The organism is Methylomarinovum tepidoasis (assembly GCF_030294985.1).
Taxonomy (GTDB): domain Bacteria; phylum Pseudomonadota; class Gammaproteobacteria; order Methylococcales; family Methylothermaceae; genus Methylohalobius; species Methylohalobius tepidoasis.
The window spans coordinates 1,784,313-2,229,435 of record NZ_AP024718.1; the positions used below are offsets into that span (position 1 = coordinate 1,784,313).

Annotated in this window: 442 protein-coding genes, 9 tRNA genes and 2 pseudogenes (2 of these 453 only partly in view); 185 read left to right on the top strand and 268 right to left on the bottom strand. The window is 63.9% G+C overall.

Annotated features, from left to right (window positions below):
* From MIN45_RS08990 to MIN45_RS09010, 5 genes are all read right to left on the bottom strand, one after another.
* Positions 1-417, bottom strand: the beginning of a protein-coding gene (locus MIN45_RS08990; protein WP_286291669.1) for a glycosyltransferase. It extends 561 nt beyond the left edge of the window; 417 of the gene's 978 nt are visible here — the first part of the coding sequence; it begins with the start codon at positions 415-417; the stop codon falls past the left edge of the window.
* Positions 418-425: 8 nt separating this feature from the next.
* Positions 426-1,718 (bottom strand): sulfotransferase family protein, encoded by a 1,293-nt coding sequence (locus MIN45_RS08995; RefSeq protein WP_286291670.1) that lies wholly within the window; start codon positions 1,716-1,718, stop codon positions 426-428.
* Positions 1,719-1,721: 3 nt separating this feature from the next.
* A complete protein-coding gene (locus MIN45_RS09000) occupies positions 1,722-2,954 on the bottom strand; it encodes an ABC transporter ATP-binding protein (RefSeq protein ID WP_286291671.1) in 1,233 nt (410 codons plus the stop codon).
* A 7-nt stretch (positions 2,955-2,961) separates the two neighbouring features.
* Positions 2,962-3,225 carry an HI0074 family nucleotidyltransferase substrate-binding subunit gene (locus MIN45_RS09005; RefSeq protein WP_337250369.1) on the bottom strand — a complete coding sequence of 88 codons (264 nt, stop codon included), beginning with the start codon at positions 3,223-3,225 and terminating at the stop codon, positions 2,962-2,964.
* Between the two features lie 214 nt (positions 3,226-3,439).
* Positions 3,440-4,774 carry an IS4 family transposase gene (locus MIN45_RS09010; RefSeq protein ID WP_337250370.1) on the bottom strand — a complete coding sequence of 445 codons (1,335 nt, stop codon included), beginning with the start codon at positions 4,772-4,774 and terminating at the stop codon, positions 3,440-3,442.
* Between the two features lie 199 nt (positions 4,775-4,973).
* On the opposite strand from MIN45_RS09010, the gene MIN45_RS09015 reads away from it, so the two are divergent.
* Complete coding sequence (locus tag MIN45_RS09015; protein WP_286291672.1) at positions 4,974-5,291, top strand: DUF1820 family protein; 318 nt, start codon at positions 4,974-4,976, stop codon at positions 5,289-5,291.
* A 4-nt stretch (positions 5,292-5,295) separates the two neighbouring features.
* Here the strand turns inward: MIN45_RS09015 and MIN45_RS09020 are convergent, their stop codons facing one another.
* The 5 genes from MIN45_RS09020 to petA all read right to left on the bottom strand — a co-directional run bounded on the left by MIN45_RS09020 (position 5,296) and on the right by petA (position 9,110).
* Positions 5,296-5,703 carry a ClpXP protease specificity-enhancing factor gene (locus MIN45_RS09020; protein ID WP_286291673.1) on the bottom strand — a complete coding sequence of 136 codons (408 nt, stop codon included), beginning with the start codon at positions 5,701-5,703 and terminating at the stop codon, positions 5,296-5,298.
* A gap of 1 nt (position 5,704) precedes the next feature.
* Positions 5,705-6,322, bottom strand: coding sequence for a glutathione binding-like protein (locus tag MIN45_RS09025; protein ID WP_286291675.1), 618 nt, complete (start codon positions 6,320-6,322; stop codon positions 5,705-5,707).
* Between the two features lie 79 nt (positions 6,323-6,401).
* Positions 6,402-7,118 carry a cytochrome c1 gene (locus MIN45_RS09030; RefSeq protein WP_286291676.1) on the bottom strand — a complete coding sequence of 239 codons (717 nt, stop codon included), beginning with the start codon at positions 7,116-7,118 and terminating at the stop codon, positions 6,402-6,404.
* Positions 7,115-8,509, bottom strand: a complete 1,395-nt coding sequence (locus tag MIN45_RS09035; RefSeq protein ID WP_286291677.1) for a cytochrome b — start codon at positions 8,507-8,509, stop codon at positions 7,115-7,117. The genes MIN45_RS09030 and MIN45_RS09035 overlap by 4 nt, the downstream gene beginning before the upstream one ends.
* Before the next feature lies 1 nt (position 8,510).
* The gene (petA, locus tag MIN45_RS09040; RefSeq protein ID WP_286291678.1) at positions 8,511-9,110 is read right to left on the bottom strand and encodes a ubiquinol-cytochrome c reductase iron-sulfur subunit; all 600 of its coding nucleotides are present in this window, start codon (positions 9,108-9,110) and stop codon (positions 8,511-8,513) included.
* Between the two features lie 293 nt (positions 9,111-9,403).
* Here petA and MIN45_RS09045 point away from each other — a divergent pair, with 293 nt between their 5' ends.
* Complete coding sequence (locus tag MIN45_RS09045) at positions 9,404-10,393, top strand: IS481 family transposase (protein WP_286291679.1); 990 nt, start codon at positions 9,404-9,406, stop codon at positions 10,391-10,393.
* 136 nt (positions 10,394-10,529) lie between these two features.
* Positions 10,530-11,876, top strand: coding sequence for a hypothetical protein (locus tag MIN45_RS09050; RefSeq protein ID WP_286291680.1), 1,347 nt, complete (start codon positions 10,530-10,532; stop codon positions 11,874-11,876).
* Here the strand turns inward: MIN45_RS09050 and MIN45_RS09055 are convergent.
* On the bottom strand, positions 11,867-13,210 hold the full coding sequence (locus MIN45_RS09055; protein WP_286291682.1) for a hypothetical protein: 1,344 nt from the start codon (positions 13,208-13,210) through the stop codon (positions 11,867-11,869). The two genes, MIN45_RS09050 and MIN45_RS09055, sit on opposite strands and share 10 nt — an antisense overlap.
* A 102-nt stretch (positions 13,211-13,312) precedes the next feature.
* Between MIN45_RS09055 and prmB the strand changes: the two genes are divergently transcribed.
* The 3 genes from prmB (at position 13,313) to MIN45_RS09070 (ending at position 16,563) form a co-directional block, all read left to right on the top strand.
* Positions 13,313-14,227 (top strand): 50S ribosomal protein L3 N(5)-glutamine methyltransferase, encoded by a 915-nt coding sequence (prmB, locus tag MIN45_RS09060; RefSeq protein ID WP_286291683.1) that lies wholly within the window; start codon positions 13,313-13,315, stop codon positions 14,225-14,227.
* A gap of 11 nt (positions 14,228-14,238) precedes the next feature.
* Positions 14,239-15,333 (top strand): chorismate synthase, encoded by a 1,095-nt coding sequence (gene aroC, locus MIN45_RS09065; RefSeq protein ID WP_286291684.1) that lies wholly within the window; start codon positions 14,239-14,241, stop codon positions 15,331-15,333.
* Positions 15,334-15,411: 78 nt separating this feature from the next.
* The gene (locus MIN45_RS09070; protein ID WP_286291685.1) at positions 15,412-16,563 is read left to right on the top strand and encodes an MFS transporter; all 1,152 of its coding nucleotides are present in this window, start codon (positions 15,412-15,414) and stop codon (positions 16,561-16,563) included.
* On the opposite strand, the gene nhaD is transcribed toward MIN45_RS09070, so the two are convergent.
* Positions 16,550-17,908, bottom strand: coding sequence for a sodium:proton antiporter NhaD (nhaD, locus tag MIN45_RS09075; RefSeq protein WP_286291686.1), 1,359 nt, complete (start codon positions 17,906-17,908; stop codon positions 16,550-16,552). The two genes, MIN45_RS09070 and nhaD, sit on opposite strands and share 14 nt — an antisense overlap.
* An 82-nt stretch (positions 17,909-17,990) precedes the next feature.
* On the opposite strand from nhaD, the gene MIN45_RS09080 reads away from it, so the two are divergent.
* From MIN45_RS09080 to ttcA, 4 genes are all read left to right on the top strand, one after another.
* Entirely contained in the window at positions 17,991-19,931 is a 1,941-nt protein-coding gene (locus MIN45_RS09080; RefSeq protein WP_286291687.1) for a transglycosylase SLT domain-containing protein, read from the top strand.
* 61 nt (positions 19,932-19,992) lie between these two features.
* Positions 19,993-20,511 carry a 3-hydroxyacyl-[acyl-carrier-protein] dehydratase FabA gene (gene fabA / locus MIN45_RS09085; protein WP_286291688.1) on the top strand — a complete coding sequence of 173 codons (519 nt, stop codon included), beginning with the start codon at positions 19,993-19,995 and terminating at the stop codon, positions 20,509-20,511.
* Positions 20,512-20,513: 2 nt separating this feature from the next.
* Positions 20,514-21,731 (top strand): beta-ketoacyl-ACP synthase I, encoded by a 1,218-nt coding sequence (fabB, locus tag MIN45_RS09090; RefSeq protein WP_286291689.1) that lies wholly within the window; start codon positions 20,514-20,516, stop codon positions 21,729-21,731.
* On the top strand, positions 21,731-22,609 hold the full coding sequence (gene ttcA / locus MIN45_RS09095) for a tRNA 2-thiocytidine(32) synthetase TtcA (protein WP_286291690.1): 879 nt from the start codon (positions 21,731-21,733) through the stop codon (positions 22,607-22,609). Before fabB ends, ttcA begins: the two co-directional genes overlap by 1 nt.
* Here ttcA and MIN45_RS09100 read toward each other — a convergent pair.
* Positions 22,606-22,917 (bottom strand): MTH1187 family thiamine-binding protein, encoded by a 312-nt coding sequence (locus tag MIN45_RS09100; RefSeq protein ID WP_286291691.1) that lies wholly within the window; start codon positions 22,915-22,917, stop codon positions 22,606-22,608. The two genes, ttcA and MIN45_RS09100, sit on opposite strands and share 4 nt — an antisense overlap.
* Positions 22,918-22,987: 70 nt before the next feature.
* Between MIN45_RS09100 and MIN45_RS09105 the strand changes: the two genes are divergently transcribed.
* The 9 genes from MIN45_RS09105 to hemL all read left to right on the top strand — a co-directional run bounded on the left by MIN45_RS09105 (position 22,988) and on the right by hemL (position 36,517).
* Positions 22,988-23,716, top strand: a complete 729-nt coding sequence (locus MIN45_RS09105; RefSeq protein WP_286291692.1) for an SAM hydrolase/SAM-dependent halogenase family protein — start codon at positions 22,988-22,990, stop codon at positions 23,714-23,716.
* 864 nt (positions 23,717-24,580) lie between these two features.
* Positions 24,581-25,795: a P-loop NTPase fold protein gene (locus tag MIN45_RS09110; protein ID WP_286291693.1), complete on the top strand. Its 1,215-nt coding sequence runs from the start codon at positions 24,581-24,583 to the stop codon at positions 25,793-25,795.
* A complete protein-coding gene (locus MIN45_RS09115; protein WP_286291694.1) occupies positions 25,785-27,857 on the top strand; it encodes a hypothetical protein in 2,073 nt (690 codons plus the stop codon). Before MIN45_RS09110 ends, MIN45_RS09115 begins: the two co-directional genes overlap by 11 nt.
* 103 nt (positions 27,858-27,960) lie before the next feature.
* On the top strand, positions 27,961-30,648 hold the full coding sequence (gene acnA / locus MIN45_RS09120; RefSeq protein WP_286291695.1) for an aconitate hydratase AcnA: 2,688 nt from the start codon (positions 27,961-27,963) through the stop codon (positions 30,646-30,648).
* Between the two features lie 53 nt (positions 30,649-30,701).
* Positions 30,702-32,525: an excinuclease ABC subunit UvrC gene (gene uvrC / locus MIN45_RS09125; RefSeq protein ID WP_286291696.1), complete on the top strand. Its 1,824-nt coding sequence runs from the start codon at positions 30,702-30,704 to the stop codon at positions 32,523-32,525.
* Between the two features lies 1 nt (position 32,526).
* Entirely contained in the window at positions 32,527-33,090 is a 564-nt protein-coding gene (gene pgsA / locus MIN45_RS09130) for a CDP-diacylglycerol--glycerol-3-phosphate 3-phosphatidyltransferase (protein WP_286291697.1), read from the top strand.
* Between the two features lie 77 nt (positions 33,091-33,167).
* On the top strand, positions 33,168-34,235 hold the full coding sequence (aroG, locus tag MIN45_RS09135; protein ID WP_286291698.1) for a 3-deoxy-7-phosphoheptulonate synthase AroG: 1,068 nt from the start codon (positions 33,168-33,170) through the stop codon (positions 34,233-34,235).
* Positions 34,236-34,243: 8 nt separating this feature from the next.
* Positions 34,244-35,227, top strand: coding sequence for a sulfur carrier protein ThiS (gene thiS, locus MIN45_RS09140; RefSeq protein ID WP_286294156.1), 984 nt, complete (start codon positions 34,244-34,246; stop codon positions 35,225-35,227).
* Between the two features lie 9 nt (positions 35,228-35,236).
* Positions 35,237-36,517 (top strand): glutamate-1-semialdehyde 2,1-aminomutase, encoded by a 1,281-nt coding sequence (hemL, locus tag MIN45_RS09145; protein WP_286291700.1) that lies wholly within the window; start codon positions 35,237-35,239, stop codon positions 36,515-36,517.
* A 4-nt stretch (positions 36,518-36,521) separates the two neighbouring features.
* Here the strand turns inward: hemL and rho are convergent, their stop codons facing one another.
* The 3 genes from rho to yrfG all read right to left on the bottom strand — a co-directional run bounded on the left by rho (position 36,522) and on the right by yrfG (position 38,992).
* The gene (gene rho / locus MIN45_RS09150) at positions 36,522-37,781 is read right to left on the bottom strand and encodes a transcription termination factor Rho (protein ID WP_286291702.1); all 1,260 of its coding nucleotides are present in this window, start codon (positions 37,779-37,781) and stop codon (positions 36,522-36,524) included.
* Positions 37,782-37,898: 117 nt separating this feature from the next.
* Entirely contained in the window at positions 37,899-38,225 is a 327-nt protein-coding gene (gene trxA / locus MIN45_RS09155) for a thioredoxin TrxA (protein WP_286291703.1), read from the bottom strand.
* A gap of 95 nt (positions 38,226-38,320) precedes the next feature.
* Positions 38,321-38,992, bottom strand: coding sequence for a GMP/IMP nucleotidase (gene yrfG / locus MIN45_RS09160; RefSeq protein ID WP_286291704.1), 672 nt, complete (start codon positions 38,990-38,992; stop codon positions 38,321-38,323).
* A gap of 71 nt (positions 38,993-39,063) precedes the next feature.
* Between yrfG and cysQ the strand changes: the two genes are divergently transcribed.
* Complete coding sequence (gene cysQ, locus MIN45_RS09165; RefSeq protein WP_286291706.1) at positions 39,064-39,879, top strand: 3'(2'),5'-bisphosphate nucleotidase CysQ; 816 nt, start codon at positions 39,064-39,066, stop codon at positions 39,877-39,879.
* A 98-nt stretch (positions 39,880-39,977) separates the two neighbouring features.
* Positions 39,978-40,385 carry a bacteriohemerythrin gene (locus MIN45_RS09170; protein ID WP_286291708.1) on the top strand — a complete coding sequence of 136 codons (408 nt, stop codon included), beginning with the start codon at positions 39,978-39,980 and terminating at the stop codon, positions 40,383-40,385.
* 53 nt (positions 40,386-40,438) lie between these two features.
* On the opposite strand, the gene MIN45_RS09175 is transcribed toward MIN45_RS09170, so the two are convergent.
* From MIN45_RS09175 to MIN45_RS09190, 4 genes are all read right to left on the bottom strand, one after another.
* Positions 40,439-41,002, bottom strand: a complete 564-nt coding sequence (locus tag MIN45_RS09175) for an SRPBCC family protein (protein ID WP_286291709.1) — start codon at positions 41,000-41,002, stop codon at positions 40,439-40,441.
* Positions 41,003-41,006: 4 nt separating this feature from the next.
* The gene (locus tag MIN45_RS09180) at positions 41,007-41,495 is read right to left on the bottom strand and encodes a CYTH domain-containing protein (RefSeq protein ID WP_286291710.1); all 489 of its coding nucleotides are present in this window, start codon (positions 41,493-41,495) and stop codon (positions 41,007-41,009) included.
* A gap of 1 nt (position 41,496) precedes the next feature.
* Positions 41,497-41,742: a CDGSH iron-sulfur domain-containing protein gene (locus MIN45_RS09185; RefSeq protein WP_286291712.1), complete on the bottom strand. Its 246-nt coding sequence runs from the start codon at positions 41,740-41,742 to the stop codon at positions 41,497-41,499.
* A 90-nt stretch (positions 41,743-41,832) separates the two neighbouring features.
* Positions 41,833-42,897, bottom strand: a complete 1,065-nt coding sequence (locus MIN45_RS09190; protein ID WP_286291713.1) for a GGDEF domain-containing protein — start codon at positions 42,895-42,897, stop codon at positions 41,833-41,835.
* 72 nt (positions 42,898-42,969) lie between these two features.
* Here MIN45_RS09190 and hrpA point away from each other — a divergent pair, with 72 nt between their 5' ends.
* The 8 genes from hrpA (at position 42,970) to MIN45_RS09230 (ending at position 52,582) form a co-directional block, all read left to right on the top strand.
* Positions 42,970-46,836, top strand: a complete 3,867-nt coding sequence (gene hrpA / locus MIN45_RS09195) for an ATP-dependent RNA helicase HrpA (RefSeq protein ID WP_286291714.1) — start codon at positions 42,970-42,972, stop codon at positions 46,834-46,836.
* A 24-nt stretch (positions 46,837-46,860) separates the two neighbouring features.
* Positions 46,861-48,057, top strand: a complete 1,197-nt coding sequence (gene purT, locus MIN45_RS09200; protein WP_286291715.1) for a formate-dependent phosphoribosylglycinamide formyltransferase — start codon at positions 46,861-46,863, stop codon at positions 48,055-48,057.
* A gap of 37 nt (positions 48,058-48,094) precedes the next feature.
* Positions 48,095-48,664, top strand: a complete 570-nt coding sequence (locus tag MIN45_RS09205; protein ID WP_286291717.1) for a transglycosylase SLT domain-containing protein — start codon at positions 48,095-48,097, stop codon at positions 48,662-48,664.
* A 1-nt stretch (position 48,665) separates the two neighbouring features.
* The gene (locus MIN45_RS09210) at positions 48,666-49,520 is read left to right on the top strand and encodes an HDOD domain-containing protein (RefSeq protein ID WP_286291719.1); all 855 of its coding nucleotides are present in this window, start codon (positions 48,666-48,668) and stop codon (positions 49,518-49,520) included.
* Positions 49,517-50,275, top strand: a complete 759-nt coding sequence (locus tag MIN45_RS09215) for a S1 family peptidase (protein ID WP_286291720.1) — start codon at positions 49,517-49,519, stop codon at positions 50,273-50,275. Before MIN45_RS09210 ends, MIN45_RS09215 begins: the two co-directional genes overlap by 4 nt.
* A 137-nt stretch (positions 50,276-50,412) precedes the next feature.
* Positions 50,413-51,234, top strand: a complete 822-nt coding sequence (locus tag MIN45_RS09220; RefSeq protein WP_286291721.1) for a sulfite exporter TauE/SafE family protein — start codon at positions 50,413-50,415, stop codon at positions 51,232-51,234.
* A 27-nt stretch (positions 51,235-51,261) separates the two neighbouring features.
* On the top strand, positions 51,262-52,155 hold the full coding sequence (locus MIN45_RS09225; RefSeq protein WP_286291723.1) for an MBL fold metallo-hydrolase: 894 nt from the start codon (positions 51,262-51,264) through the stop codon (positions 52,153-52,155).
* A 67-nt stretch (positions 52,156-52,222) separates the two neighbouring features.
* Entirely contained in the window at positions 52,223-52,582 is a 360-nt protein-coding gene (locus tag MIN45_RS09230) for a DsrE family protein (protein ID WP_286291724.1), read from the top strand.
* A 72-nt stretch (positions 52,583-52,654) separates the two neighbouring features.
* Here the strand turns inward: MIN45_RS09230 and MIN45_RS09235 are convergent, their stop codons facing one another.
* From MIN45_RS09235 to MIN45_RS09265, 7 genes are all read right to left on the bottom strand, one after another.
* On the bottom strand, positions 52,655-52,894 hold the full coding sequence (locus MIN45_RS09235) for an acetyltransferase (RefSeq protein ID WP_286291725.1): 240 nt from the start codon (positions 52,892-52,894) through the stop codon (positions 52,655-52,657).
* A 103-nt stretch (positions 52,895-52,997) separates the two neighbouring features.
* Positions 52,998-53,462, bottom strand: coding sequence for a PepSY-like domain-containing protein (locus MIN45_RS09240; protein WP_286291726.1), 465 nt, complete (start codon positions 53,460-53,462; stop codon positions 52,998-53,000).
* A gap of 57 nt (positions 53,463-53,519) precedes the next feature.
* On the bottom strand, positions 53,520-53,825 hold the full coding sequence (locus MIN45_RS09245) for a DUF190 domain-containing protein (protein ID WP_286291727.1): 306 nt from the start codon (positions 53,823-53,825) through the stop codon (positions 53,520-53,522).
* Positions 53,822-54,535, bottom strand: coding sequence for a fluoride efflux transporter CrcB (gene crcB, locus MIN45_RS09250; RefSeq protein WP_286291728.1), 714 nt, complete (start codon positions 54,533-54,535; stop codon positions 53,822-53,824). Before crcB ends, MIN45_RS09245 begins: the two co-directional genes overlap by 4 nt.
* Positions 54,532-55,659 carry a sodium ion-translocating decarboxylase subunit beta gene (locus MIN45_RS09255; RefSeq protein WP_286291729.1) on the bottom strand — a complete coding sequence of 376 codons (1,128 nt, stop codon included), beginning with the start codon at positions 55,657-55,659 and terminating at the stop codon, positions 54,532-54,534. The genes crcB and MIN45_RS09255 overlap by 4 nt, the downstream gene beginning before the upstream one ends.
* 7 nt (positions 55,660-55,666) lie before the next feature.
* On the bottom strand, positions 55,667-57,436 hold the full coding sequence (gene oadA, locus MIN45_RS09260; protein WP_286291730.1) for a sodium-extruding oxaloacetate decarboxylase subunit alpha: 1,770 nt from the start codon (positions 57,434-57,436) through the stop codon (positions 55,667-55,669).
* 26 nt (positions 57,437-57,462) lie between these two features.
* Complete coding sequence (locus tag MIN45_RS09265) at positions 57,463-57,702, bottom strand: OadG family protein (protein ID WP_286291732.1); 240 nt, start codon at positions 57,700-57,702, stop codon at positions 57,463-57,465.
* A gap of 238 nt (positions 57,703-57,940) precedes the next feature.
* On the opposite strand from MIN45_RS09265, the pseudogene MIN45_RS09270 reads away from it, so the two are divergent.
* The 10 genes and pseudogenes from MIN45_RS09270 to MIN45_RS09315 form a co-directional block, all read left to right on the top strand.
* Positions 57,941-59,137: pseudogene (locus tag MIN45_RS09270) on the top strand (ATP-dependent metallopeptidase FtsH/Yme1/Tma family protein); the annotation flags it as partial.
* 116 nt (positions 59,138-59,253) lie between these two features.
* The gene (locus tag MIN45_RS09275) at positions 59,254-60,612 is read left to right on the top strand and encodes a Na(+)-translocating NADH-quinone reductase subunit A (RefSeq protein ID WP_286291733.1); all 1,359 of its coding nucleotides are present in this window, start codon (positions 59,254-59,256) and stop codon (positions 60,610-60,612) included.
* Positions 60,612-61,817, top strand: a complete 1,206-nt coding sequence (locus MIN45_RS09280; RefSeq protein ID WP_286291734.1) for an NADH:ubiquinone reductase (Na(+)-transporting) subunit B — start codon at positions 60,612-60,614, stop codon at positions 61,815-61,817. Before MIN45_RS09275 ends, MIN45_RS09280 begins: the two co-directional genes overlap by 1 nt.
* Complete coding sequence (locus tag MIN45_RS09285; RefSeq protein WP_286291735.1) at positions 61,810-62,673, top strand: Na(+)-translocating NADH-quinone reductase subunit C; 864 nt, start codon at positions 61,810-61,812, stop codon at positions 62,671-62,673. The genes MIN45_RS09280 and MIN45_RS09285 overlap by 8 nt, the downstream gene beginning before the upstream one ends.
* A gap of 11 nt (positions 62,674-62,684) precedes the next feature.
* The gene (locus MIN45_RS09290; RefSeq protein ID WP_286291736.1) at positions 62,685-63,383 is read left to right on the top strand and encodes an NADH:ubiquinone reductase (Na(+)-transporting) subunit D; all 699 of its coding nucleotides are present in this window, start codon (positions 62,685-62,687) and stop codon (positions 63,381-63,383) included.
* On the top strand, positions 63,383-63,991 hold the full coding sequence (nqrE, locus tag MIN45_RS09295; RefSeq protein ID WP_286291737.1) for an NADH:ubiquinone reductase (Na(+)-transporting) subunit E: 609 nt from the start codon (positions 63,383-63,385) through the stop codon (positions 63,989-63,991). Before MIN45_RS09290 ends, nqrE begins: the two co-directional genes overlap by 1 nt.
* A gap of 18 nt (positions 63,992-64,009) precedes the next feature.
* Positions 64,010-65,227 carry an NADH:ubiquinone reductase (Na(+)-transporting) subunit F gene (gene nqrF, locus MIN45_RS09300; protein ID WP_286291738.1) on the top strand — a complete coding sequence of 406 codons (1,218 nt, stop codon included), beginning with the start codon at positions 64,010-64,012 and terminating at the stop codon, positions 65,225-65,227.
* Positions 65,228-65,234: 7 nt separating this feature from the next.
* A complete protein-coding gene (locus tag MIN45_RS09305) occupies positions 65,235-66,272 on the top strand; it encodes an FAD:protein FMN transferase (protein WP_286291739.1) in 1,038 nt (345 codons plus the stop codon).
* On the top strand, positions 66,269-66,469 hold the full coding sequence (locus MIN45_RS09310; RefSeq protein ID WP_422732657.1) for a DUF539 domain-containing protein: 201 nt from the start codon (positions 66,269-66,271) through the stop codon (positions 66,467-66,469). Before MIN45_RS09305 ends, MIN45_RS09310 begins: the two co-directional genes overlap by 4 nt.
* Positions 66,470-66,482: 13 nt before the next feature.
* A complete protein-coding gene (locus tag MIN45_RS09315) occupies positions 66,483-66,875 on the top strand; it encodes a CBS domain-containing protein (protein ID WP_286291740.1) in 393 nt (130 codons plus the stop codon).
* 18 nt (positions 66,876-66,893) lie between these two features.
* Here the strand turns inward: MIN45_RS09315 and MIN45_RS09320 are convergent, their stop codons facing one another.
* Positions 66,894-68,732 carry a GldG family protein gene (locus MIN45_RS09320; protein ID WP_286291741.1) on the bottom strand — a complete coding sequence of 613 codons (1,839 nt, stop codon included), beginning with the start codon at positions 68,730-68,732 and terminating at the stop codon, positions 66,894-66,896.
* Between the two features lie 4 nt (positions 68,733-68,736).
* Entirely contained in the window at positions 68,737-69,462 is a 726-nt protein-coding gene (locus MIN45_RS09325) for an ABC transporter permease subunit (protein ID WP_286291742.1), read from the bottom strand.
* A 49-nt stretch (positions 69,463-69,511) separates the two neighbouring features.
* Here MIN45_RS09325 and MIN45_RS09330 point away from each other — a divergent pair, with 49 nt between their 5' ends.
* Both MIN45_RS09330 and MIN45_RS09335 read left to right on the top strand, forming a co-directional pair.
* Positions 69,512-69,742 carry an AbrB/MazE/SpoVT family DNA-binding domain-containing protein gene (locus tag MIN45_RS09330; RefSeq protein WP_286291743.1) on the top strand — a complete coding sequence of 77 codons (231 nt, stop codon included), beginning with the start codon at positions 69,512-69,514 and terminating at the stop codon, positions 69,740-69,742.
* Complete coding sequence (locus MIN45_RS09335; protein ID WP_286291745.1) at positions 69,739-70,134, top strand: PIN domain-containing protein; 396 nt, start codon at positions 69,739-69,741, stop codon at positions 70,132-70,134. Before MIN45_RS09330 ends, MIN45_RS09335 begins: the two co-directional genes overlap by 4 nt.
* Before the next feature lie 6 nt (positions 70,135-70,140).
* Here the strand turns inward: MIN45_RS09335 and MIN45_RS09340 are convergent, their stop codons facing one another.
* Genes MIN45_RS09340 through MIN45_RS09350 form a run of 3 tightly spaced genes read right to left on the bottom strand, consistent with a single transcriptional unit; the run spans position 70,141 to position 73,048 of the window.
* Positions 70,141-71,130 (bottom strand): ABC transporter ATP-binding protein, encoded by a 990-nt coding sequence (locus tag MIN45_RS09340; protein WP_286291747.1) that lies wholly within the window; start codon positions 71,128-71,130, stop codon positions 70,141-70,143.
* Between the two features lie 23 nt (positions 71,131-71,153).
* Positions 71,154-71,342: a type II toxin-antitoxin system HicB family antitoxin gene (locus MIN45_RS09345; protein WP_286291748.1), complete on the bottom strand. Its 189-nt coding sequence runs from the start codon at positions 71,340-71,342 to the stop codon at positions 71,154-71,156.
* Complete coding sequence (locus MIN45_RS09350) at positions 71,339-73,048, bottom strand: proline--tRNA ligase (RefSeq protein ID WP_286291749.1); 1,710 nt, start codon at positions 73,046-73,048, stop codon at positions 71,339-71,341. Before MIN45_RS09350 ends, MIN45_RS09345 begins: the two co-directional genes overlap by 4 nt.
* 43 nt (positions 73,049-73,091) lie before the next feature.
* Here MIN45_RS09350 and MIN45_RS09355 point away from each other — a divergent pair, with 43 nt between their 5' ends.
* Both MIN45_RS09355 and MIN45_RS09360 read left to right on the top strand, forming a co-directional pair.
* A complete protein-coding gene (locus MIN45_RS09355; RefSeq protein ID WP_286291750.1) occupies positions 73,092-73,781 on the top strand; it encodes an ABC transporter permease in 690 nt (229 codons plus the stop codon).
* A 1-nt stretch (position 73,782) separates the two neighbouring features.
* Complete coding sequence (locus MIN45_RS09360) at positions 73,783-74,766, top strand: ATP-binding cassette domain-containing protein (protein WP_286291751.1); 984 nt, start codon at positions 73,783-73,785, stop codon at positions 74,764-74,766.
* Here MIN45_RS09360 and MIN45_RS09365 read toward each other — a convergent pair.
* From MIN45_RS09365 to rnt, 5 genes are all read right to left on the bottom strand, one after another.
* The gene (locus MIN45_RS09365; RefSeq protein ID WP_286291752.1) at positions 74,749-74,934 is read right to left on the bottom strand and encodes a hypothetical protein; all 186 of its coding nucleotides are present in this window, start codon (positions 74,932-74,934) and stop codon (positions 74,749-74,751) included. The genes MIN45_RS09360 and MIN45_RS09365 overlap by 18 nt on opposite strands.
* Positions 74,935-74,941: 7 nt before the next feature.
* Positions 74,942-75,745 carry an ADP-ribosylglycohydrolase family protein gene (locus tag MIN45_RS09370; protein ID WP_286291753.1) on the bottom strand — a complete coding sequence of 268 codons (804 nt, stop codon included), beginning with the start codon at positions 75,743-75,745 and terminating at the stop codon, positions 74,942-74,944.
* A gap of 272 nt (positions 75,746-76,017) precedes the next feature.
* Positions 76,018-76,093, bottom strand: a tRNA-Lys gene (locus MIN45_RS09375).
* 4 nt (positions 76,094-76,097) lie between these two features.
* Positions 76,098-76,173: transfer RNA gene (locus MIN45_RS09380), tRNA-His, on the bottom strand.
* Positions 76,174-76,266: 93 nt separating this feature from the next.
* Positions 76,267-76,914 (bottom strand): ribonuclease T, encoded by a 648-nt coding sequence (rnt, locus tag MIN45_RS09385; protein ID WP_422732658.1) that lies wholly within the window; start codon positions 76,912-76,914, stop codon positions 76,267-76,269.
* Positions 76,915-77,047: 133 nt separating this feature from the next.
* On the opposite strand from rnt, the gene MIN45_RS09390 reads away from it, so the two are divergent.
* Positions 77,048-77,809: an MlaA family lipoprotein gene (locus tag MIN45_RS09390; protein WP_286291755.1), complete on the top strand. Its 762-nt coding sequence runs from the start codon at positions 77,048-77,050 to the stop codon at positions 77,807-77,809.
* Positions 77,810-77,881: 72 nt separating this feature from the next.
* On the opposite strand, the gene pyrC is transcribed toward MIN45_RS09390, so the two are convergent.
* Positions 77,882-78,913, bottom strand: coding sequence for a dihydroorotase (pyrC, locus tag MIN45_RS09395; protein ID WP_286291757.1), 1,032 nt, complete (start codon positions 78,911-78,913; stop codon positions 77,882-77,884).
* Positions 78,914-79,041: 128 nt separating this feature from the next.
* Here pyrC and MIN45_RS09400 point away from each other — a divergent pair, with 128 nt between their 5' ends.
* The 3 genes from MIN45_RS09400 to nadA are packed head-to-tail and all read left to right on the top strand — an operon-like array spanning position 79,042 to position 82,295.
* The gene (locus MIN45_RS09400; protein ID WP_286291760.1) at positions 79,042-79,317 is read left to right on the top strand and encodes an FmdB family zinc ribbon protein; all 276 of its coding nucleotides are present in this window, start codon (positions 79,042-79,044) and stop codon (positions 79,315-79,317) included.
* 53 nt (positions 79,318-79,370) lie between these two features.
* On the top strand, positions 79,371-81,176 hold the full coding sequence (aspS, locus tag MIN45_RS09405; protein ID WP_286294161.1) for an aspartate--tRNA ligase: 1,806 nt from the start codon (positions 79,371-79,373) through the stop codon (positions 81,174-81,176).
* Positions 81,177-81,200: 24 nt separating this feature from the next.
* Positions 81,201-82,295 carry a quinolinate synthase NadA gene (nadA, locus tag MIN45_RS09410; RefSeq protein WP_286291761.1) on the top strand — a complete coding sequence of 365 codons (1,095 nt, stop codon included), beginning with the start codon at positions 81,201-81,203 and terminating at the stop codon, positions 82,293-82,295.
* Position 82,296: 1 nt separating this feature from the next.
* Here the strand turns inward: nadA and ribA are convergent, their stop codons facing one another.
* From ribA to grxC, 5 genes are all read right to left on the bottom strand, one after another.
* Positions 82,297-82,905 carry a GTP cyclohydrolase II gene (gene ribA / locus MIN45_RS09415; RefSeq protein ID WP_286291762.1) on the bottom strand — a complete coding sequence of 203 codons (609 nt, stop codon included), beginning with the start codon at positions 82,903-82,905 and terminating at the stop codon, positions 82,297-82,299.
* Between the two features lie 76 nt (positions 82,906-82,981).
* A complete protein-coding gene (locus MIN45_RS09420; RefSeq protein WP_286291764.1) occupies positions 82,982-83,869 on the bottom strand; it encodes a hypothetical protein in 888 nt (295 codons plus the stop codon).
* Entirely contained in the window at positions 83,866-85,065 is a 1,200-nt protein-coding gene (locus MIN45_RS09425) for an EAL and HDOD domain-containing protein (RefSeq protein WP_286291767.1), read from the bottom strand. Before MIN45_RS09425 ends, MIN45_RS09420 begins: the two co-directional genes overlap by 4 nt.
* Positions 85,066-85,140: 75 nt before the next feature.
* Entirely contained in the window at positions 85,141-85,560 is a 420-nt protein-coding gene (trxC, locus tag MIN45_RS09430) for a thioredoxin TrxC (RefSeq protein WP_286291769.1), read from the bottom strand.
* An 18-nt stretch (positions 85,561-85,578) separates the two neighbouring features.
* The gene (grxC, locus tag MIN45_RS09435) at positions 85,579-85,839 is read right to left on the bottom strand and encodes a glutaredoxin 3 (RefSeq protein WP_286291771.1); all 261 of its coding nucleotides are present in this window, start codon (positions 85,837-85,839) and stop codon (positions 85,579-85,581) included.
* Positions 85,840-86,020: 181 nt separating this feature from the next.
* Between grxC and rpe the strand changes: the two genes are divergently transcribed.
* Genes rpe through trpC form a run of 5 tightly spaced genes read left to right on the top strand, consistent with a single transcriptional unit; the run spans position 86,021 to position 90,635 of the window.
* Positions 86,021-86,704 carry a ribulose-phosphate 3-epimerase gene (rpe, locus tag MIN45_RS09440; RefSeq protein WP_286291772.1) on the top strand — a complete coding sequence of 228 codons (684 nt, stop codon included), beginning with the start codon at positions 86,021-86,023 and terminating at the stop codon, positions 86,702-86,704.
* Between the two features lie 58 nt (positions 86,705-86,762).
* Positions 86,763-88,241: an anthranilate synthase component I gene (gene trpE, locus MIN45_RS09445; RefSeq protein WP_286291773.1), complete on the top strand. Its 1,479-nt coding sequence runs from the start codon at positions 86,763-86,765 to the stop codon at positions 88,239-88,241.
* Entirely contained in the window at positions 88,238-88,828 is a 591-nt protein-coding gene (locus MIN45_RS09450; RefSeq protein ID WP_286291774.1) for an anthranilate synthase component II, read from the top strand. The genes trpE and MIN45_RS09450 overlap by 4 nt, the downstream gene beginning before the upstream one ends.
* Entirely contained in the window at positions 88,828-89,844 is a 1,017-nt protein-coding gene (trpD, locus tag MIN45_RS09455; RefSeq protein WP_286291775.1) for an anthranilate phosphoribosyltransferase, read from the top strand. The genes MIN45_RS09450 and trpD overlap by 1 nt, the downstream gene beginning before the upstream one ends.
* Positions 89,841-90,635 (top strand): indole-3-glycerol phosphate synthase TrpC, encoded by a 795-nt coding sequence (gene trpC, locus MIN45_RS09460; RefSeq protein ID WP_286291776.1) that lies wholly within the window; start codon positions 89,841-89,843, stop codon positions 90,633-90,635. The genes trpD and trpC overlap by 4 nt, the downstream gene beginning before the upstream one ends.
* A gap of 56 nt (positions 90,636-90,691) precedes the next feature.
* On the opposite strand, the gene MIN45_RS09465 is transcribed toward trpC, so the two are convergent.
* Positions 90,692-90,767: transfer RNA gene (locus MIN45_RS09465), tRNA-Thr, on the bottom strand.
* Positions 90,768-90,863: 96 nt separating this feature from the next.
* On the opposite strand from MIN45_RS09465, the gene MIN45_RS09470 reads away from it, so the two are divergent.
* The gene (locus MIN45_RS09470; RefSeq protein WP_286291777.1) at positions 90,864-91,442 is read left to right on the top strand and encodes a YqhA family protein; all 579 of its coding nucleotides are present in this window, start codon (positions 90,864-90,866) and stop codon (positions 91,440-91,442) included.
* On the opposite strand, the gene MIN45_RS09475 is transcribed toward MIN45_RS09470, so the two are convergent.
* The 5 genes from MIN45_RS09475 to cysM all read right to left on the bottom strand — a co-directional run bounded on the left by MIN45_RS09475 (position 91,409) and on the right by cysM (position 96,784).
* The gene (locus MIN45_RS09475; protein ID WP_286291778.1) at positions 91,409-91,930 is read right to left on the bottom strand and encodes a L,D-transpeptidase; all 522 of its coding nucleotides are present in this window, start codon (positions 91,928-91,930) and stop codon (positions 91,409-91,411) included. The two genes, MIN45_RS09470 and MIN45_RS09475, sit on opposite strands and share 34 nt — an antisense overlap.
* Positions 91,927-93,252 carry a 23S rRNA (uracil(1939)-C(5))-methyltransferase RlmD gene (gene rlmD / locus MIN45_RS09480; protein WP_286291779.1) on the bottom strand — a complete coding sequence of 442 codons (1,326 nt, stop codon included), beginning with the start codon at positions 93,250-93,252 and terminating at the stop codon, positions 91,927-91,929. The genes MIN45_RS09475 and rlmD overlap by 4 nt, the downstream gene beginning before the upstream one ends.
* Before the next feature lie 3 nt (positions 93,253-93,255).
* Positions 93,256-93,840, bottom strand: a complete 585-nt coding sequence (locus MIN45_RS09485; protein ID WP_286291780.1) for a YdbL family probable chaperone protein — start codon at positions 93,838-93,840, stop codon at positions 93,256-93,258.
* Positions 93,837-95,702: a translocation/assembly module TamB domain-containing protein gene (locus MIN45_RS09490; RefSeq protein WP_286291781.1), complete on the bottom strand. Its 1,866-nt coding sequence runs from the start codon at positions 95,700-95,702 to the stop codon at positions 93,837-93,839. The genes MIN45_RS09485 and MIN45_RS09490 overlap by 4 nt, the downstream gene beginning before the upstream one ends.
* Positions 95,703-95,875: 173 nt before the next feature.
* On the bottom strand, positions 95,876-96,784 hold the full coding sequence (gene cysM, locus MIN45_RS09495) for a cysteine synthase CysM (RefSeq protein WP_286291782.1): 909 nt from the start codon (positions 96,782-96,784) through the stop codon (positions 95,876-95,878).
* 72 nt (positions 96,785-96,856) lie between these two features.
* Between cysM and trhP the strand changes: the two genes are divergently transcribed.
* The 8 genes from trhP to MIN45_RS09535 all read left to right on the top strand — a co-directional run bounded on the left by trhP (position 96,857) and on the right by MIN45_RS09535 (position 102,735).
* A complete protein-coding gene (trhP, locus tag MIN45_RS09500; protein WP_286291783.1) occupies positions 96,857-98,140 on the top strand; it encodes a prephenate-dependent tRNA uridine(34) hydroxylase TrhP in 1,284 nt (427 codons plus the stop codon).
* Between the two features lie 96 nt (positions 98,141-98,236).
* On the top strand, positions 98,237-98,911 hold the full coding sequence (locus MIN45_RS09505) for a type IV pilus assembly protein FimV (RefSeq protein ID WP_286291784.1): 675 nt from the start codon (positions 98,237-98,239) through the stop codon (positions 98,909-98,911).
* Positions 98,908-99,912: a hypothetical protein gene (locus MIN45_RS09510; protein WP_286291785.1), complete on the top strand. Its 1,005-nt coding sequence runs from the start codon at positions 98,908-98,910 to the stop codon at positions 99,910-99,912. Before MIN45_RS09505 ends, MIN45_RS09510 begins: the two co-directional genes overlap by 4 nt.
* The gene (locus tag MIN45_RS09515) at positions 99,912-100,475 is read left to right on the top strand and encodes a GTP-binding protein (protein ID WP_286291787.1); all 564 of its coding nucleotides are present in this window, start codon (positions 99,912-99,914) and stop codon (positions 100,473-100,475) included. Before MIN45_RS09510 ends, MIN45_RS09515 begins: the two co-directional genes overlap by 1 nt.
* A complete protein-coding gene (locus MIN45_RS09520) occupies positions 100,468-101,088 on the top strand; it encodes a hypothetical protein (RefSeq protein WP_286291788.1) in 621 nt (206 codons plus the stop codon). Before MIN45_RS09515 ends, MIN45_RS09520 begins: the two co-directional genes overlap by 8 nt.
* Positions 101,089-101,114: 26 nt before the next feature.
* Positions 101,115-101,477 carry a roadblock/LC7 domain-containing protein gene (locus MIN45_RS09525; RefSeq protein WP_286291790.1) on the top strand — a complete coding sequence of 121 codons (363 nt, stop codon included), beginning with the start codon at positions 101,115-101,117 and terminating at the stop codon, positions 101,475-101,477.
* 11 nt (positions 101,478-101,488) lie between these two features.
* Positions 101,489-101,983, top strand: coding sequence for a PAS domain-containing protein (locus MIN45_RS09530; RefSeq protein ID WP_286291792.1), 495 nt, complete (start codon positions 101,489-101,491; stop codon positions 101,981-101,983).
* Positions 101,980-102,735: a phosphate/phosphite/phosphonate ABC transporter substrate-binding protein gene (locus MIN45_RS09535; protein ID WP_286291796.1), complete on the top strand. Its 756-nt coding sequence runs from the start codon at positions 101,980-101,982 to the stop codon at positions 102,733-102,735. Before MIN45_RS09530 ends, MIN45_RS09535 begins: the two co-directional genes overlap by 4 nt.
* Before the next feature lie 10 nt (positions 102,736-102,745).
* On the opposite strand, the gene MIN45_RS09540 is transcribed toward MIN45_RS09535, so the two are convergent.
* Positions 102,746-103,654: a cation diffusion facilitator family transporter gene (locus tag MIN45_RS09540; RefSeq protein ID WP_286291798.1), complete on the bottom strand. Its 909-nt coding sequence runs from the start codon at positions 103,652-103,654 to the stop codon at positions 102,746-102,748.
* 195 nt (positions 103,655-103,849) lie between these two features.
* On the opposite strand from MIN45_RS09540, the gene MIN45_RS09545 reads away from it, so the two are divergent.
* Positions 103,850-105,313 carry a dynamin family protein gene (locus MIN45_RS09545; RefSeq protein WP_286291799.1) on the top strand — a complete coding sequence of 488 codons (1,464 nt, stop codon included), beginning with the start codon at positions 103,850-103,852 and terminating at the stop codon, positions 105,311-105,313.
* Positions 105,314-105,372: 59 nt separating this feature from the next.
* Here MIN45_RS09545 and MIN45_RS09550 read toward each other — a convergent pair whose 3' ends face one another.
* Genes MIN45_RS09550 through trxB form a run of 4 tightly spaced genes read right to left on the bottom strand, consistent with a single transcriptional unit; the run spans position 105,373 to position 109,018 of the window.
* Positions 105,373-106,638 carry a 6-phosphofructokinase gene (locus MIN45_RS09550; protein ID WP_286291801.1) on the bottom strand — a complete coding sequence of 422 codons (1,266 nt, stop codon included), beginning with the start codon at positions 106,636-106,638 and terminating at the stop codon, positions 105,373-105,375.
* On the bottom strand, positions 106,635-107,363 hold the full coding sequence (locus MIN45_RS09555; RefSeq protein WP_286294163.1) for an arginyltransferase: 729 nt from the start codon (positions 107,361-107,363) through the stop codon (positions 106,635-106,637). Before MIN45_RS09555 ends, MIN45_RS09550 begins: the two co-directional genes overlap by 4 nt.
* Complete coding sequence (gene aat / locus MIN45_RS09560) at positions 107,363-108,052, bottom strand: leucyl/phenylalanyl-tRNA--protein transferase (RefSeq protein WP_286291804.1); 690 nt, start codon at positions 108,050-108,052, stop codon at positions 107,363-107,365. Before aat ends, MIN45_RS09555 begins: the two co-directional genes overlap by 1 nt.
* Before the next feature lie 6 nt (positions 108,053-108,058).
* A complete protein-coding gene (gene trxB, locus MIN45_RS09565) occupies positions 108,059-109,018 on the bottom strand; it encodes a thioredoxin-disulfide reductase (RefSeq protein WP_286291806.1) in 960 nt (319 codons plus the stop codon).
* Positions 109,019-109,241: 223 nt separating this feature from the next.
* Here trxB and MIN45_RS09570 point away from each other — a divergent pair.
* The 7 genes from MIN45_RS09570 (at position 109,242) to fae (ending at position 115,310) form a co-directional block, all read left to right on the top strand.
* A tRNA-Arg gene (locus tag MIN45_RS09570) sits at positions 109,242-109,318 on the top strand.
* Between the two features lie 445 nt (positions 109,319-109,763).
* Entirely contained in the window at positions 109,764-110,810 is a 1,047-nt protein-coding gene (galE, locus tag MIN45_RS09575; RefSeq protein ID WP_286291810.1) for a UDP-glucose 4-epimerase GalE, read from the top strand.
* Positions 110,811-110,855: 45 nt separating this feature from the next.
* Positions 110,856-111,974: an ATP-grasp domain-containing protein gene (locus MIN45_RS09580; RefSeq protein WP_286291811.1), complete on the top strand. Its 1,119-nt coding sequence runs from the start codon at positions 110,856-110,858 to the stop codon at positions 111,972-111,974.
* Positions 111,971-112,945 (top strand): methenyltetrahydromethanopterin cyclohydrolase, encoded by a 975-nt coding sequence (gene mch, locus MIN45_RS09585; protein ID WP_286291812.1) that lies wholly within the window; start codon positions 111,971-111,973, stop codon positions 112,943-112,945. The genes MIN45_RS09580 and mch overlap by 4 nt, the downstream gene beginning before the upstream one ends.
* Positions 112,942-113,826 (top strand): ATP-grasp domain-containing protein, encoded by an 885-nt coding sequence (locus tag MIN45_RS09590; RefSeq protein WP_286291813.1) that lies wholly within the window; start codon positions 112,942-112,944, stop codon positions 113,824-113,826. Before mch ends, MIN45_RS09590 begins: the two co-directional genes overlap by 4 nt.
* On the top strand, positions 113,826-114,701 hold the full coding sequence (locus tag MIN45_RS09595; protein ID WP_286291815.1) for a triphosphoribosyl-dephospho-CoA synthase: 876 nt from the start codon (positions 113,826-113,828) through the stop codon (positions 114,699-114,701). Before MIN45_RS09590 ends, MIN45_RS09595 begins: the two co-directional genes overlap by 1 nt.
* A 96-nt stretch (positions 114,702-114,797) precedes the next feature.
* Complete coding sequence (fae, locus tag MIN45_RS09600) at positions 114,798-115,310, top strand: formaldehyde-activating enzyme (RefSeq protein WP_286291817.1); 513 nt, start codon at positions 114,798-114,800, stop codon at positions 115,308-115,310.
* Positions 115,311-115,327: 17 nt separating this feature from the next.
* Here the strand turns inward: fae and MIN45_RS09605 are convergent, their stop codons facing one another.
* A complete protein-coding gene (locus tag MIN45_RS09605; RefSeq protein WP_286291819.1) occupies positions 115,328-116,020 on the bottom strand; it encodes a HisA/HisF-related TIM barrel protein in 693 nt (230 codons plus the stop codon).
* On the opposite strand from MIN45_RS09605, the gene MIN45_RS09610 reads away from it, so the two are divergent.
* The 4 genes from MIN45_RS09610 to MIN45_RS09625 are packed head-to-tail and all read left to right on the top strand — an operon-like array spanning position 116,019 to position 119,990.
* Positions 116,019-116,984: an ATP-grasp domain-containing protein gene (locus MIN45_RS09610; protein ID WP_286291821.1), complete on the top strand. Its 966-nt coding sequence runs from the start codon at positions 116,019-116,021 to the stop codon at positions 116,982-116,984. The two genes, MIN45_RS09605 and MIN45_RS09610, sit on opposite strands and share 2 nt — an antisense overlap.
* The gene (locus tag MIN45_RS09615; RefSeq protein WP_286291823.1) at positions 116,981-118,021 is read left to right on the top strand and encodes a hydantoinase/oxoprolinase family protein; all 1,041 of its coding nucleotides are present in this window, start codon (positions 116,981-116,983) and stop codon (positions 118,019-118,021) included. Before MIN45_RS09610 ends, MIN45_RS09615 begins: the two co-directional genes overlap by 4 nt.
* 24 nt (positions 118,022-118,045) lie before the next feature.
* The gene (gene pabB, locus MIN45_RS09620; protein WP_286291825.1) at positions 118,046-119,425 is read left to right on the top strand and encodes an aminodeoxychorismate synthase component I; all 1,380 of its coding nucleotides are present in this window, start codon (positions 118,046-118,048) and stop codon (positions 119,423-119,425) included.
* Positions 119,412-119,990, top strand: a complete 579-nt coding sequence (locus MIN45_RS09625; protein ID WP_286291826.1) for an amino acid kinase family protein — start codon at positions 119,412-119,414, stop codon at positions 119,988-119,990. Before pabB ends, MIN45_RS09625 begins: the two co-directional genes overlap by 14 nt.
* A gap of 81 nt (positions 119,991-120,071) precedes the next feature.
* On the opposite strand, the gene sucD is transcribed toward MIN45_RS09625, so the two are convergent.
* From sucD to MIN45_RS09640, 3 genes are read right to left on the bottom strand one after another with little or no spacing between them, the layout of a single operon-like run.
* On the bottom strand, positions 120,072-120,956 hold the full coding sequence (gene sucD, locus MIN45_RS09630) for a succinate--CoA ligase subunit alpha (protein ID WP_286291827.1): 885 nt from the start codon (positions 120,954-120,956) through the stop codon (positions 120,072-120,074).
* Positions 120,953-122,128 carry an ADP-forming succinate--CoA ligase subunit beta gene (sucC, locus tag MIN45_RS09635; RefSeq protein WP_286291828.1) on the bottom strand — a complete coding sequence of 392 codons (1,176 nt, stop codon included), beginning with the start codon at positions 122,126-122,128 and terminating at the stop codon, positions 120,953-120,955. Before sucC ends, sucD begins: the two co-directional genes overlap by 4 nt.
* Before the next feature lie 22 nt (positions 122,129-122,150).
* Positions 122,151-123,116: an HpcH/HpaI aldolase/citrate lyase family protein gene (locus MIN45_RS09640; protein ID WP_286291829.1), complete on the bottom strand. Its 966-nt coding sequence runs from the start codon at positions 123,114-123,116 to the stop codon at positions 122,151-122,153.
* A gap of 335 nt (positions 123,117-123,451) precedes the next feature.
* On the opposite strand from MIN45_RS09640, the gene ndk reads away from it, so the two are divergent.
* The 7 genes from ndk to der are packed head-to-tail and all read left to right on the top strand — an operon-like array spanning position 123,452 to position 130,220.
* Positions 123,452-123,883 (top strand): nucleoside-diphosphate kinase, encoded by a 432-nt coding sequence (ndk, locus tag MIN45_RS09645; RefSeq protein ID WP_286291830.1) that lies wholly within the window; start codon positions 123,452-123,454, stop codon positions 123,881-123,883.
* Positions 123,858-124,961: a dual-specificity RNA methyltransferase RlmN gene (gene rlmN / locus MIN45_RS09650; RefSeq protein WP_286291831.1), complete on the top strand. Its 1,104-nt coding sequence runs from the start codon at positions 123,858-123,860 to the stop codon at positions 124,959-124,961. Before ndk ends, rlmN begins: the two co-directional genes overlap by 26 nt.
* Positions 124,961-125,674 (top strand): type IV pilus biogenesis/stability protein PilW, encoded by a 714-nt coding sequence (pilW, locus tag MIN45_RS09655; protein WP_286291832.1) that lies wholly within the window; start codon positions 124,961-124,963, stop codon positions 125,672-125,674. The genes rlmN and pilW overlap by 1 nt, the downstream gene beginning before the upstream one ends.
* A 12-nt stretch (positions 125,675-125,686) precedes the next feature.
* Complete coding sequence (gene hisS, locus MIN45_RS09660) at positions 125,687-126,961, top strand: histidine--tRNA ligase (RefSeq protein ID WP_286291833.1); 1,275 nt, start codon at positions 125,687-125,689, stop codon at positions 126,959-126,961.
* A 13-nt stretch (positions 126,962-126,974) separates the two neighbouring features.
* Positions 126,975-127,616 (top strand): YfgM family protein, encoded by a 642-nt coding sequence (locus tag MIN45_RS09665; RefSeq protein WP_286291834.1) that lies wholly within the window; start codon positions 126,975-126,977, stop codon positions 127,614-127,616.
* Positions 127,616-128,818, top strand: coding sequence for an outer membrane protein assembly factor BamB (gene bamB, locus MIN45_RS09670; RefSeq protein WP_286291835.1), 1,203 nt, complete (start codon positions 127,616-127,618; stop codon positions 128,816-128,818). Before MIN45_RS09665 ends, bamB begins: the two co-directional genes overlap by 1 nt.
* Positions 128,811-130,220, top strand: a complete 1,410-nt coding sequence (gene der / locus MIN45_RS09675; RefSeq protein ID WP_286291837.1) for a ribosome biogenesis GTPase Der — start codon at positions 128,811-128,813, stop codon at positions 130,218-130,220. Before bamB ends, der begins: the two co-directional genes overlap by 8 nt.
* Before the next feature lie 59 nt (positions 130,221-130,279).
* Here der and MIN45_RS09680 read toward each other — a convergent pair whose 3' ends face one another.
* The 17 genes from MIN45_RS09680 to MIN45_RS09760 form a co-directional block, all read right to left on the bottom strand.
* A complete protein-coding gene (locus MIN45_RS09680) occupies positions 130,280-133,507 on the bottom strand; it encodes an efflux RND transporter permease subunit (protein WP_286291838.1) in 3,228 nt (1,075 codons plus the stop codon).
* Position 133,508: 1 nt separating this feature from the next.
* Positions 133,509-134,681, bottom strand: a complete 1,173-nt coding sequence (locus tag MIN45_RS09685) for an efflux RND transporter periplasmic adaptor subunit (RefSeq protein ID WP_286291839.1) — start codon at positions 134,679-134,681, stop codon at positions 133,509-133,511.
* The gene (locus MIN45_RS09690; protein ID WP_286291840.1) at positions 134,678-136,033 is read right to left on the bottom strand and encodes a TolC family protein; all 1,356 of its coding nucleotides are present in this window, start codon (positions 136,031-136,033) and stop codon (positions 134,678-134,680) included. Before MIN45_RS09690 ends, MIN45_RS09685 begins: the two co-directional genes overlap by 4 nt.
* 146 nt (positions 136,034-136,179) lie before the next feature.
* Positions 136,180-137,550, bottom strand: a complete 1,371-nt coding sequence (locus MIN45_RS09695; protein ID WP_286291841.1) for a sigma-54-dependent transcriptional regulator — start codon at positions 137,548-137,550, stop codon at positions 136,180-136,182.
* Positions 137,532-138,923 carry a sensor histidine kinase gene (locus MIN45_RS09700; protein ID WP_286291842.1) on the bottom strand — a complete coding sequence of 464 codons (1,392 nt, stop codon included), beginning with the start codon at positions 138,921-138,923 and terminating at the stop codon, positions 137,532-137,534. Before MIN45_RS09700 ends, MIN45_RS09695 begins: the two co-directional genes overlap by 19 nt.
* Before the next feature lie 20 nt (positions 138,924-138,943).
* Complete coding sequence (locus tag MIN45_RS09705) at positions 138,944-139,285, bottom strand: zinc ribbon domain-containing protein YjdM (protein ID WP_286291843.1); 342 nt, start codon at positions 139,283-139,285, stop codon at positions 138,944-138,946.
* Positions 139,286-139,296: 11 nt separating this feature from the next.
* The gene (locus tag MIN45_RS09710; protein ID WP_286291844.1) at positions 139,297-140,001 is read right to left on the bottom strand and encodes a DUF2490 domain-containing protein; all 705 of its coding nucleotides are present in this window, start codon (positions 139,999-140,001) and stop codon (positions 139,297-139,299) included.
* Positions 139,998-140,525, bottom strand: a complete 528-nt coding sequence (locus MIN45_RS09715) for an NADH-quinone oxidoreductase subunit B family protein (RefSeq protein WP_286291845.1) — start codon at positions 140,523-140,525, stop codon at positions 139,998-140,000. The genes MIN45_RS09710 and MIN45_RS09715 overlap by 4 nt, the downstream gene beginning before the upstream one ends.
* A gap of 9 nt (positions 140,526-140,534) precedes the next feature.
* On the bottom strand, positions 140,535-142,103 hold the full coding sequence (locus MIN45_RS09720; RefSeq protein ID WP_286291847.1) for a hydrogenase large subunit: 1,569 nt from the start codon (positions 142,101-142,103) through the stop codon (positions 140,535-140,537).
* A complete protein-coding gene (locus tag MIN45_RS09725; protein WP_286291848.1) occupies positions 142,100-143,566 on the bottom strand; it encodes a hydrogenase 4 subunit F in 1,467 nt (488 codons plus the stop codon). The genes MIN45_RS09720 and MIN45_RS09725 overlap by 4 nt, the downstream gene beginning before the upstream one ends.
* Positions 143,563-144,246: a formate hydrogenlyase gene (locus MIN45_RS09730; RefSeq protein ID WP_286291849.1), complete on the bottom strand. Its 684-nt coding sequence runs from the start codon at positions 144,244-144,246 to the stop codon at positions 143,563-143,565. The genes MIN45_RS09725 and MIN45_RS09730 overlap by 4 nt, the downstream gene beginning before the upstream one ends.
* Complete coding sequence (locus MIN45_RS09735) at positions 144,246-145,187, bottom strand: respiratory chain complex I subunit 1 family protein (RefSeq protein ID WP_286291851.1); 942 nt, start codon at positions 145,185-145,187, stop codon at positions 144,246-144,248. Before MIN45_RS09735 ends, MIN45_RS09730 begins: the two co-directional genes overlap by 1 nt.
* Positions 145,187-147,379: a hydrogenase 4 subunit B gene (gene hyfB / locus MIN45_RS09740; RefSeq protein WP_286291852.1), complete on the bottom strand. Its 2,193-nt coding sequence runs from the start codon at positions 147,377-147,379 to the stop codon at positions 145,187-145,189. The genes MIN45_RS09735 and hyfB overlap by 1 nt, the downstream gene beginning before the upstream one ends.
* Positions 147,376-149,277, bottom strand: a complete 1,902-nt coding sequence (locus tag MIN45_RS09745; RefSeq protein ID WP_337250344.1) for a SulP family inorganic anion transporter — start codon at positions 149,275-149,277, stop codon at positions 147,376-147,378. The genes hyfB and MIN45_RS09745 overlap by 4 nt, the downstream gene beginning before the upstream one ends.
* Positions 149,278-149,480: 203 nt before the next feature.
* Complete coding sequence (locus tag MIN45_RS09750; RefSeq protein ID WP_286291853.1) at positions 149,481-151,091, bottom strand: GTPase; 1,611 nt, start codon at positions 151,089-151,091, stop codon at positions 149,481-149,483.
* Entirely contained in the window at positions 151,072-152,799 is a 1,728-nt protein-coding gene (locus tag MIN45_RS09755; protein ID WP_286291854.1) for a GTPase, read from the bottom strand. Before MIN45_RS09755 ends, MIN45_RS09750 begins: the two co-directional genes overlap by 20 nt.
* A gap of 2 nt (positions 152,800-152,801) precedes the next feature.
* Positions 152,802-153,488: a DUF2959 domain-containing protein gene (locus tag MIN45_RS09760; RefSeq protein WP_286291855.1), complete on the bottom strand. Its 687-nt coding sequence runs from the start codon at positions 153,486-153,488 to the stop codon at positions 152,802-152,804.
* 62 nt (positions 153,489-153,550) lie between these two features.
* Here MIN45_RS09760 and polX point away from each other — a divergent pair, with 62 nt between their 5' ends.
* Positions 153,551-155,272 (top strand): DNA polymerase/3'-5' exonuclease PolX, encoded by a 1,722-nt coding sequence (gene polX, locus MIN45_RS09765; RefSeq protein ID WP_286291856.1) that lies wholly within the window; start codon positions 153,551-153,553, stop codon positions 155,270-155,272.
* Positions 155,273-155,318: 46 nt separating this feature from the next.
* Here polX and MIN45_RS09770 read toward each other — a convergent pair whose 3' ends face one another.
* Complete coding sequence (locus MIN45_RS09770) at positions 155,319-156,722, bottom strand: DegQ family serine endoprotease (RefSeq protein ID WP_286291857.1); 1,404 nt, start codon at positions 156,720-156,722, stop codon at positions 155,319-155,321.
* Between the two features lie 112 nt (positions 156,723-156,834).
* Between MIN45_RS09770 and MIN45_RS09775 the strand changes: the two genes are divergently transcribed.
* Complete coding sequence (locus MIN45_RS09775) at positions 156,835-157,761, top strand: ABC transporter ATP-binding protein (RefSeq protein WP_286291858.1); 927 nt, start codon at positions 156,835-156,837, stop codon at positions 157,759-157,761.
* Positions 157,761-158,531 (top strand): ABC transporter permease, encoded by a 771-nt coding sequence (locus MIN45_RS09780; protein ID WP_286291859.1) that lies wholly within the window; start codon positions 157,761-157,763, stop codon positions 158,529-158,531. Before MIN45_RS09775 ends, MIN45_RS09780 begins: the two co-directional genes overlap by 1 nt.
* On the opposite strand, the gene MIN45_RS09785 is transcribed toward MIN45_RS09780, so the two are convergent.
* Positions 158,528-159,238, bottom strand: coding sequence for a helix-turn-helix domain-containing protein (locus MIN45_RS09785; RefSeq protein WP_286291860.1), 711 nt, complete (start codon positions 159,236-159,238; stop codon positions 158,528-158,530). The genes MIN45_RS09780 and MIN45_RS09785 overlap by 4 nt on opposite strands.
* Positions 159,239-159,543: 305 nt before the next feature.
* On the opposite strand from MIN45_RS09785, the gene MIN45_RS09790 reads away from it, so the two are divergent.
* Positions 159,544-160,206: a DNA replication terminus site-binding protein gene (locus tag MIN45_RS09790; protein WP_286291861.1), complete on the top strand. Its 663-nt coding sequence runs from the start codon at positions 159,544-159,546 to the stop codon at positions 160,204-160,206.
* Between the two features lie 113 nt (positions 160,207-160,319).
* A complete protein-coding gene (locus tag MIN45_RS09795) occupies positions 160,320-160,652 on the top strand; it encodes a hypothetical protein (RefSeq protein WP_286291862.1) in 333 nt (110 codons plus the stop codon).
* A 401-nt stretch (positions 160,653-161,053) separates the two neighbouring features.
* On the opposite strand, the gene MIN45_RS09800 is transcribed toward MIN45_RS09795, so the two are convergent.
* The 9 genes from MIN45_RS09800 to MIN45_RS09840 all read right to left on the bottom strand — a co-directional run bounded on the left by MIN45_RS09800 (position 161,054) and on the right by MIN45_RS09840 (position 165,887).
* A complete protein-coding gene (locus MIN45_RS09800) occupies positions 161,054-161,209 on the bottom strand; it encodes a hypothetical protein (RefSeq protein ID WP_286291863.1) in 156 nt (51 codons plus the stop codon).
* The gene (locus tag MIN45_RS09805; protein ID WP_286291864.1) at positions 161,202-161,615 is read right to left on the bottom strand and encodes a hypothetical protein; all 414 of its coding nucleotides are present in this window, start codon (positions 161,613-161,615) and stop codon (positions 161,202-161,204) included. Before MIN45_RS09805 ends, MIN45_RS09800 begins: the two co-directional genes overlap by 8 nt.
* A gap of 18 nt (positions 161,616-161,633) precedes the next feature.
* Positions 161,634-162,254, bottom strand: coding sequence for an MreC domain-containing protein (locus MIN45_RS09810; RefSeq protein ID WP_286291865.1), 621 nt, complete (start codon positions 162,252-162,254; stop codon positions 161,634-161,636).
* A gap of 175 nt (positions 162,255-162,429) precedes the next feature.
* Positions 162,430-163,473: a zonular occludens toxin domain-containing protein gene (locus MIN45_RS09815; RefSeq protein ID WP_286291867.1), complete on the bottom strand. Its 1,044-nt coding sequence runs from the start codon at positions 163,471-163,473 to the stop codon at positions 162,430-162,432.
* Complete coding sequence (locus MIN45_RS09820; RefSeq protein ID WP_286291869.1) at positions 163,470-163,823, bottom strand: DUF2523 family protein; 354 nt, start codon at positions 163,821-163,823, stop codon at positions 163,470-163,472. The genes MIN45_RS09815 and MIN45_RS09820 overlap by 4 nt, the downstream gene beginning before the upstream one ends.
* 3 nt (positions 163,824-163,826) lie before the next feature.
* Positions 163,827-165,116: a hypothetical protein gene (locus tag MIN45_RS09825; RefSeq protein WP_286291871.1), complete on the bottom strand. Its 1,290-nt coding sequence runs from the start codon at positions 165,114-165,116 to the stop codon at positions 163,827-163,829.
* Positions 165,117-165,192: 76 nt separating this feature from the next.
* A complete protein-coding gene (locus MIN45_RS09830; protein WP_286291873.1) occupies positions 165,193-165,327 on the bottom strand; it encodes a hypothetical protein in 135 nt (44 codons plus the stop codon).
* A gap of 15 nt (positions 165,328-165,342) precedes the next feature.
* Entirely contained in the window at positions 165,343-165,582 is a 240-nt protein-coding gene (locus MIN45_RS09835) for a hypothetical protein (RefSeq protein WP_286291874.1), read from the bottom strand.
* Between the two features lie 11 nt (positions 165,583-165,593).
* Positions 165,594-165,887 (bottom strand): single-stranded DNA-binding protein, encoded by a 294-nt coding sequence (locus MIN45_RS09840; RefSeq protein WP_286291875.1) that lies wholly within the window; start codon positions 165,885-165,887, stop codon positions 165,594-165,596.
* 58 nt (positions 165,888-165,945) lie between these two features.
* Between MIN45_RS09840 and MIN45_RS09845 the strand changes: the two genes are divergently transcribed.
* Entirely contained in the window at positions 165,946-166,287 is a 342-nt protein-coding gene (locus tag MIN45_RS09845; RefSeq protein ID WP_286291876.1) for a hypothetical protein, read from the top strand.
* Here MIN45_RS09845 and MIN45_RS09850 read toward each other — a convergent pair.
* Both MIN45_RS09850 and MIN45_RS09855 read right to left on the bottom strand, forming a co-directional pair.
* Entirely contained in the window at positions 166,251-167,381 is a 1,131-nt protein-coding gene (locus MIN45_RS09850) for a phage/plasmid replication protein, II/X family (protein WP_286291877.1), read from the bottom strand. The two genes, MIN45_RS09845 and MIN45_RS09850, sit on opposite strands and share 37 nt — an antisense overlap.
* 175 nt (positions 167,382-167,556) lie before the next feature.
* On the bottom strand, positions 167,557-167,772 hold the full coding sequence (locus MIN45_RS09855) for a hypothetical protein (protein ID WP_286291879.1): 216 nt from the start codon (positions 167,770-167,772) through the stop codon (positions 167,557-167,559).
* A 119-nt stretch (positions 167,773-167,891) separates the two neighbouring features.
* Here MIN45_RS09855 and MIN45_RS09860 point away from each other — a divergent pair, with 119 nt between their 5' ends.
* A complete protein-coding gene (locus MIN45_RS09860; RefSeq protein ID WP_286291881.1) occupies positions 167,892-168,293 on the top strand; it encodes a helix-turn-helix transcriptional regulator in 402 nt (133 codons plus the stop codon).
* A 100-nt stretch (positions 168,294-168,393) separates the two neighbouring features.
* Positions 168,394-169,098 carry a hypothetical protein gene (locus MIN45_RS09865; protein WP_286291883.1) on the top strand — a complete coding sequence of 235 codons (705 nt, stop codon included), beginning with the start codon at positions 168,394-168,396 and terminating at the stop codon, positions 169,096-169,098.
* On the opposite strand, the gene thiO is transcribed toward MIN45_RS09865, so the two are convergent.
* Entirely contained in the window at positions 169,095-170,177 is a 1,083-nt protein-coding gene (gene thiO, locus MIN45_RS09870) for a glycine oxidase ThiO (protein WP_286294164.1), read from the bottom strand. The genes MIN45_RS09865 and thiO overlap by 4 nt on opposite strands.
* A 2-nt stretch (positions 170,178-170,179) precedes the next feature.
* Positions 170,180-171,679, bottom strand: coding sequence for an NADP-dependent phosphogluconate dehydrogenase (gene gndA / locus MIN45_RS09875; RefSeq protein ID WP_286291884.1), 1,500 nt, complete (start codon positions 171,677-171,679; stop codon positions 170,180-170,182).
* Positions 171,680-171,854: 175 nt separating this feature from the next.
* Here gndA and MIN45_RS09880 point away from each other — a divergent pair, with 175 nt between their 5' ends.
* Entirely contained in the window at positions 171,855-172,022 is a 168-nt protein-coding gene (locus MIN45_RS09880; RefSeq protein ID WP_286291885.1) for a hypothetical protein, read from the top strand.
* A 51-nt stretch (positions 172,023-172,073) separates the two neighbouring features.
* Here MIN45_RS09880 and ychF read toward each other — a convergent pair whose 3' ends face one another.
* From ychF to MIN45_RS09910, 6 genes are read right to left on the bottom strand one after another with little or no spacing between them, the layout of a single operon-like run.
* Complete coding sequence (gene ychF, locus MIN45_RS09885; protein WP_286291887.1) at positions 172,074-173,165, bottom strand: redox-regulated ATPase YchF; 1,092 nt, start codon at positions 173,163-173,165, stop codon at positions 172,074-172,076.
* A 34-nt stretch (positions 173,166-173,199) separates the two neighbouring features.
* Positions 173,200-174,654 (bottom strand): mannose-1-phosphate guanylyltransferase/mannose-6-phosphate isomerase, encoded by a 1,455-nt coding sequence (locus MIN45_RS09890; RefSeq protein ID WP_286291888.1) that lies wholly within the window; start codon positions 174,652-174,654, stop codon positions 173,200-173,202.
* Positions 174,633-175,463, bottom strand: coding sequence for a ferritin-like domain-containing protein (locus MIN45_RS09895; protein ID WP_286291890.1), 831 nt, complete (start codon positions 175,461-175,463; stop codon positions 174,633-174,635). The genes MIN45_RS09890 and MIN45_RS09895 overlap by 22 nt, the downstream gene beginning before the upstream one ends.
* A 20-nt stretch (positions 175,464-175,483) precedes the next feature.
* On the bottom strand, positions 175,484-176,674 hold the full coding sequence (locus MIN45_RS09900; RefSeq protein WP_286291891.1) for an O-succinylhomoserine sulfhydrylase: 1,191 nt from the start codon (positions 176,672-176,674) through the stop codon (positions 175,484-175,486).
* A complete protein-coding gene (gene purF, locus MIN45_RS09905; protein WP_286291892.1) occupies positions 176,671-178,188 on the bottom strand; it encodes an amidophosphoribosyltransferase in 1,518 nt (505 codons plus the stop codon). The genes MIN45_RS09900 and purF overlap by 4 nt, the downstream gene beginning before the upstream one ends.
* A 16-nt stretch (positions 178,189-178,204) precedes the next feature.
* A complete protein-coding gene (locus tag MIN45_RS09910) occupies positions 178,205-178,708 on the bottom strand; it encodes a CvpA family protein (RefSeq protein ID WP_286291893.1) in 504 nt (167 codons plus the stop codon).
* A 378-nt stretch (positions 178,709-179,086) separates the two neighbouring features.
* Between MIN45_RS09910 and MIN45_RS09915 the strand changes: the two are divergent.
* Positions 179,087-179,653: pseudogene (locus MIN45_RS09915) on the top strand (SAM-dependent methyltransferase); the annotation flags it as partial.
* Between the two features lie 16 nt (positions 179,654-179,669).
* Here MIN45_RS09915 and MIN45_RS09920 read toward each other — a convergent pair.
* The 8 genes from MIN45_RS09920 to gcvH form a co-directional block, all read right to left on the bottom strand.
* On the bottom strand, positions 179,670-181,049 hold the full coding sequence (locus tag MIN45_RS09920; protein ID WP_286291895.1) for a replication-associated recombination protein A: 1,380 nt from the start codon (positions 181,047-181,049) through the stop codon (positions 179,670-179,672).
* Positions 181,046-181,663 carry an outer membrane lipoprotein periplasmic chaperone LolA gene (lolA, locus tag MIN45_RS09925; RefSeq protein ID WP_286291896.1) on the bottom strand — a complete coding sequence of 206 codons (618 nt, stop codon included), beginning with the start codon at positions 181,661-181,663 and terminating at the stop codon, positions 181,046-181,048. The genes MIN45_RS09920 and lolA overlap by 4 nt, the downstream gene beginning before the upstream one ends.
* Before the next feature lie 4 nt (positions 181,664-181,667).
* Positions 181,668-184,145 carry a DNA translocase FtsK gene (locus tag MIN45_RS09930; RefSeq protein ID WP_286291897.1) on the bottom strand — a complete coding sequence of 826 codons (2,478 nt, stop codon included), beginning with the start codon at positions 184,143-184,145 and terminating at the stop codon, positions 181,668-181,670.
* Between the two features lie 292 nt (positions 184,146-184,437).
* A complete protein-coding gene (gene nfi / locus MIN45_RS09935) occupies positions 184,438-185,109 on the bottom strand; it encodes a deoxyribonuclease V (RefSeq protein WP_286291899.1) in 672 nt (223 codons plus the stop codon).
* Positions 185,099-185,911 (bottom strand): nucleoside triphosphate pyrophosphohydrolase, encoded by an 813-nt coding sequence (gene mazG / locus MIN45_RS09940; RefSeq protein ID WP_286291901.1) that lies wholly within the window; start codon positions 185,909-185,911, stop codon positions 185,099-185,101. The genes nfi and mazG overlap by 11 nt, the downstream gene beginning before the upstream one ends.
* Complete coding sequence (locus MIN45_RS09945) at positions 185,895-186,827, bottom strand: carbohydrate kinase family protein (RefSeq protein WP_286291902.1); 933 nt, start codon at positions 186,825-186,827, stop codon at positions 185,895-185,897. The genes mazG and MIN45_RS09945 overlap by 17 nt, the downstream gene beginning before the upstream one ends.
* A gap of 4 nt (positions 186,828-186,831) precedes the next feature.
* The gene (locus MIN45_RS09950) at positions 186,832-187,209 is read right to left on the bottom strand and encodes a diacylglycerol kinase (RefSeq protein WP_286291903.1); all 378 of its coding nucleotides are present in this window, start codon (positions 187,207-187,209) and stop codon (positions 186,832-186,834) included.
* Positions 187,209-187,595, bottom strand: a complete 387-nt coding sequence (gene gcvH / locus MIN45_RS09955; RefSeq protein ID WP_286291905.1) for a glycine cleavage system protein GcvH — start codon at positions 187,593-187,595, stop codon at positions 187,209-187,211. The genes MIN45_RS09950 and gcvH overlap by 1 nt, the downstream gene beginning before the upstream one ends.
* A 105-nt stretch (positions 187,596-187,700) precedes the next feature.
* On the opposite strand from gcvH, the gene MIN45_RS09960 reads away from it, so the two are divergent.
* Together MIN45_RS09960 and MIN45_RS09965 are read left to right on the top strand one after the other, a co-directional pair.
* Positions 187,701-188,624, top strand: coding sequence for an efflux RND transporter periplasmic adaptor subunit (locus MIN45_RS09960; RefSeq protein WP_286291906.1), 924 nt, complete (start codon positions 187,701-187,703; stop codon positions 188,622-188,624).
* The gene (locus MIN45_RS09965) at positions 188,625-191,681 is read left to right on the top strand and encodes an efflux RND transporter permease subunit (RefSeq protein ID WP_286291907.1); all 3,057 of its coding nucleotides are present in this window, start codon (positions 188,625-188,627) and stop codon (positions 191,679-191,681) included. It abuts the gene before it with no gap.
* Here MIN45_RS09965 and MIN45_RS09970 read toward each other — a convergent pair.
* Genes MIN45_RS09970 through glnE form a run of 10 tightly spaced genes read right to left on the bottom strand, consistent with a single transcriptional unit; the run spans position 191,657 to position 201,585 of the window.
* Complete coding sequence (locus MIN45_RS09970) at positions 191,657-192,250, bottom strand: DUF4202 domain-containing protein (protein ID WP_286291908.1); 594 nt, start codon at positions 192,248-192,250, stop codon at positions 191,657-191,659. The two genes, MIN45_RS09965 and MIN45_RS09970, sit on opposite strands and share 25 nt — an antisense overlap.
* 4 nt (positions 192,251-192,254) lie before the next feature.
* Positions 192,255-193,145, bottom strand: a complete 891-nt coding sequence (locus tag MIN45_RS09975; protein ID WP_286291909.1) for a type II secretion system minor pseudopilin — start codon at positions 193,143-193,145, stop codon at positions 192,255-192,257.
* Entirely contained in the window at positions 193,142-193,753 is a 612-nt protein-coding gene (locus MIN45_RS09980) for a type II secretion system protein GspJ (RefSeq protein WP_286291910.1), read from the bottom strand. The genes MIN45_RS09975 and MIN45_RS09980 overlap by 4 nt, the downstream gene beginning before the upstream one ends.
* Positions 193,750-194,154, bottom strand: a complete 405-nt coding sequence (locus MIN45_RS09985) for a type IV pilus modification PilV family protein (RefSeq protein WP_286291911.1) — start codon at positions 194,152-194,154, stop codon at positions 193,750-193,752. Before MIN45_RS09985 ends, MIN45_RS09980 begins: the two co-directional genes overlap by 4 nt.
* Complete coding sequence (locus MIN45_RS09990; RefSeq protein ID WP_286291912.1) at positions 194,151-194,603, bottom strand: GspH/FimT family pseudopilin; 453 nt, start codon at positions 194,601-194,603, stop codon at positions 194,151-194,153. Before MIN45_RS09990 ends, MIN45_RS09985 begins: the two co-directional genes overlap by 4 nt.
* On the bottom strand, positions 194,587-195,801 hold the full coding sequence (locus MIN45_RS09995; protein WP_286291913.1) for a type II secretion system F family protein: 1,215 nt from the start codon (positions 195,799-195,801) through the stop codon (positions 194,587-194,589). Before MIN45_RS09995 ends, MIN45_RS09990 begins: the two co-directional genes overlap by 17 nt.
* A 2-nt stretch (positions 195,802-195,803) precedes the next feature.
* On the bottom strand, positions 195,804-197,501 hold the full coding sequence (gspE, locus tag MIN45_RS10000) for a type II secretion system ATPase GspE (RefSeq protein WP_286291914.1): 1,698 nt from the start codon (positions 197,499-197,501) through the stop codon (positions 195,804-195,806).
* A 55-nt stretch (positions 197,502-197,556) separates the two neighbouring features.
* Complete coding sequence (locus tag MIN45_RS10005; RefSeq protein WP_286291915.1) at positions 197,557-197,769, bottom strand: DUF4236 domain-containing protein; 213 nt, start codon at positions 197,767-197,769, stop codon at positions 197,557-197,559.
* A gap of 4 nt (positions 197,770-197,773) precedes the next feature.
* Positions 197,774-198,703, bottom strand: a complete 930-nt coding sequence (locus MIN45_RS10010; RefSeq protein ID WP_286291916.1) for a branched-chain amino acid transaminase — start codon at positions 198,701-198,703, stop codon at positions 197,774-197,776.
* A 2-nt stretch (positions 198,704-198,705) separates the two neighbouring features.
* Positions 198,706-201,585 (bottom strand): bifunctional [glutamate--ammonia ligase]-adenylyl-L-tyrosine phosphorylase/[glutamate--ammonia-ligase] adenylyltransferase, encoded by a 2,880-nt coding sequence (gene glnE / locus MIN45_RS10015; RefSeq protein ID WP_286291917.1) that lies wholly within the window; start codon positions 201,583-201,585, stop codon positions 198,706-198,708.
* Positions 201,586-201,691: 106 nt separating this feature from the next.
* On the opposite strand from glnE, the gene MIN45_RS10020 reads away from it, so the two are divergent.
* Complete coding sequence (locus MIN45_RS10020) at positions 201,692-201,934, top strand: hypothetical protein (RefSeq protein ID WP_286291918.1); 243 nt, start codon at positions 201,692-201,694, stop codon at positions 201,932-201,934.
* A 12-nt stretch (positions 201,935-201,946) separates the two neighbouring features.
* Here the strand turns inward: MIN45_RS10020 and MIN45_RS10025 are convergent, their stop codons facing one another.
* Genes MIN45_RS10025 through MIN45_RS10035 form a run of 3 tightly spaced genes read right to left on the bottom strand, consistent with a single transcriptional unit; the run spans position 201,947 to position 203,213 of the window.
* Positions 201,947-202,348, bottom strand: a complete 402-nt coding sequence (locus tag MIN45_RS10025) for a TraR/DksA family transcriptional regulator (RefSeq protein WP_286291919.1) — start codon at positions 202,346-202,348, stop codon at positions 201,947-201,949.
* Between the two features lie 5 nt (positions 202,349-202,353).
* A complete protein-coding gene (locus MIN45_RS10030; protein ID WP_286291921.1) occupies positions 202,354-202,923 on the bottom strand; it encodes a hypothetical protein in 570 nt (189 codons plus the stop codon).
* Positions 202,893-203,213, bottom strand: a complete 321-nt coding sequence (locus MIN45_RS10035) for a hypothetical protein (protein ID WP_286291923.1) — start codon at positions 203,211-203,213, stop codon at positions 202,893-202,895. The genes MIN45_RS10030 and MIN45_RS10035 overlap by 31 nt, the downstream gene beginning before the upstream one ends.
* Before the next feature lie 73 nt (positions 203,214-203,286).
* Between MIN45_RS10035 and MIN45_RS10040 the strand changes: the two genes are divergently transcribed.
* Positions 203,287-203,703: a hypothetical protein gene (locus MIN45_RS10040; RefSeq protein WP_286291924.1), complete on the top strand. Its 417-nt coding sequence runs from the start codon at positions 203,287-203,289 to the stop codon at positions 203,701-203,703.
* Positions 203,704-203,724: 21 nt separating this feature from the next.
* On the opposite strand, the gene MIN45_RS10045 is transcribed toward MIN45_RS10040, so the two are convergent.
* The 11 genes from MIN45_RS10045 to MIN45_RS10095 all read right to left on the bottom strand — a co-directional run bounded on the left by MIN45_RS10045 (position 203,725) and on the right by MIN45_RS10095 (position 215,987).
* Complete coding sequence (locus MIN45_RS10045) at positions 203,725-204,678, bottom strand: beta-ribofuranosylaminobenzene 5'-phosphate synthase family protein (RefSeq protein ID WP_286291925.1); 954 nt, start codon at positions 204,676-204,678, stop codon at positions 203,725-203,727.
* A gap of 36 nt (positions 204,679-204,714) precedes the next feature.
* On the bottom strand, positions 204,715-207,810 hold the full coding sequence (locus tag MIN45_RS10050; protein ID WP_286291926.1) for an efflux RND transporter permease subunit: 3,096 nt from the start codon (positions 207,808-207,810) through the stop codon (positions 204,715-204,717).
* A complete protein-coding gene (locus tag MIN45_RS10055; protein WP_286291927.1) occupies positions 207,807-209,051 on the bottom strand; it encodes an efflux RND transporter periplasmic adaptor subunit in 1,245 nt (414 codons plus the stop codon). Before MIN45_RS10055 ends, MIN45_RS10050 begins: the two co-directional genes overlap by 4 nt.
* A 152-nt stretch (positions 209,052-209,203) precedes the next feature.
* Positions 209,204-209,617, bottom strand: coding sequence for a group I intron-associated PD-(D/E)XK endonuclease (locus MIN45_RS10060; RefSeq protein WP_286291928.1), 414 nt, complete (start codon positions 209,615-209,617; stop codon positions 209,204-209,206).
* A gap of 188 nt (positions 209,618-209,805) precedes the next feature.
* Positions 209,806-209,882 (bottom strand) — tRNA-Pro (locus MIN45_RS10065).
* Between the two features lie 208 nt (positions 209,883-210,090).
* Positions 210,091-212,406, bottom strand: coding sequence for a TonB-dependent receptor (locus tag MIN45_RS10070; RefSeq protein WP_286291929.1), 2,316 nt, complete (start codon positions 212,404-212,406; stop codon positions 210,091-210,093).
* A gap of 78 nt (positions 212,407-212,484) precedes the next feature.
* Complete coding sequence (locus tag MIN45_RS10075) at positions 212,485-212,808, bottom strand: HesB/IscA family protein (RefSeq protein WP_286291930.1); 324 nt, start codon at positions 212,806-212,808, stop codon at positions 212,485-212,487.
* Positions 212,809-212,821: 13 nt separating this feature from the next.
* Positions 212,822-213,955, bottom strand: coding sequence for a cysteine desulfurase family protein (locus tag MIN45_RS10080; protein ID WP_286291931.1), 1,134 nt, complete (start codon positions 213,953-213,955; stop codon positions 212,822-212,824).
* Positions 213,942-214,409 (bottom strand): Fe-S cluster assembly transcription factor, encoded by a 468-nt coding sequence (locus MIN45_RS10085; protein WP_286291933.1) that lies wholly within the window; start codon positions 214,407-214,409, stop codon positions 213,942-213,944. The genes MIN45_RS10080 and MIN45_RS10085 overlap by 14 nt, the downstream gene beginning before the upstream one ends.
* Before the next feature lie 71 nt (positions 214,410-214,480).
* Positions 214,481-215,236, bottom strand: a complete 756-nt coding sequence (cysE, locus tag MIN45_RS10090; protein WP_286294165.1) for a serine O-acetyltransferase — start codon at positions 215,234-215,236, stop codon at positions 214,481-214,483.
* Between the two features lie 25 nt (positions 215,237-215,261).
* A complete protein-coding gene (locus MIN45_RS10095) occupies positions 215,262-215,987 on the bottom strand; it encodes an RNA methyltransferase (RefSeq protein WP_286294167.1) in 726 nt (241 codons plus the stop codon).
* Positions 215,988-216,222: 235 nt separating this feature from the next.
* On the opposite strand from MIN45_RS10095, the gene MIN45_RS10100 reads away from it, so the two are divergent.
* Positions 216,223-217,032, top strand: a complete 810-nt coding sequence (locus MIN45_RS10100) for an inositol monophosphatase family protein (protein ID WP_286291934.1) — start codon at positions 216,223-216,225, stop codon at positions 217,030-217,032.
* A gap of 132 nt (positions 217,033-217,164) precedes the next feature.
* Here MIN45_RS10100 and secF read toward each other — a convergent pair whose 3' ends face one another.
* The 4 genes from secF to tgt are packed head-to-tail and all read right to left on the bottom strand — an operon-like array spanning position 217,165 to position 221,523.
* Positions 217,165-218,100 (bottom strand): protein translocase subunit SecF, encoded by a 936-nt coding sequence (gene secF / locus MIN45_RS10105; RefSeq protein ID WP_286291936.1) that lies wholly within the window; start codon positions 218,098-218,100, stop codon positions 217,165-217,167.
* Between the two features lie 10 nt (positions 218,101-218,110).
* Entirely contained in the window at positions 218,111-219,961 is a 1,851-nt protein-coding gene (gene secD / locus MIN45_RS10110; RefSeq protein WP_286291938.1) for a protein translocase subunit SecD, read from the bottom strand.
* Positions 219,962-219,978: 17 nt separating this feature from the next.
* A complete protein-coding gene (gene yajC, locus MIN45_RS10115; protein WP_286291941.1) occupies positions 219,979-220,341 on the bottom strand; it encodes a preprotein translocase subunit YajC in 363 nt (120 codons plus the stop codon).
* A gap of 54 nt (positions 220,342-220,395) precedes the next feature.
* Positions 220,396-221,523, bottom strand: a complete 1,128-nt coding sequence (gene tgt, locus MIN45_RS10120; RefSeq protein ID WP_286291944.1) for a tRNA guanosine(34) transglycosylase Tgt — start codon at positions 221,521-221,523, stop codon at positions 220,396-220,398.
* A gap of 53 nt (positions 221,524-221,576) precedes the next feature.
* On the opposite strand from tgt, the gene MIN45_RS10125 reads away from it, so the two are divergent.
* Positions 221,577-222,824 carry a TonB-dependent receptor gene (locus tag MIN45_RS10125; protein WP_286291948.1) on the top strand — a complete coding sequence of 416 codons (1,248 nt, stop codon included), beginning with the start codon at positions 221,577-221,579 and terminating at the stop codon, positions 222,822-222,824.
* Positions 222,825-222,832: 8 nt separating this feature from the next.
* Entirely contained in the window at positions 222,833-225,631 is a 2,799-nt protein-coding gene (locus MIN45_RS10130) for a bifunctional diguanylate cyclase/phosphodiesterase (RefSeq protein WP_286291950.1), read from the top strand.
* On the opposite strand, the gene MIN45_RS10135 is transcribed toward MIN45_RS10130, so the two are convergent.
* Positions 225,610-226,245: a hypothetical protein gene (locus MIN45_RS10135; protein WP_286291953.1), complete on the bottom strand. Its 636-nt coding sequence runs from the start codon at positions 226,243-226,245 to the stop codon at positions 225,610-225,612. The two genes, MIN45_RS10130 and MIN45_RS10135, sit on opposite strands and share 22 nt — an antisense overlap.
* A gap of 150 nt (positions 226,246-226,395) precedes the next feature.
* Here MIN45_RS10135 and moeA point away from each other — a divergent pair, with 150 nt between their 5' ends.
* Entirely contained in the window at positions 226,396-227,664 is a 1,269-nt protein-coding gene (gene moeA, locus MIN45_RS10140) for a molybdopterin molybdotransferase MoeA (RefSeq protein WP_286291955.1), read from the top strand.
* 1 nt (position 227,665) lies between these two features.
* Here the strand turns inward: moeA and MIN45_RS10145 are convergent, their stop codons facing one another.
* From MIN45_RS10145 to MIN45_RS10200, 12 genes are all read right to left on the bottom strand, one after another.
* A complete protein-coding gene (locus tag MIN45_RS10145; RefSeq protein WP_286291957.1) occupies positions 227,666-228,514 on the bottom strand; it encodes a F0F1 ATP synthase subunit gamma in 849 nt (282 codons plus the stop codon).
* Positions 228,511-229,974 (bottom strand): F0F1 ATP synthase subunit alpha, encoded by a 1,464-nt coding sequence (locus MIN45_RS10150; protein WP_286291958.1) that lies wholly within the window; start codon positions 229,972-229,974, stop codon positions 228,511-228,513. Before MIN45_RS10150 ends, MIN45_RS10145 begins: the two co-directional genes overlap by 4 nt.
* Positions 229,961-230,698: a F0F1 ATP synthase subunit delta gene (locus MIN45_RS10155; protein ID WP_286291960.1), complete on the bottom strand. Its 738-nt coding sequence runs from the start codon at positions 230,696-230,698 to the stop codon at positions 229,961-229,963. Before MIN45_RS10155 ends, MIN45_RS10150 begins: the two co-directional genes overlap by 14 nt.
* On the bottom strand, positions 230,698-230,973 hold the full coding sequence (gene atpE, locus MIN45_RS10160; RefSeq protein WP_286291962.1) for an ATP synthase F0 subunit C: 276 nt from the start codon (positions 230,971-230,973) through the stop codon (positions 230,698-230,700). The genes MIN45_RS10155 and atpE overlap by 1 nt, the downstream gene beginning before the upstream one ends.
* On the bottom strand, positions 230,970-231,659 hold the full coding sequence (locus MIN45_RS10165; protein WP_286291963.1) for a F0F1 ATP synthase subunit A: 690 nt from the start codon (positions 231,657-231,659) through the stop codon (positions 230,970-230,972). Before MIN45_RS10165 ends, atpE begins: the two co-directional genes overlap by 4 nt.
* Positions 231,660-231,944 (bottom strand): AtpZ/AtpI family protein, encoded by a 285-nt coding sequence (locus tag MIN45_RS10170; RefSeq protein WP_286291965.1) that lies wholly within the window; start codon positions 231,942-231,944, stop codon positions 231,660-231,662. It abuts the gene before it with no gap.
* On the bottom strand, positions 231,937-232,335 hold the full coding sequence (locus MIN45_RS10175; RefSeq protein WP_286291967.1) for a F0F1 ATP synthase subunit delta/epsilon: 399 nt from the start codon (positions 232,333-232,335) through the stop codon (positions 231,937-231,939). The genes MIN45_RS10170 and MIN45_RS10175 overlap by 8 nt, the downstream gene beginning before the upstream one ends.
* Positions 232,332-233,699, bottom strand: coding sequence for a F0F1 ATP synthase subunit beta (gene atpD, locus MIN45_RS10180; RefSeq protein WP_286291969.1), 1,368 nt, complete (start codon positions 233,697-233,699; stop codon positions 232,332-232,334). Before atpD ends, MIN45_RS10175 begins: the two co-directional genes overlap by 4 nt.
* Positions 233,692-235,137, bottom strand: coding sequence for a cbb3-type cytochrome c oxidase subunit I (locus tag MIN45_RS10185; protein WP_286291971.1), 1,446 nt, complete (start codon positions 235,135-235,137; stop codon positions 233,692-233,694). The genes atpD and MIN45_RS10185 overlap by 8 nt, the downstream gene beginning before the upstream one ends.
* Positions 235,138-235,737 (bottom strand): c-type cytochrome, encoded by a 600-nt coding sequence (locus MIN45_RS10190; protein ID WP_286291972.1) that lies wholly within the window; start codon positions 235,735-235,737, stop codon positions 235,138-235,140.
* Positions 235,734-236,039: a hypothetical protein gene (locus MIN45_RS10195; RefSeq protein WP_286291973.1), complete on the bottom strand. Its 306-nt coding sequence runs from the start codon at positions 236,037-236,039 to the stop codon at positions 235,734-235,736. The genes MIN45_RS10190 and MIN45_RS10195 overlap by 4 nt, the downstream gene beginning before the upstream one ends.
* A 151-nt stretch (positions 236,040-236,190) precedes the next feature.
* On the bottom strand, positions 236,191-236,856 hold the full coding sequence (locus MIN45_RS10200) for a class I SAM-dependent methyltransferase (protein WP_286291974.1): 666 nt from the start codon (positions 236,854-236,856) through the stop codon (positions 236,191-236,193).
* Between the two features lie 50 nt (positions 236,857-236,906).
* On the opposite strand from MIN45_RS10200, the gene MIN45_RS10205 reads away from it, so the two are divergent.
* Genes MIN45_RS10205 through MIN45_RS10230 form a run of 6 tightly spaced genes read left to right on the top strand, consistent with a single transcriptional unit; the run spans position 236,907 to position 245,828 of the window.
* The gene (locus MIN45_RS10205) at positions 236,907-238,058 is read left to right on the top strand and encodes an efflux RND transporter periplasmic adaptor subunit (protein ID WP_286291975.1); all 1,152 of its coding nucleotides are present in this window, start codon (positions 236,907-236,909) and stop codon (positions 238,056-238,058) included.
* Positions 238,055-238,729 carry an ABC transporter ATP-binding protein gene (locus tag MIN45_RS10210; RefSeq protein ID WP_286291976.1) on the top strand — a complete coding sequence of 225 codons (675 nt, stop codon included), beginning with the start codon at positions 238,055-238,057 and terminating at the stop codon, positions 238,727-238,729. The genes MIN45_RS10205 and MIN45_RS10210 overlap by 4 nt, the downstream gene beginning before the upstream one ends.
* Positions 238,726-239,931 (top strand): ABC transporter permease, encoded by a 1,206-nt coding sequence (locus tag MIN45_RS10215; RefSeq protein WP_286291977.1) that lies wholly within the window; start codon positions 238,726-238,728, stop codon positions 239,929-239,931. Before MIN45_RS10210 ends, MIN45_RS10215 begins: the two co-directional genes overlap by 4 nt.
* Position 239,932: 1 nt before the next feature.
* The gene (locus MIN45_RS10220; protein WP_286291978.1) at positions 239,933-241,120 is read left to right on the top strand and encodes an ABC transporter permease; all 1,188 of its coding nucleotides are present in this window, start codon (positions 239,933-239,935) and stop codon (positions 241,118-241,120) included.
* Positions 241,121-241,165: 45 nt separating this feature from the next.
* Positions 241,166-243,979 (top strand): response regulator, encoded by a 2,814-nt coding sequence (locus MIN45_RS10225; protein WP_286291980.1) that lies wholly within the window; start codon positions 241,166-241,168, stop codon positions 243,977-243,979.
* Entirely contained in the window at positions 243,969-245,828 is a 1,860-nt protein-coding gene (locus tag MIN45_RS10230) for an HDOD domain-containing protein (RefSeq protein ID WP_286291981.1), read from the top strand. Before MIN45_RS10225 ends, MIN45_RS10230 begins: the two co-directional genes overlap by 11 nt.
* Before the next feature lie 154 nt (positions 245,829-245,982).
* On the opposite strand, the gene pnp is transcribed toward MIN45_RS10230, so the two are convergent.
* The 19 genes from pnp to glyA form a co-directional block, all read right to left on the bottom strand.
* Positions 245,983-248,073, bottom strand: a complete 2,091-nt coding sequence (pnp, locus tag MIN45_RS10235; RefSeq protein ID WP_286291983.1) for a polyribonucleotide nucleotidyltransferase — start codon at positions 248,071-248,073, stop codon at positions 245,983-245,985.
* 5 nt (positions 248,074-248,078) lie between these two features.
* Positions 248,079-248,348 carry a 30S ribosomal protein S15 gene (gene rpsO / locus MIN45_RS10240; RefSeq protein ID WP_286291985.1) on the bottom strand — a complete coding sequence of 90 codons (270 nt, stop codon included), beginning with the start codon at positions 248,346-248,348 and terminating at the stop codon, positions 248,079-248,081.
* Between the two features lie 10 nt (positions 248,349-248,358).
* Positions 248,359-249,288 carry a tRNA pseudouridine(55) synthase TruB gene (truB, locus tag MIN45_RS10245; protein WP_286291987.1) on the bottom strand — a complete coding sequence of 310 codons (930 nt, stop codon included), beginning with the start codon at positions 249,286-249,288 and terminating at the stop codon, positions 248,359-248,361.
* Positions 249,281-249,643 (bottom strand): 30S ribosome-binding factor RbfA, encoded by a 363-nt coding sequence (rbfA, locus tag MIN45_RS10250; protein WP_286291989.1) that lies wholly within the window; start codon positions 249,641-249,643, stop codon positions 249,281-249,283. The genes truB and rbfA overlap by 8 nt, the downstream gene beginning before the upstream one ends.
* Before the next feature lie 4 nt (positions 249,644-249,647).
* Positions 249,648-252,167, bottom strand: a complete 2,520-nt coding sequence (infB, locus tag MIN45_RS10255; protein WP_286291991.1) for a translation initiation factor IF-2 — start codon at positions 252,165-252,167, stop codon at positions 249,648-249,650.
* A gap of 13 nt (positions 252,168-252,180) precedes the next feature.
* Positions 252,181-253,686, bottom strand: coding sequence for a transcription termination factor NusA (gene nusA / locus MIN45_RS10260; protein ID WP_286291993.1), 1,506 nt, complete (start codon positions 253,684-253,686; stop codon positions 252,181-252,183).
* Positions 253,683-254,168 (bottom strand): ribosome maturation factor RimP, encoded by a 486-nt coding sequence (gene rimP / locus MIN45_RS10265; protein ID WP_286291995.1) that lies wholly within the window; start codon positions 254,166-254,168, stop codon positions 253,683-253,685. The genes nusA and rimP overlap by 4 nt, the downstream gene beginning before the upstream one ends.
* Before the next feature lie 101 nt (positions 254,169-254,269).
* A tRNA-Met gene (locus MIN45_RS10270) sits at positions 254,270-254,346 on the bottom strand.
* A gap of 91 nt (positions 254,347-254,437) precedes the next feature.
* On the bottom strand, positions 254,438-254,917 hold the full coding sequence (locus tag MIN45_RS10275) for a phosphatidylglycerophosphatase A family protein (protein ID WP_286291996.1): 480 nt from the start codon (positions 254,915-254,917) through the stop codon (positions 254,438-254,440).
* A complete protein-coding gene (gene thiL, locus MIN45_RS10280) occupies positions 254,907-255,863 on the bottom strand; it encodes a thiamine-phosphate kinase (protein ID WP_337250372.1) in 957 nt (318 codons plus the stop codon). The genes MIN45_RS10275 and thiL overlap by 11 nt, the downstream gene beginning before the upstream one ends.
* A gap of 2 nt (positions 255,864-255,865) precedes the next feature.
* Positions 255,866-256,309 (bottom strand): transcription antitermination factor NusB, encoded by a 444-nt coding sequence (gene nusB, locus MIN45_RS10285; RefSeq protein ID WP_286291998.1) that lies wholly within the window; start codon positions 256,307-256,309, stop codon positions 255,866-255,868.
* Positions 256,306-256,785: a 6,7-dimethyl-8-ribityllumazine synthase gene (gene ribH, locus MIN45_RS10290; protein WP_286291999.1), complete on the bottom strand. Its 480-nt coding sequence runs from the start codon at positions 256,783-256,785 to the stop codon at positions 256,306-256,308. The genes nusB and ribH overlap by 4 nt, the downstream gene beginning before the upstream one ends.
* A gap of 6 nt (positions 256,786-256,791) precedes the next feature.
* Entirely contained in the window at positions 256,792-257,892 is a 1,101-nt protein-coding gene (ribBA, locus tag MIN45_RS10295; RefSeq protein ID WP_286292000.1) for a bifunctional 3,4-dihydroxy-2-butanone-4-phosphate synthase/GTP cyclohydrolase II, read from the bottom strand.
* Positions 257,889-258,086, bottom strand: a complete 198-nt coding sequence (locus MIN45_RS12455) for a type II toxin-antitoxin system VapC family toxin (protein ID WP_422732660.1) — start codon at positions 258,084-258,086, stop codon at positions 257,889-257,891. The genes ribBA and MIN45_RS12455 overlap by 4 nt, the downstream gene beginning before the upstream one ends.
* A gap of 208 nt (positions 258,087-258,294) precedes the next feature.
* Entirely contained in the window at positions 258,295-258,516 is a 222-nt protein-coding gene (locus tag MIN45_RS10300; RefSeq protein WP_286292001.1) for a hypothetical protein, read from the bottom strand.
* Positions 258,506-259,150 carry a riboflavin synthase gene (locus MIN45_RS10305; RefSeq protein WP_286292003.1) on the bottom strand — a complete coding sequence of 215 codons (645 nt, stop codon included), beginning with the start codon at positions 259,148-259,150 and terminating at the stop codon, positions 258,506-258,508. The genes MIN45_RS10300 and MIN45_RS10305 overlap by 11 nt, the downstream gene beginning before the upstream one ends.
* 19 nt (positions 259,151-259,169) lie before the next feature.
* Positions 259,170-260,258: a bifunctional diaminohydroxyphosphoribosylaminopyrimidine deaminase/5-amino-6-(5-phosphoribosylamino)uracil reductase RibD gene (gene ribD / locus MIN45_RS10310; RefSeq protein ID WP_286292004.1), complete on the bottom strand. Its 1,089-nt coding sequence runs from the start codon at positions 260,256-260,258 to the stop codon at positions 259,170-259,172.
* The gene (gene nrdR / locus MIN45_RS10315; protein WP_286292005.1) at positions 260,255-260,704 is read right to left on the bottom strand and encodes a transcriptional regulator NrdR; all 450 of its coding nucleotides are present in this window, start codon (positions 260,702-260,704) and stop codon (positions 260,255-260,257) included. The genes ribD and nrdR overlap by 4 nt, the downstream gene beginning before the upstream one ends.
* Positions 260,705-260,740: 36 nt before the next feature.
* Positions 260,741-261,997 (bottom strand): serine hydroxymethyltransferase, encoded by a 1,257-nt coding sequence (glyA, locus tag MIN45_RS10320; RefSeq protein ID WP_286292006.1) that lies wholly within the window; start codon positions 261,995-261,997, stop codon positions 260,741-260,743.
* Between the two features lie 123 nt (positions 261,998-262,120).
* On the opposite strand from glyA, the gene ettA reads away from it, so the two are divergent.
* Both ettA and MIN45_RS10330 read left to right on the top strand, forming a co-directional pair.
* Positions 262,121-263,788 (top strand): energy-dependent translational throttle protein EttA, encoded by a 1,668-nt coding sequence (ettA, locus tag MIN45_RS10325; RefSeq protein WP_286292007.1) that lies wholly within the window; start codon positions 262,121-262,123, stop codon positions 263,786-263,788.
* A gap of 81 nt (positions 263,789-263,869) precedes the next feature.
* Positions 263,870-264,391 (top strand): coiled-coil domain-containing protein, encoded by a 522-nt coding sequence (locus tag MIN45_RS10330; RefSeq protein WP_286292008.1) that lies wholly within the window; start codon positions 263,870-263,872, stop codon positions 264,389-264,391.
* Between the two features lie 30 nt (positions 264,392-264,421).
* Here MIN45_RS10330 and MIN45_RS10335 read toward each other — a convergent pair whose 3' ends face one another.
* Genes MIN45_RS10335 through surE form a run of 3 tightly spaced genes read right to left on the bottom strand, consistent with a single transcriptional unit; the run spans position 264,422 to position 266,408 of the window.
* Positions 264,422-265,000: a YqaA family protein gene (locus MIN45_RS10335; protein WP_286292009.1), complete on the bottom strand. Its 579-nt coding sequence runs from the start codon at positions 264,998-265,000 to the stop codon at positions 264,422-264,424.
* Positions 265,000-265,659: a protein-L-isoaspartate(D-aspartate) O-methyltransferase gene (locus MIN45_RS10340; RefSeq protein ID WP_286292011.1), complete on the bottom strand. Its 660-nt coding sequence runs from the start codon at positions 265,657-265,659 to the stop codon at positions 265,000-265,002. The genes MIN45_RS10335 and MIN45_RS10340 overlap by 1 nt, the downstream gene beginning before the upstream one ends.
* Positions 265,656-266,408, bottom strand: a complete 753-nt coding sequence (gene surE, locus MIN45_RS10345; protein ID WP_286292012.1) for a 5'/3'-nucleotidase SurE — start codon at positions 266,406-266,408, stop codon at positions 265,656-265,658. Before surE ends, MIN45_RS10340 begins: the two co-directional genes overlap by 4 nt.
* Before the next feature lie 70 nt (positions 266,409-266,478).
* Here surE and MIN45_RS10350 point away from each other — a divergent pair, with 70 nt between their 5' ends.
* From MIN45_RS10350 to MIN45_RS10360, 3 genes are read left to right on the top strand one after another with little or no spacing between them, the layout of a single operon-like run.
* The gene (locus tag MIN45_RS10350; protein WP_286292013.1) at positions 266,479-267,504 is read left to right on the top strand and encodes an NAD(P)/FAD-dependent oxidoreductase; all 1,026 of its coding nucleotides are present in this window, start codon (positions 266,479-266,481) and stop codon (positions 267,502-267,504) included.
* The gene (mnmM, locus tag MIN45_RS10355) at positions 267,485-268,051 is read left to right on the top strand and encodes a tRNA 5-(aminomethyl)-2-thiouridylate-methyltransferase MnmM (RefSeq protein WP_286292014.1); all 567 of its coding nucleotides are present in this window, start codon (positions 267,485-267,487) and stop codon (positions 268,049-268,051) included. The genes MIN45_RS10350 and mnmM overlap by 20 nt, the downstream gene beginning before the upstream one ends.
* Complete coding sequence (locus tag MIN45_RS10360; RefSeq protein ID WP_286292015.1) at positions 268,024-269,292, top strand: L,D-transpeptidase family protein; 1,269 nt, start codon at positions 268,024-268,026, stop codon at positions 269,290-269,292. The genes mnmM and MIN45_RS10360 overlap by 28 nt, the downstream gene beginning before the upstream one ends.
* A gap of 7 nt (positions 269,293-269,299) precedes the next feature.
* Here MIN45_RS10360 and MIN45_RS10365 read toward each other — a convergent pair whose 3' ends face one another.
* From MIN45_RS10365 to MIN45_RS10375, 3 genes are all read right to left on the bottom strand, one after another.
* On the bottom strand, positions 269,300-269,671 hold the full coding sequence (locus tag MIN45_RS10365) for an exosortase system-associated protein, TIGR04073 family (RefSeq protein WP_286292017.1): 372 nt from the start codon (positions 269,669-269,671) through the stop codon (positions 269,300-269,302).
* A gap of 136 nt (positions 269,672-269,807) precedes the next feature.
* Entirely contained in the window at positions 269,808-270,386 is a 579-nt protein-coding gene (locus tag MIN45_RS10370; RefSeq protein WP_286292018.1) for a superoxide dismutase, read from the bottom strand.
* Between the two features lie 102 nt (positions 270,387-270,488).
* Positions 270,489-270,734: an HP1242/YdcH family protein gene (locus tag MIN45_RS10375; protein WP_286292019.1), complete on the bottom strand. Its 246-nt coding sequence runs from the start codon at positions 270,732-270,734 to the stop codon at positions 270,489-270,491.
* 188 nt (positions 270,735-270,922) lie between these two features.
* Between MIN45_RS10375 and MIN45_RS10380 the strand changes: the two genes are divergently transcribed.
* The 5 genes from MIN45_RS10380 to MIN45_RS10400 are packed head-to-tail and all read left to right on the top strand — an operon-like array spanning position 270,923 to position 274,351.
* A complete protein-coding gene (locus tag MIN45_RS10380; RefSeq protein ID WP_286292020.1) occupies positions 270,923-271,072 on the top strand; it encodes a hypothetical protein in 150 nt (49 codons plus the stop codon).
* A gap of 8 nt (positions 271,073-271,080) precedes the next feature.
* Positions 271,081-271,596, top strand: coding sequence for a cupredoxin domain-containing protein (locus tag MIN45_RS10385; protein ID WP_286292022.1), 516 nt, complete (start codon positions 271,081-271,083; stop codon positions 271,594-271,596).
* Positions 271,593-273,215 carry a cbb3-type cytochrome c oxidase subunit I gene (locus MIN45_RS10390; protein ID WP_286292024.1) on the top strand — a complete coding sequence of 541 codons (1,623 nt, stop codon included), beginning with the start codon at positions 271,593-271,595 and terminating at the stop codon, positions 273,213-273,215. Before MIN45_RS10385 ends, MIN45_RS10390 begins: the two co-directional genes overlap by 4 nt.
* A 1-nt stretch (position 273,216) precedes the next feature.
* A complete protein-coding gene (locus MIN45_RS10395) occupies positions 273,217-273,867 on the top strand; it encodes a c-type cytochrome (protein WP_286292025.1) in 651 nt (216 codons plus the stop codon).
* Complete coding sequence (locus tag MIN45_RS10400) at positions 273,848-274,351, top strand: TlpA family protein disulfide reductase (protein WP_286292026.1); 504 nt, start codon at positions 273,848-273,850, stop codon at positions 274,349-274,351. Before MIN45_RS10395 ends, MIN45_RS10400 begins: the two co-directional genes overlap by 20 nt.
* 7 nt (positions 274,352-274,358) lie before the next feature.
* On the opposite strand, the gene grxD is transcribed toward MIN45_RS10400, so the two are convergent.
* Genes grxD through MIN45_RS10415 form a run of 3 tightly spaced genes read right to left on the bottom strand, consistent with a single transcriptional unit; the run spans position 274,359 to position 276,654 of the window.
* Positions 274,359-274,685 carry a Grx4 family monothiol glutaredoxin gene (grxD, locus tag MIN45_RS10405; RefSeq protein WP_286292027.1) on the bottom strand — a complete coding sequence of 109 codons (327 nt, stop codon included), beginning with the start codon at positions 274,683-274,685 and terminating at the stop codon, positions 274,359-274,361.
* Positions 274,686-274,729: 44 nt separating this feature from the next.
* Positions 274,730-275,197: a tRNA (adenosine(37)-N6)-threonylcarbamoyltransferase complex ATPase subunit type 1 TsaE gene (gene tsaE / locus MIN45_RS10410; RefSeq protein ID WP_286292028.1), complete on the bottom strand. Its 468-nt coding sequence runs from the start codon at positions 275,195-275,197 to the stop codon at positions 274,730-274,732.
* Positions 275,170-276,654 (bottom strand): NAD(P)H-hydrate dehydratase, encoded by a 1,485-nt coding sequence (locus MIN45_RS10415; RefSeq protein ID WP_286292029.1) that lies wholly within the window; start codon positions 276,652-276,654, stop codon positions 275,170-275,172. Before MIN45_RS10415 ends, tsaE begins: the two co-directional genes overlap by 28 nt.
* Before the next feature lie 60 nt (positions 276,655-276,714).
* Here MIN45_RS10415 and queG point away from each other — a divergent pair, with 60 nt between their 5' ends.
* Entirely contained in the window at positions 276,715-277,800 is a 1,086-nt protein-coding gene (gene queG / locus MIN45_RS10420) for a tRNA epoxyqueuosine(34) reductase QueG (protein WP_286292030.1), read from the top strand.
* 115 nt (positions 277,801-277,915) lie between these two features.
* Here queG and MIN45_RS10425 read toward each other — a convergent pair whose 3' ends face one another.
* A complete protein-coding gene (locus tag MIN45_RS10425) occupies positions 277,916-278,497 on the bottom strand; it encodes a cytochrome b/b6 domain-containing protein (RefSeq protein WP_286292031.1) in 582 nt (193 codons plus the stop codon).
* 211 nt (positions 278,498-278,708) lie between these two features.
* Between MIN45_RS10425 and MIN45_RS10430 the strand changes: the two genes are divergently transcribed.
* Together MIN45_RS10430 and MIN45_RS10435 are read left to right on the top strand one after the other, a co-directional pair.
* A complete protein-coding gene (locus MIN45_RS10430; protein ID WP_286292032.1) occupies positions 278,709-279,896 on the top strand; it encodes a methyl-accepting chemotaxis protein in 1,188 nt (395 codons plus the stop codon).
* A 135-nt stretch (positions 279,897-280,031) separates the two neighbouring features.
* The gene (locus MIN45_RS10435; protein ID WP_286292033.1) at positions 280,032-282,584 is read left to right on the top strand and encodes an EAL domain-containing protein; all 2,553 of its coding nucleotides are present in this window, start codon (positions 280,032-280,034) and stop codon (positions 282,582-282,584) included.
* 6 nt (positions 282,585-282,590) lie between these two features.
* Here the strand turns inward: MIN45_RS10435 and MIN45_RS10440 are convergent, their stop codons facing one another.
* Complete coding sequence (locus MIN45_RS10440; RefSeq protein ID WP_286292035.1) at positions 282,591-283,217, bottom strand: ANTAR domain-containing response regulator; 627 nt, start codon at positions 283,215-283,217, stop codon at positions 282,591-282,593.
* Positions 283,218-283,251: 34 nt separating this feature from the next.
* Here MIN45_RS10440 and MIN45_RS10445 point away from each other — a divergent pair, with 34 nt between their 5' ends.
* The gene (locus MIN45_RS10445) at positions 283,252-284,304 is read left to right on the top strand and encodes a PAS domain-containing sensor histidine kinase (RefSeq protein ID WP_286292036.1); all 1,053 of its coding nucleotides are present in this window, start codon (positions 283,252-283,254) and stop codon (positions 284,302-284,304) included.
* Here the strand turns inward: MIN45_RS10445 and MIN45_RS10450 are convergent.
* Entirely contained in the window at positions 284,258-286,120 is a 1,863-nt protein-coding gene (locus MIN45_RS10450) for a putative bifunctional diguanylate cyclase/phosphodiesterase (RefSeq protein ID WP_286292037.1), read from the bottom strand. The genes MIN45_RS10445 and MIN45_RS10450 overlap by 47 nt on opposite strands.
* 109 nt (positions 286,121-286,229) lie before the next feature.
* Between MIN45_RS10450 and MIN45_RS10455 the strand changes: the two genes are divergently transcribed.
* Together MIN45_RS10455 and MIN45_RS10460 are read left to right on the top strand one after the other, a co-directional pair.
* Positions 286,230-287,501, top strand: coding sequence for a glycosyltransferase family 4 protein (locus MIN45_RS10455; protein ID WP_286292038.1), 1,272 nt, complete (start codon positions 286,230-286,232; stop codon positions 287,499-287,501).
* Positions 287,498-288,679, top strand: a complete 1,182-nt coding sequence (locus tag MIN45_RS10460) for an MFS transporter (RefSeq protein ID WP_286292039.1) — start codon at positions 287,498-287,500, stop codon at positions 288,677-288,679. Before MIN45_RS10455 ends, MIN45_RS10460 begins: the two co-directional genes overlap by 4 nt.
* Here the strand turns inward: MIN45_RS10460 and MIN45_RS10465 are convergent.
* Both MIN45_RS10465 and MIN45_RS10470 read right to left on the bottom strand, forming a co-directional pair.
* Positions 288,640-289,278, bottom strand: a complete 639-nt coding sequence (locus MIN45_RS10465) for a MarC family protein (RefSeq protein WP_286292040.1) — start codon at positions 289,276-289,278, stop codon at positions 288,640-288,642. The genes MIN45_RS10460 and MIN45_RS10465 overlap by 40 nt on opposite strands.
* A gap of 19 nt (positions 289,279-289,297) precedes the next feature.
* Entirely contained in the window at positions 289,298-290,245 is a 948-nt protein-coding gene (locus tag MIN45_RS10470) for a 1-phosphofructokinase family hexose kinase (protein ID WP_286292041.1), read from the bottom strand.
* 122 nt (positions 290,246-290,367) lie between these two features.
* Between MIN45_RS10470 and MIN45_RS10475 the strand changes: the two genes are divergently transcribed.
* The 5 genes from MIN45_RS10475 to MIN45_RS10495 all read left to right on the top strand — a co-directional run bounded on the left by MIN45_RS10475 (position 290,368) and on the right by MIN45_RS10495 (position 297,407).
* Positions 290,368-291,171 (top strand): sulfite exporter TauE/SafE family protein, encoded by an 804-nt coding sequence (locus MIN45_RS10475; protein ID WP_286292043.1) that lies wholly within the window; start codon positions 290,368-290,370, stop codon positions 291,169-291,171.
* A 76-nt stretch (positions 291,172-291,247) separates the two neighbouring features.
* Positions 291,248-291,868: a SagB/ThcOx family dehydrogenase gene (locus MIN45_RS10480; protein WP_286292046.1), complete on the top strand. Its 621-nt coding sequence runs from the start codon at positions 291,248-291,250 to the stop codon at positions 291,866-291,868.
* Between the two features lie 89 nt (positions 291,869-291,957).
* On the top strand, positions 291,958-292,767 hold the full coding sequence (locus MIN45_RS10485) for a ZIP family metal transporter (RefSeq protein WP_286292047.1): 810 nt from the start codon (positions 291,958-291,960) through the stop codon (positions 292,765-292,767).
* A gap of 1 nt (position 292,768) precedes the next feature.
* Positions 292,769-294,073 (top strand): DNA recombination protein RmuC, encoded by a 1,305-nt coding sequence (locus MIN45_RS10490; protein ID WP_286292049.1) that lies wholly within the window; start codon positions 292,769-292,771, stop codon positions 294,071-294,073.
* Between the two features lie 13 nt (positions 294,074-294,086).
* On the top strand, positions 294,087-297,407 hold the full coding sequence (locus MIN45_RS10495) for a mechanosensitive ion channel domain-containing protein (protein ID WP_286292050.1): 3,321 nt from the start codon (positions 294,087-294,089) through the stop codon (positions 297,405-297,407).
* A 71-nt stretch (positions 297,408-297,478) separates the two neighbouring features.
* Here MIN45_RS10495 and ltrA read toward each other — a convergent pair whose 3' ends face one another.
* The 8 genes from ltrA to MIN45_RS10535 form a co-directional block, all read right to left on the bottom strand.
* Complete coding sequence (ltrA, locus tag MIN45_RS10500; RefSeq protein ID WP_286292052.1) at positions 297,479-298,792, bottom strand: group II intron reverse transcriptase/maturase; 1,314 nt, start codon at positions 298,790-298,792, stop codon at positions 297,479-297,481.
* A 731-nt stretch (positions 298,793-299,523) separates the two neighbouring features.
* A complete protein-coding gene (locus MIN45_RS10505) occupies positions 299,524-301,638 on the bottom strand; it encodes a two-component system response regulator (protein ID WP_286292053.1) in 2,115 nt (704 codons plus the stop codon).
* On the bottom strand, positions 301,631-304,399 hold the full coding sequence (locus MIN45_RS10510) for a response regulator (protein ID WP_286292054.1): 2,769 nt from the start codon (positions 304,397-304,399) through the stop codon (positions 301,631-301,633). The genes MIN45_RS10505 and MIN45_RS10510 overlap by 8 nt, the downstream gene beginning before the upstream one ends.
* A 10-nt stretch (positions 304,400-304,409) precedes the next feature.
* Positions 304,410-304,952, bottom strand: coding sequence for a YfiR family protein (locus MIN45_RS10515; RefSeq protein ID WP_286292055.1), 543 nt, complete (start codon positions 304,950-304,952; stop codon positions 304,410-304,412).
* Positions 304,953-304,964: 12 nt separating this feature from the next.
* Positions 304,965-306,980, bottom strand: a complete 2,016-nt coding sequence (locus MIN45_RS10520; RefSeq protein WP_286292056.1) for a TonB-dependent receptor plug domain-containing protein — start codon at positions 306,978-306,980, stop codon at positions 304,965-304,967.
* A gap of 73 nt (positions 306,981-307,053) precedes the next feature.
* Positions 307,054-307,389 carry a hydrogenase maturation nickel metallochaperone HypA/HybF gene (locus tag MIN45_RS10525; protein WP_286292057.1) on the bottom strand — a complete coding sequence of 112 codons (336 nt, stop codon included), beginning with the start codon at positions 307,387-307,389 and terminating at the stop codon, positions 307,054-307,056.
* Positions 307,367-307,816, bottom strand: coding sequence for a hydrogenase maturation protease (locus MIN45_RS10530; RefSeq protein ID WP_286292058.1), 450 nt, complete (start codon positions 307,814-307,816; stop codon positions 307,367-307,369). Before MIN45_RS10530 ends, MIN45_RS10525 begins: the two co-directional genes overlap by 23 nt.
* Positions 307,813-309,318 carry a Ni/Fe hydrogenase subunit alpha gene (locus MIN45_RS10535; RefSeq protein ID WP_286292059.1) on the bottom strand — a complete coding sequence of 502 codons (1,506 nt, stop codon included), beginning with the start codon at positions 309,316-309,318 and terminating at the stop codon, positions 307,813-307,815. Before MIN45_RS10535 ends, MIN45_RS10530 begins: the two co-directional genes overlap by 4 nt.
* A 98-nt stretch (positions 309,319-309,416) precedes the next feature.
* On the opposite strand from MIN45_RS10535, the gene MIN45_RS10540 reads away from it, so the two are divergent.
* Both MIN45_RS10540 and MIN45_RS10545 read left to right on the top strand, forming a co-directional pair.
* Positions 309,417-309,695 (top strand): type II toxin-antitoxin system RelE/ParE family toxin, encoded by a 279-nt coding sequence (locus tag MIN45_RS10540; RefSeq protein ID WP_286292060.1) that lies wholly within the window; start codon positions 309,417-309,419, stop codon positions 309,693-309,695.
* A gap of 12 nt (positions 309,696-309,707) precedes the next feature.
* Positions 309,708-310,007, top strand: a complete 300-nt coding sequence (locus MIN45_RS10545) for a HigA family addiction module antitoxin (RefSeq protein ID WP_286292061.1) — start codon at positions 309,708-309,710, stop codon at positions 310,005-310,007.
* Between the two features lie 16 nt (positions 310,008-310,023).
* On the opposite strand, the gene MIN45_RS10550 is transcribed toward MIN45_RS10545, so the two are convergent.
* From MIN45_RS10550 to feoB, 14 genes are all read right to left on the bottom strand, one after another.
* Positions 310,024-310,563: an NADH-quinone oxidoreductase subunit B family protein gene (locus MIN45_RS10550; RefSeq protein ID WP_286292063.1), complete on the bottom strand. Its 540-nt coding sequence runs from the start codon at positions 310,561-310,563 to the stop codon at positions 310,024-310,026.
* Complete coding sequence (locus tag MIN45_RS10555; RefSeq protein WP_286292064.1) at positions 310,560-310,883, bottom strand: nucleotidyltransferase family protein; 324 nt, start codon at positions 310,881-310,883, stop codon at positions 310,560-310,562. Before MIN45_RS10555 ends, MIN45_RS10550 begins: the two co-directional genes overlap by 4 nt.
* Complete coding sequence (locus MIN45_RS10560; RefSeq protein WP_286292065.1) at positions 310,880-311,275, bottom strand: nucleotidyltransferase substrate binding protein; 396 nt, start codon at positions 311,273-311,275, stop codon at positions 310,880-310,882. The genes MIN45_RS10555 and MIN45_RS10560 overlap by 4 nt, the downstream gene beginning before the upstream one ends.
* Complete coding sequence (locus MIN45_RS10565; RefSeq protein WP_286292066.1) at positions 311,268-311,990, bottom strand: 2Fe-2S iron-sulfur cluster-binding protein; 723 nt, start codon at positions 311,988-311,990, stop codon at positions 311,268-311,270. Before MIN45_RS10565 ends, MIN45_RS10560 begins: the two co-directional genes overlap by 8 nt.
* A 4-nt stretch (positions 311,991-311,994) precedes the next feature.
* Entirely contained in the window at positions 311,995-313,767 is a 1,773-nt protein-coding gene (locus MIN45_RS10570; protein WP_286292067.1) for an NAD(P)H-dependent oxidoreductase subunit E, read from the bottom strand.
* A 10-nt stretch (positions 313,768-313,777) separates the two neighbouring features.
* Positions 313,778-314,782 carry a hydrogenase expression/formation protein HypE gene (gene hypE, locus MIN45_RS10575; protein WP_286292068.1) on the bottom strand — a complete coding sequence of 335 codons (1,005 nt, stop codon included), beginning with the start codon at positions 314,780-314,782 and terminating at the stop codon, positions 313,778-313,780.
* Positions 314,779-315,888, bottom strand: a complete 1,110-nt coding sequence (gene hypD, locus MIN45_RS10580; protein ID WP_286292069.1) for a hydrogenase formation protein HypD — start codon at positions 315,886-315,888, stop codon at positions 314,779-314,781. Before hypD ends, hypE begins: the two co-directional genes overlap by 4 nt.
* Entirely contained in the window at positions 315,872-316,126 is a 255-nt protein-coding gene (locus MIN45_RS10585) for a HypC/HybG/HupF family hydrogenase formation chaperone (protein ID WP_286292070.1), read from the bottom strand. Before MIN45_RS10585 ends, hypD begins: the two co-directional genes overlap by 17 nt.
* Positions 316,127-316,130: 4 nt before the next feature.
* Positions 316,131-318,401, bottom strand: coding sequence for a carbamoyltransferase HypF (gene hypF, locus MIN45_RS10590; protein ID WP_286292071.1), 2,271 nt, complete (start codon positions 318,399-318,401; stop codon positions 316,131-316,133).
* Entirely contained in the window at positions 318,398-319,057 is a 660-nt protein-coding gene (gene hypB, locus MIN45_RS10595) for a hydrogenase nickel incorporation protein HypB (RefSeq protein ID WP_286292072.1), read from the bottom strand. Before hypB ends, hypF begins: the two co-directional genes overlap by 4 nt.
* 53 nt (positions 319,058-319,110) lie before the next feature.
* Positions 319,111-319,578 (bottom strand): low affinity iron permease family protein, encoded by a 468-nt coding sequence (locus MIN45_RS10600; protein ID WP_286292073.1) that lies wholly within the window; start codon positions 319,576-319,578, stop codon positions 319,111-319,113.
* A gap of 68 nt (positions 319,579-319,646) precedes the next feature.
* Positions 319,647-322,874, bottom strand: coding sequence for an NAD-glutamate dehydrogenase domain-containing protein (locus MIN45_RS10605; RefSeq protein WP_286292075.1), 3,228 nt, complete (start codon positions 322,872-322,874; stop codon positions 319,647-319,649).
* Positions 322,852-323,109 carry a FeoC-like transcriptional regulator gene (locus MIN45_RS10610; RefSeq protein ID WP_286292076.1) on the bottom strand — a complete coding sequence of 86 codons (258 nt, stop codon included), beginning with the start codon at positions 323,107-323,109 and terminating at the stop codon, positions 322,852-322,854. Before MIN45_RS10610 ends, MIN45_RS10605 begins: the two co-directional genes overlap by 23 nt.
* The gene (feoB, locus tag MIN45_RS10615) at positions 323,103-325,355 is read right to left on the bottom strand and encodes a ferrous iron transport protein B (protein WP_286292077.1); all 2,253 of its coding nucleotides are present in this window, start codon (positions 325,353-325,355) and stop codon (positions 323,103-323,105) included. The genes MIN45_RS10610 and feoB overlap by 7 nt, the downstream gene beginning before the upstream one ends.
* A 110-nt stretch (positions 325,356-325,465) precedes the next feature.
* Between feoB and MIN45_RS10620 the strand changes: the two genes are divergently transcribed.
* From MIN45_RS10620 to MIN45_RS10630, 3 genes are all read left to right on the top strand, one after another.
* Positions 325,466-326,131, top strand: coding sequence for a Crp/Fnr family transcriptional regulator (locus MIN45_RS10620; RefSeq protein WP_286292078.1), 666 nt, complete (start codon positions 325,466-325,468; stop codon positions 326,129-326,131).
* Between the two features lie 107 nt (positions 326,132-326,238).
* Positions 326,239-326,397 (top strand): hypothetical protein, encoded by a 159-nt coding sequence (locus MIN45_RS10625; protein ID WP_286292079.1) that lies wholly within the window; start codon positions 326,239-326,241, stop codon positions 326,395-326,397.
* 109 nt (positions 326,398-326,506) lie between these two features.
* Positions 326,507-326,884, top strand: coding sequence for a hypothetical protein (locus tag MIN45_RS10630; protein ID WP_286292080.1), 378 nt, complete (start codon positions 326,507-326,509; stop codon positions 326,882-326,884).
* On the opposite strand, the gene MIN45_RS10635 is transcribed toward MIN45_RS10630, so the two are convergent.
* From MIN45_RS10635 to MIN45_RS10670, 8 genes are all read right to left on the bottom strand, one after another.
* Positions 326,833-327,435, bottom strand: coding sequence for an ABC-type transport auxiliary lipoprotein family protein (locus tag MIN45_RS10635; RefSeq protein ID WP_286292081.1), 603 nt, complete (start codon positions 327,433-327,435; stop codon positions 326,833-326,835). The genes MIN45_RS10630 and MIN45_RS10635 overlap by 52 nt on opposite strands.
* Before the next feature lie 99 nt (positions 327,436-327,534).
* Positions 327,535-327,786, bottom strand: coding sequence for a FitA-like ribbon-helix-helix domain-containing protein (locus tag MIN45_RS10640; RefSeq protein WP_286292083.1), 252 nt, complete (start codon positions 327,784-327,786; stop codon positions 327,535-327,537).
* A gap of 77 nt (positions 327,787-327,863) precedes the next feature.
* A complete protein-coding gene (locus MIN45_RS10645; protein ID WP_286292084.1) occupies positions 327,864-328,808 on the bottom strand; it encodes an MlaD family protein in 945 nt (314 codons plus the stop codon).
* Complete coding sequence (locus MIN45_RS10650; protein WP_286292088.1) at positions 328,793-329,563, bottom strand: ABC transporter ATP-binding protein; 771 nt, start codon at positions 329,561-329,563, stop codon at positions 328,793-328,795. The genes MIN45_RS10645 and MIN45_RS10650 overlap by 16 nt, the downstream gene beginning before the upstream one ends.
* Positions 329,563-330,693, bottom strand: coding sequence for an ABC transporter permease (locus MIN45_RS10655; protein ID WP_286292089.1), 1,131 nt, complete (start codon positions 330,691-330,693; stop codon positions 329,563-329,565). Before MIN45_RS10655 ends, MIN45_RS10650 begins: the two co-directional genes overlap by 1 nt.
* The gene (locus tag MIN45_RS10660) at positions 330,680-333,292 is read right to left on the bottom strand and encodes a plasma-membrane proton-efflux P-type ATPase (RefSeq protein WP_286292091.1); all 2,613 of its coding nucleotides are present in this window, start codon (positions 333,290-333,292) and stop codon (positions 330,680-330,682) included. The genes MIN45_RS10655 and MIN45_RS10660 overlap by 14 nt, the downstream gene beginning before the upstream one ends.
* Before the next feature lie 21 nt (positions 333,293-333,313).
* Positions 333,314-334,291, bottom strand: coding sequence for a magnesium/cobalt transporter CorA (gene corA, locus MIN45_RS10665; protein ID WP_286292093.1), 978 nt, complete (start codon positions 334,289-334,291; stop codon positions 333,314-333,316).
* 3 nt (positions 334,292-334,294) lie between these two features.
* Entirely contained in the window at positions 334,295-334,933 is a 639-nt protein-coding gene (locus MIN45_RS10670; RefSeq protein WP_286292094.1) for a MarC family protein, read from the bottom strand.
* Between the two features lie 45 nt (positions 334,934-334,978).
* Here MIN45_RS10670 and MIN45_RS10675 point away from each other — a divergent pair, with 45 nt between their 5' ends.
* From MIN45_RS10675 to MIN45_RS10690, 4 genes are read left to right on the top strand one after another with little or no spacing between them, the layout of a single operon-like run.
* Positions 334,979-336,196, top strand: a complete 1,218-nt coding sequence (locus MIN45_RS10675; protein ID WP_286292098.1) for an NAD-binding protein — start codon at positions 334,979-334,981, stop codon at positions 336,194-336,196.
* The gene (gene pyk, locus MIN45_RS10680) at positions 336,196-337,617 is read left to right on the top strand and encodes a pyruvate kinase (RefSeq protein WP_286292100.1); all 1,422 of its coding nucleotides are present in this window, start codon (positions 336,196-336,198) and stop codon (positions 337,615-337,617) included. Before MIN45_RS10675 ends, pyk begins: the two co-directional genes overlap by 1 nt.
* A 58-nt stretch (positions 337,618-337,675) precedes the next feature.
* Positions 337,676-338,860, top strand: coding sequence for an acetate/propionate family kinase (locus tag MIN45_RS10685; RefSeq protein WP_286292102.1), 1,185 nt, complete (start codon positions 337,676-337,678; stop codon positions 338,858-338,860).
* Entirely contained in the window at positions 338,857-339,381 is a 525-nt protein-coding gene (locus MIN45_RS10690; RefSeq protein ID WP_286292103.1) for a Slp family lipoprotein, read from the top strand. The genes MIN45_RS10685 and MIN45_RS10690 overlap by 4 nt, the downstream gene beginning before the upstream one ends.
* 3 nt (positions 339,382-339,384) lie before the next feature.
* Here the strand turns inward: MIN45_RS10690 and MIN45_RS10695 are convergent, their stop codons facing one another.
* From MIN45_RS10695 to MIN45_RS10710, 4 genes are all read right to left on the bottom strand, one after another.
* Positions 339,385-340,242, bottom strand: coding sequence for a VOC family protein (locus MIN45_RS10695; protein WP_286292104.1), 858 nt, complete (start codon positions 340,240-340,242; stop codon positions 339,385-339,387).
* Positions 340,243-340,376: 134 nt separating this feature from the next.
* Positions 340,377-341,471, bottom strand: coding sequence for an ACR3 family arsenite efflux transporter (arsB, locus tag MIN45_RS10700; protein ID WP_286292105.1), 1,095 nt, complete (start codon positions 341,469-341,471; stop codon positions 340,377-340,379).
* A 73-nt stretch (positions 341,472-341,544) separates the two neighbouring features.
* A complete protein-coding gene (locus MIN45_RS10705; RefSeq protein WP_286292106.1) occupies positions 341,545-342,459 on the bottom strand; it encodes a sulfite exporter TauE/SafE family protein in 915 nt (304 codons plus the stop codon).
* 165 nt (positions 342,460-342,624) lie between these two features.
* Complete coding sequence (locus MIN45_RS10710; protein WP_286292109.1) at positions 342,625-343,656, bottom strand: urease accessory protein UreH domain-containing protein; 1,032 nt, start codon at positions 343,654-343,656, stop codon at positions 342,625-342,627.
* A 179-nt stretch (positions 343,657-343,835) separates the two neighbouring features.
* Here MIN45_RS10710 and MIN45_RS10715 point away from each other — a divergent pair, with 179 nt between their 5' ends.
* Genes MIN45_RS10715 through MIN45_RS10735 form a run of 5 tightly spaced genes read left to right on the top strand, consistent with a single transcriptional unit; the run spans position 343,836 to position 348,478 of the window.
* Positions 343,836-344,198, top strand: a complete 363-nt coding sequence (locus tag MIN45_RS10715) for a carboxymuconolactone decarboxylase family protein (protein WP_286292111.1) — start codon at positions 343,836-343,838, stop codon at positions 344,196-344,198.
* Position 344,199: 1 nt separating this feature from the next.
* Complete coding sequence (locus MIN45_RS10720; RefSeq protein ID WP_286292114.1) at positions 344,200-345,252, top strand: thiamine pyrophosphate-dependent enzyme; 1,053 nt, start codon at positions 344,200-344,202, stop codon at positions 345,250-345,252.
* 9 nt (positions 345,253-345,261) lie between these two features.
* Entirely contained in the window at positions 345,262-346,248 is a 987-nt protein-coding gene (locus tag MIN45_RS10725) for an alpha-ketoacid dehydrogenase subunit beta (protein ID WP_286292116.1), read from the top strand.
* On the top strand, positions 346,245-347,534 hold the full coding sequence (locus tag MIN45_RS10730; RefSeq protein ID WP_286292118.1) for a 2-oxo acid dehydrogenase subunit E2: 1,290 nt from the start codon (positions 346,245-346,247) through the stop codon (positions 347,532-347,534). The genes MIN45_RS10725 and MIN45_RS10730 overlap by 4 nt, the downstream gene beginning before the upstream one ends.
* Entirely contained in the window at positions 347,531-348,478 is a 948-nt protein-coding gene (locus MIN45_RS10735; RefSeq protein WP_286292120.1) for a bifunctional enoyl-CoA hydratase/phosphate acetyltransferase, read from the top strand. The genes MIN45_RS10730 and MIN45_RS10735 overlap by 4 nt, the downstream gene beginning before the upstream one ends.
* Positions 348,479-348,483: 5 nt before the next feature.
* Here the strand turns inward: MIN45_RS10735 and cfa are convergent, their stop codons facing one another.
* Together cfa and MIN45_RS10745 are read right to left on the bottom strand one after the other, a co-directional pair.
* On the bottom strand, positions 348,484-349,641 hold the full coding sequence (gene cfa / locus MIN45_RS10740) for a cyclopropane fatty acyl phospholipid synthase (protein ID WP_286292123.1): 1,158 nt from the start codon (positions 349,639-349,641) through the stop codon (positions 348,484-348,486).
* Between the two features lie 40 nt (positions 349,642-349,681).
* Positions 349,682-351,142 (bottom strand): cation:proton antiporter, encoded by a 1,461-nt coding sequence (locus MIN45_RS10745; RefSeq protein ID WP_286292124.1) that lies wholly within the window; start codon positions 351,140-351,142, stop codon positions 349,682-349,684.
* 123 nt (positions 351,143-351,265) lie between these two features.
* Here MIN45_RS10745 and MIN45_RS10750 point away from each other — a divergent pair, with 123 nt between their 5' ends.
* Complete coding sequence (locus tag MIN45_RS10750; RefSeq protein ID WP_286292125.1) at positions 351,266-352,852, top strand: FMN-binding glutamate synthase family protein; 1,587 nt, start codon at positions 351,266-351,268, stop codon at positions 352,850-352,852.
* Positions 352,853-352,856: 4 nt separating this feature from the next.
* Here MIN45_RS10750 and MIN45_RS10755 read toward each other — a convergent pair whose 3' ends face one another.
* On the bottom strand, positions 352,857-353,132 hold the full coding sequence (locus MIN45_RS10755; RefSeq protein WP_286292126.1) for a YkgJ family cysteine cluster protein: 276 nt from the start codon (positions 353,130-353,132) through the stop codon (positions 352,857-352,859).
* Positions 353,133-353,192: 60 nt separating this feature from the next.
* Here MIN45_RS10755 and MIN45_RS10760 point away from each other — a divergent pair, with 60 nt between their 5' ends.
* A complete protein-coding gene (locus MIN45_RS10760) occupies positions 353,193-354,311 on the top strand; it encodes an RNA ligase (protein ID WP_286292128.1) in 1,119 nt (372 codons plus the stop codon).
* Between the two features lies 1 nt (position 354,312).
* On the opposite strand, the gene MIN45_RS10765 is transcribed toward MIN45_RS10760, so the two are convergent.
* Positions 354,313-354,903, bottom strand: a complete 591-nt coding sequence (locus tag MIN45_RS10765) for an RNA ligase partner protein (RefSeq protein WP_286292130.1) — start codon at positions 354,901-354,903, stop codon at positions 354,313-354,315.
* Between the two features lie 69 nt (positions 354,904-354,972).
* On the opposite strand from MIN45_RS10765, the gene MIN45_RS10770 reads away from it, so the two are divergent.
* Both MIN45_RS10770 and MIN45_RS10775 read left to right on the top strand, forming a co-directional pair.
* The gene (locus tag MIN45_RS10770) at positions 354,973-355,236 is read left to right on the top strand and encodes a zinc ribbon domain-containing protein (RefSeq protein WP_286292133.1); all 264 of its coding nucleotides are present in this window, start codon (positions 354,973-354,975) and stop codon (positions 355,234-355,236) included.
* Between the two features lie 4 nt (positions 355,237-355,240).
* Positions 355,241-356,560, top strand: a complete 1,320-nt coding sequence (locus MIN45_RS10775) for a UDP-glucose dehydrogenase family protein (RefSeq protein ID WP_286292134.1) — start codon at positions 355,241-355,243, stop codon at positions 356,558-356,560.
* A gap of 9 nt (positions 356,561-356,569) precedes the next feature.
* Here MIN45_RS10775 and MIN45_RS10780 read toward each other — a convergent pair.
* Positions 356,570-356,643: transfer RNA gene (locus MIN45_RS10780), tRNA-Gly, on the bottom strand.
* A 119-nt stretch (positions 356,644-356,762) separates the two neighbouring features.
* Here MIN45_RS10780 and MIN45_RS10785 point away from each other — a divergent pair.
* From MIN45_RS10785 to crp, 7 genes are all read left to right on the top strand, one after another.
* Positions 356,763-358,043 (top strand): phenylacetate--CoA ligase family protein, encoded by a 1,281-nt coding sequence (locus MIN45_RS10785; RefSeq protein WP_286292137.1) that lies wholly within the window; start codon positions 356,763-356,765, stop codon positions 358,041-358,043.
* Positions 358,040-359,287 carry a hypothetical protein gene (locus MIN45_RS10790; protein WP_286292138.1) on the top strand — a complete coding sequence of 416 codons (1,248 nt, stop codon included), beginning with the start codon at positions 358,040-358,042 and terminating at the stop codon, positions 359,285-359,287. Before MIN45_RS10785 ends, MIN45_RS10790 begins: the two co-directional genes overlap by 4 nt.
* Positions 359,284-360,234 (top strand): glycosyltransferase family 2 protein, encoded by a 951-nt coding sequence (locus MIN45_RS10795; RefSeq protein ID WP_286292141.1) that lies wholly within the window; start codon positions 359,284-359,286, stop codon positions 360,232-360,234. Before MIN45_RS10790 ends, MIN45_RS10795 begins: the two co-directional genes overlap by 4 nt.
* Complete coding sequence (locus MIN45_RS10800; RefSeq protein ID WP_286292143.1) at positions 360,224-361,444, top strand: glycosyltransferase family 4 protein; 1,221 nt, start codon at positions 360,224-360,226, stop codon at positions 361,442-361,444. The genes MIN45_RS10795 and MIN45_RS10800 overlap by 11 nt, the downstream gene beginning before the upstream one ends.
* A 9-nt stretch (positions 361,445-361,453) precedes the next feature.
* Positions 361,454-362,272 (top strand): ABC transporter permease, encoded by an 819-nt coding sequence (locus tag MIN45_RS10805; protein WP_286292146.1) that lies wholly within the window; start codon positions 361,454-361,456, stop codon positions 362,270-362,272.
* A gap of 46 nt (positions 362,273-362,318) precedes the next feature.
* Complete coding sequence (locus tag MIN45_RS10810; RefSeq protein WP_286292149.1) at positions 362,319-362,777, top strand: hypothetical protein; 459 nt, start codon at positions 362,319-362,321, stop codon at positions 362,775-362,777.
* A 261-nt stretch (positions 362,778-363,038) separates the two neighbouring features.
* Positions 363,039-363,695: a cAMP-activated global transcriptional regulator CRP gene (gene crp, locus MIN45_RS10815; RefSeq protein ID WP_286292152.1), complete on the top strand. Its 657-nt coding sequence runs from the start codon at positions 363,039-363,041 to the stop codon at positions 363,693-363,695.
* Here crp and MIN45_RS10820 read toward each other — a convergent pair.
* A complete protein-coding gene (locus MIN45_RS10820; protein ID WP_286292156.1) occupies positions 363,680-364,162 on the bottom strand; it encodes a putative molybdenum carrier protein in 483 nt (160 codons plus the stop codon). The genes crp and MIN45_RS10820 overlap by 16 nt on opposite strands.
* Positions 364,149-364,913 carry a hydroxyacylglutathione hydrolase gene (gloB, locus tag MIN45_RS10825; protein ID WP_286292157.1) on the bottom strand — a complete coding sequence of 255 codons (765 nt, stop codon included), beginning with the start codon at positions 364,911-364,913 and terminating at the stop codon, positions 364,149-364,151. The genes MIN45_RS10820 and gloB overlap by 14 nt, the downstream gene beginning before the upstream one ends.
* A gap of 86 nt (positions 364,914-364,999) precedes the next feature.
* Here gloB and merA point away from each other — a divergent pair, with 86 nt between their 5' ends.
* Genes merA through MIN45_RS10840 form a run of 3 tightly spaced genes read left to right on the top strand, consistent with a single transcriptional unit; the run spans position 365,000 to position 368,530 of the window.
* A complete protein-coding gene (merA, locus tag MIN45_RS10830) occupies positions 365,000-366,646 on the top strand; it encodes a mercury(II) reductase (RefSeq protein ID WP_286292159.1) in 1,647 nt (548 codons plus the stop codon).
* A 12-nt stretch (positions 366,647-366,658) separates the two neighbouring features.
* Complete coding sequence (gene bufA2, locus MIN45_RS10835) at positions 366,659-367,351, top strand: BufA2 family periplasmic bufferin-type metallophore (RefSeq protein WP_286292164.1); 693 nt, start codon at positions 366,659-366,661, stop codon at positions 367,349-367,351.
* A 15-nt stretch (positions 367,352-367,366) separates the two neighbouring features.
* Positions 367,367-368,530: a D-alanyl-D-alanine carboxypeptidase/D-alanyl-D-alanine-endopeptidase gene (locus tag MIN45_RS10840; RefSeq protein ID WP_286292167.1), complete on the top strand. Its 1,164-nt coding sequence runs from the start codon at positions 367,367-367,369 to the stop codon at positions 368,528-368,530.
* Between the two features lie 38 nt (positions 368,531-368,568).
* Here MIN45_RS10840 and MIN45_RS10845 read toward each other — a convergent pair whose 3' ends face one another.
* Positions 368,569-370,371 (bottom strand): hypothetical protein, encoded by a 1,803-nt coding sequence (locus MIN45_RS10845; RefSeq protein ID WP_286292171.1) that lies wholly within the window; start codon positions 370,369-370,371, stop codon positions 368,569-368,571.
* A 12-nt stretch (positions 370,372-370,383) separates the two neighbouring features.
* A complete protein-coding gene (locus MIN45_RS10850; protein WP_286292174.1) occupies positions 370,384-370,833 on the bottom strand; it encodes a putative lipoprotein in 450 nt (149 codons plus the stop codon).
* 140 nt (positions 370,834-370,973) lie between these two features.
* On the opposite strand from MIN45_RS10850, the gene MIN45_RS10855 reads away from it, so the two are divergent.
* Entirely contained in the window at positions 370,974-371,738 is a 765-nt protein-coding gene (locus tag MIN45_RS10855) for a metal-dependent hydrolase (protein WP_286292177.1), read from the top strand.
* 15 nt (positions 371,739-371,753) lie between these two features.
* On the opposite strand, the gene MIN45_RS10860 is transcribed toward MIN45_RS10855, so the two are convergent.
* The 5 genes from MIN45_RS10860 to MIN45_RS10880 are packed head-to-tail and all read right to left on the bottom strand — an operon-like array spanning position 371,754 to position 375,285.
* Positions 371,754-372,752, bottom strand: coding sequence for a zinc-dependent alcohol dehydrogenase family protein (locus MIN45_RS10860; RefSeq protein ID WP_286292181.1), 999 nt, complete (start codon positions 372,750-372,752; stop codon positions 371,754-371,756).
* A gap of 16 nt (positions 372,753-372,768) precedes the next feature.
* Positions 372,769-373,053: a cupin domain-containing protein gene (locus MIN45_RS10865; protein ID WP_286292183.1), complete on the bottom strand. Its 285-nt coding sequence runs from the start codon at positions 373,051-373,053 to the stop codon at positions 372,769-372,771.
* A 2-nt stretch (positions 373,054-373,055) separates the two neighbouring features.
* On the bottom strand, positions 373,056-373,289 hold the full coding sequence (locus MIN45_RS10870; RefSeq protein ID WP_286292187.1) for a glutaredoxin family protein: 234 nt from the start codon (positions 373,287-373,289) through the stop codon (positions 373,056-373,058).
* On the bottom strand, positions 373,286-375,091 hold the full coding sequence (recQ, locus tag MIN45_RS10875) for a DNA helicase RecQ (RefSeq protein ID WP_286292193.1): 1,806 nt from the start codon (positions 375,089-375,091) through the stop codon (positions 373,286-373,288). The genes MIN45_RS10870 and recQ overlap by 4 nt, the downstream gene beginning before the upstream one ends.
* A gap of 14 nt (positions 375,092-375,105) precedes the next feature.
* Positions 375,106-375,285, bottom strand: coding sequence for a hypothetical protein (locus tag MIN45_RS10880; protein WP_286292195.1), 180 nt, complete (start codon positions 375,283-375,285; stop codon positions 375,106-375,108).
* A gap of 102 nt (positions 375,286-375,387) precedes the next feature.
* Between MIN45_RS10880 and MIN45_RS10885 the strand changes: the two genes are divergently transcribed.
* The 3 genes from MIN45_RS10885 to MIN45_RS10895 are packed head-to-tail and all read left to right on the top strand — an operon-like array spanning position 375,388 to position 378,931.
* Entirely contained in the window at positions 375,388-376,668 is a 1,281-nt protein-coding gene (locus MIN45_RS10885; RefSeq protein WP_286292198.1) for a pyridoxal-dependent decarboxylase, read from the top strand.
* Positions 376,665-377,897 carry an MFS transporter gene (locus MIN45_RS10890; RefSeq protein ID WP_286292201.1) on the top strand — a complete coding sequence of 411 codons (1,233 nt, stop codon included), beginning with the start codon at positions 376,665-376,667 and terminating at the stop codon, positions 377,895-377,897. The genes MIN45_RS10885 and MIN45_RS10890 overlap by 4 nt, the downstream gene beginning before the upstream one ends.
* A 29-nt stretch (positions 377,898-377,926) precedes the next feature.
* Positions 377,927-378,931, top strand: coding sequence for a Gfo/Idh/MocA family protein (locus tag MIN45_RS10895; protein ID WP_286292203.1), 1,005 nt, complete (start codon positions 377,927-377,929; stop codon positions 378,929-378,931).
* On the opposite strand, the gene dapC is transcribed toward MIN45_RS10895, so the two are convergent.
* Positions 378,926-380,110: a succinyldiaminopimelate transaminase gene (dapC, locus tag MIN45_RS10900; RefSeq protein ID WP_286292205.1), complete on the bottom strand. Its 1,185-nt coding sequence runs from the start codon at positions 380,108-380,110 to the stop codon at positions 378,926-378,928. The two genes, MIN45_RS10895 and dapC, sit on opposite strands and share 6 nt — an antisense overlap.
* A 16-nt stretch (positions 380,111-380,126) precedes the next feature.
* On the bottom strand, positions 380,127-380,693 hold the full coding sequence (locus tag MIN45_RS10905) for an SCO family protein (RefSeq protein WP_286292207.1): 567 nt from the start codon (positions 380,691-380,693) through the stop codon (positions 380,127-380,129).
* Between the two features lie 281 nt (positions 380,694-380,974).
* Between MIN45_RS10905 and MIN45_RS10910 the strand changes: the two genes are divergently transcribed.
* The gene (locus MIN45_RS10910; RefSeq protein ID WP_286292208.1) at positions 380,975-382,708 is read left to right on the top strand and encodes a patatin-like phospholipase family protein; all 1,734 of its coding nucleotides are present in this window, start codon (positions 380,975-380,977) and stop codon (positions 382,706-382,708) included.
* On the opposite strand, the gene MIN45_RS10915 is transcribed toward MIN45_RS10910, so the two are convergent.
* The gene (locus tag MIN45_RS10915; RefSeq protein ID WP_286292210.1) at positions 382,701-383,837 is read right to left on the bottom strand and encodes a Card1-like endonuclease domain-containing protein; all 1,137 of its coding nucleotides are present in this window, start codon (positions 383,835-383,837) and stop codon (positions 382,701-382,703) included. The two genes, MIN45_RS10910 and MIN45_RS10915, sit on opposite strands and share 8 nt — an antisense overlap.
* A gap of 218 nt (positions 383,838-384,055) precedes the next feature.
* Complete coding sequence (gene leuS / locus MIN45_RS10920) at positions 384,056-386,518, bottom strand: leucine--tRNA ligase (protein WP_286292213.1); 2,463 nt, start codon at positions 386,516-386,518, stop codon at positions 384,056-384,058.
* Positions 386,519-386,707: 189 nt separating this feature from the next.
* Between leuS and MIN45_RS10925 the strand changes: the two genes are divergently transcribed.
* Genes MIN45_RS10925 through MIN45_RS10940 form a run of 4 tightly spaced genes read left to right on the top strand, consistent with a single transcriptional unit; the run spans position 386,708 to position 389,906 of the window.
* On the top strand, positions 386,708-387,493 hold the full coding sequence (locus MIN45_RS10925) for a ParA family protein (protein ID WP_286292216.1): 786 nt from the start codon (positions 386,708-386,710) through the stop codon (positions 387,491-387,493).
* The gene (locus MIN45_RS10930) at positions 387,490-388,467 is read left to right on the top strand and encodes an ABC transporter substrate-binding protein (RefSeq protein WP_286292219.1); all 978 of its coding nucleotides are present in this window, start codon (positions 387,490-387,492) and stop codon (positions 388,465-388,467) included. The genes MIN45_RS10925 and MIN45_RS10930 overlap by 4 nt, the downstream gene beginning before the upstream one ends.
* Before the next feature lie 6 nt (positions 388,468-388,473).
* Positions 388,474-389,211 (top strand): ABC transporter permease, encoded by a 738-nt coding sequence (locus tag MIN45_RS10935; protein ID WP_286292222.1) that lies wholly within the window; start codon positions 388,474-388,476, stop codon positions 389,209-389,211.
* Positions 389,208-389,906: an ABC transporter ATP-binding protein gene (locus MIN45_RS10940; RefSeq protein ID WP_286292224.1), complete on the top strand. Its 699-nt coding sequence runs from the start codon at positions 389,208-389,210 to the stop codon at positions 389,904-389,906. Before MIN45_RS10935 ends, MIN45_RS10940 begins: the two co-directional genes overlap by 4 nt.
* 243 nt (positions 389,907-390,149) lie before the next feature.
* On the opposite strand, the gene queA is transcribed toward MIN45_RS10940, so the two are convergent.
* Positions 390,150-391,172, bottom strand: coding sequence for a tRNA preQ1(34) S-adenosylmethionine ribosyltransferase-isomerase QueA (gene queA, locus MIN45_RS10945; protein WP_286292227.1), 1,023 nt, complete (start codon positions 391,170-391,172; stop codon positions 390,150-390,152).
* Between the two features lie 41 nt (positions 391,173-391,213).
* Here queA and MIN45_RS10950 point away from each other — a divergent pair.
* A tRNA-Leu gene (locus MIN45_RS10950) sits at positions 391,214-391,300 on the top strand.
* A gap of 74 nt (positions 391,301-391,374) precedes the next feature.
* On the opposite strand, the gene MIN45_RS10955 is transcribed toward MIN45_RS10950, so the two are convergent.
* From MIN45_RS10955 to rpsU, 6 genes are all read right to left on the bottom strand, one after another.
* Positions 391,375-392,295 carry a bestrophin family protein gene (locus MIN45_RS10955; RefSeq protein WP_286292230.1) on the bottom strand — a complete coding sequence of 307 codons (921 nt, stop codon included), beginning with the start codon at positions 392,293-392,295 and terminating at the stop codon, positions 391,375-391,377.
* Positions 392,296-392,383: 88 nt separating this feature from the next.
* A tRNA-Ile gene (locus MIN45_RS10960) sits at positions 392,384-392,460 on the bottom strand.
* Positions 392,461-392,472: 12 nt separating this feature from the next.
* Entirely contained in the window at positions 392,473-394,263 is a 1,791-nt protein-coding gene (rpoD, locus tag MIN45_RS10965) for an RNA polymerase sigma factor RpoD (RefSeq protein ID WP_286292232.1), read from the bottom strand.
* Between the two features lie 74 nt (positions 394,264-394,337).
* Positions 394,338-396,023: a DNA primase gene (gene dnaG / locus MIN45_RS10970; protein ID WP_286292234.1), complete on the bottom strand. Its 1,686-nt coding sequence runs from the start codon at positions 396,021-396,023 to the stop codon at positions 394,338-394,340.
* Between the two features lie 25 nt (positions 396,024-396,048).
* On the bottom strand, positions 396,049-396,495 hold the full coding sequence (locus MIN45_RS10975; protein ID WP_286292236.1) for a GatB/YqeY domain-containing protein: 447 nt from the start codon (positions 396,493-396,495) through the stop codon (positions 396,049-396,051).
* Positions 396,495-396,728 (bottom strand): 30S ribosomal protein S21, encoded by a 234-nt coding sequence (gene rpsU / locus MIN45_RS10980; RefSeq protein ID WP_286292237.1) that lies wholly within the window; start codon positions 396,726-396,728, stop codon positions 396,495-396,497. Before rpsU ends, MIN45_RS10975 begins: the two co-directional genes overlap by 1 nt.
* Positions 396,729-396,813: 85 nt before the next feature.
* On the opposite strand from rpsU, the gene tsaD reads away from it, so the two are divergent.
* A complete protein-coding gene (gene tsaD / locus MIN45_RS10985; RefSeq protein WP_286292239.1) occupies positions 396,814-397,833 on the top strand; it encodes a tRNA (adenosine(37)-N6)-threonylcarbamoyltransferase complex transferase subunit TsaD in 1,020 nt (339 codons plus the stop codon).
* On the opposite strand, the gene plsY is transcribed toward tsaD, so the two are convergent.
* Complete coding sequence (gene plsY, locus MIN45_RS10990) at positions 397,823-398,407, bottom strand: glycerol-3-phosphate 1-O-acyltransferase PlsY (protein WP_286292241.1); 585 nt, start codon at positions 398,405-398,407, stop codon at positions 397,823-397,825. The two genes, tsaD and plsY, sit on opposite strands and share 11 nt — an antisense overlap.
* 75 nt (positions 398,408-398,482) lie before the next feature.
* Between plsY and folB the strand changes: the two genes are divergently transcribed.
* Both folB and folK read left to right on the top strand, forming a co-directional pair.
* Complete coding sequence (folB, locus tag MIN45_RS10995) at positions 398,483-398,845, top strand: dihydroneopterin aldolase (protein ID WP_286292244.1); 363 nt, start codon at positions 398,483-398,485, stop codon at positions 398,843-398,845.
* Complete coding sequence (gene folK / locus MIN45_RS11000) at positions 398,838-399,332, top strand: 2-amino-4-hydroxy-6-hydroxymethyldihydropteridine diphosphokinase (protein WP_286292245.1); 495 nt, start codon at positions 398,838-398,840, stop codon at positions 399,330-399,332. Before folB ends, folK begins: the two co-directional genes overlap by 8 nt.
* On the opposite strand, the gene MIN45_RS11005 is transcribed toward folK, so the two are convergent.
* The 20 genes from MIN45_RS11005 to def all read right to left on the bottom strand — a co-directional run bounded on the left by MIN45_RS11005 (position 399,327) and on the right by def (position 415,188).
* Positions 399,327-400,052, bottom strand: a complete 726-nt coding sequence (locus tag MIN45_RS11005; RefSeq protein WP_286292246.1) for a pteridine reductase — start codon at positions 400,050-400,052, stop codon at positions 399,327-399,329. The genes folK and MIN45_RS11005 overlap by 6 nt on opposite strands.
* Complete coding sequence (locus MIN45_RS11010) at positions 400,045-400,857, bottom strand: sulfite exporter TauE/SafE family protein (RefSeq protein WP_286292247.1); 813 nt, start codon at positions 400,855-400,857, stop codon at positions 400,045-400,047. Before MIN45_RS11010 ends, MIN45_RS11005 begins: the two co-directional genes overlap by 8 nt.
* A complete protein-coding gene (gene gspG / locus MIN45_RS11015; protein ID WP_286292248.1) occupies positions 400,854-401,273 on the bottom strand; it encodes a type II secretion system major pseudopilin GspG in 420 nt (139 codons plus the stop codon). The genes MIN45_RS11010 and gspG overlap by 4 nt, the downstream gene beginning before the upstream one ends.
* Positions 401,274-401,290: 17 nt before the next feature.
* Complete coding sequence (tatC, locus tag MIN45_RS11020) at positions 401,291-402,052, bottom strand: twin-arginine translocase subunit TatC (RefSeq protein WP_286292249.1); 762 nt, start codon at positions 402,050-402,052, stop codon at positions 401,291-401,293.
* On the bottom strand, positions 402,036-402,332 hold the full coding sequence (gene tatB, locus MIN45_RS11025; protein WP_286292250.1) for a Sec-independent protein translocase protein TatB: 297 nt from the start codon (positions 402,330-402,332) through the stop codon (positions 402,036-402,038). Before tatB ends, tatC begins: the two co-directional genes overlap by 17 nt.
* Before the next feature lie 6 nt (positions 402,333-402,338).
* Positions 402,339-402,590 carry a twin-arginine translocase TatA/TatE family subunit gene (gene tatA / locus MIN45_RS11030; protein WP_286292251.1) on the bottom strand — a complete coding sequence of 84 codons (252 nt, stop codon included), beginning with the start codon at positions 402,588-402,590 and terminating at the stop codon, positions 402,339-402,341.
* An 8-nt stretch (positions 402,591-402,598) separates the two neighbouring features.
* Positions 402,599-402,922 (bottom strand): phosphoribosyl-ATP diphosphatase, encoded by a 324-nt coding sequence (locus tag MIN45_RS11035; protein ID WP_286292252.1) that lies wholly within the window; start codon positions 402,920-402,922, stop codon positions 402,599-402,601.
* On the bottom strand, positions 402,912-403,298 hold the full coding sequence (gene hisI, locus MIN45_RS11040; protein ID WP_286292253.1) for a phosphoribosyl-AMP cyclohydrolase: 387 nt from the start codon (positions 403,296-403,298) through the stop codon (positions 402,912-402,914). Before hisI ends, MIN45_RS11035 begins: the two co-directional genes overlap by 11 nt.
* On the bottom strand, positions 403,295-404,053 hold the full coding sequence (gene hisF / locus MIN45_RS11045) for an imidazole glycerol phosphate synthase subunit HisF (RefSeq protein ID WP_286292255.1): 759 nt from the start codon (positions 404,051-404,053) through the stop codon (positions 403,295-403,297). Before hisF ends, hisI begins: the two co-directional genes overlap by 4 nt.
* Positions 404,053-404,784, bottom strand: coding sequence for a 1-(5-phosphoribosyl)-5-[(5-phosphoribosylamino)methylideneamino]imidazole-4-carboxamide isomerase (gene hisA, locus MIN45_RS11050; protein ID WP_286292257.1), 732 nt, complete (start codon positions 404,782-404,784; stop codon positions 404,053-404,055). The genes hisF and hisA overlap by 1 nt, the downstream gene beginning before the upstream one ends.
* 13 nt (positions 404,785-404,797) lie before the next feature.
* On the bottom strand, positions 404,798-405,436 hold the full coding sequence (gene hisH, locus MIN45_RS11055; RefSeq protein ID WP_286292258.1) for an imidazole glycerol phosphate synthase subunit HisH: 639 nt from the start codon (positions 405,434-405,436) through the stop codon (positions 404,798-404,800).
* Positions 405,433-406,032 carry an imidazoleglycerol-phosphate dehydratase HisB gene (gene hisB, locus MIN45_RS11060; RefSeq protein WP_286292259.1) on the bottom strand — a complete coding sequence of 200 codons (600 nt, stop codon included), beginning with the start codon at positions 406,030-406,032 and terminating at the stop codon, positions 405,433-405,435. The genes hisH and hisB overlap by 4 nt, the downstream gene beginning before the upstream one ends.
* A gap of 89 nt (positions 406,033-406,121) precedes the next feature.
* A complete protein-coding gene (gene typA / locus MIN45_RS11065; protein WP_286292260.1) occupies positions 406,122-407,939 on the bottom strand; it encodes a translational GTPase TypA in 1,818 nt (605 codons plus the stop codon).
* A gap of 21 nt (positions 407,940-407,960) precedes the next feature.
* Positions 407,961-408,359: a rhodanese-like domain-containing protein gene (locus MIN45_RS11070; protein ID WP_286292262.1), complete on the bottom strand. Its 399-nt coding sequence runs from the start codon at positions 408,357-408,359 to the stop codon at positions 407,961-407,963.
* Positions 408,360-408,381: 22 nt separating this feature from the next.
* A complete protein-coding gene (locus tag MIN45_RS11075) occupies positions 408,382-409,740 on the bottom strand; it encodes a sigma-54-dependent transcriptional regulator (RefSeq protein WP_286292265.1) in 1,359 nt (452 codons plus the stop codon).
* The gene (locus tag MIN45_RS11080; protein ID WP_286292268.1) at positions 409,733-411,907 is read right to left on the bottom strand and encodes a sensor histidine kinase; all 2,175 of its coding nucleotides are present in this window, start codon (positions 411,905-411,907) and stop codon (positions 409,733-409,735) included. Before MIN45_RS11080 ends, MIN45_RS11075 begins: the two co-directional genes overlap by 8 nt.
* Positions 411,904-412,449 (bottom strand): DUF4390 domain-containing protein, encoded by a 546-nt coding sequence (locus MIN45_RS11085; protein WP_286292271.1) that lies wholly within the window; start codon positions 412,447-412,449, stop codon positions 411,904-411,906. The genes MIN45_RS11080 and MIN45_RS11085 overlap by 4 nt, the downstream gene beginning before the upstream one ends.
* Positions 412,440-413,738, bottom strand: a complete 1,299-nt coding sequence (gene rsmB / locus MIN45_RS11090; protein ID WP_286292273.1) for a 16S rRNA (cytosine(967)-C(5))-methyltransferase RsmB — start codon at positions 413,736-413,738, stop codon at positions 412,440-412,442. The genes MIN45_RS11085 and rsmB overlap by 10 nt, the downstream gene beginning before the upstream one ends.
* On the bottom strand, positions 413,735-414,658 hold the full coding sequence (fmt, locus tag MIN45_RS11095; RefSeq protein WP_286292276.1) for a methionyl-tRNA formyltransferase: 924 nt from the start codon (positions 414,656-414,658) through the stop codon (positions 413,735-413,737). The genes rsmB and fmt overlap by 4 nt, the downstream gene beginning before the upstream one ends.
* Complete coding sequence (gene def / locus MIN45_RS11100; RefSeq protein WP_286292278.1) at positions 414,658-415,188, bottom strand: peptide deformylase; 531 nt, start codon at positions 415,186-415,188, stop codon at positions 414,658-414,660. The genes fmt and def overlap by 1 nt, the downstream gene beginning before the upstream one ends.
* A 100-nt stretch (positions 415,189-415,288) precedes the next feature.
* Between def and MIN45_RS11105 the strand changes: the two genes are divergently transcribed.
* From MIN45_RS11105 to tsaC, 5 genes are all read left to right on the top strand, one after another.
* A complete protein-coding gene (locus MIN45_RS11105; RefSeq protein ID WP_286292280.1) occupies positions 415,289-416,383 on the top strand; it encodes a LysM peptidoglycan-binding domain-containing protein in 1,095 nt (364 codons plus the stop codon).
* Positions 416,380-417,477 (top strand): DNA-processing protein DprA, encoded by a 1,098-nt coding sequence (gene dprA, locus MIN45_RS11110; RefSeq protein ID WP_286292283.1) that lies wholly within the window; start codon positions 416,380-416,382, stop codon positions 417,475-417,477. Before MIN45_RS11105 ends, dprA begins: the two co-directional genes overlap by 4 nt.
* Before the next feature lie 25 nt (positions 417,478-417,502).
* The gene (locus MIN45_RS11115) at positions 417,503-417,967 is read left to right on the top strand and encodes a Smg family protein (RefSeq protein WP_286292287.1); all 465 of its coding nucleotides are present in this window, start codon (positions 417,503-417,505) and stop codon (positions 417,965-417,967) included.
* A 28-nt stretch (positions 417,968-417,995) separates the two neighbouring features.
* Positions 417,996-420,308, top strand: coding sequence for a type I DNA topoisomerase (gene topA, locus MIN45_RS11120; protein ID WP_286292289.1), 2,313 nt, complete (start codon positions 417,996-417,998; stop codon positions 420,306-420,308).
* A gap of 147 nt (positions 420,309-420,455) precedes the next feature.
* Complete coding sequence (gene tsaC / locus MIN45_RS11125) at positions 420,456-421,019, top strand: L-threonylcarbamoyladenylate synthase type 1 TsaC (protein ID WP_286292291.1); 564 nt, start codon at positions 420,456-420,458, stop codon at positions 421,017-421,019.
* A 320-nt stretch (positions 421,020-421,339) separates the two neighbouring features.
* Here tsaC and MIN45_RS11130 read toward each other — a convergent pair whose 3' ends face one another.
* The 6 genes from MIN45_RS11130 to MIN45_RS11155 all read right to left on the bottom strand — a co-directional run bounded on the left by MIN45_RS11130 (position 421,340) and on the right by MIN45_RS11155 (position 428,616).
* Positions 421,340-423,640: a T9SS type A sorting domain-containing protein gene (locus MIN45_RS11130; RefSeq protein WP_286292293.1), complete on the bottom strand. Its 2,301-nt coding sequence runs from the start codon at positions 423,638-423,640 to the stop codon at positions 421,340-421,342.
* A 17-nt stretch (positions 423,641-423,657) separates the two neighbouring features.
* Positions 423,658-425,718, bottom strand: a complete 2,061-nt coding sequence (locus MIN45_RS11135; protein ID WP_286292295.1) for a type IV pilus secretin PilQ — start codon at positions 425,716-425,718, stop codon at positions 423,658-423,660.
* A 115-nt stretch (positions 425,719-425,833) separates the two neighbouring features.
* Positions 425,834-426,358 carry a pilus assembly protein PilP gene (locus tag MIN45_RS11140; protein WP_286292298.1) on the bottom strand — a complete coding sequence of 175 codons (525 nt, stop codon included), beginning with the start codon at positions 426,356-426,358 and terminating at the stop codon, positions 425,834-425,836.
* Entirely contained in the window at positions 426,358-426,984 is a 627-nt protein-coding gene (locus MIN45_RS11145) for a type IV pilus inner membrane component PilO (protein WP_286292300.1), read from the bottom strand. The genes MIN45_RS11140 and MIN45_RS11145 overlap by 1 nt, the downstream gene beginning before the upstream one ends.
* Entirely contained in the window at positions 426,981-427,553 is a 573-nt protein-coding gene (locus MIN45_RS11150) for a PilN domain-containing protein (protein ID WP_286292302.1), read from the bottom strand. The genes MIN45_RS11145 and MIN45_RS11150 overlap by 4 nt, the downstream gene beginning before the upstream one ends.
* Position 427,554: 1 nt before the next feature.
* A complete protein-coding gene (locus MIN45_RS11155; protein WP_286292304.1) occupies positions 427,555-428,616 on the bottom strand; it encodes a pilus assembly protein PilM in 1,062 nt (353 codons plus the stop codon).
* 158 nt (positions 428,617-428,774) lie between these two features.
* Between MIN45_RS11155 and MIN45_RS11160 the strand changes: the two genes are divergently transcribed.
* Together MIN45_RS11160 and MIN45_RS11165 are read left to right on the top strand one after the other, a co-directional pair.
* A complete protein-coding gene (locus tag MIN45_RS11160) occupies positions 428,775-431,075 on the top strand; it encodes a penicillin-binding protein 1A (RefSeq protein ID WP_286292305.1) in 2,301 nt (766 codons plus the stop codon).
* A gap of 2 nt (positions 431,076-431,077) precedes the next feature.
* Entirely contained in the window at positions 431,078-431,659 is a 582-nt protein-coding gene (locus MIN45_RS11165) for a hypothetical protein (protein ID WP_286292307.1), read from the top strand.
* Here the strand turns inward: MIN45_RS11165 and MIN45_RS11170 are convergent.
* Both MIN45_RS11170 and rpmE read right to left on the bottom strand, forming a co-directional pair.
* Positions 431,656-432,969 (bottom strand): citrate synthase, encoded by a 1,314-nt coding sequence (locus MIN45_RS11170; RefSeq protein ID WP_286292308.1) that lies wholly within the window; start codon positions 432,967-432,969, stop codon positions 431,656-431,658. The two genes, MIN45_RS11165 and MIN45_RS11170, sit on opposite strands and share 4 nt — an antisense overlap.
* Positions 432,970-432,974: 5 nt before the next feature.
* Entirely contained in the window at positions 432,975-433,178 is a 204-nt protein-coding gene (rpmE, locus tag MIN45_RS11175) for a 50S ribosomal protein L31 (protein ID WP_286292311.1), read from the bottom strand.
* A 173-nt stretch (positions 433,179-433,351) separates the two neighbouring features.
* On the opposite strand from rpmE, the gene MIN45_RS11180 reads away from it, so the two are divergent.
* From MIN45_RS11180 to trmB, 7 genes are read left to right on the top strand one after another with little or no spacing between them, the layout of a single operon-like run.
* A complete protein-coding gene (locus tag MIN45_RS11180; RefSeq protein WP_286292314.1) occupies positions 433,352-434,110 on the top strand; it encodes a DUF3450 domain-containing protein in 759 nt (252 codons plus the stop codon).
* Positions 434,107-435,444, top strand: coding sequence for a MotA/TolQ/ExbB proton channel family protein (locus MIN45_RS11185; RefSeq protein ID WP_286292317.1), 1,338 nt, complete (start codon positions 434,107-434,109; stop codon positions 435,442-435,444). Before MIN45_RS11180 ends, MIN45_RS11185 begins: the two co-directional genes overlap by 4 nt.
* Positions 435,441-435,959, top strand: coding sequence for a MotA/TolQ/ExbB proton channel family protein (locus MIN45_RS11190; protein ID WP_286292319.1), 519 nt, complete (start codon positions 435,441-435,443; stop codon positions 435,957-435,959). The genes MIN45_RS11185 and MIN45_RS11190 overlap by 4 nt, the downstream gene beginning before the upstream one ends.
* Entirely contained in the window at positions 435,956-436,372 is a 417-nt protein-coding gene (locus MIN45_RS11195) for an ExbD/TolR family protein (protein ID WP_479691239.1), read from the top strand. Before MIN45_RS11190 ends, MIN45_RS11195 begins: the two co-directional genes overlap by 4 nt.
* Positions 436,369-437,013: an energy transducer TonB gene (locus MIN45_RS11200; RefSeq protein WP_286292321.1), complete on the top strand. Its 645-nt coding sequence runs from the start codon at positions 436,369-436,371 to the stop codon at positions 437,011-437,013. Before MIN45_RS11195 ends, MIN45_RS11200 begins: the two co-directional genes overlap by 4 nt.
* A 2-nt stretch (positions 437,014-437,015) precedes the next feature.
* Positions 437,016-438,197, top strand: coding sequence for a tetratricopeptide repeat protein (locus MIN45_RS11205; RefSeq protein WP_286292323.1), 1,182 nt, complete (start codon positions 437,016-437,018; stop codon positions 438,195-438,197).
* On the top strand, positions 438,167-438,850 hold the full coding sequence (trmB, locus tag MIN45_RS11210; RefSeq protein ID WP_286292324.1) for a tRNA (guanosine(46)-N7)-methyltransferase TrmB: 684 nt from the start codon (positions 438,167-438,169) through the stop codon (positions 438,848-438,850). Before MIN45_RS11205 ends, trmB begins: the two co-directional genes overlap by 31 nt.
* 7 nt (positions 438,851-438,857) lie before the next feature.
* On the opposite strand, the gene MIN45_RS11215 is transcribed toward trmB, so the two are convergent.
* Entirely contained in the window at positions 438,858-440,819 is a 1,962-nt protein-coding gene (locus tag MIN45_RS11215) for a dynamin family protein (RefSeq protein ID WP_286292325.1), read from the bottom strand.
* A gap of 170 nt (positions 440,820-440,989) precedes the next feature.
* Here MIN45_RS11215 and MIN45_RS11220 point away from each other — a divergent pair, with 170 nt between their 5' ends.
* From MIN45_RS11220 to MIN45_RS11240, 5 genes are all read left to right on the top strand, one after another.
* Positions 440,990-441,100: a 30S ribosomal protein THX gene (locus MIN45_RS11220; RefSeq protein WP_286292326.1), complete on the top strand. Its 111-nt coding sequence runs from the start codon at positions 440,990-440,992 to the stop codon at positions 441,098-441,100.
* A 57-nt stretch (positions 441,101-441,157) separates the two neighbouring features.
* A complete protein-coding gene (gene proC / locus MIN45_RS11225; RefSeq protein WP_337250345.1) occupies positions 441,158-441,985 on the top strand; it encodes a pyrroline-5-carboxylate reductase in 828 nt (275 codons plus the stop codon).
* On the top strand, positions 441,982-442,560 hold the full coding sequence (locus MIN45_RS11230) for a YggT family protein (RefSeq protein WP_286292329.1): 579 nt from the start codon (positions 441,982-441,984) through the stop codon (positions 442,558-442,560). Before proC ends, MIN45_RS11230 begins: the two co-directional genes overlap by 4 nt.
* Positions 442,561-442,662: 102 nt before the next feature.
* Entirely contained in the window at positions 442,663-443,613 is a 951-nt protein-coding gene (locus MIN45_RS11235) for a DnaJ C-terminal domain-containing protein (protein ID WP_286292330.1), read from the top strand.
* Between the two features lie 3 nt (positions 443,614-443,616).
* Complete coding sequence (locus tag MIN45_RS11240; protein ID WP_286292331.1) at positions 443,617-443,907, top strand: chaperone modulator CbpM; 291 nt, start codon at positions 443,617-443,619, stop codon at positions 443,905-443,907.
* 53 nt (positions 443,908-443,960) lie between these two features.
* Here the strand turns inward: MIN45_RS11240 and MIN45_RS11245 are convergent, their stop codons facing one another.
* Positions 443,961-445,123: the 3' portion of a methyl-accepting chemotaxis protein gene (locus MIN45_RS11245; protein ID WP_286292332.1), read on the bottom strand. It continues 577 nt past the right edge of the window; the window shows 1,163 of its 1,740 coding nt (coding positions 578-1,740); its start codon lies off the right edge, out of view; its stop codon occupies positions 443,961-443,963.

Sequence of the window (445,123 nt, forward strand, 5' to 3'; positions counted from 1 at the left end):
TTTTATTTTTTTTAAAATGTCTTTGTGGCTTTCTGGAACATCCCAATATGCAAAAGTTCGCAGTTCTTCGTCAACAAATTCAGCTCTGGTTCCTAGAAGTACAATTTCCGGATTTTTCAAAATATAGTTGTACTGTAGTTCTAAACGATTAGGGTAAGAAATATCATCATCATCTTGTCGAGCTATCCAATGGCCACAAGCCAAATCTATAGCACGATTAAGAGATGCTGGAAGACCTAAATTATTTTTGTTTCTCAATAACCTGATCTTGGGATGGTTTCTATATCTTTTTAAAATACGTGGCGTATCATCTGTGGATGCATCATCTACAATAATAAACTCAAAATTTTGAAATGTTTGGGAAAGTATAGAATCAATAGATTCCTCTAAATATCGCTCGCCATTATAGGTGGCCATCACTATGCTTATAGTTGGATTAATTGCTTTGCTTGATACCATAAGTCAATTACTGTTTTAGTTTTTTCGGTTTTTGTTTTCCGCCAAGCCGGTGAAAAAGGGATTTTTTTGTCAAATATCCATGTAATGAACGTGCTGACATGATTATTGTTGTTGGTTTTTAAGAGTATAATACGACAATTATTTTTTATTTTTAGCCGGATTAAATTCTTAATTAACCATATTAGTTCCCTGTAATTGCTTCCAATTTGATAATCTGGAATCACTACAATAGAATGCGCAGAAATACAATCAGGAAAATCTTGCCAGGTAAATGATTCAACCGCATACCCATATTTATCCAGTTGCTCTATCATGGCAGACGAAGCAAATTTGGAGTAATTGTCTCTAGAATAATCGAAAAACAGGGATTTGTGACATGATAATATTATCTTATTATTAGGGTTCTTTATATCTAAACTATAATTGTGGGACAATAAATCATGCTTAAAGAGGGTAGTTGCCAGTCTTCCAATTCCTTCATTGATTCCTGTTTTCCATTTTTTCTTATTGTTCGGATCTATTTCTAGAAATATCTTCTGCTTATGTTTTGACTGCCTCTCTGCTAGGTGGTGTTCCGAATTATCTGGTATGAGCATGCTTGGAAAGTATTCTATATCGAGAAATGCACATAACTCTTTTATGACAGATGGCGGGTCAGAAATAAGGTTTTCATATTTGATTCGATGACAAGATTGTGCCTTTTTCAGAGACTTTTCTTTTTCTATATATTTGGACCATAAAAGCATGTTATCTAAGAAGTCATCAGTGATCCATGGCCAGCCTGTCTTACATAAAGAAAGCGCCACATCCCGGCCATCCCTATATATATAAATGAATCTTGCATCAGGATGCTGGATTAGTATTCTATCTATAAACCGCAAGTGGTCAGGGGTTTTTTCTATCCACAGGTTTTTGTTTTTGTCTTTAGCATATCTGTTGACTAAGTGAATAAAAAAGTATCCCTCATTCTTAGGGGGATGCGGTAGATCATGTATCAATTCTTCAGGGCGGTAATCAGTCCAATAATACTCAGTTATTGGTGCGAGAAATTGTAATGCATTTTGTGGCCAGTTCGCTTTTACCCATTCCCATCCTCCCTTGAAGTGCTCATGCATATAACGATAGAAATGGCTTTCAGGAGGAACGCAGACCTGAGGATGTCGGTTCAAAATAGCTGCAAGCAGGGTAGTCCCGCTTCTTGGACATCCCACAATAAAAGTCGGCGGCCACTTTGACTTTTTATGCAATTTAATTAACATTGATTATTTTCGATTATTTTTGATTTGAAGATGCTCGCCTTGACTCCACTCGCATTCCAGCTTTACGAAACCCTCGCTGGCATGAATTTTATTTGCTTTTGGATTGACGACATGAAAATGTTTGAGATTCTCACCATAAAAGACAGTGCGTCCATAGTCTTCGGCATCTATGCTTAATCTTAATGAGTATCCTTTAGGGAGGAGTGGAAAATTTTTTATTTTGCATTGAACCGTATGAGTTCCGGCTGCTAACACTGGGGCAACTTGGTCTCCATGAGTCGCTAAATATAAAAAATCTGTTGTATGTATTCCTATGCTGAATAACGGTTTTTTTAGTATTGTGAATGCTTTTAACTTAATTTTTATGATTATGTCTTGCTGAAACTGTATATCTTCCGTGAATTCTCCTTCCGGAGTGAAAAACGATATGTCAATTATTTCGACTTCGCCACTTGATTGTATTCTTGAACTTGTAAGTGCTTTCTGTATTAATTTTTCGCTTATTTCATAAAAGGCATTGCAAACTGTTACGCCATCTCCGTCTTGAATGATCTTTCCATGATCCAATAAAATCACGCGATCGCATAATCTCTGTATTTGCCTGAGGTTATGGCTTACTACTAAAACAGTTTTCCCCTGCCGCTTGATCAATTCCTCCATCCGGTCGAAACACTTCCTCTGAAACGCTAGGTCCCCTACCGCCAGCACCTCGTCGATAATCAAAATCTCCGCATCCAAGCTGGTGGCGATGGCAAAACCTAACTTTACTTGCATCCCGGAGCTATAGCGCTTGACCGGGGTGTCGATGAACTGCTCCAGCTCCGAGAACTCGATGATCTCGTCGATCTTGCGGCGGATGACTTTCTTGGGGATGCCAAGGATCGAGGCGTTGAGGTAGATGTTCTCGCGGCCGGTCAGCTCCGGATTGATGCCGGCGCCGACCTCAATCAGGGGAGCGACCGAGCCGCCCACGTACACCCGGCCCCTGGTGGGGGTGGTGACCTTGGCCAGAATCTTGAGCAGGGTGGACTTGCCGGCGCCGTTGTGGCCGATGATACCAACCACCTCGCCCTCCTCGACGCTGAAGCTGACGTCGTCTAGAGCCTTGAAGCGTTCGCGCTCGACGGGCGGGCGGCCGGTCAGGCGGCGGCCCAGGTTGGTGAGGCTGTCCTTGAGGCTGGTGAGGGTTCCCAGCCGGTATTCCTTGGTGAGGTGTTCGACTTCGATGATGGGCATGACCGCTTCAAATTTCCACGTTTCTGAGTTGGGTAGACAGTTGCCGCATGGCCTGAAAGGCCGGCAGCTGTTCGTAGGTGGCCGGGGCGTTTTCGGCGTGGTAAGTGTGGGAGATGCGGTTTCTGGGCGCCAGCATTTCCAACCAAAGCTCCTCGTCGTCGATCCAGCCCTGCTGGAAAGCAAGTTTCAGACAGGCCCTGGGCGAATTGTATTCCAGGCCGAGCTTGGTGGCCACAGCCTTGATTGCCTTCCAGGCCGTTCGAAGTAGAATTCGAAGTACTGGATACGACCGGCTTTGATGAGGTCAGTATCTGTTGGCGTTTCCAGGGCTGCAGCAAATTGGCCGAGTACACGCTCGAAATTATCCAGAATTCTTTCAGGCTTCATGAATGAGCTGGCCTTTCTTCAGGGCTTCTTCTTTCAGTATAGCCAATGCGCGGTTCAAGTCACCCTTTTACCCACATCTTCCTCCTGTTCATTAGGAATCAATGCCTTATCCGTTTTCTCTTCGGGAACTTGATCTCGGCCGTCTGGATGGCAGTCACGGCCTCCACGTAGGCGCTCAGTTTGGTCATGCCCTGCCACAAGGCTTTGGGGCCGGGCGGGGGATCGTTCTTGCGTCCCAGCCAGCCGCCAAAGCCAGCTACGAGACGGACGATCGTGCCCAAATCCGGCGGCTTCGAGGGTGGTGGGGTGCGATGGTGGATGGCCCAGGCGGTCTGCCATTCTTCGACAGAAAATACCACTTCACAACACCACTCGGGATGTTCCCGCCCGAGCGTCATCAGCATCAGGATGCGCCAGGCGACGATCAGATACAGCACCAAAGCCCGTTCCAGGCGTTCCCGGGTGCGAAGTTGCAAGGCTTCGATGCGGCAGCCGCTTTTGAGAATACGGAAGTAGACTTCGATCCACCAGCGTTTGCGGTACCATTCGATGCGCGCTCTGGCCTGTTCCAGGGTGGTGATTGGCTCATTGGTGATCAGACACCATTCGACCGCTTCCCGTCCTTCGGGGGGCGCCTCTTCCCAGGCCAGGATGACGGTGACTTTTGGACCTGGGCCGTTTCGGGTTTTCAGTTCGAGCCGGGCGACTCGGAGCGTCTGTGTGACCTGCCGGGCCGGGCGGTTGCCGTTGGCCGGAAGGTCGAAGGCGATCGTCCCCAGCACCGGCTGGGCTTCGACCGCGGCCCGCAGTTTGCCATCCAGGGGGTCGTTGAGCTTGCGGTCGTGTCGTACCCGGATCAGGTAATCGGCGGCAAAGCCCAGTTGTTCGGCCCGGTCGATCAGGGCCCGAAGGTCGCCTTCCCGGTCGGCGACATACACCAGCCGGGTCTCAGGCGCCAGGGCGGCCAGCTCGGCCACCCGCTCATAGCCTTCCACCCAGCGCAGGCTTTCGGCCAGGTCCGGTTCTCCCTTGGGCAAACGCGCCCAGTGCCAGCAGTCGGCCACCCCCAGGGCCACGCCCGCCTCACTGATCGCCAGCGTCGGATGCAGATATAGCCCCTGACGTTGCTCGTAGTTCAGCCGCCCAAGACCCACCATCGACGGCCGCCCGGAATAATCCAGCTCGGTGGTATCCTGCAGGCACAGCACCCGCGACTGCTGCCGAATCCGTTCCAGGATGGGCACACTGTGGGCCCGCAACACCTCCCGAAAATCCAGCCTGTCATTGTCCAACAACCGGTAGGCCGCCTTGGTCTCCGCCCAACCACCCCCGCAGACGTTGGGAATGCTCGCCATCGGGTCGCTTGCCATCGCTTCTATCACCTGGCACAGCCGCCGGTTCAGGCGGGCATCGCCCAGCGCCAGGTAAAAAATTCTTGTTCAGCCCAGCTCATGTCAACGCTTATCCAGAAAAATCAACACCTTACTACAGGGGTGGGAGATGTGGGTAATAGGGTGGTCGTTGCCATTATTATTATAAATCATTGATTTGCATCGGAAGATATGGGTAATAGGATGGGCCTGAAGCGGGTTTCTGCTACAATGCGCCCCCTGTCCTTTCGGGAGAGCATCCATGCCCAGCCAAACCTTGTTCAGGGTGTCGTTCGTGAATCAGAATCAGATTTACGAGGTTTACGCCCGCCGGGTCTATCAGGCAGATCTGTACGGTTTCGTGGTGGTGGAGGAGTTCGTGTTCGGGGAGAGCAGCGCCATCGTCGTCGACCCTTCCGAAGAGAAACTCAAGGCCGAATTCGAGAACGTGCAGCGCAGCTTCATCCCCATGCATGCCGTGATCCGCATCGATGAAGTGGAACAGCGGGGAACGGCCAAGATCCTGCCCATGAAAGAAAGCGGCGCCAAGGTGACGCCGCTTTATCCCCCCAAAGGTTGAGGGGTCATTTGACGACCTTCAGCGCCGGCCGCTTAGATTTCGCTTTGGGTTTTTCGCCGCGCGGCTCGGAGGGCCCGGAAGGGGGCGGCGTCTCGTCGCCGTCCATTTCCTCGTCGAAGACCATGCCCTTGCCGGTTTCCTGGGCGTAGATCGCCAGAATCGCGCGCACGGGCAGATAGACCTGCATCGGCGTTCCCCTGAAACGGGCCTGGAAGCTGACCGCCTCGTTGTCCATTTCCAGTCCGACCACAGCATTGGGGGAGAGGTTGAGCACGATACGGCCGTCCTGGACGTACTGGCGGGGGACTTGTACGTCGTCGCGTTCGGCGTCCACCAGCACGTAGGGCGTTAGGTCGTTGTCCACGATCCACTCGTAGATGGCGCGGATCAGATAAGGGCGCAGGGACGTCATTTCAGGCACTCAGCGGCAGTTGCGCCATTTCCCGTTCCGCTTCGCTCAGACTGCTCTGGAAGGCTTCGCGGGCGAAGATCCGTTGGGCGTAGGCCCGGATCGGCGCGGCTTCCCGGGACAGGTCGATCCCCACCGAGGGCAGGCGCCACAGCAGCGGGGCCAGGGCGCAGTCCACCAGCGAGAACTCTTCACTGAGGAAGTAGGGCTTGGCGGCGAACAGGGGGGTGGCGACGATCAGATCCTCACGCAGGGTTTTGCGGGCCCGGGCAGCCTTCTTCTCGCCGGAATTCTGGATTTCATCGAGCAGCCGGTACCAGTCGTGGTCGATGCGGTGGATCAGCATCCGTGCCTGGGCCCGCGCGACCGGCTCCATGGGATGAAGCGGAGGATGGGGAAAGCGCTCGTCCAGATATTCCATGATGATCCTGTGATCGTAAAGGACCAGGTCACGATCGACCAATGTGGTGAACACGCTTTCGTGATAAGGGTTGAGATCGATGACATCCGCCGGCGGGTTTTCCGGATCGATGTAATGGATGTCCGCCTGCACGCCCTTTTCGTGCCAGACGAAGCGAACCTGATGACTGTAAGGGCAAGTGGGAGAACAGTACAGCGACATCACTGCCTTGGCGTTGCGGTTTGGGTGGAAGTGGGCGCCGGTTCGCGGTTAAACCGGCGCCGGTATTGTACCACGGACCTCAATGCACGTCTTGCCAGTAGGCCTTCTTCAGGCGCCAGCTGACGAAGGCCAGGAGCAGCAAAAAGAGGATCACGTACTTGCCGATCTTGACCCGCTCCAGCTGGGCCGGTTCGGCGGCATAGGCCATGAAATTGACCAGGTCGGCGACCAGGCGGTTGAATTCCTGGGGCGAAAGTTCCCCCGGCTTGACCAATTCCAGCTTCTGGATGACCGGGTTGCCGCCCGTCTCCACGATCACCGGCGCCTGCTCGCCCTGCAGGTCCCACAACACGTGGGGCATGGCCACGTCCTTGAAGACCCAGTTGTTGACTCCGAAGGGACGTTTGTCGTCCTTGTAGAAGGTGCGCAGATAGGTATAGAGCCAGTCGCTTCCCAGCGCCCGTACCCGTTCCGACAGATCCGGGGTGGCGACGCCGAACCAGGCCTTGGCGTCCTTGTCGTCCATAGCGGTGGTCATGGTGCCGATGATGCGTTCCAAATGGGGGAACAGCGCCTTCATTTCCGCGTCGCTGAGCGCCAGATCCTGCTGCAGGCGCCGGTAACGCAGGTGCTTGAGGGAATGGCAGCCCAGACAGCGGTCCACGTAGGTCTTCAGGCCGCGGCGCAGGGATTGTTTGTCGAAGACGTCGATGTCGGGTTGCTGCAGCGGCGCCCCCAATTCCGCCGCCGCCCACACCGGACACAGGAGCAGGAAAGCCAGAATGAGTTTTTTCATAGGAAGTGTCTCAAATATTTGTTGTTTTCCATGAAAGTGCGGACTTTCAACCACTGGGCTTCGATCACGCGAAACCAGGGCGCTTTGCGCACACATCCCACTGTTTTCCTGAGCTGGTCGTAGAACCACCCTTCCCGTTCCAGAATGGGTTTGGGCATCGTGACCCGCTGCGGAACCGGCTTGGTGATCTCCATTCGGGTGTAGATCGGCATCAGCACGAAGAAGCCGAAATACACGGTGGTGAACAGGGCGCTGAAGAAGGCCGAGGTCGGCGTCGGCGCCTGGGTGCCCAGGTAACCCAGGCCCACGAAGCTGATGACCATCAGCGCTAAGGCGATTTTGTAGAGGTTGCCGCGGTAACGGATCGACTTGACCGGACAGCGGTCGAGCCAGGGCAGCACGAACAGGACGAGGATGGCGGCGAACATCAGCACCATGCCGCCGAATTTGCTCGGAACCGCCCGCAGGATCGAATAGAACGGCGTGAAGTACCATACCGGGGCGATGTGTTCCGGGGTCTTCATTGGATCGGCGGGAATGAAGTTGGGCTTCTCCAGAAAATAGCCGCCAAATTCCGGGGCGTAGAACACGATCCAGGCGCAGACGGCCAGAAACACCGTGGCCCCGAACAGATCCTTGACGGTGTAGTAGGGGTGGAAGGGAATCCCGTCCAGGGGCACGCCGTTTGCGTCCTTATATTGCTTGATCTCGACGCCGTCGGGATTGTTGGAGCCCACCTTGTGGAGGGCGACGATGTGCAGGAATACCAGAAACACGATTACCAGCGGCACCGCGATCACGTGGAAGGAGAAGAAGCGGTTGAGGGTAACGTCGGAGATCAGAAAATCCCCCCGCAGCCAGGTGGCGATGTCCTCGCCAATCACCGGAATGGCGCCGAACAGGGACACGATCACGTTAGCGCCCCAATAGGACATCTGCCCCCACGGCAGCAGATAGCCCATGAAGGCCTCGGCCATCAGGGCGATGAACAGACTCACCCCCAGAATCCAGACCAGCTCCCGCGGTTTCTTGTAGGAGCCGTACAGCATGCCGCGGAAGATGTGGAGATAGACGACGATGAAGAACATCGACGCTCCGGTCGAATGCAGGTAGCGGATCAGCCAGCCCCAGTTGAAGTCGCGCATGATGGCCTCGACCGAATCGAAGGCCAGCTGGGCGGCGGGTTTGTAGTTCATCGTCAGCCAGATGCCGGTGAGGATCTGGTTGACGAGCACGATGAAGGCGAAGGAACCGAAGAAGTACCAGAAGTTCAGGTTCTTCGGTGCGTAGTATTTGGCCAGGTGTTCGTTCCAGACCTTGGTCAGAGGAAAGCGCTCATCGATCCAGGCGATGAGCCTGGAGCCACAGCGGTTGTTGTTGACTTCTTGCATGTCAGGCGGCCTCCTGCTGCTGATCTTCACCGACGACGATGTGGGTGTCGGTCACGTAACGGTAAGGGGGTACCACCAGGTTCTTGGGCGCCGGCACCTTCTTGAAGACACGACCGGCCAGATCGAAGCCGGAACCGTGACAGGGGCAGAAGAATCCCCCCAGCCAGTCTTTGCCCAGATCCGGCGGGGCCACTTCCGGGCGGTAGGTGGGCGAACAGCCAAGATGGGTGCAGATCCCCACGGCGACGAAGATCTCCGGTTTGATGGAACGGTACCGGTTTTTGCAGTAGGGGGGCTGCACCGATTTGTCGGAATTGGGGTCGCGCAGCCGCGGTTCGATTTTCTCCAGGCTGGCGAGCATCTCCTCGGTGCGGTTGAGGACCCACACCGGCTGGCCGCGCCATTCCACCCGGATCAGCTGTCCCGGCTCCAGCTTGCTGATGTCCACGTCGATGGGAGCAGCCGCCTCCAGGGCCCCGGCGCCGGGGTTCATGTAGCTGATGAACGGTGTGGCGGCAAGGCCGGCGCCGACGGCTCCCAAAGCCACGGTGGTTTGGGTCAGGAAGCGGCGTTTTTCCAGATCGATGTCATTCGTGCTCATGCGAGATATTCCTCCTCCTTAAACGCGGGCTTTCTGGTTTGTGGGTTCCCGCGGCACGCCCTGATTTTGACCGTAACGGCCTGGCGGGTCAACGTTGGATCAGTTATTTCCCCGATTTTCAAAGGGTAGCGTCTGGTTGAATGTGCTAGTCTTCGCCATAGCTGTTGGGTCCCGTGTGATCATATCCCCAAAAGGAGCTATCCTTTGTTCCGTGCCTGGGATGTTCTGAACGAGCTGATGGCAGAGGCTCAGGCCGGAAAGAAGGTTCAAGTTTGACGGAGAAGGAGGAAGCCATGGTCATCCGTCTTCACAAGAAAGCCCGCACCACCCCTGAGATCCGCCGGGAGATCCAGAATTCCGATCTGCCGGCCACGGTCCTGGCCAAGAAATACGGCGTTCATCGTCACACCATCCGCAAGTGGCGCCAGCGCGATTCGGTCGAGGACGCCTCGCACCGGCCCCATCGCATCCATGCCACCCTGACCCCGCAGCAGGAAGCGATCGTCGTCTGTCTGCGCGAAACCCTGCTGTTGCCCCTGGATGACCTGCTGGCGGTCGTTCATCGCTTCATCTATCCCGAGATGTCCCGCTCGGCTCTGGACCGGCTGCTGCGCCGCCATGGGGTCTCCAATCTCAAGGCCCTGATCGCCGCCCGGGAAGGGGAAGATGCCCCCTCCAAGGGCAAAAAGAAGGGTTTCAAGGACTACGAGCCCGGGTTTGTCCACATCGACATCAAGTACCTGCCCAAGATGCCCGATGAGAGCCGGGGCCGTTACCTCTTCGTCGCCATCGACCGGGCCAGTCGTTGGGTCTACCTGGAGATCCATCCCACCAAGGAAGCCAAGGTCGCTGCCGGCTTCCTGAACCGCCTGATCGCCAAGGCTCCCTTCAAAATCACCAAGGTCCTGACCGACAACGGCAAAGAGTTCACCGACCGCTTCTGCGCCACCGGGGAGCGCGAACCGACCGGCCGTCACCTTTTCGACCAGGGCTGCCAACGCCATGGCATCGAGCACCGCCTCATCCCACCCAAACGCCCGCAGACCAACGGCATGGTCGAACGTTTCAACGGTCGGATCGCCGAGATCCTCAAAACCACCCGCTTCCAAAGCAGCCAGGATCTGGAACGGACCTTGATGCAGTATGCCAGTGTCTACAACCATCAGATCCCCCAGAAGGCCCTGGGACACATCTCACCAGTACAGGCCCTCAAAGACTGGCAGAAGAAACGACCGGAACTCTTCAAAAAACGTGTACATAATCTCACGGGGCTTGACACATAGCGAAGCTGCCCGTGTCGATCGCCCCCAAAGCCTTCGAAACTCGATCGATTCGTGTTCGGGACAGGCCAGAGATGTATGGGTCTGATACAGTGGATTCTCCCACACTGGATCGGGGAATCATTCGGGAGTCGATGAAATGCTGCAATTGCCTGAACTAGCCCGGGAGACGGTGGACGCCTTGACCGGGGAAGCATTACAGCGGTGTCTGCGACAGCCGGTGGATGAAGCCAGTCTGCCGCGTTGGCTCGAAGTGCTGACGGCCTGGCCCGCCTCCCGGGACCACGAACGCGCGCTTGCACAGACCCTGCAATGCTTCGAAGCGTTGCAGGACCGGTGGCCGTTGCCGCAGGGGTTCCCCCTGGACGAAACGGAATACGCGCGTCATCTCAATATGAGCCGGCTTTGGTTGGAAGCAGCACGCGGGTACACGCGGATCTATCTGGGACGACCAGCGCAATTCCGGTATTTGGCGCAGCTGTTCGACTGTCTCCGCCGCTCCCTGGTGACGGCGGCCCTGGCGCATCAGCCTTGGCCGACGGCGTTGTGGCCGGAGATCCACCGCCTCTATTTCGATGCCAGGATGCGGGCCGGTCGCCGTGACCGGGCGTTTTCCCAGACGGCGCGGAACTACCAGCGTCTGTTGCTATTGGGTCTGGCAGACCTACCCGGCCTCCATCCCCGGGAAGTGGCGATGCTCGACGCCCTGAGCGAAAAATGGGCGCCTCTGCTTGCGGTCGAGGAAAGTCAGGTGGCGGGCTGGCGGATCGATACCGAGGTGCCGCTTCCGGCTCGCTGGCAGGCGGCCGGTGACCGTGGCTGGCGGGTGAATCTGCAAGGGTTGTTCGACATGCTGATGGCGCACCGGGATCTGGCGGCCGGCCAGGGGCGGTACGAGGCTCTCCGCCAGCCTTCGGAAACCATCAGCCGTGACTGGCTTGAAGCCCTGCTGGAACGCTGGCAGGGACGGACGGCCGAATTTGCGCCGGTCGCCGCCGAATCCGTGGAATTGGTGACCGGACTGGTGTCGATTTTCGATTGTTTGCGGGGGGAGGCGGTTCGGCAGGAGACGGCGATCCGGAAGCAATTCCACTGGGAGGTGAAAGGCGGCGCCTGGCAGCCGGGGGAGCTGGTGGGCGTGTTCGAAGCTGGAAACCGCTGCCTGCTGCAGCTCGGGGTCGTCACCCATTTGCATCAGCCGGCCCCGGACCGGGTGGAACTGAACTGGCATCCCCTGGCAGGAGAGGTGACGGCCGTCGGCCTGCAGCCGGCCCACCTGCCGGGCGGGAGCCGCTATCAGCGGGCCCTGCTGGTGCATGACGAGGAACCTCCCCGCCTGCTGCTGGCATCCCAGCCGCTGGACGCCGAGCAAGTGGTGGTGCTGGTCACCGGCGCGCGGCGCTATGCGGTCAGGCTGGCCGAATGCCGCAATCCGGCGCTGGGGGTGCTCGATTGCCGTTGCCTGCCAGTCCGGTTTCAGAAGTAATACTGCAGTTCCGCCTGGAGATAGTTTTCCTTGCGGAACACATAGCCGGCGTCCTTCGGGTCGGTGTTGACGAAACCGCGCATCTCCAGATACACCTTCCAATGCTCGCCGAAGCGGCGGCTGGCTTCGATGTTGTAGGAAGTGGTGCCGGTGTCGAAATCCATGATGGCGCCGGCGAGCAGTTCGGTGCTCTGGACGTCGTTGAGGGCCAGACGGGTGCCGACGAAGATGTCCTTTTCGAACGGCACGAAATTGAGCAGCGGCAGCTGGTTTTCGCGGTTGTCGTAAAGGAATTCCATCAGGAAGCCCCAGTCGGCCCCGGTGCCGAACACGCCGCTGAAGGTGTATTCGAAGCCGGCGGTCAGCTGCTGGAAGGTCGTGCCCTGGCCGGCGCGGTGGAAGCCCTCGAACTTCCAGAGCCAGTTGCCGGTGACGCCCTGGACGTCGAGGCTGACCTGGTCGATGACTTCGTACACCGGCCGCAGGCTGACCGGACGGAAGAATTCGTCGAACTGGAGCCGGAAGCGGGGGCGGCGGGTGACGCCGTGGAAGTAGGTCAGGCCCACGTCCCAGTAGCCGAAGGTTCTGGCCCAGCGCAGGGCGAAATCCGGGTGGGTGGGATCGGCGTTGCCGTCGTGATCGACGGAAGCGGTGATGGGCAGCGGCGGGCGCAGGCGGCCGTGCTTGCCGGGATAGGTGCGCTTGCGCGACACTGGCAGATAGAAGGCGCTGACCGTGCCCCAGCGCAGGTCGCTGTAGTCGATGCGCAGCATCGGCTGGCCCAGTTTGTCTTCGGTGTCGGTGTTTTCGATCAGGTCGGTCTGATTGATGATGTCCACGGTGTGACGGGATTCGGTCACCCCCCAGAAGACCTTGTCGATGCCGGCGTGCACGGTCCATTTGTCCCAGCTTCCCTGCCAGACCAGTTCGCGGATGTCGAAGTGGGTGCGGCGGCTGTCGTGCTGGTCGTAGCGCCAGAAGGGTTTGAAGCGAAACCGGTGGCGTCCGCTGCGGTAGCTGAATTCCGGCTGTAGATAGAAGGAGAAATTGTGATGGTAGTCCATGCCCGAATCGAGGCCGTGGTCATGGAAGAAGCGGTATTCCAGCCCCACATCCCCGCCCAATTTCACCGGAAACGGTGCCGGCGTAGGTGAGGAAGTTTCCTCCACCTCCCCGAAGAGGTCTGCCCCCTCGGCTTCACCGCCCGGTTCCAGGGTTTCTTCGCCGGAATCGAGCTCGATGGTGGTTTCGTCATCCGCGAACAGATCCGTCTCGCCAGCCATCGCTGCCCCCATCCCCATCAGCAATGCCGCAAGCCACCCCGCTGGTTTCATGTCGCGCTCCGTGTATCTTTCCCGTTTTTTAGCATAGTCGGTTTTCGCCTCGGTCCGAGGCTGGCGGTTGCGCTATAATGCCGATTTTTCCGGATTTCCCCCATGAGCGCCGCATTCGATCACCTCCACACCATCCGGGACTTCATCCGTTGGGGGGCGAGCCGCTTCAACGCCGTCGGCCTGCACTTCGGACACGGGACCGACAACGCCCTGGACGAGGCCGCCGCCCTGGTGCTCCACAGTCTGCACCTGCCCTACGATCTGCCGGACTTCTATCTCGAGGCCCGTCTCACCCCGGAGGAGAAACGCCAGCTGGCGGACATTCTCGACCGCCGCATCGAAACCCGCAAGCCCGCCGCCTATCTCACTCACGAAGCCCTGTTTTGCGGTCTATCCTTCTACGTGGACGAGCGGGTGCTGGTGCCGCGCTCACCCATCGCGGAGCTGATCGAACAGCACTTCTCTCCGTGGCTCGACGGCGTCGGGGTGGATCGCGTCCTTGATCTGTGCACCGGATCCGGATGCATCGCCATCGCCTGTGCCTACGCCTTTCCCGAAGCCCGCGTGGATGCGGTGGATCTGTCCGCCGACGCCCTGGAGGTGGCGCGCATCAACGTCCGCCGTCATCATCTGGCGGAGCGGGTCGAGCTGCTCGCTGGCGATCTGTTCGAGCCGCTGGCAGGGCGCCGTTACCAGCTCATCGTCAGCAATCCCCCTTACGTGGGCCGGGAAGAATGGCGGCAGCTGCCACCGGAATATCACGCCGAACCGAGAATGGGGCTGGAAAGCGGCCCCGAAGGGCTGGACTGCGTGCTGCGGATTCTGGCCGGGGCCGGGGACCACCTCGCCGACGACGGTATTCTGGTGGTGGAGGTGGGCGCCAGCGCCGAGGCGCTGCGGCGCCGCTGCCCGCAGGTGCCGTTCCTTTGGATCGAGTTCGAGCGCGGCGGGGAGGGGGTGTTTCTTCTCAGCGCCGAGCAGGTGCGCCGCCACCGCGACGATTTCAGCAGCGATTGAGGATCGAATCCATGTCGGGAAACACTTTTGGCAGACTGTTCACCGTCACCACCTTCGGCGAAAGCCACGGCCCGGCCCTGGGAGCCATCGTCGACGGTTGCCCGCCGGGGCTGGAACTGACGGAAGCCGACCTGCAGCGGGAGCTCGACCGTCGCCGTCCGGGCCAGTCGCGCTTTACCACCCAGCGGCGCGAGCCGGACCGGGTCCGGATTCTTTCCGGGGTGTTCGAGGGGCGCACCACCGGCACGCCCATCGGGCTGTTGATCGAGAATGTGGATCAGCGCTCCAAGGATTATTCCAACATCGCCGACCGCTTCCGTCCCGGCCACGCCGATTACGTCTATACCCAGAAATACGGTTTCCGCGACTACCGCGGCGGCGGCCGCGCCAGCGCCCGGGAGACAGCGATGCGAGTGGCGGCTGGGGCCATCGCCAAAAAGTATCTGCGCCTGCGCCTGGGGGTGGAGATCCGCGGCTGTCTGTCCCAGCTTGGTCCCATCGAGCTGGAGCTGGTATCGTGGGAGGCGGTGTCCCAGAATCCCTTCTTCTGCCCGGATCCGGACAAGGTCCCGGAACTGGAGCACTTCATGAAGTCCCTCAAGGGGGATTCGGTGGGGGCGAAGGTGACGGTGGTGGCCACCGGCGTGCCGCCGGGGCTGGGGGAGCCGGTTTTCGACCGCCTCGATGCCGAGCTGGCCCACGCCCTGATGAGCATCAACGCGGTCAAGGGGGTGGAGATCGGCGCCGGTTTCAAGTGTGTCGATGCCCGCGGCACCGAGTTCCGCGACGAGATGACCCCGGAAGGCTTTCTGAGCAACCACGCCGGCGGCATCCTTGGCGGTATCTCCAGCGGTCAGGACATCGTCGCTCACATCGCCCTCAAACCCACCTCCAGCCTGCCGATTCCAGGGCGCGGCATCGACGTTCACGGCCGGCCGGTGGAAGTGGTCACCAAGGGGCGGCACGATCCCTGTGTCGGCATCCGCGCCGTTCCCATCGCCGAGGCCATGACGGCCATCGTGCTGATGGACCATTATTTGCGCCACCGGGCCCAGAATCTCGACGTGACCCCGCCGCTGGCGCCGATTCCGGGAGCGGCCGACTGATTTCCCGTCCGAAGATGCGGCTGCCGGGTATGCCCCGGAACCCGTATCCGTCAGCCACCGGCGCATGAGGTCCGTCTGGTGCGAAAGGATTCCAGGAGCGCTGCGGTTCCCTATGCCCGGCTGGCGGCGTTCTACTTCTTCTATTTCGCCTCCCTGGGGGCGCTTCTGCCCTACTGGAGCCTGTATCTGCGCGATCTGGGCCTGAAGCCGCTGCAGATCGGTACGGTCATGGCGTTGCTGTCGGCTACCAAGGTCGCCGCCCCCAATTTTCTGGGTTGGATCGCCGACCATACCGGGCGGCGGATTCCCTGGGTGCGGGTGGCCTGTCTGCTGGCGGCGACGTTCTTCCTGCCGTTCCTGTATCTGCGCGACTATCCGAAGTTGCTGGCGGCGACGCTGGCCTTCGGCTTTTGCTGGAGTGCGGCGTTGTCCCAGTTCGAGGCGGTGACCTTGGCGCATCTGCACGACCGCATCGACCGCTATCCGTGGGTACGGTTGTGGGGGTCGGTGGGGTTCATCGTCGCTGTCCTGGCGCTGGGGATGGTGCTGGACCGCTACGGCACCGGGCTGCTGCCCCGGGTGGTGGCGGGGATTCTGGGACTGATCTGGCTCAGCACCCAGGTGGTGCCGGAACCGCCGCCCCCGCTCCAGGCCCACCACGAGCCCTGGGGGCGGTTGCTGTGGCGCCTTAAGGTGCTGGCGTTTCTGGTGGTGATCTTCCTGGTCCAGGTCGCCCACGGTCCCTATTACGTCTTTTATTCCCTCCATCTTCAGGCCCACGGCTATTCGGGCGCCCTGATCGGTGGGCTGTGGACCCTGGGGGTGGTGGCGGAAATCGCCCTGTTCCTGATCTTTCCCTGGCTGCTGCGCTGGTTGCCGCTGCGCGGGTTGTGGCTGGCGAGCATCGCCCTGGGAGCGCTGCGCTGGCACCTGATCGGACACTATCCCCAGGATCTTGTCGTTCTGGCTGTGGCCCAGACGCTGCATGCGGCCACCTTCGCCGTCAACCATGCGGTGGCGATGCAGCTGTTGCGCCGGTTCTTCGGTCCCCGGCATCAGGGCAAGGGGCAGGCGCTCTACAGCAGCCTCAGCTTCGGCCTCGGCAGCATGACCGGCAGCTATCTGGCCGGGTTGTACTGGCAGTCTTGGGGGGCGGCATGGGTGTTCGACGCCGCCGCCGGGGTCAGCCTGTTGGCCTGCCTGATCGCCCTGCCGGTCAGGACCCGTTGAGCAGGTAGTGCGCCACGATACTGGCGGCGTAGCCCAGCGCGATCACCGGACTCCAGCGCAGATGCAGCAGGGAGGTGTAGTAGGCGCGCGCCTGCCCCAGCATCGCCACCCCTGCGGCCGAGCCCACCGCCAGCATCGAACCGCCGACCCCGGCGGTCAGCGTCACCAGTTGCCACTGGAACACGTCCATCTCAGGCTCCATCTGCAGCACCGCCAGCATCACCGGAACGTTGTCCACCACCGCCGACAGGAAGCCTACCAGAATGTTGGCGATGCCGGGGCCCAGGTCGGTATAGATCTTTTCCGAAGCCAGGGCCAGGTAGCCGAGATACCGCAGGCCGCCGACCGCGAACACCACCCCGAAGAAGAACAACAAGGTGTCCCATTCCACCGTGCGCATTTGATGGAAGATGTCGAAGCTCTTGTCCGGATGGCGCCGTTCCATGTGATAAGCGTAGAACATCAGCAACGCCAGGCCCGCCATCATGCCCAGGTAAGGGGGCAGCTCGAACACCTGCTCGAATACCACGGCGATGAGGATGGTCGTGAAGAACAAGGTCAGGATGATCCAGGTGCCCCGTTTGGTGCCCAGTTCGCACACTTCCGGGTAAGGGGGGATCCCTCTGGGGATGGCCCAGTGGAGGCACAGCGCCGGTACCAGAAAATTCATCAGCGCCGGCAGGAACAGGGGAAAGAACTGGACGAAGTCCAGTTTGTCCTGCTGCCACACCATCAGGGTGGTGATGTCGCCGAAGGGGCTGAAAGCGCCGCCGGCGTTGGAGGCGATCACCGCGCTCAGGCAGGTGAGGGCGATGAAGCGGGGGTTGTCGCGGCCGATCATCAAGGTCACGGTGGCGACGATCAGGGCTGTGGTCAGGTTGTTGACCACGGTGGAGAGCAGGAAGCTGATCCAGCCGAGCATCCAGAACAGGCTGCGGTAATCGATCCGGCGCGAGGCGATGCGGCAGCACAGCATTTTGAACAGGCCGCGTTCGTCCAGCAGGTTGACGTAAACGGTGGCCACCAGCAGGAACAGGAACAGCTCGGCGTATTCCACCAGCTCGGCGCGCAGGACGTACTTGGCCCGGTCCGGCAGAATCCCCAGATGCCTGTCGAGCAGGGAGATAAGCACCCAGATGACCGCCGCCGCCAGCAGGATGGGCTTGGATTTGCGCAGTTCCAGCACGTCCTCGAGCATGACCAGGACGTAGGCGAGCACGAAGACGCCGACGCAGGCCAGGGCGACTGGATGGTCCACTAGCGGCGTTTTCAGGGGAGGCATGTCATGGGTGGCCCAGGCCAGGGAGGGAATGCACAGCGACAGCAGGAGGGAAAAACGCGACATCGGATGAACTCCTGATTGTTATTGACGACATTCCTGGCGGAGATTGCCCTATATTATATGAAGTGGATAGGGGATAACGGCGATGCGTATTTTGATCGTCTGGCTGCTGGCCGGCGTGGTGGGCGTAGCGGTGGCGGCTACGGCGCCGGATCCCCGGCGTGCCCGTTTCCTTCAGGCGGAAAAAGCCCTGGCGGGCGGGAAGATCGAGCGATTCCGTCAGATCATGTCCCAGCTGGCGGATTATCCCCTGGTCCCTTATCTGTGGGCCCGCCATTACCGCCGCAGCCCCGAACCTGTGGCCGAGGTCGAAGATTTCCTGCAACGTTACCGCCAGACGCCTTACGCCCGGCCGGTGCGCATCGCCCTGCTGAAACACCTGGCCGAAGCAGGACGGTGGGGTGACTTTTTGCGTCTTTACCGCGATCCGGGCGTTCCGGCCCTGGCGTGCCACAGGGCCTGGGCCCTGTATCGGGTGGGGAAAGCCGATGCTGCCTGGAAAGCGGCGCGTGCGCTCTGGCTGGCGGGGCGTTCCCAGCCCAGGGCTTGCGACCGGGTGTTCGCCCTGTGGCGCGGCAAGGGCAAAATCACGCCAACGTTGATCGAACAGCGTTTTCGCCTGGCGCTGACGGAAAACCATCCGCAGCTGGCCGCTTATCTGGCGCGGCAATTGCCCGGAAAGCGGCGGCGACGGGCCGAATTCTGGTTCCAGGTCCACCGGGATCCGGCCCGCTTCGTCTGCCGGCCGTGGCCCAAAGTCTGGCGCCGGGATGGGGAAATCTTCGTCCACGGCCTCAAGCGTCTGGCAAGACGCGATCTGCCCCAGGCCCTGGCGTGGTGGCGGGAAGCGGGAGAGATGTTCCCCCTGACCGCCGCCCAGCGTCACGAGGTGATGCGTGTCTTGGGATTGCGTCTGGCTTGGCGTCACGATCCCCGTGCCTGGAAGTGGCTGGCGGCGTTGCCCGATACCGCCAGCGATGCCGACGTGGCCGCCTGGCGGGTACGCAGCGCCTTGCGGCATCAACGTTGGCGGCAGGTGGCGGAGGCCTTGAAGCGCCTGCCGCAGGCGTTGCGGGTGACGCCGCACTGGCGCTACTGGGAGGCGCGGGTGCAGGAACGGGTCCAGAGCAAAGAAGCCGCCGTGCCGCTCTATCGCACCACCGCCCAGTCGGCCGACTTCTACGGCTTTCTCGCCGCCGACCGCCTGGGACGGGACTATGCCATCGATCATCGTCCCATCGCCCCTTCCGAAGCGGCGTTGGCGACACTGCGACGCAGCCGTTCGCTGGCGGCGGTGCGGGAATTTCTCGCCCTCGACCGCTATTGGGACGCGCGGCGGGAGTGGTGGTACCTGCTCCGGTACGCCGATCACGATACCTTGCTGGCGGCCGCCCGGGTGGCGCAGGAAATGGGATGGTCGCAGATGGCGATCGTCGCCGCCGCCCGGGCCGACCACTGGGACGACCTGGAGATCCGCTTTCCCCTCCGATTCCTGGCGCAGGTACGCCGTTACGCCGGCACGCAACGGCTCGATCCGGCCTACGTCTACGGCATCATCCGTCGGGAAAGCGCCTTCGACGTCCGGGCCCGCTCGGGTGCAGGAGCGCGCGGCCTGATGCAGCTGATGCCGGCGACCGCGCGGCGGGTCGCCAGGCGTCTCGATGAGCGGCTGCCTTCCCTGCGGCGTCTGGAGCGGCCCGAAACCAACATCCGTTACGGTACCGCCTATTTCCGCAGCCTGCTGGAACGCTTCGGGGGGCATTTCGTGCTTGCCACCGCCGCCTACAACGCCGGTCCCCACCGGGTCGAGCGCTGGTTGCCGGTGCGAACGCTGCCCGCCGACATCTGGATCGAGACCCTCTCTTTCCGCGAGACCCGCCGTTACGTCCGCGCCGTGCTCGCCTACGCGATGATCTATCAGAAACGCCTGGGCGAAAACCGGCGCCGTCTCAGCGATTACGCGACGCCGGTCCCGGGCCGTCCCCGGCCGGAGGCGCCGCCTCCAGCGCGCTGCCCTGCCGATTAGAATTTATCCGCCATCTGTTGGATAATAGCGGGCCGTATTTTTCATGGACTGGCCTGGTTTCATGCAGCAAAAACAAAGCCGTTACGATTACGAGGATCTGATCCGCTGTGGGCACGGCGAACTGTTCGGCCCCGGCAACGCCCGCCTGCCGTTGCCGCCGATGTTGATGTTCGACCGTATCACCCATATCAGCGACGAGGGGGGAAGGTTCGGCAAGGGGGAGATCGTGGCCGAACTCGACATCAAACCCGATCTGTGGTTCTTTCAATGCCATTTCGAATCCGACCCGGTGATGCCCGGGTGTCTGGGGCTCGACGCCATGTGGCAGCTGGTGGGTTTTTTCCTCGGCTGGATGGGGGCCCCGGGACGCGGCCGCGCCCTGGGCGCCGGCGAGGTCAAGTTCCGCGGCCAGGTATTGCCCCACCACAAGCAAGTGATCTACCGCATCGACCTCAAGCGGGTCGTGCTGCGCAAGCTGGTGATGGGCATCGCGGACGCTACCCTGGAATGCGACGGCAGGACCTTGTACGAGGCCAGCGATCTTCGGGTTGGACTGTTCACATCGACGGAGGGGTTTTGAGCATGAGACGGGTGGTCGTTACCGGTTTTGGCATCGTTTCCAGCATTGGCAACAACAAGGACGAGGTGCTCGCCTCCCTGCGCGAAGGTCGCAGTGGAATCGAGTTTTCCGAGGAATACCGGGATCTGGGGTTGCGCAGCCACGTCTACGGCCCGATCCGGCTCGATCCAGCCGAGCATATCGACCGCAAGATCCTGCGTTTCATGGGAGAGGGGGCGGCTTACAACTACATCGCCATGCAGGAGGCCATCGCCGACGCCGGCCTGGAAGCGGGCGAGGTTTCCAACGAACGCACCGGTTTGGTCATGGGTTCCGGGGGGCCTTCCACCAAGGACATCGTCGAGGCGGCCGACATCCTGCGGGAGAAGGGCATCAAGCGGGTCGGCCCCTATCGGGTGCCGCGGGTGATGTCGAGCACCCATTCCGCCTGCCTGGCCACGCCGTTCAGGATCAAGGGCGTCAACTACTCCATCAGTTCCGCCTGTTCCACCAGCGCCCACTGCATCGGTCACGGGGTGGAACTGATCCAGATGGGCAAGCAGGACCGGGTTTTCGCCGGTGGCGGCGAAATGATCCACTGGACCTTGACCCTGACCTTCGACGCCATGGGGGCGCTGTCCACCAAGTACAACGACCGGCCCCAGACCGCTTCCCGTCCCTACGACGTCAATCGCGACGGTTTCGTGATCTCCGGCGGTGCCGGGGTGGTGGTGCTGGAGGATCTGGAAGTGGCCAAAGCCCGCGGTGCCAGGATCTATGCCGAGGTGGTCGGTTATGGGGCCACTTCCGACGGTTACGACATGGTCCAGCCTTCCGGCGAGGGGGCGATCCGCTGCATGCGTCAGGCTCTGGCCACCACCGAAGGGAAAATCGATTACATCAACGCCCACGGTACTTCCACCCCCGTAGGGGACATCAAGGAGCTGGAGGCGCTGCGCGAAGTCTTCGGTGATGCGGTGCCGCCGGTCAGTTCCACCAAATCCCTCACCGGCCATGCACTGGGCGGGGCCGGGGTGATGGAGGCGATCTACAGCCTGCTGATGATGGAAAACGGTTTCATCGCTGCTTCCGCCAACATCGAAAATCTCGATCCGGGCGCCGAGGGGATTCCCATCGTCCGCGAGCGTATCGACGGGGTGGCGCTGAACACGGTGATGTCCAACAGCTTCGGTTTCGGTGGCACCAACGCCACCCTGATCCTGCAACGCTATCGGGATTGATGCAGGCCGCGCGCAATCCGGCCGATGCCCTGACGGGAAAGCGGCGCTACGAATTCAACAAGCTGCAAAAGCGCCTGCGCCGCCAGGTGGGTCAGGCCATCGCCGATTACGCCATGATCCAGGACGGCGACAAGGTGATGGTCTGCGTCTCCGGCGGTAAGGATTCCTTCACCCTGCTGGAAATTCTCCTCAATCTGCAGCACACCGCGCCGGTTTCCTTCGAGGTTCACGCGGTCAATCTGGATCAAAAGCAGCCCGGTTTCCCCGCCGACGTTTTGCCGGACTATTTCGAGCGGCGGGGCGTGCCCTATCACATCATCGAGCGCGACACCTACAGCGTGGTCAAGGAAATCGTCCCCGAGGGCAAGACCACCTGCGGCCTGTGTTCGCGCCTGCGCCGCGGCATTCTTTACGGCTTTGCCGAAGCGCACGGTTTCACCAAAATCGCCCTCGGCCACCACCGCGACGACATCCTGGAAACCTTCTTCCTCAACCTGTTCTACGGCGGCCGCCTCAAAGCCATGCCGCCCAAGCTGCTCAGCGACGACAAGAAGCACATCGTCATCCGCCCCCTGGCCTATTGCCGGGAAAGCGACATCGCCGCCTACGCCGAGGCGATGGGGTTCCCCGTCATCCCCTGCAACCTGTGCGGCTCCCAGGACCACCTGCAGCGTCAGGCCATGAAGGCCATGCTACAGGCCTGGGAGCAGCGCCATCCCGGCCGCCTGGAGACCATCTTCCGGGCGCTGCAGCACGTCTCCCCCTCGCAGCTGGCCGACCGCGCGCTGTTCGACTTCGTCGGCCTGGAACAGCGGCGTTTAGGCGCCGCTGCGCCCGCAGGGGCGGACGACGCACCGCTGGACTGGGCCGAATTCTAATCGGCTCCGGCGACCATGAATTGTTGCACCCGGTTGACCTTTTCCTCGAAAGGCTTTTCTCCGTCGCCGGCGCTGACGATTTTGAGCACCCCGTACAGACGCGGCCGGCCGGCCTGATGCAGGGTCTGGTGGCAGGCGCGGATGGCTGTCATCACCGTGTCCCAGTCGCCTTCGATGTTGGTGCCCATGGCATGCAGTTCCACGTGCAGGCCGTGTTCGAGGAGGATCTGCTGACAGCGGGCGATGTCGCGGGCCAGATGCGGATCGCCGCCGATGGGGACGATGGAAAATTCCACTTGGATTTGCATGGGGCGTCTCCATGAATGGGATCGTCGCTATCATAATCCCCTCACCCACGGAAAGACAGGAACGCACGCCATGATCGTGATGTTCACCGATTTCGGCTGCCACGGTCCCTATCTGGGCCAGATGGAGGCCGTGCTGCGGCGTCAGGCCCCCGGCATCGACGTCATCGACCTGGTCAATGACGCCCCGTGCACCGACCCCAGACACAGCGCCTATCTGCTCGCCGCCCTGGCGCGCTGGTGGCCCGCAGGGACGGTATTCCTGGCCGTGGTCGATCCCGGCGTCGGGGGCAGGCGCCGCCCGGTGGTGCTGGAGGCCGACGGCAGATGGTTCGTCGGGCCGGACAACGGGTTGTTCAACACCGTGGCGGTGCAGCATAGCGAGCCTGTGAACTGGTTCGAGATCGTCTGGCGTCCGCCACAGCTGTCGGCCAGTTTTCACGGTCGCGATCTGTTCGCCCCGGTGGCTGCGGCTCTTGCCTGCGGCAAAGCGGAAGGGATGCTGCGACCCTGGCAGGGACCGGATCTGAGCGCCTGGCCGGTGGACCTGGCGGAGGTCGTCTATCTCGATCATTACGGCAACGCCTTCACCGGCCTGACCTTCCGCCACGACTGGGAGGGACGCGTCCTGCGGGTGGGCGGCCGCCAAATCCCCCAGGCCGGGACCTTCAGCGAGGTTCCCGAAGGGGAGGCCTTCTGGTACTGCAATTCCATGGGATTGGTGGAGATCGCCGTCAACCGCGGTAGCGCCGCCCAAGCACTGGGACTGGCCATCGGCACGCCGGTCGCCCTGACTGCCTGACAAAACTTATCTTCATGTTTTCATACCAAGGCATTGAAAGAATTGGGGATACAGAAGCGGAACCACTGCGGCAACGCATCCCCAACGGGAACGATTCCTGGTGGTCAGGACGGGGTCTGGGTCCTCCGTGACAGGCAGGAAGATCCGGTCCAGCAATGCTTCTTCACGCCCTAGGGCATGAAGCGTCCAATGCCAGCCGATGCGGGCATAACTTAAACCCTGCCGCCAATGGGGATCGACCCGTCGGCGCAGGCCGGCCTCATGGACTTTGACCCCCTGGCAAATCAGGATCCAGGTGGCCACGGCCATCACGAAGCACAACCGTAAAAATTCCCGCTTGCTTCAACAGTGCAATCACCATATCGTGCATCTTTGCGGGGGTGTTGTGCATGGCGCCTCACCGTTTGATCGGTCTCAAACTATGAGGAGCCTACAGCACCTCTGCTCACTCTGTGAGTTTTGTCAAGCAGTCAGGGGTCGTGGGTGTGCAACATGATAAAAATATGTGAACGATGGCAATGGATACGGCTGTTGTTATGGGGAATCATGGGTTTTTTTCCCATCGCCCTGGGGATGTGGATATATCCGTCGGAAAAAGATCCATACTACGAGACAGATATCACGCAGCTATCCTCTTCCTTATCGATCCCGACATCATTATCCTGTCTCATCCGATTCCTCTCGCAGCTTCCCTCCTCGTTTCAGTTCCTTACCGCTTGTATTCTTCTCTTCTTGGGCGGTCGGATCCTTCTGCGTCTGTATATGTGGCAGGGGATGTACAGGCGTGGATCAGCCAACCAAATCGGGTTGAAAAACGAAAGTAAAGTTATGCTCCTGCCTGGGCAGGAGGACTTTATCGATCGAATGAAGCGACGCCTCAGCAATTTTTCCCTGCTCCATCCCGGGCCGCTGTGGGCGATCAGGGGTGACTGGGGCAGCGGTAAGAGTTATCTCATGGGTGAACTGCAGCGCCGCCTCGAGGCACAGGAGAAAGTGGCGGTGGTCTCTGTTCACATCTGGCGGGAGCAGAGCGAGGTGGATCTGCATCAGACCATCGTCGATGCCATTCTCAGCCATCCAAAGGTGATGCGTGCCTGCTTCCCCTGCTATCCCACCCGCATCCTGTTGCGCCGCATGGGGCAGGGGTTCCTGCGCATTCTGCCGCGGGGACTGCGCTTGTCGAACGGGTATATCGATGCGAAGTTCAGCCCGGACAGATTGATGCCCCTGATCGCCCAGCGCGATCTCGAGTGGGTCGTTGCCTGCGCCAGGGCGTGTGGTCTGCGGATCGTGCTCATTCTCGACGAGGTGGATCGCGCCATCGTTCCGGTGGCCCAGGCCGCCATCGTGCTCACCCGCCGCGCGTTGAACCTACCGGGGCTGGCGGTCATTCTGCCGTATGTGGGGGCACAGTTGCAGCTGAAAGTGTTCAATCCCCTGCACGACTATTCACCGGATCTGCATCAGACGCTGCTGACTCATCTCGAATCGCGATATCCGCCACCGGCGCAAAAGGGGGCGGATGGCGAATCGTTGGTATTGAAACTCGCCTTCGATTCCCAGCAGGCAGGCAGGGCGGAGGACAGGGACGCTCCGGACAAGGCCCGTGACCACCTCACCCACCTCATTCTGCGCCGGGACCTGCGTGAGGAGACTTTGGTGCGCCATTACGCCACCCTGACCAAAGACCAGCAACAGATCTTGATCGAACAGGCCGAGGAGAAATACCTGAGCCTGCGGGACAACATCCCGGAACTGGGAGCTCGGGATATTCCCGGGGTGCTCCAGTTCGAAACCATCAAGCCATTGCTCAGGCCTGAATGGCAAAATGTTGTGGAAGAGAAGACGGATGCCTTGGGGCATGCCGTGCTCAACTGTGGCAGCTTGCTTACCCTGGATCCGCCCCGGCCACCGGTGATCCGGCATTTTGAAGGTCACTTGGCGGAATATTTCGCCCGGGTGGATGAGTTTGCCGATATCGTGAGCGACGACGAGTTGCTGGTGCTCTGGATTACCACCCTGGCCTGGCGTCGGGCGCAACTCATTCGCGGACTTGAAGGAGAGAGGAATGCAGGATAAAGATCAGGAAGTATCGGTAAAGGATGAAACTACGAAGGATACACTCTACGTTTCCGGTCAGGACAACATCGGTGTTCCCAAGATCGAAACAGATCAGAAAACCGAAGAACACCAGAGCATCGAAGAGGAAGTACCCAAGGAAGATCCCCAAATTCTTACCGAGCTGTTCGAAAGACTGTTGCGCGGTGCCAGTGAAGCCTACTATGCGAGACTGGGAAAAACCCAACCCGATAACCTAGCGGAGAAGATCAAGTCCTTTGCCGAGCGGGCTGCCGGTCATCCGGTCATTGGCCAGTTCTTCCTCAGCCTGGAACAGCCTAACATCCGATCCGCAGAACTGCGGGACAAGCAGACCGACGCCATCGTGCAAAAACACGGTCTCGATAGCGGTCGCGGAGGGGCTTATGCAAAGGGGTTGCCTGAAAGGCTCTCCGGCAGTTTCCAAGAGGTGGCCCTGCAGGCCACGCTGTTGTTGCGACAGCATCAGGGCGATGCCCGCTTTGCCCTGGCCTTGACCTGCGGGCCGCTTGCGGATGCCCTGGAATCCATGGAAAGAACCGGCCTGTCCCGGGAGCGCCAGGTGGATCTCATGATCCATTTGTTCGCGGGGGAGCCGGTCTATGAAGGGGGCGGCACCCGCCCGCCCTGCAACCCGAAGTTTCGCGAGTTTCTTGCCCGGCTCAGCGCTCTGGTGCTCAGCGAAGCCGCAGAGCGGCCAACGCCCGGCCGGTTCCAGACCCTTGTCAGCCTCGCCACCTGGTATGGGTCGGCAAGGGAGCCGGCTTGTATCGCATGCGGTGCTGCATTGGGGCTCGAGATCCTGCCATATGGGTATGAGATCGGAGATGCCCCACAGGAGGTGGCCAAGGCATTGTCCCAGCTGGCCAACAACCTCGCAGGGTGGTTGAGCAGATTGCTGGGGTTCGGAGCAGATGAGGATGCCATGCACAGCAAGCCCGAGCAGGCCGGACAACTCAACGCCGTTCATGCCTTTGGTTGTGTGGCTTTCCTGCAGATGACGTCGTGGTGGTCGTGGAACGAGGGGGCTGCTGAGGTTTTCGGCTGTCTGAAGGTCGAGATGGCGAAAGAGAAGGCCGGCGGACTGGCCCGCGCCTTTTTGTTCATGGCTAACGTTCCCCCTGCTTGGCGTATCCTGAATAAAAGCTTGTTCGCATCGGAAGACCAGATGTTCGGCCCGGCCGCCCGCCGGCTGCGCACCGCCGTCTTGTCGCTCATTTCGGCACTGATGCGCGCCCGTTTCAACGAGCCCAAGGATCATGATGAGATTGCCCAAGCCCTGTTCAACCTGGGGGTTGATCTCAATATCCATTCCAAGAGCTCGGGTGACCCCGCGACATACCTGCCGCCGCGCCTGCTGGCCAATGCCCTGGGATTGTGGTGGGCCCTGATGAAGGCGGGCGACGAGACCCAGGCCATCGGCCCTTTCAATGGCGGTGACTGCGCGGTCAATCTTTTTGGCGCCCTTACAGAACCTTCATTGGCCGAGTTTCGCAGGCAACATGCGGAGGCGATCCGTGCTTTGGGTGATGCCCTTCGTACCCAGATGAAGCAAATGAATTTGGAATTGGATGAGTCGCGCCTGAGTGCGTCTTATAACGAAATGTTTGGTCAGAAACCTGAACATGCGCCCCTGGAACGTGAAAAGGCCGCCACCACGCTTGCCGGGCTGATCCAGGCCTATCTGGATGCGAATGGATTCGAAGCCAAGCCGGTTGAAGCTGATTTGCACACTTGGCTGGGGGCTGCCTTCGAGACCGCTGCAGCCGAGATCATGCGCTGGGCGTTTTCCCAGATCGAAGAAGGACCGTCCGTTTTCGACAACTGCCTGCAAGGTTGGGTGGCGGTGGCCGGCAAGTTGGTGCAACTCGCTGAAGAACCCGGCTATACCGCGTTCAGAGGAGAAATCCCTAGCTCCCTGCAAGACTTCGGCATTACAGGATACCAATGCGACCGTCCCGATATCCCGAAGGCTGACACCCATTATCTCAGTCGCACCCTGCGGGACGTGGAATTGATGTGCGGCGTATTCGGTCTCTCGTGAATACTGCCCGGCATGGGGGCGCCCAGTCTTGCAGTGCCTCCGTTTGGCCGCCTGCTGCCGCCTGCGCTATACTTTCCGGCTCGATTCAGCCTAGGGAGTCACCATGCAGGATCTCAATCCGTTCGGTAGCCGCCTCCGTCTCCGCGACGGGATCGAATACTTCAGCCTTGAAGCCTTGGAGCGGGCCGGTCTCGGTTTCGTGTCGCAGTTGCCCTTTAGCATCAAGGTGCTGCTGGAGAGCGTGCTGCGCAACTGCGACGGCCGCCTGATCCGGGAGCAGGACGTGGCCGCCCTGGCCGGCTGGCAGCCGCAGGGACGCAACGAGGCCGAGATCCCCTTCATGCCGGCGCGGGTGCTGCTGCAGGACTTCACCGGTGTTCCCGCGCTGGTGGACCTGGCGGCGATGCGCTCCGCCATGGCGCGTTTCGGCAAGGACCCGGCCCGGGTGGAGCCGCTGATTCCCGCAGAGCTGGTGGTGGACCATTCGATCCAGGTGGACTACTACGCTTCCCCTGACGCCTTGGAAAAGAACATGAAACTGGAGTTCCAGCGCAACCTGGAACGCTACCAGTTCCTCAAGTGGGGGCAGCAGGCGTTCGAATCCTTCAAGGTGATTCCCCCGGGCGTTGGTATCGTCCACCAGGTCAATCTGGAATATCTGGCCCGCGGCGTCTTCCTGCAGGACGGTCTCGCCTATCCCGACAGCCTGGTGGGGACCGACTCCCATACCACCATGATCAACGGCCTGGGGATCGTCGGCTGGGGCGTGGGCGGCATCGAGGCCGAAGCCGGGATGCTGGGGCAGCCGCTGTACATGCTGCCGCCGGAAGTGATCGGCTTCGAGCTGACCGGCCAGTTGCCGGAAGGGGCCACCGCCACCGATCTGGTCCTCAGGGTGACCGGAATGCTGCGCCGCCACGGGGTGGTGGGCAAGTTCGTCGAATTCTACGGCAGCGGCTTGTCGTCCATCAGTGTCCCCGACCGCACCACGGTGGCCAACATGGCGCCGGAGTACGGGGCTACCATCGGTTTCTTCCCCATCGATGCGGCGGTGATCGACTTCCTGCGCGCCACCGGTCGCCCTGAGGAACAGGTGGCCCTGGTGGAAGATTACTGCAAAGCCCAAGGGTTGTTCCGCACCGACGTCACGGTGGCGCCGCGGTTCACCGAAACCCTGAGCCTGGATCTGGCCACTGTCGAGCCCAGCCTCGCCGGCCCGCGCCGGCCCCAGGACCGGGTCACCGTGGCCGATCTCAAGGCGTCGTTCGAAAAGGCCCTGACCGCACCGGTGGTGGAGGGCGGTTTCGGCGTGCCCGAGGGCGAAAAGGATGCCCGCATAGCGGTGACCGTCGACGGGCGCGAAGGCGAGCTGGGTCACGGTTCGGTGGTGATCGCCGCCATCACCAGTTGCACCAACACCAGCAATCCCTCGGTGATGCTGGGGGCGGGGCTGCTGGCCAAGAAGGCCGTCGAACGCGGGCTGGTCCCGCCGGCCACGGTCAAGACCAGTCTGGCGCCGGGCTCGCGGGTGGTGACCGAATACCTGAAGGACAGCGGTCTGCAACCCTATCTGGACCAGCTCGGCTTCTACACCGTCGGCTACGGCTGCACCACCTGCATCGGCAACAGCGGCCCGCTGCCGGAGCCGGTGGCCAAGGCGATCCGCGACGGCAGGCTGGTGGCGGCCGCGGTGCTGTCGGGCAACCGCAATTTCGAGGGCCGGGTCCATCCCCTGACCCGGGCCAACTACCTGGCTTCGCCGCCGCTGGTGGTGGCCTACGCCCTGGCCGGCACCATCGACATCGACCTGACCACCGAGCCCCTGGGGAACGACCGTGACGGCAAGCCGGTCTATCTGCGCGACATCTGGCCCAGCAGGGCGGAACTGGCCGAGGTGCTGCGCCGCGCGTTGGATCCGGACAAGTTCCACCAGGTCTACGAACGCCTGGACGCGTTCAATCCCGACTGGAACGTCATCGAAGTGCCGGCCTCGGTCCTCTACGACTGGCCGCCGGAATCAACTTACATCCAGGAGCCGCCCTTCTTCAAGGACATGCCCCCGGCGCCGCCGCCGGTCGAGCCCATCGAGGCGGCGCGGGTGCTGGTGCTGCTGGGGGATTCGGTGACCACCGACCATATCTCCCCGGCCGGGGTGATTCCCGAAGGGCCGGCGGCGGAATACCTGCGATCCAGGGGCGTCCGCCCTGAGGACTTCAACACTTTCGGCGCCCGCCGCGGCAACCACGAGGTGATGATGCGCGGCACCTTCGCCAACGTGCGCCTGCGCAATCTGCTGGTGCCGGGCAAGGAGGGCGGTATCACCCTCCATCTGCCCGACGGCGAGGAAATGTGGATCTTCGACGCCGCCATGCGCTATCGCCAGGAAGGGGTGCCGCTGATCGTCATCGCCGGCAAGGATTACGGCATGGGCAGCTCCCGCGACTGGGCCGCCAAAGGCCCCAAGTTGCTGGGGGTGCGGGCGGTGATCGCCGAGAGCTTCGAGCGCATCCACCGCAGCAACTTGGTGGGGATGGGCATCCTGCCGCTGACCTTCAAGCCGGGCCAGAACCGGGAAACCCTGGGTCTGAGCGGGCGGGAGCGCTACACCATTCCGGTTGACGACGCCAGCCTGCAGGCGGGCGGCGAACTGGAGGTGACCGCCACTGCCGATGACGGCGGCCGTGTCACTTTCCCGGTGGACGTGCGCCTGAACAGCGCCGCAGAGGTGGAGTACTACCGCAACGGCGGCATCCTTCACACCGTGCTGCGCGGAATGTTGAAGCGTACCTGATGGGGCAGGGAGGCCGTTTCCCCGCAGCCTCAAGCATGTGAAAGATCGCAGCCATGAGCGTCCCGGCCTTCGATGTCGAAGCCTTTCTCGCCACCCTGACCACCTGTCCGGGCGTCTATCGGATGCTCGATGCCGAAGGACGGCCGCTGTACATCGGCAAGGCCGCCAATCTCAAAAACCGGGTTTCCAGCTACTTCCGCGGCACCCCTGCGCCCAAACAGCGGGCCATGCTCGCCAAGCTGGCACGGATCGAAGTCACCGTCACCCGCACCGAGGGGGAGGCGCTGCTGCTCGAGCACCAGCTGGTCAAGCGCCACCGCCCCCGCTACAACATCTGCCTCAAGGACGACAAGAGCTACCCCTACATCTACGTCGCCACCGAACACCCGTTCCCGCGGGTGACCTTCCACCGCGGCGCCCACAAGCGTCCGGGTCGTTACTTCGGCCCTTATCCCAGCGCTTCGGCGGTGCGCCAGACCCTGAAACTGCTGCAGCGGGCGTTTCCGGTGCGCCAGTGCGAGGACAGCTATTACGCCCACCGCAGCCGCCCCTGCCTGCAGTATCAGATCAAACGCTGCACCGCTCCCTGCGTCGGCCGGGTGGATCGGGAAACCTATCACCGCGACGTGGAGGACACCCTGCGTTTCCTTGAGGGCGACGGGCAGGTGGTGGTGGACGACCTGGTGCGGCGCATGGAGGCGGCCGCGGCGGCACTGGATTTCGAGCGGGCCGCCCGTTACCGCGATCAGATCGCCGCCCTGCGGGAGATTCTGGAAACCCAGGTGGTGGCCGGCCCCGGCGGCGATCTGGACGTGATCGCCTGTCACATCGAGGCGGGTGTCGCCTGCGTCCAGGTGGCCTGGATCCGTGGCGGCCGCCATCTGGGGGACAAGGCCTACTTTCCCAGCGGGAGCGGGGACCACGATCCGGCCCGGATACTGGCCGCCTTCCTGGGACAGTATTATCTCGACAAGCCGGTGCCGGCGGAGATCCTCCTCAGTCACGAACCGGAAGACGCCGAGCTGCTGCGGGCCATGCTCAGCGACCAGGCCGGGCGTCAGGTGCGCTGGGTTACTGCCCCCCGGGGGCGGCGCCGTGACTGGCTGGAAATGACCCGGGCCAATGCCGGGATCGCCCTGCGCCAGCGCCTGGCGTTGCGGGCCGGCCAGCGGCAGCGCCGCGAAGCCCTGCAGGCATTGCTGGGTTTGGAAGCGCTCCCGGCGCGGATCGAGTGTTTCGACATCAGCCACCTCCAGGGGCAGCAGACGGTGGCTTCCTGCGTGGTCTTCGACGCCGAGGGCCCGGTCAAGTCCGCCTATCGCCGTTTCAACATCGAAGGGATCGCCCCCGGCGACGATTACGCCGCCCTGGCCCAGGCGGTACGGCGCCGGTTTCAGCGCCTGCAGCGGGAGGGCAACCACCTGCCGGATCTGCTGCTGATCGACGGCGGCAAGGGGCAGGTGCAGGCGGTGTTGCCGGTGCTGGAAGAACTGGGGGTGGGGGATCTGCCGGTGGTCGGGGTGGCCAAGGGCCCTGCGCGCCGCGATGGCGACGAGGACCTGTACCTGGCCTGGAGCGGGCGCTGGCTCCATCCGGGAGAACACCATCCGGGTCTGCTGCTGATCCGGCAAATACGTGACGAGGCCCACCGTTTCGCCGTCGGTGGCCACCGCCAGCGCCGCGGCAGAGCCAAGCGCACCTCGCCCCTGGAGGCCATCGCCGGACTGGGCCCCCGGCGCCGCCAGCGTCTGTTGCAGCAGTTCGGCGGCCTGCAGGCGATCAAGAAGGCCAGTGTCGAGGCCCTGGCTTCAGTGGAGGGTATCAGCCCGACCCTGGCGCGCCGCATTTACGAAACCTTCCATTCACCGGAAACCTGACATGCCCCGATTCAATCTCGCCACCTGGCTGACCTTGCTGCGCATCGCCCTGATTCCGGTGCTGGTGGTTTGCTTCTATCTGCCGTGGCCGGGAATGCGGGTGCTGGCCGCCTTCATGTTCGTGGTCGCTGCGGTAACCGACTGGCTCGACGGTTGGCTGGCCCGCCGGCTGGGCCAGACCACCCGCTTCGGTGCCTTTCTCGATCCGGTGGCCGACAAGCTGATGGTGGCCTCGGCCCTGGTGCTGCTGGTGCAGTACGATCCGGAGCCGGGGATGGCGATCGCCGCGGTCATCATCATCGGCCGTGAGATCACCATCGCCTCGCTGCGGGAATGGATGGCGGAGATCGGTCAGCGCGGTGTGGTGGAGGTGTCCTGGCTCGGCAAGCTCAAGACCACGCTGCAGATGGTGGCGATCACTCTGCTGCTGTTCGGCATCGAATGGTGGCATGCGGTGCTGTGGCCGCTGGGGCTGGCGGGTTTGTACCTGGCGGCGGTCATGACCCTGTGGTCGATGATCAACTATCTGCGGGCGGCCTGGCCGGCATTGATGCAGGGTCGCTGACTGCGGCGTCAAAATGATAGAATGAGCGAATTTCCCGAGCTTTCTCTGCTCCATTCTAAATTGCAGGACATGCCGCTATGCCCAATCGCTATCAGACCGAAAATCTGCGCATCCGTGAGATCAAGGAGGTGATTCCGCCCGTTCAGGTGCACGAGGAATTGCCGATCACGGAAACCGCCGCCCGCACCGTGTTCGAAGCCCGCAGGGCGATCCACGATATTCTCAGCGGTGACGACGACCGTCTGCTGGTGGTCATCGGTCCTTGTTCCATCCACGATCCCGATGCGGCCCGCGAATACGCCAGCCGCCTGGTGAAGTGGCGGGAATCCCTCGCCGACGAGCTGATGGTGGTGATGCGGGTCTATTTCGAAAAGCCCCGCACGCGGGTTGGCTGGAAGGGACTGATCAACGACCCGGATCTGGACGAAAGCTTCAACATCAACAAGGGCCTCAGGATCGGCCGCCGGCTGCTACTGGATGTCAACGAGCTGGGGCTGCCGGCGGCGACCGAGTTTCTGGATCTCATCACCCCGCAGTATCTGGCCGACCTGATCTCCTGGGGGGCGATCGGCGCCCGCACCACCGAAAGCCAGGTCCACCGGGAACTGGCCTCGGGGCTGTCGTGTCCGGTCGGCTTCAAGAACGCCACCGACGGCACCGTCCAGGTGGCGGTGGACGCCATCGCCTCCGCCAGTCGGCCGCACCATTTCCTGTCCCTGACCAAGGAGGGCCGTTCGGCGATCTTCTCCACCACCGGCAACGAGGACTGCCACCTGATCCTGCGCGGCGGCAGGCATCCCAACTACGACGCCGAAAGCGTCAACCAGGCCGCCGAATCCCTGGAACAGGCGGGCCTGCCGCCCAAGCTGATGATCGATTTCAGCCACGGCAACAGCCTCAAACAGTACAAACGCCAGCTGCGGGTGTGCGACGACGTCGCCGGCCAGATCGCCGCCGGGGACGACCGCATCATCGGGGTGATGGTGGAGAGCAACCTCAAGGAAGGCCGTCAGGACCTCAAGCCCGGCATCCCGCTGGAATACGGCAAGAGCATCACCGACGCCTGCATCGGCTGGGAGGATACCGAGCACGTGTTGCAGAAGCTGGCGGAAGCCGTGCGGGAACGGCGGGGTAACGGCAAATGAGCGCCATGGTGGAAATTTTCGTCAACGGCGAGAGTCGCCGGGTCGCGGCCGGCAGCTCGGTGGCGGATCTGGTGGCCGAACTGGGGCTTGCCGGTCAGCGGATCGCGGTCGAGCGAAACGGCCGCATCGTCCCCCGCGACCGTTACGGGGAAGAAAGCCTGGCCGCCGGCGACCGCGTCGAGATCGTCCGCGCCATCGGCGGCGGTCAGGGCGGGGACGATCCCTTGGTGATCGCCGGCCGGACCTACCGATCGCGCCTGCTGGTGGGCACCGGCAAGTACAGGGATCTGGCCGAAACCAAGGCGGCGATCGAGGCCAGCGGCGCCGAGATCGTCACCGTCGCCATCCGCCGCACCAACATCGGCCAGCATGCCGACGAACCCAACCTGCTCGATGTGATTCCGCCGGAAAAGTACACTATCCTTCCCAATACCGCCGGCTGCTACACGGTGGCGGATGCCGTCCGCACCTGTCAGCTGGCGCGGGAGCTGCTCGGCGGTCACAGGCTGGTGAAACTGGAAGTGCTGGGCGACGAGAAGACGCTTTATCCGGACGTGATCGCCACCCTGGAGGCGGCCAAGATTCTGGTGGACGATGGCTTCGAGGTCATGGTCTACACCAACGACGATCCGGTGATGGCGAAAAAGCTCGAGGACGTGGGCTGCATCGCGGTGATGCCGCTGGCGGCCCCCATCGGTTCCGGCCTCGGCATCCGCAATCCTTACAACATCCGCACCATCGTCGAAAACGCCTCGGTGCCGATCCTGGTGGACGCCGGGGTGGGGACCGCCTCCGATGCGGCGGTGGCGATGGAATTGGGCTGCGATGGGGTGCTGATGAACACCGCCATCGCCGAGGCTAAAAATCCAGTGTTGATGGCCGAGGCCATGAAGTTGGGCGTCGAGGCCGGCCGCAAGGCCTATCTGGCCGGACGGATGCCGCGGCGCCGCTATGCCTCGGCTTCCTCGCCCCTGGACGGAACCTTCTTCTAAAGTATGCCGATGAAATCTTCCCGACAATTGTTCGAACGCGCCCGCCAGGTGATTCCCGGCGGGGTCAATTCCCCGGTGCGGGCCTTCAAGGGTGTGGGCGGCACGCCGCCGTTCATCGAACGGGCCAAGGGGCCGTTCGTGTACGACGTGGAGGGACGGCGTTACATCGATTACGTCGGATCCTGGGGACCGATGATCTTGGGACACGCCCATCCGGAAGTGCTCGCGGCGGTCCAGGCGGCGGTGGAAAAGGGCCTGAGCTTCGGTGCTCCCACCGAGATCGAGGTGCGCATGGCCGAGCTGCTGTGCCGCTTGGTGCCGTCGCTGGAAATGGTGCGGATGGTCAATTCCGGCACCGAGGCCACCATGAGCGCCATCCGCCTGGCCCGCGGCTACACCGGGTGCGACAAGCTGGTGAAGTTCGAGGGCTGTTATCACGGCCACGCTGACGCCCTGCTGGTCAAGGCCGGCTCCGGCGCCCTGACCTGCGGGGTGCCCAGTTCCCCCGGGGTTCCGGCCAGCGTCGCCGAACACACCCTGACCCTGCCGTACAACGACAGCGACGCGGTGCGGGAACTGTTCGAGCGCCAGGGCGGGGAGATCGCCTGCGTCATCGTCGAGCCGGTGGCCGGCAACATGAACTGCGTCCCCCCAAGACCCGGTTTTCTCCAGACCCTGCGGGAAGTGTGCGACCGCCACGGGGCGGTGCTGATCTTCGACGAGGTTATGACCGGTTTCCGCGTCGCCCTGGGCGGGGCCCAGCAGCGTTTCGGCATCACCCCGGACCTGACCTGTCTGGGAAAGGTCATCGGCGGCGGCATGCCCGTGGGGGCCTTCGGTGGCAGGCGGGAAATCATGGAACGGCTGGCCCCGGTCGGGCCGGTGTATCAGGCCGGCACCCTTTCGGGCAATCCGGTGGCCATGGCCGCAGGTCTCAGGACCCTGGAGCTGGTGTCCGAAACCGGCTTCTTCGAGCGTCTGGAGGAGAAGACCGAGTCCTTGTGCGCCGGCCTGCGCCAGCGCGCCGAAGCGGCTGGAGTGGCGTTGCGGACCAACTGCGTCGGCGGCATGTTCGGCCTGTTCTTCACCGAGGCGGACGAGGTGGCCGATTTTGCTGCGGTGATGGCCTGCGACCAAGAACGCTTCAAACGCTTTTTCCACGGTATGTTGGAGGAAGGGGTGTATCTGGCGCCATCGGCGTTCGAGGCCGGTTTCGTCTCCGCCGCCCACGACGACGACGCCATCACCGCCACGCTGGCCGCGGCCGAACGGGTGCTGCGCCGCCTCTAGGCCGTCAGGCCCGTTTCATCGCTTCGAAGAATTCCGCGTTGGTCTTGGTCTTGCGCAGGCGGTCGAGGAGGAATTCGATGGCGGCGATCTCGTCCATCGGTTGCAGGATCTTGCGCAGGATCCAGGCTTTTTGCAGTTCGTCCTGAGGCACCAGGAACTCCTCGCGGCGGGTACCGGAGCGGTTGATGTTGATGGCCGGGTAGATGCGCTTTTCGGCGATCTTGCGTTCCAGGTGCAGTTCCATGTTGCCGGTACCCTTGAATTCTTCGTAGATGACGTCGTCCATGCGCGAGCCGGTTTCCACCAGCGCGGTGGCGATGATGGTCAGGCTGCCGCCTTCCTCGATGTTGCGGGCGGCGCCGAAGAAGCGTTTGGGCTTTTCCAGGGCGTTGGCGTCCACACCGCCGGTCAGCAGTTTACCGGAGGAGGGCACCACGGTGTTGTAGGCCCGCGCCAGGCGGGTGATGGAATCGAGCAGAATGACCACGTCGCGCTTGTGCTCCACCAGGCGTTTGGCCTTCTCGATCACCATCTCCGCCACCTGGACGTGACGGGCCGGCGGTTCGTCGAAGGTGCTCGACACCACTTCGCCGCGGACGCTGCGCGTCATCTCCGTCACTTCCTCAGGACGCTCGTCGATCAGCAGCACGATCAGATAGCATTCCGGGTTCTTGATGGCGATGGAGTGGGCGATATTCTGCAAGATCATGGTCTTGCCCGCCTTCGGCGGCGAGACGATCAGGCCGCGCTGCCCCTTGCCGATGGGGGCGACCAGGTCGATGACCCGGGCGGTCAGGTCCTCGGTGCTGCCGTTGCCGATCTCGAGCACGAAGCGTTCCTGGGGGAACAGCGGCGTCAGGTTGGAGAAGTCCACCTTGTGCTTGGCGTTCTCCGGCGGCTCGAAGTTGATCTTCTCCACCTTGAGCATGGCGAAATAGCGTTCGCCTTCCTTCGGCGGGCGGATCTTGCCGGAGACGGTGTCGCCGGTGCGCAGGCTGAAGCGGCGGATCTGACTGGGGGAGATGTAGATGTCATCCGGTCCCGCCAGGTAGGAGGCGTCGGGCGAGCGCAGGAAGCCGAAGCCGTCCTGAAGGATCTCCAGAACCCCTTCGCTGTAGATGTCTTCGCCGTTTTTGGCGACCTTCTTGAGAATGGCGAAGATCAGATCCTGCTTGCGGCTGCGGGAAACGCCTTCGATTCCGAGGGACTCGGCGATTTCCAGCAACTCGGCCGCGGATTTGCGTTTCAGTTCGGTAAGATTCATAGTCGGATTTCGGGTTGGATGTTATGAAGATTTGGTCCGCCGGGAGGCGGAAAGGAAGAGAACGGGGACGGCGGGAGGGAGGCCCGCTCTCCGAAAGAGGGCGGGCGTGCCTGAGAGTTAGAGGTTCTGTTCCAGGAAAGCCTCCAGCTGAGACTTGGCCAGGGCCCCCACCTTGGTGGCCTCCACTTCACCGTCTTTGAACAGCATCAGGGTCGGGATGCCGCGAACCCCGTAATGCTGCGGAGTCTTGGGGCTCTCGTCGATGTTCAGTTTGGCGACTTTCAGACGCCCCTGATATTCCTCGGCGATCTGATCCAGAATGGGGGCGATCATCTTGCAGGGGCCGCACCATTCCGCCCAGAAGTCCACCAGCACCGGCAATTTGGATTTCAGCACTTCTTCTTCGAAATTATCGTCGGTTACATGAACGATTGCGTCACTCACGCGGGTCACCACATGGGCAGTTTCAGGAAGTTGAATCGGGAAGGCTCCGGCAGGCTCCGATTCGCCGGACATTTCAGCTTAATCGCCGCTGAATTTCAAGTGTTTCCGCCGTCAGGGCCGGGTGGGAGCAGACATTGTAAGTCTTCCACCGCCGGAAAGCCATCGATGCGGCGCCCAGGCTGGCTGCTGTCCGGGCGGCTGATGGCGATCTGGCGGGCGATGCCGAATCGCCGGGACGCTTCGAGCACCGGGAGGCTGTCGTCGATCATGAGCGTCCGTTCCCGCGGAAACGGGTGCTCGCGATGCAATGCCTGCCAGAACGCCTGGGATTCCTTGGGATACCCGTAGCGATGGCTGCAAACGATCTGGTCGAAGAAGCGCTGCAGGCAGGTGCGTTCCAGCTTCAGCGCCAGGGCTTGGGGATGGGCGTTGGTCACCAGCCACAGGCGCTTGCCGGCGTTTCTAACGGCGCTGAGGAAATCGTCGACGTGGGGCAGGGTCCGGATCAGAGCGGCGATTTCCGCCTTCAGACCGGGCAGGTCGAGGCGAAGTTCCCGGCTCCAGTAATCCAGGCAGTACCATTCCAGTTTACCCTTCAGAGCCTCGAAGCGGGGCATCAGTTCGGCCTTGGCCTGGGCGACCGTCAGGCCATGTTTCTTGGCATAGCGGGCGGGAACGAATTCGAGCCAGAAGTGATTGTCGAAGTTGAGATCCAGCAGCGTGCCGTCCATGTCCATGAGGACGAGGTCGATCTCCTGCCAGGACAAGGCGGACCGGTTCGTTTGCGGGGAGGCAGTCATAGTAGAATATTGCATTTGTTCAACCAAGGTAAGGACCGATGCAAAACCTGCCATTGGCGCGCCTGCTGACGCCAGTTATCGATACCGCACGCCGGGCCGGGCAGCGGATCATGAAAATCTACGAATCGGATTTCAACATCGAGTTCAAAGACGATCGGTCCCCGCTCACCGCCGCCGACACCGCCGCCCACCGCTGTATCGTCGATTCCCTGTCCCGGCTGGAGCCGGCGTTTCCCATTCTTTCCGAGGAAGCCAGCGACCTCCCCTATGAGGAGCGCTGCCAGTGGCGCACCTACTGGCTGGTGGATCCCCTCGACGGCACCAAGGAATTCATCCACCGCAACGGTCAGTTTACCGTCAACATCGCTCTGGTTCACGATCACGAGCCGGTGCTCGGGGTGGTTTACGTCCCGGCGGAGGGGACGCTCTATTACGGCGCCGAGGGCCAGGGAGCTTTCAAGCAAGTCGACGATGGGTCGCTGCACCCGATCCGGGTGCGGAAGCCGGCGTCGGAGAAGTTGGTCATCGTCGGCAGCCGTTCCCACCAGACGCCGGAATTCGCCGAATATCTCCGCCGTCTCGACGGCGACTACGAACTGATCTCGATCGGCAGCTCTCTCAAATTCTGCCTGGTGGCCGAGGGCAGGGCCGATCTCTATCCGCGCCTGGGGCCCACCTCCGAGTGGGATACCGCCGCCGCCCATTGCGTGGTGGTGCAGGCCGGAGGGTTCGTCGTGGATCTGAGCGGCAAGCCGCTGCGCTATAACACCAAGGCGTCGGTGCTCAATCCCTATTTTCTGGTCTACGGCGACGATTCCCGTGACTGGCTGCGTTATCTCCCAGACTCTCTGTAAGGTTTTGAGGAAAAATTGATCTGGCTCAAAATTCGAGTTCGGTGGTGACCGTAGAATTCCCTTGCCTTTTATAACGTTTTGCAAGAGGAGGAGAATTCATGGCGATCATCACCTGGACCGCTGAGCAGTTTGGCACCAACGTCGGTATCGCCGACCAGCAGCATCAGCAGATCTTCGATTTGCTCAACAGTCTGGACGACGCGGTCAAGGCCGGTGACCGGGATGCCACCGGCAAATATCTGGATGAATTGATCAATGTGGTGGTTGAGCATTTCAAAACCGAGGAAGATCTGATGCAGCAGCACGGCTATCCGGATTACGCCGCCCATAAGGAGGCTCACGACAAACTGGTAGCCACCTGCGCCGATCTGCAGAAGAAATTCCATGCCGGCGAAGCGGACGTGACGTCGGACGTGACGGCCTTCGTCAAGGACTGGCTGACTGCCCACATTCCCAATATCGACAAACCCTATGGTCCGTTCCTGAACGAAAAAGGCGTCAATTAAAGCGCGCGGCCTCCACACTGAGCGGGTAATCTATTTGGAAATCGCAGGCGTGTTCACGATGGTGGGCACGCCTTTTGTTTGTGTTCGAACTGCAGGTGTTCGATCCGGGCCGGTTGGCCCAGCCTGAGGGCCAGTTCCGTCAGAAACACGTCCATGGCGCCGTGATACGCGATGAGACAGCAGGCCAAGAAGCGGAACAGAGGGTGGTAGATGCGGCCGATTTCGGTGATCGTCACGGTGGTGGTGCCGTCGGCGTTGGCTGCCAATTCGTAGATCCAGTGGCCGCTGAGTGGCAGTTGTGGCAGGTCGATCCGGGTTTCCAGCCGGAAAGGCGGTTTCATCGAGACGACCCGGAAGGGCACCCGGACGTGGGTGCTGCAGATCTCCGTCCAGCGTGGCAGGCCGTCTTCCCCGGTCGTGACCTCCACCCGCTGCAGCCCTAGGCGCCATTCCGGATAGCGCTCGAAATCGGTCAGAATCCGCCAGATTTCCTCCGGGTTGGTGTGCAGGCGGACGCGGCTGGCGGCGACGTGGGTCCGAGGCAGGCGGCTGCCGATGATGAACGCGAGCGCCAGCAGCAGCGCCAGGGACAGAAACAGGGCGAGCAACAGCTCCATGGCTTTAGGGCGCCGGTGCCTGATCCCGCCAGTTCCGGTAGGGATTCTGGGCCAGACAGGTGTTGTAGTAGCGCGGGTCTTCGGTCACTTCGCGGCCGATCCAGGGCGGTTTGACGAAGGATTCATGGGGATCGTTCAGTTCGATCTCGGCCACCACCAGCCCGGCGTTGTCCCCTTCGAAGACGTCGATTTCCCACAGATGCCCTTGGTGTTCCACGAAATAGCGGGTCTTTTCGATCAGGGGGCGCCGGCACAGGGTGTCCAGCATCTCCTCGGCGTCCTGCCAGGGAATCTCGTACTCGTATTCGTGACGCCGGGCGCCGATGGTGACGCTTTTGATGTTGAGCCAGCCGCGCCCGTCGGCGCTGCGGACCCGCACCGAGCAGTCTTCGGCCCGGTTCAGATAGCCTTGGCGGATACGGCTCCGGCGTGACGCCAGGGCGCGCCAGCGGTCGTCCCGCACCAGAAACTTGCGCTCGATCTCCAGCGCCATCTCAGTCGGCGAGGGCCTTGTGGCTGCCGTCGCACAGAGGGGGATTGTTGGTGTGCTTGCAGGCGCAGAAATAGACGGTACCGCTTTTGTCCGCGGTCCAGGCCAGGGGGGTGAATCCGGTTCCCTTGTGGGAGCCGTCGCAGAAGGGCTGATTCTTGCTGCGGCCGCAGCTGCACCAGTAATAGGTCTTGCCGGCCTCGACCTCGACGGGAATGGGGGACTTTTGCGCCACGACCGGTTCGTTCATGAAAGCACCTCCTGGTTGAAGATTTTCAGGGCATTATTATGGTAAGGCCGATGAGGCCCGAAAGCCATAGCAGCTTCCCGGGAGAGTATGTCAAGTGCTTTTGTGCCGTAGCAATCCGCGGTCGTCGATGACCCGATTGCGGCCCTGGCGCTTGGCTTCGTAAAGGGCCTGGTCGGCGCGCTCGATGAGGCTGTCGATGGTGTCGTTCTCTTCAAGGCCTGCAAGCCCGATGGAGAGGGTGACCTGGCCGATGGGTTCCTCGTTGTCACGCCGTTTCAGGCGGCTTTTGGCCAGGGTTTCGCGGATCTGCTCGGCAAGGTGGAGCGCTCGCATACGGTCGAAGCCATACAGCAGGATGGCCATCTCCTCGCCGCCGTAGCGGGCGGCGATCTGGTCCGGGGGCAAGTGCTGCCTGATGACCTGGGCGGTGAAGCGCAGGACCTTGTCGCCGGTCAGATGGCCGTAGCGGTCGTTGATCTTTTTGAAGTGATCCAGGTCCAAGAGCAGCAGAAAGCTGGTGCCGACCTGGGCGTCGGCGAGCAGCTGCTGGATCTTCATGTCGAAGGCCCGGCGATTCAGCAGTCCGGTGAGGGCGTCGGTGAAGGCGGCTTCCTTCATCATTTCCAGTTCGGCCCGCAGCTGGTGGATCTCCTGGTTGGTGGCCTGCAGGTTGCTGCGCAGTTCACTGCCGGCGGCGGCCAGGTTACGGGTTTCCTGGATCACGGTCTGGAGGATTTCGGCGATTTGCGCCGGCTCCTGTTGCTGCAGCAGGGCAGCCTGCCGCTCCAGCGTGGTGGCCGAGTGGCTCGCTTGGGTTTCGGTCTTTTCCACTTCCGACAGGGTGTCGCTCACTAGATGCTGGAGTGAGTCGCCGACTTTCTCGAAGCGGCGGGCGGCCTCGTCGAGGATATATTCCTTGTAGAAACGGATGCACAGCTCCGGCGTCAGAGGCTGACGGGTCTGCTGAAGCCGGTCGATGGCTTCGCGCAGAGGGCGGTTGTTGCCGGCGACGTAGTCGTAGCCTATGGCATAATTGACCGGGTTGACCGGCAGCCGGTGCTTGCTCAGCAAGGGCAGGGCCAGACGGAGATATTCGGCCGCCTGATCGGGGGTTTCGTGATAGCGGGGGATGAAGGAGATGCGGTCTTCAGCCATAGGAGGTTTTGTCAGGCCATTTTTTGTTGTTACTGACCGATTGTTAATTGTAGCTTCTTTTTGATTGATTTTATGGATTTTGACGAACTGCAGCTTCAGCTGGAACGCTGCCAGAGCCGGGACCGCCATCGACTGGTGCGCCAGTTGCGGCGCCTGAAGGATTTGGACCCGGCGCGGCTGGAACGATTGCGGCGGGCGCTGGAGGACTCCGTCGCCGTCACCGAGGCCCGCCGGGCCCGCATCCCGGCGCTGAAGTACCCTGAGCTGCCGGTGGCCGCCAGGAAGGAGGATATCGCCGCCGCCCTACGGGAAAATCAGGTCGTGGTGGTCTGTGGCGAGACCGGCTCGGGCAAGACCACCCAGCTGCCCAAGATCTGTCTCGAGATCGGCCGCGGCGCCTGCGGCATGATCGGCCATACCCAGCCGCGCCGCATCGCCGCCCGCAGCGTCGCCGCCCGCATCGCCGCCGAGCTCAAGACCCCGCTGGGAGAGCTGGTGGGTTACAAGGTACGCTTTTCCGATCACACCCGGCCGGAGACCCTGGTCAAGCTGATGACCGACGGCATCCTGCTGGCGGAGACCCAAAGCGACCGCTATCTGACCCAGTACGACACCCTCATCATCGACGAAGCCCACGAGCGCAGCCTCAATATCGACTTCCTCCTCGGCTATCTCAAGTGGCTGCTGCCGCAGCGGCCCGATCTCAAGCTCATCGTCACCTCCGCCACCATCGACCCCCAGCGTTTTTCCGAGCACTTCGGCGGGGCGCCGATCATCGAAGTGTCCGGGCGTAGCTATCCGGTCGAAGTCCGTTACCGCCCCCTGGCAGGCGAAGGGGAAAGCAGCGACCAGGACCTGATCCAGGCCGTTCTCGCCGGTGTCGACGAATTGGCGGCCGAGCGGCTGGCCGACATTCTGGTGTTCCTCACCGGCGAGCGCGACATCCGCGATGCTGCCGAGGCCCTGCGCAAGCACCACCCGGAAAAGTACGAGATCCTGCCCCTGTACGCCCGTCTCAGCGCCCGCGAGCAGCAGAAAGTGTTCCAGAGCGGCGGGCGGCCCCGGATCGTACTGGCCACCAACGTGGCGGAAACCTCCCTGACGGTGCCCGGCATCCGCGCCGTCATCGATTCAGGGCTGGCGCGCATCAGCCGCTACAGCCCCCGCAGCAAGCTCCAGCGCCTGCCCATCGAGCCCATTTCCCAGGCCTCGGCCCGGCAGCGGGCCGGGCGCTGCGGGCGTATCGCGCCCGGGGTGTGCCTGCGGCTGTATTCCGAAGAGGACTTCCTCAGCCGTCCGGCCTTCACCGATCCGGAAATCCGCCGCACCAACCTGGCGGCGGTGATTCTGCAGATGAAGGCCCTGCGTTTGGGCGACATCGAAACCTTCCCCTTCATCGACCCGCCCGATCCCAAGCAGATCCGTGCCGGCATCAAATTGCTGCAGGAGCTCCAGGCCCTGGATGGAAAGGGGGCGCTGACCGCCATCGGCCGTCAGCTCATCAAGTTCCCCATCGACCCGCGGCTGGCGCGGATGCTGGTGGCGGCCCGGGAGGAAAACTGCCTGACCGAGCTGACCGTCATCGCCGCCGCCCTCAGCATCCAGGACCCGCGCGAGCGTCCCGCCGACCAGGCCCAGGCCGCCGACGAGAAGCACGCCCTGTGGCGCGACGAGAAATCCGATTTCCTCAGTTTTCTCAAGCTGTGGAACCTGTACCAGGCGCAGCGCCGCCACCTCTCCAACACCCAGCTGCGCAAGTGGTGCAAGGCCCATTTTCTCTCCTATCTGCGCATGCGCGAGTGGCTCGACCTCCACGGCCAGCTGCTGGAGATCGTCAAGGGGGAGCTGGGCTGGCGCCCCAACCAGCAGCCGGCCGAGTACGACGCCATCCACCGCGCCATCCTCACGGGATTGTTGTCCCAGATCGGCTTCCGCCGTGACAAGTACGAATACGAGGGGGTGCGGGGACTGAAATTCTTCATCTTCCCCGGCTCCGGCCTGTTCCAGACCCGTCCCCGTTGGCTGGTGTCGGCCGAGCAGGTGGAGACCAGCAAGGTGTACGCCCGCATCAATGCCCAGGTGGAGCCGGCTTGGATCGAGCAGTGCGCCGGCCATCTGCTCAAGCGCCACCATTACGATCCCCACTGGGAGCGCAAGGCCCGCCGGGTGGCGGCCTTCGAGCGCGTCACCCTGTTCGGCCTCACCCTGGTGGAACGGCGCAAGGTGGCCTACGAGAAGATCGATCCCGAAAAGGCGCGGGAGATCTTCATCGCCCAGGCCCTGGTGCAGCAGGATTACGATTGCAAGCTCGACTTCTTCCGCCACAACCGGGCCCTGCTGCGGGAACTGGAACTGCTCCAGCACAAGGCCCGCCAGGGGGATCTGCTGCTGGACGAGCGCTGGCTCTACGACTTCTACGACCGCCAGATTCCGGCACGTCTAGCCAATGCCGACGATTTCGAACGCTGGTACCGGCGCGAGGCGCGCCGCCGTCCCGATCTCCTCAAGCTCGACCGCGACGAGGTGATCCGCCAGCTCGACGGCGCCGATCAGGGCGATTTTCCCGATCACTGGGAAGACGGCGACCTGCGTCTGGCGCTGCGCTACCGCTTCGAACCGGGGCACGAGGCCGACGGCGTCAGCGTCCTGGTGCCGGTGGCGGTGCTGCCCCAGCTCGATGCGCGGCCGTTCGCCTGGCTGGTGCCGGGGCTGCTGGAGGAAAAGGTCGTCTTTATCTTGAAGGGTCTGCCCCGCAGCCTCCGCCGCCGGCTGGTGCCGATCCCCGACACCGCCTGGCGGGTCTGCCAGGAACTGCGGGGCGGGGGCGGGGATTTCTGGGCCGAGCTGTCGCGGGCGCTGCTGCGGGTCACAGGCGTCGAGGTCGGCGCCGATGTCCTCAAGGCGGTGGAATTGCCCGAGCACCTGCAGATGAACTTCCAGATCCTTGGCGAGCGCGGCCGGCTGCTGGCCCAGGGCCGGGATCTGGAGCGGCTCAAGACCAAGCTGGCGCTGTCGGCGAGAGAAACCTTCGCCCGCAGCGATGCCGGCGATCTGACCCGCATCGGCCTGAAACGCTGGGACTTCGGCCCGCTGCCCCGGTCCTACAAGATGAAACAGAAGGGCCAGCTGGTGATCGGTTTCCCGGCGCTGGTGGACGAGGGCGACAGCTGCGCCGTGCGCCTGTTCCCCACCTCGGGTGAGGCCGGCCGGGCCCACCGGCGCGGCCTGATCCGCATGCTCCAGTTCCAGCTCGGCAGTGATTTCCGCCGTCTCAAAAAGCAGCTACCCTTCAGCACCGCCGACGAGATCGCCTACGCCCGCCTGCCTGCCCATCCCTGGCGCGATGCCGGTCCCCGGCGCCCGCTGCTGGACGAGGTGGCCGACCGGGTGATCGAGGAAGTGTTCCTAGGCGACGATTCCGACATCCGCGACGCCGATGCCCTGGCAGCCTGTCTGACCGCCCACCGTAGCCGGCTGTTCGAAACCGCCCAGCGCCTGGGGACGCTGGTGCGCGACATCCTGCAGGGACTGCAGGCTTGTCGCCGCCGCCGCAGCGAACTGAAGCATCTGGACAAGTCCCCCAGCGGCGCCGACATCGACCAGCAGCTGATCCTGCTGGGCTACCAGGGCTTCGTCGCCCGCATCCCGCTGGCGCAGCTGCAACATCTGCTGCGCTATCTCAAGGCCTTGCAATACCGCCTCGACAAGGCAGAATACGAGCTGGCCAAAGACGAGGCGCGGGTGGCGAAGATCCGCTTCTTCTGGAATGCCTACTGGCGCCAGGTCGAGGCCGGCGCCATCGAAGACCCGGATGCCGACCCGTTCCGCTGGAGCCTGGAGGAGTTCCGGGTATCGCTGTTCGCCCAGCAGATCAAGACCGCCTACCCGGTGTCGGAAAAGCGTCTGGCCAAGGCCTGGGCCGAGTATCAGGCCGCATGAACGATACCTTCGGAGGAGTTTCCCATGCATATCGGCACCCCCCTGACCGCCAGCGCCACCAAGGTCATGCTGTTGGGATGCGGCGAGCTGGGCAAGGAGATCGCGATCTGCTGCCAGCGTTTGGGCGTGGAGGTGATCGCCGTGGACCGCTACGAGCACGCCCCGGCCCATCAGGTGGCCCATTCGGCTCACGTCATCGACATGACCGATCCGCTCCAGCTCGAGGCCCTGGTGGCACGGGAGAAACCTCAATGGATCGTGCCGGAGATCGAGGCTCTGGCCACCGACGCCCTGGCGTGGATCGAGGAACAAGGGCTTGCCACGGTGGTGCCCTGCGCCCGGGCGGTGCAGCTGACCATGGACCGCGAGGGCATCCGCCGCCTGGCGGCCGAGGAACTGGGGCTGCCCACCTCCCGTTACGCTTTCGCGGCTTCCCGGGAGGAACTGGAGGCGGCGGTGAAGGGTGTGGGACTGCCCTGTTTCGTCAAGCCCACCATGTCTTCCTCCGGCAAGGGACAGTCGTATCTCACCGCCCCGGAGCAGATCCCCGCCGCCTGGGACAAGGCAAAAAGCGGCGGGCGGGTGGACCGGGGACGGGTGATCGTCGAGCGCCGGATCGATTTCGACTTCGAGATCACCCTGCTGACGGTGCGGGCGCTGGATGAAAACGGCCGGCCGCAGATCCAGTTCTGCCAGCCCATCGGTCACCGTCAGGAACAGGGCGATTACGTGGAAAGCTGGCAGCCCCACCCCATGTCGGCCCGGGCGCTGGAAGCGGCGCAAGCTATCGCCGGCAAGGTGGTCGAGGCCCTAGGCGGGTTGGGGCTGTTCGGGGTGGAGCTGTTCGTCAAAGGCGATCAGGTCTGGTTCAGCGAAGTCAGCCCCAGGCCCCACGACACCGGCATGGTGACCATGGCGAGTCAGCTGCAAAGCGAGTTCGAACTGCACCTGCGCGCTTTTTTGGGCCTGCCGGTGGACACCGCGCTGCGACGGCCCGGTGCCAGCGCGGTGATCTACGGCGGTGTGGAAGGGGCCGGGCCGGTATTCCAGGGGATCGAAAGAGCCCTGGCGGTGCCGGAATCGCGGCTGCGCCTGTTCGGCAAGCCGATCGCCTATCCGCGCCGGCGCATGGGGGTGGCGCTGGCGGCGGCCGAAACCGTCGAAGCGGCCCGGCAGCGGGCCCGGCGCTGTGCCGCCGCGGTGCAGCCGGAATTGGGCTAAACTGAAACGGGGACGAACAACGGGGTGAAAGCGTTCGATGTGGCGGCGACTGGGATGGTTTCTGTGGCTGACGGGCTGGGTGCCGCTGGCGGGGGCGGACGTCTATAAATACGTCGATGCCAACGGCCAGGTGTATTACGCCGACGAGCGCAAGCACCCCGGCTATCGTCTCATTATCCGCACCCCCAGGCCCCGCCAGGCGTTTGGCGGCAGGATTCTGTCCCGGCGCCGCAGCCGTTTCGCCCCCCTCATCGAACAGGTGGCCAAAAAATACGCTCTCGATCCCCGCCTGCTGCACGCGGTGATCCGGGCCGAGTCGGCCTACGATCCCAGGGCGGTTTCCCCCAAGGGGGCGATCGGGCTGATGCAGCTGCTGCCCCAGACCGCCCGCCGCTACGGTATCGACGATCCCCGCGATCCCAAGGCCAATCTCGAGGCGGGCGCCCGTTATCTGCGGGATTTGCTGCGCCGCTTCAAGGATGTCAGACTGGCGGTGGCGGCCTACAACGCCGGGGAGGCGGCGGTGGAGAAATACGGCAATCGCATCCCGCCCTACCGGGAAACCCGCCGCTACGTGGCGCGGGTCATGCAATTTTATGGGTCCTGACATGCCACAACCCCTCTCTCCTGCACGACTGCTGGAAGATAACCGGGAATTGCCTTCCCTGCCGGACGTGGTCGTCCGGCTTCAGGCCGCCATCGACGATCCGACCTCGACCGCCGACACCTTGGCCGGGATCATCGCCGGCGATCCGGCTTTGACCGCCCGGCTGCTGAAGCTGGCCAACAGTCCGCTTTACGGTTTCAGCGGTCGCATCGACACCATCACCCGGGCGGTAACCTTGGTGGGACTGGAGTCCATCTATCATCTGGCCCTGGCGACCACCGCGGTCAGCGTCTTCCGGGGCATTCCCGCCCATCTGATCGACATGGACGAATTCTGGGTTCAGAGTACCTATTGCGGCGTGGTCGCCCGCCTGCTGGCCCGGGCTGCCGGCGTGCTGCATCCGGAGCGTCTGTTCGTCGTCGGGCTGCTGCACGGGATCGGCAGTTTGGTCCTGTATGTCAAGTTGCCGGACCCATCCAGGGAAGTACTGCTCGCCAGTCAGGGGCGGCGGGAGCTGATTCCGCTGCTGGAAAAGGATCTGCTCGGCTTCACCTATGCCGACGTCGGTGGCGAGATCGCCCGCCGCTGGAAACTGCCGCCCTGGCTGCAGACCGCCATCGCCTGGCAGCTCAATCCGGAGCAGGCGGACGATTTCAGGATGGAAACCGGGATTCTCTACCTCGCCAACCGCCTCACGGGGGTCTTGGTCCACGGCGATGCCATCGAGGACATTTTGGTGGAGGTTCCCGCCGCCGTCAGGGATCTGGTCCCGGTGACGGAGGGCCAGGTGTTGGAGGTGATGGCCGAAGTGACCCGCGAATTCACCGAGGTCGCCGCCGTGCTGCTGTCGGTATGATGAATCGCTTGGGTGTCTTGGTGGGTGGCTGGCTGCTGGCCGTCGCCGCCCTTGCAGGACTGCCGGAAACCGTCGTCCGCGTCAAGCCTGCGGTCGTCGCCGTCGGTACCTACCAACGTACCCGGGCGCCGGCGGCGGTGTTCCGGGGGACGGGATTCGCGGTCGTCGACGGCCTGCACCTGCTCACCAACGCCCACGTGCTGCCGGAGAAGCTGGCGGCCGACAAGGGCGAGATTCTGGCGGTCTTCTTCAAGGCCGAAGGCCGCGACCGCCTGCGCCGGGCCGAAGTGGTGGCGGTGGACAGGCCGCACGACGTCGCCCTGCTGCGGATCGGTGGCAAACCGCTCCCGACGCTCTCTCTGGGAGATTCCGAGCGGGTGCGGGAAGGGGCGCTGTACGCTTTTACCGGCTATCCCATCGGCATGGTGCTGGGCCTGTATCCGGTGACCCACCGGGGTATCGTCTCCAGCATCACCCCCATCGCCATTCCCGTCCCCCGCGCCGGTTTCCTCGACCCCAAGCTGCTGCGCCGCCTCAACCGGCCCTACCGGGTTTTCCAGCTCGACGCCACCGCCTATCCCGGCAACAGCGGCAGCCCCCTGTACGACCCGGAAACCGGCGCGGTGGTCGGCATCATCAACAAAGTGTTCGTCAAGGAGAGCAAGGAGAACCTGCTCAGCAAGCCTAGCGGGATCAGTTACGCGATCCCGATCCGTTACGCTGAGCGGCTGCTGCGGCAGGTGGGGTTGCGGTAGATCGTGGAAATTCGCCATGCCATATAGCCGGTTTGCATAGTCAAACGTTAGTTATATGAATATATATTTTTTTAATAAGCGAGCGGATTACGCTACAATCCCGGGCAACTCAAGCGACACCAACCGGAAAAAACAGCATGACACTCGCCATTCTGCTCTCGCTGCTGATCGGGATCACCCTCGGACTGCTGGGGGGCGGGGGATCGATCCTGACCGTTCCTATCCTGGTCTATGCCCTGCACGTGGAGGCCAAGGAAGCCATCGCCACCTCGCTGCTGGTGGTGGGGGTGACCAGCTTCGTGGCCATGCTTCAGCACGCCCGCCGCGGTTCGGTCAGCTGGCGGGTGGGATTGGTGTTCGGGTTGGCGGGGATGGCCGGCGCCTATCTGGGTGGCTGGATGGCACGTTTCATTCCCTCGCCCTTGCTGTTGCTCTTCTTCGCCCTCATCATGTTCGCCACTGCCTGGGCGATGCTGCGCAACGGCCACAAAGCCGAACAGCCGCGCAATCCCGGCGATTGCCTCGACTGTATCCCGCTGGGAGAGGTAATTCTGCACGGTCTGGTGGTCGGGGCGGTGACCGGTCTGGTGGGCGCGGGCGGCGGCTTTTTGGTGGTGCCGGCCCTGACCCTGCTGGGGGGATTGCCCATGCACCTGGCCATCGGTACCTCGCTGCTGGTGATCGCGATGAAATCGGCCGCCGGTTTCCTGGGATACCTGACTCACGTCAGCGTGGACTACAAGCTGGCTTCGGTGGTGGCCGGTTCCGCCGTGGCCGGATCTTTTCTCGGCAGCTGGCTGGCCCACCGCATCCATGCCCGTCATCTGCGCAAAGGGTTCGCTTGGTTCGTCATCGCTATGGCCTGTTACATTCTCTACCGGGAGCGCCTGAAGATTTTGCCGTCCCTGCAGGATCTGTGGGAGCATTTTCAGGTTCTCGCCGCACCGCTGTTTTCCTGAAACGTCATCGATCAAAGGAGATCTGCCATGACTTCACCGACCGTTCAACCGTTTTTCCATGATCAGTCCGATACCTTCAGCTACGTAGTGAGCTGCCCGGAGACCCGGCAGTGCGCGATCATCGACGCCTGCCTGGATTTCGCCTACAACGCCGGGCGGGTCAGCACCCAAAGCGCCGACGAGATCATCGCCTATGTCAAGGACAACGGCCTGACGGTGCAATGGATTCTGGAAACCCATGCCCACGCCGACCATCTGAGCGCGGCCGCCTACCTGAAAGGCAAACTGGGCGGGAAGATCGCCATCGGCGAGCACGTCAAGGAGGTGCAACGGTTCTTCAAGGGATTGTATGACGTTGACGACGTTTCCGGGGACGGGCGCGAGTTCGACCGGCTGTTCGCCGATGGCGACACTTTCCGGATCGGCAACGTGCCGGTACGGGTGATGCACACGCCGGGACACACGCCCGCCTGCATCACCTACGTGGTCAACGAGGAATGCGCCTTCGTAGGGGACACCGTGTTCATGCCCGACTACGGCACCGCCCGTTGCGATTTCCCCAACGGCAGTTCGCGGCAGCTGTACCGTTCCATCCGCGACAAGATCCTGGCGTTGCCGGAGGACACCAAACTCTACATGTGCCACGACTATCGTCCCAACGCGCCGGGTCCGCGTTACGTCACCACAGTGAAGGAGGAGCGCGAACGCAACCCCCTGGTACACGACGGCACCACCGAGGACCAGTTCGTCAGGATCCGCGACGGCATCGACCGGGTGCTGCCGGCGCCGCAGTACATCCTGCCGTCGCTGCAGGTCAACATCCGCGCCGGACACATGCCGCCGCCGGAGGCGGGTGGCAAGCGTTACCTGAAGCTGCCGCTCAACATCCTGGGCAGCGACAACATCGATTTGGATTTCTAAAGCGGCTTGTTTTTTCGCGATTCGCCGCCAAATAGGGATTCGAAGCTGTCCAACTACGGAGGAGAGAATGGCCAAGATTCTGATTTCCGCCAAACACGGCACCGACAATCCGACCCTGGCGACGCTGCCCTACATCGCCGCCAAGACCGCCAAGGAGCAGGGACACGATCCCGTCATCTTCTTGTGGGACGAGGCGACGGCCCTGGCTCGCCCCGGGGCGGCCGACTGCATTCAGGGGGTCAACATCAAACCGCTGAAGGAGGTGCTGGCGGCGGTGATCGCGCAGCAGATTCCTGTCTGGGTTTGCAAGGGCTGCGCCCTGGCCCGGGGGGTCGATCCGGACAATATGATTCCCAACGCCGAAATCAAAGAAATGGGGGATTTCATCCAGGCCCTGGCCGAATGCGACAAGAACGTGGAATACTGAGCCCGGCATCGCTCTGAAACGAAAAAACCCGCTGATCTTTCAGCGGGTTTTTTCATAGGACGATCTGCAGGCTCAGGGGGTGATCTTCAGGCGCTTGAACAATTCTTCGTCGCGGTAATGGACATCGGTCCAGCAGCGCGGAAGCTCCTCCCCGGAGGGGAAGCAGAGGTCGGCCTTGGTGAACTTTTCCGGATCGCCCGGTTCCTCGCCGTAGTGAAGGCGACCGATGACCTCCTTGTGCAGCGGGTTGACGAGGTCGTTGAGGCTGAGGACTTCGACCAGATGCCCGTCTTGTTTTCTTTTTAGGAACATGATGACCTCCTGTACGGTCGGTTTGTAGATTCTGTACCCCCCGATTTTAACGTCGCCGTCGGGGCTTGTCGAAACGGGTTGGTTTTCCCAAAGCCCGCATCGCTCAGTCCTGGCGCTGGCTGATGAAGGAGGCGTCGGCGTTGAAGTACAGCTTCCATTCCCCCGCGGGGGTTTCGACTTCCACTTCATAGGCGAGCGGCTCGCCTTGGGCGTTGACGACCGCCTCCGCTTCCTCGATTTCTCCGTCTGGGAAACGTTCCTTCACTTGTGTCTTGACGGCAGGCGGCAGCAGACCGGGTGACAGCTTGCGTTCATAGCCGAAAAAACTGCCGTCGGTGTGGTAGAACGCTTTTTCCTTGTGGCTGTTGCGGCGGAACTCGAACTCGTACAGCGGCTTGCCATATTCGTCGGCTTCGTATTCCACTTCCACGTCGCGCGCTGCCGGATGGGTTTTCTGAAACGCCTGCCGGACCGCTTCGGGCACCTGTTCGAGGGGGATCTCCCCTGCCTGGACATCCAATCCGAGACCACCCAGCAGCGCCGCGGTGATGAGCCATTTGCCGTTCATCGTTCCTCCTGGTGACTGTTTCGGTACGACCGATTATGGGGGCACTGCCCCGCGAACTCAAGGTGCATCCACCGTCACCGGCCAGTGGACGATATGGCGCAGCTCAAAACGTTCCCGCAGGCGGGGGATGACCGCCGCCACCCGTTCCGAGGTGTCGAAGAACTCGATGATCAACGGCAGCTGCAGAGACAGCGACAACAGGGCCGTCGTATGCAACTTGCCGGAATCGCCATAGCCGGCGACGGCGCGGATCAGAGTGACGCCGCTGACCCGTTCTTCGTCGTGGAGGAAGCGCAGCACGTCGTCGATGGGGGCTTCGCCCTCAAGGGTATAGATGCGGACCAATTGATGCTTCTGGCTCATGTGGAAGCCCTCCCTATGATGAGCCCCAGCCAGGCGGCCAGGATGCAGAGCAGGGTATTGAACAGAAAAACCGCCAGGGGCAGATTCCATGAATGGTTCAGATCATGGCCCCGTTCCAGCAGATGGAATACCAGATACAGTCCCGAGGCTAGCATGAAGACGCCCAGCAGTGAGATCAGCGCCAGGGCGCGCCCCTCCATGCCGAGCTGGCTGTGGGCGGTGGCCAGGTGAAATACGAAGCCGATCAGAAAGGCGCCGATGACGTTGAGCAGCAATTGCCCATAGGGCAGCCAGTGGCCCGGTGCCAGATGGGCGGGCAACAGCAACAGGCTGCGGCCCAGCACCACGCCCAGAGCGACGGCGCTCAAGCACAGCAGTACGCTGGCGACCGCATTGACCAGGGCGCGCCAGAACTGTCCCTGTTCGATCAAATTGAGGGTTTCCAGGGAGAAGGTGGAAAAGGTGGTGAAGGCGCCGAGAAAGCCTACCAGCAGGGCGGGACGGTAGAGGGCGGCCAGCCGCCCCACCGGCTCGGCCAGCAGCCCTTCGCTGAGCAGGCCGATGAGGAAGGAACCGATGACGTTGACCGCCAGGGTGCCATAGGGGAAATCCCGTCCCAGCCATTGATAGATCCCGGAGGATACGAGAAAGCGCAGCAGAGCGCCGGCCGCCCCGCCCATCATGATGGCGACGGCCTGCAGCGCGGTCATGGCACCAGTGACAGCAGCACCCCGGCCGCCACCGCCGAGCCGATCACCCCGGCCACGTTCGGCCCCATGGCGTGCATCAGCAGGAAGTTGTGGGGATTGCTTTCCAGCCCCACCTTGTTGGCGACCCGGGCCGCCATGGGCACCGCCGATACTCCGGCGGCGCCGATGAGGGGATTGATGGGCACCCTGCCGATCCGGTTCATCAGTTTGGCCATCAGCACTCCCGCGGCGGTACCCATGGCGAAGGCGATGGCCCCCAGGAGCAGAATCCCCAGGGTTTCCAGGCTCAGGAACGTGTCGGCCTTGAGCTTGGAGCCCACCGACAGTCCCAGGAAGATGGTGACGATGTTGATCAGTTCGTTCTGGGCGGTTTTGGCCAGTCGCTCCACCACGCCGCTCTCGCGCATCAGATTGCCGAAGGCGAACATGCCGATCAGGGGGGCGGCGGAAGGCAGCAGCAGGGCGGTGAGCACGATGAGCATGAGGGGAAACGCGATCTTCTCCCGCCGGCTGACGGGACGCAGCTGCAGCATTTCGATGCGGCGCTCCCGCTCGGTGGTCAGGGCGCGCATGATCGGTGGCTGGATCAGCGGCACCAGGGCCATGTAGGAATAGGAGGCCACGGCGATGGCACCGAGCAGCTCCGGTGCCAGGCGCGAGGCCACGTAGATCGACGTGGGGCCGTCGGCGCCGCCGATGATGGCGATGGCGGCCGCATCCCGGAGGCTGAATTCCAGCCCCGGTATCCAGTTGAGGGCGATGGCGCCGAGCAGGGTGCCGAAGATGCCGAACTGGGCCGCCGCCCCCAGAAACAGGGTGCGGGGATTGGCGAGCATGGGACCGAAGTCGGTCAGCGCCCCCACGCCCATGAAGATCAACAGCGGGAAGATGCCGGTCTTGATGCCGTAATAGAGATAGTGGAGGATGCCCCCCTCGTCGGAAATGCCGGCGATGGGGATGTTGCTGAGAATGGCGCCGAAACCGATGGGCACCAGCAGCAGCGGTTCGAAGCCTTTGCGGATGGCCAGATACAGCAGCAGCAAGCCGACGCCGATCATCAGCGCCTGGCCGCCGCTGAAGTTGGCCAGACCGGTGCTTTGCCACAGCAGTTGTAGATTTTCCATACCGGCCTCAGCTCAGGGTCAGCAGCACGTCGTCCACCGCCACGGCGTCCCCTTCCTTGACCATGACCCCTTGGACCGTGCCGCCCTGTTTGGCGCGCACCTCGGTTTCCATTTTCATGGCTTCCATGATCACCACCACGTCCCCCTCCTTGACCACGTCTCCGGGGGTGACGTTGACCTTGAGGATGGTGCCGGCCATGGGTGCGGTGACGGCGTGACTCTCTCCGCCGCTCGCCGGCGCTGCGGCTTGCGGTGTACCGGGCCGGACCGAGGTGACCTGACCGCTGGGGGCCACTTCCACGTGATAGACCTTCTGATTGACCGTCACCGTATAGCTGGCCGGACCGTCGCCGGTAGCTGCCGCTGGGGCTTTTTCCGTCTCGGTTTCGGTCTCGGGCGGGGGTTCGAAGGCGGCCGGGTTGCCCCTTTCCTGAATGAACTTCCAGCCCACCTGGGGAAACAGGGCGTAGATCAAAACGTCCTCTATCTCGTTCCCCGCCAGCTTGACGCCGTGTTCCCGAGCCAGTTTATGCAGCTCTTCGGTGAGCTTTTCCATCTCCGGGGGCAGCAGATCCGCGGGCCGGCAGGTGATGGGGCTTTTCCCCTGCAGCACCCGCTGTTGCAGTTCCTGGTTCACCGGCGCCGGGGTGGCGCCGTATTCGCCCCGCAGTAGCGCCTGAACCTCCTTGGTGATGGTCTTGTAACGCTCGCCGGAAAGGACGTTGATCACCGCCTGGGTGCCGACGATCTGGGAAGAGGGGGTGACCAGGGGGATGTAGCCCAGATCCTTGCGCACCCGGGGGATTTCTTCCAGGACTTCGTCGAGTTTGTCGGCGGCGTTCTGCTCCTTGAGCTGGTTTTCCATGTTGGTGAGCATGCCGCCGGGAACCTGGGCCACCAGGATACGGCTGTCCACGCCCTTGAGATTGCCCTCGAACCGGGCGTATTTCTTCCGTACCTCACGGAAGTAGAGGCCGATTTCCTCCACCTGCTCCAGATCCAGGCCGGTGTCGCGCGCGTGGCCCTGGAACATGGCGATCAGGGTTTCCGTGGGGCTGTGGCTGTAGGTCATGCTCATGGAGGAAACCGCGGTATCGACGTTGTCGATGCCCGCTTCGGCGGCCGCGTACAGGGTGGCGATGCTGAGGCCGGTGGTGGCGTGGCAGTGGAGGTGGAGCGGGATCTCCAGGTGCTGTTTCAGGCGGGTCACCAACTCGGTGGCCACGTGGGGGGTGAGGAGCCCCGCCATGTCCTTGATGCAGACCGAGTGGGCGCCCATGTCCTCGATGCGTCGGCCCAGGTCCACCCAGGTGTCGATGGAATGGACCGGGCTGGTGGTGTAGGACAGGGTTCCCTGGGCGTGCTTGCCGCAGGCGATCACCGCCTTGACCGCGTGCTCGATGTTGCGCAGGTCGTTGAGGGCGTCGAAGATGCGGAACACGTCCATGCCGTTGGCGGCGGCCCGTTCGACGAAGGCATCGACCACGTCGTCGGCGTAGTGGCGGTAGCCGAGCAGGTTCTGGCCCCGCAGCAGCATCTGCAGGCGGGTGTTGGGCAGCGCTTTGCGGAAGGCGCGCAGCCGTTCCCAGGGATCTTCCCCCAGGTAGCGGATGCAGGCGTCGAAAGTGGCCCCGCCCCACACTTCCAGCGACCAGAAGCCGATCTGGTCCAGTTTGGGACAGATGGGCAGCATGTCCTCCAGACGGAGGCGGGTGGCCAGCAGGGACTGGTGGGCGTCGCGCAGGACGACTTCGGTGATCCCCAGGGAATTGCTCATGGTCGGAAGGCTCCTTGTGGGTGAATTCAGCGGGAACGGTGACGATAGCGGTGCACGGCGGCGCTGATGGCGGCGATCAGCTCGTCCTCCTCGGTGGGAGGCGCCGGTTGCGGACGGGCAGAGGCCGCGGGCGCCGCTTCGGCGAAGAAGCGCTGGATGATCCAGGACATGGCGCTGACCAGAATCACCAGCAGGGTCAGGAACAGGAACACGATTCCCATCCCCAGGCCCAACAGTTCCAGACCGCTCGTGAACAGGCTCGTCATGGTTCGACCTTTGATTTTTCTTCGTGGTTGGCCTGAAAGGCAAAAACCGCATAAATCTAGCATTTCGGACGTCAAAAATACACCACGACGGCGTTGAAACCGCCGCCACCATCCCCAGATCCATACGGGATGACAACACGAAACGGAGGCGGCCATGGGTGACAACAAAGCCCCCCGATCGAACCGTTTTCTTGATAACCTGAAAAGCGTTTTGGAATCGTTGCAAGGGATCGGATCGATGCGCAAGAAACCTGAAATAGAGATCAACAAGCCGGGAAAAGGCCCGTTCTGGCAGGATCCACGCTACAACTGGATTGCCTACGTCATCCTCGCCGTTCTGCTGTTGTCGCTGATGCAGAACTTCCAACAGATGCGCGAGGTGGAGATTCCCTACAGCCAGTTCCTTCAGTACGTGGAGGCGGGCAGGGTGGACAAGGTGGTGGTCAGCGACAAGAAGATCACCGGTCTGCTCAAGCCCGAGGAGCCCGAGGGCAGGCCCCAGCCTTTTTTCACCGTGCCTCTGTGGGACGCCAACCTGACGGAGCTGCTGCAGAAGCATGGCGTCGAGTTCGTGGTCCGCCCCGAAACCACCAATTGGATCGCCTATTTCTTCTTCAGCTGGTTCCTGCCGCTGCTGTTGCTGTTTCTGCTGTGGAGCTGGATGGCCCAGCGCATGGCCGGCGGGCGCAATTTCCTCAGTCTGGGACGGCGGGCCAGGATCTATGCCGAGTCCGACGTCAAGGTCAGGTTCGACGACGTGGCCGGTTGCGAGGAGGCCAAGCAGGAGCTGAAGGAAGTGGTCGAATTTCTCAAGGACCCTAAGAAGATCCAGCGTCTTGGCGGCCGTCCGCCCAAGGGGGTGCTGCTGGTGGGGCCCCCGGGAACCGGCAAGACTCTGCTGGCGCGCGCCGTGGCCGGGGAAGCCGGGGTGCCGTTCTTCAGCATCACCGGTTCCGAGTTCGTGGAAATGTTCGTCGGGGTCGGCGCCGCCCGGGTCCGCGACCTGTTCGAGCAGGCGCGCCAGAAAGCGCCCTGCATCATCTTCATCGACGAGATCGACGCCATCGGCCGGGCGCGCGGCGCCTCGCCCGTCAGCCACGAGGAGCGCGAGCAGACCCTCAATCAGCTGCTGGCCGAGATGGACGGCTTCGATCCCACCTCCGGGGTGGTGGTGATGGCGGCCACCAACCGCCCGGAAATCCTCGACAAGGCCCTGCTGCGCCCGGGGCGTTTCGACCGCCAGATCGTGGTGGACAAGCCGGATCTGGCCGGCCGTGAGGCGATTCTCAGGATCCACACCCGGGGCAAGAAGCTGTGCCCGGACGTGGACCTGCATGTCATCGCCCTGCGCACGCCGGGTTTCGTCGGCGCCGAGCTGGAAAACGTCTGCAACGAGGCGGCGATCATCGCCGTGCGGCAGGGCCGCGACTGCATCGCCGATGTAATACCAAGAGTTTGCCTCGGGTCCGGGGCGCTGTGGGCGTGGGCCGGATCTGCAATTTAGGTTCGATTTCCTTACATCAACTCCATCTTCTAGCAGGCTCGAAATCTATGGCGATAAAAATCAAAAAAGGATTGGACCTGCCTGTCGCGGGGGAACCTGAACAGAAGATCTACGAGGATGGGGGTGCGGTCAAATCGGTTGCCGTCATCGGCCCGGATTTCATCGGCCTCCGTCCCTCGCTTCAGGTTCAGGTGGGGGACCGCGTCAAGCTGGGACAACCGCTGTTTCTGGAAAAGAAGCATCCGGAGATCAAGTTCACCGCGCCCGGCGCCGGTACCGTGACCGCCATTCACCGCGGCGCCCGCCGGGCGTTGCAGTCGGTGGTCATCGAGCTCGACGGCGACGACGAGGAAACCTTCAACGCCTATGGCGCCGACGCGCTTTCCGATCTGTCCGCCGCTCAGGTCAGGGAGAACCTGCTCAATTCCGGCCTCTGGACGCGGCTGCGTACCCGGCCTTACAGCAAGGTGCCCGTACCGGACACCGAGCCCCATTCCATCTTCGTCACCGCCATCGATACCCACCCGCTGGCGGCCGATCCTGCGGTGGTGATCGCCGAGCGGGCCGACGATTTCCGAAACGGCCTGACCGTGCTCGGTCATCTGACCGGGGGCAAGGTTTTCGTTTGCAAGTCGCCGGCGGCGGACGGTTTCCCGGCGGTGGCGTCGGAGAAGGTCGAGGTGGTGGACTTCGAGGGCCCCCATCCAGCCGGTCTGCCCGGTACCCACATTCATTTCCTGGATCCGGTGAACGCGGAAAAGACCGTCTGGTATCTGGACTACCAGGCGGTGCTCGCCATCGGCGCCCTGTTCACCACCGGCCGTCTCAACGTCGAAAAGGTCGTATCCCTGGCCGGGCCGATGGTCAAACGCCCGCGCCTGCTGCGGACCCGCGTCGGCGCCAATCTGCACGATCTGACCGCTGGGGAACTGGCGGAAGGGGAGGCCCGCATCATTTCCGGATCGGTCCTGGGTGGCCGCCGGTTGCGCGACTGGTCGGCCTGGCTGGGCGCCTACCACAACCAAATCAGCGTGATCGAGGAATATCACGAACGCGAGCTGTTCGGCTGGATCGAGATGAAAGGGTCGGACAGAAAGTTCTCGATCCTCAACGTCTTCCCGCTGCAGCGGGAAAAGCCGGAGAAGTATCGGCTGACCTCGGCCCTGTTCGGCAGCCCCCGCGCCATCGTGCCCATCGGGGTCTACGAGCGGGTGATGCCCCTCGACATTCTGCCGACCCAGCTGCTGCGGGCGCTGGTGGTGGGGGACACCGATACGGCCCAGCAGCTTGGCTGTCTGGAGTTGGATGAGGAGGATCTGGCCCTGTGCACCTTCGTCGATCCCGGCAAGCACAATTTCGGTCCGGTCCTGCGCAAGAATCTAACCCAAATCGAGAAGGAAGGCTGATGTCAAAGACACGCGAATTCCTGGACAAAATCCATCCGCTGTTCGCCAAGGGGGGGAAATACGAGAAGCTGTATCCACTGTACGAGATGGTGGATACCTTCCTGTATTCGCCGGCGGACACCGCGCCCGACCCGGTCCACGTGCGCGACGCCATCGATCTCAAGCGAGTCATGGTGTACGTCTGGCTGGCGACATTCCCGGCTATCTTCATCGCCTGTTACAATACCGGCTATCAGGCCAACCAGGCGATGCAGGCCATGGGACTGGAAACCATCGCCAACTGGCGCGGGCCGATCATGGACATTTTCGGCTACAACCCCTCCAATCCGCTGTCGTGCTTCCTGCACGGGGCGCTGTACTTCTTCCCGGTCTATATCGTGACCTTCGTGGTCGGCGGCTTGTGGGAGGTGCTGTTTGCGGTGGTGCGCAAGCACGACATCAACGAGGGCTTCTTCGTCACCTCGATTCTGTTCTCCCTGTCGCTGCCGCCGTCGATTCCGTTGTGGATGGTGGCGCTCGGGATCACCTTCGGGGTGGTGCTGGGCAAGGAAGTGTTCGGCGGCACCGGCAAGAACTTCCTCAACCCGGCCCTTACCGGCCGCGCCTTCCTGTTCTTCGCCTATCCGGCCTTCATGAGCGGGGATGGGGTGTGGGTCGCGGTGGACGGCTACAGCGCCGCCACGCCGTTGGCCCTCGGCGCCGCCGGTGGCTTGCCGGCGATTCAGGAAGCCGGCTATTCCTGGGGGCAAACCTTCTTCGGCTTCATGCCCGGCTCCATGGGGGAAACCTCGGTGATCGCGATTCTGCTGGGGGCGGCGTTCCTGCTCTACACCGGCGTCGCCAACTATCGCATCATGGCCGGCGTGCTGATCGGCGTCATCGCCACCGCGTTGCTGTTCAACGTGGTCGGCAGCGATACCAACCCCATGTTCGGCCTGCCGTGGTACTGGCATCTGACCCTGGGCGGTCTGATGTTCGGCCTGGTGTTCATGGCCACCGATCCGGTCAGTGCGGCGATGACCAATACCGGCCGCTGGATCTTCGGGATTCTCATCGGCGTCATGGTGGTGTTGATCCGCGTGGTCAATCCGGCCTTCCCCGAAGGGACCATGCTGGCGATCCTGTTCGCCAACATCTTCGCACCGCTGATCGACTACTTCGTGGTTCAAGCCAACATTAGAAGAAGGGCCAAACGTTATGTCTGAGAACACTCAAGCTACCAGCCAACTGGCGGAAAAATGGCAGGTCTGGCGGGCGAAGGCCGAGGCCTATTACCAGCGGCTCCTGTCCCTGCCCAACGACAGTTTCGAAAAAACCCTGGCGGTCGCTTTCTGGCTGTGTCTGATTTGTGCCGTGGTGGTCTCCTTCGCCGCCGTGGCCCTCAAGCCGCTGCAGGAAGCCAACAAGGCCGCTGACATGAAGCGCAACATCCTCGAAGTCGTCGGCCTCTACGAGCCGGGTATGGATGTCGATGAGGCCTTCAAGCAGTTCGAAATCAAGGTGGTGGATCTCAATCGCGGCGATTTCGCCGAGGATGTCGATCCCGACACCTACGACATGCGCAAGGCCGCCCGAGACCCGAAACTGAGCGAGCCGGTTCCCAAGGAGCGGGACATCGCCCAGATCAAGCGCAAGCCCAAATACGCCACGGTCTATCTGCTCAAGGACGAAAACGGCGAGCTGAAGGCGATCGTGCTGCCGGTCTGGGGTTACGGGCTCTGGTCCACCATGTATGGTTTCCTGGCCCTGGAGCCGGATTGCAACACCGTCATCGGCATCAATTTCTACGATCAGGGGGAGACGCCGGGTCTCGGTGGCGAAGTGGTCAATCCCGCCTGGCGCGCCCTGTGGAAAGGCAAGAAGGTTTACGACGAAAACGGCCAGCCGGTGCTGCGCCTGGTGAAGGGTAACGTCAGTCCCGACCAGCCCGGCGCCGAATACATGGTGGACGCCCTGGCCGGCGCGACCCTCACCAGCAACGGGGTCAGCAATCTGATCCGTTTCTGGCTCGGGGAGGACGGCTACAAGCCGTTCCTGGACAAATTCTGCGGCAAGCTTTGAGGAGAACAGCCATGAGTGACGAAATTCAGGCAGTGGAACAGGAAGAATTCGATTTCGAGAAAGTCAAGCCGGTCCTGGTGGAGCCGCTGGTGGACAACAACCCCATCATCATGCAGGTGCTGGGGATCTGTTCCGCCCTGGCGGTTACCTCTCAGCTTTCGACCGCGCTGATCATGAGCATCGCCCTCACTTCGGTGGTGGCCTGCTCCAACACTGCGATTTCGCTGATCCGCAACCACATCCCGTCGAGTATCCGCATCATCGTGCAGATGACCATCATCGCCTCGCTGGTGATCGTGGTGGACCAGATCCTCAAGGCGGTGGCCTACGACATCAGCAAGCAGCTGTCGGTGTTCGTCGGTCTGATCATCACCAACTGCATCGTCATGGGCCGGGCCGAGGCCTACGCGATGCAGAACCCGCCGCTGGCGAGCTTCTTCGACGGCCTCGGGAACGGCCTGGGTTATAGCCTGATCCTGGTCACCGTCGCCACCATCCGCGAACTGTTCGGCGCCGGCAGTCTGTTGGGTAGGGAGATCCTGCCGCTGGTGAAGAACGGCGGTTGGTACGAGCCCAACGGCCTGCTGCTGTTGCCGCCGAGCGCCTTCTTCATCATCGGTCTGCTCATCTGGGCGGTGCGGAGCTGGAAGCCGCAGCAGGTGGAAGCGCCTGAATTCAAGATCATGCCGGCACACGGGGAGGTGGCGTGATGGAAGGTCTGATCAGTCTGTTCGTCAAATCGGTCTTCATCGAAAACCTAGCCCTGGCGTTCTTCCTGGGGATGTGCACCTTCCTGGCGGTGTCCAAGCGCATCGCCACCGCCATCGGCCTGGGGATCGCGGTGATGGTGGTGCAGACCCTGACCGTGCCGGCCAACCATCTGATTCATGCCTACCTCCTCAAGGAAGGGGCGCTTTCCTGGGCAGGGCTTCCCGACGTGGATCTGAGCTTTCTGGTCTATCTGGCCAGCATCGGCGTGATCGCCGCCATCGTCCAGATTCTGGAGATGGTGCTCGACCGCTTCTTCCCGGCCCTTTACAACGCCCTGGGGATTTTCCTGCCCCTGATCACGGTGAACTGCGCCATCCTCGGCGGCAGCTTGTTCATGATCGAGCGGGAGTACAACCTGGCCGAGAGTGTGGTATACGGATTCGGCAGCGGTTTCGGCTGGGCGCTGGCGATCACCGCCATGGCCGGTATTCGGGAGAAGCTGAAATACAGCGACATCCCCGCCGGATTGCAGGGATTGGGGATCACCTTCATCACCGCAGGGCTCATGTCGCTCGGCTTCATGGCCTTCTCGGGAATTCAGCTCTAAATTTAGGGAAAAGACAACATGTTGGAGATCATCTTAGGCGTATTCTTCTTCACCGTCATCGTGCTGGCGCTGGTGATGGTGATTCTCGAAGCCAAGAAGCATCTTGTGCCCCAGGGGGATGTGGAGATCGTCATCAACGACGAGAAGACGGTCAAGGCGCCCGTGGGCAGCAAGCTGCTGATGGCCCTGGCCGATGCCGGTCTGTTCGTGCCGTCGGCCTGCGGTGGCGGTGGTACCTGCGGCCAGTGCCGGGTCAAAGTGTTGGAAGGCGGTGGCGATCTGCTTCCTACCGAGGCCAGTCACATCACCAAACGCGAGGCCCGCGAAGGCGAGCGTCTGTCGTGCCAGGTGACGGTCAAACAGCCCATGAAGATCGAGGTGCCGAAGGAGGTCTTCGGGGTCAAGAAGTGGGAATGCACCGTGCGTTCCAACAAGAACGTGGCTTCCTTCATCAAGGAACTGATCCTCGATCTGCCGGAAGGGGAAACCATCGACTTCCGCGCCGGCGGTTACATCCAGATCGAATGCCCGCCGTATCACGTCAAGTTCTCCGAGTTCGACATCGACGAGGAATATCGCGAGGACTGGGACAAGTACGATCTGTGGAAGCTGGAGTCCAAGGTGGACGAGCCGGTGGTACGGGCCTACTCCATGGCCAACTTCCCGCTGGAGAACGACATCGTCATGCTCAACGTGCGTATCGCCACCCCGCCGCCGGGCCTGGACGTGCCGCCGGGCAAGATGTCGTCCTACATCTTCAGCCTCAAGCCGGGAGACAAGGTCACCATCTCCGGGCCGTTCGGCGAGTTCTTCGCCCGCGACACCGACAACGAGATGGTCTTCGTCGGCGGCGGGGCCGGGATGGCGCCGATGCGTTCGCACATCTTCGACCAGCTCATCCGTCTCAAGTCCAAGCGCAAGATGACCTTCTGGTACGGCGCCCGCAGCTTGCGCGAAGCCTTCTACGTCGACCACTTCAACAAGCTCCAGGAAGAGCACGACAACTTCAAGTGGTTCCTGGCGCTGTCGGAACCGAAGCCGGAGGACAATTGGACCAGCTACACCGGCTTCATTCACGAAGTGCTGTATGAAAACTATCTGAAAGATCATCCGGCCCCGGAAGACTGCGAGTACTATCTCTGCGGTCCGCCGGTGATGAACGCCGCGGTGATCAAGATGCTGACCGATCTCGGGGTCGAACGGGAAAACATCCTCCTGGACGACTTCGGAGGCTGATCCGGCCATGGTCGGACATCGCTTGCGGGGAGCCTTCGGGCTCCTCGTTTTGTTTCTGCTGGCCGCCTGCCAGCCGGCGCCGCCCAAAGCCCAGTTCGAACAGCGCGGCCTGGTGATGGGGACCACCTTCTCCATCAAGGTCACCCGGCTGCCGGAAGGGGTCGATCCCGAGGCGTTGCGCCGGGGGCTGGAGCGGGTGTTGACCGAAGTGGACGCCACCATGTCCACTTACCGGCAGGACTCGCCTTTGTCACGTTTCAATCGCAGCACTCGTACCGATTGGCAGCCCGTGCCGCCGGCGTTGGCCCAAGTGGTGGCCGAAGCGCTGCGGATCAGCCGCTGGAGCGACGGGGCCTTCGACATCACCGTGGGGCCGTTGGTGAACCTGTGGGGCTTCGGTCCCGATCCGCGCCGCCAGGCACCGCCGCCGGTGCAGGCCATTGCGGCCGCCAAAGCCAGGATCGGTCATGACAAGCTGGAAGTCCGCCTCGATCCGCCGGCGCTGCGCAAGCGCATCCCTGATCTCTATGTGGACCTTTCCGGCATCGCCAAGGGTTTTGCGGTCGATCAGGCAGCCGTCTATCTGGAAAGCCAGGGAATTTCCGATTACATGGTCGAAATCGGCGGCGAGGTGCGCCTCAAAGGCGAAAGCCCCCGGGGCGGTCCCTGGCGCATCGCCATCGAAAAGCCGGTACCCAAGGTGCGGGAGATCGAAAAGGTCCTCAGTTTGACCGACATTGCTTTAGCCACTTCCGGCGATTACCGCAACTATTTCGAGGTCGGCGGGAAGCGCTTCTCCCACACCATCGATCCGCGCACCGGCCATCCCATCGCCCACCGTCTGGTGTCGGTGACGGTGTTGCGTCATACTACGATGGAAGCCGACGCTCTGGCCACTGCCTTCATGGTATTGGGGCCGGAGGCAGGTTTCGCCAAGGCCGAAGCCGAGAACATGGCCGTGCTGTTCATCGTCAAAGAGGACGACGGTTTCGTGGAACGGCCCACGTCGGCCTTTCGCCAATTCATAGGAGGAGGTGCATCATGATGACCCTGTTTCTCGTCACGTTCGCCGTCATCGCCGTCATCGTCGGCATCATGGCCATCGGGGTGATGTTCGGCCGTCCGGCCATCAAGGGCAGCTGCGGCGGCGTCGGCGGTGGAGAGTGCCTGTGCGCCCAGGGCAGGAAAGGCTGCGATGCCGGTCTGCCTGAGGATGCCAAAAAAGACCAGCTAGAGACTTGAGAGGAGGGCTGTCATGTTGAGGAATATCGCCGTCCGCGACTACATGGCCACCAATCTGGTGACCTTCACCCCGGAGACCGGCGTCTTTGACGCCATCCGCCAACTGCTAAAGCACAAGATCACCGGTGCCCCGGTACTGGAAAACGGCCGACTGGTCGGTTCGTTTTCCGAAATGGACTGCCTGCATGTGGTGCTGGACGCCGCCTATCACGAGCAGATGGCCGGCAAGGTGGGCGAATACATGAACAAGAACCTGGTCACCGTCGGCCCCGACGACAGCATCATCGAGGTGGCCGAGCGCTTTCAGAAGGCGCTGCTGCGGCATTTCCCGGTGGTGGAAGACGGCAAACTGATCGGTCTGATCAGCCGGGTGGACGTGCTGCGGGCCCTGGTCAGTATGTACTGAGCGGCGGGGGCTGACCCATCAATTCGCCGCCGCCCAGGCCCGTTTGGCCTGCCAGCGCTTCCAGGTGCTCCAAAGCAGCACCAGGACGGTCAATGCCAGCGGCCCCCCCAGAATGTTGACCAGTTTCAGCCGGGTGCCCAGGGATTCGATTTCCTGATTGTACTGGTGCTGCAGCTGCCTAAGTTCCTTGCGGATTTTCAGCCTTTCCCGCTGGAACTGGGCGATGGCCTGTTGTCTGGCCGCATCCAGGGGTGCGTTCTTGCCTTCGGCCGTTTTCATTTGTGCCAGTTTGGCCTCGGTTTGCTGCAGCTGCTGCTGCAGTTCTTCCACTTTGGCTTGGAACTGGCGTTGGGCCTTGGCGCGCAACCGTTCCACCACTGTAAAAGGGCGCTCGTAACGGCCGCGGCCGCGGATGCCGATGAGATCCGGATTGCCGGTCAGATGGTCGATGGCGTTGATGAGAAAGATGCCGTTGTCGGCGAAGGGCACCACGCTGCGGTTGCCGTCGGGGCCAGTTTCGATCCGGGCCCACAGGCGGTTGGCGAGCAGATCGGTGTCGCCCACCACGATCAGATGTGCCGGGGTGGTGCCGGTCTTGACCGGTTGCCCGGAAACGCCTTCCGGCGCCTCATGAAAGGCGCTTTTCAGCCTGCCGTCGATGCGGGCCGCCAGCACGAACGGCTTGCCGCCGGGCTTGAAAGCCTCCATCAGCATGTTGGGATCGAACAGATAGTCCAGGGCGGCGGCGGGAATCAGCATCGACTCGGGGCTGGAGTGGAGCAGGGGGGTGAAGGCGATGTCGGCTTCCGGCAAACGGCGCAGGGCCCCGGCGGAGGACAACACCAGTTTGTCCAGATGGGCGAGGGTGGGGTCGTCGGCCAGCGCTTCTCGGTCCAGGGTCAGCAGCCCTAAGTGACGCGCCGGTTTGCCTCCCCCCACGGTGACTCGGGAGGCATAGCGGTCGTCGCCGACGAAGCCCTTCGACGTATGCTCGAAACCCCAGGCTCGGAACAGCGGGTTGAGGTCCGAGGACTTGACCCGCCCCGGCTGTACGAAGGCCGGCGGGCCGTCCAGCTCCGCGTAAGGATCGACGAAGATCAGCGCTCGCCCGCCCTTGACCACGTACTGATCGACGGCATACAAGGTCCTGGGATGGAAACCTTTGGGGTGGATCAGGAGCAGCAGCTCGGTGCCAGCGGGAATCTGCTCGAAGTCCTTGGGCAGCCAGGTGACGTCGTAGAAGCGGCTGAGGGACTCCAGCGCCACCCACGGCGGCTGGGGCTGGCGGTTGAAGGGATTGATGCCGCCGCGCACCAAAAGGTCCGGCTCGGCGTAGATGGCCAGGCGCGGGCGGTGGTCGCGGTCGAGTTCGACCAAAAGCTCGCTGACGTCGTACTCGAGCCAGTTTTCCCGCTCGCGCTTGAAGAAGGGGATGACCGCGGTTTTGTCGCCGCGCACCGCCGCCAGGCCGAAATAGACCGGCGGGCTGCCGGGGGTCAGCGCCGCGCCGCGCAGCCCGCGGGCCACCGCCTGGTCCTCTTCCTCCGAGAAGGGCTGCGGGTCGATGACCTTCAGGGTGATGCGGCCGTCGCCGAGGCGTCGGTACTCCACCAGCAGGGCCCGCACCCGGCGGGCGTAATCGCGCAGCAGCGGCATGTCGCGGCTGGCGCGGTCGGAGAAATAGAATTCGAAAGTCACCGGCCCCTTCAGACCCTGGACGATGTGGCGGGTGCCGGGCGACAGGGTGTAGAGCTTGTCTTCGGTCAGATCCAGGCGCCAGTCCGGCAGTTGCGCCAGAGCGGCAAGACCGGCGAGGACTCCCAGGGCGAGCAGTAACAGGATGAGCGGTCGGCGCATCGATTCAGCCCTTCTTCTGTTCAATGACCAGCGCACAGGCGGTGAGCCAGGCGGCGATCATCACGGTGAAAAACAGGATGTCCTTGAGGTCGAGGACGCCGCGGCTGATGGCGTGGAAGTGGGTCAGGAAGCTCAGGGAAGCGATGCCGTCCACCAGCCAGCCGGGCGCCCAGCGGTAGAAGGCATCGAGCACCACCGGCGAGCCAGCGGCGGTGAAGGTGAAACACACCACCACGGTGAGGATGAAGGCGATCACCTGATTGATCGTCGCCGCCGACAGGCACTCGCCGATGGCCAGATAGGCGCCGGCCATCAGCCAGCTGCCCAGGTAGGCGGCCAGGATGACGCCGTTGTCGGGATCTCCCAGCCAGTTGACCGTGAGCCATAGCGGGAAGGTCAGTCCCAGGGCCAGGGCGGTGAAGCCCCAGGCGGCGAAGAACTTGCCGAACACCGCATCGCGCAGCCGCACCGGCAGGGTCAGCAGCAGCTCGATGGTGCCGCTCTTGCGCTCCTCGGCCCACAGGCGCATGGATACCGCCGGGATCAGGAACAGGTACAGCCACGGATGATAGTCGAAGAACGGCTGCAGATCTGCCTGCCCCCGCTCGTAGAACCCTCCCAGGTAGAAGGTGAACACCCCGCTGAGGATCAGGAACATCACCAGGAACACGTAGGCCAGCGGGGTGGCGAAATAACTGGCCAGTTCACGGCGGCAGATGATCCAGATCATATTCTTACTTATAATGACAATGATCGAAATATCTTATCAGGTAGGAATAATGCAGTCGATCCTTACCAGTAAAGGACAAGTCACCATTCCCAAAAGCATCCGGGATGCCCTGAAAATGGCCCCGGGTGACAAAATTGAGTTCATCCTGCGCGATGGCGAGGTGATTCTGGTCCCCTTGCGTTCGGTTCGTTCTCTCAAGGGAATGCTGCCGGCGCCTGAGCGCCCGGTTTCCCTGGAGGAGATGGAACAGGCGGTCGAACAGGGGCGGGGGAGGGTATGATCGGCATCGATACCAACGTTCTGGTCCGTTATCTGGTACAGGATGACCCCGAGCAGTCGGTATTGGCCAGCCGCCTGATCGATGGGCTGAGCGCAGAATGTCCGGGATTCATCGCGCTATTGACATTGGCGGAGCTGGTCTGGGTTTTGCGCCGGGCTTACGGTTACCGGCGCGAACTGATCAAACAAGCGCTGGCCGCCATCTTGACGACAGTGGAATTCCATATCGAGGATCGGCCGCTCGCCCTGGCTGCCCTGCAGGATTATGAGAACGGGTGCGGTGATTACGCGGATTGCTTGATTGTCCATGGTGCCCTGAGGGCCGGTTGCGAGACGATTTATACCTTTGACCGCAAAGCGGCCCGGTATGCCGGGTTTCGATTGCTGGCATAGAGAGGGTCAAACGTTCTCCTGCTCCCGGAACGATTCGATTTGCGCTTCGGCAACAGCCGGTCGCCCCTGGCTTGAGAGAGGTTCGAAACCGGTCAGTCGCTGGAATACTTCATCCAGCCGTCCCCGCTCCACGGTCAGCTCCTCCACCGCCACGCCGCGTTCGGCGATGAAGTCGCGCACCCTGGGATAGAGATCGACGCCCGCCTCAGGAATCAACCAGCAGCGCTCCGGGATGCGGGGATCGTGCTCCACGCCGGCCAGCCCCGGCAGCAAGGCCAGATCGGGCGGCAGCCCGCCGGGCAGTTTCACACACACGGCGCCGTGGTAGCGGGAGCGCCGTTCCAGCTCCGCCGGGGTCCCGTCGGCCAGAATCCGGCCGCGGGCGATGATCAGGGCGCGGGTGCAGACGGCGCTGACTTCCTCGAGGATGTGGGTGGAAACGATGATGAGGGAATTTTCGGCCAGTTCCTGAATCAGCTGCCGCACCTCGTATTTCTGGTTGGGATCGAGGCCGTCGGTAGGCTCGTCCAGGATCAGTGCCGGCGGCCGGTGCAGGATGGCCTGGGCCAGGCCGACCCGGCGCTTGAAACCCTTGGACAGGGTATCGATGGGCTGATGCAGCACCCGCTCCAGCGCCAGCCGCTGGACCACCTCGTCGATGCGGCGGCGCCTGTCCGGCCCCCTCAGCCCCCGCACCCGGGCGACGAAATCGAGAAACGCCAGCGGCGTCATCTCCCCGTAGGCCGGCGCCCCTTCGGGCAGATAGCCTAATTTTGCCTTGGCCTGAAGTGGTGCTTTGCGGATGTCGTGGCCGAACACCCGCACCGTGCCCCGGTCCGGATGCAGAAAGCCGGTGATCATCCGCATGGTGGTGGTCTTGCCGGCCCCGTTGGGACCGAGGAATCCCAACACTTCACCAGGCCGCACGGTGAAGGACAGCGCCTCCACCGCCACGAAATCACCGAAACGTTTGTGGAGGTGGTCGATTTCGATCATAGCCAGTCAATAGCTCGATCGCTTCACGAAAGCTCCAGTTCCGCGATCCGGCGTACCCCGGGGATCTCACCGCTGCTTAAATCGCGGTAAAGATCCTTCAGATTGTCCTGGAGTTCCTCCAGGGTTTGCCCCTGGGTCCAGTAATCGGGAAATTCTTCCAGGTAGCCCAGCCAGTGATTCTTTTCCTGCCAATAGACGTATTTCAGTTTCATCGCGCCAACATTTCCCGCAGCATTGTCACGATCTCCCCCCGCGCCACCGTGCGCGCCTCGCCGTCCTTGCGGCCCTTGTATTCCACCTCGCCGGCATCGAGCAGGCGGTCGGAGAGCACCACCCGGTGGGGGATGCCGATCAGTTCCATGTCGGCGAACATGACCCCGGGGCGGGCGGGGCGGTCGTCGAACAGAACGTCGATGCCGGCTTGGCGCAGTTCCTGGTAGAGCGTTTCCGCCGCCTCGCGCAGGCGCTGGGACTTGTGCATGTTGACCGGCACCAGGGCCACCTGGAACGGGGCCAGCGCCTGTGGCCAAACGATGCCGCGCGCGTCGTGGTGCTGCTCGATGGCGGCGGCCACCACGCGGCTGATGCCGATGCCGTAGCAGCCCATGATGAGGTATTCCTCGCGGCCGTTCTCGTCGAGGATGGTGGCGTTAAGGGCCTCGGAATACTTGGTGCCGAGCTGGAAGATGTGGCCCACCTCGATGCCGCGGCGGATCACCAGGGTGCCCTTACCGTCGGGGCTGGGATCGCCTTCCTGGACGTTGCGGATATCGGCCACTTCCGGCAGGGGCAGGTCGCGTTCCCAGTTGACGCCGGTGTAGTGTTTGCCGTCCTGGTTGGCGCCGCAGACGAAATCGGCCAGCACGGCGGCGCTGCGGTCGCACACCATCGGAAGCTCCAGCCCCACCGGTCCCAGGGAGCCGGGACCGCAGCCGACCGCGGCGCGGATCTCTGCCTCACTGGCGAATTCCAGCGGCGCTTTCACCTGCGGCAATTTTTCCGCCTTGTGGGGGTTGAGCGCGTGATCGCCACGCAGCAGCAGCGCCACCAGGTGCCCAGCCTCGCCTTTCACCACCAGGGTTTTGAGAATTTGCTGCGGCGGCACCTTGAGGAAGTGGCTGACTTCCTCGATGCTGTGCTGACCCGGGGTGTCCACCAGCGCCAGGGGCTGGCTCGGCTCGGGGCGGGTTTCGGTGGGGGCGACCGCCTCGGCCAGCTCCACGTTGGCGGCATAGTCGCTCTCGGTGGAAAAGGCGATGGCGTCCTCGCCGGCCTCGGCCAGAACGTGGAATTCGTGGGAAAGATTGCCGCCGATGGCGCCGGTGTCGGCGAGCACGGCGCGGAAATCCAGCCCCAGGCGGGAGAAGATGTTGCTGTAAGCCCGGTACATGGCCTCGTAGGTCCGCTGCAACGAGTCCATGTCGCGGTGGAAGGAGTAGGCGTCCTTCATGATGAACTCGCGGGCGCGCATGACCCCGAAGCGGGGGCGGATCTCGTCGCGGAACTTGGTCTGGATCTGGTAGAAGTTGACCGGCACCTGCTTGTAGCTCTTGATCTCGGTGCGTACCAGGTCGGTGATGACCTCCTCGTGGGTGGGACCGAGGCAGAATTCGCGTTCGTGGCGGTCCTTGAGGCGGATCAACTCCGGGCCGAACTGGTCCCAGCGCCCCGACTCGCGCCACAGCTCCGCCGGCTGCAGGGCAGGCATCAACAGCTCCAGCGCCCCGGCGCGGTCCATTTCCTCGCGCACCACCTGTTCCACCTTGCGCAGCACTCTAAGTCCCAGCGGCAGCCAGGTGTAAAGCCCGGCGGCCAGTTTGCGGATGAGCCCGGCGCGCAGCATCAGCTGGTGGCTGACGATTTCGGCATCCGCCGGGGTTTCGCGAAGGGTGTGAAGCGGAAACTGACTGGTGCGCATGGTTGTCTTCCCTGGATTGAACGAAACCGTTATTGTAACGCGAATGGATTTTTTTGAAGCCTCCCTGCACGCCGCTTGGAAGCTGGTGCTCAGCGGCGACCCGCAGCTGTGGCGCATCGTCTCCACTTCTCTGAGGATTTCCTTGACGGCGGTGGCCGTATCCGCCCTGATCGCCGTGCCCTTGGGGGTGCTGATCGGCATGCGGGCGTTTCCAGGGCGGCGCTGGCTGCGCCAGCTACTCGCTTCCCTGACGGCGCTGCCCACCGTGGTGGTGGGGCTGCTGCTTTACGCTCTGCTGAGCCGACGGGGGCCGCTGGGGGACTGGGGGCTGCTCTACACTCCGGCGGCGGTCGTCATCGGCGAGGCGGTGCTGATCCTGCCGCTGCTGCTCCACTGGATCAGCACCTTGGTGTCGGGCGCCGACCCCCGCCTGCTGCCCACCCTGGAGGCGCTGGGGGCGGGAGGGTTTCACAAGCTCTGGTATCTGGCCTCCGAATTGCGCGCCGGCATCGCCGCCGCCCTGGTGACCGCCTTCGGCCGCGCTATCGCCGAGGTGGGGGTGGCGATGATGCTGGGGGGCAACATCGCCGGTTTCACCCGCACCATGACCACCGCCATCGCTCTGGAAACCGGCAGGGGTGAGTTCGAGCTGGCCCTGGCGCTGGGCATGATCCTGCTGGCAGTCGCCTTCACCGTCAACGCTCTGCTGGCTTGGTTGCAGGCGGGGGACTGAGATGCCGTACCGGCTGGAGGCGGTCCGCCACGGTTATGGGGAGCGCACGGTATTGGAGATCGACCGGCTGGAGATCGCCTCCGGCGTCACCGCGCTGGTGGGGGAGAACGGGGCCGGCAAGAGTACCCTGCTGCGTCTGCTGGCCGCTATCGAGACGCCGCGGCGGGGGCGGGTGCTGTTTCAGGGCAAGCCGTTGATCTGCGTCGACCGGCGCCGGATCGGTTGGGTGATGCAGCAGCCCTATCTGCTGCGGGGCTCGGCCCTGGACAACGTCATGCTGGGATTGCGTTTTAGGCGCGGCGGCGACCGCCGCCGCCGGGCGCTGGCCGCCTTGGAGACGGTGGGTTTCCGCGCCGATCCGGCGCGTCCGGCAACTATGCTTTCCGGCGGGCAGCGTCAGCAGGTCGCTCTGGCGCGTTGTCTGGTGCTGGAGCCGGAGGTGCTGCTGCTCGACGAACCTTTTAGTCATCTGGATGCTGCCACCCAGTGTTGGCTGGAGGGATGGCTTCCGGCCTGGGCGGTAGGGGGGCGGGCGGCGGTATTCAGCGATCATGCGCCCGACCGTTGCCGGATCCTGGCCCGGCGGGTGATCGCCCTGTCCCAGGGACGTTTGGTGCCGGCGCCTTTCGCCAACGTGTTTCGTGGCCGTTGCGAGGGAAACCGTTTTCTCACAAAAAGACTGACCCTGTGGCTGCCGGAACCGGTCACGGCGACTCATGTGGGCGTCGATCCCCGTGACATCGTCTTGTCCTTGCAGCCTTTGGAATCGAGCATGCGCAACCGTTTCCGGGGACGGGTCGTGGCGCTGGCGGAAGCAGGCGGCGAGGTGCGGGTGACGGTGGCGGTGTCGGGAGAGCGTTTCGAGGCTGTGGTGACCTTGGCCTCGTGCCGCGAGATGGGGCTGACGCCGGGTCAGCCCGTGTGGGTCAATTTCAAGGCTACGGCGCTACACGTTTATGGTGGCCCGTCAAATTTTTCCCAGTAAGCTGTTGAGCAGCGCTGTCGCCGCCTTGGGAATTTCGTGGAGGATCCCCGGGAACAGGGCCGCGAACGCCAGCATGAACAGGCCGTGGAAGAAGTTGGACCACTGGGTGCGGGTACTAAACCGGATGTTAATGACACGATTTCCCTCCGCGTGACTGGAATCGGTCACGATCCGGTCACGTGGAAGTTTGCCAGGGGCAGGCGGTGCCGGCACGTTCATACAGCGCCTCCATGATCTCCTGCATGTCCTGGGGCAGGCGTTTTCGGACTTCTTCGGCGATCACCCGGGGGACGCCGAAACGGGCTTCGGCGATGCCGCCGGTGATGGCCCCGAGAGTGTCGGCGTCGCCGCCCAGGGAGACTGCATTGCGGACGGCATCCTCGAAATCGCTCGCTTCCAAGGCGCAGGTGATGGCTTCGGGGACGGTGCCCTGGCAGGTTTCGTCGAAACCATAGCCTGGGCGAATCTGTGCCACGCTGCGGCTCAGGTCGTAGCCGTAACCCACTTCAATCAGGCACCGGATCTCTTCACAGGTGAGAGTGGATTTGCCTTTGCGGCAGAGCAGGATGGCGGTGACGGTGGCGGCGGCTCCCTTGAGCCCTTCGGGATGGTCGTGGGTGATACGGGTGAAGCGGTCGGAGAGGGCGTGGGCCCGGTCCAGGGAACCGGCCACCAGTCCCACCGGGGAGATGCGCATGGCCGCGCCGTTGCCGAAGCTGCCATACGGTTCGGTCCGGTCGGAGAACAGCCAATAGGCGAACGTGCCGCCCCAGCCGCAATCGGGATAACGGTGGCCCCAGTCCTTGAAGGCCGCGACCGGGTCGCGGTCATGGAGCAGGCTGTCGGCGACCGCTACGGTCAGCACGGTATCGTCGGTGAAATGGGCCCGTGGATGGAACAGGGGCTGAAAATCCTTTGTTTTGGCCGGATCGAACTCGTACACCGAACCGATGATGTCTCCTGCGATGGCACCGATCATGGCTCACCTCGCATGTCGTCTAAAAGCAAAAGGAGACTGATGCTGCCTTGGTGCCAGCGAGGAGGCCAGGCTGGACATGGGCGCTTCTTATTTTGTTACACCACGAGCAAATGTGTGTCCAGTTTATTTAGGAGGCAACTCAGATGGGGTTAACGCCCATTAAGCCCGTCGCAGATCATGTGGCGCTAGAAGGTGGCAGCCAAACTGGAAGGTCACGATTTGGTCACGTAATGAAAAAGCCGGATCGAAAAGACCCGGCTCAGTCGTTGTATTGGTGGGCCATGTAGGATTCGAACCTACGACCTACGGATTAAGAGTCCGCTGCTCTACCAACTGAGCTAATGGCCCGAACTGGGGTGGGTGACCGGACTCGAACCGGCGACCACTGGAATCACAATCCAGGGCTCTACCAACTGAGCTACACCCACCGTTTGAGAACAGGAATTATAGCGGAATTTACTTCAGATGCCAATGTGCCGTGGTGGCAGCCATTGCCGAGGATGATCAGGTGACCAGGTCAGCTACGTGCTGGTGGCGTTCTGGTTATGGATCGGGATTGCCGGTTCGGTTTCGGTGGATCGTTTGAGCCGTTCCCAGGTATTGACGATGGTGCAGAACAGTTCGGCGGTCTTCTCGGCATCGTAGCGGGCCGAGTGGGCCTCGCGGTTGTCCCATTCGATGCCGGCGGCCTTGGCCGCCCTGGCCAGGACGGTCTGGCCGTAGACCAGGCCGCCCAGGGTGGCGGTGTCGAACGTGCTGAAGGGGTGGAACGGATTGCGCTTGAGACCGGTGCGCTGGGCGGCGGCCTTGACGAAAGCCAGGTCGAACGAGGGGTTGTGTCCTACCAGGATGGCGCGGGTGCAACCCTGCTGTTTCACCGCCGCCCGTACCGGGTGGAAGATTTTCAGCAGCGCGTTCTTCTCGTCGAGGGCGATGCGCAGGGGATGATGGGGATCGATGCCGGTGAATTCCAGTGCCGCAGGATCAAGCTCGGCGCCGGGAAAGGGCTGGACGTGGGCGCTGTGGATCTCGGCGATGCGGAGAAACCCTTGCGCGTCCATCTCCGGGATCACCGCGGCGATCTCCAGCAGAGCGTGCTTTTCGGGATCGAAACCGGCGGTTTCGACATCGACGATGACCGGCAGATAACCGCGGAAGCGGTATGCCATTGGCGGTTTTTCCTGGGACATGGACATGGGATGGAGTCGAAAAGGACAATCAGTATAGCCTGAACTCGAAGCGCCAGGCCGAATATGCTATTTTTAGCGGTACGCTCGATTGTCACATCGTGGTAACAAAAACATGGAAAACAAGACGATAGCGACGACCTGGAAACGGGCCGGCGGCATGGCGCTGGTGTTGCTGGGCCTGCTTGGGGGCTGCGCCACCACCGATCCCCGCGATCCCCTGGAGCCGGTCAACCGCAAGGTCCAGGCCTTCAACGATACCCTCGACGATTATCTGATGAAGCCGCTGGCCAAAGGTTATCAGTGGGTGACGCCGGATTTCGTCGATCAGGGGGTGAGCAACTTCTTCAGCAACGTCAAGGACATCGCTGTGACCGCCAACGATCTGTTGCAGTTCAAGGTCAAGCAGAGCGGTCAGGACGCCGCCCGGTTTCTGGTCAACACCACGGTCGGTGTCGCCGGCCTGATCGATGTTGCCTCCGAGATCGGCCTGGAAAAGCATGACGAGGACTTCGGCCAGACTCTGGGGGTGTGGGGGCTTCCGCCCGGTCCCTATCTGGTGCTGCCGTTTCTGGGGCCGACGACCCCGCGTGATGGCGTCGGCAGCGTCGCCGATGGCTTCCTGAATCCGATCGCCTACACCATCTTCCCGGTCAAGGTGGGGCTGTTCGGTCTGCGGACGGTCGATTACCGAGCCGACAATCTCAGCGCCACCGAGATTCTCGATCAGGCCGCTCTGGATCGCTATGCTTTTATCCGCAACGCCTATCTGCAACGGCGCGAATACCTGATCCACGACGGCGAGGTGCCGCTGGACGAGGAATTCGAGGAACTGGAAGAGGAACTGGACGAGAGCAGCGGCGAAAGCGAGATCTGAGCCAGGTATTGCTTCTAAAATCGCGGCCCGGCAATCGCGGCCCGGCGTCCTGTGGCGCCGGGCCGCGATTTTTCAGGTCTCGCAACGCCAGTCGATGGTTTCTCCCGCCCGCAGCGGAACCAGGGGGATTTCCCCACCAAGGGTTTGCGGCGCTTTCCAGCTTTCCCGAATCAGACGGACCTTTTCTTGGTTTCGGGGCAGGCCGTAGAAGTCGGCGCCGAAACCGCTGGCGAAGTCCTCCAGCCTGTCCAGAGCACAGGCCTGTTCGAAGACCTCGGCGTACATTTCCAGCGCCAGCGGGGCAGTGAAGCAGCCGGCGCAGCCGCAGGCGCTTTCCTTGGCCGGACGGGGATGGGGGGCGCTGTCGGTGCCGAGGAAGAACTTGGGCGATCCGGAGGTGGCCGCCGCCAGGAGCGCCTGGCGATGTTTTTCCCGCTTCAGTACCGGCAGGCAGTAATAGTGCGGGTGGATGCCGCCGGCCAGCAGCGCGTTGCGGTTGTAACGCAGGTGCTGGGGGGTGATGGTGGCGGCCACCTGAGGCGGGCTTTCCTGTACGAAGGCCACGCCCTCGGCGGTGGTGACGTGCTCCAGCACGATTCTCAGGGCGGGAAAACGCTGCCGCAGCGGCACCAGCTCCCGCTCGATGAAGACCGCCTCGCGGTCGAAGATGTCGATGTCGGGATCGGTGACCTCGCCGTGGACTTGCAGCACCAGCTCCTGTTCCTCCATCGCCTCCAGTAATGGGTAGACTGCTTCCAGACGCCGCACGCCGGCATCAGAATGGGTAGTGGCGCCGGCCGGATAGAGCTTGAAGCCGAGCACGCAGGGCTCGGCGGCGGCGCGGGTGATCTCCGCCAGCGGTGTGTTCTCGGTGAGATAGAGGCTGATATAGGGCGTGAAACCACAGTCGGGGGCCACGGCCTTCAGGATGCGGTTGCGGTAGGCGAGGGCCGCATCGACGGTGGTGACGGGCGGCTTCAAATTGGGCATGACCAAGGCGCGGCCGAACCGGCGGGCACTGAAGGGAACGACCTGAGCCAGCAAGGTGCCGTCGCGCAGGTGCAGATGCCAGTCGTCCGGGCGGGTCAGCGTGAGTGTCTGCATGGGTTTCGGTTATAATGTCATATTTTCGCGTGCCGGCATGATGCCGCAAATGCAGGAACTTGAAAAGCCTCTCGGCCGTCTCCACTAGAGGGGCGGGGAAGTTCAACCGAAATTCGAGGAGGTGACGGATGCCGATTTACGAATACCGCTGTCAGAAGTGCGGCCACGAACTGGAGGCGCTGCAGAAGGTCAGCGACCCACCGTTGACCGAATGCCCGGAGTGTCACGCTCAGAGCCTTCAGAAACAGGTGTCTGCGGCCGGTTTTCGTCTCAAGGGCACCGGCTGGTACGAAACCGACTTCAAGGGCAAGGCGGAGAAGAAGCGCAATCTAGCCGACAGCGGCAAATCCTCGGGAGAAAAATCCGCCGGCGATTCATCCAAGAAGGCGGCAGCGGAAAGCTGACCGCCGTTTTTCCATTCAACCCCGATTCATACAGGAAACTGAACACGACCATGTTGCGAACCCATCGGTGTGGAGAGCTAAGCGAAGCCAATATCGGCGAGGAAGTGGAACTGAGCGGCTGGGTTCACCGCCGCCGCGATCACGGCGGGGTGATCTTCATCGACCTGCGCGACCGCGAAGGCATCGTCCAAGTGGTGGTGGACCCTGACACACCGGAAGCGTTCGCCCTGGCCGACAAGGTGCGCAGCGAGTACGTGATTCGGGTGCGCGGCAAGGTGCGCCGGCGTCCGGAGGGAACGGAAAATCCCGCCATCCCCACCGGGAAAATCGAAGTGTTGGCCCACGAACTGGAAATTCTCAACCGCGCCGAGACCCCGCCGTTTCCCCTCGACAGCGAGGTGCCGGTGAGCGAGGAGGTGCGGCTGCGCTGGCGCTATCTCGATCTGCGCCGTCCCGAAATGCAGGAGAAACTGAGGCTGCGCCATCGCATCACCCAACTTCTCAGGCGTTTCCTCGACGCGCACGGTTTTCTCGAAATCGAAACCCCGTTTCTCACCAAGGCGACCCCGGAAGGGGCGCGCGACTATCTGGTGCCGAGCCGCACCCATCCCCACGCCTTCTTCGCTCTGCCGCAGTCGCCGCAGCTCTACAAGCAGCTGCTGATGATCGCCGGCTTCGACCGTTACTACCAGGTCGTGCGCTGTTTCCGGGACGAGGATCTGCGTGCCGACCGTCAGCCGGAGTTCACCCAGCTCGACATCGAAACCTCGTTCATGGACGAGCACGACATCATGGCGCTCATGGAGGAAATGATGCGCGATTTGTTCCAGCAGGTGCTTGAGGTCGAACTGCCCAATCCCTTCCCGCGCCTGACCTATGCCGAGGCCATGCGCCGCTTCGGCAGCGACAAGCCGGACCTGCGCATCCCGCTGGAGCTGGTGGATCTGGGGGACGTGATGGCCGGTGTCGAGTTCAAGGTTTTCGCCGGCCCCGCCAACGATCCCAACGGTCGGGTCGCGGCCCTGCGCCTGCCGGGCGGCGGCGATCTGAGCCGCAAGGAGATCGACGACCTGACCAAGTTCGTCTCGCAATACGGCGCCAAGGGGCTGGCCTACGTCAAGGTCAACGACGTGGCCAAGGGCCGCGACGGCCTGCAGTCGCCGATTCTCAAGTTCCTCCCGGATGCGGTGATCGATGCCATCGTGCAGCGTACCGGGGCCGAGGATGGCGACATCATCTTCTTCGGCGCCGACAAGGCCAGGGTGGTCAACGAGGCCCTGGGCGCGCTGCGGGTCAAGCTGGGCCAGGATCGCGGCCTGGTGGAAGAAGGCTGGCGTCCCCTGTGGGTGGTGGAATTTCCTATGTTCGAATGGGACGAGGAGGAAAAGCGCTGGGTGGCTCTGCACCATCCCTTCACTGCGCCGGCCTGTTCCATCGAGGAACTCAAGGCCTATCCGGGCAAGGCGGTGTCGCGTGCCTACGACATGGTGCTCAACGGTGTCGAGGTGGGGGGCGGTTCCATCCGTATCCACACGCCACAGATGCAGCAGGCGGTGTTCGAGCTCTTGGGGATCGGCGAGGAAGAGGCGCGGGAGAAGTTCGGTTTCCTGCTCGACGCCCTCAAGTACGGCTGCCCGCCCCACGGCGGCATCGCCTTCGGCCTCGACCGGCTGGTGATGTTGATGACCGGTTCCAAGACCATCCGCGACGTGATGGCCTTCCCCAAGACCCAGACCGCCGCCTGTCCGATGGTGGACGCCCCGGCCCGTGTCAACGAACAGCAGCTGCGGGAATTGTTCCTGCAACTGCGCAAGCTGCCGCAGCAGCGCGCCAGGGAAAAGGCGGAAAACGCCTCTTAAGTCAAACTACCGAAAACCGAGCCTATGACCGCAGCGCTGGCGATTCAGGATTACGCCTTACTGGAAGATGCCGATTGTACCGACCGCATCGTCGCCGCCAAAGAGAAACTGGGCGACAAGGTGGTGATTCTCGGCCATCACTACCAGCGGGACGAGGTGTTCCGCCACGCCGATTTTACTGGCGATTCCCTCAAACTGTCGCGGGAGGCGGCCCGTTCCGGGGCCGAGTACATCGTCTTCTGCGGGGTGCATTTCATGGCCGAAGTGGCCGATATCCTGTCGCGCCCCGAACAGGTCGCCATTCTCCCGGATCTGGCCGCCGGCTGTTCCATGGCCGATATGGCCGATCTGGCCCGGGTGGAAAAATGCTGGCAGGAGCTGGGTCAGGTGCTGGAGGTGGAAACCGAACTCACCCCCATCACCTACATCAATTCCGCTGCCGATCTGAAAGCCTTCTGCGGCCGTCACGGCGGCATCGTCTGCACCTCCAGCAACGCCGCCTGGATTCTGGAATGGGCCTTCACCCAGCGCCGGAAGGTGCTGTTCTTTCCTGACCAGCATCTGGGTCGCAATACCGGCTACCGCATGGGCATCCCACTGGAAGAAATGGTGGTGTGGCGGCCTGGAAAGCCCCTGGGCGGGCTGACCGAGGAACAGATCAGAAAGGCCCGTATCATCCTCTGGGAGGGTTTCTGTTCGGTGCACCAGATGTTCCGGCCCGAGCACATCGACCGCTTCAAGGAAAAACATCCCGACGCCAGGGTGATTTCCCACCCGGAATGCTGCTTCGAGGTCTGTCAGAAGAGCGACGTGATCGGCTCGACGGAGGCGATCCTCAAGACGGTGCGTGCCTCGGAACCGGGGACCTGCTGGCTGGTGGGCACCGAGCTCAACATGGTCAACCGCCTGCGCCAGGAGATGAAGCCCAAGGGCGTCGATGTCCATTTCATGTCGCCCACGGTGTGCATGTGTTCGACCATGTTCCGAACCGATCCCCAGCACTTGGCCTGGGTGCTGGAGAATCTGGTGGAAGGCAACGTGGTCAACCGCATCCAGGTGCCCGAGGAAGACGCCCGCTACGCCAAGCAGGCGCTGGACCGGATGCTGGCGCTGGGTTGAATCAGGGCTTTTTGAGGCTGAGAAGATGGGCCATCTTCTCAGCCTTGGTCTTGAGATAGCGCCAGTTTTCCTGGGTGTGCCCTACCTCGATGGGGATGCGTTCGTCCACCTGCACGCCGTAACGCTCCAGTTCGGCAATTTTTTTGGGGTTATTGGTGATCAGCCGCACCGAGTCCACCCCCAGATCTTTCAGTATCAGCGCGGCGATGCGGTAATCGCGCTCGTCGGCCTGATGCCCCAGTTTCAGATTGGCGTCGACCGTGTCCAGTCCCTTGTCCTGGAGATTGTAGGCCTGAAGTTTCTTGAACAGGCCGATACCGCGCCCCTCCTGGCGCAGATACAGCAACACCCCGCATTCCGATGCGCCGATCAGGCGCATGGCCTCCTCCAGCTGCTCGCCGCAGTCGCAGCGCTGGGAACCGAACACGTCCCCCGTCAGGCACTCCGAATGCAGGCGGACCGGCACGCCGGCCCTGCCGGCGACCTCGCCTTTGACCAGGGCTAGGTGCTCCTTGCCGTCGATGTCGTTTTCGTAATAGTAGAGTAGGAACTCGCCGTGGCGGGTGGGAATACGGGCGCGGACCGTATTTTCGACGTGGGCAGGTTTCATCGCCAATAAGATACCTCAATCTAGCGCTGGGGCGCGGAAACACAGCGTTCGACCGCAAAACGGCGGGAAGGTGCCGTCACGGAAGCGGCTTTTCCAGGGCCGGCAGTTTTTGCTGCCAGGTCTTCAGGGTGTCGTCGTCGACTTCCTCCAGCCGTGGCTGCAGGGTCAGCAGCATCAGACCGGAAACGATGGGATTGAGGAAGGCGCCTTTGACCCAGTAGGTGAGGATGGCGGCAAATACGTAGTTCCAGATCCCCAAAGCGGTCGGCAGGGCCTCGTCCACCCACACGACCGGGCGCAGCAACAGGAGGAAAGCCCCAATCCACAGGCTGTAGAGGAAGGCCTTGCCGATCAGAGTCTGACGCAGGACCTCGGGGAAACGTGCGCCGAATGCCGCCACGCCACGGCGGCAGATGTCCGGTGTCTGGCGCCGCGCCGCTTCGGCCAGGATGGCGTCGGCACTGTGCCACCACAACAGATCCAGCAGGCGGGCGCGGATCGGTCCCGGCAGGCGCTGCAGGCTGGCGGCGTGTTGCAGGGCTGCGGCGGCGAGCAGGTCGAGCAGCCGGCGGCGCAGCGCGAAAGCGGTCTTGGCATCGCCGAAGGTGTCTTCGACCTGGTGGGAGACCTGCTCGAATTGTGCCTTGCCGGGGGGTAGGTCGCCGCCGGCTGTTCGGATCGCCATGGCAGTGAGATGGGGCAGGTCGAGGCGGAAATAGCGCAGTGCCCGAAACGATCGGACCAGATAGATGCCTGCCGTCAGTCCGACGACGGCGCCGATGCGGCCCCAGAATCCGGGATCGTCACTGAGCGAGGCGAGGCCGACGAAGGTACCGGTCCCGACGAGTACGGCGAACACCAGCCCCAGAGTGATGGCGGCATAGACCAGAATGCGCCGGGAGGTGACCGGCATGGTCTGTTCCAGCAGGCGGGTTGCGGTCAGCAGGGAAGGGGTTGCATTCATGCGGCGCCTCCATTGTTTTGATTTTCCAGTACGCGGCGGACGGCTTCCGCTTCCTCGATCGCTTCCAGATAGGCGCTCATGGCCTGGGACAGATCGAGGTCGGGGAGAGGTATTTTATGACAAAGTCCGTTTTCAAGCTGCAACGCCGTTTGCAGGATCGGCCCGATGGGCCCGGTGCCGTAGAGCAGGGCCTGCTCGATTTCCTCCGCCAGGCTGAGGTTGGCGAGGATCTCGGTCATGGGGGCATCCATGATGGCGTCGAGGAGGGAAAACAGTCCGGCGATGTGGCAGGCTTCCACATCGCTGCGCTCCAGGCGTTCGGCGATGCGGGCGCAGGTCTGGGCCCGCACCAACGCGGTGACCAGCAGCTCCCGGGGTTTATAGTCGATGGCGTTGACGGCGATGACGATGGCCCAGTGGCGGATGCGGTCAAGGCCGAGGAAGACCACGGCGCGGCGGATCGAGTCGACCTGCTTGGGCAGGCCATAGAAAGCGGAATTGATGAGGCGCAGCAGTTTGTAGCTCAGGGTCATGTCCTGGCTGACCAGGGTTTCGACTTCCTCGATCCTGATGTCCGGGTCGTTCAGACGGGCGATCAGATGCAGCACCGCCAGGCGGTTGGCGGGCAGATGGGTGCCGTGAATGAAGCGGGGGCATTCGAAATAATGGCCCTGGAAGTAGTCGCAGCCGGCATCGAAGGCACGGTCATACTGCTGGCGGGTTTCGATGTCGCGCACCAGCAGCTCGAGGCCGTGTTGGTGGATCGCCTCGAGATGGGGAATGAATTCTTCCAGATGCGAGGCGTCCATCGCCCACAGGCGGGCGAACTCCAGATCGGCCGCCAAGGTGGCATCGTAGTGGTCATGGCGGACTGCCAGCACGTAGCCTTCCTTGGACCAATGCTGGAGGGTTTCCCTCGGATAGCGGTCGAGCAGTTCGCCGGGCAGGGTGACGATGACCGCTTCCTTCGGCCAGGCATGTGCCTGGAGCTGAGCCTCCAGGGCCGGGGTGAACGGCACCAGCCCTGGATGGCCGCCGGTGAGCCGTTCCAGCCGCAGCGACTGCCACAGTTCCTGGAGCCGCGCTTCCGACGCCGTGCCGTTTTCCACGGTGAGACTGCAGGGACGCAGTTCGTAGGCGAACAGATTCAGGGCACGGTCGTAGACCGGTACCCGGCCGATGAATCCGGGCAGCATGACGAAACCCTCCTCTCCTGGTTCTTTTATGAGGAGCTTAGGCAATCACCGGCCGGGATACAAGACGAACCGGCTTCAGTGCTGCAGCACCCACTGTTGGATCTGGGAGGCGGACAGAGCGCCGGAAATCCGGTCCACCTCCTGGCCGCGGCGGAACAGGATCAAAGTCGGAATGCTGCGGATTCCGTACTGCTGGGCCAATTGGGGACATGCCTCGGTGTCGACCTTGGCGAAGCGGGCCTGGGTCGCCAGCGCGGCGGCCGCCTGGGCGAAGGCCGGGGCCATCATTTTGCAGGGACCGCACCAGGGGGCCCAGAAATCCACCACCACCGGCAGCTCGTTCTGGCTGACGAAGCGGTCGAAGTTGTTTTCCCGCAGCTCAATGGGTCGGCCGTCGAGCAGCGGTTTGCGGCACTTGCCGCAGATGGGGCGGTCGCCCAGGCGTTCCTCAGGCACACGGTTGATGGTGAAACAATGGCCGCAAACGATTTGCATGGTTCGTTCTCCCGAAAGCTAACAGTCGTTCAGCAATTCATCGAGCCGGCCCTGGTGCTCCAGGGCGGCCAGCTCCTGATATCCGCCCACGTGGGCGTCACCGATGTAGATCTGCGGCACGGTGCGGCGGCCGGTGCGTTCCATCATCTCCCGGCGCCGCTGCGGATCGAGATCGACCCGGATCTTGTCGATGTCCGTCACCCCCTTGCGCGCCAGCAGGCGTTCGGCCATCAGGCAGAAGGGGCAGTGGGCGGAGGTGTACAAGGTCACTTTTTTCATCAGCAGTCCTTGATATTGGGGTGGGATCGAAAAAATCAAGGGCCATTCTAACCGCGCTTTCCGCCTGTCCGGCCCCTGGAAAAGCAAATTGGCAACGGCCAAGTTAACCGCTGAAAGCCGCAGGGAAATCCGGTAAACTTAACCGCTAACCAAAAAATGACAACCCATTGAGGAGTCCGGTATGCAGACACCCTGGATAGCCCCGTCGATTCTGTCGGCCGATTTCGCCCGCCTCGGCGAAGAGGTGAAGAACGTCCTCGCCGCCGGTGGCGACGTGGTTCACTTCGACGTCATGGACAACCACTTCGTCCCCAACCTGACCTTCGGGCCGATGGTATGCCAGGCGCTGCGTGATTACGGCATCACCGCCCCCATCGACGTCCATCTGATGATCGAGCCGGTGGACCGCATCATTCCCGATTTCGCCAAGGCCGGGGCCAGCTACATCACCTTCCATCCGGAAGCTTCCACCCACGTGGACCGCACCCTGCAGCTGATCCACGACCACGGCTGCAAGGCCGGTCTGGTGTTCAATCCCGCCACGCCGTTGGACTATCTGGAATGGGCCATCGAGCGGGTGGACATGGTTTTGCTGATGTCGGTCAACCCGGGCTTCGGCGGCCAGTCATTCATCCCCTACGTGCTGCGCAAGATCGAGAAGGCGCGCGAGATCATCGACGCCAGCGGCCGCGACATCCGCCTCGAAGTCGACGGCGGGGTGAAGGTGGACAACATCGCCAAGATCGCCGCCGCCGGAGCCGACACCTTCGTCGCCGGTTCCGCCATCTTCGGCCAGCCGGACTACAAGCAGGTGATCGACGCCATGCGTGCCGAGATCGCCAAGGGCCTGGCGACGGGGGACTGATTGAACTTGTCACCACGGCGGGAGATCGAAAAGGGTCTTCACCTGCCGCTTCAAGCCTATGACACCACAACGATTCCGGCAACTCGCTGACCAGGGCTACAACCGCATCCCCGTGCGCCGCCAGGTGTTGGCGGACCTCGACACTCCCCTGAGCGCCTACCTCAAGCTGGCAGCCCGGCCCTATACCTATCTGTTCGAGTCGGTCCACGGCGGCGAGCAGTGGGGGCGTTATTCCATCATCGGCCTGCCGGCGCGCCGGGTGCTCAAGGTCTTTGGGCGGCGCATCGAGCTGTGGCGTGGGGACGAGCGGCTGGAGCAGGTCGAGGCGGACGACCCGCTGGCCTGGATCAAGGATTTCGCCGCTCGCTACCGGGTCGCGCCGCTGGAGGGCCTGCCCCGTTTCAGCGGCGGGCTGGTGGGCTATTTCGGTTACGAGACCATCGCTTACATCGAACCGCGGCTGCGTCAGGCCATCGCTGGCAAGCCCGATCCTCTGGCGACGCCGGACATCCTGCTGATGGAATCGGAAGACCTGCTGGTGTTCGACAACCTGTCCGGCACCCTGGAGCTCATCACCCACGCCGATCCCGGCGAGCCCTCGGCCCTGGAACGGGCCGAGGCGCGGCTGGAATCCTGGGTCGAACGCCTGCGTGGCAGCTGCCCTTATCCCGACAGCCGAATGGGCGGCCGGATTCATGAAAGCGATTTCGTTTCCGGTTTCACCCGCGAGGGCTTTGAGAACGCGGTGCGCCGGGTCAAGGACTACATCGTCGAGGGGGACGTGATGCAGGTGGTGCTGTCCCAGCGCCTGTCGATCCCTTTCCACGGCGAGCCCCTGAGCGTCTATCGCGCCTTGCGCTGTCTCAATCCGTCGCCGTATCTGTATCATCTGGATCTGGCCGATTTCCACATCGTCGGCTCTTCCCCGGAAATCTTGGTGCGGCTGGAGGACGGCGCCGTGACCGTGCGCCCGATCGCCGGCACCCGACCGCGGGGGGCGACGCCGGAAGAGGACCTGGCCCTGGAGCGCGACCTGCTCGCCGACCCCAAGGAGCTGGCCGAGCATCTGATGCTCATCGATCTGGGTCGCAACGACGTCGGCCGGGTGGCGCGGATCGGCAGCGTCGAGGTCACTGACCGCATGATCATCGAGCGTTACTCCCACGTGATGCACATCGTTTCCAATGTCGTCGGCCGCCTGCGTCCGCAGCTGGACGCCTTCGACGTGTTGCGGGCCACCTTCCCGGCCGGTACCGTCTCCGGCGCCCCCAAGATCCGGGCGATGGAGATCATCGCCGAGCTGGAGCCGGTCAAACGCGGCATCTATTCCGGCGCGGTGGGTTACATCGGCTGGTCCGGCAATCTCGACACCGCCATCGCCATCCGCACCGCGGTGATCAAGGATCGGCAGCTGCACGTCCAGGCCGGCGCCGGCATCGTCCATGATTCGGTGCCGGAGAAGGAATGGGAGGAGACCATGAACAAGGGCCGCGCGCTGTTTCGCGCCGTGGCCCGGGCGGCGGAGGGGCTGTCGTGAAGCGCATTCGTACCGTCTGCATCGACAATTACGATTCTTTCACCTACAACCTGGTCCAATACCTGGGGGAGCTGGGGGCCGAGGTGGTCGTGGTGCGCAACGATCAGGTCACCCTCACCGATATCGAAGCCCTAGAACCGCAGCGGCTGCTGATTTCCCCGGGCCCCTGCACGCCGAAGGAGGCGGGCATCTCGGTGGCCGCCATCGAGCATTTCAAGGGCAGGGTGCCGATCCTGGGTGTGTGCCTGGGGCATCAGAGCATCGGCGTGGCCTTCGGTGGCCGCATCGTCCACGCCAAGCGCATCATGCACGGCAAGACCTCGATGATCCACCACCACGATGTCGGTGTGTTCCGCGGCCTGGCCAATCCCTTCGAGGCCACCCGCTACCATTCCCTGGTGATCGAGCGCGAATCCCTGCCTGAATGCCTGGAGATCACCGCCTGGACCGAGGATCGTAAGGGAGAATTCGAAGAGATCATGGGGGTTCGCCACAAGACCTATCCCATCGAAGGGGTGCAGTTCCATCCCGAATCGATCTTGACCCGCCACGGTCACGATCTGCTGCGCAATTTCCTGGAAGGCTGATGGAAGTCCGCGATGCCCTCAACCGCCTCTTGACCCCGGCGGATCTGACCGGTGCGGAGATGCGGGGGCTGATGGAACGGATTCTCGCCGGCGAGACTACCCCGGCCCAGACCGCCGCCCTGCTGGTGGCGCTGCGGGCCAAGGGCGAAAGCGTGGACGAGATCGCTGCCGCCGCCGAGGTGCTGCGGGAAAAGGCCGTGCGGATCGAGGTAGCCGGCGACCACCTCATCGATACCTGCGGCACGGGCGGTGACGGTCTGGATACATTCAACGTCTCCACTACCGCCGCCTTCATCGTCGCCGCTGCCGGCGCTCAGGTGGCCAAGCACGGCAACCGCTCGGTGTCGTCGCGCTCCGGCAGCGCCGACGTGCTCGAGGCGGCCGGGGTCAATCTGGATCTGACTCCGCAGCAGGTCAAACGCTGCATCGAAGCCGTCGGCATCGGGTTTCTCTACGCCCCCCAGCACCACGGCGCCCTGCGCCAGGTGGCCCCGGTGCGCAGGGAACTGGGGATCCGCACCCTGTTCAATCTCCTGGGGCCCTTGCTCAACCCCGCCGGCGCCCCCCATCAGCTGACGGGGGTGTTCGACGCCCGTTATCTGAAGCCGCTGGCCGAGGTTCTCGGCCGTCTCGGCAGTCGCCACGTGCTGGTGGTCCACGCCGATGACGGTCTGGATGAGATCAGCCTCGGCGCCGCCACCCAGGTGGCGGAACTGAAAGACGGGCAGGTGCGCAGTTACCGGATCGAACCCGAACGGTTCGGTATCACGCGTTCGCCGCTGGAGGCCATCCAGGTGGATTCCGTGGCGGAAAGCCTCGAGGCGATGCGCCGGGTGTTGGCCGGGGAAGCGGGGCCGGCGGCCGACATCGTGGTCCTGAACGCCGGGGCGGCGATCTATGCCGCCGATCTGGCGCCTGATCTCGAATCCGGCATCGAACGCGCCCGCCAGCTGCAGCGTAGCGGGGCCGGCCTGAAAAAACTCGAAGCTTTGATCGACTGGAGTCAGCGTTCATGAGCAACATTCTCAGCCGTATTCTCGCCACCAAACAGGAAGAGATCGCCCTGCGCCGCCGCCGCCTGCCGCTGACGGAAGTGCGGGCGCTGGCGGAAAACCAGGGTTCGCCGCTGGATTTCCGCGGCGCCCTTCAGCGCCGGATCGACCAGGGCCAGGCGGCGGTGATCGCCGAGATCAAGAAGGCCTCTCCCAGCAAGGGGGTGATCCGCGAGGACTTCGACCCGCGCGCCATCGCCCACAGCTACGCCCGGGGGGGAGCGGCGTGCCTGTCGGTGCTCACGGACAAGACCTATTTCCAGGGCAGCGAGGCCTATCTGGAGCTGGCCCGCCAGGTATCGGGCCTGCCGACCCTGCGCAAGGATTTCCTCATCGACCCCTATCAGCTCTACGAGGCTCGCGCCATCGGCGCCGATGCGGTGCTGCTCATCGTCGCTGCCCTCGACGATGCCCGCCTGCAGGACCTGTATCAGCTCGCCGGCGAACTGGGCATGGCCGTGCTGGTGGAAGTCCACGACGAGGCCGAACTGGAGCGGGCGTTGCCGTTGGAGGGCGCGCTGCTCGGCATCAACAACCGCAACCTGCGCACCTTCGAAACCAGCCTCGACAACACCTTGCGGCTGCTTCCCCGCATCCCTGACGGGCGTCTGGTGGTGACCGAAAGCGCCATCCACACCCGTGGCGACGTGGACACCATGCGCCGCCACGGAGTCCACGCCTTCCTGGTGGGCGAGGCGTTCATGCGTGCAGAAGATCCGGGCGCGCAGTTGCAGGCCCTGTTCTATCCGGAATGAAGAAAGGCCGGGACGAATCCAAGTCAGGGGATGACGTTGACGGCCTTGTAAATATCTGGAGCTGGCGACAGGATTCGAACCTGCGACCGGCGGATTACAAATCCGCTGCTCTACCAACTGAGCTACGCCAGCACAGCTGCTGGATTTTACCCGGCGAGGAATTTGACTGGCAAATGTTTTTTGTATCCGCCATCATTGCTCCATTTGGATGATATCAGGAAGGAGAGGGTGTCGCAGGCGAAAAATCCCTGGATGAAGCGGGTGGAGTTGATCTTCGAGGCCGCCCTGTGGCGAACCCGCCTGGTGGTGCTGATCGCTGTGCTTGCCAGTCTGGTGACGGCGTTTGCAGTCCTTTACGTGGCGACGGTCGATGCCTGGATTCTGGTTTCGGAATTGGCCCATTATGCCGATCCGGGTCTGACGCCTGAGGTACGGAAAGTGCTTCGGGCCCAGTCCATCGCTCATGTGGTGGAGGTGATCGACGGTTATCTGCTGGCGACGGTGTTGCTGATATTCTCACTGGGGCTGTACGAACTGTTCATCAGCACGCTGGAGGAGGCCCGCCGTAGCGACGCCTTTGCCAAGGTGCTGGTCATCCGCAATCTGGACGACCTGAAAAGCCGCCTTGGGAAGGTGATTTTGATGATCCTCATCGTCAAGTTCTTCGAACGGGGCATCAGCATGAAATTCGACGGGCCTTTGGACCTTCTGGCGTTTGCGGGCGGCATCGCGCTGGTGGGGTTCGCACTGTTTCTGTCCCATTCGGCGATTTATCACATGACCGGCAAAGACGGCCAGGTGGACTGATCACCGCTTTCGGTGATCCACACCCGGGCGCCGGGTTCGATCCGGTCGTACAATTCTTGGATGTCGGCGTTGCGCATCCGAATACAGCCGCAGGAACCGGGTCGGCCGTCGATCAGATGATCGGGGCTGCCGTGGATGTAGATGTAACGGCGGAAGGTGTCCCGGTCCCCAAGGCGGTTGAAGCCGGGTTCCAGGCCGCAGAGCCAGAGAATGCGGCTCAGGATCCAGTCCCGTTTTGGATGCCGCTGTGCCAGCTGGGGGGAATAGATTTCGCCGGTAAAACGCCGTCCCACCAGAACGGCGTACCGAGGGAGTCCGGTTCCGATCTTGGCGCGCACGTAATGCCAGCCCCGGGGGGTGCAGCCGCTGCCGGTTCGTTCGCCACAGCCGTTGCGGGCGGTCGAAACCGGGTATTCCTGAGTAATTATACCGTTATCTAACAAAAACAACCGCTGCTGAGGAATGCTGACGATGAGCCAGTATGTCACGGTGTCAGCAGGGCGATGGATTCGACGTGCGCGGTGTGGGGGAACATGTCCATGATCCCGGCGCGGATCAGCCTGAAACCGTGCTCGTGCACCAGCCGGCCCACGTCACGGGCGAGCGTGGCGGGGTTGCAGGAGACGTAAACCACCTGCTTGGGACGCCAGCGGGGCAGCCACGCCATCAGCTCGAGGGCACCGCTGCGGGCCGGGTCCAGGAGGATCTTGTCGTAACGCGCCTCGGCCCAGGGCTGGTCCCCCAGGGGTTGGGTGAGGTCGCAGACGTGAAATTCCACGTTGTCGATGCCATTGGCCCGGGCGTTGTAGCGTCCCATCTCCACCGCCCGGGGGTTGCCTTCCACACCGACGATACGCCCACCTCGGCGTGCGAGCGGCAGGGTGAAATTGCCAAGACCGCAGAACAGATCCAGGAGGGTTTCCTCCGTCCGGGGAGCGAGCGTTTCCAATACCCGGGCGATCATCTTGTGGTTGATGTCGGCGTTCACCTGGGTGAAATCCAGCGGGCCGAACCAGAGGGTGACGTCCTCTGGCAGGAAATAGCAGGGTAGCGGGGGATCTGCCGGGCAAAGCGGCTGAAGTGATTCCGGCCCCTTGGGTTGGAGGTAGATGTCGAAATTGCAGCGGCGGCCGAAATCGCTCAGTCGCTGGCGGTCTTCCGCGCGCGGCGATTGCAGCACCCGGAACGCCAAGGCGCTGCGGTTGTCGCCGATGGCGACCTCGATCTGGGGCAGCTGCTCGCGGATGCTCAAGGCATCGATCAGTCCCGCCAGGTCCTGCAGCCGCTCGCCGACCCGGGGGTGCAGGGTGAGGCAGGATTCGATCTCGGCCACTTTGCCGCTGCCGCGCTCGCGGAATCCCACCAGCACCTTGCCTTTGTTGCGGACGTAGCGAACGCCGAGGCGGGCCTTGCGCCGATAGCCCCACACCGGACCGGCCAAAGGCGGCCAGCGTTCGAAGTCGTCTATTCCGCCGATGCGCCGCAGTTGCTCGGCCAGCAGCGCTTCTTTGGCCCGGATCTGCGCGGCGTGGTCCAGGTGCTGCAAACTGCAGCCGCCACAGCGGCCAAAGGCGCTGCAGGGCGGGGCGACCCTCTCCGGGGCGGGCCTGAGCACTTCGACGACCTGGCCGCTGCCGTGATCGCGGCGCAGCTCGATGTAGCGAAAGCGGACGGTTTCCCCCGGCAGCGCCCCGGTGATGAAGATGGCTTTGCCGTCCACGTAGGCGATGCCTCGGCCGTCGTGGGTCAGTTTTTCGACGGTGGCCAAGGCCGGCTCGGTCGGCAGCGGTCTGCGCCGGCGTCGTCCCATGGGCTATTTCCGTACCCAGCGGCCGTTGGGAAGTTGGACGTGCCAGCCCGGTTTGGCGTTGGCGATCCAGCGTTTGGCGAAGGTGGCCTGGATGTCGTCGGCCCATTCGGGATGGCCGTTGGCGCGGGCGATGGCCTGATACAGGGCGAGCCGGTCCCGGTTTTCCGCCGCCACCAGGCGCTCGACGATCGCCCGTTCCCTGAGCGGAATCTGGGCCTTGTTGACCACCGCCACCAGGCCGTTGTTGGCGTAGCCGATCCAACCTCGGTCGAGATAGGTTTTCAGTTTGGGGAAACGGCGTTTCATCGAGGCGCGGATGGCGCGGATTTCCGCACTGTCGATGTCCAGGTCCGCGGCCGCCTGGACGCTGCCGACGCCGAGCAGGGCCCACAGATCGATGCGTACCTGCCAATAGGGTAGGGCCGATTGCGGCGGGTTTTCCTTTTCCGCTCCTTCCTGGATCTCCTTGATGATCCGGTCGGCGGCCTTTTCCGCCGCGGCGGCCGGAAAGTAGATGTTGATAGTGACGCAGGCGGCGATGCCAAGCATCAGCAACAGCGGCATCAGCGGGGTGAGTGTTTTTTTCATCGGATGACAGGTCCTTGGACTTGGGTGATGCGTTTGAGCCGGGCGATCAACGTCGGCCAGTCGATGCAGCGATTATAGCCGATCACGTCGATACGCGGCAGGTAGCTCCCCTGGACGATATAGAAGCCCTGCGGGGCAGCGGCGATGCCCCGCAATTCGCAGACGTTGTGGCGCAGGCGGCAGCCCAGCCCCAGGCGCCGGTAATGGAATTCGTCGAACAGGCGCAGGACCAGCCGTGACAGCACGCCGACCGCACCGCCCCCTCCCACGGTGGTGAGATTCTCCACCGCTTTCTGGCTGATGCGCTTGCGGGACCGGTCATCGCCGGGGGTGGCGAACCAGGCATCGAAGGTCACTGGACGCCAGTTTTCCAGCTGAAGATTTTTGACATAACCTTCCAGCCGTCCGGTGATGCGGCCGAAGGAAAAATGCCCGGTCACCTGTTCCAGGTCCAGGTCGTGGAGATAGATGTCGGCCCGAAGCCGGGGGAGGGCGCCGAACAGATCGGTGACGACGAGATTCTCCACCACGATCCGGCCATCGAAGACGTCGACGACCAGCTGACCGTCCACTTTGAGGATGTGGCGGCGGTGATCGTAAGTCACCTTGGGGATATGGCCGTCGAGGCTTCCCGCAAGCGGCGGCAGTCCCAGCACCCGGGTCAGGACCTCCAAGGAAATCCGTTCCAGATCGCCGGCGAAGTGCAGCCTGGGGGTGCGGGTCAGATCCAGAATCTCCAGCTCGCGGATATGCAGCCGGCCGTCGACCACCGGGATCGTCGCCGGGCGGAGCAGGCGGATGTCGTCATCGAGCAAGCGCAGCAGGAACCTGGCGGCGCCGAATGGAATGGCGTAAAGATGGCCGGCGTGCCACGCCAGCCGGGAAGTGGGAAAGGCTTGGGCGCCGGCGTCGAGGCTGCGTTGCCAGTATAGCTCGGCATGCAACCGGTTCAGGCCGAGGCGGCGCTGGCGGTCATCCAGGGTCAGCCGTTCCAGCGCCAGGCGGACCTGGCGCGGGCCGTTCCGCCAGCGGACCTGGCCGCAGGTCCGCCCCGTGACCACACTCAGGCCTTCCCAGTTTCCGCCTTCCAGCAACGGTTTGAGGTAATTGTCGAACAGAGCCGGGAGCCGGCCGTGAAAAATCAGATCTCCCCGTGTTTTTATACCGTTATCATGTTTTAATTCGAAATCCACCCCCCCCAACGTCCAGACGTTAGTCTGGCGAAGGCGGAAATCCTGCAGTATCAGCGACCGAGATCGGGGGTGCCAGCGCCACTGACCGGAAAAGTGGAAGGGATGGGCGGTGAAATTCCAATAAAAGGGTAGCCACAGGCCTTCCCCCTGATCGAGGTGTAAATCGAGGGTGCCGTGCCAGTCAGCGCGCTTTCGGGATGCCTGCAGCCTCACGCGCAGACCTGCCTGGTCCAGCACCCGAGCGTAGTCGCTGTCGTGCAAGTGAAGCGAGCCGCCTGTCAGCTTCGCCTGCCAGTGCTGGGCCTCGGCCTGGCCCCGTCCGCTCGCCTGCAGGTGCAGGTTTCCTCCCAGGGTCTCGATTCCCTGCAGCGATCGGGGCAGCAGAGGACGCAGCCAGACAAGCGCCAGGGGCTGGTGACCCTGAAGATCAAGATGCCAGTCGCTTTCCTGCTGTGACCACTGCAGCCGCCATTTCCCCCGGGCGAAGCGAAGCGGATCGAGCCGCAATTGCACAGCGGGGTTCAAGGTCAGGCGATAGCGGGCGCTTGCTGACCGGCGCAGCAGGGGGAGATCCAGACGCAGACGGCCCCGGGGGCAGGCGAAGGATTCGGAGCTGTTTCGGCTGTCGGGGCAGTCGAGCTGCAAATTTTCCAAGGTATAGGGCGGCAAGGGGAATCGCAGCGATTCGAGGCTCAGGTGGTGGCCCCGGCCGAGCTTCCCGTCGAGCCCCGACAGGGTGACGGCACCGTAGCGGAGCCGTTCCAGCTGTAGCGCGATCGTGGCGGCCCGCCCTCCATCCGGCAGAAACAGGAGAAGTATGAAGGCGACAGCGAATGGGCGGGTCAGGCCGGAAACACTCCCGTGGACAGGTAGCGGTCGCCCCGGTCGCAGATGATGGTGACGATGACGGCGTTTTCCACCTGCCGGGACAGTTGCAGGGCGGCGGCAACCGCCCCGCCGGAGGAAATGCCGCAGAAGATGCCTTCCCGGGCGGCCAGTTGGCGGGTGGTCTCCTCGGCCGTCTCCTGGGAGACGTCCAGGATCCGGTCCACCCGGGAGGCGTCATAGATCTCGGGCAGGTATTCTGGAGGCCAGCGGCGGATGCCGGGAATCTTGGCGCCTTCGCTGGGCTGGACGCCGACGATCTGGACCGCGGGATTCTTTTCCTTCAAAAACCGGGAAACCCCCATGATGGTGCCGGTGGTTCCCATGGCGCTGACGAAATGGGTGACGGTGCCGAAGGTGTCGCGCCAGATTTCCGGGCCGGTGCCTTCGTAGTGGGCGCGGGGATTGTCCGGATTGGAGAATTGGTTGAGGAGTTTGCCTTCGCCGCGGGCGGCCATGGCTTCGGCCAGGTCGCGGGCCTCTTCCATGCCGCCCTCTGCCGACACCAGCATGATCTCGGCGCCGTAGGCCCTCATGACCGCACGCCGCTCCACGCTCATGTTCTCGGGCATGATCAGGGTCATGCGATAGCCCTTTATGGCCGCCACCATGGCCAGGGCGATCCCGGTGTTGCCGCTGGTGGCTTCGATCAAACGATCGCCGGGGCGGATCTCACCCCGTTCCTCGGCGTGTTTGATCATGCTCAGGGCTGGCCGGTCCTTGACCGAGCCGGCGGGATTGTTGCCCTCCAGCTTGGCCAGGATGAGGTTGGAGGTTTCACCGGGCAGCCGTTGCAGGCGCACCAGAGGCGTGTTGCCGATACAGGCTTCGACGGTGGGGAAACGGCTGGGATCGATGGCGGTCATGAAACTTCCAATTTTTAGGAAAACGGAAAAAATTATACCATTGATAAATTACCCTGCCTGAGCCCGATCTTTATGACCCAAGTCGAACTTTTGTCCCCCGCCGGTACGTTGCGGCACATGCGTTATGCCTTCGCTTACGGCGCCGATGCGGTTTACGCTGGCCTGCCGCGTTACAGCCTCAGGGTGCGCAACAACGATTTCACTCTGGCCAATCTCGAAACGGGAATCGCCGAGGCCCACGCCCAGGGTAGGAAATTCTACCTGGCCGCCAACGTGTTGCCCCACAACGGCAAGGTCAAGACCTTCGTCAAGGATTTCCACCCCATCGTCGAGGCCGGACCCGACGCCCTCATCATGGCCGATCCGGGGTTGATCCTGCAGGTCCGGGAAACCTGGCCAGAGATGCCGATTCACCTCTCGGTGCAGGCCAACACCATGAATTATGCGGCGGTGTGTTTTTGGCAACGGTTGGGGATCGAACGCATCATTCTGTCGCGGGAACTGTCCCTGGACGAGATCGCTGAGATTCGCCAGCGCTGTCCCGACGTCGAACTGGAAGTGTTCGTCCACGGCGCGCTGTGCATCGCCTATTCCGGCCGTTGCCTGCTGTCCGGTTACTTCAACCGCCGCGATCCCAATCAGGGCACCTGCACCAATGCTTGCCGCTGGGAGTACCGGGTCAAACCCGCCGGGGCAAGCGGGGGGCAGCGCCATCCGGCAGCCGACCGCACCTACCTGCTCGAGGATCCCGGTCGCCCCGGTGAGTACATGCCGATTCTGGAGGATGAACATGGCACTTACATCCTCAATTCCAAAGATTTGCGCGCGGTGGAGCACGTCCACAAGTTGGTGGCGCTGGGGATCGACTGCCTCAAGATCGAGGGCCGGACCAAATCCCACTACTACGTCGCCCGCACCGCTCAGGTTTATCGCCAGGCGATCGACGATGCGCTCGCCGGCCGCCCGTTCGATTCCCGTCTCATCGGCGTGCTCGAAAATCTCGCCAACCGCGGTTATACTGACGGTTTCTATCAGCGCCATCACAGCCACGAATACCAGAACTATCTCCAGGGGGCTTCCCGCAGTCACCGTCAGCAGTTCGTCGGTGAGGTGGAGGATTACGATCCCGCCAGCGGCAAGGCTCAGCTTCTGATCAAGAACAAGCTGCGCCGGGGCGACCGCATCGAATGGATTTCACCCGCCGGCAACCGCGATCTGACGGTGGACCATCTGGAGGATCTGGAGGGAAACGCCCTGGAGGAAGCACCTGGCGCCGGCTGGCGGGTCCGGCTTCAGGTTCCCTCGGCGGGGCGTTACGATCTGGTGGCGCGTTATCTGGAAGGCATCGTACCCTGAGACTGTGACCGGATCGACATTTTTCATGCCCAGCCGGCTTGTCGCGGCGATCTCGACTATGCTTGAAAAGTGGCAACCGAGATTCAGGGGAAGACGATGAACGGATACGCAGATTCTCCCGTGGAGGCTGCGTTTTTTCTCGACCGCTGGTTGCGTCTGCAGCCGGTGGATCAACTCGATTCCTCTGCCGCCTGGTCCTTCCTGACCCGGGAAGTTCACCGCGATCCCCGCCGGCTGGTGCTGCACTTGGCCCGAATTCGCGTTGCTTGGGAGCTGGATGCGGAGGCGCTTTATGCTGCCCTTGTGGATCTGGTGCTGACCCTGGAAGGGCGGGGTCGCCGCTTGCAGCGCCGCATGATCCGGGGCACGAGAAAACGGCTGAGAGCGGAGCGCCGGCAGGTTCTGGAACGTTATCTTGCCGAACATCTGCCGCCGCAGTCCCTGCCGCTCTCCCCGCGTTCCGTCCTCCAGGCCGGCACCATCGGCGAGTTGCAGATAACCGCATCCGGTACCAAGTCGACAGCGGCGCAAGTCGATCTCGTCGAAGCCGCCCGGTCCTGTCTGGCGCTTGGCCAGCTGGAACAGGCCCGGGAACTGTTCGAGCAGAAATTGTTCGAGGAACCGGACTGCCAGGTGGCCCGCCAGGAGCTGCTGGTCATCTACCGCGCCCTCGATGATCGGAAAAATTTCGCCCGCCTGCACGCACATCTCCAAAGCCACGGTTGCCTGGACCCAGACTGGGAGGCGTTTCATACCGGGGCATTGTCATGAAAGTGATGCTTCAAGGCACTTCCAAGCGTTTTCTGCGCTTGCTGCGTCATCTGTTGGTTCGTGACTGCCGGTTGACGGTGGTCGAGGACCCTGAGGCTGCCGATGTCTGCCTGCTGGACTGGGACAGCCTGGGGGCGGCCGAGTTGCTCGAGCGTCACCGGCGTCGCTGGCCCCGTGTGCCGGTTCTACTGTTGGCGCTGAATCCGCCGACCCAGACGGGGCTGCCGTGGGTGCGAAAGCCTCTCCAGGCCGAATCGCTCTTGGACGCCCTGAAACAAATTTCCTCCCAAGCGGACGCGGCGGTGACTGAAGAGCCACCGACTGCTTCCGTTTCCGCCTCCAGGTCGATTTCGGTAAATTTCCGCCACTATGATCCGGAGCGATATCTGCAGGGGCCTTTAACCCGTGCCTGCCGTCAGGCCGTGATGACGGGTATCGCGCTGCGGGTGGAGACCGGCTGGGAGCCGATTCTGGTGTTTCCCAAGCCCAGGGTGATCCAGGTCGATACCGACGACAAGAAATTGCGGGCGTTTTGCCGCCTTCCATTGCAGAAGTTCTGCCAACTCTCCGGGGAAGCGGACCAGGGGCCGGCCATCGTGCCCGATCCGCAAATGCGACCGGGATGTTTTTCCGGCGCACACCAGCGAATGGACGCGTTCCTCTGGAAAGTTGCCTGGTGGAACGCCGGCGGCCGCCTGCCGATCTCGATTTCTCCTGAGCAATGCCTGCACCTGAGACGCTGGCCAAATCTGACCCGCTACTGGCATCCGCCCCAGGCGCTTCGTATCGCAGCAGCCTGGTATCGACAGGATATGTCGCCCCTTCGCCTGGCACGCATGGTGGGAAGCGCCGAGACGGTGGCCAGTTTCATCAGCGCCGCCAATGCGGTCGGCCTGGTAGAGGTGGTGGAAATACCCCAGGCATCCCGGCGGACGGGACCGCAGGCGCCCCCGGAAGGTCTCCTCAAACGGATCCTGAAACGACTTCGGAAAGCGGCGTGATGAAGCCTGACAAGGTTTATGACAAACTGATTTTCACCGGTCCGGTCGGTGCCGGCAAGACCACCGCCATCGCCAGTATCAGCGACACGCCGCCAGTGCGTACCGATGCTTGTGCGACGGACATGACCTTGGCGCGCAAGCCGGAGACGACGGTGGCGCTGGATTACGGGGTGCTCCGCCTGGACGACGGTAGCAAGCTGCATCTGTACGGCACTCCGGGTCAGGAGCGCTTCGATTTCATGTGGGAGATCCTGATCCGGGGCGGGATCGGTCTGGTGCTGTTGCTGGACAACACCCGCCCCGATCCCTTTCAGGACATGCGCTTCTTTCTCCAGCGCTTCCGTTCCTTCATCGATGCCACCGGCGTGGTCGTCGGGGTGACCCGGATGGACCTCAAGGCGGCTCCGCCGCTGGAGTCCTATCACAAGTCCTTGGAGCAGCTGGGGCTTAGGGCCCCGGTCCTGGAGATCGATGCCCGCCGCCGGGAGGATGTGGCACTGTTGGTGCAGACGCTGTTGTTCCACCTGAATCCGGGTATCCTCATGGAGGAATCCGATGCTTGAGAAAGAAATTTCCTACGCGCTGCCGACCCCTGCCGGTGCTTACTATGCCGTATCCACCGCAGAAAGCGATCCCCCCCGCAGGCTGTTGCGCCTGCTGCTGAGCCAGACCGAATCCCCCCGTCTGTCCCCGGAGAAACTGCCGCAGGGGTGCGACCGGGAATGCTTCGAACGCATCCAGCGGATGGGTTGGTTGCAGTGGCTGGCCGAACCGTTGACGGTCATGGAGCAGCCGTTGGAAACGATCCTACCGGAGCTGTTGGCCCCCTTGAGTGACGGCGGCAAGGTGCTGTTGGCGGACGCGCAGGGATTTTACATCGGTTCCAACGGTTTTCCCCATGAGACCGCAGAGGAGTTGGCGGCGTTGAGTGCCGATTTTCTGGGTCTGCAACAGCGTTATCGGGGAGTGTTGCAGGGAAACCTGCATCTGAATGCGGAAGCCTGGGGGATCGTGGATGCCGGAGGTCACACCCGCCTGGGCGTTTGGCCGCTACACATCGGCAAGCACATTTTCGCCCTGGTGATGACCGGTATTCCCCATTTCAACCACCCTGATTTCGTTCAGCTGGTCTGGACCCTAATGACCCGTTACGCCCCGGCTTCCATCGTTTTGTAGAACCCACGATCACAGAGGATATGACCATGCGTGAACAAATGTTGACCTCCATTCTGAATGAGCTGAACGGAACCTCGGCGGATATCGAGGCTTCCGGTGTCATTTCCATCGATGGCCTGATGATGGCGGCGGTCCTGCCCCAGGGGATGGATGAGGATCGTGTCGGGGCCATGAGTGCGGCGATGTTGTCGCTGGGGGACAGGACCGCCCAGGAACTGGCGCGCGGCGAACTGGAACAGGTGCTCATCAAGGGGGACAAGGGCTACGTGCTCATGACCCACGCAGGACGGGAGGCGGTGTTGACCGTGCTCGCCAAACCCCAGGCCAAGCTCGGACTCATTTTCCTCGATGTCAAGCGGGCCGCTGAGAACATTGCCCAGTTGATCTGAGGGAAGCGGAAATGTTGCAGGATATGGATCCAGCCGATGTGAAAGGTGAATATCGGGAATACACACTGGAATTGTATGGTGTGGGGCCCCGCAAGGTTCTGGTCACCGATGAGGAGGTGCCTTATCCCGACGGTCGCCTGATCGTCTCCCGCACCGACACCGACGGTATCATCACCCATGTGAACCGCTCTTTCGTGGTCATGTCCGGCTATGAAGAGGAAGAGCTGATCGGGGCGCCCCATTCCATCCTGCGCCACCCGGACATGCCGAAGGCGGCGTTTCGGGATCTGTGGGCTACGGTCCAGCGCGGCGATATCTGGCAGGGATACGTCAAGAATCTACGCAAGGACGGAGCCTATTATTGGGTCAAGGCGACAGTCATCCCCAATATCCGGGGTGGCCAGGTTGTCGGTTATACTTCGGTGCGGCGCAAGCCGGATCGGCGCAAGGTCGAGGAATGCATCGACTTGTATGCCAGGATGCGACAAGAGGAGGCGGCAACATGAGCTATACCTTCACGGTGAGTCCCGATTTCAGTCCCGACTATATCGCCGGCTGGTTCGTGTTCAATACCTGGTTGCAGCGGACCCTGGAAACCGGATTCCATCTGGAGCTGATGGATGATTTCGACAGCCTGCACAACGCCATCAGGCAGGACCGGATCGATCTCGTTTACGCCAATCCCTACGATGCCGCCATGCTGGTGCGGGAGAAGGGTTTCACCGCTTTGGTCAAGCCCCGGGGCGGTGCCGACGAGGCGCTGATCGCCGTGGCGGCGGAAAGTGAGACGAGGGCGGTGGAAGACCTGCCGGAGGGAGCACGGATTGCCGCTACGGACGACCCGGACGTCCAGCTGATGGGGATGATCCTGTTGGAGCCGGCAGGTTTGGGGAAGGACAACACCGTGCGGGTGGAATGCGATAATTACGTGCTGGTCGCTAAGCGGCTGCTGACAGGGGAGAGCGACGCCGGCATCTTCCTCACCAAGGCTTTCGACGAGCTGAGTCGGCCGGTACGGGAAAGGCTGAAGGTGCTGGTCCGCAGTGACATCCAGGTCATTCATCATTATCTGATGGCAGGGCCCAGGATCGCCGATTTGCACCCGAAATTGCAGAAGGCGCTGGTGAATATGGGGGAGGCGCCGAAGACGGTCCGGATTCTGGAACAGCTGAAGCTGCCCGGTTGGGACCCGGTCGATCCTGAGGAGGTCGAATTCATGATCGATCTGATGGAAACGCTGAAATTCAGCCCAGCCTAATTTTATACCGTTATTTTTTGTTGTCTGGTTCGACAAAACTCCAACGCACCTGTGGAACCGCCTTCTTGATTTCCGCCTCGAGGCGATTGATGCTCTCAACTGCCTCGCCGAGCGGTAGCTGGGCCGGCATGCGGATTTTGGCGGCCACCATCACGTCAGGACCGAACTGGAGGGTGATGAGGTTGAGCAGTTCCAAAATCGCAGTGTCGGACTCGATGACCCCCGTGATGGCTGAGACGATTTCAGGATCGGCGGAGCGGCCGACCAGCAGGGTGCGAATGTGCAGGGCGACGAACAGGGAGACGCAGATCAGCACCGTACCCACGGCCATCGAGCCCATGGCGTCATAGACCGGGTCTCCCGTCGCGGTGGCGGTTCCCAGTCCCACCAGAGCCAGACTCAGGCCGATCAGGGCGGCGGTGTCCTCACCGAGTACCACCACCAGTTCGGCGTTGCGGGTCTGGTGCAGCCATTGCCACAGCGAACGCCTGCCACGCAGCTTTCTGATTTCCCGCAGGCATCCCAGCAGGCTGAGACTCTCAAGCACCATGGCGCTGATTAGGATCAGCAGCCCGATCCACGGCTGATGGAGTCCTTCCTGACTGGCAAGCTTGTGCCAGCCTTCGTAGATGGAGAACAACCCTCCCATGGAGAACAGCAGGAGAGCGACGATGAAGCTCCAGAAATAGGTCAGCTTGCCGTAGCCGAGGGGGTGTTCCGCATCCGGGGGGCGTTGGGCTTGCTTCAGCCCCAGATAAAGTAACATCTGGTTGCCGCAGTCGGCGACCGAATGGATGGCTTCCGCCATCAGACTGCCGGAGCCGGTGAAGAGGGCCGCCCAGACCTTGGCGAGGGCGATGCCGAGGTTGGCGAGGAAGGCGTAGAGGATCGCTTTCAGACTTTGATGGGTATCGCGCATGGGGGCTGAATTTTTTCGCCAGGAATAGGTCTATCCAATAGAAAAGGAACGGCACAAGGGTGTCCCGAGTGGATTATTTTTGCCATCGGCGGGATTTTTGCCCTAAAATCGGCCCATTCTCCAGCCGGCAAGGGTGGCGGGATTCGGACCGAAACCGCTGTTCATGGATCAAATGACTTAGGAACCCCCTACATTATGCAGGCAAGCGAAATCTACGTACAGAATCTGGAGCGCCACCTCGCCCAGGAAAATCCCCTGCTGGTGGACGTAGCCAAGAATTTCCAGACGATCGACAAGGTCGCCAACAGCTTGGGGCTGTTGCGTTCGGACCAATCCACCGCTCGCCAGATTCCCTGGTGGCCGCTGGTTTCGGTGCTCGGCCTGTTCTCTTCCGGCAAGTCCACCTTCATCAATCATTTCCTGGGACAGAAGGTGCAGCGCAGCGGGGTGCAGGCGGTGGACGACAAATTCACCGTGCTTTGTTACAGCCCCGATCCCGAGGTCAAGACTCTGCCCGGTCTGGCCCTGGACGTCGATCCCCGCTTCCCGTTCTACCGCATCAGCCAGGAGATCGAGGAAGCGATGGAGGGCGAGGGCAAGCGCATCAACGCCTATCTGCAGCTGAAAACCTGCAACAGCGAGAACCTCAAGGGCAAGATTCTGATCGATTCGCCCGGTTTCGACGCCGATGCCCAGCGCAGTGCCACGTTGCGGATCACCAAGCACATCATCGACATTTCCGATCTGGTGCTGATCTTCTTCGACGCCCGGCGGCCGGAACCGGGGGCGATGCGCGACACCCTCGAATACCTGGTCAAGACCTCGGTCGATCGCCATGATTCGGAAAAGTTCATCTACATCCTCAACCAGATCGACGTGACCGCCCGCGAGGACAGTCTCGCCGAGGTGGTGGCGGCCTGGAAGAGCGCCCTGGCCGAGCGCGGTTTGAACGTGACCCACTTCTACACCATCTTTTCGCCGGAAGTGGAGATCAACTGCGACAACGACTACGTCAAGCAGCGCCTGATCGCCCGGCGTGACCGGGATCTGGAGGAAATTCACCGCCGCATCAAACAAGTGGAGGTCAAGCGTGCTTACCGGGTGCTGAGCACCCTGGACCAGACCGCCAAGGAACTGAAGGACCAGGCGATTCCCGAGCTGGTGAAAGCGCTCACCGGCTGGCGCAACTGGACCCTGCGGCTCGACACGCTGATACTGGCGGCCCTGATCGGGGCGGTGGTGTTCGGTGGTGTCACCACCGGTTTCTGGTTCAATCCCCTGGCCGATGCCATCGCCGCCGGCGCCGGCCTGGTGATCCTGGGGATCTTCCATTGGCTGTTCTCCAGTATCTTCAAGGCGATCTACCGCCGCCGGCTGGCGCGTCGGCAAAAGCAATTGGGGTTGCGTTTCAATCTGGTGCGCGCCTTCAATCAGTGCGCCAACTGGCGCCTGTTCGCCACCGGCAAGATCAGGGGCTGGAGCGACAAGGTCGGCGAGGAGCTGGAAAAGATCGTCAATCAGGCCGACATTCTGATCCAGCGTCTCAACGATCAGATGACCAACCCCTCCGGGGAGAGCTCGGCCAAAAAGGAAACGGAGAAGCCGGCAGTGGCCGAAGCGGCCAAGGCCGAGCCGGTCGCCGCCGCCCCAGTTTCCTGAACCGGTCCTTCACGGGCCTGAAAAAGGCCGGAAGCGGCAAAGCTTCCGGCCTTTTTATTTCAAGGCTCGAAGGGGGTATTGAGAATCTTCGCCACCGGGGCGTTTTGCAGGCGGACGTAGCGGGGCAGCCCGTCTTCTGCGAACGGTGGATAGTCCTCGCCGCGTATCAACGGCTGCAGATAATGGCGGCAGGCATCGGTGATGCCGAAGCCGTCCGCGGTGATGAAGTCGGCCGGCATGTGCTTTTCCCGGTTGGCGATTTCTTCCAGGGGCGCGCTGCCGATCTCCCAGCGGTAGGGGTCGTCGGCGCTGCGCTCGATGGTCGTCATCAGGGCATTGCCGCCGGCGATCGCCAGTTCCACCGCCGCCCTGCCGACGGCATATGCGTGTTCCACATCGGTGCGGGAGGCGATATGACGTGCCGAGCGCTGCAGGTAATCGGCGACCGCCCAGTGGGTGCGGAAGCCCAGCTCCCCGTGGATCATCCGCGCCACCACCGGGGCTACCCCGCCGAGCTGGGTGTGGCCAAAGGCGTCGGTGTAACCGGCGTCTGCGAGAAATTTGCCGTCCGCGCGCCTGACGCCCTCGGACACCACCACCGAGCAGTAACCGTGTTCGCCGACGGTGGCTTTCACTCTGGCGAGGAATGCGTCCTGATCGAAAGGCACTTCCGGAAACAGGATGACGATGGGCACCGGCCGCTTAGCGGTCGATGCCATCCCGCCGGCAGCGGCGATCCAGCCGGCGTGCCGCCCCATGACCTCGAAGACGAACACTTTGGTCGAGGTGGCGCTCATGGAGGCCACATCCATGCTCGCTTCCAGGGTGGACAGGGCGACGTATTTGGCGGCCGAGGCGTAACCGGGACAGCAATCGGTGACCGGCAGGTCGTTGTCCACGGTTTTGGGAATGTGGATGGCGCGGATGGGGAAACCCATCGCTTCGGAAAGCTGGGAAACTTTGTGGCAGGTGTCGGCAGAATCGTTGCCGCCGTTGTAGAAGAAATAACCGATGTTGTGGGCCCGGAACACCTCGATCAGGCGTTCGTACTGGGCCCGGTTTTCCTCCAGGCTCTTGAGCTTGTAGCGGCAGGAGCCGAAGGCAGCGCCGGGAGTGTGGCGCAGGGCGGCGATGGTTTCATCGCTTTCTTGGGAAGTGTCGATCAGATCTTCGGTCAGGGCCCCGACGATCCCGTTGCGGCCGGCATAGACCTTGCCGATCTTGTCCGGGTGACGGCGGGCGGTTTCGAGCACCGCACAAGCGGAGACGTTGATGACGGCGGTGACGCCGCCGGATTGGGCGTAGAAAGCATTCTGCGGGGTCATGGTCGGCTCCTGGGGTTGATGGTGGGGGAGGGAATGGGTAGCCAGCGGCCGTCGGTATAGTATTCCAGCGGCTGAAAGTGGTTTTTGTAGGCCATTTTGTCACAGGCGGCGATCCAGTAGCCCAGATAGAGATAGTCCAGCCCCATGCGCCGGGCGGCTTCGATCTCGGTCAGGATGGCGTAGGTTCCAAGCCCCCGCCGGGGATGGTCCGGATCGAAGAAGGTATAGACCGCCGACAGGCCGTTGTCGAGCAGGTCGACCACGGCGACAGCCATAAGCCGGTCCCGGAGGCGAAATTCGTAGAACAGGGTGTCGCACCAGCTGCAGATGAGAAAGTCAGTGTAGTCCTCCGGCGTCGATTCGGCCATGCCGCCGCCAGGGTGACGGGCCTTGAGATAACGGAGATAGAGATCGTAATGCTCGTCTCGGAATTGCGCCGGCAGGGCGATCAGCTCCAGGTCCTGGTTGCGCTGCAGGCAGCGGCGCTGGCTGCGGTCGGGGCGGAAACGGTGGACCGGCACCCGTACCGAGACACAGGCCTGGCACAGGCTGCAGTGGGGTCGGTAGACCAGGCGGCCGCTGCGCCGGAAACCCTTGGCCACCAGGTGGCTGTAATCGGCCATCGAGAGCTCCAGGTCCGGCGCCAGGAACAGCATCCGTGCTTCACGCTGCGGCAGGTAGTCGCAAGGGTGGGGGCGGCTGAGGTAGATCTCCGTCGCTTCCATCACGTGCGCCACGCCTCCGGGGCGCAGGGCGCAGCGCAGTAACGCTGCAGCAGGGCGGTGAAGTGGTCGCGGGGAATTTCCTCGGCTCCGAAGCGTTGCAAGTGGTGGGTGTGCACTTGGCAGTCGATCAGACGATAATTCCAGCGGCGCAAATGTTCGACCAGGGTGACGAAAGCGACCTTGGAGGCGTTGCTTTTCCGGTAGAACATCGACTCGCCATAGAAGACCTGCCCGATTGCCACCCCGTAAAGCCCGCCAGCCAGTTCCCCTTCGTACCAGCATTCCACCGAGTGGGCGTGTCCCTGACGATGCAGGGTGAGGTAGGCGGCCCGCATCTCCGGGGTGATCCAGGTGCCCGATTCGTAGGGTCTGGGCGCGGCGCAGCCGTCGATGACCGCCTCGAAATCGCGGTCGAAACTGATCTCGAATTCGCCCTTGCGCAGCAGCTTGCGCAGGCTGCGGGACACCTTGAGCCGCTCCGGGAACAGCACCAGTCGTGGATCGGGGGACCACCACAGGATCGGTTCGCCAGGGTTGTACCAGGGAAAGATCCCCTGCCGGTAGGCCTCCAGCAGCCGGGTGGGGGAAAGGTCGCCGCCGACGGCCAGAAGGCCGTTGGGTTCGCTCAGGGCCTCGGCCGGCGGCGGAAACGGCTGGTGGGGATTGTCGGGATCGAGCAGGGTCAGCATGCCCGGTTAGACCGATTCCTCCAAGAATTTCTCCGCATCGAGGGCCGCCATGCAGCCGGTGCCGGCGGAGGTGACCGCCTGGCGGTAGACCGGATCGGCCACGTCGCCAGCGGCGAACACGCCGGGAATATTGGTGGCGGTGGCGTTACCCTGCATGTCCCCGGCTCCTTTGACCTTGATGTAACCATTGACCAGTTCCAGCTGGCCCTCGAACAGCTCGGTGTTGGGATGATGGCCGATGGCGATGAACACCCCTTTTACCGGAATTTCCTTGGTTTCCCCACTCTGGACGTGGCGGATGCGGATGCCGGTGACGCCTTGCGCGTCGCCCAGGATTTCGTCCACCACGTGATGCCATTCGATGCTGACCTTGCCTTCCTCGACGCGCTTCATCAACCGGTCCACCAGGATCTTTTCCGCCCGCAGCTTGTTCCGGCGATGGATCAGGGTGACGTGGGAACAGATATTGGCCAGATACAACGCCTCTTCCACGGCGGTGTTGCCGCCTCCCACCACAGCGACGGGCTCTTCCTTGTAGAAGAAGCCGTCGCAGGTGGCGCAGGCCGACACACCGCGGCCCTTGTACTTTTCCTCCGAGGGCAGTCCCAGATATTTAGCCGAAGAGCCGGTGGCGATGATGAGGGCGTCGCAGGTGTAGCTGCCGGCATCGCCTTCTAGGGTGAAAGGGCGCCGGGAAAGATCGGCGCGGTGGATGTGATCGAAGACGATCTTGGTGTTGAACTTTTCCGCGTGCCGCCGCATTCGCTCCATCAGTTCGGGCCCCTGGACCCCGTCCGGTTCGCCGGGCCAGTTTTCCACGTCGGTGGTGGTCATCAGCTGTCCGCCCTGTTCCAGGCCGGTGATCAGGACCGGATTCAGATTGGCGCGGGCCGCATAGATGGCGGCGGTGTAACCGGCCGGGCCGGAACCCAGAATCAGCAATCGGCAGTGTTTGGCTTCGCTCATGGAAAGGGGTTCTCCTTTGTGATTATGCAATCAGGCTAAATTGTATCGCTTTGACTGTGGCGCCGCTAAGAACCTGTCTCAGGGCAATTGGGTAAGGCAAGACGGCTCCTGGTCGTCTCCAGCGAGCGCTATCGGGCTTAGCTGCTTGGATGGACGTAGTTCATGCGATTGAACTGAGTTTGTACTGAAAAGCCAAACAGGATAGAATTTTGAGAGTTCAAAAGCGCCCGTAGCTCAGCTGGATAGAGCGCAGGCCTCCGGAGCCTGAGGTCAGAGGTTCGAATCCTCTCGGGCGCGCCAGATAAATCAGTTGCTTGCGGGATGGCTGCTACAGTAGTTATCCCGTTTTTGCTTTCTATCGTAGCCAAAACCCAATTCCGTAACGCTATGGTCGTGTCTTACCGGTAGGGTGTGTGCTTTTTTGAGATCGCCTTCGGTTCCAACTTCGGCGCTCGATTTTCGGCGGCGTCGGATGGGATTCGCCACCACTGTCGCCGACTGGTTTCCCATCGCCACCTACGTCCCCACGTGTTTTCCCAGGTCATCCCAGCGGCGGCGGTTTGGTGATCGGTTCTTTCAATTCTTGCACAAACTGCGCTAATGCGATATCAACAGTCTCAGAAGTGGCGACATCCAATGTTCCTTCAACTTGTTCGTTGAAACAGCCGTGATCATGTTGTCACTTTCTCCATAAATCAACATCTTATGTGCTTAAGTCGGTGCGTATGCCGGAAAAGGGTGATATGTGAAACGGGTATTGGTGACTGGTGGCGCCGGTTATATCGGTAGTCACACCTGCGTGGAACTGCTCAGTGCCGGCTATGACATCGTCGTGGTCGACAATCTCAGCAACAGCAAGATCGAGGCGGTTCGCCGGGTCGAGGAAATCACCGGCAGGGAGGTGCCGTTCTTCCTCGCCGACATCGGCGATACGGATGAGATGCGGCGCCTGTTCGAAGTCTATCCCGACATCGCCGTGGTCGTCCACTTCGCCGGCCTCAAGGCGGTGGGGGAGTCCTGGGAAAAGCCGCTGCTGTACTACCAGAACAACATCGCGGGGACCTTGAATCTGTGCGAGGCGATGCAGCGGGCCGGGGTCAAGCGAATGGTGTTCAGCTCCTCGGCCACCGTCTATGGGGATCCCGCTTCGGTGCCGATCACCGAGGATTTTCCTCTCCAGGCCACCAACCCCTACGGTCGCACCAAGCTGTTCATCGAGGAGATTCTGCGCGATCTGGTGGAATCGGACCGTCTCCATCGACGCGAGCCGCCGTGGACCGCGACACTGCTGCGTTATTTCAATCCGGTCGGGGCTCACGAAAGCGGCCGCATCGGCGAAGATCCCCACGGCATTCCCAACAACCTGATGCCCTACATCACCCAGGTGGCGGTGGGCAAGTTGCCGGAGCTGCAGGTCTTCGGCGGTGACTGGCCCACTCGTGACGGGACCGGGGTGCGCGATTACATCCACGTGGTCGATCTGGCCAAGGCCCACGTCAAGGCGGTGGAAAAGCAACTGGAGAATCCGCCCGGGCGGGTCTATACCTACAACCTCGGCACCGGCGAGGGCTACAGCGTGCTGGAGATGGTGGCGGCCTTCGAGCGGGTCACCGGCCGCCGGATTCCCTACCGCATCGTCGCGCGTCGGCCGGGGGACGTGGCCGAATGTTACGCCGATCCTTCCCGGGCGGCCGAGGAACTGGACTGGCGGGCGGAGAAGGGGATCGATGACATGGTCCGCGATGCCTGGCGCTGGCAGTCGCAGAATCCGGACGGCTATCCGGATTCGTGAAATCTCAGGCGGCCTCGAGCTGGTAATACCTTCCAGAAGCAATACATGCGGAAGCCGGCGATCCTCATCGTCGCCCGTTCCGGCCGCCTGCTTGCCCAGGCGGCCCGTCTGGCCGGTTGCCGGCCGCTGGTGGTGGATGCCTTCGGGGATCTGGACACTCGGGCGGCGGCGGAGGCGGTCGAGGTGGTCGGCAGTTTCCAGCCGCCCGCCTTGCTGGCGGCCGCCCGTGCGCTGATCGCCCGACATGCACCGGACGGCTGGTTGTACGGTCCCGGCGTGGAAGCCTTCCCAGAAACAATCGCCGAACTGTCCCGTCTTTGTCCGCTCTACGGCAATCCCGCCGAGGTGGTGCGCGAATGCGTCGAGCCTGGGCGTTTCTTTCGCTGGCTGCGCGCCCTGGAGATTCCGTTTCCAGAGGTACGCTGGCGCGCGCCCGGCGGGAAAGGTGTGTGGCTGTTCAAGCGTCCGGGAACGAGCGGCGGCGAGGGGGTGTATCGCTGCCCGGGGCCGGCCGATGGGGGTGACGGTTACTTTCAGCGTTACGTGCCGGGGCCGGTTCATTGTCTGGCCTTCGTGGCTGACGGGGAGGAAATTCACTGGCATGGCTTTAACACCCTTTTGACTTGCCCCTATAATGACGGCCGCCCTTACGGCTTCAAAGGGATCGTCAACCGGGCCTGGCTGTCGCGCCGGGCTGCCTGCCGGGTGATCGGCGCCGCCAGGCGTCTGGTATCGGTCCTGGGGTTGCGCGGCTGGCACGGTCTGGATTTCGTCCTCGACCCCGCCGGCTGTCCGCAGGTGCTGGAGCTCAATCCCCGTCCTGGCGCTGCGGTGGCGGTATGGGGACGCGCGTGGGCAGCCGGACCTGTGGCGTTGCAACTGGCGGCCTGCAGCCGCCAGCCACTGCCGCCGGTGCGGTTGCCGCCGCCGGCCGCATGGGAGATCGTTTTCGCCCCCCGGCGGCTGCGCCTGGAGCGATGGGATTGGCCGGCCTGGTGCGCTGACCTGTCGGCACCGGGGGCCGTGATTCCGGCCGGCGCGCCGGTTTGCGGTATCGAGGCCCGTGGGCGTTCGCCGCAGCAGGCGCTGGGACGTCTGGCGTTGCGGCGCCGTTGGCTTGAACGACAATTGAAATCCATGATGACAGAGGTGGAACGACGATGACGGAACAAATCGGGGTCAGCATCAATTTCACGGCCCAGCCGCTAGTGGAGAGCCTGGTGCGGGATGCGGCGCTGCTGCGCCTGAAGGTGGAACGGCTCGACAACGGTGTCACCCTGGTGGATGCCGGGATCGAGGCCGATGGCGGTCTGGAGGCCGGGCGGCGGATCGCGGAGATCTGCATGGGCGGCATGGGGACGGTGACTCTGGCCCACAGCGCCCTGACCCCGGACTGGCCGCTGCGGGTCCACGTTCATGCCACCGATCCGGTGCTGTCGTGCCTGGGAAGCCAGTATGCCGGCTGGAGCCTGTCCCACGGCAAGGGCAAGGAGGCGTTTTACGCCTTGGGTTCGGGGCCGGCCCGTTCCATGTGCGTCAAGGAAGCGCTGTTCAAGGAACTCGATTACAAGGACAAGGCTGATGCCACCGTGATCGTGTTGGAGGTGGACAAGTATCCACCCCTGGCGCTGCTCGACAAGATCGCCGCCGACTGCGGCGTTGAGCCGGCCGGACTGACGGTGATCGTCACCCCCACCTCCAGCCTCGCCGGCGGCCTGCAGGTGGTGGCGCGGGTGCTGGAAGTGGCCATGCACAAGGCCCACGAATTGGGCTTCCCGCTGGAGCACGTCGTCGACGGTTCCGGCAGCGCCCCGGTGCCGCCGCCGGCCCCGGACTTCATCACCGCCATGGGGCGGACCAACGACGCCATCCTGTTCGCCGGTCAGGTGCATCTGTTCGTCAAGGGCGAAGATGAGGCGGCGGAAAAGCTGGCCCATGACCTGCCCAGTTCCACCTCCCGCGACTACGGCAAGCCCTTCGCCCAGGTGTTCAAGGAATACGAGTACGATTTCTTCAAGGTCGATCCGATGCTGTTCAGTCCCGCCAGCGTGATGGTGACGGCGATCGAATCCGGGCGGAGCTTCCGCGCCGGCCGGCTCGACGAGGAACTGCTGGCCCGCTCCTTCGGTGCATGAGGCGCCGGATTGCCATCGTCACCGACGATCCGGGATGGCATGGCGCCAGACTGCGGCAGGCGTTGGCCCGGCGGGGCTTCGAGGCGGTGTTCACCAGCCTCAACGGCGGCCGCCTGCAGACTGCTGTACTCCCCCCTGTGGTCCTGCCCGGTTTCGAAGACGACCTGCCGGCCGGAGTCTTCGTCCGCGGGATTCAGGGCGGGACGCTGGAGCAGCTCATCCTGCGCCTCGATTTGCTACACGCCTGCGAGGCCCTCGGGGTGACGGTCTACAATCCGCCGCGGGCGATCGAGCTCAGCGTCGACAAGGGCATCGCCAGCCTGTTGTTGTCCCGGGCGGGGGTGCCAACGCCCCCCACCTGGGTGACGGCCGAACGCGACCGGGCGCTGGCCATCGCTGCCGGAGAGCTGGCCGCAGGTCACCGGCTGGTTTCCAAACCGTTGTTCGGCTCCCAGGGGGAGGGGGTCGAACGCCATCAGGACCTTGCTTCCCTGGAGACCCTGCGACCGGCAGGCGGGGTCTATTATCTGCAGCGTTTCGTCGGCATCGACCCGCCGGAGGATTACCGGGTGTTCGTCGTCGGCGGCCGCGTCATCGCCGCCATGCGCCGGCGGGGGATGGAATGGCGCACCAACGTAGCCCGGGGCGGGCGTTGCGAGGCGGTGGCGCTCGAAGGGCTGCCGGTGCAGCTGGCTTTGGATGTGGCGCGAATTCTTGGGATGCGTTATGCCGGTGTCGATCTGCTGCGTGACGGTGAAGGGCGATGGTGGGTGATCGAAGTCAACGGAATTCCGGCCTGGAAGGGACTGCAAAGCGTGTGTGAGGTGGACGTTACCGAAATGTTGATTCAGGATTTCCTGTCCGGAATCGCATCATTCTGATGGCTTCGGTGCTGGAAGTCTGTTACCGGGAAGCCTGCCGCCTTGATGTCGAGGCTTTCAAGCCCGGCAATGTCAGCGTCTATGCCGAGGGGCATGGCATGGGCGTCGTCCACTTCCTCCGCAGCGCCGAGGTCAGCGCCCCCTGGCTGTGCCGTTTTGATCTATCCTTGGGGGAGCGCATCTACCGGGCGATGCGGGCGACCCTCGACGCCGTCGGCTGCAATACCAATCTGGGGATCGTATTGCTGGCGGCGCCGCTGTTGGCGGCCGCCTCGCAGTCCGGTGACGGGAATCTGCGGGATGCCTTGCGCCGGGTGCTGATGGCGACCACCCGCGAGGACGCCGCCTGGGTGTATCGGGCGATCCGCGAGGTCGAACCCGGCGGTCTGGGCCGGGTGGCAGAAGGGGACGTGCGCGAAGAACCGAGGATGACCCTCCGGGAAGCGATGGCGTTGGCGAAAAACCACGATCGCGTTGCTTTTAACTATACTTTTTATTACGAAGATATTTATACGCTGGGGATTCCTGGGTATCATAATGGGGTTTATCGATGGGGGGATGAGCGTTGGGCGACCGTGCTGGTCTTTACGACTTTGTTGCGGCGCATTCCCGACACCCATGTCGAACGTAAGTTCGGTAAACGGTTCACAGGGATGATCCAGGCGGAAATGTCGCGTTTGGAGTCTTTGTTGCTCGAAACCGACGCGCCCGAAACGCTTGAGCCGGCGATCCGTGCGATCGACGCGCGTTTCAAGCGGGAAGGGATCAATCCGGGCACCACGGCCGATCTGACGGTCGCTACCTTGTTGGCCGTGCGCTTGGAGCAATGGCTGTCTTCGCACAGGTCGGAGGCAGGGCGGGTGCGGGGAGCCTGAGGCTCCCGGTCACTCATCAAGGGGAGGCACGAGATGTCATTGATTCAAAAGATTCTGGCGTTATTTTCATCAACCGATCAAGAGGAAACAGCGAGAATGGCAAAAATAAACAAACTGCGCGTGGGCGAATCCCTGAAGGGCGAGGGCAACGAAGTCGCACACATCGATTTGATCATCGGTCCCAGAGGTTCGGCGGCGGAAACCGCGTTCGCTAACTGCCTGACCAACAACAAGTCCGGTCACAGTGCCCTGCTGGCGGTGGTGGCCCCCAACCTGATGTGCAAGCCGGCTACGGTGATGTTCAACAAGGTCACCATCAAGAATGGCAAGCAGGCTACCCAAATGTTCGGGCCGGCCCAGCGCGGCGTCGCCATGGCGGTGACCGAGTGTCTGGAGGATGGCACCATCCCCATGGACGAGGCCGACGATCTGTTCATCTGCGTCGGTGTTTTCATCCACTGGCTGGCCGAGGATGACGCCAAGATCCAGGATTACAACTACGAGGCGACCAAGGAAGCGATCAAGCGTGCAGTGGCCGGAGAACCTACGCCCAAGGAAGTGGTGGAAAAGGCCAAGGAAGTGCACCATCCGTTCGCGGCTCACGACTGATACCGCACCGTACGGATTCAGGAGCCGTCATCGCCCGCGATGGCGGCTTTTGTCATTCTTGGCAGGGCGCCCTGGTGGAGCGCGGTGGCGACCAGCACTGCGTGGATGCCCATTGCCGCCAGCCGGTCCAGATCCCTCTGATGACGGACGCCGCCGGCGGCGATCCAGCGGATTTGCGGAAAACGGCGGCGGAAACGTTCCAGGCGCGCCCAGTCCGGTCCCTGGCCGCTGCCCACCTGGGGCAGGCTCATGAGGATGATCCGGGAAGGCCAGCATTCCGATTGGCGGAGCAGCCAGTCCGGCCCCCGGAAACCGTAGGCGTCGAAATCCAGGGACAGGATCCAGTCGTGGCGCCAGCCCGCCGCTTCGTCTTCGGCGTCCGGCGGCAGGGTTTCGCTGCCGACCACCGGCAGGATGCCGGGGACTGGCCGGGCTGGCGGCCAGCCGGCATCGATCCAGAGGGTGAGGTTGGGGTGACGCCGTTGAATGGCGTCGATAATTATACCGTTATCTCCTTGCTGAAGAATCCGGTCCAGATCCGCGACATACAGTGTATCGAAGCGGCAGCAGGCCAGATAGCCGCTGACCAGTTCCAAGGGATCGCCGTTCCGGCACAGAGGGGAGCGGACCGGCCGGTAGCACTGGCGCTTTCCCTGCTGGCCCAGGACGGCCTTGCCGCCGAGTAGGTCGAGGACGGGAATCAGTTTCATGGCCATTCTCCTGTTCGAATATGTTACCGGGGGCGGCATGGCGGCGGAACCGCTGCCTGCCGGCCTGGTGGCCGAGGCCGAGTGCATGTTGACGGCTTTGCGCCGCGAATTGGCGGCGGAACGGGTTTTACTGCTGCGCGATGCCCGTCTTCCCTTGACCTGTTGCGGCACCAACGAAACCGTCATTCCGGTGGCCAGTGAGGCGGAATTTGCGGCCGCCTGGGTGCAGGGCCTGGATGCGGCGGATTATGTCTGGCCACTGGCGCCGGAAACCGGTGGAATCCTGGCGGATTTGAGCCGCCGGATTCAGGTAGCCGGCAAGGTGCTGCTGGGAAGCCGCCCGGATGCGGTTCGCCTGTGTGGGGACAAGTATGCGACTTTCCGGCGACTTCGGGAACAGTCGATTGCCTGCGTGCCGACCCGGCGTCACGATGAAGTCGATGCCGGTTTGCCGCCTCCCTGGGTGGTCAAGCCCGCCGACGGCGTCGGTTGCGAAGGGGTGCGCCTGGTGACCGGGAAGGATGACCTCGGCCCGGGATTGGTGCAGCCCTATCTGCAGGGGAAGCATCTCAGCCTCAGCGCTGTCTTCGCCGCAGGAAAAGGGGTGTGTCTGAGCGTCAACCGCCAACGGATCGGAATCGAAGCGGGATTTTTCCATTTGCGAGGCTGTGAAGTCAACGTGCTGCCGGTGTCGGAATGGCAAGATCCGGTCGCCCGGATCGCCGCCGCCGTGCCGGGGCTTTGGGGGTATGCAGGCGTCGATCTGATCGTAACGGCCGAAGGTCCGGTGGTGGTCGAGATCAATCCGCGCCTGACCCTGTCCTATGCAGGGCTGGGGGAGGCGCTGGGGGAGACGGTGGCACCGAAGGTTCTGGCCCTGGCGCGGGGACAAACCGATATAGACGACATCGCCCGCTGGCGTCGCCGGTTGGGCCGGGGGCGGCCTGTGGAGGTCAGGACATGACGGATTTCGTCGGCTGGGATCTGGGTGGCGCTCATGTGAAGACGGCGCTGGTGCGCGAGGGGCGGCTGGTGCGGATCTGGCAGCGGCCTTGTCCCCTGTGGCGCGGTTTGGAGCAGCTCGACCAGGCCATGGAACCTATCCTGGCGCAATTGCCTCCGAATTCCCGCCACGGCCTGACCATGACCGGAGAAATGGTGGATCGCTTCGCCAACCGCAGCCAGGGGGTGATGGCCCTGCTGGCGCGCTTCGCCTCTCGGGTGACAGGAGCGGTTAGGATATTTGCCGGCACTGAATTTATACCGTTATCTTTTATTACTCAAAAAACCACAAAAAACATCGCCTCCACAAACTGGCGCCTACCGGGATTATGGTTAGCCAGACGACGCCAGACGGAGTTGTTCATCGATATCGGCAGCACCACCACCGACCTGTTGCCCCTGGAAGCGGGACGATTGCTGTGTCGGGGGGAGGACGACTATGGCCGCCTGTGTGCCGGTGAACTTCGTTACACCGGGAGCGTGCGGACACCATTGATGGCGCTGGCGGACGAAATCCTTTTTCGCGGTGAAAGGGTGGGGATGATGGCAGAACACTTCGCCACCACTGCTGACGTCTACCGCCTGCTAGGGCAACTGCCTTCGTACGCCGATCAAGCCGAAACCGCCGACGGAGGACCGAAGACGGCCGAGGCCAGCGCCCGGCGCCTGGCGCGGATGATCGGTCTGGACGCCGAGGATGCGAACATGGGGGAATGGCAGGCACTGGCGCGGGCCTTCCGGGAGCGCCACTGGCAACAGCTGACCTGGGATTGCCTGCGTCAGCTCGGGCGTCTTTCCAAGCCGGCGCAATCCCTGATCGGCGCCGGGGTCGGCCGTTTCCTGCTTCCGGAGGTGGCCCGCCGTCTCGGAATTGCCTATCGGGATTTTTCCGAGCTGGTTCCGGCGGCGACGACGACGGTTTTCGATCCGGCCGACTGCGCCCCGGCCGCGGCCCTGGCCCTGCTGCTGGCGGCCGATGATGATAAGATGACAAGCTGATTTCGACGCGCTTCTAAGGGATTCATGCACATCAAAGCGCTTGGCTACCGCCCTGACACCGCGACCCTGTTTTCCCACTGGGCCCAGAAACCCTGGGCTGTTTTCCTCGACAGCGGCTATCCCTTCATTCAGCAGGGCCGTTACGACATTTTCGCTGCTGACCCGCGCGTGACCCTGGTCACCCGTGGGAAGATGACCGAGATTCGTACCCCGGAAGGCGTACGCTTGGCGCCGGACGATCCCTTCGCGCTGCTCCGGGAGCACCTGGGCGAGCGGCGCGACAACCCGGCCGGACTGCCGTTCTGTGGTGGTGCGATCGGTTATTTCGCCTACGATCTGGCCTGGCGCCTGGAGCGTCTGCCACGCTCGGCCAGGGCCTTGAATCCGCTGCCGGAGATGGCGGTGGGAATCTACGACTGGGCGGTGGTGGTCGACCATCAGCAACAGCAGGCGTTTCTGGTTTGCCGTGACTGCAGTCTGTGGCCGGCGCTGCAGGCGCAGATCCGGGCGTTGTGGCGGCGGCCGGCGATCCCCGGCGGCGATTTCCAGCTTGCCGCGCCGGTGGTTTCCCATCTCGACCGCAAGGCTTACCTGGCCGCCTTCGAACGCATCCAGCATTACATCCGCGAAGGGGACTGCTACCAGGTCAATTTCGCCCAGCGCTTCAGCGCTCCGGCCAGCGGCGATCCCTGGACGGTGTATCGGGAGCTGCGCGCAGCCAATCCGGCGCCTTTCGGCGCTTTTTTGCGCCTGCCTCAGGGGGCGGTGCTCAGTTCCTCTCCGGAGCGCTTCCTGCAGGTCCGGGATGGCCGGGTGGAGACCAAACCGATCAAAGGGACCCGCCCCCGCTGCCTCAATCCGGAGGAGGATCTCTATCAGGCCCAGGCGCTGCGGGAAAGCCCCAAGGACCGGGCGGAAAACCTGATGATCGTCGATCTTTTGCGCAACGATCTGGGGAAAAGCTGCCAGCCGGGTTCGGTGAAGGTGCCGAAGCTGTTCGAGGTGGAAAGTTTCGCCACGGTCCATCACCTGGTCAGTACGGTGATCGGCCAGCTACGCGAAGACCGTCATGCCCTGGACCTACTGCGAGGCTGTTTTCCCGGCGGATCGATCACCGGTGCGCCGAAGCTCCGGGCGATGGAGATCATCGAGGAGCTGGAGGGCATCCGCCGCGGCGTTTACTGCGGTGCCATCGGATACGTCGGTTACGACGGGGCGATGGACACCAACATCGTCATCCGCACCCTGGTGCACACCCAGGGGGAGATCCATTTCTGGGCCGGGGGCGGCATCGTCGCCGATTCCAAAGGACCTCAGGAATACCAGGAGAGTTTCGACAAGGCCGCCGCGCTGATTCAAGTTCTATCCCGTTTCCGTGCCTCCCGCGACCGTGTGGGTGGTTAAGCTCGGCGGCAGCTGGGCCGACCATGACCGCCTGCCCCACTGGCTGCAAGCGCTCGTCCACGACGGCGGCGGGCGGGTCGTGCTGGTGCCCGGCGGCGGTCCCTTCGCAGACCAGGTGCGCCGGATGCAGCGGCGCTGGCGCTTCGGCGACCGTCACGCCCACCGCATGGCTCTGCTCGCCATGCACCAGTACGCCTGGATGCTGGCGGCATTGCGCCCTGATCTTGCACCGCTGGAGGAGATCGAGGCGCTGGGAACATGCGTCCGGCAGGGGAGGGTGCCCGTCTGGCTGCCGCGGCTGGAAGATCTCGACGCCGCCGGCGTTCCCGCCGACTGGACCGTCACCTCCGACAGCCTGGCCGCCTGGCTGACATCCCGCCTGAATGCGGTTGGACTGGCGCTCCTGAAACAGGTATCCGTTCCCGGGCCAAATCCCTGCACCTTGCAGTGTGAGGGCATCGTCGATGCCGCTTTCCCGCGCTGGTTCCCAAGGAACAAAACCCTGCAGATCTTCGCACCCGACCAGCTCGAGGACTTCAGGGAATTCCTGCGCCGGTTGCCGTGACCGCCGTCACGTTTTCGGGACCGGTTGATCTCCGGGAAAATGGCGATGGGCCTCTCCATCGTCCCATCGCCATCGGCCGTTTCAGGCCAGTCCGTTTTCCTTCAGAGCCCGCATCACGGTTTCACCGATGTGAGCCGGATTTCTGGCCACGTACAGACCCAGTTCTTCCATCGCGTCCATCTTGGCCTTGGCGGTATCGTCCGCGCCGGAGATGATGGCGCCGGCATGCCCCATGCGCCGTCCCGGCGGGGCGGAAATGCCGGCGACGAAGCCGACGATGGGCTTTGTCATGTTCTCCCTGGCCCAGCGGGCGGCGGCCACTTCCTGGGGGCCGCCGATCTCGCCGATCATCACCACGGCGTCGGTGTCCGGATCCGCCTCGAAGGCCTTGAGTACGGTGACGAAGTCGGTGCCGTTGACGGGATCGCCGCCGATGCCCACCGAGGTGGACTGCCCCAGCCCCAGGGCGGTCATCTGTTCCACCGCCTCGTAGTTGAGGGTGCCGGAACGCGATACCACACCGATGCGGCCCGGACGATAGATGTGGGCCGGCATGATTCCCACCTTGCACTCGCCGGGGGTGATGATGCCCGGGGTGTTGGGACCGATGACCAGGGTGTCGCGGCCGGCGCGGTAGCGCTGCACCCGCACCATGTCCTGCACCGGGATGCCGTCGGCGATCACCACCGCCACCCGGATGCCGGCGTCGATGGCCTCCATGATGGCGTCGGCGGCGAAAGCGGGAGGAACGAAGATGGCCGACACGTCGGCGCCGGTGGCCTCCACCGCCTCGGCCACGGTGTCGAACACCGGCCGGTCCAGGTGGGTGGCGCCGCCCTTGCCCGGCGTGACGCCGCCGACCACGTTGGTGCCGGTCCTGATCGCCTCCTCGGCGTGGAAGGTGGCGTGCTGGCCGGTAAAACCCTGGAAAATGACCTTGGAAGCTTTGTTGACGAACACACTCATGCGCTTTCTCCCTTGACGGTGGCGACGGCTTTGGCGGCGGCGTCATCCAGGTTGGAGGCCTGGACGAAGGGCAGTCCCGATTCCTCGAGGATCCTGCGGCCTTCCTCGACGTTGGTGCCGGCCAGACGCACCACCATCGGCAGCTCGATGTTGAGGGTCTGATAGGCCTGGATCAGGCCGGTGGCGATCCAGTCGCAGCGGTTGATGCCGGCGAAGATGTTGACCAGCAGGGCCTTGACGTTGGGGTCTTCCATGACGATGCGGCAGGCGTTGGTGACCTTTTCCGGTGAGGCGCCGCCACCGACGTCGAGGAAGTTGGCGGGACGGCCACCGTGGAGGGTGATGGCGTCCATGGTGGCCATCGCCAGACCGGCGCCGTTGACGATGCAGCCGATGTCGCCGTCGAGGGCGATGTAGTTGAGGCCGTGGCCGGAGGCTTCCACCTCCTTGGGGTCTTCCTCGTCCAGATCGCGTAGTTCATTGATGTCGGGATGGCGGTACAGGGCGTTGTCGTCGAAATTGAACTTGGCGTCCAGACAGATGAGCCTGTCGCCGTTCACCTGGGCCAGAGGGTTGATCTCGGCCTGCAGGGCGTCCTTGTCGCGGAAGCAGCGGTAAATGCGCTTCATGATCCGTACCAATTGGCTCATGCGCGCCTTGTCGCGCACGCCTAGGGCGGCGGCCACCTTGCGGCACTGGAAGTCGGCCAGACCGATGGCGGGATCGATGGTTTCCTTGACGATGGCGTCGGGATTACGCTTGGCGACCTCTTCGATCTCCACCCCGCCCTCGCTCGAGGCGACGATGGTGATGCGCTGGCTGGCGCGGTCGATGACGAAGCCAAGATAGAATTCATCGACGATGTCACTGGCCTCTTCGACCAGCACCCGTTTGACCACCCGCCCTTTGGGACCGGTCTGATGGGTCACCAGGGTCATGCCGATCATTTCGTCGGCGATCTTGCGCACCTCGTCGAGGGACCTGGCCACCTTGACCCCGCCGGCCTTGCCGCGGCCGCCGGCATGGATCTGAGCCTTGACCACCCAGCGGTCGCCGCCGAGTTCCTCGGCGATGGAATGGGCCTGGGCGTCGGAAAAGGCGACGTTTCCGGCCGGGACCGGCACGCCGTAGGAACGCAACAGTTCTTTGGCTTGGTACTCGTGGATGTTCATCGGTTTGCTCTCCTCAAGCAAATCAACCCTGGCGGGCCTGAATCTGGTCAATCTTGGCGATCAGGTTCTCCGCCATCCTGATGGAAGCGGCATCAATCAGGCGACCGTCGAGGGAGACGGCGCCCTTGCCCTCGCGGGCGGCCTCTTCCATCGCCGCCAGAATGCGGCGGGCCTTGGTCACCTCCTGTTCGGAAGGGGTGAAGACCTGATTGGCCAGTTCGATCTGGGAGGGATGGATGGCCCACTTGCCCTCGCAACCCAACGCAGCGGCGCGTTTGGCGGCGGCCACGTAACCGTCCGGATCGCCGATGTCGCCGTAGGGGCCATCGATGGGGCGCAGTCCGTTGGCGCGGCAGGCCACCACCATGCGGGCGATGGCGAAATGCCACTGGTCGCCCCAGTGCCGTTCGCGGTGGCCGTCCTCGAAGGGATCGGTCAGTACCGCATAATCAGGATTGGCGCCGCCGATGTTGGTGGTGCGGGCCTGGATCGACGCGGCGTAGTCGGCCACCCCGAACACCAGCGCTTCCAGCCGCTCCGGACAAGCGCGGGCGATCTCGCGCACGTTGTCCATGCCGGCGGCGGTTTCGATCAGGGCGTGGAGGTTGATGGGCTTCAGCCCCTTGGCCGCCTCGATCTGGCTCAGCAGGGTGGCGACGAAATGGATGTCTTCCGGGCCGTTGACCTTGGGGATCAAGATCGTGTCGAGATGACCGCCGGCCTGTTCCACCACTTCGACGATGTCACGGTAACAGTAATGGGTATCCAGGCCGTTGATGCGCACCGACACCGAACAGCGGGACCAGTCGTAGGTGTTTAGGGCATCGATGACGTTGCGCCGCGCCTGTTCCTTGTCGTCGGGGGCGACGGCGTCTTCCAGATCCAGAAACACGACATCGGCGCCGGCGTGGGGCGCCTTTTCCAACATTCTCGGGTTGCTGCCGGGAACGGCGAGCTCGCTACGGTGAAGGCGGTTTTTTACGGCCATGGATTGTCAATTCCGTCAGCAGGTTGTGGGAAGAGCGTGCAGCCCGGTCGGTCGGGCGACCCGGGACTGCAGGCGTTTCAAAACCGTCCATTATACGATGTTCCCGGCTCGAATTGGACCGGCGGTGAATGCGCTGACAGGACTCGGTTTGCTTTGCCGGGCACCGGGAAGGGTCTGCCGGACCGAAATTCGTCCGTGAATTTAGGCCTGGCGCGGCCATCCCTGGCTACTGACAGACCCTTCCCGGTCCCCGCGGAAGTGACAGAAAGGCTTAGTCAAGCGCCTGTCCGTCGGTTAAAATAAGCCGTTTTTACAATTTGGAAATTGGGGGATTCATGGCTATCGAAAGAACGCTTTCCATCATCAAACCCGATGCCGTCGCCAAGAACGTCATCGGCGAGATCATCAGCCGCTTCGAAAAGGCGGGGCTGTGCATCGCCGCCCTGAAGATGATGAAGCTGACCCGGCAGCAGGCGGAAGCCTTCTACGGGGTCCACCGGGACAAACCTTTCTTCGACGACCTGGTCGAATACATGATTTCCGGTCCCGTGGTGGTGCAGGTGCTGGAAGGGGAGAACGCCATCGCCAAAAACCGCGAGCTGATGGGCGCCACCAACCCCAAGGAAGCTGCCCCCGGCACCATCCGCGCCGATTTCGCCGACAGCATCGACGCCAACGCGGTGCACGGTTCCGACAGCCCGGAAACCGCGGCGCAGGAGATCGCCTTCTTCTTCAAAGACGATGAGATCTTCCCCCGTTTTGACTGAGACCAAACCCGTCAATCTCCTGGGCCTGCCGCGCCAGGCCCTCGAGGCGTTCTTCCTCCAGCTGGGTGAGAAGCCGTTTCGCGCCCGCCAGCTGCTCAAGTGGGTGCATGCCCAAGGCGTTCTCGATTTCGCGGCGATGACCGATCTGAGCAAGGCGCTGCGGGCCCGGCTCCAGGTCGAAGCCCGTCTAGACCTGCCCGAGGTGGTGCGGACCCAGGTGTCGCGCGACGGCACCACCAAATGGCTGATGCAGCTGGCCGACGGCAACCGCATCGAAACCGTGTTCATCCCGGAGGAGAAGCGTGGCACCCTGTGCGTCTCCTCCCAGGTGGGCTGCGCCCTCAACTGTGCCTTCTGCGCCACCGCACGCCAGGGGTTCAGCCGCAACCTGAGTGCCGCCGAAATCATCGGCCAGGTGTGGCAGGCCCACCGGCTGCTGGAATCCGGCCGGATCACCAACGTGGTGCTGATGGGCATGGGCGAACCGCTACTCAATTTCGACGCCGTGGTCGCCGCCACCGAGCTGATGATGGACGATCTCGCCTACGGTCTGGCCAAGCGGCGGGTGACGGTGTCCACCGCCGGGCTGGTTCCGGCCATCGACCGCCTCGGGGAAGTCTCCGACGTCAGCCTGGCGGTGTCGCTCCACGCCACCACCGACGCGCTGCGCGACGAACTGGTGCCGCTCAACCGCAAGTATCCTCTGGCCGAACTGATGGCGGCCTGCAGCCGTTTCATCCACGGCGAGCGCCAGCGCGGGCGCAAGATCACCTGGGAATACGTGATGCTCGACGGCGTCAACGATTCGCCTACCGACGCCCGCAGGCTGGTGAGGCTGCTGAGCCGGATTCCGTCCAAGATCAACCTGATTCCCTTCAATCCCTTCGAAGGGGCGCCGTATCGGCGCTCGTCAGATGCGGCGATCCAGCGGTTCCAGCAGATCCTCCAGGAGGCCGGTTTTCTCACCACCGTGCGCCGTACCCGCGGCGACGACATCGACGCCGCCTGTGGCCAGTTGGTGGGGAAGGTGCAGGCCAAATCCCGCCCCCGCCCGAGGATTCCGGTGGAGGCGGCGTGATGCGCTGGGCGACCGCAGGATTGTTGGTAGTGCTGGCCGGTTGCAGCCTCTCCCCCGACCAGGAGGAGATCGACCGCAAGAAGCTGGCGCAGATCTACACCGAAAAGGGCATCGCCTATCTGTCCCAGGGTCAGCCCCAGAACGCCCTCGCCGATCTGCGCCACGCCCTCGAGATCGATCCCGACAACGCCGCCGCCCACGAGGCAATCGCGGTGCTGTACGAGAAGTTCGGCATGGACGACAAGGCCGCCGAGCACTACCACCGCGCCCTGGCGCTGCAACCGGACGACGCCCGGCTGCTCAACAACTACGGCCTGTTCCTGTGCAACCGTGGCGATTACGATGCCGGGATGAAGCGGCTCGTCCGGGCCGCCAACAACAAGTTGTACGCCCAGCGCTGGAAGGCGATGACCAACGCCGGTCTCTGCGCCCTCAAAGCCGGCCGCCTCCAGGAGGCCGAAGACTGGCTGCGCCAGGCGCTGAAGCTCGAGCCGGACGCGCCCCAGCCGCTGGCGGCGATGGCCCGGCTGATGGCCAAAAAACGGCGGTGGCTGGCGGCAAGGGCCTTCCTGCAGCGCTACGAGGCGGTCGCCGAACCGACGCCGCAGCTGCTTCAGCTTGGCGTTCAGATCGAATCCGCTCTCGGAGACGAGCAGGCTGCCGCCGCCTACCGCAGTCGCCTGGAACGGACAACCCCAAAAAACCATCCCTGATAAAAACCCTCCATGAGTCAAAAACTGCAAGCCGTCCGTGGCATGCACGACATTCTCCCGGACGAGACGCCCCTGTGGCGCAACGTCGAGATGATTCTGGTCCAGGAACTGGATCGCGCCGGTTTCGACGAGATCCGCCTGCCCATCGTCGAGAAGACCGAACTGTTCAAGCGTTCCATCGGCGAAGTCACCGACATCGTCGAGAAGGAAATGTACACCTTCCAGGACAAGAGCGGCGATTCCCTGACGCTGCGCCCGGAAGGCACCGCCGGTTGCGTGCGCGCCTGCATCGAACACGGTCTTTTGCGCACCGGGCAGCTGCGGCTTTGGTATCTCGGCCCCATGTTCCGTCACGAACGGCCGCAAAAGGGGCGTTACCGCCAGTTCCATCAGCTGGGGGTGGAGGTGTTCGGCACGTCCGGGCCTGACATCGACGCCGAGCTGATCTTCCTCAATGCCCGCTGGTGGCAGCGCTTGGGTATCGCCGATAAAGTGGAGCTCCAGATCAATTCTCTCGGCACCCTGGATGAGCGCCGAGCCTACCGTGACGATCTGGTGGCCTATTTCAGCACTTACGAGGACGCTCTAGACGCCGACAGCCGCCGCCGCCTCCACACCAACCCCCTGCGCATCCTCGACAGCAAGAATCCGGAAATGCAGGGCCTGATCGAGGGGGCGCCGAAGCTGCTGGACTATCTGGGGGAGTCCTCCCGTGCCCATTTCCGCGGCTTCACCGATCTGCTCGATGCCGTCGGCGTTTCCTACGTGGTCAATCCACGCCTGGTGCGCGGCCTGGATTACTACGGTTTGACCGTGTTCGAATGGGTGACCTCGGAACTGGGGGCCCAGGGCACCGTGTGTGCCGGCGGCCGTTACGACACCCTGGTGGAACAGCTGGGCGGCAGACCGACGCCGGCGGTGGGCTTCGCCTTAGGGATGGAACGCCTGCTCGCCCTGCTGGAAGGCTCGCAGCTGGCCCGGAAGGAAGCGCCGCATTTCTATCTGGTCCGGGTCGGGGCGGCTGCCGAACGTGCAAGCACGGTGCTGGCAGAAACCTTACGGCGCCGCTTCCCCGGGTTGCGTCTCATCGTCCATTGCGGCGGCGGCAGTTTCAAGAGCCAGTTCAAGAAGGCCGACAAAAGCGGGGCCCGTTATGCCCTGATCGTCGGCGACGAGGAGGCCGCCGCCGGAAAGGTGGCGCTCAAGCCGTTGCGCGAGACGGGCGAGCAACGCATCCTCACCCAGACCGAACTGATCGAATTCATCGAAAATCGTTTACTCGTCTGACAAGGAGGCTTTCATGGCCGCACATCTGGAAGAAGAAGCTCAAGTCGAACAACTCAAACGCTGGTGGAAGGAGAACGGCACCTCGATCATCGCCGGTGTCATCCTGGGACTGGTGGCGATTTTCGGATGGAACGCCTGGCAGAAGCACCAGCGCACCCAGGCCGAGCAGGCTTCCAACCTGTACCAGCAGATGCTGGATGCCGTAGCCGAAGGCCAGGACGATCTGACTTTTGGTCTGGCCCAGCGCCTGACCGGCGAATTCGCCAGCACCGCCTATGCCGATTTCGCCCGCCTGCTGACGGCCCGCGCTGCGGTGGACAAAGGGGAGCTGCCCAAGGCCCAGGCCGCTTTGGAGTCCTTGCTACAGGAGACGGGGGATGACAACTTTCGCCACCTCGCCCGCCTGCGTCTGGCCCGGGTCCATCTGGGTGCCGGCAAGCCCCAGGCAGCTCTGGATGTGCTGACTACGGCCGACATCGGCGATCCCGGCCGTTTCGCCGGCCAGTACGAGGAACTCAAGGGGGACGCCCTTGCCGCCCTGGGGAAACCTAAGGATGCGGCACTGGCCTACCGCAAGGCACAGGCTCTGGGACGGGATTACGAATACCTGGAGATGAAGCTGAACGATCTGGGTGTGGCCGCGTCGAAACCGTGATGATGCGTCTTTCTTCCCTCCCGCTGCTACTGCTGCTGGCCGGGTGTCAGTCCATGGGCGCCGGTTTCAGCAACCTGGTGTCCGGCACCATCGATCTGGTCACCGGCGCAGACGAGGCGACGGAACCGCCCCGTGAACTGGTGGCGATCACTCCCCAGCTCCATATCGAGACGGTGTGGGACACGGATGTCGGCGCCGGCGACGGCGGTTACCGGCTGGCGCTGGGTCCTGCGGTGGCGGACGAGATCGTCTATGCCGCCGATCACGAAGGGCACGTTGCCGGCTTGCGCCTTGCCGATGGGGAGGAAATTCTGGAACTGGAGGTGGACCGTCCGCTTTCGGCCGGTCCTGCGGTCAGTGCCACCAGCCTGCTGCTGGGCACTTCCGAAGCCGAAGTGCTGGCCCTGGAGCGGGAAACCGGCCGACAGCGTTGGCTCGCCCGGGTGTCCAGTGAGGTGTTGGCCAGACCGGCGGTGGCCGAGGGCATCGTCGTGGTTCACACCAACGACGGTGCCGTGTTCGCCCTGGCGGAAGACAGCGGCCAGCGGCTGTGGAGCTACGGCAAGGCGGTCAGCCGTCTGTCGCTGCGGGGTGCGGCACCCCCGGTCATCACCGACGACACCGTCCTGATCGGTTTCGCCAACGGCCGCATGGCGGCGCTGCGCCTCGGCGATGGCAAGCTGATCTGGGAGCGCCAGCTGGCCATCCCGACGGGACTGTCGGAAATGGAAAGGGTGGTGGACATCAATGACGCCCCCACGGTCCACAGCGGGATGCTGTACGCGACGGCTTTCCACGGCGGCGTCGTCGCCGCCTCCCTGGTGGATGGCGAGGTCATCTGGCGCAACGCCGAGATCGTCGCCGACTCGACTCCGGCGGTGAGCTGGCGTTACGTCTTCGTCACCGATACCGAAGGCAATGTCTGGGGGCTGGACGAAACCACCGGCCGCGCCTACTGGAAACAGGACGCCTTCTATCACCGCGAGGTGACCGCTCCGGTCGTCTATGGCGACTTCATCGCCGTCGGCGACTACAAGGGCTACGTCCACTTCCTGGCCCAGGAGGACGGCCGCCAGCTCGGGCGCATCCGGGTCGCCAGAAGCCCTATCCGCGCGCCGCTGGTGGTGGCGGGAGATTATTTGATCGTCTATGCCGGCAATGGCGATTTGACCGTTTTGAAAGCCGAACCGAAAGATGAATAAGTCGCTGCCTGTGGTCGCCCTGGTGGGGCGTCCCAACGTGGGAAAATCCACGTTGTTCAATTGGCTGACCCAGTCCCGCGACGCCCTGGTGGCCGACTATCCCGGGCTGACCCGCGACCGGCACTACGGCCGCTGCCGCCGGGGAGCGCGGGAATTTCTGGTGGTGGACACCGGCGGCGTCGCCGACACCGTGGAAGCGGTGGACCAAGCGGCGCTGCGGCAGGTGGAACAGGCCCTGGAGGAGGCCGATCTGATTCTGTTCCTGGTCGATGCCCGCGAGGGGCTGACCGCCGCCGACGAGGACATCGCCGCGCGACTGCGCCGCCTGGACAAGCCGGTAGTTTTGGTCATCAACAAGATCGACGGCGAGGATCCGGCCCTGGCGGCGGCGGAGTTTTCCGTCCTGGGATTTGCGGAGCCGGTAATGATCGCCGCCGCCCACGGCCGGGGCACTGCCAAACTGCTGGCGCGCATCGAGGCGCTCTTGCCGCCGGCGCCGCAAAGCACTACCGAAGCGGATGGGGACGAAGCCATCCGGGTCGCGGTCATTGGCCGTCCCAACGTCGGCAAATCGACGCTGGTCAACCGCCTGCTGGGAGAGGAGCGGGTGGTGGTGGCCGACCATCCCGGCACCACCCGTGACGCCATCGAGATCCCCTTCGAGCGCGACGGCCACCGTTACGTGCTGATCGATACCGCCGGCATCCGCCGCCGGGCGCGGGTGGAGGAGGCGGTGGAGAAGTTCAGCATCATCAAGGCTATCCAGTCGATGGAGCAGGCCGACGTGGTCGTGTTCCTGATCGACGCCTCCGAGGGCGTCACCGACCAGGACGCACGCCTGCTCGGGATGGTGCTCGAAGCCGGCAAAGCCCTGATCCTCGGCCTCAACAAGTGGGACGGACTTTCCCGGGAACAGAAGCAGAAGGTGCGCGACCAGCTGGAAGCCCGGCTGCAGTTCGTCGATTTCGCCGAAAAACTGCCGCTTTCAGCCCTGCACGGTACCGGCGTGGGGGATCTGTTCGATCGGGTCGCGCCGCTTTATGAACAGGCCCAGGCCGAATTCGGCACCTCCGAGCTGACTCGGATCCTGCAGGACGCCGTCGATTCCTATCCGCCGCCGTTGGCCGGCGGGCGGCGCATCAAGCTCAAGTTCGCCCACCAGGGCGGCAAGAAGCCGCCGCTGATCGTCATCCACGGCAACCAGACCGAGAAGGTGCCGGCCAGCTACCGGCGTTATCTCAACCGTGCTTTCCGCGAAGCGCTGGGGATCAAAGGGACGCCGTTGCGGCTGGAATTCCGTTCCAGCGCCAATCCTTTCGCCGGCCGCCGCAACAAGCTCACCCCCAGGCAGCTGCGCAAGCGTCAACGGCTCTTGCGTCATGCCAAGAAGAAAGGGCGGTGACAACCGCCGGTTGACTGATCGAGAGCCGCTTTATCCGCATCAGGTGGCCTTCGAATCCGTCATGCAGACGTTTCCCGGTTACGGTTGAGCAAGTAGTACACCACCGGCACCACCAGCAGGGTGAAGCTGGTGGAGGCGAAGATGCCGAAGATGAAGCTCCAGGCCAGCCCTGAAAAGATCGGGTCGAGGGTGATGACGAAAGAACCGAACATCGCCGCCCCGGCGGTGAGGAAGATCGGCCTGAGACGCACCGCGCCCGCTTCGATCAGCGCCTCGGTCAGAGACTTGCCCTGCGCCTCGAGGCGCTGGATGAAGTCGATGAGAATGATGGAGTTGCGCACCACGATGCCCGCCAGGGCGATCATGCCGATCATGGCGGTGGCGGTGAAGAACACCGGGTTGGGATAAGGGCCGATGGGCTCCGGCAGCAGGTTCAGTAGCCAGAAGCCGGGCATGATGCCGATGATGGTCAGGGGGATGGACATCATGATGACCAGCGGCATCCCCAACGAATCGGTCTGCATCACCAGCAGAATGTAGATCATCACCAGGGCGGCGGCGAAGGCCAGTCCCAGGTCGCGGAACACGTCCACCGTGATCTTCCATTCCCCCTCCCCGCGCAGGGTGAAGTCGTAGCCCTCGGGCAGGGGATTTTCCTCGAACATCCGGGTGAGGGCGATGACGGCCTCCACCGGCGCGTGGCCCGCCATTTCAGCGATCACGTAGCCCACCGGCTTGAGATTCTTGTGGTAGCGGGTCACCGGCACCGGTTCTTCGACGAAGTGGCCCAGCTCGCTCAAGGGAATCAGCTTGCCGTCGCGGCCGTGCACCCGCAGGCTGGCGAGGATTTCCGGATGGGAGCGCAGGGGCCGTTCGATGCGGACGATCGCCGGGGCCGGCTGGCGTTCGTGGGGGGCGTGCAGCAGACCGACCCGGGTACCGCCCAGGGCGGCGGCGATGGTGCGGGAAATCTGCCCGACGCTGATGCCGTGCAACGCCGCCTTGGCCTGATCGACGTGGAAATCCAGCCGGGTTTGGGGTTCGTCCACGAAGTCGTCCACGTCCACCAGAATGTCGAGCTTTTCGAAACCGTCGTGGCGCATCCGCAGGGTATTGGTCACCAGGTCGTCGTAAGATCCCCCCGGCGGGCCGTAGACCTCGGCCACCACGGTGGAAAGTACCGGTGGTCCGGGAGGGATCTCGACGATCTTGACGCTGGCGCCGTGACGGGCGGCGATGGCTTCGATGTCGGGGCGGATCCTGAGGGCGATCTCGTGGGACTGGTGCTCGCGCTGATGCTTGTGGATCAGGTTGATGCGGATATCACCCTGATAGCTGGCATGGCGCAGATAGTAGTGGCGCACCAGGCCGTTGAAGTCCATGGGCGAGGCGTGGCCGATGTAGGTCTCGAAATCGGTGACCTCGTTGACCGTGGCCAGATAGTCTTCCAGGTCCCGGGCCACCGCGTCGGTTTCCTCCAGGGTGGTGCCGCGGGGCATGTCGATCACCAGCTGCATTTCGTTCTTGTTGTCGAAAGGCAGCAGTTTCAGCGGGATGCCGAACACCACCAACAGGCACGAGAGCACGAACAGCAGCGCCACCACCCCCAGAAAAACGCGCGCACGCCAGGGGTGGGCGATCAGCGGCCCCAGCGTTTTGCGGTACCCGTGGTAAACGGGGCTTTCGTGGATGTCATAAGGCTTTTCCCCCGCCTTGCCGTACTCGGCCTTGAGCAGGTGATAGCTGGCCCAGGGGGTGACGGTGAAGGCTACCAGTAGCGACATCAGCATCGCCACTGGCACGTTGAAGGCCATCGGCGCCATGTAGGGGCCCATCATGCCGGTGATGAAGAACATCGGCAGGAAAGAGACGATGACGGTGAAAGTCGCGTAGATGGTGGGTGGCCGCACTTCGTCCACCGCGGTCAGGGCCGCCTGCAGCGGCGGCTGTCTGCGCAGCTTGAAGTGGCGGTAGATGTTTTCCACGTCCACGATGGGGTCGTCCACCAACAGCCCCAGGGACAGGATCAGGGCGAAGAGGGTCACGCGGTTGATGGTGTAGCCGAACACCAGATCGCAGAACAGGGTCACCCCCAGGGTCATGGGCACGGCGATGGCGACGATGAAAGCCTCACGCACGCCCAGGGCCAGGGCCAGGAGGACGATGACGGTGGTGATGGCGATGAACAGATGCTCGACCAGTTCGTTGACCTTGTCGTTGGCGGTTTCGCCGTAATCGCGGGTGACGGTGACGGTGACGTCGGAGGGAATCACGTTGCCGTGCAGGGAGCGGATCTTCTCGATCACCTCACGGGCCACAGTGACGGCGTTGGCACCGCGGCGTTTGGGGACGGCGATGGTGACCGCCGGGTGGCCGTCGCCGGTCTGCGCTTCGGGGCCGGCGATGCGTTTGCTGTGCGCCACCTGGGGACCGAAGCCGATGCGGGTGAGGGTTTCCACCTCGGCGGGGCCGTCCTCGAGACGGGCCACTTCGCGCAGGTACACCGGGCGTCCCCGGTACTGGCCGACCACGGTGGCGGCAGCCTGCTCCAGCGTCTGCCAGAAGGGACCGGCCTCCAGACGCAGGCGGCGGTTGCGGTGGTCGAATTCCCCGGCCTGGAGATTGAAGTCCGCTTGTTGCAGCGCCTGCATCAGCTGCAACAGGCTCAGACGATGGGCGGCGAGTTTGGCGGGATCGGGATAGATGCGCAGGGTGCGGCGTTCACCACCGGCGATCCACAGCTTGCCGGTGTTTTTGACCTGCCCGACCTTGTCCAGCAGTTCCTCGGCGATGCGGCGCAGCTCGTAGGTACCGTAGGCCGGATCGGGAGAGGACAGGGTCAACAGGACGATGGGGACATCGTCGATCTCCACCGGCTTGACCGTCCAGGAGGTCACGAACGGCGGGATCAGGTCGCGGTTGGACATCAGTTTGCTCCAGGTCTTGAGCAGACTGTCCTCGCGGTCTTCACCTACGTAATAACGCACCGTGGCGATGGCCCGCCCCGGCATCGACATGGAATACACGTATTCCACCCCGGGAATCTCCCACAGCTTCTGCTCCAGGGGGGTGGCCACCAGCTTCTCTACCTCGTCCACCGAAGCCCCGGGGGCCTCGACGAACACGTCCATCACCGGAACCACGATCTGCGGTTCTTCTTCGCGCGGCGTCAGCAGCAGGGCCGCCAGACCCATGAGCAGCGAGCCGATCAGGATCAACGGCGACAGGCGCGATTCGATGAAGAGCTTGACGATGCGGGCGGTAAAGCCCAGTTTTGTCTCCGCCATCTCAGCTGCCTCGGCGCGGAGGGGATGGGGGGAACGATTCGCGGGGACGCCGTGAATCCCTCCCTGGAGGCTTCACCGCGGCATCCCTGCCGCGGAGACCCCGCTCACCGTTCCCCCCATCCTCTTCGGGGAGTTGCACCCGGTCGCCTGCCTTCAGCCCGGAAAGGATCTCCACCTGGCCATCGATGTGGCGACCGGTGCGCACCAGGCGGGTCTGGACTCGGCCATCGCGCACCAAGTCCACTTCCTCCAGTTGACCCACCCGGCGCACGGCCTGCCGCGGCAGCAGCAGGACCGTCTCCTCACCACAGGTCTGGCCGACCCAGGCGAAGGCGCCCGGAAGGATGGCCTGTCCGGTCGGCAGCGCCGCCTTGACCTCGATGGTGTGGGTGAAGGGGTCGGCAGCGGCGGCCATTTCCGTCACGGTCGCCATGAGCTGCATGCGGCGGCCGGGAATCTCGATCCGTACCCCGGCGCCCGGATGCAGATAGACGGCACAGCTTTCCGGCACGTGGGTGTGGACCTCCAGCCGGTTGGGGTTCTGCAGCACCAGGATCGGTTGTCCGGGCATCCCCATGTCGCCAGGATCTGCCAGCCGTTCGATGACGCTGCCGGCGAAGGGGGCATACAGGCGGGTTTCCTTGAGCTGGGAACGGATGGCCTGAATCTGCTGGCGCGCCTGTTCCACCTGCGCCTTCGCGGTGCGCTCGGCGGCGACGGCGGCATCGAGATCGCGCTGGGTGGCGGCCTGTTGTCTGAAAAGGTTGCGGATACGCCGGGCATCGGCGGCCGCCCGTTGTGCCTGGGCCTGGGCGGCGGCCAGCGCCGCCTGCGCCGCCTTGAGACGGGCGCGAATCTCGCTGTCGTCGAGACGGGCCAGCAATTGTCCCCGTTCGACCTTGCTACCGATATCGACGCCGATTTCCACGATCCGCCCGGGAATCTTGGGGGCGATGCGGGCTACGGTGTCGGCGCTGACGGTACCGGGCCAGCGCAGCCGCCGCGGCAGGGTGGTCTGTGCCACCGTCGCCATCGGCCCGGAGACGGTTTTTCCAGGTCGCGCCGTATTCCCCGGCGGTACCTTGGTGGCAAAGGCCCCCTGGACCCAGGCCAGCAGCAGCACCAGTCCCAGAAAAGCGAGCGGTCCCCAGACGAGTTTGCTGGTGAGTTTCATGTGCCATCCTCCGTTGACCACACTCCCGTGGCCCGTTTCAATTCCGCTTCCGCCACCAGAGCCCCGAAGCGGGAAGAAATCAACTGCAGGCGGGCGCCGGCGGCATCGGTTTCGGCTTCGAGAAAACGGGTCACGGTGGCGGTACCGCCGCGATACTGGGCCCGCACCAGTTTGAGAGCCTCCTCGGCGGCGGCCACGGCGTTGGTCGCCACCTCGACCCGGGCCAGGGCGTCGCGCAGGTCGAGCCAGGCGCTTCGGACTTCCTTTTCCACCCGCAGGCGGGTGCTCTCTTCCACCTGTTTGGCCTCCTCCAGGCGCTGGCGGGCTTGACGAACCCGGGCGTTGACGGCGCCGCCGGAGAACAGGTCGATCTCGGCTTTCAGCCCCATGGTCCAGTTGTCTTGGGAGGTGGGAAAGCGCGGATTTTTGCTGTTCATGCCGTAGACCACGAAGGCGTCCACCCGGGGCAGATGTCCGCCCCAGGCGGCCTTGAGCTCCTTTTCCCGCATTTCCACCTGTTTGCGGGCGGCGAGCCATTCGGGGCGGTGGGCCAGGGCCTGCTGGAGCCAGCGGGCGAAATCGCCTTCCGAGGGCAGCAGTCGGCGGGATTCATCCTGCACTGCCAGCGGGGCGTCGGCGGGCAAGCCCAACAAGGTGGCCAGGGCGGTGCGGGCCGCCAGCTCGGCGTTTTCGGCACGGATGCGGTCCTGGCGGGCCTGGGAGAGGCGCACTTCCAGCGACAGCACGTCGGACTTGAGGGCGGTGCCCTCGCGCTGGCGGGCGCGCATCAGTTCCAGTTCCTTGCGGACCGTCGTCAGGGTCTTGTCGGCCACATCCACCCGTCTGGGGGCTTCTAGCAGGGCGTAAAAAGCCCGGCTGGCGGCGGCGGCAAGCAGATTGTGCAGCTCGCTGCGCTGCAGCCGGCGGCTGTCGATCCCCAATTTGGCTGCCTGGCGCGCGTACCAGTCCTGGCCGCCGCGGAACAGGGACCAGTAGGCACCGATCTCAGGACGGAAGTCCTCCACGTAACCGGGATGGTTGATGTCCATGCCGAAGTCGAAGCGCCTCTGGGATACGATCATGCCGAAGGCGCGGGCGGGATCGTTGCTGTGGAGGTAATGGACGCCAGCCTTGATCCGGGGCAGGAAGGCGGCATTCACCTCGTCGAGGCGGGCGGCGGCCTGTTCGATACGGGCCTGGGCGGCCCGGAGGTCCGGGTTGCGCTGGCGGACCAGGGCAAGGGTTTCCGTGAGGGACAGCGGGTGTGACGGCAGGACAGGGGTGTCTGCGGCAGCGTTCAGCCCCAGACACAACAAAAGCACGAAGTGGAAAGCGCGTGCCGTGAACCCCATGTCATCGCCCTGATGATTGTTATGGCCATCATTCTATTAGGGGGGGCGAATATAGTCCATCCTCCGTTGGCAGGAACCGAGCATCCCCGCTTTCTCAGGCGGGGCTGGGGCAAGGGTCTGCAGTGGCCAGGGAGGGCCGCGCCGGATCAGCTTTCCAGGCCGAACTTCTGTACCCGGTAGCGCAGGGTCTCGCGCGAAGTCTTGAGGAGGCGGGCGGCGGCGGTGACGTTGCCGCCGGTTTTGTCGAGGGCGGCGGCGAGGATGCGGCGTTCCATCTCCTCCAGGGACAGGCTGCCGTCCAGGGGCAGGCACAGGCGGTCGCCATCCCCCAGGGGCACGGTGAGGCCCGGCAGGCCGAGCCACTGAAGCGGCAGCGTGTCGTCTTCCGCCAGCAGCACGCAGCGCTCGATCAGATTGCGAAGTTCGCGCACGTTGCCGGGCCAGTCGTAGCGCTCGAAGGCACGCCAGGCGGCTTCGGGGACGTGTCGGACCTGCTTGCCGGCCTTGGCGTTGAATTCGGCTACGAACAGTGGGACCAGGGCTTTCAGGTCCTGCTTACGCTCCCTAAGTGGCGGGATGGTGAGCTGGAACACGCTCAGGCGGTGATAGAGATCCTCGCGGAAACGCCCTTCCCGGACCTGGGCCTTGAGATCGCGGTTGCTGGCGGCGATGATCTGGACGTCCACCTGGATTTCCCGTTCCCCGCCAAGGCGGCGGAAGCGCTTGTCCTCCACCGCCTTGAGCAGCTTGGCCTGGATACCCGGTTCCAGTTCGCCGATCTCGTCCAGGAACAGGGTGCCGCCGTCGGCCTGTTCTAGCAGTCCCCGGTGGCGGCCCTTGGCGCCGGTGAAGGCGCCCGGTTCGTAGCCGAACAGCTCCGCTTCCACCAGCTCGTGGGGCAGAGCGGCGCAGTTCAGCTCTACCCAGGGCCCCTGGGCGCGGGTTCCACCGGCGTGGAGGATCTTGGCCGCCACCCCCTTGCCGGTCCCGGTCTCTCCCAGGAGTACCAGGGAGGAGAACGGTACTTGGGCCAGGCGGGTCAGCATCTGCCGCAGCCGTACCGTGGCCGGGCTGTCGCCGGCGAACAGCTGAGGGGTGTAGCGCTGATGCTGTTGGGCGTGCTCTTCGGACAGACGCCGCTGAGCGCGGGCGCTGCGCACCGCCGCCTCCAGCACCATCTGCAGGCGGTTGGGGTCGCAGGGCTTTTCCAGGAATTCGTAGGCCCCCAGACGCAGGGCGCGCACCGAGTCCGGGACGCTGCCGTAGCCGGTGAGGAAGATCCATTCACAGCCCGGCCGGCGGCCGCCGCGTCGTTCGAGAAAGTCCAGGGCGTTGCCGTCGGGCAGGTTCATGTCCGAGAGCACCGCGTCCGGTTCCAGCCCCTCCCGATCCAGCACCCGTTGGGCGCCGGCCAGATCACGGACCCACTCCACTTCCCAGCTGAGGCGCTGGAAGTGGCGCTTTAGTTCCTCGCCCAGCAGGGGCTCGTCTTCGACGATCAGCAGGGTGGCGCGCATGGAATCTCCAGAGTGACCTGGGCGCCGCCGCCGTCCCGGTTGGCCAGCCGCAGGCGGCCGTCGAGGCTGGCGGCGAAGCGTTTGACCATCAGCAGGCCCAGGCCGGTGCCGCCGTCGCGGCCGCTGGCGAAGGGGCGGACCCCATGGGCCAGCAGCGCTTGAGGGAAACCAGGGCCGTCGTCGCTCACCGTCAGCAGCAGGCGTCCTGCTTCGATGTGGGCTTCGATCTGGATGCAGCCCCGGGTTTTCATGGCCTGGGCGGCGTTGAGCACCAGATTGATGAGCACTTGGCGCAAGCCGGTTTCCGGCAGCTGCACCTGCAGACCAGTGGGGATGCGCCACTGGAGATCGATGGTGGGAGGCAGTTGATAGCGCAGCAGTTCCAGGGTTTCCTGAACCACCGGGGCCAGCTCGAAGCTGCGCGGCGGTTCCGGTTGATGGCGGGCCTGGTCCAGCAGCTGATTGAGGTGGCGATTGATCCGCTCCAGTTCGGCAATGACCAGGTCGAGGCGGCGCCGGGTTTCAGGATCGTCCGTATCGCTGCGCAGGTTGTGGAGCGCCAGACGAATGCCGGCCAGGGGGTTGCGCAGCTCGTGGGCCAGACCGGCGGCGACTTCGCCCACCGCCGCCAGGCGCTCGGCCCGGGCCAGGTCGCGGTTCTGGGCTAGGAGCGTGCCGGCGGCCCGGCGCACCTGGGATTCCAGCTGCTCGGTGCGTTCCCGCCGGGACCGTTCCAGTTCGGCAAGACGACGGACCATACGGTTGTAATTGTCCAGCAGAGGACGCCAGGGCGAGCTGCTGTCGGGGTTGTCGATGGGTTCGAAGCGGCCGTCGGCCAGCTGCAGCAGCAGGAGATTCATGCGCCGCAGGGGAAGCAGCAGCCAGCGCCAGGTCAGCAGAGCGCCAAGCGCGAGCAGCCCTGAAAGGACGATCAGACCGGCGAAGGCGGCCCGGCGTTCCATCTCGGTATCGGCGACGATCTGGGCCAGAAGGCGGCTTTCCCGCTGGTTTTCCCGGCCGAGGAGGGCCTGGAGGCGGCGGACGGCGCTTTCCAGGCGGGGCGGTGAGGGGTCCTCCAGGGCGCCGAGAATAGGGGGAACCAGATCCGGCCATTCCGGTCCCAGCTGCCGCAGTTGCGCGCGGATGTCCGCCAGCATCCGGGGATCGGGGCCGTCGAGCAGCATAGCCTGAAGTTGGTGATCGATGACCTGGAGCTGGTTGACCTGGCCGACGGTGGCCTCGATCCGGTGGATACGTGCCAGGTTTCGGTCGCTGAGGAAAATGAAGGCAGCGATGACCGCTACCACCGCCAAGCTCGCCAGCACGGTGGCGGCAATCAGGGGCCGGTAGAGCAGTCGTTTAATGGAAGGCACCGGGTGACGGCTACCGGGGTTCAGGCCTTTTTGACGAATTCCGACTTCAGTTTCATAGCGCCGATACCGGGGATTTTGCAGTCGATGTTGTGATCCCCTTCCACCAGACGGATGTTCTTGACTTTGGTGCCGACCTTGACCACCGCCGAGGCGCCCTTGACCTTGAGGTCCTTGATGACGGTGACGCTGTCGCCGTCGTGCAGGACGTTGCCATGGGCGTCGGTGACGGTCAAGGTATCTTCGGCGGTTTTGCCCGCTTCGTCCTGCCCCCATTCGTGGCCGCATTCGGGACAGACGTACAAGTGGCCGTCTTCATAGGTGTATTGGGACTGGCACTGGGGGCAGGGGGGCAGGGCGCTCATGCAAACCTCGCTTAAAGATGAAAACCGATATTGACGAAGAGGATATGGTTCAATTGGCTGGTCTTGGACGTGCCCTTGCGCACGAACTGGTTCATATAACCGACGGTCAGTTTGGTCTTGTCTGCCAGGGGAATGTCGAAACCGGCGAAGGCACGGTTTTCGGCGAAGCCGTCGCTGCGCCAAGCACTGGAGTTAAGGTACCACATCACCTCGTCATTGAGGATGAAGCCCACCTGCTCCCATCCTGGCACCGGATGGCTCCACTGCGCCAGTTCGCGGACGCGCAACCCCATGTCGTTGGAGTCGAGCTTGTCGTTGACCCGCTGTTCCAAGCGGGTGCGGGTGGTCAGCCGGCCCCAGTCGGCCATCCTGGAATGCCAGCCGATCTCCTCGTAGGCGCGGTTTTCGTTGAAATGGTCGAGCCAGTCGCGGGTGTAGCCCAGGCCGAGGTGGAGCTGGTCGTTGACGTGGTAATTGAACTGGATGAACAGCAGGTTCTCGGTCAGCTTGTTGGCCTTACCGGCAAACAGAGGCTGAGGGGTATGACTGAGACGGGCCTGGTTGAGGAAGCTCCAGCTGAACTTCTCCAATTTGGGGGACAACGCGCTCAGACCGCCCTGAAGTGAGAAGCCGTACCAGCCAAAGAAGGCATTGTCGGCAGCCAGTGCCGGCAGGGCGGCCAGACCGAGCAGGATCGCTCCCAGTGATTTTCTCATTTCTTTTTTCTCACTTTTCCGAGTGCTTCCAGAATTCCCGCCAACAGCACCGCCGGTGACGGCGGACAGCCGGGAATTTTAACATCCACCGGAATGACGTTTTCCACCGCACCGCAGCTGACGTAGGATATGCCAAACTCGCCGCCGCACACGGCGCAGTCGCCGCAGGCGATCACCCACTTGGGATCGGGGGTGGCCTCATAGGTGCGGATGAGGGCCGCCTCCATGTTACGGGACACCGGTCCTGTCACCAGCAGCACGTCGGCGTGGCGCGGCGAGGCGACGAAATGTACCCCGAAGCGTTCGACGTCGTAATAGACGTTGTTCAGGGCGTGGATTTCCAGCTCGCAGCCGTTGCAGGAGCCGGCATCCACCTCGCGGATCGCCAGGCTGCCGGCGAAATCCCGGTCCACCCGCCGCTTGACCTCCGCCCCCAGGCGTTCCACGTCGGGATCGCGGACAATCTTGCGCACCGGTTCGGTCTTGATCCCGGTCTTGAGCATTTTGAGATATTGGCGCAGCATGGCAGTCTCCTATAAATCCACCCCGGAATACGAGCCGTTGACCGACTTGTTGCACACCGGGAAGTCCGGGACGATGTTCTCCAGCACGATGCGTTCCAGGGCTGGCCAGTTGAGCCAGCTGGGATCGCGGGGAAAGAAACGGTCGATGCGGCCGTCGTCGCCGAAGCGTACGTAGGTGACGATTTCGCCGCGCCAGCCTTCGACGATCCCCAACCCCTCGGCGCCGGCCGGTGGGGGCGGCAGTTCGGTGCGGATGTCGCTTTCGGGAAGCCGTCCCAGCAGCACCCGCAGCAGCCGCAGGGAAACGCAGATTTCCTTGTAGCGCACCCAGAAGCGCGAGGCCACGTCGCCGGCCTCCTCCACCACGCCTTTGACCGTGAGCTGGTCGTAGGGAGGATAGGGGGCGTCGCGGCGGGCGTCGAAGCCCTGGCCGGCGCAGCGGCCCACGTATCCCAGGCAGCCGAAGGCGGCGGCGGTTTTCACCGTCAACCGGCCGGTGGTGTAAAGGCGGTCGCCCAGGGTGGTGTTGCGGTCGCAGATGTCGATCAGCGTGTCCAGCTCCCTTCCCAAGCGGTTCAGTTCGGCATCCAGGCGGTCGGTGGCGGCCTTGTCGAGATCGACGTTGACCCCGCCGGGAACGATGCGGTCCATCAGCAGGCGGTGGCCGAACAGCGCCCGCTGGGTGCGCAGCCAGTCCTCCCGCAGACGACCGAACTGGTAGTGGGCGAAGGCGAAGGCGACGTCGTTGCAGATCGCCCCCAGGTCCCCCAGGTGGTTGGCGATGCGCTCGCGCTCGGCCAGGATCGCCCTCAGGAAGGTGGCCCGCTCCGGCGCTTCGACGCCGCAGGCCCGTTCCATGGCCAGACAGGCGGCCCAGGCGTGGCCCACGGTGGTATCGCCGGAAACCCGTCCCGCCAGCCGCGCCAGGCCTTCCGCGTCGCGGCCTTCGGCGATCTTCTCGATGCCCTTGTGGACGTAGCCCAGCCGTTCCTCCAGATTGAGGATGGTCTCGCCCACCGCCTGGAAGCGGAAGTGGCCCGGTTCGATGATGCCGGCGTGCACCGGTCCGACGGGGATTTCATAGACGCCGGCTCCCTGGGCGGCGACGAAGGGATAATCGTGGTCCGGCGGCGTCGTCTCCGGCGGCTCGCCACCGACGGGGAAGTCCTTGCGCAGCGGATGTTCGGTTTCGTTCCAGGCATGGTGCCGGGTCCAGCGCCGCCCGTCGCCGCCTTCGAAGTCGATGCCGAGCAGATCGCGGGTGTGGCGCTCGCTGCGGTCTGCGGCCGGATAATGAAGCGCCTGCGACGGCAGCACCGGGTTTTCGGCAGGCACCTCGGCGCGCAGCAGCAGATAACGGCCTTCCCTTTCCAGCAGGGCGTTGATCTGCAGGCGCTCGCCCAGATCCTCGCCCCAGCCGGCGCTCCAGCGCCAGCCCCGGATTTTGGCCAGTTCCGCGGCCCGCTCCCAGGCGATCGCTGGAATCCGCCATACCGAGGCCGGCGTCAGGGAACCGGTCTCGGTGGTTTCGATGCCTGCGGCATTCAGGGCGCTCAGGTATTCGCTCAAAACGGTCATTGCGGCATCCCTCCACTGATCAGTTGCGCGGCCTGGTCGAACCAGTCCGCCAGCACGCCGGGAATCGTCAGCCCCAGCAGCAGCACCAGCCCCAAGTGGACGAACACCGGCATCATGTTGGCGGCCACCGGCTGCTGCCCTTCGGGTCTGCGGCCGAAGACGATGGGCTGAATATGGCGGAACAGGCCGCCGAAGGCGATCGCCAGCCCCAGCAGCAGCGGCAGGGTCAACCACGGATAGCTTTCCATGGTGGCCACCAGCACCAGGAATTCACTGACGAACACCCCAAAGGGCGGGAAGCCGGCGATGGCCAGGGTGCCCACCAGCAGCCCCCAGCCCACCTGGGGCTGGGTGGCGATCAGGCCGCGGATCTTGTCCATGCGCTGGGTGCCGGCGATCTGGGCTGCATGCCCCACGGTGACGAAAATCGCCGACTTGGTCAGCGAATGCACCGTCATGTGCATCAGAGCGGCGAAGGTAGCCAAGGGGGTGCCGATGCCGAAAGCGAAAGTCATGGTGCCCATGTGCTCGATGGAGGAGTAGCTGAACAGGCGCTTGATGTCGCGCTGGCGGTGGAGGAACAGCACCGCCACCAGGAACGACACCAGCCCGAAGCCCATCATCAGATAGCCAGGCAGCGGCCCCGGCACCGCCTGGGTGACGATCATCTTGCTGCGGACGATGGCGTAGAGGGCGTCGTTGAGCAGCAGGCCGGAGAGGATCGCCGACATCGGCGTCGGACCTTCCGAGTGGGCGTCCGGCAGCCAACTGTGCATGGGCACCAGCCCCACCTTGGTGCCGTAGCCGACGAGCAGGAACACGAAGGCGATCTTCAGCACCGCGGGATCGAACTCGCCGGCGTGGGTGTAGAGGGTGGCCCACTCCAGCGCGGCCTCGCCCGCGCCCAGCACCTGGGTGGCGGCGTAGTACAGCAGGATGGTGCCGAACAGGGCCTGGGCGATGCCGACGCCGCAGAGGATGAAGTACTTCCAGGCCGCCTCGACGCTCTCCGGGGTGCGGTACAGGCTCACCAGCAGCACCGTGGCCAGGGTCGCCCCTTCCATCGCCACCCACAGGATCCCCATGTTGTTGGTCACCAGGATCAGGTACATGGCGAGCATGAAGCCCTGGTACATGGAATAGTAAAGGCGCAGCCGGCGGGGATTGAGGCGGCCGATTTCCTTTTCGTGTTCCATGTAAGGGCCGGAAAAGATGCCGGTGGTCAGCCCCACCAGGGCGGTGAGGGCGATGAGATAGACGTTGAAGGCGTCCACCAGCCAGTATCTGTCGTCGGAGATCAGGGTGCCGGCGCGCAGCACGATCAGCGCCAGCACCAGGGCCGCCGCCAGAGTGGCGGCGTTGAGCCAGTTGTTGAGGCGGCCGGCCCAGGGTTTGTGTCCGTTCAGGGCCAGCAGCGCCATCCCTGCCAGTGGGATCGTCAGCAGCAGATACAGGGCGATCATGATTCGCTTTCCTCGCTTTCGGTCAGGCGGCTCAAGGCGTCCACGTCCAGAGAATCGATGCTTTCTCGAATCTGGAAGAAGAACACCCCGAAGATCACTGCCGCCACCATCACGTCGAAGGCCACCCCTAGTTCCACCACCATCGGCATTCCATGGGTCGAGACCACGGCGGAGAAGAACAGGGCGTTCTCCATCGCCATGAAGCCGACCACCTGGCTGATGGCCTGGCGGTGGGAGATCATCAGCAGCATCCCCAGCAGCAACGTGGCGGTGCTGGCGGCGATGATGTTGCGGGTCTCCAGTTCCGACAGCTGCACCACCGGCAGGGTGATCCAGTAGCTGAACACCACCAGGGAGGCGGCGCCCAAAAGCAGCTGCAGGGGGCGCCGCACCTCGTCGGTGGCGCGGTGCAGCCCCATGCGCAGGATGAGCCAGTGGAGCAACAGGGGGATCAGGATCACCTTCAACCCCAGGGTCAGGGTCGCCGACACCAGCAGGTGGGGCGAATTCTGGACGATGGCCACCAGCGCCGTGGTGCCGGTCAGCAGCAGGCCCTGGAGGGCGAACAGGTTGACTAGAGTAGTGACCCGGCTCTGGGCCAGCATCACGAAGGAGGTGAACAGCACCAGGGCGGCGAGCAGGAACACCGCCTGGCCGTAGAGGGATTCGAGGGTTGCCATCAGCCGACCTCCAGAATCACGTGGGTGAGCATCCCCAACAGCCCCAGCAGATAGGCGAAGCCGAGGAAGTGGGGGGCGCGGAACAGCCGCATCTTGGCCAGCACCGCCTCGGCCAGCACCAATACCAGGGCCAGCAGCGCCAGCTTGACCGCCACCGCCACCAGCCCCCAGCCCAGGGCCGCCGGCGCGAAGGACTCGGCCAGCCCCCAGGGCAGGAAAATATTGACCAGCAGCACTGCGTAGATGGCCATGCGGATCTGCGCCGCCCATTCGATCAGGGCTAGGTGGTGGCCACTGTATTCCAGGATCATGGCCTCGTGGATCATGGTCAGCTCCAGGTGGGTGGCGGGGTTGTCCACCGGGATGCGGCCGGTTTCGGCCACCGCCACCAAGGCCAGGGCCAGGGCTGCGAACACGAACGAGGGCCGGATGGTGACCGGCTCCTGGAGCAGGGTGTGGATGGCGGCGGCCAGGTTGGTGGTGGACATGGACACCGCCAGGGTGAACACCGCCATCAGCATCGCCGGTTCCGCCAGGGAGGCGACGGTCATCTCCCGCGACGAACCTATGCCGCCGAAGGCGGTGCCGATGTCCAGTCCCGCCAGGGCTTGGAAAAAGCGCGCCAAGCCGAAGAAGCCCACCAGGACGATGATGTCGGCCATGCGGGCGCTGGGCACGTCCACCGCCACCAGCGGCACGATGGCCGCTGCGAGCACGGCCACCGCGAAGATGATGTAGGGAGCGGTATGGAACACCCAGGAGGCGTTTTCCGCCACCACCGTCTCCTTGCGCAGCAGCTTGAACAAGTCCCGGTAGGGCTGCAGGATCGAAGGCGCCCTGCGGTTCTGGCTCCAGCACTTGAGTTTCTTGATCCAGCCCGACAGCAGGGGAGCGGCGGCCACGAACAGGATCACTTGCAACAGGTTGATTAACCAGGCCATCAGCTGATCACCCACAGTAAGAGAATTAAAGTCACGAAGGAATAGCCCAGATAGACGCGTATGTTGCCGGTCTGGATGCGACCGACGTAGCGCACGCTCCAATGCAGGGCCCGGGTCACCGGCTCGTAGAACCAACGCCACAGCAGATCCTCCACGTGGAGGCGGTATCGGATGGCGGTGACCTTGAGCCCGTCGGCGCCGCTGGTTTCCTTGTCGATCTCCTCGTGAATCACGAAACAGTCGGCGAAGATGCGCCGCAGGGGCATGGCGAAGGCGGTGGCGCCGTACTGCATTCTCGGGGTCAGGCGGCCGAAGCCGCAGTCCCAGGGATAGGCCTGGCGCTCCGGGTGTTCGTGGCCGGGATGGAGCCATTCGTAGCTCAGCAGCCAGGCCAGGCCCATCGCCAGCATGACCAGCACCGCGGCATAGGAGGCGGTTTCCGGTGACACCGGCGCCAGCCATAAGATGCCGCGGCTGGCGGTTTCCGGCAGTCCGCTGCCGGTCAGCTGCAAGTTGACACCTTCCAGGGTCCGCACCAGCGGCGTCGGCAGGATGCCGAGCAGCAGGCACAACCCCGCCAGCCAGCCCATGCCGGCCAAGGCCGGTTTTGATTCCAGCCGCCGGGCCCGTTGGACATGGTGGCTGCGGGGCTTGCCCAGAAACACCACTCCGAACACCTTGACGAAGCAGGCTGCCGCCAGCCCGCCGGTGAGGGCCAGCATCGCCGCGGTCACCGGCACGAAACTGCGCAGCACGCCGCTGTCGAGGGCAGAGACCTGTAGGGCGGCTTGATAGGTGAGCCATTCGGAGACGAAGCCGTTGAAGGGCGGCAGGGCGGAGATGCTGATGCAGCCCACCAGGAACAGCACCGCGGTCACCGGCATGCGGTGAATCAGCCCGCCCATGCGTTCGAGATCGGATTCGTGGGTGCGCTGCAGGATCACCCCGGCGCCCAGAAACAGCAGGCTCTTGAAGACGGCGTGGTTGAGGCAGTGATAGAGGGCGGCGATCAGTCCGATGGCGCCCAGGGTGGGTTTGCCGTCGGCATAGAACAGCAGCGCCAGGCCCAGTCCCATGAAGATGATGCCGATGTTCTCCACCGAGTGATAGGCCAGCAGACGCTTGAGGTTGTGCTGCATCAGGGCGTACAGCACCCCCAGCACCGCCGAGGCGCTGCCGGCCGCCAGCACCGCCACGCCCCAGCCCCAGTGGAAGCGTTCGATGCCCACCAGGTCGAAGGTGAAGCGGATGAAGCCGTATACCGCCACTTTCAGCATCACCCCGGACATCAGGGCGGAGATATGGGACGGGGCTACCGGATGGGCCTCAGGAAGCCAGGCGTGCAGGGGCACGATCCCGGCCTTCATGCCGAAGCCCGCCAGAGCCAGCGCGAACGCCACCGCCGCCCACAGGGGGGTGAGCTGGGCGTGGCGCATCTGCTCGAAGGTGAAATCGTCGCCGAAACCCACCAGCACCCCGTAAGCGAGGATGATGAGCAGGGCGCCGATTTCCGCCATCAGCAGGTAAATGAAGGCGGCGTGGCGGTTGGCGGCGTGCTCGTGGCTGTAGGCCACCAGGAAGTAGCTCGCCACCGACATCAACTCCCAGGCGATCATGAAGAAGAAGGCGTCGCTGGCCAGCAGCACCAGCTGCATGCCGGCGACGAACAGGCCGGTGGCCAGTCCCAGCAGCGACAGCGGATGGGGACCGTGTTCGTATTCGATGACGTACTGCGGCCCGAACAACGCCACCGCCACCAGCACCACGCTGATGACGCCGAGGAAGAAGCCGGCCAGGGCGTCCAGGTGCAGATGCCAGACCAGCCACGGCAGTCCCAGCGGCAGGGTCAGGTCCAGATTCACTTGGGCGACGAGGGCGGTGCCCCCGGCCAGGAGACCTGCGATGCCAGACAACCCCAGCAGCCCGAAGGCGGTATGGCGCAACAGTCGGGGATGACGGTCGGCTCCCAGGCTGACCAGCCCCGAGGCCAGGGCGAAGCCGATGGCCAGCAGGCTGAAGGGCAGGGCGGCGCGGCCGCCGGTGATGGCCCAGTAGCCCAGTGCCAGCAGAATGCCGCCGACCATGACCGCGGCGATCTGGGGGCGCTGGCGCAGCCAGCACAGAGTGGAAGCCAAAGCCAGACCTTGGCGCCGGATCTGATCGAAGCCGACAGCGGCGAGATTGCGAATCATGCCGATTTATCCTTTTGGTTTGACGAACTCTCCAATCCCCGCACTTCGAGGCGGGCGCTCGGATTGGCATCGAGGAAGGCATTGATGTAATCCAGGGGCGGCTGGGCGAAACACCAGGCGTCGGACAGGTCGAAGACGATTTTCCGGTCCTTCGGCAGCCGTTCCAGTTCCTCGCGCAGCTCAGCGTTGAGGCGTTCGAGCAGTTTGGCGCCGCCGATCCGGACCTCGACGTGGTCGCCCCTGTCTTCTACCTTCAGGAAGGTGTTCTTGAGGCGCTCGGCCGCCTGACGCCGCGCCGCCAGCGGATGGGCGGAGGCGGCCTCGTGCAGCTCCAGGCCGCGGAACTGGCAGTGGCCGCCGCGGCGTTCGTAGTCCTCACAGAATTCGTGCAGGAACTCCATCACCGTATGGTCGATGAAATCGGCGTGGGTGAGGTCGAAGAGCACCTTCTTGCCCGGCGGCAGCTGCGCCAGGGCGGTCTTGAGGCTGAGGAAATTGGAGAAGATCGCCGCCCCGTCGATGCGGACGTGGTAGCTGTCGGGATCGGTCTGCTCGATTTGGAACGAGATCTGCAGCAGCTGCTTCAGATTGACCCCGCGCAGCACGTGAAGCACGATCTTGGCGGCGATGCCGATGGCCACCCCGATCAGAAGGTCGGTGGCGAGTACGGCGACGATGGTGAGGACGAACAGAAACAGCTGTTCCTTGCCGATCTCCCAGGTCTTATAGAACTCCCGCGGCGAGGCCAGTTTGTAGCCGGTGAACACCAGAAGTGCCGCCAGCGCCGCCTTGGGAATCTCGTGGATGAGGCCCGGGAACAGGGCCACGAACACCAGCATGAACAGGCCGTGGAAGAAGTTGGACCACTGGGTGCGGGCGCCGAACTGGATGTTGGCGGTGGACCGGACGATTTCCGAGATCATTGGCAAGCCGCCGATGGCGCCTGACACCGATGAGCCGATCCCAAGGGCGCGCAGGTCTTTGTTGAGGTCGCTCTGGCGCTGGAAGGGGTCGAGCTTGTCGATGGCCGCCGCCGACAGCAGGCTTTCGAGGCTGGAAACCAGGCAGATGCTGATCACCGCGATCCAGAAGGCGGCGCTGCCGACCATGGAGAAGTCCGGGAAGGCGAAACCGTCCCAGAAGGACTGAGGCACCGGCAGCAGTTCCTGGGGGCCGACCTGATAAAAGGTGGAATGCCAGGAGTATTTGTGCTGATGTTCCAGATCGAAGTACACGCCTAAAGCCATGCCCACCGCCACCACCACGATGGGGGCCGGCACGATCTGCATCCATTTGAACTTCGGTTTCAGGATCTCCCAGGCGATGACGATCGCCAGGCTGGCAAAGCCGATGATGGCGATTTCCGGGTTCATCTCCTGCAAAGCGTGGGGGATGCCGGCCAGATTCTCCAGCAGTTCTCCCTCCGGCTTGACGTCGATCATGACGTAGAACTGCTTGATGATGATGATGATGCCGATGGCCGCCAGCATGCCGTGGACTACCGAGGCCGGCGCCAGGGCCACGAAGCGCCCGGCCTTGAGTTGGGCCAGAACCACCTGCAGCAGGCCGGCGACGACGATGGCCGCCAGGGCTCGATGGTAACCCGCAAGCGGATCGCCTTGTCCTAAGCTTTCCACCGCCCCCAGGGTGACGACGATGAGACCGGCGGCCGGTCCCGAGATGGTGACGTGGGAGCCGTTGATGCGCGACACCAGAAGCCCACCGACGAAGGCGGCGATGATTCCGGCCATGGGCGGGAAGTTGGAGGCCATCGCGATCCCCAGACACAGGGGCAGGGCGATGAGGAAGATCTGGAAACCGGCGATCAGGTCGTAACGCCAGTTTTCCTTGAGACCGGCCAAGCCGGTTTTGGGTAGCGATGCGGCAGTGTCGTTCACGGTGTACACTCCTCGACTGAAATGGATCTATGCAAGAGAAAAGCAATCGATATGCCAACTATTTGTTACGGAAAGATCGACAAATTAAGATCGAGACGGTGATGTGGTGGTGGATATCGACCGGCAGCGGTGGGGGAAATCCACCAGGCGAAGGCTTTGACGGGAAGTCTTAATTTCTGACGTTGAGGTGGGTGCTGGGGCTTTCAGCTTTTTTCTGTGTGGATGAAAATGCGCTCTAGTAAGCCACTATTCTGTGGGGGGTCTTCGGTTAGCGCAGCCTGGCGTAATCGCTGAAGCTGCGCTCTGCCCTGTCGTTGCAACGTTTTCAACTCGGTTGCCAAGTCCTGCAATTGGGAGACGACTTCGGCCTCGATTTGCTCGAATCCCTGGTGAATACCCGCACGAATACCGCTTTCGGCCACCTTCTCCAGGGAAGGCTCGAGCAGGCGGTGGAGCAGAAAGGGAATCAGCCAGGCCAGGCCGATAAGCAACAGGCTGTGGATGGCGAAATTGAGGCCGAGATATTCGCCTTCTCCGGTAAAGCCGCGGTAATAGCTTTCGACCACCTGCCAGGCGACCCAGCCTCCGGCGGCCAGGGGCAGGAGGTAACGCAGCACGGCGGTAAGCCACAACACCCCCCGGCGCAGGCTGCGGCCGGGACGGGCCAGGGCGGCGCGGACCGTGCGCTGGACCTGGTCGATCAGAATACGGTCGAGGCGTTGCCTGACAGGCGCCAGGCGCTGTTTCAGGAGTGCGGTGGGCAACCCCCGTTCGCCGGCTTCGAGCACCAGCCGGTCCAGCGCGTCCTCAAGCTGCTTTTGGCTCCAAAGATCCCAAAGCAGCGTTTCGCTGGAATTTCCCTGCTCGGATTTGAGGCGTTTCTGGCCCTTACCAGCGATTTCCTGGGCCAGGGCTCTGGTGGGCCATTCCAGGGAAGGCGCCAGCTCGTCACAGGTCTGGCGCCAAAGCCGTCGCCACTGTTTCACCAAGGGCGCGACGCTTTCAGGATCGAGTTTCCGCACCAGCCGCTCGATGCGGTCGGCCAGTTCCTGCATCCTGTGGCTGCGATTGCGCCGTTGCAGGCGATCGGCGCCGCCGTTTCTGGCCAGCCGGGTGAGGATTTCCTCCAGTTTGCCGAAATCGTCCGGGCGGCGCCGGTCAAGGTCTTCGCGGCTGTCGCAACGCAGCACCACAGGCGCCCTGAAGCCTGCCTGCCGCAACATCCGGGTGAAGTCCTCGATCTGGGACTCGTGTCCCTGGTCCCAGTGGTTCATGACGAACAGCCAGCCGTGGCGGTGACCGAAGCGTTGCAGCATCTGCCAGCCGGTATCGTCCTTGTAGCGTTCCGGACTGACCACGTAGATCAGGACGTCCACGTGGGGCAGGCACTGGAACACCAGTTCGCGGTTGCTTTCCTCGACACTGTCGATGTCGGGCATGTCGATCCAGACCACGTCGCGGCGGTTGGGATTGGCGTGGCGGGCCAGACGCAAATGCTCCAGGGGCAGTTGCTGTTCCAGGGCTTCGGTGGGCAGGGACTGGTGCAGATAGACCGTGATCTCCCGCGAGGTTGGCCGTTCGATGCCGGTTCGGGCGACCGGTTCGCCTGCCAGGCGATTGAGCAGGGTGCTTTTGCCCACGCCTGTGCCGCCGAAGAAGGCGACGATCAGCGGGGGGCGTTCCACCTCGAACAGGGGGCCGCCGTCATCGCGGGCGGCGGAAAGATACCGCTCCGCTTCTTCAGGGGTGAGGAAACCTGCGGCGGCAAGGTGCTGGAACCACTGAGAGAGAGGCTCAAAAGAGACGGAGTCCATGACGGCGTTCCTGCAGCTGTTGATCGATGGCGGTCAGGGTCTCGGCATCGAAGCCGAAGCGGTAGGCGGGCTCGATGGTCCCGGGCAATTGGAGCAGACGCTGGCCGAACCGGGCTGCGAGCATGTTCTGGACCGCCTCCAGTTGCCGTCGTTTGAGCTGGGCGGCGATCCGCTCCATGTACTTGCCCAGGGCGGTTTCCGATAGCCACGAGGTCAGTGACAGGACCGCCGGGGCCAGGAAGAAATCGTGCGGTCCGATGCCGCCGGTCTGGAGCAGCAGGGCCAGTCCGGCGGCATCGGCGCTGAGTCGGGTGGCGCGCAGCGCATTGAGGGTGACCGGCATTTCCTTGAGTCTTTCGTAGAGTTCACGGGCGGCCGCTTCCACCTGGGGCTGGAATTCCCGGTAATAACGGCCGGCATCCTGTTGGAAGGCATCGAGCGTGTCCGGCATGGTTTCCTGATAGCGGCGGGACAGGGACTGCCACCACGGCCGGGCTAGTTCGGAGGGCGGGGGTTCGGCCAGCGCTTGGCGCAACCGGCGCAGGGCGTGCTCGACGCTGTGGGTCAGCACCCGCAATTCCTCAGGGATCGCCTGGTCTTGCTTGCCTTTTCCCAGCAATTGGCGCAGCGGCCAGGTCAAGGTCCGCCGCATCCACAGCATCGGCTTGCCGATACCGGGAATCTCCAGCAGGATCAGCAGTTCCGCCAGCGCCCGCTGGAAGGTTTCATAGGCGATCGGATGGTCGAGGAAGTCGTGGCGGTAGATTTCGATGGCCTGGGTCAGCGCCGCCTCGACCTGCGTGCGCCAGGCTTTATCTGCGGCGATTTCCGCCGCCAGCGGCTGCCGCCAGGCGGGCCAGTGACGGCGGGCCAGTTCGAGGATCCGCCTGGGCTGCTGGCTGCGGTGGCGGCGGGCAGGCGGCAGGCGCTCTAGCAAAGCGGCCCGCAATTGGGCCCCGGCTTGGCGGTGTTCTTCCTCGTCCTGCCAGTAGGGCAGCGGGATCACCGGCGGCGGCGGGTCTCCGCGGTGGGTGCGCCATTTTTCGTTCCAGGATCGCAGCAGGGTGTCACGGCCCTTGGGGGTGACCTTGTTGAGGCAGACCAGGACAGGCTGCCCGAGGGGTTCGAGCAGGGTGAGCATGTCCCAGACCGCCCGGTCGGCGTACTTGTCCTTGCTCACCACCACGAGCAGGAGATCGGCTAGTGCTGCGGTGCGCAGGAGCCCGTGCAGATAATGGCGGGCCCGTAGGGAATCGAAATCCGGCGTGTCCCACAGGGTCAGGGCGGGAAGTTCCGGGCGGCCTGAAACCGGCTCGGCGGCAAAGTGCGTGTAGCGGTCCGCAGGCAATTGTGCCCGCGGCAGGCGCCGGTAACCTTCGAAGTAGGTGTCCAGCCAGTCGGCAGGTTCCGCCCGGTGGACGAATCCTTGAGGGTGCACGGTGTAGCCGGCCAGGGGGCTGACGCCGGCCGCCTCGGTGTCTAGGATCAGGTTGACGATACTGCTCTTGCCCGCCTGGGTCGGGCCGATGACGGCGACCTGCAAGGTATGGTCGGGCGGCAGTTCGGTCTTGGCCAGGGCGGCACGGGTCAGTTCCAGGGAAGGTTCCAGCTCTGTCAGCAGCCTTGCCAGCGGGGATTCGGCGGGCAGGTGCGCCTGCAGGGCGCAGCTTTGCTGCCGGTACCGGTCGAGAAAGGCTTTCAGTTCCAAGATTACGGCTTCGGTAATTCTTTGGGTTCTTCCAGCGTGCGGATGAAGCGGTCGGCCTGCTGGATGGACTGTTCCATGACCTTGATCATCGCCGCAATGTCGACGCTGACGTGGTTCAGTTCATGCTGCAGGGCGGCGATAGCCTGGGCGTTGAGGTTGTGCTTGAGAAACAGGATCTGGTCGCGGAAGGCGCCCAGGACCGGATCGATGCGGCTTTCCGCCTTGCGCATGGCGCCGATGAGGCGTTTGTAGTGGCGCTGTGTCAGCCTCAGCTTCTGACGGCTCTTGCTGCGCAGACTGCGGTTGGTGTAAAGCGCCAGTTCGTCCTCCCATTCGGTGAACAGGGATTCGGCCAGGGATTCGATGGTGTCGATGTGATCCCGGACTTCCTCGGCCTTCTGTTCGCTGCGGTCGAATTCCCGCTTGAGGGCGCGGTAGTAGCTGGCGAGGCTGCCGCCGTCGTAAGCGATCAGGGCACTGAAACGTTCCAGGGTGGTCTGGAGCTGCTCCTTGGTTTCCTCCAGGCCGGTGCGGGCGTCTTCCACCCGGGCGACGAGGAAATCGCGCTTGTGGGAGCCGGTGGCCGATTCCGCCATCCGGTAATAGGCCTGGCGGATCCGCTCCAGCACGAACCGGCTCAGGCGTTGGGACAGGGTGCGGCGGCGCTCTGCACGGACGGGGAGTTTCATGGTCTGATGGACAAGCGATTACAATGACGTTTCAACATTCTAACATTGGTCCCAGCCGCGCCATGGCCCTCAGCAACAGCGAAATCGCCGATCTTTTCGACGAACTGGCCGACCTCCTCGACATCGAGGGGGAGAACCCCTACAAGGTCCGCGCCTACCGCAACGCCGCCCGGATCATCCGCAGTCTGCCCCGCAGTCTGGCGGAGATGGTCGCAGCCGGGGAGGATCTGACCCGGCTGCCCGGCATCGGCGAGCGCATCGCCCGGAAGATCGAAACCGTCGTCAAGACCGGCAAGCTGCCCCAGCTGGAACAGGCGCTGGCGCGCACGCCGCCGACCCTGCTGCAGCTGCTTAGGATCGAGGGGCTGGGGCCGAAACGGGTCAAGGCCCTGTTCGGCGCCCTGGACATCCGCACTCTGGAGGACCTGGAGCGGGCCGCTCGCAGCGGAAAGATCCGTCAGTTGCCGGGATTTGGACCCAAAATCGAGGCATTGATTCTCAAACATCTGGATCAGGCCCTGGAAGGAGAGCGGCGCTATCTGCGTTTCGAGGCCGAGAGCATCGCCACCGCCCTGATCGCCCACCTGCGCCAGGCGCCCGGGATCGACCGCATTGAGGTGGCCGGCAGCTACCGGCGCTGGAGGGAAACCGTGGGCGATCTCGACATCCTGGTGACGGTTCAGGGGGATTCGCCGGTCATGGAGCGGTTCGTCGCCTACGAGGGGGTGGCGGAGGTGCTTTCCCGCGGCGGCACCCGTTCCAGCATCCGCCTGCGCAACGGCATGCAGGTGGATCTCAGGGTGGTGGCGAGCGAGAGTTTCGGGGCGGCGCTGCAGTATTTCACCGGCTCCAAGGCCCACAACATAGAGATCCGCACCCTGGCGGTCAAGCAGGGGCTCAAGATCAACGAATACGGGGTGTTCCGCGGCGAAAAGCGGCTCGCCGGCGAGGCCGAGCGCGACGTCTACGCCTGTCTGGGTCTGGCTTACATCGTCCCAGAGCTGCGCGAAGGCCGCGGCGAGGTGGAGGCCGCTTTGGAAAACCGCCTTCCCAGGCTGGTGGAACTGGCCGACATCCGCGGCGACCTGCACGCCCACACCCAGGACACCGACGGCCGCGACGACCTGGAGACCATGGCTCAGGCGGCCAAAGCGCTCGGCTACGAATACCTGGCGATCACCGACCATTCGCGCCGGGTCACGGTGGCCAGGGGCCTGGACGAGAAGCGCCTGCGGGCCCAGATGGAGGCGATCGACGCCCTCAACGAGCGCCTGGAAGGCATCACCCTGCTCAAGGGCATCGAGGTGGACATCCTCGAGGACGGCACTCTGGATCTGCCCGATACGGTGCTGAAGGATCTGGATCTTCGGGTCTGCTCGGTCCATTACCGGTTCAACCTGTCCAAACGCAAACAGACCGAGCGCATCCTGCGGGCGATGGACAATCCCTATTTCAACATCCTGGCCCATCCCACGGGACGCCTCATCAACAAACGCCGTCCCTACGCCATCGACCTGCCCCGGATCATGGCCGCGGCGAAGGAGCGCGGCTGCCTGCTGGAGATCAACGCCCAGCCGGAACGCTTGGATCTCAACGACGAGCATTGCCTGATGGCCAGGGATCTTGGGGTCGGGCTGGTGGTCTCCACCGATGCCCACACCGCCACCGGCCTGCAGCTGATGCGTTACGGGGTGGCCCAGGCGCGGCGCGGTTGGCTGGAAAAGGCGCAGATCGTCAACACCCTGCCGCTGGCACAGCTGAGAAAGGTTCTGGCGCGCCCATGAAAAAGGGGAGGCCAAAGCCTCCCCCTGCATCTTCCCAGAAGGGAAATTACCGCTCCAGTACCAGGAACAGGGAGAAATTGCCGCGTTGGATCCGCAGCAGCAGGCGGGCGGGCGACTGGCGGGCGGCCTGGAGGAATTCGGCCACCGATTTGACCCGCTTGCGGTTGACCGACAGGATGATGTCGCCCTTGCGCAGGCCTGCCTGCCAGGCCGGGCTGCCCATTTCCACCCCGGCGACCAGAACTCCCTGGATTTCGCCGTAGAGAGGATGATCGGGCGGAATGTCCGACAGATAGGCGCCCTCCAGCATCGGGATGTCGGTCACCGGTCCGCCCTCGGCGATGGGTTTGCCGATGGTGACGGTCATCGTCATGCGCTTGCCGTCGCGGATCAGTTCGACTTCGGCTTTGTCGCCGACCCGCTTCAGTCCCACCAAGTTGCGCAGCTGGGCGGAGTTCTTCACCCGCTTGCCGTCGAAGCCGATGATGACGTCGCCGGGCTTGAGACCGGCCTTTTCTGCAGCGCTGCCCTTGGTGACGCCGGAAATCAACGCACCTTCCTTGACGTCGATCCCCATGGCTTCGGCCAGTTCCGGGGTCAGGTCCTGGACCTGGACGCCGAGCATGCCGCGCTTGACCTCGCCATATTTGATGATCTGCTGCATGACCTGATGGGCCATGTTGATGGGAATGGCGAAACCGATGCCGACGTTGCCGCCGGAAGGGGCGACGATGGCGGTGTTGATGCCCACCAGTCTCCCGCGCAGATCCACCAGGGCGCCGCCGGAATTGCCGGGGTTGATGGAAGCGTCGGTCTGGATGAAGTTCTCATAGCCCTCGATACCCAGGCCGGTGCGTCCCAGGGCGCTGACGATCCCTGAGGTGACCGTCTGTCCCAGGCCGAAGGGATTGCCGATGGCGACCACGAAGTCACCCACCCGTAAGGCGTCCGAATCGCCCAGGGGCAGCGCCTGCAAACGTTCGGGTTTGACCTTGAGCACGGCGATGTCGGTTTCCGGGTCCGAGCCTACCAGTTTGGCCTTGATGCGGCGGCGGTCCTTGAGGATGACGTAGATCGTGTCGGCGTTCTTGACCACGTGATGGTTGGTGATCACGTAACCCTTGCCGGCATCGACGATCACGCCGGAGCCGACGCTCTGGGTCTTGCGTTCCATCTGCGGCGGCATGCCGCGGAAGAAGTAGCGGAAGAAGGGATCCTGCAGCAGGGGATTTTCCACTACCACCTTGCCCGAGGCGGCGATGTTGACCACAGCCGGCAGGACGTGTTCCAGCATCGGTGCCAGGGAGGGGAGATTGTCTCGTCGCAGCTCGGTGGGGACTTGGGTTTCCGTCCCGGTTTCGCCGCCCTTGAGCCAGGGGATGATGCCCCCCTGAGCGGACAGGGAAAAGAAGACGCCGAAGGCCAGCGTCGCGAGCAGTCGGTTCATCATGAAGTGTTCCTTGTCAGATTGTTGATGGGAAACGACCTGCCATTGCGGCAGGGGGATCGGCGCTATTCTGCTACAATAGCCGCCCCTCCGCCACCGTCACCGTTCCGAAGCGATGAAGGCCCTGAGACTGCAAGACGTTCGCAAGGTTTACGACAACGGCTTCGAGGCCCTCAAGGGCATCGATCTGGAGGTGGAGACCGGCGATTTCTTCGCGCTTCTCGGCCCCAACGGCGCCGGCAAGTCCACCACCATCGGCATCGTCACCTCGCTGGTGACCAAGACGGCGGGGAAGGTGGAAATCTGCGGCCACGATCTCGACCGCGAACCGGATGCGGCCAAGCGTTGTCTCGGGCTGGTGCCCCAGGAAATCAACTTCAACCAGTTCGAGAAGGTCGGCCAGATCGTCCTCAATCAGGCCGGTTATCACGGCGTGCCGCGGCGGCAGGCACGCCGGCGCATGGAGGAAGTGCTCAAGCAACTCGAGCTCTGGGACCGGCGCGACGAAGTGTCGCGGCGGCTGTCCGGCGGGATGAAGCGGCGGCTGATGATCGCCCGTGCTCTGGTGCACTGCCCCCGGGTGTTGATCCTCGATGAGCCGACCGCCGGGGTGGACATCGAGATCCGCTATTCCATGTGGGAATTTTTGCGCCGTCTCAACCGCGAGGGCACCACCATCATTCTGACCACCCATTATCTGGAAGAAGCCGAACGGCTGTGCCGCCACGTGGCCATCATCGATCACGGCCGTATCGTCGAATCCACGTCCATGAAGCGGTTGCTGGCGCAGCTGGAATATCACCGCTATCTGCTGGAACTGCGCAACCCGCCGCCGGCCATCCCGGAGATTCCGGGGTACCGGGTCGAAGCGGTGGAGACCAACGTCTGGGCGGTGGAGGTGCCCCGATCCCGGGGGCTGAACCCGCTGTTCGCCGCCCTGAACAGGTTGGGCCTGGAGGTGATCGACATCCGCCCCACCAGCAACCGTCTGGAGCAGCTGTTTTTCCAGCGTGTCCGCCGCAGGGCAGGGGAGGCGGCCTGATGCTGAAGCAGCGCTGGATCGCCTACCGCACCCTGGCAGGCAAGGAAATCCACCGTTTCCTGAGGATCTGGCCCCAGACCCTGCTGCCACCCCTGGTGACCACTTCGCTGTATTTCCTGATCTTCGGGGCCCTCATGGGGCCGCGCATCGGGCCGATGGCCGGGGTGGCCTACATCGACTACATCGTCCCGGGTATCGTGTTGATGGCGGTGATCAATCATTCCTACGCCAACGTGGTGTCATCGTTCTTCTCCGCCAAGTTCCAGCGCCACATCGAAGAAATGCTGGTGGCGCCGATGCCCAGCTGGCTGATCCTGTTCGGCTATGTGACCGGCGGCATGGCGCGGGGGCTGACCATCGGCCTGCTGGTGTCGGGGATCGCCGCCCTGTTCACCGACCTGGAGGTGCGTCATTGGGAGATCGCCGTGGCGATGGCCTTGCTGACCTCGCTGCTGTTTTCCCTGGGCGGCTTGATCAACGCGGTCTTCGCCCGCAGCTTCGACGACATCTCCATCATTCCCAACTTCGTGCTGACGCCGCTGGTCTATCTGGGCGGGGTGTTCTATTCGGTGACGCTGCTGCCGCCGCCCTGGCACCGGGTGTCGGAATTCAACCCGATTCTCTACATGATTAACGCTTTCCGCTACGGTTTCCTAGGGGTGGCGGACGTGCCGGTGAAGCTGGCCTTCGTCATCGTGGCGGGATTGATCGGCGTGCTGGGCCTGACCGCCTGGTGGCTGCTGCACCACGGCGTCGGCATCAAGCACTAACCGGAGACCAGTCGGCTCAGGGCGTCGCGGTCGAGAATACGGACCCGTTTCCCATCGAGCTCAATCCAGCCTTCACGCTCGAACTGCTTTAGGGTGCGGCTGACCGTGGCCAGGGCAAGATCCAGGTGGTTTCCCAGTTCCTGGCGGGTCAGACCGATGGAGAACTCCTCTCCGGAAAAACCGCGGAAAGCATAACGGCGGGACAGGTCGAGCAAAAAAGCGGCCAAGCGTTCCTCGGCCGGCTTCTTGATGAAGACGGTCTGATCACACTGGCTGGTGATGGCGTCGCTGGCATGACGCAGCATTTCCCCGAGCATTTTCGGGATGCGGAAGCAGATACGGGAGATTTCCCTGGCCGGGAGTTCGCAATAGCTGACCGTGTCCAACGCCTGGGCGGAACAGCGGTAGCGGTTGTCCGCCAGGGCGTCGAAGCCGACCACCTCCCCAGGAAGCAGAACCTGGAGAATGTGTTCCTCGCCCTGCTCGTCCTGATAGATCAACTTGGCGGTGCCGGATTTGATGGCGATCAGGCCGTGGAAAGGATCGGCGGCACGGAACAGGAACTCTCCCTTCCGTAGCACTTTGCGGCGTTCGACCACATCTTCCAGCTGACTGACTTCCTCGCGGGTCAACCCTCGGGGGAAGCATACGGTGCTGAAACCGCAATTGTGACAGGTGACTTCCAGTTTTTTGTGCAAAGTCGTCATGTACCCGAGCCAGGAACTGTGTCGGGTAATGATACACGACCTGAGCGCTCAGGAAATGCTTGAAAATCGTTCGATTCTGTCACAATATCGTTTTATACCGTTAACTTTGTTTGTATTCTAAAACCAAAAATGAATCCAAACCAAAAAAAACCCTCACCTACAGATTCCAAACACTACAGGAAACAATCCAAAATTTCGTCATCCAGCTGAACCAGGAAACCCGCAGGGCCTGGGTCTTCGATCTGACACATCGTGAATACCACGATGTAGAAGCCAGAAACCAATTAATCCAGATCCTAACGCAGGTGGAATATCCCGATGACCGCGATGGCCGGGAAACCGATCCCTGTCCCGGCATCATCGGGGCAGGGCCTAGGACGCTGGCGCTTGCCGGCGCCCTCAATCAGGCCCGGGACGCCTTCAAGCAGGCGGTGCTCGCGGTCAACCGCAACGACAGGGAGCGGGCCCGGCGCCTGATGGCCACCCAGGGCTTTCCTCGCCTGCATTTCAAACAGCTGTACCGCCATCAGCCGATCCTGCTGCGCAAACCCCATTCCATCCGCTTCACCTGGGGGGCAACGCGCTCGATCAAGCGTATCAGCCGCCAGGAAGCCTACCGCAGGCTGACGGCGCTGGCCGGTGACGATCCTTCGCCTGGTTACCTGAGGCAGCTGGAACTTCTGGCCCAGCATCCCAAGGACGAACCCATCGCCATCGTGCAGGACCTGAAACCCCATATCAAGGCCAATGTCTGCTGGATTCAGGGAAGCGGCCGGGATCGTCAGGTCATCCGCAAAATGATCAGCGCGCCATTGGCGATTCTGATCCCGTTGGATCCGGGCGAAGTCTTGCCAGAACATAGCGCCGCCTATCCGGATGCGCGCAAGCCGAGAAAGCCACGCGCCGATACCAAGATCGAGCGGGAGCCGTTTCTACCGTCGATCCGGGGTCACCGTTACTGCCGGTAACGTCGCAATTTTACATAATATACATTATGCGAACATCGCCGCCGGCGGCGCCTGGCCGGCGGCCTGCTTCTGGTCTAGCTATCCTTGTCACCGGGAGGCATGGAGACCCGGTGATGGAATTTGCGCATCTTCGTCTGTTGGCCGGCTTCCCTGATCGGGAGTCGGCCGCTTCTTTTTGCGGGGTGACCGTCAGAACGGTGCGGAACTGGGAGAAACGCGGTGCCCCGCCCTACATCGTCAAGTTGTTCCAGCAGGCCCAGGGCGATCTGTCCTGGGCGCATCCGTCATGGCAGGGGTTCCGGTTGTGGCGGGAACATCTGTTCACGGATGGGAACTATCCGTTGACGGCCGGGCAGTTGCGGGCCTATCCGTATCTGCTGCAGGTGGCGGATCTTCGGAAGTCCGGCAGCAATCCCGGCCGGGAGTGGTTCCACCGTAGCCGTTGAGGGCCTGGAGGCACCTAGAAACGCTCTGGAATCCGGTGCCTCAGGATCAGGCCACGACTCCGACCGAATCGGTCGATCAAGCGCGGATGGGGGCTGAGGGGTGTCCGGGGGGGCGGTGGCCGCGCCGGGACGTTGGTGGAACCCCCAAAGGCCGGTGGTACTGGGGCCGTACCATCACCAGAGCAGCGGTTGAGTCCCAGTTACGGCGGTCGAAGCGGAGTAGCACAGTTCAACGCCCTACCGCCGCCTATATGCCCTCCCTTCGGTCGGGCATTTGCGCCGCCGTCCTGGCGGCGCTTATACAGGTTCATCCCCGCGCGTGCGGGGAACATACAACCCCTTTGGCCGCCTATCCTTCCGCACACGGTTCATCCCCGCGCGTGCGGGGAACATACTGGCCGTCATCCATGTGCCAGGGCCATCTTGATGAGCATCCAAAAAATAGCCATGTTGGCGGCCAGGATGAAGGCGAGCATCCAACGGTGAAGCCTCAGCTCGCCATTGATCGATTCAAGCTTAAGCTCGATGTCCCAAAGCCGTTCCTCGCCGTCATCCATGAGCCAGGGCCATCTTGATGAGCATCCAGAGTGTGGCCATGTTGGCGGCCAGGACGAAGGCGACCATCCATTTGGTGATCTTGACCTCCGATCTGAGATCAGAGATTTCGGTTTCCACTTTCGATATCCGAACTTCCAGGCGGTCCATTCGATTTTCCAGGCGATCCATGCGGCCTTCCAGGTAATCCATACGGGTCTCGATGCTTTCCATGCGGCCTTCCAAGGCCACCATACGGGTCTCGATACCTTCCATGCGCCCCTCCAGGGCCACCATGCGGGTTTCGATACGGCGATAGTGTTCTTCATCGCGGAGGTTCTCGACGGCTTCGGCGGCGGTACGGGCCTTTTCATCGCTGGTGCCGGCTTCCTTAAGGGCTTCGTAGAGTTCGATTGCTGCATGTGCCATTGTGATTTTCCGTAACTGTTACGATTTCAAAGGTTCAAGGGATGCCTTGGCGACTTTGAGATGTTGCCCGGCTATCAAGCAGCGGTCTTCGGCCTGGTGAAGACTGCACGCGCAAATCTCATAGCGGCGCCCCAGGCTGTCAACGGCCACGATGACGGTTTTGGCGGACCGACGGCAGCGCCCTCCCCGCTTGGTGGCGGCCTGACAGCGGCCGGCAGCATGTGGGGTCAGATCGATGATTTCCGGGGCTTCTGATTTTTCGTCACTCGTTACGGATTTTGGTTCCGGCACACATTCGGCTTCGACGGCGACCAGTTCATCCCGTAATCGGGCATTCTCTACCTCTAAATCCTTGATGCGCTGACGAAGTTTTGCGTTCTCCACCTCGATGGAATCCAGCTCTAGGATAAACCGATTCAGGCTTTCGATCTGGTCACGTAGTTGGGCGTTTTCGGCTTCAAGGGCCTCGATGCGCTGGGTCTTGGCGTCCTTGACCAGGCCGGCTTTCTTGCGGGCCCGGTAGCGGCGCATACGTTCGGCGGGCGTCAGGGCGTCGGGTTTGCGGGGACGGCCGCGGCAGCGGGGTTGGTGATCGGCCAGGGCGTCGATGGTGTAGGTGTCATGGGGATCGGTCGCCATTTGCGTAACCCGTTACGTTTATTGATGGGATGACTTTATTGTAACGGGTTACGGAAATTGGTCAAGGATTTTTTGTAACGGGTTACGAATTAAAACGAGGGAGTTTGCAAGGCGCTGTCCCCTGCCCTGGCATGATGTGACGGCACCTCCCCGCCTAACGGCGGGGGCCCCTCCGTCACATCATGCCCGCGTCGGCAACAGGCAGCGCACAGCGCATCCACGCCTGATGACCATCATACGTAAGGCGGGCGGCACAGGATGACATCGATTCGATTTCGTAACCTGCTTTGACCAGATCGTTGCTGTTGACGTAGCGAACAATCTGGCCCTGCTGGGCAATGCCGACGATGTACCACTGACGGCCCCGCCAGTCAGACAGATAGCCGCTGATGACCAGCTCAAGGCCAGAGAACGGACCCGGCAGGGTACGGGTGGATGAGGCAGCAACGCCGATCTGAGTCTGCATTTCAGCGACAGCCGGGACGGGCGGGGACTGGGGGACTGGCTGCGCCGGAGCAGCAGCCGTGGATCGGGAAACGGCCAGGGCGCGGACGGCCAAACCAATGCCCACGACCATGCAGACGCAGAATCCGATAAACGTCCAATGACGGAACCAGTTGCGGGGCGGCGGTGTGTCGACCTCGACGCCACCCAGGGTGTGGGATTTGTAAAGATCGAAGTATTTGGGATCGTAGGTGCGAACGGCGGCGGCCAGCTCCGCGCCCCTGACACCGTCCAGAGTTTTGCGGATGTAGCGCTTGGTGCTGCCCAGGGCGGTGGCCTTGCGCAGACGGTAGACGGTCTGGACCAGATCGACGATGGCCCGGGACACTTTGCCGTAGCTCTGGGTAATGAGGACAACATCAACGCCGCGATGGCGGTGCATCGCATACCATTCCTCAACTGCCCGATCTGTGCGCCCCCTGGGCAATGGCATATGGCATTCATCAATGATGTACAGAGGACCAAATCCGTGTTCGGGATGGGTCCAGTCGGTTTCATAGTCGCGGACATCAGCAAAAACTGGCCGTGCGCCCTGACCGGACAGACGCAGATCAATGAGATCACGGCAGTCAGGGATGAGGCGTTCTATCGCCTCTACGTTGAGCGGCAAGTTGGTAATGACCTGGCGACCGGATTCCAGAGCGGGAATGACATGGTAACGAACGGCCTCATAGGATTTGCCAGCGCCCGGCGCCCCCAAAATCAGCGTAATCATGATCCCCACCTAACGAACGGAATCATCTGGAGCACGAAACGGACGCCCAGGGCGGCGATGACAATGCCTATGGCCTGGCCGAGGCCGATCAGACCGGCGACATTGATCATCTCGGCCGGGAGACCGCCGAGAGCCCCGGCCAGATCGAAGGATGGCGCGGGCAACGCAGACAGCAAACCGACGGCGACGGAAATGATGCTGTCGAGCGCACCCCATACCACATCCAGGGCCAGTTCCCCCAAATCGACGAATATCTGAACAACGACGTCGAGCAACCAGCGCGCCCAATCCGTAATCAGTCTGAGCAGATCGGTAAAAAACGAGCCGATGGCATCAAAAACAGCCTGCATAGGTCAACCTCCGAAAATAATTGCCCTCGCAGCAAAAATCGCTGTCACGAGAACAAAGGCGCGAATCCAAGGCCAAATCTCGCAAGGTGGTTGTAACTGGTGAGTGCCGAGATTCACAACGCCTAGATTGAAATCCCAGGTCCAAGATGGACAAGTGCCAGAATCCGGAAGACCAGACGTTTGAGACTGGAGCCACTGGACGAGTGGAGTTTGGTCATACCCCTGAGTGGCGGAATCCCAAACGTCGGAAAATCCATTGGGATAAACAGGATCATAAAAATCTGGAACTTCCGGTAAATCACTGTTTTGATAATTAAGAGAATATTCTTTTTCTGGTTCCTGATTTTGAGATTCTGGCGGTGGCGTTTCCGTGGTAGTGGATTGATCTATAGTCTGACCAGTAACGTTATTAACAACTGTAGTACTAATATTCTTGGTAACAGTAACAGTATCCCCCTGATAGGTAATATCATAGCTTGTCATAGTGGTTTCAGTTACTGGGGTTCCATCAGACAAGGTTTTGGTAACCGTAATGGTCGGACCCTGGACGGTCGATGGGCCGAATGTTTGAACAGTACCGGTGGGATTCTGACCGGATTGCAGAACCTGCTGATAAATTGGCAGGGCAGAGTTGGGATCATCCTGAAGCTTCTGGTCAATAGCCTGTTCTACGTCCTGATCAGTCGCAGTAACATTTTGAGTCTGTGTACTACTTGGAACCCAGCAACCCCAGAAATATAAATAATTCTGGGTATTATGACGCATATAAATGGATTTCGCTGGAGCACCACTATATCCCCGATCAGAACACCCATCCTCCGCATGATCGAAATGACCCTGACTTGTCGAAGATTCTAACCACGCAACACACGCATCATAACCCATAGGATCAGGGTAATAACCATCATAACGCTGCCAACACATATACGCAGACTCATGCTTCACCAGAGTATTAGTGTTGGAATCATAAAATATATTGTACAGTTCAAGACCGAGAGACGCGGCCATAATAGCGGGATTAGCTCTAACTAATACCCTAGCAGCAGCAGCCAGGGTACCACGGGAAACATTCTTTGTCAGATCAACCGGGATACTCCCGGCACTTGTTGGCACCGGCGCCCGACCAGAGGCAATAACACCACCCACACCATCGGCAGCAGTTGATAACCAATCGGCCGCTTTCCAAGCCACTTCACGAAACCCATTGCCATCCCGGACAAAAACCCGTTCGGAAATGGCAGCCTCAGAACGGCCGGCCAGCAGCATAAACAAAAGCAGCAGCAGCAATAGCACCAATAAGCGCGATGAGTATAAGCGACACATCAAATCCCCCAAAAAAGACGGGGGGGGATAACACCCCCCCCGGTTATCAGGCTTTGTTGATGCCCCTTTTAGCGAGAGTGATACCCTTGAATGCCAGGGCAATACCGACGATCACGACGCCGGTGCTCGCAACCCACGTAGCAACAGTGGAAAGATCAACGGCAGCAAAAATATCAGCCATGTTTTTCACCTCATTTCAGATTCTACGAATGACGCCGACGGCAGCACCGACGGCAATTCCCAATGCCCACATAAACAGCACGGTGCCAGCCCCCCACGTCCAGGCGTAGAGAATATCGGCAGCCGTGATCGGCACGTAGGCCAATGCCGATTCGGTGGCGCTCAGGACAACGTAGGCGGTATTTGGACAGGTTCCATCAGCGGCAGGCGGAACCTGAACCAGTCCGCCAACATCGTTGACCGTAACGCAAATCATGGCCCCCTACCCTATGCAGCCTTGAGATCGGATTTCTTCATCAGCCTGATCTGCCTGGATATGGACAGATCACCAAAGCGATTCACGTAGAGCGATGCGGGATGCAGGATGTAAGTCCCAACGGGCCAAGGACTGGAGGTGGATTCCAGGGCGATCCGAATCCGTTCCGGGTAAGGCCGGGGCTTGCCGTCCGGGCCATAGGTCCGGGCGTAGGCTTCCTGTTCGTAAACGTCGAAGGGATCGCCGTTGCGGGGGCGAACGGTGCGGGTCTCGACGTGGCTGCTTTTGACTTCGATTTCGATCATGGCGGTTACCTCTCGGGTTGATGGGAGAATCTTAATTCCGTAACGGGTTACGTTTTTTGTGGCCACGGCAAAAGGCATCAACGGATTCCATCAGTTCCTGTTCCGGGATGACGATCCGATCATGAACATGACCACAGCCCCAGTTGCGGCATCGGAGCTCATAGGCGCAGGGATCGACATAGACGGCCACAAGGTCACCAGAGCAAACCGGACAGTAGAGGGGACAGCCCTGGAAGAAGGGGGAAAAGATGGGATAGAACCGGTCGATTTTGTGAGGCTGAAGCATGGCTCTGATGCTGTACAAAAATTGGTCAAAATTGCCACCATGGCACAAGAGTCCACTGGTTATAGTATGTGGACTCTTCACGCGGCCTCCCCCTCGTACCAGTCCGGAAACTGACGCCCAAATTCGACTTTGACGTACCGGACGAAGGGCACCACTTCGCATTCAAGACCCTGCCCCTTCATCTGCATCAGGTGGGCCTTGGAAATGCCCACAGAAGCCATCAGGAGCTGAATATGGCGGTGAAACGTCCGGTAAGGTATCAAAGCCCTGGCTTCGTCGAATCCCTCGGCCTTGATGGTCCTGTAGGTGCGATAGACGGAATCGGCCAGGGTATAGCTGGGGCGGCCGGACCGGGTGGTGCGTTTCAGGTGTTGGCGCAGTTTCTTTCTCACGTCGTCGTCTCGTATCACTCTCATCTCTCTACCTCTCATAGCTGCGAATATGTCTTTGGTGGCGTCTGTCCAGGCTGCCTTGGGGTCGAATTGCTTGATGAACTCGAACAGGTTGGTGGATATGCCGCGGCGCTCCAGCCAGCGGGCATAGAGGCTGACCTCCCAGCGGATCATGCCCTTGGTGTACTCGATCAGCCGGGGGCCGTAGTACTGCAGGACTTTGTGGGGATCGCCCTTGCGTTCGATGTCCCTGAGTCGTTGCAGCAATTCGGTGTGCTTGGCGTAGACCTTGATCTTCTTGAGACGGCTGCGCTTCTTGCCGAAATAGGTGGTGCTCTCGTAACCGCTGCGGGGCTTGGTCTGGCCGTTGGAGACGTTGGCCAGGGCGTGGATGAAACGGACGGCGTTTTCTTCGCTGTCGGCAAAGCTGTGATAGGTGACGTCCACCTGATGCACGGACCAGGTGGAGTAGTCGAGCAGGTCGAAAAGATCGGGGTAGCGGTTGAAGAGACATTCGATGAGGGCGTAGGCGCATTTGCCGACATCGTCGGTACCAAAGACGTTGTGGCCCTGCATGATCTTGGCCGGAGACGCCTTGATTTCGATGTAGAAGCGGCGTCCGTCCTTCAGGTCGTAGTCGAAGACCTTGAAGGCCAGGGTATCGTGACTGCTGGGAATCTGTTCCCATCGATGGCGATGGGCATAGACATCGCCGGAACCGGGATCAATGGACGCCTCAAGGGGAATGGGCAGGTCCTTGACGGTCAGTTCTTCCTGGTCGCGGAACCAGCAGCGGAGAACGAGCATGTCGATCATGCGGCGTCCTCCTCGTCGGGAATGACGAAGCCAGTACCGTTACAGAAGAAACAGGGACATACGTCGTTAGAGTCGGGATGAAACTCGCAAGGAGCCGTCTGGCCACAGCGGCATTTCCCGGAACCTTCGCAGAAGGGACACCGTTCCGGGCCGGAAAGAGAAAAAAAGGGGGCGCTCATAGAGCACCCCCCTGGCCGCATTCAGGCGAGCCATCACCTTGGCCGGCGGCCTCGGCCGGTGGGGAATGTAACACGATGGCGTCAATGAGGAGGAGCTTTTCCCGGACGGCGGGAAGGGTGGTGCCAAGCTGCTGGTGGCAAAGGTCAAGGAAGGAAACCAGGCTACGGATTTCCTGTTGAGTCAGTCGGACTGGGTAGGTGAGTTCAGTCATGGTGATGGCTCCGTGTTAATTGCGATTAACACGCTGAAAGATAGTTAAAGCCAATTAACATTGTCAAGGGGCTTTAACACTTCTATGCTGAAAAAAACAACACGACCAGGAGCAGAGCCATGAAATCAACGCTGGAATACATCGAAGAAGCAAAAAAAAAGCTAGGAATTTCAAGCGATAACGAGCTTGCCAAGAGGATAGGTGTCAACAGGGCAGCAGTTTCTCAGTGGAAGCATGGGAAAAGCACAATGGACGTCTACGCTTGCTTCCAAATCGCAGAAATTCTGGGGATCGACCCAGTGGAGATCATCACCGCGGCGAATCTGGAGCGGGAGAAGAAGGAGGAGCGGCGGCGGTACTGGGAAAAATTTTCCCGAATGAGAGGATGGGCAGCGATGCTTATTTTGGGTGTAATTTCAGTAATTTACAGCACACCCGGGGCAGGGAACATAAACGGCAAAAAATATACATTATGCGAATATCCGTCGGCGTCGGCGAGGTGGAAAAGCCATCATCCATGAGCAAGATAATTTTTTATCCTTACGGCACTTGGGCTCCATCTCCCAAGCCCCCATAATTGTCCTACGGAAGCCCGATCAACGACGAAGGAGCAAGCCATCCATGACCCAGTCATTGCAGGCGCTGAAAACCCACAAGGACGCCCGGAACCGCCAGGCTTTCAACGAAGTCCTGCAGCAGTTTCTGCCGCAACTCAAGCCCTACGTCGCCGCCCGTCTCCGGTACGCCGAGCACGTGGGCCTGATTCCCAGGCGAATGTACTTTCCCAATGACATTGTGGACGAGATCTATCTGGAAGTGTTCGACCACCTCAGCGATGCCGATCTCGATCCCAAAAAACTCAAGATCAGGCTGTTCAAGCTGGCCGATGCCAAACTAGAAAAGATCCTCAAGGAAGAAGCCCGGTGGCAGGAACGCAAGGTTCCCATCGAAGACATCGTCCAGGAGGAGCTGAAGTCGCTGGAGGAAACCTTCTACCCGGAGGAAATGCTCGATGACATCGAGTACCGCCAGGATGAATACCGCCCCAAGCTTCTGCTGCTGGAAGAAGGCTTCGAGGGCGACCTGCTGGACTTCCTTGAGCTGGACCGCAGCCTGCGCCAGGAAGCCAGGCACCGCCAATTGCTGGCCCAGGCTTACGAGAGCCTGCCGCCGTTAAGCCGGATCATCCTGGAGTTGAAAGTCAATGGCAACCTGACGCTGGAAGAGATCGCCGACGTCCGGGAGATGGATGTGGAGGAAGTCGAGGCGGTGCTGGAGGCGGTGAAAAGGCGTTTCCGCCAGACCTTGGGCCAGGAAGCCGCTTAGCGGGTCGCCGGCAGGAAAGGCTGGGGGTCGAGGGTCGGCGCCCGCCCCAGAACCAGGTCCGCCAGCAGGCGGGCCGCGGCCGGGGCCATCACCACGCCGTTGCGGAAATGGCCACAGTCGTAATAAAGGTTGTCGACCTGCGGATGCGGCCCGATGTAAGGGATCCCTTCGGGCGCGGCGGGCCGCAACCCGCCCCAGTGCAGCACCACCGGGAACTCCGCCAGGGCCGGAAGCATGCTCAGGGCTGCCTGGTACAGACGGTGGTAGACCGCCGCGGTCGGCCGCTTGTCGAAACCGGCTTCCTCGACGGTGCTGCCCACCAGAATATGACCGTCGTACCGCGGAATCAGGTAATGCGCATCCCGTTGCACCATGATGGTCAGCAGCTCCGGCGGCGCCCGGAACAGGAGCATCTGCCCTTTGACCGGCCTGATCTGCGGCCGCCAGCCGTCCGCGTGCAACTGTGCCGACCAGGCCCCGGCGGTGACGATAAAAACATCGGCGCGGTGATCGCCCACCGGGGTGCGCGCGGCGACGATACGCCTCCCCTCCTGCCGCCATCCTGAAACCGGGGTGTGCTCTCGAATCTCCACCCCATTGGCCTCCAGGTCTTTCCTTAAGGCTTTCAGCAAGCGGGGATTGCGGATTTGGGCGATGCGTTCGATCCCCAAATGCCCCCCCCGGGGAGGCGGGGCCAATTGCGGGAACCGCGCCTGGATCTCGGTGGCGGTCGGGGTTTCCCAGTCGATCCCGTGCCGGCGGCACCAGGCGACCGCCTCACGAAGATCCGCCAGACCGAGCCACAGCAGGCCGCAGCGGCGGTACTGGGGATCGATCCCGGTCTCCCGCCTCAAAGTCTCGGCCAATTCCGGATAGTGCGCCTGACTCCAGAGGGACAACCGCTGGATCGGTAAGGGTTGGCGCCAGGGATACAGCGGCGTGAGAATGCCGCCTCCGGCCCAGGAGGCCTCCTGCCCTACCCGGCCACGCTCCAGAACCGTGACCCGCCAACCGGCGGCCTGCAGTTCCCGGGCGCATAACAGGCCGCTGATACCGGCTCCGACGATCAGGCAATGCATGGTCAATCGCTACAGATTTCCTGGCGGCTGCCGTGCCAGTCGAAGTGGAAGAATTCCCCGCGGGGACGGTCAACCCGCTCGTAGGCATGGGCCCCGAAATAATCCCGCTGGGCCTGGATCAGGTTGGCCGGCAAGCGCTCGCTGCGATAGCTGTCGTAATAGGCCAGGGCCGAGGCCAGCGCCGGTACAGGCAGGCCGCTCAGCGCGGCGTCAGCGACGCTGCGGCGCCAGGCGGAATGCCCCTCGCTGAGCACCCGGCGGAAATCTTCAGCAAGCAGTAGATTGGCCAGGTCGGGCGCGGTTTCGAAAGCATTGGCGATCCGATTGAGAAACCGTGCCCGAATGATGCAGCCGCCCCGCCAGATGCGGGCGATGGTGGCGAAATCGAAATGCCAGCCGTATTCCTCCTGGGCCGCCTGCATCAGCTGGAAACCCTGGGCATAGGCGCAGATTTTGGCGCTGTAGAGACAGCGTTCCAGCTGCCGAGTCAGGGCATCGGGGTCGTTTGCCTGCAACGGCTGGGGGCCGTCCAGCATCCGGCTGGCCTGATGGCGCTGTTCCACCAGCGTGGAAAGGAAACGGGCGAACACGGCTTCTGCCAGCGCATTCGCCGGCACGCCCAGATCGAGGGCGCTGCCGGCGGCCCACTTGCCGGTGCCTTTTTGACCTGCGGCATCGAGAATCCTGTCGATCAGGTACCCCTCTCCGGCAGGATCGGGCTGGCGCAGAATCTCAGCGGTGATGGCGACGAGGTAACTGGCCAGGTCCCCCTGGTTCCAGTGCGCGAAGATGTCGGCCAGTGTCGCATTGTCGAAACCGCCGAGGTGTTTCAGCAGCCAATAGCTTTCGGCGATCAGCTGCATATCGATGTATTCGATGCCGTTGTGGACCATCTTCACGTAATGGCCGGCGCCGTTCTCCCCCACCCAGGCCGCGCAGGGTTCCCCTCCCCGCACCGGCTTTCCGGGTGCCGCCCCTTCGATGGGATCGCCGGTTTTCGGGTCGACCTTGGCAGCGATGTCGAGCCAGACGGGCTCGATCCGCTTCCAGGCCTCCAGGCTGCCACCGGCCATCAGCGAGGGGCCGAAGCGGGCGCCGGTCTCTCCACCGGAAATACCGGAGCCGACGAAAAGGATCTCCCGTCGGCGCAGTTCCCGCTCGCGGCGGATGGTGTCGAGCCAGTGAGCGTTGCCACCATCGATCAGGATGTCGCCGGGATCGAGGAAGGGCAGCAGATTTTCGATGGTCAAGTCGGTGGGATCGCCAGCCTTGACCAGCAGGACGATCCGGCGGGGGCGCTCGATGGCATTGACGAAGGATTCCAGCTCGTGAAATCCCTGCAGCCGCGGCCACGATGGCTCCCGCTGGCGGCATTCTGTGAGAAACCGGTCCGTGACCTCGGGATGACGGTTGAACACCGCCGTCACATACCCATGGTCGGCCAGGTTCAGACTCAGATTGCGCCCCATGACGCCCAGTCCCAACACCCCGATGTCTGCCATCTTCAAACTCCCGGCTTAAATATTAGGTATCGATTATGAATGTATCGACTATAGACAACACGGACGAAGTTTGATTAAAATCAACTTCGCCGAAATTCGGCGTTTCAGATTGTAACCGATCTGAACCCCCGGAAACGGGAGATAACAACGAATCAACCACATAGAGGTAGGAGAAATGGCAGAGCAAAATCAGGAACAGGAAAAAGACAATTTCTGGCTGATCATCGGGCTGGTCATCGCCGCTGCGGTCGTGGGCGTGATCCTGCTCAAGAAGACGGAAACTTCTTCCGTTCCCTATCAAGCCTGGGAAGAAATCCGCAAGGAAGAGATGGGTAAGAAATAAAAACAAGACCTTCTACTTTCCTTGAGAAAGCCCCGCAATTGCGGGGCTTTTTTATACGTTGAAGCGGAAATGGACCACGTCCCCTTCCTGCATGACGTAGTCCTTGCCCTCCAGGCGCCATTTTCCGGCTTCCCTGGCCCCCTGCTCTCCCCCGTGACGGACGAAATCCTCGTAGGCGATGACTTCGGCGCGGATGAAACCCTTCTCGAAATCGCTGTGGATGACTCCGGCCGCCTGGGGGGCGGTTGCCCCTTGCTTCACGGTCCAGGCGCGGACTTCCTTTTCCCCGGCGGTGAAGAAGGTCTGCAGCCCCAGCAGCCGGTAAACCGCCCGCACCACCCGATCGAGACCGGCTTCCTCCAGTCCCAGTTCCTTTAGGAAGGCTTCCCGGTCCACCTCGTCCAGCTGGGCGATCTCCGCCTCGATCGCCGCGCACACCGGCACCACTTGGGCACCATCGGCGGCAGCGTGGGCCTGTACCTGTTCAAGCAGGGGATTGGCGTCGAAGCCGGATTCGTTCACGTTGGCGACATACAGCACCGGTTTGGCGGTCAAGAGATGCAGGCTGCGCAATAGAGCGCGCTCGTCCTCGCTCAGCGTCAGACTGCGTACCGGTCTGCCGGTGTCCAGATGGGCGGCCAGACGTTCCAGCAACGCTTTTTCCGCCCGCGCGTTCTTGTCGCCGGCTTTGGCCGCCCGCGTGACCCGCTGCAAAGCCTTGTCCACCGTCTCCATGTCGGCGAGCACCAGTTCGGTGTTGATGATCTCGATGTCGCGCACCGGATCGACCGAACCGGCCACGTGGGTGACGTCGCCGTCCTCGAAACAGCGGACCACGTGGGCGATGGCGTCGGTTTCGCGGATGTGGCCGAGAAACTGGTTGCCCAGTCCCTCCCCTTTGGAGGCCCCGGCCACGAGGCCGGCGATGTCGACGAACTCCACCGTGGTCGGCAGGGTGCGCTGGGGTTTGACGATCTCCGCCAGGGTCTTGAGCCTTGGATCGGGGACCGGCACCACCCCCACGTTGGGATCGATGGTGCAGAAGGGATAGTTTTCCGCGGCGATTTCCGCCCGCGTCAGCGCGTTGAACAGGGTGGACTTGCCGACGTTGGGAAGCCCGACGATACCGCAATGTAATGCCATGAACCTTTGGAATTGTGTGGTTGATCGGAAGAAGTTAGCGCGAGGTTTCTTCGTCGAAACGCAGAATGTCGTCGCCGCCCAGATAGGCGCCGGACTGGACCTCGATGACCTCCAGGGGGATCTTGCCGGGGTTTTCCAGACGGTGGCGGACCCCGACCGGGATGTAAGTGGATTGATTCTCGGTCAGCAGAAAAGTTTCCTCCTCCTTCCCTACCCCGCGGGTGATGCGGGCGGTGCCCTTGACGACCACCCAGTGTTCGGCGCGGTGATGGTGCAGCTGGGTCGCCACGTGGGCGCCGGGGCGCACCGTCAGGCGGTTGACCTGGTAGCGGTCCCCCCTGCCGATGGTTTCTATCGTCCCCCAGGGGCGGTGGATCTTCAGGTGGTGAAGGTACTCGTAGCGGCCCTGGGATTTGAGATATTCGGCTACCTTGCGCACCTGCTGGGCGCTGTCTTTGTGAGCCACGAGGATGGCGTCGGCGGTTTCGGCGACGATGAGATCCTGCACCCCCAGGGCGGCGACGAAACGGTCGTTGGCATGGACCAGGGAGTCCTTGACCTCGTGCAGGAACACGTCGCCGTGGGTGATGTTGCCGTCGGCATCGGTATCAGCCACCTCCCACATGGCCGGCCACGATCCCAGATCGGACCAGCCGGCTTCCAGCGGCAGGACGGCGGCCTGCCAGTCGCTGCCGGAGAGGCGCTCCATCACCGCATAATCGATGGAATCGGCAGGACAGGCAGCGAAGGCGTCGCGGTCGAGACGGAAGAAGTCGGCATCTTCCCGCCCGTTTTCGACCGCCAGGCGGCAGGCGGCGAGAATGTCGTGCCGGAACTTCCCGATGGCTTCGAGCCAGACGGACGCGCGCATCACGAAAATGCCGCTGTTCCAGAGATAGTCGCCGCTGGCCAGATAGCTATCCGCGGTTTTGCGATCGGGCTTCTCCACGAAGCGATCGAGCAGGCGGGCATGGCCCTGGAGCGGCTTTCCCACGCGGATATAGCCGAAGCCAGTTTCCGGCCGGGTGGGGACGATGCCGAAAGTGACCAGATATCCCTGTTCGGCCAGCTGGATCGCTTCCGCCAGGGTGGCACAGAAGACCTGACGGTCGCGGATGACGTGGTCGGAAGGCATCACCGCCAGCACTGGGTCGTCGCCTTCCCGGCGGCTCAAAAGAGCGGCGACGGTGAGTGCGGGGGCCGTGTTACGGCCCGCCGGCTCCAGGATGATCTCGCCGGCGGCGAAACCGAGCTCACGCAGTTGCTCTGCGACCAGAAAGCGGTGGGCTTCGTTGCAGATCACCGCCGGCGGCTGCAGCGCGACGTCGGGATCGGCCTCGGCCAATGCCTGGAACCGCAGCAGGGTTTCCTGCAGCAGGCTGTGGTCGCCTGTCAAGGCGAGGAACTGTTTCGGATAGGCTTCGCGGGACAGGGGCCACAGGCGGGTTCCGGAACCTCCGGAAAGGATTACCGCTTTGCATTGACGCATCGTTTCGCTCCTTGTTGAAGTGCTTCAAGCCGATCCATTTCCACCGCATCGAAGCCGGCCTGCAGGCGCAGTGGTCGGTTGAACGGTCCCCGCACCGCACCGCGCAGGTGACGCCGGACCAGGTCGAGGTAAGTCTCCCCGGGCGCTTTGCCCCGCTGCCGGCACAGCCAGCGGAACCAGCGATCGCCTTTGGCGACGTGCCCGACCTCCTCGTCGAGGATGACCTCCAGAATCGCAGCGCTCTCCGCGTCACCGGCCTGGCGCAACCCGACGATCATGCCCGGGGTGACATCCAGTCCCCGGGCTTCCTGGAACCGGGGTACCAGCGCCATGCGGGCGAGTACGTCGCCCGCGGTATCCAGCGCCACCTGCCACAGTCCCCGATGGACCGGCAGATCGCCGTATTGCGTGCCCAGGTGCGCCAGACGCCGGGACAGCAGCTCGAAGTGCTTCAACTCCTCCAGGACCACCGTGAACCAGTCATGATAGTACGCCGCCGGCATTCCCCGGAAGCGGCAGAGGCTGTCCCAGTGCATCAGGATGGCGCTGAATTCGATGTGCGCCACCGCATGCAACAGGGCGATGCGGCCTGGCTGCTGCGTCAGCTTCCGTTTCGGCAGTCGGCGCGGTTCGACGAACTTCAGCTCCCGGGGCAGCCGGACGTCGCAGACAGCCGGGGGGTTCCCTATTTCCTGGAAATCCAGCCGGCCGCTCTCGAACGCCGTGCGGGCCCGGCGTGTCAAGGCCAGTTTGCCCGCCAAGTCCGGTGCGCGCAAACAAGTGCCCGCCAGCTCGAAGACGTTTTCCATTCAGAAACCACGGCTGGGATTCAAGCGGTCAACCCCCGTTCCAGATCGGCGATGATGTCCTCGATGTTCTCCAGCCCGACGGAGATCCGCACCAGCCCGTCGTCGATGCCGGCATCAGCACGCTCCTCCGGCGACAGGCGACCGTGGGTGGTTGTGGCCGGGTGGGTGATGGTCGTCTTCACGTCCCCCAGGTTGGCGGTGATCGAGATCAGGCGGGTGTTGTCGATGAGCCGCCAGGCTGCCGGCTGGCCGCCTTTGACCACGAAGCTGACGATTCCCCCGCTCCCCCGCTGCTGTTTTGTGGCCAGATCGTGCTGGGGATGGGAAGCCAGCCCGGGGTAGTAGACCCGTTCCACCCCAGGATGGGATTCGAGCCAGCAGGCCAGCTTCAAGGCGTTGTCGCAATGGGCCTGCATGCGCAGGTTCAGGGTTTCCAGACCGGTGAGGAAAACCCAGGCGTTGAAGGGGCTCATGGCGGCGCCGCCGGTGCGCAGAAAGGGATAGACCTCCTTGTCCAGCAGCTCCCGGGGACCGACGATGGCGCCCCCGACGCAGCGGCCCTGGCCGTCCAGATATTTGGTGGCCGAATGGACCACGATATCGGCGCCCAAAGCCAGAGGGCGTTGCAGGGCCGGGGTGCAGAAGACGTTGTCCACCACCAGCAGGGCGTCGTGGGCGTGGGCCAGCGCCGCCAGTGCGGCGATGTCGGCGATCTCGGTCAGGGGATTGGAGGGGGTCTCCAGAAACAGAAACCGGGTCTGGGGGCGGATGGCTTGTTCCCAGGCGTTCAGGTCGGTCAAAGCGACGAAATCGACCCCGACTCCGAATTTTTCCATGTAGTTCCGAAACAGCAGCACGGTGTTGCCGAACACCGCCCGGGAGCAGACCACATGATCCCCCGCCTTCAAAAGCCCCATCGCCAGAGTCATGATCGCCGCCATCCCGGAGGCGGTGGCGATACAGCGCTCTCCTCCCTCCATGAGCGCCAGACGCTCCTCGAAGGTGCGGGTGGTCGGGTTGGTGAAACGGGAATAGATGTTGCCCGGTTCCTGGCCGGAAAAGCGCGCCTGGGCTTGGGCGGCGCTGTCGAAAACGTAACTGGAGGTGACGAAGATCGGGTCGGAATGCTCGTTTTCCGGCGTTCGGTGCTGGCCGGCACGGATGCTCTGGGTCTGGATGCCGAGACGGTCCCAGGACAGATCGTTGCTCATAACGAATTGTGCAGGTCGAGGTTGTCGGTGTTGGCGGCTTCCGCGGGCGGATCGTCCTTTTTCGGACCGCGGCGGCACAGGCTGAGGCGCTCTAGGTATTCCGGGGTGATGTCCCCGGTGACGTATTCGCCGCTGAAACAGCTGGTTTCGAAACGTTCGATGGCCGGGTTGCAGCGCCGAACCGCCTCCACTAGATCGTCGAGATCCTGATAGATCAGCCAGTCGGCCCCGAGGAAGCGCTGGATTTCCTCCTCGTTTCGGCCGTGGGCGATCAGTTCCGAAGTGGCCGGCATGTCGATGCCGTAAACGTAAGGGTAACGGACCGGCGGGGAGGCGGAGGCGAAATAGACCTTTCTGGCGCCGGCATCCCGGGCCATTTGGATGATCTGTTTGGAGGTGGTGCCGCGGACGATGGAATCGTCCACCAGAAGCACGTTCTTACCCTGGAACTCCACATCGATGGGATTGAGCTTGCGGCGCACCGACTTCTGGCGCAGCTGCTGTCCGGGCATGATGAAAGTGCGGCCGATGTAGCGGTTCTTGATGAACCCTTCGCGGTACTTCACCCCCAGGCGGTTGGCCAGTTCCAGCGCGGCGGTGCGGCTGGTGTCCGGGATGGGGATGACCACGTCGATGTCGTGATCCGGGCGCAGGCGCAGGATCTTCTCCGCCAGCTTTTCCCCCATACGCAACCGGGACTGATAGACGGAGATGCCGTCGATGACCGAATCGGGGCGGGCGAAATAGACGAACTCGAAGATGCAGGGCGCGTGCAGGGCGTGCTCGGCGCACTGGCGGCTGTGAAGGCGGCCGTTCTTTTCGATGAAGACCGCCTCTCCCGGGGAGATGTCCCGCAGCCGTTTGAAACCGAGCACATCGAGGGCGACGCTTTCGGAGGCGATGATGTATTCCGGCCCCTGGGGCGAATCGCGGTGGCCGATCACGGCCGGCCGGATTCCGTAAGGATCCCGGAAGCCCAGCACCCCGAAACCGGTGATCATCGCGGTCACCGCATAGGCTCCCCGGCAGCGGCGGTGGACTTCGGCCACGGCGTCGAAAACGTCGCTGACGTCCAGACGCAGTTTGCCCAGGCGCTGCAATTCATGGGCGAAGACGTTGAGGAGGATTTCGGAATCGGAGTCGGTGTTGATGTGGCGCTGGTCCTGCAGGAACAACTCCTGTTTCAGCAATTCGGCGTTGGTCAGATTGCCGTTGTGGCCCAGGGCGATGCCATAGGGGGAATTGACGTAGAACGGCTGGGCCTCGGCGGAACTGGTACAGCCGGCAGTGGGATAGCGGACGTGGCCGATCCCCATCGTGCCGCGCAGGTGCTGCATGTGCTCCGGCTGGAACACGTCGCGCACCAAGCCCTTGTCCTTGCGCAGATAGAAACGGCCGCCCTCGTAGGTGACGATGCCGGCGGCATCCTGCCCACGGTGCTGAAGTACCGTCAGGGCTTCGTAGAGTTCCTGATTGACCGGCTGATGGGAGACGATGCCCACGATTCCGCACATGTTTCGGAGAGTCCTGTCAGAGTGGAAGGAAAGGAAGACGGTAACGCTGAAGATAAGGCTTGGGGTCCAGACGCCCGAGGAAGTTGGCCCAGCGCTCGGCGTAGGGCAGAAGACGCGACTTGCGCCACCAGCTTTCCCGGTCCAGCTCGAAATTCTGGGCCAGCAGGACGACGGCAGCGATCAGCAGAACCCCGCGTCCAGCGCCGAAAACCAGCCCTCCCAGGCGGTTCAGGATGCTCAACGGTGAATGTTCCACCAGGGTGGCGAGCAGGAAGCCGGTCAGTTTGCCGACGAGCAGCGTAACGATGAACAGAATCACGAAGGCGCTGGCGATGCGCAGGGTCGGATGCGGCAGGACGGACTCGAGCTGATAGGCCATGGCGGGATGAAAGTGGAGTGCGATCCAAAGCGCGGCGATCCAACTCAGCAGAGCGAAACTTTCCTGCACCAGACCGCGGACGAACCCCAACAATGCGGAAACCGCCACCGCGGTCAGGATGGCATAATCGATCCAGAGCAATGCGGAAATTCTGCCACGATTGTAAGGAGGCACAATTGTAGCAGATTCCCTTTTCAGCTGATACGCTGATATACCATGGAAACCCTGTCCACAACGCTCCCGGTGCGCTTCGTCGAGCGGCTGCAGGCCATCGTCCCGCCCGCCCGGCTGGCGGAAACGCTCGCTAGTTTCGACCGCCCCAAAATTCCCGTCCTGCGGGTGAACACCTTGCGATCCTCCGTCATGGAAACCTTCACCGAATTGCAGTCCCAGGGATTTCCACTCGATCCGCTGCCCAAGTCGGAGTACGCTGCCAGCCTGCCGCCGGAATGGAAGCGCCCGCTGACGGAGACGGCGGCATTTGCGGAGGGACGGATCTACCTTCAAAATCCTTCCAGCATGCTCGCGGTGGAGGTGCTGGCGCCGAGGCCCGGCGAGGAGGTGCTCGATCTGTGCGCCGCCCCTGGCGGCAAGACCTCCCTGCTGGCGATGAAAATGGGAAACCGGGGACGGATCGCGGCGGTAGAGCCGGTCAAAGACCGTTTCTACCGGCTTAAGGCCAACCTGACCCGCCTGGGCGTGACGGTCGCCCGCGGTTACCGCATGGATGGCCGCGCCGTCGGCCACAAAGTGCCTGAGCGCTTCGACCGCGTGCTGGTGGATGCCCCCTGCTCGTCCGAGTCCCGCTTTCGCAGCGAAGATCCCCAGAGCCATGCTCACTGGCACGAGCGCAAGATCGCCGAATGTTCCCGCAAGCAGAAACGGTTGTTGCTGTCGGCCTTTCAGGCGTTGAAGCCGGGCGGCCGGCTGCTCTACTGTACCTGCGCCTTCGCTCCGGAAGAGAACGAAATGGTGGTGGATGCCCTGCTGCTGCGGCATCCCGAGGCGGAGATCGTCCCGTTCCAACTGCCCGGGGTGGCGCAGCAGCCGGGACTGACCCGGTGGCAGGGCAAAACCCTGGCCGCCTCTCTTAAGGAGGCCCTCAGGATTCTTCCGGACCGGATTTACGACGGCTTTTTCCTGTGTCTGGTGACGAAAGGCCGTGGCGTTGGCGCCAAAGCCGGTCCAGCTCGGAAAGACGCTGCAGCTTGGCCGCGATCTTGATCTCCAGACCGCGCTCGACCGGCTGATAATAGCGGCGCGGCTCCATTTCCTCGGGAAAATAGTTTTCACCGGCGGCATACCCTTCTGGTTCGTCATGGGCATAGCGATAGCGGCGGCCGTAACCCAGCTCCCGCATGAGCTTGGTGGGGGCATTGCGCAGATGCACCGGAACCTCCAGGCTGCCGGTGGCAGCGGCATCCCGTTGCGCCGCCTGAAAGGCCCGGTAGACGGCGTTGCTTTTCGGCGCGCAGGCCAGATAGACCGCCGCCTGCGCCAGCGCCAGTTCCCCTTCCGGCGACCCCAGTCGCTCCTGGGCGGCCCAGGCATCGAGTGCCAGAGGCAAGGCCCGCGGATCGGCGTTGCCGATGTCCTCGCTGGCGATACGCACCAGACGGCGGGCGATGTATAGCGGATCGCAGCCGCCGTCCAGCATACGGCAGAGCCAGTACAGGGCGGCGTCGGGGTCGCTGCCGCGGATGCTCTTGTGCAGCGCGGAAATCTGATCGTAGAAGGCATCCCCCTGACGGTCGAAACGGCGGGGGCTGCCACCGGCCAGAACGTCCCGGGCGACCTCTTCGGAGACATGGACGACCCCGCCTGTCTCCTCGCCCAGATCGACGAGGACTTCCAGCAGATTCAACAGGCGGCGGGCATCGCCGTCTGCAGCCTGAATCAGCCAGGGGCGCACCGCGGCTGGCAGCCGGATCTCCCGACCGCCGAAACCACGGGGATCGTTCAAGGCGCGGTCGATGACTTGTTCCAGATCGGCGTCTCCGAGCGGTTTGAGCACATAGACTCTGGCCCGGGACAACAGGGCGTTGTTGAGGGCGAAGGAAGGATTCTCCGTGGTCGCCCCGATGAAGAAGATCAGCCCGGTTTCGATGTGGGGAAGAAAGGCGTCCTGCTGGGCTTTGTTGAAACGGTGAACCTCGTCGACGAAGAGAATGGTCCGTCGTCCTTGTTTTCGAATCGTTTCTGCTTGTTGGATGGCTTGGCGAATGTTTTGGATGTTGGACAAAACGGCAGATAACGGTATAAATTCGGCATCCGCCGTTGCCGCCACCATCCGCGCCAGCGTCGTCTTGCCGGTCCCCGGCGGCCCCCAGAGAATCATCGAGTGCAGATGCCCGGCCCGAACCGCCTCATAGAGGGGTTTCCCCAGCGCCAGCAGATGGCGCTGGCCGAAGAACTCCTCCAGGCGCCGGGGCCGCAGGCGGTCGGCCAGCGGTCGGGAATCGGCGGCGTTTTCCAACTTCACCTGCCTTCGAAGACATCCACGCCGGGGGGCGGGGAAAAGCGGAACAGCTCAGGATCAAGGCGCGGATTGATCTCCAGACGACGGAAGCGGATCCGGGTCAGCTGTCCGAAATTGTCCGCTAGTTCCATCGACTGCAAGACTCCCTGTTGCAGTTCCACCCGCAAACGGCGGAAGACGTCGTTCTCGGATCTGGGACGCAACGTCACCCAGGCCCGCCCGTCTTCGCTTCCCTGCCCGACCACCCGGAAACGCGCCTGCAGGCGGACCTGGCCGCTGAGCAGCAGTGCCGGCGCCGATCCCAATGCCTCGTCGAGCGGGCGCACGGTCACCTGTTCCAGATCGGGATCGTAGAACCAGACCTTGCTGCCATCGGCGATCACCCATTGCCGGTACGGTTTGCGATATTCCCAGCGGAACCTGCCCGGTCGCGCCAAATAGAAGCGTCCCTCGCTGCGCTGGCCGACGCTCCCGTGTTCGTCGATGACTTCCTGCTCGAAATCGGCGGCCAGGGTCTTGACCCGGGAAAGGAAGCCATCGAGCGCATCCACGGGCGCGGCGGTGACGGCGGTCGCCCACCACCACAGGAAAATCACTGGAAAGGACGATAATTTCATGAGATCAATCCTCGTGTGGGGGCGGCGCCAGCACGGTGCGGGCGCCGTTGCCCTCCGGCGGGCTGACCACCCCCGCCCGTTCCATCGCCTCGACGATGCGGGCGGCGCGGTTGTAGCCGATTTTGAACTTGCGCTGGATGCTGGAGGTGGAAACGCGGCGGGTTTCGGTGACGAAGCGCACCGCGGCGTCGTAAAGGGCATCGGTTTCGGCGTCGTCGTCATCGCCCCCGGTTTCGGCGTCGGTCTCGTCCTGAAAGCGGGTGATTTCCTCGATGTAATCGGCCTGCCCGGTCTGCTTCAGAAAACCGACCACCCGGATCACCTCTTCGTCATCGACGAAAGCGCCGTGGGCGCGAATGGGAAAACCGGTTCCCGGCGGCAGGTAGAGCATGTCGCCGCAGCCGAGCAGGGTTTCCGCCCCGCCCTGGTCGAGAATGGTGCGGGAATCCACCTTGGAGGACACCTGGAAGGCGATCCGGGTCGGCACGTTGGCCTTGATGAGACCGGTGATCACGTCCACCGACGGCCGCTGGGTCGCCAGAATCAGATGAATGCCGGCGGCACGGGCCTTCTGGGCCAGACGGGCGATCAGCTCTTCCACTTTCTTGCCGACGATCATCATCATGTCGGCCAGCTCGTCGATGATGACGACGATCACCGGCAGCGGTTCCAGCAACGGCCAGCTGCCGCCCTCCTCCAGGTCGCCGGCCCGGAAGAAGGGATCCTTGATCGGCTCGCCCCGTTCGGCCGCCTCCCCCACTTTGCGGTTGAAACTGTCCAGATTGCGCACTCTGAGCGCCGACATCAGACGGTAGCGGCGGTCCATCTCCGCCACGCACCAGCGCAGGGCGGAGGCGGCCTCCTTCATGTCGGTGACCACCGGTGCCAGCAGGTGGGGAATGCCCTCGTACACCGAAAGCTCCAGCATCTTGGGGTCGATCATGATCAGGCGCACCTGGGCGGGCGTGGCCTTGTAGAGCATGCTGAGGATCATGGCGTTGATCGCCACCGACTTGCCGGAACCGGTGGTTCCGGCCACCAGCAGATGGGGCATCCTGGCCAGATCGGCCACCACCGGCCGGCCGGAGATGTCCTTGCCCAGAACCAGGGTCACCGGCGACTTCGACTTCTGATACTCGCGGCTGGAAAGCACCTCGCGCAGATAGACGGTTTCACGCTGACGGTTGGGCACCTCCAGGCCGATGTAGGATTTGCCCGGGATCACCTCCACCACACGCACGCTGGAAACCGACAGGGAACGGGCCAGATCGGTAGCCAGATTGCTGATGCGGCTGCCCTTGATGCCCGGCCCCGGCTGGATCTCGAACCGGGTGATGACCGGACCCGGGTGGACTTCGCGCACCTTGGCCTGGACCCCGAAATCGGCCAACACCGCCTCCAGCTGCCGGGACATCAGCGCCAGATCCGCCTCGGAATAACCTTCCACCTTGCCGTTCCCTTCGTCCAACAAGTCCAGCGACGGCAACACCGGCTCGCTCGGCGCCTTGGGCGCGACGGCGTGGGTCTCCACCTTCCTGCCGATGACCGGCGGGATGTCCGGCAATACGGCGGCCGCCTCCAGCGCCGGGGAAGGAGCGGCCTCCTCAGGCTCAGGCGCGGTTTCGAAAGGCACGTCGAGAACCTCTCCGGCATCCTCCTCCACTGCGGTCAGCGACGGCGGCTCCCCTTCCTCCTCCGTCCCGGCGAGACGAAGCTCCGGTTCGGCGACGACGATTTCCTCCGGCAGAGCCAGCCGGGGTTCCTGAAGCGCTGCCGGCGCCGCCTCGGCAACGGCCATCCGCTCTCCGGAGGAAGCCACCCGTTGACGGCGCCAGGCGGCAGCAAGCGCCCCGGCCTGCAGCCACAGCCAGTCCCAGGCCAGCAGCACGTACTTGCCGATGGTTTCCATGAGATCGAGCCAGGACAGGCCGGTGAGCAGGGTAATCCCCGCCAGAAACAGCACCAGCAACGCCAGCGTCGCCCCGACGGGGCCGAAATGACTCAGCAGCCATTCCCCGACCCCGATCCCCAACAGGCCGCCGCTGGTTTCCGGTAGATCCAGGGCTGTACGGGGAAAGTGCAGATAGGCCAGTCCCGCCCCTCCGACCAGGGTGGCGACGAACCCCAAGGTGCGGATGGCCGCCTGCAGCGAACCGACCCACCACCAACTGCCCCGGCGGTAACTCGCCCAGCCGTACCAGGCCACCAGAAGCGGCACCAGCAGAAACATCACCCCGAACAGGGTGTAGGCGAAGTCCGCCAGCCAGGCGCCGACCAGACCGCCGTCGTTGGTCAACGGCCGTCCCGTTCCCGTATGGCGCCAGCCGGGATCTTCCAAATCGTAGCTCAGACCGGCGACGAGCAGGTAAACCGCCAGAGACAGAAACGCCAGCAGCCGGATTTCCCGCAGGCCGTGCCGGAAACGGGCGGCATCGTCAGGCAGAGAGAGGTTTTTGGTATGGGACAAGATCTTGCGCAGCACGTGATCACGAATTTTTCATTGTTGTAGAAACACGCCGGAATGGCAAGACAGAGCCTTTTCCAATGACACAGGAGCCTGAAAAGGTTCGAGTTTGGGAGTCAAGTGACTTTCTCGAAGGTACCGAGGCATGAAGCGTCCTATGATCTGGATTGCCACCGAACCGTGCCGGTTCGGCTACCTGCGCCTTTCCAAGTGCGACAGAGCTCTGATCCGCCTGGAGCAGGCACTGGTGACCAGATCCGTGGTCAGAAACGAAACAGCCCGGGCTTTTCCAACAGCTCGTTACGTATTCCTATCCCTCTGAAGCCAGGCGATGGGCCCAGCGGGTGGTTTCCGGAAGCTTGTAGCGGGTCGTGCAGGCCAGCACCCAGCGCACTGCAGATTCGATGGAAAGCCGATGACCCGGGGAGATGTAGAGCGGCTTGACGCCCTTGCGGGTACGGACCACGGCGCCGATGATCTCTCCGTTGTCCTCCAGCGGCACCCAGGCGCCCTTCTCGTCGGGTACGGGGCCGTGATGGCCGATCAGACGGGTCTTGCCGACACCGATGGTGGGATGATCCAGCAGCACCCCCAAATGGCTGGCGATGCCGAAGCGGCGGGGATGGGCGATGCCCTGACCGTCGCACAGCAGCAACGCCGGAAGATGGGCCAGCTTTTCCAAGGCCCGGAGCACCGCAGGGATCTCGCGGAAAGACAGCAAACCGGGAATGTAGGGAAACGCCGTGGGCGTCTCGGCGCTGCTGTGCGCGATCAACTGCAATGACGGAAAGTCCAGCACCGCCACCGCCGCGCGCGTGATTCGATTTTCATTCTTGAATCCCACATCGACACCGGCGACGGTCTCCACCGTTTCCGGGAGATCGTCCTCCAGACGGACGAAGCGGCGCAGCCGCTGCTGGATGGCGATGGCTTCCTGGGGCGTCAAGTCCCACGGATGGGCGTGATGCAGTCTAAGCCTCACGGCCTTCCTTGGCCTCTTCCCAGAGAGCGTCGAGATCGGCCAGCGCCACGTCGGTCATTTTGCGTCCGGATGCGGCCAGGCGCCGTTCCATGTAGCGGAAACGGCGGGCGAACTTGCGGTTGCTTTCCCGCAGGGCGGTTTCCGGATGCACCCCCAGATGACGGGCCAGGTTGACGGCGACGAACAGCAAATCCCCCACTTCCTCACGGATATGGGCCTCGTCACCGCCGGCCCAGGCCTCGCGCAGTTCCTGCAGCTCCTCCTCGACCTTGGCGAACACCGGCTCGGCCTCGGGCCAGTCAAAGCCGTGGCGGGCGGCGCGGTTTTGGATTTCCTCGGCCTGGAGCAAGGCCGGCAGGGTGACGGGGACATCGCCGAGCACGCCGGTTTCCGCCTCTCCCCTGCCTTTGGCGCGGCGTTCGGCCTGTTTGATCGCTTCCCAGGCCCGTTTGCGTTCTTCCTCGGAGGCGAACTTCACACCGGCAAAGACATGGGGATGACGGCGTTCAAGCTTGTCGCACAGGTGCTCGACCACCTGCCGGAAATCGAACAGCCCCCGTTCTTCGGCGATGCGGGCGTAGAACACCACCTGCAGCAGCAGATCCCCCAGTTCGTCGCACAGATCGTCGTAATCGCCCCGCTCGATGGCGTCGGCGACCTCGTAGGACTCCTCCAGGGTATGGGGAATCAGCGATTCGAAGGTCTGCCTGCGGTCCCAGGGACAACCGCCCTCGGGATCGCGCAGCCGCGCCATGATGGCCAGCAGGCGCTCGACAGGATGGCGCTCAGAAGTGGTAGCCATAGTTGTCGTAGAAACGCTGGCGGAACTGGTCCATGCTGAAGCGATGGTTCTGAGTGCCGGCGTGTTCCACCTTGATCGCCCCCATCAGGGAAGCGATGGCGCCGATGGTTTCCCAGTCGTAGTTCTCCAGCAGGCCGAAGAGCACCCCGGCCCGGTAGGCGTCGCCGCAACCGGTGGGATCGACCACCTTCTCCACCCGGGCGGGCGGGATGCGGATAGGCTTGCGGTCGATGTAGACCACCGAACCCTCGGCTCCCTTGGTAACCACCACGGCATCGACGTCATCGGAGATCAGTTCCGGGGTCAGCCGGGTCTTCTCCTGCACCAGCTTGGCTTCGTAATCGTTGAAGATGGCCCAGGTGGCCAGTTCGATGAAGCGGATCAGTTCGTCACCTTCGAACATGGGCGTCCCCTGGCCCGGATCGAAAATGAAGGGAATGCCGGCCTCGTGAAATTGCTCGGCATGCTGAATCATGCCGTCGCGGCCGTCGGGGGCGACGATGCCGATTTCGATCCCGGCATCTTTGGGTACCTGGTTGAGATGGGCGTGGGACATGGCCCCGGGATGGAAGGCGGTGATTTGGTTGTCGTCCAGGTCGGTGGTGATGTAGGCCTGGGCGGTGTAGGTCCCTTCCACTTCGCGCAGATAACGCTGGTCGATGCCGCAGCGCGCCAGCCATTCCCGGTAGGGACCGAAATCCTGGCCCACGGTGGCCATCGGCAGCGGCTCCTTGCCCAGCAGCTTCAGATTGTAGGCGATGTTGCCGGCGCAGCCGCCGAACTCCCGGCGTAGATCCGGCACCAGAAAGGAAACGTTCAGGATGTGGACCTGGTCCGGCAGGATGTGGTTTTTGAAGTAGTCGTGAAACACCATGATGGTGTCGTAAGCCATGGAACCGGTAATCAGCGCGCTCATTGCTTTATCCTTGGAAAAAACGGTCGTATCCGATCAAACCCCACACCAGCAGGGCGAGAAAAATGGCCAGCAGCACGCTGGCCGAGGCGATGTCCTTGGCGTAGCCGGACAGGGGGTGGCGTTCGGTGCCGATGCGGTCCACCACCGCCTCCACCGCCGAATTGAGGGTTTCGAAGATGGCGATCTGCCATACGCTGGCGATCAACAGCGCCCGTTCCACCGCCGTCTCCCCCAGCCACAACCCCAACGGCAGCGCCAGCAGGGAGACGATGACCTCCTGGCGGAAAGCCTCCTCCTGGCGCCAGCACACCTTCATCCCCACCATGGAGTTGCCGAAGGCGGCGATCAGGCGGGGAACGCCTTTCAGTCCCGGCTGGCCCATCAGCCCGCCCCGATCAGGCGCCGGTAGGCATCGGCATCGAGCAAGCCGTCCCACTCGGCCGGATCGGAAGGCCGGAGGCGGAACAGCCAGGCCGTATAAGGATCCTCGTTGAGCCGCTCCGGGTGCTCGGCCACCACTTCGTTGACCGCCACGATCTCGCCGGAAACCGGAGCATGCACGTCGGAAGCGGCCTTGACCGATTCGATCACCATGCACGGCCGGCCGGCCTTCACTTGGGCGCCCTCCTTAGGAAGCTCCACATAGACGATGTCCCCCAGCTCGGCCTGGGCGTGGTCGGTGATACCCACGGTGATTGTGCCGTCGGCCTCGCGGCGGGCCCACTGATGGGTCGGTGAATAACGCAGGTCCTCGGGAATCCGGCTCATGTTCGCTCCTGGACGCATTCGGCAAAGGCGCCATTGTACCGCAGCCTTGCGGAAAGTGGCCGCCCTGCAGTACATTGAGCGGCTTTCCGACCGCTGTAGCCACGCATGCGCCTGCCCCCTTCGCTGTTGCTCCTCACCGCCCTGCTGCCCGTCGCCTTTGGCATGGCGGAGGACGAAGCCGACGAAAGTTCCGGCGTCCGCATCGAGGCCGCCGCCCAGGCCCTCGCGGCCCTGGTGATCGAACCGGCGCCCAAGCCCGAACCGGCGCCGGCCGCCACGGCGTGGGCCGAAGTGCTGGATCCGGCGCCGCTGCTCGAGGCCGCCACCGCCTGGCGCCAGCGGCAGCAGGCCATCGCCGCCGCCCGCAGCCGGGTGGACATTCTGGAGCGGCGCCGCCAGCGCCTTACCGGGCTGCGAGACAGCGTCAGGCGCCGCGAGCGCGAACAGGCCGAACTCGACTGGCAGACGGCCCGGGCGGAACTGGCCGGGCTGGAACTGGCCCAGGCGCAGCAGCGGCGCCAGCTCCGCCTGCACTGGGGCGAGGTGCTGAGCGGCTGGGTCGTGCGGGATGCGCCCGAGCTGGAACGCCTCGCCCGCCGGCAACTGACCCTGGTGCGCCTGACGCCGGCGGCGGCCGAGGCGAGCCTCCAGCGCGACGGCAGAACCGTCCCCCTGCCGCTGCTGTCCCCCGCTCCCCACGTCGATTCCCGCAGCGGCCAACGGGCCAGTCTGCACCGCGCCGACCTTCCCCTGCCCATCGGACTTCGCTTCACGGCGACCGCAGGCCGAAGCCGGCCGGCCATTCCGCTCCCGGACAGCGCCGTGGTCTGGCAGGGGGGAAGACCCTGGTTCTACGTCCGCATCGACCAGGAAACCTTCCGGCGCCGCCCGCTCCTGGGCCGGCGCCAAGGCGGACGCTGGTGGGTCGAGACCGGGCTGGCGCCGGGCGAGGCCGTGGTGATCCGCGGCGCTCAGTGGCTGCTGGCCCAGGAACTGCGCGCCCTGGTGCCCGAAGAGGACGACGACTGAATGCTGGCCCGCCTGATCGACGCCGCCATCCGGCTGCGCGGCCCCATCCTCGGGCTGTGCCTGCTGCTTTTGGCCTACGGCGGCTGGCGCCTGTCCCAGGCCGGGCTCGACATCTTTCCGGAATTCGCCCCCAGGCAGATGGTGATCCAGACCGAAGCCCCAGGGCTGACCGCCACCCAGGTGGAGCAGCGCCTGACCCAGCTGCTGGAAAATGCCCTCGGCGGGCTGGCAGGCCTGCGCCAGCTACGTTCGGAATCCATCGCCGGCCTGTCGGTGATCACCGCCGTGTTCGAGGACGACGTCGATCTCTATCGCGCCCGCCAGCAGGTGAGCGAACGCCTCGCCACGGTCGCCCCTCGCCTGCCTGCCGGTATCCAGCCGCCCCAGGTGGTGCCCCTGTCTTCGTCCTCGGCCACGGTGCTGACCCTGGGCCTGACCGGCGCCGACCGCCTGACGCTGCGCGATTTCGTGGACTGGACCCTAGTGCCCCGCCTGCTGGCGGTGCCCGGGGTGGCCGACGTCAACGTCTTCGGCGGCGGCCGCCGCCAGCTGCAGATCCAGCTCGACCCCCAGCGCCTGGCCCGCCACGGCCTCGGTCTCAACCGGGTGCTGGACCGCCTCCGCCGGCAACTGCAGCGCCAGGGGCTGGGCTTCGTCACCACCCCCAACCAGCGCCTGATCCTCACCCTGCCCCTGGACCGGGAGATCGAAGCCCGGCTGCGCCACCTGCCCATCGTCCCGCCTTTGACCCTGAGACAGCTGGCCACCCTCACCTGGGGCGAGGCCCCGCCCATCAGCGCCGCCCAGGTCAACGGCGAGCGCGGTCTGGTGCTGATGGTCATCGGCCAATACGGCGCCAACACCCTGACCGTGTCCCGCCGCGTGGAACAGGTGCTGGCGGATTTTCAGCCCTTGCTGGCGAAACAGGGTATCACCCTTCATCCCCGCCTGTTCCGTCCCGCCGACTACATCGAGCGCTCCCTCCGCAGCCTCGGCCTGCACCTTCTCATCGGCGCGGTGCTGGTGGTGGCGGTGCTCTACGCCTTCCTGGCCGACTGGCGCAGCGCCCTGATCTGCACCCTGGCCATCCCCTTGAGCCTGCTGAGCGCCGCCCTGGTGCTGGTGGAAGCCGGCGTCAACCTCAACATCATGGTCCTCGGCGGGCTCACCATCGCCCTGGGGGAAGTGGTGGACGACGCCATCATAGACACCGAAAACCTGTTCCGTCGCCTGCGCCTCAACGCCCAGGCCGCCATGCCCAGGCCCGTTCACCAGGTGGTGCTGGAATCGGCCCTGGAGGTGCGCGGCTCGGTGGTCTACGCCACCTTCATCGTCGCCCTGGTGTTCGTGCCGCTGCTGACCCTGGGCGGCGTGGCCGGCCGCCTGTTCGCCCCCCTGGGGGTGGCGTACATCCTCGCCATCCTCGCCTCCCTGGCGGTGGCCCTGACCGTCACCCCGGCCCTGGGCTACCTGTTGCTGGGGCAGCGCCGCCAGCCCCGGCAGGCGCCGGTGAGCGCCTGGCTGCAGCGGCATTACCGCCGCCTGCTGCGCGCTGTCCTCGCCCGTCCGCGCCGGGTTCTGGCCACCGCCGCGCTGCTGTGTCTGGGGGTGCTCGCCACCCTGCCGGGGCTGGGGGGGCGTTTTCTGCCGGAGCTGCGCGAAGGCCATTTCATCGTCCACACCGCCAGCCTGCCGGGCACCTCCCTGGAAGCCTCGTTGCAACTGGGCCGGCGCCTGACCGAAGCGTTCCTGGCCATTCCCGGGGTGGTGTCGGTGTCCCAGTGGGCCGGACGAGCCGAACGCGGCGCCGACACCTACGGCAGCCATTACAGCGAGTACGAGGTCCACCTCCGGCCCTTGTCCGGGCCGGCGCAACAGGCGGTGCTGGAACGGCTGGAGGCGGTGCTGGAACGCTTCCCCGGCATCGCCTACGAAGCCAACACCTTCCTCACCGAACGGGTGGATGAAACCCTGTCCGGCTATACCGCGCCGGTGGTGGTCAACCTCTACGGTCCCCGCCTGGCAGTGCTCGACCGCCTCGCCGCCGAGGTGGCGGCGCAGATGGCGCAAATCCCCGGTGCCCGCCAGATCCGCATCCGCGCCCAGACCGCCCTGCCCCAGCTGGAGATCGATCCAGACCCGGAGGCGCTGGCGCTTTTCGGCCTCGCTCCCGCCGATCTGGTGACAGCGTTGCAAAGCCTCCAGGGAGTGACCGTCGGGGAAACCTTCACCGGCAACCGCGCCTTTCCCGTCACCGCCATCCTGCCGCCGATGCAGCGCCACGATCCCACCGCCGTGGCGATGCTGCCCCTCACCGCAGCTGACGGCCGCCTGGTCCGCTTGGGAGACGTGGCCCGCATCCGGCAGGTGGAGGGACGCTACAACCTGATCCACCGCAGCGCCCAGCGCCTGCAGGTGGTGACCGCCGATCCGACGGGCGATCTGGACGCCTTTTTCGCCGAGCTGCGGCGGCGGGTGCTGACGGAAATCGACTTCCCCCCCGGCTACGCCCCGGAATTCACCGGCGCGGCGGTCCAGCAGCGCCAGGCCCGTCAGGCGCTCCTGGTCCACGCCCTGGTCGCCGGCGCCGGCGTGCTGCTGCTGATCCAGGTGGCGCTGGGATCCTGGCGCCATACCTTGCTGACCCTGGCCAACCTGCCTTTCGCCCTCGTGGGCGGGGTGCTGGCGGCCTGGCTAGGCGGCGGCATCGTCTCGGTCGGCTCGATGGTGGGCTTCGTGACCCTGTTCGGCATCACCGTGCGCAACGCCATCATGCTCATCGCCCACTACCGCCGTTTGGTGACGGTGGAAAAGCGCCCCTGGAACGCCGCCACCGCCCTCGACGGGGCCACCGACCGCCTGCCGGCGGTGCTGATGACCGCCCTGGTCACCGCCCTGGCGATGCTGCCGGTGGCCTGGGGCAGCGACAACCCGGGGCGGGAGATCATGGGCCCGATGGCGGCCATCATCATCGGCGGCCTGCTCTCCTCCACCGCCCTGACCCTGCTGCTGCTGCCACCGTTGCTGTTGCGTTACGGGCGCTTCAACGCCTGTTGAACCAATCGCGCCTCCCGCCCCGACAGCGGCAGCTTCATGGCGGCCTGTTGCGCTTTGGGTGACATCTTTTTCCAGGTCTTGCCGAGGATGTCGATGAGTTTGTCGTCGCTGTAGTCCCGCGCGAAGGGGAGAAAGTAATATTGCAGGAACGTCAGACAGGCGGCATCCTCCACCATCTGCACCTGGGGATCGCGCCTGAGGCTACGTTTCATCAGGATGCGTTTCACCTGCCCGATGGCGGATTCGTCGTAGCCGGCCTGGCGCAGCAGCTGGGCGGCCTTTTCCCCATGCAGCCGGTACAAAAAGGTGCGCCATGCCAGATAGCCTTTCCGTCCCGGCGGATAACGGTCGCGGGGGATCAGCCAGCGGCACACGTGCTGGGCGCGGGCGGCGAGAAAGGCGGTTTCCGGCGCGTCGGGATAGAGCCGCACCAGCCAGTCGGTCATGCGGATGCCGTACAGCCAGGTGCGGGGACAGGATTTCCCCTCCTGGGTTTCCCACACGGGATCGCTGGCATTGGCCTGGTCGATCAGGCTGACGGCGGCCACGAAGCGGTGCTGGTCCAGCATCACATCACTCCTTCACAACGACGTTGTCATCTTCGGCGGCGGCGAACAGCGCGTCCGCCAGCGGCACTTCCTGCCATTCGAGATAATCCAGCCTCCCCGGCCCGATTCGTACCGCCGCCTGGAGGGCGTAGCCTTCGCCGACCCGAAGCTGCATCGACACCACCTGGCTTTGACCGCGGTGGATGGGAATGCCTGGAATCGCCGGAAACGGCGGATTGCCGCCCTCGCGGCGGCCTTGGAGGAACGTCTCCACCGCCTGGGGATCGATTCCCGGCAGGGCTCTGAGCAGCGCCGGCGGCGCCGAGAACGGATCGATGCCGTTTCGATGGCTGTGGATCGTCACCCAGGGCAGCAGGGCGCGGGTCAGATCCGGGGTCATGCCCAACACCATGCCCACCTCCTCCACCGCCCGAAAAGGGCGATTGGCCGGCCCGTAATCCAGACCTGCCACCGCATAGGCATCGGCCTCGGCCCCGTGGGGGTGGGTGTCGTCGTCGCCGTCGCGCCAGTCGAGAATGGCGTCTGCCAAAGCCACCGCCTGACGTTCGTCGGCGCCGGCCAGCTTCAAGGCCGTCTGCAGCAGCAGGGCCGGAGCCTGGTTGAGATCCACCTTGCCACTTTCGTCCGCCAGCCGCAGCTTGACCGGCACCCCGTCCCAGCGCCAGTCATAGACGTTGCCTTCGGCCCGCCAGCGCAGTTGGGGGTCGGCCAGCTTCAGACGGTAGGCGGCGTAGTGGATCGCCGCCTCGGCCACCGCCCGCCAGTGGGGCAACTGGACGTGGTAACCGGCCAGCCGCGCCTCGCGCCGCACCCCCAGGCCGAAACTGGCCGCCAGCAGGCTCAAAAGCGCCACCACCCACAGGACTACGACCAGCGCGACACCGTGCTGTCTCATCGGACGGGCACCCCGCCGAATTCGAACGGATTGGCTGGGACGCTCCCCGTGCCGCCTTGTCCGTGACGCAGGCGCACGACCCACGGCGGCCAGGGCGGCTCTGCCGCCTTCACGGTCATTTCCACCAATCGGGGCAGGCGGTCTTCGTCCCAGCTGTCGGACCAGTCCTCCCCGTCGAAATAGCGGAACCTGACCTGTTCCACCCCTTCCAGCAGCACCAGCCGGCGCATTTCCGCCTCCGCTTCGGATACGTCGCCGTCGAGCGGCATCACCTCGACCACAAGCTGTCTGTCCCGGCGGTAGAGTTCGAAACGCTGCGGCCCTTTGAGGTCGATCACCAGGGGGGGGAAGGCGATGAAACGCAACCGCGTCGCCTCCCCCTGCAGCGGCGGCTCGTCACGGCTGTCGGGCCAGACCAGGGCGGCGGCGAGCCGGCGGTGCAGGAACCTTCCCAAACTCAGGCGGTCATCCAGAGCCGCCGCCCGGGGCTCTGCCGCTTCCCAACTGCGGGCGCCGACGGTCAGCACGCCGAACGCCAGGGCGATCATCAGCCCGAACAGGGCCAGCGCGATCAGCACTTCCACCAGGGTGAAGCCGCGCGCGTTCACGATGCCGGCGCCAGACGCAGGGTGGTCAGACGATAACGGCGCCCGCGCCCGCCTTCCTGCCAGCCGACCACGATCGTCACCTGCCACAGGCGCTGGTTGCCGATCTCTTCGACATTCTCCCCCACCTGCGGATCGAGCTGATTCAGGGACACCGGGGTCAGGGTGACCTGCCAGTGCAGCCCCTGCCATTCCCCTTCGCGCTCGCCTTCCTCCAGCGGCCATTCGCTGCCGACCCGCGCCAGCTGCGATTCGGCCAGGGCCGCGGCGCGGGTGACGGTTTCGGCGCGGGCCAAAAGCCGCGCCCCGCCGCCGAAAGCCTGCAGCAACACCGCCGCCGACAGGGCCATGAGGGTGAAGGCCACCATGATTTCCAGCAGGGTGAAACCGCGTTGGCGCTTCACGGCTGCATCTCCGCGATGGCAACCCGGCCGCTGAGCCAGTTGACGTCCACCCGGCGGCGGCGTTCCTTCCAGGCCAGGATCACCCGCCCGCCGGTGGCGGAACCGTCGGGGAAGAAACGGATCCGGCCGCGTCCCGAATCCTCCCGCTCCCCGGCGACGGTTTCCAGGGTCAGATCGATGAAATCCGGCAACGGTTTGGAAGGCTGGTGGTCGATGCGGTAGCGGTGCCCGTCCACATCGAGCACGAACACCGCCTCACGCCTCTGGGACAGGGCGATGCCGCGGGCGCCGCGCAGGCCGTCGGCCACCTCGCGCACTGCGGTGCGGAAGCGCAGGCCGTCGTAGCTGCGGGCGAAATGCGGGGCGACGAAAGCGAACCCCAACCCCATGATCGCCAGCACCACGGTCAGTTCCAGCAAAGAGAAGCCGGAGTCAGAACGCCAGTTCATTGACGCTCACCACCGCCATGAGAATGGAAACGATGATGGCGGCGATCACCACCCCGAGGCCGACGATGAGCACCGGCTCCAGCAGGGTCAACAGGCGCTGGATGGCGGTGCGCACTTCGTCCTCGTAGATGTCCGCCATGCGGGTCAGCATCTGCGGCAACTGGCCGGTCTCCTCCCCCATGCGGATCATCTGCAGCGCCATCACCGGAAAATGGCCGGTTTCCTCCAGCGCGGTGGAAATGTCGCCGCCGGCGCGCAGTTTCTCCGCCGCCTCGCTGACCGCCTCGCGCAGCACCCGGTTGGAGAGGGTTTCGCGCACGATCTCCAGCGCCGGCAACAGCGCCACCCCGGAGGTCAGCAGCGTCGCCAGGGTCTGGCTGAAGCGCGCCACCTCCACCCGGATCAGCAACGAACCCAGCAGCGGCAGCCTCAACAGCCAGCGGTGGAAACGGTAATGGCGTTCGGGATCGGCCAGCCAGTGCTGGAAACCGCGAATCGCCACCAGTATCCCGATCGACGCCAGCCAGCCATAGCGGCGCACCCCGTCCGCCGCCGCCATCACGATCTGGGTGGGCAGCGGCAGTTCCTTGCCGGCGCTGGCGAACATCTCCTCGAACTGAGGCACCACGAAGGTGAGCAGCACCAGCAGGGAGGCGGCCGCCATCACCACCAGGATCGCCGGATAGATCAACGCGGAAATCACGCTGGCGCGCAGTTCCTGGCTGCGCTGCAGATAATCGGCCAGCCGCCGCAAGACCTGGGCCAGGGTGCCCCCGGCCTCGCCGGCGCGCACCATGTTGATGTAGAGGCGCGAGAACGCTTTGCCTTCCGCTTCCAGGGCCGCCGACAGCTGCGCCCCGCCCTTCACCTTCTCCAGAATCCGGGCGCTGATCTGGTGCAGCGCCGAGTCATCCGGAAACAGCTCCAGCAGCACCTTGAGGGAGCGGTCCAGAGGCAGGCCGGCTCCGAGCAGGGTCGCCAGTTCACGGGTGAAGGCCAGCACCTCCTTCTGGCGCAGGCGCCGCCCGCCGTGGCGCCACAGCCCCAGCCACGAGGCCTTCTCCGCCGGCACCACCTTGAGCGGCAGCAGATCCTCCTCCTGGAGCTGGCGCATCAGCGCCGCCTCGTCGGGGGCGCTGCGCAGGGTCTCCAGGGTTTCCCCGCGGCGGCTGACCGCCTTGATCAGATAGTCAGGCATGATCAGTCACAGGTCACCCGCAGGACCTCCTCCAGGGTGGTCTGCCCCGCCAGGGCCTTGAGCAGGCCGTCCTGATACATGGTGCGCATCCCCTCGGACAGGGCGGTCCGTTCGATCTCGCGGGCCTGGGCGTGCTGGAGGATCTGGCGGCGGACGGTATCGGAGACTTCGAGAAATTCGTGGATCGCCAGCCGGCCACGGTAACCGATGCCGTTGCAATGGTCGCAACCCGCCGCCTGATACAGCACCGGTTTCCGCCCCGGCCGCAACAGCTTCGCCAGACCGATCTCCTCCACCGCCTCCGGCAACAGTTCCTTGGGACGTTTGCAGTGATCGCACAGGCGCCGCACCAGACGCTGGGCCAGAATGCCGTTGACGGTGGAGGAGATCAGATAGTCCTCCAGGCCCATGTCGAGCAGTCGGGTCACGCCGCCGGCGGCGTCGTTGGTGTGCAGGGTTGAGAGCACCAGGTGGCCGGTGAGCGCCGACTGCACCGCGATGCGGGCGGTTTCCAGATCACGCATTTCCCCGATCATGATCACGTCCGGATCCTGACGCACGATGGCGCGCAGGGCGCCGGCGAAATCCAGGCCGATGTCGGGCTTGACCTGGATCTGATTGACCCCGGTGAGCTGGTACTCCACCGGATCCTCCACGGTGATGATCTTGCGCTCGGCGGTGTTGAGCTTGTCGAGGGCAGTGTAAAGGGTGGTGCTCTTGCCGCTGCCGGTGGGACCGGTGATCAGCAGAATGCCGTGGGGCAGGTCCAGGACCTTGAGAAAACGCGCCAGGGTGTCGTCGGCAAACCCCAGGGTGGCGAAATCCAGGGTCACCTGTTCCTTGTCGAGCAGGCGGATCACCACGCTTTCGCCGTACAGGGTCGGCACCGTGGAGACGCGCAGGTCCAGCTCCCGCCCCTGCACCTGGACCTTGATGCGCCCGTCCTGGGGTAGGCGGCGCTCGGCGATGTTGAGGTTGGCCATCAGCTTGACCCGCGAGATCACCGCCGCCGCCGAACGCACCGGCGGGGCGTCGATGGGACGGAGGATGCCGTCCACCCGCAACCGCACCTGGAGCTGATCCTCGAAAGGCTCGATGTGGATGTCGGAGGCGCGCAGCTCCACCGCCTGTTGCAGGATCTGGTTGACGCTGCGGATCACCGGCGCCTCGGAGGCCATGTCGCGCAGGTGCTCGACGTCCGTGTCGTCGAGCGTCTCGCTCAGGTCCGGGGCCGCCACCTCCTGCTCGTACTGGCGCCGCAAGGCGTTGTCGATGTCGGAAGCCAGCCCGACCCTGAAGCTCAGCGGCCGGTCGCAGGCCAGCTGCAGCGCCTGGCGCAGATAGTCATCGAGGGGATCGGCGACCGCGACCTCGTAACCGGCCTCGGTGGCCGCCAGCCCCACCACCCGCCAGGTCTTGAGAAAGCGCAAGGATACCGTTTCCGGCAGCACCGGTGTGTCGGGATAAGCGTTCGCATCGGCCAGCGGCAGGCCGGTCACCTGGGCCAGCGCCTCGGCCACGTCACGCTCGGCCACCAGCCCCAGTTTGACCAGCAGCAGCGGCAGGCTGTCGTCGCCCTCTTCCAACAGACGCCGGGCGCGGTTGAGATCGGCCGCACGCAACCTGCCGGTTTCCAGCAAGCGGGCGGCGAAGGTGTCGTAATCGGGCGGGGAAAGGTAAGCTTCGAGGGCAACGGCCATGACCAAGGCTCCGGGGTTTTTGCGTTTGGATCGTGCAGCCGGCCCCGGGTTCCCGTCAGCGTCCGGAACGGAAGATGTCGGAATACTTGCGTTGTTCGGAAGCCGACAGCCCGGTTCCCGGCAGGCCGGTGGTCACCCGCACCCCGTAGCGGCCGAAGGTGAGCCAGAATCCGCGCCGCCCGAGCGACAGGGAAACCCCGCCCTTGCTCAGGTTCAGATACACCCAGCCGGGAACGATGGGAATGCGGCGGTAAAACCTTATCCGCATCGGCTCATTCCGGCGTCACCGGTGTCAGCCACTCGGGATGGTCGGTGCGGCGACCGTGAACGTAATCGAAATACAGGCTCTGGAGCCGCTCGGTGATCGGCCCGCGGCGGCCGCTGCCGATGGTGCGGCCGTCCAGCTCCCGGATCGGGGTGATCTCGGCGGCGGTGCCGGTGAAGAAGGCCTCGTCGGCGACGTACACCTCGTCGCGGGTGATGCGCTTTTCGATCACCTCGATGCCCAGCTCGCGGGCGATGGTCATCACCGTGTCGCGGGTGATGCCTTCGAGCACCGAGGTCAAATCGGGGGTGTAGAGCTTGCCGCCGCGGACGATGAACAGGTTCTCGCCGCTGCCTTCGGCCGCATAGCCTTCGTGGTCCAGCAGCAGGGCCTCGTCGTAGCCGCAGTCGAGGGCTTCCTGCAGGGCCAGCATGGAATTGACGTAATTGCCGTTGGCCTTGGCCTTGCACATCAGGCTGTTGACGTGGTTGCGGGTGAAGGACGAAGTCCGTACCCTGATGCCCCGCTCCAGCGCCTCCGAACCCAGATAGGCGCCCCATTCCCAGGCCGCCACCATAACGTGGACCTTGAGATTGTCGGCCCGAAGCCCCATCCCTTCGGCGCCATAGAAACACATGGGGCGGATGTAGGCGCTGTCGAGACGGTTGCGGAACACGGCCTCGCACTGGATGCGATTAAGGGTGTCCTTGTCGTAAGGAATCCGCATCCCCATGATGTGGGCGGAGCGGAACAGGCGGTCGGTGTGTTCCTGGAGGCGGAAGATGGCGGTCCCCTGCTGGCCGTAGTAGGCTCTCAGGCCCTCGAACACCCCCCCGCCGTAATGGAGGGTGTGGGTCAGCACGTGCACCTTGGCCTCGCGCCAAGGCAGCCATTGTCCGTCGAGCCAGATTTCCCCATCGCGGTCGTGTGTCGGCATCCTTATGCTTCTCCTGTCGCCGTTTCTATCAGTCGCCGCCAGAGCGCCTCGACGCGGGCGCGGCGGTCGCGGAATTCGCTCTGTGGCACCAGCGCCGGCTGTTCCTGCAGCGCCAGGCGGTGGGCCCGGCTGCGGTAGTCGAGGTAGGTTTGCTGCAGGAAGGCGGCATCGTCCCCTTCCAGCCAGCCGATGGCCGCCAGGGCGTCCAGCAGGCGCAGATTGTCGCTCCAGCGGAAGGCCTCCGGCTGCCGACGGGCGTGGGCCAAACAGCCGAATTGTACTATAAACTCGATGTCCACCATACCGCCGACGCCCTGCTTGAGATCGAAGCGCTCGGCGTCGCTGCGGTCGAGGTGTTCGCGCATTTTCAGGCGCATGTCGATCACCTCGCGGCGCAACTTGGCCGGATCGCGCTCGTGGCAGAGAATCTCCCGGCGCACGGCGGCGAATCCCTGGGCCAATTCCGCGTCTCCGGCCACCGGACGGGCCCGCACCAACGCCTGATGCTCCCAGGTCCAGGCCTCTTCCAGCTGGTAGCGGGCGAACGCCGCCAGGGAGGTGACCAGCAGGCCGGCGTTGCCGCTGGGGCGCAGACGCATGTCGATCTCGTACAGCACCCCGTGATACACCGGCGCGGTCAGGATGTGAATGATGCGCCGCCCCAGGCGGATGAAGAACTCGCTCACCGCCACCGGGCGCGCCCCTCCCGTCTCGGCGTTGGCGTCGCCCTGGTACAGGAACACCAGGTCCAGGTCGGAACCGTATCCCAACTCGATGCCGCCCAGCTTGCCGTAACCGATGATGGCGAAATCCTTCGGGACATCACCGGTGGCGCCGGGGGGCGGGCCGTGTTTGGCGCTCACGTGGCGCCAGGCCAGTTCCAGGGTTTTGGCCAGGATCACCTCGGCGATCTCGGTGAGATAGTCGCTGACCACGTTGGTGGGAATCGCCCCGCTCAGATCGGCGGCCGCCACCCTGAGCACCTGGGCGTGCTTGAAATAGCGCAGCTGATTGAGCACGGCTTCCTCGTCATCGGGATCGAGGACGGCCAGCTGCGCCGCCAGCTCCGCCTGCAGCTGGGCGCGCTTCAAGGGGGCATAGAGCTGGCGCGGGTCGAGCAGTTCATCGAGCAAGGCCGGATGACGCGACAACAGCCGTGCGATCCAGGGACTGGCGCCCACCAGGCGGATCAGATGCGTCCGCGCCTGGGGATTTTCCGCCAGCAGGGAGAGATAGGCGCTGCGGCCGGCGATGGCCTCGATCAAATCGAGCATTCTAAGCAGCGTGGCATCGGGCTGTTCGCTGCGGCCCACCGACTCGATCAGAGCGGGCATGAGGCGCTCCAGAATCCGTTCCGTCTCCGCCCCCAGAGACCGAAGCGCCCGCGCTTGGCGCAACCCCTCAAGACGCCTGAGGACGGCTCCGGCATCCCGGTATCCCAGTTGGGTCAGGATTTCCCTCAGATCTTCCGCTTCGGCCGCCAGGCGCCAGACCCGCTCACCGGCGCCGCCGACCCGCGCCTCCGGCTCGGCGAACACTTGATCGAAGCACTGCTGCACCCGCCCCCGCACGGCCTCGAGGCGCCGGCGCAGGCCGGCGGCATCGTCGAAACCCAGTCCCAGCGCCAGACGCTGCCATTCCATTTCCGTTTCCGGCAGTTTCTGGGTCTGCTGATCGCGCCACTGCTGCAAGCGGTTTTCCACCCGGCGCAGAAAGCGGTAGGCTTCGATCAGGTCGTCGCTGTCCTCACGAGGCAAAAGCCCCATCTGCCCCAGCCGGGCCAAGGTCGGCAGCAGGCGGCGTTCCTGCAGCCGGGGGCGGCGGCCGCCGTGGATCAGCTGAAACACCTGGGCGATGAATTCGATCTCGCGGATGCCGCCGGGTCCGAGCTTGACGTCGTCGAGGCGATCGCGGCGCTGGAGTTCGGCGGCGATCTTGCGCTTGAGTTCGCGCAGGGCCTCCAGGGCGCGGTAATCGAGATAGCGGCGATAGACGAACGGTTTGAGCAGCGCCATCAGCCGCGCGCCGGCATCGATATCGCCGGCCACGGGACGCGCCTTGATCATGGCGTAGCGCTCCCAGTCACGCGCCTGCCCCTGATAGTAGAGATCCATGGCCTCGAAGCTCCACACCAGGGGACCGGCATCGCCGAAGGGACGCAGGCGGGTGTCCACCCGGAACACGAAGCCGTCCTCGGTCTGAGCGTTGAGCGCCTTGACCAGATCGCGGCACAGGCGCAGGTAGAATTCTTGATAGCTGGTGCCGCGCCGGTCTTCCAGCACCCCGTCGTGCTCGTAGGCGAAGATCAGGTCGATGTCGGAGGAGAAATTCAGTTCCCATCCCCCCAGCTTGCCCATCCCCAGCACCACCGGCAGCTGAGGCCGGCCATCGGGACAGCGGGGAGTGCCGTAACGCTGGCAGGCCCGGGCGAACAGCCAGTCCAGGGCCGCCTGGATGCAGCCTTCGGCCAGCAGGGAGAGATCGCAGAGCACGTCCTCGATGGCGTCCCAACCGCAGATGTCGCGCCAGGCGATGCGGACCATCTCGCGGTTGCGGAAACGGCGCAGGATGCGGTGGAGATCTTCGGGGGTCTCGGCCACGCCCAGCAGGCGTTCCAGCTCGCTGCGGTAGACACCGCGGCGTTCGGCCCGGAACAGATCGCCGCCCACCACCAGATCGGCCACAAACTGCGGATGGCGGATGCACTGATGAGCGACGAACTCGCTGCAGGCCCAGACCCGCGGCAAGCTGGCCAGCCAATCGCCACCAGGCAGATCCACCTCCTCGCGCTCACAGGCTTCGATGAACTGTTGCCAACGCGACCGAACCGATTCGGCAAGATCGGCAGGCAGCGCACTGAAATCGGGCGGGGGCAACGTCATGGAAATGGAACCTCCTTCACGTTTCCTTGGATCCGTCTGGCCGGTAGGCCTGAAACAGGCTATTACTTAGCTGGATCATCCCAACGACCCAGGAGGGAATAGCACGATGCGCCAGCGTTTCGAACATTTTCGCCGTATCCGCCTCGGCGGCAAACACCGCTTCGCCGATCTGGAAATCGGCAGCAAATTCGCCACTCCCCAATATCTGTGGGAGAAACTGGACGGCGAATCCGCCCTGATCCTCGACGTCATCGAACAGGGAAGCTGTGGCATGCTCGGGCGCCGCCGCAGCTTCTTTCCCTGGACCGAAGTGGAAGGCGTCCACCCGCAGGAAACAGGCGGCCTTTAGGGCCGCCCGTCCTCACAGGCTGGGGGAAGACACCCCGGCATGGGTCTTTTCGTAGATCTCCTGGCACTGGATGCAACGCCGAGCCATGGGATTGGCCCGTAGTCGGGCCAGGCCGATGGGCTGGTCACAGTCCTCGCAAATGCCATAGGTGCCTTTGTAGATCCGGATCAAGGCCTCGTCGATCTCCCGCAGCTCCTTGATGTGTAAGTCAATGGTGGCCAGGTTCAAGTCCACCAGGAGATCGGCGAGGGAGGCCTCTTCCGGATCGTGCACCCGACCGGCCAGCTCGATGAATTGTTCGTCGTCGCTGCGCAGCAGCTCCTGGCGGATTTCCTCGCGCAATTCCCGATAGCGCTGCTTCAACAAGCGCTCGAATTCCTTAAGTTGCTCGTCCGTCAATACCGGTCCTGTCATGATGATCAGGTCTCCTTGTCCGTTTCCGTGTGTAACATCAACCGCAACGCCCGTCTGGGAAGCAGCGGCTCTGTGCCTTCGGTCGTCGTCGCCTGAAGGGTGTCCTCATAGACCGTGGTGAGGAATTTGACAAATTCTTGCTCCCGTTGCAAACGTTGCTGCAAATCTTCCGCCTCCCACATCCGGTCCAGCAACCGCTTGGCATGGTGGTGCAACGTGAGCACGATCACTTCCGGCGCCTGGGAAAAGGCATGGCGCAGCTGCACCTGCAGCTGATCGACCGCCGCCAGATAGCGCTCGTAGTCCCGCAGATCCTGCTCCTGCTTCTTTTCCAGTAGGGTCAATTCCAGTTCGAACTGGCGCCGCATGCGTTCCAGTTCCTGCTCCAGATGCAACTGGCGCCTGCGCTTTTCGGCCTCCAGATCCAGCTCCACTTCGACTTGGCGGCGACGCAATGCCAGCAGATCCGTTTCCCGTTCGCGGCGCCAGCGCCGCCTTTCCCCACGAATCTCCCGCAGAATCCGCCGCAGGCGTTGACCCCAGGTCATCCCGACGGTTTCAAAATCAGCGCGCATTCGCGACCCCAGCGTTCGTCCACCAAAGGCAATAACGTCAGGTACAGTTCGGTCAGGGCCCGATAATCCCGCCGCGCCAGCTGCCGGCGAATCCAGCGTCCCCCCCTGCGACGCAGCGGGGACGGCAAAGCCTTGCGGGCCCGGCGCCACAGGCTCCGGATCTGGCGGCGCCACAGACGCCAGAAAGCACCTTCCCCGCGCCGGCGCAGTCGCGACCAGCGCCGCCGATAGCGCTGCAGCACATGCTGGCGGCGACGTTGGAGGCGCGCCAAGGCCCGGTTTCGAATCATACCTTTCCAGTCAGGAAATAACTTATAATGTGGTCATCCATTATCCAGCCTTATTGGAGAGTGAAAGAAGCCTATGAAATCCGTGATTGCCGTCATCATCGTTCTCACCGTTATCTTCGTCCTGCCGGTTGCTTGTTCCGGCCGCGGCAAGATCCATGCGACCTCCCTGCGCAGCGCCTACGACTCCATCCGCAAGGTGAAAAACTACATCCAGGACGATTCCAAGAAACTGGAATTCCAAATCGCCATCGGCACCCTCCAGCAACTCAAAACGGAGGAAGGCGACACCAAACTGTTCCTGAAAACCATCGACGGCAAGACCGCCGACGAGATCATCGCCTTGGCCAAGGAGGAAGTCAACGCCCGCATTCTCAAGGGCGATCCCCGTTACAGCAAATACCAGTCCTGGGACCAGATGGTCGCCGAGCTGACCAAGAACACCCCGCGGGTGATCGGCCGTGAGCGGCCCGAGCACGCGTTCGAGGAATAAGCGTCAAGCCTCGTGAGAGCGTCATAATCGCCAATCAGCTCCGTGGTTGCGGCTGGCCACGACCTCGAAGCGCAAGCCGCAGTCCCCTAGGGACGCTGCCAGCTTCCGGGCTTCGAAAGCAGCACTTTCCGGGTCGGGAAACAGACAGAACCCGGTCGGTCCCCAGGAACTCTGGCCCAGGCCGCGCCATCCCTGCGCCTCCAAGCATTTGAGAGCCTCGGCGACCCGGCGGCTGGTATAACGCCCCCCCTGGGCCGGGGCGAAATAATCCCCGTTGGCCCGCTGGATCCAGCCCAGAGTTTCCGAAAAGGCGTCGAAATCCGCCTCCGCCAGCGCCGGCAATCCCTGCATCAGCAGGCGGTGACAGGCTGCGGCCGCCCGCTCGCGGGGATAACGCGGCAGCTGCCGGAAAGCCTGGCGTTCGCACTCACCGTGCAATCCCCGAAAGTCCGGATCGAAGATCAGCAGCCAGCGCCACGATTCCGGCACCGGCAGGCGAGACAACAGCGGCGGCGTGGCGCTGTTCTTTCCGCGGCCGCCGTCCACCAGGAATCCCCCCTGTTCGAAGGCTGCGATCCCGATGCCGGAACGCGCCCCACGCCCGGCGGCGACCGCCACCTGCCGCGGCGTCAGCGGGCGGCCGTGCAGCCGCGCCAATCCCATCCCGACCGCCAGGGCCAGCTGCGTCCCGGAGCCGAGACCGGCATGGACGGGAATCTCCTCCACCAGGGTGATATCCGCCGGCGGCAGCGCCAGCGCCGCCATCAGCCGTCGCACCAGGGTTTCCAGGCGCGCAGGTCCTGCCACCTGCAGGGAAGCTGCCGGGCGCAATTGCAGGCGGGTACCGAAACCGGCGATGGTGACCCCCAGGCTGCCGAAACGCCGGCCCAGACCGCTGCCAAGATCGAGAAACCCCAGATGCAACCGCGCTGGGGCAAAGATTTCGACGTTTGAGGGGGCAAATTCAGCAGACATCGCAACGAATCGGGAAAAACGAAGAAGCGGAGCCTATCACAGCGCCAGACGCTCCCGCCAATGTTCGTACACCCCCAGCAACGCCGGAATCACCAGCAGCACCAGCACGGTGGCGAACAGCAGCCCGAAGGCGATGGAAGCAGCCATGGGCACCAGGAAGCGGGCCTGGAGCGAGGTCTCGAACAGCAGCGGCAGCAGACCCGCCACGGTGGTCAGGGACGTGAGCAGCACCGCCCGCAGGCGCTGGCAGGCCGCCTCCTCCAGGGCGGCCGACAGGTCCAGGCCATGCCGGCGCAAATGCTGATAGAAGGTCACCAGGATGATGGAATCGTTGACCACGATCCCCGCCAGCCCGAAGATGCCGAACAGGGACAGGATGGTCAAATCCAGGTGCATGACCACATGCCCCCAGATGGCGCCGATCAGACCGAAGGGAATCGCCGCCATCACCACCAGGGGCCACCCGTAGGAGCCGAACACCCAGGCCAGAATGAGATAGATCAGCACCAGCCCGAGCAGCGCGCCCTTCTTCATGTCGGCGATGGTTTCGGCCCGTTCCTCGGCCCGCCCGGAGGATTCGTAGTCGATCCCGTAACGCCTAGCCAGCTGCGGCAGAATCTCCTCCATCAGCGCCGCCATCACCCGTCCCGGCTTGTTGACCCGGGTATCGATCTGGGCCGACACCTCCACCGCCAGTCGGCCCTCGGCGTGGCGCAGCACCTCGAAACCGCGCTTGGGGCGGGCGACGGCCACGGTGTGGAGCGGCACCCGCTCCCCGTCAGGCAGACGGATCTGCAAACGCTGCAGGACGTCCAGATATTCCCGCTCCATGCCCGCCAGGCGCACCCGCACCTCGATCTCGTCGGGACCGTCCTGGAAGATCTGCACCAGACGGCCGGAAAAAGCGGTACGCAGCTGCCGCCCCAGTTCCGCCGGCGTCAGTCCCAACATTTCCCCCACCGGCGTGAGACGGTAGATCCACTGCTCGCGCCCGTAGGGCAGATCCTCCAGCACGCCGCTGATACCGGGCATCGCCTTCAAGGCCGCCATCAGTTCCTGGGCGGCCTGTTTGAGCGTGGGGGCGTCATCCCCGATCAGGCGGACGCTGACATCCCGTCCCGGCGGCCCCACCTGGCGGGCCTCGATCACCAGATTGTCGAGTCCCGGAGCGCCCGGAATCGCTTTCCGCCAGGCTTCGATCAATTGCCAGCTGCGCACCTGACGCTGCTCGGAGGGAACCAGTTCCACGATCATCGCCCCCAGATGGTCGCCGGACTGCTGCAGGAAGCCGGCTGAACTGATGGCGCTGCCTTCGATCGTGACGGTGGTACGGATCAGAGGGCGGTCTGGCGACAACTGCCGCGCCACCTGATCCAGGGTCTGGCGCATGCGTTCGAGCTGGGCCTCCACCTTGGCCCGCGGCGTGCCGGGAATGAAACCGACGGTGGCATAGACGACATTGGCTTCCGGCGCGGTGAAAAAGATGAACGGTACCCGACCGCCGGCCACCAGTCCCAAAGTCGCGATCAACAGCGCCAGGGCAGCGGCCAAAGTCAGCCCCCGGTGCTGCACGCAATAGCGGACCAGGGGACGAAAGCGGCGTTCACGGACATGGCGGAAGGCGGCATCGAAACGCCGGCGCCATTTTCCCTCTTCGCGGTGGTGCATGTGCGCGAAGGCATGGCGCAGGTGGGCCGGCAGCACCCAGAAGCTTTCCACCAGCGAGGCGAGAATCACCGCGATCACCACCAGTGGAATGGCGAACAGAATCCGGCCGGTCGGTCCCGACACCAGCATCAACGGCAGAAAGGCGGCGATGGTGGTCAACGACGAGGCCAACACCGGCGCCAGCATACGCCGGGCGCCCCCTTCGGCGGCGGCGAGCGGTTCCTCCCCCATCTGGTAATGAGCCAGGGCGTCCTCACCGACGACGATGGCGTCGTCGACGATGATCCCCAGGGCCATGATGAGGGCGAACAGGCTGATCATGTTGATGCTGCCGCCGGCCAGCCACAGAATCAGCAGGGTCGCCATGAAGGAGACGGGGATCCCGAAGGCGACCCAGAAGGCGACCCGGCCGCTGAGAAACAGATACAGAATCGCCACCACCAGTACCAGCCCCCCGGCGCCGTTCTTGAGCAACAGCTCGATGCGTTCCTGGATCAGACGCCAGTTCTGCTGATAGACGTGCAGGTGGATCTGTGGCGGCAGCGTGGGGCGGGTCCGGGCCAGCCAGTCGTTGAAGATACCGGCCACTTTGAAGGTATCACCGTGCTGGGCGCGGCGGATCTGCAGCTCCACCGCCGGCTGGCCCTGGAAATGCAGCAGCACGCTGCCTTTGCGCGCACGCCGCTCCACCCGGGCCACGTCCCCAAGCTCGATGCGATCACCGGCGGCGGTCACCAGGGGAAGGTGACGGAATTCCCAGACCTGACGCCGCTGCGCCATCACCCGCACCATCTTTTGATTCTCCCGGTCGCCGACGGTGCCGGCCGGCACGTCCCGGCTGAAACGGTCGATCTGCGCGGCGATCTGATCCAGCCCGGTGTGGAGCGCCTCCAGGGCGGACTCGTCCAGTTCGATGGCGATTTCCTCCTCCGGCAGGCCGAGGATGTCGACCTTGTCCACGCCGAGGTCGAGCAGCTCCCGCTCGAAACGGTGCACCAGGGGCCGCAGCCACTCCAGCGAGCCGCCATAGACGATCAGGCGGGTCACCGGCTCGTAGCGGGCCAGGTGGACGACCTCGGGATCCTCGGCCCCGGCCGGCAGATTGCGGAACTCGTCCACCCGCTGGCGCACCTGGCTGAGGGCGAGCAGGATGTCGGTCCCCTCGCGGAATTCCAGGGTGATGGCGCAGCGCCCCTCGCTGGAGGTGGAGGTCATGTGGCGCAGGTCGTCGACGGACTTGAGCTGCTGCTCCAGGGGCGTGGTCAGGCTGCGCTCCACGTCCTCTGCGCTCGCCCCCGGCCAGCTGACGTTGACGCGGATGATCTCCAGCTCGAAGGTGGGAAAGAACTGCACGTTGAGGCGGTCCAGGGCGAAGACCCCGCCCAGGACCATCATCACCATGAGCAGGTTGGCCGCCACCGGGTGGCGGACGAAGAAGCGGATCCAGCCGTGGGCGCCGATCAATCCACCTCCCTGCGGGCCTTCACCGTGACCGCCATGCCATCGGCCGCATCGGGCAGATGGGTGACGAGCACTAAGTCACCCGCCCTGAGATCAGGGCTCCGCACCAGCAACCAGCTCTGATCGCCATTCCTATGCCAGTCGCCGAGGGGGATCACCCGCGCGGCCCGCAGACCCCCCTCGACGATCCGGTAGATCAGATCGTTGCCGTAGAGCGCAGCGTAGGGAAGCGGCACCACCCCATCCTGAGGCGGACGCTGGAGATGGACCGTCGCCGGCATGTTCAGGCGCAATGCCTGGGCATCGGACACCACCTCGAGCAATGCGTCGATCCCACCCGCCTCCGCCTGACCTGCCAGACGCCGCAACCGCAACCGGAACCGATGCCCCAGGCTTTCGCCCCACGCCGCCATTTCCTGGCCGGCCGCCAGGGAGTCGGCGATCTCCTTTTGGAACGGCGCGGGCACCTTGGCCCGTACCTCCATCTGCGCCAGGGGGTACAGACTCAGCAGCAGCTGATGGGGTTGCACCATGTCACCTTCCGCCACCGCCACCTGGGCCACGATCCCCTCATAGGGGGCATCGACCTGGCTGCGTTCCAACGCCAGCCGCGCCTGGGCCAGTTCCGCGCGGGCCTTGTCGAGGCGGGCCTGCAGTTCGGCGATGCGGGCGGCATGCTGATCCACCGCCAACTGGCGCTGCTGCAGCGCCAGCGCCTGGCGTTCCACTTCCATGCGGGCCTGATCCAGCGCGGCAGCCGAGCTCAGATTGCGGTGACGGAGCCTCTCCAGACGCTTGACCTGATTGCGCAGCAGTTCCAGCAGTTTGCGCTCGTGGGCCAGGGAAGCCAGATCGCTGGCATGGCGCTCGCGCTCCAGACGCATCTGTGCCTCAAGCTCGGCCACACCGGCCTGGGCCTGAAGCACCCGGGGCTCGAAATCCCGTGGATCGAGCCGCACCAGGGGTTGGCCCTGGCGCACCCGCTCGCCTTCGTGTACCGGCAACGACTTCACTTGACTGGCCGCCGGCGCCGTCACCCGCATGAGGGCCGGATTTTCGACCTTGCCGTAGAGGGTCAGAACCGGGCTGAGGGTCCGGGGTTTGACGGTCAGGGCCTCGACCTGCCAGATCCGGGGACGGACGGGCGGGGCCTCCTGACGCGGCCGGGTGAGCACGAGCAACAGAAACACGCCGACCCCGAGCGACAGGATCACCCAGGGCCAGTAGCGGCGGTCTAGCTTCATCAAAAAGGATTCCCACAAGGAAGATGGCGCGCCTGGCAGGACTCGAACCTGCAACCCTCGGCTTAGCTTACCACTACGCCTTTCGGCGCCCCGCAAGCGGGTTTGTGGTCTGGACTATCTCTTCACCGTCTCAGGTGTCGCACGTATAGTCTCTACGGAACCCTTCGAAAATCAGCCGCTGATTTCACGTTTTGCGACTGATTGTTCTTGGGTGCTTCTACCCTCAACGTAACAGAGCGATTGTATTTCTTGGGATCCAGGTAATAGCACATATCGGTATCCGGGCAATAGATACAATAAAGATCAATCTCATCCTTATCGACAAAGCGGGTATGAGTCCCTTCTTTATCTGCCCAGCTAGACCGGAAATGGACGGTTATCCCACCAGTGTGATCAACCGACTTGTACTTGACCTGTACCCTAAGGAACTTCCCCTCTCTGTATGCGACCAAATCGAACGGAGCATGTTCAGTCAAAGGAATCATGACCAAATAGCCCTGCTCGAACAGGTCTAGTTGAGCCTTCAAAACACCCAGGTCGCCCTTCTCCTTGGTGTGGTGAGCCATATATCCCTACTTTACCAAAGCGACCGAAGGTTTCCTCGGGGTTGCCATCAGCATGACCTGTTAAGGTTTCCCCGATACAGTGCGATCCACTCCATGGGTTCCGTTTCCCCATGAAGGCTCCTATGCCGATCCCTAACGGATCAGCGCTCAAAGGCCGATGCTCTATCCAATTGAGCTACAGGCGCAAATGGTCGGGGCAGAGGGATTCGAACCCCCGACATCCTGCTCCCAAAGCAGGCGCGCTACCAGACTGCGCTATGCCCCGAACGGAAGCTGGAATTATAGCCCTTGCAACGGGCAAAAAAAAGCGACCTTGCGGTCGCCAAAGAGGAGGAGAACTACAGTTGAAGTGAACCTGCAGGCGGTGTCTTGCCGTTGGCCGCCTTGCCGATTCGGCGTTCATTATAGCCACCCCCTCGACTTTAAAACCAGATGCTATATTCGTAGTACTTTATTTCTGCGCCAGAAACAATTTACAACTGCAGGCGCACGCCGCCCCAGATCCCGCGCGGCGCGCCCGGACCGACGAAACGGGGATCGTCGAATGCATCGCCCAGCACCTCGTCCGGCTGGCCGTAGAGGCCGAAGGTCTGATAGTGCTTGTCGAACAGGTTGTCCACCCGCAGGAACAGGTTGACGTGCTCGTGCACGCGGTATTCCGCCCGCAGATTGAACACCCAGTAGCCCGGCACCGGTTTGTTGAGGTTGGCCTCGTCGCCGCGGAAATACCGGTCGCTGCTGTAGATCCCGGTCATCCCCAGGGTGAACTGAGGGATCACGTCCACATCCAGGTTGAACTTGAAGCTGTGCTCCGGCAACCCCGGAATCCGATCGCCGCGCTCGACATGGATGTTACCGGCGGCATCGGCGGAGGGGTTGTTGGGACTGGGTGCGGTGAAGGGCGTACGGAAGGTGGCGTCCAGATAGGTGTAATTGAAGCTGTAGCGCAGCTTCTGCAACCAGATGCCGGTCATGGGATTGTCGATGATCCCGTTCAGGCTGGCTTCCAGACCCTGCCGCCGGGTTTTGCCCACGTTGTCGAAATATCCTTCACTGGTCAGGTTTCCGGCGCTGATAAACAGGATGTCGTCGTGATTCATGGTATGGAAATAGCCGGCATGCCACTGCAGGGCGGTGCTGACGTCACCCCCTAGGGGAAGACGGTCGAAACGACCCCTGAAACCTGCCTCGAAGGTCTTGGCCACCACCTGCTTCAGGGGCGGATCGGCGAGGAAGGCGTTGGGCAGTCTGCAGGGATCGTCCGGATCGGCACAGGTCAGCTCCACCGCTGTCGGCGCCCGATTGCTTTCACTGTAACGGCCATAGAGGTTCAGGTTGGGCAGGAGTTTGTAGACCAACCCGCCGGCCGGATTGAAACGACTGAAGTGGTGCTTGCCGTTCAGTTCTTCGCCGAAGTTGTCGTTCAGACGAATATGGGAAGAATTGAAACGGCCGGAGGCGGTCAACGTCAGATTTTCGATCGGGCTGAACTGCTCGATGAAGAACGCCCCGTAATGAGTCACCTCGTTATCGAGACGCACCCGGGATTCACCGACCAGAATTCCGCTGCCAACCGTGCCCCGATCTTCCGTCAGCCGCGCCAATTCGGTATCGAAATTGAAGCGAATTTGCGCTTGATCGAAACTGAAACCGGTTATGAGACGATTGTCCATATCGAACGGGTCATACAGGAAATGGGTCTGGAAAGCGACTCCGTAACCTTTCTGGCGCGTACGGCTGAAATTGTCGGTCGCTGACTCGACCGCTTCCGTGGCTTCGATCGGATCCCCGTTGACATCCTCGGCGATCTCGCCTTCCTCGTCGCACATGAGGTCATCGAGCGGCGGCTCGCATTCTTCGAAATCGGTATCGTCGCCATTGAAAGTGGTGATTTTGTTGTACCGATAATAGGTGTTTCCGGTGAGCTGAATCTTGTCATTCAGCCAAAAACTGCCATCGAGATTGCTGAAAAACAGCCGGGTTCCAGTATCGTCCGGATGGGTGAAGATCGCGTCCCGGTCCTGACGGTAAAGTTGGATCGGCACCGCCCCGTTGCCGGTCAGATCGTTGTCCTGGCCCGACAAGGTCAAATTGAGCTGCCCCTGCTGCCCACGCCAGCTCAGCACCCCGAAGGCCTGCTTGACCCGGGTGGGGGAAAAATCGCGCCAGCCGTCCTCCTCGAAGTGACGCAGATGCAGGAAATAACCGACGCTGCCGTTGTTCCAGCCGCTCGAGAGGGATTCGGAATGGCGCCCCCAGGAACCACCGTAAACCTTGATCTGATGATGGGGAAAGCTGAAGCCGGTCTTGCTGCGGATGGCGATGGCGCCGCCCAAGGTATTGAGCCCGTAGACCGGATCGGAGCCGGGATGCAGTTCCATGCGCTCGATCGCCCCCTGGGGAATCAGATCCCAGTTGACCGTGTCTCCGAACGGCTCGTTGAAACGGACGCCGTTGAAATAGACCGTCAGCCCCTGGGGCAACCCGAGCAGAGGAGAGGCGGTGAAACCACGGTACTGGATGTCGGGCTGGAAGGGATTGTTCTGGGCGTCATTGACCACCACGCTGCCCAGCTGGGTACGCAGGTAATCGGCCAGCGAATAACTCTGAGCGCGCTCGAAATCCTTGGCACCGGCCACCTGGACGTTGGCGGGAATGTCGTCCAGGGGCACGCCGCCGAGCCCCAGCGGCGTGGTGCCGACGACCTCCAGGGTTCCCAGTTCGATCGCCTCCTCCGCCACGGCGGCGGAAGCGGCGGCCAGAAGCAGCAGGCTGACGCGCAGTTTCACGGTAATCCTCCCCGATGTGTCAAAGCGGGGGAAGGATACCGGGAGATGCCCCGTCAGCCTATGGGAAAATTTCCCGATCTAGACGGCGAAGCTCTCACCGCAGCCGCAGGTGCCCTTGGCGCGGGGGTTGTCGAACCGAAAGGCTTCGTTCAGCCCCTCACGGCGCCAGTCCAGCGTCAGACCGTCGAGATAGTCGAGATGCTCGCGGGCGACCACGATGGTGATGCCCCGGTCCTCGAAGGTCACATCGTCCGGGCCGATGGCATCGGCGTAGTCGATCACGTAGGAATAGCCGGAACAGCCGGCGGGTTTGACGCCGAGACGCAGGCCCACACCCGTGCCGCGGCGCTGCAGTTGCGCCCGCACCCGGCGGGCGGCCGCTTCGGTCACTCGAATGGCCATTTCCGTGTCTCCCTCAATTCGGTTTCAGTTCCTCGAGCACCTGCCGCAGGGCGGTGAGAAACGCCTCTACATCCGCCTCCGTGTTGTCCTTGCCCAGGCTGACCCGCACCGCGCTTTTGGCCAGATCGGCATCGACCCCCATCGCCAGCAGCACGTGACTGGGCTCGCCGCCGCCGCTGGCACAGGCCGAACCGCTGGAAACCGCGATCCGGCGCCGGTCCAAAGCCATGACCAGCATCTCCCCGTCGATCCCCGCCACCCCGAACTGGACGGTATTGGCCAGACGTCTGGCGCGGGCGGCAAAGATCGTCACCCCCGGCAGCCGGGCCAGGCCGGCTTCCAGGCGGCGGCGCAGATTCAGCAGATGGGTTTCCCGGGCTTCCCGCTCGGTCCGGGCCAGTTCGGCGGCGGCGCCGAAGCCGACGATGCCGATGACGTTCTCGGTTCCGCCCCGCAGCCCCTGTTCCTGACCGCCGCCATAGAGCAAAGGTTCCAGGGTCAGGGAACGGTCGAGCACCAGCGCCCCCACGCCTTTGGGCCCGTAAAGCTTGTGGGAGGACAGGCTCAGCATCTGAACGCCCAACCGGGGGAAATCGAGTGCCAGCCGTCCGGCCGCCTGCACCGCATCGGTGTGGAAACGGACCTGCGGATAGCGGCGGGCGGCCGTGACCAGATCCGTGAGCGGCTGGATCACCCCGGTTTCGTTGTTGGCCAGCATGCACGAAACCAGGGCGTGGGGATGGCGTTCGAGCTGCTCCGCCAGGGCATCGGCGACGACCCGCCCCTCTCCGTCCACTTCCAGGCGCACGCACGCCACCCCCTGGCGCGCCAGCCCTACGACGGTCTCCAGCACCGAAGGATGCTCGACGGGGCTGACCAGCAGGGCGCTTTCGGGATGGGCGCGGCAATATCCCTGCAGCGCCAGATTGTTGGCCTCGGTGCCGCCGCTGGTGAAGATCACCTGGTTTGGATTCGCTCCCACCAAAGCGGCCACCTGGGCCCGGGCCTGCTCCACCGCATCCCGGACCAGCCGCCCCCAGCGGTAGAGGGCCGACGGATTTCCGTAGAAGCGTTCCAGGTAAGGCTGCATCGCCGCCTGCACCCGGGGATCGATGGGCGTGGTGGCGTTGTGGTCAAGGTAGATCATGGGGTCGGTCCATCTGCGACGCCTTTTCCTGACGCTCGGCCACCTGGCGAACCTCGTGCTTGGCCAGCAGATCCGCCAGGGTAATGCCGGAAAGATAGTCGTAGATCTGCCGGCTCAGGCCCATCCACAGTTCATGGGTCAGACAGGGCTGATTGTTCTGGCAATTGCCCTTGCCGCCGCACCGGGTGGAATCGACGCTCTCGTCCACCGCGGCGATGATTTCGGCCACGTTGATCTCGGAAGGCGGGCGCGCCAGGCGATAGCCCCCGCCGGGACCGCGTACGCCGCTGACCATGCCGGCGCGGCGCAGCTTGGCGAACAATTGTTCCAGATAGGAAAGGGAAATGTCCTGGCGTTTGGCGATCTCGGTGAGGGTCACCAGCTTCTTGTCATTGTGATAGGCCAAATCCAGCATGGCGGTCACCGCGTACCGCCCCTTGGTCGTCAGTCGCACAACCCGCTCCGGTGTTTTTTGTCAGGGTTCGATGCAAAAACACCTTAGCAATCCCGAGTAAAACAGTCAATTTAAGTGTTCTCCTCTTCACTGTCGCGCAACCGACAGGCTTCCAGCGGTGGCAGTGGCACTTCCTGGGGGGGGATGCCAGCCTCCTTTAGGGTCGTGCGCAGCGCCTCCACCTGCCGGTCCAGGGCCTGGATATGTTCCAGCATCCGGTTGATGGCGTAGGCTACGGGATCCGGCATGTCGGGGGACAGACCGTAGGCGTCGAACCCCAAATGGCGGGCGATGGCGGCCTTGCGTTCGGCGCTGGCCTTGGTGACCACGTGGGCGGGAATGCCCACCACCGTCGCCCCGGCGGGCACGTCCTTGAGCACTACGGAATTGGAACCGATGCGGGCATTGTCGCCGACGTGGATCGGCCCGAGGATCTTGGCCCCGGCCCCCACCACCACACCGTTGCCCAAGGTGGGGTGACGCTTGCCTTTCTGCCAGCTGGTGCCACCCAGCGTCACGCCGTGATACAGGGTGCAGTCGTCGCCGATGACGGCGGTTTCCCCGATCACCACCCCCATGCCGTGATCGATGAAGAAACGGCGTCCGATTTCAGCGCCCGGATGGATTTCGATACCGGTCAAAAAACGGGCCACGTGGGAAAGGAAACGCGCCAGCCAGTACCATTCTCGCCGCCACAGACAATGACTGAGGCGATGGAACCAGACCGCGTGCACACCGGGATAGGCAGTCACCACCTCCCAGACGCTGCGGGCGGCCGGATCGCGCTCGAACACACAGGCGACATCCTCGCGCAGCCTGCGCCAGATCCGGGAGGGGAAGAGACATTTCAATTTACTCCGCCTCCTTGTAGGCTTGCCGTTGGGCGCAGCTGAGGATACCACGCAGCATGTCCACCTCCCGCTTTTCCAGCCGGGCGCGTCCGAACAGGCGCCGCAGCCGGCGCATGATGGATGGGGCCTGCTTGCTGGAATGGAGAAAGCCGATATCGTTTAGCGCCTGCGCCAGATGACGGTAGAAGGATTCCAGCTCGGCATGGGTGGCTAGGCGCTCTTCTCTGGGCTCGGAAGGCATCGCCTTCCCGGCCAGAAACAGCTCGTAGGCGACCACCTGGACCGCCGCGGCCAAGTTGAGGGAGGAATAGTCCGGATTGCAGGGAATGTGGAGGCCGAACTGGCACAGATCCAGCTCTTCGTTGGTCAGGCCCGAACGCTCGCGACCGAAGACGAGGGCGACCCGGTGCCCCGGCGGTTCCGCCGTCACCCTTTCGGCGCACTGGCGGGGTGTCAGCAAGGGCCACTGGATGGTCCGCCGCCGGGCGCTGGTGCCGATCACCAGCTGGCAATCGGCCACCGCCTCGGCCAGGGAAGCGTGACAGCGGGCCTGGGCCAGGACATCGTCCGCGCCGGCGGCCCGCGCCGTCGCCTCGTGATGGGGAAAACATTTCGGCGCCACCAGCGCCAGTTCGTAAAGCCCCATGTTCTTCATCGCCCGCGCGGCGGCGCCGATGTTGCCGGGATGGCTGGTCTCCACCAGTACGATACGAATCTGGGGCACGATCTCCAACCGCTTGAGCTTACCACTTGTCAATTTTCACTTCCGGGAGCTGGGAAGGGTCTGCCGGACCAAAATTCATCCGTAAATTTAGGCCCGGAGCGGCCTTCCCTGGCCGCTGACAGACCCTTCCCAGCCCCCTCTGATAGAAGTGATAGGTGCCGAACCGCTTGAGAAACAGCCGACGGATTTTACCAGAAAAACGGTATACTAAGCGCTTTTCACCAACGGACGGACGACCATGCACCCGATGCTCAACATCGCCACCCGCGCCGCCCGCCGCGCGGGGGATCTGATCGTGCGCGCCCTCGACGACATCGACCGTCTGGACGTGGATGTCAAGGGACGCAACGATTTCGTCAGCGAAGTGGACCGAAGCGCCGAGCGCGAGATCATCCGCATCCTCAAGAAAGCCTACCCCCACCACCAGTTCCTCGGCGAAGAAGGGGGAAGACAAGGGAAACGGACCGCCCGGGAAGACGAGTACCTGTGGATCATCGATCCCCTGGACGGCACCACCAATTTCCTGCACGGCTTTCCCCAGTTCGCCGTCTCCATCGCCCTGCGACACGCCGGCTGTATCGAGCAGGCGGTGGTTTACGATCCGCTGCGCCAGGAGATGTTCACCGCCAGCCGTGGCCGCGGGGCGGCCCTCAACAACCGCCGCATTCGGGTGTCACGCCAGACCAGCCTGCTGGGATCGCTGCTGGGCACCGGGTTCCCCTTCAAGCAGCAACAGCATCTGGACGCCTATCTGCAGATGTTCCGGGCCCTGTTCAAGGACAGCGCCGGCATCCGCCGCGCCGGCGCCGCCTCCCTGGATCTGGCCTACGTGGCAAGCGGGCGCCTGGACGGTTTCTGGGAGATCGGCCTGCAGCCGTGGGACATGGCCGCCGGCGTGCTGCTGATCCAGGAAGCCGGCGGCATCGTCAGCGACTTCAGCGGCGGCGACCGCTACATGGAAACCGGCAACATCGTCGCCGGTACCCCCAAACTGCAGCAAATCATCTGCCAGACCATCGAACCTTACGTCACCGACGACCTGTGCTGAACGCTGTCGGCAGGAGGCCGGCCGTTCGTCCTCCGGGACGCTGTAAATTCATCCCTGGACGCTCGATACCCGGCCTTCCAGGCCGGGTACGCCCTGCGGACGAACGGCCGGCCTCCTCTCCTTATCAACAAATTAAAGTAAATCCGCGTCGGATTCCGGCTTCTCCGGCAGCAGCAGATCCTCCCGCTGGACCTTGAGCAGCAGCAGGGAGGCACTGGCCACGTAGATGGAGGAATAGGTCCCCACCACCACGCCAAGGGTCAGGGCGATGGCGAAATTACGGATGATCTCCCCGCCGAGCACCAGCAATGCGATCAATACCAACAAGGTGGTCAGCGAGGTGATGAGGGTGCGGCTCAAGGTCTGATTGATGGAGACGTTGATGATCTCCTCCGGCGTGCCGCGACGCAGCCGGCGGAAGTTCTCGCGGATGCGGTCGAACACCACGATGGTGTCGTTGAGGGAGTAACCGATCACCGCCAGAATCGCCGCCAGCACCGTCAGGTCGAACTCAAGCCGGGTGATCGAAAAGAATCCCAGGGTGATGACGACGTCGTGGACCAGGGCGATGATCGAGCCCAGGGCGAAACGGTATTCGAAGCGCCAGGCCACGTAGATGAGGATACCGAACAGGGCGAACAGCATCGCCAGTCCACCCTTCTCGGTCAGCTCCTCACCCACCTGGGGCCCGACGAACTCCACCCGGCGCAGCTGCGGCCTGGCCTCCGGATCGGACCTGAGCACCTCCATAATCCGGTTGCTGAGATCGGCGCTGCTCAGATCCGGCGTCGCCGGCAGCCGGATGAGGATCTCCCGGGAGCTGCCGAAGTGCTGCACCGCCGCCTCCTCGAAGCCATGCCCGGCCAACAGGTGACGGACCTTGGCCAGATCCACCGGCCTGTCGTAGCCCACTTCCACCAGGGTGCCGCCGGTAAAATCCAGCCCCAGCTTCAATCCCTGAAAGATCAGCGATCCCAGGGAGATCAGGATCAGCAAGGTGGACAAGGTCAGCGCGATGCGGCGTTTGCCCATGAAATCGAAATTGCGCTCGGAAAGATGTGCAGCCATGTCGTCTTCCTCAGATGGCGAGCTTCGCCACGCGGCGACCGCCGTAGATCCAGTTGATGAGCATCCGGGTCACCAGAATGGCGGTGAACATGGAGGTCATGATGCCGATGGACAGGGTCACGGCGAACCCCTTGATCGGCCCGGTACCGAAGCTGAACAGCACCAGGGCGGCGATCAGGGTGGTGATGTTGGCGTCGAAAATGGTGGCGAAAGCCTTTTCGTAACCGGAATAGATGCTCGCCTGGGGACTGTTGCCGCCTCGCAGTTCCTCCTTGATGCGCTCGAAGATGAGGACGTTGGCGTCCACCGCCATCCCTACCGTCAGGACGATCCCGGTGATCCCAGGCATGGTCAGGGTCGCCTGCAGTAACGACAGGATGGCGATCAGCAGCACCAGATTGAAGAACAGGGCCACATCGGCCACCAGCCCGAACAGCTTGTAGTACCAGGCCATGAACGCCAGCACCAGGGTGAAGCCGACGATCACCGACAGGAAGCCGCGCTCGATGTTGTCCTTGCCCAGGCTCGGCCCCACGGTGCGCTCCTCGACGATGTCGATCGGCGCCGCCAGCGCGCCGGCGCGCAGCAGCAGGGCCAGATTGCGGGCTTCCTCGGTGCTGTCGAGCCCGGTGATCTGGAAACGCTTGCTGAAGCGGCCGCGGATGGTGGCGATATTGATCACCTCCTCGACCCGCTTGCGTACCTTGACGGTCTTGCCGTCGACCTTTTTGGTCTCGACCCGGTTCTCGATGAACACCACCGCCATCGGCTTGCCGATGTTCTCCCGCGTCACCTTGGCCATGCGCTTGGCGCCGACGCTGTCGAGGGTCACGAACACCGCCGGCGTCCCCGACTGCTGGTCGAAACCGGAGGAGGCGTCGACGATCTGATCCCCGGTGACGATCACCTGGCGCTTGAGCAACACCGGCCGGCCGTCACGGGTCCGGTACAGTTTGGCGCCGATGGGCGGATGCCCCTGGAGGGCCGCCTCCACGTCGTGCTCGGTATCCACCAGGCGGAATTCCAGGGTCGCGGTGGCACCGAGGATCTCCTTGGCCCGGGTGGTGTCCTGCACCCCCGGCAGCTGGACCACGATGCGATTCTCGCCCTGCTGCTGAATCACCGGCTCGGCGACGCCCAGTTCGTTGACGCGGTTGCGCAGGGTGGTCAGATTCTGCTTGAGGGCGAACTGACGGATTTCCTTCTCTTCCGCCTGGGAGAGTTGCGCCGTCAATTGCAATGCTTCTGCGTCGGGCTTGATCACCAGCTGACGGAAATTCTTTTCCAGCACCGCTTGCGCCCGGTCCAGATCCTCGCGGGAGCGGAACTTGAGGGCGACAGCCCGCCCCTCGCGCCGCACGCCCAGATAGCGGATCTTGTTCTCCCGCAGGGTGGCACGGATGTCGCTCTGGTAGCGCTCCAGGGCCTGGTCGATGGCCGCATCCATGTCCACTTCCAGGAGGAAATGCACCCCGCCGCGCAAATCCAGCCCCAGGTACATGGGCTTGGCCCCGAGGGCCTGGAGCCAGCCGGGGGTCGAGGGGGCCAGATTGAGGGCGACCACGTAATCGTCACCAAGCCGCTCGCGCAACAGGTCCGCGGCCTTGAGCTGGGCGTCCGTGTTTGGGAAACGGATCAGCAGCCGGCCTTCCTGGCGCTCGATGGTTTTGAGTGGAATTTGCGCCTCCCGCAGAATCTTTCCGACCCGGACCACCAGGCTTTCATCCACGGCCGCGCCCCGCTGCGGGGAAATCTGCACCGCCGGATCCTCACCGAAAAGGTTCGGCAGGGCATAGATGAGGCCGATCAACAAGACCAGAACGATAAGAACGTTCTTCCAGAGCGGGAAGCGGTTTTGCATGACAGTCCCTTTTCGGCTTACGAGGTTTTTTCCGCTTTGGCGATCTTTTTCCTCACCGCCTTGAAGGTGCCTTTGGGCAGCACGCTGGCGATGGCGTTGCGCTGGATCTGGATGTGAATCCCGTCACCCACCTCGAGGACGACGAAGTTTTCGTCCAGGTCCACGACCCGCCCGAGGATGCCGCCGTTGGTCACCACTTCGGTGCCCTTGCCGATGGACTGGACCATCTTCTTGTGTTCCTTGGCGCGGCGCTGCTGGGGAAAGATGAACAGAAAGTAGAAAAAGGCGAAGATCGCCAGCGGCAGCAACAGGCCGGCCATGCCCGGCTCCTGAGCCTGGGGCGCCGCCTGGGCGAAGGCATCGGAAATGAACAGTCCCATAAGCATTGGTTGATCCTGAATTGGTTGACTCGGCCAGACTCGCGAAGCTCGCCATTATGCCACAACCCCGGCGATTTTACCGCGTTGACGATAGAAGTCGGCGACGAAAGCCTCCAGCGACCCGGCTTCGATCGCAGCCCGAAGTCCGGCCATCAATTCCTGGTAGTAATGCAGGTTGTGAATCGTATTGAGGCGGGCGCCGAGGATTTCCCCGCAGCGGTCGAGATGATGCAGATAGGCACGACTGTAATGACGGCAAGTGTAACAGCCGCAGCCTTCGTCCAGGGGGGCGGTGTCCTTGCGGTAACGAGCGTTTCTGATCCTGACCACGCCGAAGCGGGTGAACAGATGGCCGTTCCTGGCATTTCGGGTCGGCAGCACGCAGTCGAACATGTCGATGCCGCGGCGCACGCTTTCGACGATATCCTCGGGCTTGCCCACCCCCATCAGGTAGCGGGGGCGGTCGGCCGGCAGACGCGGGGCCAGGAAATCGAGGATCCGGTAGCGGTCTTCCTTCGGTTCCCCGACCGACAGGCCGCCGATGGCGTAACCGTCGAAACCCAGCGCTTTGAGCCCCTCGAGGGAGCGCTGGCGCAGTTCCTCGTACATCCCGCCCTGAACGATGCCGAACAGCCAGGCCGGATTGTCGCCATGGGCCTGTTTGCTGCGCTCGGCCCAGCGCAGCGACAGTTCCATGGACGCGCGCGCCTGTTCAAATGTCGCCGGATACGGGGTACACTCGTCGAAAATCATCACGATATCGGAACCCAGCGCCCGTTGCACCGCCATCGACTCCTCCGGACCCATGAAGATCGCATCGCCGTTGATCGGGGAACGGAAATGGACGCCGGCCTCGGTGATCTTGCGCAGCCTGCCGAGGCTGAAGACCTGGAAACCGCCGGAATCGGTGAGGATGGGGCCAAGCCAATGCATGAAATCGTGTAGACCGCCGTGGGCGCGGATGACCTCCACCCCGGGACGCAACATGAGATGGAAGGTATTGCCGAGGAGGATCTGGGCCCCGCTCGCCGCCACCTCCCCCGGCGTCATCGCCTTGACCGTGCCGTAAGTCCCGACGGGCATGAACGCGGGTGTTTGCACTTCCCCGCGCGCCAGGCGCAAGACGCCTCTTCTGGCCAGTCCATCGGTGGTAAAAAGTCGAAAGTGTGGTTCTGAGCGCATCGTTCCTGTTCCGAAAACTTCTACAATAAAACAAACTGCAACAAGATAACGACATGGGCGGCTTTTTCTTTATTGGTCGCGATCCCGCCAGGGAAATTTTGTGGCTGGCCATCATCTGGACACTGGGACTGTTGCCGGCCGAGGCGCTGGAATGGGACGATTGGCAGGAACGGATCAACCTTCACGGTTTTGCCTCCCAAGGGTACACCTGGACTTCGGCGAACAATCTTTACGGCCACAGTGAAAACGGCAGCCCGAACTTCACCGAGATCGGACTGAACCTCCGCCTCGATCCAATGCCGTGGATGAGCGTCGCCGCCCAAGGCATCTACCGCCATGCCGGCAAGGTGGAAAACCAGGTCCAGCTCGATTACGGCTTCCTCGAGCTCAGACCTTACACCGACACCCGGCTGCGCCTGATCCTGCGGGGCGGGCGCGTCAAAAACCCTTTCGGGCTCTACAACGAAACCCGTGACGTCGCCTTCACCCGCCCTTCCATCCTCCTGCCCCAGAGCGTCTACCTCGACCGTTCCCGCAGTCTGTATCTGTCATCGGACGGCGGGCAGCTGGAAGTCGATTATACGTGGGGAAGCCACGAATTCAGCTTCCGCTTCAACACCGGCCTTTACCGGGACGAATTCAAAGAGGTCGAAGCCAATATCTTCGGTTTCAATCCCCCCGGCGACATCTCTGCCAACCGGCCGCTGTTTCTGGGCCAGCTGCGTTACGAATACAACACCGGCCAACTCATTCTTGCCGTCAGCCACGCCGATGTCGAGCTGGAATACCGCAGTGCCCTGCCCGACGATCCGGTCGCACTTTTCCTGGCAAACACCCCTTTCAAAACCGGGCGGCTCCACTCCCGGCCACTGCTGTTCTCACTCCAGCTCAACGGCGAACGCTGGTCCCTGACCGGAGAATATATGTTCCAGTTCCAGCAAGTCCGTCATTTCGGCCCAGGCTTCGACCACGATTTCACCTCCGCAGGCTGGTACGTGCAGGGCCGCTATCACATTCTGCCCAACGTTCAGATCCTGGGCCGCTACGATGTCTTCTATCTGAACCGCTCGGACCACGATGGCAGCGATCTGGGCCTCGAACCGCTGCGTCCGCGCCACGCCGCTTTCGCCAAGGACTGGACCGGCGGCCTCCGCTGGGACATCACGCCTCACTGGATGGTTGCCGCCGAGTACCACTACGTCAATGGCACCGCCTGGCTGCCATTCCAGGACAATCCGCAACCGCCCGACACCCAACGCCACTGGCACCTGGTGATGGGGCTGGTTTCCTTCCGGTTTTGAGCCTGCCCATGAACGACTGCCATCAGAATTCGCCGTTCACCAGCCTGAAATGGCGCATCGCCCTGACCACTGCGGCGGTATTGTTTCTGATCCACGGGCTGTTTTCCGGCTTCGCCATCTACTCGCTGCAACAGCAGTTCCGCCTCCAGCGCCAGGAAGCGCTGCACCAGCACCGGCTCATCCTGGATCATCTCACGGAGCAATCGTACCAGTTGCTGCAACAGATCGCAGAGAGCATCGCCCTGGTGGCGGAGAACCGTCCGGCTGCCACCGACACCATCGCCGACACTATCGACAACTACTGGACCACCTATCAGCTGACCTGGGGAATCGAGGCCGTGCATTACTTCGATTCCGAGGGCTGTCTCCTCCGAGCCTGGGGAACGAAACACGAACCACCCTATCCCTTGGAGGAAATCGAGCCGGTGCTTGCGAGCGAACGTCCCCAGTTATTCTTCCACTGCGCCCGGACCTGTCTGCAGTACGCCGCAGTGCCGATCATCGGCCCGGACGAGACCACCCGGGTCCTGGTCATCGGCAGAAGTCTGGCGAATCTGATCCTCGATTTCCACCGCCTGACCCGCTCCCACATCGCCATCCTGGAACAGCACAGCGATGCGCCCCCCCGTATCGTGGCCGTCACCCAACCGGACCGCAACATGGCCCGCCTGCAGCGCCTGCCCCTCGACACCTTGCAGAAAACAGCGGAGGAGGAAACCCTTGTCGATCTGGAAAACGCCACCCTGGCACTGCACCTCGTCCACCCCGACACCGGCCGGCAACTTGCGTTTCTTATCCTCGACGACATCACCGAGACCTTGTCGGCACAGCGAAGGAGTCTGACCAACTATCTGCTCGGCACCGTATTGAGCCTGCTGGCCGGCATCACGATCGTGAGCCTGCTCCTGCGCCGCCCCCTGGCCCGGCTGGAAAAGGCCACTGCGACCCTTCCTCTGCTGGCCGAAGGCCGCCACGAAGAAATTCAACGACAGCTGACGCAAAACGATCTCCCCCACCGGGACGAGATCGCCATCCTCGAGGCCAATATCCTCCAAGCTTCGGCCCGGCTCGCATCACTCCAGCAACAGGTGGACGAGCGGACCCGGTCGCTGGTCCAGCAAACCCGCACCCTGCAACAGGAACGCAACTTCGTTCAGGGGCTGCTCGACACCGCCCCCCTCATCATTCTTACCCAGGACCAAAACGGCAGTATCATCACCGTTAACCGGTTCGCCAGGCGGTTTCTGGCAGGATGCCGGCTCCAGGCGGCCTCTTTCGACCGGCTGTTCCTGCGTCAGGAGTACGAACGCCTCCAGTACCTTCCCCTGCTGGCACAGCTGCGGAAAGGAGAAATCGCACGTGCCCACTTCGACACCCAGTTGCCCCGGCAGGAACAGACCCATCACATCACCTGGTTCCACACCCGTCTGGGAGATTCAGGCAGCGAAACGCCGCTCATCCTCTCCATCGGTCTGGACATCACCGAGCGCAAAAACGCTGAACGCCGCCTCTCCTGGCTCGCCGATCACGACCCATTGACCCATCTCAACAACCGCCGGGCGTTCCAGAGCAAGCTGGCGGCACTGCTCGACCGTGCTACCTTGGAAAGAAAGCCGTTCGCACTGCTCTACTTCGATCTCGATCAGTTCAAATATGTCAACGACACTTGCGGCCACAAGACCGGCGACGCATTGCTGCAGATCATCGCCAACAAGCTGCGGGAGGTCACCCGCAGCGAGGACATCCTGGCCCGCCTGGGCGGCGACGAATTCGCCCTGGTGGTCTACGACAGCAACCGGGACACCGCGGTACACATCGCCGAAAAGGTCTTCAGCGCTCTCCAGGCGGTTGACTGCCAGATCAACGGCCAGCCTTTCAAGGTGACCGTCAGCATCGGCATCGCTCTGTTTCCGGAACACGGCCGGACCCTCCAGGACCTGCTCGCCAACGCCGACCTGGCCATGTACCAGGCCAAAGAGGCGGGACGCAGCCGGATCCACGTCTATACGCCAGATACCGAATTCCACAAGCGCATCCAGCAGCAGCTCTATTGGAAGGATCAGATCGAGCAGGCGCTCGAGGAAGACCGCTTCGTGCTCTATTTTCAGCCCATTCTCGACATCCGCCGGGGTACGGTCTCCCACTATGAAACGCTGCTGCGCATGATTGACCCCGATGGACAGGTGCTGGCGCCGGGCTTGTTCATTCCCATGGCGGAGCAACTCGGGCTGATCCAGCGGCTCGACCGCATGGTGGTGGACATGGCCCTGGACGTGCACCGGCGCTTGCTGGCCGAGGGAAATCCTTTGACCCTGAGCGTCAATCTTTCCGGTCACTCCATGGCCGACGAAGCTCTGCAAAGCCATCTCCAGGAATGCCTGAGCGCCAACGGGGTCGATGCCAACCGCCTGATTTTCGAGATCACCGAAACCGCGGCGGTTTCCAACTTCGCTTCCGCCCAGCGTCTGATCAAAAAGATCAAAGACCTGGGCTGCCACTTCGCCCTGGACGATTTCGGCGTCGGCTTTTCCTCCTTCTACTATCTCATGCACCTGCCGGTGGACTACGTCAAGATAGACGGCTCCTTCGTCAAGAACCTAGAGAACAACCTGGAGGACCAGACCCTGGTCAGCGCCTTGGCCGACATCGCCAAACGCCTGGGGAAAAAGACAGTCGCCGAATTCGTCGAAAACGAGGCGATTCTCGAATATCTGCGGGAAATCGGCGTGGACTACGCCCAGGGGTACCACATCGGCCGCCCGGCACCCACGATCACCGCCCTGCCTCAATCCTCCGCAGGGCGTTGATAGTCCGGCAGGTCCACTTCCACGCGGAAATACTTCGCCTCCTTGCCCGTCAGGGAAGGCACCGCCTGGTTGTAGGAGCGCACCTCGCCACGCTCGAGGACGTCCAGAGTCGGCAGGCCGGTCTCGTCGACGCCGATCGTCGAGCTCGCCACCTGAATGCCGCTGCGGTCGAAGAAAATGATCCGGACGATGGGATGCACGGCGGTCAGGCCGCTGTTCTTCAGGGTCAGCTTGTACTCGTAACGGTAGTCACCGGGCTTGCCGGTCTGGGTGAAGAGGATGTTGCGCACGTAATCCTTGTCTATCGGGATGATCTTGTCGAACTCCAGCGGATGAAGCCCCGGCAGACGGCCCCGGACCAACGCATCCAGCTGTTGTTGCAGCGCGGTCACCTGAGGATGTAGCAGTGCCAGTTCCTGGGCCTGCTTTCGCTGCAGCACCGTGGTCTGATAAAGTTCCTTGGCCGTCATGCTGAGTTTGATAGACACTCCCAACAGCAGTAGAAAGGTCAACAGCCACGCCGTGATCAGGATATAGACCGTACGCGCGCGGAAACGACGGCCGTGATAGCCGTTGTGGTTGCGCCGCCGGGACGAGCGCGGGGGAGCCGGCATTGAATCAGTTCCTCGGTTCATCGTTCGAAATTTTTAGCAAAAACCCTGCCATGCCTTATGGAACGACGATTTTCACCCGGTTTTTTCCTGCCGGACCGCCCCAAGTGTAAAATTTTCTGACACTCAAATTCCCCTTGTCGATACCTGACCATGACCCATTCCATCCCCCAGCCCAACTGCGTCGATTCCCCTGCTGCCGGCGCCCTGACTGTCGAGGCCGCCGGCCAGCGCATCTTGGAGGCGACGACCGCCATCGCCGGAGAGGCGTGCATCCCCCTCCACCACGGCCTGCACCGCATTCTCGCCACCGCGGTGACCGCCCCCCTCGACGTGCCCGCCCATACCAACGCGGCGGTGGACGGATTCGCTTTGCGGGGCGCGGACCTGCCGGACGAGGAAAACAGCCGTTTGCCGATCGTCGGCACTGCCCTGGCCGGCCACCCCTGGCCGCATCCGCTCGCGCCGGGCCAGGCCGTCCGCATCATGACCGGCGCCCCTTTGCCTGCTGGCGCCGATACCGTGCTGATGCAGGAACAGGTGACAGAGATGGCAGGATACCTGGTCATCCCCCCGGGACACAAGCCGGGGGAGAACGTGCGCCTAGCGGGCGAGGACCTCCGCCGCGGCGAGACGGTGCTGGAAGCGGGCCGCTATCTGCTGCCGCCGGATCTGGGCCTGATCGCCTCCCTGGGGCGGCTGGAAGTGACCGTCAAACGGCGGTTGCGGGTGGCGCTGGTTTCCACCGGCGACGAGATCCTGCCCCAGGGCGCTCCCCACGCGCCCGGCAAGCTCTACGACAGCAACCGCTTCTCCCTGCGCGGCGCCCTGCAGGCACGGCTCGGCGTCGAGCTGCTCGACGGCGGCATCGTCCCGGATGAGGAAGCCCGCCTCGAACGCCGTTTCCGCACCCTGGCCGATAAGTGCGATGTGATCATCGCTTCCGGCGGCGTCTCCGTAGGTAGCGCCGATTACACCAAAAGCGTGCTGGCGCGCCTCGGCGGCATCGAATTCTGGAAGGTGGCGATCAAACCCGGCCGCCCCTTGGCCTTCGGCCATATCGGCGACTGCCTTTTCTTCGGCCTGCCGGGCAATCCGGTAGCGGTGCTGGTGACCTTCTACCGCTTCGTCCTGCCGGCCCTGTTCAAACGGGCCGGGGCCCGGGAGATACCGATGATCCCCACCTTCCCGGCCAGGGTGAGAGAGCGGCTGCATAAGAAACCGGGGCGGACCGAATTCCAGCGCGGCATCCTGGAACGCGACTCGCAAGGCCGGTGGCAGGTGCGGACTACCGGCAGGCAGGGATCCGGTATCCTCAGCTCCATGAGCTGCGCCGATTGCTTCATCGTCCTGGAACACGACCGCGGCCCGGTGCGACCCGGTGAATGGGTCGAAGTGCTGCCCTTCGCCGCGTTGATGTAGCTTAGACATTCTCCAGCTCGGCCGCCACCGCTTGGACGCTGAGGAGGATCTGCTCGATCTCTTCGGTAATCTCCTCCTGACGCAGGCGACCCAGGCGGACCTTCAGCTGCTCGTGCTGATCGTCGAGGCGCCGCAAGGCGCCCTCCAGGTGCTGAATACGGCGCTGATGCTCGGTCAAAAGGGCACTGTAGAACAGCGCATGGAGGACGGCGAAGAGATACTGGTCGGTCAGGGCGGTGACGAATTCCTCGGGTGCCAGGTACAGAAACGGCGGACCCTGAATCTGCGGCGGGGGCGGCGGCAGGTTCTGGAACGGTGGCAGCAGCGCGGTGGTCTTCCATTCGTGGCCCAGGATGTAAAGGGCGCTGACTTGCACCGGCCCGAACCTGCCCTCCAGCTCGTCCAGGGTGGTGACCACCTGCTGCAGAATCCGTGGCACTTCCTCGGCAATCTCGGCGCCCGGCAGCACCGCCGCGACCCGGGGATCGGCCTCCAGGCGTTCGGCCAGTCTGGCACCGATCACCAGCAACCGCGGGCGGCAGCCCAGACGACGGCAGTAGGCTTCCAGCAGCGCCAGCAACTGTTCGTTGTAATCGCCGCAAAAGCCGCGTTCCGAGCCGAGCAGCAACAACAGCACCGCTTCTCCCGCCGGCCGTGGCTGCAGCTCCGGATAACCGTGGAAGAAATCGGCCGCCGCCCGTTCCACGGTGGCCACCGCCTGATTCTGGGCATCGATGAAACGAGCCAGCTTGCGGGTCTCCATGTAGGAGAGGTTCTTCATCGCCGCGCAGATGCCGCGGATCTCCTCCAAGACGTGGAGATGGGTTTCCACATCACGGCGTTTGCTCATGCCAGCCACCGTTTGAGATGGGCCAGCCACACCTCGCGGGAATCGTCCAGTCCCAACCCGGATTCACGCACCCGGGTTTCCAGCCGCGCCAGCCTGTCCGGTATATCGGCGGGCTGCAAAGCGTCGAACAGCCCTTCATTGAAGGCGATCAGCCAGGCAAGCTGGAATTCGATCGGCAAGGGGTGAAGACGGTCCTGCTTGAGAATCTCGCGCAGAATCCGCCCGCGGCGGAGTTTCCAGGCCATGCTTTCCTCCAGCTTGGCACCGAAACGGGTGAACACCTCCAGTTCCAGAAACTGGAGATAATCCAGCTTCATCCGCCCGGCTTCCTCCTTGATGCGAGGATGCTGGGCCTTGCCACCGATGCGCGACACCGAACGGCCGATGTCGATGGCGGGACGGAAGCCGGAGGCCGCAAGATGGGGGTCGAGATAAATCTGGCCGTCGGTGATGGAGATCAGATTGGTGGGAATGTAGGCGGCGATATCCCCCTGCTGAGTCTCGACGATGGGCAGGCAGGTCATACTGCCGCCACCGTGGTCGGCCGCCAGGCGGGTGGAGCGCTCCAGCAGCCGCGAATGCAGATAGAAGATGTCCCCGGGATAGGCTTCTCGCCCCGGGGGGCGGCGCAGCAGCAGCGACAGCTCCCGGTAGGTATAGGCGTGGGTGCTGAGATCGTCGTAGACCACGAGGGTGTCGCGGCCACGGCGCATCCAGCATTCAGCAATGGCGCAGCCGGCCATGGGAGCCAGATATTTCAGCCCTGGCAGAGCGAAAGCCTCCCCCACCACCACCGTGGTGTAGTCCATGGCGCCGTACCGGCGCAGCGTGTCGATGGTGGACACCACCGCCGAACGCTTCTGGCCGACGAGCACATAGACGCACAGGACGTTCTGCCCCCGTTGATGGATCACGGCATCGATCGCCAGGGAACTACGCCCGGTGCCCTCGTCGCCGATGATGAGCTGGCGCTGGCCGCGGCCGATGGGGATCAGGCAATCGACGATCTTGCAGCCGGTATAGAGTGGCGTCTGCACGAAGTCGCGCTCGATGATCGGCGGCGAAGGTCCGTCCAGGGGGAAGCGCTGGGTGCAGGCAGGCGCCTCACCACCGTCCAGGGGCTTGCCCAGGGGGTCGACCACCCGCCCGATAAGGGCATCCCCCACTGGAATGCTGAGGAGGCGGCCGCTGCGGTGGACCACGGTCCCGGCGGTCAGCGTGTCGGTCGCCTCCAGCAGGATCGCCCCCAGATGGCGCTCCCCGAGGGCGAACACCACCCCGATGCTGCCATCCTCGAAGTCCAGCAGGTCGTCCATCGCCGCCGACGGCAGCCCTTCGATCCAGGCGATGCCGTCCCCCACCGACAAGACCCGCCCCTGTTCCTGGATCCGGGGCTGGAAACGATAATCCTGTAGGCGCTGCCGCAGCGCTTGCAGCAACGGGCGCTCAGCCGTGGCCATGGCCGAAGAACCCCAGTTCGTCGTGCAGATTGGCGCGGATCACGTAAGCACCCACATCGATCCGCACCCCGGCGATCAGATCGGGATCAACACTGAAACCCATTTCGGTCTGGGACTGCAAAATCCAGGAAAGGACCTGATTGAGCTTTTGGATCTCGGCATCGGTCAACGGCCAGGCGCTCACCCCCTGGATAGGCTCAGTTACGGAAGCGGCACTGCGGATGCGGGCCTGTTCCTCCGCTGGCAGCTTCTCCAGATCCTCCAGCAACAAGGCCACCAGACGGTGGTGCAGATGTTCGTCGGCCAGGCGTTCCAGAAGACGGGCCGCGAAGGCGGCCCCCAACTGCAGTGCCTGTTCCTCGGCATGGCGGCGCCATTCGCGCTTTTCCTGCTCCCAGACCGCCTCGGCCTTGCGCCGCTGTTCGTCCAACTCCTGCTCCAACGCCTGCAGCCGACGCCGGCGCTCGGCTTCCAGCTCCTGACGCAACTGTTCCCAGGCCCGCTTCTTCTCCGCCTCCCAGTCCGCCAGTCGGTTCTCGTAACGCCGTTTCAGCGCCTCGGCCTCCTGACGCCGTTTTTCGGCCTCGGCCAAACGGGCCTCGACCTCCCGGCGGCGGCGCGCCACCATGGCCTTGACAGGACGGTACAGGAAACGCTTCAACAGCCAGACCAGAACCAGGAAATTGACGATTTCCAGGAAAAACGTGGTCCAGTTAATGCCCATCAGCCGCCCTGCAGCACGTATTCCAGCAGCGGGTTGCGGAACAGAATGATGAGGATGATCACCAGGCAGTAGATGGCCAGAGATTCGATCATCGCCAGGCCGATGAACAGGGTGCGCATGAGGATCCTTTCCGCCTCGGGCTGCCGCGCCAGAGCGTCGAGGGCCTGGGCGATGGCCCGCCCCATGCCGATCCCCGGCCCCAAGACGCCGATGCCGATGCCGAGGGCCGCCGCCACGGTGGAGCCGAGGACGATCCAGCTGATGTCGTGTGTCATTGCGATTCTCCTTTCTGTAACGCCTTGGCCTCATGAGCCTGAATGCCGCCGGCGATGTACACCAGTGCCAGCATACCGAAGATGTAAGCCTGCACCAACGCCTCCACCACGTGCAGCATCAACACCGGCACCGGCACCAGGAAACCAGCCAGCATCAGCACGATCAGCGCCACCAAGTCCAGACTCATCATGTTGCCGAACAGGCGTACCGCCAGAGCCACGGTGCGGGTGATCTCACTCACCAGATGGAACGGCAGCAGGAACGGGAAAGGCTGCAGGTAATGGCGCAGATAGCCCAGTCCCTGAGTGCGGATGCCGAACCAGTGCACCGATAGGAACACCAGCAGCGCCAGGGCCGAGGTGATGGACAGATCGCGTGTGGGAGACTGCAGCCCGGGAATCAGTCCGATCAGATTGGCCGCCAGCAGGAACCACCACAACCCCATGATGAACGGCGCGACCTGTTCCACATACCGCGGCACCAGATCGCGCACTGCGTCCTCCATCGCCAGCACCGCCGCCTCCACCGCAGTCTGCAACGGCCCCGGATGCAGCCGCAGATGCCGACTCAGCCACCAGCCGGCCAGCCATAGAACCAAAGTCAGGGCCACCGAGGTCACCAAGGTATCGGTGAACTGCAACGGCCCCAATCGCCATAAGACCTGCGGGAAGATCTCCCCTTCCACTCAACCCCCCCGGAACAGCAGCCAGACGTTGACGATGCCGATGGCCAGCCCCACCAGGATCAGGCTCAGGGTCCACTGGATCGAATAGCCCGGCATCAGGCTGTCGAGCCAGCGCCCCAGATAGGCCCCGGCCACCGCCGGCAACACCAACACCAAGCCGGCGGTTCCCAGGTAGGCGAGCTGGGCCAGGAGACGGTGTTCCTCCTCGGCGGCTCGGCGCAGATTGCGCACCTGGCGGCGAACGATCTCGGGCCACCTTTCCAACTTGTGGCGCCGTTCAGGCACGGCGGCGGCCCAGCTGCCACAGCCGTTTGAACATCCCTTCTTCCATCTTGCGCAGGCTTTCGCGGATCTCCATGAGCTGCACCTCTTCCTCCCGGAGCCGGCGTTCCAGTACGTCGGCGATACGTTCTGGATCAGGATCGTGCACATAGCGTCGGGTGCTCAGATACAGGGTATCGCGCACGAAATACAACACCGCCCCCGGCAAGGCCAGATACTCCCAGGCACTGTCGGTGCGAAAGCGCGCCAAACCGAATTCCAGCACTGTCATCATGCGAATGTGACCGGGCCAGAGGGTGAAGCTGCCGCTGGCGTCGCGTCCTTGGAACGAATGCACCCCTGCGATGGTTTCGGTACGGGTGGCGTCCTGCAACTGCAGCGTGATGGCACTCATGCCGTCATCACCCCCTTCATGTAACAAGCCTCTTCGGGCAAGTCGTCGTACTTGCCGGCCAGAAAGTCTTCGCAGTCCCTGAGGGTCTGCTCCAGTGGAACCGACACCCCGGCGATGCCGGTGTAATGGGCGGTGACGTGAAACGGCTGGGTCAGGTAGCGCTGCAGGCGGCGGGCGCGGTGGACGATGCGGCGGTCCACGGGTGACAGCTCCTCCAGTCCCAACATGGCGATGACGTCCTGGAGTTCGGCGTAGCGGGCCAGGTGCTCGCGCACCGCCTCGGCCACGGTGTAATGGCGATCGCCGAGGAAATGGCGGTCCATCAGCTTGCTGCCGGAACGGAGGGGATCGACGGCCGGATACAGCCCCTGGGCGGCGATGGCCCGCGACAGGATCACCGTGGTGTCCAGGTGGCTGAGGATGGCGCTCACCGCCGGATCGGTCATGTCGTCGGCGGGGACGTACACCGCCTGTACCGAGGTCACCGCCCCTTTGCGGGTGGAGATGATGCGTTCCTCGATCTCCGCCACCTCGGTGGCCAGGGTGGGCTGGTAGCCGACGGTGGCCGGCAGCCGGCCCAGCAGGCTGGAGACCTCGCTGCCGGCCTGGACGAAGCGAAAGATGTTGTCCACCAGGAACAACACCTCACGCTTCAGGGTATCGCGCAGGTATTCGGCGTAGGTCAGTGCAGTCAGACCGACACGGAAGCGCACCCCCGGGGACTCGTCCATCTGGCCGAACACCAACAGCGATTTTTCCATCACCCCGGCGGCTTGCAACTCCTTCCACAGTTCGTGGCCCTCGCGGATACGCTCCCCCACCCCGGCGAATACCGACACCCCCTGGTACAGGGAGATGATGGCGTGCATGAATTCCATGATCAACACCGTCTTGCCAACCCCGGCACCGCCGAACAGGCCGGTCTTGCCGCCGCGGACGAAGGGACAGAGCAGGTCGATGACCTTGATGCCGGTTTCGAGGATGCCGCTCACCCCCACCGCTTCGCTCAGGGCCGCCGGCCTGACGTGAACATTGCGGTACGCGTCGGTCTCAAGGGGCGCTCCGCCGTCCAGGGGCTCACCGAAAACGTTGAGAAGACGCCCGAGGCAGTCGGGGCTGACCGGTACGTGCAGCGGAGCGCCGGTGTCGTATACCGCCATTCCCCGACTCAGGCCGGAAGTGCGGTGCAGGGTGACGGCGCGCACCCGACGTGCGTCGAGATGCTGATGGACCTCGAACACGTAGGTTTCGTGGTCCAAAGAAGCGCACAGCGCCTGGCGCAGCGGCGGCAGGCGCTGGCAGTCGATCACCACCACCGGGCCGTGGACTTCGGTGATGGTACCGATGAGAGTCGGATCACCCATGCACCAACGCCGGTTCCAGTTCCTCCGCAGGACGGGTCTCGTATTTGCCGATGACCAGAAGATCCCACACCAGTAGCACGAAGCCGGCGATCGTCACCCAGCCGAACACCATACGCCAGACCATCGACTCCACGAACCAGGGATGGGTCTGGGCGGCGAAGTAAGCACCCCAGGTGGAACCGCCCTGGGCCCGTTCGATGAAGGACTGCTCGTAGCCACCGATCAACAGGGCGACGGTCATCCCTATCACCCCCAGGCTCAGCAGCCCCAGGGCCCATTTCCAGCGCCAGCCGCCTACCAGGTTGGCTCCCATCCAGACGTTGCCGCGCCAGCGCTGCACCGCGAGATAAAAGAAGGCGATGTTGATGGTGGCGTAAGCGCCGAAGAAAGCCAGATGGCCGTGGGACGGGGTCCATTGGGTGCCGTGGGTGAACAGGTTGATCTGTGGCAAGGTGTGCATGAAACCCCACACCCCGGCCCCCAGAAAGTTGCCGAAGGCATGGGCGATCACCCAGGCCAGGGCCGGGTGGTTGCGGTTCCTGAGGTGATGGACCCCGGCGTCATAGATGGAATGGACCACCATCGCCACCAGGGGAATCGGCTCCAGGGCGGAGAAGAAACCGCCGATGGCGAGCCAGTATTCCGGCGCGCCGGTCCAGAAATAGTGATGTCCCAAACCCAGGATGCCGGAGCCGAACATCAGCGCCACCTCGATGTAGAGCCAAGTCTCGACGATCTTGCGCCGCACCCCCAGAAGGTGCATCAGGGCCCAAGCCATGATGCAGCCCACCAGCACCTCCCAGGTGGCCTCCACCCACAGGTGCACCACCCACCACCACCAGTACTGGTCGATGCTGATGTTGGTGACGTAGAACATCCCTGCCAGGTACAGCCCGGCCAGGGCCACCAGATCCAGGGTCAGCACCCCGGCGATGCCGGACCACCTGCCTCGCATGAAGGTGGCGGCGACGTTGTAGAAGAAGATCCCCATCACCACCACGATGCCGATGTCGGCCCAGCGCGGCGCCTCGATGTACTCCCGCCCTTCGTTGATGAACCAACGAGTGAAATCGTCTCCGGGACCTGTCTGCACCAGCAGATACACCGCCACCACCACGGCCACCGCCGCCGTCAAGAGCCAGAAACCGAGATTGCCCAGCTTCAGGCCGACGATCTCCCGACCGCTCTCCTCCTCCAGGAACCAGTACACCGAGCCGATGAAGCCATACAGCATCCACACGATCATGGCGTTGATGTGGACCATGCGGTTGACGTTGAAGTCGAGCACTCCGTGGAGGAAATCCGGATGCAGGTACTGAACACCCGCCAGCATTCCGAATACCAGTTGGGCGAAAAACAGGATCACCGCCACGCTGAAATACTTGACCGCCAGTTTCTGGCCACCGTTGAGATAGCCGCTGTCCAATGCCCTGACCATTTATCCACCCTCCGCGGTTCTGAAGTTGTAGGGAAAGCCGTTGGTGTCGATGGCCGACATCCACTTGAGGAAGGCGATGATGCCCTCGGCCTCCTTTTCGGTGATGCCGAGATTGGGCATCTTACGTCCGCTGCCGTACGTACGGGCGTTACCCTCCGGATCCATCAGAAACAGCTTCATCAGCATGGGGCGCGCATTCTCCGGACCCCAGGCCGGATCGAGCCAAGCCTTGGTGAGATCCGGGGCGTAATAGGCGCCGTTGCCCAGCAGGGTGTGGCAGTTCATGCAGTTCCTGGCCTGAATGGTTTTCTTGCCCAGAGTCACCAACTTCTCTGCTTCCTCCACCGACAACCGTTTGCCGAACAGTGGCGCCTCCCCACCGATCACCGGCACGAAGTGATGTTTTTTGCTGTCGTAGCGATAATCGATATGTCGGTTGATAACGGTATAATTAGGCACCCGCCGGCTACCGGCCTGAATTTTGGCCATGGTGTCGAAGGTCAGGCCGATCAGCACCAGAAACGAGCCCGCCGTCACCCAGATGGCGGTTTTCTTCCAAAAGCTGGTGGATGCCCACCAGGGCGTCGATGATGTCGTCATTGCTCCCCCTCCGCATGAGTCGCCACACACAGGCGCCAGATCACCACCGGCGCCACCCCGTAACCCAAAAGCAGCAAAATCACCAGCATCCGCCAGTAGTCGGTCAAATTGGCCAGCCGCGCCAGGATCAGCACCGCCGCCGCCAGCACCCCGTAAGCCAGCCAGGCCCCCCGAAGCAGGCCCCGTTTCCGGTACAGCCGGGCAAAGGCGTAGAACAGCGCGTAACACAGCGCCGCCACGATCACCACTGCGGCGGTGAAGAAGAACAGAAAAAAATGCTCCAGGGCGACCGGTTCGATCATCGGTTTCACTACCTATATTCAGGATCAGAATAAGAGATGCAGGTCTGCCGGCTGGAGGGCGTACCCGGCCTGGATAGCCAGGTATCGAGCGCCCAGGGACGGACTCACAGCGTCCCGGAAGCCGACCGACCCGTATCTCACTGTGTTCATTCTATCCCCGCCGCGTCCCGGAGACTTTGACCTGGACGAAAACCTGGGTCAACCACGAAACCGTTTTGGCCTCGAAACGCTTTTCCCACTCCCGTTCGAGAAAAAGCCGTTCCACTACGGCCGGATCGTGCAGATAGGTGCGAAAGTCGCTCCCCAGCCAGGCCAGCAGGCGGTTGAGGCCGCCGTGAAGCAGCCGGTTGAGCCGATGACGGCGGGGATAGGTCAGGGCCACGGCCCGCTCCGCCTTGGCGATGGCCTGGCGCAGCAGGGCGGTGGCGTCGGGATAGCAACAGATGACCTTGTCGAGCAGAACGATGTCGGCCGCTTCGATGCGGTCGGCCAGATCCAGGAAATCCCCGCCCAGATAACGGACCCGCCGCTCGAGCCTGTAGGTCCTGGCCAGCGCCTCGGCCTCGGCCAGCATGCGCGGCGACAGATCCACCCCCACCGCAGAAGCGGCACCGTGACGCAACAGCCACTGGTGCAGCCAGCCGACACCGCAGCCGATCTCGAGCAAACGGGCATCCTGATAGCCGAACTTAGCCAAGCCTACAACCAACTGGCGCTGGGTTCGCTCCAATCCCAGCCAGCGGTAACGCTGGCGGTACCAGAACGCCAAGCGGGAGAAGACCGCGGCGGCGGCCTGGTCATGGGCGCAACAGAACACGATTCCCCGGCAACATCGCAATCGATCAGCGCTTAGATTACCATGAAGCGATGACAGCGAGATCCCGCCGTTTCGCCATCCTGGTTTTCGGCTTGGCGCTTTTCCTGCTGGCCCTCTGGTACGGTCGCCGCCCCCAGCCGATCCCGGTGCGGGTCTATCGGGTGGCTTCAGGGCTGGTGGAGGAAACCGTCGCCAACACCCGGGTCGGTAGCGTCAAGGCCTGCCGCCGCAGCCAACTGTCCCCCAACCTTGGGGGCCAGATCGCCGAGCTTCATGTCCGCAAAGGGGACCGGGTCAAAGCCGGACAACTGCTGTTGCGGCTGTGGAACCGGGATCTCCAGGCCAATCTGCAGTTGGCCTTAGCCCAATGGCAATCGACCCAGGCCACCGCGGCCGCCACCTGTCTCGAGGCCCAGCGGGCTCGGCGGGACGCCGACCGCCTACGCCGGCTTGGTAAGCGCAACCTGGCGCCGGAACAAACGGTGGAACAGGCCATCTTCCAGGCCCGCAGCCAGACCCAGCAGTGCCGCGCCGCCCGCGCTACCGTCAAAGTCAAACAGGCTCAGGTGGCGGCGGCCCGGGCGCAATTGGAAAAGACCGAACTGCGCGCCCCCTTCGCCGGGGTGGTGGCGGAGATTCACGGTGAGGTGGGAGAATACCTGACTCCCTCCCCACCCGGCGTCGCCACCCCTCCGGCCATCGACCTGATCGCCACCGGCTGTTTCTACATCGCCGCCCCCATCGACGAGATCGATTCCGGCCGCCTGCGCCCGGGGCTGGAGACCCGCATTCACATCGACGCCTTCGGCGAGCGCCGTTTTCCCGGGCGGCTGCGGCGGATCGCTCCATACGTGCTGGCGGTGGAGAAGCAGGCCCGCACCGTGGAGGTGGAGGCGGACTTCCTCCATCCGGAGGACGCCGCCCTGCAGCGGCCCGGCTACAGCGCCGATGTGGAGATCGTGCTGGCCCGCCGCGACGGCGTGCTCCGCATTCCCACCGAGGCGGTGATGGAGGGCGGGAAGGTGCTGGTGCTGGATCCGGACAGCGGCAGGCTGGTGCAACGGGAGGTGACCATCGGCCTGAGCAACTGGGACTGGAGCGAGGTCCGCAGCGGCCTGGAAGCCGGGGACCAGGTGGTGCTGTCCCTGGACCGCGAGGGGGTCGAGCCCGGCGCCTATGCCGTCGCCGAGGAGCGGCAGTGATCGAACTCGAGGACGTCTGGCGCATCTATCAGGTGGGCGGTCAGCCGGTGTACGCCCTGCGCGGGATCGACCTCAAGGTCGAGGCCGGGGAGTACCTCAGCGTCATGGGGCCTTCCGGTTCCGGCAAAAGCACCCTGCTCCACATTCTCGGCCTGCTCGACCGGCCCAGCCGCGGCAGCTATCGCCTCGACGGCATCGAAACCACCCGGCTGGACGAGGAGTCCCGCGCCAGACTGCGCCAGCAGCGGATCGGCTTCGTGTTCCAGGTATTTCATCTGATTCCCCGCCTGACGGCGCGGGAGAACATCGAGCTGCCGCTGATGCTGGCCGGCATCGCCCCGGCCGCAAGGCGGCGGCGGGTGCAACGGCTGCTCCAAACCTTCGCCCTGGAAGACCGGGCCCTACACCTGCCCTCAGAGCTTTCCGGAGGCCAGCGCCAACGGGTGGCCATCGCCCGGGCCGTGGCCATGGAACCGGACCTCATTCTGGCCGACGAGCCTACCGGCAATCTCGACCGCAAAACCGGGCTGGAGGTCATGGAAGTCCTGGAGGCGCTCAACCGCCGGGGCCTGACGCTGATCCTGGTCACCCACGACCTAGAACTGGGGCGGCTGGCTCCGCGGCGGCTGGAAATGCGCGACGGAGCGATCGTCCGGGAGACCCGGGGATGAGGGCCGCCGACCGCTTCCGCTTCGCCCTGGGGGCCCTTGCCGCTTACCCGGTACGCACCGGGCTCACCCTGCTGGCGATGGCGGTGGCCACCGCCGCGGTCGTCGTCCTCACTGGCCTAGGGGACAGCGCCCGCCGTTACGTGGTGGATCAGTTCGCCGGTCTCGGCACCCACCTGCTGATCGTCCTTCCCGGCCGCAACGAGACCCGCGGCGGGCCGCCGCCCCTGCTGGGAGAGGTGCCCCGCGACCTGACGCTGGACGATGCCCTGGCGCTGCAGCGCAGCCGGGCGGTGGCGCGCGTCGCCCCCGTGGTCGTCGGCCAGGCGCCGGTGGCCCACGGGGGACGCCTGCGCGATGCCAACATCATCGGCACCACGGCCGAATTCGCCGTGGTCCGCAACCTGAAACTGGCCGCCGGCCGCTTTCTTCCCGCCGAAGACCCCCACCGCGGCCGACCGGTGGCCGTGCTGGGGCGGACCCTGAAACGGGCGCTGTTCGGCAGCACCCCGGCCCTGGGACGCTGGATCCGCATCGGCGACCGCCGCTTCCGGGTCATCGGCCTGCTGGAAAGCACCGGCCACGCCTTCGGCCAGGAACTGGACGAGATCGCCATCGTCCCGGTGGCCTCGGCCCAGAAGCTGTTCAACACCGCCGGGCTGTTCCGGGTCGTGGTCCAGTCCCGCAGCCGCAAGGCCATCGCCACCGCCAAAAGAGACATAGAGGCCATCCTCGCCGCCCGCCACGAGGGCGAACGGGACGTCACCGTCCTCACCCAGGACGCCCTGCTGGCCGCCTTCGACCGCATCCTCCGCAGCCTGACCCTGGCGGTGGCCGGCATCGCCGCCATTTCCCTGGCGGTGGCCGGTATCCTGATCATGAACGTGATGCTGGTGGCGGTCAGCCAGCGCACCCCGGAGATCGGCCTGCTACGGGCCCTGGGGGCCTCCACCGCCGAAGTGACGCGCCTGTTCCTCACCGAGGCCCTGGGGCTGGCCCTGCTCGGCGCCCTCCTGGGGCTGCTCCTGGCCTTTCTGGGCCTCGCACTCCTGAACCACCTCTGGCCCGGCATCGGTTTCCGTCCCGCCCCCTGGTCGCTGCCGGTCGCGGCCGGCGTCGCGCTGGTCACCGGAAGCGTGTTCGGCCTGCTGCCGGCGCGCAGGGCGGCGCGGCTGGACCCGGTCGCCGCCCTCCAGCCCCGCTGACATGCGCCCGGCCGACTACCTCCGCCTGATTCTCGGCACCCTGCGGGCCTATGGAAGCCGCAGTCTGCTCACCCTCAGCGGCATCGCCATCGGCATCGCCGCGGTGATACTGCTGACCGCCATCGGCGGCGGGGTGCAGCGCTTCGTCCTGGCGCAGTTCACCCAGTTCGGCACCCACCTGATCGCCGTCACCCCCGGCAAGAGCCAGACCTTCGGCCTGTCCGGGGCGCTGATCGGCACCGTCCGCCCCCTGACGGTGGAAGATGCCGAGGCGCTGCGCCGCCTGCCCCTGATCGAGGGGGTGGTGCCGATGGTGATGGGCAACGTGGAGGTAGAGGCCGCAGGCCGGAGCCGGCGCACCACCCTGTTCGGCGTCGGTCCCGACCTGCCCAGGGTGTGGCGCCTGCCGGTGGCCGCCGGGCGTTTCTTCCCGCCCGGCAACCGTCCCCTGGCGGCCCTGGGGGCCACGGTGCGGCGGGCGTTGTTCGGCGGCCGCCCGGCGCTGGGCAGGCGGCTGCGCATCGGCGGCGAAAGCTACCGCATCACCGCGGTCATGCAGCCCAAGGGCAAGATGCTGGGCTTCGATCTCGACGACGCCGTCTATGTGCCGGTGCGCCGGGCCCTGGCCCTGTTCGACCGCGAGGGACTGATGGAGATCGACCTCCTCTACCGCAGCGACGCCGACGTCCACCGGGTGGTGGAACGGGTGCGGCGCCTGCTGATTCAACGCCACGGCCGCGAGGACTTCACCCTCATCACCCAGGACCAGATGCTCGAGACTCTCGGCTCGGTGCTGGAGGTCCTGACCTTGGCGGTGGCTGCCCTGGGCGGGGTTTCCCTGCTCGTGGGCGGCATCGGCATTCTCACCCTGCAGACAGTGGCGGTGGCGGAGCGCCGGGCCGAGATCGGCCTGCTGCGGGCCCTGGGGGCGAGGCAGCGGCAGGTGCTGCTGCTGTTCCTGGGGGAAGCCCTGGCCTTGGCGCTGGCCGGCGCCCTCCTGGGACTGCTGGCCGGCTTGGCGGGCGCCGGGCTGATCGCCTGGCAGGTGGCGGAAATTCCGGCGCGGATCGACTGGCGCTATGCCCTGGCCGCCCTGGGGCTGGCCGGAAGCGTCGGGGTAGCCGCCGGCACGATCCCGGCCTGGCAGGCGACCCGGGTCGATCCGGTCACCAGCCTGCGGGGGGAGTGAATTTGGACTACGCTTTGAGGGTGACGTCATCCAACATCGGGAACCATGAACGAAACCCGCTTCAAAACCGCTTTGGACGCCAGTACCGAGATGGTGCTGATCACCGACGCCGAAGGCCGCATCACCTACGCCAACCCAGCCCTGTGCCGCTTCAGCGGCTATTCCCCGGCGGAACTGGAAGGCCAAAGCCCGGCAAAGCTGGATTCCCCCAGGGCCGATCCGACCCTGCTTACGGCAATGAACCGCCAGCTGGCCGTAGGTCAGCCTTGGTCCGGCCGCCTATTGCAACACCGCAAGAGCGGTAGTGATTACTGGGCTGAGGTCAGTATCACGCCCATCATCAAGGATGATCGCCTTTGCGGCTACGTCCAGATCCAGCGCGACATCAGCACCCAGATCGAGAGGGAACGGCAGCTGGCGATGGAACAGGCCGATACCAAGGCGCGCCTGCGCATCGCCGAAATCCTCGCCGGACCGGAACCTGTGGAAGACCGGATCCACCAGGTGCTGGAGACGCTTTTCGACCTGCCGGAATTGGACCTGCAGCGCAAGGGCGGGCTGTTTCGCAAAGGTGACAAATGTCTGGAGATGTTTGTGCTCCACGGCCGGTTCTCGGAGGAATTCCACCGCCGCGAGCGCTGTATACCCCTAGGGGCCTGCCTGTGTGGACGAGCGGCGCTGGCCGGCGAGTTGCTGATCTCCGACGACTGCTTCTGCGACCCGCGCCACGAACACCGCTTCGAAGACATGACGCCCCACGGCCACTACATCGTTCCGCTGGTGCACGAGAACGAGATCCTGGGCGTCTTGTTTCTCTACACCGATCCCCATCCTGATCGCAACCCGGCGCGGCTGGCGACACTGCGCCAAGTGGGGGAGATGCTGGCCCTGGCACTGCTGCAGGAGGAAACCCGCCAAGCCATGGAAGCCACCAAGCAGAAGGCCCTGGCCCTGGCCGAGGCCAAAAGCGCTTTTCTGGCCAACATGAGCCACGAGATTCGTACCCCCATGAACGGCGTGCTGGGCATGCTCGACCTGCTGCGCGACACCTCCCTGGACGCCGAGCAGCGGGAACTGGTGAACACCTGCGCCTCTTCCGCCGAGGCATTGCTGGAGGTCCTCAACGACATCCTCGACTTCTCCAAGCTGGAAGCCGGCAAACTGGAGATCGAACGCATTCCCTTCAACCTGGTGGAACTGGCGGAGGAAACCTGCGCCCTTTTGGCCTCGCGCGCCCACGCCAAAGGGCTGGAACTCAATCTGTTCGTCCCCCCCAAGCTGACTTCCCGGTGCCTGGGCGATCCCACCCGTATCCGCCAGGTGCTCACCAATCTGGTGGGCAACGCGGTCAAGTTCACCGAACAGGGCGAGGTAACCGTGACCCTCAAACCCCAGGAGGACGGGCGGCTGCGCTTCGAGGTCCGCGACACCGGCATCGGCATGACGCCGGAGGTTCGCGAGCGGCTGTTCCAGCCCTTCACCCAGGCCGACGCCTCCACCACCCGCCGCTTCGGCGGCACCGGCCTGGGGCTGACCATCAGCAAGCAGCTGGTGGAAAAGATGGGCGGAGAGATCGGCGTAGAAAGCGAACCCGACCGCGGTAGCACCTTCTGGTTCACCCTGCCGCTGCCCCCGGCCACCGACACCGCCCCAGCGCCGCTCACTACGGCAGAACTGGCGGGAAAGCACGCCCTGATCGTGGACGACAACGCCACCAACCGCAGAATCGTCGCCAGTTACCTGGAGCACTTCGGCATGACCTCTGCCACCGCCGAGGACGGCCGTCAGGGACTGGCGATTCTGAAACAGCATCCTGAGGGCTTCGACCTCGTCATCCTCGACATGCACATGCCCAACCTGGACGGCGCCGGGCTGGCCGCCGCCATGCAAGCCGATCCCCGCCTGGCGGCCATTCCCAGGGTGCTGCTGTCCTCGGGCACGACCCTGAACGAAGACGAGCGCCGCTGCCTCGGCATCCGCCACTGCCTGCTCAAACCGGTGCGCCAGGACGCCCTGCGCCGGCTGTTGTGCGACACTCTGGCGGCCATGCCGGTGACCGAGACGGCGGTGGCCGCGCCCCCACCAGTCCCGGACCGTCCCTGGGCGGGCAAGCGCGTCCTGGTGGCCGAGGACAACCCGGTCAACGCCAAGCTGATCGACCGCCTGCTGGGGAAACTAGCGCTGGAGGCCAAAATCGTCGAAAATGGCCGTTTAGCCCTGGAAACCCTGGAACGGGAAACCTTCGACCTGGTGCTGATGGACTGTCAGATGCCGGAAATGGACGGCTACGAGGCCACCCGCAGGCTCCGGACCTGGGAAAACGGCCGCTCCCGCCTACCGGTGGTCGCCCTCACCGCCCACGCCGGCGAAGGCGAGCGGGAAAAGTGCCTGGCGGCAGGGATGGACGACTATCTCAGCAAACCGCTGCGCCGCCCTGAGCTCGAGGCCGTGCTCGAACGTTATCTGGGCGATGAGAGCGAACCTGAAACCGATACCCGACCGGAGGCTGAAACCCCGGCCCCCGCCCTGTGGGACCGCGAGGCCAGCCTGGCTCAGCTGGATGGTGACGAGGAACTGCTGCAGGACATGATCGCCCTGTTCCTGGACGACGCCCCAGTCCGTCTGGATGCACTGGCGGCGGCGGCTTCCGCCGGCGACTGCCAGCAAATCGCCGAGGCGACCCACGCCCTCAAGGGCATGGCCGGCCATTTCCATGCCGAGACCTTGCGACAGCAGGCCGCCGCCCTGGAACGGGCCGCCCGTGAGGGGCATTTCGAGGCTACGGCGGTCGCTGCTCTGACCGCAACCACGCGCCAGGTCATGAAAGCACTCGCAGCGGAAACCGCGCATGTCGATTGAATTCGATTTCGAGGAGCTGAAAGCGGCCGACCGCCTGCCTTCTCCGCCTGGGGTAGCGTTGTCCATCCTCCAGTTGGTGGAACGGGAGGACGCCGACCTGGACGAGCTGGCCAATCTGGTGCAGGCCGACCCGGCCCTCAGCGCCCGCCTGCTCAAGTTTGCCAACTCGCCGCTCGTCGCCCCGGTCCGCCCTATCGTCGCAGTCAAGGAAGCGGTCGCCCGCATCGGTATGAACGGCGTCCGCAACCTGGTGCTGGGGCTGTCGCTGGTGGGCCACTACCGCACCGGCGAGTGCGAGGGGTTCGATTATCCCCGTTTCTGGGCAGGTTCCCTGGCCCAGGGTGTGGCTGCTGCCCTGCTGGTAAAGCACTGGCGCCTCGCCGCCCCGGAAGAATGCTTCACCGTGGGGCTTCTGGCTGACATCGGCCGCCTGGCTCTGGCTACCGCCTGGCCTGGGGAATACGCCGACTGTCTGCGTCAGGCCGGCGAGCGCAACCTGACCGAACTGGAGCGGGAGCGCTTCACCATCGACCACCGCACCCTGACGGGGCTGCTGCTCCATGACTGGCGTCTGCCGACGGTCTTCATCGAGGCCCTGCAGCACAGCCACAAGCCTCCGCCGCAGCCGGGCGATCGCCCCGCCCGGCTGGCCTGGGTCTTCGCCCTGTCCCGGCTGGTGCAGCGCTGGTGCCTGGCGGAGCCGGAAGCCAGGCCGGAAATCCAGGCCGCCCTGGAAAAACCCCTTCAACGCGCCCTGCCCGAACTGGAGATAGAAGAATTCCTGTCCCAGAACGAAACCGAATGGCATGCCTGGGGCAAGTTGATCGAAATTCCCACCCGCTTTCCCAAAAAGTCGAAACCGGCTGGCAAACGCAATCCCGCCACACACGCGAAAGAAGAACTGCCGGGTTTGAAGATTCTGCTGGTGGACGACGACGCCATGCTACTGCTGCGCCTGGGCAAACAGCTCAAACAGGCCGGCCACCAGGTGGAAACGGTCAAAGACGGCAAGGCAGCGCTGAAGAAGATCCTGGAATCTCCGCCGCAGCTGCTTATCACCGACTGGCACATGCAGCCTATGGACGGCCTGACCTTGTGCCGCACCCTGCGCGATTCCCCCCTGGGGGAATCGATCTATCTCATCATGCTCACCGCCAGCGAAACCGAAGACGATCTGGTGCGTGCCTTCGATGCCGGTATCGACGATTACGTCACCAAGCCGGTATCGCTGCGGGTACTGTTGGCCCGCATCAAAAGCGCCCAGCGCATCGTCTCCCTGCAGATGGCCTTGGCAAAGGAACATGCCGCCTTGGAACAGCGGGCCAAGGAGTTGGAACTGCTCAATCGCAAGCTGGAGCAGCTGGCCCATACCGACGTCCTCACGGGACTTCCCAACCGCCGCTACGCTATCGAACGCCTGAACCAAGAGCTGGCCGAAAGCCGGCGCAGCGGTCGCCCCGTGAGCGTAATGATCCTGGATCTCGACCACTTCAAACGCATCAACGACACCCTGGGTCACGAGGCCGGCGACCGGGTCCTGGTCCACGCCGCCCGTATTCTGCGGGAGACGCTGCGCAGCTGCGACGTGGCTTGCCGCTTCGGCGGCGAGGAATTCCTCGTCATCGCCCCCGACACCGATTCCCACGACGGCAAACAGCTGGCCGAGCGTCTCTGCCGGGCCATCGCCGCCAACCAGCCGGAACTGCCCCTGCCCGCCCCTTTGACCGTCAGCATCGGCCTAGCCACCGCCTCCCCGGACGAAGACCCCAAGACGTTGATCCACCACGCCGACAAGGCCCTGTACCACAGCAAGGAACAGGGCCGCAACCGGGTCACGGCCGCCGCTTGACACCCGGACATCGTGGAGGAAGTCGAGGCGGGGGCTGCTGGCGACCAGGGACGGCCGCCCCGACCTCCTCCGTACCGTCCATCTGACACAAAAAAGGCGGCAGATCCGCAGATCCACCGCCCCTTTCAGTGCACTGGTTTCGTTTCGCAGGCGATCAGTGCTTTTTCGGCTGGGGCACACCCTTCATGGACAGGCGTACCCGGCCCTGACGGTCGATTTCCAGCACCTTGACCCGGACCACGTCGCCTTCCTTGAGCACGTCGCGGACGTTCTCCAGCCGTCCCTCGGTGATCTGGGAAATGTGCAGCAGACCGTCGCGTCCCGGCAGGATGTTGACGAAAGCGCCGAAATCCATGATGCGAACCACCTTGCCCTCGTACACCTTGCCCACCTCGACGTCGGCGACGATCTCCTCGATGCGGCGGCGGGCCTCCTGACCGGCCTGCTTGTCCACCGAGGCGATCTTGACCACCCCGTCGTCACTGATGTCGATGCTGACGCCGGTCTCGTCGGTGATGCTCCGGATGGTAGCCCCGCCCTTGCCGATGACGTCGCGGATCTTGCTCGGATCGATGCGGAACGAGGTGATCCTGGGGGCGTAGTCGGACATCTCCGCCCGCGGCTTGGCCAGCACGTCGTTCATTTTGTCGAGGATGTGGAAGCGGCCGCGCTTGGCCTGCTCCAGGGCCTTGCCCATGATCTCAGGCGTGATGCCCTCGATCTTGATGTCCATCTGCAGGGCGGTGACCCCATCGGCGGTGCCGGCAACCTTGAAGTCCATGTCGCCGAGATGATCCTCGTCGCCCATGATGTCGGACAGCACGGCATAGCGGCCGTCTTCCTTGATCAGGCCCATGGCGATGCCGGCTACCGGCGCTTTGATCGGCACCCCGGCATCCATCAACGCCAGGCTGGTGCCGCAGACGCTGGCCATGGAGCTGGAACCGTTGGACTCGGTGATCTCCGACACCACCCGGATCACGTAGGGGAATTCCTCCTCCTTGGGCATCACCGCCTGGATGGCGCGCTTGGCCAGCTTGCCGTGGCCTATCTCACGGCGCTTGGGCGAGCCCACGAAGCCCACCTCCCCGACGCAGAAGGGTGGGAAGTTGTAGTGGAGCATGAAGGACTCGAAGTATTCCCCTTCGATGGCGTCGATCAGCTGGGCGTCACGGCCGGTGCCCAGGGTGGCGATCACCAGGGCCTGGGTCTCACCGCGGGTGAACAGCGCCGAGCCGTGGGTACGCGGCAGCACGCTGGTGCGGATGTGGATCGGGCGGATGTCCTCCAAGCCGCGGCCGTCGATACGGACCCGATCCTGCAGGATCCGGCTGCGCACCAGCTTCTTCTCCAGCTTCTCCAGGGCTTCCTTGACCGCCGCCGGCTCGAAACGCCCGTCTTCCGTCAGAGTCTCGACCACCGCCTTGCGGATCTCCTTGAGCTTGAGAGAACGTTCCTTCTTGGGACGGATCTGGTAGGCCACCAGCAGGGCGTCCCTGGCATGGGATTCCACCAGGGCCTCGAGCTCGGGGTTGGGCTGTGGGGCATGCCATTCCCAAGGCTCGGGCTGGACCATTTCCACCAGCTCCTTGATAGCGCCGATCACCGCCTGCATCTGTTCGTGGCCGTAGAGGACCGCGCCGAGCATGACGTCTTCCGGCAGCTCTCTGGCTTCCGACTCCACCATCAGCACGGCGTTCTCGGTCCCGGCCACCACCAGATCGAGCTGGGAGTCGTCCAGCTGGGTCAAGGTGGGATTGAGCAGGTACTGACCGTCCTTGTAGCCGATCCGGGCGGCGCCGATGGGACCGTGGAACGGCAGGCCGGAAATGGCCAGAGCCGCCGAAGCGCCGATCAGGGCCGGAATGTCGCCGTCCACCTCGGGATTGGAGGACAGTACCGTGGCGATAACCTGGACCTCGTTGTGGAAACCGTCGGGAAACAGGGGCCGGATCGGACGGTCGATGAGACGCGAGGTCAGGGTTTCCTTCTCGGAAGGGCGGCCCTCGCGCTTGAAAAAGCCGCCGGGGATGCGGCCGGCGGCATAGGCTTTTTCCTGATAGTTGACGGTCAGGGGGAAGAAATCGGTGCCGGGGGCCGCCTCTCGGCTGCCCACCGCGGTCACCAGGACGACGGTGCCGTCCATGTTGACCAGGACCGCGCCGTCGGCCTGACGGGCGATCTCGCCGGTTTCCATGACGACGGTGCGGTCACCGTACTGGAATTCTTTACGAATCGGTTTCATAAGCCTTACTTACGTAGTCCCAGGCGCTCGATGAGCGAGCGGTAACGCTCGATATCCTTGCGCTTGAGATAGTTCAACAGTTTGCGGCGCTGATTGACCAGACGCAGCAGACCACGGCGCGAGTGGACGTCTTTCTTGTGCTGCTGGAAGTGGGGAGTCAGCTGGTTGATGCGGGCGGTCAGCAGCGCCACCTGCACTTCCGGGGAGCCGGTATCCCCTTCGCTGCGTTGGTATTCCTGCATGATCTTGCGCTTTTCTTCAGCGGTCAACGGCATGATTTCACTCCTATGCTGATGGTTTCGGTTTGGACAGATTGAACAGGCGACGCGGGGCAACCCGACCATCATCGAGTACTTCACCCACGCCGATGAACGCTCCCTCGCGATTATACAGGCGCACGAATCCCTCCGCCTGCAGTTTGGGGATCAGCACCGGCTGTCCCCTGAGAAGATAGAAGGCCATCTCATCGCCCAACCGGACTTCGGGCCAGGAAGCCACCGCGCGATCGATGGGCAGCAGCAGGGCGCGGCGTTCGGCCAGCGGCATCTCCGCCAGCGCCTCCAGAGTCACCGCATCGTCGATGGCGAAATCGCCCACCGCGGTGCGGCGCAGTTGCTCCACGTGTCCCAGCGTGTCCAGCGCCCCGGCGATGTCCTCGGCCAGGGTGCGAATGAAGGTGCCCTTGGAACAGAACACCTCCAATTCCAGGAAATCGGGGCCGAAATCGAGCAGCTGCAGTTCATGAATGACGACCCGGCGCGGCGGCCGTTCCACCTCGATGCCCTGGCGCGCCAGATCGTACAGACGCTGGCCGCCCTGTTTGAGGGCCGAGTACATGGGCGGAATCTGCATGATTTCGCCGCGGAAGCGCGCCAGCGCCGCCTCGATCCGCTCCCGGCTCGGTTTTGGCACCGGCTTGCGGGTAAGGATCTCACCCTCGGCATCGCCGGTGGCGGTGGCGGTTCCCAGGCGCACCAGAACCCAGTAGCGCTTGTCGCTGTCGAGCAGAAAGGCGGAGATCTTGGTGGCCTCGCCGAAACACACCGGCAACAGGCCGGTGGCCAACGGATCGAGACTGCCGGTGTGCCCCGCCTTGCGGGCCGCCAGCAGACGCTTGGCCTGCTGCAGGGCCTGATTGGAGGTCAGCCCCGGCGACTTGTCCAGCAGCAAGATGCCGTCGATGGCATCGCCTTTGCGGCGTCTTGGTTTACTCATCCTTGGGTTCTTCCTTTTTCAGTTCGTCCAACAGTTGGGTGATCCGCATGCCGCGCTCGATGGCGGTGTCCTTGAAGAAGCGCAGCTCCGGGATTTGGCGGATGTGGAGGCGCTTTCCCAGCTCGTGGCGCAGGAACGGCGCGGCACCCTGGAGGATCTCCAGGGTGGTGTCGATCTGGTCCATTTCCAGGGTGGAAACGTAGACCTTGGCCACCGACAGGTCGCGGCTGACCTCCACGTCGTCCACCGTCACCCAGCCCAGACGCGGATCCTTGATCTCGTGGCGGATCAGATCCGCCAGCTCGCGCTGGAGCTGGGAGGCGACCCGCTGGGAGCGATCGTAGTCACGGGCCACGGGATCAATCCTCCGCTTCCACTTCGACACGCTCGTAGACTTCGATCAGGTCGCCTTCGCGCACGTCGTTGTAGTTCTTGACCCCGATGCCGCACTCCATGCCGGCCTTGACCTCGGTCACGTCTTCCTTGAAACGGCGCAGCGACTCCAGTTGACCCTCGAAGATCACCACGTTGTCGCGCAGCACCCGGATCGGCAGGTTGCGGCGCACCACCCCCTCCTTGACCATGCAACCGGCGATCTGGCCGAACTTGGGATGACGGAACACCTGGCGCACCTCCGCCACGCCGGCGATGCGTTCCTTCATCTCCGGCGCCAGCATGCCCTTGATCGATTTCTTGACGTCGTCGATGACGTCATAGATCACGCTGTAATAGCGGATCTCCACGCCCTTCTCTTCCGCCAGGCGGCGGGCGCCGGCGTCGGCACGGACGTTGAACCCGATGATGACGGCGTTGGAAGTCAACGCCAGGTTGACGTCGCTCTCGGTGATCCCACCGACGCCGCCTGCGACCACGTTGACCCGCACCTTGTCGGTGGACAGTTTGATCAGGGCCTCGCGCAGCGCTTCCAGGCTGCCGTGGACGTCAGCCTTGACGATGAGGTTGAGATCGACGACCTCGCCCTCCTCCATCTTGGCGAACACCTGATCCAGCTTCGCCGCCTGCTGGGCTGCCATGCGCTTGGCCTTGGCCTTTTCGGCGCGCAGTTCGGCGATCTGCTTGGCGACCTTTTCGTCCTTGACTGCGATCAGCTCGTCGCCGGCGTTGGGCACGCCGGACAGGCCGAGGATCTCCACCGGCGTGGAGGGACCGGCCTGCTTGATCTGCTTGCCGTTTTCGTCGAGCATGGCGCGCACGCGGCCGTACTGCTCGCCGCACACCACCGCGTCACCGCGCTTCAAGGTGCCTGCCTGGATCAGCACGTCCGCCACCGGGCCCCGGCCCTTGTCGAGACGCGCCTCGAGCACCACTCCGTGGGCGCTGCCCTTGGTGGGAGCCTTCAGTTCCAGTAGTTCGGCCTGGAGCAGGATCGCCTCCAGCAGCTCGTCGATCCCCTGACCGGTCTTGGCCGACACCGGCACGAACTGGATGTCGCCGCCCCATTCCTCCGGCACCACTTCCAGCGCCGCCAGTTCGGTCTTGACCCGTTCGGGATCGGCCTCGGGCTTGTCGATCTTGTTGATCGCCACCACCATCGGCACGCCGGCGGCGCGGGCGTGGTCGATGGCTTCCTTGGTCTGGGGCATGACGCCGTCGTCGGCGGCCACCACCAGGACCACGATGTCGGTCGCCTGAGCCCCGCGGGCGCGCATGGCGGTGAAGGCCGCGTGACCCGGAGTGTCGATGAAGGTGATCCTGCCGTGGTCAGTCTTGACCTGGTAGGCGCCGATGTGCTGAGTGATGCCACCGGCCTCACGGGCCGCCACCCGAGTGCGGCGGATGTAATCCAGCAATGAGGTCTTGCCGTGGTCCACGTGGCCCATCACCGTCACCACAGGCGGCCGCGGCTTCTCGTCGCTCAAGGGTTGGGTCGCCTGTTCGATGAGCTGCTGCTCCAGGTCCTCGGCCGACTGCAGCACGGCCTTGTGGCCCATTTCCTCCACCACCAGGGCGGCGGTTTCCTGATCCAGCACCTGGTTGATGGTGACCATCTGCCCCATCTGGAACAGGGTCTTGACCACGTCGGCGGCCTTGACCGCCATGCGCTTGGCCAGCTCGGCCACGGTGATGGTTTCGGGAATCACCACCTCGCGCACCTGCGGCGCCACCGGCTGGCGCACCGTCTCCTTCGCCTTCTTGCGTTTTCTGGCCTTGGCGGCGAGCAGCTGGTCGGATGCCTCCAGCTTCTTGCGTACCGGACGCTGGCGTTTTTCTTCCTCTTTCTTCTTCTTGGCCTTTTTGGGCGAGGGTTTTGGCGCCTCTTCCACCACCGGCTGGGGTACAGGAACCTCTTCAGGTGCAGGCGGCGCCTCGGTGACGGCCTCTTCCTTCCGCGCAGCGGCTTCCTCGGCCTGTTTGGCTTCCTCCTCGGCGCGGCGGCGGGCTTCTTCTTCTGCCTGGCGCTTGGCTTCCTCCTCGGCGCGGCGCTTGGCTTCGGCTTCCTCGCGGCGGCGAGCCTCTTCCAGCTCCCGCTGACGCTTGACTTCCTCCAGGGCCTGACGGGCACGCTCGGCCTCGAGCTGCTCCGGAGTCAGGCCGGTCGCCTCGGTGCGCTTGACGTAGGTGCGGCGCTTACGCACCTCGACGTTGACGGTTTTGGTGGCGCCACCGACACGTCCCTGGCGCAGCGCCTTGACTTCCTTGCGTTTGAGGGTGACGCGACGGGGACCGAGGGGATCGGTTTCATCGTCGCCCTTACCATGACGCTGGCGCAGATAACTGAGCAGGCGGATCTTTTCTTCGTCGCTGAGGGTATCTTCGGCGCCCGATTTGGGCAGACCGGCCTCGCTCAGCTGGCTAAGCAGCCGATCCAGCGGGATACCGACGGTTTCGGCCAGTTGTCTTACGGTTACTTCACTCATCGTTCTTTCCCTCTCATTCCCCTGCCTGGCTTTCCACGAACCACGGTTCACGCGCCTTCATGATCAACTGCGAGGCCTTTTCGTCATCCAGGTCGGGGGCGATCTGCTTCAGCTCGTCCACCGACATTTCCGCCAGATCCTCCATGGTACGGACGCCGGCGGCGGCCAACTTGTAGGCCAGATCCCGGTCCATGCCTTCCATGTTCAGAAGATCCTCGGCGGGCGGCTCGCTTTCGACCTGCTCCTCACTGGCGATGGCCTTGAGCAGCAGGGCATCGCGGGCGCGCCTCCGCAGCTCCTCCACCAATTCCTCGTCGAAGGCCTCGATCTCCAGCAATTCCTTGGCCGGCACGTAGGCCAGCTCCTCCAGGGTGGAAAAACCTTCCTGCACCAGGGTGTCGGCCAGGTCCTCGTCGATGTCCAGCTCGCGCATGAACATTTCCTTGACCTTCTCGGCCTCGCTGCGGTGTTTTTCCTCCATTTCCGACACCGACATCACGTTCAGCTCCCAGCCGGTCAGCTGGCTCGCCAGGCGCACGTTCTGGCCTCCACGGCCGATGGCCTGGGACAGATTCTCGTCGGCGACGGCGATGTCCATGGAATGGTTGTCCTCGTCGACGACGATGGAGACGATGTCGGCCGGCGCCATGGCGTTGATGACGAACTGGGCGTCGTTCTCGTCCCACAGGACGATGTCGATGCGCTCGCCGCTCAGCTCGTTGGAGACCGCCTGGACTCTGGAACCGCGCATGCCGATGCAGGCGCCGATGGGATCGAGGCGCGGATCGTTGCTCTTGACCGCGATCTTGGCCCGCACCCCCGGCTCGCGGGCGGCGCCCTTGATCTCGATCAGCCCTTCGCTGATCTCCGGCACCTCAAGCTTGAACAGCTCGATCAGAAGATGGGGATCCGTGCGGCTGACGATCAGCATCGGCCCGCGGCCGTCCTCGCGCACTTCCTTGAGATAGCCGCGCACCCGGTCGCCGACGCGGAAGGATTCGTGGGGAATGGTTTCCTCCCTGGGAATCAGGGCCTCGGCGTTCTCACCCAGGTCGATCCAGACGTTGCCACGCTCGATGCGCTTTACCACCCCGGTCACTAGCTGGCCGACCCTGTCCTTGTAGGCTTCGGCGACCTTGCGGCGCTCGGCCTCACGCACCTTCTGGATGATCACCTGCTTGGCAGTCTGGGCGGCGATGCGGCCGAAGGCGATGGAGTCGATGGGCTGTTCCACGTAGCCGCCGATTTCCGCGTTGGGATCGAGCTTGCGCGCCTCCTCCAGGATCATCTCCTTGTCGGGATCGGTCAGCTCGTCGGCCTCGACCACCTTCCAGCGCCGGAAGGTCTTGTATTCCCCGGTGTCCCGGTCGATTTCCACGCGCACGTCGATGCGGCCGTCGTGCTTTTTCACGGTGGCCGTCGCCAGCGCCGTCTCCAGCGCCTGGAAGATCACTTCTTTGTCGATGTCCTTCTCGTGGGAAACCACATCGACCACACGGAGAATTTCTTTGTTCGTCATCGTTTCTGTCCTTTCATGATCGCTTGATAATCGGGGACCAGGCGGGCCTTCTCGATTTCGTCGAAGGGCAGGAAAACGGTACCTTGGCGGGTCTTGAGACGGATGCGGTCGTCTTCGACCCCTTCGATCACCCCGCGGAAACGGCGCTGGCCATCCTGTGGCTGCGCCAGCAGCACCCGCGCCTCCTCACCACGGAAACGGCGGTAATGATCCAGGGTGAACAGGGGACGGTCGATCCCCGGCGAGGAAACCTCGAGCACGTAATGGCCGGGAATCGGATCCTCGACATCGAGCAGGGCGCTGATCTGCTGGCTCACCTGCTCGCAGTCGTCCACGGTGACGCCGCCTTCGACATCGATGTAAACGCGCAGGATCCGCTGGCCGCGGGTGTCGGCGGCCCATTCGATACCGACCAGCTCGTAGCCGAGACCGGTCACCACCGGTTGCAACAATTCGATCAATGCCTTCGATACCTGACGCATTCGCTTTACGAAAAAACAGCCACAAAAAATGGGCCTGAGGCCCATCCTTGTCTTCACCCTTCCGCTGGGAAAATAAAAAGCCCCGAAACGGGGCCTTGAAATGGTTGCGGGGGCAGGATTTGAACCTGCGACCTTCGGGTTATGAGCCCGACGAGCTACCGGACTGCTCCACCCCGCGATTGATTTGGGTATTCTACCTGGATGGCAGTCTCAATTCAAGACCCTCTTTTTTCCATTTCAGCCTCTGGCCGTTTCGCTGGATTAGTCGCTCATACGGGGAAAAAGTTCAATCCCAGGTGCAACACGACCGCCGCCAGGATACCGGCGACCAGATCGTCGAGCATGATCCCCAGCCCACCACCGACCTTTTGCTCCAGGGAGCGAATCGGCCATGGTTTCCAGACGTCGAACAGACGGAACAGCACGAAGCCGGCGATCACCACCGGCAGGCTCAGGGGTGTGCCGATCATCGCCACCCAGTAGCCGACCACCTCGTCCCAGACGATGGCCGGATGATCCTCCCGCGCCAGCTCCCGGTTGATGCGGCTGCAAATATAGACGCCGACCACGATCCCCAGCACGATGGCTGCCAGATAGAGCCCCGGATGCAACGACTTCAGCAGCCAGTACAGCGGCACCGCCACCAGGGTACCGAAGGTTCCCGGCGCCACCGGCGCCAGTCCGGCCCCGAAACCAAAAGCCAGTATCTGGTCCAGACGGGACCAGTGCAAACGCAATTCACTCGTCATGATGAAAATGGCGATAGCCTGCCGGCGGCAGGGATATCGCCCTCCCCCCTTTGTTAATCCTAAGCCCCTGTTCTTTTTGTATTGTGCCTATACGATGCCATGCAACCGCCCCCGCTGGCAAGCGCTGCTGCAGCACCCGGACCGCGGCTTCCGGCAACGTGAAACACAATTCGTAATCGTCACCGCCGCTCAGAGGAAGCCGCCAGTCGCCGGTGTCGGCCACGTAGCGGCGCACCGCCGCACTCAAGGGAAGGGACTCCCACTCGAGTATCGCGCCGACACCGGAGGCGCTGAGGATGTGCCCCAGATCGGCCACCAACCCGTCGGAGACATCGATACAGGCGTGGGCCAGCCCCCGTAGGGACAATCCCAGCACCACCCGGGGCCGGGGGCGCAGCAAGCGCTCGATCACCGCCTCGTCGCGCCAGTCCAGTTCCCCCCGGAGCATCTTCAGCCCCAAGGCCGCGTCTCCAAGCGTGCCGCTGACGTAGATCCCGTCTCCGGGACGCGCCCCGCAGCGCCGCAGGGCCTGTTCCTCCGGCACCCAGCCCAGGGCCTGGAGTGACAGGGTCAGAGGGCCGCGGGTGGTGTCACCACCGACCAGATCGACCCGGTGACGCTCGGCCAAAGCGAACAGCCCCTCGGCGAAAGCACCCAGCCATTCCGGGGCGGCGTCAGGCAGAGTCAGCGCCAGTAGTGCCCACGCCGGCTCGGCCCCCATGGCCGCCAGATCGCTCAGGTTGACCGCTAGCAGCTTGTGTCCCAGGGCGGCCGGGTCGGCGTCGGGAAAGAAATGCACCCCGGCCACCATCGTATCCACCGTCGCTGCCAGCACCTGGCCGGGCGGTGGGTTCAGCAGGGCGGCGTCGTCACCGACACCGAGACGGGTCTGGGAACGGACGGCGGAGCGCCGGAAGAAGCGCCGGATCAGGTCGAACTCGTCCACGCTCAACGGGCGGCTTGAATTTCCCGCGCCCGGACCTTATGGGCAAGGCGGTCGAGTACCCCGTTGACGTATTTGTAGCTTTTGTGGGTGGCGCCGAAGACCTTGGCGAGATTGATGGCCTCGTTGAGCACCGCCCGGTAGGGCACCTCCCAACGGTACAACAGTTCGTAGGCGGCCAGGCGCAGGATGGCACGTTCGATAGGGTCGATCTGGTCCACCGGCCGGTCGGCGAATTCGGTCAGGGCAGCGTCGATAGCCTCCAGATGCTCGACCACACCGTGCAGCAGCTGGGAGAAATAATCCAGCCGCGCCCCGTCGGCCAGCCGGTCCTGAACGAACTGGCGTTCTATGATTTCCAGCGGCTGGCCGGTCAGCTGCCACTGGTACAGCGCCTGCAAGGCACAGCGGCGTGCGCCCGTGCGCGTACCCTTGCTCTGTTCGCTCATGAGGCTTTGAGGCGCCGCAGCAAATCGACCATCTCGATGGCAGTGACCGCTGCCTCGGCCCCCTTGTTTCCGGCCTTGGTGCCGGCCCGCTCGATGGCCTGCTCGATGGTATCGCAGGTCAGCACTCCGAAGGCGACCGGAATTGTATACTGCATCATGGTCTGGGCCATGCCCTTGACGCACTCGCCGGCGACGTAATCGAAATGCGGCGTCGCGCCGCGGATCACCGCCCCCAGGGCGATAATGGCGTCGCAGTCGCCACGTTCGGCCACCGCCTTGATCGCCAGGGGCATTTCGAAAGCGCCGGGCACCTTCACCACCCGGATGTCGCCGGGATCGGCGCCGTGCCGCACCAGGGCGTCGATCGCACCCTGTTGCAGGGCATCGACGATGAAGCCGTTGAAGCGGGCCGCCACCAGGGTGAAACGCATCCCTGCAGCATTCAGTTGACCTTCGCAAATCTGGATGTCGTTCATCGGTTTTCAGATCTCCACGTAATCGACCACTTCCAGGCCGAAGCCCGGCAGGCCCTTGAATTTCTTCGGCGCGCCCAGGACGCGCAGTTTCCTCAGCCCCAGATCGGCGAGGATCTGGGCACCCGTGCCGGTGGTGCGCCAATCCTCCGGTGATTCTTCCTGGGGCATCTCGACCCCGTTGTCCTCCAGCTGATAGCGGTGGATCTTTTCCACCAGGGAGCGGGTGTCCTCCTCGTTGCGGATGACGACCACCACGCCGCAGCCTTCCTCGGCGATGCGCCGCATCGCCCGCCGCAACGGCAGTCCCGGTTCGCGTTTGGAAGCGAGCAGATCGGCCAGCAGATTGCGGGCGTGGACGCGCACCAGCACCGGCTCGTCGCCGGCCACCTCGCCCATCACCAGTGCCAGATGGAGTTTATTATCGATGCTGTCCTGAAACGCGATCAAGCGGAACTCCCCATATTCGGTGGGAAAACGGCACTCGCTCACGCGCTCGACAGTCTTCTCGTGCTCCAGCCGGTAACGGATCAGGTCGGCGATGGTGCCCATTTTCAGGCCATGTTCGCGGGCGAATCTTTCTAGCTCCGGCCGCCGCGCCATGGTGCCGTCCTCGTTGAGGATCTCGACGATCACCGCCGCCGGTTCCAGCCCTGCCAGCCGCGCCAGGTCACAGCCGGCCTCGGTGTGCCCGGCCCGGCTCAGCACCCCGCCGGGATGGGCCATGAGCGGGAAGATGTGGCCGGGCTGGACCAGATCCTCGGGTTTGGCGTCGGGCGCCACCGCCACCTGGATGGTACGGGCCCGGTCAGCGGCGGAGATGCCGGTGGTGATCCCCTCGGCGGCGTCGATGGAAACGGTGAAGTTGGTCCGGTGCGGGGTGCGGTTCTCGTCCACCATCAGTGGCAGACGCAGCTGCTGACAGCGTTCCCGCGTCAGGGTCAAACAGATCAGGCCGCGGGCGTAACGGGCCATGAAGTTGATGTCCTCGGGACGGGTGAAGCTGGCGGCCAGCACCAGATCGCCCTCGTTCTCGCGGGCCTCGTCGTCGAGGATGACGACCATCCTACCTTGGCGCAGATCGCCGATGATTTCTTCGATGGTGTTCATGACTTTCCGATTGCCGCCGCAGCCTTCTGTAACTTTTGATCACAAGTAAACAGATGCCCCCCAGTCTGGTAGGCCAGTTCCAGAAACAGGGCGTCATAGACAGAAAGCCGTCGCTTCCTGGCCAACCGCATTGCCCCTCCGATCAATTCACGATGACCAACCAGACGTATTGGCAAGCTTTGAATGAGACGCATCAATTCGACCGTTTCCTCCTGGGTGAGAAGATCTTTCTGATATTTTATTTTTTGTGCAGAACGTTGCCTGCCTCAACCAGCATGAGTTCCGGAGACAGCGCCACATCCTGGCCCAACGCCACCTGCCGCAAGAACGAATCCAGTCCGGAGGCCGGCGGTCCATCGGGAATGAACAGCCGCAATACCGCTGAAGTATCCAAAACACCAATCAACGATCCCGATCCTCACGAATCTCACGAATGGAATCTCCCAGCTCTCGTCCCTGGAGGCGTCGTCGCCATGCTTGCGCCTGCGTCAATACATCCAAGCCTTCACAGGAAAGAACGCCTTTTTCCAAAAGCCTAAGGGTTTCCTGTTCCAGATCCCGATGATGGCGTTTGGCCAAGAATTTGAGGATCTCATACATTTCCTTTGGAATTTCAATCTGCATGAAAACCGCTCCGATGTAACAAATCAAGCAGGTTCGAAGGCGAATCACCCAACAACAGGCGCTCCAGGTAGCGGGCGATCAGATCCACCTCCAGATTGACCTTGTCACCCACGGTGGTGGTTCCCAGGGTCGTCTCCTTAAGGGTGTGGGGCACGATGTTGACCTCGAAGTCGACGCCATCGACGTGGTTGACTGTCAGGCTGATGCCGTCGACGCAGATGGAGCCTTTGGCGGCGATATAGCGCGCCAGTTCCCGCGGCGCTCGCATACGGAAGCGCACCGAGCGGCCGTCGTCCCACTTGGCGATCACTTCGCCGATGCCATCCACGTGGCCGGAGACGATGTGGCCACCGAAGCGGGTCGTGGGCGTCATCGCCAGCTCCAGGTTGACCGGACTGCCGACCCGGGCATGCCCCAGGGTGGTCTTCGACAAGGTTTCGCGGGAGACGTCGGCGGCGAAGGCGCATTCTCCTAGTTCCACGGCGGTCAGGCACACACCGCTGACGGCGATGCTGTCGCCCAGTTTCACCTCGTCCAGCGGTAGCTTGCCGGTGGCGACGGTGAGACGCACATCCCCACCCCGGGGGGTGACGGTTTCGATGGTGCCGATGGCTTGAATGATTCCGGTGAACATAGGAAGATAACGGTATAAATTATCGGGGTTGAATTTTGAGCCGCAGGTCCGGGCCGACCCGGCGCACTTCATCGAACCTCAGCTCAATGCGGTCCGCCATGACCTGGATGCCCGGCAGCTGGAACAGGCCGCGGCCTTCGTCTCCCAGCAGACAGGGCGCCAGATAGAGCACCCATTCGTCCACCAGGCTGGCTATCGCCAGTGCGCCATTGAGGGTGGCACCGGCCTCCACCAGCACTTCATTGACCTCCCGCCGGGCCAGCTCCTCCAGCAGGGCCGCCAGATCCACCCGCCCTTCTCTGGCCGGAGCCGCCCAGATCTCGGCGCCCGCCGTCTCCAGCGCCGCGCGCCGGGCCGGATCGGGATGACAGCTGGCGATCAGGGTTCGGCCGGGCAGGCCGAGCATGCGGGCGGTCGGCGGCATCCGCAGGCGGGAATCGACCACCACCCGCAGCGGCTGGACGATGTCGCCATCCTCCAGACGGGCGTCGAGGCGGGGATCGTCCGCCAGCACCGTACCGATGCCGGTGAGAACCGCCGAACTTCCCGCCCGCAGACGGTGGACATCGGCGCGGGCCTGGGGCGAGGTGATCCACTTGCTTTCCCCTGAGGCCAAAGCGGTGCGGCCGTCGAGGCTGGCGGCCAGCTTGGCGGTCACCCACGGCCGCCCCCGCCGCTGGCGGCTGACGAAACCCCGGTTGAGACGTTCAGCCTCCGTTTCCAGGATGCCGCATACGGTCTCGATCCCGGCTGCCTGCAGGCGTTTGAGACCGCCTCCCGCCACCCGGGGATTGGGATCGGTCATCGCCGCCACCACCCGCCTGACCCCGGCCCCGATCAACGCCTCGGTACAGGGCGGGGTGCGACCGTGGTGACAGCACGGCTCCAGGGTCACGTAGCAGTCGGCGCCGTGGGCCGCCCCCCCGGCCATCTTCAGGGCCTCGATCTCGGCGTGAGGCCCGCCGGCGCGACGGTGCCAACCCTCCCCCACCACCCGGCCGTCCTTGACCAGCACGCAACCGACCCGAGGATTGGGATCGGTGGTGTAGCGCCCTTTTTCGGCCAGGCGCAGGGCACGGGCCATCCACAGGTTATCGGCGGCGCTCATTCCTTCTCCAGCCCCTCGATGACCCGACGAAATTCGGCCACGTCCTCGAAGCTGCGATAGACGGAGGCGAAGCGCACGTAGGCGACCCGATCGAGCCCCTTGAGCGCCTCCATCACCCTCTCGCCGATGGCCCGCGACGGCACCTCCCGCTCACCGGAGCGCATCAGCGCGGTGATGATCTGCTGCACCGCCGCGTCGACGCGCACGCTCTCCACCGGCCGTTTCTCCAGCGCCCGCAGCAGCCCGGCACGCAGCTTGGCCTCGTCGAAAGGCTCACGGCGACCGTCGCGCTTGACCACCCGGGGCAAGTTCAGCTCCGCGGTTTCGTAAGTGGTGAAACGCTCCTTGCAGCGGACGCACTCACGCCGGCGGCGCACTTTGCCGTCGGGGGTGAGGCGAGTGTCCACCACACGGGTGTCGGGGGCTTCGCAAAAAGGACAGTGCATTACCGTTGATCAACCATCACCAAATTCGGCGCCACCTCACCTGCCATAGACCGGAAACCGCCGACACAGTTGCACCACCTGGTCGCGCACCCGGGCGATGGTGTCGGCATCGTCCACGTTGTCGAGCACGTCGCACATCCAGCCAGCCAGATCGCGGCACTCCTGCAGGCCGAATCCACGGGTGGTGGCCGCCGGGGTGCCGACGCGGATGCCGCTGGTGACGAAGGGAGACTGGGGGTCGTTGGGCACCGCGTTCTTGTTGACGGTAATGTAAGCCTCTCCCAGGGCGGCCTCGGCCTGCTTGCCGGTGACTCCCCTGGCTACCAGGTTGACCAGGAACAGGTGGTTGTCGGTGCCGCCGGAGACGATGTCGTAACCGCGCTCCATGAACACCTGGGCCATGGCGCGGGCGTTGTCCACCACCTGCTGCTGATAGGTCCTGAATTCCGGCTCCAGCGCTTCCTTGAAGGCCACCGCCTTGGCGGCGATCACGTGCATCAGCGGCCCGCCCTGGATACCGGGAAAGACGGTGGAATTGAGTTTCTTTTCCAGCTCCGGATTGCCCTTGGCGAGGATCAGGCCGCCGCGGGGGCCGCGCAGGGTCTTGTGGGTGGTGGTGGTGACCACATCCGCCACCGGCACCGGGTTGGGATAGAGGCCGGCGGCCACCAACCCCGCCACGTGGGCCATGTCCACCATCAGGAAGGCGCCGACCTCGTCAGCGATGGCACGGAACTTCTGCCAGTCGACGATGCGCGAATAGGCGGAGAAACCGGCGACGATCAGCTTCGGCTTGTGCTCACGGGCCAACCGGGCCACCTGGTCGTAGTCGATCTCGCCGGTGTCGGGACGGATACCGTACTGCACCGCCTGGAACAGCTTGCCGGAGAAATTGACCTTGGCGCCGTGGGTCAGATGGCCGCCGTGGGCCAGGCTCATCCCCAGAATGGTGTCGCCGGGGCGAAGCAGGGCCAAGAAGACGGCCTGGTTGGCCTGGGAGCCGGAGTGGGGCTGGACGTTGGCATAATCGGCTCCGAACAATTCCTTGGCACGCTCGATGGCCAGCCGCTCGGCCACGTCCACGTACTCGCAGCCACCGTAATAGCGCCGTCCCGGATAGCCCTCGGCATACTTGTTGGTGAGCACCGTGCCCTGGGCCTGGAGCACCCGGGGGCTGGCGTAATTTTCCGAGGCGATCAGCTCCACGTGATCTTCCTGGCGCTGCATCTCGCCGCGGATCGCGCTCCACAGCTCGTCGTCGTAACCGGCGATTTCCATACCTTTGCTGAACATGATGCGTCTTCCCCTGTCAGAAGCCTTAAGAAAATCATACCATTCTAAGCTGGCCGCGCGCGTGCGGCCAGCAAAATCCGGTACAATCCCCCACATTCCCGCCAACCAAAGCGTGTAAAACCCATGGCCCAGTACATCTACACCATGCACCGGGTGAGCAAGACCGTGCCGCCCAACCGCACCATCCTCAAGGACATCTCCCTGTCCTTCTTCCCCGGCGCCAAGATCGGCGTCCTCGGCCTCAACGGCGCCGGCAAATCCACCCTGTTGCGCATCATGGCCGGGGTGGACACCGAATACGACGGCGAAGCCCGCCCCATGCCCGGCATCCGGATCGGCTACCTGCCCCAGGAACCCCAGCTCGACCCCGACAAGACCGTGCGCGAGGTGGTCGAGGAAGGGGTGGCCGACACCGTCGCCCTGCTCAAGCGCTTCGAGGAAGTCAGCAACGCCTTCGCCGAGCCGGACGCCGACTTCGACAAACTTCTGGCGGAACAGGCGGAACTGCAGACCAAGATCGACGCTCTGGATGCCTGGAATCTGGAACGCAAGCTGGAGGTGGCCGCCAACGCTCTGCGCCTACCCGACTGGGACGCCAAAATCGCCCCCTTGTCAGGCGGCGAGAAACGTCGCGTGGCCCTGTGCCGGCTGCTGCTGTCCAATCCCGACATGCTTCTGCTCGACGAGCCCACCAACCATCTGGACGCCGAGTCGGTGGCCTGGCTGGAACGCTTCCTGGCGGAATTTCCCGGCACCGTGGTGGCGGTCACGCACGACCGCTACTTCCTCGACAACGTCGCCGGGTGGATCCTGGAGCTGGACCGCGGCCACGGCATTCCCTGGGAGGGCAACTATTCCTCCTGGCTGGAACAGAAGGAAAAGCGCCTGGAAATGGAGGAGAAGCGCGAGAACGCCCGTATCAAGGCCATGAAGCAGGAGCTGGAATGGGTGCGCAGCAATCCCAAGGGCCGCCACGCCAAGTCCAAGGCCCGTCTTGCCCGTTTCGAGGAACTGGCCTCCCAGGAATTCCAGAAACGCAACGAGACCCAGGAAATCTACATTCCGCCGGGGCCGCGTCTCGGCGATCTGGTGGTGGAGGCCGAGGGCTTGCGGAAGGCCTATGGCGACCGCCTGCTGTTCGACGGGCTCAGTTTCAACCTGCCGCCAGGGGGCATCGTCGGAGTCATCGGCCCCAACGGCGCCGGCAAGACCACCCTGTTTCGCCTGATCGTCGGCCAGGAACAGCCTGACGAAGGCACGCTGCGCATCGGCGAGACGGTGCAGCTGGCCTACGTGGACCAGAGCCGCGATGCCCTCGACCCGGAAAAGACCGTGTGGGAGGAGATTTCCGACGGCCTGGACCTCATCGAGGTGGGCAACTACAAGACTCCCTCGCGCGCCTATGTGGGCCGTTTCAACTTCAAAGGCAGCGACCAGCAGAAGCGGATCAAGGAACTCTCCGGCGGCGAACGCAACCGCGTCCATCTGGCCAAACTACTCAAAAGCGGCGGCAACCTGCTGCTGCTGGACGAACCGACCAACGACCTGGACGTGGAAACCCTGCGCGCCCTGGAGGAAGCCCTGCTGGCCTTTCCCGGCTGCGCCATGGTGATCTCCCACGACCGCTGGTTCCTCGACCGCATCGCCACCCACATCCTCGCCTTCGAGGGCGACAGCCAGGTGGTGTGGTTCGAGGGCAACTACGCCGACTACGAAGCCGACCGCAAACGCCGTCTCGGTGACGACGCCGACCGGCCCCATCGGATCAAGTACAAGCGCCTGGTGGCGTGATGACGGGCGGGGCCGCTTGGTTTTTGCGGCCCCGGCCCCCAAATAGAAACGGGACATCCATCACACAATAGGGAGAGAAGCATGGTCGCGACTGCAGAAAGCACACTGGACAAGATTCAGGAACACCTCCGTCCGCTGGAGAAAGCGCTGGACGAGGTCAACGATTCCCTCGTGCAGCTGGAAAAGAAGCTCGACGAAGTCCGCGCCTACCTGACCAAGATCGAGCTGGAGTCCCTCGACCTGGCCCGGCGCATTCGTGAGGAAAAGCACGAAATCAACGCACTGCGGCACAAGATCAAGAAACACGACCACCTGCTCCGGGAGATCGACCCGAAAACTGCACCACGCGAATACCAGCGCATTCTCGAGGAACGGGATGAAATGGCGGTCAAGCTGGAAGAGCATCTCCGGGAACTGGAACGGCTGCGGGAGCAGTATGACGAACTCATCGAGCGGGAAAACGCCCTGCTGGGCGAAGAGGTCGAACTGGAGCAGGAATACGATCACCTCAAGGCGCGCTACGACAAACTGCTGAAACAAATCAGCCGCCTTGCCCGCACCCTGGAACAGCGGGTGCGCGACATTCGCGCCAAATACTACTGAGCGATCGGGGTCGGCACGGCCGACCCCGGCTCAACGCAGCAGCAGATACAGGGCGATACCGACGGCCACCAACGCCACCGAAGCCCAGCCGATCACTCGCACGTGGCGGTAGATGGCCTGCTCCAGGCGCTCGCCGCCCCAGGCGATCAACCCCGCGACCAGAAAGAAACGTCCGCCGCGCCCCAGAAAGGAAGCGAACACGAAACCGAGCGGATTCATCGCCAGGCCCCCGGCGGCGATGGTGAACACCTTGTAAGGAATAGGCGAGAAACCGGCCACCAGCACCGCCCAGAATCCCCAGCGGCCGAACCAATCCCGGGCGATCTGGTACGCCTCCCAATAGCCCCACTGCTGCAGCCACGGCTCGACAGCGGCGATAGCGAAATAGCCGATGCCGTACCCCAGCACCCCTCCCAGCACCGAGGCCAGCGTGGTCAGCAGCGCCAGGCGCCAGGCGGCCTTAGGGTTGGCCAGAGCCATAGGGATCAGCATCACGTCCGGCGGAACGGGGAAGAAGGCCGACTCGGCGAAACTCAGCGCCGCCAGATAGCGGGGAGCATGAGGATGGCGGGCGTAGCGCAATACCTTTGAATAAAGTGACTCGAACATCAGCCCAGTCCGCTCAGCAGGGGAACGAACTTCACCGCCTCGATTTCTTCCAGCTCGAAACCCGACGGCGTGTGCACTACCCGGGTCAGTACCTGCCTTTCGGCCTGCTCGATGGGAATGATCATCACCCCACCCTGGGCCAGCTGACGCAGCAGGGCCTCGGGAATCTCCCGGGCCGCAGCGGTGACGACGATGGCGTTGTAGGGGGCGTGCTTGTCCCAGCCCCAGCCACCGTCGCTGTGTTCGTACTTGACGTTGTAGATCTTGAGATCGTAAAGCAGAAAACGGGCCCGCTTCTGCAGTGCTTCGATGCGCTCGACGGTGTAGACCACGTCCGCCAAATGCGCCAGGACCGCGGTCTGATAACCGGAACCGGTCCCCACCTCCAGCACCTTGCGCGGTCGCCGGCCGGCGACCGCCAGTTCCGACATCCGCGCCACCGTATAAGGCTGGGAGATAGTCTGACCGAAACCGATGGGCAGAGCGGTGTCCTCATAGGCCCGGCTCGCCAGCGCTTCCTCCACGAACAGATGGCGCGGCACCGCCCGCATCGCCTCCAGCACTTCCAGGCTACGGATGCCCTGCTGGCGCAGGCGTGCCACCATGCGCTCGCGGGTGCGGCGCGAAGTCATGCCGATGCCGTCTCTGCAAACGCTCATTTGTCTTCCTCCGGCAGCCAAGCGGCGAGGGTGTCGATGGCGTCGTAACGGGTCAGATCGATCTGTAGCGGCGTCACCGACACACATCCCTGGCGGATGGCGTGAAAGTCGGTTCCAGGGCCGGCATCCTGTTCCGGGCCGGCTGGCCCCACCCAGTAGATGGGACGGCCGCGGGGATCGGTATCCTGAATCACCGGCTCGGCCTTGTGGCGCTGGCCCAGCCGGGTGGCCCGAAAACCCTTGATCTGCGCCAAAGGCAGATCGGGGACGTTGACGTTGAGAATGGTGTCCGCCGGCAGCGGATGACGGCGCACCTGCTCGAACAGGCGCAGCGACACCGCCACGGCGGTGTCGAAGTGTCCGGGTTCCTCCCCGGTCAGGGACACGGCGATCGCCGGCAGGCCGAGAAAACGCCCCTCGGTGGCGGCGGCGACGGTGCCGGAATAGAGCACGTCGTCACCCAGATTGGCGCCGTGGTTGATGCCTGCGAACACCATGTCCGGCTCGTCGTCCAACAGGCCGGTGATGGCCAGGTGGACGCAGTCGGTAGGAGTGCCGTCCACCCGGTAGAAGCCGTTGTCCATCCGGGCGACCCGCAGCGGCCGGTCCAGGGTCAGGGAATTGCTGGCACCGCTGCGGTTGCGGTCCGGGGCCACCACGGTGACCCGGGCATGGGCGCTCAACGCCCGAGCCAGGCGAACCAGTCCCTCGGCGGTGTAGCCGTCGTCGTTGCTGATGAGAATGTGCATAGGGTATTTTTACAACAAATCGTTGCAATTGTACCTAAAATAGCCGCCTGAAGAACTGGGAAATCCATCCATGCGCGACGAAATCCTCATCGTCGGCCAGGGACTGGCCGGCAGCCTGCTGGCCTGGCATCTTTTGCGGCAGGGGATGGCGGTGCGCATCGTCGATGCCAGCGGCGACAACGCCTCCCGCACCGCCGCCGGGCTGGTGACGCCGATGACGGGCAGGCGCTGGGTGAAAACCCCAGCCTTCGAAACCTATCTGGCCGAAGCCCACTGCTGTTACCAGGCGCTGGAACGACAGTTCGGCCGACGCTTCTGGGTCGAACGCCCCCGCCTGCGCCTGTACCTGAACCCGGCCGAACGAGAACAGGCCCGCCGCCGGCGGCAGGATCCCGCCTACGCACCCTTTCTCGGCGAGGAAATCGAAACCGTCGGCAACGGTCTCAAGGCCCCCCATGGCGGCATCTGGCTGCACCGGACCGCCCATCTGGAAACCGAAACGCTGCTCGACTGCCTGCAACGCTGGCTCCGGCAACAGGGCATCCTCCACCAACAGCACTTCGATCCCCGCATGCTCGAATCCGGCACTCAGGTCGTCTTCTGCGAAGGCTGGCGGGTGATTCACAACCCGTGGTTCGACTGGCTGCCATGGCAACCGAGCCGGGGGCAGATTCTCACCGTGACGGCCACCCCGCCGCTGCCCGCCTTCCCCTGCCAGCGCGGCATCTGGCTCCAGCCCCGGGAGGAAGGCCGGTGGCGCATCGGGGCCAGCTACCGCTGGCAGCCGCTGACGGAAACGGTACGGGCGGATGAAACCGCCGCGCTGCTCGGACGCCTGCAGGACTGTTTCGAGACGCCCCCGGAAGTCGAGGTGCTGAAGGTCCGCGCCGGCATCCGCCCCAACACCCTCGACCACCACCCCATCGTCGGCCGCCACCCCCGGCATCCCCGGGTGGCGCTCTGCAACGGCCTGGGCTCCAAGGGCAGCCTGCTGGCGCCGCGTGTCACCCGCCTTTTGGCCGAGCATCTGTGCCATGACGCCCCTTTGCCGCCCGAAATCGATCTGCGCCGCTACCATGCACGTCTGCCTCACTGATCTGGCCCAGCACGCCATCGCCGCCCGCCTGCACCCCGGGGATACCGCCATCGACGCCACCGCCGGCAACGGTCACGACACCCTGTTTCTGGCCCGTCGGGTGGGCGAAAACGGCCGGGTGCTGGCCTTCGACGTTCAACCCCGGGCCCTCCGGCAGGCCCGGGAGCGACTCCGGCAGGCCGGGCTGACAGCCAGGGTGACTTGGCACTGCCTGGGACACGAGCACATGGATCAGACGGTACCGGAAGATTGGCGCCCGCGTCTGCGGGCGGTGATGTTCAACTTGGGCTACTTGCCCCGTGGCGACAAGCGTCTGATCACGACGGCCGCCACCACGACCGCGGCGTTGGAAAAGGCGCTGGCGCTGCTCGCCCCCGGCGGCCGCATCAGCCTCATCGCCTACACCGGCCATCCCGGCGGCCGCCAGGAATGCGAGGCGGTCCGGGACTGGCTCTATCGCCAGCCGGCCGATCTGTTATCCTGGCGCACCGTGATTCCGCAAGGGCGCCGCAGACCGCCATGGCTGTTTCTCATCGACAAACGCTGACGTTCCTGCTGGTCCTGCTGACAGGCTGCCAGTCGTTTCCGCCGTCGCTTCCGAACGCCGGCCAGGAAGCCCCGATCGACCGCATCCACCACCATCCCGACGGGGATGCGATCGGCCGGCTGGCCACCCTGCGCCTTCGCTCCGGCGATACCCTGGCCGACGTCGCCCGCCACTTCGACATCGGCCTGCAGGCAATTCAGGATGCCAATCCCGGCATCGATCCCTGGGCCCCGGAAACAGGCCGCGACATCCTGCTGCCGCGGGCCTTCCTCCTGCCTGACGCCCCCCGCAAGGGCATCGTGGTCAACCTCGCCGCCATGCGGCTGTTTCATTTTTCCGAGGGCGAGCCGCAGACGGTGGAAAGCTATCCGGTGGGCATCGGCCGGGCCGGCTGGGAAAGCCCCACGGGGCGCACCCGGATCGTGGAAAAGATCGTCCATCCCCGCTGGGTCGTGCCCGAATCCATCCGCCGCGAACACGCCCGCGAGGGCGATCCGTTGCCGAAAATCGTACCGCCCGGCCCGACGAACCCGCTGGGGGACTACGCCCTGCGTCTGGGGTGGCGCAGTTATCTGATCCACGGAACCAACAAGCCTTACGGAGTCGGCCTGCGCATCAGTCACGGCTGCATCCGTCTCTATCCGGAGGACATCGCCCGCCTGTTTCCCGGTGTCGGCGAAGGGACGCCGGTGACCATCGTGGATCAACCCTATCTGCTAGGCTGGCGCGGAAAGGAACTGCTGCTGGAGATCCACCGTCCCCTCTCCCAGAATCCCCGCACCCTGAACGCCCTGTGGCGGGATCTGGAGCGGCGGCTACGCCAGGCGCAAACACAGAGCGGGCGGCCCATCGACTGGCGACGGGTGGACCGCGCCGTGGCCGAGGCTCGCGGTATTCCGCTGCCGGTCCTGGTCGACGCCCCCCGCTGGGCCGAGTATCTCGCCTCCCTGCCCCGGGTTTCCCACCCCACCCGGTGGCGCTACGCCTACCAGCCACCGCCGCTCCGGCCCGGCTGGTATCTGGTTCTCGAACCGCTCCCGCCTCCGGAAACCCGCATCGTCACCGCGATCCTGCGCCATCAGGGACCGCCCTACCCGGCACGCATCCTCGAGGGACGGGTGGTCGTCGGACCCTACCCGGAAAAATCCCACGCCCGCCGCGCCCAGCGGCGCCTGGCCCAGGAGCTGGAACTGGAAAGCCAGCTGGTGCCACCGTCGGCACTGGAAGCCAGCCGACGATGAAAACGCCTCAGTCCAGATCCAGACGGAAGGCCTCGCCGTAGTGCGTGTCGCTGTCGAAGTTCTGCCACACCAACGGCGGCTGAGGGATCGGCTTGGTGGGCAGCGGGAAGGTGATGACGTCCAGCACCCCGGTAAGCACACGGTCGGCGGTATTGGCCAGACCCTGCGCCGTCCCGCCGGTGATTCCGAAGAAAAAGTTGGTGCGGTTGTAATCATTGATGATGCATTTGGGGATCTCCACCCAGGAGGTGACGATATTGGCCAGGCCGATCCCCAGTTTGCGCCCCACCTTCTCACCGTAACTGTCTCCGGCTTGGGTTTGAGCTGCCAGACAGATCAGAATCACGCCCGCCAGGACGCGCCACCGTTTCTCGTTCATCTCCCAATCTCCTAACCGGTTCTCTTCTCGCCGCCGGCAAGCGGCGCCTCTCCTAACCATAGACCAAGCAGGCCCGTTTGCAATTGAAAACGCCCCCGAAACGGGGGCGCTCTCGAAGCAGTTTCCGGAAGACCGTTCAGCCGGCCAGGTTCTGGTTGGCGAACGACCAGTTCACCAGGTTCCAGAAGTTTTCGACGTATTTGGGACGGGCGTTGCGATAGTCGATGTAGTAGGCATGTTCCCAGACGTCGCAGGTCAGGATCGGCTTTTTGTTGTCGGTCATGGGATTGCCGGCATTCTGGGTCTGGACGATTTCCAGCTTGTCGCCGCTCAGTACCAGCCAGGCCCAGCCGGAACCGAACAGGGTCACCGCCGCCTTGGAGAAGGCTTCCTTGAAGGCGTCGAAGGAACCGAAATCGCGATCGATGGCGTCGGCGATCGCCCCATTTGGCGCCCCGCCGGCATTGGGCGCCAGGCTGTTCCAATAGAAGGTGTGATTCCAGACCTGGGCGGCGTTGTTGAAGATCGGCCCGGACGCCTTAAGGATGATCTCCTCCAGACTCATGTTCTCGAACTCGGTGCCCTGGATCAGGTTGTTGAGGTTGTCCACATAGGCCTTGTGGTGCTTGCCATAGTGATATTCCAGAGTCTCCTTGGAGATGTACGGCTCCAGGGCGTCCATCGGGTACGGCAACGGGGGTAGTTCGTGTTTCATTGAGCGACTCCTTCTGATGGATTGTTCTTCACGTTCAGGAATTCCCTAGTGTGTTGCTCGGAATCGCTTACTTTAGCATTGCGGCGCCCTCGAATAAAGCCATCAGGCGGCCGCCTGACGCAGCATGCGATAGAGTTCGTCCTTCAGCTGCAGGCGGCGTTTCTTCAGGGTCTCGGCCTCTTCGTCCGGTACGATCTCCACCTGTTGTTCGATACGGCGGATCTGACGATCGAGCTGGTGGTATTCGTCGAACAGACGGGCGAAATGGCCGTTCGAGACCTTCAGCGCGTGAATCTGGTCGCGAAATTCCGGAAACTCGTGGAGCAGATCGTGGTGTTCGCCAAGCATGGGCATCTCCTTATTTTCAAAAACTTTTAATGATAGCGCATCGGTAGGGTTCGAATTTTGCCCTGCGTCAAAATCACACCACCCCCCTCACCTATTCCGCTAGAATTGAAAAACGGACTTGCCCAAGAATTAGAATTCAATAATAATCGGACAGCGACCCCGAACACAATCACGATGGAGGTTATGCCATGCCGGTATCCGACGAAGAAAAACGCGAGATTCTCGAATCCCCGCCCAAAGGCACCTGGGCGCTCATGCTCATCGTCGCGGCGGGCATGGCCGTCGCCTGGCTCTTTTTGTATTTCGGCGTCTTCATCCCCCGTGGCTTCGTCCAGTGAGGTGAGTCATGCATATCGATCCGTTGGAGAAAAAATGGCTCTATATCGCCCTGGGGATGGTCGCCCTGTTTTTGGGCTCGATCTTCATCTCCCTCGCTGTAGGTATCAAACCGCCCAGCAACGTCGAAACCATCGATTCGGCCAGACTGCACCTGAGTAAAGAATTCGCCGAGGACAACCTGGGCGTCCACATCCAGCCGGACGGTCGCATCACAGTCATCATGGTGGCGGGCCGCTACGGCTTCTTCCCCCGCCACATCACCATTCCGGCCGACACGCCCATCACCTTCCGCTGGGCCAGCGTCGACGTGCTCCACGGGGTTCACATGCCCATGACCAACATGAGCACCATGGTGGTGCCCGGCTATGTGGCCGAGGTGACCACCACTTTCCCCAAACCCGGAGACTATCCGATGCTCTGCAACGAATACTGCGGCCTGGGGCACGACTACATGTGGAGCAAGGTCACCGTGGTGGCCAGGCAGACCTGGGAAAAGCAGCACTCCAAGGGAGGTGAATCATGATCGATACCCAAAGCCGTAACCTGGCCCTGTGGAACTGGGTGGTTGCCTTCGCCGCCTTCCTGGTGGCCTGTTTTCTGGGCTTCTATCAGGTGGTGGAGCGCAGCGGCCTGTTCGATTTCCTGGAATCGCCTCCAGCCTATTTCGCTTCGGTCAGCACCCACGGGGTGTTGATGGCCTACGTCCTGACCACCTTCTTCATCATGGGCTTCGGCTATCTGACCGCCACCTCCAGCCTGAAACGGCCGCTATGGCAGCCGGGCCTTGCCTGGAGCGGCTTTTTCATCACCTTGATCGGCACGGTTCTGGCGGCGATCCCGCTGCTGGCTGGCAAGGCTTCAGTGCTCTATACTTTCTATCCGCCGATCCAGGCCAGCGCCCTGTTCTATATCGGCGCCGCCCTGCTGGTGGTGGGTTCCTGGTTCTGGTGCGCCATCATGGTGGTGATGGCAGCGCAATGGCGCCGGGAGAATCCCGGCAAAGGGATGCCATTGGCCATGTACGCCACCGTCGCCAACGCCCTACTGTGGCTCTGGACCAGCGCCGGGGTGGCGATGGAGGTGGTGTTCCAGCTGATCCCCTGGGCTCTGGGCTGGAACGACACCCTCGATCCCGGCCTGGCGCGCACCTTATTCGCCTGGACCCTGCATCCCATCGTCTATTTCTGGCTGATTCCAGCCTACATCGCCTTGTACTGCTTCGTCCCCAAGGAAGCCGGCGGCTATCTGTTCAGCGAGGAAATGGCCAAATTCGCCTTTCTGGGACTGCTGGTCTTCAGCTTGCCCATCGGCTTTCATCACCTCTACATGGACCCGGAGCAGGGGGCCGGCTGGAAGTTGTGGCATGGCATCGGTACCTTCCTGGTGACGGTACCGACCCTGGTGACCGGCTTCACCGTGTTGGCGTCGCTGGAAATCGCCGGGCGCTTGGGCGGCGGCCGGGGCCTGTTCGGCTGGATCGGCACCCTGCCCTGGCGCAACCCGGTGGTGCTGGCGGCGATCCTGGCCCTGCTGATGCTGATCCTCGGCGGCTTCGGCGGCATCGTCAACGCCAGTTACGCCCTCAACGCCATGATCCACAACACCGCCTGGGTGCCCGGCCATTTCCATCTGATCTTCGCCGGTACCACGGTGATCCTGTACTTCGCCATCGCCTATCACCTGTGGCCCAAGATCACCGGCAAGAAGCTGGTTTCCAACACCCTGGCGCTGATCCAGCTGTGGACCTGGTTCGTGGGGATGACCCTGCTCAGCACCCCCTGGCACGTCCTGGGACTGCTGGGGCAGCCCCGGCGCATCTCCGGCGTCACCTACAACAGCCTGTTGACCCTGGCCTGGCAGCCCTACGAGCTGTTCATGATCATGGGCGGGGCAGTGCTTTTGGGCTCGGCCGTGCTCTTCGGCGTCATCCTGTGGAAGACCTGGAGAAACACGGAAATCGAAACCGTGCCCGAAATCGCTTACGCCGAACCGATCCATCCGCCAGAATCCCTGCCCGCCTGGGCGGAGAGTCTCAAGACCTGGAATCTGGCGATCCTGGGACTGATGCTGCTCAGCTTCGGCTGGCCCATCGCCCAGTTCTTCTTCCTGAAAACTTTCGAATCGCTGCCGTGGGGGTACTGACATGAACCGATGGATCGTTGGAGTGGGCACCCTGCTGCTGGCCACCGCTCTCCAGGCCGGCCCCTCGACCCAAATCGCCTGGACCGAAGAAACCCTGGAAATCGTCGAGAGCGGCAACCCCGAACGCGGCCAGGAACTGTCGCAACGTTGCGCCAGCTGTCACGGGGACAAAGGCATCAGCGCCAATCCGATCTTCCCCAACCTGGCCGGTCAGCTAGCGACCTACCTGTACCGGCAGCTGCACGATTACAAGGACGGCAGTCGGGAAAACCCGATGATGCAAGCTTTCGCCGCCGGTCTGTCGGAACAGGACATGGCCGATCTGGCGGCGTTCTACAGCCGCCAGAAACCTGCCGAACCGGCCGGCAAGGGGGGGGATTTCACCGCTGTCATGGCCTTGATCAACCACGGCGACAGCAAGCGCATCATTCCCCCCTGCCGGGTCTGCCACGGCGAACACGGCCAGGGGGAAAGAATCGACACCCCACGCATCTCCGGCCAGTCCCAGGCTTACCTGGAACAGACCCTCAAGGCTTACAAGAACGGCTCTCGCCACAACGACATCTACAGCCGCATGCGCCTGATCGCGCAGCAGCTCACCGACGCGGAAATCGAGCGGCTGGCCGCCTACTATGCGGGCTTGGCGCCCTAGTCTGATCCTGCTGTCGGCGCTCCTGGTCTTCGGCCCAGGAGCGCCGGCGGCTTCCAACGCCTGGGATCTACCGCCGCTGGTCCTGCCCGACCTTCAGGGGCGGCGCCACAACCTCTACGACTGGCACGGCAAACTCATCCTGCTCAACTTCTGGGCCAGCTGGTGCGGACCGTGCCTGACCGAGCTGCCCCACCTGGCCGAATTCCAGCGCCGTTACGGTTCCAGGGGGCTGCAGGTGATCGGCGTCGGCCTCGACGAACCCAGGAAACTGGCCAACGTGGCCCGCACCCTGAAAATACCCTACCCCATCCTGCACAGCCCGGCGGAGCGGGCGACGGCATTGCTGCGCCAATGGGGCGACCGGGCCGGGGTGCTGCCTTACACGGTGGTGATCGGCCGCGACGGCCGCCTCGTCTTCAGCCGGGTAGGCGTGTTCGACGAAGAAGCCTTCGCGGCGATCGTGGCCCCGCTGCTGGCGCCTTGAACCAGCGTCACTCGGTTTCGGCAGCGCCGGCATCTTCCAGCATTTTCTTCAGCTCGCCGCTCTCGTACAGCTGCATCATGATGTCGCAGCCACCCACCAGCTGGCCCCTGACGTATAGCTGCGGGTAGGTGGGCCAGTTGGAATATTCCTTCAGGGCCTCGCGCAGCTCCGGATCCTCGAGGATGTTGACGTAGGCGTAGGGTACGCCGCAGGCGTTGAGGATCTCCACCGCCCGGCCGGAAAAGCCGCACTGGGGAAAGTCGGGGGTGCCTTTCATGTAAAGGATGACGGGATGGGACTTGAGTTGGGCTTCGATCCGCTCTTTGACGTCCATGGGGAAAACCTCCGAAACTGACGATTAAAATCTGAGTGATTTTATCAGATTTGAGCCAGACACCGGAGGATGGGCTCCCCCCTCGGCCCTGCCGCCGTCACCGTCACCCGCCGTCCCTCCCCTTCGGGCGTCAAGCGCACCACCAGATCCGGCGGCGGCAGCACCCCCCGGCCTTTTTCCGCCCACTCGGCCAGTACGATCGTCTCCCCGTCCAGATAGTCGCGCACCCCCAGCCACTCCAGCTCCTCCGGATCGGCCAGGCGGTAGAGATCGAAATGAACCACTCCGGGGTAGGTTTCCACCAGGGTGTAAGTCGGGCTCTTGACCCGCCCCCGATAGCCGCGGGCTGAAAGCAATGCCCGCACCAGGGTGGTCTTGCCCGCCCCCAGCGGCCCCTCCAGATAGGCCACCGCGCCGGCCTCGAGACAGCGGGCCAGTCGTTCCCCGAAGCGGGCGGTCGCCTGTGGATCGGGCAGAAAGGCGCTCAGGCGTTGACCAGGCGACGCAGCCACGGCATCAGATCTCCCGCCAGCATACCCCGCTGTCCTTCCTCAGCGGCGGCATCGGCCGCCGCCGCGTGCAGGCAGACGCCCATCCGTGCCGCCTGGAGCAGCGGCAGCTTTTGCGCCACCAGCCCGGCCAGGGTTCCGGTGAGGACGTCCCCCATGCCGCCGGAGGCCATGCCGGGATTGCCCAGGGCGCAGACGCCGGCAAGCTGGCCGTCGCCCCCCACCAACGTGCCGGCCCCCTTGAGCACACAGATCCCGCCGTATTTCGCCGTGATCGCCGCCAGGGCGGCGAAACGGTCCTGCTGAATCTCCGCCGCGGTCGTCCCCAGCAGACGGGCGGCCTCGCCGGGATGGGGGGTGAGAATCCAGTTCTCCCGCAGCTTGGGATTCTGCGCCAGCAGGTTGAGGGCATCGGCATCGGCAATCATCGGCAGCCCGCTGTCGCAGCACGCCTGCAGCAGGCTGCGGGCCCAGCCCGACTGCCCCAGCCCCGGCCCGACGGCCACCACCGTGGCCCGGCCCAACAGGGTCTGCAACTCGGTGGGGGTTTCCACCCCGTGGCACATGATCTCTGGACGGTTGACATTGAGATAGGCGGCATGGGAGGCCCGAGTCGCTACGGTCACCAGCCCGGCGCCGACTCGGGCGGCGGCCTCGGCCGCCATCCGCACCGCACCGGTGAAACCGGCATCGCCGCCCACTACCAGCACATGGCCGAAATGGCCCTTGTGGGCCGTGGCCCGGCGCGGCGGCAGCAGATTGCGGTATCGCCGCCACAGTTGCGCTGTCGGCGGCTGGGATTCCAGCACCGCTTGCGGCACCGCCAGATCAGCATACCACACCGCACCGCTGCAGGCCGGTCCCTCGCCGGTGAACAGGCCGCACTTGAGGCCGATGAAGGTGACGGTGGCATCGGCCCGCACCGCACAACCCATCACCGCACCGCTATCGGCATTGAGACCGGAGGGAACGTCCACCGCCAGCACGCCGCCTGCGAACGCCTGCAACCACCCGATGGCGTCGGCATAACGACCGCCCACCTCGCGGTCGAGGCCGGTGCCGAGCAGAGCGTCGACCGCCACGTCGAAATCCTCCCGCTCCGCCGGCAGACCGGCCTCCACCCGGCCGCCCGCCTCCCTGTAGGCTTCGAACGCCCGCCGGGCGTCGCCTTGGAGGCCGTCCGGCGGGCTCAGGGCGAACACGGTCGCCTCGATACCGTGGTCGAGAGCCTGGCGGGCGACCACGTAGCCGTCACCGCCGTTGTTGCCGCCGCCGCACAGTACGGCGATACGCCGCGCCTCGGGCCAATGCTGGCACAACACTTGGAAAGCCGCAGCGCCGGCCCGCTGCATCAGCACCCAGCCGGGAATGCCCAGCGTATCGATGGCATACCGATCCATGGCGCGGACCTGCGCGGCCCGATACAATGCTTCCGGTAAATCCTGGGTCACGATCGTCATTCGCCTGCTCCCTGTTTTCCTTCCCGCCACCATTGTCCGGCAAATCCGCCCGTTGACCAAATGCCTTGTGACATCGACCTGAAACGACTGACCGGGGACATCAAAACCTGGGGCCGGGAACTGGGGTTTCAAGCCGTCGGCATCACCGACACCGACCTGAGCGCAGCGGAGGCCGACTTCAACGCCTGGCTGGCTGCCGGCTTCCACGGGGAGATGGAGTACATGGCCCGCCACGGCAGCAAGCGCACCCGCCCGGCGGAACTGGTGGCGGACACGGTACGGGTAATCTGCGCCCGCATGGACTACCTGCCCCAGCCCCAGCCGGCGCTGTGGCGCAACCTGGAAGACCCCCAGCGGGCTTATCTTGCCCGCTACGCCCTGGGGCGCGACTACCACAAGCTGATCCGCAAGCGCCTGCAACAACTGGCCCGGCGCATCGAACGGGCGGTCGGCCCCTTCGGTTACCGGGTCTTCTGCGACAGTGCCCCGGTGCTGGAAAAACCCCTGGCGCAGAAGGCCGGCCTCGGCTGGCAGGGCAAGCACACCAACCTGATCGCCTTCAAGCAGGGGTCCTGGTTCTTCCTGGGGGAAATTTACACCGACCTGCCCCTGCCGGTCGACCCGCCGCAGGAGAAAAGCCACTGCGGCAGCTGCCGCGCCTGTATCGACATCTGCCCCACCGGCGCCATCGTCGCCCCCTACCGGCTCGACGCCCGCCGCTGCATCTCCTATCTCACCATCGAGCTGCACGGACCGATCCCGGAGGCACTGCGCCCCCTGATCGGCAACCGCATCTACGGCTGCGACGACTGCCAGCTGGCCTGCCCCTGGAACCGCCGCGCCCGCCTGACGGCGGAGGCTAATTTCCTCCCCCGCCACCGCCTCGACCAGGCCACCCTGACCGAACTGTTCGCCTGGGACGAAACCACGTTCCTGCACAAGGCCGAAGGCTCGGCCATCCGCCGCCTGGGCCACGAACGCTGGCTCCGCAACCTCGCCGTCGCCCTGGGAAACGCGCCCACGAGCCCGGAAATCGTCGCCGCCCTCGAAGCCCGCCTGGACCATCCCTCCCCGCTGGTGCGCGAGCACGTCCGCTGGGCGCTGGCGCGCCACCGCCAAATCGGAACGCCTACCCGGACACGATGAAGGGGGTGGTCCATCCGGGGGTGTCGGCGGCCTGGACGGCCGCCGTCAAGCCTACAGGGATGTATCTACGGCATCCCCCGGATGGACTACCCCCTTCATCTACCACCACCAGCACCTAGCGGGACTTGAAAGGCGAAATCCGCGCCACCACCGCATCGCCCCGGAGCCGGTGCAGCAGCGCCATGCCCACGTGGCCGAACCAGTACAGCCACACCCCGCTTCCGAACACCTCATGCAACTCGCTCAGGAACTCGAAGCGCTCCGGCAGCCCCCCCTCCGGAGGCAACAGCAGAAAGATGGCAAAGCCGCTGGCCCCCTGCAAGGTCACCAGTACCAGGCCCAAACCTTCCACCAGTCCCGGCAGGCCGGGGTGCGGTCCGCCTTCGGGCAGACACCCTCGCAGCAGGCCGGAAAGATCCCGCCAAACCGCCCGCCACCCCTGCCGATCCCAGGGAAACAGGTGACGCCAGCCACCGTCGTGACCGCCCAGCATCCAGCCCCAATGCAGCAGCGCCAGGGCGAAGGCGGTCAGGCCGAACAGCTCGTGGGCCATGAAGGCCCAGGTTTCCAGACCTTCGGCCTCGCCCGGCTCCTCCATGACCAGGCTGAGAAACAGTTGCAGGGTTACCGCAAGCGCCAGGCCAAAGTGCAACCAGCGCAGGGTCGGGGACCAGACGTTTTCCGTGGTGTCGGACATGCTTTGTCTCCTCAACAAAACCTGGAATAAACCGTTTTTTAGGCTATGCTTCTATTCGAGGAAGCCGACGAATCGCATCGCGATATCCTCCTGCCCCAACCCCGCAGGCGCTTTTCTCCCTTCTGCCCCATCCATGCAGAACCATATTACCCGAGGCACCACCGTGTGTGGTGAACGTTGAACTTATGTTTTATGTTTATGGAGGTTACCGATGAAGCAGCTGATCGAGAAACTTTCCCTCGGGAAACAGATGGGATTGATGGTCAGCGTCAGCATCCTCGGCATTGGCTTGATGGCCGCCAACCACTTGCGTCTTTCCGGCGGTAAGGACGCCGGCGAAGTCCTCGCCATCGCCCTCGGCATCAGCGTGGTGCTGCTGTGGCTGGCCGTTTACCTTGGCCGTCATGCCGGTGAGCGGGCCGAACGCATCGTCAAGGCGATCAAGGCCATGGCCGACGGCGACTTCACCACCACCCCCGAACTTCCCGGCAAAGACGAATTTTCCTGGATGGCCCGGGAATACGGCCGCGCCTGCACCCGGGTCAACCAGACCATGGCGGGAATCCAGCAGCACGCCCAGGAACTGGCGGCGGCCGCCGAGGAGCTGGCCACCATCACTACCCAGAGCCGCGAACAAGTGGCTGGTCAAAACGACCAGACTGCCCAACTGGCCAGCGCCATGACCGAGATGAGCACCACCATCCAGGACGTGGCCCGGGAAATCACCGCCACGGCGGCAGAATCCGAGGAAACCAACCGCCTGGCCAAAAGCGGTTTCGCCGAGTTCGAGCGCACCCTGGACAGCATCGGCGACCTGACCCGCCGCACCGCCGAGATCGCCACCGTCATCGACCGCCTCAAGGATGACAGCACCGCCATCGAAGGGGTGCTTGAAGTGATTCAGGGCATCGCCGAGCAGACCAACCTGCTGGCCCTCAACGCCGCCATCGAGGCCGCCCGCGCCGGCGAACAGGGCCGGGGATTCGCGGTGGTGGCCGACGAAGTCCGCACCCTGGCGAGCCGGACCCAGGAATCGACCCGGGAGATCCAAGACATGATCGAACGCCTGCAACTTGCCGCCGACGATGCCGTCAAAGCCATCGAAGCAGGCAAGGCCGAAGTGGAGGTCAGCAGCGATCAGGCGCGTCAGGCCGGCGACAGCCTCAAGGAAATCCTGGCCTCGGTGAACCGCATCTCCCAGCGCTGCGGCCAGATCGCCGCGGCGGCGGAACAGCAGAGCGTGACCGCAGAAGAAATCAACCGCAACGTCCTCACCATCAACGACCTCACCCAGGACGCCGCCGGCGGCACCGAACAAACCGCCGACGCCGGCCAGCGGCTGGCGCGACTGGCGACCCAGTTGCAGGCGCTGGTGGGACGCTTTAAAGTAGCGGCCTGATTCGATACCGAACCTCAGGAAAGCCCCCGCCCCGCTTTCCGCCTTTTCCGATGCCCCGCCCCCGCATCAGCCGTTCACCTGGCCAATTCTAGGATTCCGGCGCAGTGCCGCTCGGATTCTGTGCCGGAGACCGAAATGCTGGAAATGAAATCGTTCGAACGCTATCCCGAGATGGAAACGCCCGACTCCGAGGAAATCCGCCAGCGCAAGGACTTCCTGGGGTTCACCGCCAAAGATCAGGCGCTGCTGCGGCGCTACCGCCACCTGCTGCTGCCCTGCGCCCACACCTTCGTGCACGCCTTCTACCGCCACCTCGGCCGCTTCCCGCCGCTCAAGCGGCTATTGTCCAATCCAACCCGCCTGGGGCGCCTGCGCGCCAGCCAGCAGCGCTATTTCCGCAGCCTGCTGCAGGACCGCTGCGACGCCGCCTACATCCACGGCCGCCTCCGCATCGGCGAGGTTCACCACTGCATCGGCTTGGACCTGAAGTGGTACACCGGCGCCTACGCCCACTATCTCATCCATCTGCTGCCACGGCTGTGGCGCGATACCGACCTCGATGGCGACACCCGCGAAGCCCTCACCGCCGCCCTGATCCGCAAGGTCTTCTTCGACATGGGCCTGGGAATCGACACCTACGTGGAAGCGGACCGCCACCACATCGAACAACTCAGAACCTTCGCCGAACGCATCATCACCGCCGCCCCCTGCGGGCTGGCGGTCACCGACGCCCACCTGCGCATCCTCAGCGCCAATCCCAAATTCGCCGCACTATGCGGGACGGAATCCCCCGTGTCGGGAACGAAACTCACGGACCTGCTGCCGGTTCCCGATCTGGAGGCGTTGTGCACCGATCTGCTGCTGGCTCAGAAACACCACGAACTGCGCTTGGAACACGCCCGGAGGCTGTTGCAGATCGAAATCGCCCCCATCGCGCTGGGCGATCTGGTCGCCGGCAGCGGCCACTACGGTCTGATCTTCAGCCTCGAGGATCTGACCGAGCAGACCGCGCTGGAAACCCTCAGCCGGCAGCGCGGCGCTCACCTCAAAGCGGTTTTGAACAACATCCCCGACGGCATTTTGGTGTTCCGCGGCGACGGCACGGTGGAGTCCTGGAATCCGGTGGCCGAAACCCTGCTGGGCTATCGCGGCGAAGAACTGCAAGGCTGTGACATCGGCAAACTGCTGCTGCAACAGCGCTACCGGCCCCTGTTCGCCCACCAACTGCTGCAGCACCTGTGGCGGGAACGAAAACAGCGTCTGGAAGCCTTCGGCCAGCGCCGCGACGGAGCTCTGGTGCCGCTGGAGATCGCCGTGGACCGCATCCTCAGTAGCGACCCGCCCCTGTATCTGGCGGTGCTCCACGACCTCAGCGAGCGCAAACAGGCCGAGGCCGATCTCGAGCGTCTGGCTCACTACGATCCGCTCACCCACCTGCCCAACCGGGCCTTGTACCTGGACCGGCTGCGCCTCGAACTGGTGCGGGCCCGCCGCCATCCGCACCATCTGGCGGTGATGTTCCTGGACCTGGACGACTTCAAGAAGATCAACGACAGCCTCGGCCATCTGGTGGGCGACAAGCTGCTGCAGGGCGTGGCGCAGCGCCTGTGCCACGCCCTGCGGGAAAGCGACACCGTGGCCCGCTTCGGCGGTGACGAGTTCACCTTCATCGTCACCGACCTCGACAATGCCGAGGACTGGCGTCCCATCGCCGCCAAGCTCCTGGAGACCTTGCGGCAGCCGTTCCGGCTCGACGGCCGGGAACTGTTCGTCCGCGCCAGCATCGGCGTGAGCCTGTTTCCGGAGAACGGCGCCGATCCCCACACACTGCTGCGTCACGCCGATACCGCCATGTACCGGGCCAAGTTCGAGGGCCGTAACCGGGTCTGCCGTTACGATCCTGCTATAGAGGCCGAGGCCGATGCCCGGATCACCCTGGAAAGCGAGCTACATCGGGCCCTGGAACGGGGCGAGCTGAGCTTGGTCTATCAGCCCCAGGTAAAAGCCGCAGGCCGTCGCATCGCCGGCTGCGAGGTGCTGCTGCGCTGGCACAACGCCAAACTGGGGACCGTGGCGCCCCCGCGCTTCATCCCGGCACTGGAAAGGCTGGGGCTGATCGGCGCGGTGGGGGAATGGATTTTGCGAACCGCCCTGCACCAGGCCCAGCTGTGGCGGCAACGCTTCGGCGAGCTGCAGCTGGCGGTCAACGTTTCCAGCGTCCAGTTGAAGGATGCGGATTTCGCCGCCACGGTGCTGGCGCTGCTGCAGCGCACCGGCTTCCCTCCCCAAGCCCTGGAACTGGAGGTCACCGAATCCATCCTGATGGAATGCGGAGAGACGACGCTGGCCAACATCGACCGCCTCAAGCACGGCGGCGTGCAGCTAGCGATCGACGACTTCGGCACCGGCTATTCATCCCTCAGTTATCTGCACCAGTTCCCTTTCGACACCCTCAAGATCGACCGCAGCTTCGTCCAGAACCTGCACCACAGCCGTAACCGGGAACTGGCCCGTCACATCATCGGCCTCGGCCACACCCTCGGGCTCAATGTGGTGGCCGAGGGGGTGGAAACCGATGCCCAGCGGGAGATTCTCAGGGAACTGGAATGTGATCTGCTGCAGGGATATCTGTTCTACCGCCCCCTGCCAGCAGGGCAGTTCGAGGCCGCCCTGCGACAACAGGGCTGAGGGGAATCAGCGCTGGGTTTTGGCACTGCGATGGTCTTCGAGAAAGCTGTTGACGGCCTCGGTCAGCTGCACCACCTGGGAGGCCAGATCCCGGACCTTGCAGCGGTGGTGGCGGGCACGCTGGCGCAGGCGTTCGTATGCAACCTGGCGGGAGAGGCGGAAACGCTCCATGAGCACGCCGACGGCGACGTTGATCTCACGGTTGCGTTCCAGCGCCTGCTGCAGCTTCGCCTCCCGCTCCCGCAGCGCTGCCAGATCGCGGGCCCTGCAGACAGCGAGCTCCAGCGCCGGCACCAGATCCTGAACGTTGCACGGCTTGGTCAGGTAGCCCAGCCCGCCGGCCGCAGCAGCCGCCTCGATGGCGTCACGGTCGTCATAGGCGGACAGAAACAGGCTGGCGACGCCGAATTCTTCCTGCAGACGCCGAGCCAAGGCGGGACCGTCGATTCCCGGCAGGCGCACGTCCACCAGGGCCAAATCCGGCCGCTGCCGCTTCACTCGTGCCAGTGCCTCCTCGGCGTCGGCCGCTTCCATCACCTCATAGCCGAGTTTTCCCAACCCCTGGGCCAGGGTGGACAGGATGAGGCGATCATCGTCCACCACCAGGATCTTTCGCTGCCTCTTTTCCGTCATAACCTTAAATTTCCAGTGGTTGCAATGAATCATTATGAGCAAAGCGATTTCCGATGCCAAGCACGTGTTTACGACCTGCGACTGTTACGATGCCGATCTCATCGGCGTCCTCCATCTCAATGATGAAGGGGTGATCGAGGCGGCCAACACCTACGTCCGCAAATTGCTGGGAATGGCCGGTGAACAGCCGTGCGGCCGCCGCTGGCAGGATCTATGCCGGCCGGAAGAATATCACGCGGTCTGCGACTGGTGGCGTCAGCTGCTGCAGGAAGGCAAGGCCACGATGCTGGAGGTTTGCCTGCAGCGCACCGGCAAAGCGCCCTGCCCGGTCCTGGTTTCCGGCCGCAGGAACGGACCCGGCCGGGTGATGCTGCTGGTGCTCGACATCAGCCGGCAGCGAGCCAGGGAAGCCGAGGTGCTGGAGCGCGAACGCCGCCAGCGCAACCTGCTGATCCGGGAGATCCACCACCGGATCAAGAACAACCTCCAGGGCATCGTCGGCCTGTTGCAGAATCAGTTGCTCGAGCATCCAGAGCTGGCGTCGCTTCTGGAAACCCCGATTCGCCAGATCAATTCCATCGCCCTCACCTACGGCCTGCGCAGCTGCCAGGAAGATGACAAAATTTACCTCTGCGACCTGGTGCGGGTGGCGGCCCGGGCCTGCGACCGCACCCATCCGATCCCCCTGACGCTGGACGTGCCCCGGTACTGCAACATCGTGGTCAACGACAACGATGCGGTTGCCATCGCTCTGGTCCTCAACGAACTCCTGTTCAACGCCGCCAAACACGGTCACACGCCCACCCCGCAGATTTCCCTGCATCTGCGCCGCAGCGGCGAGAAGGCCGTCGTCACCGTCCGCAACCGCTGCCAAGGATCGCGGCTAACAGCGGACCTCAACCGTCCCGAAACCCTGGGCACCGGCCTGCAGCTGGTCCAGGGGCTGCTCCCCAAGGATGGCAGCGCGCAGCTGCGTCTGTTCCAGCAGGATGACGAAGTGATCGCTGAATTGAGGCTGCGGCCGCCGGTGGTGAAACTGGTCACCTCAGCAAAACAGCCGCCGCCTCCGGCGCCAACGGCCGGCTGAAGAAATAGCCCTGCAGCAGATCGCAGCCTTCGCGGACCAGGAAATCCCGCTGCACTTCCGTCTCCACGCCTTCGGCGACGACTTCCAGTCCCAGGGCGTGACCCATGGCGACGATGGTGCGGACGATGATTTCGTCGTTGCGGTCGGCCGGAATGTCGCGCACGAAGGAACGATCGATCTTGAGGCGGTCGATGGGCATGCGCTTGAGTTGTGCCAGGGAGGAATGACCGGTGCCGAAGTCGTCCATTGCCACCGTGATCCGCTCTTCCCGGAGCAGCGCCAATTCCTCCAGCGCCTGGCTGTCGCCATCCATCAGCAGGCTTTCAGTCACTTCCAGCTCCAGCCGTTCCGGCGGAAATCCCCAGCGCCGCAGCCGGCTCAGCAGGGCTGCGGCATAACCGCTCTGCAACTGCTTGACCGATACGTTCAAGGCCAGCCGGAAGGGTGCGGCGCCCTGCCGCCACCAGTCCAGGCACTGACGGCAGGCGGTTTCCAGCACCCAGTCCCCGATCTCGCCGATCCAGCCGGTTTCTTCAGCCAGGGGGATGAAGTCCAGCGGCGGAATCCAGCCTTTGTGCGGATGCTGCCAGCGGATCAGGGCTTCGAAGCCGGCGACGTGGCCTGCGGGGGTGAACAGGGGCTGATAGGTCAGTTGGAACTGGTCTTCGGCGAGCGCCCGGTGGATGTCCTCCACCAGCGCGGTGCGGGCCTCGATCCTGGCCGCAAGCTCCCGGCGGTAATGGATGTAACGGCCACGCCCCTGGGCCTTGGCCTCGTAGAGGGCGAGATCCGCCTGCTTGTGAAGGGTGGTGAAATCCTCTCCGTCCTCGGGAAACAGGCTGATGCCGATGCTGGCCGAGAGGCGGTACTGGTGTCCCTGAACCGTCACCGGCAGTTTGACGGCCTCCAGGACCCAGCTGGCGAAGTGATGAACTTGCAAAGGATCGGTCACCGCCGTCAGCAGGAGCACAAATTCGTCGCCGCCGAGGCGGGCGATTGCGCTTTCGTCCTCGACCAGGGCGCGCAGGCTGTCGGCCACCTGGCGCAGCACGGCATCGCCGGCCCGGTGGCCGAGGGTTTCGTTGATGTCCTTGAAGTGATCGAGATCGATGAACAGCAATGCCACCTGTTCGTTCCGGTGCCGGGCCCGTTGGACGGCGGCCTGCAGATTCCGCTCGAACAGCCGCCGGTTGGGCAGGCCGGTCACGCTGTCGTAATGGGCCTGCCGCCACAGACGCCGCTGCTCGCGCTCGCGCCGGAGCACGATACCCGCCAGATAGGCGGCGGTTTCCAGCAGCAGGCGGTGAAATTCGCTGGGTTTGCGCTTCTCGAAGCTCGACAGCGCCATGGAACCGACCACTTCGCTGCCGATGCGGATCGGCATGGACCAGCAGGCGCGCAGATTGAATTCCTCGGCGAAACGGCGGAAATCCTCCCCGGACCAGCGGGGATCGACCCGAGTGTCGCACACGAACTGGGGCTCTCCCTTGAACACCGCGGTACCGCAGGAGCCGGCCCGTTCTCCGGGCACCAGGCCGTTCAGGGCTTCGATGGCCTCCTGGGGAATGCTGGGGGCGGCGCGCACCTGCAGGCTTTCGCGGCGTTCGTCGTAGAGCATGACCGAGGCCACCGCGTTGGGCAACAGGGCTTCAGCACTGCGGCACAGCAGTTCCAAAGCCTGCTGGGCATAGTCGTTTTGGACGATCTCCGCCAGCACGTCGCGCTGCAGGCGCAGCAGGTGGTTGGCCTGCTCCGGAGTCAGGGAAACCGTCAGGCCCGAAGGTTGGGGGGCCGGAATGGAATAAAGATCGGCCATGTCAGCGTCCCGGTTCGAAGTTCGTGGGACAAGTTTAGCCGATCACATCCGTTGCCGCCGGATTTTGTCTATCCATTAAAATCATCCCCGTGTTCGAGGAGGATCTGCAATGGCGCAATATCACATCGGTTTCGTTTCCACCCGCCTGGCCGGTACCGACGGGGTGTCGCTGGAGTCGGCCAAATGGTCCCGAATTCTGGAACAGGCCGGCCATACCTGCTTCTATCTCGCCGGCGAACTGGACCGGCCGCCGGAGCGCTGTTACGTGGTTCCCGAGGCCCATTTCAAGCATCCCCTGATCCAACGCCTCAACACCGATCTGTTCGACGACATCCACCGCAGCCCTTCAACCTCGGAAACCATCGCCGCCCTGCGCCGCCGCCTGAAGCAACAGCTGCGGGATTTCGTGGAACGCTTCCGCCTCGAGATGCTCGTCATCGAGAACGCCCTGTCGCTGCCGATGAACGTGCCCCTGGGACTGGCCCTGACCGAATTCATCACCGAAACCCGTATCCCCGCCATCGCCCATCACCACGATTTCTATTGGGAACGCAGCCGCTACGCCCTCAATGCCGCCGAGGACTATCTCAAGGCCGCCTTCCCGCCGGCGATGTCGTTCCTCCACCACGTGGTCATCAACTCCTATGCCGCCGAACAGGTGGCGCTGCGCACCGGGATGCGCTCCACCCTGATTCCCAACGTCATGCCGTTCGAAACCCCGCCCCCGCCGCCGGATGCGGTCACCGCATCCCTGCGGGCTGAACTGGGAATCGGCGCCGACGAGATCCTGCTGTTGCAGCCCACCCGCATCGTACCGCGCAAGCGCATCGAACGCGCCATCGAGCTGGCCCGTAAACTGGAACGGCCGTGCTGCCTGCTCATCACCCATTCCAGCGGCGACGAGGGGGACGCCTACCGCCAGTATCTGGCCGAATACGCAGAGCTGCTGGGGGTGAAGGTGCTGTTCGCCGCCGAACGTTTCAACCACGTACGCGGCACCACTACCGACGGCCGCCGTATCTTCTCCCTGGCCGACGCCTACCACGCCGCCGACCTGGTCACCTATCCTTCTACCCTGGAGGGCTTCGGCAACGCCTTCCTGGAGGCGATCTACTACCGCAAGCCCCTGTTCATGAGCCGTTACGAGATCTTCAAGATCGACATCCAGCCCAAGGGTTTCCAGGTATTGGCCTTCGACGATTTCATCGACGACGGCACGGTGGCGGCGGTGCGGGAACTCCTCGACCACCCACAGAAGATACAGGCGATGGTGGAAACCAATTACGAACTGGGGCGGCGCCACTTCTCTTTCGAAGTGCTGCGCCGACGCCTGTGCCCGCTGGTGACCCAAAGCTGCGAAGCAGGCAGCTACCGGCTGTGAGGCTGCCGCGCACCGTCGTCGTTCTCGGACTGGTGTCGTTCCTTAACGATGCCGCCAGCGAGATGATCACCCCGCTGCTGCCGGTGTTTCTGACCGCGGTGCTGGGAAGCGGGGCGGCAGTGGTCGGACTGGTGGAAGGGGTGGCCGAGGCCAGCGCCAGCTTCCTCAAGATCGTCTCCGGTCGGCTGGCGGACCGCGGCTGGCGCCACAAACGCCTGGTGCTGGGGGGTTACGCCCTCTCCAATCTGTGCCGCCCTCTCATCGGCCTGGCGACCGCCTGGCCGTGGGTGCTGGGGCTGCGCTTTCTCGACCGTATCGGCAAGGGAGTACGCACCGCCCCCCGCGACGCCCTCATCGCCACCGCCACCCCCGAGCCGCTGCGCGGCCGGGCCTTCGGTTTCCACCGCGCCCTGGACAACGCCGGTGCGGTGGCCGGCCCGCTGCTGGCCTTCGCCCTCCTGCGGCAGGACGTACCGATGACCCAGGTGTTCCTGTGGTCGGCCCTGCCGGGCGTGCTGGTGCTGGCGCTGCTGGCATTCGGCCTGGAGGAGCCAGCCCGACCAGCGGCGCCCAAGCTCCCGCCTTTGCGCTGGCGCGCCCTCGATCCCCATCTGCAGGGATTGATCCTGGCCGGTGGCGCCCTCGCCCTGGCGGCGGCACCGGAAGTGTTCGTGGTGCTGTGGGCCACCGCACGGGGCCTGGAGATCGCTTGGGTACCGCTGCTGTGGGCAGCGGCCAGCGCCATCAAGACCCCACTGGCGCTGCTGGGCGGGGAGGTGTCGGACCGGCTCGGCCGCCGGGCCGTGCTGCTGGGGGGCTGGGGCGTGCGGGTGGCGATGCTGGTGGCCCTCGCCCTGGCCCATGACGGCGTCTGGCTGACCTGGACCCTGTTCCTGGGCTACGCCGGCAGTCTGGCCTTGACCGAAGGCCCGGAACGGGCTCTGATCGGCGATCACGCCCCGCCTGCCCGCCGGGCCACCGCTTACGGCCTGTTCCACATGGTGGTGGGACTGGCCGCCCTGCCCGGCGGACTGCTGTTCGGCACTCTGTGGCAGTGGTGGGGGTCGGCCGTCGCCTTCCTGTGTTCGGCGGCGGTCACCGCGTTAGCCGCTGCCATCCTGGCCTGGCTGACCCGGCGTCAGCCCATCTTCAGGCCCGCCAGCCCCGGGAACAGCTGAATCAGGCCGTCGGCGATGATCTGCACCGAGATCGCCGCCAGAATCATTCCGGCGATCCGGATCAGGACGTTGGCGCCGGTCGCCCCCAACCAGTCGACGACCGGCTCGGCCTTGCGCAACAACCACCACAGTATCCCCATGACCACACCGGCCACCAGGGTCAAACCGATCCTGCCGCCGATGCCGCCGGCCTGGTCCGCCAGCAGGACCGCCATGCTCAACACGCCGGGCCCCACCATCAACGGTATCGCCAGCGGTACGATGGCGATGCTTTCCCGTTCGGCCGCTTCCTCGGTTTCCGCCGGGGTGCGCTCCAGGGCGCTGGGTCTGGCCTGCAGCATCGCCATCGCCATCACCAGCATCATCAAACCGCCGCCGACGGCGAAGGCGCCAATACTGATACCCAGCAGACTCAGCAGCAGTTCACCGAACCAGACCGCTACCAACAGGAAGACGGTGGCGGCGAGCACCGCCTTATGGGCGATGGCCCGGCGCTCCTCCGCAGGGCGACCGGCGGTCAAGGTCAGAAAGTAGATCGTGCTGTCGATGGGATTGACCACCACCAGCAGACTGATCAGAGCCTTGAACAGAAACAGCATCTTTCACTCCTCTGGATCGTTATCGTCGTGTCCGCTTATCGATGACGGTGACCTCGACCTGTTGCAAGAGTTCGGGCAGCCGCTCCGGGTCGAACAGCTCGGTGCCCGGCTGCATCACCGTGCCGGCACTGCAGGCCACCGCCAGGCGCAGGATCTCGGCTGTATCCATCTCCCGGGCGAAACCGGCCACCAGGGCCGCGACCATGGAATCCCCCGCTCCGACGGTGGAGCGGACCGGCACCCGGGGGGGACGGGCGTGCCACAGCCGGTGGCCGTCGAAGAGCACGGCCCCCTCGCCCCCCAGGGAGACGCACCAGTAGTTGATACCGTATTCTTTCAGCTGCGGCAGCACGCCCGCCACTGTGTCGGCGTCGGGCAGCGGTCGTCCCACCAGCTGTTCCAGCTCGTAGCGGTTGGGTTTGACCAGGAAAGGATGCGCCTGAACTCCAAGACGCAACAGCTCGCCGTGGGCATCCAGCACCGGCCGCCCCCCCTGGGCGCGGATGCGGCCCACCAGCTGGGCATAGACGTCTGGCCCCACTCCCGGCGGCACCGAGCCGGTGACCACCCCGCAGCCTTCCCCCACGTAATCCACGAAGGTGTCCAGCAGGTCGTCGAGCCGGTCCGTTCCCAGGTGCGGACCGATGCCGCTGACCTCGTACTGGCTGCCGCTGGCTTGCTCCAACAGGGTGCAGTTGATGCGGGTTTCGCCGGCGATGCGAATGTAGGCGGGATCGTCGAGATGGCGCTGCAGCAGACGTTCGAGAAACAACCCCGTCTCCCCGGCGAGGACGCAGAAGGTCCGCGCTGGCACTTGCAGCCGTTTCAGGGCCCGGCTGACGTTGATGCCGTTGCCGCCGGGATCGTAGCGGGTGGCGGCGGCATGGACCTTGTAGTCGGGAATCAGACGGTCGATGTCATAGGTGACGTCGATGGCGGGATTCAGGGTCAGGGTCGCGATCGGCATGGCAGGAAGGCTCCCGTTTCTCAATCGCGATCACTATACCCCCGCCCGCGCCGCAGGCAAAACAGACTTGCAGCGATGGCGGCGATCCACTACGGTTGCACGAAAAACCCTCGGGGCATGTCGTGACGCCGTTGAATCTGTTGCTGATGCTGCTGTTGTTCGTGACCGCCGCCGTGTTCGCCATGTTCGGCCAGGGCGGCGGGGCGGTGTACACGCCGCTGCAGGTGCTGTTCGGCGTTCCCTTCCATACCGCCGCCGCCACCAGCCTGTTTCTCATCATGACCGGTGCCCTGGCCTCTTTGCCGGTCTATCACCGCGCCCGCCTGATCGACTGGCAGCTGGCCCTGATCCTGGAAACGGCGGCGATGGGCGGCAGTTTCGGCGGCGGCCTGGTCTCCGAGCGCTTCTCCCCCCAGTCTTTGACCCTGACCTTCGCCGTTCTCATCGCCATTGCCGGCGTGGTGACCCTCGCCGACATCCGCCTGGAAACCTGCGCCCGCCTTCCCAGTTTCGCCACCCGCTACTGCTGGCAACGCCGCCACGGTGACAGCCACTACCGAGTCAATCTGCTGCTGGGGCTGCCGCTGGCGGGCCTCGCCGGTTTCGCCAGCGGCCTGCTGGGCATCGGCGGCGGGCTGTTCCTGGTACCGCTGATGGTGCTGGTGCTCAACGTGCCGATCGAGATCGCCATCGGCTCCAGCGCCCTGATGGTGGGACTGACCGCCGCTGCCGGTTTCAGCGGCCACACCCTGACCGGCCACTGGGATTGGCGCGCATCCCTGTTGTTCGCCGGTGCCGCGTTCCTGGGCGCTCGCCTCGGCGCCCACCTGACCACGCGCATCGACAAACACCGCATCCAACCGCTGTTCGGCGCCTTTCTGCTGGGACTGGCGGGGTTGATGCTGCTGAGGATCGCCTTGACCTAGGCAGGCACCGACACGCACAACCCTGTCATTCTGGCGTATCATCCTTTCCAGCGCCACATGCGAGGAGGATAAAGCCATGCCCTTCGTTCCCGGTCGGGTTCAGACGACCCCCTTGCCTCAGCCGCAACTGGAAAACACCATCACGCTGGAACAAGCCCTTTTGCGGCGCCGTTCCGTCCGCAGTTACCAACCTGTACCCGTCACCCTGGCGGCCCTGGGGCAGCTGCTGTGGGCCGCCCAGGGGATCAGCGGCCGTGAGGGATTCCGTACCGCCCCTTCCGCCGGCGCCCTCTATCCACTGGAAGTACTGCTGGCGGTAAGCCGCTGCGACGAACTGGCGCCCGGGCTGTACCATTACCGCCCCCTTAGCCACGATCTGGTCCTGTGGCGTCCCCGGGATCACCGTCCCACCATCGCCGCAGCCGCCCTGGACCAGGAATGCTTACACGAAGCGGCCGCCATCCTGGTCATCACCGCGGTACCGGCGCGGACCGCGGTCAAATACGGGACCAGGGCGACACGTTACGTCCATCTGGAAGCCGGGCACGCGGCCCAGAACGCCTGCCTCCAGGCCGCCGCCCTAGGGCTGGGGACGGTGACCGTCGGCGCCTTCGACGACATGGCGCTGGCGGAGGCGCTGGCCCTGCCGGAGGCGGTCGAACCGGTCTATCTATTGCCGGTCGGCGTGCCGGTTTGAAACGATCACGCTAGAGGTTCGAATTTGGTCCAAGCACTGGCCAGACGGTAAACTTGCAGGATTCTTCGTTCACTCGACAAGGATTGCCCATGTCCGCCTGGTCTTCAGCTTTTGCCTTCGCCCTCGTCGCCTTTCTCGGAGCGCTCGGAGCCGGCCTGGCCCCCCGTTATCTGCCTGCTTTCAAGGCCGGACACTGGCCGGCGACCACTGCCATCGCCGCAGGTCTCCTACTGGCCTCGGCGATGGTGATCGTGATCCCGGAAGGTTTCGAAATGCTGTTCATGCTGCACGCCCCCAACACCATCCCCCATTCGGACACTTTTTTGACCCTGCCTCCGGTGCTGGCTTCCGGCCTGGCGATCCTCGGTGGATTTCTGCTGATGCTGGGACTGGAATCCTGGGGGATCGGACATGAGATCGAAAGCCCTGGCGATCCCACCCCGCTCCTGTCCCTGGGATTGGCGTTGCACGCCCTGACCGACGGCCTGGCCATCGGCGCCAGCATCGCCACCGGCCTGATGGCGGTCAGCGTACCGATCCTGACCGCGGTGATGGTCCACAAGCTGCCGGTGGCCTTCGGCCTCGGCGCGTTTCTGTGGCGGAAAGAAAATCCTGCCTCCGATCCCTGGCGTCAGCTGCTGCGCTTCAGCCTGGCCACCCCTGCCGGCCTGCTGATCACTTTTCTGTTTCTGCACCGGCTGTCCCACGAGTGGATCGGCCTGCTGCTTTTGTTCTCCGGCGGCACCTTCCTGTACGTGGCAGCGGTGGACGTGCTCAGCCACATCCGCCAGGACCAGCCGCCCCCGGTGCTGTTCCGCCGCATCCTCATCGGCGTGATCATCCTGGTGACCCTCCTGATCCTGTTCCACAATCTCGGCTTCGAAGAATCGCACCTTTGACATGCCGCCTTTCGATCCCACCTGGCTGATCCCCTTTGCCTTCGGCCTGCTGCTTGGCGCCCTGCTCACCGCCCTGCTGCAGCAGAAGCGCTTAAGCCGCCGGGAACAGGACCTGGCCCTGACCGAACACCGCAACCGACAGCTGGCGACCGAACTCGAATCCCTCCGCAACCGCCTCAGGGAGCTGGAAGGCGAGCGCGAGCGCCTTATGACCCGCAACACCGAGCTCGAAACCCGGCTGGAAGCCCAACGCCGCCACAACGAGGAAAAACTGGCCGAACTGCACCAGGCCCGCGCCCAGCTCAAGGCCGAGTTCGAGGCCCTGGCCGCCCGCATCCTGGAGGAAAAGGGCCGCCAGTTCAGCGAGCAGAGCCGCCACAGCCTCGATCAGATTCTGGCTCCGGTACGCGAGCAGCTCCAGGAATTCCGCCGGCGTATCGACGCCATCCACAGCGAGGAACAGAAACAGCACGGCTCCCTGCTGCAGGAACTCAGGCGCCTCCAGGAGGCCAATCAGAAACTCGACGAGGAGGCCCGGCGCCTGGCCCGGGCTCTGAAGGGCGACAGCAAGGCCCAGGGCACTTGGGGGGAGATCGTGCTGGAGACGGTGCTGGAGCGCTCCGGGCTGCGGCAGGGGCAGGAGTACGAGGTCCAGGGCAGCTTCCGCGACGCCGACGGCAAACTGCTGCGCCCGGACGTCATCGTCCGTCTGCCGGAGGGCAAGGACATCGTCATCGACTCCAAAGTCTCCCTGAGCGCCTGGCAGGAATACGTCAACGCCGACGGGGACAGCGGCCGCCAAGCCGCCCTCAAGCGTCACCTGGAATCCATCCGCCGCCACATCGACCAGCTCAGCGCCAAGAACTACGAAGACCTTCCCAGCCTCAACTGCCTCGACTTCGTGCTGATGTTCGTGCCCATCGAGGCCGCCTTCAGCGCCGCCTTCCAGGCCGACCCGGACCTGTTCGCCCGCGCCTTCGAAAAGCGCATCATCGTCGTCACTCCCACCACTCTGCTGGCGACCCTGCGCACCATCGAGAACCTATGGCGTTTCGAGCGCCAGCAGGAGAACGTCCGGCACATCATCGAGCGTGCCGGCAGGCTGTACGACAAGCTGCGCGGCTTCCTCGAAGATTTCGAGAAAATCGGCCAGCAGCTGCAGTCCACCCAGAACACTTACAGCCAAGCCCGCAACAAGCTCACCGACGGCCGCGGCAACCTGATCCGCCAGGCCGAAATGCTGGTCGATCTGGGGGTGCCGGTAAAAAAACGGCTGCCCGATCTGCAACCCCCGAAGGCGGACTGAGGTGCGGCGTTACTTGGCGCTTTTTCTCCTGTTCGTGCTCGCCGGATCCGGCTGGGGCACGCCCCAGGCGCCGGATGCGGCCCGGATCGAGGCGCTGCGTCAGACTATCGAATCCTCCACCCTGGAGGAGAAGGACCGCAAACAGGCGCTGGAATGGCTCGGTCAGGCCCAACAATGGTTGCAGCAGGCCCAGGCGGCAAAAGCGGCCCAGGAGGAAATCCGCCGCCAGGTGCGCAACGCCCCCCAGCGTCTCAAGACCCTCGAACACCGCATCGCTCACCCCGAATCCCTGACACACCACTGGCCACCTCTCAAGCCCACACAACCGCTGGCGAAGCTCGAGGTCCAGCTGGCCGAGGAGGAGGCGGCCCTGGCCCGGGCCGAGGAACGGCTGCGACAGCAGGAGCAGCGCCTGGCCGACCTGCTGGAGGCAGCCGCCACCGGCAGTCAGCAGATCACCGATCTCGAACGCCAGCAGCAGGAGGTGAACCAGGAACTGGCGACCCTGCCAGAAACCAGCACCGCCCCCCTGCAACGCGCCCGGCGCCTGTCCCTGAAGGCGCGGCTGCAGTGGCTTCAGGCCGAACTGGCCCGTCTGCGACTGCGACAGACTCACCTGACCCTGCTGACACGCCTGGCCCGGGCCGAGCGCAATCTGCTCGCCATGGAGGTGGACCTGCGCCGCAAGCGGGTCGAAACCCTGCGCCGGCACGCTCAGCTGGCCCGTGAACATCAGGTATTCGGCGCCAGCCGGGAAGCGGCCGTCGCCCTCAAGACCGTCGAACCGGAAATCCGCCCGTTTCTGGAGAAGAACCTGCAGTTCTGGAACGAACTGAAACACTTGATGGAGGAGGACGAGCGGCTCGGGCGGAAGATCCAGGAGATCAAGCGCCGGCTCGACGAACTGCGACAGGATTTCGACCACATCCGCCAGGCCATCGAGTTGGCCGGCACCGACGAAAAGCTGGCCGAACAACTCTATCACCGCCTCCGCACCCTGCCCACGCTCGACACCTTTCACCGTGAAACCCTGCAACGCCACGCCCATCTCAAGCAGGCCGTCGTCCGCCGCTTCGAAATCGAGGAAGCCCTGCGGCGCCTGCGCGATACCGACACCGTAGTCGCCGACCGGCTGCAGCGGCTGCCCGAAGATCTGCCGGCCAACCAGCGGATGCTGCTGCGGGTACAGCTGCGCGAGGCCGTCACCAACCGCCGCAAGGCCCTGCAGGCGCTGCAACAGGAATACACTCGTCACATCCGGCTGCTGTCGGAGCTGGACGCGCTGGCGCAACGGTATTACGAACAGGTGCAGAGCTACCGCCACTTTCTGCAGCGTCAGCTGCTGTGGATTCCGGCACGCAAGCTGTTCCTGCAACCCAGCACCCTGCTCACCGCCATCGCGGATGTCCTCGATCCGGCGCATCTACAAACGGTGGCCCGATCCCTGGTGCGGACCTTGCGTCAAGACCCCCTGCCACCGGCATCGACCGTCGCCCTGGCCCTGACGCTGCTGGGTCTGCGTTCCTGGCTGTACCGGGATCTGCAGCAACTGGGACTGACCACCCGCAGCGTCCGCAGCGATCGTTTCCTCAATACCCTGCGCGCCTTCGGCGACACCTTGCTCCTCGCCGCTCCGCCGCCCTTGCTGCTGTCCGGCCTCGGCTGGTGGCTGCGACGTCATGCGTTCACCGATCCGGCCCTGACCGACCTGGCCGGCGGTCTGCTGCTGGCGTCCCGGCCCGCCTTCACCCTCGGCGTGCTGCGCCAGATCTGCCGTCCCGAAGGACTGGCCGTACGCCACCTGCGCTGGCTCCAGGTCACCCGGGAACAACTGTGGCGGCAGCTGGGCTGGTTCTATGGCTGGGCGGTCCTGTGCACCTTCGTCATCGGCGCCACCGGCAGCCCCAGTCTCACTCCCCTGTCCCTGGGGCTGGGACGACTCACCTTCATGGCGCTGATGGTCTCGATCGCCTTCATGATCTGGCGGCTGTGGCGGCGCCACGGCCCGATTCTGGAGCAACTGGCCAAATCGCGTCCGAGCTGGGTGGTGAACTACCACAGCCTGTGGTTCCCCCTCGCCCTGGCGGTTCCCCTGGGGTTGGGGTTGCTGGCCCTGCTGGGCTATTACTACGCCGCCTTCTATCTGGCGGAGAAGGCTTTCCGAACCTTCTGGACCTTCGTCTTCCTGGTGATTCTGAAGGACCTGCTGCTACGCTGGCTCCACCTCACCGAACGGCGATTGCGCTACCAGGAAATCCTGCGTCGCCGCGAGGCACAGCACGCGGAGGCGGGCGGCGAACTGCCGCCGGTGGAAGAGCCGGAAGTGGATTTCGTCCGCCTCAGCGAACAAACCCGCCGCCTGTTCGACATCGCCTTCTTCAGCGCCGCCTTCATCGGCCTGTGGATCGTCTGGCGGGATGCGGTGCCGGTGCTCAACGTTCTGGAGCAGGTCACCCTGCCGATGCACACCGTGCGCACCATCGGCGGCGTTCCCAAAGAAGTGCCGCTGACCCTCGCCGACCTGGTCACCGGCATCCTGCTGGGTCTGCTCACCATGCTCGCCGCCCGCAACCTTCCCGGCCTGCTGGAATTCGCCGTCCTGCGCTACCTGCCGCTGAGCCAGGGAACCCGCTACGCCTGGAGCGCCCTGACCCAGTATCTGATCGCGGCCCTTGGGATCTATCTGATATTCCGGGCTCTGGGAGTGCAATGGTCGGAGATCCAGTGGCTGATCGCCGCCCTGTCGGTGGGGCTGGGCTTCGGTCTCCAGGAAGTGGTGGCCAACTTCGTCAGCGGTCTGATCCTGTTGTTCGAACAGCCGATCCGGGTCGGCGACGTGGTGACCATCGGCGACGTCACCGGCACCGTCTCCAGAATCCGCATCCGCGCCACCACCATCCTCAACTGGGACCGCCAGGAGCTGGTCATCCCCAACAAGAACTTCATCACCGGCGCGTTCATCAACTGGACCCTGACCGACACCACCAACCGTATCGTGATTCAGATCGGGGTGTCCTACGGCTGCGACGTGGAAAAGGCGATGCGGATCGTCATGGAGGTGGCCAAGAGCCATCCGGAAGTGCTGGACGACCCCTCACCCCTGGTCACCTTCGAAAACTTCGGCGACAATTCGCTGCTTCTCATCCTGCGGGCTTATCTGGGCACTCTGGACAACCGCCTTTCCACCATCACCGACCTGCACCGGCAGATCTACCAGAGACTGGGAGAAGCCGGCATCGAGATCGCCTTCCCGCAGCGCGACGTGCATCTGGACAGCAAGGGACCTCTTCAGGTGGTGGTGCGTCAGGCGGATACCGGCGGCTCAGCCGGGTGACCGCGGGCGATTACTCACCCGCGGTTCCCACAGATCCGGACGTACCCGATTAAGGCATCCGGCTCCTCGGACTATGGCGTCGCTACGCGGCGGGCGATTCCGTGAACCAGGCGCGGTGGGGGGAGCGGGTAGCGTTTGTACAGCCGCCCAAAGTGGTCCCAGTTCATCCGTTCCCGGTTGCGGCGGGACAACCATTTGTACCAGCGCCGCCTGACCTCGTACAGGAACCGGGCCAGAGATTGGCTGTTGCCGACAATCCCATAGTAGGCATAATGCCCCTTGAGCTTGCGGCTCAATGCCGCTTGCTGGGCGGGAATCGGCCAGTGCCTGTGGCGCCGGCACCAGTGGTTGATCGCTTGCAGGGAGCGGCTGAGTCGGTCCCGGGCGGTCTTGCGTTTGACGACCCAGCGCCCTTTCCTTGAGCGTCCCCAGTAGTGGGTGAATCCCAGGTATTGGAAGCTCTGGCCTTTCCGTCGGGGTTTTCTGAAGTCGATCAGGCGGGTTTTGTCCGGATGCAGACGCAGGCCGTATTTGGCCAGGCGCTTGCCCAGCACGGCCAATACCCGCCGGGCGTCTTCTTCCCGTTCGAACACCAGTACCGCATCGTCGGCGAACCGGACTTCGAAGGCGCTGCCTTGCAGTCGCGGTTTGACCGCCTGCGCGAACCAGAGGTCGAGCACGTGATGCAGGTAGAGGTTGGCCAGCAGCGGGGAGATCACCCCACCTTGCGGTGTCCCCTGTTCGGGGTAGTGAAGCTGCCCGCCTTCCATGATTCCGGCATTCAGCCATTTACCGATCGCGCGGCAGATCACGCCGTCGCGTACCCTCTGCCCCAGAAAGTTCCGCAGCCAGTTCCGGTCCACGTCGTCGAAGAAGTTTTGGATGTCCAGGTCGATGACCCAGCCTCCGCCCATCGCCATCAGCCCGCCCCACAGCCGCTCCAGGGCCTGGTGGGCACCGCGTCCGGGCCGGAACCCGTAGGCGCAGTCGAGAAAGTCCTGCTCGAAGATGGGTTCCAATGCCATCAGCACCGCCCGTTGCAGTACCTTGTCTTCCAAGGTGGGAATGCCGATCGGGCGGGTCTTTCCCGTTCCCGGCTTGGGCAGGTGAACGCGCCGTACCGCAGGGGCCCGATACCGGCCGGTCTTGAACCGTTCCAGCAGGCGCGTCAGGTTCTCCTCCAAGTTGGCTGCGTATTGGGCTGCAGTCACGCCGTCCACCCCGGCGGCCCCGTCCTTGCGGGTGCGCCGCCAGGCTTCTTCCAGCCACACCACCTCGATGTGGTGGGCAATCGTGGTCAGTTCCAGCTTCGGTTCGATCCGGGCCAGTTCCGCTAGCTTCCGTTGTCGTGTTGAGATGTTCTCCTGGCTCGATGTCCCGGCCATCTGTCCCTCCGAAAGCCCCATCGTCCGACCTGCCGCTTCCCTCCGTCGGGTCCCTTGGGGCAGGTTCCCCGACTTCCCAGGTACTATCAGCAGGCTCCGATTGCTCGATCACCTTCCCAGCGCGCTCGGTTGCCTTCGCGCGCCGGTACCCTGAGTTGTGTCCTGTTCGCTTCCATCAGCCGGACACCAATCTGATGGACCTGGGCCTTTTCTCACACGGCGCCCGCACCGCTCTTCCCGCAGGGAGTGATCAAGCCCTCCCTTACTTCCCGGGCGACCCTTGCCTGCATGCCCCGCTCTTCGACCCCGGCGGAGGAATGATGCCAGGCCTGTACAGCACCACCCCTGTTGCCTTCCGTCCGTTCAACAACGTCGGCTCCGCATTCCGTACTTTCGAGGCTCCATCACGCAGCCTACAGGCTCCCTGTGTACGCTTCGCAGCCAGGATCACTCCTCGACCACGCAACACTCGGTTCCGGCTGGTGGCCAGCCTTGGCCGGACAGGACTTGCACCTGTCAGGTCGCTCTGAAGGTTTCAGCAATGTCTTTCCTTCTACATGACTTCCTCCTTCTCCAGGCTTGGCCTGGCGCAATGAACGGGTACCGCAAAGTGCGGTCGAACACCCTGCTTTTACCGGCCTGCGGCGGTTTTCACGAGGAACCGTGTGGCAGCCCCCCGCTTCCCCCGACCGTATCAGCGGCAGGATTTTCGCCGCCGGTCGTATCCCAGGCTAGGATGGGTGATCCGTGCCTTCGGGCGGAAACAGAGATTTCTTTTGGACGAGGAACTGCCGCTCTATTTCCTCGGGCGGCAGCGGCGGGGCGAAAAAATAGCCCTGGACCTTGTCGCAACCCAGATTCCGGAGGATGTCCGCCTGTTCCCGGGTTTCCACACCCTCGGCCACGGTTTGCAGACCGAGATTGTGGCTGAGATGGATCAGGGATTCGATGATTGCCCTGTCCCGGCTGCCAACAGTGATTCCGCGGACGAAACTCCGGTCGATCTTGAGCTTGTTGATGGGAAGGCGCTGAAGATAACTCAGCGATGAATAGCCGGTGCCGAAATCGTCGATGGCCAACGACAGTCCCAGGGCGCGGAATCGATCGAACGTTTCCAATGCCTGCGCCAGATTGGCCATAAGCATGGTTTCGGTGATCTCCAGTTCCAGACAGGATGCACTGATGGCATGATCCGCCAGCTGCTTGCGAACCTGAGCCAGCAACCGTTTGCGGGAAAACAGTTGCCGGGCGGAAAGATTGACAGCCACCGGCACAGCAGCGACCCCCCGTGCCTGCCAGGCGCTGATCTGACGACAGACGCTTTCGAATATCCATTCTCCCAAGGGAATGATCAGTCCGGTCTCCTCGGCGACGGGAATGAATTCGGATGGGGGAATCATACCCTTGCGCTCGTGGGGCCAGCGGATCAGGGCTTCCATTCCAGCCAGGCGCCCTTGGACCAGATCGAACTGGGGTTGGTAATACAGCCTGAATTGCCGATTCTCGAGCGCCGCTTTGATCTCCCGTTCCATTTGGAAGCGCGTTCTATGGGTATCCAGCTCGGCGCGATAGCGCCGATAACAGCCGCCGCCGGCCTTTTTCGCCTCCCTCAGCGCCACATGGGCGCGCGCCAGCAGCTCCTCGACATCGCCCCCGTCCTCTGGATGCATCGCAATACCGATACTGGCGGTAACCGGCACGTCGCTGTCGCCGATGACCATATTCTCCCCCAGGGATTGAAGCAGGCTGACGGCGAACGCTTCCGGCTCAAGGTCCTCGGTGACAGGAACCCAGAATACGAACTGGTCGCTGCTCAAGCGCCACAGGGAGGCCTCTTCACCGGCTGAGCGGACCAGAGACAGAAACCGTTCGGCGGCCTGCCTTAAAAGCAGGTCCCCTGCCTTCACTCCCAGGCAGTCGTTGACATAACGGAAGCGGTCCAGATCCAGGTACACCAAAGCAGCCGGCCGCCCCTCCCGGTAACGAAGCAGATCCCCGGCCTGTTCCATGAAATGCTGACGATTGGGAAGACCCGTCAGGGAATCGTAATAGGCCAGCCGGCGGATCCTTTCCTCCATTTGCACCCGGGCGGTGATATCCTGAACGACGCCACTCAGGCGCACGACCCTGCCGTCCTGGATTACAGGTTCTGCCTGCTCATGAACGTAACGCAGCATTCCATTGCGGTGCGTCACCCGGTAATCGAGACTGTATCCTTTCCCTTTGTGCAGGGCGTCGCGGCGCGCCAGCATGACTTGCATCCGGTCTTCCGGATGGACCTGCGCCGTCAGGAGCAGAGCCTCCGTCGGCGCCGGAACCGAAGAAATATCCAGTATCCGCCGCGCCTCGCGGGAACAGATCAACGCGCCGTCGGCAGGATCGAACTCCCAATGGCCCAGCCGGGCGATGGCCTGGGCTTGCGCCAGGCGCGCCTGGCTCCGCTGCAGATCCGAAAAAGCCTGCTGGGCCCTAAGCAAATACCGGATTCTGTGCTGGAAAATGGGCCAGTTGACCGGCTTGGTGATGAAGTCGGTTGCCCCTTCGTGATAAGCCCGTTGGATCGAGTCCATATCGTCCAGGCCGGTGACCATGACGATGCCGACGTCCCGGCCTTCGGGAGTTTCCCGGATCGCCCGGCAGACCTCGAACCCATCCTTTCCCGGCATGCTGACATCGAGCACCACCAGTTCCGGTTTATGACGATGGAACAGCGCCAGCGCCTCGCTGCCGTCCTCCGCCTCGACGATGTCGACTTCCAAGGGACAAAGGGATTCGTGCATGAGAATCCGTATGGCCGGATCGTCGTCGGCGACGAGGATGCGTGTTTTTTTTCTGGTTTCAGACATCCGCCATGCCCTCCGACCGGACCAGAATGGCGCGCACCCGCACGAAATCGGCCTCCAGCCCTGCCACAGCCTCCTCCAGCCCGGACAGCTCGCTCCGGCGCGCCCGGGTTTCGATCATACTCGCCTGCTTGGCGATCTGCACCGCACCGATGTTGGCGCTGCTCGATTTGAGCTGGTGGGCGGTTTCCGCCAGAGCCGCCGCATCCCCGGCTTCAAGGGCCTGTTCGATGGACCGGATCAACGGGGGCGTGTTTTCCAGGTAGAGGGATACGATGCGCTGGACCAGATCCGTCCGTCCGGGAGATTGCAACTGGCGGATCCGCTCCAGCGCCGCCGGGTCGAAACAAGCGTGGGATTCATCGCCGCCTTCGTTTTTCTCCGCCGGCGACGCTTTCCTGCCCAGCCATCGCTCCAATGCCTGATGAAGCTGCCTGAGCGTGAACGGCTTGCTGAGATAACCGTCCATCCCGGCCCGGCGACACCGTTCCTCAATGCCTTTCTGCACATCGGCGGTCAGCGCCAGAATCGGGGTCCGGGTGCGATTTTGCGCCTGTTCGTGCCGCCGGATTTCAGCGGCGGCGGTAAAACCGTCCATCCCCGGCATGTGGCAATCCATGAGCACCAGATCGAATTCACCGGCAATAAAGGTTGCCACGGCCTCCTGCCCGTTTTCCGCCACGACGGTTTCGCATCCCAGGGAGTGGAGGATCTGCACGGCCACCTCCTGATTGACGGCATTGTCCTCGACCAGGAGGACTCTTTGCGCCGCGTACCGCCCCTGGAGCACAGACTGCGGCGGTTGCCGGACGGCCACGGAGCCCTTCCCGCCAGCGAGCGCCTCACGCAGACAGCGGCACAGCACTTCCTGGCGGACCGGTTTTCTGAGCACATGACGGATGCCCAGAGCCGCCGCTTCCTCACCACCGTCCCACTGGCTCGAGGTAAGCAGCAAAAGACTGACCCCCGAAATCGCCGCATCGGCACGAATTCTCCTGGCCAGTTCGATTCCATCCATATCCGGCATTTCCCCGTCGAGCACCACGATCCGATAGGGATCTCCCGCCTCTGCCGCCTGGCGCAGCCTCTCCAGCGCCCGGAAACCATCTCCGACGCCGCCGTTGCGCATTCCCCAGCTGATGATCTGGTGGTGCAGAATTTCGCGATTGGTGGGATTGTCGTCGACGATCAGCACCCGCACTCCCTGCAGGTCGGTCTGAATGTCGGGCGGCTGGGTAACAGCCGTATCGTCCGGCGTCAGAGGCACCCGGAACCAGAAGCGGGAACCCTGTCCCTGGCGACTTTGTAGGCCCATCTCGCCGCCCATCAGCTGAATCAGGCGATGGGAAATCGTCAGCCCCAGCCCGGTCCCGCCGTAGCGGCGGGTGATGGAGCTGTCCTCCTGGGAAAAAGCGTCGAATATCTGCTTCTGCTTGTCCTCGGGAATCCCGATGCCGGTGTCCTCGACCTCGATGCCCACCGGCACCTTGCCGTCCAGCGGCGCCGACAGGGACACCCGCACTACGATATGCCCCCGTTCGGTAAACTTGACCGCGTTGCTAACCAGATTCACCAGCACTTGGCGCAGGCGCACCGAGTCGCCCACGAAACCCGTGGCGGCCTCCGGAGGGATATCGGCCAGGATGTCGATGCCCTTGGCATGGGCCTGTTCGACGAACATCTCCACCGTCTCTTCCACCAGGGTACGCAGATTGAAGGAGTGGGTGTCCAGCTCCATCCGGTTGGCCTCGATCTTGGAGAGATCGAGAATGTCGTTGATGATCGCCAGCAGAGAATTTCCCGAGGACATTATGGTCTCGGCAAAACGCCGCTGTTTTTCGTCCAGCGGCGTGTTCAAAAGCAGTTCCGCCATGCCCAGCACTCCATTCATGGGTGTGCGGATCTCGTGGCTCATGGTGGCGAGGAACTCGCTCTTGGCGCGGCTCGCCGCCTCGGCGGTTTCTTTAGCCTTGAGCGCTTCCTCCGTCGATCGCTGCAGCTCCCGGGTCCGTTCGGCCACCTGCCGTTCCAACGATTCGTTCTGCCTGGCCAACTCCTGATCCCGTTTCTCGATTTCCGCCAGCATAGCATTGAACCCGCGGGACAGCTCGGCAAACTCGTCCTTCCCGGTAATCGGCAGGCGGGTGGTAAAATCCTGGGACAACCTGACCGACTGCATGGCCTGGCGCAAGCGCATCAGCGGAGCGGTGAACAAATGCTGGAAAACATAGGAAAGCACCAGGGCCAGCAGCAACGCACCACCCAGAATGGCCGCGGTGAACAGAGCGTGGGTGACCAGTCCCTGGCGCAGGTGCTGGAAATTGTCCACCAATTCTATATAACCGATGGTTTCCCCATCGAGGGTGACGGGATGGATAACATGCAGATTGCCGTCAGGGGCGGTCCTGGAAACCGGCCGGATACCCTCAGGATTCCTGAGAGATGTGGCCAGCGGGACGATGGGCTTGCCAGGATAGCGCAGATAGCGGGCGAAAGGTTCACCGTGGCGATCAAAGAGGAAGGCAGCCACCACCGAAGGCTTGGCCTGCAGCGCGGACAAGACCTGGGCTGCGGCTTCCCGGTCCCCGAAGACAACGGCGGCAGCGCTGTTCCAACCCACAACTTGGGCCAGCAGAGCCAGATCCCTGGCATTGTCCTCCTGTTCCATACGGTACTGATACCAAGTCAGGGTTCCGATACCAAGAATCAACGATAAACCGGCCGTCAGGGCCATGATCAGCATGAGTTTGAGACGGATGGGCATACCGGAACCGCTACGGGGTTTTGTTGGGAACTGGTTTAAGGATAGCTAATTTCAATAGCCGGGAACTGATGGCGATCCCGGCGCTGCGGGCGGCTTCGAGATTGATTTCGAAACGCACTCGGTTGTCCTGCCGGATCAGATTGACGATGCCGCCGAACTCCACGAAACCCGGCGTCTCGCCGATCGTCAGGACCGGCCGCCCGGAGACGGCGGCAAAGATGCGCGGCAACAGGGATTTGCTGTATCCGCTGACGAAGAGGATATGGCATTGATCGAGTCGGTCGATCGGCTGAGCCGTCTTCACCACCAGACGCCGCTCACCGACGGATTTGCCCGCCAGAGACTCGAAAGGCTGAAACAACACCCCCTCCTCTACCAGACACAGAGTGATCGTATCGGGCGAGCTGGCGAAGGCTTCCGGCGGCCAACGGGTGAAACGGGCGATATTGAGCACCAGCGCCGCCTTGAGCTCGTACTCTTCGGCCGCCCGCACGGAGACGGCGGCCGCCGCCAGCAGCATCCACAATAATGGCAGCAGGCGCGGAATGGTCACTGCACGCCGCCCTCAGAAGCACCATTTCAAGCGGCCGTAAACGCTGCGCTGTACCTCCGTGGGCGCAACGAAGTTTTCCTGCACGTATTCCAGATGACGGGAATTGACCAGATTACGTCCCACCACGGACAGCTCCAGCGCCTCGACGGGATGCCAGGCGAGGCGGAGATCCAGGGCGAAATAGCGACTGATGCGCTTGGCGCGGCTGTCCAGAGCGAAAAGCGCCTCGGCGGGGGAAACGTACCGGAACCAGGCGTCAAAATCCACCGCTTTCCAGGGATGGGTGCGGATCTGGAGCGAGACCTGGTGCCGGGGGCTTTTCTCGACCTGTGTGCCTTTCCCTTCTTTGGACGTGTCGATATCGGTGTGCAGAAAAGTGTAGGCCAGATCCGAACGCAGCCATTGCGCAGGCTGCCAGCCCGCCGCCAGCTCCAGGCCGTAGAGGTCGGCGGTGCGGACATTGGCGAAACGCAACGGCAGCTCCACATAGGTCCCCTGGAAACGCAACGACTGGGGTTGTTGGCCGACCAGGTCGTCGTAATCGTGATAGAACAGGGCCAGATCGACAAACATTTCCGGAGCCGGCAGAAAACGGTAACCCAGCTCATAGGCCAGCAGCTTCTCGGGCCGGAGGTTCCGGTTGCCGCTGATGGAAACCAGCAGCGGCAGCGGTAAGAGATTCTGGCGCATCTTGAGTGGATCGCCCAGGGTCAGGGCTCCTGCCGTGTCTTCCTCGGAGCGTGACGGAGTGCGCACCGCCCTGGAAATCGCCGCCCACAGCCGATGCTTAGGGTGAAACGCCCACAGGAGCCTGGCCGTTGGCTGAATTTCAAAGCCGGTGAAGGTATTGTGGGACAGGCGGGAACCTAAGGTCAGCCACAGCGCCCGGGGAACCAGGGTGATCTGATCCTGTAGAAAAGCGCTGGCCAGATGGGTGTCTCTCCCTACCGGAGAGAGTCTGAAATTGTTCATGGGAGGACGCAGAGCATCTTTGGTGTAGCGGTATTCCAGTCCCCAGACGATATCGTTCCATCCACCCCAGTTGAATTGATGCTGAAGATCCAGGTCCACGACGTCGTTGACCTGTTCCATGATGATCTCGTCGCGTTCGCTGTGATCATAGAACGCCTGCAACCGCAATTCCGACGACGGAGAAAGGACGTGCTGCCAGCGCGTCAGCACGTGCCAGCCGGACTGGGTGGCATGGTCCTGAACGAAAGTGTAATCGGGTGGCGCCAATGCGACGGTATAGATTCCCTGGTCGATGTCGCCTCCGTAGGCATGGCCCTGAAGCATCAGGGTATCGTTCGCGCCCGGATGGAAATCCATCCGCAGGCCGCCGCTGATGATCGACCAATCGTCCCCGGCGCTGCCGCCATCGGCGCGCACCAGATCGTCATGCCGCGTTCCCTTGATGTAAACGCGCCCGTAGTTTTTGTCACCGAGCCGGAAACCATAGCGGGCACCGCCGAAACCACGCAGCTCGCTGCCGCCGCCGAAGAACGCCAGCCCGCCCTGGGTATCGGCGGCGTGACGGGTGATAATGTTGATGACCCCGTTGACCGCGTTGACCCCCCATAGGGCTGCGCCCGGCCCACGGATCACTTCGATGCGCTCGATGTCCTCGAGGATCAGGTCGATGGCCTCCCAGTACACCCCGGAAAAGGTCGGCGTGTAGATGCTGCGGCCATCGATCAGAACCAGCAGCTTGTTGGCGAAACGGCCGTTGAAGCCACGGGCGTTGACCGCCCATTTGTTGGCATCGATCCGAGCGACATCCATACCCGGAACCATCCGCAACAGATCGGCCACATGGGTGGCGCCGGAATGGCGGATGTCTTCCTGGGTGATGACGAAGATCGCCGCCGGCGCGTCCGTCAGCGCCTGGGTCTTTTTACTGACGGAGGTCACCTCCAGCTTGAGCAGATCTTCCAGAGGAAGCTCCGACAATTCCGGCCCGACGCTTTCGGCCAGCGCCGCAAACGGGATCATCAACCACGGCAGCAGCCATTTCCCCAACCACCTCATCGATTCCGCCTCCAGGGCCAGTGCGTCGAAGTCATGACTGAAGTATACTTGATGAGAAAAATGACAGTGCGGTTCAAGTGACTGACAGTTCAAGCAAGCGGATCTCCCGCCCCTGCACGACTTCCAGAGGACGACCGCATCCGGGGCAGGGATCGTAAAGCGCCCCCATCTCCGCTTCTCCACAGCCCCCGCAGCGGCCGCGGCCAGGGACTTCGACGATCTCCAGCACCCCCCCCTCGGCGACGCTGCCGGCCATGACCGCATCGAAACAGAAACGCATCGCCTCCGGTTCGACGCAGGAAAGCGCGCCCACCTGCAGGATCACCCGTTCCACCCGGGAAAAACCCTGACGCCCGGCCTCGGTCTCGATGATCTCGCGCAGGCTCTCAGCCAGGGACAGCTCGTGCATCGGCCAGCCAGCGGTGGACGAAGGTTTCCGCCTGTCCCAGGTGTGCCACCGCCGCCGGCGACAGCGCCTCCCCGAGCCCGAAGCGCTCTCCGCGGATGGTGAGCAGAAAGGCGGGCGGCGGCGGGCGTCTCAGGGTTTCCTCATAGAGGGCCAGCAGCATCCAGGGACTGAGGGCGTGGGTGGTGAAACTGGCGTCGCGGCGCGGGACCAGCGGCTCGAAGGTGAACGGAGCCGGCGTCCCCGTCCCGGTGTCCACCAGCAGCGCCCGCCCGCAGGCGGCAAGATCGAAGATGTGCTCCGGCTGAAGCTGCATGGCGGTTTCCAAGACCGCCGCCACGCCGTGGAACTCGAGACGCTCGACCAGCGCCGGCCCCAGGCCGTCGTCACCGCGGCCGGGGTTGCCGTAGCCGAGGATCAACGTCCTCACGCCGCTTCCACCACTCCGTCGGCATGGCGCACCAAGCGCTGCAGCGGCCGGCCTTCCGCATCCACCAGTTCCACCTCCAGCGGCATTTTGCCGATGGCGTGGGTGGCGCAGGAAAGACAGGGATCGTAGGCGCGGATGGCGATTTCGATGCGGTTGAGGAGTGGTTCGGTCAGCTCCCGACCGCTCAGATACTCGGCCGCCACCTGACGGATGGCCTCGTTCATGGCGGTATTGTTGTGGGTGGTGGAGACGATCAGGTTGGCCTGGGTCACCAGGCCGTCGTCGTCGATGCGGTAGTGATGTATCAGCACCCCGCGCGGGGCCTCGATCACGCCGATGCCCTCGTGGCGCTTCTCGCCCCTGGCCTCCAGCTCGCCGGCGTAGAGGTCGGCGTCGGCGAGAAGGTCGCGGATCTTCTCGGCGCAGTGAAGGATTTCGATCATCCGCGCCCAGTGATAGGCCAGCGAGGCCTGTACCGGCAGGCCCTGGTCGAGCCTAAGGAATTCCTGCCGCGCCCGTTCCGCCAGGGGGGTGTCGATGAAATCGCAAGCGTTGATCCGCGCCAGGGGACCGACCCGGTACCAGCCCTCCTCCGGCCCCAGGGCGGCCAGATAGGGGAACTTCATGTAGCTCCACCCCTTGACCTGTTCGTGGATGAACTCGGTGTAACGTTGATCTTCCAGCCGGTCGAACAGCAGCCGCCCGTCGTCGCCCTTGACCCGGATGTGGCCGTCGTAGAGCTCGTGCCCCCCCTGTTCGGTCGCCAGGGCCATGAAGTGGGAACGGATGACGGCGAAGCGGCGGTGGTAGTCGGCGTTGGCCAGATAGAACGAGCGGATCAGTTCCAGGCCGTTTCGGGCCCAAGCGATCACCCCGTCCAGCTGCGGTTCCAGACGGGCCCGGTCCGCGGCGGACAGATGTTTGTTCATGCCACCGGGGATGGGGCCGACGCCGTGGATGCGCTTGCCGATCACCGCCCGGATGACCTCTTGGCCGAACTTGCGCAGCCTGACCCCTTCCAGGGCGATGTCGCGGAAACGGTCCGAGCGCAAAAGCTCCAGAATGTTGCGCTTTTCCGCCTCGGAATCGAAGCCGAACAGCAGATCCGGCGAGGCCAGGTGGAAAAAGTGCAGGGCGTGGGACTGGAGCACCTGGCCGTAGTGGAGCAGGCGGCGCAGCTTCTCGGCGCTGGGGGGAATCTTATCCACCCCCACCAGCCGGTCCACCGCCTTGGCCCCGGCCAGAAGGTGGCTGACCGGGCAGATGCCGCACAGCCGCTGCACCAGCACCGGTACCTCCCAGTAGGGTCGGCCCTGGATGAACTTCTCGAAACCGCGAAACTCGACGATGTGGAGGCGGGCCTGGCGCACCCGGTTGTCCTGGTCCAGGAGCAGGGTCACCTTGCCGTGCCCCTCCACCCGGGTGACCGGATCGATGGCGACCCGGCGCAGGTTCTTTGGATTGGCGGCGGTTTCCAGATGGCGGTAGCGTCGTTCAGGCATGGTGACTGTATCCTCATTGTTCCGATTCCGTCGGGGACCGCTGTTCGTTGGCGATATCCCGGTTGACGTATTACGCTCACCAGAATAACCTGATTTCCATGATCACCTCGTTTCGATGCAAGGAAACCCGGGCGCTTTTCGAAGGCGGCGATCCCAAGCGCTTCCGTAGCATCCGGAAAGTCGCGGAACGCAAACTGACACAATTGCACAACGCCGCCACATTGGACTTCCTACGGGCACCACCGGGTAACCGCCTGGAGAAACTCAGCGGCGACCGGGAAGGTCAATGGAGTATCCGCATCAACGACCAGTGGCGTATCTGCTTCACCTGGCACGAGGGTGAAGTGCGGGACGTGGAAATCACCGATTATCATTGAGGTATCACCATCATGATCAAGAACGGCATGCGACCGGTTCATCCCGGCGAGGTTCTGCGGGAGGATTACCTGAAGCCCTTGGGGCTCAGCGTCAACGCTTTGGCCCGGGCGTTGCGCGTGCCACCGACACGGCTTCATGAAATCGTCAACGAACGTCGTGGCATCACGCCCGATACCGCCCTGCGTCTGGCCCGCTATTTCGGTGGCGACGCCCGCTCCTGGCTCAATCTGCAGGCGGAATACGACCTGAAAATCGTGGAACGGGAAAAAGCCCGCCAGATCGAGGCAGAGGTTTCGCCCCGGGCCGCCTGACAAATACCGGTTCGGTTCAGTCATAACGGATCAGCTCGCAGGGAAGTTGCGGCTCGTTGCCCTCCATCAGAGCGGTCAGCACCGCCCAGATGGTGTCGGCCGAAGGAGGACAACCGGGGATGGAATAGTCCACCTTCACCACCTCGTGGATCGGGTGGACCTTGTCGAGCAGCAGCGGCAGTTCGGGGTCACCGGGGACCTTGGGGTCGGTGACGCCGATGCCGGTGAGGAAGGCCTCCTCCAGGCAGTCGCCCACATCGTAGCGATTGCGCAGCGCCGGAATGCCGCCGTTGATGGCGCAGGCGCCGATGGCCACCAGAATCCTGCAGCTTCGGCGGAACTCCCGCAGTACCTCGACGTTCTCGGCGTTGCACACCCCACCCTCGACGATGCCGATGTCGCAGCCCTGGCAGTGCTTGATGTCGCTCAGGGGGGAGCGGTCGAAGTCGGCGATCTCAGCCAGCGCCAGCAGGCGCTCGTCGATGTCCATGAAGGACATGTGACAGCCGAAACAGCCGGCCAGGGAGGTGGTGGCGATGCGGATTTTCTTGCTCACGGGACAGCCTCCTCACGCCTGCGCCGGAACCATTCGATGCCTTCGGTTTCGATCTGATTCCGCAGGGACAAGTTGTCGATTGCGTCAGCCAGGATCAGATCGATCCGTTGGGGGATGTCGGTCTCTTCCAGTTCGGCCTGAAAACGGGCCAGATCGGCCAAAGTCAGGTCTTTGCCGTATAGCGCCAGATCGACGTCCGATGCCGGCCTCGCCTCCCCCCGGGCTCGGGAACCGAACAGCACCACCCGCTCCACCTTGGGATTGGCCGTCAGGATCTCGATGATCCGGCGGCGGTATTCGGGTTTCAATTCGCCGTTCATCGCGTTTGCAGACGTCTCAACAAGCGTTCCAACACCGGAAAATAACGCCGTTTGATGGATTCAACCGCTGTTTCGGCCAATTCTTCCCGGTAGGTGTGGGCCAGCAGATTTCGTTGTCTCAACGCTTCCAAAAGCAATTGTGCATCTTCCTCTGGCAACAATCCCGCTTCGAAGCTCTGACGGATTGCTTCACGGGGGGTCGCCACCTGAAAGCCCTCCTCGGCGAGCCAATCCTTCAACGTCTTCCAGGCCAGCTCCAAGGAAAATTCGAACATCTGAATCAGCCCGGCCCGTTCCAGTTCGCTGTATCGTTCCCGCTGGCACGCCGACCGCAATTGCGCCATGGCACGGGTAAAATTCTCCAGCCGTTGCCGCCAGCGTCCCTCAGTCACGGTGCTTCCCCACCAACGGCGCCTCTTCCTCCAGACTGACCTCGGCGATGGTGCGGTGGTCGTACTTGCGCTGGCCGATGGGAATGCGGAAGGCGGTCTCGCGGATGAGAATCGCCCCCACCGGACAGATGTTCGCGGCCAGGTCGTCCGCCTCCAGGTCGCTGTCTCCCAGTTTGCCCGTGGGGGAATTGACCACCAGCCGGGTGTGGACCCCGCGCCCGGCCAGCTCGAACACGTTCTTACCCTCGGCCCGACTGGCGCGGACGCACAGTTCGCAGAAGATGCAGCGGTCCCGGTCCAGGAGCACCTGCGGATGGGAGGCGTCGATCTCCCGCAAGGGATAGAAATGAGGATAATGGCTGTCGGTCATGCCGACATAGTAGCCCATGGCTTGGAGTTCGCACTGACCGCTCTTCTCGCACGAGGGACAGACGTGGTTGCCCTCCACGAACAGCATCTGGGTCAGACGCCGCCGCAACTGGCGCAGCTCGTCGGCATCGGACACCACCTCCTGGCCTTCGGCCGCCGGGAAGGTGCAGGCCGAGCACAGGCGGCCGTTGACCTTGACCGTGCATAGCTTGCAGCTGCCATGGGGTTCGAAACGCGGATGCCAGCACAGGTGGGGGATGTAGATCCCTGCGGCCATGGCCGCTTCGATGAGGGTCTGGCCAGGCTCGAAGGGGATTTCCCGGCCGTCCAGGGTGAACGTCGCCATAGGTTTACTCCTGACTCAGGTGATCGCCGAACCGTCCGGTCAGTTGCCGGGCGGCTTCCAGCGCGGCGTCGAGATCGAAACCCGGTGAGAATTCCAGGTCCCTCAGAACCTTCCGGTAGCGCTCGGGGCAGCGGGCCAGGGTGGTCTGGACCGGGTTGGCGGCGGTGTGGCCGAGGCCGCAATGGCTGGCGGCGAGAATCGCACGCAGCTGTTCCAGCTCCTGGATGTCGCCGGCGGTGGCCCAGCCGCGCCGGACCTTTTCCAGCAGCCGCAGTTGCAACTGGGTTCCCACCCGGCAGGGAGTGCAGAAACCGCAGGATTCGTGGGCGAAAAAGCGGGCGAAGCGGTGGACGATGTCGATCAGATCACGGCCGGTCCCGAACACCATGAAGGAACCGCCGGTGCCCAGATCCTCGTAGGCGATCCTGCGACCATATTCCGGCGGATGGACGAAGGTTCCCGAAGGGCCGCCCACCTGCACTCCCAGGGTGTCGCCGGCGCCGCACAGATCCAGCACCTCGGCCACGGTGATGCCCAAAGGCACCTCGTAGATGCCGGGCCGGTCACAATCGCCGCTGACCGACAATACCTTGGTGCCCTTCGACTTCTCCGTCCCCACCTCGGCGAACCAGGCTCCGCCGCGGGCGGCGACGAGAGCCGCAGCGGCGAAGCTCTCGACGTTGTTGACCACCGTCGGCTGCCCCCACAGGCCGCAGGTGACCGGATAGGGCGGCCGATTGCGGGGGTGGGGCCGCACCCCCTCGATGGAATTGAGCAGGGCCGACTCCTCGCCGCAGATGTAAGCCCCGGCGCCGACCACGATGTCGATGTCGAAGTGGAAATCCGCCAGGGCGCAGATGTTGCGGCCCACCAGCCCCTCGCGGCGGCGCCGGCGCAGGGCTTCCTCCAGCTGCGGCAGCAGCCATTGGTACTCGCCGCGCAGATACAGAAACCCCTGGCGGGCGCCGGTGACCAAGGCCGCCAGGGTCATGCCCTCGAACAGCTGATCGGCGTGGTGGCGCAGCAGCTCGCGGTCCTTGAAGGTGCCGGGCTCGCCCTCGTCGGCGTTGCAGACCACGTAATGCGCCCCCGGTGTCTGGCGGCAGTACTTCCATTTCAGGGCGGTGGGAAAGCCGGCCCCGCCCCGGCCCCGCAGCCCGGAAGCCTGTAGCTCGTCCAGCAACCACTCCGCCCCGCGGCGCAAAGCGGCGCGCAACCCGGCCCCCGACTGCCAGGCGCTGCCGAGCACCTTGTCCGGCTGGCGGAAGTTGGCCGCCACCTCGAACCACTCCGGCGGCCATTCCGCCACCGGCACCGCGGCTTCGATGCGTTCGGCGATGGCGTCGATCCGCGCCGGGGTCAGCCGGCCCAGGGGCAGGCCGTTGACCAGCAGCGCCGGTCCCTGGTCGCACAGCCCGGTGCAGGCGGTGGTGTCGACGCTGACCCGGCCGTCGGCGCGGCACTGACCGGGACCCACCCCCAGGCGCCCGCAGAGCCGCTGCATCAGTGCCTCGAAACCCTGGAAGGCGTCGATGACGCAGTCGCTGAAATAGATTTCGTAGTCGCCCCGGGGCCGGGTGTGAAGGAAGTGGTAGAACTCGATCACCCCTTCCACCTGCGCCAGGGGCAGTCCGAAGGCTTCGGCCACCACCTGCTGGGCCGGACGGGGCACGTGATGACAGACCTGCTGGATCCGCCGCAGCACCACCAGTAGCCGCTGCGGGCGGGTGCCGTAGTCGGCAACGGCCTGTCTCGCGGTTTCGACCGGATCGTCCATAACGCCTCCTTCAGCAAATTCGCGGCAGCAGATCGCCTTCGGGCTGGTCGAGCAGACGCTGCCCCCCGAAAGCGGTGTGCAGGACCACCTGGGCCGGTGGCTCGACCACCTCGCCGACGAGAGCCGCTTCCCGGCCGTCCGCATGGCCGCGCAGCACCTCCAGGGCGGTTGCCGCCGCCTCGGCCGGCACCGCCGCCACCAGCCGCCCCTCGCAAGCCAGGTAGAGCGGATCGAACCCCAGCAATTCGCACAGGCCCCGCACCGCCTCGCGTACCGGTACGGCCGTCTCTTCCACGGCGATACCGAACCCGCAGGCGCGGCTCCATTCGTTCACCACCGCCGCCAGACCGCCCCGGGTGGGATCGCGCAAGGCGTGCACCGGCACCGCCGCCAGCAGGGACCGGACCAGATCGGTCAGGGGCCGGCAGTCGCTGACGATGCCGTGGGACAGGCCCAATTCCCCACGGGCGTCGAGCACCGCCGCCCCGTGATCCCCCACCGGCCCGCTGACCAGGATCCGATCGCCGGGGCGCAGGCGCTCGGCCCCCAGCGCGATTCCCGCCGGAATCCGCCCCACCCCGCTGGTGGTGATGAACACCCCGTCCGCAGCCCTACGGGGCACCACCTTGGTGTCACCGGTGACGATCCGCACCCCGGCCTCGTCGGCGGCGCGTTTTATGGATTCGACGATGCGGCGCAGCTCGGCCAGCGCCAGCCCCTCCTCCAGGATGAAGGCGGTGCTGAGGCATTCGGGCACCGCGCCCGCCACCGCCAGGTCGTTCACCGTACCGCACACCGCCAGCCGGCCGATGTCGCCACCGGGAAAGAAAGGCGGATCGACCACGAAGGCGTCGGTGGTCAGGGCGATGCGGCCGGTGCCGGACTCCAGCCGGGCGGCGTCCTCTAGCCGCGCCAACTCGGGATCGGCGAAGGTCTTCAGAAACAGGTCGCGGATCAACCGTTCCATCGCCAGACCGCCGCTGCCGTGGGCCAGGGTGAGGCACGCCCCGCTCATGCCGCCCGCCTGCGGTAACGGTACCAGGCGGCGCAGGCCCCTTCGGAGGACACCATCAGCGCCCCCAGCGGGCTTTCCGGCCGGCAGCGGTTGCCGAAATGGGGGCACTGGCCGGGGCGTAGCCGGCCCTTGAGAACCTCCCCGCAGGGCAGCGTCTCCGCCTCGCTGGCGCCCTCGCCCGCCAGGCCGAAACGACGTTCGGCGTCGAAGGCGGCGTAGGCCGGACGCAGCCGCAGGGACGAGTCCGGGATCGCCCCCAGGCCGCGCCAGGCCGCCTGCGGCGCCGGCTCGAACACTTGTTCGATGGCCTCCAAGGCCGCCGGATTGCCCGCCGCGGTCACCGCCCGGCGGTACTGGTTTTCCAGTTCGCACCGTCCTTCGAGCCGTTGCTGTAGCAGCAGCGCCAAGGACTGGAGCAGGTCCAGTGGCTCGAAACCGGAGACGACGATGGGGAGCCGGTACTCGCCGGCGACGAAGGCGAACGCCCCGGCGCCCACCACCGTGCACACGTGACCGGGGGCGACGATGCCGTCCAGGTGCAGATCGGGATCGTCGAGCAGGGTGCGCAGAACCTGAGGCGAGGTGATGTGCTGGCACAGGACCGAGAAGTTGGCGACTCCCTCGGCGGCGGCCTGCAGCACGGTGAAGGCGGTGGCCGGGGCGGTGGTCTCGAAACCGACGGCGAAGAACACCACCTGCCGCCGCGGTTCGCGGCGGGCCAGCGCCAGCGCGTCGAGGGGCGAATAGACCACGCGCACGTCCGCCCCCTGCCCCCGCACCGACTGCAGGCTGGCAGCGGTGCCCGGCACCCGCAGCACGTCGCCGAAGGTGGTCAGGATCACCTCCGGCCGCCGGGCCAGCTCCACGGCCGCATCGATGCGCTCGCGCGGCAACACGCACACCGGACAGCCGGGACCGTGGACCCATTCGAGGGTGTCGGGCAGAAGATCGTGGAGGCCGTAACGGTAGATGGCGTGGGTGTGGCCGCCGCAGAACTCCATGATCTGCAGCGGCCGGGCCGGGGCGAGGCGGGCCAGCGATTCCCGGATGCGGGCGGTCACCCGGCGGACGGCCACCGGATCGCGGTATTCATCCAGATGGCGCATCGGCTTCCAGTGCGCCGAGCAGTTCCAGGGTGCGCCGGGCCTCGGCTTCGTCGATGCGGCTGAGGGCGAAACCCACGTGGACGATCACCCAGTCACCGACCAGATCGGCGCAGCGCTGCTCCGCTTCGAGCACGCAGGCGAGACTCACCTCGCGCACCACGCCGCCGATGTCCACCCGCACCAGCCGGCGCGTCTCGTCAGCGACGGCGATCACCTTTCCCGGAACCCCGAGACACATGCCTTCATCCTCCTGCGGCGGCGATCAGGGCCTGGCCCAGGCTCAGGCCGCCGTCGTTGAGCGGCGCCTGCCGCGGAATCCAGACCCGCCAGCCCGATGCCTCCAGCCTATCCCGTACCGTTTCCAGAAGCAAGCGGTTCTGGAACACCCCGCCGCCGAGCACCAGGGTGTCGCTCCCGGCAGGGCGCAGGCGTCCGATCAGGGAAACCCAGGCGAGCGCCAGCCCCCGATGGAAACGGCGGGCGACCGCGGCCTTCTCCACCCCCCGCGCCAGATCGGCCAGCAGCGCCGACCACAGCGGCGCTGGGTCGAGCACGTTCCCGTCCACGGTGAAGGGATAGGCTCCCTCGTCATCGCTTTGCCAGGCCAGGTGTTCCAGCAGCGCCGCCGCTTGGCCTTCGTAGCTCTGACCGCCGGGGCACAGACCGAGGGCGGCGGCCACCGCATCGAACAACCGCCCGGTGGAGGATGCCGGCGGGCAGTTGAGCCCCTTCTCCAACAACGCCAGCAGCGCCTGCACCGGCAGGCCGCGCAGCACCGGCAGCGACCCCGGATCGAGACCGGCCTGCCACAGCTGTGCCACCAGGTTGCGCCAGGGTTCGGTCATGGCCTTGACGCCGCCCGGCAACGGCGTCGGCCGCAGCCACGCCAGCCGGCGGCAGCTTAGGTAATCGCCGTACAGCAGTTCCCCGCCCCAGAACGTGCCGTCACTCCCCCACCCCAGACCGTCGAGGATCAGCCCCATGACCGCCCCCCCGTCCTGCGGATGGCGGTATTCCGCCAGGCAGGCGGCCAGATGGGCGTGGTGGTGCTGGACCTCGGTGAGCGCCAGACCTTCGCTCCGGGCCCAGCGGCGCCCCCATTTGCCGCTCAGATACTCCGGATGACGGTCCACCGCCACCTGGCGGGGCTGGAACCCGAACAGCGTCCGGTAATCGGCCAGGGCCTTTTGAAACCCGGCGAAGCTCCGGGCGTCCTCGAGATCCCCCAGATGCTGGGACAGGATCGCCCGCCCCCGGTGCAGCAGGCAGAACGTGGCCTTCAGCCCGCCGCCGAGGGCGAGGATACCGTCACGGCCTTCGAACCCTGGCGGCACCGACAGCGACAGCGGGGCCAGGCCGCGGGCGGCGCGCACCACCCGGACGGGGCCGGTGGCCGGCAGCACCACCGAATCGTCACAGCGGTGGACGATGTCGCGGTCGTGGAGCAGAAAGGCGTCGGCGATACCGGAAAGCGCCTCCAGAGCTTCGTCGTTGTCGGCGCACAGCGGCGCACCGCTGCGGTTGGCGGAGGTGAAAACCAACGGGGTGTCGAAACTCTCCAGCAGCAGATGGTGCAGCGCGGTGTAGGGAAGGATGAAACCGAGGCGGCCGAGACCCGGAGCGACGGCCTCGGGAAGCGCGGTTTCCCCAAGGGCGTCGAGAAGCACGACCGGGGCCTCCGGCGCCGTCAGGGCGGCGGCCGCCTCGGGCGGAACCCGGGCGTAGCGGCGCACCACCGCCATATCGCGCGCCATCAGGGCGAAGGGTTTGTGGGGCCGGCGTTTGCGCGCCCGCAGCCGGGCGACGGCAGCGGCATCGGTGGCGTCGGCCAGCAGTTGAAAACCGCCGACGCCGCGGACGGCGACGATCTTCCCCTGCCTCAGCCAGGCGACGGTCTGGGCGATGGGATCGCCGGCGCACGCCGGCCGGGTCCAAAGCCTGGGACCGCAGACGGGACAGGCGATGGCCTCGGCGTGAAACCTGCGGTCGTCCGGGTCGTGGTATTCGCGCTCGCAGTCCCGGCACAGGGGAAAACGCCTGAGGCTGGTGTTGCGGCGTTCGTAAGGCAGACGCTCGATCACGCTGAAACGCGGGCCGCAGTCGGCGCAGTGGGTGAAGGGATAGCGATGGCGGCGGTTGGTAGGATCGCGAACTTCCACCATGCAGGCGTCGCACACCGCCACGTCCGGCGGCACGTTCGCCGCCGCGGCAGGCCGGCCCGGCAGGATACGAAAATCGACCGGCGGCACCCCGGCCAGGGCCTTCGTCCGTATCGCCTCGATCCTGGCCCGGGGCGGCGGTTCGGCCGGCAGACGGCGGCGAAACGCCCCCACCTGCACCGGGGCACCCCATACCTGGATGACCACCCGGCCGCCGTCGTTCCACACCCGTCCGCTCAGTCCCAGACGGCGGGCGAGCCGATACACCGCCGGGCGCATGCCGACTCCCTGGACCCGGCCCTCCACAAGGATTTCCATCCCCACCGGGGCGGGATTCCCGGTATCGAGATTCACCCCACCTCTGCGGCCGGCACCGGGCGTTGCGCCCGCAACCAGCCGTACCACTGCGCCATCCCCTCCCCGCTTTTGACCGACACCTGAAGAACCGGCACGCCGGGGCGCAGGCGGCGGGCGTGGTCGATACAGCGGTCCACGTCGAAGTCCACGTAAGGCAAAAGGTCGGTCTTGGTCAGCACCACCAGATCGGCGCTGTGGAACATGTGGGGGTACTTGAGGGGCTTGTCGTCTCCTTCGGTGACCGACAGCAGCACTACCCGGGCATGTTCCCCCAGATCGAAACCGGCCGGACAGACCAGATTGCCGACGTTCTCCACCCACACCACACTGCCGGGAGCCGGGTCGAGGTCGGCCAGGGCATGGCCCACCTGGTGGGCATCGAGGTGGCATCCCCTGCCGGTATTGATCTGCACGGCCGGAACGCCGCAGGCCCTGATGCGGTGGGCGTCCAGGGAGGTCTGCTGATCCCCTTCGATGACCGCGAACGGCATCTCGGCCTGCAGGTCCTCCAAGGTCTGCACCAGCAGCGAGGTCTTGCCGGCCCCCGGGCTGGCCATCAGGTTGACCATCGTCACCTCGCGGTCCGCCAGCCACTTGCGGTTGGCGGCGGCATGGCGGTCGTTCTTGGCCAGCAGGTCCTTTTCGACCCTCACCCGCGTGGGGGATTCCTCAGAGGCACGGGCGTGACAACCGCAAGTGGCGCACATCAGCCTTCCCCGCGTCTGCGTTTTTCCAGCTCCTCGCGGGCCTTGCGCGCCAGTTCCATGTAGCGCTGGCGCAGCAGCAGCAGTTCCTCCTCCTCCATCTCCTCCAGATCGAGCAGCATGTTTTCGGCGGTGTCGACCGCCCGGATCAGTTCGTCGAGCTTGATCTGGATCGCGTCGGTGTCGCGGTTCTGGGTGTGCTGGATGATGAACACCATCAGGAACGTGACGATGGTGGTGGCGGTGTTGATGATGAGTTGCCAGGTGTCGCTGAAGCCGAAGAACGGCCCGCTCAGCATCCAGACGAGAATGATGAAGATGGCCAGATTGAAGGCGAGAGGCCGGCCGGCCAGGCGCGAGGCGAAACGGGCGAAACGGTCGAAGCGAGCGTTCCAGGCGCGGGTATCGATGCCCCACTGATCGAGCAGGCGTTCCAAAGCGTTCATCGGGCTGTCTTGCGGTGCCGGCATAGCGTCTCCTCCTCAGGATTTCTCGATCGGTTTTATACGGACACCATAGCCGATTTGCCTCGTTCGGCTCAAGCGGCCGCCTCGACCATCGCTTCCAGTTCCAGGACGATGGCCGCCAGGGAGGCCAGATCCACACCGGACTGATGGGCCTGCTCGTGGCAGAAACGCCGGAAGCGGTTGAAACGCTGCAGACAGGTGGGGCGGGTGCAGAGCAGGCCCACATCCCCCGCCTCCAACGCCAGGGCCTGACGGGTCAAAGCAGCGGCCGCGGCCCACAGGCGCTCGCCCAGGCTTTGGCGCAGGCGCTCCTCCCACAGGGAACGGACCGGCAGCCGGGCCAGCCAGCCGTGCAGGGGGGTCAGATCGAGGCAGTCCGCCACCGCCCGCAGGCTGCGGGCCACTTCCGGAAAATCCCGCCCGCTCTCCAGGGCCAGATCGGTCAGAACCAAGAATTCGTCGATGTCGGCCAGCACCGCCAAGGCGGCGGCCGAAGCCTCCGCCAGCCCCTCTCCCTGCAACCGCACCCGTTCATCTTCCGCCGCCGCGGGCGGGAAGCGCGTGAGATAGTCGCGCCAGAACCGGCGGCAGCGCTCGATCAGATCCGGCTCCGGCGACAGTTGCCGGCCCCGTCCCAGAAACCAGCGCACCCCCGCCAGCAGCGCGTCCTCGACCCGCAGCCGCAGCTCGTCGCGCCGGCTCCAGTCCCCGGATGCCTCCACCGCCCGGCGCAGGGTCTGAGCCTGAAAGACGGCATCGAGGCCGAGCCAGGTAGCGATGGCGTGTTCCAGCAGAATCCCGTCCGCTTCCACCAGGGTCACGAAGGTGACGCCGCTGCGGTCGAGCAGATAGTTGACGACGTCGGTGACCGTGATGGCCTGCGCCAGCGGATGCGCTTCGATGACGGAAGCCAGGGGCTCGCGCCACCCGGCCGGGAAGTATCCCGACAGAAAGCGCCGCAGGAACGGCCGCCCGATCCATTCGCCGTGCGCCTGGAGCTGCTGTTTCAGATACAGCTTGGCCAGCGCCAGCAACACCGCCAGCTCCGGCCGGGTCAGGCTGCGGTCGGGGCGGCGCAGCACGGTCTTGGTGTCGGGAAAAGATTCCGCCGCGCGGTTGAGGAGGCCGGCGCGTTCCAGACGCTCCGCCACCTCGAGATGGGGCATGGGATCGCGGCGGCAGCGGCGCTGTTCCAGGGATAGACACAAGCTCTGGGATTCGTTGTGCCCCAGCACCCGGGCCACCGCCTCGTCGGTCACCCTGGCCAACCATTCATGGGGAGCTTCGCCGCCCAACAGCCCCAGGGTTTCGGCCTGGTACAGTAGGATTTTGTAGTTGACCTCGTGGTCTGAGAGATCGACGCCGCCGGAGTTGTCGACGGCGTCCATGTTGACCCGCCCGCCCCGGAGGGCGTATTCGATCCGGGCCCACTGAGTCATACCCAGATTGGCGCCTTCGGCCACCACCTGGACCTGCAGCCGTTCGGCATCGACGCGCACGTTGTCGTTGGCCGGATCCCCGACATCGGCGTGCTTCTCCGTCCGGGCCTTGACGTAGGTGCCAATGCCGCCGAACCACAGCAGATCGGCCTCGGCGGTCAGCAGATGGCGGATCAGGGTTTCCCCATCGACGGCTTCGGCGCGGATGCCGAGCCAGCGCCGCACCTGGGACGACAGCGGAATGCGGCGGGCCCGGCGCGGCCACACCCCGCCACCGGGAGAGATCAGGCTGCGGTCGTAGCGGTCCCAGCCGGCCTCGGCCTCGAACAGGCGCTTGCGTTCGCGCCAGGCGGCTTCCGGATCCGGGTCCGGATCGATGAAGATGTCACGGCTGGAGAAGGCGGCCAGCAGTTTGATCCGCTTCGACAGCAACATGCCGTTGCCGAACACGTCGCCGCGCATGCTGCCGACGCCGACGACGGTGACCGGCTCCCGCTCCAGGTCTCGGCCCAGCTCGGCGAAGTGACGCCGGGCGCAGACCCAGGCGCCGCGGGCGGTGATCCCCAGGCGCTTGTGGTCGTAGCCGTGGCTGCCGCCGCTGGCGAAAGCATCCCGCAGCCAGAAGCCGTATTCGGCGGCGATGCGGTTGGCGGTGTCCGACAGATGGGCCGTGCCCTTGTCGGCCGCCACCACCAGATAGGGATCGTCGCCGTCGTGGCACACTACCCGGGGCGGATGAACCACCCGCCCGCCTTCGAGATTGTCGGTGAGATCCAGCAACGCGCGCATGAAGGCGCCGTAGGCCGCTTCCCCCTCGGCACCGTTACGGGTGACGAAACCGCCCTTGGCCCCCTGAGGGACGATGAGGGCGTTCTTGAGCATCTGGGTCCGCATCAACTCCCAGATCTCGGTACGGAAATCGTCAGGGCGGTCGGACCAGCGGATACCGCCGCGGGCGATGCGGTCGCCGCGCAGATGCACCGCCGCCACCGCCGGACCGTGGACGAAAACCTCGAACCGGGGCCGGGGCGACGGCAGGGAAAAACCCTGTAGATTCTCGAGCTTGAAGGCGAAGCGGTCTTCGGCGCCGGGACGGTAGAAATTGGTCCGCACCGTCGCCTCCAGCAATTGGAACAGGCCCCGCAGAATGCGGTCGGCATCGAGGGTGGTGAGCGTTCCCAGCGCCTTGAGAAGCCGTTCACGCAGGGAATCCGGCGCCGCAGCCGCGCCGGGGCCGGAGCGTTCGGGGTCGAAGCGGGCGCCGAAATATTCCACCAGCAGGCGGGTAATGTCGCGGTGCTGCAGCAGCACCTGCCGGAAACGGGCTGCGCCATAGGGCTGGCCCAGCTGGAACCAGTAGTTGCGATAGGCCCGCAGCATTCCGATCTGACGCCAGTCGAGGTCGGCGGCCAGCACCAGTTCGTTGAGGGAATCGTCATCGCAGCGCCCGGCCAGCACCGCATCCAGCAATGAGATCACCCGGGAGGCGGCGGCTGCCAGCCGGGACCGCTGCGGCGGATAATCCAGGTAGAAGACACGCAGATACACGCTCCCCTGGGGCAGGGGGAAGACGAAACGGGACTGGTCGAGCACCCGCAATCCCAGATGCCGCAGCGGCGCCAGGAATTCGTCCAGATAGCGGTCCTGACGGCTGTAATGGCGCAACATCGCCCCGCCCTCCTGCGGCTGCAGCAGCAGATGCTCCGCCGGCGCGGCAGGGAGGGATTCGATCTGGCGCCAGTCCAGCGCCGCCACTTCGGGCGGCGTGACCTGACGGTAACCGGGCGGCAGATGGCGAAGCAAGGCCATGCCCCCCTGGCCGGCATGGCCCTCGAATTCAACGTTCCAGCGGTTGGTCATTTCCGTGTTCTCCCGTTTTTCCTTCCCGCACGTACCACAACCGGACGCATCCTCCCTGCAGGGGGCAACGGGAACAAGGCGTCAGACCACAGCGGGAGGGCCGTTTCAAATAGCCGAGGCGCTCCAGTTCCGCCAGCATCTGCCGCACCAGCGCCTCGCTCGTCCCCAGCTCCTCGGCCAGGCGGCGCACATCCACACTGCCCTGCCGCACCCGTTCCAGCAACCGGGTCAGCATCCCAGCCACCAGGCCGCCAGACGATAGACGCCGATCCCCAAACCGAAGGCCAGGGTCAACGTCAAGGCCATGTCGAACAGGGTCCAGCGCCAGCTACCGGTCTCCTGGCGGATGACGATCACCGTGGCCAGACAGGGAATGTACACCATGGTCACCACCAGAAACGCCAGCGCCGTCGGCAGGGGCACCGCCTCGCTCAACACCTGGCGCAGGCCGCTTCCCTCGGCGTGGTACAGCACCCCCAGGGTGGCGACCACGTTCTCCTTGGCGACGAAGCCGGTCAGCAGCGCCACCAGCAGCCGCCAGTCCATCCCCATCAGCGCCCCCAGCGGAGCCAGGGCGCGGCCGAAGGCGGCCAGCCAGCTGTGCGCCACCCCGGGACCGGGATAATGGCTCAAGGCCCAGATCACCGCCGACATCGCCAGAATGATACCGCCGGCGCGCTTGAGGAACTCCAGGCAGTGATGCCATACCGCCAGACCCACGTTGCGCCACACCGGCCAATGGTACAGGGGCAGTTCCATGATGAAGGCTTCGCGGCCGCCGCGCAGCAGGGTCCGGCTCAGCAGCCACCCCAGCGCCATGACCAGCAGCAGGTTGAACGCCACCAGCCCCCAGGCCACCCAGGGCGCCTGGCGGCCGAAGAACACCGGCGCCAGGAAGGTCAGCACGCCCCAGCGGGCGCTGCAGGGCACCAGGGGGATCAGCAGGATGGTCAGCAGACGGCTGAGCGGGGATTCGAGAATCCGCGTCCCCAGCACTGCCGGCACGTTGCAGCCGAAGCCGAGGAACAACGGCAGAAAACTCTTGCCATGCAGCCCGATGGCGTGCATGAAGCGGTCCATGACGAAGGCGGCCCGGGCCAGATAACCGCTGTCCTCCAGTACCGCCATGATGACGAAGAACACCGCCAGCACCGGCAGGAAGGTCAGCACCGTCCCGGCGCCGCCGAGCACCCCTTCGGTCACCAGGGCCACCGCCCACGGCGGCCAGCGCGGCTGCAGCCACGCCGCCACCCGGTCCTGGAACGCCACCAGTCCGGCGTCGAGCCATTCCTGCAAAGGCAGGGCGACGGCGTAGGTGAGATAGAACACCAAGCCCAACACCGCCAGCAGCGCCAGCAGACCCCAGAAGGGATGGGTGGCGATGCGGTCGATACGGTCCGTGAGGCTGATCTGTCCCCCGCGGGGCTGGTGCAGGGCTGCGCGCAGCAGGCGGGCGATCCATTCGTAACGGGCGTTGACCACCGCCAGCACCGCATCCTCGTGGGTGTGAAGCAGATCCGACAGCGTCCGCCAACGTTCCTCGGGCAACCAGGCACGCACCTTGTCCGTGATTTCACGGTCGCCTTCCAGCAGTTTCAGCGCCACCCAGTCGGGCGGATAAGGGGTGGGAACGAGCCCGGCGATCAGCTCCTGGACCTGATGCCAGAGGTCGCGGGTTCGCGAATCCAACTCGGGACGCCGGGGCTGAAAACGGGCCGGGTTCTCGGCCAGGGCGACCACCGTTTCCAACAGCTCCCGAACCCCCTGGTTACGGCTGGCCACCAGAGGGATCACCGGCAATCCCAGGGCGGCCTCGAGCACGTGCGCTTCGACCCGGATACCCTCCTGCTCGGCCAGGTCCATCATGTTGAGGGCCAGGATCACCGGCACCGGCAGCGCCAGCACCTCGGCGAGCAGGTACAGGCCCCGTTCCAGCTGAGCGGCGTTGGCCACCAGCACCACCACGTCGGGACGCTCGTGGATGATGAAGTCGCGGGCGATGCGCTCCTCCTCGGAATTGGCGGTGAGGCTGTAAGTGCCGGGCAGGTCGATGAACTCCAGCAGCACGTCCTCCCGGTAACGGTGGAAGCCGGTCTTCTTCTCCACCGTCTTGCCGGGCCAGTTGCCCACGTGCTGATTGAGGCCGGTGAGAAGATTGAACAAGGTGCTCTTGCCCACGTTGGGCTGACCGGCCAGGGCGATGACGTAACGCTTCGGCTCCGGGGACGGGGAGGGTGCGCCCTCAGCCGAAAGCGCCGCCTCCCCCACTTTCTCCCCCCAGATCCGCTCCGCCTCCCCACGACCCAGCGCCACCCGGGTGCCGGGACCACGCACCACCAGGGCACCGCGGTTCTGCAGCACCGTCAGGGTCGTTCCCGGAACGATTCCCAGCGCCGCCATCCGGCTGACGAAGGTACCGCCGCCTTCCAGGCGGCGAACGATGATCCGGTCACCCTCGGCGAAACGGGACAGGGGTTGCACAGTCACACCATCCATGCGGACACTTTAGCAAACGGCAAATTCCAGGCACAATGACACAATCGCCAACAGCCCCTTCTCCACCGTGGAATACCCAACCGACAGGTGTCAGCATGAACGATACCGAACTTGTGCTTTGGCGCCGGCATTTCCCTGACCTCGATCCTGCCGACCCGGCAAACGCCGAGCTGGTGGCGGCGGCGCGCCCGGTGCGGCTGCCACCGAACCAAACCCTGTTCCGTCCCGGATCGTCCTGTCAAAACTACGCGCTGGTGACTTCCGGCCGTATCCGGGTACAGCTTCTGGCCGCCAGTGGCCGCGAGGTCCTGCTCTATCAGGTGGGCCCCGGCGATGCCTGTGTTCTCACCACCGCCTGCCTGCTGGGGCAACGGCCCTATCCCGCGGAAGGTTTCACCGAAACCGAGGTTCACGCCTTCGTCATCGACCACGGAACGTTTCAGAGCACCCTGGAAAGCTCCGAACCGTTCCGGCGCTTCGTGTTCGAAAAGCTTTCCCAGCGCCTGACCGAAGTCATCAACCGTATGGAGACGGTGGCCTTCACCGGAGTCGAACCGCGTCTGGCCCGACGCCTGCTGGAGAGCCCGGAAAGGCGCCTGACGATCACCCACCAGGCCCTGGCCACCGAACTGGGTTGTGCCCGGGAGGTGATTTCGCGCCATCTCAAACGTTTCGAACGCGCCGGCTGGATTCGTCTGACCCGCGGCGGCATCGAGATCCTCGTCCCTGCAGCCCTGGAACATGTTTCCAAGGCTGTGTGACCCGATCACAGACCGGGTCACCACACCTTGCTAATCTGGCCTTCCTCTTCCCGGAGGGCGCCTTCTCGCAGGCGCGACTTGTCAACCATAATAGAGAGGATAGTGCCATGCATTTCATTTCCAGCCTCATCGGCATCAACCTGCTGAGCCCCCATGCGGTTCCCTTCGCCGCTCCCCTGGTGATCGCCGCCTTCACCGGTTTCACCATCGGCGCGATCATCATTTCCCTGATGGATGCAAAACCCGTTTCCCATCAGGAAAACTGATTTCCGACTTCAGTGACGGCCGCCATATGGCGGCCGTCGTTTTTTCCATCCCGACCCATCCAAGACTAAACTGGTAACCGATACGCCTTATCAATCACAGGAATCGGTTATGCGTCCATCCCACCTCGCCCCTGTCTGCCTCTTCATCATGGTACTGCTGCTGGCCGCTTGCACCGGCACGGTGCAGGAAACCCCGCCGCCCCTGACCATCCCGCAAATCATCGCCCTCAGCCGCCAGGGCGAATCCGCTTCGGAAATCATCGCCCGGATTCGCGCCAGTCACACGCTCTACCGCCTACTGCCCAACCAGATCGAACGCTTGCGCCGCGAAGGGGTTCCTGAAGCGGTCATCGACTATATCCAGCGCCAATACCGGCAGGCGGTACGGCGCTATCCGGAGCTGAACGACTGGGAATCCTGGATCCTTTATGAGGGTTACTGGTATGCGACGCCCGACGGTGGCGCGGACGTATGGCTGGAAGAGTGATTTTCCAGCCACGCCCTCAAATCCCGGAAGAACCGTTCCAGCGCCTGCCCGGCGGCGATCGCGGCCCCTTCGGCGGTCGGCCGGGCCGGCTGGTGGTAGCGGAACAGGCGGGAGCCGAGAATCCGGCCACTTCGAGCATCCTGCCAGACGGCCTGCAAGGCCAAGTGCACCCGGCTGCGGCCATCGGCGGCGAAGATCTGTTCCAGTCGCAACAGAGTGATGCTCAGGCGCTGGTCCGCCTCCACCGGCATGCCGGGACGCACCACCGCGCGATAAGGCAGATGCGGCGCCAGGGTTTCCATCACCGCCCGGTCGAGCAGCTCGGCGGGTGGTGCCAGCCAGCGGTGGCGGGCATAGTGAGACACCTCCGGTCCCTCACGCCGGTAAAGGATTTCGACCCCCTGCAGCGAAGCAGCCGCCGTGACCGGATCGAACCGCAACACCTTTTCCCCCGCGACAGGCGGCATCTCCTGCAGCGGCGCTGCCTCCAGGCTCAGCAGGCGCTGAGGCTGGGGACGCTGGGGCAACAGTGAGCAGCCCGCCAGCAGCATCGCCAGCGCGAAAAAAGAAAGAAATCGCCACCCTTTTTGGCCCAGCTCTGCGCAGAAACCCCGTGTCATGAAATCAGGTCCGTCAACAACACTACGCTTTCAGGAAAACAGCGGTGTAGTTTCCGAAATCGCTTTCAGAATCTCTTCCGGAGAGACGGCGTCCGCTGGAATCCGGGGGCGGATACTGCGCAACCGCGCCAGCCGATCTTCCGGAGAAATTGGCTTCGGCTTGAGGATCTGTTCCAGGCAGTGAATTAATTCACTGTTGATGGAACGGTGATGTGCTTTCGCAGCCGCCTTGAGCCGCTCGTAAAGATCATCGGGGATGTTCTTCAGGGTGATCGTCGCCATGATGCTGCACTTTACTTCGTTTTGAAACCATTATGGTTCTCCGAAAGTCCGATTTCAAACGGCCGGCCGGGTTCTGCTCATTCCCCAGGCCCCGGCGGTGGCTGCGGCGGGCCGTAGATCAGGGCGTTGGGATTCTGGCTGAGGCGGCGGGTCAGGCGGCGCAGCTCACGGGCGCTGGCGCCCACCTCCAGGCTCAGGCGCTGGATTTCCGCTTCCAGGGTGAGAATCGCCTGATGCAGGTCACGGCCGGTGGCGGTGCTGGTCCGCTCCAGCTCCCGGCCCAGACGGGTGACGACGGTGGCCGCCTGGGTCAGTTGCGCCGCCAGACGGTCGTAATCGGTCAGCAGGCGGTTGAGATGACGGCTCAGTTGCGGCAGCGATTCGCCCGCCGCGGCCAGGTCGCGGCTGAACCGGGCCGTTTCGGTCAGCAGGCGATCCAGATTTCCCCGATTCCGGGCCAAAGTGGCGGTCACTTCATCGAGATTGGCCAGAATGTGATGCAGCGCCTGGATGTTTTCCTGATCGAGCACCGCCGCCAGCCGCGCCCCGAGCTCGTCGATTCGCGCCGCGGCCCGGCTGACGGCTTCATCGAGGCGGCCGGCCGGCGAGGGGCGGGTGGGGATCACCGCCGTCCGGCCGTCCGGCAGCGGGCTGGCCAACGGCCGGCCGTGGGCACCCCCTTCCAGCTCCACGAAGGCGATGCCGGTCAGCCCCTGAAACTTGAGGATGGCATAGGTGTCGGTGCGGACCGGTGTGCCTTCGGCGATGTCCAGGCGCACCTGTACCCGGGTGGGATCGGCCGGATCGAGGGACAGCGCCCGCACCAGACCCACGTCGACCCCCCGGTATTTGACCGCGGCGCTGGGATTGAGCCCGGCCACCGACTCGTGGAAATAGGCCAGATACGGGCGGTAGCGGGTCACCCCCAGATCGGAGGCCAGCCACAGGCCGGCGACGATGGCGGCTGCCGTCAGCACCAGCACGAACAGGCCCACCAGGACGTAGTTCACCTTGGTTTCCATTCCCCCCCTCTCCGCGTGTGGCGGGCGGCGAAATAGGCGGCGACGGCCGGATGCGGGTGGTGGACCAGCTCCCGGATGGGGGCCACCGCCACCAGCCGGTGTCCGGCGAGAAAGGCCACCCGGTCGGTGGCGTTCCACAGGGTGTCGAGATCGTGGGTCACCATCACCACCGTAAGATCGAGCAGGGATTTGAGCTCGACCACCAGCGCGTCGAAGGCGCCGGCGGTGACCGGGTCCAGGCCGGAAGTGGGCTCGTCGAGGAACAGCACCTCGGGATCGAGCACCAGGGTCCGGGCCAGGGCGGCGCGCTTGACCATGCCGCCGGACAGCTGACGCGGATACTTGGCGGCGTCCCCGGCCTCCAGACCGGCCAGCTCGATCTTGAGCATCACGAGTTCCCGCTTGAGGAAAGCCGGCAGACGGGTGTGCTCGTCCAGGGGGAAACGCACGTTCTCGAACACCGTCAGGCTGCTGAACAAGGCCCCGTTCTGGAACATGAACCCCAGACGCAGGCGCAAGTGGCGCTCGGCCTCCCCGCTCAGACGGCGGGCGTCGCAGCCGAACAGACGGATCTGACCCGACGTGGGTCGGTGCAGCAGCGCCATGGTGCGCAGCAGCACGCTCTTGCCGCTCCCCGAGGCGCCGATGATGGCGAGGATCTCGCCGCGGCGGACGGTCAGGTCGATGCCTTCGTGGACCACCGTGGCGCCAAAGCGGTTGTGGACGTCCTTCAGTTCGATGACCGCCTCGTCCATCACAGATCCAGCTTGTTGAACAGAATGGAAAACAGGGCATCGACCACGATCACCAGAAAGATGCTCTGCACCACGCTGCGGGTGGTGGCGTAACCGACGCTGGTGGCCCCGCCCCGCACCCGGAAGCCCTGGTGGCAGCCGATGGCGGTGATGAGAAAAGCGAACACCGGCGCCTTCACCAGACCGACCCAGAAGGAACTGGGCATGAGGAAGGTCTGGGGCAGGCGCTCCAGATAATCCCTCAACCCCACTCCGAACAGCAGATCGGACACCACGACGCCGCCCAGGATACCGGTGAAATCGGCGAACACGATCAAAAGCGGCATCGCCACCAACATCGCCGCCAACTTGGGCAGGGCGAGGATCTCCACCGGCTCCAGCGCCAGGCTGCGCAGGGCGTCCACCTCCTCGGTGATCTTCATGGCGCCGATCTCGGCGGTGTAGGAGGAACCGGTGCGGCCGGCCATGATGATCGCGGTCACCAGCGGGGCGATCTCGCGCAGGATGGTCAGGCCCACCAGATCGACGATGTAGATATTGGCCCCGTACCGGCTCAGGGGGTCGCCTCCCTGGTAGGCGATCACCACCCCCATCAGAAACGACAGCAGGCCGACGATGAACAGGGCGTTGACACCGGCCCGCTGCGTTTCCGCCAGCAGCGCCCGCCAGCGGATGCGCCAGGGGCGCAGCAGCCAGCCCAGCCCTGCAAGCGCCAGGCGGCCGACGAAGGCCAGAAATCCCAACCCGTCGTCGATCACCTCGCAGACCGCCCGCCCCAGATGCGCCAGCCAGCGGGGCGACGGAATGGCCGGAGGCGGGGGAAGCTCCCGTTCCACCAGCGCCAGCAGCCGGCAGCGGGCCTCGCCGAAACCTTCCAGGGTCACGCCGATTCCCGCCTGGCGCAGCCGCGCCCTTAGATCGACGATGGCCCGGGCTCCGGCGGAATCCAAGGCCATCAGTTCACTGCCGTCGATGCACAGCGTCCGCCCCCGCTTGACGGGCAGGCGTTCCGGCAGCTCCCCCGGCAGGCACAACACGGTCCAGGCGCCGGTCAGATACAGGCGGTCACCGTCGAGACGCCAGCCCGCCGGCGCCGGAACCGACCGTTTGATCCACTCACACCCAACCACGCCGCCGCATCACCCGGTAGGCCCACACTTTGACGGCATCGATCAGCAGCATCCAGACGAAATAATAGCCGATGAAGAACAGAGCGAAATCCCAGCCCACCGGAACCATGAACCAGCCGTAGACCGCCATCAGCACCCCGATCACCCCGGTGGAGAGGTTGGCCGCCAGCAGCTGCCAGGAGGGAAACGGCCGGGTCCAGAGGAAGCGGTCGTAGCTGCGGGTGATGAAGATGGTGGTGTGACCGGCGATGACCAGTTTGAGGAAGATCGCCGAACGGATGAACTCCATCGAATAATGGAAATAGTGCACCAGCGCGAACAGCACCAGGAACGAAGACACCAGCCCCAGCACCCCCATCAGCGAGGCGATGCCCAGCACCTCGATGAAGTTCCAGCGCACCGGGCGCTGCGCCAGTTTGACGTTGTCGGTAGCGATGGCGAGGATGGGAATGTCGTTGAGCAACGCCAGAATGATGATCATGATGGCGGTGACCGGATAGAAGTTGAACACCGTGATCGCCAGGGTCAAAAACAGAATCAGGCGGATGGTTTCGTTGATGCGGTAGATGGTGTACGCCTTCATGCGCTCGAAGGTGCGCCGCGCCACCTTGATGCCGTCGATGATCACCGACAGCCCCGGCTCCAGCAGCACCACGTCGGCGGCGGCACGGGCGGCGTCGGTGGCGCCGGCCACGGCGATGCCGGCATCGGCCTTCCTCAAGGCCGGGGCGTCGTTGACCCCGTCGCCGGTCATGCCGACGATATGGCCGCCCTTCTGCAGTTCTTCGACGATGAAGTACTTGTCCTCTGGGAACACCTGGGCGAAACCGCCGGCCCGCTCGATTAGGGCGATGATTTCCGATTCGTGCTTGCGCACCAGTTCGCGCTGGGCTTCGGTCTTGACCAGGACATCCTCGAGGCGCTGCAGCACCTTGCGGGCGGCACGGCGGATCTCCTTGTCGCTGGCATCGGGCTTGAGTTCGGCATAGAGCGTTTCGGTGAGGATCTGGGCCACCAGGAACAGCTCGTGTTCGACCCCGGCGTGGAATTCCTTGATGTCGTAGACCTCCCCTTCGATCCCCAGCATGCGGGCGATCTGGCGGGCGATGGCCACGTTGTCGCCGGTGACCATCTTGACGTCCACCCCCATTCGGCGGGCCTCGGCGATGGTGGGGGCCGAATCCTCCCGCGGCGGGTCGTAGAAAGGGATCAGCCCCACCAGCTCGTAGGTTTCGCCGTCGTCGCGGCTGATGGCCACCGCGATGGTGCGGTAACCCTTTTCGGCAAATGCCTCCACCTTTTCCTGGGCCTGTTCGAGCACCTCCTCGTGGTGGTTGACCTGTTCGCACAGGGAGAAGATCACCTGGGGCGCGCCCTTGACCACCCGCAGCCGTTCCCCGCTGCGTTCCACCCGCGCCTCGGTACGCTTGCGGATCGGATCGAAAGGGATGAAATCCAGCTGTTTCCAGGCCGTCAGCCGGTTGCGCAACCCCATCTCCTCCAGCTTGCGGAAGATCGGAACCTCCAGTGGGTCCTGGTTTTCCTCGCGGCTGGCCAGCGCGGCATAGAGCAGCAGGTCTTCCAGCTGATAGACGTGGAAGGTGACCGGCTCGGTGATCTCCATGCGGTTCTGGGTCAGCGTACCGGTCTTGTCGCTGCAGAGGATGTCCATGCCGGCCATCTCCTCGATCGCCGCCAACCGGCTGACCACGGCGTTGCGACGCGCCATCCGCAACGCCCCGGCGGCCATGGTGACCGACAGCACCGCCGGTAGGGCCACCGGAATCGAGGCCACCACCAGCACCAGGGTGAAGCGCACCATCTCCAGCATCGGATCGTGGCGCCGGTAGGCCGCCGCCAGAATGGCCAAAGCAAGGACGATGGTGACGGCGATGAGGAAGTTGGCGATGGTCATCACCGCCTGCTGGAAATGGCTGCGCTCTTCGCGCTCGGCCTTGGCCACCAGCGCGACGGTCTTGCCGAAATAGGTGTTGAGGCCGGTGGCGGTGACCACCCCGGTCATCTCCCCCGCCTTGACCACGGCGTTGCTGTAGGCGAGATCACCGGGTTTTTTCTCCACCGGCAGGGACTCGCCGGTCAGGGCCGACAGGTCCAGCAGCAGGTAATCCCCTTCCTTGAGCTGGACGTCGGCGGGGACGATGTCACCGATCTTGAGCTTGACCACGTCCCCCGGCACCAGCTCGCGGGCGGGAATGATCTTCCATTTGCCCTCGCGCAGCGCCAGGGCGGTCTTGGAAAGCTTCTGCTTGAGGACCTTGAGGGCGCTGATGGCCTTGGATTCCTGGCGGAAGTCGATGTAGGCGTTGACCAGCAGCAGGGTGACGATGATGGCGAAATCCTCCCACTTCTGCACCAGCGCCGAGAGGATGGCGGCGATCTCGATCATCCACGGGATCGGCCCCCAAAAACGCTTGAACAGGCGCACCCAGAAGGAGGGCTCCTTCTCCGGAATCTCGTTGGGGCCGAAGATCTCCAGCCGGCGCCGGGCCTCGGCCTCGCTCAGGCCGGTACGCAGATTGGTATCGAGCAGATTGTCGATGGATACCGGGTGGTCTTTTTTACGCTTGCGTCCGAACATCGGTCCTCCTTCCAGGTGGGGTCAAAGCCAGCCTTTGCGCCGGAACCAGATCAGCATCCCTAAGGCGATCACGAGACAGACGCCCAGCACGGCAGGATAACCGTAACGCCACTCCAGCTCCGGCATGTATTTGAAATTCATGCCGTAGACGCCGACGATGAAGGTCAGGGGCATGAAGATGGTGGCGAACACGGTCAGCACCCGCATGATCTCGTTGGTGCGCATGCTGGCGCTGGAGAGATAGATGTCGAGCAGGTTGGCGCTGGTGTCGGCCAGGGTCTGGAGCAAATCGGCGATCTGGTGGGCGTGATCGAGACAGTCACGTAGATAGACCCGCACCGTCTCGCCGATCCACTCGTCGGCCTCGCGTACCAGCCTGCCAAGGGTTTCGCGCTGGGGCCAGGCGCTGCGGCGCAGCAGCAGGATATCGTGGCGCAGGCGGTAGATGTCTCCCAAGGCATGGCGGTCGGGGTTGACAATGAGGTTCTCCTCCAGCACCTCCATCTGGTCATCGAGCTGCTCCAGGACCGGAAAGGCGCCATCGACGGCCACGTCCACCAGGACGTAGAACAGGTAGTCCAGGTCCGAGCGCCGCAGCCGATCGTGGCCATTTTGACGCAGACGGCGCACGATGGCGTCGAAGGGATCGCGATCTCCCTCGAACACCGTCACCAGATGATTGCGGTGCAGCGAGATGTAGAGCTGGCGCAGCACCACCCGGCCGTGCACCAGGACCGGCACGTTGAGCACCACGAACAGATGGTCCTCGTAGGGTTCCATCTTGGGACGCTGCTCTCCTTCGAGGATGTCCTCCTGGGCCAGGGGGTGAAGACCGAGAACCTCACCGTAACGCCGCATCCACAGCACCCCAGGGCGTCCCTGGATGCGGATCCAGTTGACCCGGTCGGTGTGGCGCCACTCACGCAACGCATCCAACGCCTCGTCACCGCGCTCGATGCAATGCTGGGCGTCGAAGCTGTATCCCTGGACTTTGGGCATCGACTATTCCGGCAGCAGCCCCAGCACCAACGCCACCCCGCCCTCGGCCAGAATCTGCACGCCGATGGCGGCCAACAGCAGCCCCATGATGCGGACCATGATGTTGAGACCGGTCACCCCCAGGGCGCTGCCGATGGGCTCGGCCAGATGCAGGACGATCCAGACGATCACCGCGACGGCGGCCACACACAGGCTCAGCCACAGGCGATCCAGGATCGAGGCCACCTGATGGGCGATGACGATCACCAGGCTGATGGCGCCGGGCCCGGCCATCAGGGGAATGCCCAGGGGCACCACGCCGATGGCCTCGCGCTCGCTGGCCTCGGCGGCCTCGTCCTCGGTATGGGCGGCATGACTCTGACGGGCGTGAAGCATGGCGATGGCCATCAGAATGATGAGCAGCCCACCGCCGACCCGGAAGGCGGGAATTCCGATCCCGAAAAATCGCAACACCACATCTCCGCCCCACAGCGCCGCCAGCAGCACCAACAGAACCGTCAGGGCGGCGGTGCGGGCGATGGCATGGCGTTCCTCATGGGAACGGTCGGAAGTCAGGGCGAGAAACACCGGCACCGCTCCCATGGGATTGACGATGGCGAGAAACCCGATGAAAGCCTGCAGATAGAATCCGTACTCCGGCATCGCAAATGCTGTATCGCAACGGCAAGGACGCTTAGAATACCACCCATGCCCCGCCGTTTGCGCCATCTACGCCGTTTTTTGTCCCGCTGGCAAGCCAGCGCCGGATACCTGAACCGCACGCTGGCGCTGGAAACCTGGTTCCCCCATCTCCCTCTGGGCCTGGCGGTAGGACTGTTGGGGGTGGTCCATCTGCTGCCGCCGCTGATCCGGGCCCTGGGGCTGCGGTTCTATTCCCAGACTCTCACCACCCTGACCCTGAATCTGGTCAACGTCGGTCTGGCCGGGCTGCCCCAGATCGGCGTCGGGCTGTTTCTGGTTTCGATGTCGGTGGGCCTGCTGCTGCGCTCGCGCCTGGCCTGGGTGACCACGGTCCTGGCCCTGGGCGCGGGCATCGTGCTGCTGCTGCTCCAGCCCGGCGATCACTTGCACGACTGGCTGCTGCCCTACAGCGTCGTCCTCCTGATCGGCCTGCTGCTGAGCTTCCGCCACTTCGACCGCAGCAGCCTGGCCACCGCCACCCTGTTCGCCTTCACCTGCCTGACCGTTCTGGTCGGCTACGGCGTCGTCGGCAGCTATCTCCTCGGCGATCTGTTCCAGCCGCCGATCCGCACCCTGGAGCAGGCCCTTTACTTCACCATCGAAACCCTGTCCACCGTCGGTTACGGCGACATCGTCGCCCAGGCCCCCCAGGCGCGTCTGTTTCTGGTTTCCCTCATCAGCGCCGGCATGGTGGCGGTGGCGAGCATTTTCGGCGCCATTCTCGTTCCCCTCATCAGCCGCCAGATGGAGGCCCTGTTCCATCGGAGGAAACCTATGAACCGCAAGGATCACTACATCATCGTCGGCGCCAGCGCTCTGGCCTACAACACCTTTCAGGAGCTGTGCCGCCGCGGCGAGAAGATCACCTTCATCCTCCGCCGCGAGCCGGAAGGCACCCCTTACAGCGACCTGGACGTGGTCGTCGGCGACGCCAGCGACATCGAGGTGCTCAAACAGGCCGGCGGCGAACAGGCCAAGGCGATCCTGGCCCTGACCGACGATGATTCGGAAAACGCCTTCATCGTGCTCGCCGCCAAGGAACTGGGAAAGGTGCGCACCATCGCCGCCGTCAACGACGCCCGCAATCTCAAGCGCCTGCGCCGGGTCAAACCCAATCTCGTCATCGCCCCGCCGGTGCTCGGCGGCGAGCTTCTGGCCATGGCCCTAAGCGGGGAAACCATCGATTCCAAGCGCCTGATGCAGCTGTTGATGGGCTCGATTTGATGAAACCCACCGGCCACAAAACCAAGATCGTCGCCACCATCGGCCCGGCTTCGGATACCGTCACCTGCCTGATCCACATGCTCCGCGCCGGAATGCGAGTGGCCCGCCTCAACCTGGCCCACGGCGATCCCGACCGCCACGCCCGCACCATCGACCGCATTCGCCGCGCCAGCGCCCGCAGCGGCCATCCGGTGGCCATCCTCGCCGATCTGCCCGGTCCCAAACTGCGTATCGGTCCTTTGGATCCCGATCCGGTGGTGCTGGCACGGGGACAGACTTTCGTGCTCACTACCGACCCCATCATCGGTGACGCCCGGCGGGCCAGCCTGCCCCTGTCGGAACTGCCCCGCGCCGTCCGCCCCGGTGACGCCGTCTTCCTCAACGACGGCTTCATCGAGCTACGGGTGGAGACGGTACGCGGCAACGAGGTCCACTGCCGGGTGGTGGTCGGCGGTGAGCTGCGTTCCCACAAGGGCGTCAACATTCCCAAGCTGCGGATTCCCCTGCCGGCCTTCACCGAGCAGGACCACCGTTTGCTGGCCTTCGCCTGCGAGCAAGGCGTGGACGCGGTCAGCATCTCCTTCGTCGCCTCGGCCGGGGACGTGCTGCGGGTGCGCCAGGCAGCCCAGGATCTGGGAGCGGCCCCTTACCTCATCGCCAAGATCGAACGTGCCGCCGCCTTGGAACAGATCGACGCCATCCTCGCCGCCACCGACGGCATCATGATCGCCCGCGGCGATCTGGGCGTGGAGACGCCGATCGAAACCATCGCCTTGACCCAGAAGCGTCTGATCCGTAAAGCCAACGCGGCGGGCAAGCCGGTCATCACCGCCACCCAGATGCTCGAATCCATGACCGTCCACAGCCGTCCCACCCGCGCCGAGGCCACCGATGTGGCCAACGCGGTCCTCGACGGTACCGACGCAGTGATGCTGTCGGAGGAATCGGCCCTGGGGCGGTTTCCGGTGGAAGCGGTGCGGATGCTGGGGCGCATCGCCCGCCACGCCGAGGCGGAACGGGAACGCCGCATCACCCTACCGCAACCGGGGCGGCGGAAGAACGTGCAGGAAGTCATCGCCCTGGACGTGGCCACCACCGTCCTGCACCTGGGCATCCGCCATGTCTTCACCCCCACGGAAACCGGCGCCACCGCCCGCCGCATCGCCCGCTTCCATCTGCCGGCCTGGACCATCGCCCTCTCCCCCCATCCGGCCACCTGCCAGCGGTTGCTGTTCAGCTACGGCGTCCATCCGGTCCATACCGGCGAAAACGGGCGGGAATGGCGCCTGATCGCCTGCGACTGGCTTCACCGCCACGGTATCCGCAAGGGACCGGTCCTCCTCACCCAAGGCCCATCCCTCGGCCATCCCGGAGAGACCAACCGGCTGGAGATCATCGACCGGATCGAATGTCCGGCATAAGGATTTACAATCGTCCGCCTTTGCTGTCACCATAGGGCAAACATCCCTGGAGGCGACCATGTCCCTGCTGGTTCTCAACTGCGGCAGTTCCTCGATCAAATTCGCCCTGTTCGATCCTGCCACCCTGGAGCGTCGCCTGGCGGGGGAAATCGAGGCCATCGGCACCGCCGAAGGCCGGATACAGGTGCACGGGGAACACCGGCTCGACCAGCACGTACGGCTGGCGGATCACCATCAGGCCCTGGTGCGGCTCACGACCCTGCTGGGACAATGGCGAATCGTTCCCCGCGCCGTCGGCCACCGGGTGGTCCACGGCGGCGAGCGTTTCCATGAAACCGTGATCGTGGACGACGCCGTGCTGGCGGCGATCGAAGCCACCACGGCGCTGGCGCCGCTGCACAATCCGGTCAATCTGGAAGGCATCCGCGTGGCGCAGGAACTGTGGCCCCAGGCGCTCCAGATCGCCGCCTTCGACACCGCCTTTCACCAGAGTCTGCCGCCGGAGGCGTTCCGCTACGCCGTCCCCAGCGCCTGGTATCCGGCCCACGGCGTGCGCCGCTACGGCTTTCACGGCCTGTCCCACGCCTACGTCACCCGGCGGGCGGCCGAGTGGCTAGGCAAAGCGCCGGCGGACTTCAACGCCATTTCCCTGCACTTGGGCAACGGCGCCAGTGCCTGCGCGATCGAAAACGGCAAAAGCATCGACACTTCCATGGGCCTGACGCCGCTGGAAGGACTGGTGATGGGAACCCGCCCCGGTGACCTGGATCCCGGCGTGCTGTTGCACCTGCTGCGCCGGGGCCTGACGGCCGCCGCCCTGGACGAGGCGCTCAATCATGCCAGCGGCCTCAAGGGTCTGTGCGGTCATGCCGACATGCGCGAAGTCCGGCAGGCGGCCGCCGCCGGCGATGAGGACGCCCGGGTGGCGCTGACGGTCTTCTGCCGCCGGGTGAGGAAATACATCGGCGCCTACCTGGCTTTACTGGGCCGGATCGACGCTCTGATCTTCACCGCCGGCATCGGCCAGCACAGCCCCGAAGTCCGTGCCCGCTGTCTCGAAGGGCTGGAAGAGCTGGGGCTCGTCCTCGACCCCGAGCGCAACCGCCAAACCGACGGCCGCACCCTCGCCCCGATCCACCATCCGGAGGCGAAAACCGCCATTCTCGTCGTTCCCACCGACGAAGCCTGGCAGATCGCCCACGACATGCAAATTCTGTTGCGCCACGCAGGAGGTATTTCGTGAAAGCCTTCGTTATCTGGCTCGGGCTGCTGTCCCTGCTGGCAGGCTGCGCCGGCCTGCCACCGGAACTTCAGGGCCAGGCCGCGCCCCTGTCGCTGGCCCAGGTCCAGGCCGAACCGGAGAAATACCGGGGCCAGACGGTGCGCTGGGGCGGCACCATCCTTCAGGTGAAAAACGCTGCCGAGGCCACCCGGATTCAGATCCTCGCCCGCCCTCTCGACCGCTCGGGACGGCCCCGGGAAGACGGCGAACCGCTGGGCCGCTTCATGGCCACGACCCCGGCCTTCCTGGACCCGGCCATCTACCTGCCGGGGCGGGAGCTGACCGTCCTCGGCACGGTGACCGGCAGCACGGAGATCAGCGTGGGCGAACGCAAGCTCCGCATTCCCCTGATCGCCGCAAAAAGCTGGCACCTTTGGCCCCGGCGGGAAAAGCAATCCCCGCCTCCGGTCTATCCCACCTGGTATTGGTGGTATGACTTCTGGTGGTGGTACTATCCCTGGGGTCCCTGTTGCTGGTACTGAGCCTCAGACCAGCAGCTCGGGTTCCTGGTCGGCCGGCATGCGCGCCAGTTCCTCCGGCGTCAGACGGGCATAGATCTCGACCAGATTGCCGCCGGGGTCCTTGAGCCACAGCTCGTGCAGCGGGGTGCCGCGCCAGGTGGTGCGCGGCGGCTTGTGGATCGGGAAACCGGCGGCCACGGCGCGGCGGTAGGCGTCGATCACCGCCGCCTTGTCGGCCAGCTCGACCCCCAGATGATAGAGGGTGTCGTGGTGCAGTTCCAGGCCGTCATCGACGAGGATGACGAAATTGGTTCTGAGCCGGTCGTTGACGAAGATCACGTAGCGGTGGGTCCACTCCTTGGGTTCGACCCCCAGCAGCCAGCTGTAGAAACGGGCCGCCCGGGCGATGTCGGGCACCCGGATGCTGGCGTGGAATTCCCTGGGATCGAGGGGCTGGGGCAGATCGCGCAGGTCAGCGAGCACTTCGATGCGCTGGGCGATGGCGTCGCGGGTCTGGCGGAAGATGGCCAGCCGCTCCGCCTCGCTCAAATCTTCCTCCCTGCGGTTCGGATCCGGCATCGCCCAGTTGATGCGTCTGGCCCGGGCGGCCACCACCGGACAGGATTCCTCGGCGCACAGGGTCACGATCAGGTCGATCCGGTCGAGGTCGATCTCGTCGATGGCCTTGCTGCGCAGCCCCGAGGTGTCGATGCCGACCTCCTCCAATACCTTGATCGCATACGGGTTGACCCGGCCGCTGGGCTGGCTGCCGGCGGAACAGACCCGGACCTGGTCGCCGAAACGGCGCCGGGCCAGGGCTTCGGCCAACTGGCTGCGGGCGGAGTTGGCGACGCACAGGAACAGAACGCTGTCGAACTGCATGGAGAATCTCTCTGGTCTCAGATTTCGGGCGGGGCCGGGGTGAAGATGACCGGCAACAGCGCGTGGGTGGCATCTGGCAAGCGCTCGGAGGCCGGTAGAATGTCGATCATGTCCAACAGTTTCTTGAACACGATTCAACACCTTGCCGCTTGTGTTTCCTCGGAGGGAAACCAATGTCGAGTCCGGTTGCAGAAGGCCACCACCGACAGCATCACCGGCACCTCCACCAGCACCCCGACCACGGTCGCCAGCGCCGCCCCGGATTCCGGCCCGTACAGGGTGATGGCGGTAGCCACCGCCAGCTCGAAGAAATTGCTGGCGCCGATCAGGGCCCCCGGCGCGGCCACGCTGAAGGGCACCTTGAACAGCCGCATCAGGCCGTAGGCCAGCGAGGCGTTGAAATAGACCTGCAGCAGGATCGGCAGGGCGATCAGGGCGATATGCAGCGGCTTGACAAGAATGTTGTCGGCCTGGAAGGCGAAGATGAACACCAGGGTGGTCAGCAGGGCGATGATGGCGACCGGATGAAAAGCTTTCAGATAGTAGTTTTCGAACCACGCGATCCCCTTCCAACGGATCAGCACCACCCGGCTGAGACTGGCCAGCGCCAACGGAATCACGATGAAGACGATGACGCTGTAAAGCAACACCTGGAACGGCACTTCCAGACCGCTGGCCCCTGCCACCAGAAAGCGGACGATGGGGGCGAACAGGATCAGCATCAACAGATCGTTGAGGGCCACCTGCACCAGGGTATAGGCGGGGTCCCCGTCGGTCAGATAGGACCAGACGAACACCATGGCGGTACAGGGGGCGGCCGCCAGGATGATGCAGCCGGCGATGTACTGGTCGGCCTGCGCCGGGCCGATCCAGGGTGCCAGCAGGTGGCGGCAGAACAGCCAGGCGAAGAAGGCCATGGAGAAGGGCTTGACCAGCCAGTTGACGAATAGGGTGATCAGGATCCCTTTGGGCCGCCGGCGCACCCCCAGGATGCTGGAAAAGTCGATCTTCAGCATCATGGGATAGATCATCAGCCAGATCAGCACCGCGATGGGGATGTTGATCTGGCTGTGGTCGAACTCCATGGCCCGCAGCCGTCCGGTCAGTTGTGGGAAGGTGCCTCCCAGAACCACCCCGGCCACCATGCACAGCCCCACCCAGACGGACAGATAGCGTTCGAAGAAGCTGAGGCGTCTTTTGGCCACCGGGGGGGGCACTGTCGTCGCCATCGTCTACTCCTTATGAATTTGTAAAACGGCAATCATTGGTAGTGGGGAAAGCTCAATAGATAACATCTGATCGTTACAGACAAATTACGATCCCCGCCCCAGGCGCCTGCGACAACATTTGCCGCAGCCCTTCCAGCAGTTGCACCAGATCGGCCACCCCTCCGTTTCTGACTACCATCACCACTGCGATTGCGAGCAGAAACCAGCCGAACAGCCGCTTCATCCGCACCCGATCCAGTTTCAACGCCCGCCGCGCCCCGATCTGGCCGCCGAGAAACACCGCCAGCGCCAACATCAGCGACAGGTGCCAGTCCCAGTGCCCAGCTACCAGGTGACCGGCGAAACCGCCAGCTGCGGTGACACCGACCATCAAAGCACTGGTACCGACGGCGATGTCCATGGGAATCCCCAATAGCAGCACCATCAGCGGCACTTTCATGATGCCACCGCCGACTCCCACCATTCCGCTCACCATACCGGCAAGGAAGGAAACCGGCAGTGCCAGGAGCAAATTCACGGCGAAGACATGACCGTCGTAACGACGCCGCCAGAGATACCATTTCGGCCGGGACACCGGCCTGGGACGTGGCTGCCACTGCCGGATCATGAACACCGCGGCAAAGGCCACCACCCCTGCGAACAACCAGCTCAGAACCCGGCCGCTGAACCAGGCGGACCCCACCCCGCCGACGAACCCGCCCAGAGTGGTCACGGATTCCAGCACCAGGGCCAGGGGCCAGTCCACCTTGTTGGCACGGCGGTAAACCAGGGTGGCGGACAGGGAGGTCACCATGATCAGAAACAGGCTGGTGGTGGCGGCGACGTGGAAGTCGATGCCGAACAGCACCTGGATCGGGGTATAAAGCGTTCCTCCTCCCTGGCCGAGCATGGAGAAGAAGATGGCCACAAAAAACAGCAGGCACCATAACAGCAGCCACGAGCAGACCGGCGGCGTGCCCAGAAAATGTAGTAATTCGGCTAGGGACAAATCGATCCTCCGAAAGTGACGCCCAGATTCATTCCAGTTCGAAACGGACAACCGCATCCGGCATGGTCCGGCTCCACTGATGCATGGAACCATCGTAAAGGCGCGCTGCAGGATTGCCCAGCAATTCGGACGAAACGAAGCAGGTCACGCTTCCCACGCCGCACCTCACCACCATGCCTGCATCTGCCGCCAGATCAAGGGCAAATAATCGCCGATATGGCCCTTCTGCCAACCCTTGATCATCATGATGACGCCGAGAGCGATGACCAGAATACCGGAAAGGCGAAGGAAACCGCGCATCATCCAGCCTGACAGATAAGTCGCGAACACCCCGAATCCCAGCAGGGCCGGCAGCGTACCTATGCCAAACAGGAACATGACTTTGGCGCCCTCTACCGGATCGGCGGTACCCGCGGCCAGGATGTACATCGCCTGCAACGGCCCGCAGGCGAACATGAAGCCGGTGAGAAAACCGATCACGAAAGGATTACGGGAACGGCGCCATCGCGTCAGTTTTTCCACGGCTTTGGGCTGACGAAACATCAGGCGCCGGAACCAATCGACCCCCCCCAGCATGTTGAGGCCGAATCCCACCAGAAACAACCCGGCGACGAGCGCCGTCAGCCCCCGGACCCACGGGGTGAAGCTCACCAACGCTCCCAGACCGCCGAACACCGCACCGAACAGGGTATAGGAAAGTGTCTTTCCCACCCCGTAGAGCAGATGGGCCATATAGGGAGAACGGCCGGACTCCAGGGTGGCCTGGGTGTAACTGAGCACGAACCCGCCACACATACCGATGCAGTGAAAACCTGTGACAAGGCCGACCGTCAACACCAGCCAATCGCTCATACCGGGGCTCGATGTCGGCAGGGAAAGGGCATGGCCGTAACGGCGCGCGGCGTAAATCGCGGCAGCCAGCGCCACCAATCCCAGTACGGAAAACAGGGCCTTCAGGCAGCGTGCACCATTCCGCTTATGCGCCAGGACGCAGGTGTAACCTTTGGGTTCGAGGGCTTTGCAGATGTGTTCCAGGGAACAGCGTTCCGCATCGTAGCGCAACGACAGCGTCCCTTCGGTGAAACTGGCCTGGGCTTCGCTCACACAAGGCAACGCCCCTACGGTGTCTTCGATGATTTTCTCGCAACCGCTGCAGTGCATGCCGGTGACCTTGATCTGAACCGATGTCTCTGCCATCCCCGCCCCCGTGAGTTATCCGACGCCCATAGAATATAACTTCTACACCATATTCTTAAATTCTTTGCCGACAGAGGCACGGACATGACAGCGGACCTCCGCCTACGGCCATCCCTGGTGCAGCTTATCCCTTTGTGTCATCATGACGGCATCTTTCCCGCCAACCGACGAGGTACCCCATGGCCGACAACCCCATGAAGGACAAGATGGCGCAGATGCACGAGGCGATGGCCTATCTGCGCAAGAAGTATCCCACCGAAACCCAGGCGTTTTCCTACTTCTTCAAAAAGGCTGAATCGGGACCGGCGCTGTCGATCCGCGAGAAAGAGCTCATCAACGTCGCCCTGGCGGTGGCGAGCCAGTGCGAGTGGTGCATCGGCTCCCACGTCAGGAGCGCGGCCCACGCGGGCGCCACCCGCGACGAGATCGTCGAGGCCGGTTTCATGGCGGTCATCATGCACGGCGGCCCGGCGCTGATGTACATGACTCCCCTGGTGCAGGCCCTGGACCTGTATCTGCCGGAAGAAGACGGCGAGGTTTGACATGGACAAGCGCCAGGCGCTCGCCTTCCTCCACGACATGCTGCTGGGGCGGCGGTTCGAGGAGCGCTGCGCGGAAGAGTACATGAAGGGCAACATCGCCGGCTTCCTCCATTTGTATCCCGGCGAGGAGGCGGTGGCGGTGGGGGTGATCCATGCCTGCGAGACCAGCGATTACATCGTCAGCACCTACCGCGAGCACGTCCACGCCCTAGTGCGCGGGGTGCCCGCCGGCGAGGTGATGGCGGAGCTGTTCGGCAAACGCGGCGGCTGCAGCCGCGGCATGGGCGGCTCCATGCATCTGTTCGATCCGCAGCGCCGCTTCATGGGCGGCTACGCCATCGTCGGGGAGACCTATCCGGTGGCCATCGGCCTGGGCTACGGCATCGCCATGAAGGATCTGCCCGAGGCGGTGATCTGCTTCTTCGGCGACGGCGCCGTCAATCAGGGCACCTTCCACGAATCCCTCAACATGGCGGCACTGTGGAAGCTGCCGGTGCTGTTCGTGTGCGAGAACAACCAGTACGCCATCGGCACCGAGATCCACCGTCATTCGGCGGTGCCGGAGGTGTACAAGCGCGCCGCCGCCTACCGTATCCCCGCCGAGCGGGTGGACGGCATGGACGTGCTCGAGGTCCATCGGGCCACCGAGCACGCTCTCCAGCAGATCCGCGCCGGCAGCGGCCCCCAGCTGCTCGAATGCCTCACCTACCGCTTCCGCGGCCACTCCATGGCCGATCCGGGCCACTACCGCCCGCCGGTGGAAGTCAAGGCCCACCAGCAGACCGACCCCCTGGAGCTGGCGCTGCGGGAACTGTCTCTGGTCTATCCGACCCCGGAACAGATCGCCGCCGCCGGTCCCGACGCGCTGCTGAAACTGCGCCAGTACTGCTTCGACCAGGGCCACCTTCACGAGGAAGGCTTCGAGGAGCTGGAACGGCAGGTCCAGGACGAGGTGGAGGCGGCGGTGCAGTTCGCCCTGGAAGCGCCGGAGCCGACCCTGGACGATGCCTGGCAGGCCCTGTACTGCAACCGCCGCGGCGAAATTCTGATCTAGGAGGCAGCGATGGCCGAAGAAGTGCTCATCTGGCAGGCCCTCAACCGCGCCCTCGACGAACTGATGGCGGCGGACGAGGACGTCTTCATCCTCGGCGAAGACGTGGGACTCTACGGCGGCAGCTACCGGGTCACCGAGGGGCTGTACGCCAAGTACGGCGAATGGCGGGTACGCGACACACCCATCTCTGAGGACAGCTTCACCGGCCTGGGGGTCGGGGCGGCGCTGATGGGGCTGCGCCCGGTGGTGGAGATCATGACCGTCAACTTCGCCCTCCTGGCCCTGGACGCCATCATCAACATGGCGGCCAAGGTGCCGTTCATGTCCGGCGGGCGCCTGCCCATGGGGCTGACCATCCGCACCCCCGGCGGGGTCGCCAAACAGCTGGCGGCCCAGCATTCCCAGCGACTGGAACACACCCTCATGAACGTGCCGGGGCTTCGCATCGTCGTCCCCGCCACTCCCCAGGACGCCTACTGGCAGCTCAAGCAGGCGGTCCTCAGCGACGAGCCGGTGATCGTCCTCGAACACGAACTGCTCTATTTTCACAAGGGCCCGCTGGACCCGACCGCCCCGCCGCCTCCGCCCCACCGCGCCGTGGTGCGCCGGCCGGGACGCGATCTCACCCTCGTCGCCTATTCCAAGATGGCGGTGCTGGCCGGGCAGGCGGCCGAACGGCTGGCCGAACAGGGAATCGAGGCCGAAGTCATCGACCTGCGCAGCCTGTCGCCCATCGACTGGCAGACCTGCGTCGATTCGGTGGCCCGCACCCACCGGGTGCTGATCGTCGAGGAGGACTGCCGCTTCGCCGGCGCCGGGGCCGAGATCGCCGCCGACCTGACCGAACGCTGTTTCACCCAACTGGAGGCCGCCCCCATGCGCCTGGCCGGCCTCGACATGCCGACCCCCTACAACGGCACCCTTGAGGCCCAGACCATTCCCCAGGTGGACGACATCGTCGCCGCCGCCCACCGACTCGTGAAGGAGGCATCATGAAACAACCGATCATCATGCCGGTGCTGTCGGACACCATGGAAGTGGGCCGCCTGGTGCGCTGGCTCAAAAAACCCGGGGACCCGGTCAAGAAAGGCGAGGTGATCGCCGAGGTGGAATCGGACAAGGCGGTGATGGAGCTGGAGGCCTTCAGCGATGGCTGGATTGCCGGCCCCCTGGCTCCTGAGGGCAGCGAGATCGCCGTCAAGCAGGTGATCGGCTGGATCGCCGACAATCCGGAGGAGGCCAAAGGCGAGGCCGCCCCCACCGAAACCGCCCCGGAGGCAGCGGCCGAACCGGCGCCGCCTCCGGAAAAGCCAGCTCCCCCGCCCCCCGAAGAACAGGCTCCTGCGGCGGCGCCGCCCCCTCCCAAGGAGGCTCCCAAACCGCCCCCCGCACCTGCGGAAGCCCCTCCGCCACCACCGCCCCCGCAAGCCACCGCCCCCTCACCGGGCGGCACCGTCAGCCCAGTGGTCACCGCCGCCCTGGAACCCCGCCGGCCGGCCTCTGGCGGCATCACCCCGCTGGCGCGGGAACTGGCAGCGGAACTGGGCCTCGACCCGGACACCCTGCCCGCGGGAGCGGACGGCGTCGTCCGCGCCGGCCAGGTCCTGGCCGCGGCCCTCACCGCCCCGGCACCGGATCTGAGCCACAACCCGCCGCACCAGGTCGAACTGCCGTCGGCGCTGCGCTGGAAAGTGGCCCTCAACATGCAGCGGACCACCGACACCCCGATGTTCCGGGTCACCACCACCGCCGACCTCCGCCCCCTGCGGGATTTCGCCCACGAGGGCGAATGGTCCCTGACCCTGCTGCTGGCCCGGGCCTGCGCCCTGGCGCTGACGGCCCATCCGCTGTTCAATCAGGCCTGGACGCCCAAGGGTCTGGCGCGCTTCGAACGCATCGACATCGGCATCGCCATGGACATCGGCGAGGGCCTGGTCACGCCGGTATTGCGGGATATGGCCGGGCGGCCGCTGGAGGAGCTGGCCGAGGACTGGCGCATCCTCAAGGACAAGACCCAGCGCCGGCGGCTGCGGCCGGAAGATTACGAAGGAGCGACCTTCTACCTCTCCAATCTGGGCACCTTTCCCGGGGTACGCCAGTTCGACGCCATCGTGCCGCTGGGCTCGAGCGCCATCCTCGCGGTGGCGGCCGCCGATGCCGAAGGCCGCACCGCCCTGACCCTCAGCTGTGACCACCGGGTGGTCTTCGGCGCCGATGCCGCCCGTTTCCTCGACACCCTGGTCACCCGCCTGAAACAGCCTGAAACCCTGGTCAAACCATGAATACGCCGCCGACTACACTGCAGCAGCTGATCGAACGGGCCCGGAGTTATCCACCGCTGCCGATGGCGGTGGTGGACGCTGGGGAGACTTACGTGCTCGAAGGGGCGCGGGAGGCAGCCGAAGCCGGGCTGATCGAACCCGTCCTGGTGGGCGACCGGGAACGGATCGAAACCCTGGCAGCACAGATCGGCTACACGCTCGATGGCGTCCGCATCGTCGCAGCCAACGGCGAAGAAGAAGCCGCCGAGAAAGGCGTGCAGCTGGTGCTGGGTGGGGAAGTCTGCGGTCTGATGAAAGGCTGGATTCATACCGACGTGCTCATGCACCCGGTGCTCCAGCACCTGCGCACCGGCCGCCGCGTCAGCCATGTGTTCGTGGCCGAGCTGCCCACCTATCCCAAGCTGCTGTATGTCACCGACGCCGCCATCAACATCTTTCCCGACCTGCCCCAGAAGGCCTCCATCGTCCAGAACGCCGTGGATCTGGCCCGCCTGCTGGGGGTGGAACAGCCCAAAGTGGCGGCGCTGTCTTCGGTGGAAGTGGTCAAACCGGAGATTCCCTCCACCATCGATGCCGCCTGCCTGAGCAAGATGGCCCAGCGGCGCCAGATCCGCCACGCCATCGTCGACGGCCCCCTCGCCTTCGACAACGCCATCTCCAAAGAAGCGGCGCGCATCAAACAGATAGACAGCGAGGTTTCCGGCGAGGTGGACATCCTCCTGGCTCCGGACCTGGATGCCGGCAACATTCTCGCCAAGGACCTGGCCTATCTGGCCAAGGCGACTTTGGCCGGCATCGTCGTCGGCGCCAGGGTACCCATCGTACTGCCGTCGCGTTCCGACCCACCCCAGGGACGGCTGGCCTCCTGCGCCATCGCCGTGCTGGTGCATCGGCTGTGGCCGTCGGTGTGCCGGCAGGACGGAAACGGGGCGGGGGAACGTTGATCCGGCTAGCGGGGCGCATCGTAGCGCCGGGGCCGTCCCTGCGGCGACAGCACGATCTGCCACAATTGCAGGTAGCGGGCCCGGAAAGCGCCGGCGAAGCTGAGCAGATAGAAGCGCCACATGCGGTAGAAGCGGTCGCCGTAACGGGGGCGCAACTCGGGCCAGGCGCGTTCGAAGTTGACGTACCAGGCCATCAGGGTGCGGTCGTAGTCGGGACCGAAATTCTGCCAGTCCTCCACGATCAGCCGTCCTTCGAAGGCGGCGCCGAGCTGGCGGATCGACGGCAGCATGGAGTTGGGGAAGATGTAGCGGGTCACCCAGGGGTTGCCGTGGGTTTCGGTGAAATTGCCGCCGATGGTATGCAGCACGAACAGGCCGTCCGGAGGCAGGCAACGGCGCACCACTTCCATGTAGGTCGCGTAATTCTTGTAGCCCACGTGCTCGAACATGCCAATGGAGAAGCCGGCGTCGAAATGCCCCCGGATCTCCCGGTAATCCTTCAGTTCGATGGTCACCGGCAGATCCCGGCACAGATCCCGGGCATAGCGGGCCTGCTGCCGGGACACGGTCACCCCGTGAACCTCGACGCCGTAGCGTTCGGCCATGTAGCGGGCGGCCCCGGCCCAGCCGCAACCGATGTCGAGCACCCGCATTCCCGGCTGCAGATCCAGCTTGCGGCAGATCAGCTCGAGCTTGGCCTCCTGGGCGGCGTCCAGGGTGTCCGCCTCTTTCCAGTAGCCGCAGCTGTAGATCAGTCGCCGGTCGAGCATGGCCTGATAAAGATCGTTGCCGATGTCGTAATGCTGCTCACCCACGTGGAAGGCCCGCCGCCTGTCCTGCAGATTGAGAAGTCTGGCTTGCAGATAAGCGAGCACGTCGCGCCAGGAGCGGACCTGCCGCAGCAGCCCGGCGCGCAGGATGCGGCAGACCATCTCGTCGAGGCGATCGCAGTCCCACCATCCCTCCATGTAGCTTTCCCCTAGTCCCAGGGAGGTTTCCACCAGCACTCGGCGGAAGAAACGTTCGTCGTGGACCTGGATGTCCCAGGGACGATCGCCGCCGATATGGATATCGGCCTGCTCGAGCAGAGAAGTCACCCGTCGGCGGCTCAGGCTCGGCCGCATCGGAGAAATCTGCAACGGTGACAACGTTTTCGACCCCATCGCACACCTCCTCCCGCATCTGCGGGCAATGACCGTCGAATCAGTCCGAGGAATACTCCACCACTGGCTCCTGCGGCGTTTCTCCGGCAACACGCCGTAGCAGCGCCGACCCGGCCAACATGGTGGCGATCACCATCAGCATGAAAGCGGCATAGACGTCGTCGCTCATCACCCCCAGGCTTTTGGCGGTGGCGGCGACCACCAGGGCCATCTCCCCGCGGGGAACCAGCGACCAGCCCAGCAGCCAGCCTTCAGTGCCGCGGGCCACCAACCAGGCGCCGGTGAGCTTGGCACCGATGGCGGCTGCAGCCAGCAACACGCCCATGGCCAGCACCTGCAACGAAAAGAAATCGATCAGATTGATCTGCATCCCCAGCAGGACGAAGAACACCGGCGCGAACACCTGGGTCAGCGGCTGCATCAGATCACGGGTGGAGACCTTGCCGCCGCAGCGCTTTTCGAGGTCCAGGGCGTTGAGCAGCAACGCCGCGCCGAAGATGCCGATCAGGCTGGAAAGGCTCAGCATATCGGCGATCCAGGCCAGCAGGAAGGCCAGCCCCAACGGCAGCAGGAGCAGCGCCTGATATTGCTCCATCTCCGCCAGCCACAGCAGTTCCCATCCGGGCGCCAGACGGCACAGATACAAAACGACGCCCACGTAGGCCACCACCCCGAACACCTGCCCCCAGGCACCCGCCAGCCCCTGCCCGCCCTGGACCAGGGTGACCGCGGTGGACACCAGCAGCACCGCCAGCACATCCGCCACCAGAATCGCTCCGGTCGCCAGGGCCACCAGGCTCCCGTGGTGGGCCTTGAAGCCTTCTAGCAGGGGAAGGGCGATGCTGGCGCTGGTGGGTGCCAGGCCGCTGGCCAACAGCAGACGGGTACTGAAATCGGCTTCCGGCAGCAGCCAGTCGAGCACCACCAGTCCCAGCCCCAGGGCGGCGACCACACCGGCGGCGGCGACCGCCAGCGCCCGCATCCCGGCGCCCAGCAGTTCCTCGATGCGCATTCCCAACGCCACCCGGAACCACAGGAACAGGATTCCCAGATTGGAAAAATGCCACAGGGCGCTGCCCATGAGGAGGAACCCCGGGCCCTCGTCGCCGACCAGAATGTCGATCAGACGCGCCCCGACGCCCCCCGGCGCCAGTTCTTCGGGGCTGAAGATGCGGCCGGCGGCATCCACCACCGAGGCCCCGCTGATCCAGACCTCGCGGAACAGCAGACTGGCATCGCCCAGATGCATGATGAGGAAGAACAGCGGCGACAGCTCGCTCCAGTAAAGGAAGTTGCCGATGACCATCCCCACCAGCAGCTCGCCGAGAATCACCGGCAGCTGCAGGCGCCGGGCCAGCAGGTGACCGGCCACCACAGCGGCGATGATCAGCCCCAGTTCGATCAGGATGTAGGCGAAAGGATCCAGCTCCATCAAGGTTCTGGGAGCGGCTGAAACCGCCGGGGGCACGGCCAGCAGCGGCAAAAGCGTCAGCTTGCGCATCGGTGTTCTCCTTCTCGAATGCTTTGTCTGTCCAGTATCCGGATTTTTCCCGGGGAAATCGAGTGTCCCACGACGAATCGAAGTTATCATGTTGCCGTCACCATCCCGAGGGAAGCGACTGTCATGCGCACCGCCTTCATTTTCGCCAGCTTAGGGCTGCTGGCTGCCGCCGGCTGGGTGGCGGCTTACGATCCGGACGACCGCTGGCTGCTGGCCCCGGTGACGGCGCTGATCCTGCTGGGGCTCTACGACATGCTCCAGACCCGCCACGCCATCTGGCGCAACTATCCGGTCGTCGGCCACCTGCGCTGGGTCATGGAGGGATTGCGCCCCTACGTGCAGCAGTATTTCATCGAATCGGACACCAGCGGCATGCCCATCAACCGCATGTTCCGCAGCATCGTCTATCAGCGCGCCAAGAACACCCGCGACACCCTCCCCTACGGCACCCGGGTGGACACCTACCGCGACGGCTACGAATGGATGGCCCATTCCCTGGGGGCCATCGAGATCACCGAGGTGGACCCGGACCTGCGGGTGATGATCGGCGGCCCCCAGTGCCGTCACCCCTACCGGGCCAGCATCTTCAACATCTCCGCCCTCAGCTTCGGAGCCCTGAGCCCCAACGCCATCCGCGCCCTCAACGCCGGCGCCCGGTCGCGGGGATTCGCCCACAACACCGGCGAGGGCGGCATCAGCCCCTATCACCTGGAAGGGGGCGGCGATCTGGTGTGGCAGATCGGCACCGGCTACTTCGGTTGTCGTGACCGCCACGGCCGTTTCGATCCGGCTCGTTTCCGCGACCGGGCGGCCCTGCCGGCGGTGAAGATGATCGAACTGAAACTGTCCCAAGGCGCCAAACCAGGCCACGGCGGCATCCTCCCGGCGACCAAGAACACCCCCGAGGTGGCCCGCATCCGCGGGGTGCCGCCAGGCATCGAGATCGTCTCCCCCGCCACCCACCGCACCTTCACCACCCCGGTCGGGCTGCTCGAATTCATCGCCTGCCTGCGGGAGCTGGCCGACGGCAAGCCGGTGGGCTTCAAGCTGGCGGTCGGCGAGCCTCACGAATTCGTCGCCATCTGCAAGGCGATGGTGGAAACCGGCATCTATCCCGATTTCATCACCGTCGACGGCGGTGAGGGCGGCAGCGGTGTGGCTCCCCTGGAATACAGCAATTCGGTGGGGATGCCCCTGCGCGAAGCGCTGGCCCTGGTGGTCGACTGCCTGGTGGGCTACGGCCTCAAGCGTCACATCCGAGTCATCGCCTCCGGCAAGATCCTGTCCGCCTTCCACCTGGTGAAGAACTTGGCCCTGGGAGCCGACGCCTGCAACAGCGCCCGGGGCATGATGCTGGCCCTGGGCTGCGTCCATTCCCTCAGCTGCAACACCAACCGCTGCCCCACCGGGGTGGCAACCCAGAACCCCGCCCTCTACCGCGGCCTGGTGGTGCGCGACAAAGCCCGCCGGGTGGCCAACTACCACGCCAAAACCCTGCACGCCGTGGCCGATCTTCTGACCTCCGCCAGTCTGCGCCACCCTTGCGAACTGAAGCGCAGTCACATCTACCGCCGCATCGACCAGGCCTGCGTCCGCCGTTACGACGAAATCTTCCCACCGCTGGAGGAAGGCTGCCTGCGGGAAGGAAACGTTCCCCCCCGGCTGGCCGAGGCGGTGGCCAGGGCCCGGGCTGGCAGTTTTCTGCCATAACCATTCACTCTTGGTGAGAAAAGGCAGATTGCGCGGTCAGCTCCTCCAACCGCTGCAGTCTGACAAGCGCCTCGGTACGGCTTTCCCCGCAAGTTTCCGCTTCGGCCTGGAACCATTCGCACACCGCCGGCCGCTCGGGCCGGCCGAACAGGCGGCAGCGGTCGTCTTCGTCCAGATGGATACAACGGACACCGGCGGGCTTGCCATCGGGCATGCCGGGAATGGGGGAGGTGATGGAGGGGGCGATGCAGCAGGCCCCGCAGCCGGGACGGCAGGTCATGGTGTCAGGCATCGGGCAAGGCTACAATGATCGCTCTCCCATGACAAACAAGAATCCCCCATGAGCCAGGTTCCCAGCCCCGTCACGGTCATCGACCAGTTGCCCGAAGCATTGCAGCAGCGCAAGGCATTGGCACGTCGCTTCAAGGATATCGAATATCGTCACTACCGTGACGACTGGCGCCACATACCCCGGGGCACTGCCGTCTTCGGCGAAACGGTGGTCTACGGCTATCCCCACATCGGCCGGGTCCTGGCGCTCGAGGCCGGGCTGAAGGCTCATTTCCAGGCGCCCTTCTGGGCCGAGGAAAAGATCAACGGCTTCAACGTCCGCATCGTCCGCATCGGCGAGCAGGTGCTGGCCCTTTCCCGCGGGGGCTTCGTCTGTCCTTTCACCACCGACCGGCTGCCCGATCTGATGCCGCTGGAGGTCTTCACGCGGCACCCGGATCTGGTCGTCTGCGCCGAGGTGGCCGGCCCGGACAACCCTTATCTGGAAAGCAGCCCCCCCTTCATCGAGGAGGACGTGGAACTGTTCGTCTTCGACCTGATGCGGAAGAACCAGGCCGGCTTTCTGCCCTACCGCGACAAGCAGCGGCTGATCGAAACCTTCAACCTGCCGCCGGTGCCCCTGCACGGTTATTTCCATCCCCACGAGGTCGGGCGCATCCGCAAGCTCATGCTGCGTCTGCACGAGGAATGGCGCGAGGGGCTGGTGTTCAAGGAGGACTCGCCACGCGACCACCGGGCCAAGTACGTCACCGGCAACATCAACATCGACGACCTGCGCGCGGCGGCCGACAACCTGCTCGACCTGCCGGCGGAATACGTCACCAATCGCCTGCTGCGCCTGAGCCTGTTCGTGGAGGAACATGGCCTGCCCGTGGATGCGGAGCTGGAACGCGCCCTGGGGGCGGCCCTGCTCGAAGGGCTGCATCAGGCAGTCGCTAAATTCCGCCGCGAACACCGCGTCTACACCACCTTCCGCTGCCGGTTCCGGGAGCGGGAAAACGCCGAGCTGATGTTGGAACATCTCAAGCGGGCCAGCCACCAGGTTCAAATCCGCCGGCGGGACCTGCGCCGCGAGGGTGATCACTGGCTGCTGGAATTCGACCGCATCTATCCGTCGCTGACCGGCATGCTCGGCGACCTGCTGGCGGGCAGGCTGGTCTTCGACTGACTCAGCCTTCGCGGTATTCCACCAGCTTTTCCAGAACCGGCATCAGATGTTCCGGGCGGACGATCATCACCCCCACCTTGTCGGCCCATTTCCGCAGCCCCACGTCCGCCGACAGCAACACCGCGTCCAGTTCGTAAGCCAGGAGCAGCACGTCCATGTCCTCACGGCTGTCGATGATGCCCTGGCGCAGGGCCTCCCGGTAGCGCCCCCGCAGCCGGTTGATGACCTTGCCGACCGCTTCCTGCTCGGCCCCGTCCTTGACCAGCTTGGCGTGCTCCTCGGCGATCCGCAGCCCCCGGTCGATACGCAGGCGCACCTCATCGATGAATTCGTAGAGAATCCCCGCCGGAATCGTCAGATTGAAGCGCCGCGGCGAACGGATCCGCACCACCGCCTCGAATTCCGGCGGCACCCCGGCCTTCTCCCGCATCCGCTGCAGCTCGCCAAACACCGAGGTCGGCATGTAGAATCTGGCGCCGGTGCGCCTGGCCAAGCTGAGGAAGGCGAGCATCGCCACATCCGGCGCCTCGCCGAACTGGCTGTAAACGTCCGGATTGGTGAAAATGCTGGTATCGAGCACGAAACGCTCCATTCCCCTCTCCTGTCGGATTGTCGTGGTATGGTCTTGTGATCGTCTATACTTGGCAGCAAGGAGGTCATCATGCCCACTTACGATTATCTTTGCAAAACCAACGGCAAGGTCGTGGAAGTCCGTCATCCGATGGACAAAACCGTGCGCACCTGGGGCGAGCTGTGCCAACTGGCCGGCATTGACCCCGGCGACACCCCGGCCGATGCCCCCGTGGAACGGCTGATCACCGGCGGCCACGTGGTTTCCAGCGCCAGTCTGAAGAACCCGGAACCCTGCGGCAGCGGCACCTGTGGTATGCCTGCCTGCGGCGGCGGAACCTGCATGATGGAGTAGGACCTTGAAGATCACCATTTTCGGCACCGGCTACGTGGGCCTGGTCACCGGCGCCTGTCTGGCGGAAGTCGGCAACGACGTCCTGTGCATGGATGTGGACCGGGACAAGATCGACCGCCTCAAACGGGGGGAGATCCCCATCTACGAGCCGGATCTGGACAAGCTGGTGGCGCGCAATGCCGCCGCCGGGCGTCTGTCCTTCACTACCGATCCGGCCGAGGCCGTGGCCCACGGGCTGTTCCAGTTCATCGCCGTCGGCACCCCGCCGGACGAGGACGGCTCCGCCGATCTGCGCCACGTGCTGGCGGTGGCTGCCACCATCGCCGAGCACATGGACGACTACCGCATCGTGGTGAACAAGTCCACCGTGCCGGTGGGCACCGCCGACCGGGTCCGCGACCGGATCCAGGAAATCCTGGCCCGGCGGGGCAAGGTGCTGGAATTCGATGTGGTGTCCAACCCCGAATTCCTCAAGGAAGGGGCCGCTGTCGACGACTTCATGAAGCCGGACCGCATCATCGTCGGCACCGACAACCCCCGTACCACCGAGCTGCTGCGGGTGCTGTACGCCCCCTTCAACCGCAACCACGACCGGCTGATCGCCATGGACGTGCGCTCGGCGGAGCTGACCAAATACGCCGCCAACGCCATGCTGGCCACCAAGATCAGCTTCATGAACGAACTGGCCAATCTGGCGGAAAAGCTCGATGCCGACATCGAGAAGGTCCGCGTCGGCATCGGCTCCGATCCCCGCATCGGCTACCACTTTATCTATCCCGGCTGCGGTTACGGCGGCTCCTGCTTTCCCAAGGACGTCAAGGCCCTGGAACGCACCGCCCGGGAAGTCGGCTACGAGGCCCGCCTGCTTCAGGCCGTGGAGCAGGTCAACGAACAGCAGAAGCGCCGGCTGTTCGAGAAGATCCACGGCCACTTCAACGGCGATTTGGCGGGCAGGACCATCGCCCTGTGGGGCTTGGCGTTCAAGCCCAACACCGACGACATGCGCGAGGCCCCGAGCCGGGTGTTGATGGAGCAGCTATGGCAGGCGGGCGCCCGGGTGCGGGCTCACGACCCGGTGGCCATGGACGAGGCCCGCCGCATCTACGGCGAACGGGAGGACCTGGTATTGGCCGATTCCCCCATGGAGGCGGTGGAAGGGGCCGACGCCCTGGCGGTGGTGACCGAATGGCGCGTCTTCAGAAGCCCGGATTTTCCCGCCCTGCGGGAAAAGCTGAAGCAGCCGGTGATCTTCGACGGCAGGAACATCTACGACCCGGCCATCCTGCGGGGGATGGGATTCCACTACTACGGGATGGGGCGGTGAGAATGGAGATGGAGCGGGTGAGGGGAATCGAACCCCCGTCATCAGCTTGGGAAGCTGAGGTTCTACCATTGAACTACACCCGCAAGATGCCGATTATGATACCCGTTCTGAGAACAAAAACAATATGCGCTTGATTCCACCGGCACTCGCCCGGTCGATCTTCCGGGCCCAGGAATTTCTACTCCGGCGCCCCACATTTTCGATGGCCACCGAACTGGAACGGACCCAACATCTTTCCCGGCAGGAAATCCAAAATCTCCAACTACAACGCCTCGGAAAACTCCTGCATACTGCCCTCGCCCACAGTCCCTGGCACGCCCGTCGTATCCTGGAAGCCGGTCTCGATCCAGAAAATCTCAGCTGGGAAGCCTTCCGCCGCCTGCCTACCATGTCCAAGGAGGATGCTCGCCATCATCGGGACGGAATGGTCTGGCGGGAGGCGCCGGGCGGCATTTACCGCTACAACACCGGCGGCTCCTCGGGCGAGCCATTGATCTTCTACTTCGGCCGCAAACGCCAGGCCGCCGACGCCGCCTGCCGCATCCGGGCCCGACGTTGGTGGGGCGTGGAACCGGGGGACCGGGAAGTGCTGCTCTGGGGGGCGCCGGTGGAACTGAACCGCACCGACCGCGTCAAAGCGTTGCGCGACCGCCTCTGCAATCAACGGCTTCTCAACGCCTTCGAAATGTCCGAGGCCCGCATGGATGCCTACCTGGATCAGATGGAGGCTTACCAGCCCAAAGTGATCTACGGCTATGCCAGCAGCCTAGCCCTCCTGGCCGAGCACGCGAAAAAACGCAACCGCATCCCACACCTGCCGGAACTAAAGGTGGTCTTCACCACCGGCGAGCCACTCTATCCTCACCAACGGGAAATCATCCAGCACGTGTATGGCGTCCCGGTAGCCCGCGAATACGGCGCCCGCGATGCGGGGCTCATCGCCCTGGATTCCCCGGCTGGCCAGCTTTTGGTCAACTCCGAGTGGATCATCGTCGAGATTCTGGACGATGAGGGAAACCCGGTCCCCGATGGACAAAGCGGGGAGGTGGTGATCACCAACCTGGCCTCCGAGGCCCAGCCCTTCATCCGCTACCGCACCGGCGACTGGGCCTACCGCAGCACCGAATCCTGCCGCCAGGGGCGCGGCCTCGAGGTACTTGATGAGGTAATCGGCCGGACTACCGATGTCATCGTCCGCCCCGACGGCACTTACATGCACGCCTTGGCACTGATTTACATTCTCCGGGACATTCCGGGAATTCAGCAGTTCAAAGTCGTTCAGGAGATACCAGAAAAAGTGGCGGTGTTTGTCGTGCCGGAGAAAAAGCAATGGCATGAAGACAATACCGAACGAATCCGGCAGGGATTGCAACAGCGGCTTGGCGGCGATGTGGCAATCGACATTATCCTGGTCGGGCATATCCCGCCCGAAGCATCCGGCAAACACCGCTATGTCGTCAGCTATGTCGGAGCGGTATCATGATACTGGCAACATGGCTTTTAACCGGCTGGCTTCTCGGCGTTTCCGCCCTGTTCCTGTGGAAGCGCCGCCTGTTCCTGGCTACGTGGCGGGAACCCTACTTCTCCGACCTGCCCCTGGTTATCGAGAGCGACGACTGGGGACCCGGCGACGAAAGCGACGGAGCGCGGCTGACGGCTCTGCTGACCATGCTCGCCCGGCACCGCGACCGCACTGGCCGGACCGCCGTCCTGACTCCGAACATGGTGCTGGCGGTTCCCGACGCCCCGCGTATCGTCCATGAGAAAGGCGAACGCTACCACCGCCGCTTTCTCGATGATCTTCAATTCCGGAAAATCCACGAAGCGATCCGGCATGGCATCCGCAACGGCCGCCTCGTTCCCCAGTTGCACGGACTGGAACATTGTCACGGCGAGGGTCTGGTAGTGCTTTACCGCGAAGGCGATCCCCGGGTGAAGAAGATCTTCGAATCGCCCCGCTGGTGGGATTGGGAGCGCTTGGATCCTCCCCTGCAGGGACATTACGTGGACGGTACCCGGCTTCCGACCCGTCCCCTGCCGAAAGCCCAGATCGACACCCTGGTCGCGGAAGCCACGGATCAGTTCCAGCGCCTGTTCGGCCAACCCAGCCGCACCAGCGTCGCCCCCTGTTATCTGTGGAACGATGACGTGGAAGCGGCCTGGCACCGTCACGGCATCACCGCCATCCAGACCGCCGGCTACCGCTGTGACCGGCGTGAGGCCGATGGCAGCTACCATCAGGACAAACCACTGCTCCGTCCCGGCAACACCAACCACCTGGGACAGCGTTACCTGGTCCGCAATGTCATGTACGAACCGGCCGACGGCGCCCACACCCCCGAAACCGCCCTGACGGAAATCCGCCAGGCATGGCGACAGGCCCTTCCTGCCGTCATCTCCACTCATCGTTACAACTTCACCCGCGACCAAGCGCGGTTCCGGACAGCGCTCGATGGGCTCGACCAGATCTTACGGCAGGCCGCCCGCTGGCCGCTGCGCTTTCTTTCCTCTCCCGAACTGGCCGATGCCATCGCTGGCACCGCCACGCTGGAAAACCGCTTCACCGGCGAACGCTTCCCCGGACTCACACATCTCAAAGGCTGGGCCAAAATTCCGCCTTTTTTGCAACGCCTGCGGTATCGTCACCCCAAACTGGTCCTGCTGGCCTGGGTGACCGGCCTGGCCTTGCCGGCCTGGGCCATCCTATGGACGGGGGGGCGCCGATGAGGATTTCCGTGGTCATCCCCGCCTACAACGCCGCGCCTTTCCTGGAGAAGGCCCTCGAAAGCGTACAGGCCCAAACCCACCCGGTGGCGGAAATCCTCGTCGTCGACGACGGCTCCACCGACGCCACCGCGGATATCGCCCGTAGCTTTCCCCAGGTGCGTTACCTGCGCCAGCAAAACCAGGGTCCCTCGGCCGCCCGCAACCGGGGAATTCAGGAGGCCCGTGGGGACTGGATCGCCTTCCTCGACGCCGACGACCGCTGGACACCGGAAAAGACCTCCGAGCAGCTCGCCGCCCTGAGACGCTACCCGCAGCTGGCCCTGATCGCCTCCGACATGGCGGAAACCGACTCCGACGGCAACGTGAGGATCGCCTCCATGCTGGCCCATCACGGCCTGCGGGATGATTTCGTTCACTTCGATGGCGCCCCGGTTCCCGATGCCCTGTCCCGTCTCGTGCGCAAAAATTTCATTCCCACCGGCACGGTGCTGGTGCGCCGGGAGGTTCTGCAGCAAACCGGCACTTTCGATCCCGATCTCCGCTATGGCGAGGACCTGGAGCTGTGGGCCCGTATCGCCGCGCGCCACCCCGTCACCTGCCTGCCCCGGGTTCACATGCTGCGCTGCCGCCACGGCCGCAACGCCACCGACAACACCGACGCCATGCTCGAGGATCTGATCCGGGTCATGGATTCGATCCGCCGCCACTGCGCCGCCGAACTGAAACGTCAGGGCACCGATCCCGATGAACTGGTGGCCCAAGCGCTCTGGACCCTGGGCTACTGGCACTTCAGCCACGATCACCCCGAAACGGCCCGCCCCCTTTTCCTCCGCAGCCTGCAGGAAAAATTCGCCGTCCGTACCCTGGCCCACTGGCTGGCCAGCCGCCTGCCGGCGAGGTGGATTCCCACAGCCCGACAACTTTGGCAGCATCTCCATGGCACCTGAAACATTCCCCAAGAAAATCCTCTACGTGGAAAACGGCATCGGCTACGGTGGCGCCGTCATCTGCCTCCGCCACCTGGTGCGCAATCTCGACCACAGCCGTTACATTCCCTACGTGGTCACCAACCGAGACGAACCGCCTTACCGGGAGATCGCCACCGAAGCCGAATGGATTCACCTCAAGGATCACTATTTCGATCCCCGGAAGACCCTCGAATGGGTGCACGCTCATGTGCATCCAGGCGCAGGCCAGCTGGTGGCCCGCCTCGACGACTTGGTCAACCGCCTCCCCTACCTGCTGCGGATGCTGAACCTGGCGCGCCGCATCCGCCCCGACCTGATCCACACCAACAACGAGCCGCTGTGCAACATCGCCGCCCTCCTCAGCGGCAGACTGCTGGGGATTCCCACGATCGCCCACGTGCGCGGCGATCTGCAGGGGTCATATCTGATGCACCGGGCCTACCGGCTGCCGGACCATTTCGTCCCGGTCTCGCAATGGATCGCCCAATCCATGCGTCGGACCCTGGGCATCCCCCAGGAACGCATCTCCGTCGTCTACGACGGCCTAGAGCTGGAAAGACTCGATCCCGAAACCGACGGCCGCCCGTTCCGCCACCGTTTCGGCATCGCCGACGACGATTTCGCCGTCGGTCTGGTCGCCCTCCTCATTCCCTGGAAAGGCCAGGATATCTTCATCGATGCCGCCGAACGCCTGCGGCACCGGATCCCCCGTCTCAAGATGATGATCGTCGGCGCAGCTCCCCAATCCTGCCGGGACTACGAACGCCAATTGAAGGCGCGGGTGTGCCAGGAAGGTCTGGAAGACACCGTCATATTCACCGGCCACGTCGCCGACATGCCTGCGGTGTACAATGGTCTGGACGTGGTAGTCAACGCCTCCACCAGCCCCGATCCCCTGGGAACCGTGGTCATCGAGGCCATGGCCATGGCCAGGCCGCTGATCGGGCCCGATCATGGAGGAGCAGCGGAGATGATAGACCACGAGCATACCGGCCTCCTTTTCGCTCCTGGCGATCCGGAAGCCCTGACCGAAGCCATTGAACGATTCCATGACGACATCGAATTGCGGGAACGTTGCCGTCATTCCGCCCGTCGTCACGCGCTGAAGACCTTTGCCGTGACCGCCCATGCGACAGCGGTTCAACAAGTTTATGACTATCTCCTGAACTTAGTTTCCACTCACGCTTGACGGGGAACCATGCTCCAAGTCGCCAAAAACCTTTACACCTACCGCGAACTGATCGCCGCCCTTGCCTGGAAGAACATCATCGTCCGCTACAAGCAGGCCTATCTCGGCATCCTCTGGTCGGTGCTCAAGCCGGTGATGCTGATGCTGATCTTCACCCTGGTGCGCAGCTTCGTCGGCATCGACACCGGCAACATCCCCTACCCGGTGCTCACCTTCGCCGCTCTGCTGCCGTGGATCTTCTTTCAGGAATCGGCGGCGGAGGGGGTCAACAGCGTCACCAGCAACGCAGCCCTGATCCGCAAGATCTATTTCCCCCGCGAGGTCTTCCCCCTCACCGCCATGGTCACCAAGACCGTGGAGCTGGGAATCAACTTTCTGATCCTGGCCGGCCTGATGTACTACTACCACATGGTGCCGAGCGTTCATGCCGTCTGGGTGCCGGCCATCATCCTCTACACCATGGTGGTGGCTCTGACCATCAGCTTCTTCGGCGCCGCCCTCAACGTCTATTACCGCGACGTGACCCAGATGCTGCCAGTGGCATTGTCGCTGCTGATGTACGCCTCCCCCATCATCTATCCTCTCGATCTGGTCAAACAGAAGCTGCTGGTGCAACAAGCCGCAGGCGAATGGTCGGAACGACTCTACACCCTATACCTGTGCAATCCCCTGGCCGGCATCATCGACGCCTTCCAGCGGGTGCTGCTCAAGGGTCTGCCGCCGGATTGGGACACCCTGATTCCCGGTGCCGTCGTCACCGCAGTGGTACTGCCTTTCAGCTACCTGTTTTTCAAGCGGGCGGAAAGCTGGTTCGCCGACGTGATCTGAGGCAGACGCGGTATACTGACTTTCAGGATCGACAGACAAACGCATCATGCCGGTGACAGAAGACGACAATCACGTCCGCGAACTGGTGGAACGGATCGTGGAAGAGAAGCTTCGCGCCTTCGTGGCCGAACGCGACATCGAGCTGCGTGAGCGCCTCGTGCGGGTGGAGGAGGCCATCCGCCATCAGGGGGAACTGATGGAACAGGGCTTCCGCCTGATGGAGAAGCGTTTCGAGCAGGTGGACAAACGCTTCGAACAGGTGGACAAACGTTTCGAACAGGTCGACAAGCGCTTTGAAATGCTCATCGCCCAGATGGAGAAGCGTTTCGAGCAGGTGGACAAACGCTTCGAACAGGTGGACAAACGTTTCGAGCAAATGGACAAACGCTTCGAGCAGATGGAGGCCGAGCTGCACATGATCGTCCGCCGTCTCGACCGCTTCATGTTCTGGTCCCTGGGGCTGACCCTGACCGCAGTGCTGTTCGTCATCGGCTTTCTGAAATGACGGTGATCGGGATGGCGTCCACGGAACACGATCATGACTGACCCAACACCTCACCAATCGCCGAGGGGGCATCAAGGCAAGACGGCTCCTGGCCGCTTCCAGTGACCGCTATCGGGCTCAGCTATCTGGGTGGACGTAGCGTTCTTGCGTTACCCTGCTTCCCTGCCGGCGCCTGCACAATGATCTCCGCACATCACCTGCCTTTACAGATCGCCGGGCTGGCCTAGACTTAAATACGTCATCCACGGACCAGGCAGGACCATGCAAGCTCAACCGCAACCCATCGTGCAGAACGACGACTGCCTTCAAGCCTTTCTGGCCTGCTGCCACCGGCGCCGTTACCCGAAACGCACGGACATCATCAAACCCGGTGATTCCGGCGACACCCTTTACTACCTTATCGAAGGCTCGGTCAGCATCAGCATCCAGGAAGACGAAAACCGGGAGCTGATTCTCGGCTATCTCAACAAAGGGGAGTTCATCGGCGAAATCGGGGTATTCCTGGGGGAACGGCAGCGTGAGGTCACGGTCCGCACCCGCGAACCCTGCCAACTGGCGGAAATCAGCTATCAGCGCCTGGAGCACTGCCTCCGCAACGAACTGGCCCCCCACGCCGCCGAACTACTGCGCACCTTGGGACGGCAGGTGTCGCGGCGGCTGTTGCAGACCAGCCGCAAGGTGGGCCATCTCGCCTTTCTCGACGTCACCGGACGCATCGCCCGCACCCTGATCGACCTGTGCAAGGAACCGGATGCCATGACCCACCCGGACGGCATGCAGATCCGCATCACCCGCCAGGAACTGGGACGTATCGTCGGCTGCTCGCGGGAAATGGCCGGGCGGGTATTGAAAAACCTGGAGGAGGAAGGGCTGCTTACGGCCCACGGCAAGACCATCGTGGTCTACGGCGTGCGCTGACCCGCCAGCAGCCGGATCAGCAGCTCCCGGGCATAGGCATAGCCACCGCACCACTGGCTCGCCCGCGGGCCGGCGACGTTGAGCACCTCGATCCGGTGGCGGCCCAGAAACCGCGCCACCGCTTCCGCCGCCCGCGCTGCAGGCACCAAAGCGGCGTCGATCAGCTTGAAGGGTTTGTCCAGCGTCAGACAGTCGCGCAGGGTCTCAAGGGTACCGCCGCGCAGTTCCTCGAAATAGACGATCAGCGTCGCATCGCTGTCAGCCACGTTGGCACGGGTGCGGCGGCTACCGCCGCCGGGCAACTCGGTCAGGGGATAGCGCGGCGGCAGCGGGCCGTCCTCCGCCAGGCGCCCCTGGGGACACCAGCCGTCACAGGCGATCCCCCGTTCCAGGGCCGTATCGAGGGCGGCGCGGTCCACCCCGGTCTGCCCGCCGGAGACGACTTTGCGCAGCTCAGAAACGATCACGGCGGCGGCGCAGCTCGGCGAAGACCTCCACCGCGGGGGCCCCGGCCATTCCCAGGCGGGCCTGCAGCTCAGGATCGTCGGCACGCAGGAAGGGGTTGGTGGCCTTCTCCTCCCCCAGCAGGGACGGCACCGTCGGCAGGTCCTGCGCCCGCAGCGCCTCGACCCGGCGCACCCGCTCCAGCAACGGCGGATGGTCCGGTTCGATGGTGAGGGCGAAGCGGGCGTTCTTGAGGGTGTACTCGTGGGCGCAGCAGACCCGGGTCTGGTCCGGCAATCGCCGCAGCTTGCACAGCGAATCCCACATCTGCGCCGGGGTACCCTCGAACAGACGCCCGCACCCCAGGGCGAACAGGGTGTCGCCGCAGAACAGCGCGGCGTCCGTCTCGAACCAGTAGGCGACGTGTCCCAGGGTGTGTCCTGGCACCTCCAGCACCCGGGCGCGGCGCTCCCCCAGCGCGAAGACATCCCCCTCCGCCAGTTGCACATCGATGCCGGGAATCCGCCGGGCATCCCCCCGGAAACCGATCACCCGGCAGCCGGCCGCCTGCTTCAGGACCAGATTCGCCCCCACGTGGTCCCAGTGATGGTGGGTGTTGAGGACGTAGTCCAGGTTCCAGCCGCGTTGCCCCAGGGCCGCCAGCACCGGTTCCGCCTCCGCCGGGTCCACGACCGCGGTCTGACCGGATGCGTTCTCGTGCAGCAGATAAACGTAATTGTCGCTGAGAACCGGAATCTGGACGATTTCCAGCACGGCTTGCCTCCATCGAAATTCTACTTGACTCCGTAGCTGCCTACGAGGTGTAACCTTGGAAGCCTCGACATTGCAGGAGAAAGCTCATGGCTTCCTACGTTCTCACCATCGAAGGCATGCACTGCCCCACCTGCGCGCCGGGCCTGGAACGGGCGCTGGAGCGATTGCCCGGCGTCCGCGCCCGCGTCACCTACACGCCGCCCCAGGCGGTGGTGGAACTCAGCGGCCCCACCGATCTGACCGCGGTGATGGCCACCATCGAGGCCAAAGGCTATCGCGCCCGCCACGGCGATGCAACGCCCACCCCTGAAAGCGTACAAGTGCCGGCCGTAATCGCCATCATCGGCTCGGGCTCGGCGGCCTTCGCCTGCGCGCTCAAGGCCAGCGAACGGGGTGTCAAAAGGATTTTCCTGATCGAGAAGAATCCGATCATCGGCGGCACCTGCGTCAACGTCGGCTGCGTGCCGTCGAAGATCATGATCCGCTCGGCCTACGTGGCCCACCTGCAGCGCAACCACCCCTTCGCCGGCATCGAACGGCACGATCCCCATATCGACCGCGCCGCCGGTGTCGCCCAGCAGCAGGCGCGGGTGGCCGAACTGCGCCGGGCCAAATACGAGGACATCCTCGCCGCCCATCCGGAAATCGAGCTGATCCAGGGATTCGCCCGTTTCGAGGATGCCAAGACGCTGGCGGTGGAAACGGCGACGGGAATCCGTACCCTCCAACCTGAGAAAATCCTCATCGCCACCGGCTCCCATCCAGCCGTCCCCCCCATTCCGGGATTGAAGGACACACCTTTCTGGACCTCCACCGAGGCCCTGGTGGCCGAGGAGATACCGCAGCACCTGATCGTCATCGGCGCTTCGGTGGTCGCCCTGGAACTGGCCCAGGCGTTCCTGCGTCTGGGGGCCAAGGTCACCCTGCTGGCCCGCTCCCGCCTGCTGCGGCGCTACGATCCCGACCTGGGCGCCGGCCTGCAGGCGGCCCTGGAACAGGAAGGCATGCGCATCCTGACCGAAACCCGGTTCCAGACGGTAAGTTACCGCAGGCGCTGGTTCGGCAAGGGCCGTTTCAGCGTCGAAACCAGCCACGGCGTGCTGTACGGCGACCGCCTGCTGGTGGCCACCGGGCGGCCGCCCAACATCCAAGGACTCCAGCTGGACAAGGCCGGCGTGCGCACCGACGCCAGCGGCGCCATCGTCGTCGACGACCACCTGCGCACCAGCCAGCCCCACATCTATGCCGCCGGCGACTGCACCCAGCTGCCCCAGTACGTCTACGTGGCCGCCGCCGCCGGCACCCGCGCCGCCATCAACATGACCGGCGGCGAGGCCCGACTGGATCTGACGGCGCTGCCGGAGGTGATCTTCACCGATCCCCAGGTGGCGGTGGTGGGACTCGACGAGCGTCAGGCGCAGGAACAGGGTCTCGAGGTGGAGACCCGCACTCTGTCTCTGGACAACGTGCCGCGGGCGCTGGCCAATTTCGACACCACCGGCTTCGTCAAACTGGTGCGGGAGAAATCCTCCGGCCGCCTGCTCGGCGCCCAGATTCTGGCCCACGAAGGCGGCGAGGTGGTCCAAAGCGCCGCCCTGGCCATCCGTAACCGCATGACCGTCGAGCAACTGGCCGACCAGCTGTTCCCCTACCTCACCATGGTGGAGGGCCTGAAGCTGTGCGCCCAGACCTTTTCCAAAGACGTCAAACAACTGTCCTGCTGTGCAGGCTAGGAGGAACACGCCATGAAAGACCGTCTCGCTCAGTTCTTCGGCACCTTCGGCGCCGCCTGCTGCCTGGGCCTGCCGCTGGCGCTCAGCGCCGCCACCGCGGTGGGACTGGGATTTCTGCTCAACGACGTCTATCTGTATCCGCTGTTCACCGCCTTTTTGGCGCTGAGCCTGTGGCTGCTGTACCGCAACCGCCGCCGCCACGGCCACGGCGGCCCCTTCGGACTGGCCCTGGCCGGCGGCCTGTTGGCCGCTTTCGCCCTCTGGTTCACGGTGACCGGCCTGGCGCCGCAGAACGCCCTGGTGGTCGCAGGGCTGCTGGCGTTCGTCGCCGCCCAGGTCTGGGACTTCGTCCTCGCCCGCCGTGCGCCCGCCTGCGAGGCGGTGTGCGAGGCGGAGGAAAGTATCGATCCCCAGCGCCGCCGTCTCACCGGCGCAGCCATCAGCGTCGCCGCCGCCAGCGCTTTCTACGGCCTGGCCAAGTCGGTGGAACAATACGCCCCAGCGCCGGAAGAAAGCGAAATCGCCTGCTGGGGCATCAACGACTGCAAGGGCACCACCGCCTGCGCCACCGCCTTCAACGCCTGCAAGGGGCAGAACGAATGCAAGGGGCGCGGTTATCTCTATGTCTCCCCACAGGAATGCGAAGCCCGCGGCGGGGTGCCCCTGGCGGAATCGGAGGGCGACCCGAAGCGACGCAAAAGCTGATACACTTGGGGGCCTATGCGCCCCCTGCTGTGTCTCTGTCTCCTTCTGCTATCCTGGGCGGCAGTCGGCCGCCCCACCGCCCTGCTGCGTCTTTACACCCTCCCCGACGCCGCCCTGCTGGTGGTCGATTCCCAGGGGCGGGAAGTGCGCGCCTACCATCCCGACCGCCCCCTGATCCCCGCCTCGACCCTCAAGCTGCTGACCGCGCTGATGGCCCTGCAGACCTGGGGGCCGGATCACCGCTTCACCACCGATTTCCTCCGCGGCGCCGACGGCCGCCTTTGGATTCGGGGCTACGGGGATCCCTGGCTGACCTCGGAGGAGCTGGATGGCATCGTCACCGAACTCAAGGCGGCCGGAATCGGGCGGATCGCCGGCATCGGCGTCGATGACGGTCATTTCGCCGGCCCGCTGACGGTGGACGGCCAGACGGAAACCGACAATCCCTACGATGCCGCCCTGGGCGCGCTGGCGGTCAACTTCAACACCCTGCACGTAGAGAAGCGCGGCGGCCGCCTGAGCAGCGCCGAACCCCAGACCCCCTTGACCCCGCTGGCCCGGCAGCTGGCCCGCCGCCTGCCCGACGGCCGCCACCGGATCAACCTCGGCCACCGCACCGACGCTGCCCGGTATTTCGCCGAAGTGCTGCGGGAGAAACTGCGCCAAAGGGAGATCGAGGTCACGGGAACCATCGTCCACACCCCGGTTCCGGACAATGCTAGGCTGATCGTCCGCCACCGCAACCGCCATCCCCTGGACCGGATTGTGGCCGGCATGTTGAAATACTCCAACAATTTCATCGCCAACCAGCTGTTCCTGCTGCTGGGCGCGGAACGTTTCGGCCCGCCAGCGACGCTGGAGAAAGGCCGGCGCGCCGCCGCAGACTTCATCGGCGCCCGCTTCCACTGGCGCAACTGGCGGGTGCTCGAGGGCGCCGGCCTGTCGCGCCGCAACCGCCTCTCGGCCCGACAGCTGGTGGAGGTGCTGCAGCGCCTGCGCCCCTACGCCCGGCTGCTGCCACAGCGCATCCCCGGCATCCGCGCCAAGACCGGCACCCTCAAAGGCGTCAGCAGTTATGCCGGCTACATCGACGGAGGCGACAAGACCTTCGCTCTCATCATCAACCAGACAGTCCCTTACGACCTGCGCCTGCGGGTGGCGGAAGCATTGCGGGATTGAAGCCGTTCTCCCTGACCGGTGTCTCCCGGATGGATACGCTAGGGTGACGACAGCAGGGGAGGTTCGGGGGGCAAGTAGAGGTAGGAACCCTTGCGGATGTTGCCGAACCCCAGCTCCACCAAACCGCTGAACAATCCGCGCACGCTCCGCTGTAACAGCGATCCCCGGTCGAAGGGCAATGTCATCAGCCCGGCACCGGCTAGCGCCAGATCAACGCCGATGTTGATACCGCCGTAGAGGGGGCGTGACCAGAACACGTCATCGGTGAAGAAGAGAAAGGCCGAATCCTCACCGTTGGGCCGATACAAGGTTGAGGTCAGGGTATTGAACTCCTGCAGATAGACCCGCCACGCCGGAGCTTCGTGGTAGCGCTGGCGCAGGCGACCGTGACGGTAAGAAAGAAGAAGGCGGCGTTCCCGGACGGGATAATGCCTGGCCACCGCCAGAGCGGAACGGAACGGAATGAAATCCCCCCGCGCCATCCGGACCTTCACCCCCAGCGTTCTCAGGGCTTCGGTGACGCAATTGCGGGACAACAGATCGTAGCGGTACAGCTGCCGCAGCGATGACCGCCAGTGTCGGTGGGCGCGCCGCACCTCCTCCAACCGGTGTCGCAGCTGTGACGATGGAACGGCCATAGTGACGACAAGAGGCGCCCGCAACGGCCTGTCCGGCAGCGCACCGATACCGAACAGGCGGATGGGGGTTCCGCTCACCAGAGCACGACTCAACTCGTGATAACGGTTGGCGGCGACCTCCAGCCCGGCATAGCGAACACCATCAACACCGCCATCCGTCAGCCTTTCCAGGACCGACACCAGATGCGCCCGCTCCCGCTGCAGCAGAGGCCGCCAAAAGGCGGGATCGGGATTGACCCGTTCTGGCGCCAGCGCCTGTGCATCGGGCTCGAAGCGGTCGAGAAAGGCCAGATAACCACTGTCACAGCTGCGGCTGACGGCGATCAGCCGGGCCAGCAGGATTGCCAGCGCGGCACCGCTGTCGGGCTGTGACGCCCGTACCAGACGGGCGATCCGCTCCTCCAGGGCGGCGTGGAACCCGCACAGGGCGGTGCGAACCCCGGGCGTGAGCCGGAATGCGGCCGCGATGGGCGTCTGCAGCACCCCTGGACGCAATGGACGGGCCTGACGCAATGCCTGCAGAGCGAGACGCAGGGTGAGCAGATCTTGATAGCGCTCAGAGAAGGCATAGGGGGCCGGCGGGACGAAATCCGGATCGTCGCTGACGAAGCGCGCCGCCTCCCAGGCAACCGGGCGCAACTGCCGCAGAGCGGTTTCGACCGCCCGAATACGGGCATCGAGAACGGCGGTTCCCAGATTCCGCGCCAGCCGTGCCAGCACCGGTTCGCGCACTGGCGGCGGCCGATCGGCCCCGGCCAACGCGTCGAAGAACAATCCCGCCCCGGCCAGATCGAGGGGAACCGGCTGACCGCCGGCCATCGCGGTCAGCCAGACCGCTTCCTGCGCCAGCAGCCCCGCCAGCCCAAACTGCAGTCGCTGGATCTGGTAACGGCTTTCGAAACGTTCACGCAGACGCGCAAACGCATCGGGCGCGACCGTCAGCCACGAGGCGTGGATATCACGGTTCTCCAGAAACCGGTAGCGGTATTCGAAATCCCGGACACTGTCCCGGTGCAGACGGATCAGTCCACCATCATGGTGCTGGAAATGATAGACGGCATCGTCAAACTGAACCGCCACATGACCACCACTGGCATTGCCTTCGGCGGCCACGATATAAAGGTAGCCGAGCTGCGACTGCCGCTCCTCAGTCAGGGCGGTGAGCGGCAACCACAGAAGCCACCACAACAGACGGACGGTCATTCCGCCCGGCCGTCAATCCCCTTCCCTGACGTACACCTTGCCCTGGTAACCCTTGTCGATGTCCTGGATCTTGGCATAATCATCGCCGGCCAGATTCTTTTTGAAGGTTTCATATTCGATCCCCTCGAGACCGGCCTTGCGAAGCCCTTGACCGATACCATAGAAAGTCGCTGGATGATTCTCCCAGTCGGGAATGCCGATCCGTGCGGCGATCTCCGCAAGCCCTTTGCGGAAACGTTCGATGTCCGTCTCCTTCGCGGTGGAACGAACATAGGCCGAGGTGTAGTCAGCCACCTCCTCCTGATATTTTTTCTCCTTCGCCGGAGACGAGCTGTCGCTGCTCCAGGAAAAGGGACTGGAAACGCTCTTGGAAAACACCTTGCTGCTTTCGGAGAAGGAACAGGCGGTCAACAGCAGCAACAGAACCGCCAGCGGAACCCAGGCGCGCGTTACGACAGGCATGGCCACTCCCTGAAAGTTAAGAAAAAGCCTATCTATGATACCCGTCCAAACACCGACAGCACCATTTGGATGACGGTAAAAACCGCTTTCGTTCCTTCTTTTTACGTATACTCAAGGACAGATTCGAACTTTTTCCCGATATGGCCAATTTCAAGACCCACCTCGGCGCCGCCACCCTGATCAGCGGCGCGGCAGCGACCACGGTCGCCGATATCGGCCTGGTGGATGCCCACCAAGCCCCGCTCCTGTTCGCACTTGGGGTTTTGGGCGGGCTGCTACCGGACATCGACGCCGACAACTCCACGCCGGTGCGACTGGTCTTCACCCTGCTGGGACTGGCGGCAGCCTTTGAGGCCGTCTTCTACATGCTGGAACATTACCGCTTCAGCATCAGCGAGCTGTGCGTCCTGGCGGCCGCCGTCTTCGCCGCCGTCCGTTATCTCGTCTTCGAGCTGTTCCTGCGCCTGACCGAACACCGCGGCGTGTTCCATTCGCTACTGGCGGTCGTCTTCTTCACGCTCCTGACCACCAGCCTCTCCTACCACTTCACCAGTGCTTCCCCGCGTCTGGCCTGGCTGCAGGGGCTGTTCGTCGGGCTGGGCTACTGCGTCCACCTGACCCTGGACGAGCTGTTCAGCGTCGATCTGCTCGGCGGGCGCCTGAAGCGTTCCTTCGGCACCGCCCTCAAGCCCTTTGGCCGGGATCTCAAGGCCACCCTGGCGATGGGGGCGCTGACCGTGGCGCTCGCCAACACCCTGCCGAATCCACAGATCCTGACGAACCTCTTGAGCCGGGAAACCCTGATCGAGCCGGTCCAGGAAAAATTATGGCCCGCCCGGGGCCGCTGGTTCGCCCAATGGCGCCACCCGCGGCCCCGGACGGGCCGTCTGTTGGTTCTGGAATGAGCCGTTTCTGCGCCGTTACGCCAGGGTCAGCACGACCTTGCCGATAGGATGCCGTTTTTCCAGGTATTCCTGGGCGGCGGCCGCTTCCTCCAGCGGGAAGGTCCTGGCCACCTGCACCTTGAGCCGGCCCTGATCGAACAGTTCGGCGGCGCTGGCGAGGATGTGGCCCTGGTGCTTTTCCCATTCCGGCAGTTCCAGCAGCACCGGCGTCAGCATCATTTCCAGGGAGATGCGCAGATTGCGGATCCGGGCGTCAGTCCAGTCGATGTCGGGAGGCGGCAGCAGGATGGTGACCAGATCGCCGTACACCCTGGCGGCGGCGCAGCACTGGCGGAACACGTCATCGCCCAGGGTGTCGAAAGCGACATCGACCCCTTCTCCCCCGGTCCAGGACCGGACCGCCTCGACCACGTCTTCGCTGCGGTAGCAAATCACCCGCTCGGCCCCCAGTTCCGCTACGAAACGGGCCTTGTCGTCGCTGCTGACCGAGCTCGCCACCCGGGCGCCGACGATCCTGGCCAGCTGGATGGCCATGTGGCCGACCCCACCGGCGCCGCCGGGAACCAGCACCGTCTGGCCGTTCTGCAAACGGGCCCGGTCGTAGAGGGCCTCCCAGGCGGTGATGAGCACTAAGGGGGCGGCGGCGGCATGAACGAAGTCCAGGGATTTCGGCTTGTGGGCCACCAGGGCTTCGTCCACCACGGCATACTCGGCATAGGTGCCCTGGCGGCCGTTGAAGCCGGGCTGGCAGAAATAGACTTCGTCCCCGGGCTTGAAGCGCGCCACGCCCGCCCCCACCTCGGTGACGACGCCGGCCCCGTCGCAACCGAGGATCGCCGGTTTCGTCACCGGAAAGCGGTCCAGGTCGTTGCGCATCTTGTAGTCGATGGGGTTGACCCCCACCGCCCGGATCTCCACCAGCACCTGATCGTCCCGTTCGATCCGGGGCCTGGGCATTTCCACCAGCTGCAGGACATTCGGGCCTCCGGCCCGTTCGGTCACGATCGCTTTCATGCTCGCCTCCCGTATTTCACTTTTTCCGGTAACCGTAAAGCCAGCGGGCGGTGGTGGTGCCGACGTTGCGGGCCGAATGCACCGCCCCGGCGGGGATGAACAGCTCTTCCCCCGGCTGGGGATGATACACCTTGCCGGCGATCTCGAATTCCATCTCTCCTTCCAGCACCATCACCAGCTCGTCCACGGCGTGGACGAAGTCCTCCCAGCGCTGCCTTGGGGGATCGACCCACAGATCGCAGCTGAAACCGCGAGCATGCCAGTCGCGGCAGACGGTTTCCATCTTGCGCTCGATGTCCATCGTCATCCCTCCGCGTCGATGAAATTCCGAACCGTGGCCAGATCGAACGGCCACCCCAGTTCCCGATCCTGCATTCTGTCGACCAGGACCGGAATCCGAACGCCGTAGCGCGCCGTCAGGTCGGCGTCAGCGGTGATGTCGATCTTGTCGAAGTCGCATCCGGCCTGCTTAAGCAACGCCTCGGCCTGCTCGCACAGGTGGCAGGCGGCGGTGCCGTACAATACCCAGCGCCTCACGCCGCCACCTCGTGGTCGCGGATCACCGCCAGAATGGCCGTCCCGTACCGTTCCCGTTTGGCGTCGCCGATGCCCACCACCTCCAGCAGCGCGTCGGGATCCCGGGGGCGACGCTCGACCAAGTCGGCGAGGGTGGCGTCACTGAAGATGATGTAGGGCGGCACCTGCTGCGCTTCCGCCAGCCGCCGGCGCAGCGCCCGCAACGCCGCCCACAGGCGCCTGCCGTCCTCATCCTCCGGCATTCCGGCCGAACGGCGGTCCTTTGTGGCCGCGGCCTTCCTCACCTGGGGATCGTGGCGCAGCCGCAGGGTTTCCTCCCCTCGCAGCAGCGGGCGGCATTTTTCCGTCAGGCGCAGGCCGCCGTGTCCCGCCATGTCCACGGCCAGGTAACCGGCGGCGGTGAGCTGGCGGAACACCGACTTCCACTGGGCGGCGCTGAGATGCCCGCCGATGCCGAAGGTGGACACCCGGTCGTGGCCGAACTGGCGGATGCGCTCGCCGGCCTGCCCCCGCAGCACGTCGATGAGGTAGTTGACGCCGAAGCGCTGGCCGGTGCGATAGACGCACGACAGGGCCATGCGGGCCTCACAGGTCGCCTCCCAGACGGCCGGCGGCTCCAGGCAGGTGTCGCAGTTGCCGCAGGGTTCGGCCAGGGTTTCGCCGAAATAGCGCAGCAGCACCTGACGGCGGCATTCGGTGGTTTCGCAGTACCCGAGCAGGGCCTCGAGCTTGTGGTGCTCGATGCGCTTGACGCGCGCGTCGGCCTGGGACTGAGCCAGCAACTGGCGCACCATGACCACGTCCTGGAGGCCGTAGAGCATCCAGGCTTCCGCCGGCAGCCCGTCGCGCCCGGCGCGGCCGGTTTCCTGATAATACGCCTCCAGGCTCTTGGGCAGGTCCAGATGGGCGACGAAACGCACGTCGGGCTTGTCGATGCCCATGCCGAAGGCCACCGTGGCCACCATCACCACCGCCTCCTCATGGAGGAAACGCTGCTGGTGGGCCGCCCGCGTTTCCGCCGCCAGACCGGCATGGTAGGGCAGCGCCGCAAATCCCGCCTGTTGCAGGAAACGGGCGGTGTCCTCGACCCGTTTGCGCGACAGGCAATAGACGATGCCGGCCTCGCCGCGGTGGCCCTCCAGAAAGGTCAGCAATTGTTTGCGTGGCGCGGCCTTGGGGGCGACCCGATAGCGGATGTTGGGACGATCGAAACTGGCGGCGAACACCCGCGCTTCCTTCAGCCGCAGGCGTTCCAGGATCTCGCCGCGGGTGGCGGCGTCGGCGGTGGCGGTCAGGGCGATGCGCGGCACGCCGGGAAAACGCTCGGCCAGCACCGCCAGCTGCAGGTACTCGGGACGGAAATCGTGGCCCCACTGGGATACGCAGTGGGCCTCGTCGATGGCCAGCAGCGCCAGGGGGATGCGGGCCAGTTTGTCCAGAAACGCCTCGCTGCAGAGCCGCTCGGGGGCGACGTAGACCAAATCGTATTCCCCCCGCAGCAGCCGTTGTTCCCGCGCGCGGATCTCCTCCCGTGGCAGGCTGGAATTGATGAAGGCGGCCTTGACGCCGAGCTGTTCCAGGGCGCTGACCTGATCCTGCATCAAGGCGATCAGGGGCGAGACCACCACCGCGGTGCCGGGGCGCAACAGGGCCGGAATCTGATAGCACAGGGACTTGCCGCCGCCGGTGGGCATCAGCACCAGAGCATCGCCGCCACCGGCCACGTGGTCGATGATCTCACGCTGGTGGCCGCGGAATTGCTGATAGCCGAAGACATGCTGGAGGAGGTGTTCGGGGGACATGACAACCAACGTCACTAGGACATCGCCCGGCGCACGGCGCGCACATCATAATCCGGATCGATCAGATCCTGTCCCTTCAGGCGCTTCATCGGTTCATCATCAAGAACAGTGTTGGTTCCCATCGTACACCTCAAGATGCGTATCTTGACGCTACCCGTCACGCCGGTGATGACGATGACTTTGTGTTTCTGCACTATGACCGCTTCCTCTTATACTGGCATCATGATGCCTTAAACCTGCAACAAGACCAACACGGTTGCCTTTGCATCCTGGTAAAACCATTGAGGAGATATGTCATGCCCTTGACCCGACGCCGTTTCCTTCAATTTAGCGCTGCCGGTCTTGCCGTTGCCAGCGCTGGATGTCAACCTCCCCGCTTGGAACTCCAAGCACTGGAAATGGCAAATGACAGCCGACTGGCGGAAAAGGCCCGCCTGGCCCGCCACAAGAACCGTTTCCTGGGCTATCCGGTCAACATGAGCACGCCACCGGAGGCATTCTTCGCCTGGCGCCGCCAGTTGCAGGAAACCGGGTTGACCCGATTCGCCTACAACAACGTGGGCAATCCTTACCACCACTCTCCCATTCCCTTCAACACCCACGATTTCGAACGCGAACTGATCGAGAACTTTGCCGCGGTCTATGCCTTTCCCAAAGACGATGTCTGGGGCTTTTTATCCCACAGCGGCACCGACAGCAACATGCACGGCATGTACATCGGCCGCACCCTGCTCAAAGGGCAAAGCGGCAAACTGCCCAAATGCTACTTCACCCCCGAGGCGCACTATTCCATTCAGATCCTCACCGATCTTCTCGGCCTAGAGCGGGTTTTCGTCGGTACTTTGCCCGATGCCAGCATGGACCCCGACGATCTGGCTCGCAAGGTAAACGCCAACCGCGACGTCCCGGCCCTGGTGGTCGCCACCACCGGCACCACCTTCAAGGGCGCTATCGACCGGGTCGATGCCATCAAGGCGGCCCTGGGCAATCACCCCCATTATCTGCATCTGGACGCCGCCCTGTTTGGCGGTTATCTGCCTTATACCGAAGATGCCGAGGAGGTGAAACACAAACAGGGGCGCTACGATTCCATCGCCGTCTCCTGCCACAAGTTCTTCGGCTTCCATTCCCCCGCTGGCATCTTCATCACCCGGCACAGCACTTTCGAAACTTTCAACCGGTTGTTCAGCAGGGTCCATACGCCAGAATATATCGGCCATGTCCCCGGGACCATCACCTGTTCCCGGGATGCGGTGAAACCGGCGGAGTTCTGGTTTTTCTCCCGTCCCGAAGACCGGCCGCGCCAGAGGCAGGATGCCAAACACATGCTGACGATGACAGACTACCTGATGGCGCAAATGGAAGCGCATTTCCCCCACCTGCGACCGGTGCGCGCCGGCCAAACCTCCAACACCATCTGGTTCCGCAAGCCGGCGGACTGGATCGTGGAAAAATATTCCCTCGCCACCATGACGGTGAAAGGAACCAAACACGCCCACGTGGTGGTGATGCCCCACGTGGACCGCCAGGTGGCCGATGCCTTCCTCGACGACTTGGCACAGGAACACGCGGCTTGACTCCGAAGACTGCCTGGATCCTCTACGATTTCGCCAACTCCGCCTTCGCCACCACGGTGATGGCCGGTTTTTTCCCGCTGTTCTTCAAGCAGTACTGGCACGGCGGCGCTCCGGTCGACAGCACGTTCCAGCTCGGGCTGGTCAACGCCGCCGCCAGCGGCCTGATCCTGGTGACCGCCCCGCTGCTGGGAGCCATCGCCGACCAGGGGCGGCTGCACAAACGCCTGCTGGCGGGCTTCGCGCTGCTGGGCATCTGCGCCACCTTCGCTCTGGCGCTACTGCAGGCGGGAATGGCCACCTACGCCCTGCTCTGCTTCGGCCTGGGGCTGGTGGGCTTTTCCGGCGCCAACATCTTCTACGATTCCCTGCTGATGGAAGTGGCAGCGCCGGCCGAATACGAGCGCGTCTCCAGCCTGGGCTTCGCCCTCGGCTATCTGGGCGGCGGGCTGCTGTTCGCCCTCAACGTGGCCATGACCCTCGAGCCTCACTGGTTCGGCCTGGCCTCTTCGGAACAGGCGGTGCATCTGGCCTTCGCCTCGGTGGCGATGTGGTGGCTGGTCTTCACCCTGCCGCTGCTGTGGAAGGTGGACGAGAGGCCCTGCCGCCGCCTGAGCCTGTCCCTGGTGGGCGATGCCTGGCGCCAGGTGGCGCGCACCCTCGGCCACGTCCGCGCCCACCGACCGGCGTTCCTGTTCCTGGTGGCCTACTGGTTCTACATCGACGGGGTGGACACCATCGTCCGCATGGCGGTGGACTACGGCCTGGCCATCGGCCTCGGCTGGAAAGGCCTGATCGCCGCCCTGCTGCTGGTGCAGTTCGTCGGCTTTCCCGCCGCCGTCGCCTACGGCCGCCTGGGGGAATGGATCGGCGCCAAACGGGCCATCCTGCTGGGGCTGGCGGTCTACGTGGGGGTGACGGCGTTCGCCGCCCGCCTCGACTCGGCGACCGAGTTCTATGCCCTGGCGATATTGATCGGCTTGGTCCAGGGCGGGGTCCAGGCCCTCAGCCGCGCCTACTACGCCCACCTGATCCCCAAAGCGATGGCGGCGGAGTTCTTCGGCTTCTACAACATGCTGGGCAAGTTCGCCGCGGTACTGGGACCGCTGCTGGTGGGGGTCACCGGCCGGCTGGCCGGCGACCCGCGGGCGGGGATCTTCAGCATCGTGGCGCTGTTTTTGATCGGCGGCGCCGTTCTGTTGCGCGTCCGCCCGCAGGTTGTGGCATCCTAAAGAAAAAACCGAGAAGGAGGCTTTCGCCCATGAACACCACCCGCAAAGTCCGCTGGGGCATTCTCGGCGCCGCCCGCATGAGCAAAGTGATGCTGCCGGCTATCGTCGCCGCCGGCAACGCCGAACTGGTCGCCGTCGCCAGCCGCCGGCCCGGGGCGGCGGCGCAACTGCTGGCCGAGTGCGGCCAGGAGAACGCCGCCGCCTACGACGACCCCCAGGCGCTGCTCGACGACCCGCAGGTGGAGGCGGTCTATCTGCCCCTGGCCAACGAGGAGCACGGCGAATGGACCCCGAAGGTACTGGAACACGGCAAGCACGTGCTGGTGGAAAAGCCCATGGCCCTGAAGCAGGAGGACATCGACCGCATCGAGGCCGCCGCCAGGGAGCGCAACCTCAAGGTCATGGAAGGCTTCATGTACCGCTTCCATCCCCAGCACCAGCGGGTGTGGGACATCATCAAGGCCGGTCATCTGGGGACGATCCGCAGCGTCCGCGCCACCTTTTCCTTTCCTATGACCCCGGCACGGCTGTACCGCATCTCCCGCCCCCTCGAACAGGGCGGCGGCGCCCTGTGGGACATCGGCTGCTACGCGGTCCACTGCTGCCGCTTCTTCTACGACGACGAACCGCAGGCGGCAGTAGCCATGGCCAAATTCAACGAGCACGGTGCCGACACCTCGGTGGCCGGCGCCCTGGACTTCGGCGACGGGCGTTTTGCCACTGTCGATTTCAGCTTCGAACGCGCCCGCCGGGCCGAGTACGAGATCATCGGCACCGAAGGCGGTCTCAAATGCCACAACGTCTGGGCCAAACCCGGCGACATCCCGCTGCTGAGCTGGTGGACCGGCGACGGCCGGCTGCACGAGGAGTGGCTTCCCACCGCCGACCACTTCCGCCTGGAGATCGAGCACTTCTCCCACTGCATCCTCGCCGACGAACCGCCTGCCCTGTCCCTGGACGACGCCCGCGGCAACTGCCGAACGCTCAACGCCATCGTCGCCGCCATCCGCACGGGCCAGCGCACCGCCTTATGAAGCCGCCAGAAAACGGGAAATCCGCTGCGCCGCCTCGACGCACACCGCCAGCGGGTGCACCCAGGCGATGCGCACGTAGCCGCGCCCCGGGTTGACACCGCCGGCCTCGCGCGCCAGGAAACTGCCGGGCAGGACGGTGACGTTCTCCCGGGCGTAGATGCGGCGGGCGAACTCGGCATCGTCCCCCGGCACCCTGAGCCAGAAATAGAACGCCGCCGGCGGCACCTGGACCTCGGCCGCCCCGGCGAGGATCTCCGCCGCCGCCGCGAAGCGCTCCCGGTAGGCGGCGCGGTTGCGGGCCACGTGCGCCTCGTCGTTCCAGGCGGCGATGCTGGCGTGCTGGGCCGGCAGGGGCATGGCGCAGCCGTGATAGGTACGGTAGAGAAAGTAGCGTTCGAGAATGGCCGCATCGCCGGCGACGAAGCCGGAACGCAGCCCCGGGGCGCTGGAACGCTTGGACAGGCTGTGGAACACCACGCAGCGGCGGTAATCGTCCAGCCCCAGTTCGGCGGCGGCCTGGAGCAAGCCCGGGGGCGGATTGCCGTCGTGAAGCTCGCTGTAGCACTCGTCCCCGGCGATGACGAAATCGTAACGCTGGGCCTTTTCGATCAGGCCCTTGAGCGTCTCCAGGCCGATGACCCGGCCGGTGGGATTGTAGGGCGAACACAGATACAGCAGGCGGCAGCGGCGCCAGACCGCCTCCGGGACGGCGTCGAAATCCGGCAGGAAACCGGTCGCGGCGGTGGCGTTGAGATAGTAGGGCTCGGCGCCGGCCAGCAGCGCCGCCCCCTCGTAGATCTGATAGAAGGGATTGGGCATCAGCACCAGGGGCTTGTCGGCCGGGTCGATGAGCGCCTGGGCGAAGGAGAACAGGGCCTCGCGGGTGCCGTTCACCGGCAGCACCTGGCGTTCGGGATCGACCGCCGCCAAGCGGAAACGCCGCTGTAGCCAGGCGGCGATGGCCTCGCGCAGTTGCGGCAGCCCCCGGGTGGTGGGATATTTCGCCAGCCCGTGGAGATGGGCGATGACGGCTTCGGCGAGGAAATGGGGCGGCGGGTCCTGGGGCTCGCCGATGGACAGGGCGATGTGGGGCTTGTCCGCCGGCGGTACGATGCCGGCCTTGAGGCGGGCGAGCTTCTCGAACGGATAGGGTTGCAGGAGATCGAGTCTGGGATTCATCGACGGCTTTCCTTGACTATTCAGCCAGCAGGCGTTCGAGATCGGCCTGCAGATCCTCCAGTGGGGTCTGGCTGCGGGCCAGCAGCCGGGCGTGTCCCTGGCGGTCGAAGATCAGGATGATGTCGCTGTGGACCACGTCGTAATCCCGCCCTTCCCCCTCCTTGCGGTAACCGAGGAAATAGCGCTTGGTTAAAGCATCGAGCTGATCCCTGTCACCGGTAAGACCGACGAACCAGGGGCCGAAACGGCGCACGTATGCCGCCAGCGCCTCGGGCGTGTCCCGTTCGGGATCGAGACTGACGAACAGGACCTGGACCGTCTCCGGATCGGCCTTGAGGGTTTCCAGCACCGTCGCCAACCGCGCCAGCGTCGCCGGGCAAACCGCCGGGCAGTGGGTGAACCCAGTGAACAGCAGCGTCACCTTGCCCCGGAAATCGGCCCCGTGGCGCACCTGACCCTGGGTATCGACGAGGGTGAAGTCGAGATCGGGCAGCCTGCCGCTGACATCGGTGGTGCGCCAGGGCTTGGGCTGGCAGGCGCTCAGCAGCAAGACGGCGATGATGACGAGTACTTTCAACGGCATGGCATCCATCTGCGTTATTTTTTCAGATTACCGGATGGAAAACCACTCTGACAGGGTGGCGGTTCGTTTTTCGTAGGTCAGATAAGGCGCGTCAAACGCCGCATCCGGCATGCCCAGATGCGCTGTCCTTATCCTGCCTACGGCAGTGGCCCCACCGCCACCATCGTTCAGGAGCTGCTCAGCCTAGCCCAAATCGCCTCCGGCCCCAACCGATTATTTGCTTTCGGCAAGAAACCGTGGGCACAATCCACAAACCGGAACGATCGAGAGGAGAACGGAAGATGAGCACCGACAAACTGGGACTGGCGCTTTCCGGCGGCGGTCTGCGGGCTTCCTTCTTCCATCTGGGAGTCTTGGCGCAACTGGCCGAATGCGGCCTGCTGCCCCGCATCGAAACCATCAGCGCGGTTTCCGGCGGCGCCATCATCGCCGCGCTGTACTACGTCCATCTCAAACGCCTCCTGGAGAGCAAGAAGGATACCGAGATCACAGATGCCGATTACGTCGACCTGGTCCACACACTCAACGAACAATTTCGCGCGGCCACCCGGAAGAACATCCGCCTGCTGGCTCTGGCGGACCTCCGGGCCAACTGGCGGCTGTACCGGCGCGACTACACTCTCAGCGACCGCATCGCCGAGGTCTACGACCAGCTGCTGTACCGTCCGGCCCTGGGCCGGGAGACGCCGGTGACGATGCGGGAACTGCGCATCTTCCCGCCCGGACAGCCCGACTTCCACCCCTATCGCGACAACGACGGCCGCCGCCATAAGGTGCCGGTGTTGATCCTCAACGCCACCAGCCTCAACACCGGCCGGGACTGGCAGTTCACCGCCCGGACCATGGGGGAACCGGTCTCCTACCAAAACGGGCGGGCCTGTTTCGACGAGATCGACAGCGTTCCGGTCCGGCTGCGCCGCCCTTTCGATTATTTCCAGGCCGCCGATCCGCGGCTGCGGGACTTTCCGCTGGCGAAGGCGGTCGCCGCCTCGGCCGCCGTGCCAGGGGTCTTTCCGCCCGTCGTCATCGAGGGGCTTTACCGCGACGGCGAGGATCCCATCTGCGTCTCCCTGGTCGATGGCGGCGTCCACGACAATCAGGGGATCGATGCGCTGCTGGCGGAAGCCTGCACCCGCTTCATCGTCAGTGACGCTTCCGGCCAGCTGGATTTCGAGCCCTGCCCGGAACCCGGACGGCTCGGTGTGCTGGCCCGCAGCGGCAGCGTGCTGCAGGACCAGGTGCGTTACGAAAGCCTGCACCGGCTGATCGAAGTCCACGGGCGCGACCGGGTCGCGTTCCTGCATCTGCGCAAGGGACTGGGAAAACGGGAGATTGCCTGGATCAACTGGAACGGCAAGCCGTATCCCAAGCGGGCGTCCCCGCCGACGACCGAGGCGTTCGGCGTCGCCCCCGAAGTCCAGGCCCGTCTGGCGGAAATCCGCACCGATCTTGACGCCTTCCACGACACCGAGGCCTTCGCGCTGATGTGCGACGGTTACCAAATCGCCCACGCGGAAATAGCGCACCGGTTTGGGCAAAACGGGTCCCAACCGGGCGCCTGGCCCTTTCTGCAGATTCAACCCGGGCTGCGCGCCCCATCCCCCCGTCTCCTGAAACTGCTGCGGATCGGACGCCACAACGTCGGCAAGATTCTGCTGCTGGACAAACGCCTGCTCGTTCCCGCCCTTGGCGCACCGGCACTGACGCTGGCGTGGGCGTGGATCTCCCTGCGCGACTGGATCGCCGCGGCCAGCATTCCGGTCAGCGCCATCGCGGGAATTGCCGGCCTGGTGATCCTCGACTGGCTCGGCCGGCGGCTGGGTGACGCCAAGGCGCCGGAGATCGCCGCCTTCGTCCGGCGCTTCAAACGGCTTGCCCGCACCCCTCTGAACGGCTACCAGAACATCCGCCGCTTTCTCCTGCGGGCCGCGCTGCCGCTGGCGGGCGCGATCCTGGTCAAGGGCTATCTGCGCTGGCTCAATCCGCTCTATCTGCGCTGCGGGCGTCTCAGATGATCCACTCGCGGAGAATGTGAGGCAGATCCTGGATCTGACGCCCTTCGCAGACGCGGATGCCCAGATCGGCGGCCCGGCGCCGGTCCGGCTCCGCCAGCGGCAGGTAGGACACCAGCATGCCCCGGCCGTGGAGACCGCCGAGGACTTCCTTGAGGGTATCGAGCTTGTAGATCGCCTCGGCGCCGGGACCGTCCTCGTCGGCCTCCTCGGGATGGAAATGGCGGGTCTTGCACTCGATCAGGTAGAGGTGGTTGTTGGCCAGAAACACCACGTCGAGCTCGTTCTCCACCTCGCCATGGCCGGTATCGCGGGCGATCAGCAGGTTGCGGGCCAGGTCCTGGATCAGCGGCAGCCGCCGGCGCAGCTGCTGCACCTGGCTGAAGACGTGCTCTTCGAGCCAGCCGCCGTTGACGAAGAAACGGGCGTTTTCATCGGGAAACACCAGGCGGCCGTGACGAATCCGCAGCGCATCGACAGCCTGGAAGCGGCTTAGCAGTTCGAGGAACTCGGGGCGGTGCAGGTATTCGGACCGGAGCGGCTCGGATTCGAGCGTCTCCCGCGCACTGGCGGCATACCAGTTGAGCACCCGCAGGGCGCCGGCGAAGTCTTCGACCCTGAGCACCAGGTAGGCGGTCAGTTCCCGGTAGGCCGGTGGAATGCGGATGTCGGCGCTGGCCTTGATCTCGGCCCCGCAGGCCAGGAGAAAATGGCGCAGCTTGATGCGGTCGGCCAGCTGATGGCGGGAACGGTCGTGGGGATGGAGCCAGAACAGCTCGTCGGTGAAGGGATGGACGTAGAAGACCGGCCGCTCGTAGGCGCGGAAGGCTTCGAAGGCGGCGATGCTCATGGGGCGGGTGCCGCAGGTGGCGTTGAGGACCAGGTCGTCGTGGGTTTCCAACAATTCCATGAAACGCCCCAGCAGGTGCTCCGCATCCCAGGCATCGGCCACCGGCCACCGATCCACCGGAACGCCGCAAGCCTCGCGCAGCACCTTTTTGAGCCATCGTGCCTGCCGTTCCATTTCCGGCGCTGTCACCAGCGTGACCGCAGCGGGGCGGGTGTCCGGGTCCAACACCGGGGTGATGTTGGGAACCGCCTGATCGGACACCAGACAGACGTGGCGGCTCATACGGCCCAGGGATCTTTCATAAGGGTACCGCTTCCCGGATCACTTGGCGCTCGAAATCGGTCTGCGGCCGGTCGGCGACGATCACCAAATCGATCTTGCGCTCGCCCAGTTCCCGGTACAGGCGCGCCACAGGAACACCCGGGCCCGTTCACCGGCCACCTCCCGCACCGCGCGGCGGATGGCCTCTATCTGTTCCGGCAGCAACCGCACCCCGGCGCTCATCCCACCACCACGTTCACCAACCGCCCCGGCACCACGATGATTTTGCGTACCGTCTTGCCTTCGATGAAGCGCTGCACGTTGGGTTCGGCCAACGCCGCCTTTTCGACGGCTTCCCTGTCGGCATCGGCGGGCACCTGGATCTTGCCCCGCAGCTTGCCGTTGACCTGGACCACCAACTCGATGGTGTCCTGCACCAGGGCGCTTTCGTCCACCCGGGGCCAGGGGGCGTCGATGACCATGCCCTCGTGCCCCAGGGACTGCCACAGTTCGTGGCAGATGTGGGGGACGATGGGGGCGAGCATCAGGACGATGGCCTCCAGCCCTTCGCGTTTGACGGCCTGCCCCTGGGGGCTGTCGTCCTCGAAGCGGGCCAGGGCGTTGAGCAGCTCCATGTTGGCGGCGATGGCGGTGTTGAAGGTGTAGCGGCGGTTCATGGCGTCGCTCACCTTGGCGATGGTCTGGTGGATCTGGCGGCGCAGTTCCTTCTGGGTCGGGGTCAGGGTCGCCTTGTCGAGCGCCGGCGCCTCCCCTGCCCCGTTGACGAAGGCCGCCACCTGGCGCCACAAGCGCTTGAGGAAGCGGAACGCCCCTTCCACGCCGCTGTCGGACCACTCCAGCGACTGTTCCGGCGGGGCGGCGAAGAGGATGAACAGACGCACGGTGTCGGCGCCGTATTTCCCGATCAGTTCCTCGGGGTCAACCACATTGCCCTTGGACTTGGACATCTTGGCTCCGTCCTTGAGCACCATCCCCTGGGTGAGCAGGTTCTTGAACGGCTCGTCGCAGCTCACCAAGCCTGCATCGCGCATCAGCTTGTGGTAGAAACGGGCGTAGAGCAGGTGGAGAATGGCGTGCTCGATACCGCCGATGTACTGGTCCACCGGCAGCCAGTAGTCGGCCTTTTCCTTGTCCACCATGCCGGCGGCGTAGTCCGGGCAGGTAAAGCGGGTGAAATACCAGGACGATTCCATGAAGGTGTCGAAGGTGTCGGTTTCCCGCTTGGCCTTGCGCCCGTCCGGCAGGGTGACCTCGTAAAAGCTCGGATCGGTCTTGAGGGGCGAGTGGACCCCGTCGAGAGTCACGTCCAGAGGCAGTTCCACCGGCAGCTGCGCTTCAGGCACGGGGATCGGGGTGCCGTCTTCCAGATATAGGATTGGAATCGGCGCCCCCCAGTAACGCTGGCGCGACACCCCCCAGTCCCGCAGGCGGTACTGAACCCGCTTGCGCCCGTATCCGTAGCTTTCCAGCCATTTGGCGACAGCCTCGAAGGCTTCCTCCGAGGTCAGGCCGGTGAAGGGACCGGAGTCGATCAGCACGCCCTTTTCGGTGAAAGCGCCTTTTTCCAGATCGCACCCGGCATCGCTGCCAGGTCTGGGAGCGATCACCTGCTTGATCGGCAGACCGTATTTTTTGGCGAACTCCCAGTCGCGCTGATCGTGGGCCGGCACCGCCATGACCGCCCCGGAACCGTATTCCATCAGCACGAAGTTGGCGACCCACACCGGCACCTTTTCGCCGGTGATGGGATGGACCGCATAAAGCCCCGTGGGACAGCCCTTCTTCTCCATGGTGGCCAGATCCGCCTCGGCCACGGTGCTCTTCTTGCATTCCTCGATGAAGGATTTGAGCTCGGGATTGGTCTCGGCCGCCTTCAGGGCCAGGGGATGTTCCGGGGACAGAGCCAGGTAGGTCACCCCCATGACCGTATCGGGACGGGTGGTGAAAATGGTGATGGCCTCATCGCTGCCGTCCAGGGGGAACTGCATCTCCACGCCGACGGACTTGCCGATCCAGTTGCGCTGCATAGTCTTGACCCGCTCGGGCCAGCCTTCCAGCCGATCCAGATCCTGAAGCAGCTCCTCGGCGTAGGCAGTGATCTTGAGGAACCACTGGGGGATTTCGCGCCGTTCCACCAGCGCCCCGGAGCGCCAGCCGCGGCCGTCGATGACCTGCTCGTTGGCGAGCACGGTCTGGTCCACCGGGTCCCAATTGACCGTGGCCATCTTGCGGTAGGCCAGGCCCCTGTCGAACAGTTTGGTGAAGAACCACTGTTCCCATTTGTAATAACCGGGATCACAGGTGGCGATCTCGCGCTTCCAGTCGTAGGCGAACCCGAGACGCTTGAGCTGGCCCTTCATATATTCGATGTTTTCGTAGGTCCACTTGGCCGGGTGGATGCCGTGCTTGGCGGCGGCGTTCTCCGCCGGCAGCCCGAAGGCGTCCCAGCCCATGGGCTGGAGCACGTTCTTGCCCAGCATGCGCTGGTAGCGGGCGATGGCGTCGCCGATGGAGTAGTTGCGCACGTGGCCCATGTGCAGCCGCCCGGAAGGATACGGGAACATCGACAGGCAGTAGAACTTCTCCTTGTTCGGATCCTCGCTGACCTCGAAGGCGCGGGTTTCCTCCCAGAGCCGTTGAACCTTTTCCTCGATGGCGTGGGGGCGGTAATTCTCGTCCATTGGTGGCTTCAATCCTGCTGGCAAAGGTTGGTTGGGTCCAATCGGTGGATTCTATCCAACCTCGTCAGGCAGGTCTAATCCACCTGCCGCTTCCTTGAGAAGCGACCAGGGAGAAAACCCACCACCCCGGCAACAATGCTAAAATGGCAGAATTCTCCATTTTGGCTTGACAACTCACAGGCACACTCCATGCGCAGGGTCATCTTCAATCAGAAAGGCGGTGTCGGCAAATCCACCATCACCTGCAACCTGGCGGCCATCAGCGCCGCCGAGGGAAAATCCACCCTGGTAGTGGACCTGGACATCCAGGGCAACACCACCCACTATCTCCTGGGGGGCAAGATCGAAGACCCGGAGGAAACCCTGGCCAAGTTCTTCCGCGACACCCTCACCATCAACCCCTTCGCCAAGAACCAGAAGGCCTCGGCCCGGGAGCTGATCCAGGACACCCCCTTCCCCAATCTCTACCTCCTCGCCTCCCACCCGGACATGGAGGAGCTGCAGACCCGGCTGGAATCGCGCCACAAGATCTACAAGCTGCGCGAGGCGCTGGAACAGCTCAACGACTTCGACCACATCTACATCGACACCCCGCCAATCCTCAATTTCTACAGCCGCTCGGCCCTGATTGCCGCCGAGCGCTGCCTGATTCCCTTCGACTGCGACGCCTTCTCCCGCGACGCGCTCTACAAACTGCTGGAGGCCATCGCCGAGATCCGCGCCGATCACAACGAGAATCTGATCGTCGAAGGCGTGGTGGTCAACCAGTTCCAGCGCCGCGCCCGCCTGCCCCAGCAGCTGGTGGAGGAGCTGAGCGCCGAGGGCCATCCGGTGCTCAAGACCCGCATCTCCCCTTCGGTGAAGGTGCGCGAGTCCCACAGTCAGGCCCAACCCCTGATCCACTACGCCCCGGATCACAAGCTGACCGAGGAGTTCAGGAACCTGTACCGGGAACTGCACGGCACATCGGCATGAAAGCTTTCCTCATCCTGACCGCCCTGCTGGCCGGGCTCGTACCGCAGACCCAAGCCGGCAGCCGGGACATCACCGTCGGGGCGCTGGCCTACGGCACCTTCAACTGGGAGCTGACCGTCATCGAGCGGGAAGGGCTGGACCGGCGCCAGGGCTTCCGCCTCAAGATCCGCAAACTCGCCAATCCCCAGGCCGGCCGCATCGGCCTTCAGGGCGGCAGCGTGGATCTGATCGTCACCAACTGGCTGTGGGTGGCGCGCCAGCGCAGTGGCGGGTACGATTTCACCGCCGTGCCCTATTCCCTGACCCACGGCGCCCTGATCGTGCCGCCGAAGTCCCCCATCCACACCCTCGCCGATCTGAAGGGCAAGCGCATCGGTGTCGCCGGCAGCCCCCTGTACGAGAACTGGATCCTGCTCAAGACTCTGGCCAGGCGCCAGCACGGCCTCGATCTGGAACAGGACGCCCGACCGGTGTTCGGGGCCCCGCCGCTGCTCAACCAACAGTTGCGCCAGGGCCGCCTCGACGCCCTGCTCAACTACTGGCACTACGCCGCCCGGTTGGAAGCGGCGGGTTACCGCCGCCTGCTCGACGGCGGCGACCTGCTGACCCGGTTAGGCATCACCCCGCCGGTGCCGACCCTGAGCTACGTGTTCCGGGAGCGCTGGGCCGCCGACCGCCGCGACACGGTCACTGCCTTCCTGCGCGCCGCCTACGGGGCCAAGGACGCCATCTGCGGTGACCGGCGGGTCTGGCGCTACGTCGCGCCCCTGACCGGCAGCACCGATCCCAAAATCCAGGCCACCCTGCGGCAGCGCTACTGTCAGGGCCGCCTGCGCCACTGGGGGGCGCCGGAACGCAAGGCCGCCGCCCGGCTTTACGCCCTGCTGCACGAAGCCGGCGGTGACGCCCTGACCGGCCCGGCCGCCGCTTTGCCCCGCGGCACTTTCTGGGCGGACTTCGTTCTGCCGCGCTAGCGGCCCGTGCAGCGCCTGATCGTCCCCCTGTCGCTGCTGTCCCTGATGCTGCTGTGGCAGGGACTGGCCGCCTGGCTGGCATCGCCCCTGCTGCCGTCGCCGTGGCAGGTGTTCGGGCGCCTGGGCAATGAAGCCGCCGGCGGCGAACTGCTGCATCACCTGGCCGTGACTTTAAGGCGGCTGGGAATCAGCTTCGTGACGGCGATGCTGCTGGGCTGCGCCCTCGGCATCCTCATGGGCCGTCATCCGCTGCTGGACCGCTGGTTCGATTCCTGGCTGACGGTGTTTCTCAACATCCCCGCGCTGGTGACCATCATCCTGTGTTACGTCTGGTTCGGGCTCACCGAGACGGCGGCCATCCTCGCGGTGGTGGTGAACAAACTGCCCAACGTGGCGGTCACTCTGCGGGAGGGCAGCCGCCATCTGGATACCGGCCTGCTGGAGATGGCGCAGGTCTATCGCTTCGGCCGCTGGAAGACCCTGCGCCACGTCGTCTGGCCCCAGCTCTATCCTTTCGTGGTCACCGCCGCCCGCACCGGGCTGGCGCTGATCTGGAAGATCATCCTGGTGGTGGAACTGCTGGGGCGCAGCGACGGCATGGGCTATCAGCTCCACCTGTTCTTCCAGCTGTTCGACGTCACCGGCATCCTGGCCTATACCGTGGCCTTCGTCATCGTCATCCAGCTGATCGAATGGACCGTTCTCCAACCCCTGGACCGCTTCGCCAACCGCTGGCGCCGATGATCGACATCCACATCGAACGCAAGGCCTTTGCCGCCAGCGGCCGGGCCGGTGCTCATACCGCCATCGCCGGCCTCGAGCTGCATCTGGCGGAGCACGAATTCGTCTGCCTGGTGGGACCGTCCGGCTGCGGCAAGACCACGTTGCTCAACCTGATCGCCGGCCTGGACCGGGATTTCGAGGGGCACATCCGCTTTCACAAGGCGGCCAGACCGCGCCTGGGTTACGTCTTTCAGGAGCCGCGCCTGCTCCCCTGGCGCACGGTGCGGGAAAATCTGGCGCTGGCATTGCCGGCGGACGTGGAACCGGCTCTGCTCGACGAACTGCTGGAAATCGCCGGCCTGACTGCCTTCCAGCACACTTACCCCACCCGCCTGTCATTGGGGATGAACCGCCGGGTCGCGCTGGTGCGGGCGTTTGCGGTCCGGCCGGATCTGTTGCTCATGGACGAACCCTTCGTCTCCCTGGATGCTCCCACCGCGGTCCGCATGCGGCGACTGCTGCGGGATTTGTGGCAACACCGCCCCCATACGGTGCTGTTCGTCACTCACGATCTGCGCGAGGCCCTGGAACTGGGCGACCGCATCGTCTTCCTGTCTCCTCCCCCGACCCGCGTCATCCGCGAGATGACGTTGCCCCCCCACCCCCGAGGCCCGGACACCCTGGAACGGCTTTACCACCGGATCCGCGGCGATTGAGGGTTTTCACCCAGATTGCGGCAATTGCCGCAGGCAGGCAGCCCCGTTCCGGGGGCGAAATCCTTATCAAAAACATATCCTGTTGAATTCAATGGAAAATTCAAAAATGGCACGCTGCCTGCAATATATATCCGTGCATAACCTCTTCAACCTGGTGACCGGTGCCCTGCAGTCTTTCACTCCTCCTCTCAAGACGAGCAACCTCGGGGCACCGGCTTTTTTTACCCCGCCAATCCCTGAACATCAGGACTTGCGACTCAGAAACATGGCGTCGCCATAGCTGAAGAAACGGTAGCGCTGCGCCACCGCATGGCGATAGGCCCGCATGACCGCCTCGTAACCGGCAAAGGCGCAGACCAGCATCAGCAGGGTCGATTCCGGCAGATGGAAATTGGTCACCAGGGCATCGACACAGCGGAAACGGTAACCGGGACGGATGAACAGCTCGGTTTCTCCGCGGCAGGGGATCAGTTTCCCGCTCCCGGCCGCCGCCTCCAGGCTGCGCACCGCCGTGGTCCCCACCGCGACCACCCGCCCGCCCCGCTCGCGGGTCCGTTCCACCGCCGCCACCGTGGCTTGCGGCACATCGAACACCTCCCGGTGCATGCGGTGCCGCTCCAGTTCCTCGACCCGCACCGGCTGAAACGTCCCGGCCCCCACGTGTAGGGTGACAAAGGCGGTTTCGACGCCTTTGGCCGCCAGCCGCGCCAACACCGCCTCGTCGAAATGCAATCCCGCCGTTGGCGCGGCGACCGCTCCCGGACGGCGGGCGTAAACGGTCTGATAGCGCCGCCGGTCCGCTTCGGTGTCGGGGCGGTCGATGTAAGGCGGCAGCGGCACGTGGCCGATGCATTCGAGAATTTCCAACAGCGGCGCCCCCACGAAACGCAGGCGGAACAGATCCCCCTCACGCCCTTCCACCCGGCAGCCAAAGCCCTGATCGAGCCCGATCTTCTGCCCCGGCTTGGGTGCTTTGCTCGCCCGCACGTGCGCCAGCGCCAAGTCGTCTGCCAGTGGGCGTTCGATCAGAATCTCCACCCGGCCGCCGGTTTCCTTGCGGCCGTACAGCCGCGCCGGAATCACCTTGGTATCGTTGAAAACCAGCAGATCCCCCGGCGCAAGCAGATCGACAAGATCGGCAAAACGGCGATCCTGAATCTCCCCGCTCTCCTCGAGCACCAGCAGCCGGCTGGCGCTGCGCTCCGGCAACGGCTCGCGGGCGATCAAGTCTTCGGGCAGGTCATAATGAAAGTCGGAGGTGCGCATCTTTGCTTCCTTCAATCGAAGCCGTATAATGGCAAAGCATTGCCGAGGTGGCGAAACTGGTAGACGCGCCAGACTCAAAATCTGGTGGTGGCAACACCGTGGGAGTTCGAGTCTCCCCCTCGGCACCACATCAATCTAGCAAAAAAGCTGCCATCGCGCTGTCTCCTCCCCACACCGGACGCAAGCCGCTCAACGGCCAAAATCACATCAGCACGCCCTTGCGGGGTTTGAGCGGCGGCGGCGCCTCCTCCCCGAGAAATTGCCGCAGATCGATTTCGATGGTACGGCACAGAGCGGTCATGGGCGTATCGTTTGGCTGGTTTTCGAAGGGATTCTTGAGTTCCCGTCCCAACCGTTCCATCGTCACCAGCACGTAGGACATGAAGGTCACCAGAACGACCTCCTTGACATCCCTGGAATCCAGGGATGCATCGAGCACGATGAAAGGTAGCGCGATGGCGAACAACCACACGAAAGCGAAGGTGAACTTTGCCACCCGATCGGGAAAGGAGGTGTTCTTGATGCGCTCGCAGCCTCCCTGAATGTCATACAGCGCCGACAGAGTACGGTCTAGCTGACAGAGCAGCAGACGATCGGGAACGGACTCGGTGAAGTGATGCCACAGCTGGCAGCTATGCAAACGGACGATCTGCGCTGGAATGTTTCCGACCCAACGCATCGCCTCCAGCTCGGTGCGGTCGAGATAGGGAACGATCTCCCGCCACCGTTCCGGAGCATCATCCCAACGGGGACCATGACGCAATGCGATTCTGAGAGCGTTTACGTAGGCGATCTGGCGTTGGATCAACTGCCGCCGGACCAGCGGATGCTCCACCCAGCTGGCCACCTGTCTGCCGAAGTCCCGGCTGGTATTGACCAACTGCCCCCACAGTTTACGCGCCTCCCACCAGCGTCCATAGGCCTCGTTGAGGCGGAACACCAGAAAGATCGAAATGGCGGTGACGAAAAAGCCGACATGATCGATCCCAAGAGGAAGAACCTGGTTATCGGTGAAACGGTTGTAGATCATCTCGGCCAGCAGTGTCACTCCCAGCAGGAACAGCAGGGACTTCCAGCCACTGGTCAGGAAACCGAAGAAATTGGTGCGCGTGCTGTGAATCATAACAGCTGCCGGTCAACCGTCACCGCCGGATTTGCATCAAACCGGAAAAAGGCCTGGCAGAAATTTCTGCCAGGCCTTTTTCGGTTCTTGGTGGGCCCTGTAGGACTCGAACCTACGACCAAGGGATTATGAGTCCCCTGCTCTAACCAACTGAGCTAAGGGCCCGAGTAACTCAAATCACTCCTCGAGGAAGCTGCGTAGCGTCTCCGAACGGGAGGGATGGCGCAGCTTGCGCAATGCCTTGGCCTCTATCTGGCGGATGCGCTCCCGGGTGACGTCGAACTGTTTGCCCACCTCCTCCAAGGTGTGATCGGTGTTCATATCGATACCGAAACGCATGCGCAGCACTTTGGCCTCGCGCGCGGTCAGGCTCGACAGCACGCTCTGCATCGCTTCCCGCAGACCTTCGATGGTAGCCGCCTCCACGGGCGAGAGGACCTTGGAGTCCTCGATGAAATCCCCCAGGTGCGAATCCTCGTCGTCACCGATGGGGGTTTCCATGGAAATCGGCTCCTTGGCGATCTTGAGCACCTTGCGGACCTTGTCCTCGGGCATCTCCATGCGCTCGGCCAGCTCCTCCGGCGTCGGCTCACGGCCCATTTCCTGAAGCATCTGGCGCGAGACTCGGTTGAGTTTGTTGATCGTCTCGATCATGTGCACCGGAATGCGAATGGTGCGGGCCTGATCGGCGATCGACCGGGTGATGGCCTGCCGGATCCACCAGGTGGCATAGGTCGAGAACTTGTAGCCACGACGGTACTCGAACTTGTCCACCGCTTTCATTAAACCAATGTTGCCTTCCTGGATCAAATCCAGGAACTGGAGGCCACGGTTGGTGTATTTCTTGGCGATGGAGATCACCAGGCGCAGGTTGGCCTCAATCATCTCTTTCTTGGCGCGGCGCGCCTTGGCCTCGCCGATGGAGACCCGGCGGTTGATGTCCTTGATCTGGCCGATACTGAGGAAATGTGCCTTCTCGATCGCCGCCAGCTTGCTCTGAGCCCGGCGAATCTCGTCGGCCTGCTCCCGCAGACGGGCCACGTAAGGCGCGTCCTTCCCGAGAAGCTCGTCCAGCCAATCAGGGTCGGCCTCGCGCCCGACGAAGGTGTCGATGAATTCCTTACGCGGCATCCCCGCCTGCCTGACACACAGATCGAGAATGAGCTTTTCCTGGGCCCGGATTTCCTCGACCACTTTGGCCAGAATCTCGGACATCTCCTTGAAGAACTGCGGCGTGCGGCGGAATTCCATGAAGATTTCCGCCAGCTCGTCGTAGGCCTTCTGGGTGCGCTTGTCCTCGTAACCGTACTGCTTGAGACACTTGCGCACCTTGGCGTAACGTTTCTTGAGCTGAGCCAGCTTGTCCCTGACTTCATCAAGATCGGGACCGGTATTTTCCGCCGCAGCGGCATCATCATCGTCCGAGGCCGCAGACGCCAGCGCCTCCTCGTCCGGTTCACTGAGATCGATGAAATCGGAAATCAGATCGGTGACCTTGCCGTCACCCTTGAGGACGTTTTCAAAGGATTCGATGAAGTATTCCATCACGGCGGGAAAGCGCGACAGCGCCTCTGCCACCTGATTCTGGCCCTCCTCGATCCGCTTGGCGATCTCCAGCTCTCCTTCGCGGGTGAGCAGCTCCACCGTCCCCATCTCGCGCATGTACATGCGCACGGGATCCGTGGTGCGACCGATGTCATCGTTGTTGGAAACCAGGGCAGCAACGACCTCCTCGACTTCCTCCTCGTCGCCCACGGCGGCTTCCGACAACATCTGGGCGTCGTCCGGAGCCTCCTCGAGCACGTTGATCCCCATGTCGTTGATCATGGCGATGATGTGCTCGACCTGTTCCGGGTCAACGATATCGCTGGGCAGGTGGTCGTTGACCTCCGCATAGGTGAGGTACCCTTGCGCCTTGCCTTTGGCGATGAGCTCTTTGATCCGGGACTGTTGCTGCTCTCGATTCATATATTCTTCAACCTTGATCGATGGGTCGTCTCGACGAAGAAAACGTTACATTATATTCTGTTCCCCGCAAAGATTCACAGCGATTCCTTGCTCAGGAGACGGCGCAACTCGGCCTTTTCTTCGTGTGTCAATTGGGTCTTGCAGCTCAGCTGCTCGATACGCCGGCGGCGAAAACGCTGCTGCAAGGCGGTGGCCGCTGCTTGCAATTCTCCTTCCGGGTTGGGCAATTGGCGATAGGCGGTATCTTCCCGCCAGACCTGGAAGCGTTCCCGATAGGCCCCCTCCAGCAGGGCGTTCAGACCCTCCTCGCCACGCTCGAACGCCGCCGCCAATACCGCCAGCCATTCACCGTGATGACCGCCGGCGGCGGCCTGGCGAAAATCCTGCGGCAATTGCGGCCACAGGGAGGGATGATGGACAAGCAACGCGGCGACCCGCTCGTCCAGGCTCGGTTGCGGCAGTTCCGCTCGCCGGCGCCTGGCCGATACAGTGGATTCGACGCGGGATTCACCGGCGAGTTCCGCCAGGCGGGCCTGCATCATACGCCGGAACGCCCCCGGCGGCAGACGCTTCAGCAGCGGTCCGGCCCGACGCGACAGCTCCGCCCGGTCCTCCAGTCGCGACAGTTCCAGGTCTTCGGTCAACCGGGCGAAGAAATATTCCGACAACGGCTGGGCCCCGGCCAGGCGGCGGCGGAACGCGTCCGCTCCCTCACGGCGCACCAGGGAGTCGGGATCCTCGCCTTCAGGCAGCCACAGGAAGGCAAGGCGGCGGCCTTCCTCCAGCAGCGGCAGCGCCGCCTCCAGGGCGCGCCAGGCGGCCTTGCGGCCGGCAGCATCGCCGTCGAAGCAGCAGACCAGCGAGGTGCTGTGGCGAAACAGCAGACGCAGATGTTCGGAAGTCACCGCCGTGCCCAGGGTCGCCACCGCGGTGTCGATGCCATGCTGGGCCAGGGCGACCACGTCCATGTATCCCTCCACCAACAAGATCCATTCCGGCCGGGCGTTGGCCTGGAGCAGCTCGTGCAGGCCGTAGACTTCCCGGCCCTTGTGGAACACGGGCGTTTCCGGCGAATTGAGGTACTTGGCTCCTTCGCCTTCCCGCAAGGCCCGGCCGCCGAAGCCGATCACCTGGCCGCGGCGGTTGCGGATGGGAAACATCAGCCGGTGGCGGAAACGGTCGTAGATCCCGCCGCGCTCCCGCTCGATGGCCAACCCCGCCTCCACCAGCAGGCGGGGATCGAAGCGGCGGCTTAAACTGTCCCAGGCATCGGGGGCGTATCCCAGACCGTAACGTTTCGCCACTTCGGCATCGACACCGCGCCGCTGGAGATAGTCCCTGACCGCCCGACCGCCTGGCGCCCGCAGGCGCTGCACATAGAAGCGCGCGGCCTGACGGTTGAGTTCCAGCAGCGCCTCCAGCTGCCGGCGGCGGGACGGATCCTCTTCCCCGTCTGTGCCTTCCCGTGGGACGGTAAGACCGTATTGCGCCGCCAGCGTCTCCACCGCCTCGGGAAAGCTGAGATGCTCGTAGGCCATCAGAAAACCGATGGCGGAGCCGGAGGCACCGCAGCCGAAGCAATAATAGAACTGCTTGTGGGGACTGACGCTGAAGCTGGGGGTTTTTTCGTCGTGGAAAGGACAACGGGCCACGTAGTTGCGACCCGTCTTCTTCAGGGGCACCCGGGCATTGATGACATCGACGATGTCCACCCGGGCCAGCAATTCGTCGATGAAGCTTTGTGGAATCCGCCCTGCCATCACGATGGCCGGAGGGCTGAAAGAATCACGAACTCAGGGCGGCCTTGACCTTGGCGCTCACCTGCGACATGTCCGCCCGTCCCTGGATCTGGGGCTTGAGCCAAGCCATGACCTTGCCCATGTCGCGCATGTCGCCGGCCCCGGTTTCCTCGATGGCCCGAGCGATGAGCGCGTCGATCTCAGCATCACTCAAGGCGGCGGGGAGATAGGACTGGATGATCGCCAATTCGGCTTCTTCTTTCCGAGCCAGGTCCTCACGGCCGGCGTCGCGGTACTGGGAAATGGACTCGCGCCGCTGTTTGGCCATCTTGTCGAGCACCTCGACGATCTGCGCGTCGCTGAGCGCGATGCGCTCGTCCACCTCGCGCTGCTTGATCGCCGCCATGATGAGCCGGATCGTCCCCAGGCGCGCCTTGTCACCGGCGCGCATGGCGGCTTTCATGTCTTCCTGGATACGGGCTTTGAGGCTCATCAGGCGATCGAGCGGCCTTTGCGCAGGTTTTCCAGGGCGTAGCGCTCACGGGACAGGCGCTTGAGGTGGCGTTTGATGGCCGCGGCCTGTTTGCGCTTGCGGGCCTCGGTGGGCTTCTCGTAGTATTCACGGCGGCGCACTTCCGAAAGCACACCGGCCTTCTCACAGGCGCGCTTGAAACGGCGCAGGGCGATATCGAACGGTTCGTTCTCTTTCACGCGAATGGCAGGCATCGATTCTCCTTTGCTGTCAGGTTGACACGGTCGTTTAGGATAAACGTTGAATTATACTCGTAAAATTTCATCGACAGAAGCGAATATGCACGTTCTCGGCATCGAAACCTCCTGCGATGAGACCGGGGTCGCCGTCTACGACGCCCATCGCGGTCTCCTCGCCCACCGCCTCCACAGCCAGGTGGCGCTGCACGCCCCTTACGGCGGCATCGTCCCGGAACTGGCCTCGCGCGACCATATCCGCCGCCTGACGCCGCTCATCCGCGCCGTCCTGGACGATGCCGGGCTGACGCCGGAACAACTCGACGGCATCGCCTACACCGCCGGTCCCGGCCTGATCGGGGCGTTGCTGGTGGGCGCCTCGGTAGGTCACAGCCTGGCCTGGAGCCTCGGCCGGCCGGTGGTCGCAGTCCACCACATGGAGGGTCACCTGCTCGCACCGCTGCTGGAAAACCCGGCACTGGCCCCGCCCTTCCTGGCCCTGCTGATCTCCGGCGGCCACACCCTGCTGGTGGAAGTCCTCGAACTTGGGCGCTACCGCATTCTGGGCGAGTCCATCGACGACGCCGTCGGCGAGGCCTTCGACAAGGTCGCCAAAATGCTGGGGCTGGGCTACCCCGGCGGCCCGGCCCTGGAAAAGCTGGCGCGGGCGGGCGATCCTACGCGCTTCCGCTTTCCCCGCCCCATGACCGAGCGCCCGGGCCTGGATTTCAGCTTCAGCGGCCTCAAGACCTTCGTCATGAACACCCTGGCCAAGACCGCCGGCACGGAACAGGACAAGGCCGACATCGCCCGCGCCTTCCAGGAGGCGGTCGCCGACACCCTGGCGATCAAATGCCGCCGGGCCCTGCGGCAGACAGGAGCCAAAACCCTGGTGGCAGCCGGCGGCGTCTGCGCCAATCAGGCCATCCGCCACCGCCTGCAGGCGGTGGTCGAAACGGAAGGCGCCCGCCTGTTTCTGCCGCAGCCGGAATTCTGCACCGACAACGGCGCCATGATCGCTTTCGCCGGGTGTCTGCGCCTTCAGGCCGGCCAGCGCGAGGGCATGGCGATCCAGGCCCGGGCCCGCTGGTCGCTGGAGGCGCTGGCGCCGATCAGGTCCTGATCTTGTCCTCCTCGCCCCGCAGCAGCCGGCGGATGTTTTCCCGGTGGCGCCAGAACAGCAGCCCCGCCATCACCGCCACCACGGCGACCGTCCTGACATCGCCCACCAGCCAGTAGACGTAGAACGGCGACAGCGCGGCGGCGGTCAGTGCCGACAGGGAGGAAATCCGGCTGATCCTGGCCACCGCCAGCCAGGTGGCCGCCAGCAGCAACCCTACCCCCCAGTGGAGACCGGTGAGCACTCCCAGCGCGGTCGCCACGCCTTTGCCGCCCTGAAAACCGAAAAACAGCGGGTACAGATGCCCCAGGAAAGCCGCCAGGCCGGTGGCCGCCACCACGCTCTGATCGGCCCCGGCCCAGCGGGCCAGCAGGACGGGAATCAGACCCTTGAGCACGTCCCCCAACAGGGTCACGGCGGCGGCCTGTTTGTTGCCGACCCGCAGCACGTTGGTGGCCCCCGGGTTGTGGGAACCGGTGGTCCTGGGATCGGGCAGCCCCCAGAGCTTACAGACGATCACCGCGCTCGACACCGAACCGAGCAGATACCCCAGCAAAACCCAAGCCCATTGCCACACCTTGCCATCCCCCGTATCTCTGTGTCACTCTGTTGGCCGTGCCTCCCTGGAAACAACGCCCGAACAGAACAAAAAATGGACATTATATTTCTGAGCGGCCTCGAGATCGAGACGATCATCGGCATCTACGAATGGGAACGGGAAATCCGCCAGACCGTGATCCTCGACCTGGAAATGGCCACCGACATCCGCAAGGCGGCGGAAACCGACGACATCCAGTACACGGTGGATTACAAGGCGGTGGCCAAACGGCTGATCCACTTCGTGGAGAACAGCGACTTCTACTTGGTGGAGACCCTGGCGGAAAAGATCACCGAGATCGTCCTGAGCGAATTCGACATTCCCTGGGTCAGACTGCGCCTCAACAAGAAAGGCGCCATCCGCGGCGCCAGCGACGTGGGCATCCTCATCGAACGGGGCCGCAAACCCGATGCCTAGGGTCTTTGTCAGCGTCGGCAGCAACTTGGATCGGGAACGCCACATCCCGGAAGCCCTGAAGGAACTGGAGACCGAGTTCGGCCCCCTGATCGTCTCCAGCATCTACGAAAGCGAGGCGGAGGGTTTTGAGGGGCCGCCGTTTCACAACCTGGTGGCAGCTTTCGACACCGACCTGTCCATGGATCAGGTGCAACAGATCCTGAAGCGGATCGAACACGAGCACGGCCGCGGCGAACGGGACCGCAAGTTCACCTCCCGCACCCTGGATCTGGACCTGATTCTCTACGGCGACGAGATCGTCCGGGATCCTGACAGCGGGAAAATCCTCGTTCCCCGCGATGACATCCTCCAATATGCCTTCGTCCTGGAACCGTTGGCGGAAATCGCCCCGGATCTGCGCCATCCCCTGACGGGCAAGACCTATCGTCAGCTGTGGGCCGAATTCGACCGCAGCCGGGTCAGGCAGCGCCGACTGCCGCGCTCATAGACTGCGCCCACCGTCCACCGCCAGCACCTGGCCGGTGACGTAATCGGCTTCGCACACCAGATAGCGCACCGCTTTGGCGATATCCGCAGACTGCCCCATGCGGGCCAGGGGGATCGCCGCCAGCACCGCCTGCTTTTCCGCTTCGCCGAGCGGCCCTTCCGGCCACAGGATCGCCCCGGGGGCCACGGCGTTGACCCGAACGTGGGGCCCCATCTCCAGCGCCAGCGCCCGGGTCAGGGCTACCAGACCGGCCTTGGCGATGCTGTAGACGGGATAGCCTTTGCGGGGACGCAAACCATAGATGTCCGCCAGATTGACGATACAGCCCCGGCGGCGCCGCAATTCGGCAAACGCCGCCTGGGCGAGAAAGAACGGGGCCTTGAGATTGCTGGCGGCCAGCTCCTCCCACTGGGCCTCGGTCACGCTTCCCAAAGGGGTGGGATAGAAAGCCGAAGCGTTGTTGACCAACACGTCGAGCCGATCCCGAAATCCCAACGTCTCCGCCATCAGAGCGTCGATGGCGTTGACCGAAGCAAGATCGGCATGGATCAGCCGCACGGAATCCGGCCGCCGCGCCTCCAGCCGCGCCCGCAGCGCCAGGGCGTCAGCCTCGGAACGGCGGAAATGGACGACCACATCGAAACCTTCCCGGTGGAGACAATCGGCGATGGCGGCGCCGATCCGCCGGGCACCGCCAGTCACCAGGGCGACCTTAGCCACGAAGGAGAATCCGCAAAGCGATCAGTGCCAGAATCACTGCGAACAGGCGCTTGAGGGTCTGTGCCGGCACCTGATGGGCCAGTCTCGCCCCCACCGGGGCGGTCAGAATGCTGGTGGCGACGATGCCGAGAAACGCCGGCAGATAGACATAGCCCAGGCTCCCCGGCGGCAAGCCCGGCGCATCCCACCCCAGCACCCCGTAACTGGCGGTGCCGGCGGCCGCCAACGGCAGACCGGCGGCGCTGGAGACCGCCACCGCGGTCCGCATCGGCAATGCCCAGCGCACCAGCAACGGCACGGTCAGCGTGCCGCCGCCGATTCCTAGCATCGCCGCCGCCATGCCGATGACGCTGCCGGCCCCGGCCAGCCACGAAGCACGGGGAGGTTCGGCCCCCGGCCGCGGCTGCCAGCGCCAGGTCATTTGCAACGCCACCAGCAGCAGATAAAGGGCGAAGGTCGTCTCCAGCCAGGTCCCCGGCAACCGGTCGGCCACCCAGGCACCCAGGATCGCCCCCACCACGATGCCGGGAATCAGCGCCCGGGCCACCGCCCAGTCCAGCGATCCCAAGCGGTGATGGGCCAAAACCGATGACAGGCCGGTCACCACGATGGTGGCCAGGGAAGTGGCCACCGCGGTCACGGCGATGATTTCCGGCGGAAAGCCCTGCCAGGCGAACAGCCACAGCAGCACCGGCACCAGGATCACCCCACCACCGAGGCCGAACAGCCCCGCCAGCAGCCCGGCCACGGCACCGGCGATCACATAAAGCGGCACATAGAGAACGAGCGCATCCACACGGCTCACCAGTTTCCGATGTCGGCGTTCTCCCCTTCCCCGCCTTCGGCGTTGTCGGCGCCCAGGGAATAGAGATCGTAATCGACGCCGCCGCGGCGGGGGGGGATCTCGTAGTGGAAGGGATTGCCCCAGCCGTCGACCGGGATCTTGTTCTTGCGCAGATAAGGCCCGTTCCAATTGGGCAGCCCCTCCGGCTGTTTGATCAGCGCTTCCAGCCCCTCTTCCTGGGTGGGATAACGGCCGTTGTCGAGGCGGAAGGCGTCGAGGGCGGTGGCCAGCATTTCGATCTGGGACTGGGTGGTCTTGATCTGCCCTTTCCCCAGGGCGTTCATGACCCGGGGGGCGACGAACGCCGCCAGCATCCCCAGGATGGCCAGGACGATCAGCAATTCGATCAGGGTAAAGCCGGTGTGTTTCGTTTTCATGGTACGGTTTCTCGGTTTCAGGTGGTTTGACGGGATTCGGCCGCCCGGGCGAAGGGGCGGGAGAAAAGCAAGCCCAGTTCGTACAGCAGCCACATGGGCAGGGCCAGCAGGGTCTGGGAGATCACGTCCGGCGGGGTCAGCAGCATGCCGATGACGAAGGCGGCGACGATGACGTAGGGCCGCGCCCGCGCCAGCTTTTCCCGAGTGGTGAGGCCGCTCCACACCAGGACGATGGTGACGATGGGCACCTGAAAGGCCACCCCGAAGGCGAAAAACAGGGTCAGGACGAAATCCAGATAACGGGCGATGTCGGTCATCACCGCCACCCCTTCCGGCGCCGTGGCGGTCATGAACTGGAACACCAGCGGCAACACCACGAAATAGGCAAACGCCGCCCCGGCGTAGAACAGCACGGTGCTGAAAAACAGCAGCGGCAGCAGCAGGCGCTTCTCGTGGCGGTACAGGCCGGGGGCGATGAAGGCCCAGACCTGATACAGCGTGAACGGCAGCGTGAGGAAGATCGCCACCACCAGCGCCAGCTTGAAGGGGGTCAGAAACGGTGAGGCCACGTCGATGGCGATCATGGTGCTGGATTCAGGCAGGTGCCTGAGCAGCGGGCCGGCCAGATAAGTGTAGATGCGGTCGGCGAAGGGCGCCAGCCCCGCAAACGCCAGCAGCACCACGGCAATGCTTTTGAGCAGCCGGCTGCGCAGTTCGATCAGGTGCTCGATGAAGGGCATCTCCCGGTCGCCGGAACCGGGCTCAGGCGGTGCGGTCATTCTCCCCCGCGGCTTTGGGAGGCTCCGGTGCCAACGGCCGGCGCAGTTCGTGTTCCAGGGATTTCAGTTCCTCCATGGGCACCTGGTTACGCAGCACGGCCTTGGTTTCCTCCAGGGCCAGCTCGCGCTCGACCTCGGCCCGCACCGTGGCGGCCACGTTGCGGGCCCGCCGCACCCAGTAGGCAGTGGTGCGGATCGCCCCCGGCAGGCGCTCGGGACCGAGCACCAGCAGGGCGATGAGGCCGACCAGGGTCAGTTCCCAGAAGCCGATGTCGAACATGGCCGGTTACAGCTCTTCCCGTTCCGGTTTGGTGGGTCTGTCTTCTTGGACCGTGGCTTTCGCTTCGGGTTCGGTGCGCGCAGCGGCCAGTTTTTCCTTCGGGGCCGTCTCCTCCGCCGCCTCCTCGCCGTGCAGGGCCTGCTTGAAGCCACGGATCGCTCCGCCCAGATCGGAACCCAGATTGCGCAGTTTGCGGGTGCCGAACAACAACAGCACGATCACCAGCACGATCAACAGTTGCCAGATACTGATTCCCATCGCTCACCTCATTGGTTTTGCCGTGCGGCCTTTTCCTCCAGGCCGGAAAGCCCGAAGCGCCGCGCCAGTTCCGCCAGCACATCCTCCGGACCCAGCCCCTGATGGGCCAGGAGCACCAGGGTATGGAACCACAGATCGGCGGTTTCATAAATCAATTGTTCCCGCTCACCGCCTTTGGCGGCGATGACCGTCTCGGTAGCCTCCTCGCCCACCTTTTTCAGAATCGCATCCAATCCCTTGGCATAGAGCGATGCGACGTAGGAACTTTGCGGATCGGCCTGCTTGCGGGCCTCCAGCACCGCCGCCAGGCGTTGCAACACGTCATCGGCCATAGATGTCCTCCGGTGCCTTGATCACGGGCGCCGCCGTAACCCAGCCGCCGTCTTCCAGGCGGCGGTAGAAACAGCTGCGGCGTCCAGTATGGCAGGCGATGCCGCCCATCTGCTCGACTTTGAGCAGGATGGCGTCACCGTCGCAGTCGAGGCGGAGTTCACGCACCTTCTGCACGTGGCCGGACGTCTCGCCCTTGCGCCACAGCCGGTTCCGGGAACGCGACCAGTACACCGCCACCCCTTCGGCCGCGGTGGCCGCCAACGCCTCGCGGTTCATCCACGCCAGCATCAGCACCTCCCCGCTGGCGGCGTCCTGGGCGATGGCCGGCACCAGGCCGTCGGCGTTCCATTTGACCTGATCGAGCCAGGCGTTCACAGGCGCACCTCGATGCCGCGGGCCGCCAGGTATTCCTTGGCTTCGCGGATGCTGTACTCGCCGAAGTGAAAGATGCTGGCGGCCAGCACCGCATCGGCCCTGCCTTCCAGGATGCCTTCGGCCAGGTGCTCCAGATTGCCGACCCCGCCGGAGGCGATCACCGGAATCCCCACCCGCTCGCTCACCGCCCGGGTCAGGGGGATGTCGAAGCCTTCCTTGGTGCCGTCGCGGTCCATGCTGGTGAGCAGGATCTCCCCCGCGCCCAGAGATTCCATCTTCCCGGCCCACGCGACCGCGTCGATGCCGGTAGGCTTGCGGCCGCCGTGGGTGAAGATCTCCCAGTGATCGCCGACACGCTTGGCGTCGATGGCGACCACGATGCACTGGGAGCCGAAGCGGCGGGCGGCCCGGCGAACGAATTCAGGGTCGAACACCGCCGCGGTGTTGATGGCCACCTTGTCGGCCCCGGCGTTGAGCAGGCGGCGGATGTCGTCGAGGCTGCGGATGCCGCCGCCCACCGTCAGGGGGATGAAGACGCAACCGGCCACCGCCTCCACCACGTGGACCATGGTCTCCCGCCCCTCGTGGCTGGCGGTGATGTCGAGGAAGGTCAGCTCGTCGGCCCCCTCGGCATCATAGCGGCGGGCGATCTCTACTGGGTCGCCGGCATCGCGGATGTCCACGAACTTCACCCCCTTGACCACGCGCCCGGCATCAACGTCAAGGCAGGGGATGATGCGCTTGGCCAGCCCCATCAATACTGCTCCGCCAGCCTGGCCGCTGCGGCGAAGTCCAGGGTGCCCTCGTAGATGGCCCGGCCGGTGATGGCCCCCATGACGCCCCTGTCGGCCACTTCCCCCAGGGCGCGGATGTCGTCGAGGCTGCGGATGCCGCCGGAGGCGATCACCGGAATGTGAATGGCCTCGGCCAGTCTGGCGGTCGCTTCTACGTTGACCCCTTCGAGCATGCCGTCGCGGCTGATGTCGGTGTAGATGATCGCCTCCACCCCCTCGCTCTCGAACTGCTGGGCCAGCTCGATGACGTTGTGGCGCGACAACTTGGACCAGCCGTCGATGGCGGCCTTGTCGCCCTTGGCGTCGAGGCCGACGATGATGTGGCCGGGAAACTCCATCGCCGCATCCTCGACGAAGTGAGGCTCGGTCACTGCCTTGGTGCCGATGATGACGTAGCGGACCCCGGCATCCAGATAGACCTGGATGGTGTCCTCGTCCCGGATGCCGCCGCCCACCTGAACGTCGATATCGGGAAAGGCCTCGACGATGGCCCGGATCACGTCGGCGTTCTTCGGCCGGCCGGCGAACGCCCCGTCCAGGTCCACCAGATGCAGGCGCTTGGCGCCTTGGTCCACCCAGCGGCTCGCCATCGCCACCGGATCGTCGGAAAACACGGTGTCGTCCTCCATCCGGCCCTGGCGCAGGCGGACGCATTTACCCTCTTTCAGATCGATTGCGGGGATCAGCAACATGGTTCATCCACTCTCAGGGTGTCCAACGAAGAAAATTCTGCAGTAGTCTGAGACCTGCCCACTGACTCTTTTCCGGATGGAACTGGACCGCGAACAGGTTGTCCCGCGCCAGGGCGCAGGCGAAGGGATCGGGATAACGGCAAACCGCGGCGACGTCTTCGTCGCGCGCCGGCTTGGCATAATAGCTGTGCACGAAATAGAAACGGGTGCCCGCCTCGATGCCCTCCCACAACGGATGGGACCGCGTCGGCCACACCTGGTTCCAGCCCATGTGGGGAATCTTCAGCGGCAAGCCGCGTTCGTCGCGCAGGTCGGCGAGGAAACGCATCACCCGTCCCGGCAGCAGGCCGAGACAGCGCACCCGGCCGCCTTCCTCGCTTTTTTCCAGCAGGGCCTGCAACCCCAGACAAATCCCCAGTAAAGGCCGGTCGGCCGCCACCCGGCGGATGACCTCGTCCAGCCCCAGGCGCTGCAGGGCCGCCATGCAGTCGGCGATGGCGCCGACGCCGGGGAACACCACCCGCTCGGCGGCCAGAATCACCTCGGGTTCGGCGCTGACCACCACCTCGACGTCCTCCCCCGCGTGCTGCAGGGCCTTGGCGATGGAGTGGAGATTGCCCATGCCGTAGTCGATGACCGCCACCTGTCTCATACCAGCGTCCCCTTGGTGGAAGGCACTTCAAAAGCGCGACGTTCATCGACGCTCAACGCCATGCGCAACGCCCGGCCGAAGGCCTTGAACACGGTCTCGGCGATGTGGTGGGCATTGCGGCCGCGCAGGTTGTCGATATGCAGCGTCACCTGGGCATGGTTGACGAACCCTTGGAAAAATTCCCGCAGCAGATCGACGTCGAACTGGCCGATCATGGCGCGGGGAAAGTCCACTTCGTAGACCAGACCGGGACGGCCGGAGAAATCCACCACCACCCGCGACAGCGCCTCGTCCAGCGGCACGTAGGCATGGCCGTAGCGGCAGATGCCTTTCTTGTCCCCAACCGCCTCGGCGAAGGCCATCCCCAAGCTGATACCGATGTCCTCCACGGTGTGATGGGCGTCGATGTGGAGATCGCCCTCGGCTTCCACTTCCAGGTCGATGACGCCGTGGCGGGCCACCTGGTCGAGCATGTGGTCGAGGAAGGGAACGCCGGTTTCGAACCTGCCCTGGCCGCTGCCGTCGAGATCGACATGGACGCGGACCCGGGTTTCCAGCGTGCTGCGCTGCACCGCAGCCTGACGGGAGGGTTTCATGAACCTATCAGCTCCATATTGACAGGGGGCTTATCATACCCTGCCCATCGGCCGGGGCCAATTCACTCCCGGCCGTGTCGGGACGCTTTTTACCCCGCCGCCCGCAACATGCGCTTGCGCTCGTGCTCCTTGAGCCACTTCTTGCGCAGGCGGATCGCCTGGGGGGTCACTTCCACCAGCTCGTCCTCGTCGATGAATTCCAGCGCCTGCTCCAGGCTGAAACGCAACGGCGGGGTCAGCAGCAGGTTCTCGTCGCTGCCGGCGGCGCGGATGTTGGTGAGCTGCTTGGCCTTGGTGGGGTTGACCACCAGGTCGTTGCTGCGGGCGTGAATGCCGACGATCATGCCCTCGTACACCTCGTCGCCGTGACCGATGAACAGGCGGCCGCGCTCCTGCAGGTTGAACAGGGCGTAGGCCAGCGCCTTGCCGGCGCAGTTGGAGATCAGCACGCCGTTGATGCGGCGGCCGATGTCGCCGGGCTTGATGGGGCCGTAGTGATCGAAGACGTGGTAGAACAGCCCGCTGCCGGAGGTCGCCGACAAAAATTCGGTCTGGAAGCCGATCAGGCCGCGCGAGGGAATCAGATATTCGAGCCGTACCCGCCCCTGACCGTCGGCGGCCATGTCGGTCAGCTCTCCCTTGCGCTCGCCCAGATTCTCCATCACCGCCCCCTGGTGTTCCTCGTCCACCTCGATGGTGACCCGCTCGTAGGGCTCGCACACTTTGCCGTCGATTTCCTTGAGGATCACCTCGGGACGGGAAACCGCCAGCTCGTATCCCTCGCGGCGCATGGTCTCGATCAGGATCGACAGATGCAGGGCGCCGCGCCCGGAAACCCGGAACTTGTCCGGATCCTCGGTTTCCTCCACCCGCAGGGCGACGTTGTGCTGCAATTCCTTCAGCAGCCGTCCGCGGATGTGGCGCGAGGTCAGGAACTTGCCCTCGCGCCCGGCGAAGGGCGAGGTGTTGACCTGGAAGGTCATGCTGACGGTGGGCTCGTCCACGGTCAAAGGCGGCAACGCCTCGGGACGGTCAGGATCGCAGACGGTGTCGGAGATGTTGAGCGACTCGATGCCACAGAAGGCGACGATGTCGCCGGCAACCGCCGCTTCCACCTCGATCCGCTCCAGACCATGGAAACCGTAGATCTTGGCGATCCTGCCGCTGCGGGTCTTTCCTTCGCGGTCCACCACGGTGACGGTCTGGTTGCGCGCCAGCCGCCCGCGCTGGATACGGCCGATGCCGATCACGCCCACGTAACTGTCGTAATCCAGGCTGGAAACCTGCAGCTGCAGCGGCCCGTCCACTTCCACCGGGGGCGGCGGCACCTGCGCGACGATGGTTTCGAAGAGCGGTCTCATGTCGCCTTCGCACACCTCCGCCTCCAGTGCGGCGTAACCCTTGAGGGCGGAGGCGTAGATCACCGGGAAGTCGAGCTGCTCGTCGCTGGCGCCGAGGCGGTCGAAGAGATCGAAAGTCTGGTCCAGCACCCAGTCGGGGCGGGCGCCGGGCCGGTCGATCTTGTTGATGACCACGATGGGCTTGAGCCCCCGCGCCAGGGCCTTCTGGGTCACGAAGCGGGTCTGAGGCATAGGCCCTTCCACCGCGTCCACCAGCAGCAGCACCGAATCGACCATCGACAGCACCCGCTCCACCTCGCCGCCGAAGTCGGCGTGACCTGGGGTATCGACGATGTTGATGCGGTAGCCGTTCCAGCGGATGGCGGTGTTCTTGGCCAGAATGGTGATGCCGCGCTCGCGTTCGAGCTCGTTGGAATCCATCACCCGTTCGGCGACCTGAGCGTGCTCGGCGAAGGTCCCCGACTGCTGCAGCAGCTTGTCCACCAGGGTGGTCTTGCCGTGGTCGACGTGGGCGATGATGGCGATGTTGCGAATGTTTTGGATCACACGGTCTCCCAATGTATTGGATCAGTTTTGCTCCCACGGCAGGCCGTGGAAACGCCAGCCGCCGAGGGTACTGCGGTGTTTGTTGTCGTCCAGCGGCCCCTCGAAACCCTCGTCGATGTTGACCAGGGTCCGGTAGCCTTCGGCGGCCATCAGTCTGGCCGCTTCCAGGGAACGGTGACCGCTGCGGCACAGGAACAGGATGGGGGTGGACGGATCGGGGACGATCTCTTTGACCGACTGCACGAAATGGGGATTGGGCTGCATCGGCAGGCCGTCCTTCAGGGGTACCAGCACCGCGCCGACCGGGCGGCCGACGAACAGATGCTCGCAGGTGGTGCGCACGTCGATCAGCACCGCGTCGGGGTGCTCCTGCATGAACTGCCAGGCGGCAGGGGGCTTGAGATTCAGAATCTCGCTCATGATGCTTTCTCCTTCGGAATATTCATCCGCGTTTGTCCTTGAACTTGATTCCCAGGGAATGGAGCTTGCGGTACAGGTGGGTGCGCTCCATGCCAATGGCCTGGGACAGGCGTGCCACGCTGCCGCCGTGCTTTTCCAGATGATACTCGAGATAGGCTTTCTCGAAGCGTTCGCGCGCCTCTTTCAACGGCAAGTCGTAGAATTCCGGCGCGTCGCTGGCCTCCCGGGTGACGATCTCGCCCAGGGCGGTCTTGACCTCGTCCAGCTCCACCTCCTCGCCGCTGCCGAGGATCAGCAGGCGGTGGACCAGGTTCTTGAGCTCGCGCACGTTGCCGGGCCAGGCGTAGTTGCGCAGGAAGTTCTGCACCGCCACCGGAAAACGGCGGAAGGCCAGTTTCTCCCGAGTGACGAAACGGTCAACGTAAAAGTTGAGCAATTCCGGCACGTCCTCGCTGTGCTGACGCAGGGGCGGGAGAGTCAGCACCACCTCGTTGAGCAGGTAATACAGATCCTTGCGGAAGCGGCCGGCCTTGACCTCGTCTTCCAGATTGCGCCGGGTCGAGGCCACCACCCGCACGTCCACCTGAACCTGCTCGCTGCCACCGACCCTAAGGAAGGTCTTGGATTCCAGGGCGCTGACCAGACGCAATTGGGTTTCCGGGTCCATGTCCCCCACCTCGTCGAGGAACAGAATGCCGCCGTGGGCCTGTTCCAGCAGCCCCCGGTGGACGGCGCCGCCCTCCTCCTTGCCGAAGAACTCCACCGCGGAAAACTCCGGCGCGATGGTGCCGACGCCGACCGCCACGAACGGTCCTTCGCGGCGCAGGCTGTGGTGGTGCAGATAGCGGGCGAAGGTCTCCTTTCCGGTGCCCGGCTCCCCCACCAGCAGCACCCGGGTGTCGTACTGGGCCAGGCGCTTGACCTGATCGCGCAGCTGGGTCATCACCGCGCTTTTCCCCACCGGCTCGACGTATTCGGTTTCCGCCGGGGAAGCCGGCTGGCGACGGCTGCGGGCCGATTCCAGCGCCCGTTCCACGGTGGCCAGGATCTTGCCCATCGACAGGGGCTTCTCCAGATAGTCGAAGGCCCCCAGGCGGGTGGCCTCCACCGCCGTCTCCACCGTGCCGTGTCCCGACATCATCACCACCGGGCCGGGGTTGTCATCCGCCTCCATCCATTCCTTGAGGAGGGTGACACCGTCCACGTCCGGCATCCAGATGTCGAGCAGCACCAGGTCCGGGCGCACCTCGCGCCATTGCCTGCGGGCCTCGGCACCGTTGGCGGCGGTCACCACCTGGTAGCCCTCGTCTTCCAGGATGTCCTGCAGCAGTTGGCAGATGTCCGGTTCGTCGTCGACGACGAGAATGGTCGTGTCATGCATGGCTGTGTTCCTGGTTCGCCGTAGCGATCGGCAGTCTTATGATGAATCTGGCCCCCTCGCGCCAGGCCGGATCGAGCTGGATCGAGCCGCCGTGTTCCTCGATGATCTTGCGCACGATCGCCAGCCCCAGCCCCGTTCCCTTGGACTTGGTGGTCACGTAGGGATCGAAGATCTGCCGGGCGCGCTGCGGCTCGATGCCCGGGCCGTCGTCGCACACCCACCATTCCAGCCAGGGCTGTCCCTGGGATTCGGTCATGCGGGCCCCGATCTCCACATGGACCGGCGGCTGGCCGGCTTCCAGGGCGTTCTTGATCAAATTGTGGAGCACCTGGCGCAAACGCAACGGGTCGGCCTGCAATACCGGCAGCTCCGGCGGCAGATCCACGTCGATTTCGACGCCGGCGGTCGGGGGATACAGGGTCACCACCTCGTCTATCAGTATACCCAGATCCACCGGTTGGCGTTTGAGCTTCGGCAGCCGGGCATATTCGGAGAAGGCGTTGACCATATCCTTGAGCGCCTCCACCTGTTGGACGATGGTGCGGGTCGAACGTTCGAGCACCTGCCCGCCACGTTCGTCCACCTGGGGACCGAGCTTGTGCTGCAGGCGTTCGGCGGCCAGCTGGATCGGCGTCAGGGGGTTTTTGATCTCGTGGGCCAACCGCCGGGCCATCTCGCTCCAGGCGGCGTGTTTCTGCGCCTGCACCAGAGTGGTGATGTCGTCGAACACCAGCACCGCCCCCAGGCGACGGCCGTCGGCGCCGAGCAGGCAGCTACCGCGGCACAGCAACACCTTCTGCCCGTGCCCGGCATCGAGATGGATCTCCTCCTGCCAGACCCCGTCCCGCTCCAGCAGGTGATCGCGGATGCGCCTGACCAGATCCTTCAGCGCCGGATTGGCTTCCCCCAGGGCCCGAAGGGGCTGACCGCGGACGGCCTGAAAGTCGATGCCGAGGATGGCTTGTGCCGCCTGGTTGGCGGTGTTGAGGCGGGTCTGCTCGTTGAGGGTCAGCACTCCGGAGGACAGATGCCCCAGCACCGTCTCCAGATAGGCGCGCTGGTCCTCGACTTCACGGCGCGAGCGCTCCGCCTCGTCGCGGGCGCGGGCCAGGTGGGCGGTCATGGTGTTGAAGGAGCTGACCAGAAAGCCCATGTCGTCCTTCTGCAGGATCGGCAAACGTTTGTCCAGGTTGCCTTGGGCCACCGCCCGGGTCCCCTGGACCAGCATCTTCACTGGCGCGACGATGCGGCGGATGCTCAGGAAAGCCGCCCAGATCGCCGCCAGCATGCTCAGCGACAGGATCAAAGCCAGGGTCAGGGAAAAGCTGAACTTGAGCGACTGGCGCAGATAGACCATCTGCTGATAGTGGGCATAGGCCTGCTCCACGGTGTGCGCCAGCCGGTTGAGGCGCGCCGGCAACGGGTAGAGGGCCTGGAGGAAATAGGGCGCGTCCAGCTCGACCGGCACCAGCACCCGGATCTGCAGCAGCGAGGTGGCGTTGCGGTCCACCACCGGCCCCGGCGCCGGGTCCAGCCCCACATAGCCGGAACGGCGCGCCAGCGTCAGCAGGGAGATGTCCGGCAGGCTCGGCAGGATCAGATCGGCGCTACCGCTGCTGACGGCGACGATGCGCCCCTGGCGGGTCAACAGGGTCAGTTCCGCCGCATCGCTGCGGGACCGCAGGCGATCCAGTTCGATGACCCGCACGTCCTCCGGCACCTGCGCCAACGCCTCGCCCAGGTGCTGGGTGCGTTCGAGCAGGGTGCGCATGCGCTGTTTCAGGGCCGCCTTGCTCAGTTCGAGGGAACTGTCCATGGCGCGGTCGATCTCCACGTCGAACCAGCTGTCGATACTGCGGTGGAGGAACTGGAACGAGTAGTAGAACACGATGGTGGCCGGGGTCAGGGCCAGGAACACGAACAGCAACACCATCCTGAGCGCCAGCCGCGAACCAGCCGCCCGCTTGCGGAACTGGCGCACCAGCCACCAGAGGTTGGCCGCCACCAGCCCCAGCAGCAATAGACTGCCGACGACGTTGATGAGCAGCAGCCACGAATACCAGCGGTTGAGTTCGGAAGCCGCCTGGGTGGCCGAGCTCATCAAATGCAGGGGCACCAGGATGATGGCGAACAACACCAGCACCCCGAGGCTTAAGGGAATCCTCATCCGTCGAGCGGCCATCGGTAACGCTTGGAACGCAGGAACCAGTCGGGAGAGAAATAGGCCTGGGGACGCAGCGCCCAGGGAAGCCGTTCGATGTTCAGCCGCACCCGCACGGTGGCGTAACCGCGGCGGGGAAACCGGGGCTGCGGTGGCGGCAGCGCGATGGCCTCCAGCCGCCCCAGCGCCGCCAGGGCGGCATCGAGGCGGGGAAAACTGCGCTGGAACCGGTGGGTTTCATCCACCACCCGGTAAACCTGAGCCAGCGGATAATATTGCAGCCGGAAGTCCAGCGCCCGGCACCACAGGGTTTCGTCCCAGAGGCCGCGGCGGGGCCTGTGGATGCAGGCATCGACGGTCAGCACCAGGGGAACCCCGTGACGCAAGGCGTCGATCAGGGCGGGGCTGAAGCGGTAGTCGATGACGGCGCTCAACAGCGTCAGCTCCCCTTCACGCGCCAGACTGGCCTGGCGAATGCGGAAACCGTAGTCCCCGGCCGACGTCACCGACAGCGTCCACAGCCCCAGGAGCAGTCCGATCAGGCGCATCGTTCCAGGCAGGCGTAATAGAAACCGTCCATTTCCCGTTCCCCCGGCAGGATCTGGCGGCCGGGGCCGCTTTCCCGGCCCCAGTCGGCTTCGAGGGGGATGACCCGGGCATCCTCCCGGGCGGAGAGGAAGGCGGCCAGCTGGCCGGCGTTTTCCTCGGGCAGGATCGAGCAGGTGGCGTAAACCAGGCGGCCACCCGCTCGCAGCAGGGGCCAGCACGCCGCCAGCATCTCCGCCTGGGTGCACGCCAGCGCGGCGATGTCCGCATCCCGGCGCAGCAACTTGATGTCCGGATGGCGGCGGATCACGCCGGTGGCGGAACAGGGGGCGTCGATGAGAATGCGGTCGAAGGGGCGGCCGCCCCACCAGTCCCGGGGGCGGCGGGCATCGCCGCAAACCAGGGTCACCGGGGTGTCGAAGCGTCCGCGTCGGAGGTTCTCCCGAACCTTTTCCAGGCGTTCGGCCACGGCATCGACGGCGACCAGCTCCGCCAGGCCGGGACAGATCTCGAGCATATGCGCGCTTTTGCCGCCGGGTGCGGCGCACAGGTCGAGCACCCGCTGCCCGGGGCGCAGATCCAGCAGCGAGGCGGCCAGTTGGGCGGCGGCGTCCTGTACCGAAACCCACCCTTCCGCGAACCCCGGCAGGGCTTCCACCGGCACCGGCCGGGAAAGGACCAGGGCCGACGGCACGCCGGGCACGGGCCGCGCATCCAGACCCGCCTGTGCCAGCTGCCGCCGGTAGGCATCCGGCTCGATGCGCTGCAGATTGACCCGCAGGGTCATCGGCGCCTGGCGGTTGTTGGCCTGGAGGATGCCCAAGACCTCTTCCGGCCAAGCCGCCTCGATCCGCCGCCGCAGCCAGGCCGGATGGCTGTAGGCCGCTTCGTAATCGGCGTCGGCGGCCGTCTCCAATTCGTCACGGCGGCGCAGATAATTGCGCAGCACGGCGTTGAGCAACGACCGGGCCCAGGCCTTGCGGCGGCCGGCGGCGGCCACGGTTTCGGCCACAGCCGCATGGGGCTTGACCGCCATGTGGCCCAGCTGGGCCAGTCCCACCAGCGCCAAGGCCCGGATCCGGCGGTCTTTCAGCGGCTTGGCGAGCAGCTGGCAGAGAATGAAGTCGAGGCGGTGATACCAGCGCACCGTGGTATAGCACGCCGCCTGTACCCAGGCGCGATCACGCCCGGCCAGATCCTGCGGCACGATCGCCACCAGCGCTTCGTCCAGCGCCTGGCCTTCCTCGACCCGACGCACCACATCGGCCGCAAGGCGGCGCAGACGGCTCACTCGAGATGCAACCCCTGGCACGGGTGGGCATTGACGAAAGCGGCGGCAGGCAGAGGACGGCCGCCGGGAAGCTGCACCTCCAGCAGCCGTAGGCGCCCTTCCCCACACGCCACCTCCAGCCCCTTGCGGGCGAGGACGACGGTGCCCGGCTCGGCCCCGGCGGGCAGGTCCAAGGGTTCCGCCTGCCAGACGCGCAGCACCTGATCCTGGAACCGGGTCCAGGCTACCGGCCAGGGATTGAAAGCCCGCACCGCCCGGTCCAGCTCCCAGGCCGAACGCCGCCAGTCCAGACGGGCCTCCTCCTTGGTGATCTTGGCCGCATACGTGGCTCCGGCTTCGTTCTGCGGTTCCGCCTCGATTCGGCCGGTGGCCAGCGCCGGCAGGACTTCCCGCAACGCCTCGGCCCCCAGGCCGGCCAAGCGGTCGTGCAATTGCCCGGCGGTTTCCCGCGGGCCGATGGGGGTGGCCTTCTTCAACAGCATCGGCCCGGCATCCAGGGCCTCGACCACCTGCATGATAGTGACGCCGGTTTCCCGGTCGCCGGCGAGGATGGCGCGCTGGATCGGCGCCGCACCGCGCCAGCGCGGCAGCAGGGAGGCATGGACGTTGATGGCCTCCAGGGTGGGGATCTCCAGCATTTCCCCCGGCAGGATCAGGCCATAGGCGGCCACCACCAGCAGGTCCGGCTTGAGACGGGTGAAATCCTCGATGGCCTTCGGATCGCGCAAGGTCCGGGGCTGGTGCACCGGGAGCCGGTGCCGCAGGGCCAGTTCCTTGACCGGGCTGGGACGCAGCCGGCGCCCCCGCCCGGCAGGGCGGTCCGGCTGGGTGTAGACGGCGACGACTTCGTGCCCCGAAGCCAGCAAAGCCTCGAGGCTGGGGACGGCGAACTGCGGCGTGCCGGCGAAGACGATACGCATCAGACGGCGGCGGCCGCCGGGGTTTTCTCGCGGCTCTGGCGTTTGGCCTTGATCAGTTTCTTGCGGATGCGCTGGCGCTTGAGGGGGGAGAGATAATCGACGAACAACTTGCCGTCCAGGTGGTCGATCTCGTGTTGGATGCACACCGCCAGCAAACCGTCGGCCTCCAGTTCGAAGGGATTTCCCTCGCGGTCGAGGGCCTTCACCTTGATGCGCTCGGCGCGGTGTACCTTCTCGAAGATTCCCGGCACCGACAGGCAGCCTTCCTCCTGCTCACAGGCCCCATCGCGTTCGAGGATCTCCGGATTGATGAGGCACAGGGGCCGATCCTTGTCCTCAGAGACGTCGATGACGATCACCCGCTTGTGCACGTTCACCTGGGTCGCCGCCAGGCCCACGCCGGGCGCCGCATACATGGTTTCGAACATGTCGTCCACCAGACGACGGATCCTGTCGTCCACCGCCGCCACGGGCGTCGCCTTCTTGCGCAGGCGCTCGTCGGGAAATTCCAGAATCTCCAAGCGGGCCATGATTTGAATCCTCACACTACTGTTTGCCTGGCATTCTAGCCGAATTGATCTAGACTTTGAACGACGCCCTTGGAGTCGTTCCTGAATACGGACCGCAACCATGAACCAAAGTTTCTTCGCCCGCACAGGAGGGATCGCCGTCATGCACCGCCTTCGCCGTTTCTGTCTCGTCCTCGTGCTCGGCTGCTGCATCGCCGCCATCCAGGCCGCCGAGGTGCCACTGGCGGCCGATCATCCGCAGCGCTACACCGTCGTCAAGGGCGACACCCTATGGGACATCGCCGCCCGGTTTCTGAAAAACCCCTGGGACTGGCCCAAGATCTGGAAGGCCAATCCCCGGATCAAAAATCCGCACTGGATCTATCCCGGCGACGTCCTGGTGCTGCAATTCGACAACGGCCGTCCCTATCTGACCCTGCAGCGGGAAAACCCGCCGCCCGGCGTGGAGAAGCTGGCACCGACCATCCGCGAACGTCCTGTTACCCAGGCGATCCCGACCATCCCTTACGAGGCGGTGCGCCAGTTCCTCACCACCCCCAAGGTGGTCAGCCGGCAGGAGCTGGAAACCGCACCTTACATCATCAGCCTGGCGGACAACCGCCTCATCGGCGGCAGCGGTGACACCCTATACGTCCGCCGCTTCCCGGAAAACGCCACCGAGGACAGTTACACCGTATTCCGCCCCGACGATGCCATCCGCGATCCGGAAACCAAGGAAGTCCTCGGCTACAACGCCCTCTACGTCGCCGACAGCCACCTGCGGCAGCGCGGCGATCCGGCCGTGCTGGAGGTGGACCGCAGCGTCCGCGAGATCCTGGTGGGCGACCGGCTGCTGCCGGTGGGCACCGAGCAGCTGGCGCTGGACTACTATCCGCAGCCGGCCCCGAAATCGGTGCGCGGCCACATCGTCAAGGTGCTCGACGGCGTTTCCCAGATCGGTCAGTACGCGCTGGTCGTCATCGACCGCGGCACGCGCGACGGCCTGCAGAAAGGCCATGTCTTGAAGGTCTGGCGCCACGGGGTCAGGGTGCTGGACAATCTGGACCGCCGTTCGCCGGAATGGGTCACGCTGCCGGACGAGGAAGAGGGCTGGGTGATGATCTTCCGTCCCTTCGAACGGGTCAGCTACGGCATCGTCATGAAGGCGATGCGGGCCATTCACATCGGCGATCTGGTCACCGCCCCGGACGCTTGAACCAAGACGACCTGCACTGCTGGCTTGCCCTGGCCCAGACCCCGGGTCTGGGCGGGCAACGCATCACCGCCCTGCTGCACCACTTCTCCTCCCCGGCGGCGGTCTTCGGGCAGCCCGCCGCCGTCCTGCGGGAACTGGGCCTGCCCCACGCCACCGTCGACGCCCTCTTATCTCCCCGCTGGGAACAGGTCGAACGCAGCCTGCAGTGGGGACAGCAGCCCGACTGTCACATCCTACCGTTGCCGGACCCGCGTTACCCGCCGCAGCTGAGGACCATTCCCTCCCCGCCGCCGGTGCTGTTCGTGTGCGGCGATCCGGCACTGCTGCAACGGCCCCAGATCGCCATCGTCGGCAGCCGCCATCCCACTCCCGGCGGTCGCCGGAACGCCGAATCCTTCGCCGCCGAACTGGCGGCCCTAGGTCTGGTGGTCACCAGCGGGCTGGCCCTAGGCATCGACGCCGCCGCCCATCGCGGGGCCCTGCACGGCGGCGCCACCGTCGCCGTCATCGGCACCGGGCCCGACCGCGTCTATCCCGCCCGCCACAAGCAGTTGGCAGGTGAGATTGCCAGCGGCGGGGCGATCGTGTCAGAATTCCCGCCCGGCACGCCGGTGCGGGCCCAGCATTTTCCCCGGCGCAACCGGGTGATGGCCGGTCTCGCCCTCGGCACCCTGGTGGTGGAGGCGGCCCGCCACAGCGGTTCCCTGATCACCGCCCGCTATGCCCTGGAACAGGACCGCGAGGTGCTGGCGGTCCCCGGCGACATTCACAATCCCCAGGCCAAGGGCTGCAACGCGCTGATCCGCGACGGCGCCCACCTGGTGGAAACCGTGGAGGACATCGTCACCGCCCTCGGCCTGCTTGCCACATCCCCACCGATCGCCGACAATCCCCCTGCGGTGACGCCCGGCGATGAACTTAGTGACGATTATCGGGACTTATTGGCTAAAATCGATTACGCTCCCACGTCAGTGGACCAATTGGTGGAACGCACCGGCATGACGCCGGAGGATCTGGCCTCGATGCTGCTGATCCTCGAACTGGAAGGTCACATCGCCGCAGCCGCAGGCGGGTGTTATCAACGGATTCGTTAATCGGCCCACGGCCCAGGAAAGAATCATGAAAGAAAACGTGTTTGACGTGTTGTTGTACCTGTTCGAGAACTACATGGACGAAGATCCGGAACGCATGCCCGATCCGGATTCGCTCCGCAACGAACTGGTCGCCGCCGGCTTTCCCGAGCGCGACATCGACAAGGCGTTTGGCTGGCTGGAATCGCTCACCTGCGGCCAGCCGATCCAGACCACCATGCCCACCTTCCGCGTCTACGCGCCGGAAGAGCAGGCCAAACTGAATCAGGAATGCCGTGGGCTGCTGCTGTTTCTGGAACAAACCGGTATCCTCACCCCGTCTAACCGGGAGCTGGTCATCGACCGGGCCATGGCGCTCAGCGCCGAGGAACTGACCCTGGAAAACCTCAAATGGATCGTCCTCATGGTGCTGTTCAGCCAACCGGACCAGGAAGCGGCCTTCGCCCGCATGGAAGACCTGGTCTACGGCACCACGCCGGTCGCCCTGCATTAAACCCTTCAACCTAACCCATCCGAACCGAATGGCTCAGAATCTCGTCATCGTCGAATCGCCCGCCAAGGCGAAAACCATCGCCAAGTACCTGGGGCCCGGCTTCAAGGTCCTGGCCTCCTACGGACACGTGCGCGATCTCGTCCCCAAAGAGGGGGCGGTCGATCCCGAGCGCGATTTCGCGATGAAATACGAACTCATCGACAAAAACAAAAAGCACGTCCAGACCCTGAAGCAGGCGGCCAAGCAGGCCGACGCCCTCTTCCTTGCCACCGACCCGGACCGCGAGGGCGAGGCGATCTCCTGGCACATTCTGGAGATCCTCAAGCAGGACAAATCCATCAAGGACAAACCCGCCCACCGCATCGTGTTCCACGAGATCACCCAGCGGGCGGTGCAGGAGGCACTCAAGCATCCCGGCGAGATCTCCATGAATCTGGTCAACGCCCAGCAGGCGCGCCGGGCGCTGGATTATCTGGTGGGCTTCAACCTGTCGCCGCTGCTGTGGCGCAAGATCCGCCGCGGGCTTTCCGCTGGCCGGGTGCAGAGCCCGGCGCTGCGGATGATCGTCGAGCGCGAGATCGAGGTCGAGAACTTCGAGCCCCAGGAATACTGGACCATCGAGGCCGCCTGCAAGGCGAAGGAAAAGCCCTTCAAAGCCCGCCTGCTGCAGTACCAGGGCGAAAAGGTCAAGCAGTTCAGCTTCACCGACGCCGACCAAGCCCATCAGGTGCGCCAGACCCTGCTGGATCTGGCCCAGGGCCGGCTTACCGTGGTCAAGGTGGAAAAGAAGCAGCGCCGCCGCAACCCGGCGCCGCCCTTCATCACCTCCACCCTGCAACAGGAGGCGGCGCGCAAGCTCGGCTTCACCACCCGCCGTACCATGTCGGTGGCGCAGCAGCTGTACGAAGGCATCGACATCGGCGGCGAGACCGTCGGTCTCATCACCTACATGCGCACCGACTCCACCCAGCTGGCTCAGGAGGCGGTGGCGGAGATTCGCGACCTGATCGCATCGAAGTACGGCAAGGACAACTTGCCGCCCAAGCCCCGGGTGTTCAAGGCCAAATCCAAGAACGCCCAGGAGGCCCACGAGGCCATCCGCCCCACATCGGTCAAACGGCTGCCGGAGCAGGTCAAGCCGTACCTGACGGCGGAGCAGTACAAACTCTACGAGCTGATCTGGAAACGTACCGTCGCCTGCCAGATGATCCACGCCACCCTGAACACCGTGGCGGTGGATCTGGCCTGCGGCAACGACACCAACCTGTTCCGCGCCACCGGCTCCACCATCGCCCATCCGGGCTTCATGGCGGTGTACCAGGAAGGCAAGGACGACGGCAACGGAGAGGACGGCGACAAAATCCTGCCGCCGCTGCAGGAAGGCCAGCAGGTGGCACTGGAGGACATCCTCGCCGACCAGCACTTCACCGAACCGCCGCCCCGCTACACCGAGGCCAGTCTGGTGAAGGCGCTGGAGGAATACGGCATCGGCCGTCCCTCCACCTACGCCAGCATCATCTCCACCTTGCTTAACCGCGAATACGTGGTACTGGAGAACAAGCGCTTCAAGCCCACCGACATCGGCCGCATCGTCAACAAGTTCCTGACCGAGCACTTCACCCGTTACGTGGACTATCACTTCACCGCCGGACTGGAGGACGAGCTCGATGCGGTGTCGCGCGGCGAGAAGAAGTGGATCGGCCTGCTGAAGCACTTCTGGGAACCCTTCAAGCGCCTGGTGCAGGACAAGGACAGCAGCGTCCAGCGCAAGGACGTCACCCAGGAGGCTCTGGACGAGAAGTGCCCCGAGTGCGGCGGCCAGCTGTCGATCCGCCTGGGACGCAACGGCCGTTTTATCGGCTGCACCAACTTCCCCGAGTGTAAGTACACCCGCAACCTGGACGGCGACGGCCAGCCCCGGGAACCGGAAACCCTGGACCGCCAGTGCCCCGAATGCGGCGAGCCGCTGCAGATCAAGGTCAGCCGCTACGGCAAGTTCATCGGCTGCAGCGGCTATCCCAAGTGCCGCTACATCGAGCCGCTGGAAAAACCGGAGGACACCGGCGTCGAATGCCCCCAGTGCCATCAGGGTAACCTGCTCAAGCGCAAGTCGCGCGGGGGCAAGATCTTCTATTCCTGCGCCACCTATCCCAAGTGCCGCTACGCGGTCTGGAACCCGCCCCTGGCCGAACCCTGCCCCGAGTGCGGCTGGCCAATACTGATCCTCAAGACCACCAAACGGCGGGGCACGGAGAAGGTCTGCCCGCAGAAGCACTGCGGTTACACCGCCCCTTACGAGGAAGCCGAAGCGGTGGAAGCGGCCGCCGCCGGGACCGGATAATTTCCCTGCCATGTTCTGGCCGGCCGGAGGGGGTGGCAGTCAGGGACGTCGTGAATCCATCCGTGGAGACTCGAACTCGGCCATCCAGGCCGAGTACGCCCTGACTGCCACCCCCTCCGGTCGGCTTCTGCATCTCAAAGCAACACCATGATCCTATTCCGCTGGCGTCTGCGGCTCATCGTCGGTCACCTGCGCCGCGGCGGGGTGATCGCCTATCCCACCGAGGGCGTCTACGGCCTCGGCTGCGACCCCTGGAATCAGGCGGCGGTCGAGACCGTTCTGGCGCTGAAAGGCCGGCCGGCGGACAAGGGCCTGATCCTGATCGCCGCCGATATCGAGCAGCTGCTGCCGTTCGTCCACCTTCCTTCGGAAACCGTGGTGGAAAGACTGCTCGAAACCTGGCCGGGACCGGTCACCTGGATCCTACCCGCCTCCCCACTGGCGCCGGAATGGCTGCGGGGAAAGCGCCCCACCCTCGCCTGCCGGGTCACCGCTCATCCGGTCGCCGCCCAACTGTGCCGCGCCTTCGGCGGCCCGCTGGTGTCCACCAGCGCCAATCCCGCCGGCCACCGCCCGGCCCGCTGCCTGCTCGAAGTGCGGCGGTATTTCCGCGGCCGGCCGGAGCTATTGCCGGTCCCCGGTCCGCTCGGCGGCCTCGAACGCCCCACCCCCATCTTCGACGCCCTCACCGGCCGCTGCCTGCGCCCTTAAATCGAATTGCGCTGTGTGTTTTTCCCGGGGGATAAGCGGCGTCTTATGGCAGGTTGTATACAATCTCACGGGTTTGACACGTGTTGGGTGGCGCTAGATGCCTTCATCGACGTGCACCGAACCTGTCAACCCACCGGAACCTGTAAGGAGGCAAGCGACCGACTCACATGGTCTGATCAGCCAAGCAAGAAATCGTTGAAAACAGGACATCTCGAATCAGTGAAATGTGGACAAAAAGCTTCGGTGTTGACAATGGCGGGCATCCTGCCCGCCACCCTTCGAGCCGCCTGCGGCGTTCGGCCGCACTCCCGCCTCGGGCATTAATCCAAACGGTTCGCGCGCAATACCCGCAACACCGTCTTTCCTCCCTCCTGCGAGATTTGCAGATCCGCCGCATAATAACGGCCATTGAACTCCACCAGGGGAATGTGGGCGATGTCGCCCTCCAACGTGGTCCATGTCCGCCGCCCGGTCAAAGGCTCATAATCCAGCCTTTCCAGGGCGTTCTCCAGCGGCACCGCCTTGATCAACTCGAAACGCATCTGCCCATCCTGATCGCTTACCCGCTGCAGGCGCGCCGAATAGAGCTGCTCTCCTACCTGGACAACAGGAACCGACAACTCCTCACCCTGGAGGGTCGCGATCAGGGCATTGTCCTCCGTCAAAGGCGCCAGTCCCCTTAACGTGAAGTTGAACTGGTACATGTCATCGCTGAAAAGTTGGGTGCATTTCACTTTACCATCCTCCGTTCGTTCCGACCGGGTCAGGATGGCGACATAATAGGTCCCCGGCTGATGGAAGCCTAATTCCAACTGATTGTTGCCTCCAAAGCTGGGGTCGATACTGGCGATCAGCGCCTCTCCGAACACGCCGGAATCTGCTTGGGCGTACAGATATTGAGATGGCATCGGGCTATCCCCATCCATACAGACACCGGGCTGCCCAAGCATCTCCGGGGTCAACTTGGCGCCGTCAAAAACCAGCGCGACCCAACTGCTTCCCGCATCTAAAGTACAGGGACTACCCGGCGGACACAGCTCGAGAAAAGCGATCTCATAACCCGGTTCGGCGACTTCGAAACGGAACCAGTCAACATCGTCATAGAGCAACTGCCCCCGGATCGCCGCTGCGGCAGCCAAGGGATTTGCCTGATCAGGCGTGTCATTCGGCTCCACTTCCACGTCGTGGAAATTCGCCAGCGGATTGCGGATCCCTGGATCGCCCAGGGACTCTCCGGTGAGGGAGAACACATAGGCTTCCTGAGAGGCGCCGTCTCCCGCCGCCGTGACCGAGAGATAATAGGTATCGGCCCACGCCAGCCGGGCGGAAGCCCTCAGAACCCCTTCCGTCGGCGTTTGCCAGCTCGACAGCACGTTGCCGCCGGCGTCCATCAGCGTCAGTTGCCAGACACCGCCGCCCGGCGCGGCCGGCACCTCCAGGTTCACCAGGACATCAGCCGCCGTGGTTCGCAGCTGGTACCAATCCTGATCCGAAGCACTGCTCAGCTGCCCGGTAACGGCCCCCGCTTCGATCGGCACCGCCGCTAGGCGATGATCGTTCGGCTCCACTTCCACGGCGGCGGATTGTATCAGCTGGTTGTAACGGGAAGGCGACTGCCAGGGAAGGATGCCGTCACCGCCGGCCTGAAAAAGGTAAGGCTGGCTAGAGGATTCCAAAGGTTCTGCCCTCAGATAATAGTCCGTCCCTTTATTCAGGGGCAATCGAAAATTCTGGTCCCGGTTGGGATCGCTGTCCCACTGGGCCACGAGGTTGCCTTCCTGATCGAGCAGGGAAAGCCGCCAGCGGCCAGCCTGGGCGGGTAATTCCAATTCTAAAGTAGGAATAATTATTGCGTCCGTTGTAGTTGAAAAAATAAACCAGCCCTGATCTTCGGTACTGGCGAAATCCCCCAACACCGGCGAGCCGGGAATGAGGGTTCTGGCTTCGCGGAAGCTATCGTTCGGCTCCACCTCCCGGATCGCCGTCAGCATCAGCTGATCGAACAGCGATCCTCCCGGCGGGCTCAATTGGTCGCCGCCGATGGAAAACCGGTAAGAGACCGAAGATGATGCCTGAATCTTCACAAAATAAGCACCTGACGCTGACAAGGCCAGTACATAACGGCGGGCATCCTCGCCGCCGTTCAGCGTCGCCAGTTCCCTGCCCTGGCTGTCCGTTATTACCATCTGCCACGCCCCATCCTGGGCGGGGATGGAGATTTCCATAACCGAGTTGGCACCGGTCGCCTGGAAGGCGAACCAATCTTCGTCCCCTGGCCCAGCATCGCCTGAGAAATCCTCAGCAGGAATCAACGGCGTTGCCGTTTCACGGCTGTCATTGGGCTCCAATTCGGAAATCGAGGGAGCGGCAGTGCCACCGCCACCCTGGTTGGCATCTCCAGAATCAGGGCTTCCACTATCCACCCCCGACCCTGTACCTGTGGTGTTATTGGCCGACCCATTGTCCTGCGCGTTTCCACCCGTATCCGAACTACCTATCCCACCGAGGCTGACCCCTCCTATGCCGCCACCCTGCAATTGATCCAACAAATCCGCCCGGGCAACACCCAGGGTTGCAACTTGGACCACGACCACGACCGCCATCAAAGATTTCGTTTTCATAACCAGCGCTCCCACATTTACAGACGCGTGGATTCCAGAACTTTGGGGGTGATGAAGATTAGCAATTCGTTCTTTTTACTGCTCTTGCCATCTTTGCGGAACATAAACGCGAAACCAGGAAGATCACCGAAAAACGGAACCTTATTTACTGTTTTCCGACGATCTTTTTCATACACACCCCCCAACACTACAGTTTCCCCATTGGCGACTTGGACGGTGGTTCTGATTTCACGTTTGTTGATCGCCACTCCATCAGGTGTAAGGTCTCCGGGGGCATCCTTCTTGACTAGCAGATCCATAATGACGTTGTCGTCCGGGGTGATGTGCGGCGTCACCTCCAGCTTCAGGACCGCTTTCTTGAATTGAGTCTGGGTCCCGTTCTGACTGACGGTCTGGAACGGAATTTCCACCCCCTGTTCGATGCTGGCCTTGGTCTGGTCCTGAGTCACCACCCGCGGCATGGACAGGACATCACCACGGTTCTCAGCCTGTAGGGCGGATAACTCCAGCTGCATCAAAAACTTGTTCAACTTGAAGATGGCAATCCCCATTCCTCCCCCGGCACCGGTACCAATGGCCGCCGGCAAATCGACGATGCCATTGTTGTTCCCGAGAATTCCGCCGATGATCGTTTGTGTGTCACCCGGGGAACCACTCTGCTTGGCGGCATTCAGTTTGACTCCCAATTCCCGGTTGAAGCCATCTTCAGCAATCACCACCCGCGATTCGATCAGCACCTGGCGCACCGGGCGGTCGAGCGTCCGCACCAGCTTGCGGACCGCCTCCAGGTTGGTGGGCGTGTCCTTGACGATGAGGATGTTGGTGCGTTCATCTATGTTCACTTCACCACGGGGCGACAGAATCGACCCTCCGGCGATACTTTCTTCACCGGCTGTTGCAGCTTCTTCAAACGTGGTGGCATGTTCCGGCACACCCTGCTGGCCCAGCTTACCACCGCTCTGCTGCATACCTTTCAGGACCTTCATCACATCCGCCGCCTTGGCGTAATTGAGCTGGACGATCTCGGTCTTAAGCGGCTCCTTCTGCTGGCGGAACTGAACGTGCTCCAGCTCCTTCTTTTCCAGCTTGATGATTTCGTCCAGCGGCGCCACCCAGATCACGTTGCCCTCTCGGCGCTTGCCCAGCCCCTTGGCTTTGAGCACCAGATCCAGCGCCTGGTCCCAGGGCACGTTGTTGAGGCGCAGGGTGACGTTGCCCTTGACGGTATCGGCAGCGATGATGTTGAGCCCGGTGAAGTCCGCCAGGATCTGCAACACCGAACGGACTGGAATGTCCTGGAAGTTGAGCGACAACCGCTCGCCGGTATAGGGAAACTTCTTTTTCTTCTCTTCTTTCTGCGCCTGGGTCAAAGGACGAAATTCGATGGTTAGCAGGCGGTCGGACTGATAGGAAAGGTATTCGTAGTCCGGGGTCGCCGGGGTGATCATCATGCGGACGTTGGGACCGTCCTGGAAGATCTTGATTTGCTTGACCGGCGTCGCAAAATCCATCACGTCCAGCACCTTGGCCAACTTGGACGGCAGCCGGGTGCGCAGGAAGGTGGCGATCACCTTTCCGCCTTCCTCGCGCAGATCGACCAGGGTGTTGGGCTGGGCTAGAAACACCAGAATCCGGCCTTCACCCTGAGGCCCACGGCGGAAATCGACCTTCTCGATCCGTTGGGTCGGCAACGCCGCGTGGGCGGCCGGCCGGGTCACTGTGGTCGCCACCGCGCCGACGCTTTCCAACAGCAGGTGGACTTCCTCACCCTCCGATTCCACCCGATAGGGCACCGGCGCCACCAGATTGACGACCACCCGCGTGCGGCCCCCACCCTCAATCACGTTCACCTGGGTGACGATACCGGTATTTACGGTCAACGATTTCTGGATCAGACCGTTGCGCACACCGGGGAAATCGAGGACGATACGAGCCGGGTTGTCGGTGTGGAAGACCTTGGGTTCGACCGCCCCGGCGGTGAATACGAAACGCATCTGCAGTTTGTCGCCGGGAAGCGTGGAGAAGTGGATATCTTTGAGCTGATTCTCCTGAGCCCGGGCCGCCAGGGCCAGAAACAACCACAAGGTCCAGGCCAACATCAGCCATCCGACCTTCGCCTCGCCGCCCTTTACCGTGCAGTCGTTACCCAACATGCGTCGCTACCCTCTGTCGTTGCTTGAAGTTCATTGCCCGTCATTCCGCCAGGGCCAGGCTCGCCTGACGTTCCCGCCACGTACCCGGACCATCGGGGACGATTTCCACCAGATCGATCCCTTCTTCGGTGATACGCACGATACGGCCGTGATTCTTGCCCAGGTAATTGCCCGTCCTGACCCGGTAGATCGTCCCCTCCCCCGTTTGGATCAACGCCCACAGGACGGTATCCTTCTTCACCGTCCCGACCATGCGCAGGCTATCCAGATCGTAGGCTTCCAAAGGCTCTTTGGGACGGGTGGGATCGGGTTTGATGCCGCTGCCGCCGACCGCCACCTGCGGCGGCGGCGCCTGTTTGGCCGGTACGAAAGGATCGCGCAGCCCTTCGGGGTCGAAAACGAAAGTCTCCACGACCTTGATCTCCGGCAGCGGCTCGATGCCACCCTTGGGACGGCCCTTGACCTGCGCGACATAGGCTTCGAGATCCGAAATATCCCGATCCCCGCAGCCGACCAGGAAAACGGCCAAAATCAACGCCATGACCGTGCGCACACGCTTGAACATCACTTTCTACCTCGCTTTTTTCTGCCTTTCTTGCGCCGATCTGCGATTTCTTCGTCCTCGAGGTAGCGATAGGTCTTGATCACGGCGTTCATGACCAGGCGGTCACCGCTCTTGAGGGGATCGATGGAAACGTCGTGCACGGTGACGATCCGCGGCAGCCCCGCCAAACCGCTGACGAAGGTGCCGAGCTGTTCGTAATTGCCGATCACCCGGACCTTGATGGGCAGCTCGGCATAAAATTCCTTCTTTACTTCGCCCTGGGGCTGGAACAGCTCGAATTCCAGCCCGCTGGCCAGGCCGGTCTGGGAAACGTCCACCAGCAGCGCCGGAACTTCCGCCTTGTTCGGCAGCTGCCGCAGCATGTTGCCGAAGGCCTTCTCCATTTCCGCCAACTGTTCCTTGTAGGCATCCAGGTTGGCCGCCTTCTTCTGCTTGATTTCCAGCGTCTGCTTCAGGCTGGACTCCTGCTTGCGGGCCTGTTCCAGCTGGGCGAGCTGATCCTGGGTGTCGTAATAGAACCATCCGCCCGCCACCGCCAGGGAAAGGATCACGATGGCGGCCAGCTTGACCGGCCAGGGCCAGGTTCCCGCCGCCTCCAGGTCCCAGTTGATCTCCGCCAGGTTCATGACTCGCCTCCCGTCTGACCGGCCTTGGGATGTCGCTGGCGGATCTCCAGGGTAAAGCGCCCCTGCCTTTCATGTTTGGACTTGGATTTGGATTCGATGACCTTCAGTTGCGGCTTTTCCATCCAGGGGGAGGACTCGATGTTGCGCATGTAGGCAGAAACCCGGGCATTGGACTGGGCGATGCCGGTGACCGTCAGATGATCACCCTTCTGCACGATCTTGTTGAGATGAACCCCCTCGGGGACGGTGCGCGCCAGGGCGTCGAACAGGTGGACGATCTCCGGCCGGCTGGACTGCAGACGCTGGATGATCTCCATCTTGGAGACCAGCAGGTCCCGCTTCTTCTCCAGATCGCGGATCTCGCGAATCTTGCGGTCGAGCACGGCGATCTGCGATTTGAGATAGCGGTTGCGTATTTCCTGATACTCGATCCGGTCCGCCAGATACAGATGGATGCCGGCCATGATGACCACCGTCAGACCCACCCCGAGACCGACGGCGATGAAGAATTCCTGGCGCTGCTGGCGCCGCCGTTCTTCACGCCAAGGAAGTAAGTTTATCCGCGCCATGTCAGTCGAAACTCCTCAAAGCCAAACCACAGGCGATCATCATCGCCGGAGCGTCCTGACGCAGCGCCTGGGCATCCACCCGACCGGCCAGGCCCATGTTCACGAACGGATTCGCTACGACGGCCGGAATCCCCAACTTTTGCGCCACCAGCCGGTCGACATCCTGGATGGAGGCGCATCCTCCGACCAGCACCAGCACATCCACATCCTGGTGGGTGCTGGAGGACAGGAAGAACTGCAACGAACGGCCGATCTGTTGCGCCATTGCATTTTTGAAAGGCTCGAGCACCTCGCACATGTAGCTGTCCGGCAGACCACCGTGCTTCTTGGCAAGCCCTGCCTCTTCGTAGGACAGGCCGTAACGGCGCTGAATCTCCTCGGTCAGCTGACGGCCGCCGAAACCCTGTTCGCGGGTATAAATGATCCGCCCCTCGTGAATGACGTTGAAGGTGGTCGTCGTCGCCCCCACATCCGCGATCGCGATCGCCCCGCCTTTGCGATGCTGCGCCAGCTGGGTCTCTATCAACGTAAAAGCATTCTCAAGTGCATAGGCTTCCACATCGACGATGGCCGCCTTCAGGCCCGCAAGCTCTAACGCCGCGACCCGGTTGTCGACGTTCTCCCGACGCGACGCGGCCAGCAGAACATCGTTCATCTTCGGATTCTTGGCATTGGGCCCGATCACCTCGAAATCGAGGCTGACTTCGTCGAGGGCATAGGGAATGTACTGCTCCGCCTCCAGCTGAATCTGATCTTCCAGATCCTCTTCGGAATACTCGGCGGGCAGGGTGATCGTCTTGGTGATCACCGCAGAACCGGAAACTGCCACGGCGGCATGTTTCAGCCGCGTTCCAGACTTTTTCACCGCCGCCTTGATCGCCCGGCCGATGGCCTCGACATCGGCGATGTTCTTGTCGACCACGGCGTTGGGCGGCAGGGGTTCGACGCCATAACTCTCCACCCGGTAACGCCCGTTGTTGCGCCCCAGTTCGATCAATTTGACCGCGGCCGCACTGATGTCGATGCCGAGAACCGGCGGTTGCTTGCGTCTGAATAACATCACGATGTCGTCCTATGCAGCGGCGCGCCCTGGAACGCTGGCCAGGTGCGTCGGTCTTAGTTCGTTCACAGTTTGTAGTATAGTTAAAAAAATTTTTCCGGCAGGACGCCGGGTTTCTTCTCGCCATTTTGAAAAGCACGTCGCAGATTTCTGGACCCTCCATGCGCAAATTCCTGATCGGGCTGTCCGGGCTCATCCTCATCGCCGCCGCCGTCGGCCTCGGCATCGGTTTCACCGAATATCGGCGCTTGCAGGCCCAATTGCCCGACCCCGAAAGCCTGCGTCACGTGGAACTGCAGACCCCCCTGGAAATCTACAGCCATGACGGCCGCCTGATCGCCGTTTTTGGGGACAAGAAACGTATCCCGGTCGCCATCGGGGAAGTCCCCAAGCAGTTGGTACAGGCCTTTCTTGCTGCCGAGGACGACCGTTTCTATCAGCATCCGGGCGTCGATCCGCAGGGACTGCTGCGAGCGGCCTGGGAACTGCTGCGCACCGGCCACAAACGCCAGGGTGGCAGCACGATCACCATGCAGGTGGCCCGCAACTTCTTCCTCAGCCCGGAGAAGACCTACGAGCGCAAGTTCAAGGAGATCATCCTGGCCCTGAAGATGGAACAGGTGCTGTCCAAGGACGAGATCCTGGCGCTGTATCTCAACAAGATCTATCTGGGCCATCACGCCTATGGCATCGCCGCCGCCGCGCAGATCTACTACGGCAAAACCCTGGATCAGCTGACTCTGCCCGAAATGGCCATGCTGGCAGGATTGCCGAAGGCGCCGTCACGCTTCAACCCGATTTCCGATCCCCAGCGGGCCCGGCTGCGGCGCGATTACGTCCTGCGCCGCATGCATGAACTGGGATTCATCGACGACGGCCAGTATCGCCAGGCCCTCCGGCAACCGCTGACCGCCTCCCTGCACCAGCCGCTTGCCCCTTCGCGCCAGCTGGATGCACCCTACGTCGCCGAACAGGTCCGCAGTCAGCTTCACGCGCGTTTCGGGGATGAAATCTACAGCGCCGGCTACCGGGTGATCACCACCATTGACAGCCGCCTGCAGCGGGCCGCCCAAAGCGCCGTCCGCAATGGCCTGCACCAGTATGATGAACGCCATGGCTACCGCGGACCCGAGGGGTATATCGATCCTTCCCTACCCGAATCCGAGCGTCTGCAGGCGCTACAAGACCACACCCCGGCGGGCGCCACCGTGGCCGCCCAGGTGCTTGCCATCGACCCCAAGCTCACCCGTCTGACCGCCCTGCTCGCCTCGGGGCAGACGATCTGGCTCGACTACGAGGGGCTGGCATGGGCCCGGCAAACCTCCCACAAGCAGCTGGCACAACTTCGCGTCGGTGACGTCATCCGAGTTCGCCGGGACGAGACAAGAGAATGGCGTCTGGCGCAGATCCCCCAGGTACAGGGGGCACTGCTGTCGCTGGACAGCCGCAGCGGTGCAGTGCTGGCTATGGTGGGCGGCTATGATTTCTCCCGGAGCAAATTCAACCGGACGATACAATCCCAGCGCCAACCCGGCTCCGGTTTCAAGCCCATACTCTATACCGCCGCTCTGGAGGCCGGATTGACCGCGGCCACGGTCATCAACGATGCCCCCATCGTCTATTCCAATGGCGAGAGCGAATGGCGGCCGGAGAACTACAGCGGCAAGTTCTACGGTCCCACCCGCCTGCGAGTGGCGCTGCGCAATTCCCGCAACCTGGTTTCCATCCGCCTGCTGCGGCGGATCGGCCTGGAGCGGGTCATCGACACCGCGTTGCGCTTCGGCTTCCGCCCGGAGCAACTACCGCGCACGCCCTCCCTCGCGCTGGGCAGCGGCACTGCCAGTCTGTGGGACATGGGTCGGGTGTTCAGCACCTTCGCCAACGGCGGTTTCCGGATCGAACCTTATCTGATCGAACGGATCGAACGCCGCGACGGCACCGTCATCGGCCGAGCCGAGCCGGCTCGTGCCTGTGACGGCTGCGACCACGCCGCCCCCCGCATCGTCGAGCCCCGGGTCCACTACCTCATGCACTCCATGCTCCAGGACGTGGTGCGGCGAGGAACCGCCATCCGCGCCAGCCAACTGGGCCGTAACGACCTAGCCGGCAAGACGGGCACCACCAACGACCAGCGCGATGCCTGGTTCAACGGTTATGCCCCACCGCTGGTGGCGATCGCCTGGGTGGGATTCGACGACGGTGCCCCGCTCGGCCGTGGCGAAACCGGCGCCCATGCGGCATTGCCGATCTGGATCGACTACATGAGAGTGGCCCTAGACGGCCAGCCGGAATACCCGTTCCCACAACCGGAAGGCATCGTCACTGCACGCATCGACCCCCAGACGGGGCTGCGCACCTATGAGGGCGGCATCGACGAGATCTTCCGGGAGGAGAATCTCCCTCCCTATCAGCCGGCCGCCGGCGGAGGGCAAGGTGAAACCCTGCTCGATGAACTGTTCTAGCCATGCACACCCAACGCAACCGCATCCGCGTCGCCCAGCTCAGCGCCCGCATCATCATTGAGGAAGGGGTCAACGACTACGCGATCGCCAAACGCAAGGCCGCCGAGCGGCTGGGGCTGGACTGGGGCCAGAATCTACCGGACGACGACAGCGTGACCGCCGCTCTGCAGGATTACCATCGCATCTTCCGCTTCCGCCACCAGCCGCAGTTCATCCGGCACCTGCGTCGGATCGCGCTGGAGGTGATGGCCTTCCTGGAAGACTTCTCCCCCCACCTGACCGGCGCGGTCCTGGCGGGCACCGCCGGGGAACACCAACCCATCCAGCTGCAACTGTTTCCCGAGACTCCGGAAGCGGTCATCTGGGCCCTGGAGGAAAACGGCGTTCCCTATCGTCAGGAGGCGGACGTCCCGGTCAAACTCAACGGCCAGACCTGCCAGGTTCCGGTGCTGACCCTCGACTGGCACGGCCTGGCCGTGGAAACCCGCCTGCTGCCTCCCAAGGCCCTGCGGCAGACGGGCAGGCAAGCGCCGCGCGCTTCCATCAAGGCCCTGCGGCGCCTGCTGGCGGAAACCGCGGACTAACGTTGCTCGATCGGCCGGTAATCCCGCGGCGCCGCCCCGACATACAGCTGCCGCGGCCGACCGATGCGCTGCTCGGGATCGGCCTTCAATTCCAGCCAGTGTGCCACCCAGCCGGCGGTCCGGGCGATGGCGAACATCACCGTGAACATGTTGACCGGGATGTTGAGGGCCTTGTAGATGATGCCGGAATAGAAGTCCACGTTGGGGTACAGCCGCCGCTCGATGAAATACTCGTCGTGGAGCGCGATCTCCTCCAGACGCATCGCCAGTTCGAACAGTGGCTCGTCTGGCGAGAAGCGCGCCAGCACGTCGTGACAGGCTTTGCGGATGATCTGCGCCCGGGGATCGTAATTCTTGTACACCCGGTGACCGAATCCCATCAGCCGGAAGGGATCGTTCCTGTCCTTGGCGCGGGCGATGTATTCCGGGATGCGTTCCGGGGTGCCGATTTCCTCCAGCATGCTCAGGACCGCCTCGTTGGCGCCCCCGTGGGCGGGCCCCCACAGGGCGGCGATGCCGGCGGCGATGCAGGCGTAGGGGTTGGCGCCGGTGCTGCTGGCCAGACGCACGGTGGAGGTGCTGGCGTTCTGCTCGTGATCGGCGTGCAGGATGAACAACAGATCCAAGGTGTCGACCGCGACCGGATCCAGGTACCAGGCATCATCCCCGCCCGAATGGAGCGAGGGCACCGAGAACATCATGTTGAGAAAGTTCTCGCAATAGCCCAGATCGGCGCGGGGATAGACGAAAGGCAGGCCCACCGAATGCCGGTAGCAGGCCGCCGCGATGGTGGGCATCTTGGCCAGCATGCGGATGGCCGACACCCGGCGCTGGTGCGGATCCCCCATGTCCAGCTCGCTGTGATAGAAGGCGGACAGCGAACCGACCACCCCCACCATCATCGCCATGGGATGGGCGTCGTAATGAAACCCCTCGAAGAACTTGCGCAGGGTTTCGTGAATCATCGCCTCCTGGCGGATATCGGCGGCGAAGGCCTGCAATTCCTCATACTTGGGTAGCTCACCGAACATCAGCAGGTAAGCCACCTCGAGGAAGGCGCTGTGGCGGGCCAGTTGTTCGATCGGGTAACCCCGATACAGCAACGTACCCTCGTCACCGTCGATGTAGGTGATCGCGCTCCGGCAGCTGGCCGTGGAGACGAAGCCGGGATCGTAACTGAAATAGCCCAGCTGTCCCGGCAGACCGCGCATATCTATCACCGCCTGCCCCAGGGTGCCTTCCAGCACCGGCAGCTCGGCATGTTTTCCGCTGCCGGGATCGCGGACCTGGACGGTCTTGGCGTCGGCCATCGGCCTTATTTGCCGCCGTACTTGCGCCGGAACTTGTCCACCCGGCCGGCGGTGTCGACGATCTTCTGCTTGCCGGTGTAGAAGGGATGGCAGGCGGAACAAACTTCGATATGAATATCTCGCCCCAGGGTCGAACGGGTGTGAATCACGTTACCACAGCTGCAGGTGATGGTGACTTCTTTGTATTCGGGATGAATACCGGCTTTCATGATTGGGTTATCCTCGTGGAACAGATTGGGCACCATGATCGCAGATAGTAGCTGCGACGAAAACAGGTTATCTTAGAAGAGCTTGCAATCGTTTACAAGCTCATCTGCAAACGGTTGTATTTTAACAACGATATGATAAGGTTTCCGACCATTTAAGCACAGGCAGACAAGGCATGCTTCGAAACGGAACGTTGGTCGCGCTCGCGCTTCTGGTTGCCGAAGGACTGATGGCGGACCCGTTGGACCGAGCCATCCGTACCGAAACCGAGACCCTCAAACAGGCCGCCCAAAGCCAGAAACGCATCGATCGTCTGGACGACGTCACCCGGCAGATGCTCGACGAATACCGGCGCACGCTGCGGGAGACCGAGACCTTGAAGACTTACGTCGATCACCTGCAAAAGCTGGTGGAATCCCAGCGCCGGGAAAAGGCCGAGCTGGCCCGCCAGCTGGAGGAAATCGCCCGCGCCGAGCGCGAAATCGTCCCCCTGATGCTGGAAATGGTCAACACCCTGGGCCGTTTCGTCGCCCTGGACACCCCCTTCCTGCCCGAGGAACGGCGTCAGCGGATCGCCCAGCTCAAAGCCATGCTCGACTCGGCCGAAGTTTCCACGGCGGAGAAATTCCGCCGCATTCTCGAGGCGTATCAGATAGAAAACGATTACGCCAAGACCATCGAGGCCTATCGTGACGAACTGGCCTTGGAGAACGAAAAGCGCCCGGTGGACTTCCTCCGCATCGGCCGGGTCGCCCTGTTCTATCAGACCCTCGACGGGGAAACCTCCGGCTTCTGGAACCCGCGTCAGAAACGCTGGGAAACACTGCCGGACGACTACCGCCGCACCATCCGCGAGGGGCTGCGCATCGCCCGCAAGGAGGCCGCCCCCGATCTGCTCACGCTGCCGCTGCCGACCGCACAGGAGGCGAAATGAGAATCCTGACCTGGCTGCTGGCGGCCTGCCTGCTTCTTCCCGTCAGCGCAGCGGCGGCGGATCTCGACCAGCTGCTGGCCGAAGTCAAACGCCAGCAGATCCGGCTGTCCCAGGTGGACAGGCAGCGTGAAGCCCGCTTTCTCGCAGAGAAACAGCATCGCCAGCAACTGCTGGCCGAAGCCAAAGCCCGGCTCAAGGCGCTGGAAAAACAGGCCGAGGCCCTCAAGGCCGAGTTCGAGGCCAATCGCCAGGAGCTGCTGAAACTGGAAGAGAAACTCCAGGCCAGCAGCGGGGTCCTGGGAGAAATCGTCGGCACCGTGCGCCAGGTCGCCGGCGATCTGAAGGCCGATCTGCAGCAGTCGCTGGTTTCGGCCCAGTACCCGGGACGGGCCGCCAGGCTGGCGCCCATCGCCGACAGCAAGCGCCTGCCCACCCTGGAGCAGCTGCATACCCTTTGGACCTTGATGCTGGAGGAGATGACCGAAGCCGGCAAGGTGGTCCGCTTTCAGCGGGAGATTCTCGCCAGTGACGGCAAGCCCTTCGAAACCGACGTGGTCCGCATCGGCGTCTTCAACGCCATCGCCGCGCCCGGTTATCTGCGCTATCTGCCGGAAACCGAACAGCTGATGGTGCTGTCGCGGCAGCCGGAAGGAAAACCGCTGAGGCTGGCCCGCGACTTTCTCCACGCCCAGGGTGACCGGGCGCCGGTGGCCATCGACCCGACCCGGGGCGTGTTCCTGGAAATGCTGACCCACACCCCGAACGCCTGGGAACGCATCCAGCAGGGCGGACTGATCGGTTACATCATCCTGGCGCTGGGCGCGATCGGACTGGCGATCGTGGCCGTCCGCCTGGCGGTGCTGTGGGGCGTCGGCAAACGGGTGGAGGCACAGCTGGCGGACGTGGAACAACCGCGCGACGACAACCCCTTGGGCCGCATCTTCCTGACGGCGCTGGGCGCCAAGAGCACCGACCCAGAAACCCTGGAAGCCCTGCTGGACGAGGCGATCCTGCGGGAGATCCCGCCGCTGGAGCGGGGCCAGTCGCTGGTGAAACTGCTCGCCGCCGTCGCCCCCCTGCTCGGTCTGCTCGGTACCGTCACCGGCATGATCCAGACCTTCCAGGCGATCAGCCTGTTCGGCACCGGAGACCCCAAGCTGATGGCTGGCGGCATCTCCCAGGCCCTGGTCACCACCATGCTGGGGCTTTCGGTGGCGATCCCGCTGCTGTTCCTCCACGCCCTCCTGGCCAGCCGCAGCCGCACGATCGTTTCGATTCTGGAGGAACAAAGTGCGGGACTGGTCAGCCAGATTCTGGAGAAACGCCGCGGATGACGATGGCGTGGATCGAGGCCGTCAACGATTTCATCGCCCAGGGGGGACCGGTGGTCAAGCTGATCCTGGTGGCCGCGGTGCTGCTGTGGACCCTGGTGACGGAGCGCTACCTGTTTTTCCTCTGGGTCTATCCGCGCTTGCGCCGCCAATGGCTGCAGCGCTGGAACCAGCGCCGGGACAAACACTCCTGGTACGCGCTCAAAATCCGCGAACGCCTGATTTCCGAAGCCCGCCTGCAGCTGCGCCGCACCCTGCCGCTGATCAAGATTCTCGTCTCCCTGAGCCCGCTGCTGGGGCTGTTCGGAACCGTGAACGGCATGATCCACATGTTCGACGCCCTGGCCGTGTTCGGCACCGGCAACGCCCGCGCCATGGCGACCCACATTTCACAAGCCACCCTGCCTACCCTGGCCGGCATGACTCAAGCGATCGCCGGGTTGTATGCCAGCCAACGGATTGAAAGGCGGGTGGAAGCCGCAACCCGCCATTTGAGCGACCAGCTCCACTTCGAATGATGCGACGCCACCGTTACCAGCCAGCCGATGACGACAGCGGGGAAATCAACCTGACCCCGATGCTCGACATCATTTTCATCATGCTGATCTTCTTCATCGTCACCACCTCTTTCGTCAAGGAAGCCGGCATCGAGGTCAACCGTCCCAGCGCCCAGACCGCCGAGCGCCAGGAACGCGGCAACATCGTCGTCGCCATCAAGGCCAACGGGGAAATCTGGATCGACAAACGGCCGGTGGACATCCGCGCGGTTCGCGCCGTCATCGCCCGGCTGCGGGCCGAGAACCCGTTGGGGACGGTCATCATCGCCGCCGACCGGGATGCCAAGGTCAGCATCCTGACCCGGGTGATGGATCAGATCCGTCTGGCCGGAGTCACCGACATGGCCATCGCCGCCACCGCAGAACCGCGATGACGCCTTCTCCCTATCATCTATGGCTTCCGGCGCTGCTGCTGGGAGCGGCCATCACTTTGGGACTGTTCTGGCTGATGGCGCTGATGGTCCAGGGCGGCCAGTTGGATCTGCAAAAGACCGAGGCCAGGCGGCTGGTGGATTTCATCCGCCTCAAACAGATGCCCAAGCCGCCGCCCCCCATCCAGCGTCCCCCGCCCAAACCGCCGGAGAAGGAGCCGCCGCCGCCCCAGCCCCAGCTGGCCACCCCCAGGCCGGTAGCCAACGTCACTCCGGACATCGACATACCGGCGCTGGACGTTCCCCTGTCGAGCCGGTTGCAGGAATCGCTGCTGGCGGGAATCGACGTCGGCAAACCCGCCCCCAAGGCCGCCAGCCAGGTGATCCCGCTGGTGCGCATTCCGCCGCGCTATCCGATGCGGGCCCGGATGCGCCGGATCGAGGGGTGGGTCAAACTGGAATTCACCATCACGCCGGAAGGCACCGTCACCGACGTCAAGGTGGTGGAAGCCCACCCCAGAGGCGTCTTCGAACGGGCCGCCATCGAGGCGATCTCGCGCTGGAAATTCAAGCCCCTGATCGTCGATGGCCGGCCGACGGCCCAGCGCGCGGTCCAGGTCCTGGAATTCAAACTGCGGAAATGACCATGTGCCGCCGGTTGCTGCCTTTCCTCCTTGCACTCTCGCTCACAACGGCCGTCCAGGCGGCGCAGGTCAGCCCTCAGACCTTTCGTACCCTGGAAAAGGTCGGGAAACTGCTCGATCAGCGCCATTACGATCAAGCGGTCGGGCTGCTGCGACAGCGCCTGGAAAAGACCGGCGCCAAGGCGGAAAAGGCCCTGCTGCTTCGCGCCTTGGGCGCCGCCTATGCCGCCAAGGGGGATTACCGCCAGGCCGTCCGCTATCTTCAACAGGCGCTCGACAGCGGCGCCCTTCCGCAACCCCAGGCCCGTGAAGCGCTTCGAACCCTGGGACAGCTCTACCTCGCCCTGGATCAGCCGCGCCAGGCCGCCGCTCTGCTGGAACGGTGGCTGAAAACCCAACCGGAGATCCACGCCGAGGATCATCTGCTGCTGGCCCAGGTCTATACCCGCCTGGAACGCTACCGGGCGGCGCTCGCCCACCTGAACCAGGCCATCGCCAAGACCGGCCGCCCCAAGGACGCCTGGCTGCAGCTGCGGATCGGCATCAATTATCAACTCAAGCGTTACCACGCCGCGATCGCCGACCTGAAAACCCTCATTCGCCGCCATCCCGAGCAGGAAAAGTATTGGCGGCAACTGGCCGGTCTCTACAACCTGGCCGGAAAGCGCTTCAACGCCGCCGCAGTCGCCGAGCTGGAACACTTCCTCGGCCTGCGGGATCAGGAACCGGAGATTCTCAACCTGGTCAATCTGCTCCGGCTGGTCCACGTGCCCTATCTGGCCGGGGAACGCCTGCAACAGGCGCTCAAAGCCCGACAGGTCAAATCCAGTTACCGCAACTGGCGCCTGCTCGCCGACACCTGGATCGAGGCCCGCGAATTCCAACGCGCCGTCACCGCCCTGCAGCGGGCCGCCCGCCTCAGCGGCAGTGGCCAGCCCTGGCTGCGCTTGGCCCAGCTGCATCTAGAGCGGGAAGCCTGGCAGGACGCCATCGACGCGCTCAAAACCGCCCTGAAAAAGGGTGGCCTGCGCGATCCGGGTCAAGCCTGGCTGCTGCTGGGCAGCGCCTATTTCGAAACCGGCCGGGGGGAGGCGGCGCGCAAGGCGTTCGCACGGGCCCGGCAATTCCCATCGACCCGTAAAGCGGCAACCCAATGGCTGAAATACCTGCAACAGACCAGCTGAAACGGCATATCCGCAGCTTCGTCCGCCGGGAAGGCCGCCTGACCCCGGCCCAACGACGCGCCCTCGACGTACTCTGGCCCCGCTACGGCCTGACGCCGGAGATTCCGCTTCGACCCGAGGCGATCTATCCCGACAGCGCCCCGCTGATCCTGGAAATCGGTTTCGGCAACGGCGAAAGCCTGGTACAAATGGCTGCTGCCTATCCGCAGTTCAACTATCTCGGAATCGAGGTCCACCGCCCCGGGGTGGGGCATTTGCTGCTGGAACTGGAAAAGCGCGGACTGGATAACGTCCGGGTTTATTGTGCCGATGCGGTGGAAGTGCTGGAAACGGCCATCGGCGCCGGGTTGTGCCAGCGCATCAACATTTTCTTTCCGGATCCCTGGCCCAAGAAGCGCCACCACAAGCGCCGCCTGATCCAGCCGGCGTTCGTCGCCCTCCTGGCCGGGAAACTAGAGCCGGGCGGGATTCTGCATCTGGCGACCGACTGGCCCGATTACGCCGGGCACATGCGCGCCGCAGTGGCCACCTGCGCACGCCTTGCACCCACCGATGCCACCGCCCTGATCCCACCCCGCCCCCAGACCAAATACGAACGGCGGGGACGGCGTCTGGGGCATCCGGTCACCGATCTGGCATACCGCAGGCGCTGAAACCCGCTCAGGAGGCGACAGCGATCTCTGCCGCCGGCGCTGAGGCCGCTGCCGTTTCGGGACCGCCCTCTCCCTCGATCAGCGCCAAAATGGCCTCCAGCTCCTGCTGCTGGGTCTGCACCGGTTCCAGCGAGCGCTCGAGTTTTTCGATCTCGCCTTCGAGCGACTCCTTGGACTGGTTGACCTTGCGCAATACCGCCAGGCGCTGTTCGATCAGCTTTTTGTGCTCCTTGATCTGGTGGACCAGCGGGGACAGGGCGACCGCGCTCCAGTTGGCCGTTTCCTGGTGGATCTGGTGGAGCAGCTTGCGGGCCTTGGAGAGGATGGTCACGTACAGTTTCTGGATGACCAGATGCTGTTCCATCAGGGTCGAGGACATGCTGGTACGGAAATTCTCCCCCTCCTGGAACAGATCCGCCAGCGTGACCTGGTAATCCCGGATCGAAAACATCGGGGCCTGCAACCCCCCGTAACCGTGTTCCTCGGCAAATTTGTGGTAGATGTTGTGCACCAATCCCTGGGTATCCTCGACCACACCGACCCCCTCGCCGAGGATCGCCGCCAGATCGTCGAACACCGCTTTCATGGCCTGCTTCATGCCATAGGTGGTGAAACTGGCCTCCATGGAACGGGTATGCTTCTTGATAACCTCGTCCACCCGCTTGGGTGACAGTACCTCCAGCATCCGTTTCGCCTGCATCGCGAACACCCGGCGGCTGGCCTGGAAGCTGTCCACGCTCTGCAGGTACCTGGCCTGCTGGGCCCGGGTTTCCTCCATCAGGCGGGTGGTCATGTCGCTGTTCTTGCCGTCCAGCTGGCGCAGTTCTTTCAATTGTTTCTGCAGTTGCTCCGCTTCGCTGCGCACCACGGTCAGCGATTCGGAGATCAGATGCCCCATCCCCTGGGTGAGGGCCTGCTGGAGAATTTCCCGACGGCTGTGCATGACATCGGTGGCCAGATAGTCCTCCAGCCGTTTCAGGCGGCTTTTCTCCAATAAGGCGTCGTCGCTTTTCACCTTCGCCAGCAGCGCCTGCTTGGCGGACAAGGGGAAGATCAAATCCTCCTGGACCTTGAGAACCTTGGCGGTTTCCCTAACCTGGGAATGGATGGAACGGTCAATGCCGTCGTCGGTCTGGAGATCGTCCCACAGCGTATCGATCTTGTTCATCACCACCGCCACGTGGCGCCGCTGGCTGCCGTCCAGCCCGCGAACGTGCTTTTGCCACATGTCCATATCGCTTTTGGTCACGCCGGTATCGGCGGCCAGGACGAACAGCACCGCCTGGGCGCTGGGAAGCATGTTCAGGGTCAGTTCAGGCTCCGAACCCAGGGCGTTCAGCCCCGGCGTGTCGAGAATCACCAATCCCTCCTGCAGCAGGGGATGCGGAAAACTGATCAGGGCGTGACGCCAGCAGGGAATTTCCACGCTGTCCGGCGGGATGTCGCCGCCGCGGTCCATATCCTCGTGGTAAAGTCCCAGACGCTTGGCCTCGGCCACACTGACCCGCTTGACCGCGACCAGCTCCTGGAAAGCCTCCTGCATCTGCAGGGGGGAACCGGCATCCAGGTCGATCTTGAGCCAGCGCTCCGGCTGCTCCTTGTACTCGCTCAAAGAGGCGTTGTCCAGGCGGGTTTCGATGGGCAGCAGGCGGATGTAGCTGCCTTCCTGATCGTGAAAGATTTCGGTGGGACACATGGTGGTCCGTCCCGGTGTCGATGGCAACAGCCGCACGCCGGTTTCGGCGAAGAACAAGGCATTGATCAATTCGGTCTTGCCACGTGAGAACTCCGCCACGAAAGCGATGGTCATACGCTCGGACTGCAAATTCCGCCGCAGGCCGAAGAGCATTTCCTCCACTTCCGTGGTCGCCAGATCGTACTTCTTCAACCAGGCATGGTACTGATCGATCGCGTCGGCCAGGCGGGTCTTCCATTGTCCGTAAGCCTGCAGCTGTTGCTGAAAGTGCATCGTTCTCTTCTCCGGCAAAGACATGAGGTTGAATCGGATTTCAGTGAACTTATGATGAAGTGTAGACGAAAATTCCACCCGCCAAGCCCGCTGCCAAGCGCTTTTTTCCTGATCGGCCCCAAGTTAAAATGGCTTTTCGCATTTTTCCCTCAGACGAAAGGAGATGACCCATGGGTAAAGGAGATCTGCGTACCCGCCGCGGCAAGATCGCTCAGGGTACTTACGGCAAGGCCAGACTCAAGCCTAAGAAACTCAGGAAGTTGCGAGAGAAACAGCCCTAATTGCTTACTCGATGGATGCGCCCACCGCATCCATCGTCATTTTTGGGAGAACGCTTGATGTCTCAGCGGATTGGATTCATCGGTGCCGGCAACATGGCTACCAGCCTGATCGGCGGCCTGATCGCCGACGGTTATCCCAACGACTGCATCCGGGTGACCGATATCAACCAGGATAAAGTCCTGGCGCTGCGGCAGCACTTCGGTATCGAAAGCGCAGACAACAGCACCGCTCTGGTCGAAACCAGCGACATCGTGGTCCTGGCGGTGAAGCCGCAGCAGATCCAGGCCCTGGCGCAGGAAATCGCCCCTGCCGTTCAGAACCGCCGGCCCCTTGTCGTCTCCATCGCCGCGGGAATCCGCGAGGCGGATCTGGAGCGCTGGCTCGGAGGCCCGGTTCCGATCGTCCGCACCATGCCCAACACCCCGGCCCTGGTACAATCCGGCGCCACCGGCCTGCATGCCAATCCCCATGTCAGTGAAGCCCAACGGGACTGGGCGGAATCGCTCATGCGCGCCGTTGGAATCACCATCTGGGTCGAGCGCGAAGAACTGCTGGATGCCGTCACCGCCGTGTCCGGCAGTGGCCCGGCCTACTTTTTCCTACTGATGGAAGCGATGGAAAAAGCGGCTGCCGATCTCGGCCTGGGGCAGGCCGAGGCCCGTCTGCTGGTGGAACAGACCGCCCTGGGGGCGGCCAAACTGGCCATGGAAACCGATATCGGCCCTGAAGCCTTGCGGCACCGGGTGACCTCCCCCGGCGGGACCACCGAAAAAGCCATCGAGGTCTTCACCCAAGGGGGATTCACCGAACTGGTTCGTAGCGCGATCAAAGCTGCCTGCGAACGGGCCCAAAGCCTGTCACAACAATTGGGAGAACAACAATGAGCGGTTATCTGGCCGATCCGGCTGTCTTCGTCGTCAACGTCCTGTTCAGTCTCTACATCCTGGCGGTCATGCTCCGCTTCCTGTTCCAACTGGTGGAAGCGGATTTCTACAACCCCATCTCTCAGGCACTGGTCAAGATCACCCATCCGCCTCTGCGCCTGCTGCGCCGCTTCATCCCCGCCATCGGCCGCGTCGATACGGCCTCGCTGGTCTTCATGCTGCTTCTGCAGGTGCTGGCCGATTATCTCGTCTATCTGCTCCAGGGCGGGGGACGCGTGGCCATCGGTGTTCTCGTCGCCTCGGCATTGATCCAGCTGGTCAATCTCGCCTTCAACGTTTTCATCTACGCCATCATCATTCAGGCGGTCATGAGCTGGATCAACCCCGATCCTTACAATCCGGTCTATGCTTTATTGACGGACCTGACCGAACCGGTGCTGCGCCCCTGCCGCCGCCTGATCCCGGCGCTGGGGGGACTCGACCTCTCGCCTCTGCTGGCGCTGGTCGGACTGCAGGTTCTGAAAATGCTCATCCTGCCCCCCCTGCAGAAACTCGTGTTGATGCTGGCTTTCTAAACGTTGCTTCATGTCTGTCTCCCTCAGGCGGGGGCAGGCGCCAACATCGTTCGTTTCATCGGCGATGAAGTGGTTCTATTTTCTGAAAGACTTTATAAATCAATGGAATACAAGGACTATTACAAAATTTTGGGCGTCTCCCGGGACGCCACCCAGGACGAGATCAAGCGTGCCTACCGCAAGCTGGCGCGCAAGTACCATCCGGACGTGAGCAAAGAAGCGGACGCCGAGGAGAAGTTCAAGGAAGTCAACGAAGCCTACGAAGTCCTCAAGGACCCGGAAAAACGCAAGGCTTACGACCAGTTCGGCGCCCACTGGAAGGAAGGCCAGGGTTTCCAGCCGCCGCCGGGCTGGGAGGAGCAGTTCGGCTTCGGCGGCGGAGGCTACACCGAAGGGGGCCGGACCGCCGACTTCAGCGAATTCTTCGAGGCCCTCTTCGGGGGCGGTGGCTTTCGCCGCGGCCGGGCCCGGAGTGGATTCCGCATGCGGGGGGAAGACTTGCACGCCAAGGTTTACATCGATCTCGAGGACGCCTATCGTGGCACCACCCAGACCCTGACCCTGAGCGTACCGGAGGTCGATCCGGCCACCGGCCGCCTGGTGGACAAGCACAAGCGCCTGCAAGTCAAAATCCCCAAAGGCATCCGCGAAGGCCAGAAGATCCGCCTCGCTGGCCAGGGAGCCCCGGGCATGGGTGGGGGACCTGCCGGAGATCTGTATCTGGAAGTCCACTTCAAGCCCCACCGCTGGTTCAAGGTGGAGGACAAGGACGTTTACCTGGACCTGCCCGTCACTCCCTGGGAGGCGGCCTTGGGCGCCAAGGTGCCGGTGCCGACCCTGGAAGGCAAAGTGGAATTGAGGATTCCGCCCGGCTCCCAAACCGACCGCAAACTGCGCCTCAAGGGCAAGGGGCTTCCAGGGACGCCTGCGGGGGATCAGTACGTGATCCTCAAGATCCACACCCCGCCGGCGGACACCGAAGACAAGAAGCGCTTCTACGAGGAGATGGCCCGCAAGATGCCGTTCAATCCGCGTCAAGGGATGGGGGTGTAAGCGATGCTGCAGGAAAAGGTTTTTACGGGTGTGGTCCTGGACGAGAACTTCCGCATCACCCTGGTGGAAGTGTGCCGGATCTTCGAGGTCAGCGCCGAACGCGTGATAGAGCTGGTGGATCAGGGGGTGATCGAATACCAGGGCGGGCCGGAGCCGCCCCAGTGGTGGTTCGACGCCGTCGCCTTCGAGCGCCTGCGCACCGCCCTGCGGTTGGAGCGGGATCTGGGGCTCAATCCTCCCGGCGCCGCCCTGGTGCTGGATCTGCTGGAGGAACTGCGCCGCGCCCGGCGCTGACGAAAGAGGCCGGGGTGTCCCCCGGCCTCTTTCGTTTCGGATCGTTCCGTGTCTCAGGTACGGAACTGGTTGGCTGTCTGATCGAGCTTTTCGGCGTTTTCCCGCAGGGAAGCGACCGCCTGGCGGGTTTCCTCCATCCGGGCGCAGGTTTCCTCCACACCTTCGCTGATGCTGGCGACGTTCTGGCTGACCTCGGCACTCACCATGCTTTGCTCCTCGACGGCACTGGCGATCTGGGTGTTCATCTCCCGCACGTCGTTCATCATTCGGGTGATGCTTTCCAGCACGGTGTTGACGCCGTGGGCTTCCTCCTTGCTGGCCTGGGCTTGCTCCTTGCTCTGATCGATGACGCCCACCGCCTGACGGGCGCGGTTGCGCAGGCGTTCGATGGTATTCTGGATCTCGGCGGTGGATTCCTGGGTCCTGCTCGCGAGGGTACGGACCTCCTCGGCCACCACCGCAAAACCCCGACCCTGCTCCCCGGCCCGGGCCGCCTCGATGGCGGCGTTCAGCGCCAGCAGGTTGGTCTGATCGGCGATGTCGCCGATGATCTTCAGCACCTCGCCGATGCTGTCGCTGTCCTTCTCCAGCTCCTTGAGCACCTGGGCCGCCTTGTCCACCTCGACGGCCAGCCGGTCGATCTTCTCGATCGCCGCCTGCACCACCTGCCGACCGGCCTGGGTTTCCTGGTCGGTCGCCTGCGCGTTTTCCGCCGCCTTGGCGGTGGTTTCGGCGATCTCCTGGATCGCGGCCGACATTTGTTCCATCATCGTCACCAGGTGCTGGATCGCCTCACCCTGGCAGGTTGCCCGCTGCCCAGTATCGACCGCCGCCTCATTCAAGCGCTCGGTTTCTTTAGCCAGGTGATGGGCCGCGTCCTGCACCGTCAACGCCATATTGCGCAGTTTTTTGACAAACTGATTGAAGCTGTGGGCGATCCAGGCGAACTCGTTCTTGCCCCTGACTTCCAGGCGGGCGGTGAGATCGCCGCTGCCGCTGGCGATGTCCTGAAGTTTCATCCCCAATTGGGTGAGGGGATCGACGACCATGCGCCTGGCGGTGAAGAACAGGCCACCACCCACCAGCAGTGCCGCCAGCCCGATCAGGCCACTTGCCTTCCAGACATGGGCGGAGATGGCGGCATCGGCGGTATCGAGCGGAGTAATGATTTCGAAAGCGCCGTGCAGATCACCGACCTTCTTACCCTCCATGGGAT

What these genes read in the sequence shown, in the direction of transcription:
- oadA (WP_286291730.1), bottom strand. Translation starts at nt 57,436, where the DNA reads ATGAGCAATTCCCTGGGGATCACCGAAGTCGTCCTGCGCGACGCCCAC.
- ttcA (WP_286291690.1), top strand. Translation starts at nt 21,731, where the DNA reads ATGCAGGCCGCGCGCAATCCGGCCGATGCCCTGACGGGAAAGCGGCGC.
- MIN45_RS09425 (WP_286291767.1), bottom strand. Translation starts at nt 85,065, where the DNA reads ATGCTGCCCGGATTCATCGGCCGGGTACCGGTCTACGACCGTGCCCTG.
- MIN45_RS09345 (WP_286291748.1), bottom strand. Translation starts at nt 71,342, where the DNA reads ATGAAACTGAAATACGTCTATTGGCAGGAAAAGAATCACTGGCTGGGC.
- MIN45_RS10915 (WP_286292210.1), bottom strand. Translation starts at nt 383,837, where the DNA reads ATGAGCCGCCACGTCTGTCTGGTGTCCGATCAGGCGGTTCCCAACATC.
- MIN45_RS09215 (WP_286291720.1), top strand. Translation starts at nt 49,517, where the DNA reads ATGATGAATCGCTTGGGTGTCTTGGTGGGTGGCTGGCTGCTGGCCGTC.
- trpE (WP_286291773.1), top strand. Translation starts at nt 86,763, where the DNA reads ATGACACCACAACGATTCCGGCAACTCGCTGACCAGGGCTACAACCGC.
- crcB (WP_286291728.1), bottom strand. Translation starts at nt 54,535, where the DNA reads ATGACCGCGCTGCAGGCCGTCGCCATCATGATGGGCGGGGCGGCCGGC.
- MIN45_RS10685 (WP_286292102.1), top strand. Translation starts at nt 337,676, where the DNA reads ATGTCCCTGCTGGTTCTCAACTGCGGCAGTTCCTCGATCAAATTCGCC.
- grxC (WP_286291771.1), bottom strand. Translation starts at nt 85,839, where the DNA reads ATGAAAAAAGTGACCTTGTACACCTCCGCCCACTGCCCCTTCTGCCTG.
- MIN45_RS09710 (WP_286291844.1), bottom strand. Translation starts at nt 140,001, where the DNA reads ATGAGAAAATCACTGGGAGCGATCCTGCTCGGTCTGGCCGCCCTGCCG.
- MIN45_RS09305 (WP_286291739.1), top strand. Translation starts at nt 65,235, where the DNA reads ATGGTCGGACATCGCTTGCGGGGAGCCTTCGGGCTCCTCGTTTTGTTT.
- MIN45_RS09110 (WP_286291693.1), top strand. Translation starts at nt 24,581, where the DNA reads ATGAAGCGACGCCTCAGCAATTTTTCCCTGCTCCATCCCGGGCCGCTG.
- MIN45_RS09690 (WP_286291840.1), bottom strand. Translation starts at nt 136,033, where the DNA reads ATGGGGTTCACGGCACGCGCTTTCCACTTCGTGCTTTTGTTGTGTCTG.
- MIN45_RS10525 (WP_286292057.1), bottom strand. Translation starts at nt 307,389, where the DNA reads ATGCACGAGCTGTCCCTGGCTGAGAGCCTGCGCGAGATCATCGAGACC.
- MIN45_RS09105 (WP_286291692.1), top strand. Translation starts at nt 22,988, where the DNA reads ATGATCGTGATGTTCACCGATTTCGGCTGCCACGGTCCCTATCTGGGC.
- MIN45_RS10760 (WP_286292128.1), top strand. Translation starts at nt 353,193, where the DNA reads ATGAGCCAGGTTCCCAGCCCCGTCACGGTCATCGACCAGTTGCCCGAA.
- MIN45_RS09170 (WP_286291708.1), top strand. Translation starts at nt 39,978, where the DNA reads ATGGCGATCATCACCTGGACCGCTGAGCAGTTTGGCACCAACGTCGGT.
- MIN45_RS09615 (WP_286291823.1), top strand. Translation starts at nt 116,981, where the DNA reads ATGACGGATTTCGTCGGCTGGGATCTGGGTGGCGCTCATGTGAAGACG.
- MIN45_RS11140 (WP_286292298.1), bottom strand. Translation starts at nt 426,358, where the DNA reads ATGTTCAAGCGTGTGCGCACGGTCATGGCGTTGATTTTGGCCGTTTTC.
- aroG (WP_286291698.1), top strand. Translation starts at nt 33,168, where the DNA reads ATGCCCAATCGCTATCAGACCGAAAATCTGCGCATCCGTGAGATCAAG.
- MIN45_RS10725 (WP_286292116.1), top strand. Translation starts at nt 345,262, where the DNA reads ATGGCCGAAGAAGTGCTCATCTGGCAGGCCCTCAACCGCGCCCTCGAC.
- MIN45_RS09890 (WP_286291888.1), bottom strand. Translation starts at nt 174,654, where the DNA reads ATGCGTCAATGCAAAGCGGTAATCCTTTCCGGAGGTTCCGGAACCCGC.
- tgt (WP_286291944.1), bottom strand. Translation starts at nt 221,523, where the DNA reads ATGCGCTCAGAACCACACTTTCGACTTTTTACCACCGATGGACTGGCC.
- MIN45_RS09285 (WP_286291735.1), top strand. Translation starts at nt 61,810, where the DNA reads ATGTCTGAGAACACTCAAGCTACCAGCCAACTGGCGGAAAAATGGCAG.
- MIN45_RS09735 (WP_286291851.1), bottom strand. Translation starts at nt 145,187, where the DNA reads ATGGCCTGGTTAATCAACCTGTTGCAAGTGATCCTGTTCGTGGCCGCC.
- MIN45_RS10930 (WP_286292219.1), top strand. Translation starts at nt 387,490, where the DNA reads ATGAAAGCTTTCCTCATCCTGACCGCCCTGCTGGCCGGGCTCGTACCG.
- ribH (WP_286291999.1), bottom strand. Translation starts at nt 256,785, where the DNA reads ATGAACGACATCCAGATTTGCGAAGGTCAACTGAATGCTGCAGGGATG.
- tatA (WP_286292251.1), bottom strand. Translation starts at nt 402,590, where the DNA reads ATGGGAATCAGTATCTGGCAACTGTTGATCGTGCTGGTGATCGTGCTG.
- MIN45_RS09330 (WP_286291743.1), top strand. Translation starts at nt 69,512, where the DNA reads ATGCAGTCGATCCTTACCAGTAAAGGACAAGTCACCATTCCCAAAAGC.
- MIN45_RS09680 (WP_286291838.1), bottom strand. Translation starts at nt 133,507, where the DNA reads ATGGCGGAGACAAAACTGGGCTTTACCGCCCGCATCGTCAAGCTCTTC.
- gndA (WP_286291884.1), bottom strand. Translation starts at nt 171,679, where the DNA reads ATGGCAGACATCGGGGTGTTGGGACTGGGCGTCATGGGGCGCAATCTG.
- nusA (WP_286291993.1), bottom strand. Translation starts at nt 253,686, where the DNA reads ATGACGAACAAAGAAATTCTCCGTGTGGTCGATGTGGTTTCCCACGAG.
- uvrC (WP_286291696.1), top strand. Translation starts at nt 30,702, where the DNA reads ATGAGCGTCCCGGCCTTCGATGTCGAAGCCTTTCTCGCCACCCTGACC.
- nqrF (WP_286291738.1), top strand. Translation starts at nt 64,010, where the DNA reads ATGTTGGAGATCATCTTAGGCGTATTCTTCTTCACCGTCATCGTGCTG.
- MIN45_RS09025 (WP_286291675.1), bottom strand. Translation starts at nt 6,322, where the DNA reads ATGTCGCTGTACTGTTCTCCCACTTGCCCTTACAGTCATCAGGTTCGC.
- MIN45_RS09750 (WP_286291853.1), bottom strand. Translation starts at nt 151,091, where the DNA reads ATGGACTCCGTCTCTTTTGAGCCTCTCTCTCAGTGGTTCCAGCACCTT.
- MIN45_RS09355 (WP_286291750.1), top strand. Translation starts at nt 73,092, where the DNA reads ATGGATTTTTTTGAAGCCTCCCTGCACGCCGCTTGGAAGCTGGTGCTC.
- nrdR (WP_286292005.1), bottom strand. Translation starts at nt 260,704, where the DNA reads ATGCACTGTCCTTTTTGCGAAGCCCCCGACACCCGTGTGGTGGACACT.
- MIN45_RS10300 (WP_286292001.1), bottom strand. Translation starts at nt 258,516, where the DNA reads ATGCAGATTGAAATTCCAAAGGAAATGTATGAGATCCTCAAATTCTTG.
- fabB (WP_286291689.1), top strand. Translation starts at nt 20,514, where the DNA reads ATGAGACGGGTGGTCGTTACCGGTTTTGGCATCGTTTCCAGCATTGGC.
- MIN45_RS12455 (WP_422732660.1), bottom strand. Translation starts at nt 258,086, where the DNA reads ATGCGTCTCATTCAAAGCTTGCCAATACGTCTGGTTGGTCATCGTGAA.
- MIN45_RS09525 (WP_286291790.1), top strand. Translation starts at nt 101,115, where the DNA reads ATGCGTGAACAAATGTTGACCTCCATTCTGAATGAGCTGAACGGAACC.
- MIN45_RS09805 (WP_286291864.1), bottom strand. Translation starts at nt 161,615, where the DNA reads ATGGCACATGCAGCAATCGAACTCTACGAAGCCCTTAAGGAAGCCGGC.
- rho (WP_286291702.1), bottom strand. Translation starts at nt 37,781, where the DNA reads ATGAATCTTACCGAACTGAAACGCAAATCCGCGGCCGAGTTGCTGGAA.
- MIN45_RS09530 (WP_286291792.1), top strand. Translation starts at nt 101,489, where the DNA reads ATGTTGCAGGATATGGATCCAGCCGATGTGAAAGGTGAATATCGGGAA.
- MIN45_RS10155 (WP_286291960.1), bottom strand. Translation starts at nt 230,698, where the DNA reads ATGGGCATTAACTGGACCACGTTTTTCCTGGAAATCGTCAATTTCCTG.
- MIN45_RS10025 (WP_286291919.1), bottom strand. Translation starts at nt 202,348, where the DNA reads ATGACAGGACCGGTATTGACGGACGAGCAACTTAAGGAATTCGAGCGC.
- MIN45_RS10020 (WP_286291918.1), top strand. Translation starts at nt 201,692, where the DNA reads ATGCGCCAGCGTTTCGAACATTTTCGCCGTATCCGCCTCGGCGGCAAA.
- MIN45_RS09590 (WP_286291813.1), top strand. Translation starts at nt 112,942, where the DNA reads ATGAGGCGCCGGATTGCCATCGTCACCGACGATCCGGGATGGCATGGC.
- MIN45_RS10855 (WP_286292177.1), top strand. Translation starts at nt 370,974, where the DNA reads ATGGCCAATTTCAAGACCCACCTCGGCGCCGCCACCCTGATCAGCGGC.
- dnaG (WP_286292234.1), bottom strand. Translation starts at nt 396,023, where the DNA reads ATGGCAGGGCGGATTCCACAAAGCTTCATCGACGAATTGCTGGCCCGG.
- nusB (WP_286291998.1), bottom strand. Translation starts at nt 256,309, where the DNA reads ATGAGCGAACAGAGCAAGGGTACGCGCACGGGCGCACGCCGCTGTGCC.
- MIN45_RS10190 (WP_286291972.1), bottom strand. Translation starts at nt 235,737, where the DNA reads ATGACGACATCATCGACGCCCTGGTGGGCATCCACCAGCTTTTGGAAG.
- MIN45_RS09535 (WP_286291796.1), top strand. Translation starts at nt 101,980, where the DNA reads ATGAGCTATACCTTCACGGTGAGTCCCGATTTCAGTCCCGACTATATC.
- queA (WP_286292227.1), bottom strand. Translation starts at nt 391,172, where the DNA reads ATGCGCACCTCCGACTTTCATTATGACCTGCCCGAAGACTTGATCGCC.
- pilW (WP_286291832.1), top strand. Translation starts at nt 124,961, where the DNA reads ATGCGCTGGGCGACCGCAGGATTGTTGGTAGTGCTGGCCGGTTGCAGC.
- MIN45_RS11160 (WP_286292305.1), top strand. Translation starts at nt 428,775, where the DNA reads ATGCGCAAATTCCTGATCGGGCTGTCCGGGCTCATCCTCATCGCCGCC.
- MIN45_RS10465 (WP_286292040.1), bottom strand. Translation starts at nt 289,278, where the DNA reads ATGCTGTTTCTGTTCAAGGCTCTGATCAGTCTGCTGGTGGTGGTCAAT.
- MIN45_RS10840 (WP_286292167.1), top strand. Translation starts at nt 367,367, where the DNA reads ATGCGCCCCCTGCTGTGTCTCTGTCTCCTTCTGCTATCCTGGGCGGCA.
- MIN45_RS09830 (WP_286291873.1), bottom strand. Translation starts at nt 165,327, where the DNA reads ATGGCTGATATTTTTGCTGCCGTTGATCTTTCCACTGTTGCTACGTGG.
- proC (WP_337250345.1), top strand. Translation starts at nt 441,158, where the DNA reads ATGTCTCAGCGGATTGGATTCATCGGTGCCGGCAACATGGCTACCAGC.
- MIN45_RS10735 (WP_286292120.1), top strand. Translation starts at nt 347,531, where the DNA reads ATGAATACGCCGCCGACTACACTGCAGCAGCTGATCGAACGGGCCCGG.
- tatC (WP_286292249.1), bottom strand. Translation starts at nt 402,052, where the DNA reads ATGACCGCACCGCCTGAGCCCGGTTCCGGCGACCGGGAGATGCCCTTC.
- MIN45_RS09995 (WP_286291913.1), bottom strand. Translation starts at nt 195,801, where the DNA reads ATGCCTGACTATCTGATCAAGGCGGTCAGCCGCCGCGGGGAAACCCTG.
- MIN45_RS10750 (WP_286292125.1), top strand. Translation starts at nt 351,266, where the DNA reads ATGCGCACCGCCTTCATTTTCGCCAGCTTAGGGCTGCTGGCTGCCGCC.
- hypE (WP_286292068.1), bottom strand. Translation starts at nt 314,782, where the DNA reads ATGAGCGGGGCGTGCCTCACCCTGGCCCACGGCAGCGGCGGTCTGGCG.
- MIN45_RS09370 (WP_286291753.1), bottom strand. Translation starts at nt 75,745, where the DNA reads ATGATCGGTGCCATCGCAGGAGACATCATCGGTTCGGTGTACGAGTTC.
- acnA (WP_286291695.1), top strand. Translation starts at nt 27,961, where the DNA reads ATGCAGGATCTCAATCCGTTCGGTAGCCGCCTCCGTCTCCGCGACGGG.
- MIN45_RS11115 (WP_286292287.1), top strand. Translation starts at nt 417,503, where the DNA reads ATGAAAGAAAACGTGTTTGACGTGTTGTTGTACCTGTTCGAGAACTAC.
- MIN45_RS10150 (WP_286291958.1), bottom strand. Translation starts at nt 229,974, where the DNA reads ATGGCCACGGCTGAGCGCCCGTTGCTGCAAGCGCTGCGGCAGCGCCTA.
- MIN45_RS10545 (WP_286292061.1), top strand. Translation starts at nt 309,708, where the DNA reads ATGATCAAGAACGGCATGCGACCGGTTCATCCCGGCGAGGTTCTGCGG.
- MIN45_RS10955 (WP_286292230.1), bottom strand. Translation starts at nt 392,295, where the DNA reads ATGATTCACAGCACGCGCACCAATTTCTTCGGTTTCCTGACCAGTGGC.
- MIN45_RS11190 (WP_286292319.1), top strand. Translation starts at nt 435,441, where the DNA reads ATGACGATGGCGTGGATCGAGGCCGTCAACGATTTCATCGCCCAGGGG.
- MIN45_RS10305 (WP_286292003.1), bottom strand. Translation starts at nt 259,150, where the DNA reads ATGTTCACCGGAATCATTCAAGCCATCGGCACCATCGAAACCGTCACC.
- ribD (WP_286292004.1), bottom strand. Translation starts at nt 260,258, where the DNA reads ATGAGCGCCGCCGATAACCTGTGGATGGCCCGTGCCCTGCGCCTGGCC.
- bamB (WP_286291835.1), top strand. Translation starts at nt 127,616, where the DNA reads ATGATGCGTCTTTCTTCCCTCCCGCTGCTACTGCTGCTGGCCGGGTGT.
- cysQ (WP_286291706.1), top strand. Translation starts at nt 39,064, where the DNA reads ATGCAAAACCTGCCATTGGCGCGCCTGCTGACGCCAGTTATCGATACC.
- MIN45_RS10625 (WP_286292079.1), top strand. Translation starts at nt 326,239, where the DNA reads ATGCATTTCATTTCCAGCCTCATCGGCATCAACCTGCTGAGCCCCCAT.
- MIN45_RS09850 (WP_286291877.1), bottom strand. Translation starts at nt 167,381, where the DNA reads ATGATCGACATGCTCGTTCTCCGCTGCTGGTTCCGCGACCAGGAAGAA.
- MIN45_RS09965 (WP_286291907.1), top strand. Translation starts at nt 188,625, where the DNA reads ATGCTGGCCCGCCTGATCGACGCCGCCATCCGGCTGCGCGGCCCCATC.
- MIN45_RS09820 (WP_286291869.1), bottom strand. Translation starts at nt 163,823, where the DNA reads ATGCAGGCTGTTTTTGATGCCATCGGCTCGTTTTTTACCGATCTGCTC.
- MIN45_RS09310 (WP_422732657.1), top strand. Translation starts at nt 66,269, where the DNA reads ATGATGACCCTGTTTCTCGTCACGTTCGCCGTCATCGCCGTCATCGTC.
- MIN45_RS09225 (WP_286291723.1), top strand. Translation starts at nt 51,262, where the DNA reads ATGACTTCACCGACCGTTCAACCGTTTTTCCATGATCAGTCCGATACC.
- MIN45_RS09190 (WP_286291713.1), bottom strand. Translation starts at nt 42,897, where the DNA reads ATGGCTGAAGACCGCATCTCCTTCATCCCCCGCTATCACGAAACCCCC.
- MIN45_RS10415 (WP_286292029.1), bottom strand. Translation starts at nt 276,654, where the DNA reads ATGACGATCGTGACCCAGGATTTACCGGAAGCATTGTATCGGGCCGCG.
- hisA (WP_286292257.1), bottom strand. Translation starts at nt 404,784, where the DNA reads ATGTTGCTGATCCCCGCAATCGATCTGAAAGAGGGTAAATGCGTCCGC.
- MIN45_RS09485 (WP_286291780.1), bottom strand. Translation starts at nt 93,840, where the DNA reads ATGAAAAAAACACTCACCCCGCTGATGCCGCTGTTGCTGATGCTTGGC.
- MIN45_RS10340 (WP_286292011.1), bottom strand. Translation starts at nt 265,659, where the DNA reads ATGAGCGTTTGCAGAGACGGCATCGGCATGACTTCGCGCCGCACCCGC.
- hyfB (WP_286291852.1), bottom strand. Translation starts at nt 147,379, where the DNA reads ATGATTCGCAATCTCGCCGCTGTCGGCTTCGATCAGATCCGGCGCCAA.
- MIN45_RS09400 (WP_286291760.1), top strand. Translation starts at nt 79,042, where the DNA reads ATGCCGATTTACGAATACCGCTGTCAGAAGTGCGGCCACGAACTGGAG.
- MIN45_RS10195 (WP_286291973.1), bottom strand. Translation starts at nt 236,039, where the DNA reads ATGATCGAACCGGTCGCCCTGGAGCATTTTTTTCTGTTCTTCTTCACC.
- MIN45_RS09780 (WP_286291859.1), top strand. Translation starts at nt 157,761, where the DNA reads ATGCTGAAGCAGCGCTGGATCGCCTACCGCACCCTGGCAGGCAAGGAA.
- gspE (WP_286291914.1), bottom strand. Translation starts at nt 197,501, where the DNA reads ATGGCCGTTGCCCTCGAAGCTTACCTTTCCCCGCCCGATTACGACACC.
- pabB (WP_286291825.1), top strand. Translation starts at nt 118,046, where the DNA reads ATGCACATCAAAGCGCTTGGCTACCGCCCTGACACCGCGACCCTGTTT.
- MIN45_RS10145 (WP_286291957.1), bottom strand. Translation starts at nt 228,514, where the DNA reads ATGAGCAAACGCCGTGATGTGGAAACCCATCTCCACGTCTTGGAGGAG.
- MIN45_RS10430 (WP_286292032.1), top strand. Translation starts at nt 278,709, where the DNA reads ATGAAGCAGCTGATCGAGAAACTTTCCCTCGGGAAACAGATGGGATTG.
- hypD (WP_286292069.1), bottom strand. Translation starts at nt 315,888, where the DNA reads ATGCGCCATCTGGATGAATACCGCGATCCGGTGGCCGTCCGCCGGGTG.
- MIN45_RS09815 (WP_286291867.1), bottom strand. Translation starts at nt 163,473, where the DNA reads ATGATTACGCTGATTTTGGGGGCGCCGGGCGCTGGCAAATCCTATGAG.
- nadA (WP_286291761.1), top strand. Translation starts at nt 81,201, where the DNA reads ATGACCGCAGCGCTGGCGATTCAGGATTACGCCTTACTGGAAGATGCC.
- purT (WP_286291715.1), top strand. Translation starts at nt 46,861, where the DNA reads ATGCATATCGGCACCCCCCTGACCGCCAGCGCCACCAAGGTCATGCTG.
- MIN45_RS09230 (WP_286291724.1), top strand. Translation starts at nt 52,223, where the DNA reads ATGGCCAAGATTCTGATTTCCGCCAAACACGGCACCGACAATCCGACC.
- MIN45_RS10610 (WP_286292076.1), bottom strand. Translation starts at nt 323,109, where the DNA reads ATGCTGACCCGGTTGCTGGAACGGGTGCGGCAGGGCAGTGTGGATGTG.
- MIN45_RS10765 (WP_286292130.1), bottom strand. Translation starts at nt 354,903, where the DNA reads ATGGAGCGTTTCGTGCTCGATACCAGCATTTTCACCAATCCGGACGTT.
- ndk (WP_286291830.1), top strand. Translation starts at nt 123,452, where the DNA reads ATGGCTATCGAAAGAACGCTTTCCATCATCAAACCCGATGCCGTCGCC.
- ribA (WP_286291762.1), bottom strand. Translation starts at nt 82,905, where the DNA reads ATGAAACCTGCCCACGTCGAAAATACGGTCCGCGCCCGTATTCCCACC.
- MIN45_RS09555 (WP_286294163.1), bottom strand. Translation starts at nt 107,363, where the DNA reads ATGGAAGCGACGGAGATCTACCTCAGCCGCCCCCACCCTTGCGACTAC.
- MIN45_RS09420 (WP_286291764.1), bottom strand. Translation starts at nt 83,869, where the DNA reads ATGAATGCAACCCCTTCCCTGCTGACCGCAACCCGCCTGCTGGAACAG.
- MIN45_RS10480 (WP_286292046.1), top strand. Translation starts at nt 291,248, where the DNA reads ATGCCCTTCGTTCCCGGTCGGGTTCAGACGACCCCCTTGCCTCAGCCG.
- def (WP_286292278.1), bottom strand. Translation starts at nt 415,188, where the DNA reads ATGGCCCGCTTGGAGATTCTGGAATTTCCCGACGAGCGCCTGCGCAAG.
- glyA (WP_286292006.1), bottom strand. Translation starts at nt 261,997, where the DNA reads ATGTTCAGCAAAGGTATGGAAATCGCCGGTTACGACGACGAGCTGTGG.
- MIN45_RS11145 (WP_286292300.1), bottom strand. Translation starts at nt 426,984, where the DNA reads ATGAACCTGGCGGAGATCAACTGGGACCTGGAGGCGGCGGGAACCTGG.
- MIN45_RS10635 (WP_286292081.1), bottom strand. Translation starts at nt 327,435, where the DNA reads ATGCTGCTGGCGGGCTGCTCACTGTTGCCCCAGCGTCCCCAGCCTCAG.
- pyk (WP_286292100.1), top strand. Translation starts at nt 336,196, where the DNA reads ATGAAACCCACCGGCCACAAAACCAAGATCGTCGCCACCATCGGCCCG.
- MIN45_RS09545 (WP_286291799.1), top strand. Translation starts at nt 103,850, where the DNA reads ATGCAGGCAAGCGAAATCTACGTACAGAATCTGGAGCGCCACCTCGCC.
- rpsO (WP_286291985.1), bottom strand. Translation starts at nt 248,348, where the DNA reads ATGCCGTTGACCGCTGAAGAAAAGCGCAAGATCATGCAGGAATACCAA.
- secF (WP_286291936.1), bottom strand. Translation starts at nt 218,100, where the DNA reads ATGGCTGCACATCTTTCCGAGCGCAATTTCGATTTCATGGGCAAACGC.
- mnmM (WP_286292014.1), top strand. Translation starts at nt 267,485, where the DNA reads ATGCACGTCTGCCTCACTGATCTGGCCCAGCACGCCATCGCCGCCCGC.
- truB (WP_286291987.1), bottom strand. Translation starts at nt 249,288, where the DNA reads ATGAGTAAACCAAGACGCCGCAAAGGCGATGCCATCGACGGCATCTTG.
- tatB (WP_286292250.1), bottom strand. Translation starts at nt 402,332, where the DNA reads ATGTTCGACATCGGCTTCTGGGAACTGACCCTGGTCGGCCTCATCGCC.
- MIN45_RS10755 (WP_286292126.1), bottom strand. Translation starts at nt 353,132, where the DNA reads ATGACCTGCCGTCCCGGCTGCGGGGCCTGCTGCATCGCCCCCTCCATC.
- MIN45_RS09275 (WP_286291733.1), top strand. Translation starts at nt 59,254, where the DNA reads ATGGCGATAAAAATCAAAAAAGGATTGGACCTGCCTGTCGCGGGGGAA.
- MIN45_RS10005 (WP_286291915.1), bottom strand. Translation starts at nt 197,769, where the DNA reads ATGCGGATAAGGTTTTACCGCCGCATTCCCATCGTTCCCGGCTGGGTG.
- MIN45_RS11215 (WP_286292325.1), bottom strand. Translation starts at nt 440,819, where the DNA reads ATGCACTTTCAGCAACAGCTGCAGGCTTACGGACAATGGAAGACCCGC.
- MIN45_RS10885 (WP_286292198.1), top strand. Translation starts at nt 375,388, where the DNA reads ATGCCCTTGACCCGACGCCGTTTCCTTCAATTTAGCGCTGCCGGTCTT.
- MIN45_RS10800 (WP_286292143.1), top strand. Translation starts at nt 360,224, where the DNA reads ATGGCACCTGAAACATTCCCCAAGAAAATCCTCTACGTGGAAAACGGC.
- MIN45_RS10570 (WP_286292067.1), bottom strand. Translation starts at nt 313,767, where the DNA reads ATGGACGATCCGGTCGAAACCGCGAGACAGGCCGTTGCCGACTACGGC.
- MIN45_RS10440 (WP_286292035.1), bottom strand. Translation starts at nt 283,217, where the DNA reads ATGACGGAAAAGAGGCAGCGAAAGATCCTGGTGGTGGACGATGATCGC.
- MIN45_RS09080 (WP_286291687.1), top strand. Translation starts at nt 17,991, where the DNA reads ATGCGTATTTTGATCGTCTGGCTGCTGGCCGGCGTGGTGGGCGTAGCG.
- hisF (WP_286292255.1), bottom strand. Translation starts at nt 404,053, where the DNA reads ATGGGGCTGGCCAAGCGCATCATCCCCTGCCTTGACGTTGATGCCGGG.
- MIN45_RS10845 (WP_286292171.1), bottom strand. Translation starts at nt 370,371, where the DNA reads ATGACCGTCCGTCTGTTGTGGTGGCTTCTGTGGTTGCCGCTCACCGCC.
- MIN45_RS11240 (WP_286292331.1), top strand. Translation starts at nt 443,617, where the DNA reads ATGCTGCAGGAAAAGGTTTTTACGGGTGTGGTCCTGGACGAGAACTTC.
- aroC (WP_286291684.1), top strand. Translation starts at nt 14,239, where the DNA reads ATGTCGGGAAACACTTTTGGCAGACTGTTCACCGTCACCACCTTCGGC.
- arsB (WP_286292105.1), bottom strand. Translation starts at nt 341,471, where the DNA reads ATGGCGACGACAGTGCCCCCCCCGGTGGCCAAAAGACGCCTCAGCTTC.
- MIN45_RS09975 (WP_286291909.1), bottom strand. Translation starts at nt 193,145, where the DNA reads ATGAGACAGCACGGTGTCGCGCTGGTCGTAGTCCTGTGGGTGGTGGCG.
- MIN45_RS10975 (WP_286292236.1), bottom strand. Translation starts at nt 396,495, where the DNA reads ATGAGCCTCAAAGCCCGTATCCAGGAAGACATGAAAGCCGCCATGCGC.
- leuS (WP_286292213.1), bottom strand. Translation starts at nt 386,518, where the DNA reads ATGGACGAGAATTACCGCCCCCACGCCATCGAGGAAAAGGTTCAACGG.
- MIN45_RS09775 (WP_286291858.1), top strand. Translation starts at nt 156,835, where the DNA reads ATGAAGGCCCTGAGACTGCAAGACGTTCGCAAGGTTTACGACAACGGC.
- MIN45_RS09840 (WP_286291875.1), bottom strand. Translation starts at nt 165,887, where the DNA reads ATGATCGAAATCGAAGTCAAAAGCAGCCACGTCGAGACCCGCACCGTT.
- MIN45_RS10445 (WP_286292036.1), top strand. Translation starts at nt 283,252, where the DNA reads ATGAGCAAAGCGATTTCCGATGCCAAGCACGTGTTTACGACCTGCGAC.
- MIN45_RS09180 (WP_286291710.1), bottom strand. Translation starts at nt 41,495, where the DNA reads ATGGCGCTGGAGATCGAGCGCAAGTTTCTGGTGCGGGACGACCGCTGG.
- rlmD (WP_286291779.1), bottom strand. Translation starts at nt 93,252, where the DNA reads ATGGGACGACGCCGGCGCAGACCGCTGCCGACCGAGCCGGCCTTGGCC.
- MIN45_RS09280 (WP_286291734.1), top strand. Translation starts at nt 60,612, where the DNA reads ATGTCAAAGACACGCGAATTCCTGGACAAAATCCATCCGCTGTTCGCC.
- MIN45_RS10455 (WP_286292038.1), top strand. Translation starts at nt 286,230, where the DNA reads ATGGCGCAATATCACATCGGTTTCGTTTCCACCCGCCTGGCCGGTACC.
- MIN45_RS10225 (WP_286291980.1), top strand. Translation starts at nt 241,166, where the DNA reads ATGAACGAAACCCGCTTCAAAACCGCTTTGGACGCCAGTACCGAGATG.
- trxB (WP_286291806.1), bottom strand. Translation starts at nt 109,018, where the DNA reads ATGAGCGAAGCCAAACACTGCCGATTGCTGATTCTGGGTTCCGGCCCG.
- MIN45_RS10745 (WP_286292124.1), bottom strand. Translation starts at nt 351,142, where the DNA reads ATGCGCAAGCTGACGCTTTTGCCGCTGCTGGCCGTGCCCCCGGCGGTT.
- MIN45_RS10220 (WP_286291978.1), top strand. Translation starts at nt 239,933, where the DNA reads ATGCGCCCGGCCGACTACCTCCGCCTGATTCTCGGCACCCTGCGGGCC.
- MIN45_RS09770 (WP_286291857.1), bottom strand. Translation starts at nt 156,722, where the DNA reads ATGATGAACCGACTGCTCGCGACGCTGGCCTTCGGCGTCTTCTTTTCC.
- glnE (WP_286291917.1), bottom strand. Translation starts at nt 201,585, where the DNA reads ATGACGTTGCCCCCGCCCGATTTCAGTGCGCTGCCTGCCGATCTTGCC.
- MIN45_RS10510 (WP_286292054.1), bottom strand. Translation starts at nt 304,399, where the DNA reads ATGCCCATCCGTCTCAAACTCATGCTGATCATGGCCCTGACGGCCGGT.
- cfa (WP_286292123.1), bottom strand. Translation starts at nt 349,641, where the DNA reads ATGGGGTCGAAAACGTTGTCACCGTTGCAGATTTCTCCGATGCGGCCG.
- MIN45_RS11075 (WP_286292265.1), bottom strand. Translation starts at nt 409,740, where the DNA reads ATGCATGACACGACCATTCTCGTCGTCGACGACGAACCGGACATCTGC.
- mazG (WP_286291901.1), bottom strand. Translation starts at nt 185,911, where the DNA reads ATGGCTACCACTTCTGAGCGCCATCCTGTCGAGCGCCTGCTGGCCATC.
- MIN45_RS10435 (WP_286292033.1), top strand. Translation starts at nt 280,032, where the DNA reads ATGCTGGAAATGAAATCGTTCGAACGCTATCCCGAGATGGAAACGCCC.
- MIN45_RS09795 (WP_286291862.1), top strand. Translation starts at nt 160,320, where the DNA reads ATGGAATTTGCGCATCTTCGTCTGTTGGCCGGCTTCCCTGATCGGGAG.
- MIN45_RS11105 (WP_286292280.1), top strand. Translation starts at nt 415,289, where the DNA reads ATGAACCAAAGTTTCTTCGCCCGCACAGGAGGGATCGCCGTCATGCAC.
- MIN45_RS10620 (WP_286292078.1), top strand. Translation starts at nt 325,466, where the DNA reads ATGAACGATACCGAACTTGTGCTTTGGCGCCGGCATTTCCCTGACCTC.
- nhaD (WP_286291686.1), bottom strand. Translation starts at nt 17,908, where the DNA reads ATGTCGCGTTTTTCCCTCCTGCTGTCGCTGTGCATTCCCTCCCTGGCC.
- MIN45_RS09030 (WP_286291676.1), bottom strand. Translation starts at nt 7,118, where the DNA reads ATGAAAAAACTCATTCTGGCTTTCCTGCTCCTGTGTCCGGTGTGGGCG.
- MIN45_RS10670 (WP_286292094.1), bottom strand. Translation starts at nt 334,933, where the DNA reads ATGCCGGAGTACGGATTCTATCTGCAGGCTTTCATCGGGTTTCTCGCC.
- MIN45_RS11080 (WP_286292268.1), bottom strand. Translation starts at nt 411,907, where the DNA reads ATGAGGATTCCCTTAAGCCTCGGGGTGCTGGTGTTGTTCGCCATCATC.
- MIN45_RS10045 (WP_286291925.1), bottom strand. Translation starts at nt 204,678, where the DNA reads ATGTCTGCTGAATTTGCCCCCTCAAACGTCGAAATCTTTGCCCCAGCG.
- MIN45_RS09900 (WP_286291891.1), bottom strand. Translation starts at nt 176,674, where the DNA reads ATGAGCAACGATCTGTCCTGGGACCGTCTCGGCATCCAGACCCAGAGC.
- secD (WP_286291938.1), bottom strand. Translation starts at nt 219,961, where the DNA reads ATGCAAAACCGCTTCCCGCTCTGGAAGAACGTTCTTATCGTTCTGGTC.
- MIN45_RS11150 (WP_286292302.1), bottom strand. Translation starts at nt 427,553, where the DNA reads ATGGCGCGGATAAACTTACTTCCTTGGCGTGAAGAACGGCGGCGCCAG.
- fmt (WP_286292276.1), bottom strand. Translation starts at nt 414,658, where the DNA reads ATGCGTATCGTCTTCGCCGGCACGCCGCAGTTCGCCGTCCCCAGCCTC.
- MIN45_RS10135 (WP_286291953.1), bottom strand. Translation starts at nt 226,245, where the DNA reads ATGCCGGCTCCCCCGCGCTCGTCCCGGCGGCGCAACCACAACGGCTAT.
- MIN45_RS09055 (WP_286291682.1), bottom strand. Translation starts at nt 13,210, where the DNA reads ATGAAACCAGCGGGGTGGCTTGCGGCATTGCTGATGGGGATGGGGGCA.
- MIN45_RS10400 (WP_286292026.1), top strand. Translation starts at nt 273,848, where the DNA reads ATGCGGGCTTGGCGCCCTAGTCTGATCCTGCTGTCGGCGCTCCTGGTC.
- MIN45_RS09705 (WP_286291843.1), bottom strand. Translation starts at nt 139,285, where the DNA reads ATGAGCGCCCTGCCCCCCTGCCCCCAGTGCCAGTCCCAATACACCTAT.
- MIN45_RS10375 (WP_286292019.1), bottom strand. Translation starts at nt 270,734, where the DNA reads ATGCTTGGCGAACACCACGATCTGCTCCACGAGTTTCCGGAATTTCGC.
- MIN45_RS09860 (WP_286291881.1), top strand. Translation starts at nt 167,892, where the DNA reads ATGAAATCAACGCTGGAATACATCGAAGAAGCAAAAAAAAAGCTAGGA.
- nqrE (WP_286291737.1), top strand. Translation starts at nt 63,383, where the DNA reads ATGGAAGGTCTGATCAGTCTGTTCGTCAAATCGGTCTTCATCGAAAAC.
- atpD (WP_286291969.1), bottom strand. Translation starts at nt 233,699, where the DNA reads ATGGGTGATCCGACTCTCATCGGTACCATCACCGAAGTCCACGGCCCG.
- MIN45_RS11235 (WP_286292330.1), top strand. Translation starts at nt 442,663, where the DNA reads ATGGAATACAAGGACTATTACAAAATTTTGGGCGTCTCCCGGGACGCC.
- MIN45_RS09695 (WP_286291841.1), bottom strand. Translation starts at nt 137,550, where the DNA reads ATGCGCGCCACCCTGCTGATCGTCGAAGACGAGCCCCTGCTGGGCGAG.
- MIN45_RS10630 (WP_286292080.1), top strand. Translation starts at nt 326,507, where the DNA reads ATGCGTCCATCCCACCTCGCCCCTGTCTGCCTCTTCATCATGGTACTG.
- petA (WP_286291678.1), bottom strand. Translation starts at nt 9,110, where the DNA reads ATGAGCACGAATGACATCGATCTGGAAAAACGCCGCTTCCTGACCCAA.
- MIN45_RS10640 (WP_286292083.1), bottom strand. Translation starts at nt 327,786, where the DNA reads ATGGCGACGATCACCCTGAAGAACATCCCCGATGATCTTTACGAGCGG.
- MIN45_RS09715 (WP_286291845.1), bottom strand. Translation starts at nt 140,525, where the DNA reads ATGCTGCGCCAATATCTCAAAATGCTCAAGACCGGGATCAAGACCGAA.
- ribBA (WP_286292000.1), bottom strand. Translation starts at nt 257,892, where the DNA reads ATGAACACCATCGAAGAAATCATCGGCGATCTGCGCCAAGGTAGGATG.
- MIN45_RS09945 (WP_286291902.1), bottom strand. Translation starts at nt 186,827, where the DNA reads ATGAGCGCGCTGATTACCGGTTCCATGGCTTACGACACCATCATGGTG.
- MIN45_RS10795 (WP_286292141.1), top strand. Translation starts at nt 359,284, where the DNA reads ATGAGGATTTCCGTGGTCATCCCCGCCTACAACGCCGCGCCTTTCCTG.
- prmB (WP_286291683.1), top strand. Translation starts at nt 13,313, where the DNA reads ATGAGCGCCGCATTCGATCACCTCCACACCATCCGGGACTTCATCCGT.
- hisB (WP_286292259.1), bottom strand. Translation starts at nt 406,032, where the DNA reads ATGAAACCCTCCCGTCAGGCTGCGGTGCAGCGCAGCACGCTGGAAACC.
- rpmE (WP_286292311.1), bottom strand. Translation starts at nt 433,178, where the DNA reads ATGAAAGCCGGTATTCATCCCGAATACAAAGAAGTCACCATCACCTGC.
- trxC (WP_286291769.1), bottom strand. Translation starts at nt 85,560, where the DNA reads ATGCAAATCGTTTGCGGCCATTGTTTCACCATCAACCGTGTGCCTGAG.
- fae (WP_286291817.1), top strand. Translation starts at nt 114,798, where the DNA reads ATGGCAAAAATAAACAAACTGCGCGTGGGCGAATCCCTGAAGGGCGAG.
- MIN45_RS10395 (WP_286292025.1), top strand. Translation starts at nt 273,217, where the DNA reads ATGAACCGATGGATCGTTGGAGTGGGCACCCTGCTGCTGGCCACCGCT.
- MIN45_RS10925 (WP_286292216.1), top strand. Translation starts at nt 386,708, where the DNA reads ATGCGCAGGGTCATCTTCAATCAGAAAGGCGGTGTCGGCAAATCCACC.
- pgsA (WP_286291697.1), top strand. Translation starts at nt 32,527, where the DNA reads ATGCCCCGATTCAATCTCGCCACCTGGCTGACCTTGCTGCGCATCGCC.
- MIN45_RS09175 (WP_286291709.1), bottom strand. Translation starts at nt 41,002, where the DNA reads ATGGAGCTGTTGCTCGCCCTGTTTCTGTCCCTGGCGCTGCTGCTGGCG.
- purF (WP_286291892.1), bottom strand. Translation starts at nt 178,188, where the DNA reads ATGTGCGGAATCGTGGGCATCGTCTCCCATCAGCCGGTCAATCAGGAA.
- recQ (WP_286292193.1), bottom strand. Translation starts at nt 375,091, where the DNA reads ATGTCCCCCGAACACCTCCTCCAGCATGTCTTCGGCTATCAGCAATTC.
- MIN45_RS09895 (WP_286291890.1), bottom strand. Translation starts at nt 175,463, where the DNA reads ATGGAAAACGTCTTCGAGCTGGCGGGCACTTGTTTGCGCGCACCGGAC.
- MIN45_RS09785 (WP_286291860.1), bottom strand. Translation starts at nt 159,238, where the DNA reads ATGACGACTTTGCACAAAAAACTGGAAGTCACCTGTCACAATTGCGGT.
- rpe (WP_286291772.1), top strand. Translation starts at nt 86,021, where the DNA reads ATGCAGACACCCTGGATAGCCCCGTCGATTCTGTCGGCCGATTTCGCC.
- MIN45_RS10335 (WP_286292009.1), bottom strand. Translation starts at nt 265,000, where the DNA reads ATGTTCGAGTCACTTTATTCAAAGGTATTGCGCTACGCCCGCCATCCT.
- MIN45_RS10540 (WP_286292060.1), top strand. Translation starts at nt 309,417, where the DNA reads ATGATCACCTCGTTTCGATGCAAGGAAACCCGGGCGCTTTTCGAAGGC.
- cysM (WP_286291782.1), bottom strand. Translation starts at nt 96,784, where the DNA reads ATGACCGCCATCGATCCCAGCCGTTTCCCCACCGTCGAAGCCTGTATC.
- sucD (WP_286291827.1), bottom strand. Translation starts at nt 120,956, where the DNA reads ATGAGTGTGTTCGTCAACAAAGCTTCCAAGGTCATTTTCCAGGGTTTT.
- MIN45_RS10205 (WP_286291975.1), top strand. Translation starts at nt 236,907, where the DNA reads ATGACAGCGAGATCCCGCCGTTTCGCCATCCTGGTTTTCGGCTTGGCG.
- der (WP_286291837.1), top strand. Translation starts at nt 128,811, where the DNA reads ATGAATAAGTCGCTGCCTGTGGTCGCCCTGGTGGGGCGTCCCAACGTG.
- MIN45_RS11220 (WP_286292326.1), top strand. Translation starts at nt 440,990, where the DNA reads ATGGGTAAAGGAGATCTGCGTACCCGCCGCGGCAAGATCGCTCAGGGT.
- mch (WP_286291812.1), top strand. Translation starts at nt 111,971, where the DNA reads ATGACGGAACAAATCGGGGTCAGCATCAATTTCACGGCCCAGCCGCTA.
- MIN45_RS11205 (WP_286292323.1), top strand. Translation starts at nt 437,016, where the DNA reads ATGTGCCGCCGGTTGCTGCCTTTCCTCCTTGCACTCTCGCTCACAACG.
- dapC (WP_286292205.1), bottom strand. Translation starts at nt 380,110, where the DNA reads ATGAATCCCAGACTCGATCTCCTGCAACCCTATCCGTTCGAGAAGCTC.
- MIN45_RS09320 (WP_286291741.1), bottom strand. Translation starts at nt 68,732, where the DNA reads ATGCGCCGACCGCTCATCCTGTTACTGCTCGCCCTGGGAGTCCTCGCC.
- rimP (WP_286291995.1), bottom strand. Translation starts at nt 254,168, where the DNA reads ATGCGTCAGGTATCGAAGGCATTGATCGAATTGTTGCAACCGGTGGTG.
- MIN45_RS10675 (WP_286292098.1), top strand. Translation starts at nt 334,979, where the DNA reads ATGCCCCGCCGTTTGCGCCATCTACGCCGTTTTTTGTCCCGCTGGCAA.
- MIN45_RS11130 (WP_286292293.1), bottom strand. Translation starts at nt 423,640, where the DNA reads ATGAAAACGAAATCTTTGATGGCGGTCGTGGTCGTGGTCCAAGTTGCA.
- MIN45_RS09725 (WP_286291848.1), bottom strand. Translation starts at nt 143,566, where the DNA reads ATGATCGCCCTGTATCTGCTGCTGACGATCCCACTGGCAGGGATGGCG.
- MIN45_RS10505 (WP_286292053.1), bottom strand. Translation starts at nt 301,638, where the DNA reads ATGTCTGAAACCAGAAAAAAAACACGCATCCTCGTCGCCGACGACGAT.
- MIN45_RS10660 (WP_286292091.1), bottom strand. Translation starts at nt 333,292, where the DNA reads ATGTTCGGACGCAAGCGTAAAAAAGACCACCCGGTATCCATCGACAAT.
- MIN45_RS09325 (WP_286291742.1), bottom strand. Translation starts at nt 69,462, where the DNA reads ATGATCTGGATCATCTGCCGCCGTGAACTGGCCAGTTATTTCGCCACC.
- MIN45_RS10490 (WP_286292049.1), top strand. Translation starts at nt 292,769, where the DNA reads ATGCCGCCTTTCGATCCCACCTGGCTGATCCCCTTTGCCTTCGGCCTG.
- hisS (WP_286291833.1), top strand. Translation starts at nt 125,687, where the DNA reads ATGAGTCAAAAACTGCAAGCCGTCCGTGGCATGCACGACATTCTCCCG.
- MIN45_RS10565 (WP_286292066.1), bottom strand. Translation starts at nt 311,990, where the DNA reads ATGGCGACGTTCACCCTGGACGGCCGGGAAATCCCCTTCGAGCCTGGC.
- MIN45_RS10030 (WP_286291921.1), bottom strand. Translation starts at nt 202,923, where the DNA reads ATGCGCGCTGATTTTGAAACCGTCGGGATGACCTGGGGTCAACGCCTG.
- MIN45_RS11085 (WP_286292271.1), bottom strand. Translation starts at nt 412,449, where the DNA reads ATGCGCCTGATCGGACTGCTCCTGGGGCTGTGGACGCTGTCGGTGACG.
- MIN45_RS10055 (WP_286291927.1), bottom strand. Translation starts at nt 209,051, where the DNA reads ATGAAGCTAGACCGCCGCTACTGGCCCTGGGTGATCCTGTCGCTCGGG.
- MIN45_RS09035 (WP_286291677.1), bottom strand. Translation starts at nt 8,509, where the DNA reads ATGCAAGAAGTCAACAACAACCGCTGTGGCTCCAGGCTCATCGCCTGG.
- folB (WP_286292244.1), top strand. Translation starts at nt 398,483, where the DNA reads ATGGACATTATATTTCTGAGCGGCCTCGAGATCGAGACGATCATCGGC.
- MIN45_RS10650 (WP_286292088.1), bottom strand. Translation starts at nt 329,563, where the DNA reads ATGGACGAGGCGGTCATCGAACTGAAGGACGTCCACAACCGCTTTGGC.
- MIN45_RS09520 (WP_286291788.1), top strand. Translation starts at nt 100,468, where the DNA reads ATGCTTGAGAAAGAAATTTCCTACGCGCTGCCGACCCCTGCCGGTGCT.
- MIN45_RS09340 (WP_286291747.1), bottom strand. Translation starts at nt 71,130, where the DNA reads ATGATCGAAATCGACCACCTCCACAAACGTTTCGGTGATTTCGTGGCG.
- sucC (WP_286291828.1), bottom strand. Translation starts at nt 122,128, where the DNA reads ATGAACATCCACGAGTACCAAGCCAAAGAACTGTTGCGTTCCTACGGC.
- MIN45_RS09640 (WP_286291829.1), bottom strand. Translation starts at nt 123,116, where the DNA reads ATGGCCGTAAAAAACCGCCTTCACCGTAGCGAGCTCGCCGTTCCCGGC.
- MIN45_RS09020 (WP_286291673.1), bottom strand. Translation starts at nt 5,703, where the DNA reads ATGACGTCCCTGCGCCCTTATCTGATCCGCGCCATCTACGAGTGGATC.
- MIN45_RS10860 (WP_286292181.1), bottom strand. Translation starts at nt 372,752, where the DNA reads ATGAAAGCGATCGTGACCGAACGGGCCGGAGGCCCGAATGTCCTGCAG.
- bufA2 (WP_286292164.1), top strand. Translation starts at nt 366,659, where the DNA reads ATGAAAGACCGTCTCGCTCAGTTCTTCGGCACCTTCGGCGCCGCCTGC.
- infB (WP_286291991.1), bottom strand. Translation starts at nt 252,167, where the DNA reads ATGAGTGAAGTAACCGTAAGACAACTGGCCGAAACCGTCGGTATCCCG.
- MIN45_RS10060 (WP_286291928.1), bottom strand. Translation starts at nt 209,617, where the DNA reads ATGGCTCACCACACCAAGGAGAAGGGCGACCTGGGTGTTTTGAAGGCT.
- MIN45_RS09220 (WP_286291721.1), top strand. Translation starts at nt 50,413, where the DNA reads ATGACACTCGCCATTCTGCTCTCGCTGCTGATCGGGATCACCCTCGGA.
- MIN45_RS10805 (WP_286292146.1), top strand. Translation starts at nt 361,454, where the DNA reads ATGCTCCAAGTCGCCAAAAACCTTTACACCTACCGCGAACTGATCGCC.
- MIN45_RS09015 (WP_286291672.1), top strand. Translation starts at nt 4,974, where the DNA reads ATGCCCAGCCAAACCTTGTTCAGGGTGTCGTTCGTGAATCAGAATCAG.
- MIN45_RS09970 (WP_286291908.1), bottom strand. Translation starts at nt 192,250, where the DNA reads ATGCTGGACCAGCACCGCTTCGTGGCCGCCGTCAGCCTGATCGACCAG.
- rpoD (WP_286292232.1), bottom strand. Translation starts at nt 394,263, where the DNA reads ATGAATCGAGAGCAGCAACAGTCCCGGATCAAAGAGCTCATCGCCAAA.
- MIN45_RS10720 (WP_286292114.1), top strand. Translation starts at nt 344,200, where the DNA reads ATGGACAAGCGCCAGGCGCTCGCCTTCCTCCACGACATGCTGCTGGGG.
- MIN45_RS10330 (WP_286292008.1), top strand. Translation starts at nt 263,870, where the DNA reads ATGGTCGCGACTGCAGAAAGCACACTGGACAAGATTCAGGAACACCTC.
- MIN45_RS09835 (WP_286291874.1), bottom strand. Translation starts at nt 165,582, where the DNA reads ATGATTTGCGTTACGGTCAACGATGTTGGCGGACTGGTTCAGGTTCCG.
- MIN45_RS09810 (WP_286291865.1), bottom strand. Translation starts at nt 162,254, where the DNA reads ATGGCGACCGATCCCCATGACACCTACACCATCGACGCCCTGGCCGAT.
- MIN45_RS09235 (WP_286291725.1), bottom strand. Translation starts at nt 52,894, where the DNA reads ATGTTCCTAAAAAGAAAACAAGACGGGCATCTGGTCGAAGTCCTCAGC.
- MIN45_RS10810 (WP_286292149.1), top strand. Translation starts at nt 362,319, where the DNA reads ATGCCGGTGACAGAAGACGACAATCACGTCCGCGAACTGGTGGAACGG.
- MIN45_RS10080 (WP_286291931.1), bottom strand. Translation starts at nt 213,955, where the DNA reads ATGATCTACCTTGACCACAACGCCACCACGCCCATCGATCCCCGGGTG.
- moeA (WP_286291955.1), top strand. Translation starts at nt 226,396, where the DNA reads ATGACCCATTCCATCCCCCAGCCCAACTGCGTCGATTCCCCTGCTGCC.
- MIN45_RS10910 (WP_286292208.1), top strand. Translation starts at nt 380,975, where the DNA reads ATGAGCACCGACAAACTGGGACTGGCGCTTTCCGGCGGCGGTCTGCGG.
- MIN45_RS10605 (WP_286292075.1), bottom strand. Translation starts at nt 322,874, where the DNA reads ATGACCAACCGCTGGAACGTTGAATTCGAGGGCCATGCCGGCCAGGGG.
- MIN45_RS10850 (WP_286292174.1), bottom strand. Translation starts at nt 370,833, where the DNA reads ATGCCTGTCGTAACGCGCGCCTGGGTTCCGCTGGCGGTTCTGTTGCTG.
- hemL (WP_286291700.1), top strand. Translation starts at nt 35,237, where the DNA reads ATGAAATCTTCCCGACAATTGTTCGAACGCGCCCGCCAGGTGATTCCC.
- MIN45_RS10865 (WP_286292183.1), bottom strand. Translation starts at nt 373,053, where the DNA reads ATGGACATCGAGCGCAAGATGGAAACCGTCTGCCGCGACTGGCATGCT.
- ettA (WP_286292007.1), top strand. Translation starts at nt 262,121, where the DNA reads ATGGCCCAGTACATCTACACCATGCACCGGGTGAGCAAGACCGTGCCG.
- crp (WP_286292152.1), top strand. Translation starts at nt 363,039, where the DNA reads ATGCAAGCTCAACCGCAACCCATCGTGCAGAACGACGACTGCCTTCAA.
- MIN45_RS10785 (WP_286292137.1), top strand. Translation starts at nt 356,763, where the DNA reads ATGGCCACCGAACTGGAACGGACCCAACATCTTTCCCGGCAGGAAATC.
- MIN45_RS09540 (WP_286291798.1), bottom strand. Translation starts at nt 103,654, where the DNA reads ATGCGCGATACCCATCAAAGTCTGAAAGCGATCCTCTACGCCTTCCTC.
- MIN45_RS11180 (WP_286292314.1), top strand. Translation starts at nt 433,352, where the DNA reads ATGCTTCGAAACGGAACGTTGGTCGCGCTCGCGCTTCTGGTTGCCGAA.
- MIN45_RS09865 (WP_286291883.1), top strand. Translation starts at nt 168,394, where the DNA reads ATGACCCAGTCATTGCAGGCGCTGAAAACCCACAAGGACGCCCGGAAC.
- MIN45_RS10075 (WP_286291930.1), bottom strand. Translation starts at nt 212,808, where the DNA reads ATGGCCATTCGAGTGACCGAAGCGGCCGCCCGCCGGGTGCGGGCGCAA.
- MIN45_RS09360 (WP_286291751.1), top strand. Translation starts at nt 73,783, where the DNA reads ATGCCGTACCGGCTGGAGGCGGTCCGCCACGGTTATGGGGAGCGCACG.
- folK (WP_286292245.1), top strand. Translation starts at nt 398,838, where the DNA reads ATGCCTAGGGTCTTTGTCAGCGTCGGCAGCAACTTGGATCGGGAACGC.
- rpsU (WP_286292237.1), bottom strand. Translation starts at nt 396,728, where the DNA reads ATGCCTGCCATTCGCGTGAAAGAGAACGAACCGTTCGATATCGCCCTG.
- MIN45_RS09510 (WP_286291785.1), top strand. Translation starts at nt 98,908, where the DNA reads ATGAAAGTGATGCTTCAAGGCACTTCCAAGCGTTTTCTGCGCTTGCTG.
- MIN45_RS10730 (WP_286292118.1), top strand. Translation starts at nt 346,245, where the DNA reads ATGAAACAACCGATCATCATGCCGGTGCTGTCGGACACCATGGAAGTG.
- MIN45_RS10385 (WP_286292022.1), top strand. Translation starts at nt 271,081, where the DNA reads ATGCATATCGATCCGTTGGAGAAAAAATGGCTCTATATCGCCCTGGGG.
- ltrA (WP_286292052.1), bottom strand. Translation starts at nt 298,792, where the DNA reads ATGGCCGGGACATCGAGCCAGGAGAACATCTCAACACGACAACGGAAG.
- corA (WP_286292093.1), bottom strand. Translation starts at nt 334,291, where the DNA reads ATGCCCAAAGTCCAGGGATACAGCTTCGACGCCCAGCATTGCATCGAG.
- MIN45_RS09240 (WP_286291726.1), bottom strand. Translation starts at nt 53,462, where the DNA reads ATGAACGGCAAATGGCTCATCACCGCGGCGCTGCTGGGTGGTCTCGGA.
- MIN45_RS10425 (WP_286292031.1), bottom strand. Translation starts at nt 278,497, where the DNA reads ATGTCCGACACCACGGAAAACGTCTGGTCCCCGACCCTGCGCTGGTTG.
- MIN45_RS11165 (WP_286292307.1), top strand. Translation starts at nt 431,078, where the DNA reads ATGCACACCCAACGCAACCGCATCCGCGTCGCCCAGCTCAGCGCCCGC.
- MIN45_RS10040 (WP_286291924.1), top strand. Translation starts at nt 203,287, where the DNA reads ATGAAATCCGTGATTGCCGTCATCATCGTTCTCACCGTTATCTTCGTC.
- MIN45_RS10895 (WP_286292203.1), top strand. Translation starts at nt 377,927, where the DNA reads ATGAACACCACCCGCAAAGTCCGCTGGGGCATTCTCGGCGCCGCCCGC.
- MIN45_RS10175 (WP_286291967.1), bottom strand. Translation starts at nt 232,335, where the DNA reads ATGAGTGCCATCACGCTGCAGTTGCAGGACGCCACCCGTACCGAAACC.
- MIN45_RS09205 (WP_286291717.1), top strand. Translation starts at nt 48,095, where the DNA reads ATGTGGCGGCGACTGGGATGGTTTCTGTGGCTGACGGGCTGGGTGCCG.
- merA (WP_286292159.1), top strand. Translation starts at nt 365,000, where the DNA reads ATGGCTTCCTACGTTCTCACCATCGAAGGCATGCACTGCCCCACCTGC.
- MIN45_RS09515 (WP_286291787.1), top strand. Translation starts at nt 99,912, where the DNA reads ATGAAGCCTGACAAGGTTTATGACAAACTGATTTTCACCGGTCCGGTC.
- gcvH (WP_286291905.1), bottom strand. Translation starts at nt 187,595, where the DNA reads ATGAGCCGGATTCCCGAGGACCTGCGTTATTCACCGACCCATCAGTGG.
- MIN45_RS10770 (WP_286292133.1), top strand. Translation starts at nt 354,973, where the DNA reads ATGCCCACTTACGATTATCTTTGCAAAACCAACGGCAAGGTCGTGGAA.
- MIN45_RS09335 (WP_286291745.1), top strand. Translation starts at nt 69,739, where the DNA reads ATGATCGGCATCGATACCAACGTTCTGGTCCGTTATCTGGTACAGGAT.
- atpE (WP_286291962.1), bottom strand. Translation starts at nt 230,973, where the DNA reads ATGACACACGACATCAGCTGGATCGTCCTCGGCTCCACCGTGGCGGCG.
- MIN45_RS09000 (WP_286291671.1), bottom strand. Translation starts at nt 2,954, where the DNA reads ATGCCCATCATCGAAGTCGAACACCTCACCAAGGAATACCGGCTGGGA.
- MIN45_RS10390 (WP_286292024.1), top strand. Translation starts at nt 271,593, where the DNA reads ATGATCGATACCCAAAGCCGTAACCTGGCCCTGTGGAACTGGGTGGTT.
- topA (WP_286292289.1), top strand. Translation starts at nt 417,996, where the DNA reads ATGGCTCAGAATCTCGTCATCGTCGAATCGCCCGCCAAGGCGAAAACC.
- MIN45_RS10215 (WP_286291977.1), top strand. Translation starts at nt 238,726, where the DNA reads ATGAGGGCCGCCGACCGCTTCCGCTTCGCCCTGGGGGCCCTTGCCGCT.
- MIN45_RS09550 (WP_286291801.1), bottom strand. Translation starts at nt 106,638, where the DNA reads ATGACCCCGCAGAATGCTTTCTACGCCCAATCCGGCGGCGTCACCGCC.
- MIN45_RS10380 (WP_286292020.1), top strand. Translation starts at nt 270,923, where the DNA reads ATGCCGGTATCCGACGAAGAAAAACGCGAGATTCTCGAATCCCCGCCC.
- MIN45_RS11230 (WP_286292329.1), top strand. Translation starts at nt 441,982, where the DNA reads ATGAGCGGTTATCTGGCCGATCCGGCTGTCTTCGTCGTCAACGTCCTG.
- MIN45_RS10485 (WP_286292047.1), top strand. Translation starts at nt 291,958, where the DNA reads ATGTCCGCCTGGTCTTCAGCTTTTGCCTTCGCCCTCGTCGCCTTTCTC.
- MIN45_RS09720 (WP_286291847.1), bottom strand. Translation starts at nt 142,103, where the DNA reads ATGACCGTTTTGAGCGAATACCTGAGCGCCCTGAATGCCGCAGGCATC.
- MIN45_RS09595 (WP_286291815.1), top strand. Translation starts at nt 113,826, where the DNA reads ATGGCTTCGGTGCTGGAAGTCTGTTACCGGGAAGCCTGCCGCCTTGAT.
- MIN45_RS10790 (WP_286292138.1), top strand. Translation starts at nt 358,040, where the DNA reads ATGATACTGGCAACATGGCTTTTAACCGGCTGGCTTCTCGGCGTTTCC.
- MIN45_RS09580 (WP_286291811.1), top strand. Translation starts at nt 110,856, where the DNA reads ATGCGGAAGCCGGCGATCCTCATCGTCGCCCGTTCCGGCCGCCTGCTT.
- MIN45_RS08995 (WP_286291670.1), bottom strand. Translation starts at nt 1,718, where the DNA reads ATGTTAATTAAATTGCATAAAAAGTCAAAGTGGCCGCCGACTTTTATT.
- trpD (WP_286291775.1), top strand. Translation starts at nt 88,828, where the DNA reads ATGGAAGTCCGCGATGCCCTCAACCGCCTCTTGACCCCGGCGGATCTG.
- MIN45_RS09100 (WP_286291691.1), bottom strand. Translation starts at nt 22,917, where the DNA reads ATGCAAATCCAAGTGGAATTTTCCATCGTCCCCATCGGCGGCGATCCG.
- MIN45_RS11195 (WP_479691239.1), top strand. Translation starts at nt 435,956, where the DNA reads ATGATGCGACGCCACCGTTACCAGCCAGCCGATGACGACAGCGGGGAA.
- MIN45_RS09730 (WP_286291849.1), bottom strand. Translation starts at nt 144,246, where the DNA reads ATGGCAACCCTCGAATCCCTCTACGGCCAGGCGGTGTTCCTGCTCGCC.
- MIN45_RS09685 (WP_286291839.1), bottom strand. Translation starts at nt 134,681, where the DNA reads ATGAAACTCACCAGCAAACTCGTCTGGGGACCGCTCGCTTTTCTGGGA.
- MIN45_RS10360 (WP_286292015.1), top strand. Translation starts at nt 268,024, where the DNA reads ATGGCTGTTTCTCATCGACAAACGCTGACGTTCCTGCTGGTCCTGCTG.
- MIN45_RS10130 (WP_286291950.1), top strand. Translation starts at nt 222,833, where the DNA reads ATGAACGACTGCCATCAGAATTCGCCGTTCACCAGCCTGAAATGGCGC.
- MIN45_RS10010 (WP_286291916.1), bottom strand. Translation starts at nt 198,703, where the DNA reads ATGCCGACACACGACCGCGATGGGGAAATCTGGCTCGACGGACAATGG.
- grxD (WP_286292027.1), bottom strand. Translation starts at nt 274,685, where the DNA reads ATGGACGTCAAAGAGCGGATCGAAGCCCAACTCAAGTCCCATCCCGTC.
- MIN45_RS10555 (WP_286292064.1), bottom strand. Translation starts at nt 310,883, where the DNA reads ATGAACGGCGAATTGAAACCCGAATACCGCCGCCGGATCATCGAGATC.
- MIN45_RS09390 (WP_286291755.1), top strand. Translation starts at nt 77,048, where the DNA reads ATGGAAAACAAGACGATAGCGACGACCTGGAAACGGGCCGGCGGCATG.
- MIN45_RS09255 (WP_286291729.1), bottom strand. Translation starts at nt 55,659, where the DNA reads ATGGAAAATCTACAACTGCTGTGGCAAAGCACCGGTCTGGCCAACTTC.
- MIN45_RS11170 (WP_286292308.1), bottom strand. Translation starts at nt 432,969, where the DNA reads ATGGCCGACGCCAAGACCGTCCAGGTCCGCGATCCCGGCAGCGGAAAA.
- MIN45_RS09990 (WP_286291912.1), bottom strand. Translation starts at nt 194,603, where the DNA reads ATGAACTGGCGTTCTGACTCCGGCTTCTCTTTGCTGGAACTGACCGTG.
- polX (WP_286291856.1), top strand. Translation starts at nt 153,551, where the DNA reads ATGGCCCTCAGCAACAGCGAAATCGCCGATCTTTTCGACGAACTGGCC.
- MIN45_RS11035 (WP_286292252.1), bottom strand. Translation starts at nt 402,922, where the DNA reads ATGGCCGATGACGTGTTGCAACGCCTGGCGGCGGTGCTGGAGGCCCGC.
- MIN45_RS09665 (WP_286291834.1), top strand. Translation starts at nt 126,975, where the DNA reads ATGGCCGCACATCTGGAAGAAGAAGCTCAAGTCGAACAACTCAAACGC.
- MIN45_RS10125 (WP_286291948.1), top strand. Translation starts at nt 221,577, where the DNA reads ATGGGCGGCTTTTTCTTTATTGGTCGCGATCCCGCCAGGGAAATTTTG.
- MIN45_RS10100 (WP_286291934.1), top strand. Translation starts at nt 216,223, where the DNA reads ATGCACCCGATGCTCAACATCGCCACCCGCGCCGCCCGCCGCGCGGGG.
- pnp (WP_286291983.1), bottom strand. Translation starts at nt 248,073, where the DNA reads ATGAAACCGATTCGTAAAGAATTCCAGTACGGTGACCGCACCGTCGTC.
- MIN45_RS09210 (WP_286291719.1), top strand. Translation starts at nt 48,666, where the DNA reads ATGCCACAACCCCTCTCTCCTGCACGACTGCTGGAAGATAACCGGGAA.
- MIN45_RS09610 (WP_286291821.1), top strand. Translation starts at nt 116,019, where the DNA reads ATGGCCATTCTCCTGTTCGAATATGTTACCGGGGGCGGCATGGCGGCG.
- lolA (WP_286291896.1), bottom strand. Translation starts at nt 181,663, where the DNA reads ATGAAATTATCGTCCTTTCCAGTGATTTTCCTGTGGTGGTGGGCGACC.
- trhP (WP_286291783.1), top strand. Translation starts at nt 96,857, where the DNA reads ATGACCCAAGTCGAACTTTTGTCCCCCGCCGGTACGTTGCGGCACATG.
- pyrC (WP_286291757.1), bottom strand. Translation starts at nt 78,913, where the DNA reads ATGCAGACACTCACGCTGACCCGCCCGGACGACTGGCATCTGCACCTG.
- MIN45_RS09950 (WP_286291903.1), bottom strand. Translation starts at nt 187,209, where the DNA reads ATGGGCCAGCCGGGACTGAAAGGCGTTCCCCGCCTGATCGCCGCCTTC.
- MIN45_RS10905 (WP_286292207.1), bottom strand. Translation starts at nt 380,693, where the DNA reads ATGCCGTTGAAAGTACTCGTCATCATCGCCGTCTTGCTGCTGAGCGCC.
- MIN45_RS10715 (WP_286292111.1), top strand. Translation starts at nt 343,836, where the DNA reads ATGGCCGACAACCCCATGAAGGACAAGATGGCGCAGATGCACGAGGCG.
- surE (WP_286292012.1), bottom strand. Translation starts at nt 266,408, where the DNA reads ATGCACATTCTCATCAGCAACGACGACGGCTACACCGCCGAGGGACTG.
- thiO (WP_286294164.1), bottom strand. Translation starts at nt 170,177, where the DNA reads ATGCATTGCCTGATCGTCGGAGCCGGTATCAGCGGCCTGTTATGCGCC.
- fabA (WP_286291688.1), top strand. Translation starts at nt 19,993, where the DNA reads ATGCAGCAAAAACAAAGCCGTTACGATTACGAGGATCTGATCCGCTGT.
- MIN45_RS09045 (WP_286291679.1), top strand. Translation starts at nt 9,404, where the DNA reads ATGGTCATCCGTCTTCACAAGAAAGCCCGCACCACCCCTGAGATCCGC.
- MIN45_RS10275 (WP_286291996.1), bottom strand. Translation starts at nt 254,917, where the DNA reads ATGACGAGTGAATTGCGTTTGCACTGGTCCCGTCTGGACCAGATACTG.
- MIN45_RS09050 (WP_286291680.1), top strand. Translation starts at nt 10,530, where the DNA reads ATGCTGCAATTGCCTGAACTAGCCCGGGAGACGGTGGACGCCTTGACC.
- MIN45_RS10370 (WP_286292018.1), bottom strand. Translation starts at nt 270,386, where the DNA reads ATGAAACACGAACTACCCCCGTTGCCGTACCCGATGGACGCCCTGGAG.
- MIN45_RS10585 (WP_286292070.1), bottom strand. Translation starts at nt 316,126, where the DNA reads ATGTGTCTCGGGGTTCCGGGAAAGGTGATCGCCGTCGCTGACGAGACG.
- MIN45_RS11070 (WP_286292262.1), bottom strand. Translation starts at nt 408,359, where the DNA reads ATGAGCGAGATTCTGAATCTCAAGCCCCCTGCCGCCTGGCAGTTCATG.
- hrpA (WP_286291714.1), top strand. Translation starts at nt 42,970, where the DNA reads ATGGATTTTGACGAACTGCAGCTTCAGCTGGAACGCTGCCAGAGCCGG.
- MIN45_RS10185 (WP_286291971.1), bottom strand. Translation starts at nt 235,137, where the DNA reads ATGGTCAGGGCATTGGACAGCGGCTATCTCAACGGTGGCCAGAAACTG.
- MIN45_RS09505 (WP_286291784.1), top strand. Translation starts at nt 98,237, where the DNA reads ATGAACGGATACGCAGATTCTCCCGTGGAGGCTGCGTTTTTTCTCGAC.
- gspG (WP_286292248.1), bottom strand. Translation starts at nt 401,273, where the DNA reads ATGAAAACGAAACACACCGGCTTTACCCTGATCGAATTGCTGATCGTC.
- queG (WP_286292030.1), top strand. Translation starts at nt 276,715, where the DNA reads ATGCCTTGTGACATCGACCTGAAACGACTGACCGGGGACATCAAAACC.
- MIN45_RS10710 (WP_286292109.1), bottom strand. Translation starts at nt 343,656, where the DNA reads ATGGCAGAGACATCGGTTCAGATCAAGGTCACCGGCATGCACTGCAGC.
- MIN45_RS10230 (WP_286291981.1), top strand. Translation starts at nt 243,969, where the DNA reads ATGTCGATTGAATTCGATTTCGAGGAGCTGAAAGCGGCCGACCGCCTG.
- MIN45_RS09350 (WP_286291749.1), bottom strand. Translation starts at nt 73,048, where the DNA reads ATGCGCACCAGTCAGTTTCCGCTTCACACCCTTCGCGAAACCCCGGCG.
- trmB (WP_286292324.1), top strand. Translation starts at nt 438,167, where the DNA reads ATGGCTGAAATACCTGCAACAGACCAGCTGAAACGGCATATCCGCAGC.
- tsaC (WP_286292291.1), top strand. Translation starts at nt 420,456, where the DNA reads ATGATCCTATTCCGCTGGCGTCTGCGGCTCATCGTCGGTCACCTGCGC.
- MIN45_RS09880 (WP_286291885.1), top strand. Translation starts at nt 171,855, where the DNA reads ATGGCAGAGCAAAATCAGGAACAGGAAAAAGACAATTTCTGGCTGATC.
- MIN45_RS11185 (WP_286292317.1), top strand. Translation starts at nt 434,107, where the DNA reads ATGAGAATCCTGACCTGGCTGCTGGCGGCCTGCCTGCTTCTTCCCGTC.
- MIN45_RS09800 (WP_286291863.1), bottom strand. Translation starts at nt 161,209, where the DNA reads ATGGATGACGGCGAGGAACGGCTTTGGGACATCGAGCTTAAGCTTGAA.
- MIN45_RS10350 (WP_286292013.1), top strand. Translation starts at nt 266,479, where the DNA reads ATGCGCGACGAAATCCTCATCGTCGGCCAGGGACTGGCCGGCAGCCTG.
- MIN45_RS10600 (WP_286292073.1), bottom strand. Translation starts at nt 319,578, where the DNA reads ATGCCGGCACCGCAAGACAGCCCGATGAACGCTTTGGAACGCCTGCTC.
- MIN45_RS09185 (WP_286291712.1), bottom strand. Translation starts at nt 41,742, where the DNA reads ATGAACGAACCGGTCGTGGCGCAAAAGTCCCCCATTCCCGTCGAGGTC.
- MIN45_RS09855 (WP_286291879.1), bottom strand. Translation starts at nt 167,772, where the DNA reads ATGACTGAACTCACCTACCCAGTCCGACTGACTCAACAGGAAATCCGT.
- tsaD (WP_286292239.1), top strand. Translation starts at nt 396,814, where the DNA reads ATGCACGTTCTCGGCATCGAAACCTCCTGCGATGAGACCGGGGTCGCC.
- MIN45_RS11200 (WP_286292321.1), top strand. Translation starts at nt 436,369, where the DNA reads ATGACGCCTTCTCCCTATCATCTATGGCTTCCGGCGCTGCTGCTGGGA.
- MIN45_RS09960 (WP_286291906.1), top strand. Translation starts at nt 187,701, where the DNA reads ATGCGCCTGCCCCCTTCGCTGTTGCTCCTCACCGCCCTGCTGCCCGTC.
- MIN45_RS10940 (WP_286292224.1), top strand. Translation starts at nt 389,208, where the DNA reads ATGATCGACATCCACATCGAACGCAAGGCCTTTGCCGCCAGCGGCCGG.
- MIN45_RS09605 (WP_286291819.1), bottom strand. Translation starts at nt 116,020, where the DNA reads ATGAAACTGATTCCCGTCCTCGACCTACTCGGCGGCAAGGCCGTCCTG.
- MIN45_RS10535 (WP_286292059.1), bottom strand. Translation starts at nt 309,318, where the DNA reads ATGCCTGAACGACGCTACCGCCATCTGGAAACCGCCGCCAATCCAAAG.
- MIN45_RS10365 (WP_286292017.1), bottom strand. Translation starts at nt 269,671, where the DNA reads ATGAACGAGAAACGGTGGCGCGTCCTGGCGGGCGTGATTCTGATCTGT.
- aat (WP_286291804.1), bottom strand. Translation starts at nt 108,052, where the DNA reads ATGCTGACCCTGCTCGATCCCGACAATCCCCACCAGCCGTTTCCGCCG.
- rnt (WP_422732658.1), bottom strand. Translation starts at nt 76,914, where the DNA reads ATGGCATACCGCTTCCGCGGTTATCTGCCGGTCATCGTCGATGTCGAA.
- MIN45_RS09290 (WP_286291736.1), top strand. Translation starts at nt 62,685, where the DNA reads ATGAGTGACGAAATTCAGGCAGTGGAACAGGAAGAATTCGATTTCGAG.
- MIN45_RS10695 (WP_286292104.1), bottom strand. Translation starts at nt 340,242, where the DNA reads ATGCAGTTCGACAGCGTTCTGTTCCTGTGCGTCGCCAACTCCGCCCGC.
- yajC (WP_286291941.1), bottom strand. Translation starts at nt 220,341, where the DNA reads ATGGGACTGTTCATTTCCGATGCCTTCGCCCAGGCGGCGCCCCAGGCT.
- hisH (WP_286292258.1), bottom strand. Translation starts at nt 405,436, where the DNA reads ATGAGACAGGTGGCGGTCATCGACTACGGCATGGGCAATCTCCACTCC.
- MIN45_RS10645 (WP_286292084.1), bottom strand. Translation starts at nt 328,808, where the DNA reads ATGGAAACCAAGGTGAACTACGTCCTGGTGGGCCTGTTCGTGCTGGTG.
- MIN45_RS09245 (WP_286291727.1), bottom strand. Translation starts at nt 53,825, where the DNA reads ATGAGCCAGAAGCATCAATTGGTCCGCATCTATACCCTTGAGGGCGAA.
- rlmN (WP_286291831.1), top strand. Translation starts at nt 123,858, where the DNA reads ATGAGATCTTCCCCCGTTTTGACTGAGACCAAACCCGTCAATCTCCTG.
- trpC (WP_286291776.1), top strand. Translation starts at nt 89,841, where the DNA reads ATGAGCAACATTCTCAGCCGTATTCTCGCCACCAAACAGGAAGAGATC.
- MIN45_RS10450 (WP_286292037.1), bottom strand. Translation starts at nt 286,120, where the DNA reads ATGGCCGATCTTTATTCCATTCCGGCCCCCCAACCTTCGGGCCTGACG.
- MIN45_RS10035 (WP_286291923.1), bottom strand. Translation starts at nt 203,213, where the DNA reads ATGATTCGAAACCGGGCCTTGGCGCGCCTCCAACGTCGCCGCCAGCAT.
- MIN45_RS09115 (WP_286291694.1), top strand. Translation starts at nt 25,785, where the DNA reads ATGCAGGATAAAGATCAGGAAGTATCGGTAAAGGATGAAACTACGAAG.
- MIN45_RS10470 (WP_286292041.1), bottom strand. Translation starts at nt 290,245, where the DNA reads ATGCCGATCGCGACCCTGACCCTGAATCCCGCCATCGACGTCACCTAT.
- MIN45_RS10520 (WP_286292056.1), bottom strand. Translation starts at nt 306,980, where the DNA reads ATGAGGTGGTTGGGGAAATGGCTGCTGCCGTGGTTGATGATCCCGTTT.
- MIN45_RS09315 (WP_286291740.1), top strand. Translation starts at nt 66,483, where the DNA reads ATGTTGAGGAATATCGCCGTCCGCGACTACATGGCCACCAATCTGGTG.
- MIN45_RS09265 (WP_286291732.1), bottom strand. Translation starts at nt 57,702, where the DNA reads ATGACGAGCCTGTTCACGAGCGGTCTGGAACTGTTGGGCCTGGGGATG.
- MIN45_RS09760 (WP_286291855.1), bottom strand. Translation starts at nt 153,488, where the DNA reads ATGAAACTCCCCGTCCGTGCAGAGCGCCGCCGCACCCTGTCCCAACGC.
- ychF (WP_286291887.1), bottom strand. Translation starts at nt 173,165, where the DNA reads ATGGCATTACATTGCGGTATCGTCGGGCTTCCCAACGTCGGCAAGTCC.